Origin of the sequence: Candidatus Merdisoma sp. HCP28S3_D10 (assembly GCF_052065835.1) — a bacterium.
In the GTDB taxonomy this organism is placed as follows: Bacteria; Bacillota; Clostridia; order Lachnospirales; family Lachnospiraceae; genus Laedolimicola.
Genome location: NZ_JBQHTG010000002.1, coordinates 1 through 461,373 on the forward strand (window position 1 = coordinate 1; position 461,373 = coordinate 461,373).

Here is a 461,373-nt window from a genome sequence, read left to right on the forward strand (position 1 = left end):
CTGCGCGAGAAACCACTTCATCATGGAGCCGACCGGCGGTATCGATCTGGATAACTTCCGTGAGATCATGGAAACTATCCTGAACGCAGGCGTGGAGAAGGTAATTCCGCATGTATACTCCTCTATCATCGACAAAGCTACCGGCAACACCCGCATTGATGATGTGAAGAAGCTGCTGGCTATCGTGAAAGAGCTGGTATAAAAATAGTTCCATAATAAATGACCCTACATACGAGACAGAAGAGAAGGGCAGGAGGCCGTAAGACCGACCTGCCTTTTTCACGTTTCTGAGTCTCAAAAAGTATAGGAAAATCGCACAAAAACGGCTCTGTGTGTATCATGCAAAATCACGAAAAACAGAAAATACAAGAAAAAATATTAGAAAAACAGAAAATATTCTGTTAATATAAGAATATAGTAGCTAATAAACCGTTTCGCTGACCGCGCACGGTTTTTTTGTGTAAAGGAAAGAACGAATGATGATAAGAAGGAGGTTTCTCATGTTTGAAAAAGGCGGCTATATTGTGTATGGAACGACAGGCGTGTGTCAGATAGAAGATATTACAGGAATGAAGAGTAAGGGAGCCTCCGGTGAGAAGCTGTATTATGTGCTGCGACCCTGCTTCCAGAAGGGCAATACTATCTTTACCCCGGTGGATAACGGGAAGATTGCCATGCGGGCCGCTATGACCAGGGAAGAGGCGGAAATGCTGATAAAGCGGATTCCGCAGATAGAGGAGCTGGAGGAAGCCGACGACAGGGAGCGGGAGCGCCTTTACAAGGAAGCCATCAAAAGCGGTAAGCCGGGGGAGTGGATCCGGATTATCAAGACTTCCTATCTCCGGAGCCGGAAGCGTGAGGCGGAAGGCAAGCGGGCCACTACGGTGGACGATCGGTATTTCCATACGGCGGAAGATCATCTGTACGCGGAGCTGGCTGTTGTGCTGGGAATGGACAGGGACGCGGTAAAAAAATATATCGGACAGAGCATCGAACAGCTGGAGGTATAGACAGCGGATACGGTAGTGGGACGAAAAGCCGGAAAGGTTTTTCGTCCTTTTCAGATCCGGAAAAGAAAGAAAAACTTAAGAATTGGCAGATTGACAGGTGCAGCTGTTTATGATAAGGTTTAACCAGATAAACCGGTTTAAAACGATAGACCATATAACGTGGAAAAGATATGGAGGTGCAAAAGCTTAATGGAAGATTTAAAGCTATACGACGCGGAATACCGTCTGCTGGAGATTGTATGGGAAAAGGAGCCCTTAAGCTCCACAGAACTTTACAAGGAATGCCTGCCGAGACTGGGTTGGAAGAAATCGACCACTTACACAGTGCTTCGAAAGCTAGTAGAACGGAAAATCCTGAAAAATGAGAACGGGGCTGTGACAGCCCTGGTAAAGAAGGAGACTGTGCAGCGTTACGAGAGCCAGGCTGTGGTGGAAAAATGGTTTGACCATTCTCTGCCGGGCTTTGTGGCAGCATTCCTAGGAGAGAAGAAGCTCAGCCGGAAAGAGGCTGAGGAACTGAAGCAGCTGATTGACACTTATCAGGAAGACGGGGAGGATATGAGATGACGGACTTTATGACGGTATTGGGAAATCTGACTCTGTCTGCTTCACTGGCGGTTCTGCTGGTTCTGGCGGTGCGGGCGCTTCTTGCGCGGCTGCCCAAGCGATATCTGACGTTTTTGTGGCTGCCGGTTTTCTTCCGGGCGGTGTGTCCGGTTTCATTTCAGTCGCCTTTCAGTCTTTACCGGATTCTGAATGGAGTGCCGGGCTTTCACTCGACAGGCGGGAGAATGACCTTTATTTTGGCCGGATACCAGAACGCAAGAATAACGGCAGCGCTGGAGCGCATAGGAAGCGCACTGAGCGATGGAAAGGGCGCTGCGGCTGTAAATGCGGCGACGGTAACGGAGGCAGGAGCAGAGGTTATATTGGAAAAGCTACTGTTTGGAATCTGGCTGGGCGGCGTGGCAGTGGTGTTGCTTTACGGTCTGTTTTCCTGGCTGCGGCTGCGTCGGAAGACGGCGCTGGCAGTGAAGCTGGAAGAGGGCGTCTATGAGTCGGATCGGATAGGCTCTGCCTTTCTGCTGGGCTTTTTGCGGCCGCGGATTTATCTCCCGGCAGGACTTACATCAGAAGAACGGATTCTGGTATTGACGCATGAGAAGACCCACAAGCGGCGGCAGGATTCCCGGGTAAAATTGCTGGCCTGGCTGGTATGTGCGGTACACTGGTTCAATCCCCTGCTGTGGCTGGCCTTTATACTGCTGGCCCGGGATATGGAGATGGCCTGCGATGAACAGGTGCTGGAACAGTTGGGGACGGAGGAAAAGAAGCGTTACAGTACCTTCTTGCTGAAGCTTTCCGCACCGGGCGCGTTTCTGACTGGTACGCCGGTGGCTTTCGGAGAGAATTCCGTGAAGAGCCGGATTAAGAATATTCTCCGATATAAAAAGACCAGGGCAGGAATCGCGGCGGCAGCCGTGGCGCTGGTGGCGGGCGCAGCCTGGTTCTGCCTGTCCAATCCGGCTTCGACTTTCGACGAGGACATCATCGGCGGCGCGGACGGTCCCACTTCCATCTTTCTGGCCGGAAAACTGAGCAGCGGAGATGATACGGCTTCCTTTGTATCCGGTGGAAATCTGAAGCTGGGTGGTGATGAGGAAAAAATTTACGAGGTGGTAAAAACCTTTGCGGAAGCGGCAGGCAATCGGGACGCGGATACCGTCTGGGAATTGTTGAGCCCGGTGCTGCAGCACAGTGACGACCTGGGTATCCAGGTGCTGGAAGACGGGACCAAGACCATGGGCGTATCCAGCCCATTTCTGGCAGACGGCCCGACCATCAGCCTGAGCATGGGAGACGGCAATGCAGAGGCAGAGATTACCTATCCGTCCATGACCAGCGATCCTTTGTGGTGGTCCTGGAAGGATTATATTACACTGGAAAAGAACGGGGATACCTACCGTGTGACGGCCTGGAAAACGAAATATTATGATGATATCACCAGTGCTGCAGAATTTGAGGAGGCTTACCGGATGTGGCAGCCGGATTATCTGAAGCCCACGGACGAAACGGCGGATCTGGATTCCAGCTTCGCTTCCTATCTGGTACAGAACGATGTGGCAGAGTCCTATCCGTCTTATTATAGGGAAGCATTTTCCACACCGGCGAAGGCATTGGAGACGACCCTGCACGTGTCTGGCGGCATAGGGAAGACGGAAGACGCGGATGGCGGCGATGTATGGGTCAATTATGAGTTCCCGGACGGAACCATCCGGGTGCGGATGACCCAGCCGGGCATCGACGAGGGTAGCCGGATCTGGGTGCCGAAGGAGATTCCCATAGGGTAAAGAGAAAGTAGCCAATGTGAAAACGAATAGCGAAAGCGTACAAAAGGAACTGGAATAGAACTTGGATACAGTTCCTTTTTGCGGCCATTCTTTATGGCTGTCTATGCAGCTTTTCATCTATATCAACCAATATAATGTCCGGCCCGATTTGCCTGATCTTACACCAGGGAATCTCGCACTCATTTTCTTTTCCCAGAAAGCCCCAGAGCTTTTCGCTAGTGGTGGTAATCAGCGCCAGGATACAGCCGTTTTTGGGATCAAAGACCAGATCGGATACGCAGCCCAGTCTCCGGCAGTCATGGATATTGATTACATCTTTTTCATGCAGCTCACAGAAGGTCATAGCAGGGCTCCCCAAATCCGGGTTCTTAAACTTATCATATGAAAGAGCAGAGCTTTGGTGCCTGTCATTTTTCCTGTATTTCTTATGACAATGATTGACATAAAATATAAAAATGTAATATACTGAATGCATTAGAAAACCAACCGGAGGAAATACAGATGAAATGCCCATTTTGCAGTCAGGAAAATACAAGAGTCATTGATTCGAGACCTGCAGACGATAACAGCTCTATAAGACGCCGCCGTCTCTGCGACGCGTGCGGTAAGCGCTTCACCACTTATGAGAAGATCGAGACCATTCCGGTTATGGTAATAAAAAAAGATAATAACCGGGAGCATTATGACAGAAGTAAAATCGAGGACGGTATTTTAAGGGCCTGCCACAAACGGCCGGTACCTTTAAAGGATATCAACACTATGATTGACGCCATTGAGAGCGATATTTTTAACCGGGAGGAGCGGGAGATTCCCAGCTCCGTCATCGGCGAGATGGTCATGGATCGTTTGAAGGATCTGGATTCGGTTGCCTATGTGCGCTTTGCCTCTGTATACAGAGAGTTTAAGGACGTGAATACCTTCTTAAGCGAACTGAAAAAGATGCTCGATAAGTAGGAGAAGGAGGAACCATTCTGTTTCAGGCATTTTACCCCAGAAAATATGTAGATTCCACCTATGGAATTGATTTTGAAGAATTATACAGCAGGGGCTTTCGCGGCATCCTGTTTGATGTGGACAATACATTGGTACCCCATGGAGCTCCCGCTACCGCACAGAGCGTGGAGCTCTTTCAGCGGCTTCACGCCCTCGGCTTTGCCACCTGTCTGATTTCCAATAACAAGGAGCCCCGGGTGCGCCCCTTTGCGGACGCCATGAATACGCCCTTTGTATACAAGGCAGACAAGCCCAGCCGCCGGGGATATCAGGAGGGCATGGCCCGTATGGGTACGGACCGGAGCAATACGCTGTTTATCGGCGATCAGCTATTTACCGATGTGTGGGGAGCGAACCGGGCGGGAATGTATTCGATCCTGGTAAAGCCCATCGATCCCCATGAGGAGATTCAGATTGTGCTGAAGCGTTATCTGGAGAAGATCGTTTTATTTTTCTATAAGAGAAGGGAAGCGAAGAAATGATATCGAAGATATCAGAGCTTTTAAAAGAAAAAAAGGTGGACGGGGCCCTGGTGTCCGGCCCGGCCAATATCCGCCATATCAGCGGATTTGCGGGAACGGAGAGCTATCTGTACCTGACACCGGAGCGGAAAGTGATTCTGACGGACAGCCGGTATACCCTGCAGGCAGAGGAAGAGAGCGGCGGCTGCGAGGTGCGGACCATCAGCGCGGGACGGGGCTACGCCGTCCTTTTAAAAGAGCTTCTGGAGGAAGATCGGATAGAGCGCCTGGGCTTTGAGGAAGACTCCATGCTTTACGGGACATTATATGGACTGTGGAAGAAGACCGGTTTTGGCCCGGAGCACTGGTTTATGCTGGGAGACAGTCTTTCCGGTCTGCGCGTAATCAAAAATGAGCAGGAACTGCAGTGGATGGAGAAGGCAGAGAGCATCGGCGACGCGGCATTTTCCTATATTTTAAATGAACTGAAGCCGGGTGTCACCGAGCTGGAGATTGCGGCGAAGCTGGAGTACTTTATGCGGAGCCACGGGGCGGAGGGAACCAGCTTTGATACCATCGTGGCTTCCGGCTATCATTCAGCCATGCCCCATGCGGTTCCGTCTGAGAAGAAACTGGAAACAGGTGATTTCGTGACGATGGATTTCGGCTGCCGGTATCATGGCTACTGTTCCGATATGACCCGGACGGTGGTGATAGGGAAGGCAAGCGAGAAGCAGAAGGAGGTCTACCGTGTGGTGCTGGAGGCACAGAAGACCGCGCTTGCGGGCCTGAAGCCGGGCATGACCTGCGCTGAGGGCGACAGGCTGGCCAGGAACGTCATAGAGAAGGTGGGCTACGGGCAGTATTTCGGTCATTCCCTGGGCCATTCCGTCGGTTTGGAGATCCATGAAAAGCCCGCCCTGTCGCCGAAGGACACAACGGTGCTCCGGCCCGGCATGATTGAGACGGTGGAGCCTGGGATCTATATCCCGGATTTTGGGGGCGTCCGTATCGAGGATATGGTGGTTCTTACAGAGAACGGCATCCGCAATCTGACCCATTCGCCGAAAGAATTGACAGAAGTATAGGAATGGACGCAGAAAAGTCTTGAAAAAGAGAACGTTTTATTATAGAATACAATACAGGTAATTGTGTGCGAGCAGTTACAAGTTTAATTTTCATGCGCAGGGGGCTGCGCTTAAGACATTAGGAGGAAATTTTAATATGATTTCAGCAGGAGATTTTAGAAACGGCGTTACACTTGAGATTGAAGGCAACGTATATCAGATCATGGAGTTCCAGCATGTAAAGCCGGGTAAGGGCGCGGCTTTCGTAAGAACAAAGCTGAAGAACATCATCAACGGCGGCGTGGTTGAGAAGACCTTCCGTCCGACTGAGAAGTTCCCGGCAGCAAGAATCGACCGTGTAGAGATGCAGTATCTGTACAATGACGGAGACCTGTACAACTTTATGAACACAGAGAACTACGATCAGATCGCCCTGAATAAGGATGATATCGGAGATTCCCTGAAGTTCGTAAAAGAGAACGAAATGGTTAAAGTATGTTCCTACAATGGCAACGTATTTGCAGTAGAGCCGCCTCTCTTCGTAGAGCTGGAGATCACAGATACAGAGCCGGGCTTCAAGGGCGATACCGCTACAGGCGCAACCAAGCCGGCTACCGTAGAGACAGGCGCGGTTGTATACGTACCGCTGTTCGTAGAGCAGGGCGACAAGATTAAGATCGACACCCGTACAGGAGAGTACCTGTCCAGAGTATAAGGATTAGTTACAAGAACCCCGCAGTGTGAGCTGCGGGGTTTGTTGATCTTTATTTCCTATTACATAACAAAACCGCGCCGTCATCCATTCGAACGACGGCGCGGAAAATGTATTAGAAAGTGCATCTGACTAGATTCGAACTAGCGGCACCTGGCGTCGGAGGCCAGTGCTCTATCCACTGAGCTACAGATGCATATCAGCTACCTATCTATACTACAACAAAATTCCTTGTTGTGCAAGTGGAAAATGAAAAAAGTTTTGTAAAATCTACAAAGGGCATTGCAAAAGTAAAAAACTTCCAGTATAATGAGAGCGTCTTCCAAATTTCAGCAGCAGTTCGCTGCATCCTTCCCCGGAAAAGCAAAAGGGTAACCGAATATACAAAAGCGAAGAAAACATAGGATCAATCAGAAAGGAATTAGTATGAACTATCAGGAATTTGTAGGTTCCATGACAGGCTTTCTTCGTGAATCTCTGCCCGGTGGAACCATGCTGCAGCGGATCCCGCTGGAAAAGAACAATGGAGTCATGATGGACGGGCTTTCGATCCGGAAAGAGGGCAGGCGGGTGGCGCCGATGATTTATCTGGATGCCTGCTATAAGGAATATCTGGAGGGCAGATCCTTAAAGGGGATCTGCGAACAGATACTGGAATGCTGCGAAGCTCCGGATTTTGAGCAGCAGTTTGACGTGGACTTCTTCCGGGATCCCAGGCAGGTGCGACCGGTCATTGTATACAAGCTGGTTCATTATGAGAAAAACAGGGAGCAGCTGCAGGAGATTCCTCATCTGCCTTTTCTCGATCTGGCGGTCGTGTTTTACTGCCTGCTGACCGATACGCCGGTGGGAAACGCCACGGTGCTGATTCATAACAGCCACCTGGAGCTCTGGAGGAGGAATACAGCCTGGTTATATGAGGCGGCAAAGGAGAATACCCAAAGGCTGCTGCCGGAGTGCCTGGTCAGTATGGAGGAAATGCTCTGTGAGCTGTCCGGGGGACAGCAGGCGACGGAAGGCGCCGGCGTGCCCATGTATGTGCTGACCAACAGCCGGAAATCCTTTGGGGCGGCCTGCCTGCTTTACGAGGGAGTGCTGGGGAAATGTCTGGAAAGATTCGGGGAGAACTATTACCTGCTTCCCAGCAGCGTACACGAAATGATTCTGCTTCCGGCCTCCGCTGTGGGCGATAGCCGGGAGCTGTGCGCCCTGGTGCGGGAAATGAACCAGACCCAGGTGCGCGAAACAGAGGTATTGTCAGACAGTGTTTATTATTATTCCCGGGAGAACAGACGGCTGGAAATCATAGATTTTTAAGAAGTTGTTTTATTTTTCATAAATTTATCACAATTTACGGTTGCCTTTTGTGATAAAGTTTGTTACAATCGATTTGTTACGAAATTGTTACAAAAAGAATAAGGATTAAAAAGATAGAGTTTCAGATTCACAGGAGGCAAGTATGAATTTTGATAAAATAAAGGAATTTTTTGATAAGGACCATTTCGGCGACTGGGTAAATGGACATAAGCGCCAGGTAGCCGTAGGCTGTATCGCGGCCTGCCTGGTGATTGCGGCAGGAGGCAGTATCATCAGCAGCAGTAAGACCACGGAGAAAACTCCGGAGGGCGCGTCAGTTACCACCAGCGCGGTTCAGGATTCCGAGAATGCGGAGGCCAAGGCTCTGGAGGAGGCTGACAAGCTTTTGCAGGACGCATACCCCGAGGTCAATGAGCTGGTGCAGAAGTACTATGACTGTATGTCTGCCGGAGATGTGGAAGGGCTTGCTTCTGTAGAGGATCAGATCAGCGAGGAAGAGCAGAACCGGATTTTGCGTTCCCGGGATCTGGTAGAGGGCTATCAGAACATTTCCTGTTATACCAAAAAGGGAATGGAGGAAGGCTCTTATCTGGTATTTGTCTACTATGAGCTGAAGTTTGCCCAGATTGATACGCCGGCGCCGGGACTTTCCCCGCTGTATGTATATACCAATGACGAGGGAAATCTGGTAATCTTTAACGGAGAGGCCAGCGACGAGTTGAACGCTTACGTGGAAAAGGTAGCCCAGGAGGACGATGTGATGGCGCTCCGGGAGGAAGTAAAGACCAAGTATGAGGAGGCCAAGGCTGCGGACGAGAACCTGGCAAAGCAGGAGGAACGTTACCTGAAGATTGCCCAGGCTTCCGCGGAGGAGGAGAACACCGAAGAGGCAGCGCCGGAGGAGAATACAGAGGAGGCTGCAGAAGAAGCTACAGAGGAGCCGGCAGAGGAGGAAGCAGCGCCGGAGGAGAATAGCGCCACTGCCCAGAACCGTGAGACACGCTTCAAAGAAAGCGTCCGTCTGCGCGCGGATGCCAGTACCGACGCCGAGTATCTGGGAACTGCTTACCAGGGTGAGCGTGTGACGCAGATCGAGAGCTATGATAACGGCTGGAGCAAGATAAGCTACAACGGAAAAGAATGCTACTGCAAGACCGAGTTCCTGGAGTAAGCGGTTAAAAGATGTGAATAATTCAGGAAAATCTCCATATTCTATGAGCAAAGCCCGGAAAGGGCGGCTCATGGAAGGGAGATTTTTTATGCTTACGAATGCGGATTTTGCAGTGTTAAATGAGACGTATCGCAGCAGCCGGAAAGGAATGGAGGCCATCAATGCGGTGATCAGTAAGATTGAAGACGAGGATCTGGCCCTGGATCTGAACCGGCAGGCGGTGCGTTTTCTGAGCTTCGAGGACAGGGCGGCGGAGGAGATACGAAAAGCCAGCCAGAAGCCGGAGGACGCTTCGGCACTGGAAAAGGCCAGGAGCTGGACTTCTTTGCGGGCCGGAACGCTTTTAAATACCAGCACCGGGCATATGGCTGAACTGATGATGGAGGGCAACGCGAAGGGAATCGCGGATTTGATGAAGACAGTGAAGAAAAACCGTGAGGCGAAGCGGGAATACTGCGAGCTGGCGGAGGAGCTGATGGACTTTGAGGAGAAGAATATCGAGCGGCTGAAAAGTTATTTAAATGACCCGGTATAGACGGGAGAAAAACAAAAATATTTGAGAGATAATTTCCGGAAATAAAAATAATTTTGGATTTTCGAAAAAAAAGCCTTGCAAAAGAAAAGAAACCGTGGCATAATAAACCACGACAAAGGCGTCAAAAAGAAGCGTGAAGAGCATAACGCGTTTCTTATTTGGTACGCCTTTTTTTGTACCCAAAAAAGGGAGAAACAAGAGGAGGAAATGAAAATGTCTTACGTTGATGAAGTGATTGAATCCGTTGTAGCAAAGAATCCGGGTGAGCCGGAGTTTCATCAGGCAGTAAAAGAGGTTCTGGAGTCTCTGCGTCCGGTGGTGGAAGCGCATGAGGAGCAGTACCGCAGAGAGGCCATTCTGGAGCGTCTGGTCGAGCCGGAGCGTCAGGTAAAATTCCGTGTTCCGTGGGTAGACGATAAGGGACAGGTTCAGGTAAACGTAGGTTACCGGATCCAGTTCAACAGCGCAATCGGACCCTACAAAGGAGGACTTCGTCTCCACCCGTCCGTAAACGCAGGCATTATCAAATTCCTCGGATTTGAGCAGATTTTCAAAAATTCCCTGACTGGCCTGCCCATCGGCGGCGGCAAGGGCGGTTCTGATTTTGACCCGAAGGGAAAATCCGACCGTGAGGTTATGGCGTTCTGCCAGAGCTTTATGACAGAGCTTTACAGACATATCGGCAAGGATACCGATGTTCCGGCAGGCGATATCGGAACCGGAGCAAGAGAGATTGGCTACATGTTCGGTCAGTACAAGAGACTGACAGGACTTTATGAGGGCGTTCTGACAGGAAAGGGACTTTCCTATGGCGGTTCTCTGGCGAGAACCGAGGCAACCGGCTACGGTCTTCTGTATTTCACCCAGGAAATGCTGAAGGCCAACGGTATCGATATCGCAGGAAAGACAGCCCTGGTTTCCGGTTCCGGAAATGTGGCAATCTACGCCATCGAAAAGGCGACGCAGCTGGGCGTAAAGGTTCTGACCTGCAGCGATTCCAACGGCTGGGTATACGATCCGGAGGGCATTGATGTGACGGCTCTGAAGGAGATCAAAGAGGTAAACCGTGCCCGTCTGACCGAGTACAAAAAGTACCGTCCCAATTCCGAGTACCATGAGGGCCGCGGCGTATGGAGCGTAAAGGCAGATCTGGCGCTTCCTTGCGCCACACAGAACGAGCTGCTCTTAGAGGACGCGAAAGCCCTGGCTGCCAACGGCTGTATCGCAGTGGCAGAGGGCGCGAATATGCCGACCACTCTGGAGGCAACCCAGTATATCCAGGAGCAGGGTATTCTGTTTGCTCCGGGCAAGGCGTCCAACGCAGGCGGCGTGGCAACTTCAGCGCTGGAGATGTCCCAGAACAGCGAGCGCCTGAGCTGGAGCTTTGAGGAGGTAGACGCAAAGCTGCAGGGCATTATGGTAAATATCTTCCGCAATGCCGCAGACGCTGCGGAGCGTTACGGTTGCGCGAAGAATTATGTGGTAGGCGCGAATATCGCAGGCTTCGAGAAGGTTGTCAACGCTATGCTGGCACAGGGAGTTTGCTAATCCCGGGAGGTATTTCTTGCTTCCTTGGAAAATATCCAGTATAATAAGCAGTGGTGGACGGATTTTTAAAATCCGTTCGCTGCTGCTGTTTTTTATGTAACAGGAAATTCCGATGGAATCCTCTGTTACATAAAAATATGATCGCACTGCGGCGGGAGGAGATTATGGAAGAAATTCGTCTGAATAAATATTTAAGTGAAGCCGGCGTATGCTCCAGACGCGAGGCGGACAGAATGATAGAAGCAGGCAAGGTGCTGGTAGACGGCAAGCCTGCGCAGATGGGGCAGAGAATTCAGCCCGGACAGAGAGTTCAGGTGGGAGATGTGATTCTCGGCGGCGAGAAGGAAGAGCAGATTCTGCTGGCGGTATACAAGCCGGTGGGCGTCATCTGCACCACGGACAAGCGGGAAAAACGCAATATTGTAGATTACGTGGGCTATCCCAGCCGGATTTATCCCATCGGGCGTCTGGATAAGGACTCAGAAGGGTTGATTCTGATGACCAATGACGGAAGCCTGGTGAATCGGATGATGCGTTCCACCAACCGGCACGAAAAGGAATATCTGGTGCGTGTCAACAAGCCCCTGACGGAGGCGTTTTTGCAGAAAATGGCGTCCGGCGTCCGGATTCGGAAGGTGGAAAAGGGAGAGGTGCTGCTGGACGCGGTAACCCGCCCCTGCGAAGTGAAAAAACTTGGAAAATGCAGCTTCCGCATTGTGCTGACACAGGGGTACAACCGGCAGATCCGCCGGATGTGTGAAACTCTGGGATACCATGTGGAGCACCTGAAGCGGATTCGCGTGCTCAATATAGAATTGAAGGGCATGAAGCCGGGAACCTGGCGGAAGATCACAGACCGGGAACTGGAGGAGCTTCAGGAGCTTCTGAAGGATTCAAAAAATTAGGATGGCAGAGATGAATAAGATAGAAGAAATGAAAATGCGGCAGAAGGAGCTGACAGAAAAATTGAATGCGGCAGGACGGGCCTATTACCAGGAAGCCCGGGAGCTCATGAGCAATTATGAGTATGACGCGCTGTATGATGAACTGGCGGCCTTGGAAAAGGAGACGGGAACCGTTCTGGCCGGAAGCCCGACCATGCATGTGGGCTATGAAGTCTTAAGCGAGCTTCCCAAGGAGCGCCACGAGAGTCCCATGCTATCCCTGGACAAGACCAAGGATCGGGAGGCTTTGGGAGCCTGGATCGGAGATCACCGGACGCTGCTTTCCTGGAAGCTGGACGGTCTGACCATCGTGCTCACCTACCGGGAGGGAACTCTTTATAAGGCTGTTACCAGAGGAAACGGCGAGGTAGGCGAGGTGATCACCAACAATGCGAAGGTTTTTAAAAACCTGCCCCTGCGGATTCCCTTTCAGGGAGAATTGGTGCTCCGGGGAGAGGCAGTGATCGGCTATCGGGAATTCGAGCGTATTAACGAGGAGATTCCGGAGGCGGACGCCAGATATAAGAATCCGAGAAATCTGTGCAGCGGCTCAGTACGGCAGCTGAACAATGAGATTACAGCAAAGCGGAACGTCCATTTCTTTGCCTTTGCCTTGGTGCGGGCGGAGGATGTGGATTTTGAGAATTCCAGAGAACAGCAGTTTCTATGGCTTCGGGAGCAAGGCTTCGAGGTGGTAGAATATAAGGTAGTTACGGAGGCGACCCTGCCGGAGGCTATGGACTGGTTTGCGGGACATATCGAGAGCAATGCATATCCGTCTGACGGTCTGGTGGCGCTGTACGATGATATCGCCTACGGCGAGTCGTTGGGCAGGACAGCCAAGTTCCCCCGGAATTCCATGGCCTTTAAGTGGGCTGACGAGCTTCGGGAGACCACATTGAAGGAGATCGAATGGAGTCCTTCCCGGACCGGGCTTATCAATCCGGTAGCCATCTTTGAGCCGGTGGAGCTGGAAGGAACCACCGTAAGCCGGGCCAGCGTCCACAATATCAGTATCATGCGGGGACTGGATCTGGGCGTAGGCGATACCATCGAGGTCTATAAAGCCAATATGATCATTCCCCAGATAGCGGAAAATAAGACGCGGAGCGGCGTCCGGGATATTCCGGCTGTCTGTCCGGTCTGCGGAGGAGCTACGGAAATCCGGAAGGTCAACGACGTGGAATCCCTCTATTGCACCAATCCGGAATGTCAGGCAAAAAAAATCAAGTCCTTTACACTGTTTGTCAGCCGGGACGCCCTGAATATCGAAGGCTTATCGGAGGCATCCCTGGAAAAATTTATCGCCCGGGGCTTTATCCATGAATTTGCGGATATCTTTAAGCTGAATGCCCACAAAGCGGAGATTGTGGAGATGGAGGGATTCGGGGAGAAGTCCTATGAGAATCTGATAGCAAGCGTGGAGCGGGCGCGGACGACTACACTTGCAAAGGTCATCTACAGTCTGGGAATCCCCAATGTGGGTCTGTCCGGCGCGAAGCTTATCTGCCGGAAATTTGGCGATGATGTGGAACGGGTGCCGGCGGCAGACGAGGAAGCGCTGGCAGCCATCGACGGCATCGGCCCGGTCATTGCCGGAAGCTTTGTGGAATATTTCAGGGACGCGAAAAAACGGGAACGTTTTGAACGGCTGCTTTCTGAACTGAAGATCGTAAAAGAGGAAGTATCCGGGGAACAGGATTTGAAGGGCAAGGTCTTCGTGGTAACCGGAAGCCTGAATCATTTCGCCAACCGGAATGAATTGAAGGAACAGATTGAGAAGCGGGGCGGTAAGGTAACCGGAAGCGTTACAGGCAAGACGGATTATCTCATCAACAATGACACCGCGTCGTCTTCGTCGAAAAATAAAAAGGCCCGGGAGCTCGGAATCCCGGTTATTTCCGAGGAGGATTTTTTGAAATTATGAGTAACAGTCGAGAAGATAAAAAAATTCTTTTTTTTGATATAGACGGAACCCTGTATGAGTTTGAAAAAGGAATACCGGAGAGTTCCGTGGAAGCCCTGAAGCTTCTGAAAGAAAATGGACATATTGTTATCCTCTGTACAGGGCGTCCGATCAGTACGGTGTTTCAGGAGGTGCTTTCCCTTCCCCATGATGGAATTATCAGCGGCGCAGGCACCCGTGTGGAATACGGGGATAAAATTCTGCGAAATGAGCTTTTACCCAATGAGCTTCTTATGCAGGTGGTACCCAGGCTTGAAAAGGTCGGATGCATTGCGGTACTGGAGGGACCGGAATATCTGAGCTGCCGGCTGGACGGTGAGGCGGGCTCTTATTTCCGTATCGTGGAAAGGTTGCAGGAGGAATATCCGGAGCGCCTGAAGGAGATGGAGCTGATGACAGACCGGGCCTGCAAAATTACCGTGGCAATCCAGGATATGGAAGCCTTTGAAAGAATGGTACCGGAACTGTCCAGGGCCTTTGAACTGGCCCGGTATGAGAAGGATCCCTATACGGAGATGATGCCGAAGGGAATCTCCAAAGCAGACGGTATCCGGATTCTTCTGGAGGAGCTGGAGATTCCTCTGAAAAATACTTACGCCTTCGGCGACGGTCCCAACGATGTGGAGATGCTCCAGTATGTGGAGTATGGCACCGCTATGGGAAATGCAGAAGCACAGGTACTTGCCATGGCTCCCTATAAAACAGAGGGAATGTGGGAAGACGGTATTTACCATGCACTGAAAAGATATGGCCTGATCTAAAAAAGTTCAGTACAGCCCGAAGCACTTGCTGCTGAGGGCGTAAGAAAGTGATTCAGGAGTGCAAAATCCCATCAGCGAAGCCGATTCTCATGGATTTTGCATTGTAACTGGTCAGGTACTGAACAGTTACAGATTTTATCATAAGGAGGAGAAGGTTATGGACAAAAAGTTGTACGAGCTTATGAACTGGCCGCGTATCGAGGCCCTGGTGTATTCGGAGGAAGATGAGCCTCAGGAGATCCTGGGACCCCATAAGGTAAAAGGGGGAACCCTGATACAGGCCTTTCTGCCGACAGCCGTCCGAATGGAAATAATCACAAAAGAAACAGGCGAAGCTGCGGAAATGGAAAAAGTAGACGAAGAGGGGTTTTTCGCGGCGCTGCTTCCGGGCAAAAAGCTTCCGGCCTACCATTTCCGGATTACCTATGACAACGATGTGGTACAGGAGGCAGAGGACTGCTACCGGTTCTGCCCTCAGGTATTTACGGCACAGGATCTGGAGGAGTTCGAAAAGGGCATCCACTATACCATTTATGAAAAAATGGGCGCGCACCCCATGACCGTGGACGGTGTAGAAGGCACCTATTTTGCAGTCTGGGCGCCCAATGCGGAGCGCGTCAGTGTGGTAGGAGATTTCAACCTCTGGGACGGCCGCCGCAATCCCATGCATAAAATCCGGGAAGCAGGGATCTATGAGCTGTTTATTCCGGGATTGAAGGCCGGCTCCTGCTATAAATATGAGATTAAGACTCGCCAGGGACTGCCTATGCTGAAGGCCGACCCCTATGCCAACGGGGCACAGCTTCGTCCGGATACCGCTTCTGTAATCACCGATTTGAGCGGCTTTGCCTGGAGCGATGAGAAATGGCTGGAGCAGCGGAAAAATACGGATTATAAGAAAGAACCGCTGCTGATCTATGAGGTACATCTGGGTTCCTGGAAAAAGCCGGAAAGGGAAGACGGGGATACAAGAGAGTTTTATACATACCGGGAGCTGGCTCCGTTGCTGGCGGCTTATGTGAAAGAAATGGGCTATACGCATGTAGAACTGATGCCGATTATGGAGCATCCGCTGGATGAATCCTGGGGCTATCAGGTAACGGGCTATTATGCGCCTACGGCCCGCTATGGTACGCCGGAGGACTTCATGTATTTCATGGATTACCTGCACGGACAGGGGATCGGTGTGATTCTGGACTGGGTTCCGGCCCATTTCCCCAAGGACGCCTTTGGCCTGGCAGCCTTTGACGGGACCTGCCTTTACGAGCATTTTGATCCCAGACAGGGTACGCATCCCCACTGGGGCACCCTCCTTTACAATTACGGCCGCCCCCAGGTGAAGAATTTCCTGATTGCCAATGCGCTGTTCTGGACGGAAAAGTACCATGCCGACGGTATCCGTATGGACGCGGTGGCTTCCATGCTGTATCTGGATTACGGCAAAAACGAGGGCGAGTGGGTGCCCAATATCTACGGTGGCAAGGAGAACCTGGAGGCAATCGAATTCCTGAAGCACCTGAATTCCATCTACAAGAAACGAAAGGACGGCGCTATCCTGATCGCAGAGGAATCTACGGCATGGCCGAAGGTAACCGGAGCGCTGGAGCAGGACGGGCTGGGCTTTGATTTCAAATGGAACATGGGCTGGATGAATGATTTCCTGGGCTATATGCATTACGATCCGGTATTCCGGGGTTATCATCACGGAGAACTGACCTTTAGCTTTATCTATGCCTGGAGCGAGAATTTCATCTTAAGCCTTTCCCACGACGAGGTGGTTCACGGCAAATCCCCCATGGTGGGCAAGATGCCCGGCGACCGGGATTCCCAACTCAACAACCTGAGAGCGGCCTATGGATTTATGGCGGCGCACCCGGGTAAGAAGCTGCTCTTTATGGGACAGGAGTTTGCTACCTTTGATGAGTGGAATGAGAAAGAGAGCCTAGACTGGGATCTTCTGCAATACCAGGATCACAGTGACATGCAGGGGTATGTAAAGGCGTTGAATGCCCTAATTAAGGCCCATCCGGCGCTTTATGAGAAGGACTGCAGTCCGGAGGGCTTCCGGTGGATCAACAATATCTCCGCCAATGAAAATATGCTGGTATTCCTGCGAAAAGCGGATGAGGAAACACTGTTAGTTGTATGTAACTTCTCCCCGCTGGTCTATGAGAAGCATAAGCTGGGCGTACCCTTTGAAGGACGCTATAAGGAGATCTTCAACAGCGATCATGAGCAGTTTGGCGGCAGCGATGTCCGCAATAAGCGTGTGAAGACCTCAAAGAAATCCGAGTGCGACGGCTTTGAGGATTCTATCGAGATTACGGTTCCGCCCATGGGAATCGCGGTATTTACCTGTACGGAGGGAAAACCGACAGCAAAGAAGGGACGTGCTAAGAACGCATGAGATGGTTAGCGACCGTCGCGGACTCTTCGGAGCTCGCGACGCAGATTACCGAAAATATAGAAAACGTAACCCAGCAGATCAGCAAAACCCAGGAGTATCTGGATAAATATCTTCCGGTGGCTATCGGCTTCGGGCTCCGGCTTCTGCTGACCGTTCTTTTATTCCTTGTGGGCAGCAGACTGATCAAGCTGGTCCGCAAAATTGTCCGTCGTTCCATGGAGCGGGCGGGAGCCGATGTGGGCGTGACCCAGTTTATGGATTCCCTGATCCGGGTACTCCTGTATTTTCTGCTGGTTATGTTTCTGGCAGATGGAATCGGAGTGGATACCACCTCGGTGATGGCCTTGGTGGGTTCCGCAGGTCTGACTATCGGTCTGGCCTTCCAGGGAAGCCTTTCCAATTTTGCGGGCGGCGTACTGATTCTGCTGATCAAGCCCTTCAAGGTAGGGGATTATATCATCTATACCTCCGCCAACCTGGAAGGAAAGGTGACCAAGATCGAGATGTTTTACACGACCTTACTGACGGTAGACAATAAAAAGGTCGTGATTCCCAATGGCACGCTTTCCAACAGCAGCCTGATCAATGTGACGGCGGAGGAAAAGAGACGGATCGACATTGTGGTGGGTATCGGCTATACCGCCAACCTGAAGCTGGCAAAGGAGGTCTGCCTGAGGCTTCTGGAGGAACAGCCTGCCGTTATGCAGGATCAGGATAAAATGGTGGTGGTAGACGGGCTGGCAGACAGCGCGGTGAATCTGAAAATCTGCTGCTGGGTGCAGGCAGAGGACTACTGGACCGTCCGGTGGGATCTGATGGAGAAGATAAAGACAGCCTTCGATGAAAACGGAATCGAGATTCCTTTTAACCAGCTGGATGTAAATCTGAAGCAGTAGCGGACAGGAAAAATGCAAGGAATAAAAGCAATACAACTTTATGTGAAAAGTTGTATTGCTTTTATTTTTTCTCATTGACGAGTTGTGCAAACTGATGTATAAATAGAGTAGAAGCTCGTTTTAAAACGGCAAATACACGAATAATAGTGGAGGTTAAGAGTGTGAATACAGTAAAAGATGCTATTTTAAATGGAAAAACATCCCTTGGTATTGAATTGGGTTCCACCCGTATCAAGGCGGTATTGGTGGATGAAAGCTACAAGGCTGTCGCAGTGGGCAATTTTGACTGGGAGAACCAGCTTCGCGACGGTATCTGGACCTATCCCCTGGATCTGGTCTGGAAGGGACTGCAGGGTAGCTTTGCTTCCTTGAAAGAGGACGTGAAGGAAAAATACGGCGCAGAGCTTACCAAGGTAGGTTCCATCGGAATCAGCGCCATGATGCACGGCTATCTGGTATTTGATAAAGACGGAAAGCAGTTGGTGCCCTTCCGCACCTGGAGAAATACCATTACCGGTGAGGCTTCCCGGGAATTGACCGAACTGTTCCAGTACAATATTCCCCAGAGATGGAGCATTGCCCATCTGTATCAGGCGATTCTGAACGGCGAGGAGCATGTGCCGGAAATTGATTTTATGACCACGCTGGCAGGCTATATTCACTGGCAGCTGACCGGAGAGAAGACCCTGGGCGTAGGTGAGGCCTCCGGTATGTTCCCGATTGACACGGCCACCAGGCAGTTTAACGGGGAAATGCTGGATAAGTTCCAGAATAAGGTGGCTGACAAGGGCTTTGGCTGGAAGATTCGTGAAATCCTGCCGAAGGTACAGAATGCGGGAGAGCAGGCAGGCGTGCTGACAGAGGCAGGCGCAAAGCTTCTGGATCCTTCTGGGGCTCTGGAGAGCGGTATTCCCATGTGTCCGCCGGAGGGTGACGCAGGTACCGGAATGGTGGCCACCAACAGCGTAGCCCAGAGAACCGGTAATGTATCCGCAGGTACCTCCGTATTTGCCATGATCGTACTGGAGCATGACTTAAAGAAGGTACACCCGGAGATTGACCTGGTAACGACGCCGGACGGCAGTCTGGTAGGTATGGTACACTGCAACAACTGTACCTCCGATCTGAACGCCTGGGTAGGACTTTTCAAGGAATTTGCCGAGAGCTTTGGCATGAAGGTAGATATGAACGAGCTGTTCGGCACCCTGTACCGCAAGGCCCTGGAGGCAGATAAGGACTGCGGCGGACTGCTGGCATACAACTATTTCTCCGGCGAGCATCTGACAGGATTCGAAGAGGGAAGACCGCTGTTTGTCCGCACACCGGACGCGAAGCTTACGCTGGCAAACTTCATGAGAACACATCTGTATACAGCGCTGGGCGCTTTGAAAACAGGTCTGGATATCCTGTTCAAGGAAGAGGGCGTACAGGCAGATGAGGTCATGGGTCATGGTGGACTTTTCAAGACCAAGGGCGTGGGCCAGAGTATCATGGCGGCGGCTATGGACGTTCCGGTTACCGTTATGGAGACCGCAGGAGAAGGCGGCGCTTGGGGTATTGCCCTGCTGGCAGCTTATATGAAAGAAAAGAAGAATGGCGAGAGCCTGGGCGATTACCTGAACAACCGGGTATTCGCAGGCGAGAAGGGCGAAACCCTTGCCCCGGATCCGGAGGACGTAAAGGGCTTTGACGCATTCCTGGCGCGTTACACAGAAGGTCTGGCTATCGAGCGTGTGGCTGTGGAGCATTTGAAATAAAAATAGAATGACGGAAAAAATCAGGACTTGTCATTCAGATACTTTTTCGCTATAATTGAGTAAAATGTCCGCTGATTAGGGATATCCGTTTTCGTTTAACGGACAACGAGGAGGAAGCGAAAAAATGAAGAAAGACGATGTGCTGGTAGATGAGAAATTTAACAAGCTGGTAGAATACAGCAGCCGTTCCGGAAAAATCGACGTGCGGCTGTATGCGGATTATGATGTGAAACGGGGTCTGCGTGATTCCGGCGGAAAAGGTGTTCTGACCGGACTGACGGAGATTTCCGATGTGGTTTCCTTCGGCTATATCGACGGGGAGCGGGTTCCGATTGACGGCGAACTGTACTTCCAGGGCGTCAATGTGGAGGATCTGATCCGGGGCGAGGCCAACCGCCGGTTTGCTTTTGAAGAGGCAACCTATCTGCTATTATTCGGAAAGTTGCCCACCAGACAGCAGCTTCATGAATTCATCGATTTGATCGGCATTTACCGGGAACTTCCGGAAACCTTTGTCCGCGATGTTGTCATGAAGGCGCCCAGCTCCAATATGATGAACACCCTGCAGAAATGCGTGCTGACTATGTATTCCTATGATCAGAGCCCGGAGGATATCTCCATTCACAATATCCTGAAGCAGTCCCTGCAGTTGATTGCCCAGTTCCCGCTGTATTCTGTCTACGGTTATCATGCGTACCGTCATTATCATCTGAATAAAAGCCTGATTATCCGGAATCCGAAACCGGATCTGTCCACAGCGGAGAATATCTTGCGTCTGCTTCGAAAGGACGGCCAGTATACGGAGCTGGAGGCAAAGGTGCTGGATGTAGCCCTGGTGCTGCACGCAGAGCATGGAGGCGGTAATAACTCTACCTTTACCACCCATGTAGTATCCTCGACCGGTACTGATACCTATTCCGCGGTGGCGGCGTCCTTAGGTTCCCTGAAAGGCCCCAAGCATGGTGGCGCGAACCTGAAGGTACAGGAGATGTTCAAGGATATCAAGGCTCACGTGACCAATTGGCGGGACGAGACTATGATCGAGTCCTATCTGCAGCGGATTCTGCGGAAAGAGGCCTTTGACGGAGCTGGACTGATTTACGGAATGGGACACGCGGTTTATACGCTGTCTGACCCCCGTGCCGTGATTCTGAAGGAATACGCGAGAAAGCTTTCCGAGGAAAAGGGACTGGAGGAGGAGTTTAACCTCTATGAACGTGTGGAGCGGATCGCGGGCGAATGCCTGATGTCCGGCCGGAGACTTTTGAAGCCCGTCTGCGCCAACGTAGACTTTTACAGCGGCTTTGTATACAGTATGCTTGGTCTGCCGGAAGAACTATTTACTCCGATTTTTGCCATTTCCCGTATCTCCGGCTGGAGTGCCCACCGGATCGAGGAGATCGTCAATGTGGGCAAGATTATCCGTCCGGCATATAAGTATGTGGGCCACCATGTACCGTATCTGGATCTGGATGACAGAGCAAAGGCCTATGCGGAAGAAGAAGAGAACAAAGAGAATAAGTAAGAGATATACGATGAACAGCAGGGGAAGGTATAAATTCCCCTGCTGTTTCATAAGATCCGATAATCGGATCGCGCATGGATGTGAATACAATGAAAAAACTCCTGTCCTTTTTTCTGGCCCTGTTTCTGGCCTTACAAATCCCCATTTTGTCTGTACATGCTGAAGACACAGAGGCAGCGCCGGCGGATACGCTGGGAATCTCTGCCCCGTCCGCCATTCTGATGGAAGCGTCCACCGGAACCGTGGTGTTGGAGAAGAACGCTCATGAGAAGCTGCCTCCTGCCAGTGTGACAAAGATTATGACGCTGCTATTGATTTTTGACGCCATTTCCCAGGGGAAGATTCATCCGGAGGATAGCGTGACGACCTCGGAATACGCGGCGTCCATGGGAGGCTCCCAGGTATTTCTGGAGGCAGGCGAAGCCCAGAGCGTGGATACCATGGTGAAATGTATCGCCGTGGCCTCGGCCAACGACGCTTCCGTAGCCATGGCAGAATATGTGGCCGGAACAGAGACGCTTTTTGTGGAAATGATGAATGAGCGGGCCAGGGGGCTTGGCATGGAGGACACTCATTTTGTCAACTGCTGCGGACTGGACGCGGAGGGACACGTAACCAGCGCCTGGGATATCGCGCTTATGTCAAGGGAGCTTATCACAAAGTATCCGCAGATTCATGATTATTCTACTATCTGGATGGAAAACATCACCCATACCACAAAGCGGGGAACGGAGGAATTCGGTCTTACCAACACCAACAAGCTGATTCGCCAGTATCCTTACGCCACCGGCCTGAAGACCGGCTCCACCAGCCAGGCGAAATTCTGCGTATCCGCTACGGCCGAAAAGGATGGACTGGAGCTGATTGCCGTGATTATGGCAGCGCCGGATCCCAAAGGGCGGTTTGCGGACGCTACGGCGCTTCTGAACTACGGCTATGCCAAATGTACCCTGTACCGGGATACGGAGGAGCTTCCGCTGGTGACAGTCGCAGTGCAAGGAGGCGTGGAGAAGGAAGCGGTCGGCGAGTACGGAGGCAGCTTTTCTTATCTGAGCACCACAGGCCGGGACTTGACCGGAATCGAAAAAAAGTGGTATGCTAAAACAGAAATAGAGGCTCCGGTGGAGAAGGGACAGATGATTGGGAAGCTGGTTTATTACCTAGACGGCGAGGAGCTGGGAGAAATTGGAATCATAGCAAAAGAAGCGGTTGACAGGGCGGATTATCTGCATTATGTGAAGCAGGGACTGTCCTACTGGCTTTTGTAGACGAATTTCCGAGAGTAATCTTGAAGAGAAAGGAAGAAAATACCGATGAATTTTCTGATTTTAGATGTGGGAACCTCCAGCATGCGGGGGATCCTGTTCCGCACGAATGGAGAAATGCTGCATACGGTGCAGAAGACCTATCAGGTTATTACGCTGGATCAGGGGTGAGTGGAGCAGAACCCGCTGGATTTCAAAGACCATATGACGGCGATTGTAAAGGAGTCCGCAGCCTGGGCAGCAGAGAAGGGGGAAGCTCTGTGAGCTTCACGCGCCGGGCAGCATTCTCGGACGGGTTACAAAGCTGTTTTCGGAAGAAACGGGGCTGAAGGAAGGTACGCCGGTGATCAGCGCCGGAGGCGATCAGCAGTGCGGTATGCTGGGACAGGGCGTGGTAAAGGACGGCCAGGTATCCCTGACCCTGGGCACAGGCGGCTTTCTTCTGACCACCTGTAAGGAGGTGCCGGAGAATCTGGACTGGGATGTGGTCTGCAACGCTTCGTCGGCAGCGGGAAATTATATTCTGGAGGCCAATATGCTGACCTGCACCTCTGCCATGGAATGGTGTAAGCGCAATTTCTTCCGGGAGGAATCAGATTTTTACGGCAGACTGGACGGTATCGGCATGGAAATCGCCAATAACATCGCTTCCTTTGAAAAGTACGTGCCGCTCCAGAAGATCCTGATTAACGGCGGGCTGTCCAAATGCGAGGCCTTCGAGCGGATCCGCGAGGGCGTCAGAGCGAAGGAATACACGGTGAATAAGGAAAAGCACGAAGTGTATGAGAAGCTGCGGGCAAAGATGACGGAAAGATACAGACGGGAAAATGTGTAATTGCATTTCCCGGGGAAATATGGTACGCTATCCTCATGTCTGATTTTAAAATTTTTGAATACGAAATAAATACTGCAAAGCTCCCGGCCGGTTCTACTGGGCCGGTCTTTGTTATGCTTGCGGATCTTCACAACCACAGCTATGGACCGGAAAATGAGCGGCTTGCAGAGGCTATTTTCGCTCAGAAGCCGGACGGGGTGCTGGTGGCGGGCGATCTGCTGATAGGATGCCCGGGAGTGGATTTTACACCGGCGCTGGAGCTGATACGCCGTCTTCGGGAGGGCGGGCTTCCGGTTTTCTATGGAAATGGCAACCATGAGTACCGGATGCGTCTGCACCCGGAGTTTTATGGAACGATGTATACAGAATACACAGGAGCGCTTCGGGAGTATGGAGTGAAGCCGCTGGAAAATGAGAAGGCGTCATTTTCCGCAAAGGGTCTGGATATGGAGATCTACGGCTATGAACTTCCGGAGTTTTATTATAAGAAGTTCTGCAGGGCCATATTTCACCGGGAGGATCTTACGAAGGCGCTGGGAAAGCCGGATCCCAGGAAGTACAATATCCTACTGGCTCACAATCCCATTTATTTTGACACCTATGCCGGATGGGGCGCGGATTTGACTGTGTCCGGCCATCTGCATGGAGGAATTATCCGGATTCCGGGGATTGGCGGGCTCATTACGCCACAGGCGAAATTATTTCCCAGATATGACGCGGGCCATTTTCGGAAGGCCGAAAAAGATCTGGTGGTCAGCCGGGGTCTGGGCACCCATACCGTGAATATCCGGATTTTCAATCCGCCGGAGCTGTCGGTGATCCGTGTGAAGGGAGCAAGATAATGGGAATTCCTGTAAAATTACCAGCCTTTGAAGGTCCCCTGGATCTTCTGCTGCATCTGATAGAAAGCAATAAAATCGATATTTACGATATTCCTATCGTGACCATTACCGATCAGTATATGGAATATATCCGGGCCATGGAAAAAAAGGATCTGAACGTCATGAGCGAATTCCTTGTGATGGCGGCCACGCTTTTGGAAATCAAGGCGAAAATGCTGCTTCCTGCCGAGGTGGACGAGGAAGGGGAGGAGATTGACCCCCGGGCGGATCTGGTAGAGCGTCTGCTGGAATATAAATTGTACAAGTGTATGGCGGTACAGCTGAAAAGCCAGCAGGGAGAGGCGGAGCGGAGCCTTTACCGGGAGGCGGATATCCCCAGGGAGGTGGCGACCTACGTGGCTCCGGTAGATCTGGACGAGCTTCTGGGGGATCTGACCTTGATCCGGCTGAACGAAGTATTCCAGGCTATTCTCAGAAGAACCGAGGACAAGATCGACCCGATCCGGAGTAAATTCGGGGAAATCGAGAAGGAAGAGGTCAGCCTGGAGGAGAAGATGGCCTATGTAGAGGCGGAGCTTCTCAGGCAGCCCAGAACCAGCTTCCGGGGACTCTTAAGGGCCTCCGGGAAACATGGAAAAATGCAGGTCATCGTTACCTTTCTGGCTGTTCTGGAGCTGATGAAGCTGGGAAAGCTTTCCGTACGGCAGGACGGTACCTTCGGAGAGATCTATATGGAAGCGGGAGAAGGCCTGACCGGGCAGAAAAATCCGTAGAGCAAGGGGAAGAAAAGGTGGAAGAAAAAAGAACGGAAAGTGAAATCAGAGCGGCAGTGGAGGCCATATTGTTTGCGGCGGGAGAGTCGGTGGAGACGGAGCGGCTGGCAGCGGCCCTGGAGCTGGACCGGCAGGAGATGACGGATATTCTGAAGCGCATGGCACTCCGCTACGAGGAAAGCGATCGGGGAATCCGTCTGACGGAGCTGGAGAACGCATGGCAGCTCTGTACGAAAACAGAGCACTATGAGGAGCTGATCCGGGTGGTGAAGCAGCCCAGGAAGGCAGTTTTGACAGATATTCTTCTGGAAACCCTGTCTATCGTAGCCTATAAGCAGCCGGTGACCCGTCTGGAGGTGGAAAAAATCCGCGGCGTCAAGAGCGATCACGCAGTCAACAAGCTGGTGGAATACGGCCTCATTGAGGAAGTGGGGCGTATGGACGCGCCGGGACGGCCGATTCTCTTCGGTACCACCGAAGAATTTTTACGGCGGTTCGGCGTCAACTCCGTAGGCGATCTGCCCCAGGCCACGCCGGAGCAGATGGAGAGTTTTAAAGAAGCCGCCGAAGAAGAGGCGGGCGCAGAGCAGACGCCTGCGGTAGAGGAATAGAACGTTTATGGAAAAGAGTGCAGGAATTTCAATCCTTCCATTCGCAGGAAGATAGAATTGGAATTCCCGCATTCTTTTTTTTTGAAAAAAGTTAGTAAAAGCTAACAAAATTTACTTATTGATATTGACAATCAAAATTGATTGAGTTAGAATAAACAGCGTTGTTAGCAAATACTAACTAACTGAAAGAGAGGAGAGATCGATTATGATGCCATTAGCAATGTCCAGGGCTGGCGATGAGCTTATGGTAGCCAGAGTGGGAGGCAATGAGGAGGCCAAAAAACATCTGGAGGATCTGGGATTTGTAGCAGGCGCGCATATCACCATCATTTCCCAGCTGGGGGACGGCAACATTATCGTGAATGTGAAGGAGTCCCGGCTTGCAATCACAAGTCAGATGGCTTCCAAAGTGATGGTTGTACCGCAGACGTAAGCCTGCGTGAGGATAACATGAAGGAGGAGTGGAAGAAATGAAAACCTTAAGAGATGTTCCGGTAGGAGCCACATCGAAAGTTGTGAAAATCCATGGAGAAGGCGCTTTAAAGAGACGTATTATGGATATGGGAATCACCAAGGGTACGGAGCTTTACGTACGCAAGGTGGCGCCCCTTGGCGATCCCATCGAGGTAACCGTCCGCGGCTACGAGCTTTCCCTGCGTAAGGCAGACGCGGATATCCTGGAAATGGAATAAAAGAGAGGAGAAAGATATGTCAATTAAAATTGCGCTTGCAGGAAATCCGAACTGCGGTAAAACTACATTATTTAACAATCTGACAGGCAGCAACCAGTATGTGGGAAACTGGCCTGGTGTAACAGTAGAGAAGAAGGAAGGACGTCTGGTAGGAAATAAAGATGTCATCATCCAGGACCTTCCGGGTATCTATTCCTTAAGCCCCTACACACTGGAGGAGGTTGTAACCAGAAATTATCTGGTAAAGGAGAAGCCGGACGTTATCCTGAATATCATTGACGGTACGAATATTGAGCGTAACCTGTATCTGACTACACAGCTGGTTGAGGTGGGTCTGCCGATGGTAATTGCCATCAATATGATGGACCTAGTAAGAAAGAACGGCGACAAGATTGATATCGCAAAGCTGGAGAAGAAGCTGGGCTGCAAGGTCATCGAGATCAGCGCGCTGAAGGGTGACGCGACTAAAAAGGCGGCAGAGCTGTGTATCGAGGAGGCGAAGAAGGGTAAGCAGACAGAGCTTCCCCATGTATTTACCGGAAGTGTAGAGCATGCCATCGCCCATATTGAGGAATCTATCCAGGGTCTGGTAGATGCAGTAGAGCTTCGCTGGTATGCTATCAAGGTATTTGAGCGGGATTCTAAGGCACTTGAGACCGTGCAGCTTTCCACTGATCTGAAATTCCATCTGGAAGAACACATCAAAGAGTGTGAGCAGGAGATGGACGACGATGCGGAGAGTATCATCACCAACCAGAGATACCTGTACATTCAGGAGCTGGTAAAGGAGTGTGTTTTCAAGAAGCGTAAGGCCGGTGAGCTTTCCACTTCTGATAAAATTGATAAGATCGTGACCAACCGTATTCTGGCTCTGCCGATTTTCGCGGTAGTGATGTTCCTGGTTTATTACATTGCGGTATCTACCATCGGTACCGTTGTAACCGACTGGACCAATGACGTTTTGTTTGGCGAGTGGCTGCAGGGCGGAGCAGAAACCTTACTGACCAATGCAGGCGCTTCCGACTGGATTATCTCCCTGGTTGTTGACGGTATCCTGGGCGGCTTAGGCGCTCCGATTGGCTTCGTTCCGCAGATGGCTATCGTATTCCTGTTCCTGTCTATTCTGGAGGACTGTGGTTACATGGCCCGGGTAGCTTTCATTATGGACCGTGTATTCCGTCGCTTCGGCCTGTCCGGAAAGAGCTTTATTCCCTTCCTGATTTCTTCCGGCTGCGGTGTTCCGGGTATCATGGGTACCAGAACCATCGAGAGCGAGAGTGACCGTCGTATGACGATGATGACCACAACCATGATTCCCTGTGGCGCGAAGCTGCCGGTTATCGCCCTGATTGCAGGCTTTTTGATGGGCGGCGCATGGTGGATGGCTCCGGTGATGTACTTTGCGGGTATCATCATGGTAATTGTCTGCTGTATCATTCTGAAGAAGACAAAGATGTTCGCCGGCGACCCGGTTCCCTTTGTTATGGAGCTTCCGGCATATCATGTTCCCTCTGTAAAAGGCGTCCTGCTTCATGTATGGGAGCGTGTATGGGCATTCATCAAGAAGGCCGGTACGATCCTGTTCCTCTGCTGCGCGGTGATGTGGTTCCTGGGTTCCTTCGGCTTCGTAGATGGAAGCTTCGGACTGGTGGATTCCGCAGATTCCCTGCTGGCTGTAATCGGCGGCGTACTTGCTCCGCTGTTTGCTCCGCTGGGCTTCGGTACCTGGCAGGCAGTTGCTTCTTCTCTGTCCGGTTTCGTAGCAAAAGAGGGTATCGTTTCTACCATGGGTCTTCTGTCCTCCCTGGCTGTTGAGGTGGAGGAGTACGAGGTATCCATGCACGACGCGTTTGCGGCATTCTTCCCCAGTGGAATCGCTGCCGTATCCTTCCTGCTGTTCAACATGTTTGATTCCCCCTGCCTGGCGGCTATCTCTTCCATGGCAAAGGAAATGGGCAACCGGAAATTCTTCTGGTTTGCCATTATCTTCCAGAACCTGATGGCTTACGCAGTAGCCCTGGTGGTATATCAGCTGGTTGGCCTGGCTATCGGCGAGGTGGCGTTCAACGTGTTTACCGTTGTCGCGCTGGCAGTGCTTGCGGTGCTGTTGTACCTGCTGTTCCGTCCGGATCCGAACAAGAAGAAAGCGGCTGAAGGAAAAGCTGCTAAAGCAGGCGCATAAAAAGTTTATTATCTGAGTATAACATAAGCCATAAAGGAACGCTCGTTGTCTGAGACAACGGGCGTAACCTTTACAAAAAGATATACCCCCATATGGTATTTCGGAAAAATAGGAAAGAGTGATTTTTATGAATGTAAATGTCCCTGTAAACAGCACCGATAAGATCGTATTGATTCTTCTGGCGGTTCTGGCCGTGGCGGCGATCCGTATCGTCATCAGCTTCTTCCGGCCGGATAAACCGAAGGCAGACGCAAAGCCCCGCAGGCGCTCTGCAAAGACTGCGGGACTCACCGAGGTCGTTGTCAGGATTGACGGCATGATGTGCGGGATGTGCGAGGCTCATATCAAGGACGCCATTCGGGAACAGTTCCCGGAGGCTAAGGGGCTCTCTGCTTCCCATGTAAAGGCTCAGGCTATCTTTTATCTGCCGGAGCAGCTGCCCACGGAAGCCATTGCCGAGGCTCTTCACGCGGGGATCGATCCGCTGGGGTACACGGTTGGCGATGTGATAATAGGATAATGAAGAAGAAAGGCGTCTCTGCCGCAGCACGATAGTGTTGCCAGCAGAGACGTTTTTTGATTTTTCAATAAAAATATGTTGCTTTTCTGTTGGATTTATTTATATTCGTATTGACTTATGTTGGAATAGTGCTATAATGAAATCATAAAGTACGGAAAAACAATCAAAATTGGAAAAATCTCACATATAAAAGGAGGAATTCATTATGAATCTGGCAGAAGCAAGAGAATATGCCAAGAAAAACATTCACAACCGTCCGCAGACCACAGGCCGTCTGGCAGGAAAGATCGCAGTCGTAACCGGAGGCGCACAGGGCTTTGGCCTGGGAATCGCGACAGAGATGCACCATGAGGGAGCAAGTGTCGTACTTGCAGACCTGAACGTAGATCAGGCAAAGGAAGCCGCAAAGGCATTTGGAGATCGCGCGGTAGGTCTGAAGGTAGACGTATCCGATCCGGCGTCCATGGAGCAGATGGTATGCGACGCGGTAGAGCATTTCGGCGGTATCGATATCTTCGTATCCAATGCGGGCGTTCTGAAGGCAGGCAGCCTGGACGATATGGATCCGGCGGCATTCGCGTTTGTAACCAAGGTAAATTATATCGGCTATTTCAACGCTGCCAAGTATGCATCCGCAATTATGAAGGCACAGCATGAGGCAGATCCGGAGCAGTGGTTCGATATTATCCAGATCAACTCCAAGTCCGGTCTGGTAGGATCCAAGAACAACAGCGCTTACGCAGGCGGTAAGTTCGGCGGCATCGGCCTGACCCAGAGCTTTGCGCTGGAGCTGGTTTCCGCGAATATTAAAGTAAATTCCATCTGCCCGGGCAACTTCTATGACGGTCCTCTGTGGTCCGATCCGGAAAGAGGACTTTTCGTACAGTACCTGAACGCAGGCAAGGTTCCGGGAGCGAAGACCGTACAGGATGTAAAGGATTACTACCTTTCCAAGTCCCCGATTCACAGAGGCTGCACACCGAAGGATGTGGCAAAGGCTCTGTTCTATGCAGTGGAGCAGCAGTTTGAGACAGGTCAGGCGATTCCGGTTACCGGCGGCCAGACTATGCTGAACTAAACAGCAGATTTACTTGGAGGGTTTTATGGACAAATTTGTGGAACGGCAGGAGGTCCTGAAGCTTCTGAATGTGCCGGAACCGGAAGAACGTCTGGCCAATCTGGCCATTCTTCTGGGCAGCGAGAAAGAGAAGCCGGAGGTAAAGCCTCAGTTTGCCAACAATCACATACATACAATTTATTCCTTCTCCCCGTATTCCCCTACGGCAGCGATATACTGTGCCCGGGATGAAGGCCTTCAAACAGCCGGAATTATGGATCACGACAGCATTGCCGGAGCCGAGGAATTCCGGAAAGCAGGTAAGATAGCCGGTATCGGCACCACCTGCGGTATGGAGTGCAGGGTCGATCTGTCTGCCACGAAGATGGCCGGCAGGAAGCTGAACAATCCGGATCAGGCAGGAATCTGCTATATGGCCATTCACAGTATTCCGGCTTCCGGCTTCCGGCGCCTGGACGAGGTGTTTGCGCCCCTGAGGGAAAAGAGAAATGTGCGGAACCGCAAGATGGTGGACAATATCAATAAGCTGATGGAGCCCTATGGCATTGCGATTGATTTCGACCGGGACGTGGTGCCCATTTCCCAGTTTACAAAGGGCGGCTCTATTACGGAGCGCCATCTGCTCTGCGCGTTAAGCCAGAAGATTCTCTGCAAAGCGCCCAAGGGCGGCTGCGCGGAATTTGTGGAGCAGGAGTTAGGTATCGCATTGAACGACACGGCCAGAGCAAGGCTTTCCGACCCGGAAAATCCCCATCTGGTTTACGATCTGCTGGGTGTGATGAAGGCAGAACTGGTATCCAAGATTTATGTACCGGCTACCGATGAGTGTATGCCTTTTGCGGAGCTGGTTAAATTGGCTGACGAGGTAGGCGCGATTCTTTGCTATCCCTATCTGGGCGACGTGACGAATTCCGTTACCGGAGATAAGAAGGCAGCCAAGTTCGAGGACGATTTCCTGGATGAACTGTTTGAAATGCTGAAGGAGGAGGGCATACACGGCGTTACTTATATGCCGGCCCGCAACACCAGAGAGCAGATGACCAGACTGCAGAAGCTCTGCAGAGCGTATGGTATGACAGAGATTTCCGGAGAGGATGTGAATTCCTCCCGTCAGAGTATGATTTGTAAGCAGCTGGAGGATCCCCAGTTCAGACATCTGGTGGACGCCACCTGGAAACTGATTGAACGTGAGAAAGAAGCCTGAACATTCAATAAAAGGAGAAGAGATATGAAAGCAAAAGCATTAAGACTTTATGGAAAAGAAGATTTACGTCTGGACGAGTATGAGCTTCCGGAGATTAAGGACGACGAGATTCTGGCAAGAGTTGTATCTGACAGTATCTGTATGTCTTCCTATAAGGCGGCTATGCAGGGCGAGGATCACAAGCGTGTTCCGGAAAACATCAAAGAGCATCCGGTTATCATCGGCCATGAGTTCTGCGGCGACCTGGTAAAGGTTGGATCCAAGTGGGCCCATGAGTTCAAGGAGGGTGAGAAATTCTCTATCCAGCCGGCTCTGAACTACAAGGGAAGCCTGGCAGCTCCGGGATATTCCTATGAGTATATCGGCGGCGACGCTACATATATCATTATTCCGAACGAGGTCATGGAGATGGGCTGTCTGCTTCATTTCGACAGCGACAACTTCTTCGGCGGCTCTCTGACAGAGCCTCTGTCCTGCGTAGCAGGTACCTTCCATGCCATGTATCATGCAACCAGAGGAAAATATGAGCATGATATGGGAATCGTAGAGGGCGGCAAGATGGCGATTCTGGCAGGTGTAGGCCCCATGGGACTGGCTGCTATCGATTACATCACACATTGCGACAGATGTCCGTCTCTCCTGGTAGTTACCGATATTGATGACGCGAGACTGGAGCGCGCGGCACAGGTGCTTCCGCCGGAAGAGGCAGCTAAGAAGGGTATCAAGCTGGTATATGCCAACACAGGCAAGGTAGAGGACGCCCATAAGTTTATGATGGACTTTACCGACGGCGAAGGCTTCAATGATGTACTGGTATTCGCGCCGGTTGCACCGGTTGTAGAGCTGGCTGACAGCATTCTGGCACAGGACGGCTGCCTGAACTTCTTCGCAGGCCCCTCCAACCCGGCTTTCTCCGCGCCGTTTAACTTCTACAATGTCCACTATGCGGGAACGCACGTAGTCGGAACCTCCGGTGGAAATACCGACGATATGAAAGAGTGCCTTTCCATGATCGGACAGGGCAAGCTGGATCCGGCTATCCTGGTAACACATATCGGAGGTCTGAACGTGGCAAGAGAAACCACGCTGAACCTGCCGAACGTACCGGGCGGAAAGAAACTGATTTACACCCATATCTCCCTGCCGCTGACCGCGATTGCAGACTTTGAGGAGAAGGGTAAAGAGGATCCGATGTTCGCGGAGCTGGCAAAGATCGTAGCCAAGACCAACGGCCTGTGGAATGCAGAAGCAGAGAAGTATCTGCTGGAGCACGCACCGGCTATCTAAAAAAGTTTATGTACAGAGCGCATTCCTTGGGGGGATGCGCTCTTTGTTTCGATTTTTTTCATTAATCGGGTGAAAATGATACCTTATTGAGAATTCGTATCAATAAAACCTCTTGCGTTATCCCTATAGGTATGATAGGATAAATACATGAGTTAGACAAAACTAACCAAAAAAACAAAGCAACACGTGAAGAGAAAAAAGAGTGGCACATACATAACAGACCAGAGATAGGGGAATCCTGAGAATGGATTCTTTTTAAAAGACAGACGGTTAGTTAGAACTAACTAAAAACAACGAGATAACAGCAGGAAAGAGAGGGCATGCGTATGAGTATTGTGATTATCGGAGGACACGACCGGATGGTGCGTCAGTACCATGACATCTGTAAGGCGCATAAATGTAAGGCAAAGGTATTTACCCAGATGACAGGCGACCTGAAAAAACAGGTGGGCAGACCGGATCTGTTCGTACTGTTCACGAACACCGTATCCCACAAGATGGCCAAATGTGCCCTGGAAGAAGCCAAGCGGAACAACATCGAAGTGGTACGCTGTCACACCAGCAGCCAGGCAGCCTTGGAAGAAATTCTCGGGAGCTATTGCTGATGGCCGGGGTGGGAAAGGAGTTGGAAAGGCTCCTGGCTACGCACTGCGCGCCGGTATTCTGTCATAAAAAGGCGGCCAATCTGGTGGCAGCCAGACGGGAACTGCTGGAAGCGCTTCCGGAAGTGCTTGCAGGAAGCAGAATCTCCTGGGTACAGCTTTGCGGCTGTAAAAAATACTGTCATATCCTGTTTTACGACCGGGAGCGGCTGGAGAACTATTTGATTCGAAAAGAGCACCGGAAGTTTCTGGAAGAACAGGGGTATGGAAATAAGACTCTGGAAGAACAGCTGAAGCAGCTGGCAGGGCGCTATGAAAGCTATCAGAAGCAGGGCAGTATATTTCCCCATGAAATCGGTCTGTTTCTGGAATATCCCCTGGCAGATATCGAGGGCTTTATCGAACATCAGGGAAAGGACGCCCTGGAAAGCGGTTACTGGAAGGTCTACGGAGATGTGGAGCAGGCGAGAGCCCTGTTTCGTCTCTACGATGAACTGAAGACAGCGCTCACCACGATGCTGGCGGCTGGCGTTAGCTTCCGGAAATGCTGCGCGGCGCAGGGAGCCGCATAAAAATGCATAGAAGGCTGCGATACAGCTTTTTATAAAATAAATCAGAAAAAAATCAGGAGGAAAATCATGAAGGTAGTATATTGGAGCAGCACAGGGAATACAGAGAGAATGGCAGAAATGCTGGGCGAGGAGATTAAAAACGCAGGCGGCGAAGCAGAGGTATGCGAGCTGTCCACCGTATCCCCAGCCGATCTGGCAGGCGAGGACGTCTTTGCGCTTGGCGCTTCCGCTATGGGCGACGAGGAACTGGACGAGGGCGAGGTAGAGCCGTTCGTAGAGGAACTGGAGAAATCCGTATCCGGTAAGAAGGTAGCGCTGTTTGGCTCCTATGACTGGGGCGACGGCGAGTGGATGCGCAAATGGGAAGAGCGCATGAAAGAAGCCGGGGCAGAGGTAGTCGGCATCGTCATTGCCAACAACGAGCCGGGTGATGAGGATCAGGCGAACCTGGCAGAGCTTGCGAAAAAGTTGGTGTAAATTCGTAAAAAATGGAGGGCCCGAAAGGGCCCTTCTGCTATATTATAGAGTTAGTTAAAACAAACAATTAGTATTGACAAACTTCTCCGGGTGTGTTTTAATAAGTATTGGAAAAAGAAATTGAGAGTTATTCTCAATAAACTGCATTCCAGAAATACCTTGCAAGCACATGAGATAGGAGATAAAATGTCAGGAGAGGAATGGAAAAATATGAGTCAGGAGATGATTCTTGGACGCCTGCGGGAACGCGGATATCGTATTACGAAACAGAGAAATCTGATTATCAGTACCATTCTGGAGAATGACTGTTCCTGCTGCAAGGAAATCTATTATCAGGTAAGAGAAAAAGACCAGACCGTCGGCATTGCCACGGTATATCGTATGATCAAGACCCTGGAAGAAGCCGGAGTCATCGATCGGAGAAATATGTATCGAATCGGAAGCTTGAAAGAAGGTGCATGAGTATGTTGGCAGACATTATCGTAGTAGCGATTGTGGGAATTATCGCAGTTCTCTGTATCAGAACCCTGATACACAATAAGAAGACGCGCGGAACCACCTGCAGTATGGGCTGCGCAGGCTGCAGCTGCAGTGGAAGCTGCGGATGCGGCGATCCGGCCGGGCATAAGAAGTGAGACAGATAGTTTCAGAAAAATATCATAGATAACCGTCGGAAAACATGCTATACTCAAAGAAACGAATAAAGAGGGGGGAGTTTTTATGTACGGTTACGAAAATGCAGCATCTGGACTTAAAAAAATGTTCACAGCTCAGGTAGGCGGTATTATCTGCGTGGTACTTATGATGATTCCACTCATCGGAGTAATCAGCCTGATCGGAGTATTTGTATTTGGAATTATGTCCCTGATCGGACTGAACAGCGCAGGAAAAGACATTGAAGGCTGCAAAACAGCCTTTACACTTACCATTGTACAGATGGTCGTAAGTGTAATCGGTAATCTGGCTGGCACGGGAGTTTTTGCTACGGTTTTTTCTGTTGTAAATGATATTCTGGCACTTCTGATTACCCGGGCAGTCTGCCTGTCTGTGTCGGAGGTGATGGAGAATCTGAACCGTCAGGATGTGGCAGATACGGGACATTCCGTATGGAAGATCAATCTGGGCTGCTATGTGGTGGATATCGTTCTGACGATTCTTGCCGTGATTCCTGTTTTGGGAACAGTGCTGGCGGTTGCAGGCAGTGTCGTTACCGTGATCCTGAGTCTGGTGGCAGGTATCATGTACATCATTTTCCTGTCAAAAAGCTATCAGGCTCTGGAGAATTAAGTTCATAAAATCCCTTTCGGCAAGTGATATGTACCCTCTTTACTGGTCAACCAGTAAGGAGGGTATTTTTATCCACCCGAATAAAACGCCCTCTCCGAGAATAAATATAAAATGAAAACATACCCTGGGATGTCCCCTGATTATGAAAAAATTTCTGGCCGCTTTGTTTTCGGTACTTCTGTTCCTATATTTCATTGACATTGTACTGCCTGTAGAGGCCGGGGCCGCGCCAGGCGACGATTCCCTTGCCCTCTACGCCCAGTCGGCCGTCCTGATGGATGCCGATACCGGGCGTATTTTATATGCCAAAAACGCGGAGGAACAGCGTCCCATGGCCAGCACCACCAAAATCATGACCCTGATTTTGGCGTTGGAGAATGCGAATTCGGACGATCTTGTTACGGTATCTGAGTACGCGGCCTCCATGCCGGACGTCCAGCTTCATATCCGTTCCGGCGAGCGTTACCGGCTGGGGGATTTGCTCTATGCCATGATGTTGGAATCCCATAACGACGCGGCAGTGGCCATTGCCGAGCATGTGGGCGGCAGTGTTCCCGGATTTGCGGGGCTCATGAATGCCAAGGCCCGGGATATCGGCTGTTACGCTACGTATTTTATTACGCCTAACGGACTGGACGCGGAGGATAAAAAGGGTGTCCATTCCACTACGGCGGCGGATCTGGCCCGTATGCTGCGCTATTGTATCCTGCAGTCTCCAAGAAGAGAGGAATTTCTTGCAATCACCCGGACGAACGCTTACAGCTTTACGGACACGGAAGGGGTTCGCAGCTTTACGGTCGGGAACAAGAACGCGTTTTTGCATATGATGGAAGGGGCACTGACGGGAAAAACCGGATTTACGGGAAATGCGGGTTATTGCTATGTGGGGGCGCTTCGGCAGGAGGATAGGACCTTTATTGTAGCTCTGCTGGCCTGCGGCTGGCCCAATAACCGTAGTTATAAGTGGAGCGATACCCGGAAGCTCATGAGCTATGGTCTGGCCCATTACAACAGACGGCCTATCTGGCAGGAGCCGGATTTACCGGAGCTGGAAGTGAAAGATGCCGTCCCGGACGGAGCGGGAATCCATCTTGCGGAGCCTGTGTATACAAGGCTGCGTCTGTCGGAGAGTGAGCCGGACGCTGCGCTTCTACTGTCGGACAATGACCGTCTGCAGGTAAAGACGGTTCTGCCGGAAGCACTGACAGCGCCGCTGGAGCCCGGTATCCCGGTAGGCAGTGTCCGCTATTACGTGAACGGACAGGTAATGAAGGTGTATCCGATAGAGACAGCGGAACAGGTAGAGGCTATAGACCTGCGTTGGTGTGTGGAAAGGCTGTGGAAGCAGTACATTCCATAAAAAATATCCCCCCCACCGGGCTTGTGGAGAATAAAAAAAACTGCTACACTCGAACCATCCCAATTATAAATCATTCTATCAGATAATTTCAAACAACCCCAAAAGAATCGTGTCCGATCAAACACGATTCTTTTTGGTTAAAATCTGTATCGCGTGAAAGGAAAGAAAAATGGAAGTAAATGTATTATTATTTGATGATTTCGAAACCATGGACGCTTTTGGGCCGGCCGATATTCTGTCCTGTGAAAAAGAGGGACTGCATGTCAATTATCTTTCACTGACGGGCAATATGGTGAACAGCATGCAGGGCGTGAAGGTCTGGACAGAGCCGCTTAACCCGGAGCAGCTGAAGGGAATTCTGATTGTGCCGGGAGGACGTGGCGCAAGGAGAATTCTGCAGCAGGATACCGAACTCCAGAAGAAGATCAAGATTGCGGCGGAGCGATCGGAATTTTGTCTGATGATTGCGGAAGGAGCGTACCTGGTGGCGCAGACCGGTCTTCTTTTCCGCAGAAAAATCGCAGCCTGCAAAGCCGGAGAAAACTGGAAACGAATGTTTCTGGCAGGAGTTTATGAGGTTCCGGACGCCAGCTGGGTGGCAGACGGAAAATATTATTCCGCAGGGACCACGGCGGACGGTCTGTCCATGGCCCTGACGATGCTGGCGGATCAGATTGATCTGGACGTGGCGCTGCAGACGGCGAAGCGTCTGGGTTATCATTGGAATCCGGAGGATGAGGCTGTTTATCAGTAGAAATGGGACAAAAGACAACTTAAAATCCCGGCAGAGAATAAAATTTCATCTTCGACAGAGGGAGTATTAAAAATGAAATCTTACATATTAAAGCGATTGCTTCAGCTTTTGCCGATTCTGCTGGCGATCACATTTCTTTCCTACGGCATGATGAGAGTTGCTGGAAGCGATGTGGTGGAGCAGAAAATGGAAAATACCGGAAGCGATATTTCGCAGGAAGTCGTGGATGCAGCCCGAGAGGAGCTTGGACTGGACAAGCCCTTTCTGACGCAGTATGTGGTCTGGCTGGGAGGACTTCTCCGTGGGGATATGGGAACCAGTTATGTGTCTGGTAAACCAGTGTTCTCCACATTTATATCTAAGCTTCCGGCAACATTGCTTCTGACGGTCACATCGATTCTGCTGACGATTTTGATTTCTGTTCCGTTAGGTATTTTATCGGCGGTTCATCAAAACCGATGTTCAGATTATCTGATCCGGACATTCAGCTTTATTGGCAATAGCTTACCGAATTTTTTTGTATCGCTGTTATTGATGTATCTGTTTGCCATCCGTCTGGGCTGGTTTCCGGTAATTGCAACCGGGGTCAGTCTGAAAAGTGTTGCTATGCCGGCAACTACACTGGCCATTGCCATGAGCGCGAAATATCTTCGCCAGGTAAGAGCAACGGTATTGGATGAACTGAGTAAAGATTATGTGGTCGGAGCAAAAGCAAGAGGCGTCAAATTCTCCAGAATCCTGTGGGGAAGTGTTATGAAAGCTTCTCTGGTAACAATCACGACCTTGCTGATGTTATCAGTAGGAAGTCTTCTGGGAGGAACCGCAATTGTAGAATCTATCTTCATGTGGGATGGGGTCGGAAAGATGGCAGTGGATGCTATCAGCATGCGCGACTACCCGATCATTCAGGCTTATGTGATGTGGATGGCGATTATTTATGTGGCGGCCAATCTGCTGACAGATATTTCCTATCGCTTCCTGGATCCGAGGATCCGTCTGGGAGGTGATCGGGAATGAGTCAGGAGCGTCAGGTGACTGTCCGGGTTCAGAAAGTGAAGAGAAACCGGATCCGGATGAAATTAGTTTTGTTTGCAGTATTGGCAGCGACATTGCTGCTGATTACGATTTTTGCAAAGTATATCTGTCCTTATGATCCTTACGCACAGGATCTGTCCCAGGCCATGCAGCCGCCCAGTGCAGCTCATCTGATGGGAACGGATACCTATGGTCGGGATATGCTGTCCCGCGTATTGATTGGAGCGCAGACCAGTATTTCTTCTACGTTTGCTTTGGTAGCAATCATTACGGTGTTTGGAACGATAGTTGGAATTTTCTGTGGCTACTATGGCGGAGTTGTTGATTCTGTGATGATGCGGATCTCCGACATCTGCCTGGCATTTCCGGGTCTGGTGTTTGCTATGGCGGTTGCAGCCATTTTAAATGGTGGTGTGCAGAATGCGGTCATTGCACTGGCACTGATCAGCTGGCCGAAGTATTCCAGAATTGCCAGAAGCCAGACCTTGTCCATGAAGAGTCTGCCGTATATGCAGGCCGCGCAGCTGGCAGGTGATTCAGCACTTCAGATGATCTTCCGGCATGTGCTTCCCAATATTGTTGGACCGATTCTGGTTACCTCCATGTTAGATATCGGTACGATGATGATGGAGATTGCAGGACTGTCATTTTTGGGTCTGGGAGCCCAGCCTCCGGTGGCAGAGTGGGGAAGCATGATGAGCAGTGGCCGAAGCATGCTGCAGACCTATCCCTGGATCGTATTATCTCCGGGACTGGCCATCTTTGTATCTGTGGTGATATTTAACCTTCTGGGAGATACGATCCGTGATTATATGGATCCGAAGAACTCTCATTCAAGGTAGATAAAAAAAACGGGGAGTAAACATATGAAAAAAAGAACAGGAAAAATTCTGGCATTACTTCTGTCACTGACCATGATGGCAGGTGCCATGGCAGGCTGTGGTTCAGAAAAGACAGATGGATCTGCAGACAGTACAAGTACACAGGCTGCAACCGGTGCAGATACCACTGGTAAAAAAACATTTGTATTTGGTGATACCACATTTAATGCAGAAAACGAGGAATCCACGATTGACCCGCACAGTGCATACTGCGGATGGGCATGTATGCGCTATGGAGTCGGAGAGACTCTGATGAAAATCAATGATTCCATGAAACTGGAACCGTGGATCGCAGAAGGGTATGAGCTGGTAGATAATCTTACCTGGAAAATCACCTTAAAAGATGGGGTGTGCTTTTCCAATGGAAAACCTTGTGATGCGGAAGCGGTTAAGAAATGTCTTGAGGACCTGATCGCTGTGCATGAGCGCGCGGCAGGAGATCTGAAGATTGCGTCTATGGAAGCAGACGGTCTGGTGCTGATGATCCATACAGCCGAAGAGTGTCCGAGTCTGATGAACTATCTGTCTGAGCCCTATGGCTGTATCATTGATGTGGATGAGGGCGTGACGGATGACGGAATCGTGGTTGGTACCGGTCCGTATGTGGCAACCGAACTGGTGACAGATGATCATCTGAAGCTTGTGAAAAATGAAAATTACTGGGATGGAAATGTGAACATAGATGAGATCACGGTCTGTACCATTTCAGATGGAGATACTCTGGCACTGGCACTGCAGTCCGGCGAGATCAATGCGGCATACGGTATGGCATATGCAAGCTATCCGATTTTTGAAAATGACAAGTTCCAGTTTACCAGTGTGCAGACCAGCCGTTCCTTTTACGTACAGATGAATTATGCATCTCCGGTTGTGGCAGATGACGCAGTCCGTGAAGCCATTGCCATGGGTATTGATAAGGAATCCTTTGTCAAGGTGCTTCTGAATGGATATGGATATGTGGCAACGGGTGCCTTCCCTGATACGGTAGCGTTCGGAGGTTCTGCACTGAATGCGAAGACTTATGATCCGGAAGCAGCGAAAGCGGTTTTGGAAGAAGCCGGATGGATCGACAGCGATGGTGATGGAATCCGTGAAAAAGACGGGCAGAAGCTGACCATCCGGTGGCTCACCTATCCGAGTCGTCAGGAACTGCCGCTGCTGGCAGAGGCTGCGCAGAGCACTCTGAAAGAGATCGGAATAGAGGTACAGATCAACGCAACTGCAGACCACAATACGATCTGTAAAGATCCGGCGGCATGGGATGTATATGTAGGCGCCAATGTAAACTGTGGTCTGGGAGATCCGACTAACTTTTTCTCTACACATTGTCTGGATGCGTCCACCAAGAATCGTGGACAGTATCACAGCAATGAGTTGGAAGAGCTGGCAGTGAAACTGAACAGCACGTTCGATGTGACAGAGAGAAACCAGATTGCCATTGAGATGCAGCAGCAGCTTCTGGATGATGATGCGTTTGTATTCTGCTCTTTCTTAAAGATGAGTATGATCAGTCAGGCAAATGTGACAGGCCTTACCGCACATGCATGCGATTACTATGAGCTGACGGCTGATCTTGATATCAACGAAATATGATATCATTTTGACAGTGATTCAGGAGTTATGGAATGGACGATACATTATTAAAATATGATTCCGTGGAGATCTCTTTTGACGGAAATCCTGTGGTTCATGATATTTCTTTCTCTCTTCGTCCGGGAGAGATCCTTGGACTGGTAGGAGAATCCGGAAGCGGGAAAAGCACATTGATCAAGGCTGCCATGGGACTGCTTGGTGACAATGGTCTGGTGACCAGAGGAGATATTACATTTAAGGGAGAAAATCTGGTGGATATGCCGGAACGGGAGCTTCGACTCATACGTGGCGCCGGAATCGGTATGATCTTTCAGGATGCAGGCGCTTCGCTTTGCCCGATCCGGACCATTGGAAGTCAGATTTGCGAGAGCATGGGAGCACATGGAAAAATCACGGAGGCGGATGCAAAGGCACGTGCCCTTGAGCTTTTATCAAAACTGAACTTTAAGGAACCGGAGCGGATCTGGGACAGCTATCCTTTTGAAATGTCCGGAGGCATGAATCAGCGCGCAGGTATTGCCATTTCCATGCTGATGAATCCGCCGGTATTGTTTGCGGACGAGCCTACCAGTGCGCTGGATGTGGCAGTTCAGAGGCAGGTGGTTCAGGAGATGCTTCATGTCCGGGAATTGTTTGGAACGGCGATCATCATCGTGACGCATGATATTGGTGTGGTGTCGGCTATGGCAGATACCGTGCTGGTCCTTCAGAATGGAAACAGGATGGAATATGGCCCGGCAAAATCAGTGTTGGAACATCCGTGCAATGAATATACAAAAGAGCTTCTGTCTGCAGTACCGAAGCTTAGAAGGAGTGGCAGTTGAGTATGGAAAACATTTTACAGGTGAAAGATCTGAAAAAAGTATTCCATCAACATGGAAAACGGGATGTGACTGCGGTAGAAAACATGAGTTTTTCCCTGCGGGCAGGGGAAATCCTTGGAATTGTCGGAGAATCCGGAAGCGGAAAGAGTACGATTGCAAAATTGATTACAAGATTGGAAGCTGTGACAGAGGGACAGATTATTCTGGATGGGCAGGACATCACACATCGAAAAGGCAGGGCACTTAAAAGTATTTATGATAAAATTCAGATGGTCTTCCAGAATCCGGTTGGTTCCTTTGATCCGAGAAAGACATTGGGCTATGGAATCGGAGAAAGTCTGAAAAACAGAGGCATTCCCAAAGAAGAGATCCGAAAAAAAACAGCGAACCTGTTGGAACAGTGTGGCCTGGAGGCTTCTTACATGGACAGATATCCCCATCAGGTCAGCGGAGGTCAGTGCCAGAGGGCTGCCATTGCCAGAGCATTGGCGGTAGAACCTCAGATTATTATTTGTGATGAAGCTACCAGCGCGCTGGATGTGACAGTTCAGAAGAAAGTAATCGATCTGCTCATGAATTTACAGGAGAATAAGAAGCTGTCCTATATTTTTATCTGTCATAACCTTGCACTGGTGCAGCAGTTTTGTGACCGCGTCATCGTTATGAAAGATGGGCGGATCGTAGAAGAAGGGATCCCGGATGAAGTGATTCGGAATCCAAAGGACGCATATACAAAAATGTTGATAGATTCCGTATTGTAAATGGGGAAAAAAGGAAACCTAATTTTTATCCCCCGGGGAGGGTTGTGGCAGCTCCGGAGGTTTGTTATACTTTTGCCGATAAGAAAGCGCGGCTGATACGGAAAACAGTGCTGCGTAAGATACGGGAGAGACAACATGGGACAGATGCTGGAACGAATTGAAGAGTACTGGACAAACCGGGCAGAAGGATATTCACAGGTCAATCAGGAGGAGCTGGCGACGGATCAGAAGAACCGGTGGCTCCGGGCGCTGGAAGCGGAATTTCCCCACCGGGATCCGAAAGACATCAAGGTACTGGATATCGGAACTGGCCCGGGATTTTTCGCCATCATTCTGGCCAGAGCAGGTTATCAGGTGACGGCCGTGGATTACACCGAGGAGATGCTCTGTAAGGCGAAGGAGAACGCGGGACGCTTTGCGGACAGGATCCACTGGATGCGCATGGACGCCCAGAAGCTGGAACTTCCGGACAATCAGTTCGATGTGGCTGTATCCCGGAATCTGACCTGGAATCTGGAGAATCCGGACGAGGCCTATAAGGAGTGGAAACGGGTATTGAAGCCCGGCGGGCAGCTTCTGAATTTTGACGCTAACTGGTATGGCCATCTCTTTGACGCCCGGAAGCGTCGGGAGTACGAGGAAGATCGGAGACATGTGGAAGAGCAGGCCATGGAGGATCATTATCTGGGTACTGATATTGACGAGATGGAAGACATAGCGAGAAAGGTTCCCCTAAGTCCGGTGATCCGGCCGGCCTGGGATATGAAGCTGTTAAAAGGGCTGGGCTTCCGGAGCGTCTGCTCCGATGAGAACGTGTGGCAGAGAGTCTGGAGCGATACAGAGAAAGTAAACTACGCATCGACGCCGATGTTTATGATTAAGGCGGTAAAATAACAATGGAAGAGATTAAGAAAGAGATATCTTCCTACTGGACCGGGCGAAGTGAAGACTTCGCCCGTCTTCGAGGGGAAGAGTTAAACAGCGAGATGGCAGAGCTCTGGCTTGAGGAGCTGAGGAAGGGAATGCCGGAAGGAGAAGGCTTACGGATCCTGGATGTGGGAACCGGCTGCGGCTTTTTTACTGTGCTGCTGGCGAAGCTGGGCTATCAGGTGACCGGCATTGATCTGACACCGGCTATGATTGAAAAAGCGAAAATTATTGCGGCAGAACGGAACGTGCAGGCAGATTTTGAAGTCATGGACGCGGAACGTCCGGATTTTCCGGACGGTACTTTTGACGTTGTCGTCTCCCGGAACCTGACCTGGACCATGCCCCATCCGGCGGAGGCCTACGGTGAGTGGCTGCGGGTATTGAAGCCCGGCGGCGTCCTGCTGAATTTCGACGGCGACTACGGCAAAGAGGAATTCACTGAGGAAATGGAAAGCTTGCCTGCGGACCATGCCCACCGTCAGCTGAGCTGTGGTCAGCTTAAGGAATGTGATAAAATCAAAGATCAGCTTTCCATCAGCGCTATGCGCCGGCCGGCCTGGGACGTGGAAGTGTTGAAGAGTCTGGGCTGTGTGGACGTGACCGTGGACAGTGAAGTTTACCGCCGCGTATACGCAAGCGAAGACAGTCCCTTTTACAATCCGACCCCGATTTTCCGGCTGCAGGCACGGAAGGCTGGAGAAAGATAACAGTATAGGACAGAAATAGAAAGATATCCCCGTTTTCGCACCGGAAAATGGGGATATTTACTTGCAATGCCGAAAAAAATCCAGTAAAATAAAAAAAGTTACTTGACAAAAGAGGATAGAGTCACTATAATCCTACTTAAAAAATAGGAAATACGGGTAACAAAAAAACAAGGAGGAGTACATTATGAGAAAGCTGACAAAGAAGCTGGAGGCACTGATACTTGGCGTTGTAACGGTTGTGTCCCTGACCGCCTGCGGAGGAAGCAAGGGAATTACGATTGCAGTTCCCAATGATACCACCAATGAGGCGAGAGCACTTCTTTTACTGGAAGAGAACGGCTACATCAAGCTGAAGGACGGCGCAGGCATTACCGCCACGGTAGCAGACATCGCGGAGAATCCTTACAACATCACGTTCAAAGAGGTTGAGGCAGCTCAGGTACCGAACGTACTAAAGGACGTGGATTATGCTATTATCAATTCCAACTATGCCATCGACGCAGGCCTGAAGCCTACCGAGGACGCGCTGACTATGGAGGGTTCTTCTTCCGCGTACAGCAATATTCTTGCCGTGAAGGAAGGCAATGAGAACACAGACAAGACAAAGGCGCTGAAGGCAGCGCTGGAGAGCCAGAAGGTGGCAGACTATATCACAGGCGAGTACGATGGCGCGGTAGTCAGCACTGTGGACAACCCCACAGACGGCTACGACGCAACCGTAGATTACGATGCTCTGGCAGGCACCACCATTACCGTAGCCGCTTCCCCGGCGCCCCATGCGGATATCCTAAAGGTGGCAAAGGAGATCCTGGCAGAGAAGAATGTGACACTGGATATCATGGAGTTCACAGATTACGTACAGCCGAACAATGTGGTTGAGAGCGGAGAGGTAGACGCCAACTACTTCCAGCACCAGCCTTATCTGGACGATTTCAACGAGCAGAACGGAACCCACGTGGTATCCGTGGCGGCTATCCACGTAGAGCCTATGGGATTATACGGCGGAAAGCAGACAAGTCTGGACGCGATTACAAAATAGTGCTATAATAGCTGGTATGCGAAAAAGACAGCCGGCGGTCTGTATAAGCAGACCGTCGGCCTTTCGGATCTATACAGAGATTTCAGACGGAGGGGTTTTATGATTGAAATTAAGAATCTGACCAAGGAGTTCCAGACCGCGGACGGTACCGTGGAAGCGCTCCGGAACGTAAATCTGACCATTCAGGACGGCGATATCTACGGTATCATCGGCATGAGCGGAGCCGGAAAGAGCACGTTGGTGCGCTGTATCAATATGCTGGAGCGGCCCACAAAGGGACAGGTGCTGATTGACGGCCGGGACATTGCGCAGCTTTCCGACAAGGAGCTGCGGGCTGTGCGCAGGGACGTAACGATGATTTTCCAGGGCTTTAACCTGCTGATGCAGCGGACCTGCCTGAAAAATATCTGTTTTCCCCTGGAGCTTATCGGCATGGATAAGGAGCAGGCGAAGAAGCGCGCGCTGGAGCTTCTGGAGGTAGTCGGACTTCCCGATAAGGCCAACGCTTATCCGGCGCAGCTGTCCGGCGGCCAGCAGCAGCGGATTGCCATCGCCCGGGCCCTGGCTACAGAGCCGAAGGTGCTGCTCTGCGATGAGGCCACCAGCGCCCTGGATCCGAAGACCACCCATGCGATCCTGGAGCTGATTCGTGATATCAATCAGCGGCTGGGAATTACGGTCATTATCATCACCCATCAGATGAGCGTGGTGGAAGAAATCTGCAGCCATGTGGCGATCCTGGATTCCGGATCGGTAGTGGAAGAAGGTATCGTGAGCGAAGTATTTTCACGGCCCAAATCCAATGCGGCCAAGCGTCTGGTATTCCCGGACGGCGTAGATGAGATTCTGGAGGAGACCGAAGGCGAGCGGCGGATCCGCGTGGTGTTCAGCGGCGCGGTGGCGTCGAAGGAGCCGCTGATTGCGAAAATGGCCATGGAGGAGAAAATCGCGGCCAGCATTCTGGGCGCGTCCACGAAAAGTATCGGGGACAGGGCTTACGGCAATATGCTGCTGGGGCTGCCCGATGATGACGATGCGGTGAAGCGGGCCATCGATTATTTGAGCAGTATTCCGGACGTACTGGTAGAGGAGGTAACAGAGCATGTTCGATAAATTATTTTCCCCGGAGACCGTGGCAGATACCTTGCGGATTCTGCAAAATGAGATTCCTCTGGCATGCTGGGAGACGATCTATGTGACCATTCTGGCGACAGCCTTCGCGGTTGTCATCGGTCTGCCTCTGGGCGTACTTCTGGTGGTAGGAGAGAAGGACGGAATCCGTCCGCTGCCCAAGGGCGTGATGCATGTGTTGAATGTGGTAATCAATCTGCTGCGTTCGGTACCGTTTCTGATTCTGATGATTATGGTATTTCCCCTGACCCGCCTGATTGTGGGAACTGCGGTTGGTACGGTGGCGTCCATTGTACCGCTGGTGATTGCGGCGTTTCCCTTTGTGGCCCGTCTGGTGGAGGGAAGTCTTCGGGAAGTGAATCCGAATATCATCGAGATGGCCCAGAGCATGGGCGCTTCTCCGTTCCAGATCATCGTAAAGGTGCTGATCCCGGAGAGCGTGCCCTCCCTGATTTCCAATTTCACCATTGCGATTACCACGATTCTCGGCTATTCAGCTATGAGCGGTATCATCGGTGGAGGCGGACTGGGGAAAATTGCCATCAATTACGGCTATTACCGGTATAAATATCTGGTTATGCTGATTGCGGTGATTCTTCTGATTATCCTGGTACAGATTTTCCAGAGCGCAGGTACCCGCTTTGCGGTAAAATCAGACAAGCGCCTGAAGGGTAAATAAGAAAGAAAGCAGAAAAGAGAAAGGGCAGTTATCGGTTGACGGTAACTGCCTTTTGGTGTTATGATTAAGGTTGGCAGGCGGGAACGCCTAATCTATGCGAAAAAAGGAAGTGAGGAGTCCGTGGACGGGCGAAGTCGAGGGTGTGACTTAAGACAGAATAGAATAAGGACAGACGCGGATTCTTCTAAGATACAGCCTATCGTTACCCGGCGATAGGGAATGGAATTGCCGTGTCTGTCTGTGACGTGGGAGGACAGATACATGGCAATCGGAAATTATGACCGGGAAGAGCTGGACGAACTTCTGGCAGACAGGCAGTTCCGGAAGCTGCGGAAGGTGATATCGGAGATGAACGAGGTGGATATCGCGGAGTTTATCGAGGATCTGGAGCCGGAAAAGAAGGTTTTAGTATACCGGATGCTGCCCAAAGAGCTGGCAGCAGACGTTTTTGCGTTCCTGGAGGTAGACGATCAGGAACATATTATCAACAGTATTACAGACTATGAGTTGGGCAAGATTGTAGAGGATCTGTATGTGGACGATGCGGTGGATATGCTGGAGGAGCTTCCGGCCATCGTGGTAAAGCGTGTGCTGAAGAACGCGACGCCCCAGACAAGAAATCTGATCAACCAGTTCCTGCAATATCCGGAGAACAGTGCCGGAAGCATTATGACGGCGGAATATATCGGCCTGAAGCGGAATATGACTGTGGAACAGGCCTTTGCCTATATCAGGGAAAACGGAATCGATAAGGAAACCATTTACACCTGCTTTGTGACGGACAGCAAGCGCTGCCTGCAGGGCGTAGTGACAGTGAAGGATTTGCTGATGAATCCCTATGATAAGGTGCTCAAGGACATCATGGACGAGAATATCATCTATGCGGTGACCACGGAGGACCGGGAGGACGTGGTAGAAACCTTCAATAAATACAACCTGCTCTGCCTTCCGGTGGTGGATCACGAGGACCGGTTGGTGGGTATCGTTACCGTAGACGACGCAGTGGAGGTTATGGAGCAGGAGGCCACCGAGGACTTTGAGAAAATGGCGGCTATGTTTCCGTCAGAGAAGCCTTATCTTCGGACCGGCGTCCTGGAGCTTGCGAAAAACCGTATCCCCTGGCTTCTGGTGCTGATGTTTGCTTCGATTTTCAGTGGCTCGATTCTGATGGAATATAAGGAAGCGATCCAGGTGCTGCCGCTGCTTCTCAGTTTTGTGCCCATGGTGATGGATACCAGCGGAAATTGCGGCAACCAGAGCAGTACCCTGATTATCCGTGGTATGGCCATAGGCGAGATTGAACCGAAAAATGTGATTCAGGTAGTCTGGAAGGAGTTCCGGGTGGGACTTCTCTGCGGAGCGGTGCTGGCGGCGGTGAATTTTGCCTGTTTGGTTTTCCGGTATCCGGAACGGCTGACCCTGAACCTGGTTATCGTAATATCCTTGATGCTGGCCATTGTGATGGCCAAGATTATCGGCTGTATCCTGCCTATGCTGGCGGAGAAGCTGAAGGTGGATCCGACCATTATGGCGGCGCCGCTGATTACAACGATTGTGGATGCAGGCAGTCTGCTGATCTATTTCAAGATCGCCAGTATGCTGTTGCATTTGGCATAAAAATATACAATACAAGAGGAGAATATTATGCTTGGAGATAAAAAAGTATTATTCAGCGGAATGCAGGCGACAGGAAATCTGACCCTGGGAAATTATCTGGGAGCCCTGAAGAACTGGGTGAACTTAAGTGATGAATACGAGTGCTTCTACAGTGTGGTAGATATGCATTCCATCACCGTACGTCAGGATCCGGCAGTTTTAAGAAAGCGTGCCAGAGCCCTTCTGACCCTGTATATCGCGGCGGGACTGGATCCGGAGAAGAACTGTATCTACTATCAGTCCCATGTATCCGGCCATGCGGAGCTGTCCTGGATTCTGAGCTGCTTTACCTATATGGGTGAGCTGAACCGTATGACGCAGTTTAAGGATAAGGCGGCAAAGCATGCGGACAATATCAATGCGGGACTCTTTACCTATCCGGTGCTGATGGCTGCAGATATCCTTCTGTATCAGGCGGACGTGGTTCCGGTGGGAATCGATCAGATGCAGCACCTGGAGCTGACCAGAGACATTGCCCAGCGCTTCAACGGTATTTACGGCGATGTGTTTACCATTCCGGAGGCTTATATCGGAAAAGTGGGCGCGAAGATCATGAGCCTGCAGGATCCGGCGAAAAAGATGTCCAAGTCCGATGAGAACCCCAACGGCAGTATCTATCTGATGGACGATCCGGATACCATTATGCGGAAGTTCAAGCGCGCTGTGACTGATTCCGAGGGACAGATCCTGTACCGGGACGAGCAGCCGGGTATCAAAAACCTGATCAGTATCTATTGCGCGTGCACCGGCAAGACTCCGGAAGAGGTAGAGAGGGAGTTTGACGGTAAGGGCTACGGCGAGTTTAAGCCGGCAGTAGGCGAGGCGGTTGTGTCTGTTCTGAAACCGCTGCAGGCTCGGGTGGACGAGCTGTCCAGAGATAAGGGCTATATTGACAGTGTCATCAAGAATAATGCGGAGAAGGCTCAGTATTTTGCCAACAAGACGCTACGCAAGGTGCAGAAGAAGGTGGGCTTCCCGGAACATATCCGCTAAAGCTGAACATTTGACAGAAAAACGGGAGGAATAGAGCATGAGAAGTATCAGACCGGAAGAACTGGAAAAAAATGTATTTCATATGATTGGAAAAGAATGGCTGCTTGTCACGGCGGAAAAGGAAGGAAAGGTCAATACCATGACGGCTTCCTGGGGCGGCCTGGGCGTGATGTGGGGAAAAAATGTGGCGTATATCGTGCTGCGTCCCCAGCGCTATACCAAAGAATTTGTGGACGCAGGGGAGACCTTTTCCCTGTCCGTTCTGGACGAGGAGTACCGCAAAACCCTGAATTATCTGGGAACCGTGTCCGGACGGGACGAGGACAAGATTGCGAAAGCGGGACTGACGGTAGAGCATGAGGGAAAGACTCCTTATTTTGGCGAAGCCAATACAGTGCTGGTGTGCAGAAAGCTGTATGCCCAGGAGTTTGATCCGGCCTGCTTTATCGATAAGAGCTGTGAGGAAAAGTGTTATCCCAATAAGGACTACCATACCATGTACATCGCAGAGGTGGAGCAGGTGCTGGTACGGGAATAAAAAGCAATCTTAAGTTGTATGAAAATTTATCAAAAAAAGCCTGGTTTTGTGAAAAAATCACTAAAGCCAGGCTTTTTCAAATGTGTTTTATACAGGTTGTAGGATAGAATATTGGTTTTTGAGAGAGAGAATGGAAAAGAAATGGAAAAGTCTATGTAAAATTTCCGAGAAAAACCAGGAAGATAGCGAAAAAACACCAAAAATGAACATTGTGAAAAGAATGTCAACATTCGACAAAGTGTATGATTGCCGATTCCGGGCTTGTACCATATAATAGGGCACATAGGAAATAAACCACAGAAACCGAGCCGCAGAAGGGCCGGTATTATGAAAGGAGAAGTTTTACCATGGGATTCAAAACTGATATTGAAATTGCACAGGAGACAGAGATGCTGCCGATTACTGCGATTGCAGAGAAGGCTGGTATCGATGACAAGTATCTGGAGCAGTACGGAAAGTACAAAGCAAAAATCGATTACAACCTGCTGAAGGAGAAGCCGGCTGAGAACGGCAAGCTGGTTCTGGTAACCGCTATCAACCCGACTCCGGCAGGAGAAGGAAAGACCACCACATCTGTAGGTCTGGCAGACGGTATGCAGAAGATCGGCAAGAAGGTTATGGTAGCTCTTCGTGAGCCGTCCCTGGGACCGGTATTCGGTGTAAAAGGTGGAGCAGCAGGCGGCGGATACGCACAGGTAGTTCCGATGGAGGATATCAACCTTCACTTCACCGGCGACTTCCACGCAATCGGCGCAGCGAACAACTTGCTGGCAGCAATGATTGACAACCATATCTTCCAGGGCAATGCTCTTCACATTGACCCGAGAAAGATTACCTGGAGAAGATGTGTAGATATGAACGACCGTCAGCTGCGTAACGTAGTAGATGGACTTGGCGGAAAGACCAACGGAATGCCGAGAGAGGATGGCTACGACATCACAGTAGCGTCTGAGATCATGGCTGTTCTGTGTCTGGCTAGGGACATCACAGACCTGAAGGAAAGACTTGCAAGAATCATCATCGGATATACATACGGAAAGGCTTCCGAGCAGAAGCCGGTTACCGCTGGCGATCTGAACGCACAGGGCGCTATGGCAGCACTGCTGAAGGACGCTCTGAAGCCGAACCTGGTACAGACTCTGGAGCATGTACCGGCTATCGTACACGGCGGACCGTTCGCGAACATCGCTCATGGCTGTAACTCCGTAACCGCTACCAAGATGTGCCTGAATCTGGCTGATTACACCATCACAGAGGCAGGATTCGGCGCTGACCTGGGTGCTGAGAAGTTCCTGGATATCAAGTGCCGTATGGCAGGACTGAAGCCGAACGCAGTTGTTATCGTAGCGACTGTACGTGCTCTGAAGTACAACGGCGGCGTTCCGAAGGCAGACCTGAACAATGAGAACCTGGAGGCTCTGGAGGCTGGTCTTCCGAACCTGCTGAAGCATGTAAGCAACATCACCAACGTATACAAGCTTCCCTGCGTAGTTGCAATCAACGCATTCCCGACCGATACCAAGGCAGAACTTGATCTGGTAGAGAAGAAGTGTAAGGAGCTTGGCGTAAACGTAGTTCTGTCCGAAGTATGGGCTAAGGGCGGCGAAGGCGGAGTTGCTCTGGCAGAAGAAGTTGTTCGTCTCTGCGAGCAGCCGAACGACCAGTTCACCTTCTCCTACGAGCTTGAGGGAACCAGCATTGAGGATAAGCTGAATGCTATCGTAACCAAGATTTACGGCGGCAAGAGAGTCGTTCTGACAGCAAACGCTCAGAAGCAGGCGAAAGAGCTTGAGGCTATGGGCTTTGGTAACTGCCCGATCTGCGTGGCTAAGACACAGTACAGCCTGACAGACGACCAGACCAAGCTGGGCGCTCCGAAGGACTTCGAGGTAACCGTACGTAACCTGAAGATTTCCGCAGGCGCAGGCTTCATCGTAGCGCTGACCGGCGAAATCATGACCATGCCTGGTCTGCCGAAGGTACCGGCTGCAGAGAGAATCGATGTAGACGAGACCGGAAAGATCAGTGGTTTGTTCTAATAAATAAGCTACCCATTATAAACCTTAATATACACAAAAGGGAAGGACCATTTGGCCCTTCCCACTTGTGTGCATAGGGAAATAATGATATAATAAAACAAAATATCATTTTGATACATAAAGGAGAACGATATGGGATTTTCAACCAGCAGATGTGATGAATTTGTAGAGGTACTGGCTTCCAAGGCTCCCGTTCCGGGCGGCGGCGGGGCGTCCGCACTGGTAGGCGCAGTGGGAACTGCCCTGGGCAACATGGTGGGCAGCCTGACCGTCGGAAAAAAGAAGTACGCAGACGTAGAAGAAGAGATGTACGCGCTGAAAGAGAAGGCAACCGCTCTTCAGAATGATTTCCTTCGTCTGATCGAGAGAGACGCAGAGGTTTTCGAGCCCCTGGCAAAGGCTTACGGCATGCCCCGTGAGACCGAGGAGGAGAAGGCTGAGAAGGCACGCGTAATGGCGATCGTCCTGAAGGACGCCTGCTCTGTACCCATGGAGATCATGGAGAAGTGCTGTGAGGCGCTGGAGCTTATCGTTGAGTTCGCGGCAAAGGGTTCCGCTCTGGCGATCAGCGACGCAGGCGTAGGCGCCGCATTCTGTAAGGCAGCCCTGGAGGGAGCTTCCCTGAACGTATTCATCAATACCAAGTCCATGGCTGACAAGGAGTACGCGGCAGAGCTGAACGCAAAGGCAGACGCTATGCTGGAGAAATACACCAAGATTGCGGACGACATTTTCGCGAGTGTAACCGCAAGACTGAGATAAAATAAAAGGAAGGAATAGGAAAAATGGCAAAGCAGTTATTAGGAAAAGAAGTAACAGCAGCACTGAATGAGCGTATCAAGGCAGACGTAGAGGCTCTGAAGGCAAAGGGAGTAAACCCCACACTGGGAATTATCCGCGTAGGCGAGAATGAGAGCGATATTTCCTATGAGAGAGGCGCAACCAAGAGATGTGAGACTCTGGGCGTAGCATGCGAGAAGATTCTGCTTCCGGCAGACGCTACCCAGGAGCAGGTTCTGGCAGCTGTAGATAAGGTAAATAAGGACGACAACATTCACGGCGTTCTGCTGTTCCGTCCGCTTCCGAAGCACCTGAACCAGACAGAGATCGAGAATGCCCTTGACCCGGCTAAGGACGTAGACTGTATGACCGACGGTTCCATGTCCGGCGTATTTACAGGCAAGGCAGTAGGCTTCCCGCCCTGTACACCGCAGGCATGTATGGAGATTCTGGACCATTACGGAATCGACTGCACAGGCAAGAAGGCAGTAGTAATCGGACGTTCACTGGTTGTTGGAAAGCCGGCAGCTATGATGCTTATCAAGAAGAACGCAACCGTAACCGTATGCCACACCAAGACTGTGGATATGCCCAGCGTAGCGCGCGAGGCAGATATCCTGATCGTGGCAGCAGGACGCGCAGGCGTTGTAACCAAGGATTATGTGGCTCCGGGCCAGACTGTAATTGACGTTGGAATCAACGTAAATGCAGAGGGCAAGCTTTGCGGCGACGTAGCTTACGCAGAGGTTGAGCCCATCGTAGACGCTATCACTCCGGTACCGGGCGGCGTAGGAAGTGTAACCACTTCTGTGCTGGTTGGACATGTAGTAGAGGCAGCTAAGAGAAAATATATGTAAGTGTTGACTTTCACGCCTCCTTTTCGTACACTGTGTACGAAGAGGGGGCATTTTTTATGAAATTAAGCACTGCCATACTGGCAGATAAACTGAAATCCAAATTCGGGCTGCAGAATAAAAAGGCGCTTTCCGGGGAACTGCATCTGGAGCAGGTGTTGTTTTACGAGGACGGGGACGAGATGCAGCCGGACAAAATCTATATCTACCCGCAGGAGCTGGGAGCAGCGGAAATGCTGGTGGTTCCGGAGCGGTCGGTACTGTTCTGTATCGGCAAGGTACATACCCGGAACACGGAGAATGACGGACAGGTATTCCAGGTGATTGACGAGACATCGCCCTTTGTGCTGTTCAATGAGATTCAGCGGATCTTTGATTACTATGATCGGTGGGAGAAGCGGATGCAGGAGCTGACGCAGCAGGCGGACACGATACAGGAGCTTCTGGACGAGAGCTTCCGTATCTTCCTGAATCCCATCGTGGTAAGCTCGGCAGATTACTTTGTCATCGGTTATTCCAGTGTCATCGACACCAGAGAGGAGCTTTCCAGTCTGGTGGATCTGGATTCGATTATCCAGTCCAGTGACGAATACCAGAACGGCAGGCGGATCCTGAACCAGAGAAAAAAGAGGGGCGCCTACTACCTGCCGGAATATATCACCGGAGCGAGAACCCTGCGCGTCAACCTGTTTGAAAACGATCAGTATGTGTACCAGGTGATGATGGTAGAAAGCCTGAGCCGCTTCAAGTCCTATGACGGCGAGCTTCTGGAGTATCTGTCCTCCTATATCCAGCAGGTGCTGGCGCGGCTGATTGATTCCCAGGTGGAAATCGGACATCGGCTGGATCGGATTCTTTCCGACATTCTGTCCAATCCGGGCCGGGATAACAAAAGCGCGGAAAAATGGTTTTCCGAGTTTGGCTGGAACGCAGAGCACCGGTATTTCTGTGTCAGCCTGAAGGTGAATTCCCTGGACTGGGCCAATATGACGGTCCGGTTTATCTGCAAGCATATGGAAAGCATGCTGGGAAAAGAGGGAAGCTGCGCTTTCCAGTATGAAAATAAGATAGCGATCTTTGTAAATCTGACGCTGCTGGAGGCCGGAATCGAGGAAGTTCTGGAGAAAATGGTGAATTTTCTGAAGGACACCTTCCTGAAGGCCGGAGTCAGCAACGCCTTTACCGGATTCGACGAGCTGGCGGCCTATTACCGGCAGGCTGTGGCGGCGCTGGAGATCGGCTGCCGCAGAAAGCCCTATCGCTGGATTTACCGTTTTGATGAGATGGCCCTGGATTATGTGCTGGAGCAGAGCTGCTCCGAGCTTCCGGTGCGCCTGGTGTGTTCCGATAAGATTCTGAAGCTTCAGGAGTTTGACGGGGAGCACCATACAGATTATTATGAGACCCTGAAAACCTATGTGGAAAGCCAGCTGAATGCGGTCCAGACAGCGAAAAAGCTGTTTATCCACCGCAGTACCTTTCTGTACCGAATGGAAAAGATCGAGGAGCTGGTGAAGCTGGATCTGAATGATTACGATACGCTTCTGTATGTGATGATGACCTTCCGGATTCTGGAGCAGGAGGAAGAACAGAAATAGAATAGAAAAATTACCCCTTGCATATATTGAAACAGTATATAGGGAAGGGGTATTTTTATGGACAAAAGTTCCGAATATAACCTGTATCAGGATATCCGTACCAGAACGGGAGGGGAAATCTATCTGGGGGTGGTGGGGCCGGTGCGCACCGGAAAATCCACCTTTATCAAAAATTTTATGGATCAGTGCGTACTGCCGGGAATCGAGGACGAACACGAGAGAACCAGGGCCCGGGACGAACTGCCCCAGTCGGCGGCGGGGAAGACCATCATGACGACAGAGCCCAAATTTATCCCGAAGGAAGCGGCAACGGTGCGGATTTCGGAAGATGTGGAAATAAAGCTTCGAATGATTGACTGCGTGGGCTTTCTGGTACCGGGCTGCGAGGGACACATTGAGGATGGGACAGAGCGTATGGTAAAGACGCCCTGGAGGGAGGAAGAAATTCCCTTTTCCCAGGCGGCGGAAATGGGAACCCGGAAGGTGATCACCGAACACGCTACCGTAGGAATCGTAGTGACCTGCGACGGTTCCTTCAGCGATATTCCCAGAGAAAGCTACATAGAGGCGGAGGAGCGGACGGTAGCAGAGCTGAAGGCCCTGGGGAAGCCCTTTCTGATCCTGCTGAATTCGGAAAAGCCCTACAGCGAAGTGGTGCGGACGGAAGCGGCGCGTCTGGAGGAAAAATACGGCGTGGCAGTGCTGGCGGTCAATTGCGCGCAGTTGAAAAAAGAGGATATCAACCGGATTCTGACACAGCTTTTGTATGAATTCCCTCTGGTGAAGGTGGAATTTTTCGCGCCCCGCTGGACAGAGCTGTTGCCGCCGGAGCATAAAATCCGGCAGGATATGCTGGGTCGGATTCGCACTATTGCAGAACGGATGCAGACGATCCGGGACGTGAAGCCGGAGAATCTGGAGGGGGACAGCGCCTATATAGAAAAAGCCAGGCTGGAAGAAATCAGGCTGGACAGTGGAAGCGCCCGGGTACGCTTTCTGGTGGACGAAAAATATTACTATGAGGTGCTGAGCGAGCTGACCGGAAGTGAGATCCCGGGAGAATATGAGCTGATTGCGCTGATCCGGGAACTGTCCCGGATGAAAAAGGAGTATGAGAAAGCGGAATCCGCCCTGAATGCCGTACGCCAGAAGGGATACGGCGTTATGCTGCCGGAGCAGTCCGAGATTACGCTGGAGGAGCCGGAGCTGATTCATCAGGGAAATAAATACGGGGTAAAAATTCGTTCCGTTGCGCCCAGCATTCATCTGATCCGGGCCAATATCGAGACGGAGATTGCGCCCATTGTGGGAAATGAAGATCAGGCTGGAGATCTGCTACGCTATCTGAAGGAGAACAGCGGCGGCGGGGAGGGAATCTGGAGCGTTAACATTTTTGGAAAATCCGTGGAGGAGCTGGTGGAGGACGGCATCCGTGGTAAAATTTACCAGATTGGAGAGGAAAGCCAGATGAAGCTGCAGGATACCATGCAGAAGATCGTAAATGAGAGCACCGGCGGACTGGTGTGTATTATTATCTGAGTTCTTTCTGAGAAAACAGTTTACCCTGAAGAATATCTATGTTACACTTGTAACGGTGTCCTTTGTACACTACAAGATATTAGGAGGGAGAAACAATGTTAGAAAAGTTGTTTAAACTGAAAGAGAATCATACGACAGTGAAGACAGAGATTCTGGCAGGCGTCACCACATTTATGACGATGGCATATATCCTGGCCGTGAATCCCAGTGTCCTTGGCGCAGCGGGAATGAACCAGGGAGCAATTTTCACCGCGACGGTTCTCGCGGCTGTGATCGGTACCGTATGCATGGCCCTGTTTGCCAATTATCCGTTCGCCCTGGCACCGGGTATGGGACTGAATGCTTATTTCGCATACACGGTTGTCATCGGTATGGGATATCCGTGGCAGGCAGCTCTGGCAGCCGTATTTGTGGAGGGTATCATTTTTATCCTTCTGTCACTGTTCAATGTCCGTGAGGCGATTTTTAACTCCATTCCGACGAACCTGAAAAAGGCTGTATCCGTAGGTATCGGCTTCTTCATCGCGTTTATCGGTCTGCAGAACGCCAAAATCGTAGTAGGCGGCGCGACTCTGGTAGAGTTCTTTTCTCTGGACGCCGTAGAGGGCGGCACCATGCATGATGTGGGAATTACCGTGGGTCTGGCAATTTTAGGTGTCCTGATCACTTCTGTGCTGGTGATTAAAAATGTAAAAGGCAATATCCTCTGGGGTATTCTCGCTACCTGGATTCTGGGCATTATCTGCCAGTTTACAGGCCTCTATGTGCCGAATCCGGAGATTGGCTTCTATAACCTGCTCCCGGATTTCTCCGCCGGAATCTCTGTTCCGAGCCTGGCACCGATTTTCTGTAAGCTGAACTTTACGGCGATTCCCATCAGCCAGTTTATTGTCATCGTATTTGCGTTCCTTTTTGTAGATATGTTCGATACCCTGGGAACCCTGATTGGCGTGGCTTCTAAGGCGGATATGCTGGACGAAGACGGAAAGCTTCCCCATATCAAGGGCGCGCTGATGGCGGACGCTGTGGGAACCACAGTAGGTGCGCTTCTGGGAACCTCTACCACCACCACCTTCGTAGAGAGCGCTTCCGGCGTATCGGAGGGAGGAAGAACCGGTCTGACCGCTATGACGACCGCAGTGCTTTTTGCCCTGGCTCTTTTGCTTTCCCCGATTTTCCTGGCTATTCCGTCCTTCGCTACGGCTCCGGCCCTGATTGTCGTAGGCTTTTACATGGTAAATCAGGTGGGCCTGATTGACTTCAGCGATTTTGGCGAGGGTATTCCGGCCTTTATCTGTATCGCGGCTATGCCGTTCTTCTACAGCATTTCCGAGGGAATCTCCATGGGAGTTATCTCTTACGTGGTGCTGAATGTAGCCACAGGCAAGGCAAAGGAGAAGAAGATCAGTATTGTCATGTACGTACTGGCTGTGCTGTTCCTGTTGAAATATTTCCTGATTTAAGGGGAACGGAAGGCAGATTTTACACGTGAAAATAACGGCTGCATATCGGTTGATATGCAGCCGTTATTTTGTGTTGACAGAAATTCCCATGCCTGATATGATATAGCTATAGGCAGGATATTACATCATCAACCGTATTTCGACGGGTGATGTCTACGAATGATAAAATCTACAGGTTTCAGGTCGAAACCAAAGTACCCAAAGAAAAAGCGGAGAGAATGCGCTTTTATTTTGTTACAAAAAAACAGAAGGTTCCATGTGGTATGCGTATTATTTTGGCATACAGAAAGAAGGGGAGATGAAGATAAAACAAAAATATCAATATGGGGAATTTGTATTCAGAATACAGGATTTTATGCTTAGAGAAAATGAAATTTGTCTGGAGGGATCCGAAGAAAGCCTTACAGCGGAGGTGATTCGTAAAACAAATATAAAAGCCAGATATGACGCGGCCTGCAAAATGCTACTTTCCAATTCTATGATTTTATCCTGGATTCTGAAATGCAGCGTTCCGGAATACAGGGAAATAGAGGCGGGAGAAATTGCGAAAAAATATATTTGCGGAAAAGCACAGACAGAAAAGCATCCGGTCCACATAAATGAGGCCAGCCAGTCAGGAAATGGAATGACAGGCGCGGAGGATACCACACTTTATGAAGGAAGGATTACATATGATGTAAAATGTGAAGCAATACTTCCGGAAACAGAGGGAACGGTGGGGATTATCATTGATCTGGAAGGGCAGAATAAAATGGATCTAAAATATTCTCTGTTAAAACGGGAAATTTATTACGGCTGTCGTCTGATTTCTTCTCAGTATGGAACAGAGTTCCGACATTCGGATTATGGAAAGCTAAAGCATGTATATAGTATCTGGATTTGTATGAATCCGCCGGAATACCGAAGAAATACCATAAATCGTTATGAAATTATGGAAAGCTGTGAGGTGGGGGCTGTTACGGAAAAAAAGCAGAATTATAATCTGATGACGGTAATTACGGTATGCCTGGGTGAACCGGAAGATGAAAAACTGGCGGCTTCTGAAAATCAGTCACAATCTGGGGTAAAGCTGCTCAGACTATTGGACATATTGTTTTTTGGGGAGATTAGTGTAAAAGAGAAACAACAGATACTGGAAAAAGAATATGGAATACCAATGACAGAAAAGTTAAAAGCGGAGGTAAGGGAAATGTGTAATTTTAGCGATGGAATTGAGGAACGGGGAGTTCGGAAAGGAAGACAGGAAGGAAGACAGGAAGCCCTGATACAGAGCCTGCAGAATCTTATGAAAAATCTGGGACTGCCTGCAGAAGACGCGATGTCAGCCCTGGGAGTGCCGCAGATAGAACGGGGAGTGTATCGGAAAAGTCTGTCAGAACACTGAAAAATTTTCCACTTACGCGGGAGAAAGCCTGATTTTCAGGCTTTCCCGTACCCCCCCCAGATTTTTCCTGGTACTGACGTACAGCCTGGCGAATCAGGAAAAGAATCTCGCCGTTGATAGAACGTCCTTCGTACTCCACCAGATCCTTTAAGAGAGCATGCGTTTCTTCGTCAATACGAAGACCGATGTGTTTATTTTTCTCCATGAGTCTGCTCCTTTGATAGTAGTTTCATTTATTATACAAAATTAATCTTAAATTGAGTAAGGAATGTACTTGGATTAAGTACACGATGTGCCTATAATGGAGATGGTTATTTGTGGAAGAGATAAACCGAATTTATAACATGGAGGAATGAAAAGGTGAAGAGCAAATGGATGAAATGCTGTGCTGTCCTGATGGGCGTTTTATTTGCGGTAAGTCCGCTGACGGCATTGGCAGAGGAGCCGCAGAATCCAGCTGCGACAGCCGGGGAAGAGACTGTGAATACTGGAATAATAGTGCAGGAAGATACGGCAGAAGAAGGGGAATCTATAGAGCAGAGCCAGGAGATGGTTTCAGGGGCAGAGAGCATAGAAGATGGGATAATTTCTGTGGAAGATGATGGAAACTTAGATATTGGTAAACTTTCAAATAATATTGTTACGGCTATAAAAAATGCAGTTGATCAAGCGGATATTAAGGTTAATATTGTAAATTCACCTTACGATTGGGAACAGCGAAGAATGATCCCTTTACAGGTGAAAAAACAGTGTTTAGCGCGCTGAAAGAAAAAGAAGAGAACGGTGTTACACTTACATTTCATTATTCTTCATCAGGAGATACGTTTAAGTTTATCTCGGCAGATGGAGTTGATTCTTTCCCGGAAGAAAATGTCACAATTGGTTATGAAGATGTTACGATGGACATGAAGGACAAGTTAAAAAGTGATGTCAGATTTGAAACAATGTGTATTTTGAAATTTGGAGACTCTAATGGTTTTCCGGGGAAAGCATTAGTCACGCTTGCTAATAGAAATATAAGCGGAAGTAATACCTGGTGTCGTGTAGATGAGACGAATACGTTAAGAGACGGACAGCTTTTAACGGCAGACATGGAGTGCAATATAGAAGCGCCTGTGCAAAATGGTATTACATATGCACTAGTTGGAGGAAAAATTTCAACTCCAGGAGGAACTATTGAATTTCCAACCTTTACGGTGAGAGGAAAGCAGTATGTTTTAAACAGTGATGCCTAGAATGGAGAGGATGTTGTAAGACTCGATGTGGACGAAACAGATTTTAAGGATTGCAATACACCGGAAGATTATGCAAGCATACTGGAACAGTTTTTGGAACTTGTAAAGGTTAAGGTTGAAAAAGAGAAGGCTGAAAACGTAGAAAATGGTATTTGGCATTGTGTAATGGAATGTAATAAGAAGGGGGAGATAATTCCGTCTTTAAAAGTTCCGGTTACAAGCAAGGCATATGAAATTATAAAGACATTAAGAGAGGACTACAATATAGAATTTCAGTTACTGGCATGTACAAAAGGAAATGATGGCAGTGAACTATATATAAATAGTAGAAAGATCACAGAACCTACCACACTTGGCTTTGAAGTATATGATTGTCTTGAAAATACAAATATTTATTTTTTTGGAAAGGGATATCGGACATATGTGGACGATGTGCCATATACACAAGGCGGAAAAATCCCTGTTATGGTTCATGCAGAGAGTGGAAAACAGATAGCTTCTTTTGATGGGGAAAAAGGATGGAAATCAGACTTGGTATATCCAGGAAGAGGGATTGGTGTCATTTGATATAGCAATTAACGATCCGGGTCTTTATTATATTATGCCGGAAGCTTCTGCAGAGGATACTTCTCCGGCAAATGTTTCCCTGAAATCAAACGGCGACGCTGCAAAAGTGGAAACAGTCATTTCCGGAGCTGTTGCGACTGCCGGAGATAAGGCAAATGTGAAAGTCGATATTGCGGAAGATAAGGATGCCAGCGGCAAGGCAGTCAATCCGCAGATTGGAAAAAAAAGTATTTGAACAGCTGAACCAGAAGAAAGATCAGGAAGCAGCAGTGACATTTTCCTATGGAGATCTGAGCTATAAATTTGCGGTAAGCGATATTACTGACCCGGACGCGGCAGCGGCAGTTACCCTTGGCGCAACGGAAGCGACAGATGAAGTAAAGAAAACGGTAGGCAATGATGTGGCTTACGCCATCGACTTTGCCCACAGCGGTAAGCTCCCGGGCAAGGCAACCGTTACCATTCCGGTTAATCTGGAAGATGGTGAGTACACCTGGAATTATGTTGATGACGCGAACCAGCTGACAGAGGGCAAGCTGGTAAATGTGAAGAATAAAACAGTAGAGGTACCCCTGAAGCACTGCTCGACCTATGCACTGGTAGCAGGAGATGTGACGGGAAGCACCGGCGGAAGCGGAAGTACCGGTGGCAGTGAAAGCACTGGCGGAAGCGGAAGCACCGGCGGCAGTGAAAGCAGCAGTGTCCCGGCAGGCAGTTCGGATAATGACGGATCTCATTCCGGTTCCACAAATCTGACGAAGGTGACGGACAGCACGCCGATCGCAGGCTCTGTTCAGGAGGGGACAGGAAAAAATGTACAGTCCCATACCACCTTCTGGACTCTGTCTGATTCTTATAAGCAGAGTTTAATAGATAAGATCGATAAGACCAAGGCGCCCGGACAGGTGAAGTGGTTCTATGATGTGACGGTGGACGAAGTGAATTTCCCGCTGACCTTTACCGTGAATGTGAAGGGACTGAATGGTAAAAAGGCAACGGTCGTACATTTTGTGGACGGTAACACGCCGGAGTATATTACGCCGGTTGTTAAGGGGGATCAGGTAAGCTTTACGCTGAACTCCCTGTCTCCGGTTGCCATTGTGGTGGACAGTAGTCAGGCAGCGGCGCTGACCAGTCCGAAGACGGGAGACAGCAGCAACAGTATGCTGCCGTTTGCTGTGCTTTTGCTGGCAGTTGCAGGAATTTCAGGCTGTATCGTATATAGCCGCAGAAAGAAAGAAGCGTAGCTTTCTGCCGATAAGCAGGGCTTATAAGAGGGGCTGCTGCTCTATAGATGTGAGCTTTTCATCTATGGAGCGGCGGCTCCCTTTTTGCGCCCGGGCTTTTCGGACTGGTGGAAGATTTGCAAGAACCGGCGGGAACTGCTATAATCAGGAACAGAAGAAAACAGGGAGGACGAAAAAATGCTTGTAAAGATCTATACAGACGGTGCTGCCAGAGGCAATCCCGACGGTCCCGGAGGCTATGGCGTGGTGCTGCATTATACGGACGGCAAGGGACAGCTTCATGAGCGGGAATACAGCCAGGGTTACCGGAAAACCACGAACAACCGAATGGAGCTGATGGCGGTGATTACCGGTCTGGAGGCTCTGACGCGGCCCTGCCAGGTGGAGCTGTATTCCGATTCCAAATATGTGACGGACGCCTTCAACAGGCACTGGGTGGATAACTGGCTTAGAAAAAACTGGAAGGGAAGCTCCGGCCCGGTGAAGAATGTAGACCTGTGGAAGCGGCTTTTGAAGGCGAAGGAGCCCCATCAGGTGGAATTTATCTGGGTTAAGGGACATGATGGCCACCCCCAGAACGAGCGCTGCGATCAGCTTGCCACCACGGCGGCAGACGGCGGAGATCTGATAGAGGACGAAGGCCTGCTTGGATAAAATATGTATAAAACGAAGGAAAAAGGTGAAATATTTTTTGTAAAAGAGTAGAAATCTTATGAAAATGCGGGAAAGGCATTGCATTATGTTACTTTGATATGCTAAAATAGCAAAATCACTAGCTTGAAGGCGCTGACGGGAGAAACAGGCCGGAGAGTGAAGAAAAGGAGAGTAATTATGAGTGATAACAATTTTAAGCCCTACGTTCCGGCTGAGAAAACACTTCCGGAGTTTACGGCAACCTCTGTGATCCTTGGTATTCTGCTGGCTGTTCTGTTCGGCGGCGCAAACGCATACCTGGGACTTCGAGTTGGTATGACTGTTTCCGCATCTATTCCCGCTGCAGTTATTTCCATGGGTGTCATCCGTGTGATCCTGAAGAAGGATTCTGTTCTTGAAAACAATATGGTTCAGACCATCGGTTCTGCCGGTGAGTCTGTAGCGGCAGGAGCTATCTTCACGATGCCGGCCCTGTTCCTCTGGGCTGCCGAGTGGGGGACAAGCGCGCCGTCTCTGCCTGAGATCGCGATTATCGCTGCGATTGGCGGCTGCCTGGGCGTACTGTTCATGGTTCCCCTTCGTAAGGCACTGATTGTACAGGAGCATGGCGTACTTCCTTATCCGGAAGGACAGGCTTGCGCCGAGGTTCTTCTGGCAGGTGAGGAAGGCGGAGACAAGGCCGGTATCGTATTCAAGGGTCTGGGTCTCGCGGCTCTGTACAAATTTGTAGCAGATGGACTGAAGCTGTTCCCCAGCGAGGTTCATTATGAGATTCCGGCTTATAAAGGATCCGGTTTCGGTATCGATGTACTTCCGGCGCTGCTTGGCGTAGGTTATATCTGCGGCACCAAGATTTCCTCCTACCTGTTCGCAGGCGGTGTACTGGGCTGGTTCGTACTGATGCCGCTGATCGTTCTGTTCGGTCAGAATGTAACCCTGTTCCCGGCAGAGGTAAGCGTTGCAGAGCTGTACGCAGCGGGCGGTTCCTTTGCCATCTGGAGCAACTATATCAAGTATATCGGCGCAGGCGCCGTAGCAGCAGGCGGTGTGATCAGCCTGATCAAATCCTTGCCGCTGATCGTTCGCACCTTCCGCGACGCTATGAAGGGCTATGGCAAGAGCGGCACCGGCAGCGACCTGCGTACTGATAAGGATCTTTCCATGAAGTTCATCGTTATCGGTATCGTAGCGCTTGCACTGATTATCTGGCTGGTGCCGATTGTACCGGTAAATCTGTTCAGCGCGTTCCTGATCGTAATCTTCGGTTTCTTCTTTGCAACCGTATCCTCCCGTATGGTAGGTCTGATCGGAAGCAGCAACAACCCGGTATCCGGTATGACCATTGCGACCCTGCTTATAACAGCTATGATTCTGAAGGCTACCGGTCAGGTTGGACAGGCTGGTATGACAGCAGCCATTGCGATTGGCTCCGTAATCTGTATCACAGCAGCGATTGCAGGCGATACTTCTCAGGACCTGAAGACCGGATACATCGTAGGAGCGACACCCTGGCGTCAGCAGATTGGTGAGCTGATTGGTGTTATCGCGTCTGCCATTGCCATCGGCGGTATTCTGTACCTGCTGAACGCGGCATGGGGCTACGGTTCATCAGAGCTTCCGGCTCCGCAGGCAACTCTGATGAAGATGATCGTTGAAGGCGTTATGGGCGGCAACCTGCCCTGGAACCTGGTATTCGCAGGCGCGTTCATCGGTATTGTTGTTGAGGTTCTTGGCATTCCGGTACTTCCCTTCGCGGTAGGTCTGTATCTGCCGATTCACCTGAGCACCCCGATGATGATCGGTGGTCTGGTTCGTCTTTTCCTTGAGAAGCGTAAGAGCATGGACGAGAAGGCAAAGAAGGATATGATCGACAACGGCGTGCTGTATTGCTCCGGTCTGATCGCAGGCGAGGGTCTGATTGGTATTCTGTTGGCAGTCTTCGCTATCATTCCGATGGCAGACGGCTCCCTGGGTGATTTCCTGGGTACCATCGTATCCGGTACTACGATCAACAGCAACATTGGTGGTCTGGTATTCTTTGCGCTGCTGACTGCGACCCTGTTCAAGGTTACCATTGGTAGAAAGAAGAAATAAATGAAGAAAAAGAAAAATTATCTGGATTATGTGCCGGTCTGCGCGCCGGGCTACAACTGGAAGCTGAATGAAAAGAAGCAGGTGGAGATAGAAGTACAGAATAAGGGCTTCTATAACCGGCTGGCACAGAAGTTTTTCAAGCGGCCCAAAGTAAGCTATATCAGCCTGGACGAGTACGGCAGCTTTGTATGGCAGCAGATGGATGGACAGCGGACCATCTATGATATCAGCTTTCTGGTAAAAGAACGCTATGGGGAAAAGGCGGAACCGCTTCTTCCGCGTCTTACAAGGTTTTTCCAGATCCTGTATCAGAATCACTATATTGGATACAGTACTCCGCTGAAACAGAAAGAATCATAAAAGATTAAGAATTGGCAGCAGCCCTTCCTCCCGGAGGACTGTTGCCTTTTTCATTGGAAACAGGTAAAATAGACATCAGATAGAAAAAGAAACGGCGTCAGCGAAGGGACGGAAATGATGGCGGGACGAAAAGGCTCTTTTTTCAGTGAACTGTTAAAATATATCTCAGTCAGCATTCTGGCGGTTTTTACAGCGCTTCTGGTAGGAGGCGTGCTGTGGGCGGCGGAAGGCTTTTCCGTGCCCGGAAAAAGTGGGGAAACTCTGGCAGATGCGAAAGAAGAGGGCAAACTTTCCGTGGAGGTTCCGACGGTTCAGGTGGTGCAGCCCGCAGAGAAAGACAACGCCGGGGAAAATCCGGACGCCGAAAATCCGGATGTTTTTTTAGAGGAAGAAGCCCCGAACGCTCCCCAGGATACAGCCGAACCCAAAGAGAATGTCACGCTTCTTTTTGCAGGCGACCTGTTCCTGACCGACATATTGCAGGAAAAATATGATAAAAACGGGGCTTCGGCCGCGGCCGCCCCAGAGCTTCTGTCTGTCACCCGCAGCGCGGATATCTTTATGCTGAATCAGGAATTCCCCTTTGGCACCACAGGCGAAGCGGTGGAGGATAAGGAGTATACCTTCCGGGTAGATCCGAAGTATGTGTCCCTGCTGCCGGAGCTGGGCGTGGACGTGGTAACACTGGCCAATAACCATATGCTGGATTACGGACGGGGCCCGCTTAAGGAGACCCTTGAAGCGTTGGACGAGGCAGGAATTCTCCATGTGGGAGCGGGGCAGAACCTGGAGGAGGCCAGCGCCTTGAAAACCATCGAGGCAGGAGGATGGACCATCGGCTTTCTCGGAGCCACCCGTGTGATTCCGGAGCATTCCTGGACGGCGTCCTGGAGCAATTCCGGTCTCTTTACCACCTATGATCCCACGAAGCTTCTGGGGGAGATACAGGCGGCGAAGCAGCAGTTCGACTATGTGGTGGTCTATGTCCATTGGGGAATCGAGCGGAACACAGAGCCGGAGGAGTATCAGAAGTCCTTGGCCCGCCAGTATATCGACGCCGGGGCAGACGCTGTGATCGGCGCGCACCCCCATGTGCTGCAGGGGATTGAATATTATCAGGGGAAACCGATTTTTTATAGCCTGGGCAATTTTATTTTCGCGAACCGGACCTACGAAACCATGATGGCAGAGCTGACCATTACAGACGACGGCATAGAGGTAAGGGTGATTCCTTGTGTCAGTACGGCCAACCAGATGGGACTGATGGACGGCAGTGGGCGGGCAGCCTTCTACGGAAACCTGCAGGGACTGTGCTTCGGCGGCGTTACGATAGGGGAAGATGGAAGCGTCAGGGAGTAAGAGAAAAAAGATGTATAAATTATCAGAAAAATATAAAAAATACGTGAAATATAAAGAAATTAAAAATTTTGAGAAAAACACTTGCATTTCCTGTTGCCTTATTATATACTAAACAAGTCGCAAGGGTGCGGCACAAAAACATAGGAAATGGTCGATTGGTCAAGCGGTTAAGACGTCGCCCTCTCACGGCGAAAACAGGGGTTCGATTCCCCTATCGACTGCTGAAAAGCTTCTGGTTATCCAGGAGCTTTTTTGTTTTATCGCACTGTGGAGAAGTGGAAGGAACTGGCATGGATTAACAATATTTGATGCTTGACAAGAAAAAAGAAAATAGGTAATATATCTAACGGAGTGAGTGTCGGCTAACAGAAATGTTGAGCCGGTGAAAAGGGAAACAGGTGTAAATCCTGTGCGGTGCCGCCGCTGTAAGCGCGAAGTTTCAGGGCCGTTTTCCTTCACTGTCCGCAAGGTACAGGAAATGGTACGGGACGGGAAGAAGGAAGACAAATAAGGCCGGCGTAAGTCAGAAGACCTGCTTATTCTGCTTTTGCTGTCACGGTCCATGACATTTGCGAAAGATAGAGGGCGCAGTGCGTCCGGATGCCGAATACGGGTGCATCTTCTGATTTGAATAGATCAGAGGGTGCTTTTTTATGGACAAATTATTATACAGAACGAAGGAGAAGAAACATGAAGAAGAAAGTAGTAAGCGTACTCTTAAGTACCTGTCTCGCGGCGAGCCTGCTGGCTGGCTGCGGTTCCAAGGCTGCGGATACCACAACAGAGGAGAACACAGAGGCTGCCGAAAGCACCGACGAGGCAAAGGAGACTGCAGACGCAGACGACGCCTATGAGCCGGTTACCATTACCCTGAACCTGGAGCGTTCCGGATTGGGCGAGAACGTAGAGTACACCATCACCAAAATGCCCTCCGCTGTGGTAGCTTCCGGTGACCAGATGGCAGACTTTTTCTTTGATCTGGGACTGCAGGATCGGATGGTAGGCTATACCAAGGGCTTCTGCTGGAGTACGGCTTCTGAGTATCCGGCCCGCGATCAGGTTCCCCAGCTGATGAACCCGGGCGAGGGTCTGACAAATCTGTCCAAGGAAGAGCTGCTGGCAACCGGCTGCGATTTCCTGATGGGCTGGGATTCCACATTTTCCGATAAGAATTTCAACAAGGATTTCTGCGATGAGAATGGTATCGCCATGTATTTCCCGTATGTATGCACAGACAGCGCAACCTTTGCGGATCTGTATAAGGACTATGAAACTCTGGGCGAGATCTTCAAGGTGCAGGATCTGGCAGCTGAGAAGGTGCAGGCTATGAAGGATACCCTGCAGGAGGTGCAGGACGCTCTGGGCGATGAGGCCTATGAGAATCCGGTAAAAGTATTTGCTTATGATTCCGGAGAGGATGTACCGTTTACCGCTTGCCAGGGTATGCCGGGCGATATCATCAAGAAGGCCGGCGGTATCTCCATCTTCGATGATATCGAAGCAGGCTGGGCAAAGCCCTCCTGGGAGGAAGTGGTAGAGCGTGATCCGGACGTGATTCTGATTCTGGAGTATACCGGAGACGATGTAGCAGAGAAGCGGGAGTTCCTGGAGACCAATGAATTCACCAAGGATCTGCGCGCCGTAAAGGAAGGCAGAATCTACTCCGTATGCTGCAGCGATATGCAGGGAAGCGCAGGAAGCGCCAACGCAGTGAAGACCATTGCAGAGCAGCTGTATCCGGATAAATTCTAACAGGGGAAAAGACAGGGGAGAAAGCTATGAAAGGAACAGTAAAGTCGGGCAAAGGCCGCTTCCTTGTGACTCTGTTGCTGGTATTGCTGCTGATTGCCGCGGTATTGACCATATCCGTAACCATCGGCGCAGTGAACGTCTCAGCAGGCGATATTGGCAAAATTCTTGTAAATAAAATCTCCGGGAAGGATATCTTTCGAATTGCCTGGGAGGGCAAGACAGAAAATATCATCTGGAATATCCGGTTCCCCCGCGTGCTGATGGCCTTTATCGTAGGTGCGGGACTGGCTCTGTGCGGCGTCCTGATGCAGGCGCTGACGAAAAATCCCCTGGCGGATCCCTATGTACTTGGCATCTCTTCCGGCGCTTCCGCCGGAGCAGTCTGTGCCATCCTGCTTGGCTGGTTCAGCTTCATGGGCGGGTATTCCGTTATCTTTGGCGCTACCATGGGAGCGGCTGTCTCCATCTGTCTGTCTTTAAGTATCGCCTCCATTCATGGCCGGATTACCTCGACGCAGTTGGTTCTGGCGGGTATCGCGACTTCGGCCCTGTTCTCAGCCTTTACCAATCTGATGGTATACGGAATCAATACGGGATCGGATAAGACGAAGATGGCGCTCTATTGGATGGTAGGATCCTTAAGCGGAGCCACCTGGAGCAAGCTGAGATATGTGGTGGTGGTTGGCGTTGTGGTAATCGTGGTCATTTTCCTATTCGCGAAGGAGCTGGACGTATTGCTTCTGGGCGACGATGTGGCGGAGACGCTGGGCGTGGATACGCGGAAAATGAAGTTGGTTATCATCGCGGCTTCCACGATTCTGACTGGCGTTGTAGTATCGGTCAGCGGCGTGATCGGCTTTGTGGGGCTGGTGGTGCCTCATATCATGCGGAGTTTTGTGGGATCCGGACACAGACGCCTGATTCCCATGGCGATTCTGGGAGGAGGACTCTTCACAATGCTTACCGATCTGATTTCGCGTACCATCATCGCCCCGTCTGAATTGCCCATCGGCGTGGTAGCGGCCTTTTTCGGCGCGCCCTTCTTCCTGTACCTGATTCGTCGGGGCAATATGGGAAAAAAGTAGAGGAGTCAGGTTATGAGTTTACAGGTAAAAAATCTGGATTATCAGATAGGCGGAAAAAGCATTCTGGAACAAATCTGCCTGGAGGTGAAGGACGGGGAATTTGTCGGCCTGGTAGGACCGAACGGCTGCGGCAAATCCACCCTTCTGAAGAATATCTACCGGACTTATAAGCCGGGCCGGGGGACAGTCTTTCTGAACGAAAAGGACGTGCTGGATTTTTCCTTCAAGAAAATGGCCGGAGAAATGGCGGTTATGGCGCAGGAAAACCATGTGGAGTTTGATTTTGAGGTGCGGGATATGGTCATGTTCGGCCGGTATGCCAAGAAGAAATTCCTGCAGGGAGATTCCGCGGAGGATCGGAAGCTTTGTGAGAAATGTCTCCGGGAGGTGGGACTGTCCGGCTATGAGCACCGCTCCTACTTAAGCCTCTCCGGAGGCGAGAAGCAGCGTGTGCTGCTGGCCCGGGTGCTGATGCAGGAGAGCGCCTTTATCGTGCTGGACGAGCCCACCAACCATCTGGACGTGAGCTACCAGTATCAGATTATGGATATTTTAAAGGGGCAGGAAGTGACGGTATTTTCGTCCATTCACGACCTGAATCTGGCTGCCCTGTACTGCGATCGGATTATTTTCATGTACCAGGGGAAAATTGTGGACTACGGTACGCCGGAAGAGGTGCTCACAAAAGAAAATATTCGGGAATACTTTGGCATTGAAGCGCAGATCACAACCAATACGGCCACCGGAAAGCGCCAGATCTATTATCTGCCCGGTTGGGTCAAAAGCGGAAAAAGGGCTTGACAAAATCCGCTTCTCTGCCTATAATAAACGCAGATTTACACATAAACCAAAAGGCTTTGACGGGAACAAGTAGAAGTCGGAGGGAGCGGACAGAAAGCAGCCGGGCGATGAGAGGCGCGCGTATCTCCTGATTTTGAATACATCCCCGAGCTTCGCACCGAACCCATTTCCGGAAGCGTTTTTCCGAGGCAGGAAGTAGGCTGCGACGGAATCCCGCACCCGTTAGCGTGCTAGAGTGTCGATAGCTGGCACTTGAAGAGGTAAGCAGCGCGAGCTGTTTATGAAAAAAGGTGGTAACACGAGCGTAGCCCTCGTCCTTTTACGGGACGGGGGTTTCTTTTGCACGTAAGCAATGAGCTGTGCGTTTGAGTCTCCATCCACATTTTTCATGCTTGCATGGGAAATGTGGATGGAGACTCGAACATAGGGCGAAGCCCGTGAGCCCTGGCTTTGAAAAAAGCCAGGGCCTGCACAGTGGAGTAACTTTAAGATTAGGAGGAAGAGAACAATGGCAGAAAACATTTATGACGTACTCATGGAGCGCGGCTTCATCGAGCAGTGTACCCATCCGGAGGAGGTAAGAGAGCTCCTCGGAAAGGAAAAAGTAACCTTTTACATCGGCTTTGACGCCACCGCAGACAGCCTGACCGCAGGACATTTCCTGACCATCATGGCTATGATGCATATGCAGCGGGCAGGACATCGTCCCATCGCCCTTTTGGGCGGCGGAACTACCATGGTAGGAGACCCATCCGGTAAGTCCGATATGCGTAAGATTATGACAAAGGAAACCATTCAGCACAATGCGGACTGCTTCAAGAACCAGCTGTCCCGTTTTATCAACTTCGACAACGACAACGCGATTCTGGCAAATAACGCGGACTGGCTGCTGGATCTGAACTATGTGGATTTCCTGCGTGAGGTGGGAGCGCATTTCTCCGTAAACCGGATGCTGACCGCGGAGTGCTACAAGCAGAGAATGGAGAAGGGTCTGACCTTCTTTGAGTTTAACTACATGATCATGCAGTCCTACGATTTTCTGAAGCTGAATCAGATGTACGGCTGTCAGATGGAGATGGGCGGCAATGACCAGTGGTCCAATATCATCGGCGGCGTAGAGCTGATTCGGAGAAAAGAGAACAAGCCGGCTTACGGCCTGACCTTCAAGCTTCTGACTACCAGCGAGGGTATTAAGATGGGCAAGACCATGAAGGGCGCTGTATGGCTTGATCCGGAAAAGACCTCTCCCTACGAGTTCTACCAGTACTGGAGAAACATCGAAGATGTGAAGGTAGAGGAGTGTCTGGGACTTCTGACCTTCCTGCCGATGGACGAGGTTCGTCGCCTGGGAGCTCTGGAGGGTGCGGAAATCAATCACGCAAAAGAGGTTCTGGCATACGAGATCACTAAGATTGTACACGGTGAGGAAGAAGCTAAGAAAGCGCAGGAGGCTGCAAGAGCCCTGTTCGCAGGCGGCGGCAAGACCGACGATATGCCCACTACAACCTATGCGAAGGCCGACCTGGACGAGGGCAAGGATATCCTGACGCTTCTGGTGGAGACAAAGCTGGCTCCCACCCGTTCCGAGGCGAGACGTCTGGTACAGCAGGGCGGCGTGACGGTCAATGATGTAAAGGTAACAGATGTGTACCAGAAATTTACCACCAATGATATGGACGCCGACGGAGCGCTGGTGCTTCGCAAGGGCAAGAAGGCATACCACAAGGTAAAGGCTGATTAATATGGAAGAAAGACAGTATCTTTCCCGCATCCGCGCCTTTCTGGAGGAAAAGGGCTGGGAATATGAATACACGGAGGAGGACGGGCTTGGCAGCATTGACTTCTCCTACCGCGGCGTTCCTTATCACATCTGGGAGTTTGAGGAAAACGGTGAGCGCGGCGCAGAGACCAATCTCTACCACGGCGGCCGTCAGCAGGAGGTCCTCGGCGACTACGAGGAAGAGCTGATCCGGGAAATGAAGCGCTGGTAATTGACAAACCCTATTCCAGAATTTATAATAAAAAAGATTATGGAATAGAAAGAGCCTGTGTAACGTGATATGGGCTTAGGAGGGAACAAATGAAACAGTATGGCGTAAATGAACTTCGAAGAATGTTCTTGGAATTTTTTGAGAGCAAGGGACATCTGGCAATGAAGAGCTTTTCTCTTGTACCTCATAATGACAACAGTCTTCTGCTGATTAACTCTGGTATGGCTCCGCTGAAGCCGTATTTCACCGGCGCGGAGATTCCGCCCCGCCGCAGAGTGACCACCTGTCAGAAATGTATCCGTACAGGCGATATTGAAAATGTAGGAAAGACCGCCCGTCACGGCACCTTCTTTGAGATGCTGGGCAACTTCTCCTTCGGCGATTACTTCAAGGACGAGGCGATTCACTGGACCTGGGAGTTCCTGACCGAGGTGGTGGGACTGGACAAGGATCGTCTGTATCCGTCCGTTTACCTGGAGGACGACGAGGCGTTCAACATCTGGAATAAGGAAATCGGGATTCCGGCAGAGCGGATCTTCCGCTTCGGCAAGGAGGATAACTTTTGGGAGCACGGCGCAGGTCCCTGCGGCCCCTGCTCTGAGGTCTACTATGACAGAGGCGAGAAGTATGGCTGCGGCAAGCCGGGCTGTACCGTAGGCTGCGACTGCGACCGCTATATGGAGATCTGGAACAACGTATTTACCCAGTTTGACAATGACGGCCACAACAACTACACCGAGCTGAAGCAGAAGAACATTGATACCGGTATGGGTCTGGAGCGTCTGGCAAGCGTGGTGCAGGACGTGGATTCCATCTTTGACGTGGACACCGTAAGAGCGCTCCGGGATAAGGTCTGCGAGCTGGCTCACACCGAATACAAGAAGGACGAACAGAAGGACGTATCGATCCGTCTGATTACCGACCATATCCGTTCCGCTACCTTTATGATTTCCGACGGTATCATGCCCACCAATGAGGGCCGGGGCTATGTACTGCGCCGTCTGATCCGCCGGGCGGCCCGCCACGGACGTCTTCTGGGTATCGAGGGCAAGTTCCTGGCGCACTTAAGCGAGACCGTCATCGAGGGATCCAAGGACGGATATCCGGAGCTGGACGAGAAGAGAGAGTTTATCTTCAAGGTTCTCGACCAGGAGGAAGAGAAATTCAACAAGACCATCGACCAGGGCTTAAGCATTCTGGCAGAGATGGAAGCAGAGATGGAAGCAAAGGGCGAGAAGGTGCTTTCCGGTGAGAATACCTTCAAGCTGTATGATACCTATGGCTTCCCGGTAGACCTGACCAAGGAGATCCTGGAGGAAAAGGGACTTTCCGTAGATGAGAAGGGCTTCCAGGCAGCCATGGAGGAGCAGCGTGTCAAGGCAAGAGAGGCCCGCGCAGTGACCAACTACATGGGAGCCGACGCTACCGTGTACGATCAGATCGATCCGAAGGTGACTTCTGCCTTTGTAGGCTATGACAGCCTGACCGCAGAGTCCGAGATTACCGTACTGACCACCGACAGCGAGCTGACAGAGGCGCTGACTGACGGCCAGAGCGGAACCATTTTCGTAAAGGAGACCCCGTTCTACGCTACCATGGGCGGTCAGCAGGGTGATACCGGTGTGATCCGTTCCGAGAACGGCGAGTTCGAGGTACAGGATACCATCAAGCTCCGCGGCGGCAAGATTGGCCATGTGGGACGCGTAACGAAGGGTATGTTCAAGGCAGCCGATCGGGTAACCCTGGAGGTGGCAGCGAAGAAGCATGCGGATACCTGCAAGAACCACAGCGCGACCCATCTGCTGCAGAAGGCGCTGAAGACGGTACTGGGCAGCCATGTAGAGCAGAAGGGCTCTCTGGTTACACCGGATCGTCTCCGCTTTGACTTCTCTCATTTCGAGGCTATGACGCCGGAGGAGATCGAGAAGGTAGAGGCGCTGGTAAATCAGGAAATCCAGGCGGCGCTTCCAGTTGTGACGGACGTTATGGATATCGAAGAAGCGAAGAAGACCGGAGCGATGGCTCTGTTCGGCGAGAAGTACGAAGAGAAGGTACGCGTGGTATCTATGGGCGACTTCTCCAAGGAGCTTTGCGGCGGTACCCATGTGGCGAACACCTCTCAGATCATGGTATTCAAGATTGTATCCGAGGCAGGTATCGCGGCAGGCGTGCGCCGTATCGAGGCGCTGACCGGTGACGGCGTATTTGCTTATTATAAGAATGTGGAGGAGCAGCTTCAGGAGGCAGCTAAGACAGCCAAGACTACTCCGGCAAACTTAAATGAAAAGATTGAGCATCTGCTGGCAGAGATCAAAGAGCTGCACAGCGAGAACGAGGCTCTGAAGAGCAAGGCGGCAAAGGATGCCCTGGGCGACGTAATGGATCAGGTGAAAGACATAAACGGCGTCAAGGTACTGGCAGCCAAGCTGGAGGGCGTAGATATGAACGGTCTTAGGGATCTGGGCGATCAGCTGAAGGAAAAGCTGGGCGAGGGCGTTGTGGTACTGGCCAGCGCTACAGACGGCAAGGTCAGCCTGATGGCTACCGCAACCGACGGCGCGCAGAAGAAGGGCGCTCACGCAGGCAACCTGATTAAGGCTATCGCAGGTCTTGTAGGCGGTGGCGGCGGCGGACGTCCCGGCATGGCACAGGCCGGCGGCAAGAATCCGGCGGGTATCGACGAGGCCATTGCAAAGGCAGCTGAGGTGGCAGCCGAGCAGATCAAATAAATAACATAACGGTGTATGAAAAAGCGGGAGAAGGCGACTTCTTCCGCTTTTTGGTTCTTTTCCATAGAAGCTGCGACATATATTGTCCTAAGAGGTGAGGACATGCAGAATGGAAAAACCATAGAGGAACTGGAAAAAATCCTGGCGCTGCCCGTGCGGGAGACGGTTCAAAAAGCCCATTTGGAGATTGGAAAGCTGCAGGAAATCCGGCTGGGAGCGGGACGCCCCCTGACGCTCTGGTACCGTGGAAGGGAAATGTTCCTGACAGAAGAGGGGCGGGAGACGCTGGAATGGCACCGGGCCAGAATGGTAACGGAGCAGGAGGTCCGGGAAACACTGGAATTTGCCGGAAACTATTCCCTGTACGCTTATGAAGACGAGATTCGTCAGGGCTATCTGACCCTGCCCGGAGGCCATCGGATCGGTGTGGCGGGAAGGGTGGTTACGGAGGAAGGCCGGGTGAAGACTCTGCGCCACATCAGCAGTCTGAATATTCGTGTGGCCCATGAGGTCAGAGGATGCGCGGACGGGGTGCTGCCCTGGCTGTACGGGCCGGAGGGTCTTTTGCATACGCTGCTTCTGTCCCCGCCCCGCTGCGGAAAGACTACACTTTTGCGGGATCTGATCCGTCAGATTTCCGACGGAAAGGTGGGAATGCGGGGGCTCCGGGTGGGAGTGGTGGACGAACGGAGTGAAATCTGCGGCTGCCATCTGGGGATACCGGGAAATGATGTGGGACTTCGGACGGATATCCTGGACGGCTGCCCCAAAGCAGAAGGGATGCTGATGCTGGTGCGCTCCATGGCTCCGGAGGTCCTTGCCGTAGATGAGATCGGAGGCGCTGCCGATGTGGCGGCCCTGGAGACAGCGCTGTTCTGCGGCTGCCGGATTCTGGCCACGGTACATGGGACAGATCTTGGAGATCTTCAGCAGAAGCCGCTGTTCGCGCGTCTTTTGCAGGAGGAGATCTTTGAACGCTTTGTGGTGCTGGACGCCAGACACGGGCCGGGAACGGTGCGCAAGATTTTGGATGGAAAGGGGAAGGTGCTTTGCTCAAGCTGACAGGAGCCTGTCTGATTCTCTGCTCGGCGGCCGGAATTGGGGCAAGCTTTGGCCGGGATCTGCGCCTCAGGCTTAGGGAGCTTCGGATTCTGAAGCGGCTGATCTATATGCTGCAGGGGGAGATCCGTTATGCCAGACTGCCCCTGCCGGAGGCGTTTTCCCATGTTTCAGTACGGCTGCCGGAGCCCTTTGGACTGTTCCTGGCAGAAACGGCAGATGAGCTTCGGAAAGCAGACGGAAGAAGCCTGGGGGAAATCTGGAGGGACGAGGTAGAGAGACGCCTGAAGCCCGCGCACCTGACCCGGAACGACCGGGAGCAGCTTACGACACTGGGAGAGGTGCTGGGGTATCTGGATACGGAAATGCAGCTTTCTGCCATAGGACTTTATCAGGAGCAGCTGGAACAGGGGATTGCGGAGGCACAGGAACAGATGGAAGGCAGGCAGAAGCTGTATCAGAGCCTGGGGATCGCGGGCGGCGTCTTCCTGGTGATTCTTCTGCTTTGATGGGAAACAGGAGGAGCTATGGGTGTGAACCTCATTTTTAAGATTGCGGCAGTGGGCATTCTGGTGTCGGTTATCTGCCAGGTGCTCAAGCACAGCGGGCGGGAGGAGCAGGCCTTTCTCACCAGCCTGGCCGGGCTGGTACTGGTGCTGTTCTGGATTCTGCCTTATATATTCGAGCTGTTTGATACCATGAAGCAGCTGTTTGCCCTGTGAGGAGGTGGAGACCATGTTTCAGGCGGTGATGATCGGCATAACCGGCGTCTTCCTGGCTTTATTTCTGAAACAGATGAAGCCGGAGTACGCGGCGTTCGCCAGCGTCGGCACAGGACTTCTGCTGCTTTTGATGGCAGCGGAGCGCCTTTCCCTGGTTGTGGAAAATATCCGGCTGCTGCAGGACGCCATTTCCATTCAGAGCGCCTATATCCAGGCGCTGCTGAAAATCATCGGCATTACCTATATATCGGAATTTGCGGCGGACATCTGCCGGGACGCCGGGTATTCGGCGGTGGCGGGACAGATCGGCGTGGTGGCGAAGCTGTCTGTTCTGGCGGTGAGCATGCCCATTGTAAACGCGCTGCTTCAGACGGTGCAGGGCTTTCTGGGAGGGTAATCATGGAAACTTTCGCTCTGGAACAGCTGGATTTTTCGGAAATTCAGGAGGCTGTGGATGAGATTCTGCGACAGGGCTTTTCCTTTCAGGATACGGTGCTTGCGCTCCTGTCCGGGGAGCAGCCCTTTACGCTGGAGGGCTTCCTGGGGAGTGTGTGGCTGGAGGCAGGGCAGAACCTGGCGCAGGAAAAGCAGCTGTTTCTGTCGATTCTGGTGCTGGGGATTGCGGCAGCCCTGCTTACCAATGTTACCGGCGTATTTCAAAGCGATCAGATTGGGGAGATTAGCTTTGAAATGACCTATCTGCTGCTGTTCCTGCTTCTACTCCGGGTGTTCGAGGGAGCGGCGGAGCTGGCGGGGCAGGTCCTGGCAGGCGTCCTGCAATTCATGCAGGCTCTGCTTCCGGCCTGGTGCCTGTCTGTGACGCTGGCGGCAGGGGGCACGACGGCGCTGGTTTTCTATCAGTTTTTGCTGGGCCTTATCTATCTGCTGGACTGGCTTATGGGAGAAGCGATGCTGCCGGTGCTGAAATGGTACATGGTCCTGGTTTTTGTCAATCATCTGACGAAGGAGGAATACCTCTCCCAGCTGACGGAGCTTACGGGGAAGGCGGCGGGCTGGATCATGAAATCCTTGCTTGGCCTGGTCGTGGGCTTCCACGCGGTCCAGGGAATGGTTACGCCTGCTGTGGACGCCCTGAAGGGCACGGCCTTTACCCGGGCGGCCCGGCTTCTGCCCGGTATCGGCAACGCAGCGGGCGGCGTAGCCGAGCTTTTGCTGGGCTCCGCGGTTCTTCTGAAAAACGGCATAGGGGCGGCTGCGGTACTGGTGCTGGGCCTGCTCTGTCTGGGGCCTCTGCTAAAGCTGGGAATGCTGACGCTGCTTCTGAAGGGGACGGCGGCGCTGCTCCAGCCGGTCTGCGATAAGCGCTTTGTGGGCTGCGTGTCCGGCGCGGGCGAGGGCGTGCGTCTCCTGCTTCAGGCGGTTTTTACGGTGACGGTGCTTTTTGTGATTACGATTGTGGCCGTGACGCTGTCGGTGCGGCTGTGAGGGGGGAGTATGAAGGAATTTCTGGACGGCTGGGTGCGGGACATTGCGTTTTATACTATCCTGATGACGGTGCTGCTCCACCTGCTTCCGGGAGAGAGCCAGAGAAAATATGTCCGCTTTTTCCTGGGCGTTGTACTGATGCTGGTGGTGCTGTCTCCTGTTTTGAAGCTTTCGGGCGTGGCAGAGGAGCTTGATAAGGCTTACGCAGCCCAGACCTATGACGAGGAATTGCAGGCTTTTATCAGGCGGCAGGAGGAGCTGGAACAGCGGCTGCAGGAAGGAGAGGAACCTTATGGAATCCCGGATATCAAAGTGGAAATCGGAGTGGAAGAAGCATGGGAGGGTGCCGAAGAAGGAACAGCTGGCGGTGCTTCTTCTCTTTGGAATTCTTCTGGTGGTGATAGCGCTTCCCGTATCCACGACAGAGGAAAAGAAGGAAACGATTGAGGAGAAAAAAGAGACGGCGGAAGCGGCGGAGATCACCTACGAGCGGCAGCTGGAGGAGAGACTGGCTTCTATTTTAAGCCAGGTGGCCGGAGCCGGCCGGGTGCGCGTGATGGTGACGCTGGAATCGAAGGGGGAACGGATTGTGGAGAAGGATACGCCGGAAACCCGGAAGACCGTGGAGGAGACAGACGCGGCCGGAGGCAGCCGCAGCACCAGCGAACAGGAATGGGGAGAGGAGACAGTCTATTATGAGGCCGGGAGCGGAGAAAAAAGCCCTTATGTGGTAAAGGAGCTGGAGCCCTCCCTGGAGGGAGTCCTGGTGCTGGCAGAGGGCGGCGGAAGCCCGGTGGTAAGGCAGGAGCTTCTGGAGGCGGTGCAGGCATTATTTTCCATCGAGGCACATAAAATAAAAATAATGAAGTTGGAGGGTGCAAAGTGAAAAACATATTTAAAAAGAACCAGATGATTATCACAGCCCTGGCGATTATGATTGCGGTAGCCGGATATCTGAATTATTCCGGAAGCAAGCTGGAGGGAGCTAAGGTGAAAACGGGAGCCGGCGGGGAAACGGCGGAAGAGGCTTCCGCCGCGGAGGATATTTCCGCAGAGGATCTGTACGCCCAGACCGGTCTGGAGGAGCTGCAGTTTGAGGACGGGGATATCGCCGGCCTGGATCCGGACGGGGAGGCGTTGGCAGATGTGGAGGAGGGCGAGGAGCCCGGTGAGGCGGTTCTGGCCAGCTCGTCAGCGGGAACCGGATTCGCGGCGGAGGCAAAGGTCACAAGAGAACAGCTGCGCTCCAAAAACAAGGCAACCCTTCTGGATGTAATCAACAATACCCAGGTTTCCGAGGCCCAGAAGCAGGAGGCTGTGGATAGTATGGTGGAGCTGACGGATATCGCGGAAAAGGAAGCGGCGGCAGAGCTTCTCCTGTCTGCCAAGGGCTTTGAGGACGTGGTGGTCAGCATTACCAACGGTCAGGCCGACGTGGTGGTAAATATGGAAAATGTGGACGATGCGGGCCGGGCCCAGATTGAGGATATTGTGAAGCGGAAAACCGGGATTGCGGGGGAGAATATTGTAATTACACCGACGGCCAGGGCGGAGTAAAGAGCGGACTTTACAGAAACGACATTTTTTTGTATAATTTAATGTACAATGTTATAAAAAAGCTGAAAACATAACAAAAACGGGCAGTTCGTAACGGGAACTGCCCTAAAACAGTTTCCTACAGAAGAGAGAAGAGAAGCATGGCAAACTTAAATACGAGACAGATTAAATGTTTGGAACTCTTATTGAATGAACAGGATTTTCGTTCCGCAAAATATCTGGCGGAAAAACTTCAGGTGTCGGATAAAACAATTTTACAGGACATTAAGGCGATTCAGGAATACCTGGATCCTTTTCACGTGACTTTGATTCGAAAGACGGGAAGCGGGATCTATCTTCCGGAAAAGGTCAGGGGAAATCAGGGGATTTTGAATGGCCTTCGAAACTGTGAAGATACAGAAGGGCCGGTTCCGGCGGAGTTCCGAAGAAAAGAAATGATCAAGCGCCTTCTTCTGATGGACGAAAGCAGCCTGTCCATTCAGAAGCTTTCGGATGAATTTTATGTGAGCCGGGCCAGTATCGTGAACGATTTTAAAGCGGTGGAAAACTGGGTGGCAGATTATGGCCTGGAACTGGTCAGCAGCCGGAAGGGCAGAAGCCTGACGGGGTCGGAAAAAGGAGTCCGTCACGCTGTTGCAGCCTGGGTGAGGGAAAACGATCCGTCGAAAAATACAGAGCTTACCCCGGGTGAATACATGCAGTCGGGGGAAGAAGGAACCCGCTTTATTCATACGGGCTTCTTTACAGAGGAAGAAGTAGCTCTGTCGGGAGAAGTGATGCAATATCTGGAGCAGCAATGCGGTCATGCGGTTACGGAACCATATTACAGCTATCTCAGGGATCACATTCTGATTTGCGCATCCAGGACCCGCAGAGGACATTTTATCGAATGGGACGAACAGAGATTTTTGAAAATTCAGCCGGCGCTTATGAAGCTGGCCAGAGAGTTACTGGAAATTATCCGTCGGCACTGGCAGGTAGAAGAACGGGAAAGCTGTTATCTGTACCGGTATCTGGTGTCTTCCGACGTTTTGCCCGGAAAACAGGAAAGCTTGGGAAAACCTCTGCAGCTTTGCATGGAGGAAACCGATATGGCGCCGGTTCTGGTAAAGGAACTGAGCAAATATATGTTAAAAGCGCTGAGAATTACAGTGGAACCGGATTCCCGACTGCTGGAAGGCCTGGTTCAGCATATGCGTCCTTTGTTGAACCGGGTAAAATATGATATTCGGATTCAGAGCCGGATTCTGGAAGATATGGAAGAAAATTACGGCGAGCTCCTGGGGCTGTGTCAGGCAGTTCTCTGGTGTATCTGTAAAAAATACGGAATAAAAGAAATCAGTATAAAAGAGGTTTCTTATATTGCGATTTATTATCAGGTCATGCTGGAAGAAAAGCGCATGGAGAAAAAGATTCTGGTGGTTTCCAACAGTGGCTTCGGAACGACCCAGCTTCTGGTGACAAAGCTGCATCAGTATTTCCCGACCTATCAAATTGTGGACGTGGTATCTATGATTCAACTAGAAAAGCTGCAGCAGATGGAAGAACTGGATTTTATTATCTCAACCGTACCGTTGAAGAATGTTACATTTCCATGCATCCAGGTATCCGGCGTTCTGTCGGACGCGGATATCCGGAATATTCAGGACACGATTGCAGCCAGCTGGCTGGAGTCGGATTTTTCGCTGGAACGGCTGGAAAAGCAGTTTGATGAAGGAAAGTTTGAATTGTATACCGTGGATCAGGTGAAAGATAATTTTTTCCGGGGGAATATGCCTTATCAGGGAAAACGTCTGTCATGGGGACATTGTCTGCAGGTTGCTATGGGTATCAACGCGGACGAGAGAACCTATGTATATCGGAGAGAAAATGAAACAGAGATCTGGCACCTGGCCAGCTATGCCCGTACCTATGACGGGCTGCTGGAGCAGCTGGCAGAGTCCTATCAGATTCTCTGCAGTTCAAAAGGTCGTGAAAGAGTGGAAAAATGCTATCAGACGGAGGATTTGCGCCAGATATTTCTTTGAATTTTACAACATGGTTCCGCCGGAACAGTCAAGAATAGCGCCGATGATTTGGCGGGAACGGGGAGAGCAGAGGAAGGCTGCTATGTTTCCTATGTCTTCTGGAGTTGCCCAGCCAATTCGCAGTTCCTTTTCTTTGGCTTTACATTTGGGGGAATCCGGATCCTGATAGTAATTGCTGAGTACATAACCCGGAACAATGGCATTAACAAAGATACCGTCATCAATGAGATCATTTGCCATACGCTGTGTCATGGTTGCAATAGCTCCCTTGGCAGTGGCGTATGGTATTTTGTTGTGGCTGGTGCTGTGAAACGCTGCCTTGGCAGAGATATTTACAATATGTCCGCCATGGCCGGAGCGTTTGCATTCCCGTACAAAAGCCTGAGACACGGTAAATACCTGAGTAAGACAACCGTCCATGCAGGTCTGCCACTGGGAAAGGGAAAGCTGTTCCAGGGGAATGTTTTTTGGATCTCCACCGGCAGCATTGTTGACGAGAATATCCAAGGTGGGGAAAAAGGAAAGCGCTTCCCGGTAAAAGCGTTCGATCTCGTCTGAAAGGGTAAGATCAGCATGAATCGCCTTCACCTGAACGCCATACTGTTCTGTGAGATCCCGGGTAAATGCCAGGGCTCCTTCGGTATCGGAGCGGTAGGCCAGTGCCAGGTGTACGCCTTCTGAAGCCAGAATCCGGGCAATCCCGGCTCCAATCCCTTTGGTTCCGCCTGTAATTACTGCAATTTTATCTCTGATCTGCAAATCCATGTTTATAAGCTCCTTTCAAAAAATTAAACTCATTATAAATCATATATATTACACCTGCAAGAGCTGTTCGTTAAAGTGCATAAAATATGAAAAGAATAACTGTGAATCATAGTCAACACGCATAATACTTCCGCATCGATACGGAAGCGTTTTGGTATTTTGTGATGGAAAGTAACGTGCTATAGTATAGTTAACGTCAGGGAAAGCCAGAGAGCGGAACTGACATAAGGTGCAAAAAGATGTAATGACAGAAACAGAAAGGAGATACATCAAAATGAAGGTTGTGGCGATTACAGGCGAGCGTCAGGTTGAGGTACGTGAAGTAAAGAAACCTGCGCTTGGAAAAAATCAGATTTTAATGAAGGTGAACGGATGCGCACTCTGCACTTGGGAGCAGCGTATGTATTCCGGAGTTATCAAGTATATTACACCGCCTTTTGTTGGCGGACATGAGGTTGCAGGTGAAATTGCAGAGCTTGGAGAGGGCGTAGATCCGAAGGCATATCCGATTGGAAAGAAGATTGTAGCAAATCTGATTAAGAAGCCCTGCGGAAAATGTTATTTCTGCCGTCATGGTATGGAGAACCTCTGCAAGATGGCAGATGATATTGATGACGGATATGAAATTCCGGGAACTGCAGGCCTGGGTGAATATATCAAGCTGAATCTGGATCAGGTATATTTCATGCCGGATGATATTCCCACAGAGAAGGCAGTATTTGCAGAACCGCTTGGCTGCGTTATCCAGAGTATCAACCAGACTACGATCAATCTGGGCGATAATGTGGTGGTTATCGGCGGCGGTATCATGGGGCAGCTCCATGTGATGTGCGCAAAGGCAAGAGGCGCTTATGTAATTATGAGCGAGATTGATCCGGAGAGAAGAAAGCTTGCAGAGGAGCTGGGCTGCGATTTGACCTTCAACCCCATGGAGGAAGACGCGGTACAGTTTGTAAAGGATCACACCGATGGAATGGGAGCGGAAGCGGTATTCAACACTACAGCAGTGGCAGCTGTTGCAGAGCAGGCTATTAAAATGACTGCTCCGGGAGGAACCGTTGTAATGTACAGTTCCGTTCATGCCGGTAAAGAGGTTCCGCTGGATGTAGGATACGTTCACAGCAAGGGCGTAAGAATCACAGGAACCAAGAGCCCCAGCGTCCGCTCTTTTACAGAATCTGTAAATTGTCTGAGAAAGGGTATTATCGACCCGTCCAGACTGGTCAGTGGCGTATTTACACCGGAGCAGTGTAAGGAAGCATTTGAAACAGCGCTCCGTCCGGATACCTTCCGTTGCATCATTGAGTATAAGTAAGAAAATACAGGACAGATATTCAGAAATAAGGAGGAAAACATCATATGTTAGCAAATATCAGAGACATCTTAACCAGAGCGAAAGCAGAAAATTACTGTGTTCCGGCACTTGGAATCGGCAATGAAATCAACTTTATGGCATGCCTTGAGGCGGCGGAGGAGAAGCGCTCCCCGGTTATCATGCTCTTTATGTATGGAAAAAATGATATTATGCGGTTTGGAAAATGGGCGCGCGAGCAGGCAGCACAGGCCAGTGTTCCGGTATCAATTATCCTGGATCACGGCGCAGAGTATGAGCATGCTATCTGGGCGATTCACGCAGGTTTTACAGACATTATGGTAGACCGATCCAAGCTCCCGTTTGAGGAAAACGCGGCGCAGGTAAAGGAACTGACCAGAATCGCACATGCATGCGGTATGGGCGTTGAGGCAGAACTGGGACATGTGGCAATGGGAGACGAAAGCGTATTTACCCGTCCGGATGAGGCAAAGAGATTTGTGGAGGAGACAGGCGTAGACGCACTGGCAGTAGCAATAGGAACAGCCCATGGCGCGTATAAGGATACGCCGCAGCTGCAGTTTGAACTCCTGGAAGAGCTTCGTGATGCCGTACCGGTACCCCTGGTTCTTCACGGCGGATCCGGCACAGGCGACGAGAATCTGAAAAAGGCCTGCAGTATGGGAATTAATAAGCTGAATGTTGCGTATGAGCTGTATACAGGAGCAATTGACAGCTATAAGAATTATAAGGAATCACTTCCGGAAAACTTCAGAAGCTGGGCGCCGTATGATCTGTATGAGAAGCTGGGAGCCGGAGCAAAGGCAGTGGCAGAGCACCATATGGATTTATGCGGATCCACAGGAAAGGCATAAGAAAGGAGGAAAAATATGAGAAACGTTGTCCTGGCAAGAATCGATGAAAGATTACTCCACGGACAAGTCTGTACCAAGTGGATGCAGGCGACCCATGCAAACGTAATCGTGCTTGCAGACGATGATCTGGTAAATGATAAATTTACCTGTAAGATTTTCATGGGAATGAAGCCGGCAGGAACGGAACTGCAGATTTTAACGGTGGATCAGGCGATTGCGTATCTGAAGGAAGAGTCGCCGGAAAATGAGAAGGTAATGCTTCTTACGAAATGTGCCCAGAGTTTTCTGCGCATGAATGAAGCGGGAGTCGTATATGACAGAATCATCTGCGGCTCTGCGGCAGTCAGCGGAAATAAATATGGAAAACGGAAGAAGCTGATTCGGGATCTGTTCGCAAGTGACAGCGAGAAGGATGCTATGCGGGCGCTGATCGGCAGGGGAGTGACAATGGTATACCAGCTGGCTATTGATAATGCGCCGGTAGACCTGGAAAAATTACTGAAGTGAAAAAAACAGGATATGTAATGTTACAAGGAGGGTACAAGTTATGACACTATTTCAGGCATTTCTGTGCGGTGTGATTTACTGGATAGGCAACAATTCATTCGCACGGGGCTACTTTGTATTCAGCAAACCATTGGTTGCAGGCTTCCTGGTAGGCTTGGTGTTCGGAAAACCGCTGGAAGGAGCTATGATTGGCGCACAGATTAACATGATTTATCTGGGATGGATTGGAGCCGGCGGAGCTTCACCGGCAGACCCCTGCGCGGCAGGCGTTTTGAGTACTGCATTTGTTCTGGCAACAGGGCTTGATATGGATGCGGCCCTGGTTCTGGCAGTTCCGGTTGGACTGGTAGCTATCGCGCTGTATACCATGCTGATGACAGTTCTGGCTGCATGCGGACATTTGGCTCAGAAATTTATCGACGACGGAAAAATTAATTCTCTGTGGATTCCGGCATGGCTGCTTCCGCTGATTATTACCTTTATCGGATATGGCATTCCCTGTATGCTTTGCGCATATTTTGGTTCCGATCTGGTTTACGCGCTGGCAGATGTGCTGAACGGCAAGATTCTGACCGTCGTATCACTTATCGGCGGCATGCTTCCGGCAGTTGGTATTGCAATCAACCTTTCCTTCATCTTCAAGGATGAGGCACGTATCTGGCTTCTGGTAGGCTTTATTGCAGCAGCGTACTTAAGCCTGGGGCTGATTCCGATTGCGATGATTGGTTTTGTAGGCGCGGTTCTTTATTTCTATCGCACGAAGACGGAGGTGGCATAAATGGCTGAGGTAGTAAAGGTTTCAAAAAGCGCACAGAAAAAGTCCATTTTAAACTGGTTTTTATCCTGTGCTGTAGGCGGCAACTATGAGTTTATGCATGGCGTTGGATTTATGTACTCTATGGTTCCGGTTGTAAAGGAATTGTATCCGAATGATGTTGAGAAGCAGAAAGAGACCCTGACCCGTCATCTGACCTTCTTAAATACAGAGCCGGAGGTAGGTACGGTTATTCATGGCGTAACAATTGCGATGGAGGAGCAGGTGGCAGCGGGAGCAGACTGCGACGCTGACCAGATTGTAGGCCTGAAATCTGCGTTGATGGGACCGTTGGCAGGTATTGGTGATTCCCTGATTCAGGGTATTATCATTCCGATTGTCCTGGCCCTGTGTATTGACCTGACCAACAACGGACTGGTTCTTGGACCGATTATTTACGCGGTTGCAATGTATGCCATTATGATTGGCTGCATGTGGGCATGCTTCAAACTTGGTTATAATAAGGGCGGTGACGCCATCGTTGATGTGATGGCAGCAGGAACCCTGGATAAGATCATGAATGCAGCCGGTATCGTAGGATGCTGCGTTATGGGTGGTCTGATTGTAAATTACGTCAATCTGCAGTGCGCGTTGAATTTTACCATCAGCGGTACAGAGTTCAATATTCAGACAGCTCTGTTTGACGCTATTTGCCCGAAGATTCTTCCTCTTCTGCTGACACTGGCCTGCGTAAAGGCACTGCGCAGTGGAAAGAAGTCCATTCACATTATTCTGGCAATGGTAGTATTTGCAATCATTTTTGGCCTGCTTGGCGTATTCAGCGCGTAAGCCGGGTGTGGTTACCACAATCTGACGGATATGTGTGACGGAGAGATGGCTGCCAGGGGGCATACTCCGGCAGCCATTTTTGAAAATTGGCTGTAAAAGATGGTTTGAAAACGGAAACAGGAGGCGGGCATGAATTTTCTGAAAAAGATGGGAGAGACATTGCTGAAACCCCATTCGGACGTCGAACAGACAAAGACGGACGTCCGGGAAAAGTTCGATGAGGTAGATGAGGAAAAGGATCTCCAAAAGGGAATGTCATTGCTTTCCTTTTACCGGCAGCGCTGCATCCGCGGAAATATCAGAAGCTTTCAGATTTTCTTGGACGGCGGTATGGCAGCGAAAATTGATATGGAGAAGCAGTGTCATCTGCTTTGTGAGCCGGGATTTCATAAAATCTATATCAAACTGGACACCATGAAAAGCCAGATTTTAAATGTAAAGACAGAACCGGATACAAGGTACTTTTTTGAGATTGCCTGTACCATGGAAGAAGGTCTGATTCTGAGGCAGTTGGAATGGAAAAGCAGAGAGACAGAGGAGGCGTAAACATGGAACTTCGTTCAGAAAATGAATGCTGGAGTATTCCGGCGCCTGATATGGAGCCCTCTTCTTTGACGGCAGAGGGCATGTTGGAACTGGAGGCGGATTTTTCCGGTGGTAAAATTGTAAAATACATTCGAGATGTGGAGTTCGCCTGTGTGGACGGCGTATCTTTGAAGCTGCAGTTGCTGCTTCCTTCCATGGCGTCGGAAGAGGAAAAGCGTCCTCTGATACTTTTTATTCGTGGTTCGGCGTGGCAGAAACAGAGTGTGGTTCCGGGAATTCCTCAGCTGGTGGAAATAGCGCGACGCGGTTTCCTCGTGGCCAGTGTAGAATATCGTCCTGCGCCGGGGTATCATTTCCCGGTACAGTCCGATGATGGCTGGAGAGCCCTGGAATTTCTTCTGGAACATGCGGATGAGCTGGGATGGGATACAGGAAAGCTGGCAGCCTGGGGCAGCTCTTCTGGAGCCCATACGGCGCTTCTGATGGCGATGATGCCGGAATACCGGAAAAGGCAGCTGCGAATCGGGGCAGTGGTGGATTATTACGGACCGGCATGGCTTCCCGCTATGATTGATTATCATGGGACTTCTACAAAACATCTGGACGAGCTTTTAGGCGTTCCGGTAAAGGAGCATCTGGAACTGGCAGAGAAAGCCAGTCCGGTCAGTTATCTGGATGGCGATGTTCCGGCGGTACTGCTGATGCATGGGGATAAGGATAAAAGCTGCAGCTTCGAGCAGAGTGTGATTCTCTACCGTAAGATGCGGGAGGCCGGAAAGGATGCAGTCATGTACAGGATGCACAATGCGGCTCACGGCGGTTCCCCTTTCTGGACGCCGGCGGTTATGGATATCGTGGAAGCGTTTCTGCGTGACAGACTGAACTGGAAAAAAGTGTAAGGAGAAGCCTATGGAGAGAAAAAAGTTTCGGCCTTTCCAAAAATTGCGAAGCAGGAATCAGGAAGGCAATGTGCTGGGCTGGCAGTATGAGATGGTTTACCTCGGCGGAGATCCGCACAATCCGGAGCAGGCAATTGTTCATGTACGCGTATTGGAAAAGGCTATTGTGCTCCGGGCGGCTGACGGAAAAGAAGAAACTTTCTGCTCTGTGATGATTCCTTACAGTCTGATAAAAGATATAAAAATTGTAGAACAGGAATCAGGCCGGGAAAGGGCGATTGGCGAAAAGGGAAAAATAGGTGACGTCTATGAGCAGGTGCTTCTGTCCTATCAGGACGGGGAAACACTTTGTACCCTGAAACTGCAGATGTCTATGGCTGCAGATATTTACCAGAATTCAAAATTATGCAAAAATATGCAGGAATATGTAAGGAGACATTTGTAATGGTAAAAGTAATCTTAGTTTCCCATGGCGGCATGGCGAAGGGAATGGTAGAAAGTACTACAATGTTGATTGGAGACCAGCCGGATCTGGAGTATATAACCTTTGAACCGGGAGAAGGACCGGATGATTTAACTGCGAAGGTAGAAAAGAGACTGAAAGAGATTCTGGAAACGGGAGACGCTATTGTTATGACAGATCTTCCCAATGGAACCCCGTTTAATTGCGTAAGCAGACTGATGGAGCATTATAAATTCCGTCATCTGACCGGAATGAATCTTCCAATGGTTATCGATGTGGTAAGCCAGCTGGGAGAGGACGCGGATGCGGACGAGCTTTGCAAGGGAACTATGGAGCCGTCGAAAGAGGCAATCATTGATGTAAATGCGTGGATGAAAGAGCTGGGAATTCTGGAATAAATTCCGGCCGGAGTATGAGGTGATTATTATGAATAATTTCTATGATTCACAGAAAACAAATGTAATTTTCGGAAAAGATACCCATAAGACAGTGGGAGAAGAAATAAAGAAATATGGCAACAAGTGCCTGATTGTGCATGATGGCGGAAGCTATCTGACCCGGATTCTGGAGGAGGTACGCGCCTCTCTGGATGCCAATGGCATTTCCTATTATGAAGTGGGAGACGTAAAGCCCAATCCCCGTTTGAGCTATTGCAAAGAGTGCATTGAAAAGGTTCACCAGGATCCGGTTGATTTTATCCTGGCAGTAGGCGGCGGTTCTGTCATGGATACCGCAAAGTTTATCGCTGTACAGGCAAATATGGAGGAAAGTCTTTTTGTCAACCGGGAAATCTTTACACCGGCTCCGGTCATTCCCCATGGCGTTATCTCTACGCTGGGCGGAACCGGAAGCGAGCAGTCCCTGTGCGCGATGATTGTAGACGACAGTCTGGAAATTCCGGAAAAGGTAGGCCTTTACAACCTGGGCTTCTTCTTTGATTTTGCAATTATCAATCCGGAGTTCGCGTATACGCTGCCTCCGAAAATGATGGCCTGCGGCGCTATGGATATCATGTCCCACTGTTGGGAGGTATATTTTGCGCCCATCAACGGAAACGAGATTATGGAGGGATATTTTGAGGCTATCGTAAAAGCTGTCCTGAAAGAAGGCCTGGTGGCAAAGGAAGATCCGACTAATTATGACGCCAGGGCAAACCTGAATCTGGCAGCTATTATGGCCATGTCTAATACAAAGCCTGCGGCAGGAGAGATGGGAGATTGGATTTGCCATCATATGGAAAACCCGATTACAGTCACTTTTAAGAAAACTCATGGTGAAATCCTTTCTATTATTACAGACGCCTGGGTAAAATACGCATGGAAGAACAATCCGGCCAAATTCGTACGCTGGGCTGTAAATTGTATGGGCGCGCGTCTTTATGACAACCAGGAGGATACCGTAATGGAAGGCCTCCGCAATCTGGAGGACTGGCAGAAACGTATGGGACTGCCTACCAGACTCAGCGATATTGGCATTCAAGCAGAGGATTGCAGAATCTGCGCAGAGAATGCCATGAAGATTTCCGGTACCGGAAAGGCAGGCGCTTACTCCGGATATGACGTAGATATGGTTATGGACGTGTACCGGCTTGCTGAGTAATAAAGATAACAACACCGAATGAATTGCCATGATTGATACAACTCGACAGAAAGGCCGCGGTTTTCGGAAATTTTCCGGAATCGCGGTTTTTCTGCTTCGGGAAGTGGTTTGCAAGTTGACGAATGAAAAAAAGTTCGGTATGATAAACAGGATTACAAGAGAAGAAAAGAGGGAAAAAATGGCAGGATCGGTTTTTGGCAAACATTTTACTATTTCCACCTGGGGAGAGTCCCATGGAAAAGGAGTCGGAGTTGTAATAGACGGCTGTCCGGCAGGGCTGCCTTTAAGTGAAGCAGATATTCAGGAGTATCTGGATCGGAGAAAACCGGGACAGTCCCAGTATACGACCAGCAGAACAGAGGGGGATCGGGCTGAGATTCTGTCCGGCGTTTTTGAAGGAAAGACCACGGGTACGCCCATTTCCATTCTGGTGGCCAATACCTCCCAGCGCTCACAGGATTACAGCGAGATTGCTTCTTATTACCGTCCGGGACATGCAGATTATACCTTTGATATGAAATACGGCTTCCGGGATTACCGGGGCGGCGGACGCTCCTCCGGACGGGAAACCATCGGCCGCGTGGCAGCAGGCGCTGTGGCGGCAAAGATTCTGAAAGAGCTGGGAATCCGGGTGTGCGCCTATACCAGATCAATTGGCCCGGTAGAGATAGAGGATAAGCAGTTTGACCCGGCAGAGATACAGAACAATTCTTTTTATATGCCGGATAAAGCGGCGGCAGAAAGAGCAGCTGTTTATACGGCACAGTGTATGGAAGAACAGGATTCGACAGGCGGTGTGGTGGAGTGCGTGGTAGACGGCATGCCGGCCGGTGTGGGGGAACCCTGCTTTGAGAAGCTGGATGCGAATCTGGCAAAAGCTATTCTGTCCATTGGGGCAGTTAAGGGGTTTGAGATAGGAAGCGGCTTTGGCGCAGCAAAATTACGCGGAAAGCAGAATAATGACGTATTTGTAAATCATGGAAAGGGAATAGAAAAGGAAACCAACCATGCAGGCGGAACACTGGGAGGGATCAGTGACGGAAGCCAGATCGTAATTCGCGCGGCGGTAAAGCCGACTTCCTCAATTGCGGCTCAGCAGCATACGGTGAATCAAAAGGGAGAGAATATTCAGATCAGCGTTAAAGGCCGTCACGATCCGGTGATTGTGCCCCGGGCCGTGGTGGTGGTAGAGGCCATGACAGCCCTGACCCTGGTAGATGCGCTCTTTGAAGGCATGAGCGCAAGGATGGATCAGGTACGAAAGATTTGGGGACGATAAGATGAGACAGAAATATGTAATCGCAGGTTCGGGAGCGACAGGTGGCAGTATCGGAGCTTTTCTGGCGTTGGACGGAGCAGATGTGACATTCCTGGCCCGGGGAGCGCAGCTTGCGGCCTTCCGGGAAAAAGGAATCACCATGAAGGGGACGGCGAAAGGGGATTTTCATGTATTTCCCATTAAGGCCATGACCATGGATGAATATACGGAGACGCCGGATGTAATCTTTGTCTGTGTGAAGGATTATTCCCTGGAGGATGCCATTACCCTGGCGGATCGTGTAGGAAATGCGGATACGGTAGTGATACCGATTCTCAACATCTACGGTACCGGCGAGCGGATGCAGAGAGCCCTGCCGGATATGACTGTGACCGACGGCTGTATCTATGTAGCAGCGACCGTTTCGGCGCCGGGAGAGATTACCCATGGCGGCGATATTTTCCGGGTGGTATATGGTCTGAGACCGGGACAGAAGGTCAGCGGGACGACGCTTCGGAAGCTGGCCCGGACCAAGGCGGATTTGGACGGGGCCGGCATGGACGGTGCTTATACGGATCAGGTGAAGCTGGATACCTTCCAGAAATTTATGTATACCAGCCCTATGGCGGCGGCAGGCGAGTATTTCCATGCCCAGGCAGGAGTATTCCAGCAGCAGGGTGAACCGCGGGAGACATTCATTGCTATGGATCGGGAGCTGGAACAGCTGGGAATCGCCATGGGCCTTGCGTTTCAGGAGGATGTGGTAAAACGGAACCTGCAGATTCTGGACGATTTGAGTCCGGAGGCTGGAACCTCCATGCAGCGGGATATCGCGAAGGGCCACGCCTCGGAGATTCGCGGCCTGGTGTACGCGGTAGAGGATATGGCGGCAGAGTACCATGTGGAGATGCCTGTGTACCATAAGGTGATTGAAGAATTAAAAAAGAGAGGATTGTAATTATAAGTAACAGGCTGAAGCACTTGCTGCTGAAGCCGTAAGAATATGATTCAGGCGTGAACAGATTCCATTCGCGAAGCGAATTTTCATGAATCTGTGAATGGAATTATGAAGGAACTGAATAATTACAGAGGTTTGAAATAAGTATGTATAAAATATTGAAGAAAGACGGCCGCGCCAAGCGTGCCGAATTTACAACCGTACACGGTACGGTGCAGACGCCGGTGTTCATGAACGTGGGAACCGTGGCGGCCATTAAGGGTGCGGTAGCCACCTCCGATCTGGAGCAGATCGGAACCCAGATCGAACTTTCCAACACCTATCATCTTCATGTGAGACCGGGCGACGAGGTGGTGAAGAAGCTTGGCGGACTTCACAAATTTATGTCCTGGGACAAGCCGATTCTGACAGATTCCGGCGGATTTCAGGTATTTTCCCTGTCCTCCTTACGCAAAATAAAGGAAGAGGGCGTATATTTTAACTCCCATATTGACGGACGGAAGATTTTCATGGGACCGGAGGAGAGTATGCAGATTCAGTCCAATCTGGCTTCCACCATTGCCATGGCCTTCGACGAGTGCGCTCCGGCCCTGGCAGAGCGGGATTATGTGGAGAAATCCGTAGCCCGCACCACCCGCTGGCTTGCCCGCTGTAAGGCGGAAATGCAGCGGCTGAACAGCCTTCCGGACACCATCAATCAGAACCAGCTGCTGTTTGGAATCAACCAGGGAGCGATTTATGAGGATATCCGGATTGAGCATGCCAAGGAGATTTCCCAGATGGATCTGGACGGCTACGCCATCGGCGGGCTGGCAGTAGGCGAGTCCCATGAGGATATGTACCGGATCATTGAGGCAGTGACGCCGTATCTTCCCGAGGACAAGCCCACCTATCTGATGGGTGTGGGAACGCCGGCCAATATCCTGGAGGCGGTAGACCGGGGCGTGGACTTCTTCGACTGTGTATATCCCAGCCGTAACGGACGCCATGGACATCTCTACACCAACCTGGGTAAGATTAATCTGTTCAACGCGAAGTACGAGCTGGACGACCGGCCCATCGAGGAGGGCTGCCAGTGTCCGGCCTGCCGCCGCTACAGCAGGGCCTATATCCGTCATCTGTTAAAGGCGAAGGAGATGCTGGGCATGCGCCTCTGCGTCCTTCATAACCTGTATTTCTACAATACCATGATGACTGAGATCCGGGACGCTATTGACCGGGGCGAATACCAGGCCTACAAGAAGCGGAAGCTGGACGGCCTGATGAACGGCCAGTCATAAAATCAGCAGAAAATCACAGAAAATACAGCCGGAATACTTGACCGGAGATCGGGAAGTATGCTAGTATAATAGAAGCGCCCGCAGATAAAAGATGAGGACGGGCATATTTCAGGAGGAATGAACATGAATTTACTTGCAACAGGCAATGCAGCAATGGGATGGGGAACCATAATCCTTTATGTAGTAGTAATCGGAGCATTTATGTATTTTGCGGCTATCCGTCCGCAGAAGAAGGAGCAGAAGCGTGTGAACGCCATGCTTTCCACGATGGAGGTTGGCGACGCAGTTGTGACAACCAGCGGATTTTACGGCGTAATTATTGACATCACAGAGGACGATGTTATCGTAGAGTTCGGCAGCAACCGTAACTGCAGAATTCCGATGAAGAAGGCAGCTATCGCAGAGGTGGAGAAGAGCAATGAGTAAGAAACCGACAGTATTAATGATTCTTGACGGCTATGGCCTCAATGAGAACCCGGAGGGCAATGCCATCGCTATGGCGAAGACTCCGGTGATGGACGGCCTGATGAAGGACTATCCCTTTGTAAAGGGCAATGCCAGCGGACTGGCGGTAGGACTTCCGGACGGACAGATGGGCAACTCAGAGGTTGGCCATATGAATATGGGTGCGGGACGTATCGTATATCAGGAGCTGACCCGTATCACAAAGGAGATCCAGGATGGAGACTTCTTTGAAAATGAGGCGCTGGTGAAGGCTGTGGAGAACGCGAAGGCAAAGGACTCCGCGCTGCACCTGTTCGGACTGGTATCCGACGGCGGCGTACACAGCCACAATACCCATATCTACGGACTGCTGGAGCTGGCAAAGCGCCACAGTCTTAAAAAGGTCTATGTACACTGCTTTCTGGACGGACGTGACACACCGCCCACCTCAGGAAAGGATTTTGTACAGGAGCTGACAGACAAGATGCAGGAGATCGGTGTCGGAGAAGTGGCTTCCGTTATGGGACGTTACTACGCGATGGACCGTGATAACCGCTGGGATCGGGTAGAGAAGGCTTACAACGCCCTGACAAAGGGAGAGGGCAACGAGGCGGCTGACGGCGTCAGCGCTATCGCGGCTTCCTACGCAGAGGGTGTGAACGATGAATTTGTTCTTCCGGCAGTGGTAAAGAAGGACGGCAAGCCAGTGGCTGTCATTCAGGACGGCGATTCCGTGATCTTCTTCAACTTCCGCCCGGACCGCGCAAGAGAGATTTCCAGAGCGTTCTGCTGTGATGATTTTACAGGCTTCCCCCGGGAGAAGCGTCTGGATCTGACCTATGTATGCTTTACGGAATATGACGCGACGATTCCCAATAAGCTGGTAGCCTTCCATAAGGTAGAGCTTCACAACACCTTTGGAGAGTATCTGGCAGCCCACGATATGACGCAGGTACGTATCGCCGAGACAGAGAAGTACGCGCATGTAACCTTCTTCTTCAACGGCGGCGTGGAAGAGCCCAACAAGGGCGAGGATCGGATTCTGGTGAAGTCCCCGAAGGTGGCAACCTACGATCTGCAGCCTGAGATGAGCGCGCCGGCTGTCTGCGACAAGTTGGTTGAGGCGATCAAGTCTGATAAGTATGATGTGATTATCATTAACTTCGCGAACCCGGATATGGTAGGTCATACCGGTGTGATTCCGGCGGCAGTGCAGGCGATCGAGACGGTAGACGGCTGTGTGGGACGTGCCGTAGAGGCGCTGAAAGAGGCAGGCGGACAGATGTTTATCTGCGCAGACCACGGCAACGCCGAGATGATGATTGACTATAAGACAGGCGAGCCCTGGACAGCACATACCACCAATCCGGTTCCGTTTATTCTGGTAAACGCAGATCCGGCATACGGTTTGAGAGAGAATGGCTGTCTGGCAGATATCATTCCGACGCTCATCGAGCTGATGGGAATGGAGCAGCCGAAAGAGATGACCGGCAAATCTCTGCTGGTTAAGGAGGTTTAAGCATGGGAGTAATCCGAGCTATTTTAATGGTTCTTTTTGTACTGGTGTGTATCGCGCTGACGGTTGTGGTACTGATGCAGGAAGGCAAGTCCAACGGTCTGGGAGCGATTGCAGGCGGCAATTCTTTCTGGGAGCAGAATAAGAGCCGTTCCGCAGAGGGTAAGATTGTGCTTGCGACCAAGATTCTGGCAATTACCTTTATCGTGCTGGCACTGGTACTGAATTTAAACATTTTTTAATGTAATAGCCTGTCTATGACAGATTTTACGACAGATAAAGCACTCCCGGGCTGACCGAGGGTGCTTTATGTTTTTAGGTAAAAGCCGGAGGAACTATGGCAGACAAGACATTTGAGGAGCGAAAGAAAATTATATATGATTTTATTAATGATCCGCGCTATGTGCCCATGAAGCAGAAGGAGCTGGCGATTATTCTGCAGGTGGAAAAGAAGGATCGGGAAGAACTGAACCGGGTTCTGGATGAGCTTCTCTCGGAAGGGAAAATCTCCCTGTCCAAGCGGGGACGTTACGGCAAGGCAGAGATAAAAAAAGCGGTCGGCGTGTATACAAGACATGCCAGGGGCTTCGGATTTGTCTCTGTGGAGGGCGAGGAACAGGATATCTTCATCGGAGAAGCCGACGCCGGGGACGCGTTTCTGGGCGATACGGTGGAGGTGGTCATCAAGGGCCATGCAGGCAAGCGGCCGGAGGGCGTCGTTACCCGGGTGCTGTCCCATGGGATCACGGAAGTCATCGGTACCTTTCAGCGCAGCAAGAACTTTGGTTTCGTGGTGCCGGATAATCAGCGGATCCGTCAGGACATTTTTATTCCCTTGGAGAAAATCGGACCGGCAGTGGGCGGCCAGAAGGTGGTGGCAGAGCTTACTGATTATGGCAGGGGACGGAAAAATCCCGAGGGAAAGATTACCCGGATTCTGGGCGAGGCCGACGACCCGGCCACCGAGGTGCTGGGAATTATGCTGGCCTATGGGATTCCGACAGAGTTTCCGGAGCGGGTGCTGAACCAGGCGGAGCGTGTGGCAAAGCCGGTGTCTGAGGCAGACCGGGCAGGCAGACTGGATCTTCGGGAGGAAACCTGCGTGACCATTGACGGCGAGGACGCCAGGGATCTGGACGACGCGGTTTCCCTTCGAAGAGAGGGAGAAAACTATGTGCTGGGTGTACACATCGCGGATGTGACCAATTATGTGCAGGAAAACAGCGCCCTGGATCACGAAGCCCTTGACCGGGGAACCAGTGTCTATCTGGCGGACCGGGTGGTTCCCATGCTCCCCCGGACTCTTTCCAACGGAATCTGTTCCCTGAACGCGGGAGAAGACCGGCTGGCCTTAAGTTGTATCATGACCCTTGACGGAAAGGGAAAGATCATCGGACATACCATAGCGGAGACGGTGATCTGTGTGAACCGCAGACTCAGCTACACGGGCGTGCAGAAGGTGCTGGACGGGGATCCGGAGGAAACGGCCCTCTATCCGGAGCTGGTCCCCATGCTGAAGGAGATGGCAGAGGTGTCCGCGCTTCTGCGGAAGCGGAGAAGAAAAAGAGGCTCCATCGATTTTGATTTTCCGGAGACGAAGGTGATTCTGGACGAAAAGGGATACCCCATAGATATCAGACCTTACGAGCGGAATACAGCTACCCGCCTCATCGAGGACTTTATGCTGGCGGCCAACGAGACGGTGGCAGAGGATTATTACTGGCAGGCCCAGCCCTTTGTATACCGGATCCACGAGAAGCCGGACAGTGAGAAAATGAGCCGTTTGGGAACCTTCATCCGGAATTTTGGGTACGCGCTTCATACGTCGGGCGATGAGATTCATCCGGGCGAGGTGCAGAAGCTGCTGGACAGGATTGCGGGGACGCCGGAGGAGGCCATGATCAGCCGCCTGACCCTGCGCTCCATGAAGCAGGCAAAGTACGCGACGGACTGCAGCGGCCATTTCGGTCTGGCGGCCACCCATTACTGCCACTTTACTTCCCCTATCCGGCGGTATCCGGATCTGCAGATTCACCGGATTATCAAGGAAAATCTGCGAGGCAGGTTAAGCGGGGACCGGGTGGTCCATTACGAAGCCATTCTGCCGGAGGTGGCCAAACGCTCCAGCGAGCTGGAACGGCGGGCGGAAGAGGCAGAGCGGGAGACCGTGAAGCTGAAAAAGGTAGAATACATGGAGGAGCATATCGGGGAGCAGTTCGACGGCGTCATTTCTGGTGTGACGGCTTACGGCCTGTATGTAGAGCTGAACAATACGGTGGAGGGCCTGGTCCATGTGAATTCTCTGACCGATGATTTTTACGAGTATGACGAGGCCGGAAGTGAGCTTCGGGGAGCCCGGACCGGAAAGGTCTGGCGTATCGGAGAGCGGGTGCGTATCCGCGTGAAGAACACCGATCGGCTGTGCAGAACCATAGATTACGAGTTGTTAGGAGAAAATGATGGGGAAAGATAATTACAAGCTGGTAGCCAACAACAAAAAGGCGTATCATGATTATTTTATAGACGAGACCTACGAGGCGGGAATCTCCCTGGCAGGCACCGAGGTGAAGTCCGTCCGTATGGGAAAATGCAGTGTGAAGGAAGCCTTTGTCAAGGTGGAAAAGGAAGAGGTCTGGGTCTACGGCATGCACATCAGTCCTTATGAAAAGGGCAACATTTTCAACAAGGATCCCCTCCGGCCCAGGAAGCTTCTGATGCACAAGTATGAGATCCGGAAGATTGCCTCCAAGATGGCAGAAAAAGGTTACACCATGGTGCCCCTGAAGGTTTACTTAAAGGGCAGCCTGGTTAAGGTTGAGGTAGGTCTGGCCCGAGGTAAGAAGCTTTACGACAAGCGCCAGGACATTGCCAAAAAGGATCAGCGGCGCGAGGCGGAGAAGGACTTCAAAGTAAAGAATCTTTACTAGAATGTTATAAAATGTTATGAATTGAAAAGAATGCTGTTATAAAAATGATATTTTCTGTTAAAAAAAGAAAATTACGGGTTGATTTTTATGTGAAATGTAGATAAAATAGAACTAGGTTCTTCGGGCAGAAGTGACTTCCAAAAAGGAAAGCCTCCCGTTGACAAACACCCGAAATTTTAAGGAGAGGATATCATGATTATCACACAGAAAAAGCCCATCGATGAATTGATGGCGATGCTCGGAGACGCACAGAAGATTGCGATTCTGGGCTGCGGAAGCTGCGCAACGGCATGTGCCACAGGCGGCGAGAAGGAAGTAGCAGAACTGAAGGCATATCTGGAGTCCAAGGGAAAGACTGTAGTAGCCACCAATATGGCAGATTACTGCTGTATGAATATGGGTGTAAAGACCGCGATGAAGAAGCTGAACGCGGCAGGACCGGACGCGGTTGTCTGTATGTCCTGTGGTGACGGCGTGCAGGTGGCGGCAGCCCACAGCCCGTCCGCACCGGTTTATCCGTCCAACAACACCATGTTCCTGGGTGAGGCTGTCCGTTTCGGTCTCTTCGAGGAAGCCTGTCATCTCTGCGGAGACTGCGTTCTGGGAACCACTGGCGGTATCTGCCCCATTTCCCGTTGCGCCAAGTCTCTGGTAAACGGTCCCTGCGGCGGCCAGAAGAACGGCAAGTGCGAGGTGAATCCGGAGAATGACTGTGCCTGGATAATGATTTATAAGCGTCTGGAGGCTCTGGGAAGACTGGATCTCCTGGCTAAGAGAAGAACGGACAAGGGCTATGCGAAGGTAGCTTATCCGAGAACAATTAATATCAGGGGGAATAAGTAATGGGAATGTTAGAGAAAGCGCTGGAAGGCGGTAAATTTGGTGTAACCGTTGAGATGGCTCCCCCGAAGGGTTGTGACTTTACAGAGCAGCTTGCAGTGGCAGAGCTTCTGAAGGGCAAGGTACACGGCGTAAACGTAACCGATATGCAGTCTGCCTGTCTGAAGGCTTCCTCCTTAGGCCTGTGTATCAAGCTGAAGGAAGCAGGACTGGAGCCGATTGTACAGGTGACCGGACGTGACCGGAGCCGTATGGGTATCCTGGGCGATATGCTTTCCGCAGCAGCCTTTGGAATCGATACCATGCTGGCACTGACCGGAGACCATCCGACCGTAGGAGACTGCAAGGAGTCCAAGCCGGTCTACGATCTGGATTCTGTCGGAATCCTGCATATGCTGACTTATATGGAAGCAACCGGAAAGGACTGCGGCGGCAACGATCTGGAGGGCGGAGCTCCTACATTTTACAAGGGCGCGGTTGTAACTCCGGTTTACGATCCGCTTCCGCTGCAGATCAATAAGCTGCGTCAGAAGGTAGAGGCAGGCGCACAGTATATCCAGACCCAGGGTATCTTTGATATCGAAAGCCTGAAGCGTTTCATGGACGAGGTAGACAAGGCTGGTATCCATACCCACATTATGGCCGGTATCATTCCGCTGAAGGCGGCAGGTATGGCAAAATACATGAATGAGAATGTACCGGGTATCGCGGTACCGCAGGATATGATTGATCGTCTGTCCGCTGCGGCTGCAGAGGGCAAGGAGAAGGGCGTCAAGGGACTGCCGACCCAGCTTGGTATCGAGATGGCTGCCGAGATGATCGCCAAGATCAAGGACGAGGGTATCTGCGACGGCGTACATATCATGGCCATCGGTGCGGAGAAGAACGTGCCGAAGATCCTGGAGAAGGCAGGACTGACCATCGAGTAAGTTTTAGTTTCAGGGGAGAAGAGAAGGTATGATATAAAAAGGGCTGAGGCGGTTTAGAACTGCCTCAGCCCTTTCGGCTGCGTGAAATAAGAAAGGTTACGTAAAAGTAAGCTTATGTAAAAGTGAGTTTACAAAAAGAACTCCGTCACAAATACTACTACGCAGCAGATAACCGCCACAGGCAGAAGACCGGCGCCCATCCAGGCAGCGGCAATGCCGATCAGAAGGGCCAGGGCTCCGGAAATGGGAGACTGGGTGGCGTGGAGAATAGCCGGGAAGGTCATCACAGCCAGGGTCACGTAAGGCACGTAGTAGAGAAAGGACTGGAGAAACTGATTTTCCAGTGGCTTTCGAATCAGGGTCAGGGGCAGCACGCGGATCGCGTAGGATACGGCGGCCATGACCAGAATGTAGATGTAGATATTATGGGTCATGAGGGGGAAGCTCCTTTCTCAGCTTTTATTTCCAGGGGATCCTTTTTCTGGGAAACCGGGAAGAACAGCGCGCCTCCTGCGGAAATCAGAACCGTCAGGATAATGGTGCGGGTACCCTCCGACAGGCTGCTGACTACGGGCAGGACCGAGAAGGCGAAGCTGGCCGCGAAGGCCAGGGCCACCAGGCCGGCCACCACCCGGCTCTGCCGGGCCGGCGGGATAATGATAGCCAGGAACATACCGAACAGGGCCACGCTCAGGGCGCTGACTGCCCGGGGCGGCATGATATTGCCCGCGATGACACCAAGAGATGTGCCGAAGGCCCAGCAGGGCATGGCGATCAGCATGGCGCCGTAGGTGTAGTAGGGGTTCAGATATCCGGGCCTGGCTATGGCAATGCCAAAAAGCTCGTCGGTAATATCGAAGCCCATCAGAAGCCGGTGTCCCAGGGAAAGCCCGGGGCGGAGCCGCTGCCCCATGGCGCAGCTCATCAGAAGATAGCGTGCGTTGGTGATCAGGGTTACGATGGCGATCTCCGCGTAAGCGGCGTTGGCGGCGATGACGGTGATACCGGCGTATTCCCCGGCAGACGCGTTATTGAGAAGGCTGAGTAAAAAGCCCTGAAAGGCATTGAGACCTGCGCTTCTGGCAGGAATGCCCAGGGAAAAGGAAACAGCCAGATAGCCAAGACCGATGGGAATGCCGTCCCGCATTCCGAAGCGAAAGGTCTGTGCTTTATTATCATTCATAAAATTCTATGCTCCTCTCTCTTTTGAAACAGGTAATATTGTAGCAGTTTCCTGTGGAGAAGTAAAGAGCGAAGTATAGAGAAAAGACTTGTACAGATTTGCGGAAACGGATATAATAGGGTTCATATTTCAAAAAAGAGAAAGAGGAATCAGTAGGATGGAATGGACAGGATATGAGCTTTTGTGGCTGTTTTTCGGTTATGCCTTTGCCGGATGGGTTTTTAACACCGCTTACGCAGCGGTACGTCAGAGAAAATTTGTGGACATGGGCTTCTTTTACGGACCCTGGTGTCCGGCTTACGGCTTTGGCGGCCTTGCTTTTACGATTTTTCTGACAGAGCTGAAGGACAGGCTGTTTTTCCTGTTTTTGGGAGGCGTGATTCTGTCCTTCCTGGTGACATACCTGACCGGCTTTGTGCTGGAGCGGATTTTCCACCGGAAATGGTGGGATTTTTCCCGGAAACGGTTCCAGTTTGGCGGTTATGTCAGTATGCCCTGGTCCCTGGTCTGGGGAAGCTTAGGCGTGCTCTGTATCCGTTTTGTCAATCCGTTTCTCCGGGATCTGCTGAAGCTGTTGCCGGTATCAGTCGGCAAGGTGCTCCTGATCGTGTTGGGCGTCATTTCCCTTTTGGACTTTATCGGCACGCTGGTGGGAATTCTGCAGGTAAAATCCAGTGTGAAGAAGGCGTCGCTCCTTTACGGCGTAGCGGAAAACCTTCAGAAAACCTCCGATCAGATAGGCGGAAAACTGACAGGCTTTGTGCTTCGGCGTATGGAACGGGCTTATCCGCGGCTGGCTGCGGAGGAGCTTCTCCGGGCCCGGAGAGAGCGGGAGAAGGAGGCAGATGAGGCCCGGTCCAGAGCCGGCGTTTTTGCTGTGGGCTGCTGCTTTTATAAGCTGGCCTGCCTGTTTTTCCTGGGAGCCTTTCTGGGCGATCTGACAGAGACGGTTTTTTGCTATGTGACAGCCGGGAAGCTGATGAGCCGCAGCAGCGTGGTGTACGGTCCCTTCAGTATTGTCTGGGGACTGGGCTGCGTATTGCTGACCGCGATCCTGTACCGCTATAAGGATCGGAGCGACAGTTATATTTTCTGCTTCGGTACGATCCTGGGCGGCGCTTACGAGTACATCTGCAGCGTGTTCACAGAGCTGGTATTCGGTACAGTGTTCTGGGACTACAGTAAGATTCCCTTCAATCTGGGTGGCAGAATCAACCTGCTGTACTGCTTTTTCTGGGGCATTGCGGCTGTGGTCTGGATGCGCCTTCTTTATCCGAGATTATCCGGTTGGATTGAGAAACTTCCGAAGAAGATCGGGACCTGGATGACCTGGATTTTGCTGGTCTTTATGATTTATGATATCTGCCTGTCGGGCCTGGCTCTGAACCGCTATACGGTGCGGCAGACCGGCGCGGGCATTGAGACGGCGGCGGACGGCTGGCTGGACGAGCATTTTCCGGATGAGCGGATGGAACGGATCTATCCCAATGCGATTCTGGTGAAATAGAGAGCGAATTTACGAAAAGGGCTTGATTTTTGTAAGATTTCAGACTATACTACAAGAACAGATTACCGAAGAGGGCAAAACGGCTGCCGTTCACAGCGTTTCAGGCAGCTCTAACCAGGGCTTGTACTGGTTTCGACGGGGGTCTCGCAGCTGGTGAAGCTATCCGCAGGCGATGCGTCAAATCGCGAAATTAAAAATAAACGCTGAAGATAATTTAGCATACGCTGCCTAATGGCAGCTGTCGGCCTTAGAGTACCCGTACTTTAAGAACCCGGCATCGACTATACGGGAAACGACATGTGTTAAGCTTTGCGCGCATGGGCGTATCATGAAGCTACTAAAGTTCGCAGGGTGTTAGTTCCCGGCGGACGGAGGGAATGTCAAAGAACTGACTACGATAGTAGAAGAACAGGGAACAGGCTTTCGGACAGGGGTTCGATTCCCCTCAGGTCCATCAAAAATACCACTTGTCATTTGACAGGTGGTATTTTTTTAATACATAATCACAGCCCGCACCGGACAGACCGGGCTGCAGTAGCCGCAGGTCAGGCATTTGTCGTGGTCGACTTCCGCCAGGCCGTTGTCGTTGTAGAAGATGGCTCCGGCGGGGCAGGCGGCCTTGCAGGAGCCGCAGCCCTCGCAGTCCTCCTGGTTGATATAAACCTTCTTTTTGGACACGTCAGGATTGTAAGATTTTTCCATTTTTCCATCTAAATAGGAAAGCAGATCGTCCACCTCCGCGTTTTTCCCGAAGCCAATCATCACCGAATCGATCTCCTCCTTGGAGAATACATAGTCAAGCGCCTCCTGGTAATGGGCTGTGAGGCTTCCGCCGCCGAAGGCCTTCATGGAGAACACGCCTTTTCCGGCCCGGTGGCAGAGACGGATAGCGGCCAGCATTTCTTCCTTTGAACCGAAAGCGTCGCCCTTTCGAATCCCCAGTCCCGCGTAATTGATAAGCGGAAAGACCACGTCCAGATCCGGCATGGAGGCTGCCGCCTCCGTGATGTCAATGTGATGGGTGGAAAGACCGATGGCCCGCACCAGTCCCTTTGTCCGGGCGTCTTTTAACGCTTCCCAGGCTCCGGTCCGCTCCGCAAGCTGTCCGGAACGGACCTCATGCATGAGAAAGATGTCGATGACGCCGCACCCCAGCTCCTCCCGGGCCTCCAGCACCGCCTCCATCATGCCGTCATAATCGGTGCAGAGAGATTTGGAGGAAATGACCACGTTGTCAAAGGCCCCCTGTTCCAACGCCTTTTTGATATACGGATAGGTGCGGTAATACTGCGCCGTATCTAGAAAGTTGAATCCATGTTCCAATGCATAGCGGATCACGCCCGCCCCCTGCTCTACCGGCAGCGCCAGCTGGCTGGGCCCCATGGGAAGGACGCCGAAGCCGGCGATGCTGACCGCAATCCCTGTATTTCCTAAAAATTTTTTCTTCATCATAAAACCTCAAATTGTCAGAATGCGGGTTTCCGCCAGAGGAGAACCCGTTATTTGTAATTATACATGGATTGCGGGAAAAAGCAAACCCGGCAAAGAAACTGTTGATTTCTCATTTGATATTTAGTATTATGATAAAGGATCTGAGTACATAGATCAGAAGATCGGGAGGGAAAGATTCATGCAGGAAATGATCAGAGTTGCGGTAGACGCAATGGGCGGAGACAATGCGCCGGACGAGATTATCAAGGGCGCCATAGAAGCCGTAGCGCTGCGGGAGGACATTCAGGTCATTCTCGTGGGCAGAGAAGAACTGATTCGGGAGAAGCTGAAAAGTTATTCCTATAGAGAGCAGCAGGTAGAGGTTGTAAACGCAACGGAAGTGATCGAGACGGCAGAGCCGCCGGTGGCAGCCATCCGGACGAAGAAAGATTCTTCTATTGTGGTAGGACTGAAGCTGGTAAAAGAAGAAAAAGCAGACGCTTTTGTGTCAGCCGGAAGCTCCGGAGCCGTACTGGCGGGCGGACAGCTTCTGGTAGGACGGATTAAGGGCGTGGAGAGGCCGCCTCTGGCGCCGCTGATTCCGACGGAGAAGGGCGTATCTCTGCTGATTGACTGCGGAGCCAATGTGGACGCCAGACCGTCCCACCTGGTGCAGTTTGCCAAGATGGGTTCCATCTATATGGAGCATGTTATGGGCGTAAAGAATCCGCGTGTGGCGATCGTTAATATCGGAGCCGAGGAGGAGAAGGGTAACGCTCTGGTAAAAGAGACCTTCCCGCTTCTGAAGGAATGCGATGGGATTAACTTCATCGGCAATATTGAAGCCCGGGAGATTCCCCACGGACAGGCAGACGTCATCGTATGCGAGGCCTTTGTGGGAAATGTCATTCTGAAGCTTTACGAGGGCCTGGGAGCCGTTCTGATAAGCAAAATCAAGGCCGGAATGCTGAGTACGTTTAAGAGCAAAATCGGCGCGCTTCTGGTGAAGCCGGCGCTGAAGGAGACCTTGAAGTCCTTTGACGCTACCGAATACGGCGGAGCGCCGCTTCTGGGACTTCGGGGACTGGTAGTCAAGACTCACGGAAGCTCCAAGGCAAAGGAAGTCAGAAACTCTATTATCCAGTGCGTCACATTTAAGGAGCAGCGGATTAATGATAAGATTAGAGAGAATATTGTAAGAGAGGAAGGATGAAACAATGGAATTTGAAAAGCTGAAAGGAATTATCGCAGATGTGCTGAACGTGGACGAGGACGAAATCACCATGGATACCACCTTTGTAGATGATCTGGGAGCAGATTCCCTGGACGTATTTCAGATTATCATGGGAATTGAGGAAGAATTTGACATCGAGATCGCCCAGGAGGAAGCAGAGAAAATCGTATCTGTCGGCGACGCGGTAGAAGCAATCCGCAATCTGAAGAAGGACTAAGAAAGTATAAGGTTGTCTCAGAAAGGCCGCGGGCTTTTCTGGGACATTTTTATATAGCAGGAACTATCCTCAGGATAGGATAAGAACAGGAGAACTATATGAAGCTGGAAGAATTGGAACACAAGCTGGGATATCATTTTCACGACCGGAGGCTTCTGGAGCATGCTCTGTGCCACAGCTCCTACGCCAATGAGCGCCATTGGGACAAGCTTATGAATAATGAGCGTCTGGAATTTCTGGGAGACGCGGTACTGGAGCTGGCTACCAGTGAATTTCTGTATCAGAATTACCCGACCATGCCGGAGGGCGAGGCGACCCGCACCCGCGCAAGCATCGTCTGTGAGCAGACATTGGCTTTGTGCGCCCGGGATCTGGGACTGGGTGAATGGCTGCGACTGGGCAAGGGCGAGGAGCTGACCGGAGGAAGGGACCGGGATTCCATCACCTCGGATGCCATGGAAGCATTGCTGGGAGCGATCTATCTGGACGGTGGTTTTGCTAATGCAAAAGAATTTGTGCATCGTTTTATCCTGAATGATATCGAGCACAAAAAACTCTTTTATGATAGCAAGACTATCCTTCAGGAGCAGATTCAGAGTGAAACGGAGGAACCGATTCACTATGAGCTGGTGAAGGAGGAGGGACCGGATCACAACAAGCGGTTCACGGTGAATGTAATGCTGAAGGAGAAGGTGCTGGGAAGCGGCAGCGGCCGGACCAAGAAGGCGGCTGAGCAGGAGGCGGCATACCGGGCGCTTCTGGAGAGAAAGGTCCGCAGGTAACGGGGTAAGGAATGTATTTAAAAAGTATAGAAGTACAGGGCTTTAAGTCCTTTGCAAATAAGATTGTATTCGATTTTCACAACGGAATCACCGGCATTGTAGGCCCCAACGGCAGCGGCAAGAGCAATGTGGCGGACGCGGTGCGCTGGGTTCTGGGCGAGCAGCGGGTGAAGCAGCTGCGAGGCGGCAGTATGCAGGACGTCATCTTCGCGGGAACCGAAAACCGGCGGCCCTTAAGCTATGCCTACGTGGCGATTACACTGGATAATTCCGATCATCAGCTGGCTATAGATTATGAAGAGGTGACGGTGTCAAGACGTCTCTACCGTTCCGGCGAGAGCGAGTACCTGATCAATGGCGCGGCCTGCCGGCTCAAGGACATCAACGAGCTGTTTTACGATACCGGTATCGGTAAAGAGGGCTATTCCATCATCGGGCAGGGCCAGATTGACCGAATCTTGAGCAGTAAGCCAGAGGAGTCCCGGGAGCTTTTTGACGAGGCCACCGGTATCGTGAAGTTCAAGCGCCGGAAGAACACGGCGCAGAAAAAGCTGGAGGACGAGAAGCAGAACATCGTCCGGATCAACGACATTCTGGCAGAGCTGGAGAAGCAGCTGGGACCGCTGGAAAAGCAGTCGGCGGTAGCCCGGGAATATCTGAAAAAGAAGGAAGCATTAAAGAGCTACGATGTGAATATGTTTCTTCTGGAGACAGAACGGGTTCAGGGAGCGCTTTCCGAGCTGGAAACGAAGATCGGGGACGCCGATCAGGAGCTTCGGGAGGCTACGGAGCAGTACGAGAATATCAAGAAGGAGCACGCCCGGATAGAGGAAGAGTTAGAGGAACTGAACCGCCGTCTGGAGGAGACGCGGGAGGCAGCCTCCCGGGCAGGTCTGGGCCGCCAGCAGCTGGAGGGACAGATCGAGGTTTTAAAGGAACAGATCCATTCAGTGCAGCAGGGCGGCGAACAGATGGAGAGTCGTCTGAAGAACATTGCCGCAGATATGAAAGAACGGCAGGAGGCTCGGGCGAAGCTGGCGGCAGAGCAGGCAGAGCTGCAGAAGCAGCTTGGGGCAGCGGCTGCCGTTTCCGCGGAGGCGGACGCGCGCTTACAGGAGCTGCGCGGGCAGATTGAAGCGGAAAATGAGGCGGCGGAGAGCAGTAAAAACCGGATTATCAGCCTTTTAAATGAGCGGGCCTCCACCAAGGGCCGGCTGCAGCGATATGACGCCATGCAGGAGCAGGCGCAGATTCGAAGGACGGAGCTGAACCAGAAGCTTTTACTGGCCAAAAGCAGCGAGGAGGAGCAGCGGGCTCTTTACGAGAGCCACCGGAAAGATCTGGAGACCGTCTCCGGCAGGATTCTGGAGCTGTCCGAAAGTCAGCGGGAGAAAGAGGCGGAAGCCGAGAGCCTGCGGCGGGAGCTGGGAAAAAAGAACGAGGAGCTGGAGATAGGCCAGAGCGCCTTTCACCGGGAGTCCTCCCGTCTGGAATCCCTCCGGAACATGGCCGAGCGTTACGATGGCTACGGCAACAGCATCCGAAAGGTCATGGAGCAGAAGAAGCAGGTGCCGGGAATCGAAGGCGTCGTTGCGGATCTGATTCAGGTGGATCAGCGCTATGAGACTGCCATTGAGACCGCCCTGGGCGGAAGCATCCAGAATATCGTGACGGAGAATGAGGACACCGCCAAGCGGCTCATCGAATATCTGAAACGGAACCGCTTCGGACGGGCGACCTTCCTGCCCCTGACCAGCGTGGGCGGAAGAGGCGGCTTTGCGAAGCCGGAGGCCTTGAAGGAACCGGGCGCCATCGGCCTTGCCAGCACCCTGGTGCGGGCAGATCAGAAGTATGAACGGGTGGTGCAGCATCTACTGGGCAGAGTCCTAGTGGCAGAGCGCATCGACGACGCTATCCGCATTGCCCGGAAATACAACCATTCCCTCTTTATCGTTACCCTGGAGGGCGAGTCCTTAAGCCCCGGCGGTTCCATGACCGGCGGAGCCTTCCGCAATTCCAGCAACCTGCTGGGAAGAAAGCGGGAGCTGACGGATCTGGAAGAAAATGTGCAGAAGCTGGAGGCGGATATCAAGGAAGCCCGTCTCCGGATCGAAGCCCTGCGGGAGCAGCGTCGTCTGCGCCGTACCGAGGCCGAGGCACTGGCCGGAGAGCTGCAGCAGCAGTATCTGAAGCAGAATACGGCCAAGCTGAACGCGGATCAGGCGAAGGCCCGTCTGGACGAGATTGTGGAGAGCTATTCCGGACTTCGCCGGGAGCTTTCCGGGCTTGAGCAGCAGTTCGCGGATATCCGGGACAGCCGGGAAGCCATTTACGGGGAAATCCGGGAATCCGAGGAGCAGGAGAAAGAGAACGAGGCCAGAATCGAGGCGGCCCAGATAAGTCTTGCGAAGCTGAAGCAGAAGGAAGCGGAAAGCATCGGAGAAAATGAAAAGGTTCATCTTGATCTGGCGGCGCTGACCCAGAAGGCAGGCTTTGCGGATGAAAACGCGGCCCGTATTGACGGGGAGCTTGCCCGTCTTAGAAATGAGGAAACAGAGCTTCAGGCCGGTATGCGCCGGGGCGACGCGGACATTCAGGCCAAAGAAGAAGGCATTGAGGCCCTGCGCAGCCAGATTGGGGAGATGGTTCGGGAGAGCGAACGTTTGGCCGGAGAGGCTACGGAGCTTGGCAAGAAGCGGGAGGCGCTCCTGACCGGGCAAAAGGACTTTTTCACCCGGCGGGAGGAACTGTCAGACCGGAAAACCCAACTGGATAAGGAAGTATTCCGACTGAACAGCCAGAGGGAAAAGCTGGAAGAAACAGCGGATTCCCTGACCGATTATATGTGGGAGGAGTACGAGCTGACCTACAACACAGCCCTTCCCATGAAGAATCCGGAATATACGGAGCTGTCAGTCCTGAAACGGCAGACGGCAGCCTTAAAGGACGAGATCCGGAAGCTGGGCGACGTCAATGTGAACGCCATCGAGGATTATAAACAGATTTCCGAGCGGTATGAATTTATGAATACCCAGAGAGACGATCTGGTGAAGGCTGAGGAAACCCTGATGGGTATCATTTCGGAGCTGGATACGGGGATGCGCCGGCAGTTTGAAGAGCAGTTTGGCCGGATCCGGACCGAGTTCGACAAGGCCTTCAAGGAGCTGTTCGGCGGCGGAAAGGGAACGCTGGAGCTGGATCCGGAGGCGGATATGCTGGAGGCAGGCGTGCGGATTATCGCGCAGCCGCCCGGAAAGAAGCTTCAGAATATGATGCAGCTTTCCGGTGGAGAAAAGGCCCTGACGGCCATTTCCCTGCTGTTTGCCATTCAGAACCTGAAGCCCTCGCCCTTCTGTCTGCTGGACGAGATCGAGGCGGCTCTGGACGATTCCAATGTCAACCGTTTCGCGAAATATCTTCACAAGTTGACAAAAAATACACAGTTTATTATTATAACTCATAGGAAGGGAACCATGGAATCCGCCGATCGCCTGTATGGTATCACCATGCAGGAAAAGGGCGTCTCCACGCTGGTTTCCGTAAACCTGATTGAAGAAGAATTAGATGAATAGTTAAATTCAGGGGGAAAGGATATGTCTGAGGAGAAAAAAGGCTTTTTCAGCCGGCTGGTGTCCGGTCTTGCCAAGACCAGGGCGAATATCGCGGCCGGTATCGACAGTATTTTCAGCGGATATTCCGCGATTGACGAGGATTTTTATGAGGAAATCGAAGAGATCCTGATTATGGGTGATATCGGAATCAACGCCACCAACGCCATTCTGGAGGATTTGAAGCAGAAGGTAAAGGAACAGCACATCAAGGATCCCTCCCAGTGCAAAGAGCTTCTGATCAACAGCATCCGGGAGCAGATGCAGGTGGGCGAGGTGGCTTACCGTTTTGAGCAGGAAAAATCCGTGGTGCTGGTTATCGGCGTCAACGGCGTGGGTAAGACCACATCCGTAGGAAAGCTGGCCGGCAAGCTGAAGGATCAGGGAAAGAAGGTCATTCTGGCGGCGGCGGATACCTTTCGCGCGGCGGCAGGGGAGCAGTTGACCGAGTGGGCCAACCGGGCCGGTGTGGAGATCATCGGCGGCAGCGAGGGCGCGGATCCGGCTTCTGTGGTCTATGACGCGGTCTGCGCGGCCAAGGCAAGACATGCGGACGTATTGCTGTGCGATACGGCAGGACGTCTTCATAATAAAAAGAATCTGATGGAGGAGCTGCGGAAAATCAACCGGATCATTGACCGGGAATATCCCGACGCTTTTCGCGAGACTCTGGTAGTGCTGGACGGAACCACCGGTCAGAACGCGCTGGAGCAGGCACGCCAGTTTAAGGAGGTCTGCGATATCACAGGTATCGTGCTGACCAAGCTGGACGGTACCGCCAAGGGCGGAATCGCGGTGGCCATTCAGGCCGAGCTGGGAATTCCGGTAAAATACATCGGCGTGGGCGAGAGCATTGAGGATCTGCAGAAGTTTGACGCGGACGAATTTGTCAATGCCCTGTTCCATCAGGAAAAAAACGACTGACCATAGTTTATACACAGGAAAAGAGGAGAAAAAATGCTTACACTGGAAAAATTTGAAGAAGCCTCAGAGGTAGTGAAGAAGGTAGCGATTGAGACCAAGCTGTTATACAGCCCGTATTTCAGCGAAAAGACCGGGAACAAGGTATACCTGAAGCCGGAAAATATGCAGGTGACAGGCGCTTATAAGATCCGCGGCGCTTATTACAAGATCAGCACCCTGACCGAGGAGGAGCGGGCCAAGGGACTGATTACCGCATCCGCAGGAAACCATGCCCAGGGCGTGGCTTACGCAGCTAAGGCCTATGGGGCAAAGGCGGTCATCGTCATGCCGACCACCACGCCGCTGATGAAGGTGGAGCGCACCAAGAGCTATGGCGCTGAGGTGGTTCTCTACGGAGACGTCTATGACGAAGCGTGTGAGCATGCTTATAAGCTGGCAGAGGAGCATGGTTATACCTTTATCCATCCCTTTGACGATCTGGCAGTAGCCACCGGACAGGGTACCATTGCCATGGAGATCGTAAAGGAGCTTCCGCTGGTAGACTACATTCTGGTTCCCATCGGAGGAGGCGGACTTTCCACAGGCGTTTCTACTCTGGCAAAGCTTCTGAACCCGAATATCAAGGTCATCGGCGTGGAACCTGCGGGAGCCAACTGTATGCAGGTTTCTGTGAAGAATAAAAAAGTAACCACACTTCCGACGGTCAGTACCATTGCCGACGGTACTGCGGTAAAGACCCCGGGAAGCAAGATTTTCCCCTATATCCAGAAGAATCTGGACGACATTATCACCGTAACCGACGACGAGCTGATCGGCGCTTTCCTGGATGTGGTAGAGAACCATAAGATGGTAGTGGAGAACTCCGGCCTTCTGACCGTAGCGGCGCTGAACCACCTGAATGTAAAGGGCAAGAAGATTGTCTCCATCTTAAGCGGCGGCAACATGGATATCATCACCATGTCCTCCATGGTACAGTTCGGCCTGATTCAGAGAGACCGTATCTTTACCGTATCCACGATTCTTCCGGACAAGCCCGGCGAGATGGTGAAGATCTCCCAGGTAATCGCGGACGAGCGCGGCAATATTGTCAAACTGGATCACAACCAGTTCATCGGCACCAACCGGAGCGAGGGCGTGGAGCTTCGGATTACCATCGAAGCCTTCGGCACCGAGCACAAGAACCGCATTGTCAAGAAGCTGGACGACGCAGGCTTCCATCCGCGTCTTGTAAAAATCAATCTGTAAAAAGCAGAGGTAATTATGGGATTACTGGAACTTTTTATCCTTGCGGTAGGTCTGTCCATGGACGCTTTTGCCGTATCGGTCTGTAAGGGCTTAAGCGTCCCCCGGGCAGGAGCCGGGGAATGCTGTATCGCAGGCGTCTGGTTCGGCGGCTTCCAGGCCCTGATGCCGCTTCTGGGGTATCTGCTGGGCAGCCGGTTTAAGAATTACATCACCAGCGTCGATCACTGGATTGCCTTTGTACTGCTTCTCATCATCGGCGTCAATATGATCCGGGAAGCCCTGGGAAAAGAAGAGGACGGGGAGGTCTGTCCGAAGGAAGAAAATCCGTTCGCGTTCAAAACTATGCTGATGCTGGCAGTAGCCACAAGCATCGACGCCCTGGCCGTGGGAATTACCCTGGCTTTTTTAAATGTGGCGCTGATTCCTTCCGTCACCTTCATCGGGATCACCACCTTCGTGATATCCGCAGCGGGAATCCGGATCGGCAATCTCTTCGGCATGAAGTATAAGGCGAAGGCGGAGCTGGCTGGCGGCGTAATACTCATCGGTATCGGCCTGAAGATTCTGCTGGAGCACCTGGGACTGCTGGGATGACAGAAAATATCGCAAAAATAATTTTGTCAAGAAAAAATACTTGACAACCCTGTCCGGATTGTGTATGATAAGTCAGGCAGGTGAGAAGTATGGATAAAATTCTGGAGCAGACGCTGCTGTATGATTTTTACGGAGAACTGCTGACGGATCATCAGAAGCAGATTTACGAGGACGTGGTGCTGAACGATTATTCCTTCAGCGAAGTGGCGGAAGAAAAGGGTATCAGCCGCCAGGGCGTGCATGATCTGATTAAGCGGTGCAACAAGATTCTGCAGGAATACGAGTCGAAGCTTCACCTGGTTGAGAAGTTTGTGACCATCAAAGAGCAGATCGAAGAGATGGAAAAGTCCTTAAGGGAGACCGAAGAACCGGACAAGGAAGCACTTGTACGGCAGTTAAACGGGATATTGGAGAATTTATAGATGGCATTTGAAAGTTTATCTGATAAATTACAGAATGTATTTAAGAACCTGCGGGGCAAGGGACGTCTTTCCGAAGCAGATGTAAAAGCATCCTTAAAGGAAGTGAAGATGGCTCTTCTGGAAGCGGACGTAAGCTTTAAGGTAGTAAAGCAGTTTATCAAGTCTGTGGAGGAGCGTGCCATCGGTGCGGACGTGATGAACAGCCTGACGCCGGGACAGCAGGTAGTAAAGATTGTCCATGAGGAGCTGATTTCCCTGATGGGAAGCGAGACCACAGAGCTGAAGCTGAAGGGCGCAGGCGATGTGACCGTCCTCATGATGATGGGTCTGCAGGGTGCAGGTAAGACCACCACGGCAGCCAAGCTGGCTGGAAAGCTGAAGGCCAAGGGAAGAAGAGTTCTTCTGGTAGCCTGTGACGTCTACCGTCCGGCAGCGATTAAGCAGCTGCAGGTCAACGGAGAGAAGCAGGGCGTGGAAGTGTTCACCATGGGCGAGAACCAGAAGCCGGTGAATATCGCGAAGGGCGCTTATGAGTACGCCCGGAAGAACGGCTTCAGTGTTGTAATTCTCGATACGGCAGGCCGCCTGCACGTAGACGAGGATATGATGGAGGAGCTGCAGGAGATTAAGGAAAATCTCCATGTGGATCAGGCTCTTCTGACCGTAGACGCCATGACCGGACAGGACGCAGTCAATGTGGCCACCGTGTTCAACGATAAGATTGGCATCGACGGCGTGATTTTAACGAAGCTGGATGGCGATACCAGAGGCGGAGCGGCCCTGTCTGTCAAGGCAGTGACCGGAAAGCCGATTTTATATATAGGTATGGGCGAGAAGCTGTCGGATCTGGAGCAGTTTTATCCGGATCGTATGGCGTCCCGTATCCTCGGAATGGGCGATGTGCTGACCCTGATTGAGAAGGCGCAGGAGACCGTGGACGAGGAAAAAGCCAAGGCCATGACGCAGAAGTTGAAGAAAGCGCAGTTTGGCTTTGACGATTATCTGGAGAGCATGAACCAGATGAAGAAAATGGGAGGTCTTTCCAGTGTGCTGGCTATGATGCCGGGTCTGGGAAGCCAGATGAAGGACATTGAAAATGCCATCGATGAGAAGAAGATGGCGCGCACCGAGGCGATTATCCTTTCAATGACGCCGAAGGAGCGGTCCAATCCCGAGATTTTGAACCCCTCAAGAAAGCACCGTATCGCCAGAGGCGCCGGTGTGGACATTGCGGAGGTCAACCGCCTGGTGAAGCAGTTCGAGCAGATGCGCAAGATGATGAAGCAGATGCCCGGCATGATGGGAATGGGCGGCAAACGTGGTAAAAAGGGACGTATGCGTTTTCCTTTTTAAATAAATAAAAATACTATATTAACAGCAGAAAATGCGGAGGTGAAACAAATGGCAGTAAAGATTAGATTAAGAAGAATGGGTCAGAAGAAAGCTCCTTTCTATAGAATTATCGTAGCAGATTCCAGATCCCCGAGAGACGGTCGTTTTATCGAGGAGATCGGAACTTACGATCCGAGCACAGATCCGAGTACTTTCAAGGTAGACGTTGAGGCAGCTAAGAAGTGGCTTGCAAACGGCGCTCAGCCGACTGAGATGGTAGGCAAGATCCTGAAGGCAGCAGGCGTAGAGAAATAATCGAGGTATCGAATGAAAGAATTAGTAGAAGTGATTGCAAAATCACTGGTGGAGCATCCGGATGAGGTTGTCGTTACGGAGACAGAGAATGAGAAAACCATTCTGGTCGAGCTCCGCGTAGCGCCCTCGGATATGGGAAAGGTAATCGGCAAACAGGGCCGCATTGCCAAGGCCATTCGCAGCGTTGTCAAAGCAGCGTCATCTAAGGAAGAGAAAAAAGTAGTTGTGGAGATTCTTCAGTAGAATTCCGCACAGACGGCGGGTGGAAACACCCGCTGTTGTTATATAAAGGGAGGAAACACAATGGAACAGTATCTGCGTGTAGGCGTCATCGCATCCACACACGGCCTGAAGGGCGAGGTAAAGGTATTCCCCACCACCGATGATCCGGAGCGTTTCCGGAAGCTGAAAAAGATATATCTGGATACGGGAAAAGAGTACAAAGAGCTTCAGGTTGCCGGCGTAAAGTTTTTTAAGAATCAGGTGATTTTGAAATTCAAGGAATTCCAGGATATCAACGAGGTAGAAAAATACAGAGGAAAAGATCTCTTGATTGATAGAGAGCAGGCAGTCCCGCTTGCGGAAAATGAAAACTTCATTGTAGATTTGATTGATATGGACGTATATGATGAGGAGGAGAAGCGTCTGGGCACGCTGACGGATGTGCTGCAGACCGGTGCCAACGATGTCTATGTGGTGGAGACCGAAGAAGGAAAGGAAATCCTGCTTCCGGCCATTCCATCCTGCATCCTTACGGTGGATGTGGAGAACGCAAGGATGGTTGTGCGGATTCCGGAGGGCCTTCTGTGATGAACCAGTATCACGTACTGACCTTATTTCCGGAAATGATTGAAAATGGCCTGAAAACCAGTATTACAGGCCGGGCCATTGAGCAGGGCGTCATTGGTCTGAATGCGGTAAACATTCGCGACTTTGCAGACAATAAGCACAATAAAGTGGACGATTACCCCTACGGCGGCGGCGCGGGCATGGTCATGCAGGCGGAGCCGGTGTACCGGGCCTGGGCTTCGGTGACGGAGAAAATCGGGAAAAAGGCCCGGACCATCTATGTGACGCCCCAGGGAACCACCTTCCATCAGGGCATGGCGGAGGAGCTGGCAAAGGAGGAGCATGTGATTTTCCTTTGCGGCCATTACGAGGGGATCGACGAGCGGGTGCTGACGGAGGTCGTGACGGATTACGTGTCCATCGGGGATTACGTGCTGACCGGAGGGGAATTCCCAGCCATGGTTATGATTGACGCCATTTCCCGGCTGGTGCCGGGGGTGCTGAATAATGAAGTGTCCGCGGAGTTTGAAAGCTTCCAGGACGGACTTTTGGAATATCCCCAGTACAGCCGTCCGGAGGTATGGCACGATAAAGAGGTGCCGCCGGTACTGCTGTCCGGTAATCATACGAATATCGAAGGCTGGCGGCAGGAGCTGTCCATCTTACGGACCCGGGAACGGCGGCCGGATCTGTATGAAGCATATCAGAAGGAGCAGGCGTTGTCGCAGCCGGATAAAAAGAAGCGCTTCCGGGGAGTCCTGTTTGATCTGGATAACTGCCTTGCGCGGCAGGAGAGCTATGTGAAGGAAATCCTGGATCTGGCAGGGGAGAAGGAAATGAAGACAGGCGTATTCAGTTCCCTGGAGGAACAGGAAGCGACCGGCCTTCTGTCGAAGCTGGGAATAGAGGAACAGGTGGATTTTTGGATCTGCGGGGAAAACTTGGAGACCTTCCGGAAGGCCCTGAAGAAAGGCCGCCTGAAGCCGTCGGAAACCCTTGTATTTGCGGGAAGCCCGGAGATGGTGGAAGCAGCTCGGAGCCTGAAGCTCCGTACGGTGTACCTTCCGGACAGAGAGGCAGGGGCAAAGGAACCGGGAACAGATTATTACCGCAAAATCGGCGATCTGGCTGAAGGCATGGCGATTTTGCGCGCTCTGTCATAACAAAAGAGAAAAGGGAAGAGACATTGGAAGGAAATTTGACGAAGGGTCCTATTTTGAAGACATTGACGAAGCTTGCGATTCCCATCATGGCTTCGTCTTTTCTTGGGACGTTATATAACATTACGGATATGGCCTGGATTGGCCGTCTGGGTTCGAAAGCAGTGGCTGGCGTCGGCGTGGGCGGCATGTATATCTGGCTGTCCCAGGGGCTGGCCTCCATGGCTCGCATGGGCGGTCAGGTACAGGTGGCTCAGTGTATCGGACGGGGAGACCGGGAGGCGGCCCGGGGCTATGCCCAGACAGCGGTGCAGCTGGCGACGGTTCTGGGACTGGCTTTTTCGGCGATCTGTGTAATTTTTCTGCATCCGCTGGTGGATTTTTTTAAACTGACGGATCCGGAGGCGCTGGAGGCGGCTTTCTCTTATATGCTGGTAGCCTGCGGCCTGCTGGTATTTTCGTTTCTGACGCTGACCCTGACCGGCCTCTATACGGCCCAGGGTGATTCGAAGACCCCATTTGTAGCGAACCTCATCGGTCTGATGACGAACATGATCCTTGATCCGGTGCTGATTCTGGGCCCGGGTCCGTTCCCGAAGCTGGGAGCGGTGGGAGCGGCCATTGCCACGGTAACCGCGCAGTTTATCGTCATGGGAATCATGATCCTGGGCGTGGTGCTGCGGCAGAACGGAAATGTATTGAAGGGCATGCGGCTGTTCGCAAAGCCCCAGGTGGAATATGTGAATGGCATCTGTAAAATCGGAATTCCCACGGCCCTGCAGGGTATGGCCTACTGTGCCATTTCCATGGTGCTGACCCGGATGGTATCGGCCTTCGGTTCAGCTGCCGTGGCAGTGCAGCGGGTAGGCGGCCAGATCGAATCCGTCTCCTGGAACACAGCGGACGGCTTCGGAGCGGCTCTGAATGCCTTCATTGGGCAGAATTACGGCGCAGGCAAAATGGATCGGGTGAGAAAAGGCTACCGGGCTTCCCTCTGGACGGTGGGAGTCTGGGGCGTCCTGATTACCCTGATCTTTGTGCTGCTGCCGGAGCCTATCGCGAAAATCTTTTTCTATGAGCCGGAAGCCATCGCCATTGCGGTGGGCTATCTGATTATCATCGGCTTCTGCGAGGGCTTCATGTGCGAAGAGCTGATGACGGTGGGCGCTTTATCAGGTCTGGGACGAACCCGCCTGTGCAGCGTCATCAGCATCACCTTCACCAGCGCCCGGATTCCGCTGGCCATTCTTCTGGGCGGACGCATGGGTCTGACCGGCATTTGGTGGGCGTTCTCATCCACATCCATCGCAAAGGGGATTGTTTTTGTGCTGACTTTCTTCTATATTACCCGGGAGACGAAAAGTTCTGCGGTTTGGTGAAAAAGCTCTTGTATTAGGAACAAAATGTTTCTATAAAATAAAAAAAGATTAAGTGATTGTAAACAACATACAACAGAAAAAAAGGGTCAATGTTATGAATGAATTAAATGGAGTAATTCACGACGCCAGAAAGCTGGGCATACCCAAAATGCTGATTCTGGGCTTCAGCAGCGGCGTGACTTTTACAGTAGGCGGCACACCGATTACTCTGACCGCGCTGGCTATCGCAGGTATCTTGCTGAACATGATTTTGCCGGGAAATGATTACGAATTCGGCGTGAATGGGTCCGGTGATGAGAACCGGGGTATTCACGCGTAAGAATTAAGAAATTTATGCGAAATAAGCCTTGCATTTTAGGAAGGCCTATGATAAAATTAACCACGTTGTGATAAAAAGCAGATGGTCCGCTGCTGCAGCAGTGGGAAAAGGGCATCTTTCGTAGGAAAGAGAAGCGAAGCAGATACGCGCCGGCCTCCGGTGCGGTTTCGGGTCCTTCGTACTGGCGGTAAGAACATCCAGAAAACAAGGAGGAGACAACGAAATGAACGAGATTATTAAGAACATTGAAGCTGAGCAGCTGAAGGCTGAAGCACCGGAGTTCAAGGTAGGAGATACCGTAAAGGTTTACGGTAAGATCAAAGAGGGAAACCGTGAGCGTATTCAGGTATTCGAGGGTATCGTACTGAAGAAGCAGGGCGGCGGAGTTCGCGCTACCTTTACTGTAAGAAAGAATTCCAACGGTGTTGGTGTTGAGAAGACATGGCCGCTGCATTCCCCGAACGTAGAGAAGGTTGAGGTTGTTCGTCATGGTAAAGTAAGACGTGCAAAGCTGAACTACTTAAGAGGACGTGTAGGAAAGCGCGCAAAGGTAAAAGAGCTTGTAAAATAATCACGAAGGTTGTTAAGGATAAGGGGAGAATGTATATTCTCCCTTTTTCTTTCATGTAGCCCATCGCTATGTGAAAGGCCATCCGGCAGAATCCCATGAAAAAGATGCGGGAGGTATAACGATGCGAAGAAGAGGACTGAATTTCCGGCGGAGAAAAAAGAAGCTGAATCTGACGGCTCTGCAGGGCGCGGCTTTCTGGATAGGCGAGGTGTTTCTTGCCTTTGTGGTGGGCTGTATGGTGGTCTGGTTTTTCGGCTATTCCTTAAGTAACGTGGGAGAGTCCATGGAACCGACCCTGAAAAGCGGAGACAAGGTGCTGATCAACCGGCTGGTCTATGAGGTGAAGTCGCCGGATTACGGAGATTTGATTGTATTTAAGCCAAAGGGCAATCAGAACGCCCATTATCATATCAAGCGGGTGGTGGGAAAGCCCGGAGACACGGTTACGGTGAAAAGCGGCCGCGTCTTTGTAAACGGAGAATTGCTGAATGAAACGGTACAGACAGAGAGTATGCAGGATGCAGGCCTGGCAGAGGACGGCGTGAAGCTGGGTACCGACGAGTATTTTGTGCTGGGCGATAACCGGAACAACAGCGAGGACAGCCGGAGCGCCAATATCGGCAATGTGAAGAAGGAAGAAATACTGGGCAAGGCCTGGTTTACAGTGACGCCCGGAGAGCGCTTCGGACGTCTGAAATAAATAACGGAGAATGAATATGAATATACAGTGGTATCCCGGCCATATGACCAAGGCCCGGAGAATGATGCAGGAAAATATCAAGCTGGTGGATCTGGTGATTGAGCTGGTGGACGCGCGGGTGCCCTTAAGCAGCCGGAATCCGGACATCGATGATCTGGGACGTAATAAGGCGAGACTGCTGCTGCTGAACAAGTCGGATCTGGCAGACGAGGCAGCCAACGAGGCATGGAGCGCTTATTTCAGGGCAAAGGGCTTTCAGGTCGTAAAGCTGAATTCCCGCAGCGGCGCGGGCTTTAAAAGCGTAAATGCAGCTGTACAGGAAGCCTGCAAGGAAAAAATCGAGCGTGACCGGCGAAGAGGAATTCTGAACCGGCCGGTCCGGGCCATGGTGGCAGGTATCCCCAACGTGGGAAAATCCACCTTTATCAATAGCTTTGCGGGCAAGGCCTGCACCAAGACCGGCAATAAGCCCGGCGTCACCAAGGGAGCCCAGTGGGTGCGTCTGAATAAGCAGGTAGAGCTTCTGGATACGCCGGGAATCCTCTGGCCCAAGTTTGAGGACCAGGAGGTGGGCATCAAGCTTGCCATGATTGGATCGATTAAAGAAGAGATCCTGAATATCGAGGAGCTGTCCATGGAACTTCTGAAGCTTCTGAAGGCCCGCTACAGTGGTACGCTGGTGGAACGCTACGGGGCAGACGAAGCGCTGGGGGAAGTGGAACTTCTGGGCGAAATCGCGAAACGGCGGGGCTGCCTGCAGAAGGGCGGCGAACCGGATCTGACCAAGGCGGCAGTGATTCTTTTGGAGGATTTCCGGAGTGGAAAGCTGGGACGTATTACCCTGGAGCTGCCGGAATAAGCAGGAGGACAGACGAATGGCAAAGAAAGACAGACAGGAAGAAATCGAAGAAGAGAAGCCGAATGTAATGCGGGAGCTCCTGGGAATGCTGGTCTATGTGGGCGTTGTTCTGGTGATCACCTTCCTGATTATTACCTTTGTGGGACAGCGGACTCATGTGAGCGGCGAGTCCATGGAGAATACTCTGGACGACGGGGATCAGCTCATTGTGGATAAGCTTACATACCGGTTCCATGACCCGGAGCGTTTTGATATCATCGTATTTCCGTTCCGATATAAGGATAATACCTACTATATCAAGCGGATCATCGGACTGCCCGGTGAGACAGTTCAGATCACAGATGGAGAGATCTATATCAATGGGGAGCTGTTGAAGGAATCCTACGGGCGTGAAGTGATGCAGGACGCAGGACTGGCGGCAGAACCCATTACCCTGGGTGAGGATGAGTATTTTGTGCTGGGTGATAATCGGAATTACAGCTCGGACAGCCGTGACCCAAGCGTGGCGCTGATTCACCGGAAGGAGATCATCGGCCGGGCATGGCTGCGGATCTGGCCGCTGAATTCTTTTGGGATTCTGAAGCATCAATAGGAGTGGGAACATGACAAAGACAGAACAGCTGCGCCTGGAGCGTGAACAGCGGAAGCTGGAAAAATTACAGAAGGAGCGTGAGCGTCTGGAAGCTATGCGCTCCTTTGAGCACCAGTATGAGGGCTATGGAGCTGTCTGCGGTATCGACGAGGTGGGAAGAGGCCCGCTGGCCGGTCCGGTGGTGGCCGGAGCGGTGATTCTGCCGACGGACTGTGAGATTCTGTATCTCAACGATTCCAAGAAGCTTTCCGAGAAAAAGAGGGAGCTTCTATACGATGAGATTATGGAAAAGGCCGTGGCTACGGGAATCGGCGTTATCAGCCCGGCCCGCATTGACGAGATCAATATTTTACAGGCCACCTATGAGGCCATGCGGATGGCGATTGGAAATCTGGAGATACAGCCGTCGGTGCTGCTGAACGACGCGGTGACCATTCCGCTGGTGGAACTTCCCCAGGTGCCAATTATCAAGGGCGACGCAAAAAGTGTGTCCATTGCGGCAGCCAGTATCATTGCCAAGGTGACGCGTGACCGGATGATGGCAGAATATGAAGAAATATATCCGGGCTATGGCTTTGCCTCCAATAAAGGTTACGGTTCGGCCCAGCATATCGCGGCCTTGAAGGAGCTGGGGCTGACGCCGATTCACCGCAGAACATTTATCAAAAATTTTACGTAAATAATTTAGAGGGCGTGAAAAGGATAGTGAAAACAAGTGTCAAGCTTGCTTGTAAGCTTGTTTTTGCTATTCTTTTCACATCGGATGAATATCCGATGCTTCTTGAATTGTTTACAATTCAAGAAGATTACGCTGAAAAAAATTAGGAGGGCTTCTATGCAGAACCGCCGTCAAATCGGCACAGAAGAGGAAGCTTTGGCCGCTGAATTCCTGGAATGCAGGGGCTATCGGATAGTGGAACGGAATTTTCGCTGCCGTCTGGGTGAGATCGATCTGATTGCCCGGGACGGCAGCGTCCTTGTATTTATTGAGGTAAAATACCGGAAGACCGGGGCGTACGGGGATCCGGCGGAGGCAGTGGATTATCGTAAGCAGCAGAAGATCTGCAAGACGGCAGATTATTACCGGATGCTGCGGCGGATTCCGGACAATCAGAGCTGCCGCTTTGATGTGGTGGCGATTCAGGGACGCGAGATCCGGGTGATTCGGGACGCGTTTCCGTATTGCTTTTATTAAACAAAGGAGGAAAGTTCCATGGAACAGAACTGGAAAAAAGTAAAAGGCAGAGTAACCACAAGGCTTGTGGAGCATGCAGGGGTGCCTTTCTTAAGCTTCCCGTTGCTGGAAGAAATCGGAATCGTCACCCAGGGCTTTTCCACCCGGCTGGGCGGTGTGAGCGAGGGAGACTATAGCAGTATGAATGTGAGTTTCACCAGAGGAGACCGGGAAGAGGCGGTGCGGGAAAATTACCGGAGGCTGGGGGAAGCCGTAGGCTTTGATTGCGAAAGCCTGGTCTGCTCCGATCAGACCCATACCACGAACGTACGGGTGATGACGGAAGAGGACCGGGGAAAGGGCTTTGCCAGACCAAAGGATTATCGGGATGTGGACGGCATGATTACCAATGTGCAGGGACTGACGCTGGCCACCTTTTACGCGGACTGTGTCCCGCTGTATTTTGTGGATCCGGTAAAGCGAGCCATCGGTCTGTCCCATTCCGGCTGGCGGGGAACCGTAGGGAAGATAGGAAAGAAAACTGTGGAGCGGATGGAAGAAACCTACGGAAGCAATCCGGCGGATATCCGGGCGGTCATCGGCCCTTCCATCTGCCAGGACTGCTATGAGGTCAGCGTCGATGTGATAGATGAATTCCGGCAGGCCTTTTCCGAAGAATCCTGGCCGGAGCTGTTTTACGAAAAAGCAGACGGCAAATACCAGTTAAACCTCTGGAAAGCCAATGAACGGATTTTTGCGGAGGCAGGTATCCGAAAAGAGCATATGGCAGTTACGGATCTCTGTACCTGTTGTAATCCCACCCTGCTGTTCAGCCACCGGGCGAGCCACGGAAGGCGGGGCAATCTGGGCGCGTTCCTGATGCTACGCTAAAAAACGCCGTTCCATCTTTCGATGGAGCGGCATTTTTACTACAGATTCAGTTTTCCGTCCTTCCGCTTTTCCAAAAGCTTCCGGATCTTCTCCGTCGGGTTGTTGATCTTTCCGATGGGAGTGTCGTGGTTCAGGGTATCAATGATAGTAGCCAGGAACTTGGTCATGTCCGCCTCTGTGTAGTAGGGCTTCGCGAGAAGCTCCGGAGAGCGGTAGTTCAGGTTGGTGGTTACGATCCGCTTGATATAACCCTTTTCATAATATTCGTCAAATTTCTCAAAGCCGTCGGTAAAGAGACCGAAGGTACAGCAGACATAGACATTGCGGGCTCCCCGCTCCTTCATCTGCTTGGCTACGTCCAGCATACTTCCGCCGGAGGAAATCATATCATCGATGATGATAACGTCCTTGCCGGTGAGAGAGTCGCCCAGGAACTCGTGGGCCACAATGGGGTTCTTGCCATTGATGATGGTAGAGTAATCTCTTCTCTTATAGAACATACCCAGGTCAATGCCCAGTACGTTGGAGAAGTATACCGCACGCTCCATAGCGCCCTCATCGGGAGCAATGATCATCAGGTGATCGTTGTCCACCTGCAGATCCGGCTCGGTGCGGAGCAGCGCCTTCATAAACTGGTAGGGCGGCTGGAAGTTATCGAAACCGTTCAGCGGTGTCGCGTTCTGGACGCGGGGATCGTGAGCGTCGAAGGTGATGATATTGGTGACGCCCATGTTCTGAAGCTCCTGCAGGGCGATAGCGCAGTCCAGGGACTCCCGGTTGGTACGGCGGTGCTGGCGGCCCTCATAAAGGAAGGGAATGACCACATTGATGCGGTGAGCCTTACCGGTAGCGGCGGAAATGATACGCTTCAGATCCTGATAATGGTCGTCCGGGGACATATGATTCTCATGGCCGCAGACATGATAGGTAAGACTGTAGTTGCATACATCTACAATAATGAACAGATCGCTTCCGCGGACAGATTCACCCAGTCTTCCCTTGGCTTCACCGGTTCCGAAGCGGGGGCAGGAGCAGTCTACCAGGTAAGAATCCTGTGCGTATTCCTGGAAATAAACATTATCTCTGTGCTGCATATTTGCTGTCTTGCGGAAATCTACAAGATAGCGGTCTACTTTCTCCGCAAAAAAAAGGCTGCTTTCCAAAGCGGCAATTTTCAACGGCGCAATAGGTAAAATATTATCGAACTGATTTGTTTCTGACATGATGTTCCTCCGAATAATAGATCGTTACTTAATTTATATTTATACCATTTTCCGATACAGATCGTCAAGACAGATTGCTTTTTATTTTCAAATAATGTATGATGATGAAGAAGAAAAAGGAGTTTTTATGAAAAAAAAGAGAGAACATATAATAAAAACCATAGAACCGGGCAGCATTGCCGAAGAGCTGGAGCTGGAACCGGGAGACGTACTGGTATCGGTAAATGGACAGCCGGTGGGGGACGTCTTTGATTATCATTATCTGATCAACGAAGAATATCTGGAGCTTCTGGTTCGGAAAGCAAGCGGGGAAGAATGGGAGCTGGAGATTGAGAAGGAATACGAGGATGATCTGGGTATTGAATTTGAAAATGGCATGATGGACGATTACCGTTCCTGCAGCAATAAATGCATTTTCTGTTTTATCGATCAGCTTCCGAAGGGGATGCGGGATACTCTGTATTTCAAGGACGACGATTCCAGACTGTCCTTTTTGCAGGGTAATTATGTGACGCTGACCAATATGAGCGACGCGGACGTGGAGCGTATCATTACCTACCGTATGGAGCCTATCAATATTTCCTTCCAGACCATGAATCCCAAGCTTCGCTGTGAGATGCTGCATAACCGCTTTGCGGGGGACGCCCTGAAAAAAGTAGAGCGTTTTTATGAGGCGGGTATCACCATGAATGGACAGATTGTACTCTGCAAGGGCGTCAATGACGGAAAGGAGCTGGAATACAGTATCGAGAAGCTGACCGGCTATCTGCCTTATCTGCAGAGTGTGTCGGTGGTTCCGGTGGGACTGACCCGGTACCGGGACGGCCTGTATCCGCTGACGCCCTTTACGAAAGAGGACGCGAAGGAGGTCCTGAAGCTGATTCACAGCTGGCAGGAGCGTCTGTATCGGGAATATGGCAATCATTTTATCCACGCGGGGGACGAGTGGTATCTGCTGGCGGAGGAGGAGCTTCCCGAGGAGGACAGCTACGACGGTTATCTGCAGCTGGAAAATGGCGTCGGTATGGTGCGGTTACTGAAGGAAGAGGTACAGGAAGAACTGGCGGCACTTCCGGGAGATGAGCGGGAGCGTCATGTGACCATCGCCACCGGAGAACTGGCGGCGCCGATTCTGGCGGAGCTTGGAGCCAGAATTCGGGAAAAATACCCCAGACTGGATCTGCAGGTAAAGGCTGTGAAAAATGATTTCTTCGGAGGGAAAATCACAGTGGCGGGTCTTCTGACCGGACAGGATCTGAAAAACCAGCTTTCAGACGTGAAGCTGGGTGAGGAACTCCTGCTGACCGAGCACATGATGAAAAGCGGCGAGCAGGTATTCTTAGACGATGTGACCGTAGAAGAATTGTCCGGGGCTTTACAAGTGCCCATAACTATTGTAAAATCAGACGGAAAATCTTTTCTGAATGCCGTGCTCGGCAGAAATGAAATTCAGATACAGGAAGATCAGACAGAAGAATAGGAGAATTTTTAGAATGAGTAAACCAATCGTAGCGATTGTGGGTCGTCCCAACGTTGGAAAATCAACGCTTTTTAACGCACTGGCGGGAGAAAATATTTCCATTGTAAAGGACACGCCCGGAGTAACCAGAGACCGTATTTACGCGGATGTAACCTGGCTGGATCACGCCTTTACCCTGATTGATACCGGCGGAATCGAACCGGACAGCAGCGACATTATCCTGTCCCAGATGCGGGAGCAGGCACAGATTGCCATTGATACCGCGGACGTGATTATTTTCCTGGCAGATGTGCGTCAGGGACTGGTGGACGCGGATTCCAAGGTGGCAGATATGCTGCGTCGTTCCAGAAAGCCGGTCGTCCTGGCCATCAACAAGGTGGACAGCTTCCAGAAATTCATGGCGGATACCTATGAATTTTATAACCTGGGTATCGGGGATCCGGTGCCGATTTCCGCAGCCTCCCGTCTGGGTATCGGCGATCTGCTGGATGAAGTGGTAAAGCATTTCCCGGAGCAGACCGGAGAAATTGAGGAGGACGACCGTCCCCGGATCGCCATCGTCGGAAAGCCGAATGTGGGAAAATCTTCCATTATCAATAAGCTGATCGGAGAAAACCGTGTCATTGTGTCCAATATTGCAGGCACCACCCGCGACGCCATCGATACGGAGGTGCGCCGCAACGGGAAGGACTATATCTTTATTGATACCGCGGGACTCCGCCGTAAGAACAAGATCAAGGAGGAGTTGGAGCGCTACAGTATCATCCGTACGGTGACAGCCGTGGAGCGGGCCGATGTGGTCATCCTGGTGATTGACGCCAAGGAGGGCGTGACGGAGCAGGATGCGAAGATTGCCGGTATCGCTCATGAGCGCGGTAAAGGTATTATCATTGCGGTTAATAAATGGGACGCCATTGAGAAAAACGATAAGACCGTATACGAATACACCAATAAAATCCGCAATATTTTAGCATACATGCCTTACGCGGAGATTACGTTTATCTCCGCGGTAACCGGACAGCGTCTGCCGAAGCTCTTTGAACTGATTGATATGGTCATTCAGAATCAGAACCTTCGGGTGGCAACCGGCGTGCTGAACGAGATCATGACGGAGGCCGTTGCCCTTCAGCAGCCGCCTTCAGACAAAGGCAAGCGCCTGAAGCTTTTCTATATTACACAGGTTGCGGTGAAGCCACCCACCTTTGTCATCTTTGTAAACGACAAGGAGCTGATGCATTTCTCTTATACCAGATATCTGGAAAATAAGATCCGGGATGCCTTCGGCTTCAAGGGAACCGCGCTCCGGTTCCTGATTCGGGAAAGAAAGGGTGAGCAGCAGTGATACGTCTGGCATGTGTGGCCATCGGCTATGTGTTCGGTCTGTTTCAGACCGGTTATATCTATGGAGAATTAAAAGGTACGGATATCCGCCAGCATGGAAGCGGTAACGCGGGAGCTACCAACGCGCTCCGGACGCTTGGCTGGAAGGCAGGTCTGATTACCCTGCTGGGAGACTGCTTTAAGTGTGTCTTCGCGGTGCTTTTGGTACGCGCCCTGTTTGCGGGCCGTTATCCGGATGAACATATGGGCGTGCTTCTGGGAATGTACGCAGCCCTGGGTGTGATTCTGGGGCATAACTTTCCTTTTTATCTGAAGTTTAAGGGTGGAAAGGGTATTGCGGCTACTGCAGGCCTGTACCTGTCCCTGGATCCGGTGATGACCCTGGTGGCCGTTGTATTATTTGGAGGCGCCGTAGGCGCGACCCGTTACGTATCCCTGGGTTCCATTCTGGTCAGTATCTGGCTGCCGGTGGGAACGATTCTGTTTGGGCAGCAGGGAAAGTGGGGGCTGTCACAGGGACACCTCTATGAGCTTTACGCCATCACCATTTTCCTGTGTCTGATGGCTATCTTCCGTCACCGGAAAAATATCGGAAGACTGATGAAGGGAACCGAGAGCAAGCTCGGCCAGAAAGCGGAATAAGGAGAGAAGTATGGCAAAGACAGGTGTAATTGGAGCAGGAAGCTGGGGAACGGCTCTTGCGTTGGTGCTCCACAACAACGGACACGAGGTCACCCTCTGGTCCCATTCCAGAGCCTCCGTGGAGAGCCTTTTAAAGAACCGGGAGCTGGTGGGAAAACTTCCGGGAGTTAAGATTCCGGAAACGATCCGGATTACCAACGATCTGGAGGAAGCGATAACCGGTATGGATATGCTGGTGCTGGCGGTTCCGTCTGCCTGCATCCGCGCTACGGCAGGGAAAATGGCTCCCTATGTGGCAAAGGGACAGCTGATTGTCTGTGTTTCCAAGGGCATCGAGGAGAGCACCCTGAAGATTATGACAGAGGTTATAGAAGATGAAATCCCTGACTGCAGGGCGGCGGTTCTTTCAGGCCCCAGCCATGCGGAAGAGGTGAGCCGGGGACTGCCTACCACGGTGGTGGCAGGCGCCCATGACCGGGAGACGGCAGAGTGCATTCAGAATCTTTTTATGAACCAGGTATTTCGTGTCTATACCAGCCCGGATATGCTGGGAATTGAGCTGGGCGGCGCGCTGAAAAATGTGATTGCGCTGGCAGCAGGTATCGCGGACGGCCTGGGTTATGGTGATAATACCAAAGCGGCCCTGATTACCCGCGGTATCGCGGAGATGAGCCGCATAGGCACCGCCATGGGCGGACGGCAGGAAACCTTCAACGGACTGTCCGGCATCGGCGATCTGATCGTCACCTGCGCCTCGGTACACAGCCGGAACCGGAAGGCCGGTTACCTGATGGGCCAGGGACGAACCATGCAGGAAGCCATGGACGAGGTAAAGATGGTAGTGGAGGGCGTTTATTCGGCAAAGGCTGCGGTGGCGCTTGCCCGGAAATACCACATCGAAATTCCGATTATCGAGCAGGTCAACAAGGTACTATTTGAGGACAAGTCCCCGAAGGAGGCCGTGTCTGAGCTAATGCTCCGGGATAAAAAAATTGAAAATTCACAGCTCCCCTGGGAGTAAAGGGAGGGCCGTCTATGCGCTGCTATAACTGCAATAAAAAATTTGATTATGAGAAATACTACGGTATCTGCCCTAAATGCGGCTGCTTCAACCGAAGGGAAACGGTGGAAGAGCAGCATGAGACCATGCACGAACGTTTTGGCGACAGCTCCGACGAGGACTGTCATAGAAGCCACCGAACTTTCAGTGCCCATCCGGGCGAAGAACGGGATGGAAGCTTTACTTATCAGGAGGACAGCTATACCTATACGGCCTTTGAAGGAGAGACGGCGAAGAAAAAGGGCGCGGGCTTCTTTGGAGTCTGCATCCTGTTCTTTGTACTCAGTGTGTTCCTGCTGATTGGAACCATCATCTATACGACAGTCAATCCCATGGTAAGCGTATTTGTGACGAGTCCGGAGAATGGAAGCGGTCTGGAAATCATGAAACATGAAGCGGGTGCTTCTTTTGTCTTCCAGGAGAATATGACACTGCAGGTACCGGAGTGCCGGGAGGTGGCAGATCCGAGTATCTTCCCGACCATGGAGGAAAGAAAAAAGCTGGTGGCCGTCCATGTGCAGGGCGAGAGTGATGGCCGGTACGAGGATTATAATGGGATATATGGGCTCTATCTGGAGACAGACGGCCGTTACCAGGAACCTATTTCGGGCTATTATTTTGAGCCCTATGCTCAGATCCTGGGTGTGTACCCGGCATTAGATGAAAGCTCCTTTAAGGGAGAGGCATTTTGTGATGGCTGGTATGGTTTCCTGGTGGACGCTGACGCGGATACGGCAGTGCTTTGGCTGGACGAGTACGACTGCAGCGACTGGGATGGCGGGAATCTGATCCGCGCCCATCGGATTGAACTGCCCATCGAGAGCCTGACTGTGGACGAGGCCGCAGAGCTTGAGAAAGCCGCGGACGAAGCGGAGGCGGACGGTCTGTTGCCGGAGGAAATTTCCATTGATGAGAACGGCAATATGTCTGTTGCCGTACCCGGTCCGGAAGACTTTGAAGCGCAGGAAGGAGGTGCCGGAGATGGAATCTAGGACGACGGATCAGAATACGTTTGTGCTTCGTATCATCGGCGGTATCTTTCTGGTCTTGGGAATTATTTTTCTGGCAGTTACCCTGCAGCTTTGGATCAAACGGACGATCCCCGGTAGGATTCCTACGGATACCAGAGGTTCTTATTGTACCCTGGAGCCTGTCGGCAGCGAGTGTCTGGGCGACACCTATGAGGGGGCGCAGGCAGAGGAAGGCTACACCTTCTACCGGCTGGATTTCCAGGTCACCAACGAGGGAGATGAGACCCGCTACGGGGACGATTATTACGGCGTTTACTTCAATGAGGACAGCGGTAATTATAACGATGTGCTGGACTGGTGGAGCACCGAAGAGGAAGAAAGCCGGCCCCGGTACCTGTTCGAAGATTACGACTATACCTATCTTCCTGCAGGCCGTACCGGCGCGTATCACAAGGTGGTACAGATTCTGGACGGCGTAAAAAGCTTCACGGTCGATTATTATCCGGGAGATGTAAGTAACGAGAGAATCAGTTTCGAGATGACAATCGAATAACGGACGAAGATGGAGGAATTCCCCTTTCAGGTGAGCGTACAAATAAGCGCAGCCTTTGGAAAGGGGAATTTTTTCTGTATTTTCCCAATTAAACATTGACAAATGTTATCCTCAGGTATAAAATAATAAAATCATGCGACACTTTAATGCGCCAAAGCATTGTGGCGTCAAAGCGTCAGTGTTGCAAAATGGAGGATATACAGGAGGAATTACTATGAAAAAGTTACTTGCACTGGCACTGGCAGGAACCATGACACTGTCACTGGCAGCCTGCGGAGGAAGCAAAGCTGATACCACTACAGCAGACACCGAAGCAGCAGAAACCACAGAGACCACCGATACCGCAGACGCGGCTTCCACAGACGGACAGACCTACACCATCGGCATCTGCCAGCTGGTACAGCATGAGGCGCTGGATGCAGCGACCCAGGGCTTTAAGGATGCAGTGGAAGAAGGACTTGGAAAGGATAACGTAACCTTTGAGGAGCAGAATGCTTCCGGAGATTCCGCTACCTGCGCGACGATCATCAATCAGTTTGTATCCGATAATGTAGATTTGATTCTGGCAAACGCTACACCGGCCCTGCAGGCGGCAGCACAGGGAACCGATACCATTCCGGTACTGGGAACCGCTGTTACAGAGTACGGCGTAGCGCTGGATATCGACAACTTCGACGGTCTGGTAGGAACCAACGTATCCGGTACCTCCGACCTGGCTCCGCTGGATCAGCAGGCAGCCATGCTGCAGGAGCTGTTCCCGGATGCAAAGAATGTAGGACTTCTGTACTGCTCCGCTGAGGCCAACTCCCAGTACCAGGTAGACACCGTGCAGGCAGCCCTGGAGAAGCTTGGCTATACCTGCAAGCAGTATTCCTTCTCTGATTCCAACGATCTGGCTTCCGTAGCTACAACCGCTGCAAATGAAAGCGATGTAATATATCTGCCGACCGATAATACCGTAGCGTCCAATACAGAGATTGTTCGCAATATCTGCGAGCCGGCCAGCGTTCCGATTATCGCCGGTGAGGAAGGTATCTGCGCAGGCTGTGGCGTGGCAACCCTTTCTATCAGCTACTACGATCTGGGTGTGGCAACCGGTAAGATGGCTGTCAAGATTCTGACAGGCGAGGCAAAGGTTTCCGAGATGCCTGTGGAGTACGCACCGGAATTCACAAAGAAGTATAATCCGGAGATTGCTGAGGCAATGGGTGTAACCATTCCGGACGACTATGTAGCGATTGAGACAGCAGAGTAAGCTGAAGTACACATTTGAGACAGATTTAAGAAGGCGGGTAAAAAGGACTTCCCTTTTTACCTGCTTTTTGCTATAATATTGAGAGCTTTACGCATTTTTGCGTGATTACAAGGCAGGAGGATAGAAAAGTGGATGTTTTAAAGTTTTTGAATGCGTTGCCCGGTCCCTGCGCGCAGGGTTTGATCTGGGGTATTATGGCAATCGGTGTGTATATCACCTATAAGGTGCTGGATCTGGCGGATCTGACGGTAGACGGAACCATGGCTACCGGAGGCGCGGTCTGCATTATGATGATGCAGAGTGGTCATTCCGTATGGATGTCCCTGTTTGTAGCGTTCCTGGCAGGTATGCTGGCAGGTCTGGTGACCGGCTTGTTCCATACGGCCATGGGAATTCCGGCGATTCTGGCAGGAATCCTGACCCAGCTGGGACTTTACTCGATCAACCTCCGTATCATGGGAGAAAAGGCAAACCAGGCCCTGGCTTTCGGCAAGTATGACCAGATTGTTTCTCTTCGCTGGGTAAAGGGCGTTCCCTTCTATCAGAATACCAATTTTGTGGCGGGCGTGTTTGTCCTTCTTATTATCGGAATTCTGTACTGGTTCTTCGGAACAGAGCTGGGCTGCTCCATCCGGGCGACCGGCAATAACGAGCATATGTCCAGAGCCCAGGGTATCAATACGGATACCAGCAAGATCATCGGCCTGATGATTTCCAACGGTATCGTGGCTCTGTCCAGCGGACTTTACGCCCAGTACAATGGCTTTGCGGACGTGAACGCAGGCCGCGGCGCCATTGTAATCGGTCTGGCGGCCGTTATCATCGGAAATGTGATTTTCGGAAAAATCAGCCGGAACTTCGGCTTTAAGCTTTTTACGGTCGTGCTGGGCGCTATTATTTACTGGATTGTATACCAGCTGGTTATCATGGCGGGCTTAAACGCCAACGATATGAAGCTGATTTCCGCTCTGGTTGTGGCGGTATTTCTGGCGATTCCCTATCTGAAGGGAAAGTATTTTGCAAAGCCGGTAAAAAAGGGAGGTGCGGCAAATGCTTAGAGTGGAAAATGTATGGAAGACCTTCAATGCAGGAACCGTAAATGAAAAGACGGCCCTGTCCGGACTGAATCTTCATCTGAACGAAGGAGATTTCGTTACGGTCATCGGCGGTAACGGAGCGGGAAAATCCACCATGCTGAACGCAGTGGCAGGTGTGTGGCCCGTGGACGAGGGAAAAATCTTTATTGACAATGTGGACGTGACAAAGCTGCCGGAGCACAAGCGCGCGGCATATCTGGGACGCGTGTTCCAGGATCCCATGACCGGAACCGCAGCCGGTATGCAGATTGAGGAAAATATGGCGCTGGCTGCCAGAAGAGGCGCGATGCGCTTTCTGAAGCCGGGCATTACCCAGAAGGAGCGGGAGTATTATAAGGAACGCCTGTCAGCCTTGGGACTGGGCCTGGAGGATCGTCTGACCAGTAAGGTGGGACTTCTGTCCGGCGGACAGCGTCAGGCGCTGACCCTTCTGATGGCTACCTTGAAAAAGCCGAGACTTCTGCTTCTGGACGAGCATACAGCCGCGCTGGATCCGAAGACAGCGGCGAAGGTTCTGGAGGCTACCGACCGGATTGTGGGAGAGGACAACCTGACGACCCTGATGATTACCCACAATATGAAGGACGCCATTGCCCATGGCAACCGTCTGATTATGATGTATGAGGGCCATGTGATCTACGATGTGGCAGGGGAGGAAAAGAAGAAACTGAAGGTTTCCGATCTGCTTGCCAAATTCGAAGAGGTCAGCGGCGGCGAGTTTGCCAATGACCGCATGATGCTGGCCTGAGGCGTCTGAAAATGATTCTGAAAAAAGGAAAGAAAGATTCCTTGATTTAGAGTTGACAATGGGTGCCTAACTTGGTAGAATCAATAGAAAGCCTCGACTGTGCGAACAAATGTCCGTACAGCAAACACTGAAAAGGGAAGTGAGATATATGAAACGAGTTGTATTTTCTATTCTGGTCGATAATACTTCCGGTGTGTTAAGCCGTATCGCAGGCCTGTTCAGCCGCCGTGGTTACAATATCGACAGCCTGACAGTTGGCGTGACAGCCGATCCCCGCTATTCCCGCGCTACGGTAGTAGCCAAGGGTGACGAGATTATTATGCAGCAGATTGAGAATCAGTTAAATAAGCTGGTGGATGTAATTGATATCAAGCGCCTGGAGCCGGAGACCTCGATCTGCCGGGAGCTGATTATGATTAAGCTGAAGGTCAGCGAGGAGAACCGCCAGTCTCTGATTGCGGTAGCGAATATTTTCCGCGCGAAGATCGTGGACGTGGCAAAGGAATCCCTGGTCATCGAACTGACCGGCAATCAGTCCAAGGTGGACGCCTTTATTGACCTGTTAAGCGGATATGAGATTCTGGAGCTGGCGAGAACCGGTATCACCGGTCTGTCCCGGGGCACCTTCGATGTGAAGATGTACGATGAGGACGGTCGGCTTATGGACTACGATTTCAGCTAATTTTATTTACGATACTTCAGGTGACCCATTACCGGCTGCGGGCCGGATGCCGCCGCCTCAAGCATAAATTTATTACACAAAATAAAACGGAGGAATGAAAAAATGGCAAAGATCTATTATCAGGAAGACTGCAATCTGTCTCTGCTGGATGGAAAGACCATCGCAGTAATCGGATACGGCAGCCAGGGACACGCACAGGCACTGAACGCAAAGGAGTCCGGATGCCATGTCATTATCGGCCTTTATGAGGGAAGCAAGTCCTGGAAGAGAGCAGAGGAGCAGGGATTTGAGGTTTATACAGCAGCAGAGGCTGCAAAGCGCGCAGACATTATCATGATTCTGATCAACGACGAGCTGCAGGCAGCTATGTACAAGAAGGATATCGAGCCGAACCTGGAAGAGGGCAACATGCTGATGTTCTCCCACGGCTTCAATATTCATTTCAATCAGATCGTACCGCCGAAGAACGTAGACGTTACCATGATCGCGCCGAAGGCACCGGGCCACACTGTAAGAAGCGAGTATCAGGCCGGAAAGGGAACTCCCTGTCTGGTAGCGGTAGAGCAGGATGCCACCGGCAAGGCTCTGGAGTATGCTCTGGCATACGGTCTGGCTATCGGCGGAGCAAGAGCCGGTATCCTGGAGACCACATTCAGAACCGAGACAGAGACAGACCTGTTCGGTGAGCAGGCAGTTCTGTGCGGCGGCGTATGCGCTCTGATGCAGGCTGGTTTCGAGACTCTGGTAGAAGCTGGTTACGACCCGAGAAATGCTTACTTCGAGTGTATCCATGAGATGAAGCTGATCGTAGACCTGATTTACCAGTCCGGCTTCGAAGGAATGCGTTATTCTATCTCCAATACTGCAGAGTACGGCGATTATATCACCGGACCGAAGCTTATCACAGAGGAGACCAAGAAGACCATGAAGAAGATCCTGAAGGATATCCAGGACGGTACCTTCGCAAAGGACTTCCTGCTTGATATGTCTCCGGCAGGCGGACAGGCTCACTTCAAGGCTATGAGAAAGCTGGCTGCTGAGCATCCGTCAGAGAAGATTGGAAAGGAAATCCGTAAGCTGTACAGCTGGAATGGCCAGGACAAGCTGCTGGATAACTAGTAACATATGAAGGAATGGAGTAGAAAAGTAGTTTTAGATCTGCCCCGTCCCTGTGAGGAGGACCACAGATCCATGCAGAAGCGGCTTTTGGCTGCTCTTGGGGACTGTGCTTCTCTTTGCGCGGAAATTCGGATCCGTCCGGCAGTGTTGGCGGAGTGTCAGGTGATCTGTGAGCAGGCGGACTGGCATGTGACGGCTTCCTTAGGCTTTGACGGACGTATCTGGGAGCTTCTGGCGCTGGAACCGGGCGACACGACAGAGCAGCATTATGGGCTTTGCGCGGATTTGGGAAGCACTACGATGGTGATGGAGCTGGTGGATCTGCGTACAAAGGAAACCCTTGCCTCGGCCAGTGTGTTTAATCCGCAGATCGCGTATGGGGACGATATCCTGACCCGTATCTTCTATACAAAAGATCACCCGGAGCGGCGGCGTGAGCTGCAGGAAGCTACCGCAGAGGGGTTCCGGCAGCTGATGGCAGAGCTTCAGCGGCAGACGGGTATCAATACACAACAGTGTAATATTTTAACGGTGGCGGGCAATACGACCATGATACATTTCCTGCTGGGTCTGGACGCCTTCGGAGTTTTTCATTCCCCTTATGCGGTGCAGACTCTGGAGCCGGAGGTATGCCGGGGCGCAGAGCTTGGGATCCCGGTGCAGGGCTTTGTATCTCTCTGCCCGGCTATGGAGAATTATCTGGGCGGCGATATCATCAGCGGAATGCTGGCTACGGGGCTTCCCGATCGGGAGGAGATCAGCGTTTTCCTGGACGTGGGAACCAACGGAGAGCTGGTGGTAGGCAACCGGGAATTTCTGCTGGCAGGCGCAGGCGCGGCAGGACCGGCCCTGGAGGGCGGTTCGGTCCATACCGGTATGCGGGCGGAAAACGGCGCGGTAGATAAGGTGACTACAGAAAATGGACGGTTGAAGATCCATGTCATTGGTGAGACAGAGGCGAAGGGGATCTGTGGCTCCGGTATCGTGGATCTGCTGGCAGAGCTTTATCTGAACGGCTGGATTGACCTGCGTGGCAGATTTCAGGTGGAAGAATATGAAAAACAGGGCATCGAATACGCGCCGGGACTTTTCTTTTATCAGAGTGACATCGATGAGTTTATCTGCACCAAGGCGGCGGCCATGACCATGGTGGAATATATGATGAATCTCATTGGCCTTACCATGGGGGACGTGGATCGCTTTTATGTGGCGGGGGCCTTTGGAACCCATATTGATAAGGAGTCTGCGGTTACCATCGGCATGTACCCGGACATTGCTCGGGAGAAAATCATTTCCCCGGGAAACACCTCCCTGCAGGGGGCGAAAATGCTGCTGCTGGATCGAAGCCTTACGGAGAAGGCGGAAGCCATCATCGAGCGGATGCAGTACGTGCAGTTTGGCGCGGTGGAGGATTTCCTGGAGCTTATGGGAGCAGCCCGGGCCATTCCCCATACGGATTTACAGCGTTTTCCGTCGGTACAGAGGAGGCTTCTGGAACGGCAGAAAAAAATAGAAAAAAACTCTTGAACAACAAAAAGAGTTATAGTATAATATCTCCAATTTGAAAAAAAAGACTGGAAATGCGAAGTAGCATGGGATGTCTTTTTTTTTTGAAAAAGTATAAAAACAGAGACATTTTTGAAAGGAACAGGTGGACTGATGAAAGCTTTTCTGATATTGGAAGACGGACATGTGTTTACAGGTACCAGCATTGGCTCGGAACGCGAAGTGATAAGCGAGATCGTGTTCAATACGTCAATGACCGGGTATCTGGAAGTGCTGACGGATCCCTCCTACGCGGGACAGGCAGTGGTAATGACTTATCCGCTGATTGGTAATTATGGTATATGTTATGAGGATATGGAGTCCGGACGTCCCTGGCCGGATGGATATATTGTTCGGGAGCTTTCTCGTCTTCCCAGCAATTTCAGAAGTACAGATACAATTCAGAATTTCCTGAAAAAATATGATATTCCCGGAATCGCAGGTATTGATACCCGTGCCCTGACCAAGATTTTGCGTGAAAGCGGCACCATGAACGGTATGATTACCACAAAAGAATATGACAATCTGGACGAGGTGCTGCCCCGTTTAAAGGCATACCGTACCGGTAAGGTGGTAGAAAAGGTAACCTGCAGAGAAAAATCCGTGATGAAGCGGGACGGTTATAAGGTAGCGCTTCTCGACTTCGGCGCAAAGCGCAACATTGCCCGTTCTCTCTATGAGAGAGGCTGCGAGGTTACGATTTATCCGGCAGGCACAAAGGCAGAGGAGATTATCGCGTCTAATCCGGACGGTATCATGCTGTCCAACGGCCCCGGAGACCCCAAGGACTGTGGTCCCATCATTGACGAGGTGCGGAAACTCTATGAGAGCGACATTCCGATTTTTGCCATCTGTCTGGGACATCAGCTGATGGCCCTGGCCACAGGCGCAGACACCTACAAGCTGAAATACGGCCACAGAGGCGGCAATCACCCGGTAAAGGATCTGGAGACCGGAAGAGTCTATATTTCCTCCCAGAACCACGGCTATGCCGTAGATGTGAACAGCTTGAACCCGGCCGTAGCTACGGCAGCCTTTGAAAATGTCAATGACAAAACCAACGAGGGACTGAAGTATACCGGAAAGAACATCTTTACCGTACAGTTCCATCCGGAGGCATGCCCGGGACCTCAGGATTCCGGCTATCTGTTTGACCGGTTTATTCGCATGATGGAGGTGAAGAAAAATGCCTAAGAATCCGTCGATAAAAAAAGTACTTGTAATTGGCTCCGGCCCCATTATTATTGGCCAGGCAGCCGAGTTTGACTATGCGGGAACCCAGGCCTGCCGTTCCCTGAAGGAGGAGGGCATCGAGGTTGTCCTCTTAAATTCCAACCCGGCTACGATTATGACCGATAAGGATATCGCGGATCGGGTATACATTGAGCCCTTGACGGTAGAGGTAGTAGAGCAGCTGATTTTAAAGGAGCAGCCCGACAGCGTACTGCCGACCCTGGGCGGCCAGGCAGGACTGAATCTGGCTATGGAGCTGGAGGAGCGGGGCTTCTTAAAGGAGCACAATGTACGCCTCATCGGAACCACCTCTGAAACCATTAAGAAGGCAGAGGATCGTCTGGAATTCAAGAGCACCATGGAAAAAATCGGCGAGCCGGTAGCGGCCTCCGAGGTGGTAAAGGACGTAGAAGCAGGTATTGTATTTGCCAATAAAATCGGATATCCGGTCGTTCTTCGTCCGGCTTATACCCTGGGCGGAAGTGGCGGCGGAATCGCCCACAACCAGGTGGAGCTGGAGGAAATTCTGGCCAACGGTCTCAGACTCTCCCGTGTAGGTGAGGTTCTGGTAGAGCGGTGCATCGCAGGCTGGAAGGAGATCGAGTATGAGGTTATGCGGGACGGCGCCGGCAACTGCATTACCGTATGTAATATGGAAAATATCGACCCGGTAGGCGTACACACCGGAGACAGTATCGTCGTAGCTCCTTCCCAGACCCTGGGCGACAAGGAGTACCAGATGCTGCGTACCTCCGCCCTGAATATCATCAGCGAGCTGAACATCACCGGCGGCTGCAACGTCCAGTACGCCCTGCATCCGGAGAGCTTCGAGTACTGCGTGATCGAGGTAAATCCCCGTGTCAGCCGTTCCTCCGCTCTGGCTTCCAAGGCTACGGGCTACCCCATTGCCAAGGTAGCGGCTAAGATTGCCCTGGGTTATACCCTGGACGAGATTCCCAATGCCATTACCGGACAAACCAAGGCCAGCTTTGAGCCTATGCTGGACTACTGCGTTGTGAAAATGCCCCGTCTGCCCTTTGATAAATTTATCAGCGCCAAGCGGACGCTGACAACCCAGATGAAGGCGACCGGCGAGGTTATGGCCATCTGCAACAACTTCGAGGGCGCTCTGATGAAAGCTATCCGTTCCCTGGAGCAGCACGTGGATAGCCTGATGTCCTATGATTTTACAAATCTTTCCAGAGAGGAAATTCTGGATCGGCTTCATGTGGTGGACGACCGCCGTATCTGGCTGATTGCGGAGGCTATCCGCAAGGGCATTTCCTATGAGGAGATTCACGCGATTACCCAGATTGATCTCTGGTTCATCGATAAGCTTGCGATCCTGGTGGAAATGGAGCAGGCCCTAAAGAGCGAGCCGCTGACGCCGGAGCTCTTAAAAGAAGCGAAACGGATCGAGTTCCCGGACAATGTCATCGCCCGACTGACCGGCAAGACGGAGGAGGAGATTAAAGAGCTCCGTTATGCCAACGGCATTACCGCTGCGTACAAAATGGTAGATACCTGCGCGGCAGAGTTTGAGGCAAGCACCCCGTACTATTATTCGGTATTCGGCAGTGAAAATGAGGTGGTGGAGACCAGGGATCGGAAAAAGGTACTGGTTCTGGGAAGCGGCCCCATTCGAATCGGACAGGGTATCGAGTTCGACTTCTGCTCCGTACATTGCACCTGGGCTTTTGCGAAAGAGGGCTATGAGACCATTATCATCAACAATAACCCGGAAACGGTAAGTACCGACTTTGATATTGCGGATAAGCTGTATTTCGAGCCCCTGACTCCGGAGGACGTGGAGAGTATCGTGCGTCTGGAGAAGCCGGACGGAGCTGTGGTGCAGTTCGGCGGACAGACGGCCATTAAGCTGACCGAGGCGCTGATGAAGATGGGCGTGCCCATCCTGGGAACTTCTGCGGAGAACGTGGACGCGGCAGAGGACCGGGAGCTCTTTGACGAGATTCTGGAGCAGTGTCAGATTCCGAGACCCAAGGGACATACGGTATTTACCGCCGAGGAGGCAAAGAAGGCAGCAAACGAGCTGGGCTATCCGGTTCTGGTGCGTCCCTCCTACGTGCTGGGCGGCCAGGGTATGCAGATTGCCATCAACGATAAGGACGTGGAGGAATTTATCGGTATCATCAACCGGATCGCCCAGGAGCATCCCATTCTGGTAGATAAGTACCTGCAGGGCAAGGAGATCGAGGTAGACGCGGTCTGCGACGGTGAGGATATCCTGATTCCGGGTATCATGGAGCATATCGAGCGCGCGGGTATCCATTCCGGAGACAGTATCTCGGTCTATCCGGCCAAGAGTATCAGCGATAAGGTGAAGGCCACTATCGAGGAATACACGAAGCGTCTGGCCCGCTCCTTACATGTCATCGGTCTGATCAATATTCAGTTTATCGCGGTAGGTGACGAGGTGTACGTGATCGAGGTAAATCCCCGTTCCAGCCGTACTGTTCCCTATATCAGCAAGGTAACCGGTATTCCGATTGTGCCGCTGGCTACCAAGGTGATTCTGGGTTATAAGATTAAGGATCTGGGCTATCAGCCGGGCCTTCAGCCGGAGGCGGATTATTACGCGGTGAAAATGCCGGTATTCTCCTTTGAGAAGATCCATGGCGCGGACATCAGCCTGGGACCGGAGATGAAATCTACCGGCGAGTGTCTGGGTATTGCCAAAACCTTCAACGAGGCTCTCTACAAGGCCTTCCTGGGCGCAGGCATCCGTCTGCCCAAGCATAAAAATATGATTATGACCGTCCGGGACGAGGATAAGGAAGAAGCAGTGGAGATTGCGAAGCGTTTTGAGGCGCTGGGCTACTGTATCTACGCCACCAAGGGCACCGCAAGAGCGCTCATGGAGGCAGATGTTTCCGTGCGTCTGACCAGAAAGCTGGAGCAGGAGTCCCCCAATATTCTGGATCTGATTCTGGGCCATAAGATTGACCTGATTATCGACACGCCCTCCCAGGGTGTGGATCACAGCCATGACGGCTTTGTTATCCGCCGGAACGCCATTGAAACAGGCGTCAATGTGCTGACTGCCATCGATACCGCCAAGGCTCTGGTAACCAGTCTGGAGAATACGGACGTGAAGACCTTAAGCCTCATTGATATTGCGACGATTTAAGGGAAACAGAATAGAAGAACAGCAGAAAGGGCTTTCCGGGAGGAGAGTCCTTTTTGCTGAAAGCTTCCTGTGTTTTAGATTTCATACAAAGCCGGTCGGGAAGAAGCGTTCACAGCCTGGCTTTTTTGTGCTACAATGGATACAGATTTTTTCAGAAAAAGGCGGTGGGCGTATGGAAAAGCAGATTTTCCGGAATTTTACAAAGGAACTGGCGGCAAAGCTTCTTCCGGCACGGAACCCGGACGGTCATAAGGGTGATTTTGGACGGGTCAGCATTACAGGCGGAAGTGTGGGCTTTACAGGCGCTCCGGTGCTGGCGTCCTATGGCGCTGCCCGCAGTGGCAGCGGTCTGGTCTTCCTGGGAGTGCCGGAGCCCATCTACGGAATCGTAGCGTCTCATTGTCTGGAGGTAATGCCCTCGCCGCTGCCTGCAGGCCGGGAACGGATATCCAAGGATGCGTTTTTCCCGATTCTGGAGCGGTTAAACAGCTGCGACGCGAGCCTTCTGGGGCCCGGACTGGGACGTTCTCCGGAGCTTTCTAAATTGATAGGTAAAATAATGGAAGAAACAGAGACGCCGCTGGTCCTGGACGCGGACGGGCTGTACGCCATCAAAGACCGAAAGGAGATCCTGCAAAAGCGGGCGGAGAGGGGACTGCTTACGATTCTGACGCCCCATGAAGGAGAATTCCGTTACCTGGGCGGAGATTTGACGCCCGGACGGGAAGCGGCGGCGCTGGATTTTGCAAAGGAATACGGCTGTATTCTGGTGCTGAAGGGGCCGGGGACTGTGACTGCGCTGCCGGACGGAAGCTGCTATGTGAATCCTACCGGAAATAATGGGATGGCCAAGGGCGGAAGCGGCGATGTGCTGGGCGGTATGATACTGGGGCTGCTGGGACAGCTTGTGGCGTCTAAGCGGAGTGCCGAAGCAGATACGGAGAAAGCGCGATTTTCCAAAGCAGGAATATCAGAAGCGGGAGGGATCACCGCTCTGGCCGTCTATCTTCACGGCCTGGCCGGGGATCTGGCCCGGAGGGAGCTGGGAGAATACGGTATGCTGCCCTCGGATCTGGCCGCGCGGATTCCGGCGGCGATTCTGGAAGTGCAGAAGGATCAGCCACATCATTTTTAAAGCAATCATAAAATCAGACAGAAAAAGGGGAAAACACAATGGTAGATATGAAAAGCCTGCTGACCATGCAGGGTATGATGTTTGCAATGCTCCTGGTGGGCGTCTTTATCAGAAAAAAAGGAATTGTGACGGCGGAGGGGCGGAAAAGCCTGACCAATCTTCTGGTCAACCTGATTCTTCCCTGCAACATTCTCTACGCCTTTTCCAAATCCGATACCTCAACTCTTGGTTCTATGGCAGTGGTAATCCTTATGTCAGCCCTGATTCAGCTGACCTGGTATATCTTAAGTAAATTTCTGTGGAAGGGAATGGATGACAGCCGCAGGGGCATTATGCGTTACGCCTTCCAGTTTGCCAACTGCGGCTATCTGGGCAATCCGGTGATTGAGGGACTGTACGGCGCGCCGGGGCTGGTCTATGCCTCCGTTTTTCTGCTTCCGGTCCGGATTTTCATGTGGAGCGTAGGGTTAGACTGCTTTCAGGATGGCGCGGGCAGCTTTGCGAAAACACTGAAACGGACGGCGACCCACCCCTGTGTGCTGGCGACGGTTGTGGGCATCCTGTGGATGTTTTTTCCCCAGGTGAAGCTGCCGGATTTTCTGTATGATACCATCTATGGCTTCAACCAGTGCCTGACGCCCATGACCATGCTGACTATTGGCTTTATCATGGGTGAGACGGATATGAGACGGATTTTCTGTAAAGATCTGGGTGTGATCACAGTGCTGCGTCTGGGGGTTCAGCCATTGATCGTACTGGGTGTCTGTTATCTGCTTCATCTGGAGCCGCTGGTGGCCGAAGTCATCACCGTCCTGGTTTCCATGCCGGTGGCCAATACTACGGCGCTTCTGGCCTCCCAGCATGACTGCGACTATGGCTTTGCCAGCGGTCTGGTGGTCTTTACCACGCTGGTATCCATGGTGACGATCCCGGTTTACGGAATGCTGGTAGGTATTGTGTTTGCGTGATTTTTATGGTATTCTAACAAAGAGTGCGGGCACCTGACGGATAAGTGCCCGTTTTGTTGCGATACAAAGATACGAGAGGTGCTTTTATATGAAATGGAATAAATACACATTGAAGACCCGGACGGAGGCAGAGGATCTCATCAGCAGTATGATGCAGGATGTGGGAATCGAGGGAATTGAGATCGAGGACAAAGTTCCCCTGTCCCAGAGAGAAAAGGAGCAGATGTTCGTGGATATTCTGCCGGAGGGACCGGCGGACGACGGCGTGGCCTATATCAGCTTTTATCTGGAGCCGGATGCGGATCAGGAGGAAATGCTGGAGCGGGTGCGTGAGGGATTAAAAGAAATTGCGGGCTGGGGCGTGGAGATCGGAGAAGCTACGATTCAGGCCTCCGAGACCGAGGATAAGGACTGGATCAACAACTGGAAGGAGTTCTTCCATCAGTTTTACGTGGACGATATCCTGATCAAGCCCTCCTGGGAAGAGGTGAAGCCGGAGGACAGGGAGAAGCTTCTGATTCAGATCGATCCGGGAACCGCCTTCGGAACCGGTATGCATGAGACGACACAGCTGTGTATCCGCCAGCTTCGCAAGTTTCTGACGCCGGAGACGGAGCTTCTGGACGTGGGAACCGGCAGTGGTATCCTGTCCATCATCAGTCTGAAGCTGGGAGCGAAGCACGCGGTAGGAACCGATCTGGATCCCTGCGCGGTAGAGGCTGTAAGGGAAAATATGGAAGTCAACGGAATCGATCCGGCTTCCTTTGAAATGATGATTGGCAATATCATCACAGAAAAAGAAATTCAGGATCGGGTTGGCTATGAATGCTATGATATCGTAGTGGCGAACATTCTGGCAGAGGTACTGGTGCCGCTGACGCCGGTGATTCTGTCCCAGTTGAAGCCGGGCGGCGTCTACATTACCTCCGGTATTATAGACGACAAGGAAGACCTGGTGGTGGAGACCGTGAAGAAATGCGGTCTGACCGTATTGGAGGTTACCCATCAGGGCGAGTGGGTCAGCGTAACGGCCCGTAAGGAGCGGTAGGATGCATCGTTTTTTTGCAGAACCCGGTCAGATCGGGGAAAAGGAAATCGTAATCACCGGAGCAGATGTGAATCATATCCGGAATGTTCTGCGTATGCGGGCAGACGAGGAAGTGTTGATCGCCGATGGCCAAGGCGCGGAGTACCGCTGTAAGCTTACCGATCTTGGTGAAAATGAGGTGCGCGCCCAGATTCTCTGGAAGCTTGACGGCAATGCGGAGCTTGCCTCAGCCGTTACCCTGTTTCAGGGGCTTCCGAAAAGCGATAAGATGGATCTCATCGTCCAAAAATGCGTGGAGCTGGGAGTGGACCGGATTGTTCCGGTATCCACGAAGCGTGCTGTGGTGAAGCTGGACGCGAAAAAGGAGCAGACACGGCTGAAGCGCTGGAATACTATCTCGGAGAGCGCGGCCAAGCAGTCCGGCCGGGGCGTGATACCCGAGGTCAGCGGCGTCATGTCCTTTGAAAAGGCCCTGGAGGATGCAAAGAAGCTGGACGTGCTTCTGATTCCTTATGAGCGGGCTGAGCATATGGCCGAAACCAGGCGGGTTATGGGTGAAATCAGACCCGGCCAGTCCGTAGGTATTTTCATCGGCCCGGAGGGTGGCTTTGAAGAAAGCGAAGTAGAGGAAGCAGTGGCAGCAGGCGCCCGGGCTATTACACTGGGCAGACGGATTCTGCGGACCGAGACGGCAGGGTTGGCAGTGATGGCTATGCTGGGATATCTTCTGGAGGAGTAAAAAAATGGAAATTTATTTAGATAATTCAGCCACCACCCGCTGCTTTCCGGAAGCAGCCAGGCTGATGTATCAGGTCATGACCGAGGACTACGGCAACCCGTCCTCCTTACATCAGAAGGGTGTGGACGCGGAGAAATACGTCCGTGAGGCGAAAGAAATCATTGCGAAGAATCTGAAGGTGGAGCCCAAGGAGATCTATTTTACCTCCGGCGGAACAGAGAGTGATAACCTGGCGCTCATGGGCGCGGCCCATGCCAATCAGCGGGCAGGAAAGCACCTGATTACCACCCGGATTGAGCACCCGGCTATTTTGAATACCATGAAGGAACTGGAAAAGCAGGGCTTTCAGGTAACCTACCTGCCGGTAGACGGACAGGGACGGGTGCAGATCGCGGATCTGGAAGAGGCGCTGACGGACGAGACTATTCTGGTGTCTGTCATGTACGTGAACAATGAGATTGGCGCGGTACAGCCCATCGAGGAGATAGGAAGGCTTCTGAAAAACCGGGAGAAACCCATTTTGTTCCATGTGGACGCGGTGCAGGGTTACGGAAAGCTCCGGATTCTGCCGAAAAAGCTGGGTATTGACATGCTGAGTGTCAGCGGTCATAAGATTCATGGGCCCAAGGGCATGGGAATTCTGTATGTAGACGAGCACGTGAAGATTCATCCGATTCTTTTCGGAGGCGGCCAGCAGAGAGACTTACGTTCCGGTACGGAAAATGTGCCGGGTATCGCAGGGCTGGGCGAGGCCGTAAAAGAGATTTATACAGATTTCAATGAGAAGATTGACCGTTTGTACGGGCTTCGTGAATACTTTGTCGAAGAGATCGAAAAGATAGAAGGAACCACTGTAAACGGACCGAAGGGCAGAGAGGGCGCGCCCCACATCGTCAGCGTCAGCTTTGCGGGAGTACGAAGCGAGGTATTGCTTCATTCTCTGGAGGATAAGGGCATTTACGTGTCCTCCGGATCTGCCTGCGCTTCCAATCACCCGGCGGTCAGCGAGACACTGAAGGCAATTCATGTGAAGAAGGAGCTTTTGGATTCCACGATCCGGTTCAGCTTCAGTGAATTTACGACAAAAGAGGAACTGGATATTACGCTGGAGACGCTTAGGGAGCTTTTGCCCATGCTGCGCCGGTTTACCAGAAGATAGAAAAGGAGAACCATATGTTTTTTCATGCATTTTTGATAAAATACGGAGAAATCGGGATCAAGGGAAAGAACCGGTATCTCTTTGAGGACGCGCTGGTAGCGCAGATCCGCCATGCCCTGAAGCATGTGGAGGGCACGTTTAAAGTAACCAAGGATCAGGGACGTATCTATGTCCACACCGAGGGAGAATATGACTATGACGACGCGGTGGCGGCCATGCGCCGGGTATTCGGTATCGTAGGGATCTGTCCGGTGGTGATTCTGGAGGACGAAGGCTTTGAAAAGCTGGGCGATGATGTGGTGGCTTACTTAAAGGCCCGCTACGGTGAGAATTGTGAGAAAACCTTCAAGGTACAGGCCCGCCGTGCCCGCAAGACTTACCCGAAGGCTTCCATGGAGATGAACGCGGAGCTGGGAGGCCGGATTCTGGACGCGTTTCCGGGTATGCGCGTAGATGTGCATGAGCCGGAGCTGATGATTCATGTGGAAGTGCGGGAGCACATTTATCTGTATTCTGATATTATTCCGGGGCCGGGCGGTATGCCCATCGGCACCAACGGAAAATCCATGCTGCTTTTATCCGGCGGTATTGACAGTCCGGTGGCAGGCTACATGGTAGCCAAGCGCGGCGTCAAGATTGACGCGGTATACTTCCATGCGCCGCCCTACACCAGCGAGCGCGCGAAGCAGAAGGTGGTAGATCTGGCGGCGAAGGTGGCCCGTTATACCGGTCCCATTTACCTGTATGTGGTAAACTTTACGGAGATTCAGTTATATATCTATGAGAAATGTCCCCACGACGAGCTGACGATTATCATGCGCCGTTATATGATGCGGATCGCAGAGCGGATCGCGGAGAAGACAGGGTCTCTCGGCCTGATTACCGGCGAGAGTATCGGCCAGGTAGCCAGCCAGACCGTACACAGCCTGGCAGCCACCAACGAGGTCTGCACCATGCCGGTATTCCGTCCGCTGATTGCGTACGATAAGGAAGATATCGTGACGATTTCCAAGCAGATTGATACTTATGAGACGTCGATTCAGCCCTTTGAGGACTGCTGTACGATATTTGTTGCCAAGCACCCGGTAACCAAGCCGAACATCAATGTGATCAAGCGCTCCGAGCAGAAGCTGATGGAGCAGATCGACGAGATGGTAGACAAGGCCATCGAGACGGCAGAACTGATTGTGGTAGGGTAATAAAATAAGCAGGATTCATAGAAAGAAGGTGTCGCGGATGACCGCAGAAGAGGTGATACAGGAGACCGCAAAGCTGTGTAGGAGTTTTCAGGCCCATAAAGTAATTCTATACGGTTCCAGGGCCAAACATACGGCGCGGGAGAGAAGCGACATTGATATCGCAGTGTCAGGAGTGAAGAATTTTGAACTGTTGGCAGAAAAAATAGAGGAGTTGCCGACCCTTTACAGTGTTGATTTGTTGAATCTGGATACCTGTAAAAATCAGTTGTTATTGGAGGATATCAGGCAATATGGACGAGAAATTTAAAAGACGGTTCACATCATTTTGTAATTCACTGGATGCGCTGGCGGAGGCAAAACAGAGGGATCTTTCCGATTCTTTTGTTTTAAGCGGTACCAGCGCCAAATTCAGTATTACCTTTGATTTGGCATGGAAGGTCATGAAGGATATCCTGGTGCAATACTATGCGATTACCGGTTTTGTGGCAGGATCGCCGCGAGAGGTGCTTCGGGAGGCTTTCAAGGCGAATCTGATTTCTGATGATGCCTGGATGGAAATGCTGAAGGTGAGAAATGAGCTGACGCATGATTATGACTGCGAAATCGTGAAGGAACATTGTAGTACGATAGTGGAAACCTATATTGATTTGCTTTACGAGTTTGAAGCTATTGTGAAAAAACTGCTGGAAAAATCCCGGTAACCCGGTATACGGAAAGAAGCTGAGTGCGATCCCCCGGAGGGCTTTTCATGAAAAAAGAATCAGCCCGGCATCGCCGGGCTGGTTTTATGTAGTGGAAATTTTTGTGAATTATTCCTCCACGATGTACGGCTTCAGAACATTCAGAATGGAATCCAGTTCATCATCTGCATGGATGCTTAAATCGATGGGCTTGGAGAGATCCAGGCTGAAGATACCCATAATGGACTTGGCGTCGATGACGTAGCGTCCGGATACCAGATCGAAATCTACATCAAACTTTGTAATATCATTTACAAAGGATTTCACTTTCTCGATAGAATTCAGACAAATTTTGACTGTTTTCATGACATACCCTCCTGATAATAACTTCTATAGTTCCGATCTTAATACCGGGGGTAATAAAAGTCAATGGGAAATCACATAATTTTGGAAAGAGGTTTAGAAATGAAAAAAGTAGCGCTCCACAACCTGGGATGTAAGGTAAACGCTTATGAGACAGAAGGTATGCAGCAGCTCCTGGAGCAGGCGGGCTATGAGATTGTGCCTTTTGAGGAAAAGGCCGACATCTATATCGTAAATACCTGCTCCGTAACCAATATCGCGGATCGAAAATCCCGGCAGATGCTGCACCGGGCAAAAAAGCAGAACCCGGAAGCATTGGTGGTAGCGGTGGGCTGCTATGTACAGACGGCGGAGGCTGAGCTTCGGGAAGACGCGGCAGTAGATTTGTTGATTGGAAATAACAGGAAAAAAGATCTGTTGGAGATCCTGCAGTCCTATGAGGAAGGCGTGGATGAGGAAACCATCATCGACATCAACCATACGAAGGAATATGAGAATATGACGGTGACAAAGACGGCGGAGCATACCCGGGCTTATGTGAAGGTACAGGACGGCTGCAATCAGTTCTGCAGCTATTGCGTGATCCCCTACGCCAGAGGCCGCGTCCGCAGCCGGGAGAGCAGCGATGTCTGTGCGGAAATCCGGGAGCTGGCGGCAGCAGGCTACCGGGAGGTGGTTCTGACCGGAATTCATCTGAGCTCCTACGGGATAGATCTGGAGGGTGAGACCCTTCTGACATTGATTGAGAAGGTGGCTGAGATAGAGGGAATTGACCGGATTCGGCTGGGCTCTCTGGAACCGCGGATCATTACAGAGGAATTTGCGGACGCGCTGTCGAAGCTGGATAAGTTCTGTCCGCATTTCCATCTGTCCCTCCAGAGCGGCTGTGATGCCACATTGAAGCGGATGAACCGACGTTACACAGCACAGGAGTATGCAGAAAGCTGTGAGCTTTTACGGGAAAAGTTTGCCCATCCGGCTCTGACCACGGACGTGATCGTGGGCTTTCCGGGGGAAACGGAGGAGGAATTCGCGGAGACTGTAGAATTCCTGAAGCGGATTCACCTGTTTGAAACCCATATTTTCAAATATTCCAGAAGAAAGGGAACCCGGGCGGCAGTGATGGATCATCAGATTCCCGAGCAGGTAAAAACCGAGCGCAGCCATGTGCTTCTTGCGCTGGATGCAGCGCATTCCCGGCAGTACATGGAGGAACTGCGCGGTCAGCGGGCAGAGATTCTCATCGAGGAAAGAATCATGGTAAATGGCGTAGCGTACCAGGTGGGCCATACGAAGGAATATATCCGGGCCGCAGTGATTTCGGAAGAGGATCTGACCAATCAGATTATCCCGGCGGTCATCGGAGAACAGATAGAAGAACGTTTGTGCGCCGCAACGCCCTTAAATCAGATCTAGGACTTGTATTTTGACAAAAGATAGAGTACAATAATTGGTAGTGGTGTCAGGAGCGTGAAAAATATGAGTAAATTAGAAAGCACACAGAATTTTAAGGTACTGCCGGAATCTGAGAACCGGGTGGGAGATATTCTTCAGCAGGTGTATCAGGCTATGACGGAAAAGGGCTACAATCCGGTCAATCAGATCGTGGGCTATATTATGTCTGGAGATCCGACCTATATTACCAGTCATAACAACGCGCGCAGTCTGATTATGAAGGTGGAGCGCGACGAGCTGGTAGAGGAGCTTTTGAAGGTTTATATCAAAGCCAGGCTGTAGGCGCGGGCATAAAGAGGAGTTGGATATGAGAATTCTGGGACTGGATTTTGGTTCCAAGACCGTAGGCGTCGCAGTGAGTGATCCCCTGGGAATTACAGCCCAGCCGGTGGAAATCGTCCGGAGAAAATCCGAGAGCAAGCTGCGGCAGACGCTTGCCAGAATCGAAGAGCTGGCGAAGGAGTACCAGGCGGAAAGCTTTGTACTGGGACTTCCGAAAAACATGAATAATACCATGGGTGAGCGGGCCGAGAAGTCTCTTGCATTTAAGGAAATGCTGGAAAAAAGGACGGGTCTGCCTGTTGTGATGTGGGACGAACGTCTCACGACTGTGGCGGCGAACCGGGCCATGATGGAAGGCGGTGTGCGCCGGGAGAACCGTGGGGAATTTGTAGATTCTATGGCGGCTGCGCTGATTTTGCAGGGATACCTGGACAGCCTTAAGATGTCTGGCACTGCGCAGGCAGAGGATGAGGAGTAAGTTAGATGGAGAAGATTTCGTTCACGCATAAAGAGACAGGAGAAACTGTGGATTTTTACGTGCTGGAGGAGACGCGTCTGAACGGCGTGGATTATATCCTGGTGACGGATTCACAGGAGGACGACGGAGAGGCGCTGATCTTAAAGGATTTGTCTTCCGACGGAGACAGCGAGGCTCTTTACGAGATCGTAGAAGATGATCAGGAGCTGGAAAGTGTCATGGGCATTTTTGAGCAGCTTTTGGAGGACGTGGATCTCACCTTATAGAGAAATAGATTGGGAAAGGTGATTTCTATGGCAATTGACAGAGAGAGATTCAAGGATTTATTAAAGGAAAAAGGATTTAAGATGACCAGACAGCGTCTGGTGGTGCTGGAGGTACTGGCGGAGAATCCGGAACAGCATCTGACAGCAGAAGAGATTTACGAGCGAGTAAAAGTGGAAAATCCGGATATCGGATTGGCTACTGTTTATAGAACAGTTCAGTTATTGTTAGAGCTGGAACTGATTGATCGAATTAATCTGGATGACGGCTTTATCCGTTATGAGATTGGAAGCATCGGGGAGAAGGAACATCACAGATACCATCATCTGATTTGTATGAAATGCGGAGGAGTCTTCGCCTTTCAGGATGATATGCTGGAAGCGCTTGAGTCGGGGGTTTGGGAAGCGCTGGGATTCCGGGTAATTGATCATGAGGTAAAACTCTACGGATACTGTAAGGACTGTTTGCAAAAGGAACACGAACAACAGGCAAGATTACAGGAGGAAAGAGTTTGAGAAATATTAACAATTCAAAATTGCGGATCATTCCCCTCGGCGGACTAGAGCAGATCGGAATGAACATTACTGCCTTTGAATTCGAAGACAGTATTATTGTTGTGGACTGCGGACTGTCATTTCCGGAGGACGATATGCTGGGTATCGACCTGGTTATTCCGGACGTGAGCTATCTGAAGGAGAATATCCAGAAGGTAAAGGGCTTTGTGATTACCCATGGACATGAGGATCACATCGGCGCCCTGCCTTATGTGCTGAAGGATATCAATGTGCCCATCTATGCCACCAAGCTGACCATCGGCCTGATTGAGCATAAGCTGAAGGAGCACAATATGCTGAACCATGTGAAGAGAAAGGTAATCCAGCATGGTCAGTCCATCAATCTGGGCGCGTTCCGGATTGAGTTTATCAAGACGAACCACAGTATTGTAGACGCGTCTGCCCTGGCTATTTATTCCCCGGCGGGAATCGTAGTGCACACGGGAGACTTTAAGGTGGATTATACACCAGTATTCGGCGATGCCATCGATCTGCAGCGCTTTGGCGAGATTGGAAAGAAGGGCGTACTGGCTCTTATGTGCGACAGCACCAACGCGGAGCGGCAGGGCTTTACCATGTCAGAGCGTACGGTGGGTAAGGTCTTTGACGATATTATGTCGGATCACAGAGATTCCCGCATTATCATCGCGACCTTCGCGTCTAACGTGGACCGTGTACAGCAGATTATTAACTCCGCCTATAAGTACGGCCGCAAGGTTGTCATTGAGGGCCGGAGCATGGTCAATGTCATTTCCACAGCGTCTGAGCTGGGATATCTGAATATTCCGGATAAAACGCTGATTGATATTGAACAGATGAAGAATTATCCGGATGAGCAGGTGGTTTTGATTACGACAGGAAGCCAGGGTGAGTCCATGGCGGCCCTGTCCCGGATTGCAGCCAATATCCATAAGAAGATTCAGATTAAGCCGGGCGATACCGTCGTATTCAGCTCCAAGGCAATTCCGGGCAATGAAAAGGCAGTTTCCAAGGTAATCAATGAACTGTCCATGAAGGGCGCCAACGTTATTTTCCAGGACGCTCATGTATCCGGCCACGCCTGCCAGGAGGAGATTAAGCTGATCTACTCCCTGGTACGTCCCAAATACGCGATTCCGGTGCATGGAGAATACCGCCATCTGAAGGCACAGGCGGATCTGGCACAGAGCCTGGGTATTCCCAAGGAAAATATCTTTATCATGACCTCCGGCGATGTACTGGAGCTGAGTGAAGACAGCGCGAAGGTTGTGGATCATGTGCATACCGGAGCAATTCTGGTAGACGGTCTCGGCGTCGGCGATGTAGGAAATATCGTTCTGCGGGATCGGCAGCATCTGGCAGAGGACGGCATTATGATCGTGGTCATGACGCTGGAGAAATACAGCAATCAGCTTCTGGCAGGTCCGGATATCGTATCCCGTGGCTTTGTCTATGTGCGGGAGTCCGAGGATCTGATGGAGGAAGCAAGAAGCGTAGTCAGTGACGCGGTAAATGATTGTCTTGACAAGGGAATTTCAGACTGGGGCAAGCTGAAGAATGTCATCAAGGACGCCCTGAATGATTTTATCTGGAAGAAGACCAAGCGGAGTCCGATGATTCTGCCGATTATTATGGAAGTATAGAGGAACTGGAATGAATACAAAAAAAGCAGCTTTGACCGTTTTATCTATCGCATTTAAGATTGTAATCATCGCAGTGGTTGCAGTCGGAATCCTCCGGCTGGGCAGTATGGCGTTCTCCTACGGACATTCCGTATTTCAGGAGGAGGCTGTGGATCCCATGCCCGGAAGAACCATTCAGGTGACGGTGCCGGACGGCGCGTCTAAGACGGAGATTGCAAAGCTGCTGGAGAAAAAAGGACTGGTGGAGGACTCAAAGCTTTTCTACCTCCAGATCCTTTGCTCCAAATATTCCAAGACCATGAAACCCGGTACTTACACCCTGTCTACGGCCATGAAGCCCCGTCAGCTGATGGCGGTGCTGTCCGGGGAGGATGTGGAATTTAACTGGGGACAAGAGGAAGAATCGTAAGTGATAGCAGGAGAGAGAACGACAGCTTATATCAATTCCCTTGATATGGGCAATACAGAGCTTTTAAATCAAATAGAGAAAGAAGCACTGGAAACCTATGTGCCGATCATACGACGGGAGACGCAGAGCTTTCTGAAGACGCTGCTGGCGGCAAAGAAGCCGGAAAGGATCCTGGAGGTAGGAACGGCCGTAGGCTTTTCTGCGCTTCTGATGGCAGAGTACAGTCCGGCGGATACACGGATCACCACCATTGAAAAATACGAAAAACGGATTCCCATCGCCAAGGAGAATTTCCGCAGGGCGGGACGCCAGGAACAGATTACCCTGCTGGAGGGGGATGCTGCGGATATTTTGAAGGGGCTGACAGGAACCTATGATTTTATTTTCATGGATGCAGCCAAGGGTCAGTATATCCATTTCCTGCCGGAGGTGTTCCGGCTTTTGGCGCCGGGAGGAATCCTTCTGTCCGATAATGTATTGCAGGACGGCGATATCATCGAATCCCGGTTTGCTGTGGAACGCCGCGACCGGACTATTCACAGCCGTATGCGGGAGTATCTGTATACGCTGACCCATCACCCGGATCTGACCACATCGGTGCTGCCGCTGGGTGACGGCGTGACCTTAAGCGTAAAAAAGGAGCAGTTATGAGTGAAACAGTAAGAAAACCGGAGCTTCTGATTCCGGCCAGCAGTCTGGAGGTCTTAAAGACCGCGGTGGTCTTTGGCGCAGACGCGGTATACATCGGCGGCGAGGCCTTTGGTCTTCGCGCCAAGGCTAAAAATTTCTCCATGGAAGACATGAAAGAGGGGATTGCCTTCGCCCATGCCCATGGGGTAAAGGTTTATGTAACAGCGAATATTCTGGCCCATAACCGGGATCTGGAAGGCGTGCGGGCTTATTTTGAAGAATTAAAAGAGATTAAGCCGGATGCGCTGATCATTGCAGACCCGGGCATCTTTATGCTGGCGAAGGAGATTTGTCCGGAGATAGAGCGTCATATCAGCACCCAGGCCAATAATACCAACTATCTGACCTATCAGTTCTGGTATCAGCAGGGGGCAAAACGGGTGGTTTCCGCTCGTGAGCTTTCCATGGAAGAACTTCGGGAGCTGCGGGCGCATATCCCGGAGGATCTGGAAATTGAGACTTTTGTACACGGAGCCATGTGTATCTCTTATTCGGGGCGCTGCCTTCTGAGCAATTATTTTACCGGCCGCGACGCGAACCAGGGTGCCTGTACCCATCCCTGCCGCTGGAAATACGCGGTTATGGAGGAGAGCCGTCCCGGCGAGTATCTGCCGGTGTATGAAAATGAGCGGGGCACCTATATCTTTAATTCCAAAGATCTCTGCATGATTGAGCATATTCCGGAGCTTCTGGAATCCGGCATTGACAGCTTTAAGATCGAGGGCCGCATGAAGACGGCGCTCTACGTGGCGACAGTGGCCAGAACCTACCGGAAAGCCATCGACGATTGCCTGAAGTCCCGGGAGCTTTACGAGGAACATATGCCCTGGTATAAGGAGCAGATTGCAGCTTGCACGTATCGGGAATTTACCACCGGATTTTTCTATGGAAAGCCGGACGAGAGTTCCCAGATTTATGATAACAATACGTATCAGAAGGGCTACACCTATCTGGGAATTGCGGGCGACGTAGACGCGGAAAATTATATCCATCTGGAGCAGCGGAATAAGTTTTCTGTGGGAGAAATGATTGAGATCATGAAGCCGGACGGAGAAAATCTGGCTGTCAGGGTAGAAGCTATCCTGAATGAAGAAGGCGAAGCCATGGAGAGCGCGCCCCATCCCCAGCAGAAGCTGCGCGTGAAGTTAAGCGGCAAAGCGGACGCCTGCGATATTCTGAGACGGAAAGAAGCATAGAAAAGCGGCAGCAAGGTATCTATTGCCCTGATTTTAAAACTGAATGTTGCATAAAAAGTAAGGGAACAAGTCTATCTGGCCTGTTCCTTTACTTTTTTCGAAGATACCGAATCAAAAGGGGTTGTTATGATAAAAACCTTTGAAAGTGAGTGGAGAAAAGAATATACTAGTAGCAGGGGATTGAAGAAAATAATGGAGAAAGAGATATGGGGAAAATTGATGAAGTACGATTAGGATTTGAAACAGCATATATCGACGGTTCTGTTGTTTCAAATAATATATATAGACCAGAATTTGTATCCAATAATCATAAAGCAGGAAAGAAAGTATTTTCGTCTATTGAGGACGAACTTTTGGCATGTGATAGTTTCCAGATAAGCGTAGCATTTATTACAATGAATGGTATTACCCCTCTTCTTCAAACATTGAAAGAGCTTGAGAAGAAAAATATAGAAGGTGAAATTCTTACAACCAATTATTTGAATTTCAGTGAGCCTAGAGCTTTGAAAAAACTCAACGAACTATCCAATATCACACTTAAAATGTATGATGTAGAAGCTGCTAAGGAAGGATTTCACACAAAGGGTTATATTTTCAAGAAGGAAGAAATTTATCGTATTATTATTGGCAGTTCTAATATCACAAGCGCAGCACTTACGAGTAATAGAGAGTGGAATACAAAGTTAATTTCAACAGAACAGGGAGAAATAGCGCAGGAAATTATTGCTGAATTTAATGAATTATGGAATTCAAACTATGCATTATCGTTTGATGAGTTCTATGAGAAGTATAGCGAGCAATATGAGATCATCAAGCACCAGCGTGAGATTGCAAAACAGGAAGAAATCATTTCAATTGAAAAATATAAACTGCAGCCAAACAGTATGCAGGTGGGGTTTATTACGAATTTGAGAAAAATTCTTGAGGCTGGTGAGGATAGAGCACTTTTGATTTCTGCGACTGGTACGGGAAAGACCTATGCGTCTGCATTTGCAATGAGAGAACTTGGGTTTAAACGAGTACTGTTCCTGGTTCATCGCGGCCAGTTGGCAAGACAGACAAAGAAGTCTTATGAAAAAGTATTTGCCAGGTCCGTTTCAATGGGATTGGTTGGTGCAGGATACCATGAATATGATGCAGATTATGTGTTTGCGACAGTACAGACATTGAATCGTGATGAGCACCTGCTTCAGTATAAAAAAGATGCATTTGACTGTATTGTATTAGATGAAGCTCACCATGTTCCGGCAGATACATATCAGAAAGTGATGAATCATTTTACTCCAAAACTTTGGCTGGGAATGACAGCTACTCCGGATAAAAGAGATGATAGCATAGAAGGAAGAAATGTTTACGAGCTATTCAACCATCAAATTGCGTATGAAATTCGATTACAACAGGCGATGGAGGAGAACCTTCTTTGTACATTCCACTATTTTGGCATTACCGATTTGGAAATTATCGGAGATGAAAAAGAGGTCAGAAGAGATTTTACTATGCTGACCAGTGATGAAAGGGTAAAGCATATTATCAATCAGGCTGACTATTATGGATATAGTGGGGATAAGGTGAAAGGGCTGATTTTCTGTAGCAGTATTAAGGAATCAGAAGAATTAGCAAATAAATTTAATCACACGATGAATCCTTCCACAGGTCGGAAGTTCAGAACGATTGCGTTGAATGGTAGTGCTTCTGAACAGGATAGACAGGCTGCGTTTGAGAGACTTGCCATGAATGAAGAAGATGCAACAGCAGATAATGAGCCGTTGGATTATATTTTTTCTGTCGAAATCTTAAACGAAGGTGTTGATATTGTAGAAGTAAATCAGGTTATTATGCTTAGACCAACACAATCCCCGATTGTGTTTATCCAGCAGTTGGGACGAGGACTCAGAAAAGCATACGGAAAAGAATATGTAGTAATTCTTGATTTTATCGGAAATTACAACAATAATTTTATGATTCCAATCGCATTATCAGGGGACAGAACCTATAATAAAGATAATATTCGCAGATATGTCATGGAGGGTGGAAGAGTAATTCCTGGTGCGTCTACCATACATTTTGATGAGATTAGTAGAAAGAAAATATTTGCGTCTGTAGATAATGCAAACTTTAGCGATATAAAGCTTATCCGAGAGAACTATACAAATCTAAAGAACAAGCTCGGACGAATTCCTAGGCTGTGTGATTTTGATGACTACGGTGAAATGGATGTCATTCGTATTTTTGATAACAACAGTCTTGGCTCATACTATAAGTTCCTGGTAAAATATGAGAAAGAATATAACGTTCGTTTGTCGGAGGACGAAGAAAAGGTTATAGAGTTCGTTTCAAAAAAGCTGGCAAGTGGAAAAAGAATTCAAGAGCTTCAGATGTTGAAAAGAATGATGGCGTATGCTCACGGATTATCAAAGTCTGGCTTATTTGCAGGTCTTTTGGAAGATATGAAGAGGTATGGAAAAGCTATTGGTCAGAATCAGAGAGAAAACATTATAAATGTTATGACAAATGAGTTCCCCGCCGGAGCAAGTAAGAAGACTTATTCTCAATGTGTATTTATTGAGAAAGAAGGAACGGATTATAAACCGACAAAGTCATTTATGCAGATGATGGAACATAATGAGTTTTATGAGGTCCTTCAAGAATTAGTTGAATTTGGCATTCGCCGATATGAAAGAGATTATATAAAGACATATGATCGGACAGATTTGGTTTTATATCAGAAATATACCTATGAAGATGTCTGTCGCCTGCTTAACTGGGAGCAGAACGAAGTGCCATTGAATATTGGTGGATATAAGTTTGATAAAAAGACAAAGACATTTCCAGTGTTCATCAATTATGATAAGGCCGAGAATATTAGTGATACTACAAAATATGAAGATCATTTTGTGCCAGGATTTCGGGATCGTTTGATTGCTATTTCAAAATCAGGAAGAAGTTTACAGTCGGAAGATGTGCAGAATTTCTTGAAAGCAAAGGAACGAGGTATTCAAGTGGAGCTTTTTGTAAGAAAAAATAAGGACGATAAGATTTCGAAAGAATTTTATTATCTGGGACATATGACGGCAAGTGGAAGCGTAAAAGAAATTACAATGGCAAATACCCAAAAAACAGCAGTGGAAATAGAGTGGATACTTGATGTCCCGGTACGGGAAGATATTTATGAATATATCGTGAATTCTTAAGTGGAGGATATATGAGGACGATAAAAGTTGTGGCAGCTGTAATAAAAGCTGTTAATGAAGATGGAGAACCGATTATTTTTGCTACACAACGTGGATATGGAGATTTCAAAGGGGGCTGGGAATTTCCTGGTGGAAAAATTGAACCTGGCGAGACACCGCAAGAAGCATTAAAGCGTGAAATCCTGGAAGAACTTGACACAGAAATAGCTGTAGGTGATTTGATTGATACAATTGAGTTCAATTATCCGGACTTTCATCTTTCGATGGAATGCTTTTGGTGTGAAATCTGCAGGGGAGATCTTGTGTTAAAAGAACATGAAGCTGCGCGATGGTTGAACAAAGAGTCACTTTGTTGCGTAAATTGGCTTCCGGCAGATGTATTGTTGCTTGAAAAAGTGCAAATGAATCTATAGGTATGGCAGGAGTACTTCACAGCTGTCATTACGACGCAGCTTCAAAAAGTGGAAAGGGCATAATTCATGAGTTTGAAAAATGTTTTGATTATTGTGGACGATATCGAAGAGTCCATAAAATTTTATGAGGAACTGTTTGGACTGCGTGTGGTTACAAGGCTGGAAGGCAATGTAATTATGTCTGAGGGACTGGTATTGCAGGATGCGAATGTATGGTACGACAGTACAAAACTACATACCGTACCATATAACAACAGGACGGAACTTTATTTTGTAGATCACGATATAGAGGATATTATAAAGAAACTGGAGGCTGGCCGAGAAGTTGTAACTTATGTTACAGAATTGATGGAGCTGGAGGGCGGACAGAAGCTTGTAAGATTTTATGATCCATCGGGAAATTTGATTGAGGTTCGAACACCTGTGAATTACAAAGAATGACAGAATTGAGGGCAAGGGATGCAGATATTTGTGGATGCAGATGCGTGTCCGGTAGTAGGTATTGTAGAGAAAATAGCAGAGAAATACAACATATCAACCACATTGCTGTGTGATACGAACCATGTGCTGACTTCTGATTATAGCGAAGTAATTGTTGTCGGAGCAGGAGCAGATGCCGTAGATTATAAGCTGATTAGCATTTGCCATAAAGGTGATGTTGTAGTATCGCAGGACTATGGGGTAGCTGCTATGGCTCTTGGAAAAGGTGCGTATGCTATTCACCAATCCGGTAAGTGGTATACGAACGAAAATATCGACCAGTTGCTTATGGAGCGGCACCTGAATAAGAAGGCAAGACGAAGTTCTCATAAGAATCATCTGAAAGGACCGAGAAAGCGTACAGAAGATGATGATATATGCTTTGCCCAGTCTTTTGAAAAACTTTTACGGATGATACAGAATGGAAGATAGAAAAGTGGAATAACCTTGATGGGGCTAATTTCTCAAAGAAAATAAATCGTACTGGCCCAAATCAACTGGGAAAGGCACTTCACAGGCGGATTTATCATAAGATAAGATAAATCCGCCCGTGAGGTGCCTTTTTTGAAGACGTTTCCGCAACCATTAGAGGCAGAAGAGGAGCAGTATTACTTGCAGAGGCTGAAAGAGGGCGATGGGCAGGCGCGCGATATTCTGGTGGAGCGTAACCTCCGTCTGGTGGCGCATATTGTAAAAAAATACCAGGGCACAGGGGAAGAGACGGAGGATTTGATATCCATCGGGACCATCGGGCTTATCAAGGCTGTGACGACCTTCGACAGCGGGAAGGGGTCAAGGCTTGCAACCTATGCAGCACGGTGTGTGGAGAATGAACTCCTGATGTACTTCCGCTCCAAAAAGAAAACCGCCCGGGAAACATCCTATTATGACCCCATAGGTACGGATAAAGAAGGAAACGAAATCCATCTGTTGGATATTATGGAAAGTAAGGAGCGGGACGCCTTTACCAGTGTCTGTGTCCGGGAGGACAGCAGGCGGTTGTATGAGCTTCTGGCAGATGTGCTGACAGAACGGGAACGGACGGTTCTGATTATGCGCTACGGACTATATAACGGAAAGGAATACACCCAGCGGGAGATTGCCGGAAAGCTTGGAATCTCCCGTTCTTATATCAGCAGGATAGAGAAAAGCGCCATTTTGAAACTTCGTGAATATTTTCCGAAGGAATAGCTTAATTTGGAAAAGAAATCCCGTATATAATAAAAAAGTAAGGCTGGAAAGTACAAAAGAAGGGAGCGCCGCCGATTATGCTGAAAATAGGTTTTTGTGATGACGATATAGCGGTGTTGAAGGAGCTGCAGGTTCTGGTGGACCGCTATCGGGTGGAGAGAAACCGGGCGATGGAATACGTGGTTTTCCAGAGCCCACTGGAGCTTCTGGCAGCGTTCGAGAAGGGTCTGCGCTTCGATATTATATTTCTGGATATTATGATGCCGGGACAGAATGGCATGGAGGCGGCAAAGGAAATCCGGGTGTTTGATACGGCGGTCAGGATTATTTTTCTGACCTCGTCGGCGGAATTCGCGGTGGAGTCCTACACCGTGGGAGCTTATTTTTATCAGCTAAAGCCCATCTGGGCAGAGAGCTTTTTCCGGCTTATGGATTCGGTGATTTCTGAATGCAGGAAAACAGAAGAAAAAAGCCTGATTGTGCGCTGCAAGACAGGAATTACCAGAATAGAGCTGGAGAAGCTGATCTATTGTGAGGTAAGGGGACGGACGCTTTTGTTCTGTATGGAACAGGGTGAGAAGCTGGAAAGTGTTGGAAAACTGGATGAGCTGTCCGGACAACTGGAAAAATATAGAAATTTCTTGCGACCTCACCGTTCTTATCTGATTAATATGGATTATATCAGGAGCCTTTCTTCTAAAAATATTCAGATGCAAAATGGAGAAGAAATTCCGATTCCACATGGAAAATATTCAGATATCAAAGAGAGATATCTGGAATACAGCTTTGACCGGCAGCAGGTTATTTTGTAAAAAGCATAGGGACGATTGGGAGCAAATTCAGGGCGATTCATGTCGAATCGCTCTTTTTTTTGTCAAATCAGGTACACTAAAATCAGAAAGCGGCAGAGCCGCAGAAAAAACGGGAAAAGGAGAAATTGTTATGAAGAAGAAAGTATTAGCACTGATTTTAGGTACCATGTTAGTTCTGTCCCTGGCAGCCTGCGGAGGCTCAGAGGAGACAGAGGAAACCGCAGAGACGGATACCGAGTTTGCGGAAGGCGACGACGGTCCTCTCTGGAGTATCGATATGATGACTGAGCCGGTCGATGTGGCAGATACTACCTGGAGCTTCACAGGCGGCTGCGTGGACGGCGAAGAGCTGACTGATGAGGAGATTGGCGGCGTCACTGGAGCAGTATGGCGGAAAACTGGATTTTGTGTTTAATGCAGACGGCACTGCAAAAATGGTACAGGGTGGCGGAGAAATGGACGGCACCTACGAGGCGGACAGCACCGGATACGGCGTATACTTTGATAACAATGGCAGTGAACTTAGATATTATTGCGCATTTGCGCAGCAGGATGACGGCAGCGTCGTAATGATTGCTTTGTCTGATACAACCGGTTATAACGGACTGTATTTCATGTAGTAAATAAAAATCTGAATCCGGACAGCGGATGCGGCTTAGTCCGCATCCGCTGCTTTTAAATTCAGAAACACTGTATCTGTAAGGGCTGTCTGGAACAGGTTCGACAGGAAAGGTAATGAAATGTATGGAAATAGGAATTATTGTGGCCTTGCTGGTCATTTTACTTGCTGTCTAGCTGATTTCCGTGCAGCGAAGACTGGTCGTGCTGGACGAGAATATAAAAAATGCCATGAGTCAGATTGGAGTACAGCTTTCGTCCTGGTATGACGCGACGTTAGCCCTTCTTGAACTGACGGAAGCCTATGACGCGGCTATGGGGAAAAAGGCTGACCGGCTTCGGACAGATCGTGGCATGGTTACGGCGGAGAGCGATCCGGCTCAGGCGGCCGGACAGGAACGATTGCTTTCGGAGATCCGGCAGGTATTGCAGGCGATCGCGGAGCAATATCCGAAGGTACAGGAAGAACCGGGTTATCGTAAGTATCTGAATGCAGCGGAGAGCTACGAAAAAATGCTGCATACCAGCGGACTGATCTACAATGACACCGTATCGAAATATAACGGAACCATACGGCTGTTTCCGGTAAATGTGGCGGCCGGACTGCTGCATTTTCATAAAAAAGCCTATCTGGAAAAGGGATAACAGGAGGAAATCTATGGGATTATTCAGCAATCATAAAAAAGTATGTCCAATCTGTGGCAATCCGACCCCGCGTCTGCTGCCCACAAAGATCGAGAACATGCCTATCTGCAAGGAATGTGACAGGAAAATCGATCTGCCGGACGGCGCGGTGGGTGAAATGAATCTGGAACGATTCCGCGCGTATCTGACCTTTTACGACAACAATCAGACCCTGCGGGATACCTTTCAGGAAACCTGGCGTTACGATTTCGGCTTCGGCGGCGGAAGCCTGCTTCTCGATACCGATCACAGACTGCTGTGCCTGAGAGATGACGAGCGGGCGCTGGTGTTCGAAGCGTCTGCGATTAAATCCTTTACCATTAAGGAAGATAGCACGGCGATCTACGCCAGCGGAAAGGAAAATCTGAAATGTCATGAGAGTGACGCGCCGGAGAGAGCCCGTTCCATGTCGAAGCTGATCGAACAGTTCCTGCTGCAGCGGCAGGAATTCCAGTGGATGCTGCAACGGCAGGACGCCGCAGAACGGCAACGCACCCGCAGCGGCAGCCCCATGCCAACGGTCATCGGTAATGAACCACGGCGTCTGACCACGCTGGATGCGCCTACTTTTGACGCCAGGGGTCCGGTCTCTAATTTTAAAATTACTATCAGCTTCCAGCATCCCTACTGGGGAAAAATGAGTTGGAAGGTAGATGGTCCTTCCTTTGACCGGGATCAGCCCAGCGTGGAAGAATATTTGGAAAAATATGAGAAGAAAGAGAAAAAACTTCACACGCTGGCTAAGAAATTGATGAAAATGATGGATCCGGCTGCGAAGGAGGAATGGGTATGAGAAAAAATGGATAGCGTTATTTTTGTCCTGCGCTCTGACGTTGTCTCTGTGTACCTGTGGAGATGATACCGGGGAGGAATAAACGCAAACGGCGAGCGCGGCTTCCGGGGAAGAGGGGGCCTGGTCCGTCTACTGGTATCTGTGCGGAAGCGATCTGGAGTCGGGCGGCGGTTTTGCCACCGGCGATCTGGCAGAGCTTATGGAGGCAGAGCTTCCGGAAAATGTAAATGTAGTCATTGAGACCGGAGGATCCAGCGAATGGCAGAACGATGTGGTGGATGCGTCCAAGCTGCAGCGATGGGTCTATAACAGCGAAGGCCTGAATCTGGTGGATGAACAGCCTTCGGCCAGCATGGGAGAAGCTGAAACACTGGCCGATTTCCTGAGCTTCGCGAAGAGCAATTATCCGGCGGAGAAGACAGCGGTAGTATTCTGGAACCATGGCGGCGGCTCTGTGTCCGGCGCGTCCTTTGATGAAATATACGGTTACGATTCTCTGACTCTGGACGAGATGTACGCGGCGTTTTCCAGTGTCTGGGATCCTTCCGTGGAGAATCCTCCCATGGAGCTGATCGGCTTTGATACCTGTCTGATGGCGACCGTGGACGTGGCCAATACCTTCTCGGATCTGGCGCGTTACCTGGTGGCTTCCGAGGAGACAGAACCAGCCAATGGGTGGTATTATTCCCAGTGGGTGGGCGCCCTGGCTGAAAATCCGGACATGGACGGTGAGGAGCTGGGTAAGATCATCTGTGACGCCTACTATGCAGGCTGTGAAGAGGTGGGAACCCAGGACAATACGACGCTGTCTCTGACCGATTTATCGAAGGTGGGTCCGCTTCTGGATGCTTATGAGACTTTCGGCGCGGAGGCTCTGTCTGCGGCCTGTGCGGATCCGGCCTTTTTCTCCCGGTTTGCCCGGGCAGCCGTGCAGAGTGAGAATTACGGCGGCAATACCAGAGAACAGGGATACACGAACATGGTGGATCTGGGACATATAGCCCGTCAGAGCGTCGATATGCTGGGCTCTGCCCAGAGTGTGCTGGACGCCATGGATAATTGCGTGCTCTACCAGGTGGGCGGTCCGTACCGGAGCGAGGCTACCGGTCTGTCCTGTTACTATTCCTACAATGGAGATGTGGAGGATTTTAACGGATATGCGGATATCGGAGCAGGACTGGCGTTCAAATATTTTTACGCTTATGAGCTAACCGGTGAGCTGGACGATTCCGGAATGGAATACATCGCGGATATGGATTTTACGGAGCTTCCGAACGTAGAGAACCTGCTGAGTACGGATTGGGACGGGAAACCTCTGGATGTGAATGAGGATGGCGTATCCTATCTGACGCTGGGGCCGAAGGCCGACGACATTCTGGCCGGAATTGGATTTTCTCTCTACTATGTGGACGAGGAAAATGATATCATGCTGCTTCTGGGTACGGATAATGATATGAACGCAGATTGGGATAAGGGTATCTTTTACGATAATTTCCGCGGTGTCTGGGGGAGTATCGACGGAAACCTGGCTTATATGGAGCTGAGTTATGAAAGCGAGGATTATAACCTGTATGCAGTACCGGTTCTTCTGAATGGCGATTCCTATAACTTACAGGTGGTATATGACTTTAATACCGAAGAGTGGAGTATCCTGGGCGCCCGTCAGGGTATTGATGACAGCGGTATGGCCGATAAGGAATTGCGGCTTCTGGAGGAGGGCGATGAGCTGACCACTATCTGGTATCTGGCGACAGCCAGCGGCGATGATGAATTTGAGGCGTATACGGCAGATACCTTTACGGTAACAGCGGATACCGCCTTTGGCGAAATAGAGCTTCCGGACGGTTCCTATTCTATGGTTTATGAGATGCGGGACGCCATGGATCATTATGCTTATTCCGACGCGGTGCTCTTTCAATGCGCCGGAGGCGAGATTACCACAACCGTGTACGAATAAGAACAGGAAGAATGGCTGCGCTGTGGCGCGGCTGTTCTTTTTGCAAAAACCTTTTGGTAAAAATAATGGTTGTGGACATTGCTGAAAAGAATAAAAAAAGTATAAAACAGCAGATTTTTCCTTTTTGATGCGTTATGCTTGATTCAGATCATTCCGGGATTCTCCGGATTTTCCACGAAAGAAAAGCAGAATCAATCGAGAGGGAAGGAGAAAAATTTTTGTTTTGTAAGGTTTTGTCAGCTGGTATCCGGGGCGTTGAGGGATATCCGGTTCGGGTAGAAGCAGATGTGAGCGAGGGAATGCCCGGTTTTCTGATGGTGGGATATCTGGCGTCAGAGGTGCGGGAGGCAGCCGACCGGGTACGCACAGCCCTGCGTAACACGGGCTGCGCGCTGCCGCCCAAGCGCATCACAGTGAATCTGGCTCCCGCCAGTGTCCGAAAAGAGGGCTCGCGCTTTGACCTGGCTGTTGCGGCCGCGGTGCTGGGCGCGTTGGAGAAGGTTCCGGCAGAAGGGCTGGACGGGTTGATGATTGCCGGCGAGCTGAGTCTGAGCGGTCAGGTACTTGGAATTTCCGGGGTGCTGGCTCTGGTGGAAAAGGCCAGAGAGCTGGGAATCCGGCGCTGTATTGTTCCCAAGGCCAATGCCCGGGAGGGAGCGGTACTGCAGGACATGGAGGTAGTGGGGGTATCGGGGCTTAGCGAATTGCTTGAGGTTTTACGGCATCCGGAACAGGCCGTGAAAACCTGCGTGGACGTGGAGGCCATGTTTGCAAAAGAAAGGGAGTACCCGGAAAATCAGGAGGATTTTGCCCAGATTCATGGTCAGGCAGAAGTGAAGCGGGCGGCAGAGATTGCGGCTGCCGGGATGCACAATTTTCTGATGATAGGGCCGCCGGGCTCCGGTAAGACGATGATTGCCAGACGGATTCCGGGAATTCTTCCGAAGCTGTCTCTGGAGGAAAGCCTGGAAATTACAAAAATTTACAGTATCGCGGGACTGCTCCGGGAAAAGGAATCCCTGATCCTGAAGCGACCCTTCCGCTCGCCACACCACACGACTACAGCAGAGGCGCTGGCAGGAGGTGGCCGAGTGCCGGGCCCCGGAGAGGTCTCTCTGAGCTCCCGTGGGATTCTCTTTTTGGATGAGCTGCCGGAATTTCGCAGGACAGCCCTGGAGATTTTGCGACAGCCTCTGGAGGAGAAGCAGATCTGTATCAGCCGGACAGCGGGAACCTATATTTTCCCGGCGGATTTTATGCTGGTAGCGGCTATGAATCCCTGTGCCTGTGGCTATTATCCGGATCGCAACCGCTGTCAGTGCGCCCAGCAGGAGGTGGCCCGTTATCTGGGAAAGCTGTCGCAGCCTCTGCTGGATCGGATGGATATCTGCGCTAATGTATCACCGGTGACATATCAGGATTTACAGCAGAAGGGAAAAGAAGAATCTACGGCGGAGATACGGAAACGGGTAGAGCGGGCCCACGAAATGCAAAAAGAACGGTATCGGAAAGAAAAGCGGAAGTTTAACGCTCTGCTGGGCACAGGGGAAACGGAGCGGTATTGTAAGCTTGGAAAAGCGGAAAAGGAGCTGCTGGGGGACGCTTTTGAGGCATTAAACCTGAGTGCCCGGGCATATCATAGGATTGTCCGGGTGGCCCGCACCATTGCCGATCTGGAAGGAAAAGAGGAGATAGAGGAAGGGCATGTTCTGGAGGCTCTGGGCTATCGTCCGCCGGATCGCAATCAGTGGCTGAAGGGGGTGTAGGAATGCGGGATTACTGGCAATGGTTCTGCAGCAGCCTGTTTTATGATCCGGGACTGGAGCATAAGCTGCTGGAAAAATATGGGAATCCGGAAACCGTTTTTCTGTGCAGTGAAAAGGAATTGCTGGATCGCTTTCCCACAAACCGGGAAAAGCTGGGGACTCTCCTGGAAAATCGGAAAAAATGGGACTTTGAACGGGAGGCAGAGCGGCTGAAGCGATTGGATCTGGAATTTATCCATTGGGAGCAGCCAAAGTACCCGAAGCGGCTTCGGACCATTCCGGATGCTCCCTGCGGTCTGTTCGTCCGGGGAAGACTGCCGGAAGAGGAGCAGGCGGCAGTGGCAGTGGTGGGCGCAAGGGACTGTACCTCATACGGCCGGAACCTGTCCGAATGGTTTGGTGGAGAGCTGGCGGCTGCCGGGGTGCAGGTTTTAAGCGGTATGGCCCGGGGAATCGACGCCTGCAGCCACAGAGGAGCCCTGAAAAAGGGCGGAGCCACCTTTGCGGTGCTGGCGGGTGGGGCAGATATGTGTTATCCGGAAGCCAACAGGGACATCTATATGGCGCTTGAGCGGCAGGGCGGCATTATCTCGGAATGTCCGCCGGGCGTACGTCCCCTGAAATATTATTTCCCACTGCGGAACCGGATTTTAAGCGGTATGTCGGATCTGGTACTTATAATAGAAGCGAGAGAAAAAAGCGGTTCCCTGATTACGGCGGATTACGGACTGGAGCAGGGAAAGGAGGTCTACGCGACTCCGGGACCGGTAGGAGAAGCCTTAAGCGCCGGCTGTAATAATCTGATCCGGCAGGGGGCAGGAATTGCCCTGTCACCGGAACAATTACTGGAAGTCCTCCATATTTTACCGGAATTTACCTGTAAAAAAACGCAAAAAGATAAAAATGTGCTTGAAAGGTCTGAAAATTTGGTGTATAGTTGTTTACGCTTGCAGGCTCAGAACCTGGCGGAGATCTGTGGAAAGACAGGACTTCCGCCCGGAGAAGCCTTGAGTGTTTTAGCAAAACTGCAAATGAAGGGTTATGCGAAGGAAGTATATAAGAATTACTATACACGTTGTTAAGCAGAGCCATTTGCAGCAGACAGCGGATATCAAAGAAAGAGAGTTAGTATTATGGCAAAGAATCTGGTTATCGTAGAGTCTCCGGCGAAAGTGAAAACCATCAAGAAATTTCTCGGGTCCAACTATGAGGTGCTGGCGTCCCAGGGACATGTGCGGGATTTGCCCAAGAGTCAGTTGGGCTTTGACGCGGAGCACGACTACGAACCCAAATACATTACCATTCGCGGCAAGGGTGATATTCTTGCTAAGCTGCGCAAAGAGGCGAAGAAAGCAGATAAAGTATATCTGGCAACCGACCCGGACCGGGAGGGAGAAGCGATTTCCTGGCATCTGTCCCAGGCGCTGAAGCTGGATCCAAAGAAAATGTACCGGATTACCTTTAACGAGATTACCAAGAGCGCGGTAAAGGAATCCCTGAAGAATGCCCGGGAGATTGATATGGATCTGGTCAATGCACAGCAGGCCCGCCGTATGCTGGACCGTATGGTAGGCTACCGTATCAGTCCGATTCTGTGGGCAAAGGTAAAGCGGGGCTTAAGTGCAGGCCGTGTCCAGTCGGTAGCGCTCCGGCTGATTGCGGATCGGGAAGAGGAGATCAATGCGTTTGTGCCGGAGGAATACTGGACGCTGGATGCGGATTTCCTGGCAGATGGCGGAAAGAAGCCGCTGCAGGCGCATTTCTATGGAACAAAGGAAGGAAAAATGACAATCCGCTCCAAAGAGGAGATGGATCAGATTCTAAAAGAACTGGACGGAGTTTCCTATGAGGTCAGCGAGGTAAAGATCGGGGAGCGCGTAAAGAAGGCGCCGCTTCCGTTTACCACCAGTACCCTGCAGCAGGAGGCTTCCAAGACACTGAATTTCTCCACTCAGAAGACCATGAGCGTGGCACAGCAGCTCTATGAAGGCGTGGATCTCAAGGGCAGCGGTACCGTAGCCCTGATTTCCTATCTGCGTACCGATTCCACCCGAGTATCCGAGGAGGCGGCAAAGGCAGCCCGCGATTATATCTCTTCCAATTATGGAGAAACGTATGTGTCTGCCGGGCACAACGCGAAAACCAGCGGCAAAAAGATTCAGGACGCCCATGAGGCGATCCGTCCGACGGATTTGACGCGGACGCCGGCTTCTGTCAAGGAATCCCTGACAAGGGAGCAGTTCCGTCTCTATCAGCTCATCTGGAAGCGCTTTGCGGCCAGCCAGATGGCAGACGCGGTCTATGAGACCTCTTCGGTAAAGGTGGACGGAGGAAAGTACCGTTTTACCATGTCTGCGTCCCGGGTTACCTTCGACGGCTTTATGTCTGTCTATGTGCAGGACGAGGAAAAGGAAGGGGACAGCCGTCTGCTGAAGGGCCTGAGCAAGGAGACCCGGCTGGAGCTGAAGGAATTTGAGAGTAAACAGCATTTTACACAGCCGCCGGCCCATTATACAGAGGCTGCGCTGGTTAAGACGCTGGAGGAGTTGGGTATCGGACGTCCCAGTACCTATGCGCCGACGATTACGACAATCATTGCCCGCCGTTATGTGTCCAAGGAGAGCAAGAATCTCTATCTGACCGAGCTTGGCGAGGTAGTCAACAATATGATGAAGCAGGCCTTCCCCAGCATTGTGGAGACAGATTTTACCGCAAATATGGAAGGACTTCTGGACTGCGTGGAAGAAGGAACCGTCAATTGGAAGACAGTCGTAGAAAATTTCTACCCGGATCTGGAAAAAGCCGTGGAGGCTGCGGAAAAGGAACTGAAGGAAGTAAAGATTGAGGACGAGGTGACGGACGTGGTCTGCGAGGAATGCGGACGTCATATGGTGATCAAATATGGTCCCCACGGACGCTTCCTGGCTTGCCCGGGCTTTCCGGAATGCCGCAATACCAAGCCTTATCTGGAAAAAATCGGAGTACCCTGTCCCAAGTGCGGAAAGGATGTGGTGCTGCGCAGAACCAAAAAGGGAAGAAAATATTACGGCTGTGAGAACAATCCGGAGTGCGATTTCATGTCCTGGCAGAAGCCTTCTACGGAGAAGTGTCCGGTCTGCGGCAGCTATATGGTAGAAAAGGGCAATAAGCTGGTCTGTGCCAGCGAAACCTGCGGCCATGTGATGCCGAAGAAAAAGGACGAAGAAAAATAGTCAGAAAATTTGTGAAAAAGTAATTGAAAAAAAGAGGGAATTGTGCTAAAATTCATATAAATTCCGAGTTGTTTTGAAAATATGGCGAAAAGATAGAGAACAGACACCTTCGGAAAAAAATACAATGGAGGGAACGGCGTGAGCGTACAATTACTGGATAAAACAAGAAAGATCAATAAGCTGCTGCATAATAATAACTCCAGCAAGGTGGTATTCAACGATATCTGCGAAGTGCTGACAGAGATTCTGAATTCCAATGTTCTGGTCATCAGTAAAAAAGGCAAGGTGTTGGGTATCAGCCACTGTGAGGGCGTGAGTGAGATTCAGGAGCTGATTGTGGACGAAGTGGGAGCCCATATAGACGAGGCTCTGAACGAGCGTCTCTTAAGCATTCTGTCCACCAAGGAGAATGTCAATCTGCAGACCCTGGGCTTTGAGTCTGAGAATGTCCGTGATTATCAGGCGATTATCACTCCGATTGATATTGCAGGCGAGCGTCTGGGAACCCTGTTCCTGTATAAGTATAAAGAGCAGTACGATATCGACGATATCATCTTAAGCGAGTACGGCACCACAGTCGTAGGCCTGGAAATGATGCGTTCCGTGAACGAGGAGAACGAAGAAGAGAAGCGGAAGGTTCAGATTGTGAAGTCTGCCATCAGCACCCTGTCCTTCTCTGAGCTGGAAGCGATCACTCATATCTTCGAGGAGCTGAAGGGCAACGAGGGAATCCTGGTAGCCAGCCGGATTGCCGACAGTGTGGGAATCACTCGTTCCGTTATTGTCAACGCGCTTCGGAAGTTTGAGAGCGCAGGCGTGATCGAGTCCCGTTCCTCCGGAATGAAAGGAACCTACATTAAGGTTGTGAACGATGTGGTATTCGATGAACTGGCGAAGCTGAAAAAGGAAGCAAAATAACTTCAGAATAGAAGAAAGGTACAGTGCGGAAAAAGGCCGGAGCAGGTCGGAAACCGCACTGTATTTTTTTATCCTGTAATTATAAAAAAAGAATAAAATTCCGAAAAAGCAGTTGACAAATAAAATGGAAAGCATTACTATAATAACCGTAAGTTAGCACTCGCAGTAAGTGAGTGCTAATAATAAAAAGGATAAGAACAAGATCCAAGGAGGAATAGAAATGAAATTAGTACCGTTGGGAGACAGAGTTGTACTGAAGCAGTTTGAAGCAGAGGAGACTACCGCATCCGGAATTATTCTGGCAAGCAAGTCCCAGGAGAAGCCGCAGCAGGCTGAGGTTGTAGCAGTAGGACCTGGCGGAATGGTAGACGGAAAAGAGATTACCATGTATGTAAAGGTTGGCGATAAAGTTATCTATTCCAAGTATGCCGGAAATGAAGTAAAGCTTGGCGATGAGGAATACATGATTGTAAAGCAGAATGACATCCTTGCAATTGTAGAATAATATCGAAAGATATTATTCTTTGCCGAATGGCATCCTGAGCGGAGCGTGCATATCCGTCAGGATATGACCGAATAATGATATAAAAATCTGAAAAAAAAACTGGAGGAATTAAAAATGGCTAAGGAAATTAAATATGGCGTAGACGCCAGAAAAGCACTGGAAGCCGGTGTAGATAAGCTTGCAAATACCGTAAGAGTAACCATCGGACCGAAGGGAAGAAACGTAGTACTGGATAAGCAGTATGGCGCGCCCCTGATTACCAACGATGGTGTTACCATTGCAAAAGAGATCGAGCTTGAGGATCCGTTTGAGAACATGGGTGCCCAGCTGGTAAGAGAAGTAGCGACCAAGACCAACGATGTAGCCGGTGACGGTACCACTACAGCAACAGTTCTGGCACAGGCTATGATTCATGAAGGTATGAAGAATCTGGCAGCAGGAGCGAACCCGATCGTTTTGAGAAAGGGTATGAAGAAGGCGACAGACGCCGCAGTAGAGGCTATTAAGGAGATGAGCAGCCCGGTAACCGGAAAGCATCAGATCGCAAGAGTAGCAGCTGTTTCTTCCGGAAATGAGGAAGTTGGCAACATGGTAGCAGACGCTATGGAGAAGGTTACCAACGACGGCGTTATCACCATCGAGGAGTCCAAGACCATGAAGACCGAGCTGGATCTGGTAGAAGGTATGCAGTTCGACAGAGGATATATTTCCGCTTACATGGCAACAGACATGGAGAAGATGGAAGCAAATCTGGATAATCCGTATATCCTGATTACAGATAAGAAGATTTCCACAACCCAGGAGATTCTTCCGCTGCTGGAGCAGATCGTACAGTGCGGCAGAAAGCTTCTGATTATCGCAGAGGATATCGAGGGCGAGGCTCTGACCACTCTGGTTATGAACAAGCTGCGTGGAACCTTCACGGTAGTTGGTGTAAAGGCACCGGGCTATGGCGACAGAAGAAAAGAGATGCTGCGTGATATCGCAATCCTGACAGGCGCAAACGTCATCTCCGAGGAGCTGGGACGTGAGCTGAAGGATGCGAAGCTTGAGGATTTGGGTACTGCAAAGTCTGTAAAGATTCAGAAAGAGAACACCATCATCGCAGAGGGCGCAGGCTCCAAGGAAGATATCCAGCAGCGTATCGCTCAGATTCGCGCGCAGATCGAAGAGACCAAGTCTGATTTCGACCGTGAGAAGCTGCAGGAGAGACTTGCCAAGCTGGCAGGCGGCGTAGCAGTTATCCGTGTAGGCGCTGCAACTGAGACAGAGATGAAGGAAGCAAAGCTTCGTATGGAGGATGCTCTGGCAGCTACCAAGGCGGCTGTAGAGGAAGGTATCATCGCAGGCGGCGGATCCGCGTATATCCACGCAACCAAGCAGGTAGCGAAGCTGCTTGATACCACAGAGGGCGATGAGAAGACCGGTGTAAAGGTTATCCTGAAGGCACTGGAGGCTCCGCTGTTCCATATCTCTGCAAATGCAGGACTGGAAGGCGCAGTTATCATCAACAAGGTAAGAGAGAGCAATCCGGGAGTCGGTTTTGACGCACTGAATGAAGAGTATGTGAACATGGTAGACGCAGGTATTCTTGACCCCGCAAAGGTAACAAGAAGCGCTCTGCAGAACGCAACCAGCGTAGCATCTACGTTCCTTACCACAGAGAGCTGTGTAGCAAACATTAAGGAAGAAACACCCGCAATGCCCGCAGGCGGCGGCATGGGCGGAATGATGTAACACATCAGCAAAGCAAATACCCCGCGGCAGGTTTTAACCTGCCGCGGGGTATTTGTTTTTGCCTGAGGGCTTAGACGGCAGGACGGTTACGACCATTTATGCCTTGACATCTCCATAGAAAAGCGCTATAGTTATACCGACATAAAAATTCATACAGGTATTAGAATTCTAGGGGAACTCTTAGGAGCTGAGAGGGCATAAGGCCGACTCTTTGAACCTGCTCTGGTTAGAACCAGCGAAGGGAAGCGATTCGAAAAGACTTATTGGCTAGGTATTGGCATAAGTATAGATATAGAAAGAGGCTTTTTTTCGAGAAAGCTTCTTTTTTTGTCTATTTTTGCGGAAATCCGATACCTCTATGAGAGAAAGAGAGGTTTTAAATATGGAAAACAACAATTGTTGCAGCGGCTGCAACCGTCCGGATCTGCCCTGGGCAGGACGGGGAACGAAGCTGGATATCTCCGGCTGCCGTTTTTCCCTGTATCCAATGACTGACCATTTCGTGCCGATCATTCTGGGCGCGCTGGAGGGAACTGATACGAGTGCAGTCTGGAGCGAGTCCGATGCGCTGTCTACCGTATACCGCGGTAAGCTGCCTTATGTGGCGGACGCTGTGAAGGCACTGTTCGTCAACGCATGGAAGCCGGATGTGCATATGGCACTGGAAGGACAGTTTTCTAAGGGCTGCCCGGGTGACTGTGACGGAGACAGTGTTTTGACCCGTGAGGGCGAGGCACCCAACAAGGCAAAGATTGCGGATAAGCACTTCCCGGTACTGTGCAAGCTGGCATTGTATCCCATGGGAACCGCGGATTACATCGATGAGATTGCCAGAGTCTGGAGACTGGCAGAGGAGAAGGGGCTGGAGCCTACCACCATTCATTACGCCACCCGGATTCATGGTGACATTCATGAGGTGTTTGACTACCTGGAAGAGGTATGCAGCCTGATGGAAAAGGCCGTTCCCCATTACATTCTGCATTTTACCTTATCGGTAAACAGCCCGACAAATGAGAATTAACGAATAAAGAGGAGTAAAAAAATGGAAAAGAAAAACACCTGGAAATTAAAAGAGATCATCTTAACAGCTATGATTTGTATTGTATTCGGTGTCGTATATCTGGGCGGCGTATACCTGGCTTCGTTTATAGCAACCGCTCTGACGCCTGCAGGCCTGTCCCCTCTGGGAAATGAGATTTGCTTCGGTATATGGTTTATGGCAGCAACCCTGGCAGGCTACATTCTGCAGAAACCGGGCGCAGCGGTTATCGCAGAGGTCATTGCGGCAGTTATTGAGGTTCTTCTGGGCAATTGGTTCGGCCCGATGGTTATCGTAGCAGGTATCATTCAGGGCGTTGGCGCAGAGATCGTATTTGCCGCAAATAAGTATCAGAAATTTGATGGCAAGGTGATGTATCTGGCAGCGGCAGGAAGCTGCATTACCAGCTTCCTGTGGAGCTTTGTACGTTCTGGTTACGGTAAATTCTCTGTAGGTTTCCTGATCGTACTGTTCCTGATTCGTCTGGTAAGCTCCCTGATCTTCTCAGGTCTGATCTGCAAGCTGATTGGCGACAGCCTGGCAAAGAGCGGTCTGTTAAAGGGCTATGAGCTGGGCCGCAGCCGTGAGTAAGGAGAAAATCATCCTTTCCTGCGAACACTTAGGTTTTCGGTACAGTAAAAATGAACATCCGGTTTTTTCCGACCTGAGTTTTCAGGTAAAGCGGGGAGAAGCGGTTCTGCTGATGGGAAAGTCCGGCGGAGGCAAAAGTACCCTTGCGTACTGCCTCGCCGGACTTTATCCGGAATACGCGGGCGAAATGGAAGGGACGATTCTCGTACATGGTCAGGAGCTCAGTAAGCTGGGGGCGGCGGAGCGTGCCAAAAAGGTTTCAATTTTATTCCAGAATCCGGACAATCAATTCTGCATGGATAAGGTAGAGCATGAGGTTTTGTTTACGCTGGAAAATATGAATTATCAGGGCGATCTGCGAAAAAGAGCCCATGAACTTCTACGTATCGTAGGACTCGAGTACACAGCCGGTCAGCCTATCTATACCTTATCTGGAGGTATGAAGCAGAAACTGGCTCTCTGCACAGCTCTGGCCACCGAGGCGGATATGCTGATTCTGGACGAGCCTTTTGCAAATCTGGATCCAAAGGCCTGCGAATCCCTGGCGGAACTTCTGCGGAAGATGAAGGAACGGGGACTGACCCTGTTGGTGGTGGATCATAAGCCCCAGTGGTGGCTGCCTTTTATGGATCGGATCGTGCTGATGGAAGAAAATGGGAATCTTGATGAGGGCAGTATTTACCCTGAGGAGATCCAAAAAAAACGGGAGCTTTTCGAGAAGAGGGGGCTGTTTCTGGATGATAGATGGCTCAGCGCATATCACGCAGCGGAGCTTGGAGCTGACAGTGAAACAATGGTGCTGGCAGAGCAATTGACTTTATATCATGGGAAAAAACCATTTCTGAAGGATTTGTCGTTTCGGATAGAAAAGGGCAGTGTAACGGCATTGGTAGGAACCTGCGGAAGCGGTAAGACGACTCTTTTACAGGCAATGGCAGGAATCGGGCGGAAAAAGGGAAGGCTGGAACTCGCAGGAAGGCCGGGATTGGTATTTCAGAATCCCAGGTTTCAGTTTTTAAGTCTTTCTGTACAGGAGGAAGTACTGACTACGCTCCGGGCTGTCTACGGGAAAAAGGCAGAGGAAGCCGTGCTGAAGAGAAAAGCCGGGGAGCTTTTGGAGGAGTTCGGCTTGCGGCAATGGGAGAAGGAGTCCCCTTACACACTCAGTCAGGGGCAGCAGAGACGCTTGGCTCTGTTGGCCATGCTGGCCGGAGACTGCCCGTTGATGTTGCTGGATGAGCCTACTTACGCCCAGGATGAGCGGTCTACACGTTTTATCATGGATCTGTTGATGAGCCGCGTCAAAGATGGGTTGACGGTTGTGATGGCCACCCATGATCTGGCACTGGCTAAAGCCTGTGCAAATCAGATTCTTCTTTTACAGGAAGGAAAGCTGACTGCAATTCCGACAGAGGAATGGGAAGGAGGAGCTTTATGAAGAAACTGAATCCGGGCTATAAGCTGCTGAGCCTGATCATTGCTTCTCTTTTACTGTCCCTGACCTTTCGGGTGCGGCTGAATCTGGTGATTGCTGTGATATGCTTCCTGGTAACCTTCTGTACACCGGGTGTGAATCGCAGAAAGCTGATGATTGGCATGGTGCCATTTCTGCTGGCGGCTCTCGGAATGTTTACAGCTGGACTGTTTTTCGGAAATGGCGGAAATGAAGGCGTGGAAGTGACCATGTTTGGACAGCGCACGCTCTATGCCAGTAATATGACGACAGCTATGCAGTTGTCCTCCCGGATTCTGGCCTACGGGGGTCTCGGTATGCTTTATGCTTTTACCTCCAATGCCTTTGAACTGGTCATGAGCCTGATGCAGCAGTTTCATCTGCCGCCCAAGTTTGCCTATGGAATTCTGGCAGCGTATCATTTCTTCCCGGTGGTGAGGGAAGAGTATGATATTGTTGGTGCGGCGCTTCAGGTACGCGGCGTGAAAACAGGACCGGTATCTACAAAAAGACTGTTTCCTATGCTGGTACAGGCTATGGAGCGCTCAGAGAGTCTGGCCATGGCTATGGAATCCAGAGGGTTTCAGGATGAAGCGCCCCGGGCGCAGGCTTTTCAGGTGGGTGTGTGCTGGAAGGATTATCTGTTTCTGATTGGCCTGAACGGCCTGATTGTACTGGGCTTACTTTCCCTGAAATAGGAGGAATAAGATGGGATATAAGAAAATAAGAGAGTGGGAGCAGCTCTGCGAAAAATATCCGGATCTGTCTCCGTTCATTCTCCTGAAACTGAGCATGGTATGGCATGGTGTCGTGCTGAGCGAGCAGGCTCTGGAACGTCTGCAGAAGCCGGATTACTGTTTTGGGAAACTGGAGCCCTTTGGGATCTCTTTTGCGGGCAGAACTGCTAAAAAGGTCATGCCGGGCGCAATCCTTTTACGGGACGCTACCTATGTCTACATCAATTATGGGGAGTCCTACGAGGATCCTTACAAGGCGGACTGGAATCCGGAGACAGGCGAATTCTGGCTGTCGGAAAATGGACAGCCCATCGACCGGATTGATTTTGTGCCCCGGCCGGAATTTTTTGGAAAAACCACCAGCAGGGGTACGCCCATGGAGGCTATCGCTGATGTGCGGGCTCAGAAGATGATTCTGACGGCCTATCAGAAATGCCGCCTCTGGGAGGGCGGAAAGCAGTGTCATTTCTGCGCGTTTTTTACCGGATCCCATACCCTGGAACAGGTAAATTGCGAGGACGTCTACGAGACAGTGCGGGAGGCATTAAAGGAACCGGGCCGTTTCTCGGAGATCTATTTGTCCGGTGGAACGGATTTTAGCGGAGAACCGCCATTTTCTGAGGAAATCGATCGTTATATCCGGGTCTTGCAGGCCATTGGCCGGAATTTTAACGGTCGTTTTTCCAGTCAGCTGATGGCTCCGGCTTATAAAAAGCAGGATCTGCAGCGTATCTATGATGAAACGGGACTTACCTCTTACTGCCCCAATATTGAGGTCTGGGATAAGGAATTGTTTCAGCGTCTGTGCCCGGGGAAAGAAGCCTGGATAGGACATGATGAATGGCTGAGACGAACTTTGGATGCAGTCGAAGTGTTTGGAAAAGGAAAAGTGTATACCCAGATTGTAGCGGGCGCGGAGCTGGCAAAGCCTGGCGGATTTGCCACAGTGGACGAGGCTCTGAAATCGAATTTCGAGGGTTGTGAATTTTTTGCCCGCCATGATGTTATTTGTCTGAGCACCATCTGGAGGCCCCATAAGGCGTCCCGTCTGGGCTTCCAGCCTATGCCGCCGCTGGAATTCTATGTCCGGCTGGCGAAAGGCTTTCATGAGATTCGGAAGAACTACGGACTCATCTCTACGAACGACGATTATAAGCACTGCGGAAATCATCCGGACAGTGATCTGGAAAGGATGGATGCATAATGCTGGAACAGAAAAAGAAGCTGCCGCTGCCTGAGAAGTTCGCGGTGCTCCTGGCAAGGCCGGAAACGGAAGCATACCTTCGAATGGAGCATGGACGATTATACAGACTGGGTTCTCTTACACGGGAAGGCGAAAGAGGGCTTGCGCTGGCTCTGGAGGAGGAACATACGCCTCTTGGCCGGGCTTTGGTTGAAGCTTTGTGGTTCACGAAGCCTGCCGCTGTGATTTTGAAGTGCGGCGACGAGACGGCGGCAGCAGAGGTGTGGGTGTACCGTTGCCATATTGCAGGTCCGTTTTTTGTGAAAAAACTGTTGGAGATACGAAAATCAGACGGGAACCGGGACATGGCTTCCGCCTGGGAGTTGTATGTGACCGGCAGTGCGGAAGCAGGAGACCTGACAGATGCGGAGGAGCTTCCGTCGGCAGGGTCTGCGGAATGGCATTTGGATCATTTGGGTCTTCTGAAATAACAAAGTGTCCGCGATAGAAAGATGAATGTTCGGAATGTGTGCAATTTATCGGAGACACAAAAGAACAGTAATTAAAAAATATTATGAATCAAAAAAAGCCGTTTTTGCGCGGCTTTTTTTGTGTTTTTTTTCGGCGAACATGTATTGACAATTCAGAATCTTTTCGTTAAGATAAGTTATTAATAACCGTCTTACACGGACACAAAAGAATATCAGAATAATGACTTGAGAGGAGAGAATAAAATGGGTAAGATTATTGGAGAGAGCATTACCTTTGACGACGTACTTCTGGTACCGTCCTATTCCGAGGTGATTCCGAACCAGGTGGATCTGAGTACACATCTGACAAAGACCATCAAGCTGAACATTCCGATGATGAGTGCCAGTATGGATACGGTTACTGAGCACCGCATGGCTATCGCAATGGCGAGACAGGGTGGTATCGGTATTATCCATAAGAACATGAGTATCGAAAAGCAGGCAGAGGAAGTTGACAAGGTAAAGCGTTCCGAGAACGGCGTTATCACCGATCCGTTTTATTTGTCTCCGGAGCATACGCTGGCAGACGCCAATGAGCTGATGGCGAAGTTCCGTATTTCCGGCGTTCCGATTACCGAGGGCAGAAAGCTGGTAGGTATCATTACCAACCGTGACCTGAAGTTCGAGACAGATTTTTCCAAGAAAATCAAAGAGTCCATGACCTCCGAGGGACTGGTTACCGCGAAGGAAGGCATTACGCTGGAGGAGGCAAAGGCGATCCTTGCCAAGGCAAGAAAAGAGAAGCTTCCTATCGTAGACGACGATTTCAATCTGAAGGGCTTAATCACCATCAAGGATATTGAGAAGCAGATCAAGTACCCGAACTCCGCAAAGGACGCAAAGGGCAGACTGCTCTGCGGCGCAGGCGTAGGTATCACCAGCAATGCGCTGGAGCGTGTGGAGGCTCTGGTTAAGGCGCAGGTAGACGTAATCGTGCTGGATTCCTCCCATGGACATTCCGCGAACGTTATCCGCTGCCTGAAGATGATCAAGGAAGCATATCCGGATCTGCCGCTGATCGCAGGCAATATCGCTACCGGCGAGGCAGCAAGAGATTTGATTGAGGCAGGAGCAGACGCTGTAAAGGTTGGTATCGGACCGGGATCGATCTGTACTACCCGTGTGGTTTCCGGTATCGGCGTACCGCAGGTCAGCGCAATTATGGATTGCTACGAGGTAGCAAAGGAGTACGGTATTCCGGTTATCGCTGACGGTGGTATCAAGTATTCTGGAGATATTACCAAAGCGATTGCCGCAGGCGCAAATGTCTGCATGATGGGCAGCATGTTCGCCGGCTGTGACGAGGCGCCCGGTGAGTTTGAGTTGTTCCAGGGAAGAAAATACAAGGTATACCGCGGCATGGGTTCCATTGCGGCTATGGAGAACGGAAGCAAGGACCGTTATTTCCAGGAGGGAGCAAAGAAGCTGGTTCCCGAGGGCGTAGAGGGCCGTGTGGCATACAGAGGAAGCGTAGAGGACACCATCTTCCAGATGTTGGGCGGACTCCGTTCCGGTATGGGACTCTGCGGAACTCCGACCATTGAGGAGCTGAAGCAGAGAGGACGTTTCGTAAAGATTACTTCCGCTTCCTTAAAGGAGAGCCATCCCCACGATATCCATATCACGAAGGAAGCTCCAAACTACAGTACTGAGTCATAAAAGTGGAAAAAGAATAGCAACAGAAGCAGAAAAAGCCGGCATTCGTGCCGGCTTTTTCTGCGGAATTCACACACGGTTCATAAAAAATTAAGTATTTTCTGTAGCAAAATGTAAACAAAATGCGTTATAGTAAATGTAACAAAGGATTCAGTATACCGGACGGCCGGAAGGGTACTGAATCATGACGGGAGGAACCGCGCATGCTGATGTATCTGTCCATACTGGACACCCAGGACGAAAAAGAAAAATTTACAGAGGTCTATGAGCAGTATCAGCATTTCTGCTGGTATGTGGCGTTTCAGCTGCTGGGCGACGATCACCTGGCGGAGGACGCAGTGCAGGAGATCTTTCTGGCGCTGACCAGACATCTGGACAAGATTGAAGCTGTGGAGAGTCCCAGAACCCGGAAGTTTCTGATGACGATTGTGAAAAGTAAGGCCATCGATATTCTGCGGAAGCAGAAAAACGAGCTGTCCATGGAAGAGCTAGAGTGTGAGCTTTCTGCTTCGGAGCCCGATGCCCTGAGCCAGTACATAACCAGAGAAAATTATAACGCGCTGATTTCCTGCGTGTTGGAGCTGGAGGAGTCATATCGCGTGATTTTTGAATATAAGTATGTACATGGGCTTTCGGATCAGAAAATTGGAGAAATTCTGGGGATTTCTTCCAAGAATGTAAATGTCCGGTATTACCGGGCGCGGAAAAAGCTTCAGGGGATGCTGGAAAAGGAGGTGGCAGGCAGTGCGGGACGATAAGAAGAACGAACAGGAACGGGAGCTGCTTGCGGAAGTCTTCGATGAATGTATGGAGGAGCAGTTAAGCTTTATCCCTTCGGAGCGGGAAATCGCGCGGATGCATCGGTACTCGGAGGAATTTCAGGAGAGTATGAAGAAGCTTTGCGATGCGGGCGGAAGACCGAAGCGGGAGAAGAACACCATGACCAGCCGGGAATTTGTCTACAGCTTCAATAAGATAGCGGCCTGCATTGTGGCAGTTCTGGTAGTAGGCGGCGTCTGTACCGGAATTTTTCTGTCCGGTGGAAGAAAGAGCAGTACAGAAACAGCAGTCTTAGAAGACCGTGTAGAAGGCGCGGCACTTCCGGAAGAAGTCCCCGAAGAAGTGACGGAAGACACGGCAGCAGATCAGGAGCAGACAGAGGCAGCCTCTAAGGAAGCGGCACCGGAGAAAATCATCTTCGCAGGCCATGAGATTTATCAGGCAGAGGATCAGGATGTGACCGGGGATACGGAAGCGGTGAAAACCCTGGTATCCAGTCCGGTGATAGACCGGGAGGCAGCGACCGTCAAAATCACAATCGGCAACATCAGTGAGAACCCCATTTCCTATAACGCGAATATGGAACTTCAGGTACAGCAGGACGGCGTCTGGTATGTCATTCCCAGAAAAAACGAGCCGGTGGGACAGCAGGATACCACCGTAGAGCTTGCGCCGGGAATGGCCCAGGACGAAGAGCTGGCTCTGACAGCATACGATCTGGATTATGACGCGGACGCCTATCGGATCATCACCTATGTGGATGGCGTTCCTTTTAGTGCCGGATTCCGGTTTGAGAGCGTGGAACAGGGATTGGAAGAAGCATGGGAGGAAGCAGAATGAAGAAAAGAATCGGGATAGCAGCTTTATTGCTGACAGCGCTGGTGGTGTCAGGCTGCGGCGCAAGCAGCGCTAAGATGGAAATGGCGACGGCAGATTCGGCAGCGGCAATGACAGAGGAGATGGCGGAGGATAACGGCTACGTTACGGCCGCTTCCGGGCTTGAAGCGCCGAAAAGCACCGGACAGAAGTTGATCAAAACAGTCAATCTGAGCATGCAGACCAGAAAGTTCGATGAGCTTCTGGAGCACATTCAGACCAAGGTTACGGAGAGCGGCGGTTATACAGAAAGCTCCGACATCTCCGGCAACAGCTATTATGGGGGCGGCAACCGTTATGCCTGGCTGAGCCTGCGGATTCCCGCGGATAAGCTGGATAGCTTTGTGACGGTGGTGAGCGAGCTGGGCAATGTAACCAGCAAAAATGAGAGTGTGGAAGACATTACCCTGAAATATGTAGATACGGAAAGCCATAAGAAAGCTCTGGAAACGGAGCAGGAGCGTCTGCTTACCCTGATGGAGCAGGCGGAAAGCATGGACGACATTATCAAGATCGAAACCCGGTTGTCTGAAATCCGTTATGAACTTCAGTCCTACGAATCGACCTTGAGAACCTATGACAATCAGGTTTCTTACAGTACAGTCAGTATCAGTATCAACGAAGTGGATCGGGAAACGGCTCCGGAAAAACAGGGCTTTGCGGAGGAGCTGAAGAACCGGCTTTCGGATAATCTCTATCATATCAGTCACGGCCTGCGGAATTTTGCTATCTGGTTTATCGCGGCGATTCCTTACTTCCTGATTCTGGGCGTAATCGGATTCGCGGTAATTAAGATTGTGCGGAAAATAATCTGGAAAAAACCGATGTTCCATAAAAAGAAAAAAGAAGAGTAGGGGCAATGTACTTTCCTGTTCTGCAAAAATCTGCTATAATATGCATAATTGGAAATCCGACAAAGCGAGGGAGCAGAAAGATGAAGAATTCGGAAAACACATTCCGCTATCAGATAAAAAAAGGAGCCTATCACCGGCCGGGTATCGAACGCCAGGGTGACGCTATCTGCTTCACCGTCGCAGTTCCCGAAGAGAAGGAATGCAGCCTGCTTCTTTATAAAAAGGGGGAGCAGGAGGAAGCGGTCGAGATCCCCATGGAGCGAAGTACCCGTTACGGAGATCTACGTTCCGTTGAGATTGAAAAGCTCCCCATGGGCGTATACGAATACAATTACCGGATAGAAGGCGAGCTTGTAACGGATCCCTATGCCCGGCGCATTGCCGGGCGGGAAATCTGGGGACAGGCGCCGGCGGGAAAAGAAGCCCTGCGGGGCTGTATTATTTCTGATGAATTTGACTGGGAAGGGGATGCGCCCCTGCAGCTTTCTTATACAGAAATTGTGGCTTATGCCACCCATGTGCGCGGTTTTACCCGTCATTCCACTTCGGGCGTCCGGTCTAAGGGTACCTTTGCAGGCGTCCGGGAAAAGATTCCCTATCTGAAAAATCTGGGGATCAACCAGCTGGAGCTCATGCCGGTCTATGAATTCGCGGAGGTTGAGGCCTGGGACGAGAAGCGTCCGCAGATCCGCAGGGGAGGAAAAGCAGACGAACCATTGATGAACTACTGGGGCTATACGGACAGCTATTATTTTGCGCCCAAAGCCTCCTATGCGGCGTCGAAAGATCCAGTAAGGGAGCTGAAAACCCTGGTGCGGGAGCTTCACAGAAATGGGATCGAGCTGGTGCTGGAATTCTATTTCCCGGCGGGAATGCAGACTGCCCAGATACTGGACTGCATCCGCTACTGGGTGCTGGAATACCATATTGACGGGGTTCGTGTGAACCGGGATCATACGCCGGTGGAGGAGCTGGCCCAGGAGCCCCTTTTAAGCCACACAAAGATCATGTCCGAGGGCTTTGACCTGGAGAAGGTTTACGAGGGACGCACCGTTCCTCGCTTCCGCAATCTGGCGGAATACAATGACGGATTTATGCTGGATATCCGCCGGTTCCTGAAGGGCGACGAGGGCATGATTCCGGCCTTTATCTGGCGGGAACGGAAGAATCCGGAGCGGTATGCGGTCATGAACTATGTGGCCGGGCACAATGGCTTTACCCTGATGGACGCCGTGTCCTATGACGAGAAGCACAACGAGGCCAACGGAGAGGATAATCGGGACGGCACCGATTATAACTACAGCTGGAACTGTGGAGAGGAAGGACCCAGCCGGAAGAAGAAGACGCTGGAGCTCCGTTCCCGGCAGCTTCGCAACGCGCTGGTCATGCTGTTCCTCAGTCAGGGCGTGCCGGTTCTGTACGGCGGTGACGAACAGGGCAATTCCCAGTCCGGTAATAATAATGTCTATTGTCAGGACAATGAGCTGTCCTGGATCAAATGGAAACCCGGGAAAGCCTGGACTTTCCTGGAAGAATATGTAAGAATGCTCATAGCTTTTCGAAAAGCCCACCCGATTTTCCGCCAGGAAGCGGAGCTTCGGCAGACGGATTACCTGTCCTGCGGCCACCCGGATATATCCTATCACGGAAAGCGGGCCTGGCTGGGCGACTTTGAAAATTACAGCAGAAGCGTAGGAATCCTGTACGCAGGCGAATATGTGTCGGCAAATTCAAACGGTGAAAGGTCGGATGATTCCTTTTACGCAGCCTACAATATGCACTGGATTCCCCATGAGTTTGCCCTTCCGAAGCTGCCGGAGGGGCAGGTCTGGACCGTTGCCCTGGATACAGGGGCGGAGGGAGCAGACGGAATCTATGAGGAAGGAAGCGGGGCAATACTGACAGAACAGCGCACCGTGACGGTTCCGGAGCGCACGATTCTGATTCTCCGCGGACAGAAGCGGCAGAAGGAAAAGAAGAAACAGGCAGGAGCAGAGGCAGAATGAAGGCTTGGAAACATTTTTGTACCATCACAGAACATAAAATCATGGTTATGCGGCATTGCTTCCGGATAGGACTGTACAGACAGGGATTGCTGCATGATATGTCCAAATATACGCCGACGGAATTTATTCCCGGCTGTAAATACTACCAGGGCTACCGGAGCCCCAACAATGCGGAACGGGAGGAAAAAGGCTATTCGGCAGCCTGGCTGCACCATAAGGGCAGAAATAAGCACCATTATGAATACTGGATAGATTACAGTACAGGTCCGGTAAAGGGCATGACCGGCATGAAAATGCCCAACCGCTATGTGGCCGAGATGATGATGGATCGGATGGCGGCATCCAAGATCTACAATAAAGGGCATTATAACCACCATGAGCCCCTGGAATATTATGAAAAGGGAAAAGATTCCTATATGATTCACGATGAAACCAGGGCGCTCCTGGAGCACCTGTTGCATATTCTGGACGAGCAGGGTGAAGAAGCGTTATTTGCCTATATGCGCGCCTATATCGTGGGGAAAAAGGAATATCCTAAGATTCCGCCCCGTCCCTGGCAGCTGGTGGGGGACGGGCATTATATTTCCGACGCGGAGCTGAAAAAAGAGAAAATAAAAGAGGAAATGGGAGAAATCCGCAGAATTATATAGTATAGAGGAAACAGAAATGAGGTGGCTGCATGACCATACGCGAAAGCACAGAACAGTGGGAAAGCGAGTATCTGAGCCCCTACGCGTCTCTGAGTAAAAACTCAAGGGGGCGGGAGCGGGAAGAGCTTCCCTGCGATATCCGGCCGGTTTATCAAAGAGATCGAGATCGGATTCTGCACTGTAAGTCCTTTCGACGTCTGAAGCACAAAACCCAGGTATTTCTGACGCCCAGGGGGGATCATTACCGTACCAGGCTGACCCATACCCTGGAGGTTTCCCAGATAGCCAGAACCATGGCCAAGGCGCTGCGTCTCAACGAGGATCTGACGGAGGCTATCGCCCTGGGGCACGATCTGGGGCATACGCCATTCGGACATGCCGGGGAGCGTGTACTGAATGATCTGTGCAGCACCGGATTTGCCCATTATAAGCAGAGCGTCCGGGTAGTGGAAAAACTGGAAAAAAGTGGAAGAGGCCTGAACCTGACCTGGGAGGTGCGGGACGGGATTTTGAACCACCGTACCAGCGGCCATCCGTCCACCCTGGAGGGCGGACTGGTGCGTTTTTCTGATAAGATTGCCTATATCAACCACGATATAGACGACGCGATCCGGGCAGGGATTCTGGAGGAGACAGACATTCCGGCGGAATATCGCGCCGTCCTGGGAAGCACAACCAGGGAGCGGCTGAACACGCTGGTCCACGATATCATTGCCCAGAGCATGGGAAAATCAGAGATCTGTATGTCGGAGCCGGTGGAGAATGCCATGCATGCCCTGCGAAGATTCATGTTTACCAACGTCTATACGAACCCTATAGCCAAGGGGGAAGAAGTCAAGGCCCGGAATATGCTGGAGGGGCTGTTTTATTATTACATGGAACACCCGGAGGAGTTGTCGGACGAATTCCGGACTATGCTGGAAAGCGGCCGGGATCCCCTGGAGCGGGTCGTGTGCGATTACATATCCGGTATGACGGATCAGTACGCCATTTACAAGTTTGAAGAATATTTTGTTCCAAAGGCATGGAACGCATAGGTGCAGAATCGATGTATTATCCAGAAGAGTTAATCGAAGAGGTGCGATCGCGAAATGACATTGTAGATGTGATTTCCGGTTATGTGCGGCTTCAGCGGAAGGGATCCAGTTACTTTGGACTCTGTCCCTTTCACAGTGAGAAGTCGCCTTCTTTTTCTGTGTCGCCGGGCAAGCAGATGTACTACTGTTTCGGCTGCGGGGCAGGCGGCAATGTGTTTACCTTTTTGATGGAATATGAAAATTATACCTTTCCGGAAGCGGTGAAGGTACTGGCAGATCGGAGCGGCGTGGAGCTTCCGGAGGTGGAGTACTCGGAGGAGGCAAGGCAGCAGGCAGATCTGAAAAGCAGACTTTTGGAGATCCAGAAGAAAGCGGCCAGGTATTATTACTATCAGCTTAGGCAGCCCCGGGGACGGATAGGATATGAGTATCTGAAAAACCGGGCGCTGACCGATGAAACCATTCAGAAGTTTGGTCTGGGATACTCCGGACAGCAGTCGGCGGAGCTGTATCAGTATCTGAAGCATGAGGGTTATTCGGACGCCCTTTTAAAGGAATCAGGGCTGTTCAGCATAGATGAACGGAGCGGCGTCTACGATAAGTTCTGGAACCGGGTGATGTTTCCGATTATGGACGCCAATCACCGGGTTATCGGCTTTGGCGGGCGCGTTATGGGAGACGCTAAGCCCAAGTACCTGAACTCGCCGGAGACAAAGATCTTTGATAAAAGCCGGAATCTCTACGGGCTTAATTTTGCCCGCAGCTCCCGGAAAGGAAATCTGATTATCTGCGAGGGTTATATGGACGTCATTGCCCTCCATCAGGCAGGCTTTACCCAGGCCGTCGCGTCCCTGGGAACAGCTCTGACAGCCCAGCAGGCGATTTTAATGAAACGGTATGCAGACGAGGTGCTGGTAACCTACGACAGTGACGAGGCAGGTACCAAAGCAGCTCTCCGGGCGATCCCGATTCTCCGGGACGCGGGTCTGACCATGCGGGTCATCAATATGAAGCCTTATAAGGATCCGGACGAATTTATTAGGCAGATGGGCTGCGAAGCGTTTCAGCAGCGGATCGACGAGGCCCAGGTCAGCTTCCTGTTTGAAGTGGAGGTACTGGAGCGGAAGTATAACTTAAAGGATCCGGCGGAAAAGACTGCCTTTTTTGACGAAACAGCGAAGAAGCTGCTGGGCTTTTCCGATGAGATTGAGCGCAACAATTACATAGAAGCTATTGCGGCCCGGTATGGGACAGGCTATGAAGCGCTCCGGCGAAAGGTCAATCAGCTGGGGCTGACCCTGGGCGGGCAGGCGCCGGCTCCCAGACCCAGGGATTTGTCCGCAAACCGGAAGAAAGAGGAGGAGGGAACGGCAGCCTCCCAGAAACTGCTGCTTACCTGGATGATTTCCGACGAGACGTATTTCCGGGTGATAAGACGTTATATCGAGCCGTCGGATTTTAGCGTGCCGTTGTACGGACAGATTGCGGAAATGCTGTATGAGCAGCATGAGCAGGGGGGCTTAAACCCCGCGGGAATCCTGAGCCGTTTTGAAAACGCGGAGGAGCAGAGAGAGGCGGCGGCTGTCTTTAACGCACAGCTTAAGCAGGTGGAGACAAAAGAAGAGACGGAGAAGGCCTTACAGGAGACCATTTACAAAATCCGTCAGGAAGCCTTAAACAGAAAAGGAAAAGAGCTTGCGCCCACAGATATGGAGGGTCTGCAGAAGCTGATACAGAGTCGGCGCGAGCTTCAGAAACTGCATATTTCACTGGATTAAGGATAAAATACTAACAAGTTATGGAAGGATGGAACAACATGGAAGAAAACGCAGCAAAGTTTGAGGAAAAATTAAAAGAGCTTCTGGTAATGGCCAAGAAGAAGAAAAATATTCTGGAGTATCAGGAGATCAGTGACTTCTTTGCAGAGTTTGATCTGGATCCGGATCATATGGAGAAAATCCTGGAGTATCTGGAGGCCAATAATATCGATGTGCTTCGGATTACCGGAGACGGGGACGAGCCTGACGACGCACTCCTCCTGGCAGAGGATGACGACGATATGGACGTGGAGCAGATTGATCTCTCCATTCCGGACGGCGTCAGCATCGAGGATCCGGTCCGTATGTATCTGAAGGAGATCGGAAAGGTTCCCCTTCTGAGCGCAGATGAAGAAATCGAACTGGCAAAGAGAATGGAGGAGGGCGACGAGGACGCCAAGAAGCGTCTGGCAGAGGCAAATCTCCGACTGGTGGTCAGCATTGCAAAGCGTTATGTGGGCCGCGGTATGCTGTTCCTGGATTTGATTCAGGAAGGAAACTTGGGATTGATCAAGGCGGTAGAGAAGTTTGATTACCGCAAGGGTTATAAATTCAGTACCTATGCGACCTGGTGGATCCGTCAGGCCATCACAAGAGCCATTGCCGATCAGGCGAGAACTATCCGTATCCCGGTGCATATGGTAGAGACCATCAATAAACTGATCCGTGTCTCCCGTCAGTTGCTGCAGGAGCTGGGACGGGAACCTACCCCGGAGGAGATTGCGGCAGAGATGAAGCTGCCGGTCGAGCGCGTGCGTGAGATCCTGAAGATTTCCCAGGAGCCGGTTTCTCTGGAGACGCCCATCGGCGAGGAGGAGGACAGCCATCTGGGTGACTTTATCCAGGACGATAATGTGCCGGTTCCGGCAGACGCCGCAGCGTTTACCCTCTTAAAGGAGCAGCTGGTGGAGGTCTTAAGCACTCTGACCGATCGGGAGCAGAAGGTGCTTCGCCTTCGTTTCGGCCTGGACGATGGACGGGCCCGTACACTGGAAGAAGTTGGAAAGGAATTTAATGTAACCCGTGAGCGAATCCGTCAGATTGAAGCAAAGGCTCTTCGAAAGCTGCGTCACCCCAGCCGCAGCCGGAAGCTCAAGGATTACCTGGACTAAAGAGATGAATATATCAGGACGACTGAACCGACTGGCAGAGCTGGTCACAGAGGGCAGCCGGCTGGCAGATGTGGGAACAGATCATGGATATGTTCCCCTTTGTCTATGCAGAGAGAAGAAGATTCCGTCAGCCATTGCCATGGATATTAACGTGGGTCCCCTGGAGCGGGCAAAAAGCCATATTGCCGGAGCGGGACTGGAAGCGTACATAGAGACAAGGCTTTCCGACGGACTTCATGAACTGAAACGGGGAGAAGCAGATACGGTGCTGATCGCCGGCATGGGCGGAGCCCTGATGGTGCGGATCCTTTCAGAGGGGACGGAAGCCCTTAAGGAGGTCCGGGAGCTGGTGCTGCAGCCCCAGTCAGAGATAGGGGAGGTCCGGCGGTATCTGAATACCGCTGGGTGGAAGATTATACTGGAAGATATCCTGCTGGACGAGGGAAAATACTATCCCCTGTTCAAGGCCGTGCCGGGAGTGGCGCAGGATTATACAGAGGCAGAATACCGTTTTGGAAAGCTAGAGCTTCAGAAATCACCGGAGGTGCTGGCCGAGTTTCTGAAAAAGAGACTTAAGGTGAACCGTCAGATCAAAGCAGGACTTCCGGAGAACGGAGACGGACGGATAGAGGAGCGACGGACTCAGTTGACGGCGGAAATCAGGCTTCTGACAGAAGTGCTGGAAGCTATGGCTGCCCTTAAAAAAAACGGACGAAGAGAACAGGAGCGTGAAAAGCATGAGATGTCAGGATATTCTGGAAAAAATTGAGGCCCGTTACCCGAAACAATACGCCTGCGACTGGGACAATGTGGGACTTCTGGCAGGCAGCCGGGAGCGGGAAGTGGATACCGTATACATTGCTCTGGACGCTACCGATCAGGTGGTAGACGCAGCCGCGGAATGTGGGGCGCAGCTTTTGCTGACCCACCACCCGATGATATTTGGGGGTCTCAAAGCGGTGACAACCGATGATTACGTGGGGGAGCGCCTGATTCGCCTGATTCGAAACGACATATCCTATTATGCCATGCATACGAATTATGATGTAATGGGTATGGCGGAGCTGGCGGCAGATCTGCTGAAGCTGAGAGACACAGAAGTGCTGGAGGAAGTGCTGGACGGCGAAGGAATCGGTCGGGTAGGGCAGCTTCCCTGTCCCATGACCGTACGGGAGTGTGCGGAGCAGGTAAAGAAGCAGTTTCAGCTTCCCAATGTAAAGATTTTCGGGGATCCGGATAAGAAGGTGGAGCGCGCGGCCATCTGTCCGGGATCCGGGAAGAGCGAAGCGAAGCCTGCCCGGGAGAAAGGCGCACAGGTTTACATCACCGGGGATATCGATCACCATACAGGAATTGATATGGCGGACTGCGGCATGGCGATTATCGACGCAGGCCATTATGGGATAGAACATATCTACATCGGGGACATGGAGCAGTTTTTGAAGAAGCACTGTCCGGAGCTGACGATATATACGGCGCCGATCAGGCAGCCGTTTCAGGTGCTGTAAGAGGAAATCAACAGAATAGCGAATATTTCAGGGCAGTTGCAGGTGAAAATGCGACTGCCTATATAAAAAATATGGAGGTGCGGCATATGAAAATGGTAAGGATAAGTCTGAATGGGAAGACCTATGAATATCCGGAAGGAACCAGGTACGGAGAGATTGCGGCAGATATGCAGAAGCATTATCCCCATGATATCGTGCTGGTTTCGGTGAACAAGCGTCTCCGGGAACTGAATAAGAAGCTGTACGAGGACGCGGAGCTGGTATTTTATACTACGGCAGATAGAGCGGGCGCCCAGGCTTACCGGCGAAGCCTGACCATGCTTTTGATGAAGGCCATTTACCGGGTAGCCGGTCATGATCAGATGATCCGGGCCCAGGTTCATTATTCCCTGAGCCATGGCTATTACTGTACGGTGCAGGGAGGCGTTACCGTAGACGAGACCTTTCTGAAGGCGGTAAAGCAGAAAATGCAGGAGTACGTGAGCCGGAAAATGCCCATTGAAAAGAAAAGCGTAAATACCGATAAAGCACGGCAGATTTTCCATAATCATCGGATGTTTGACAAGGAGAAGCTGTTCCGGTACCGCCGGGCGTCCCGGGTCAATATCTACAGTATCGGAGAATTTGAGGATTACTATTACGGCTACATGGTGCCGGATACCGGGTATCTGAAGTATTTTGAACTGTATCCCTATGATGAGGGCTTTGTGCTTCAGTTCCCTACCACCGAAAAGCCGGAAGAGGTACCGGCCTTTGCACCCCAGCATAAGGTGTTCCGGGTGATGAAGGAATCAGCCCAGTGGGGAGAACTCTTAGGCGTGTCGAACGTGGGTGAACTCAACGACTGTATTGCCAGAGGCGATCTGCATCAGCTGATTATGACACAGGAGGCGTTGCAGGAGCGGAAGCTGGCAGAAATCGCAAGCCGGATTGCGGCAGACCGGAGCCGGAAATTCATTATGATAGCAGGCCCTTCTTCCTCTGGAAAAACGACATTTTCCAGAAGACTGTCCATTCAGCTCTCGGCGGCAGGCTTAAAGCCCCACCCTATTTCTGTGGATAATTATTTTGTGGAACGGGAAATGACGCCCAGGGATCAGAATGGTGATTATAATTTTGAATGTCTGGAGGCTATGGATATTGAACTATTTAACCGCCAGATGTGCGATCTGTTGGAAGGAAAGACTGTAGAACTTCCGTATTTCAATTTTAAAAGCGGAAAGAAGGAATACAACGGCGATTACCTGACCATGGGAGAGGACGATATTCTGGTTATCGAGGGAATCCACTGCCTCAATGATAAGCTGTCCCACAGTCTGCCCCGGGAGAGCAAATTTAAGATCTATATCAGCGCCCTGACCCAGCTCAATATCGACGAGCACAATCGGATTCCTACCACAGACGGCCGTCTGCTCCGGCGTATGGTGCGGGACGCCAGAACCAGAGGTGCCAGCGCTTCACGTACCATTTCCATGTGGCCTTCGGTCAGAAGGGGCGAGGAGAAAAATATCTTCCCCTACCAGGAGGAGGCGGACGTGGTATTCAATTCCGCATTGATTTATGAGTTTTCTGTACTGAAGCAGTACGCAGAGCCCCTGCTGTTTGGTATTGACCGGGAGGCACCGGAGTATCAGGAGGCGAAGAGACTGCTTAAATTCCTGGATTATTTTCTGGGCGTGGACAGCACCAATATTCCGGATAATTCCCTGGTACGGGAATTTATCGGGGGCGGATGCTTCCGTCTGTAAAAACAGCAGGCTGCGTTGGTACTTACCTTCGCATCCTGCTGTTTTTTGTAGCAATGCACAAAAATCCCTCCTTTTTTTGGTAATTCCACCGATTGACACTCACCCCACCCCATGCTACTATAATGTTGCCTTGTGAATACGTATTCACAAGCGAAAATACTGAATTTTTATGACATGGAAGCAGAAGAGAAACCAGAAACAGGAGACGACAAATATGATTACAATGACCGAAATCGCCCGTCTTACAGGAGTGTCCCAGCCGACGGTATCCCGGGTCCTGAACGGAAATACTTCCGTGAATCCGGAGGTGCGGGAAAAGGTGCTGGCCTGTGCCAGGGAACATCATTTTCAGCCCAATGCCATGGCCCGCAGTCTGGTGGGCAGCGGCACCAAGCTGATCGGCGTGGTACTGACGGATATCTCCAACTCTTTTTTCGCGGATTTGGAGAAATATATGGAACAGGCGGCCAGGGAAAAGGGCTACAGCCTGATATTGTTTAATTCGGATTACAATCGGGAAAAGGAAAAGCATTGTCTGGAAGTCATGCGGCGTTACCGGGTAGATGGTTTGATTATCGTTCCGGTTCTGGAGCAGGATCCGAAATTCCGGGCGGAGATCAAAGAGCTGGATATTCCGGCTGTGTCCATCACCCGACAGACGGAGCACATGGACTGCGTCTATATTGACCATGCGGCTGCAGGAGCCCGGGTGGCAGAACATCTGCGGCATATCGGCTGTGAGAATTATCTGTTTGTGGGAACTACCGGGGACAGGAAGTATCAGGGCTTTGCGGAAAAGATGAAAGAGAGCGATCCGGACTTTGAGCAGAAGCTGACTGTGATTGAGACAAAGGATTCCGGGAAGATCCGGAGCATTTTGCAGGCACATTTCCGGGAGCATCCGGGAAAATGCGGTATCTTTGCTTACAACGACCGCAGGGCAGTACAGCTTCATGGTATTCTGCAGAGACTGGGGATCTCCATGCCGGATCAGGCGGCCCTGGTAGGCTTCGACAATACATACACCTGCGAATATCTGTATCCGGGACTTTCCAGCGTATCCCAGCCAAACCGGAAGATGGCAACCCGGGCTGTGGATATTTTGATTCAGAAAATCGAACAGCCTGAGAATCAGGAATGCTTTGACGACCCTATGCAGGCAGAGCTTGTTATCCGTGAAAGCTCAGAAAGGTAAGAAGATGAACGCATTAAACAGAACCTGGGACAAGCTGATTGCCCAGAAGATAAAGGAAACAAAAGACTCTGGCAGCCGTTGGCGGCCTGCCTTTCATATCGCACCGCCGGTAGGGTGGCTGAATGATCCCAACGGCCTGTGCCAGTACAAGGGAACATATCATGCCTTTTATCAGTATTCCCCCTTCGATGAGAAGGGCGGCTTGAAATTCTGGGCCCACTGTACCAGCAGGGATATGCTTCACTGGAAGCTGGAGGGCGTTCCGCTGGTGCCGGATCAGCCCTATGACTGCCACGGGGTCTACTCTGGTTCCGCGGTCATAGAGGACGATCGTATGTATCTCTACTACACAGGAAATGTGAAGGAAGCGGGAGCTTATGATTATATCAACCAGGGCCGTCAGGCCAACACAGTCCGGGCAGTGAGCTACGACGGGATTCATTTTGAGCGGAAGGAGCTCCTTCTGACCAACGGGGATTATCCCATGGATCTGACCTGCCATGTGCGGGATCCGAAGGTATGGAAGAAAAATGGCCGCTGGTATATGGTACAGGGCGCCCGGACAAAAGAGGATCAGGGCGTGGTGCTGCTCTTTACCTCCGGCGATGGCGTCAAATGGTTCTGTACTCACCGGCTGAAATCGCCGAAGGCCTTCGGTTATATGTGGGAATGCCCGGATCTGTATGAGGTGGACGGATATACGGTTTTAAGCATCTCCCCCCAGGGCGTGGAGGCTGACGGACTTCGCTATAACAATGTGTACCAGAGTGTCACGACCTTTCTGGACAGTGATTTCCGGACCACCTCTGTCAACGGCAGCTTTCGGGAACTGGACGGCGGCTTTGATTTCTACGCGCCCCAGACCTTTGAAAGCGAGGACGGCCGCCGGATCGAGATTGGCTGGATGGGTATGGCGGACGTGGACGCGTATTACACGAATCGCACCACCGAGGACGGCTGGCAGCATGTGCTGACCCTGCCCCGGGAGCTTTCGGTAAAAGACGGCGTGCTCTGCCAGAATCCCATACGGGAACTGGACGCATACTGGACGAAGGAGCAGTCTATCGAAAATGAGTTTGCGGGCCTGGCAGGAAGTGCCTTTGAAATTGAGCTTCCGGACTTGAATAAAATGGAAGAAAATGTAAAAATAACACTGGCGGAGCAGCTGTGGCTGACCTATGACAGGGAAAGCCGGATTTTCCGTATGGAATTCCGGGATCAGCAGCTGGGCGCAGGACGTACCATGCGGGGACGAAAGATAGAGAAGCTGACAGATATGAGAGTCATTGTGGACGCTTCCTGCGTGGAAGTGTTTTTAAACGGCGGAAAAGATGTATTTTCTACCCGGTTTTATCCGGAAGGGGAAGAGATCGGAGTAACAGTTAACGCGCCGGGCGCAGCGGGACGGCTGCGGACGTAACGGGAAAGAGGAGGTAAGCATGGATTACAGAAAGACAGCAGAAGCGATTTATGAGAAAGCAGGAAAAAGAGAGAACCTGGTATCGGTGGCGCATTGCTCCACAAGACTTCGCTTGGTACTGGCCGATGACGGAAAATGTGATGCTAAGGCGGTAGAGGACATCGACGGCGTCAAGGGTGTGTTCAGCGCAGCCGGACAGCTTCAGATTATTTTGGGAACGGGCGTAGTCAATAAGGTTTACGATGAGTTCCTGTCCATTTCCGGCATGAGCGGTGTCAGCAAGGACGAGGCGAAGGAGGCTGCGGCCCAGAAGCAGCCCTTTTACAAAAGAGCCATTAAAACCCTGGGCGATATTTTTGTGCCGATTATTCCTGCCATTGTAGCCAGCGGTTTCCTGATGGGAATCATGGAAGCGTTGAATTTTATGGTAAATAACGGCTTCCTGAATCTGGACACCTCAGGCTCCCTGTTTGTGCTGGCGAATTTATTTGCCAACACGGCGTATACCTTCCTGCCCATTCTGATTGCGTACAGCGCGGCTAAGGTATTCGGCGGCAATCCCTATCTGGGAGCGGTTATCGGTATGATGATGATTCATCCGAATCTGCAGAACGCCTGGACGGTGGCGACCGAGGGCGTGAAACAGACCCTTCCGGTCTGGTTTGGCCTTTACAGAGTAGACCTGGTAGGCTATCAGGGACATGTCATTCCGGTTATCATCGCGGTATTTGTCATGTGCCAGATTGAAAAGCGTCTGCACAAGGTTGTTCCGGCCATGTTTGACCTGTTTGTGACGCCGCTGGTCAGCGTCTTTGTCACAGGTTACCTGACCTTTTCCATCATCGGACCTATCTTTGTAACTGTGGAAAACGGGATCTTGAATGGGGTACAGCAGCTTCTGACCCTGCCCTTCGGTATCGGCAGCTTTATCATGGGCGGCCTTTATTCCACTACGGTAGTGGCGGGCGTCCATCATATGTATACGCTGATTGATGTGGGTCAGCTTGGCCTTTATGGAAAAACCTACTGGCTTCCGCTGGCGTCCGCAGCGAATATCGCCCAGGGCGCAGCAGCCCTGGCGGTAGCGCTGAAAACCAGAAATCAGAAAACGAAATCCATGGCAGTCCCCTCCGCCATGTCCTGCTTCATGGGAATCACTGAGCCGGCTATCTTTGGCGTAAACCTGCGGTTCTTCAAACCCTTTATCTGCGGAGCGGCAGGCGGCGCCTGCGGAGCCCTCTATGCTTCCGTCGTGGGTCTGGGCGCAACCGGAACCGGCGTCACCGGTATCTTCGGCCTGCTGCTCTGCCTGAATGATCCGCTGAATTATATTATAATGTTCCTTATTTCCGCAGGCTCAGCCTTTGCGCTGACCTGGGTGTTCGGGTACAAGGATCCGGTGGAGACCAAGGCTACTCCGGCAGAGAAGGTCCCTGTGGTAAGTGAGTCTCCGGCAGCGGAAAAAGAAAGCTCCAGGGGCGGCAGTGTATACGCTCCGGTCACCGGCGAGGCTATTTCCTATACGGAGATCGCAGATCCGACCTTTGCCTCTGGCGTTCTGGGTAAGGGCGCAGGTATCCGTCCGGAGAAGGGCGAGATCCTGGCTCCCTTTGACGGAACTGTCACCATGGTTTTCGATACGAAGCATGCCATCGGATTGGAAAGCGCGGAGGGCACGGAGATTTTGATTCATGTGGGGATCAATACGGTAGAATTAAAGGGAAGATATTTTACTTCCTTATGCGAAGCCGGCGCAAAGGTGAAGCAGGGCGAGAAGCTTCTGGAATTCGATATAGAGGCCATCAGGACAGCCGGCTATGACGCCACCGTGGCGGTTCTGGCGTCTGCCCCGGAAAATGTGAAGGACATAAAGACCGGGCACGTGGAAGCCGGAGAGAAGCTGTTTGAGACCTGTGGGAAGTAAATAGATTTATTTGGAAATTCCTTGTCAAATCTGTCGCATTATAGTATTATGACTTTATGACATTGCATATTCTGGAAATGGCGCTGTCTCGGAAAAGGAGAATTTATGGCGTTGACAAAAGAAGATGCAGTTATGATATCCCAACTGTTTAGCGAGCAATTGGAAAAGCAGTTGGAGAAGCAATTGGAAAAGCATTTGGCCCCTATCCGTGAGCAGCTACAGGGTGTCCATATGCGCTTGGACAGACTGGAAGAGCGTGTAACAAGGCTGGAAGAACGTATGACAGCCCTGGAAGAGCGCGTAGCGAAGCTGGAAGAACGCATGACAGCTCTGGAGAAGCGCGTAACGAAGCTGGAAGAGCGCATGACAGCCCTGGAGGAACGCGTAATGAAGCTGGAAGAACGCATGACAGCAATGGAAGAGCGCATGACAGCAATGGAAGGCCGTATGACAGTAATGGAAGGTCGCATGACGGCTATAGAAGACCGCATGACTATCAACGAGGGACATATGCTGAAAGTAGAACTCCTGCTGGAGAACGATATGCTGCCGAGACTTCAGAATATCGAAGCCTGTTATACCTCTACATATCGGAGGTATCAGTTTCGGACCGAACAGATCGACACCATGCAGGAAGATGTAGATGTTTTAAAAAAAGTAGTTCAGGAGCACAGCGAGATGTTATTGAGACTGGCCTGAATGCAGAATCGTGCAATGTCTGATTGCACAAAAGAGAAAAACGCCGCAGGCTTTGCCTGCGGCGTTCATACGTTACCGGTTTTGCTGGGCCAGCTCCTTCAGCTCCTGGAAGAGCTCCAGATCCTCTCTGCTGATTTTCAAATTGGAACAGAAGGTCCTGCCGTCCGGCTCCGTGACCTTGAATTCCAGAATCGTCCCTTCGTGAATCCCATTTTGCATGACAGAATTCAGAAAAAGCGGAAACTTAGGGTGCGCGGCCTGGAAACGGTCCCAGGCGGATTTCATTTTCAAAAGCTGCATTGGATTCATAGATAATTCTCCCTGTAAAAGTATGATATCTCATTGTAGTATAAAAAAGAAAAAGAAACAAGTCTTGAACAGCGCTCGTTATTTTTTTCACGGATCACAGACTTTTTACAAAAAAAGACTGGACGAATTCACCATTATGTGCGAAAATATAACCAAATGCGACAAGTCAGGACATGAGTCCCGCGTCGCTATTAATCCATTCTGAAAGGAGTTTTAAAATGATTTATTCACATGAAGTCGAGATGATGTGTCCGGTAGCACAGGGCGTACACCATGGCGCCGCTCCGATCCCGGAAGAAGCAAAATGGGTACAGGCTAAGGAAGTTAAAGATATTTCCGGCTTTACACACGGCATTGGCTGGTGTGCACCGCAGCAGGGAGCTTGTAAGCTGACCCTGAATGTTAAGGAAGGCGTGATCCAGGAGGCTCTGGTTGAGACTATCGGATGTTCCGGTATGACTCATTCCGCAGCGATGGCGTCTGAGATCCTGCCGGGTCTGACCGTACTGGAGGCTTTGAACACAGACCTTGTATGTGATGCTATCAATACCGCTATGCGTGAGCTGTTCCTGCAGATTGCATACGGACGTTCCCAGTCCGCATTCTCCGAGGACGGACTTGCAGTAGGAGCAGGCCTTGAGGACCTTGGAAAGGGACTTCGTTCTCAGGTAGGTACCATGTACGGTACTCTGAAGAAGGGACCCCGTTACCTGGAGATGGCAGAGGGCTATGTAACAGGTATCGCTCTGGATGCAGAGGATCAGATCATCGGCTACCAGTTCGTTTCTCTTGGAAAGATGACAGACTTTATCAAGAAGGGTGATGACCCGAACACTGCATGGGAAAAGGCAAAAGGTCAGTATGGCCGTGTAGCAGATGCGGTTAAGATCATTGACCCGCGTAAAGAGTAATCGAGGAGGTAGATGAAAAATGGCATTATTTGAATCATATGAAAGACGTATTGATAAGATTAACGCTGTTCTGAACAGCTATGGCATCGCTTCCATCGAGGAAGCAGAGAAGATCACAAAGGATGCTGGTCTGGATGTATACAATCAGATCAAGGGTATTCAGCCGATCTGTTTCGAGAACGCTTGCTGGGCATACATCGTAGGCGCAGCTATCGCAATCAAGAAGGACTGCCGCAAGGCATCAGACGCTGCAGCAGCTATCGGAGAGGGCCTTCAGGCTTTCTGTATTCCGGGTTCTGTAGCAGATACACGTAAGGTAGGTCTGGGACATGGTAACCTGGGCAAGATGCTTCTGGAAGAGGAGACCGAGTGCTTCGCATTCCTGGCAGGCCATGAGTCCTTCGCAGCAGCAGAGGGCGCTATCGGTATCGCAGAGAAGGCAAACAAGGTTCGGCAGAAGCCGCTGCGTGTTATCCTGAACGGTCTTGGAAAGGACGCTGCTCAGATCATCGCAAGAATCAACGGATTTACATACGTTGAGACTGAGTACGATCCGTACACCAACGAGGTTAAGGAAGTATTCCGCAAGGCTTACTCCGAGGGACTTCGCGCAAAGGTTAACTGCTACGGTGCAAACAGCGTTCCGGAAGGCGTAGCTATCATGTGGAAGGAGAACGTAGACGTATCCATCACAGGTAACTCTACCAACCCGACCCGTTTCCAGCATCCGGTAGCAGGTACCTACAAGAAAGAGCGTCTTGAGGCTGGTAAGAAGTACTTCTCCGTAGCATCCGGCGGTGGTACAGGACGTACTCTGCATCCGGACAACATGGCAGCAGGACCGGCTTCCTACGGAATGACCGATACTCTGGGCCGTATGCACTCCGACGCACAGTTTGCAGGATCTTCTTCCGTTCCGGCTCACGTAGAGATGATGGGTCTGATCGGTGCAGGAAACAACCCGATGGTTGGTATGACTGTAGCAGTAGCAGTAGCTGTTCAGGAAGCAGCAGACGCTGGCAAGTTCTAAGCAGACAGACGATATAATGCAGAAAAAGGCACCTGACGGGAAGCTCCGTCAGGTGCCTTTTGCGATCGGTTTTAAAAGATGAAATCCCAGACTCCGGTAGACATGAGAAACAGGATCAGCATAATAACCGGTACCACGTATCGAATCATAAAGCGGTAAAGTCCTGCTCTGGGGAAAGCTTCCCCGTTTTTGGTCACCTCATCGGTAATCCATTCCGGGCCGACAATCCATCCGATGAGAATACTGGACAGCAGCGAGATAAACGGCATCAGGAAGCTGTTGCTGATATAGTCCATCAGATCAAGCAGCTGTGCATTGGAGCCGTTGGGCAGCGGCAGATCAAAATAGAAGATGTTGTAGCCCAGGCAAATCAGCACGGCAGTTACCAGAGAATAGACACCGACGATAGCGCACATTTTCTTACGGCTCTGATGGAAGAGCTCCATACAGTTGGCGACTAAGGTTTCCATGACCGATACGCAGGAGGTCAACGCCGCAAAAGCCAGCATAAGGAAGAACAGGGTGCCGACAAAGCGTCCGATACCGCCCATGGCCTCAAATACCTTTGGCAGGGAAATAAAGGTCAGGCTGGGACCGGAGGTCATGCCGTCGGTGCCGAGGAATACGAATACCGCCGGAATGATCATCATACCTGCGAGAAAAGCCACACCCGTATCGAAGAATTCGATGTGGTTCATGGATTTACTTAAATTGACGTCATCTTTTACATAGGAACCATAGGTAATCATGATACCCATGGAAACGCTTAAGGAGAAGAACAGCTGGCTCATGGCGTCCAGCAGGATTTCCAGAAAACGTTTTACGGTCAGTCCGTGAAAATCCGGTTTCAGATAGAGTGCCAGACCCTGCATACCGGTGCGGACGGTGCCGTCTGCGTCTGTATGGGTCAGAGTCAGTGAGAATACGGCAATGATTACAATCAGAATCAGAAGTCCCGGCATAATTACGCGGGAAAACTTCTCAATTCCCTTTTCTACTCCCCGGTATACGACCCAGGCTGTGAAGGCCAGGAAAATCAGGGTAAAAACCACAGGCGCATACTGGGAGGTGATGAAGCCGGTAAAATAGCCTTCGGCCGCCGCCTCTGTTCCGTCTGATACTACATACGCGGACAGGTACTTGAGAATCCAGCCGCCGATGACGGAATAATAGGTCATAATTAGGGTCGGAACCAGAAAGGTCAGAAGTCCCAGAAAGCTCCATTTCTGATTTAGGGTTGCATAAGCATGCATGGCGTTTTGCTTGGTCCGCCGTCCGATAGCCACGTCTGTCGTTAATAAGGTAAAGCCGAAGGTCAGCACCAGAATCAGATAAATCAGTAAGAACAATCCACCGCCGTCCTTGGCGCACAGATAAGGAAACCTCCAGATATTACCTACGCCTACAGCGCTTCCTGCTGCGGCCAGAACGAAGCCCAGAGAACCGCTGAAGCCTTTTTCTTTCTTTTTCATGATATAAATCTCCCTCAGTAAGAAATTGCGCGAATGAAATCCGCGGGTGAATCAAACTCCTTGGTTGTTTAAAGGAATCGTCAGCTTTTTCAGCTTCTCCATGGCGGTCTGGGGCAGGGTATTGCCGGGAAAAATTTTGTCCTTGATGGCCTGCATCCGGGCGTCTGTCTGGGCGATGATATCGGCGCATTCCTTCAGTTCCTGGGAAAGCTGGTCTGCGTTTTCCACATCTTCGATATCCTGCTTATATTTCAGCTGATGATCGACGCTGGCCCAGAAATCCATGGCGATGGTGCGGATCTGCACTTCCACCCGCATATTTTTCTTCTGATTGGAGAAGAAAACAGGAAGCTCGATGATAAGATGCAGACTGCGATAGCCGTTTTCCTTCGGATTCTGGATATAGTCCTTCTTTTTAATCAGGGTAATGTCGTCCTGGCGCAGCAGCATATCTGCCACGGTATAGATATCGTCTATAAAAGAGCAGATAACCCGGACGCCGGCCACGTCGTTCAGATTTTTCTCCACAGATTCCACGCTGACCGGGACGCCGTAGCGGTGCAGCTTCTCCACAATGCTCAGGGGCTTTTTTACCCGGGACGTAATAAATTCAATGGGATTGCGCTGGTGATGAATGCTCAGCTCGTCGTTCAGCACCTCTAGCTTGGTCCGCATTTCACGGATGGCGCAGCTGTACATCATCATCAGCTCCTGAAACTCAAAAGCCTGGTTAACGAAATAGGTCTGTATATCCGGAATATCGGTCGTATCGAGAAAGGTTTTCTGTAATTCATTTTCCATAGGTGTCACCATCCTGTGTTAAAAAATGTTCTAATTGTTAAGATTATAACACATAAGTTACAAAAATGGAAGAGAGGGAAGCTAACCCTTGCAAAACTTCGTAAAATGTGTATACTGATATTAGTTATGCCCATTTTCGGAAAGCTGTCCGGATGGGCTTTTGAATCGCAAGCACTGAAGAGATGAGGAAGAATGAATTTATGGCAAATTATGTAGATGAAATCAAAAGAAGAAGAACCTTCGCAATCATTTCCCACCCGGACGCCGGTAAAACCACGCTGACGGAGAAGTTCCTGCTCTACGGAGGAGCCATCAACCTGGCCGGTTCCGTAAAGGGAAAGGCGACGGCCCGCCATGCGGTTTCCGATTGGATGGAGATCGAGAAGGAGAGAGGTATCTCTGTTACTTCGTCGGTATTACAGTTTAATTACGACGGCTATTGTATCAATATCCTGGATACGCCGGGACATCAGGATTTCTCGGAGGACACCTACCGTACCCTGATGGCTGCGGATTCCGCGGTTATGGTGATCGATGGAAGTAAGGGCGTGGAGGCTCAGACCCGGAAGCTTTTCAAGGTCTGCGCCATGCGTCATATTCCGATTTTTACCTTTATCAACAAAATGGACCGGGAGGCTATGGACATTTTTGAGCTCCTGGACGATATCGAAAATGAGCTGGGTATCGCCACCTGTCCGGTGAACTGGCCCATCGGCTCCGGTAAGGCCTTCAAGGGCGTCTACGACCGGAACACGGAGAAGGTGCTGCTATTCTCCGATACAGAGAAGGGAACCAAGGAAGGGGAGGAGCTGGATCTGCCCATTGACGATCCGCAGATCGACAGCATTCTCGATCCGGGTCAGAAGGAAAAACTGATGGATGATATCGAGCTGCTGGACGGCGCCAGCGCGGAGTTTGACCAGGAGCTGGTAAGCCAGGGAAAGCTGTCCCCGGTATTCTTCGGATCGGCCCTGACCAACTTCGGCGTGGAGACCTTTCTGAAGCATTTCCTGCAGATGACCACCTCTCCGCTGCCCCGTAAGGCAGACGTGGGGCTGATTGATCCCATGGAAGAGGAATTTTCTGCTTTTGTATTCAAGATTCAGGCGAATATGAACAAGGCCCATCGTGACCGTATCGCCTTTATCCGTATCTGCTCCGGCAAGTTTACGGCGGGTATGGAAGTGTATCATGTGCAGGGCGGCAGAAAGCAGCGTCTGTCCCAGCCCCAGCAGATTATGGCGCAGGACCGAAAAATTGTGGACGAGGCTTATGCGGGCGATATCATCGGCGTATTCGATCCGGGCATTTTCTCCATCGGAGATACCTTGTGTATGCCGGGACATATGATCAAATATGAAGGAATTCCGACCTTTGCGCCGGAGCATTTCGCAAGGGTACGCCAGATTGACACCATGAAGCGGAAGCAGTTTGTCAAGGGAATCGAGCAGATTGCCCAGGAGGGCGCAATCCAGATTTTCCAGGAGTTCAATACAGGTATGGAGGAGATTATCGTGGGCGTAGTCGGTGTCCTGCAGTTCGACGTCCTGAAGTACCGTCTGGAAAATGAGTATAATGTGGATATCCGTCTGGAGCCGCTGCCCTATGAGCATATCCGTTGGATTGAGAATGAGGATATCGATATGAGCAAGCTGGTGGGAACCTCCGATATGAAGAAGATCAAGGATCTGAAGGGCAGACCGCTGCTGATCTGGGCAAACTCCTGGAGCGTGGGTATGACCCTGGATCGAAACCCGGGACTGATCCTGTCAGAGTTCGGACGGTAAGTACCATTTGTGATAACGGGAAACCCTTGTCAACAGCGTGTCATATGTGATAAAATAAGAAAAGCATGGCAGGGGTACCATACCCGCTGCCGAGGTGTGTAAGATAGTAGAAATTACTTCGTGTAAGCAGGGCAACCTGATTTACACAGGGAATAGGAGGTTTCAGATATGTCTAAGGAAGAAAAAAGAGGCGTTCATATGATTCATGGGGACGGTCAGCTGGGCGAAGTGCAGATCGCGGACGAGGTTGTAGCGACCATCGCAGGTCTGGCGGCAACAGAGGTAGAAGGCGTAGCGTCTATGGCAGGCAATATTACAAACGAGCTGATCGGAAAGCTTGGCGTTAAGAATCTGTCCAAGGGCGTAAAGGTTCTGGTAACCGATCAGAACGTGGACGTGGATCTGGCTCTGAATATTGAGTATGGCTACAGCATCATGAAGGTATCCGAGAAGGTACAGGATCGTGTGAAAAGCGCCATTGAGAATATGACGGGACTGGAAGTCTCTATGGTAAATATCCGCATTGTCAATGTGAATATGGGAAAAGAGGATAAATAAGTAGCACAGTCAGAGGGGGCGGCTTAAGTCAGCGGCTCCCTTTTCAAACGATAAAAGATGGAAAAAGGCGGAGTGAGATGAAGAGACGAGAGTTAAGAGAGCATATTTTTGAACTGTTATTCCGGATAGAGTTCAACAGTACAGAGGAAATGCCGGAGCAGCAGCGGTTATTCCTGGAGGAGCTGGGCGAGGCCGAGCCGAAGGATCAGGAGTATATAAAGGAGAAGTACGCGAAGATTGTGGAGAAGCTGCCACAGATCGATGAGCTTCTGAATGAGGCGTCTGACGGTTGGAAGGTATCCCGTATGGGAAAGGCGGATCTGACAATTCTGCGTCTGGCGGTTTATGAAATGCAGTATGACGAGGACGTCCCGGTGGGTGTGGCTGTCAACGAGGCGGTAGAGCTGTCTAAGAAGTTTGGCGGCGATGAGTCTCCGGCCTTTATCAACGGCGTACTGGGAAAGATTGGAAAAACAGGAAAAACGGAATGAAGCATGTCTATACGGTAGCACAGGTAAACACCTATATTAAAAATATGTTTACGCAGGATTTTATGCTGAACCGTATTTATATAAAGGGAGAGGTGTCCAACTGTAAATATCACAGTTCCGGGCACATCTACTTTTCTCTGAAGGACGAGGGCGGAGCGATGGCCTGCGTGATGTTTGCGGGAGACCGGAAGGGACTGGCCTTTCCCATGCAGGACGGTCAGAGTGTGATCGTGCTGGGACGGGTCGGCGTCTATGAGCGCAGCGGCAGCTATCAGCTCTATGCGAAGGAGATTATCCGGGACGGCGCGGGCCGGCTCTACGAAGCCTATGAGAAGCTGAAGGAAGAGCTGGAGGAGATGGGAATGTTCGCTCCCCAGTATAAGCAGCCCATTCCCTTCTATGCAAAGCGGGTGGGCGTGGTGACGGCACCCACCGGGGCGGCGGTGCAGGATATCCGCAATATTGCTCTCCGGCGCAATCCCTACGTGCAGCTGATTCTTTATCCGGCGCAGGTACAGGGAGAAGGCGCGGCAGACAGCATTGTCCGGGGAATCGAGGCTCTGGACGCGCTGGGGCTGGACGTGCTGATTGTGGGCCGGGGCGGAGGCTCGATTGAGGATCTGTGGGCCTTCAACGAGGAGAAGGTGGCCCGGGCTATCTTTGATTGCAGTACGCCCGTTATCTCGGCAGTGGGCCATGAGACGGACACGACCATTGCGGATTATGTGGCGGATCTGAGGGCTCCTACGCCTTCGGCTGCGGCAGAGCTGGCAGTGGCTGATATCCGGGAGCTCCTGGAACGTATGGAAGGTTACCGGAAGCAGCTTAAGACCGTCTTTGAACACAGAATGGAAGAATATTACAGAAGACTGGCGGTGCTGAAAAACCGGGTACAGAGCGTCAGCCCGGAAACGCAGCTTCTGGAAAAACGGATGCGGCTTTTGGAGCTGGAGAACAGCCTGGCGCAGGCCATGGAGAATAAGCTGTCCGACCGGAAGCACAGCCTGAACCTGTATATTGAGAAGCTTCACGGACTTTCCCCGCTTCGGAAGCTGCAGCAGGGATATTCCTACACGGAAGGTCCGAATGGAAAAGCGGTAACCGGTATCGATGACGTCCCTGTAGGGGAAAGGTTACAGATCCATGTGACGGACGGTATCTATACGGCAGTGGTGGAAGGCTGCCGACGGATAGAGAGAGGGTAAGAACGGTATGGCAAAAAAGAAAGAGGCGACATTGGAAGAGGCCTTTGCGGAGCTGGACGGAATGCTTGCGAAGCTGGCAGACCGGGAAGTACCGCTGGAGGAATCCTTCGCCATTTACGCGGAGGGCGTCAAGCTTCTGAAATACTGCAGCGATAAGCTGGATAAGGTAGAGAAAAAAATGCTGGTAATGAATGAGGAGGGTAAACTGGATGAATTTTAAGGAAGAACTTCAGAATAAGACAGAGGAGATTGAAAAGCTGCTTTTGACTTATCTCCCGGAGGAAACCGGATTCCAGAAGACAGTTCTGGAGGCAGTGAATTACAGTGTTACGGCAGGCGGAAAGCGTCTCCGTCCCCTTCTGATGCGGGAAACCTATCGAATGTTCGGCGGGGAGGGCAAGGTGGTAGAGCCCTTTATGGCAGCTATGGAAATGATTCATACCTATTCCCTGGTGCATGACGATCTTCCGGCCATGGATAATGACGAGTACCGCAGAGGGAAGAAGACGACCCACGCGGTATACGGCGAGGCCATGGGAATCCTGGCCGGCGACGCGCTTCTGAACCTGGCGTTTGAGACAGCTGCAGGAGCCTTCGACCTGGAGACCAGTGCCCGGACCGCAAAGGCGCTGCAGATTCTGGCGAAGAAGGCAGGAATCTACGGCATGATCGGCGGACAGGTGGTGGATGTGGAGTCTGAGGGAATGCCGCTGTCCAGAGAAAAATTGGATTTCATCTATCGATTGAAGACCAGCGCGCTGATCGAGGCAGCCATGATGACAGGCGCGGTACTGGCCGGCGCTACAGAGGAAGAGGTAGCAGCTATCGAGCGCGTGGCCAATGATGTGGGACTGGCATTCCAGATTCAGGACGATATCCTGGACGTGACCAGTACGCTGGAGGTACTGGGAAAACCGATCCACAGTGACGATAAGAATCATAAGACAACCTATGTGACGCTGGAGGGGCTGGACAAGGCGAAGCAGGATGTGGAGGAGATTTCCGGACACGCCCTTTCTACCCTGGCTTCCCTGAGTTACAGAAACGAGTTTCTGGAAGAATTGATTCGAATGCTGATTACGAGAGAAAAATAAGATTGAGGTGAGTACATGCTGCTGGAGCAGATCAATCAGGTAAATGACATCAAAAAACTGAACAGGGAAGACTGGGAACCATTGGCACAGGAGATCCGTAACTTTCTGATTGAGAAGATCAGTGTGACAGGCGGACATCTGGCCTCCAACCTGGGCGTGGTGGAGCTGACCATGGCCATGCATCTGGCCTTTGATTTTCCGGAGGATCAGGTAGTCTGGGACGTGGGACATCAGTCCTATACCCACAAGCTTCTGACCGGACGCAGGGCCGGCTTTGATGAACTGCGCAAATACGGCGGCATGAGCGGCTTCCCCAAGCGCAAGGAAAGCGATTGCGACTGTTTTGATACAGGACACAGCTCGACGTCTATCTCCGCCGGGATCGGTCTGGTAAAGGCGCGGGAGCTGACCGGCGGAAGCCAGAGCGTCATCTCCGTCATCGGAGACGGCTCCATGACCGGAGGTATGGCCTTCGAGGCTTTGAATAACGCTTCCCAGTTAAAGAGCAATTTTATCATTGTATTAAATGACAATCAGATGTCCATAGCGGAAAATGTAGGCGGCTTAAGCCAGTACCTGAATGGTATGCGTTCCGCGGAGGGCTATCATAATTTTAAAGAGGGACTGCAGAATACGCTGGAGAAGATTCCGGTATACGGCGACGGCATTGTACGACAGCTGAAGAAGACCAAGAGCGGACTGAAGCAGCTGGTGATCCCGGGAATGTTCTTTGAGGATATGGGAATCACCTATCTGGGACCTGTGGACGGTCACAATATGGATCAGCTGATCCGGACCTTTAAGGAAGCAAAGCGGATCCGGCACGCGGTGCTGATTCATGTCTGTACGAAAAAGGGAAAGGGTTATGAGCCTGCAGAGCGTCATCCCTCCCGGTTCCACGGAGCGGATCCCTTTGTCATCGAAACTGGTCTGCCAAAGAGCAGACGGGCCAAGGCCAACTATACGGATATTTTTTCAACAGTCATGCGAAAGCTGGGAGATCGGGATGAAAAGGTGGTGGCGATTACCGCAGCCATGCCCGACGGAACCGGTCTCAAGCGCTTTCGGAATATGTTCCCGGATCGGTTCTTTGATGTGGGAATCGCGGAGCAGCATGCGGTGACCTTTGCGGCAGGACTGGCGGCGGGCGGTTTAAAGCCTGTGGTGGCGGTCTACTCCTCATTCCTGCAGCGTGCCTACGATCAGGTGCTCCATGACGTCTGTATCCAGAACCTGCACGTGGTCTTTGCCATCGACCGGGCAGGGCTGGTGGGAAGCGACGGAGAGACCCATCAGGGAATCTTTGACCTGTCTTATCTGTCCAGCATTCCGAATATGACGGTAATGGCTCCGAAGAATAAATGGGAGCTTTCGGATATGCTGAAATTCGCCGTGAATTATAACGGCCCCATTGCCCTCCGGTATCCCAGAGGAGAGGCTTACGACGGTCTCCAGGAGTTCCGTGCGCCCATTTCCTACGGAAAAGGCGAATGGATCTACGAGGAAGCGGATATTGCGCTGATGGCTGTGGGCAGCATGGTAAAGACGGCGGAGCAGGTGCGGGATACCCTGAAGGATACGGGGTACAACTGTACGCTCATCAACGCCCGTTTTGTAAAGCCTCTGGACGAGCAGATGCTGGAGGAAGTGGCGAAGCAGCATAAGCTTCTGGTGACACTGGAAGAAAATGTAAGAAATGGTGGCTTTGGCGACCATGTGCTGGAATACGTAAATGACCGTGGCTTTGATTTGAAGGTTCTGAATATCGCCCTGCCGGACGAGTATGTGGAGCATGGCAATGTGGCCCTGCTGCAGAAAGAGGTAGGTCTGGACGCGGAAACCATTGTCAAGCGGATCATCACGGCCTACGTCAGCGAGATATAAAGGGAAAGGTTTAGGAGAGAAGAGTATGAAGGTACGTCTGGATGTGCTTCTGGTTAACAGAGGACTGGCAAAATCCAGGGAACAGGCGAAAGCAATCATTATGGAGGGCAAGGTCTTTGTAAAGGGACAGCGGGAGGATAAGGCCGGTTCCATGTTTGACGAGGCAGCCCCCATCGAAATACATGGACAGAAGCTGCGATATGTGAGCCGCGGCGGTCTGAAGCTGGAGAAGGCAGTGGCCCATTTCGATCTGGGTCTGGAAGGAAAGGTCTGCATGGATGTGGGTTCCTCCACCGGCGGCTTTACGGATTGTATGCTGCAGAACGGCGCAGTGAAGGTATATGCGGTGGACGTGGGAACCAACCAGCTGGACTGGAAGCTTCGGAGCGATTCCCGGGTAGTCTGCATGGAGAAAACCAATATCCGTTACCTGAAGCCGGATCAGATTCAGGAACGGCCGCAGTTCGCATCCATCGACGTGGCATTTATCTCCCTGACCAAGGTGCTGCTGCCGGTGCGGGAGCTTTTAAGCGATGACGGTCAGGTGGTGGCCCTGATTAAGCCCCAGTTTGAGGCGGGCCGGGAAAAGGTAGGAAAAAAGGGCGTAGTGCGGGAAAAGAGTACCCATCTGGAGGTCATCGAGATGGTTCTGACCTATGCATGGTCCATCGGATATGAAATTCTGGCACTGGAATTTTCTCCCATCAAGGGGCCCGAGGGTAATATCGAGTATCTGGTATGGCTTCAGAAGACCGGGAGGGAAGCCCTGGAGGAGCTGCCTTCATGGGAAGAAATGAAGGCTCATCTCCCTGAGGGCGTACAGCCGGAGAAGGTGGTAGAGGAAGCCCATGGGACACTGGACGTAAAATAAAAACCGGGAAGAGATACAGATGAATCGATTTTATGTGATTACCAATACAGAAAAAGATAAAGATCTAAAGACCACCCGGCAGATTCACGCGTACCTGAAGGCCAGAGGCTGTCAGTGTACGGTGCGTGAATTCCAGAAGGAGCAGGGCAGCGGAGCCCAGGGCAATTACCGTTATACGGACGCGTCGCTGATCCCCTCCGATACGGAATGTATCCTGGTGCTGGGAGGCGACGGCACGCTGATTCAGGCGGCCCGGGACACGGTAGATCGGAAGCTCCCGCTATTGGGGGTAAACCTGGGAACCCTGGGATTCCTGGCTGAGATTGAGAAGTCCGGCGTGGAGGAAGCCCTGGACAGCCTGATTCTGGATAATTATACCATAGAGCCGCGGATGCTGCTGGAGGGAACGGTATACCGGGAGGGCAGAGAGCCGGTACAGAACCTGGCGCTCAATGATATCGTAGTGAATCGCGCCGGGGCGCTCCGTATCATTGATTATGAGATAGCGGTCAACGGGGAGCCGCTGAACCGTTATTCTGCAGATGGTATGATTGTGTCCACCCCTACCGGATCGACCGGTTACAGCTTATCTGCGGGAGGCCCCATCGTATCGCCTATGGCCAGCATGATTGTGGTGACGCCCATCTGTCCCCATACGCTGACAGCCAGAAGCATTGTGCTGTCCGGCAGCGACCGGGTTACCATACAGACCGGTTCCGGCAGAAGAAACCAGAGAGAGGAAGCCTTTGTGACCTTTGACGGGGAGGTACAGGTTCCGGTGGCGACCGGAGATTACGTGGAGATACAGAAGTCGGAAAAGACCGTAAATATCCTGAAGATCAGCAAGGTGAGCTTTCTGGAGGCCCTGCGGGATAAAATGCGTGGGAATTGAGAAGCAAAAAGCAGAAACTGCAGTGGGAGGAAACCAAATGAAGATAGAACGGCATGCAAAGATTATCGAACTGATCAACGAGTATGCCATCGAGACACAGGAGGAGCTGGCAGCCCGTCTCAATGAGGCAGGATTCCGCGTGACCCAGGCTACCGTATCCCGGGATATCCGGGAGTTGAAACTGACCAAGATGGCAGTGGGCGGACGGCAGCGCTATGTGGTGGTTCCGGGAAGCAGCGATCACATGGGGGATAAATACGTCGGCATTCTCCGGGACAGCTTTATGTCCATGGAAATGGCCCAGAATATTCTGGTGGTCAAGACCGTAGCCGGTATGGCTATGGCGGCGGCAGCGGCGCTGGACGCCCTGCACTGGCAGGAAATCGTCGGCTGTATCGCGGGAGATGATACGATTTTCTGCGCGGTCCGCAGCGTAGACGACACCATGATCGTGATGGAAAAACTGAAGAAGGCAATCAGGGGATAACAGCGAAAGGAAGAGTATGTTAGAACATCTGCATGTGAAAAATCTGGCGTTGATTCGTGAAGCGGAGATTGATTTTACAGAAGGCTTAAATATCCTGACCGGAGAAACCGGCGCGGGTAAGTCTATTGTCATTGGTTCCGTCAGTCTGGCTCTGGGCGGCAAGGCTTCGAAGGAGCTGGTGCGTCCGGGTGCCGAATACGGCCTGGCAGAGCTGGTCTTTTCCGTAACCGGTGAAAAGCTGAAGGCCAGCCTGCAAAAGCTGGACGTGATTCCGGAGGAAAATCAGGTGATCCTTTCCCGGAAAATCATGAACGGGAAAAGTATCAATAAAATCAACGGAGAGACGGTCACCTTAAGTCAGCTGAGGGAGACGGCGGATCTGCTGATTGATGTACACGGGCAGCACGAACATCAGTCGTTGTTACAGAAGAAAAAACATCTGGAGATTCTGGATACCTACGCACGGGCAGAATTGCAGCCGGTAAAGACAGAGCTTTCGGCTGCCTACATGAAATGGAAAAAACTGGAAGAAGAACAGAAGAACGCCCGGCTGGACGAAGAAAGCCGGCTGCGGGAGCTGTCACTTCTGGAATTTGAGACAAAAGAGATAGAAGAAGCCGGACTGGTTCTGGGTGAGGACGAGGAACTGGAGCAGAAATACCGGAAGATGACCCATGCGCGACGTCTGATGGAAGCGGCGGGAACCGCCTACGGACTGACGGGCTATGAGGAAGCGGAGAGCGCAGGCACCGCAGTGGGAAGAGCGCTCCGGGAGCTTCAGAGCGTAGCCGGAGTGGACGAGGGCCTGGTGGATCTGACCGGACAGCTTTCTGATATCGACAGCCTGTTGAATGATTTTAACCGGGAGCTTGCGGATTATGTGTCCTCCTTGGAGTTTTCTGAGGAAGAGCTTCATGAGACAGAGGAACGGCTGAATACCCTGAATCACCTGAAATCCAAGTATGGCAGGAGTCTGGAGGCAGTCCTGGAGTACGATCGGAAGCAGCAGGAGCGGCTTGCGGCCCTGCAGGATTATGACGCTTATCTGGAACGTCTGGAAAAGCAGATAGAGGAACAGGAGCGGCAGCTTACAGAACTCTGCACCCGGGTCAGCGGGATACGAAAGACATACGCAGAACAGCTTTGCGAAAAAATCCGGGAGCACCTGGTAGACCTGAATTTCCTGAATGTAGAATTTGAGATGAAATTTGACCGGCTGCCGGGATATACGGCGGAAGGCTTTGACGACGCGGAGTTTGTGATTTCCACCAATCCCGGCGAACCCTTGCGTCCCCTTATGAAGATTGCCTCCGGCGGCGAGCTGTCCCGTATCATGCTGGCCATTAAAACGGTGCTGGCGGACAAGGACGAGATTGGAACGGTGATTTTCGATGAGATTGACGTGGGAATCAGCGGCCGGACGGCCCAGAAGGTATCGGAGAAAATGATGCTGATCGGGCGCACCAGACAGGTTATCTGTATTACCCATCTGGCTCAGATAGCAGCTATGGCAGACAGTCATTTCCGCATAGAAAAGCAGGTGACTGAGGAGGGAACCCGTACCGAAGTCCGGAGACTGGATAAAAAGGAAAGTGTGGAAGAGCTGGCGCGGATTTTGGGAGGCGCTAAGATCACAGAGGCCGTTTTAAAAAATGCGTCCGAAATGAAGGAACTGGCAGATAACAAAAAGTCCCAGACTATTTAAAATCAGAGTTTGTATACTAAAGGGAGAAACGAGAGCGCATCGTTTCTTCCTTTTCTGATGCGCTTCGACGTGAAAAAGGGCGCGGCAGCGCAGCAGGGAGAACGGGATGATAAACAGAAAAACATATCGGAAAATTTTATGGGTTCTTTTGTGCGTCAGTCTTCTGGGGCTGGGCGTCTATGATTATTTCCGGGAGCGGGGACAGATCCCGGATACGTATATCCAGACTGAGGGAGGTATGGCTCCGGCAGCGCCCGGATTCCCGGTGACGGCAGACATCGAAGCGACGTCCCGGGAGGCTTCCTACAACAGCCAAAGTGAGAAAAATTATCAGATTTCCTATCGGTATCTGGGCCTGATTCCTCTTAAAGAAACAACGGTACAGGTGAAAAAAGAAGCCTTTCTGACGCCCGGCGGTATCCCGGTGGGGATCTACATGGAGACAGATGGCGTAATGGTGATCGGAACCGGAAAAATCACAGGGCGGGATGGGTTGAATTATGAGCCGGCTTTCCGTCTGGTACAGGCCGGAGATTATATCCGCTCTGTGAATGGAACAGAAATACAGGAAAAAGAAAAGCTGATTGAAAAAGTGGAAGAAAATGGAAACCAAAAACTGGTGCTGGGAATCGAAAGGGGAGGACAGAGCTTTTCTATCCGGCTGCAGGCTGTGGATACAGAGAATGGCTACCGCCTTGGAATCTGGGTGCGGGACAATACCCAGGGAATCGGCACCCTGACTTTTCTTACGGAAGACGGGCATTTTGGAGCGCTTGGACACGGCATTAACGATTCGGATACAGGAGAGCTTCTGAAGCTCAGCGCCGGAAAACTCTATGATACTACTGTGGCGGAAATTCACCGGGGAGAGCCGGGCAGTCCGGGAGAGGTGGCCGGATTGATTCGCTATCGGGACAGCCTTATATGCGGACAGATCCGGGAAAATACCGAGGTCGGAATCTTTGGGGAGGGAACGGAGAGACTTTCAGAAAAGCTGTTTTCCAAACAGCTTCCGGTAGGCTATAAGCAGGAAATTCAGGAGGGAGAGGCACTGGTGCGAAGCGGCGTCAGCGGTACGGTGAAGGATTACCGGATTGTGGTGGAGGAGATACGCTGCCAGGAAGCAGATGTGAATAAGGGACTGGTATTTAGGGTGACGGATCCGGAGCTGCTGGAGCTGACCGGAGGGATTGTCCAGGGAATGAGCGGCTCGCCTATTCTCCAGAACGGGAAACTGATTGGCGCCGTAACCCATGTATTTGTGAATGATCCGACAAAAGGTTACGGTATCTTTATAGAGGAGATGCTTGCCCGTGTCAGTTAGAGGACAAGTCTGTCGAAAACTGTCCGTGTCTGTCCCAAAATGAAGGACGATTGTAATTGCGAAAAAAAGGAAAAAATGCCTATAATATGGGTATCACAAAAACACGGGAAATAAAGAAACGGGGGGATTATTGTGGAAAAACTTAAAATCGCGATTGCAGATGACAACGAAAGAATGGTGGAAATGCTGCATACGCTGATTCAGACAGAAGAAGGCATGGAGCTGGTGGGAACAGCGACAGACGGAGAAGAGGCAGTGGAGATGATTCGCAGGAACATGCCTGACGTAGTGCTTCTGGATCTGATTATGCCGAAGATAGACGGCCTGGGCGTTATGGAAAAGCTGAGGGAGGATCAAACACTGAAGAAAATGCCGGCAATCATGGTGCTGTCAGCCATTGGCCAGGAGCGGGTGACAGAGGATGCCTTTGCACTTGGCGCCAGCTACTATATCATGAAGCCGTTTAACAATGAGATGCTGCTGGGGCGTCTCCGGAACTTTCAAAAAGAGGGAACGCAGTTAAAAAGACCGGTCTGTCTGTCGGAGCCGCGGGACGCCGGAATGAAGTATGAGGAGCCGGATCTGGAGAAGGAAGTCACCCACATGATTCATGAAATTGGCGTTCCGGCACATATCAAAGGATATCAGTATCTGCGGGACGCGATTCTTATGACCGTGAAGGATATGGAAATGCTGAGCTCCGTAACCAAGATTTTATACCCGACCATTGCCAAGCATTATCAGACTACGCCCAGCCGCGTGGAACGGGCTATCCGTCACGCCATTGAGGTAGCCTGGAGCAGAGGAAAAATGGATACCATTGACGAACTTTTCGGTTACACAGTCAGCAATGGCAAGGGAAAACCCACCAATTCCGAGTTTATCGCCCTGATTTCGGATCGGATTCGTCTGGAAAACAAGAGAAAAGCCTCGTAATGTAAAAATTGCACAAATTTTACTTTCAAATATATTCCAAATGCGCTATAATAAATATAAATAAAATGCAAAAGCGAGCTGGGAGGAAATGCAGTGAAAAAGATCTTGTTTGTCGCTTCAGAAGCGGTTCCTTTTATCAAGACGGGAGGACTGGCAGACGTAGTAGGATCATTGCCGAAATATTTCGATAAAGAACAGTATGATATCCGGGTAATGATTCCCAAGTACATGTGCATCCGTCAGGAATGGAAGGATCAGATGAAGTATGTGACCCATTTCTATATGAATCTGGCATGGCGCAGCCAGTATGTGGGAATCTTGGAGCTGGAATACGAGGGCGTAAAGTTCTACTTTATTGATAATGAATATTATTTTGCCGGACCGAAACCCTACGGCAATATTTACGAGGATATTGAGAAGTTCGCGTTCTTCTCCAAGGCAGCGATTTCCGCACTGCCGTCCCTGGATTTCCGTCCGGACATTATCCATTGCCATGACTGGCAGACCGGACTGCTGCCGGTGTTCCTGAATGATTCATTCCAGGACAATCCCTTCTTCCAGGGAATTAAGACAGTAATGACCATTCATAATCTGAAGTTCCAGGGTATCTGGAATATGAAGACCGTGAAGGATATTACAGGCCTGAACGCTTCCTATTTCACACCGGATAAGCTGGAGGCATACGGTGACGCCAATTACTTAAAGGGCGGTATCGTATATGCGGACGCTGTTACTACAGTAAGCGATACCTATGCGGAAGAAATCAAGATGCCCTATTACGGAGAGCACCTGGACGGCCTCATGCGGGCTCGTGCCAATTCTCTGCGCGGTATCGTAAATGGCATTGATTACAACGAATACAATCCGGAGACCGATAAGTATCTGCCTCACAACTACAACGCGGTGAATTTCCGAAAGGAGAAGGTAAAGAACAAGACTGCGCTGCAGCAGGAGCTGGGACTTGAGGTAGATCCGAAGAAGATGATGATCGGTATCGTATCCCGTCTGACGGATCAGAAGGGCTTCGATCTGATTGCCTATGTGATGGATGAGCTCTGTCAGGACGAGGTGCAGTTTGTAGTCCTGGGAACCGGCGAGGAACGCTATGAGAATATGTTCCGTCACTTTGCATGGAAGTATCAGGGTAAGGTATCCGCAAATATCTTCTATTCCGAGGCTATGTCCCACAAGGTATACGGATCCTGCGACGCGTTCCTGATGCCGTCCCAGTTTGAACCCTGTGGCTTAAGCCAGCTGATGAGCCTTCGTTACGGCACCGTTCCCATTGTCCGGGAGACCGGAGGCCTGAAGGATACGGTAGAGCCTTACAATGAGTATGAGAGCCGGGGAACCGGATTCAGCTTTACCAACTACAATGCTCACGAGATGATGAGCACAGTTCGCTATGCGGAGCATATCTACTATGATAAGAAGCGCGAGTGGAACAAGATTATCGATCGCGCCATGGCGGTGGACTTCTCCTGGAATAATTCAGCAAAGAAGTACGAGGAGTTGTATAACTGGCTGGCAGGTTAAGACCGGAAGAAATTGCAAATTGTCAAGGAAAAGGGCTTGTCAAAGCCCTTTTCTTATGCTATAATTTCGAGGTTAGCGAAAAAACACGCGGGCGGAACCGGGAAAGGTGCCTGGGGTCGGTCAGATTCCGGTAGTTCACGGTGAAGAAACCTGCGGAAGAACAACCAAATGGAGGAAAGAAACATGAGTGTAATTTCAATGAAGCAGTTACTGGAAGCAGGTGTTCATTTCGGACATCAGACAAGACGCTGGAACCCCAAGATGGCTCCGTACATCTACACAGAGCGTAACGGTATCTACATCATCGACCTGCAGAAGTCTGTAGGAAAGGTAGATGAGGCCTACAAGGCAGTATTTGATATCGCTGCACAGGGCGGCAACATCCTGTTCGTAGGTACCAAGAAGCAGGCTCAGGACGCTATCAAGGCTGAGGCAGAGCGTTGCGGTATGTTCTACGTAAACGAGCGTTGGCTTGGCGGTATGCTGACCAACTTCAAGACCATCCAGAGCAGAATCGCTCGTCTGAAGGCTATCGAGAAGATGTCTGAGGACGGAACTTTTGATGTACTGCCGAAGAAGGAAGTTATCGCACTGAAAAAAGAGTGGGAGAAGCTTGAGAAGAACCTTGGCGGTATCAAGGATATGAAGGGAACTCCGGATGCGATCTTCGTAGTAGACCCGAAGAAGGAGAGAATCTGCGTACAGGAAGCACATACACTGGGTATTCCGCTTATCGGAATCGCTGATACCAACTGTGATCCGGAAGAACTGGACTATGTAATCCCGGGCAATGATGACGCTATCAGAGCCGTAAAGCTGATCGTTTCCAAGATGGCTGACGCTGTTGTTGAGGCAAATCAGGGAGCAGCTGAGGAAGTTGCAGAGTATGCTGAGACAGAGGAGACCGTAGAGGCCTAAGTCAAAGTAAAAGCTTTATCCGGGTGCGGCGGTTCGCCGCACTCGGATTTACACAAACGAATTTGGAGGGATTAAGAATGGCAATCACAGCAGGAATGGTAAAAGAGTTAAGAGAAATGACCGGCGCCGGCATGATGGACTGCAAGAAGGCCCTGACAGCTACAGAGGGAAATATGGACGCAGCTGTTGACTGGCTGAGAGAGAAAGGCCTTGCAAGCGCACAGAAGAAGGCTGGCCGTATCGCAGCTGAGGGTATTGTAGATACCTGCCTGGTAAACGATGATCACAAGGCTGTTGTTGTAGAGGTAAACGCTGAGACTGACTTTGTTGCAAAGAACGAGAAGTTCCAGTCCTACGTAGCAGACGTAGCAGCTCAGGCTGTAAAGACTACCGCTACTGATATCGATGGCTTCCTGGCAGAGAAGTGGGAGAAGGATCCGTCTCTGACTGTAAAAGAGGCGCTGGCTTCCCAGATCGCTATCATCGGCGAGAATATGAACATCCGTCGTTTCGCACAGGTAGAGGAGGAGAACGGTTTCGTTGCTTCCTATATCCATGCAGGCGGAAAGATCGGCGTTCTGGTAGACGTTGAGACCGATGTCATTAATGACGCGATCCGTGAGATGGCTAAGAACGTAGCTATGCAGGCTGCAGCTCTGAAGCCGCTGTACACCAGCGACGCTGAGGTAGAGCCGGAGTACATCGAGAAAGAGAAGGCTATCCTGATGGCTCAGATCCAGAACGACCCGAAGGAGTCCCAGAAGCCGGAGAAGGTTATCCAGGGCATGATCCAGGGCCGTATCAACAAAGAGCTGAAAGAGATTTGCCTGCTTGATCAGGTATACGTAAAGGCAGAGGACGGAAAGCAGTCCGTAGCAAAATATGTAGCTCAGGTAGCAAAAGAGAATGGCGCAAACATCACCATCAAGAAGTTCGTTCGTTTCGAGACCGGTGAGGGACTTGAGAAGAAGAACGAGGACTTTGCAGCAGAGGTTGCAAAGCAGATGGGAATGTAATTTACCCCTAAAATAAGGTATTATATCCACAATTCATAAAGAAATAGCTGTGGTAGCCTAATGCACACACATTGAGTCGCAGTTGAAAGTACCTTTATGGATTGATTCAGACGGATAACAGGAAAGAAAGGTATGGCTTAGGCTGTGCCTTTCCTTTTTATATAAGATTATATAAGAATGGAAAAGCGAGGTCGGTGAAATGACGCGGGAAGAGTTATTTACATGGGTACAGAAGCAGTACGGTACGGAGCCGGAATACCCCTGGCATGACTGGAACGCCGTACTGCGCCATCGGGACAACCGCAAATGGTATGGCGTGGTAATGAAGGTTTCCGGTCAGAAGCTGGGCCTGGAAGATACGGGGCTGGTCAATATTCTGAATATCAAGTGCGATCCCATGCTTGGGAGCTCTCTTCGTGGGCAGGAGGGTTATTTTGCCGCCTATCACATGAACAAAGAGAAATGGATCAGCATCCGGTTGGAACGGCCGGAATTGGACAACTCCATAAAAAATCTTCTTGCGCTCAGCTATGAATTAACAGCAGGGAAGAAGTCTACAATAAAAAATGAAAATGGATTTCCGGGATTTTTCTAAGAAAGAGGTGCAGAATTATGTGTACAGCGGCAACTTATAAGACAAAAGATTTTTATATGGGCAGAACCCTGGATTATGAGTTTTCCTATGGGGAAGAGATCACCATAACGCCAAGAAATTATGCGTTTCACTTCCGGTATGCCGGAACTCTTAAAGCCCATTACGCCCTGATTGGTATGGCCTTCGTAGTGGGAGGATATCCGCTTTATTACGATGCGATCAATGAAAAAGGCCTGGGAATGGCAGGACTTAATTTTGTTGGAAATGCGGCCTACGAGGAGGCTTTGCCGGAAGGACAGACAAAGGCTGTCCAGGTGGCGCAGTTCGAATTTATTCCCTGGATTCTGACGCAGTGCGCTTCGGTGGCGGAGGCCAGAGAAAAGCTGGCGGGAATGAGACTTACAGGGACACCCTTCAGTGAACAGCTCCCGGCGGCGCAGCTTCACTGGATGATTGCGGATCGGGAGGCGTGTATCGTTGTAGAGTCCATGAAGGACGGGCTGCATATATATGACAATCCGGTGGGAGTGCTTACCAACAATCCGCCGTTCCCCAGCCAGATGTTTGCCCTGAACAATTATGCAGGCGTGTCGAGAAAGCAGCCGGATAGCACCTTTGCAGGAGTGCTGAAGCTCGACGCGTACAGCAGGGGAATGGGCGCCATGGGACTGCCCGGAGACCTTTCCAGCCAGTCCAGATTTGTAAAGGTCGCGTTTACCAGACTGAATTCCATATCCGGTGAGGACGAGTCGGAGAGTGTAAGCCAGTTCTTCCATATTCTGGGCTCTGTGGATCAGCAGCGCGGCTGCTGTGAGGTGGCAGAGGGAAAATACGAGATTACGATTTATACCTCCTGCTGCAACGCGTCCAAAGGGATCTATTATTACACAACCTACGACAATCATCAGATCACAGCGGTAGATATGCACGAGGAAAATCTGGATACAGCCCAGCTAATTCGTTATCCCATCCTGACAAAGGGTGAAATCAGATGGCAGAATAAGTCATAAAAAGAAAAGTAATACTGTACAAACCCCTTCGCATTGTCTTATAATGAGAAAAAACGCGAGGGGGTTTCTGTTATGGAAGCTTTGTTTAGTGCAGTCAATACCATCTGTGGGAAAATCCAGATAGTATCCAACTGGTTCTGGGATTTTCCGACCAATCTGGACTGGTATGCGTCTATTCCGATTCTGGGGAATTTCAGCCTTGCCATCATTCTGCTGGTAGGAACCGGTATTTTCTTTACCTTCCGGCTCCGTTTTGTGCAGGTGCGAAAATTTAAATACGGTCTTCAGGTGCTGATTCACAGTAAAACAACGGCCATGGGAATTTCATCGCTGGGCGCGTTTTTGCTGTCTACGGCTATGCGCGTAGGACCGGGCAATATCCTGGGCGTAACCGGCGCGATATCCATCGGAGGACCGGGAGCCTTATTCTGGATGTGGATTTCTGCCTTCTTCGGAATGGCGACTGCTTTTGTGGAGTCTACCATGTCCCAGATTTTCAAGGAAAAACGGGGAGATGCTTATGTGGGAGGTCTTCCCTTCTACGGACGCCGTCTTTTAAAGGACGCGGCATGGGCCGGCGTGGCGCTGAGCATGCTCTACATTATTTATGCGTTCCTCTGCTTCCCGGCACAGGGCTTTAATACGATTTCCGCAGTGGGAGCGATTGCGGGAGTTGTGACAGGAACTGCTTTTGCCACCAATTCCGCCTTATACTGGGTATCCTTTGCGGTACTGATTGTGGTAACGGCAGTAATCAGCTTCGGCGGCATCAAAAAAGTTTCCAGGGTGACGGATGTGCTGGTGCCGATTATGGCGGTGGTTTATGTCCTGACGGTGATTGTTCTGGTGCTCTGCAATTTCACCCGGATTCCCTGGTTCTTCGGAGCTATCTTCACGCAAGCCTTTAAACCGGCAGCGGTTTTCGGCGGCGCCTTTGGCATTGCTTTAAGTCAGGGAATTAAGCGTGGACTGATGTCCAATGAAGCCGGACAGGGAACCATCACAATGCCGGCGGCGGCAGCCGATACAGAGCATCCCTGCGATCAGGGCTGCGTACAGGCGCTGGGCGTATTTCTGGATACGATCGTCATCTGTACGCTGACCGGTTTCGTAGTCATCATGGGAAGAATGTGGCTGACCGGAGAAGCGGACGCCTGGTTTGAGCTTGGAAAGCTTGATAAATTCCTGGCTTCCTGCGGCGCGCTGACCGGAGGCGGCGGAGCCTACAGCTTTGTAACTCTGCTGGTAAGCCTTTGCTTTGGTCTGTTTGCCTTTACCTGTCTGATGGGCTTTATGTCCTTTACGGAGATGTGTGCCAACCGTATTTCCGCCAACCGGGTCTTTATCAACGTGATTCGCGTCCTGTGTCTGGTGGTGATCTCCTTTGGTGTTATTACCAATATCGCAGGTATGGATCTGGGAGCACTCTGGGATCTGAGCGATTTTGCGAACATTCTGATGGTATATTGCAACCTGCCGCTTCAGTACATTGGCTTCAAATATGTACTGCGGGCATGGGAGCATTTTGAAAAGCACGACGGAACGCCCTTTACCTCTGAGGTAGCAGGAATTTCCGTTCCGGTGTGGGATGAAAAGGCAGAAAAATAAAAGCGGGGGAGAGCTTTTTCCCCTTGTAAAGCGGGCCGCTTTGGTATATAATTTCCAAAGTGGCTTCGTTTTTGAAGCAGGAAATTCCATGGGAATTTTAGAAGAACTTAGAAGAACAACGGGAGTGAAGAAGAATGAGTAAAGTAAGAACAAGATTTGCTCCGAGCCCTACCGGAAGAATGCACGTAGGAAACTTAAGAACGGCGCTGTACGCATATCTGATTGCAAAGCATGAGGACGGAGATTTCCTTCTCCGTATCGAGGATACCGACCAGGAGCGCTACGTAGAGGGCGCGGTAGAGATCATTTACCGCACTCTGGAGGAAGCGGGTCTACAGCATGACGAGGGTCCGGATAAGGATGGCGGCGTAGGTCCCTATGTCCAGAGCGAGCGTCAGGCGTCAGGTATTTATATGGAATATGCCAAGAAGCTGATTGAGAAAGGCGAGGCATATTACTGCTTCTGTGACAAGGAGCGTCTGGAGTCCCTGAAGACAGAGGTGGCAGGAAAAGAGATTGCAATTTACGACAAGCATTGTCTGCACCTGTCCAAGGAAGAGGTTGAGGCGAAGCTGGCCGCAGGAGTTCCCTTTGTTATCCGCCAGAACAACCCGACCACCGGAACCACTACCTTCCACGATGATATTTACGGCGATATTACCGTAGACAATGCGGAGCTGGACGACATGATCCTGATCAAGTCCGACGGATATCCCACCTACAATTTTGCCAATGTAGTAGATGATCATCTGATGGGAATTACCCATGTAGTCCGGGGAAATGAGTATCTTTCCTCATCCCCTAAGTACAACCGCCTCTATGACGCCTTTGGCTGGGAGGTTCCGGTCTATGTGCATTGTCCGCTGATTACCGATGAAGAGCATAAAAAGCTGTCCAAGCGCTGCGGCCATTCCTCCTTTGAGGATCTGCTGGAGCAGGGCTTCCTGCCGGAGGCTATTATCAACTTTGTGGCGCTGCTGGGCTGGAGCCCGGAGGAGGATCGGGAGATCTATACGCTGGACGAGCTGATCAAGGCCTTCGATTATCACCATATCAGCAAGGCTCCCTCTGTATTTGACTATACCAAGCTGAAATGGATGAATGGCGAGTACATTAAAGCCATGGACTTTGACCGGTTCTACGAGATGGCGCTGCCTCATCTTCGTAAGGTGATTACCAAGGAGCTGGATTTGAAGAAGATTGCAGAGATGGTAAAGACCCGTATCGAGGTATTCCCGGAAATTGAAGAAATGGTAGATTTCTTCCAGGAGGTTCCGGAATACGACAGCGCTATCTATGCCCATAAAAAGATGAAGACCAGTGTAGAGTCTTCCCTGGAGGTCTTAAAGGAGCTGCTTCCGATTCTGGAAGAGCAGGAAGACTACAGCAACGACGGATTGTATACACGACTTCTGAAATATGTGGAGGAGAAGGGCTGCAAGAACGGCTATGTACTCTGGCCCATCCGTATCGCCGTGTCCGGTAAGCAGATGACTCCCTGCGGAGCCACAGAGCTGATGGAGGTTATCGGCAAGGAGGAGACTCTGAAGCGTGTGCGCGCAGCCATCGAAAAGCTGGAGGCATAAGATTTGAATTCATTATCTGAAGTACAGCAGAAGGCCGTCACCCATCGTGACGGCCCCATGCTGGTCTTGGCGGGACCCGGTTCAGGTAAGACGATGGTGCTTACGAGACGGGTTCAGTATCTGACGGAATATTATCACATTCCACCCGGGGAGATCCTGGTTATCACCTTTACAAAAGCAGCGGCAAGAGAGATGAAGGAGCGGTATCTGCGACTGACGGGCAGCGCGCATACGGCGGTTTCTTTTGGTACCTTTCACGCGGTTTTTTTCCAGATTCTGAAGCTGGCTTACGGATATGGCGCCGAACATATTCTCCGGGAGGAAGAGAAGTATCAGTTTCTCCGGGAGGTGGTTTATAAGCAGAAGCTGGAGCCGGACGACGAGGCAGAGCTTATCGGCAGCATTGCTTCGGAAATCAGCAAGGTAAAAAATGACCGGGTGAAGCTGCAGGAGTATAAGGCCACTTCCTGTAATACCAAAAGCTTCATCGCTATTTTTAACGAATATGATAACCGGCTGCGGCGCAGCAACAAAATCGATTTTGACGATATGCTGGTCTACTGCTACGAGCTTTTAAAGGAGCGGAAGGATATCCTGGGGGCCTGGCAGCGGAAGTTCCGGTATATTCTGGTAGATGAGTTTCAGGATATCAATCAGCTTCAGTATGACATTGTGCGCCTTCTGGCGGCACCGGAGGATAACCTGTTTATTGTAGGGGACGATGATCAGTCCATCTATCGGTTCCGGGGCGCCAGACCGGAGATTATGCTGCATTTTGAACAGGATTATCCGGCGGCAAAACGGGTGCTTCTGGACGTCAATTATCGCTGCAGCAGGCTCATCGTGGAGGGAGCCTGCCGGGTCATTGAAAACAATAAGCAGCGGTTTTCTAAGAAAATCTGCGCCAACAACCAGGAAGGACCGCCCATTCTTCATCACAGGTTCCGGGATCAGGAAGCGGAATATGAGTGCGTTATTGACAAGATAAAAACGTATCGGGAAAAGGGAGGGTCCTATCGGGATATTGCCGTCCTGTTCCGGACCAATACCCAGCCCAGAAAGCTGGTGGAGGAGCTGATTTCCGAGGGGATTCCTTTTCGGATGCGGGATGCGCTCCCCAACCTCTACGATCACTGGATTGTGAGAGATATTTTTGCCTACCTGCATATGGCGCAGGATATGAAACAGGGTATGGTAAAGCGCAGTGATTTTCTGCAGGTAATGAACCGGCCCAAACGGTATCTGGGACGGGAATGCCTGGAAAGCGAGTACATTTCCTGGGAGGCGCTGCTTGCCTGGTATGACGACAAGCCCTGGGTCTGTGAGCGGATCGAAAAGCTGGAAAAGGATCTGAAGCTGTGCAGCCATCTGAGCCCGACGGGAGCGCTGCATTATATCCGAAATATTATCGGGTATGAGGAATATCTGAAGGAATATGCGGATTATAAGGGAAGGAAACCGGAGGATCTGTTTGGAATCCTGGACGAGTTGAAGGAGCTTTCTTCCGGCTTCAAGACACTGGCAGAATGGGAGGCACATATTGCGGTGATTCGCGCGGAGCTTCTTAAGCAGGCCAGGGAACGGGAACAGAATACAGATGGGGTAGTCTTGTCCACCATGCACAGCAGTAAGGGACTGGAGTACCGGATTGTCTTTATCATTGACGCCAACGAAGGGATCACGCCCCACAGGCGGGTTCTGTTTGAAGAGGATATGGAAGAAGAGCGGCGGCTTTTTTACGTGGCCATGACCCGGGCGAAGGAACTGCTGTATATCTTTTCGGTACAGAAGTTGTATGGAAAGAAAGCGGAACAGTCCCGGTTTGTGGAGGAACTGCTGGATGTGTAAATAAAAAATGATCCGGAAGGGCTGGCCTTCCGGATCATTTTTTACCGAATCGGAAATTTTATAAAATTTAGACAGTCTCGTCTACGTCGATATCCTCGCCGTCAGCTTCTACCAGCTCGTCATACTCGGCTGCATCCAGCATCTGATCGAACATATCTGCTACAGCGTCGTATTCCTCGTCGGACTCGATGTTGTCCAGAACCGGGCTTCCGGTGCTGTTGTCGTAACGGTAGAGATAAACCTCGCCGTCCTCGTTCTCACCGTTCTCGTCCAGCGGAAGCAGGGCGATATAATCGCGGCCGTCTACCGGGAAGATGGTAAGGATGACGCATTCTACGGTTTCATCATTGTCCAGGGTCAGGGTGACGGTAATATCACCGTTGCAGGTCTCGCAGTCTCCACCGCAGTCCGGTGTATTGCATGTATGGTTGTCTGCCATTTGATTGTTCTCCTTTGAATTTGCTAAAATCGTGTTACTGATCATACTCTATCAGACCTGGAGAGGAAAAGCAAGAAAAGAATTGAATTGATTCGGGAATTGTATTAAAATAATGAAAACCGGAAGGGGGAAGCCAGGTTGGGTTTTGTAGAGGATATTACAGATTTCATCTTTGTAGAGGATAAGCCGGAGCAGGCGAATCTGATCCTGATTCCGGGCGGAGATCAGGGCGCACTGGCGGTGACGGCAGCGCGACTGTACCGGGAAGGGTACGCGCCTTATGTTCTTCCCTCCGGCCGTTACAGTAAGCCGGTAGGACAGTGTCAGATTCCCGGCTATGAGGGCAAGACCGAGTGGGACTTCCTGCATGATATTCTGGTGCGGGAGGGCGTCCCGGAGACGGCTATCCTGGAGGAAAAGAAAGCAACCTATACCTATGAAAATGCGATTTATTCCCGGCATGTGGCAGATGAAATGGAATTTTCTGTAAAAAGAGCGATTCTCTGTCCCCAGGCCTGCCATGCCCGGCGGGCGCTGCTCTATTATAAAGTATGCTTTCCGGAAACAGAATTTTTTGTCTGTCCTACGGTTACCAGGGGAATCAGCCGGGATAACTGGTTTCTGGACGACAGGAAGATAGACGTGGTTCTGGGAGAACTGGAAAAATGCGGAAGCCAATTCCATCAGATCCTGCGGGAATATCAAAAAGAGGAGGAAATGAAAAAATGAGCGTAGATATCAATGAAGTCATGAGACTGGTCCGGGAGACCAGACAATTTGTGGAAAACCGCGATATGGCGGGACATGTGAAGGTAAAGGGACTGGCAGACTATGTAACCCAGGTAGACACCGGTATCCAGAATTTCCTCCGGGAAAAGCTGGGAGAGCTGGCTCCGGAGATTGAATTTCTGGGAGAAGAGGACGGCCTTCATGCCATGAAGGGGGACACCTTCTGGATCCTGGATCCCATCGACGGCACCACCAACCTGGTGCACGATTATCAGCACAGTACGGTTTCCTTAGGGCTTTACAGCCGGGGCGAGATTATCCTGGGCGTAATTTATGATCCGTTCCGGGAAGAAATGTTCTACGCGGAGAAAGGAAAGGGCAGTTTTGCGAACGGCCGTCCTATCCATGTGGCAGAGACGGAGAAGCTGGAAGAGACCATCATTGCCATCGGAACCGCTCCCTATCAGAAGGAGCTGGCACCGCAGAATTTTGCCTGCTTCCAGAGGGTTTTCGAAAAGTGTGAGGATATCCGCAGAACCGGATCCGCAGCCTTGGATCTGGCTTATACGGCGGCCGGCCGGACCGGAGGATATTTTGAAGCCAGGTTGCAGCCCTGGGATTTCGCAGCAGGAATGCTGATTCTGACAGAGGCGGGCGGTAAGATTACCCGTTATGACGGATCGCAGGTGAATCCGGTGGAGCCGGGCGGCATCGTAGCGACCAACGGAAAGCTCCATGAGGAGCTGCGGGCGCTGCTGTAAACGGAATAAAAAATAAGAGCGCGAATCGGAAAGAACCGTTTCGCGCTCTTATTTTTTATTCCGGATAAACCAGTCGCTCTTCTTTGATATGGTACAATACCTCGTTCAGATACTTTTTCGCCAGGTACTTTGCCATCGGCAGATTCATGTCCAGATAATTGCCGCAGTCTTTTGCGCTGGCGCCGGGAACGTCGCCTTCGAAATCCCGGATAAATTCCCACATTTCGATCATCAGCGGAACGATATCCTTCGACTCATAATCGCCGGTCAGCAGGAGATAAAAGCCGGTACGGCAGCCCATGGGCCCGAAGTAGACCGTTTTAGAGCCGTAGTCCTTATGGTTGCGTAAGAAGGTGGCGGCCAGATGTTCAATGGTGTGCATTTCAGCCGTATTCATCACAGGTTCTTCGTTGGGACTGGTCATTCGCAGATCAAAAGTGGTAACGACGGTGCCGCCTACCGGATCCTTCCGTGACACATAGACGCCGGGCTGAAGCAGCAGATGATTGATGGTAAAGCTTGTTATTTTCTCCATATAAAGCAGATTTCCCTTCGTATTTTTTGTTAAAATGTGATATAATATGATAAATACATGTTTCAGTATATCACAGAAGCCAAGAAAAGAAAAGGGATGCATGCTTTGAGAAGAATAAGAGAGAGAGACTGGCTGCAGGCAGGAGTCCTGCTTCTGGTGTCGGCCCTGTTGATAGGTTGTCTGCTGGGTTTTGATCATCATGAAGCGGATCGGACAGACACAGCAGTGACAACAGGTGTAGCGGAAAAACAGAGGGTGTCGGCCGATGAACTTAAGGTGACGTTTTTTAATGTGGAGAAAAGCGATGCCATTCTGATAGAGCAGGCGGGTTTCCGGATGCTGGTGGATACCAGCTTTGATGATCGGGCAGATGTGATCCTGGATTATTTTTCGGAGCATGGAATTGACACACTGGATTACCTGATTATTACCCATTTTGACAAGGATCATGTGGGCGGGGCGGATAAAATTCTGGACGCCGTCAAAGTGAAACGCGTACTGGAGCCGGAGTATACGGTAGATAAGAAGCAGTACAGGGAATACCGGGAAGCGATGACGCGGAACGGGATTGCGCCCCTTAGCGTGACAGCTGTGGAGCACAGAAAGCTGGGCAAAGCGACCTTTACGGTCTATCCGCCGGAACAGAAGCAGTATAGCGGAAATGACAACGATATGTCCCTGGTGATAAGCCTCCGATATGGCAGCCAGAGCTTTTTGTTGACTGGAGACAGCGAAATGGAGCGGATAGCAGAGCTCCTTACGGAGCCGGAGCTGAATCTGAAGCATACGGTACTGAAGGTGCCGCACCATGGGATCAAGGAGAAAAATTCAGCTGCGTTTCTGGAACGGGTTCACCCGGAGACAGCTGTGATTACCTGTAAGAACGAGTGGTATGTGTCAAGGTCCGTGAAAAAGATCCTGCTTTGCATGGACGCAGACCTCTATCTGACCTGCAATGGGACAGTGACCTGTATTACAGACGGAAACGGGATGGAGATTCTCCAGGAATGATATTTTGGCTTGAAAAATGGGCGGGATACGATTACAATGGTAAATAGCGTATCTGCGCCCTTTTTGTATAACAGAATTTTCATACAGATATTGGAAGAGGAGGAAATGAAAATGAGTAAAATTGATGAAATCCGTGCCGAGATGGTAAAGGCGATGAAGAACAAGGAGAAAGACAGAAAAGAAACGCTGTCCATGCTGCTTGCCGCACTGAAGAATAAAGCGATTGACAAGCGCGCAGATCTGACTCCGGAGGAGGAGTTTGAAGTAATTAAGAAAGAGATAAAGCAGACGAAGGAAACCATGGATCTGGCGCCTGCAGACCGTACCGACATCATCGACCAGTGCAAGGCCCGTCTGGCTGTCCTGTCAGAGTTTGCGCCCGAGGAGATGAGCGAGGACGCTATCCGCGCAGTCATTCAGGAGGTACTCGCAGGTCTTGGTATTGAGAAGCCCACCGGTAAGGATAAGGGCAAGATTATGAAGGAGCTGATGCCGAAGGTAAAGGGTAAGGCAGACGGTTCTCTTGTGAACAGAATCGTAGGTGAGCTGCTTGCGTAAGGCAGTCATTGCGGGACTTCTGGTTCTGGCAGCCGCAGGGCTTACCGCCTGCGGAGGGAAGGACGCAGAGGTTTCGGTGCCGCATGTGGAGCTGGCAGAGCAGCCAAAGAGCAGTCAGACCCGGGAGCAAAAGGATGCGGAGCTGGGACTGGAGACAGAACCGGGAACGGTACTGGGCCAGGAAGAAGTGACGGTGATGGAGGGCGAGGAGCCCCGGACTGTTACGTATACGAGAGTTAAGGGAAACGGTGATTTTTCACTGGCATATGATACAGAAACCTTTTCCCTGGAAGCTTCCGAAGAAGCGCTGACTTTTCGGGCGCTGGACGAAAGCGTTCCGGCCTTTGTAAAAATGGAGAAGGCAAAGGGCGCTTCTGCCGAGGACGTGGCGGATCAGTATGTGCTGGAAAGCGATGAGGAGTGTACCGTAGAGGACGTGACCGTAGGCGAGGGGGAATACCCGGCTGTCTGGGTCAGCTACGCAGAGGGAACGAAAGATACAGAACGAACCTGTGATATCTATGTGTTCCGCTATAACGACGTCCTGTATACCGTTCGGATGGACTGTACGGTAGGAACTTATGAAAAAATAGGCCAGGCGGAGCAGATGATTCTGTCCACCCTGCGCTTTGACGAAGGATAAGACAACATGAAGAAGACACAGATTCGAAATTCATTGCTGCTGCTTCTGACAGCAGTGATCTGGGGAATCGCATTTGTGGCGCAGAGCGCCGGAATGGATTATGTGGGACCCCTTACCTTCCTCTGCGTCCGTTCCCTGATTGGAGGCGCGGCCCTTCTGCCGGTGATCTGGTTTCTGGAGCGGCAGAAAAGCGACGCCCAGAAGCAGGAAGATCGGACGTCGGAGAAGAGAAGACTTCTGATAAAGGGAGGAATTCTCTGCGGACTGGCCCTTTGCTTTGCCAGCACATTTCAGCAGTACGGAATCCAGTTTACGACGGTAGGCAAGGCAGGGTTTATCACGGCCTGTTATATTATTCTGGTGCCGATTGCCGGGCTTTTCTTTGGAAAGCGCTGCGGCTTAAATATCTGGATTGGCGTGCTCCTGGCAGTGGGCGGACTATACTGCCTGTGCATTACGGAGACTCTGCGGATAGGAAAAGGCGATATTCTGGTATTGATCTGCGCGTTTATTTTTTCCGCGCACATTCTGGTGGTTGACCATTTCAGCCCTCTGGTGGACGGAGTAAAAATGGCCTGTATCCAGTTTTTTGTCTGCGGCCTGGTATCAGGCGCAGGAATGCTCCTTCTGGAACACCCGGCAGTTTCCGATATTCTGATGGCCTGGCAGTCCATTCTCTACGCGGGATTTCTCTCCAGCGGCGTAGGCTATACCCTGCAGATTGTGGGGCAGAAGGGCCTGAATCCCACCGTGGCCTCCCTGATCTTAAGTCTGGAGTCCGTCGTGTCGGTGCTGGCGGGACTACTTATCCTGCACCAGACCTTAAGCAGCCGGGAGGTCCTGGGCTGCGTGCTGATGTTTGCGGCGATTGTGCTGGCACAGCTGCCCGGGAAGGAAAAAGCGTAACGCTTTGTTAAGGGCAGGTTAAGCTTCCGTTAATTGTACTGCAAACCTATTGCGGTATCAGAAATAATAAATATAATGAAAGAGATTGATTTATGAAAATTTTATTTGTATCCCTGGGCTGTGACAAAAATCTTGTGGATTCAGAGGTGATGCTGGGCCTTCTGGGCAAAAAAGGCTTTTCCTTCACCGACGATGAGACAGAGGCGGAGGTGATTGTGATCAACACCTGCTGCTTTATCAATGACGCCAAGGAAGAAAGCATCAATACGATTTTGGAGATGGCAGAGTACCGTAAATCCGGAAGCTGCAAAGCCCTGGTTGTGACCGGCTGTCTGGCCCAGCGCTATAAGCAGGAGATCATAGATGAGATTCCTGAGGTGGACGCGGTTCTGGGAACCACCACCTATGACGCCATTGTCGAGACAGTGGAGAAGGTGCTGGAGGGGCAGAAGGAGCTTCATTTTGAGGACATCGACCGTCTGGTTCCGGAGCAGGAGGGAGCGAGAACCCTCACGACCGGCGGGCATTATGCGTACCTGAAGATTGCGGAGGGCTGTGACAAGCACTGTACTTATTGTATCATTCCCAAGGTCCGGGGCAATTACCGCAGCGTTCCCATGGAGCAGCTTTTAAAGGAGGCCCGGGAGCTGGCGGAACAGGGAGTAAAGGAGCTGATCCTGGTAGCCCAGGAGACCACCCTTTACGGAAAAGACCTGTATGGAGAAAAGAGTCTTCCCACGCTCCTTCGGAAGCTGGCACAGATAGGCGGAATCCAGTGGATCCGCGTGCTGTACTGCTATCCTGAGGAGATTACCCCGGAGCTGATTCAGGTGATGAAGGAGGAACCGAAGATTTGCCATTATCTGGATCTTCCCATTCAGCATGCGTCCGATCGAATCCTGAAGCGCATGGGAAGAAGAACGACCCAGGAAGATCTGCGCCAAATTGTTGCCCGGCTGCGGGAGGAGATTCCCGATATCTGTCTTCGGACCACCCTGATTACCGGATTTCCGGGAGAGACAGAGGAGGATCACGAAGAGCTGATGCGCTTTGTGGACGACTGTGAGTTTGACCGGCTGGGCGTCTTTACCTATTCGCCTGAGGAGGATACACCGGCGGCAGGTATGCCGGATCAGGTGCCGGAGGAGGTAAAGGAAGACAGACGGGCAGAGCTTATGGAACTGCAGCAGGAGATCGCCTTTGACAAGGCGGACGCCATGACAGACCGGGTCCTGGAGGTTATGGTGGAGGGACAGGTAGCCGATGAGAATGCTTATGTATGCCGTACCTACAAGGACGCGCCGGGCGTGGACGGATACCTTTTCCTGAATACAGAAGAGACCTTGATGAGCGGCGATTTCGCGAAGGTGCGCGTCACCGGAGCCGTAGAATATGATTTGATAGGAGAATTAGCAGAATGAATTTACCCAATAAATTAACCACACTGAGAGTCTTTATGATTCCGTTTTTCGTAGTATTTATGCTGACAGATCTGGGCGGCGCGTACGCAAAATACATTTCTGTGGCAATCTTTATCGTAGCGAGCCTGACAGACCTTCTGGACGGCAAGATTGCGAGAAAGTATAACCTGGTTACCAATTTCGGAAAGTTTATGGATCCGCTGGCAGATAAGCTTCTGGTCTGCTCTGCCATGATTTGCCTGGTAGAGATGAATAAGCTGGCGGCCTGGATGGTAATTATCATTATTTCAAGAGAGTTCATTATCAGCGGATTCCGTCTGATTGCGTCGGATAACGGTGTGGTCATCGCGGCAAGCTACTGGGGCAAGTTTAAGACCACCTTCCAGATGCTGATGATTATCCTTCTGATCCTGGATCTGGGAGGCGTATTCACCACCATCGGAACGATTGTAACCTGGATTGCGCTGATTCTGACCATTGTGTCACTGATTGATTATCTGGCAAAGAATAAAGGAATACTTCTGGAAGGAGATATTTAAAATGGAAGAGCAGCAGAACATGACGCTTGCAGAGGAAGTTGTAAAGCTTTTGGAAAAGGATTCCCTGACGGTTACTACGGCAGAGTCCTGTACGGGAGGCCTGGTGGCAGCCCGCCTGGTGGACGTGCCCGGAGTGTCCGAGGTGTTTAAGCAGGGCTTTATCACCTATTCCAACAAGGCTAAGAGAAAGCTTTTGAATGTGAAGAAAACCACCTTAAAGGAGCTGGGCGCAGTCAGTGAAAAGACAGCCCGGGAGATGGCCAGAGGCGCGGTTTTTGCAAGCGGCGCGGATGCTGCCATTGCCACCACAGGCATCGCAGGCCCGGACGGCGGAACCAAGGAGAAGCCCGTAGGCCTTGTATACATTGCCGTATCTGTCCGGGGACAGATGTACGTGGAGGAACACCATTTTGAGGGAAGCCGGGCCCAGGTGCGGGAAAGCACCGTACAGGCGGCTCTGGCCCTTCTGAAAAGAGGACTGGAGGAGACGGACGGAAATGACAAAGACCATCAAGATTAAATATTTTACCGATAAAATCGAGAAGCTCACTTATATCGGTGGAAAGTCCGACTGGATTGATCTGCGGAGTGCAGAGGACGTGGTTCTGAAAAAGGGCGAGTTTAAGCTGATCCCGCTGGGAATCGCTATGGAGCTTCCAAAAGGCTATGAGGCCCATGTGGTGCCCCGCAGCAGCACCTATAAGAATTTCGGCGTGATTCAGACCAACCATATGGGCGTTATCGACGAGAGCTATTGCGGCGACAATGACCAGTGGTTTATGCCGGTTATCGCCATGCGGGATACCGAGATTCATGTAAACGACCGTATCTGTCAGTTCCGGATTATGGAGCATCAGCCGGAGCTGGTATTTGAGGAGACAAGCGTCCTGGGTCATGCGGACCGGGGCGGACACGGAAGTACGGGAAAGGCGTAATTATGCAGATTGTCACATTTGCGTCCATCGAGATCAGCTCCTATGAAGTGGGAATGAAGATTCTGGAGCTGTCTTCGAAATATGGGATGAAGGAAATCGACTCGATTCGTTACGGACTGGATCTGGGCAGGGATGCTTACAACCAGAAGGAAATCAGCAATGAAATGCTGGAGGAGCTCTGTGAGGTTCTGGAGGACTTCACGCGTATCATGAAGGAATATCAGGTGGACGATTACCGGGCCTGCGCCACCAGCGCTATCCGGGAGACGAAAAACTGCCTGCTGATTCTGGACAAGATCCGTGTGCGGACTGGTCTGGAGGTAGAGATCCTGAGCAATTCCGAGCAGCGTTTTCTGGGATATAAGTCCATTGCGTCCAATGAGGAATCCTTCCAGAAAATTATCCAAAAGGGAACCGCCATCGTAGATGTGGGCGGCGGAAGCATTCAGATTTCCCTGTTTGATAAGGACGCTCTTGTGTCAACCCAGAACTTGCGCCTGGGTACGGTCCGTATCCGGGAGAGACTGGCGGAGGTGGAGAACCGGACCACACATTTCGGAGAGATTGTCGAAGAAATGATCAACAATGAGTTGAAAAGCTACCGGCGGCTGTACCTGAAGGATCATGAGATTAAGCATATGATTCTGGTGGGAGATTATATCAACCAGCTGGTAGACCGGAATAAAAGGGCGGGAAGCGTGTCCTTTACCCGGGAGGAATATCTGAACCTGTATGATAAGATCCTGTCGGAAGGTTCTAGGGAAAAGGCCCTGGAGCATCTGGGTGGTATGGCGGAGAATATGTCTCTGGTGCTGCCGGCTCTCATTATCTACCGGAAGCTCATCGAAGAAACCGGGGCGGAAATGATCTGGGTGCCGGGTCTGAACTTAATCGACGGTCTGGCGTACGATTACGCAGAGCAGAAAAAGATCTTCAAACCCAGCCATAATTTTGAAAATGATATCATCGAGGCAGCCAAGAATATTGCCAAGCGCTACCAGAGCAATAAAACCCATCTGCAGGGAACGGAATATCTGGCGCTGACCATTTTCGATAAAATGAAGCGGATTCACGGCATGGAAAAGCGGGAGCGCCTGCTTCTGCAGATTGCCGTCTGGTTACATGACTGCGGAAAATACATCAGCATGACGCACACGGCGGAATGCTCCTATCAGATCGTCATGTCTACCGAGATCATTGGTCTGTCCCACCGGGAGCGAGAGATCATCGCCAACGCCATCCGGTTTGATACGGAGGAATTTGTATCCTTCGAGGAATTTGCCATGGGAAGCAGCCTGGACAAAAATGATTACCTGTTGATTGCGAAAATCAGCGCGATTCTGCGGGTGGCCAATTCCATGGATCGCAGCCATAAGCAGAAGTTTAAGAATGTCCGGGTGACCTTAAAGGAGCGGGAGCTTCTGGTGGTGGTAGATACCGTAGAGGACATTACCCTGGAGCAGGGACTCTTCTCCCATAAGGCGGATTTCTTTGAGACAATTTTCAGCATAAAGCCCGTTATCCGGCAGAAAAGGCAGGTATAAAGCATGGAGAAAAAAGACTTTACCAGACATGAGTACTACAGAAACCGGGAGCTGTCCTGGCTGGCGTTCAATGAGCGTGTGCTCAGTGAGGCGCGTGACAAAAATATTCCCTTATTCGAACGGCTGAAGTTTTTGAGCATTACCGCGTCCAATCTGGACGAGTTCTTTATGATTCGTGTGGCCTCCCTGAAGGATATGGTGCATGCGGGCTATACCAAAAGCGATATCGCGGGCATGACGCCAGAGGAGCAGATTGAAGCGATTACGAAGGAGGTAAGGGGGCTGGTAAGCCTTCAGTACTCCACTTATTCCCGTTCTCTTTTGCCGGCTCTGAAGCAGAACAGCCTTCGTGTAATTCAGGAGCATGAGGCCCTGACGAAGGAGGAGGCCCGCTATGTGGACCGTTATTTCCGGGATAATGTCTATCCGGTGCTGACGCCCATGGCTGTAGATTCCTCCAGACCCTTCCCGCTGATTCGGAATAAGAGCCTGAATATCGGCGCGCTGCTGTCCAAAAAGGGCGAGAAGGACGCCGAACTGGAGTTCGCGACCGTACAGGTTCCGTCGGTGCTGCCCCGTATCGTGCAGCTGCCGGACAGCGAGGATGGTACCAAAAACGTGATCCTGCTGGAGGAAATCATTGAGCGGAACATGCAGCAGCTGTTCCTGAAATACGATATTGTCAGCGCGTCTCCCTATCGTGTTATGCGAAACGCGGATCTGACCATCGACGAGGACGAGGCGGCGGATCTGTTAAAGGAGATCCAGAAGCAGTTGAAGAAGCGGCAGTGGGGAGAAGCTATCCGGCTGGAGGTGGAAGAGAAGATTGACAAGCGTCTCCTGAAGATCCTCTCAAAGGAGCTGGATATTAAGGAGCAGGCGTTGTACAAAATCAGCGGCCCCCTGGATCTGACCTTCCTGATGAAAATGTACGGAATGGACGGCTTTGATGAGCTGAAGCTTCCGAAGCACGTGCCCGCTCCGGTAAAGGAGCTGCCTGCGGACTGCAATATTTTTGATGAGATCCGGAAAGGCGATATCCTTCTGCATCACCCCTACCAGACCTTTGATCCGGTGGTGAAGTTTGTGCGGGACGCTGCCAACGACCCGAAGGTACTGGCTATCAAGCAGACCCTGTACCGTGTCAGCGGAAATTCTCCGATTATCGCGGCTCTGGCCCAGGCGGCGGAAAACGGCAAGCAGGTTTCCGTACTGGTAGAGCTGAAGGCACGTTTTGACGAGGAAAATAATATTATCTGGGCGAAAATGCTGGAGAAGGCGGGAGCCCATGTAATCTACGGCCTGGTAGGCTTAAAGACCCACAGCAAGATTACGCTGGTGGTTCGCAGAGAAGAGGACGGTATCCGCCGCTACGTACATCTGGGAACCGGTAACTACAACGATTCTACAGCAAAGCTGTATACGGATATCGGACTTCTGACCTGCGCGGCTCCCATTGGCGAGGACGCCACAGCAGTCTTCAATATGCTGTCCGGTTATTCGGAGCCGGAGGGATGGAACAGGCTGTCCCTGGCGCCTCTGTGGCTGAAGGATCGCTTCCTGGAGCTGATTGAGAGAGAGACAGGGCACGCGAAAAACGGAGGGGAAGGGCGGATCATCGCCAAGATGAATTCCCTCTGTGACCGCGATGTAATCGTGGCCCTTTATGAGGCGTCCGCCGCAGGCGTACAGATTGACCTGATTGTCCGGGGTATCTGCTGTCTGAAGGTGGGAATTCCGGGCGTTAGTGAAAATATCCGCGTCCGTTCCATTGTGGGTAATTTCCTGGAGCACAGCCGGATCTTCTACTTCTACAACAATGGCCAGGAGGATGTGTTCTGCGCCAGTGCGGACTGGATGCCGCGAAATCTGGAAAAGCGTGTGGAAATTATGTTCCCCATCGAACGGGAAGAATTAAAGCAGGAAGTGATCCATATCCTGGATGTGGAATTAAAGGATAATGTGAAGGCTCATGTTCTGCAGCCGGACGACACCTACGAGAAGGTGGATCGCCGGGGAAAAACACCCTTAAGCTCCCAGGACTATTTTACGGAGGAAGCCCGGGAAAAGGCAAAGGAAGAAGAGCATACGGTAAATAAGCGGGTGTTTATCCCGGAGGAGCCGGTGGAATAAAGGCGGCTTCTATAGAAAATCGGCAGGAGGATACGATGAAGAAATTTACAGCATGGACGATGACACTGATATTGATTCTCTCCCTGGCGGCATGCGGGGGAAAAAGCCGGAGCGTTCTCTATACGCTGTCACAGGAAAAGGATGGTCTGAAGCTGACAGACGTCATGAAGCTGGATGCGAAAGGGGATGCGGTCCAGAAGATGGAGGAAACCATTACCCTGGATATGTCAGCCTTTGATGAAGATACGCAGAAACTGATGACAGAGGCCTATGACTCTCTGGCACAGTCTTATCAGGCTGTGGACGGTGTGGAATGTACCGGAACCGTGACAGACAGCGTTTACACCATAAAGGTCATGATTAACGCCGAGGGCGATACAGTTGCAAAGCTGGCAGAACAGGGACTTCTGCAGGTGGATGGAGATCCGGAGGGAATTTCCCTGGAAAAAACAGGGGAAGCGCTGGAAAAAAGCGGCTACAAGAAGGCAGAGCAGTAAGCAGTGCGATAATATTTTTTATGCAATGAGAAAGCTCCGACAGGATGTAATGTGAAATCCTGTCGGAGCTTTTGTGTTTAAAGGAAATGCAAAAAAAGCAAATTGCCTAAGAAAGCATGAATTTCCGGATGATTTCCGCAATTCCGGAATGATTGTTATCGTTCTCGGTGATGTAGGAGGCATAAGCGTACATCTCTGGTCTTGCGTTTTTCATGACGCAGGGGGTTTTTACAGCCTGCAGCATGGTGATATCGTTCTCCGCATCGCCTGCGGCCAGGGTGTTGTCCAGAGGAACATTTAAATAATTGCACAGCCAGCGGATGCCACTTCCCTTGTTGATACCCTCCGGCAGAAATTCCAGGTACTGATCGCAGGAGAAGAACATATCGATATGGTGGGCTTTGCTCCAGGGCTCCATGTGCTCCCGGAACTGTTCCAGCTTGTTGCGGTCCCGGAGATCGATAAACAGCATTTTGATGGGATCAAAATCCAGCGCCTGAGCTACATCTTCGACAACGTCATAGCGGATGACATTGGATTTCGCGTAATACTGAAGCTCCGGTGTATCATGCTCGCAGAGCACGCCATTGTCGGAATAAGTCTGGGGGTGAATGTTATATTTATATGCCTCGTCGAAGGCCTTCCGCAGATAATCCCGGGAAACACCGGTGCGGAAAATGGTTTCCTTGGTGTGGGCGTTATAGATGAGCGCGCCGTTGGAAGTGATGGCATAGCAGCCAGGCCGGGTCATTCCGAGCTTTTCCAGCTGACGGAGCGTGCTGTAAAGGGGACGGCCCGTGGTGACCACAACGGCATGTCCCAGAGCAGTGGCTTCCTGAATGGCTTCCAGATTCTCCGGTGTGATTTCTTTTGAATCAGTCAATAGCGTTCCATCCAGATCCACGAATAAAATTTTCTTTTCCATAATGAGACTCTCCTCACAAAATCTGTAGTATAAAGGGATTATAACACGAAAGTGTCCGGGATAAAAGTATAGTTTTGGAAATTCCGGTCATACTGATCGGAAGAGAGCAGATATTATGGAGGGAGTAAAGCATGGGCGAAAAGCTGTCTATCAGATTAAAGGAAAATGTCTCCAGACTGGATGGAATCCTGAACCTGGACCAGAATTTTGATATTATCCGGAAGGGCATCCGGACCGGCGGCCGGGACGCCTGCATTTATTTTATCAATGGTTTTCTGGAAGAATCGGTGATGGAAAAGCTTCTGGAATTTTTTTACAAACTAAAGCCGGAGGAGATCCCTATGACGGCCCGGCAGATGGCGGAGCATGTAGTGCCCTATGTGGAGGCGTCCGTCATGGAAGAGATGGACGCGGTTTTAAAAAATCTGCTGTCTGGAGTGACCTGTCTGTTCCTGGACGGCTACGACGCGTGCATTGGCTTGGACTGCCGTTCTTATCCCATGCGGGGAGTAACCGAACCGTCCAAGGATAAGGCCCTCAGAGGCTCTAAAGACGGCTTCGTGGAAACCCTGGTATTCAATACGGCGCTGATCCGCAGACGGATCCGCAGTCCCAGGCTTTCGATGGAGCTTATGACGGCAGGGAGAACCTCCCGGACGGATCTGGTGCTCTGCTATATGGAAGAGCGGGTAGATCGGAGACTCCTGCGGGAGCTGCGAGGACGTATCAGCGCCATTCGGGTGGATTCCCTGACCATGAACCAGGAAAGCCTGGCGGAATGTATTTATGAGCGGAAATGGTACAATCCCTTTCCGAAGTTTAAATTCACCGAGCGGCCGGACGCGGCTTCGGCGGCTATTCTGGAGGGCAACATCGTGATTCTGGTGGATAATTCGCCTCAGGCCATGATTGTGCCCACCTCCATTTTCGATATCATAGAAGAAGCAGATGACTACTATTTTCCACCGGTAACAGGCACCTATCTGCGCCTGAGCAGGTTTCTGATTGCGATCATTACCCTGCTGCTTACGCCGACCTTTCTTTTATTGTATCAGAATCCGGCATGGATTCCGGAATGGCTTGCCTTTATCGTGATTCAGGATACGGTCCACGTTCCGGTGGTCTGGCAGTTTCTGATGCTGGAGCTGGCCATCGACGGACTCCGGCTGGCAGCTATCAATACCCCCAGTATGCTGAGCACGCCCTTAAGCGTGGTAGCCGGTATCGTCCTGGGACAGTTTACGGTGGACTCCGGCTGGTTTAACGCGGAGATTATGATGTATATGGCCTTTGTAGCCATTGCCAATTATACCCAGTCCAGCTATGAGCTGGGGTACGCACTGAAATTCATGCGCCTGATTCTGCTGATTCTGACGGCATTGTTCAACCTGCCCGGATATATCGCGGGAATCCTGCTGACGGCAGCCGCCATTATAGGAAATAAGACAGTGGCCGGGAAAAGCTATATCTATCCTTTGTTTCCGCTGAATCTTAATCAGCTTAAGAAGCGGTTCCTGAGGCTGCGTTTAAAGCAGGATACGGAAAAATAGAATACGCAAAAATAGAAGGAGAAGTTCACAAAAAAATCTCTTTGTGCTATACTGATACCGGTACAGGCAGCAGAACCAAAAGAGAGGAGATACATGCATGAGCCGTTATTTTCCCCTGTTTATCGATCTGGAAGGGAAAAAGATTCTGGTTGTGGGAGCGGGACATATCGCGGAGCGCCGGATTTTGACCCTGCTTTCCTTCGGGGCGAAGCTTACGGTCATTGCGCCGGAGGCGACAGAAAAGATAAAGAAGCTGGCAGAAGAAGGAGCGATCCGCTGGCAGGAAAAATGCTGGGACACTGAAACGGAAGAGGAACTGGAGGATAGCCTTTTAGCCCTGTCGGCCACAGGAGATACTTCCGTCAATGAGGTGGTATGTTCTGCCTGCAGAAAACGAAACATTCCGGTGAACTGCGCGGACGATCGCACTCGGTGTGATTTTTATTTTCCGGGAATCGCGGAGGGCGGCGGCGTGACGGCCGGTATCACGGCCGGAGGAACGAATCACCGGCTTGCCCGGGAAGCGACCGAAAAAGTCCGGGAGCTTCTGAGCAAAATGTGAAAAAGATGATCCGTTTCTGGATAGATATGTTATACTGCTAACAGAGAAAAAGATAGAAACAAAAGAGGAGACGAAAAAGTAATGGATATGAACATCAGACCGAGACGCCTTCGCAATGGCGTCCAGTTACGGAAAATGGTACGGGAGACCAGAATGGATAAGAGTTCCCTGATTTACCCGATGTTTGTAAAAGAAGGAACGGGAATCCGGGAAGAGATTCCGACCATGCCGGGACAGTACCGGTACAGTATCGATCAGCTTCCCTATGCGCTGGAGGAGCTTGCGAAGGCCGGCGTAGGAAGCGTCATGTTTTTCGGAATTCCCGATCATAAGGACGCATGCGGCAGCGGCGCTTACGCAGAGGACGGAATTGTACAGAAGGCGTTCCGGGAGGCTAAGAAACGGTTTCCGGATCTGTACTGTATCGGCGACGTATGTATGTGTGAGTACACCTCCCACGGTCACTGCGGCATTCTCCACGGAGAATACGTGGATAATGATAAAACCCTGGAGTATCTGGCGAAAATTGCTCTGTCCCAGGTGCAGGCAGGCGCGGATATGGTAGCACCCTCCGATATGATGGACGGGCGTGTGGCGGCTATCCGTTCTATTCTGGATGACAATGGCTATGTGGAAACTCCGATTATGTCCTATGCGGTAAAATACGCTTCCGCCTTTTACGGTCCCTTCCGTGACGCGGCAGGCAGTGCTCCGGCCTTCGGCGACCGGAAGTCTTATCAGATGGATTACCACAACCGCCGGGAGGGCGTGAAGGAAGCTCTGCTGGATGTGGAGGAAGGCGCGGATATCATCATGGTAAAGCCTGCCATGAGCTATCTGGATGTGATTGCGGAGGTAAAGGAAAGTATCGTGCTTCCGGTGGCGGCCTACAGTGTCAGCGGCGAGTACGCCATGATTAAGGCAGGCGCGTCCCTGGGCTACATTGACGAAGCGTCCATTATCTGTGAGACAGCGGCAAGCGCTTACCGGGCAGGGGTAGATCTGTACCTGACCTATTTCGCAAAAGAGATTGCAGGCTTTATGGATGAAGGGAGAATTGGCTAATGGGCAGATCAGAAGCGCTTTTTGCAGAAGCAATGGAACATATCCCAGGAGGAGTAAATTCCCCGGTGCGGGCCTTTGGCTCCGTCGGTGAAACACCCCGGTTTATCGCGTCGGCAAAGGGCGCGTACATGACAGACGCGGACGGCCAGACCTATCTGGATTTTGTAGGATCCTGGGGGCCGATGATTCTGGGACACAATCATCCGGAGGTACTGGCGGACGTCATAGAGGCCTGCCGGGAGGGCTTAAGCTTTGGCGCGGCCACAGAGCGGGAGGTGGAGATGGCAGATCTGATCTGCAGCATCGTTCCCTCCATCGAGATGGTCCGTATGGTTAATTCCGGTACGGAAGCCGTAATGAGCGCTATCCGGGCGGCAAGAGGCTTTACCGGACGCAGTAAGATTATCAAATTTGCAGGCTGCTATCACGGACACAGCGACGCCATGCTGGTGAAAGCAGGATCCGGCGTGATGACGGCAGGCATTCCGGACAGCGCCGGTGTTCCGGCAGGCTGTACCCAGGATACCCTGACGGCTGTATACAATGATCTGGATAGTGTGCAGGCTATCTTTGACCAGTTCCGGGGCGAGATAGCGGCCGTGATCGTGGAGCCGGTGGCAGCCAATATGGGCGTGGTGCTTCCCAAAGAAGGTTTCCTGGAGGGACTGCGCAGAATCTGTACCGAGGAGGGCAGCCTTCTGATTTTTGACGAGGTTATTACAGGCTTTCGTTTGAGCCTGTCCGGCGCACAGGGATATTTTGGCGTTGAGCCGGATCTGACCACCTTTGGTAAGATTATCGGCGGCGGTATGCCGGTGGGCGCCTACGGCGGCCGGAAGGACGTAATGAAACTGATTGCCCCCAGCGGCCCGGTTTATCAGGCGGGAACCCTGAGCGGCAATCCGGTTGCCATGGCAGCAGGCTTAAGACAGCTGAAGCTTCTTCGGGAGACGCCGGATTTTTACGAGAAGCTGAATCATAAGGCAGATGAATTCTTTGAGAACATGCAGGAGGCGGTAAAGGCAGCAGGAAAGCCCTGGCAGATCAACCACATCGGTTCTCTGGGCTGCATCTTCTTCACCGACCGGCCGGTCACCAATTATGCGGAGGCAAAGACCTCAGATACGAAAAAATTCGGAGAATATTTCTCTTATATGATAAAGAACGGCATCTATCTGGCACCGTCCCAGTTTGAGGCCATGTTCCTGTCGGCGGCTATGACAGAAGAAGAGCTTGCGAACACGCTGGAGATTTTTAAGGGATATCTGAAGCAGTGCTAAGCGTAAGGAGGAGAATACCATGGACAAGAAAAAATACGTAGCTTATGTAGGAACTTATACCCATGGCAACAGTGTGGGAATTCATCTTTTTGATCTGGATGTGGAAAATGGCACCATGAAGGAGCGCAAGGTTATCCCGATTAACAACCCTTCTTATATCAAAATGTCCCACAACGGAAAATTCCTGTATTCCATCGCCGATGAGGGCGTGAGATCCTTTACGGTGCAGCCGGACGGAGATCTGGTTCCGTTAAACTGCGCCAGCATCGAAGGCATGCGCGGCTGTTATCTGTCTACCGATAAGGATGATAAATATCTCTTTGTGGCAGGCTGGCACGACGGAAAGGTAACGGTTATGCGCCTGAATGAGGACGGTACGGTGGGAGAGATGACAGACGAGGTTTTCCACAAGGGCCTGGGCAGCGTGGCAGAGCGGAATTTCCGCCCCCATGTAAACTGCGTGAACCTGACGCCGGACGGAAAGTATCTCTGTGCGGTGGATCTGGGTACGGATCAGATTAAGATTTATAAATTTGATCACCGGACCGGTAAAATCGAGCTTCTGGATCTGCTGTTCTGTGAGCTGGAGTCTGCGCCCCGGATTCTCAAATTCAGCAGAAGCGGAAAATTTGCCTATGTGATCAGTGAACTGAAGAATTATATTACGGTTTACAGGTATGACGGAAGCGGAAAGAACCCGGTATTTGAGGAGATTCAGAAGGTTTCCACGCTGAACGATTACCATTCCGCCACCAGCGCGGCCTGCGCCCTGCGGTTCTCCAGAGATGACACGAAGCTTCTGTGCACCAATGCCGGGGATAATACGGCAGGTCTTTTCCATGTGGATACCGAGACCGGACTGCTGGAGAAAATCTGTATTCTGCCGATTAGCGGGGATTACCCGAAGGCCATTGATTTCTTCCCGGATAATAAGCACATCATGTCGCTGAACCATGAGAGCAATACCATCACCACCTTTGAGGTGCATTATGACAAAAACTATTTTACGGCTAAGGGAAAACCGATCTCCATTGAGACGCCCAACTGTGTTCTGGTGGCTGAGATCGAAGGATAGTGGGGATGGATAAACTACTACAATCTGCAGACCCCACGCGCATAGCTTTCTTTGTACCCTTAAAAGTACAAATTATTTCCTGTCAGGGCTTGCAAAATATGGCGAAAGCACCTAAAATGGATATAGAATTATGGTGTACATTGTGAAATGTACTGTGAGCCGGCGAAGGGCAACTTTTGTCGGCTCATAGAACTGTAATAAATTATTTACAAGAAAAGGAGAATGTATCATGAAATTTGTTGTTGAAACCTCAGCACGTCACGTACATGTAACACAGGAGGATCTGGAGACTCTGTTCGGTAAGGGTCATGAGCTGACCAAGAAGAAGGATCTGTCCCAGCCGGGTCAGTTTGCCTGCGAAGAGAAGGTAACCATCGTAGGAAGCAAGAAAGAGATGAAGGCTTCCATCCTGGGACCGGTTCGTCCGGAGACACAGGTAGAGCTGTCCCTGACAGACGCGCGTTCCATCGGCGTAGACGCTCCGATCCGCGAGTCCGGCGATGTTGCAGGCAGCGGCGCATGTAAGCTGGTAGGGCCGGCAGGCGAGGTTGAGCTGAAGGAAGGCGTAATCGCAGCAAAGCGTCATATCCATGCAACTCCGGAAGATGCTGAGAAGCTCGGCGTAAAGGATAAGGATGTTGTATCCGTAAAGATTGATACCGAGGGCAGAAGTCTGGTATTCGGCGATGTAGTTGTTCGTGTAAGCCCGAAGTACGCTCTGGCTATGCACATCGATACCGACGAGTCCAACGCAGCAGCTTGCGGACGCGAGGTATATGGTGAGATCGTAAAATAGTCGCGAAGGCAATGAGCAGTGCGTCAGATGGCGAAAACTCAGATGTCATGCTTGCATGAGCAGATGAGCTTTTGACAGATGACATAGGGCGAAGCCCGCGCATGAGTGAGCTTGCTCACGAGTGCTACTGAAGGTAAATAAGAATTAAGGAGAATACATAGCTATGAAAATCTTAGTAATCAACTGCGGAAGCTCCTCTCTGAAATATCAGCTGATCGATATGGAGAATGAGTCCGTAATGGCAAAGGGTCTCTGCGAGAGAATCGGAATCGAAGGTTCCAAGCTGACACATAAGGCAAACGGCAAGGAAATGGTAATCGAGCAGGCTATGCCGGCACATACCGATGCAATCAAGCTGGTTATGCAGGCGCTGGTAGATCCGGAGTACGGTGTAATCAAGGATACCAAGGAGATCTCTGCAGTCGGACACCGCGTTCTGCACGGCGGAAAGGTTTACAGCGATTCTATCGTAGTTGACGAGGACGTAAAGCGCGTAATCCGCGAGTGCTTCGACCTTGGACCGCTGCACAACCCGGCAAACCTGATGGGTATCGAGGCATGCGAGGCAGCTATGCCCGGAACTCCGAACGTAGCAGTATGGGATACCGGATTCGGTATGAAGATGCCGGAGAAGGCATACCTCTATGCAATCCCCTATGAGTACTATGATAAATACAGCATCCGTCGTTACGGCTTCCATGGCACCAGCCATCTGTTCGTATCCGGCGAGGTCCTGAAGTTCGCTGAGCTTGACCCGGAGAAGGGCAAGGTTATCGTATGTCACCTGGGCAACGGAGCAAGTATCTCCGCATCCATCGGCGGCAAGTGTGTAGATACCTCCATGGGTCTTACCCCACTTGAGGGTCTGATCATGGGTACCAGAAGTGGCGATGTGGATCCGGCCGTTATCCAGTTCATCTGCAACAAAGAGGGCAAGGACGTCAACGAGGTTCTGAATATCCTGAACAAGAAGTCCGGTATCCTTGGCATGAGCGACGGCATCTCCAGCGATTTCCGTGATGTAGGAAAGGCAGCAGAGGAAGGAAACCATCATGCACAGGTAGCTCTGGATGCATTCATCTACCGTGTAGCAAAATACATCGGCGCGTACACAGCAGCTATGAATGGCGTAGACGCTATCGCATTTACAGCAGGCGTAGGCGAGAACGACATCGAGAGCCGTAAGAAGATCTGTGAGTACCTGGGATACTTGGGCGTAGAGATCGACGACGAGGCAAATAACTGCCGCGGTAAGGTACAGATGATCTCCACTCCGAACTCTAAGGTTAAGGTAATGATTTACCCGACCAACGAGGAGCTGGCTATCGCGCGTGAGACACAGCGTCTGACCAAATAATTGCCATAAATAATTTTCTGTTGTAAGTGAAAATTACTTGACAAACCACTGCTGGGTGGTTATAATAGCCTAGTGTGCATTAGGAGAGAACTATGCTGATCAATTTGACAGATGTTTTGTCCTGTGAAGAAAAAGTGGTTAAGAGGACAGTGGAGACGGAGCTACAGTCTTTTGACATAAGCCTGGGAAGCTTTCCCCTGACGGAGGAAAAACCGCTTGCATTGATACTCACGAATCTGGGCGACGATAAGCTGCTGATAGAGGGTGAGTTTTCCGTGAAAGCGCAGATTCCCTGTGACCGCTGTCTGACGGAAGTAGAGGTGCCCATAGACGTTTCTTTTGAAAAGGAAGTGGATATGAAGCTTTCTGCGGAAGGAAGAATCGACGATCTGGACGAAACCGATTTTATCAATGGATGCAACCTGGACACAGCAAAGCTGGTGTACGGAGAGCTTCTGGTCAACTGGCCCATGAAGGTTCTGTGTAAGCCGGACTGCAAAGGAATTTGCAGAAAATGCGGGAAAAATCTCAACGACGGACCCTGCGGCTGCGATACGGTGGAGTTGGATCCGAGAATGGCGGTTATAGCCGAAATATTTAAAAACAGTAAGTAAATCAGAGGAGGTGTAACCTATGTCTATTTGTCCTAAGAATAAATCTTCCAAAGGTAGAAGAGATAAGAGAAGAGCAAACTGGAAAATGAGTGCAATGAATCTTGTAAAGTGCAGCAAATGCGGCGCCCTGATGATGCCTCATCGTGTTTGCAAGTCCTGCGGTTCTTACAATAAAAAAGAGATCATCGCTCAGGATTAATTTTGTGTAAAAGAGATGGAGCAGCAGAGGATATCTTTGCTGCTCTGTTTTTTTAATAGGAAATTCCTATGGGATCTCCTATTATATAAAACAAGAAATAAATTGTTCTTTTAAAAATACAAAAAGAAATGAAAAAGTACTTGCATTTTTGCCGGACATGTTATATACTAAATAAGTCGCAAGCGCGAAAGAAAAAATGGTCGATTGGTCAAGCGGTTAAGACGTCGCCCTCTCACGGCGAAAACAGGGGTTCGATTCCCCTATCGACTGCTGGAAAACCCTTGAATTTCAAGGGTTTTTTTGTGTCTGTGGACCTTTGTAAATATGAACTCAGGAGTGAACAACATGGCAAAAACAACAACCTACGACGCAGGCAGTATCTCGGTTCTGGAAGGACTGGAGGCAGTACGGAAACGTCCCGGTATGTATATCGGAAGCGTGTCCAGAAAGGGACTGAACCATCTGATTTATGAAATCGTGGATAATTCCGTGGACGAGCATCTGGCAGGCTTCTGCTCGAAAATCAGCGTATTTCTGGAGAAAGACGGTTCCTGTACCGTATCGGACAACGGACGGGGAATTCCCGTGGATATGCATGCCAAGGGAGTATCCGCAGAGCGGCTGGTATTCACAACTCTGCATGCGGGCGGCAAATTTGATGATTCTGTATACAAGACCAGCGGAGGACTCCATGGAGTGGGTTCATCGGTGGTCAATGCGCTGTCTACCTATCTGGATATCGAGGTCAGCCGGGACGGCTATGTACATCATGACCGGTATGAGCGGGGAATTCCTGTCGTTGAATTAGAGAACGGTCTGCTCCCGAGGCTGCGCCGAACCCGGGAGACCGGAACGAAGATCAACTTCCTGCCGGATCCGGAGATTTTCGAAAAGACCCGTTTCCAGGCCGAGGAGGTCAAAAGCCGCCTGCACGAGACGGCTTATCTGAATCCGGAGCTGACCATTCTCTTCGAGGACCGCAGAGGCGAGGAGGTTGAGCGGATAGAATACCATGAGGAAAATGGTATCATCGGCTTTGTGGAGGATCTGAATAAAAAGAAGGAAACCGTTCATGAGGTCATTTACTTTAAGGGAGAATCCGAAGGCATTCTGGTGGAGGGAGCCATTCAGTATGTCAACGAATTCCATGAAAATGTCCTAGGCTTCTGCAACAATATTTACAATGCAGAGGGCGGTACACATCTGACCGGATTTAAAACGATTTTTACAACGATTATCAATAATTACGCCAGAGAACTGGGAATTCTGAAGGAAAAGGATTCCAATTTTACCGGGGCAGATGTGCGGAACGGTATGACGGCAGTGATCTCCATTAAGCACCCGGCGCCCCGGTTTGAGGGCCAGACCAAGACAAAGCTGGACAACCAGGACGCGTCCAGAGCCACGGCTAAGGTAACGGGAGACGAGTTGGTGCGCTATTTTGACCGGAACCTGGAGACGCTGAAGAACATCATCGGCTGTGCAGAAAAGGCGGCTAAAATCCGGAAGACAGAGGAGCGGGCCAAGACCAACCTGCTGACGAAGCAGAAATATTCCTTTGATTCCAACGGAAAGCTGGCCAACTGCGAGAGCCGGGACGCTTCCAAATGCGAGATCTTTATCGTGGAGGGAGATTCCGCAGGCGGATCTGCCAAAACCGCCCGGAACCGGAATTTCCAGGCAATCCTGCCTATCCGGGGTAAGATCCTGAACGTGGAAAAGGCGAGTATCGACAAGGTACTGGCCAATGCGGAGATAAAAACCATGATCAACGCCTTCGGCTGCGGCTTTTCCGAGGGCTATGGCAACGATTTTGATATCTCAAAGCTGCGCTACGATAAGATCATCATCATGGCCGATGCGGATGTGGACGGCGCGCATATCTCCACGCTGCTGCTGACGCTGTTTTACCGCTTTATGCCGGAGCTGATTTACGAGGGACATATCTATATCGCCATGCCGCCCCTGTATAAGGCCATGCCGGCCAAGGGGCAGGAGGAGTATCTGTATGACGATAAAGCCCTGGAAAACTACCGGAAGCGCCATAAGGGCAGCTTTACTCTGCAGCGCTATAAGGGACTTGGCGAGATGGACGCGGAGCAGCTCTGGGAGACGACACTGAATCCGGAGACGCGGATCCTGAAGCGGATTGAGATTGAGGACGCCCGGATGGCCTCCAGCGTCACAGAAATGCTGATGGGAACCGAAGTGCCGCCCAGACGTGCATTCATCTATGAACACGCCCGCGACGCGGAATTGGACGTATAAAGACAGAAGAGGCAGGAAAACCATATGGAAGAACAGATTATACGCACTGAATACTCGGACCTCATGCAGAAGTCCTATATCGACTATGCCATGAGCGTCATCATTGCCCGGGCGCTGCCGGACGTACGGGACGGCTTGAAGCCGGTACAGCGCAGAACGCTTTACGATATGTATGAGCTGGGCATCCGCTATGACCGCCCCTACCGGAAATGTGCCCGTATCGTGGGCGATACCATGGGTAAATACCATCCCCACGGGGACAGCTCCATTTACGAGGCTCTGGTAGTCATGTCCCAGGACTTTAAAAAGGGAATGCCTCTGGTGGACGGACACGGCAATTTTGGCTCCATCGAGGGCGACGGCGCCGCAGCTATGCGATATACGGAGGCCAGACTCCAGAAGGTGACCCAGGAGACCTTTCTGGCGGATTTGGATAAAGATGTGGTAGATTTTGTACCGAACTTCGATGAGACGGAGAAGGAGCCTTCTGTGCTGCCGGTGCGTCTGCCGAATCTTCTGGTCAATGGCTCCGACGGTATCGCAGTCGGCATGGCCACCAGTATACCGCCCCACAACCTGGGAGAGGTGATTGACGCGGCAAAGGCTTATCTGAAAAATCCGGAGATATCCACGGAGAAGCTGCTGGAGCTGATGCCGGGACCCGATTTCCCCACAGGAGGCATTATCGTCAATAAGGACGAGCTTCCGGCGATCTATGACAGCGGCGTGGGCAAGATCAAGATCCGCGGTAAGGTAAAGGTGGAGAAACTAAAAGGCGGCAGGGAACAGCTGGTGATCACAGAGATTCCCTATCCGATGATCGGCGCCAACATTGCCAAATTCCTGAACGACGTGGCAGGCCTTGTGGAGAGCAAAAAAGCACCGGAGATTACCGATATTTCCAATCAGTCCTCCAAGGAAGGAATCCGGATTGTCCTGGAGCTGAAAAAGGGCGCAGATACCGAGAACCTGAAAAATATGCTCTATAAAAAGACCCGTCTGGAGGATACCTTTGGCGTAAATATGCTGGCGGTTGCCGACGGGAAGCCGGAGACCTTAAGCCTCCGTCAGATTCTCGAGCACTATATCGAATTCCAGTACGAGCTGACCACCCGGAGATACCGGACGCTTCTTGCCAGGGAACAGGAAAAGCGGGAGATTCAGGAGGGTCTGATTAAGGCCTGTGAGGTCATCGATCTGATCATCGAGATTCTCCGGGGCAGCAATCACATCAAAGAGGCGAGAGCCTGTCTGACAGAAGGCGTAACCGACGGTATTCGTTTTAAATCTGAGGCGTCCAGAAAACGCGCCGCAAAGCTGCGGTTCACGGAGCGTCAGGCCCAGGCGATCCTGGAGATGCGTCTTTACCGTCTGATTGGTCTGGAGATACAGGCGCTGATGGAGGAAAATCAGAAGACCCTGAAGAACATTGTGGAATACGAGGATATTCTAGAAAATCATGCAAGTATGACCCGGGTGATTCTGAAGGATATGGAGGCCATCAAGAAGGCTTATGCCCGTCCCAGACGGACAGCCGTGGAGAACGCGGAGGCCATCGTATTTGAAGAGAAAAAGATCGAGGAAATGCCGGTGATGTTCCTGATGGATCGCTTCGGATATGCCAGAACCATCGATATGTCCGCCTATGACCGGAATAAGGAAGCAGCCGATGGGGAAAACCGGTTTGTATTTTCCTGTATCAATACGGGTAAACTATGTATATTTACAGATACCGGTAAGCTGCACACCATCAAGGTTCCGGATCTTCCCTATGGCAAGTTCCGGGATAAGGGAATGCCCATCGATAATTTCGGTAATTTCTCCAGCAGTGAGGAACAGCTGGCAGGAATCGGAAGCATGGAAGAGCTGAAGCATCAGAAGCTATTGTTTGTCACCCGTCAGGGTATGCTGAAAATCGTAGACGGCAGTGAGTTTGAGACCAAGATGAGGACCATGGCGGCTACAAAGCTGAACGATGGAGATGAGCTTCTGAAGGTTATGGTTACAGACGGAACCGAGCAGGTCGTACTGCAGAGCCGCGACGGATATTTTCTGCGGTTTGACGTGGCAGAGATTCCGGAGAAGAAAAAAGGCGCTGTGGGAGTCCGGGGCATGCGCCTGGCAGAAACAGACGGACTGGAGGCTGTATATCTGTATCACGTAGGCACAGAGGAAACTGTGGAATATAAGGAAAAGCAGCTGGTATTAAATAAATTAAAAGCCGGAAACCGGGATACCAGGGGTGTGAAAATCCGGGTATAAGGCGATACAGGAGTGTGAGAGTGTTATGAAGATTCTGGTTACGCTGCCTCTTGACGAGAGACAGAAGGAGCGTCTGGAGATGAATTTCCGTCATCTGGAATTCTGTTACTGTCTGCAGAAGGAGGTGACGGAGGAGGTCATCCGCGACGCAGAGGTGATTCTGGGAAATGTGGATCCTGCGCTGTTAGCACACGCAGAGGAGCTGAAATGGCTGCAGCTCAATAACGCCGGAACGGAAGGGTTCTGCGACGGTGCCTTGCCAAAGGGCGCTGTGCTGACCAACGCGACCGGAGCCTACGGTCTGGCCATCTCTGAGCATATGATCGGCGTCCTTTTTGAGCTTCAGAAAAAGCTGAACCTCTATGCGCGGAACCAGCTGGAGCATATCTGGAAAAGCGAAGGCCATGTACAGGTCATTCAGGGAAGCCGCGTGCTGGTCATCGGCATGGGCGATATCGGAACCATGTTCGCCCAGAAGATGAAGGCGCTGGGCTGCCGTACCGTAGGAATCAAGCGCAGAGAGGGCAGAAAGCCGGAGGGCGTGGACGATCTCTATACACTGGAGCGCCTGGAGCGGGAGCTTCCCAAAGCGGATATCGTGGCCATGAGCCTGCCGGGCAATGCGGATACCAGACATCTGATGAATGCGGAGAGGCTGGCTCTGATGAAGGAAAACGCGGTGCTCATCAACGTGGGCCGCGGTATGACGGTAGATACCGACGCGCTGGTGCAGGCTCTTCGGGAAAGACGGATCGCCGGAGCCTGTCTGGACGTTACAGACCCGGAACCGCTGCCCGCCGATCACCCGCTTTGGGATATGGAAAATGTGATTCTGACGCCCCATATTTCCGGCGGATACTCCCTTCCGGAGACTCTGGAGCAGATTCTGACCATCTGTATCGAAAATCTGGAATGCTATATGGTACAGAGACCGCTCCGCAACCTGATTGACATGAAAACAGGGTACTGCGAGTAATGCGGGAACAGCCCGCTTCAGGCAACAGCAGGCTTGAATTCTCCGGGATTCTATGTTATGATTTTTTCAATATGGAATTCTTAGGAATTAAAATACCAACAGAAACGAGGAAGCGTTATGGAAAACGAGGCTACGAGCAAAAATTTTATTGAGCAGGCCATAGAGAAGGATCTGGCAGAGGGCGTGTACGATACAGTCCACACCCGTTTCCCGCCGGAGCCCAACGGTTACCTGCATATCGGACATGCCAAGTCCATTCTGTTAAATTATGGTCTGGCACAGAAATATCACGGCAAATTCAACATGCGTTTTGACGATACCAATCCCACCAAGGAAAAGGTAGAGTTTGTAGAGTCTATCAAGGCAGATATTCAGTGGCTGGGCGCGGACTGGGAGGATCGCCTGTTCTTTGCGTCCAACTACTTTGATCAGATGTATGAGGCAGCTGTAAAGCTGATTAAAAAGGGTAAGGCCTATGTCTGCGATCTGACAGCGGAGGAGATGCGCGTATACCGCGGAACTCTGACAGAGCCGGGCAAGGAAAGTCCTTACCGCAACCGGAGCGTAGAGGAAAACCTGAAGCTCTTTGAGGAGATGAAGGACGGAAAATACGCAGACGGCGAGAAGGTTCTGCGGGCCAAGATCGATATGGCGTCACCGAATATAAACATGCGCGACCCGATTATCTACCGTGTGGCTCATATCACACATCATAATACCGGGGACAAATGGTGCATTTATCCCATGTACGATTTTGCGCATCCCATCGAGGACGCCATCGAGGGAATCACACATTCCATCTGTACCTTGGAATTCGAGGATCACAGACCGCTGTACGACTGGGTTGTGCGGGAGCTTGAGTATCCGCAGCCGCCCAGACAGATTGAGTTCGCGAAGCTGTACCTGACCAACGTGGTTACCGGTAAGCGGTATATCAAAAAGCTGGTAGAGGAAGGTATCGTAGACGGCTGGGACGATCCCCGTCTGGTATCCATCGCAGCGCTCCGCCGCCGTGGCTTTACACCGGAGTCCATCAAAATGTTCGTAGACCTCTGCGGCGTATCCAAGAGCCAGTCTTCCGTAGACTATGCTATGCTGGAGTACTGCATCCGCGAGGATCTGAAGCTGAAGAAACCGCGTCTGATGGCAGTCCTCGATCCGATTAAGCTGGTGATCGACAACTATCCGGAAGGACAGGTGGAATATCTGGATGCAGCCAACAACCTGGAAAATGAGGAGCTTGGCAGCCGTAAGATTCCCTTCTGCCGGGAGCTCTATATTGAGCGCGACGACTTTATGGAGGAGCCGCCGAAGAAGTACTTCCGTCTTTTCCCGGGCAACGAAGTGCGCTTGATGCACGCTTACTTTGTAAAATGTGAGAGCTTTGTCAAGGACGAGAATGGCAAGGTGATCGAGGTACATTGTACCTATGATCCGGAGACAAAGGCAGGCAGTGGCTTTACCGGCCGTAAGGTAAAAGGAACGATTCACTGGGTACCGGCTCCCTACGCCATTGACGCACAGGTCCGTCTCTACGAAAATATCATTGACGAGGAAAAGGGTGTATACAATGAGGATGGCAGCCTGAACCTGAATCCCAACTCCCTGACCGTGGTCGAGCATGCGTACCTGGAGCCGGGCTTCGAGGGCGCCAAGGCCTTTGATAGCTTCCAGTTCGTAAGAAACGGCTTCTTCTGTGTGGACTACAAGGATTCCACTCCGGAAAAAATGGTATTTAACCGAATTGTATCCCTGAAGAGCTCCTTTAAGCTCCCGAAGGCATAAGAGACCGATGCGAGAACTGACGATAAGCCTGAACGCAAAGGCGGAAACGCCTTTGTACGAACAGATTTACCATTATATCAAACAGGATATCCAGGAACATAAGATCCTGGCTGGAGAGAAGCTTCCCTCCAGCCGGGCTCTTTCTCGTTATCTGGAGGTAAGCCGCAGCACCGTGGATCTGGCTTATGATCAGCTGCTGTCGGAGGGATATGTGGAGTCTGTTCCCTGCAAGGGCTATTATGCCTGCCGGATTGAAGGGCTGTATCATCTGAAAAACGGGGAGGACAGAGGCGAAGCCGCGCCAAAGACCGAAGAAAAACGCTGGAAATACGACTTTACGCCCAACGGTATCGATCTGGACAGCTTTCCCTATGGCGTATGGCGCAAGATCACAAGAAATGTGCTGCTGGACGATCGGAAGGAGCTGTTCCAGCTGGGGGATCCCAGGGGCGAGTGGGAGCTTCGGGAGACTATAAGCCGGTACCTTCACCAGGCTCGGGGCGTCAACTGCCGTCCGGAGCAGGTTGTGCTGGGAGCGGGAAACGACTACCTGATGATGCTGATATCCGCGATTCTGGGAAAACGAAAGCTGGCTATGGAGAGCCCAACCTACAAGCATGCTTACGGGATATTTGAAAAAATGGGATTTCAGCTTTGTACCGTGCCTGTGGACGCCTCCGGTATGCGGGTGGAGGAGCTGACTGCGTCCGGCGCAGATGTGGCTTACGTCATGCCCTCCCATCAGTATCCCCTCGGTATCGTGATGCCTATCAAACGGCGTCTGGAGCTCCTGCAATGGGCTGCGGAAAAAGAAGGCCGATACCTCATCGAGGACGATTACGACAGCGAATTCCGTTATCGCGGCAAGCCGATTCCCGCACTGCAGGGCGCGGATCGGACAGGGAAAGTCATTTACATGGGAACCTTCTCCAAATCCATTGCCCCGGCCATCCGAATCAGCTACCTGGTACTGCCGGAGCCGCTTTTCGCGACCTGCGAGCAGGAGCTTCAGCGCTTTTCCTCCACGGTATCCCGTATCGACCAGATGATCCTGAACAGCTTTCTTAAAGAAGGCCACTATGAACGTCATCTGAACCGGATGCGCGCCATCTACGGCCATAAGCAGGAGATCCTGGTGGGTGAACTGAAACAGCTGTCCGGGGTCTGTACCATCCGCGGGGAAGACGCCGGCGTCCATCTGTTGCTGGAATTCCACAATGGTCTTTCAGAAAGTGAACTGATTCACCGGGCAGAGGCAGAAGGAATCCGGGTCTATCCCTTATCGGAATACCGTGTGGGAAAAACGGAACCGGAACAGAAAGCCACCATTCTGCTGGGCTACGCCACCCTGACCGAGGCGGAGCTTAAGGCGGCGGTGGAGAGACTGGCGGAGGTGTGGAGATAGGATAAAATCAAAAAGATCATTCTGTATAGGAAATGAAATCTATACAGGGTGGTCTTTTTTGTATGCTTATATATAAAAAAGAGGAGTAAAACGGGGGAAAATCATATGAACCGAATCATTACCAATGAGAACATAGAGCAATTCCGGAACTATCTGGTCTGTGCGGAAAAGAGCAGACAAACCATACGGAAATACCTGCGAGATATCCGGAAATTCCGGGAATATGCGGGAGCCGGGGAGATAACAAAAGAATTGCTGGTGCAATATAAGGAAGATCTGGAACAGAACGGTCACTATAAGGTGAGCAGCATCAATTCCTATCTGGCCGCCGTCAACCAGTTCTGCTGTCAGATGGGCTGGAGCGATCTGCGGGTGAAAACGATTAAAGTACAGCAGGACGCCTTTGCCCCGGAAAACCGAGAAATGACGCAGGAAGAATATATCCGTCTGATCCGCACAGCCATGGAGCAGGACAGAGAAAAACTGGCCTGCCTGATACAGACCTTAGGCAGCACCGGTATCCGTATCAGTGAGCTGCGTTACATTACCGTAGAAAGTCTGCAGGACGGCATGACGGAAATCCATAACAAAGGGAAAATGCGCCGGATTCTCTATCCGGGTGAATTGAGCAAATTGCTGAAAAGGTATGCGAAAAAAGAAAAAATCGAGACAGGTCCCATCTTCCGAAGCCGCAGCGGGAAACCGCTGGATCGCAGCAATGTCTGGCGGATGCTGAAGCAGCTGAGCAGGGCGGCCAGGGTAGATCCGGCCAAGGTCTATCCCCACAATATGCGTCACCTCTTCGCCCGCTGCTTCTATAAGATAAAGAAGGATATCGCCAAGCTGGCAGACGTGCTGGGGCACAGCAGTATCGAAACGACCCGGATCTATATCAAATCCACCGGGCGGGAGCACCGGAGACAGCTGGACCGCATGCGGCTGGTGATTGGAGGCAGGGAACAAAAAAAGACGACATAATAAATATTATGTTGTAAATGGAAATGAGAATTGAAAATATACCGGGAATGCTATCCGTTTGTGGTTGCTATTTGAGGGAAATTCAGGATAAACTATCCCTTAGATGATACACATTTGTGTAATTAGATGAAAATAATGAAGTTTTACATGCAGCTGATTTCCAGAAAGAGGAACACTGTGTTTTAAAAATGCCTTGTATTACTGTATTGAATGCGCTATAATCTATGAATGATAAGCAGGGAAGACAACATAATATTTATTACGTTGCATCCCTTGCCCCCAAGAACCCCGCAGAAACAAGGAGTCGGAAGCAAATGTGGTATGCAGCGCAGACAACGTGCGGAAAAGAACGGACAGCCATCGAAGAGTGCCGCAACGCACTCCCTGAGAATCTTGCGGCACGCATTTTTGTGCCCAGATATCAGTACATGAAGAAATACCAGGGACAGTGGCATACCGAAGAAGCCGCAGCCTTCCCGGGCTATGTGTTCATAGAAAGCGAGAAGCCCGCAGAGCTGGAAGAGGCGTTACTGCGTATCCCACACACCGTTACGCCCGTCCGCATCGGCGGTGGATTCTATCCCATACGCGAAGAAGAGGAAACCTTCCTGAGAAAAATGCTGGACGAGCAGGATTGTATCCGCTGTTCCATCGGCTATCTGGTAGACGGCCAACTGATGGTATGGCAGGGTCCTTTAAAGCACGCGGTAGAGCGGGTGCGGAGGATAGACCGTCACAAGCGCCTGGCAGAAGTGGAAGTAAGGCTCTTTGAAGAGAGCCGGCAGATGAAGCTTGGGCTGGAAGTAAAAGCGAAGGTCAGTGGGGAAGAGTATGAAAGGATGCTGGAGACGGCATGAAAAATATGAGAAGTGGACATCATGTCAGTGGAAATGAATTTGATACAAAAATAGGGAATGAGTATCAAGGAATAAAGTTGAGAAAAGTTTTGACGATTGAGAAGAGAGGGTTGGCAGCTGTTTCTTCTTCATTTTTTGCGGTATTGGAAACTGCTTTTGGAAAATATGATGTAGTGCATATTCATGCAGAGGGGCCAGCGGCATTTTGTTGGATACCTAAACTAATTGGAAAAAGAGTGGTTGTAACCATTCACGGCTGGAAAGATATTATATGGTTAAACCAGAAAACACCGCGTAAATACAGCGTTTTAACGGCTTGACCATCTTCTTGAAAAGTCTATTTCGCATATGGTCGAGAGAGTACTTCTGTTGAAATCTACTGCCTTTAGCGGCTTGATGGTTTCTATATTTAGTGAATTAAACATACACACCCAATGATGTTGATTCCTTAATTATTATCCATATGTGGAAATAGAAAATGAGAACAGGAGGTAGTCAAGCCTGAGTGAAACGAGAGTTTCATTCGGGCTATTTCTCGTGTTTCGAAAACAAAGTTTGTTTAGTGTGAGGGAAAAATTTATGCAGCAGGTGGCGAATAAAGAAAATTTAAAAATCTGTTTAGTTGGCTCATCAGGCGGCCATTTGACTCATTTATATATGTTAAAGCCTTTCTGGAATGACAAGAATCGCTTTTGGGTTACATTCGATAAAGAGGATGCAAGAAGCCTTTTATATGGTGAAAAAATGTATCCTTGCTATTATCCTACCAATCGCAGCCTGAAAGCTTTGATAAAGAATACTGCTATTGCATGGAAAGTGTTGCGTAAGGAAAAACCGGATTTAATCATTTCTTCCGGTGCGGCGGTTGCGTTTCCATTCTTTTACCTTGGTAAATTGATGGGAGCAAAACTTATTTACATAGAAGTATTTGACCGCATTGACAAGCCTACTGTAACCGGCAGGTTGGTATATCCGATTGTAGATAAGTTTATTGTGCAGTGGGAAGAACAAAAGAAAGTTTATCCGAAGGCTATCAATTTAGGCAGTATCTTTTAAAGGGGAAAAGATGATATTTGTAACAGTTGGAACACACGAGCAGCCGTTTAACAGGCTTGTGAAAACAGTAGATGAATTAAAAAGAGACGGAATCATTGCCGAAGACGTCATTATGCAAACCGGGTTCAGTACATACGAACCGAAATATTGTCAGTGGAGTAAACTGATTCCTTATCAGCAGATGATAAAAAATGTTGAAGATGCACGAATCGTGATTACACACGGTGGACCGGCAAGTTTTATCATGCCTCTGCAAATCGGTAAAACACCTATCGTTGTACCTCGTCAACACCGGTTTGATGAGCATGTGAATGACCACCAGGTGGAATTTGCAAGAAATGTCGCAGAGAGAATGGGAACCATTATCCCGGTTGAGGACATAAGCACGCTTGGCGATGTGATTAAAAATTACGATGATATTGTTGCTAAGATGGGTCATGGCATGAGCAGTAATAATGAGAAGTTCTGCGGTGAATTGGAAGAAATAGTAAGCGATTTGCTGAGATAAGGTAAAAGAAAACGGTGGATTATGATGAAACATGCTTTTTTAATTATTGCACATAATAATTGGTGGCAACTGAAAAAGCTAATAGAATGCTTGGATAGCGGTACACATGATATTTATGTGCACATCGATAAGAAAAGTAAAGATTTCGATGAATCCTACTTTAGAAATTCAGTAACGAAATCATCATTAAAGTTTTATCGTGAATTTGAAGTGTATTGGGGAGGATTTTCACAGGTACAAGTAGAAATACTTCTTCTCAAACAAGCATATACAAACGGTTATGATTATTATCATATCATTTCCGGAGCTGATTTACCACTAAAAAACAATGAAGAAACTGATTCTTTTTTTGAGGAAAACAAGGGTAAGGAATTTATTCTTTATGATGAGGATGCATTAAAGGAAAATCCTGAAATATCCAGAAGAGCTAAATACTATCATTTTCTTCAGAACTATAGACGAAGATATGTAGAAAAATGGAAGAACAGTTTCTTCACGTTTTGCGAGAGAATTTCTTTGGTTTTACAAATTGTTTTTGGCGTAAATAGAGTCAGAAATTTGGATTGGCAGATTAAATATGGTTCGAATTGGGTAAGTATTACAGATGAGCTTGTGAAGGTTATTCTTGAAAATAAAGATAAAATTACGAGTGTATTTTCATATACAAATTGTGCGGATGAGTTATTTATCCAAACAATAGCATATAATTGCGGTTTCAAGGATTATATCTTTCAACCGGCTGACAAACAGGCGGCAAATCTTCGCTGCATTGATTGGAGCAGAGGAAAAAACGGAAATCCATATACATACAGATTAAACGACATAAAATCTCAATTTATTTGCCAGAAAATTTTCGGAAACTATTGATAAGGATTTAATCGATGAAATTTTGGTGAGGTTAAAAAACGGAAGGAATTAATATATGCCTGTAGGATTGAAATTTCAAAGAAAGCATAGATTTTTAGGATATAAATTAAAATATATTTATTATTTCATTGCAAGAAGGAATGTTCTTCAAAAAAAGAAAAGCTATGGGAAATGTAATGCTGACAAAGTAATTTATATTATCAAGCCGGATTATCAGGATGGAGTGGAAGGGCTACTATCACTAATTCATAAACAGGTCATATACATAGATTACGCAAAGAAAAATGGATACATTCCATTCGTAGATTGGAAAAATTATAAGACGCAGTATTATGATGGAAAAAATAATGTTTGGAATTATTTCTTCGAACAGCCTTCTGATATTAAAGAAGAGGAAGTTTACAATAGTAAAAATGTCTATCTGTCCGGTTGGACGTTAAAAGATGTTAATCCACTGGGTCTGTTTGAAGCGGAGATTTTTTTTAATAAAAAACTTGAAAAAATGAGCTATGAGCTTTTAAACAAGAATTTATGTTTTAGTGATGAGGTTTTAACTCTTGTAGAAAAAGAAGCAAAGGCTCTTGATATAGATAATTGTATTGGCGTTTATGTTAGGGGAACAGATTATATAAAATTGCGTCCTTCCGGTGAATATGTGCAGCCAAATGTGAAGCAAGTGGAACAGCAAATTGAAAAGTATATCGAACAATATCATGCTTCTGTTTTTTTAGTTACAGAAGACGGAAATATTTACGATGATTTAAGAAATAAGTTTGGAGAGTACATCAAAATCGTTTCATATGATTCGTTTATCTATGATTACGATGGTAAAGACGTTCTAAGCAGATCGAATGTCTTGGAAGATGACAAAAAACTTCGTGGACAGAAATACTTAGTAAAAATGATTCTGCTTTCCAGATGTAAATATTTAATTAGTTCCATAACGCAAGGATCTAAATTCAGCTATGCCCTCAATGGTGGAAAATACGTTGACGAATATGTTTTTGATTTAGGCTTATATGATTAAGAAAGATTGTGGTGAATTTTATGCTATTCAGTGTTGTTGTCCCTGTATACAACGTAGAAAAATATTTAGATGAGTGTATAAACTCTATAATAGAACAGTCAAAAGTAATTGATAATGATCTTGAAGTTCTTCTGATTGATGATGGCTCTACAGATAACAGTGGCAGTATTTGTGATAGTTATGAAAATAAATATCCAGATTTAATACGAGTTTTTCATAAAGAAAATCAAGGATTATTAGCGACCAGGCGATATGGTTTTAAGAGGGCCAGCGGAAAATATATTGTGAATTGTGATTCTGATGATTTATTAGAACCTGGGATGTTACTGAAATTAAAAAAAATAGTAAATAAATATACGGAGCCAGATGTTATATTATTTAATTACAACTATATGGAGGGTGACTTTAAGAAAGTTGCTTATAAAAATATTTTTTCTGTAGAACCAGATATAAGAGTAGATAAGAGCAGTGTTTTAGAGACTTTCTTGAAAGAGCATAGTGTTGTGAGTTTGTGTACAAAAATATATAAAAGAAGTTGCATTGATGTTGATAAGGATTATTCATCGTTTTATAAAGTTTCAAATGGTGAAGATTCATTACAGAGCATTGAACTATATAATAAAGCAGAAGCGTTTATTTATATAAATGATGAACTTTATGATTACCGTATTGGAACCGGAATGACCCGCAGATTTGATAGAAATTATTATATTGGCTTTAAGGTGGTTCTTGAGCAAATTAGAAACCAAAAGAACAGTTGGAATATATGCGATTTTGAAAAATTGTTTGCAGTAAAAGTTATGCAGACAGTGGGACGTGCCATCACACAGTCACGATATGGAGTTTGGAAGTCCTATACTCAACAAAGGGAGTATTTTACCAATATCCGCAATGATGAGATGGTTGATACTGCGTTAAGCCACTTAAAATCCATAAAGGGATATTTGCAAACGGATCACTATTATTTATTAACGCTTTTAAAATTCAGATTATATTTTTCTATATGTATGCTTTTATACATTAAAAATACTTTGAGCCAAATTGGAAGAGGAAAGGGTAAATGAAGATAAGAAATAGCTCTAAAATAAATAAAATCAATCTCCTTCTTTCAATTTCATACGTATTATTTGTCTTTTCGCTATTCAATCGTGATGTATCAAATACCGATGTTTTATATCCGTTGACGATACCAGCAAAGTATATAGCATTTATTATATTGACAGCTGGAATAATGTTTAGAGCATATTCTAAAAAGCAGATTCAAGTAGTGATAATTTTATTATGTGCAGATCTCTTGGTATTAGTGAAATCTGGAGCATTAATATTTATTCTAATTAGTTTATTTGCTTTTTTTGCAAATAAATTAGAAGACAAAGATATATTAAAAGTAGCATATTTTACGTTGCTATTTTTCACTTTATGTGTCTTTATATTTTCAATCGTTGGAATTTACAATGACGAAATCACTAAAAGGTGGGTTGGCAGTGTAGCTCGACATTCTTTAGGTTTTTATCATAGTAATGTATTACCATTGATATATAGCTATTTAGTAGGATATGGATTGTTAACCGGTATATTCAAAAAGAAACATTATTTTATACTTTTAACCGTAGATTTGGTAATTTACTACTTCTGCGGTTCAAGGAACTCATTGTTTACGACATTCTTGTTAGTATTAGGAAAATGGTTTACTGATTCAGTAATAGAAACTGGCAGATTTAAGAAAATAATTAATAGAATAGTTGGCTTTGTGGCTAAGCTTATAGTTCCTCTTTTGGCTGTATTTTCTATTTTAATACCATTAATGTTAGATAAAGTTGCTGCTTTTAGAATGCTCGATTATATGCTTTCTTATAGATTTACGTATATTGCGAGTATGATTCAAAAATTGGGGATCAGTTTAATTCCTAAAATGACAAATAAAACATATTTTGAAAATGAAATTGTGATAGATAATGGATATGCGTTTTTAATCATAAGGTATGGAGTTCTGATGATAATATTCCTAAGTATTCTTATCTATTGCGTAGCAAAAAAATATAAAAATAATACATTTGTCCTTTTTTTAATAATTGTAGTTGCATGTAGTAATCTGATAGATAATGATTTGATTGACTATAGTGTCCTGCCATACTTAATAATTTCTGAAAAATGTTTAATAGAAGGACTTAGAAGGAGAAGTGGATATGGAAGATCTCATAAGCGTAATAATGAGTACTTACAATGAATCAGTTTCCGAACTAAGAGAAAGCATAGAATCGGTTTTAAAACAAACATATTCCAATATTGAATTTATAATTGTGATTGATAATCCAAATAATGAAGAATTAAGTGCGTTTATTTATTCATTTGATGATCCTCGCATTCGTGTTATAAAAAATGACAGGAATATCGGTCTTGTTAATAGTTTAAATAAAGCTATTTGCCAATCCAAAGGAGAATATTTGGCAAGAATGGATGCAGATGATATTTGCGAAGCAAATAGACTGAAATTACAAAAAGATTATTTGGAAAAAAACAATCTTGACTTAGTCGGTGGAAGCGTTTGCTTAATTGATGAAAATGGAAATTATATTTCCAAATTACATTTTCCATGCAAGCAGTATTTAATTAAGCGATTTTTGAAATGGGGAAATTGTATTCCTCACCCAACTTGGTTGATAAGAAAAGAAGTATATACAAAATTAAATGGGTATCGTGATGTCCCCAGATGTGAGGACTATGATTTTGTTTGCCGATCAGTGCAAAATCATTTTAAATTGGGAAATGTGAATGATTTTATTTTAAAATACAGAATCAGATTAGATAGCGTTTCAAACAGTAACAAGGTTGAACAGTATATTTTAAGAAGATTTATATCTGAAAATAGAAAAACAGGGGTTACGGAGCGAGAAATACGAGATTATTTAGATTCGGATTTATATTATTGTGAAATTGCAGAGTATGAAAAATTTCAGAAAATAAAAAAGAAAATTAAAACTTCTCCGAATATTGCTGATTTTGTTAAATTGTGCGGAAATGTCAATACATACTATTTGGGAATTGAAAAAGTATGTTTAAAGATAAGAAATCTGGTATAGCTTGATTTAAAAATAGATACGAGACTGGTGAACGTGGAGGACATAAATATGAAAATAGCAGTTACAGGAGCTAATGGGTACCTGGGTACTGGAATTGTAAAACAATTGTGTGATGATGGACATGAAGTAATTGCTGCTTGTCATCATGATTCAGAAGAAATTGATAATCGTGCTAAGACTGTTAAGTGTGATATTTTTTCGGTAGAAGATCCTTTTTGTGAATTTGGAAGTCCGGACGTTTTGCTGCACCTGGCATGGAGAAATGGGTTTGTACATAATGATACATCACATGTTATGGATTTGCCAAAGCATTATGACTTTTTAGAAAAAATGGCAGCAAGCGGTGTGAAAAAAATTGCAGTGTTAGGATCTATGCATGAAGTGGGTTTTTTTGAGGGAAGTATAAAGGAAGATACACCAACTAATCCAGAAAGCTTATATGGTATATCAAAAGATGCATTACGCAATATGACAAAGCTGATTTGTAAAAATCATAATGTTATTTTCCAATGGCTCAGGGGATATTATATTGTCGGCAATACAGAGCATGGGTGCTCAATTTTTTCAAAGATAACTGCAGCTGAAAAAGAAGGGAAAAAACTGTTTCCATTTACGTCAGGACAAAATCAATGGGATTTCATTGACTATAATGAATTTTCTCAACAAGTATCGGCGGCAATTGAGCAAAATGAAGTTGTTGGCATTATAAATATATGTCATGGAAGGCCTGAGAAGCTGGCTGACCGAGTAGAAAGATTTATCAGAGAAAATAATTATAATATAAAACTTGATTATGGTAAATTCCCGGATCGTCCATATGATAGCAAGGCTGTTTGGGGGGACGATGCAAAAATAAAAATTATCATGGAAAATAGAAAATCAAAATAAAGGGACTGGATATGTTATATAAAAAATTGCAAAAAATTTGGCATTATATAAAATGTGTCATTATTTGTAAGCAAGAGATTGGTTATGGTTCCAAAAAGAAGTTTAGAAAATTTGGGAAAAATTCTATAATTGCAAGGCCTTATTTACAGTTGTCAGGATGCCGAAATATTGAAATTGGGAATGGTACTACCATACTAAACAATAGCCGTCTTTCGGTTTATGGCAATGATAGTAATAAAGCCAATATAACAATTGGAAACAATTGTTATATTGGCTTTGGATTTTCAGCATTAGCTTCATCCAAAGCAAGTATAACTATAGAAGATAATGTGTTATTTGCCTCAAATGTTATTGTGACAAATGAAAATCATGGTATGGATCCGGAGAGCATAGTGCCATACATGGATCAAGAATTAACGGCAAATGATGTGTTTATTGGTGAAGGCTCCTGGATAGGGGAAAAGGTTTGTATCCTGTCTGGTGTTTCTATTGGGAAGAAATGCATAATTGGAGCAGGATCAGTGGTCACAAAATCTATACCAAGTTATTCTATAGCAGCAGGTAATCCTGCAAAAGTGTTAAAAGTATATAATTTTGAGTCGAAAAGATGGGAAAAATATAATGAAGAAAATGGAGAAAAATAAAATTTATTTGCCATTGCAAGGAAGAATTGGAAATCAACTTTTTCAATATGCATTTGCAAGAAAACTACAATTAGAAATGCCTAATAATCCCACAATTATAATGGATGATTCTGACATTATCCGATGCAATTGGGAAAATTCCTTAATGTATTATGATTTGCCGAATGTGGAATATATACATGAAAGCATTCTTGAAAATCGTTTTGTGATGACAAAACAGTATTTTCTTAGAAAAATATACCGAGTTTTAACACGAAAAAAAAATTATATGGAAAAGTTTAGGATTGAAAACAAATTAAATCCTTTTTTTAATAAATCAGGACTTTTCTTCTGTGAAAATGGTTATATGGAACAGCATTTAAATATAAAAAAGCCGATTTACATTGAGGGATATTTCCAGTCACAAAAATATTTCAATGAAATAAAAGCGGATTTACTGACTTTGTTTGATGGGACACAATTTCCTGATTATGACAAGTATCCGGGACTTTACAAATTGCGTGAACGAAACAGTGTTTGTATAAGCGTAAAGGTTGAGCATAATGTTGGAAGTTCTATGTACGATGTGTGTTCAATGAAATATTGGGAAGAAGCCATTCAATATATAATAAAAAATGTCGATAATCCGTTGTTCTTTATTTGCTCGGATAATGTAGATTATGTATTGGAGCATTTGATTGACGCTTCAAAATACGATTATGTGGTTCAGGATAAAAGCAAACCGGTCTATGTGTCGCTTGCAGCAATGAGTGAATGTAAGAATTTTATTATAGGAAATACTACATTTGGTTGGTGGGCACAGTATTTATCTAAAGCGGATAACAAAATTGTTGTAGCTCCTTCCAGATGGATGTCGGTTGATATGCCAATTGATTTATATGAAGATAGCTGGCATTTAATTGAAGTATAGAGAATGTGAGGAATGTTTATGACAAAAAGCATTGGAATATTATATATATGTACAGGACCATATGTATTATTTTGGAAGGACTTCTATGAGTCATTTGAAAAGAATTTTTTACCCAGTTATGAGAAAAGATATTATGTCTTTACAGATGCCGAGGAAATCTTTGCCGAGAACAATATAAATGTAAAAAAAATAGCAATTGAGCCAATGCCTTGGCCGCTTATTACGCTTTTTAGATTTTCAACATTTTTGAAGATAGAAGATGAGCTGAATAAATGTGATTATCTCATGTTTTCGAATGCAAACATGATTTGTAATGAGATTATCACACCGGAAGAATTTTTGCCAAGAAAAAATGAAGTGCTATCTGTGACTGCACACCCGGGATATTATGGAAAAAGTAAAATAGAATTTCCTTATGAGAGAAGAAAAATTTCTTCGGCATATATACCGTGGAACTGTGGAGAAAATTATGTGATTGGTGCGATGTTCTGTGGTACAAGTGATGCATTCATTAAGATGTCAAAAACGCTCAAACATAATATTGAGGAAGATTTAAAAAAGAATATTATTGCAAAATGGCATGATGAATCACAGCTAAATAGATATATCGTTAATAAACCGGGAGTTCGTATATTAGAGCCAATGTATTGCTATCCTTGTGGCATGGAAGTTTCATATCCTAAGAAAATATATGCTGTAAGTAAACAAGCAAAATTTGATGTTAAGTCCTTTAAAGGTCAGTATGCTAAGAGACAAAGTAGTGTAAGAAAATCTTTGGGCGTCTTGAAAAGAAAGCTGTTATTGAAAGAAAGACTTATGTATTTGATAGACGTTATCTCAGGAGCTCATATTAAGGAAATAAGTGATGAAGAATAAAAAAGCTACTTTAATAAATATATTTGCTGCATTTATTACACTCGGGGTCCAAATGTTTATTAGCTTTTGGTTATCCCCTTTTGTTGTAGGAAAATTAGGCGAAGAGGCATATGGATTTATAAATTTAGCTAACAATTTTGTCTCATACGCCAGCCTTGTTTCCGTTGCAATTAATTCGATGGCTTGTAGATATATATCTGTAGAATATAATTCAGGCAATAAAGAAAAGGCAAAGTCGTATTTTTGCTCTGTCTTTATCTCAAATTGCTTTTTGTATGGGCTAATATTGATTATTTCCATTTTGTTTGTTTGGAAATTGGAATACATTGTGAATATCACAGCCGCATTGGTGTTCCAAGTTAAACTGACATTTTTACTGAGTTTTGTAAATATGGGAACATCTTTAATAGGCACGGTTTATACGGCTGCAGCATTTACAACAGGAGAAATGCACTATAATTCGATTGTGCAAATAGTATCGAATGTAATTAAAAGTATACTAATATTTACCCTTTTCTCTTTTTTGCCAGCAAAGGTTTATTATTTGAGCTTAGCAACTCTTATTGCTGGCATTGTAACTCTTTGGGGAAATTACAAAGTTACCAAAAAATTGTTTGTTGATTTTGATATAGATAAAAATTATTTTGATTTCGGTAAACTAAAAGTATTGTTGAAGTCGGGATTTTGGGTATTGATATCTAATATAAGCAATTTGTTACTAAATGGATTGGATCTTTTATTTAGCAACTGGTTCATCAGTAGTGCTATAATGGGGCGTCTTTCTTTGGCTAAGCAAATCCCCTTGGCGTTAAGTAATGCCTTAGGCGTGTTTTCAAATATTTTCTCTTCAGCCTTAACGAAAGTTTTTGCGTCAGATGGCAACAACAAACTTATTTATGAAGCCAATAGTCAGCTGAAAATATTGACGATGTTTTTCACGGTTCCATATGCTGGTATTATTGTGTTTGGATATGATTTTTTAAAGCTATGGTTGAGTGACACAAGCTATACAGGAACACAGTTCGTAGAAATATATATTCTCATGCTCTTAGTGCTTTTGGATATTATTATCAGCACATATATGTACAGCATTCATTCTATATTTATTGCTATTGATAAAGTTAGGATATATTCAGTTGTACTGCTCGTTTCAAGTATAATCAGTATTGCAACTACCCTAATACTTCTGAAATGTACTGGATTAGGTGTTTATGCTATAGCAGGAACGAGTACAGTAATTTTAGGGTTTACGCATGGAGTTGTTGTTCCGGCGTGTGCAGCAAAATTACTGCATCGACCTATATGGACGTTTTGGAAAACAGAATTTAGATCCTGGGTATCATTAGCTGTTGTATGTGTTGTTTTCTTTGTAGTAAAAAATTTGATGGATTTCCCTAATTGGATTAGCTTTTTCGTTAATATATTGATTGTAGGTTTGATTGGGTATATATTGGAATTTATTCTCATTTTTAGCAAACAGGAGAAAAATGAGATAATTAGCATTATAAAACTCAAATTGATAAGAAAATAGGGGGGAGAGAGAAAACTTTTGTTGAAATATAAAAATAGAGATAAAATGATTTTTTATTCTTTTTGGATGACTATTCTAATAGTTGTCTATCACCTAGCTCCTCATTTGATTGAATTGTCAGAATTTAATGAGGGGGGGAGGTACCTGAGACAGTTTTTTGAAACATTTGGGCCAATTGCATTAAATTATTTTTTCGCTGTTTCTGCATATAAATTTTTTGTATCTGAAAAATCTTGTGGAGATAAATTAAAGAAACGATTAGTGACACTTATTGTTCCCTACATTGCTTGGAATACAATTTATATCAGCCTGTATATTTTGCAAAATGGATTGCCCAATATTAGAACGGTTATTTTAGGATATACATTGACACCTTTTGATGGACCGTTATGGTATATTTTTGTATTATATATTTATTTGGCAATTTCCTCAATTTGCATGAGTCGGTGGACTTGGCTATCAACAAAACTTGGATGGCTAATTATTATATTGACATTTGTGGTGGCAGCGTTTCACCATGCTGTGATTCATTCATTGATCAGCTTTCCGTATGACTGGTGGGTTGAAAGAACATTAAGAATGGCACCGCCATTCTTATATGGTGTATATTGTTCAAAGCATAAATTAATTGAGCTTGGTAGGCATAGTACAGTTATACCAGGAATTATATCGATGATATGTTTATTAAGTTCCACGATTTTAGGCGATAATGTTATTATAACACTATTATTATATTTATGTACATTGTCATTATGGAATGTTCTTCCTAATTTTACATTGAAGGCTGATTCGATAATTAAAAATGATATGTTTATAATATATTCAATACATGAGGGAATAATTATAGTAATGCTTGCTGTGTGTAATAAGGGAAATGTTCATTTTGGAAAATACAGTAGCTTGATTTTCATGATACTTCTCGAAACAGTGCTGATTGTTACAATAGGGTTTTGCTTGAATTTGATTATTAGAAGACTGCCTACAGTAGTTAATATCATATTTACCGGGGGAAGAAATGAACATCACAACAAAGAGAAAAAGCAATATTGAATTATTAAGAATTTTATGTATGATGCTATTATAAAAGTGGACACGGAAGGGTAGAGAAAAGCCTAACCGTGGAGTAATATAAAGGCGAGTATTCTACCGGAAAGGAGCTCGTCTTTATGTCAAAACACTTGAATCTGTTGGAAAAGGAATTTCTAATCCGGCAGTACAAAAGCAACTACCGTATCAAAATGAGTGACTTCTGCGAAGCAAACCACATTTCAACCGGTGCATTCCAGAAGTGGATTAAGTAGTATGATGAAGGCGGCTTTTATACGAATCAATCATCAGCAGGATATAAGCGATAACTATGTGTACAAGGCCTTTCGTTTTCTGGGAATAAAGGCAAAAACCAAGCATCAGGTGCATTATCGTCCTAGAAAGGTCCGAGATCTGTACCCAAATCTTATCTTCACAACTTGGGATACCGTAGATTGTCCTCGCCAGGTAATTGTTTCGGATATGACCACATTGAAGTTCTGGATTTTCTATTTTGAGGTCACTTTCTACTTCGATGTATTCACAAAGCAAATCCTGACATGGAAACTGTCTGAGCGTCGAGGAGGTCGAGATCAATATGTAGATGGGTTAGCAGACGTAGTGGAAATGCTAAAGGGCCGTGAGGAACCGACAATCCTCCATACAGACCAGGGCTCGGTTTATGCCTCAATGGCATACAATGCTCTAATACTGGACACAAATATTATTCGTTCTATGTCGCGGGCGGGAAAACCAACGGACACCCCTGTAAACGAAGCACTGAATGGCTGGATTAAAGAAGAACTGTATATGGATTTCCAGTTAGATCAGTGCCGTACAAGAGAAGGGGTAAAGGCCACCCTGCGGCGCTACATCGACTTTTACAACAAGCAGCGTCCCTGCTTTGCAATCGGTTATGACACGCTGGATAACTACTGCAAACGTTTCTATCGAGGTGAGTTTGAAAAGAAGGATACCTTTTCAAAGCGCATCCTGACCGAGGAACCAAAATTCGTGCACTGCTATAAAATCCTTATTTAGAAACAGAAAAATGCGATTTTTTGGCGAAATAAACTTGGAAAAATGTGAAAAATAAAATTGAAAAATCCAGAAAAATGTGCAATACTAGTATCATCAACAATTAGGTGGTGATTTTATTGAGACGGAATGCAATACAGGATCTGGTAAACTGGAAATCCAGTGAAGATCGTAAACCTATGGTGCTAAAAGGTGCCAGGCAGGTGGGTAAGACCTGGCTGATGAAGGAATTTGGCCGAAATTATTATGATAAGATTGCATATTTTAATTTTGATGAAGAAGATGAATTGAAGTCTGTTTTTGAGGTTAATAAGAATCCACAGAGAATTCTGGAATTACTATCCATGATTCAGGGTGAAAAGATTGAACCGGGTACCACATTGATTATCTTTGATGAGATACAGGAGTGCCCGGAAGCATTGAATTCCTTGAAGTATTTTAAGGAAAAAGCCAATGAGTATCATGTGATTGCGGCAGGCAGTCTGCTGGGAACGCTTTTAGCGCAGCCAAAATCCTATCCGGTTGGAATGGTAAATTTACTCGATATCTACCCGCTGACTTTTGATGAGTTTCTGGAAGCGACGGAGCCATCTCTGTATGCTTATTATATGAGCATTCAGAAAGAGCAGCAGATAGAAGAAATTTTTCATAATCGACTGTTGGAGGTCTATCATAATTATTTGATTATTGGCGGAATGCCGGAATGTGTTGCGTCTTGGATAAAATACAAAGATCCGGCCAAAGTTTCGCGTATTCAGCATGAATTGATAGAGGTTTATGAAAATGATTTTTCTAAACATAACGGCAAGGTCAATAGTGGACGAATCCTCATGGTATTTCGCAGTATCGTGGCGCAGCTTGCCAAGCCAAATGAAAAGTTTATGTATGGTGCAGTACGGGAGGGAGCCAGAGCGAGAGACTTTGAAGAAGCGATTGAATGGCTCGTTTCGGCTGGCATGCTGAATCGGGTTTATAATGTCTCCAGAATGGAGCATCCGTTGTCGGCGTTTGACAGGCTGGATCAGTTTAAACTTTTTCTTTTTGATACAGGCATGCTGAAAACTATGGCAGGAATTGATAATAGTGCGATCCTTTTAAAAAACGACTATCAGTTTAAAGGACCGCTGACAGAAAATTTTGTTCTGCAGCAGCTTCGCGGACAATTTGAGGTGGAGCCCAGATATTATTCGGATAAAAACAGAGAAATTGATTTTGTGCTTCAATATGGGACGGAGATTATCCCGGTTGAAGTGAAGGGCGGAGAAGATAAATCAGCACCATCGTTTAAACGGTACATTGCAGAGCATGAACCGAAATATGCGTTGCGCTTTTCAAAAAGAGGTTATCGGAAGGATGGATACATTTCTAATATTCCGTTATATCTTGCGCGGAAAACAAAGGAACTGTTATAAAAGTGAAGTGGAAAGTTGAGTACCTACGTTGTCAAATAAGTACTTGACATCTTCGCCCGTAAAGGTTTAAAATAACCTTTGATATGACAAATGCAACGAAGGTGCACAGTAACCTTTCTTCTTCTTTCAGAGAGAGACCGTCAGCGGCTGTGAGCGGGCTTAAGTTCAGAAGAGAGTGTGAAATTCCCACCGGAGCAGCATCGCTGAAGAGATTTGGTAGGCGGTGACGTAACCTGCACGTTACGCAGAAGATGAGAGCCTGTCTGATAAATGAAGAGACAGGAATCAGGGTGGTACCGCGGAATATATGCTCCGTCCCTACTGTGTAGGGATGGAGCTTTTTTTGCGCGTTTGCATTGAGAAGGGCAGGCAGTTTCAAAAGCAGGCAGTTGGGTGCTTGCACACAAATGTCTGCTTTTGAAATTGCCTATGCGGCGAAAGCCGCGAGTTTCAGAAAGCGATAGCTTTCTGAAACTGCCCTGGAGTACACGTCCCTCAAAAACCAATAATTCAGGAAAGGTGAGAACAATGAAGGAAAAACTGCAGAAAATCCGGGAAAATGCCATTGCGCAGATTCGGGAAGCGAAAAATCTGAACACATTGAATGAAGCTCGCGTGGCCATTCTTGGTAAAAAGGGTGAACTGACCAGCGTATTGAAGAGCATGAAGGACGTGGCTCCGGAGGACAGACCGAAGGTAGGCCAGCTGGTTAATGAGACCCGTGAAGAGATTGAAAGGGTTCTGGAAGAAGCCAAGGCAAAGATGGAAGCCATGGTTCGCGAGGAGAAGCTGAAGGCAGAGGTTATCGACGTAACGCTTCCGGCGAAGAAGAACAATGTAGGACATCGTCATCCGAATACCATTGCCCTGGAGGAGGTTGAGCGTATCTTCGTAGGTATGGGCTACGAGGTGGTAGAAGGACCGGAGATCGAGTACGACCTTTACAATTTTGAAAAACTGAATATTCCGGAAGGACATCCGGCCAAGGACGAGCAGGATACCTTCTATATCAATAAAAACATCGTGCTGCGTACCCAGACTTCTCCCTGCCAGGCCCGTGTGATGGAGCAAGGAAAGCTGCCGATCCGTATGATCGCTCCGGGACGTGTGTTCCGTTCTGACGAGGTGGACGCAACTCATTCCCCGTCCTTCCATCAGATTGAAGGTCTGGTTGTGGACAAGAATGTTACTTTTGCGGATCTGAAGGGTACGCTGGAGGAGTTTGCCAAGGAGCTGTTCGGCGCCGAGACGAAGACCAAGTTCCGTCCCCATCATTTCCCGTTTACGGAGCCCAGCGCCGAGGTAGATGTAAGCTGCTTCAAATGCGGCGGTAAGGGCTGCCGGTTCTGCAAGGGCAGCGGCTGGATCGAGATCCTGGGCTGCGGTATGGTACATCCTCACGTACTGGAGATGTGTGGGATCGATCCCAACGAGTACACAGGCTTTGCCTTTGGCGTAGGTCTGGAGAGAATTGCGTTGCTGAAGTATGAGATTGACGACATGAGACTGTTATACGAAAATGATATTCGTTTCTTGAAACAGTTCTAAGGAGGGAGAAAAACAATGGATACATCTTTATCATGGATTAAAGCGTATGTGCCGGATCTGGATGTAACGGCGCAGGAATATACAGATGCAATGACACTTTCCGGAACGAAGGTGGAGGGCTTCACCAGACTGGACGCAGATCTGGAAAATATCATCATTGGTCAGATCGTGAAGATTGAGCAGCACCCGGACGCGGATAAGCTGGTAGTATGCCAGGTTAATATCGGAGAGGCAGAGCCGATTCAGATCGTTACAGGCGCCCCCAATGTCAAAGAAGGACAGAAAATTCCGGTAGTTTTGGACGGCGGCCGCGTAGCAGGCGGACATGACGGCAAGATGACTCCGGGCGGAATCAAGATTAAAAAGGGAAAGCTTCGCGGAGTGGAGTCCAACGGTATGATGTGCTCCATCGAGGAGCTGGGTCAGAGCCGGGAGATGTACCCGGAAGCGCCGGAATACGGAATCTATATTTTCCCGGATGACGCAGTGGTAGGCGAGAACGCTATCCACGCCCTGGGTCTGGACGACGTAGTATTTGAATATGAGATTACCTCCAACCGTGTGGACTGCTACAGTGTCATCGGTATAGCCAGAGAGGCAGCGGCGACCTTCCGGAAGAAGTTTGTACCGCCTGTGGTAACCGTAAAGGGCTCCGGCGGAGATGTCAATGATTATATCAAGGTAGATGTAAAGGATGCGGATCTCTGCCCCCGTTATTGCGCGAGAGTGGTCAAGAATATCAAGCTGGCTCCCTCACCGCAGTGGATGCAGCGCAGACTGGCTGTAAACGGTATCCGCCCCATCAATAATATCGTGGATATCACCAATTATGTAATGGAAGAGTATGGTCAGCCCATGCACGCCTACGATCTGGATACCATTGCGGGTCATCAGATTCTGGTGCGCCGGGCAGAGGAAGGCGAGAAGTTCGTGACCTTGGACGGCCAGGAGCGTACCATGGATGAGAATGTTCTGATGATCTGCGACGGTGAGAAGGCTGTGGGAATCGCAGGTATCATGGGCGGTGAGAATTCCATGATTACAGACCATGTAAAGACGATGCTGTTTGAGGCTGCCTGCTTTGACGGCGTGAATATCCGCCTTTCCGCAAAGCGTATCGGTCTTCGTACCGATGCTTCCGGTAAGTTTGAAAAGGGTCTGGATCCGAACAATGCCCAGGCTGCCATCGATCGTGCCTGCCAGCTGATTGAGGAGCTGGGAGCCGGTGAAGTGGTAGACGGTATGGTTGACGTTTATTACGGAAAGAGCGAGCCTTCCAGAGTGCCCTTTGACGCGGATAAGATCAATGGTCTTCTGGGAACCGATCTCAGCAAAGAGCAGATGTTGGATTATCTGAAGCTGGTCGAGCTGGATTATGATGAGAAAACCAATGAAATCGTAGCGCCCACCTTCCGGCAGGATATTCACCGCCTGGCAGATGTGGCAGAGGAGGTAGCGCGTTTCTTCGGTTACGACAATATTCCGACCACACTGCCGAGAGGAGAGGCTACCACAGGTAAGCTTCCGTTCAAGCTTCGCGTGGAGGCTGTGGCAAGAGATATCGCTGAGTTCTGCGGCTTTTCCCAGGGTATGACTTATTCCTTTGAGAGCCCGAAGGTATTTGATAAGCTGCTTCTTGACGCGGAGGATCCCATGCGCCGGGCAATCCGGATTTCCAACCCGCTGGGCGAGGATTTCAGTATCATGCGTACTACCTCCATGAATGGTATGCTGACTTCTCTGGCTACGAACTACAATCGCAGAAATAAGAATGTACGTCTGTACGAAATGGGTAATATCTATATCGCGAAGGCGCTTCCGCTTCAGGAGCTTCCGGATGAGCGGATGCAGTTCACCCTGGGTATGTATGGCGACGGCGATTTCTATAATATGAAGGGCGTTATCGAGGAGTTCTTCGATAAGCTGGGTATGCGCGACCGTGTACACTATGATCCGAAGGCCGGTAAGAATTATCTCCATCCGGGACGTCAGGCCAATATCTATTATGACGGCAAGCTGATGGGCTATCTGGGTGAGGTTCATCCGGTGGTTGCCGACACCTATGGCATCGGCGAGCGGGCTTATGTGGCTGTTCTGGATATGCCGGTGGTAACGGAGATGGCGACCTTTGGTCGTAAGTATGAGGGAATTGCCAAGTTCCCGGCAGTAACCCGTGATATCTCCATGGTGATCCCCAAGGAGGTGCTGGCAGGCCAGATCGAAGAGGTGATTGAGCAGAAGGGCGGCAGCTATCTGGAAAGCTTCCAGCTGTTCGACATCTACGAGGGAAGCCAGATTAAGGAAGGTTATAAGTCCGTGGCTTATTCTATCGTATTCCGCGGTAAAGATAAGACGCTGGAGGAGAGCGACATTTCCGCGGCTATGAAGCGGATCCTGAAGGGTCTGGAGGGCCTGAACGCAGAGCTTCGTCAGTAGTATAAAACTGTAAAACTTTTACAGGACATCGATTGAAAAGATCGATGTCCTGTTTTGGCTGACAGAATGGCCCGGACATGCTATAATATTTTTATGTGAGCAATTTCGGACAGGAGGATGATGTATGAAGGTAGGTATCGTTGGGGCAGGGATGACAGTGCCCTGGTTTCTGGAGGCGTCAGACGGGATTCCTGCAATGGAAGTGACGGCTCTGTTTGCGCGAAAAGAGGAGAAGCGAAAAGAGCTTTGTGAGAAATATCAGATTCCGGCAGCCTATGACAGCTATGAGAAGCTGCTTGCGGATCCGGAGATTGACGTATTATATCTGCCGGTACCCAATCATCTGCATTACACCTTTGCGAAGCAGGCGCTGGAGGCAGGAAAACATGTGATTCAGGAGAAGCCCTTTACCGTGACCTGTGAAGAGGCAGAGGAGCTGGCAGCTCTGGCCCGGGAAAAAGGGCTGATTCTTTTTGAGGCGATTACCAATCAGTACAATGCCAACTATGAAGAGGTGCGAAAGCTTCTGCCGGGTGTGGGTGACGTGAAGATTGTGCAGCTGAATTTTTCCCAGTATTCCAGCCGCTACGAGGCTTTTAAACGGGGACAGATTGCGCCGGTCTTTGATCCGGAGAAGGCGGGCGGCGCGCTGATGGATCTGAATATCTACAATATCCACTTTGTGGCGGGGCTTTTTGGAGAACCCAGGGCGGTTCATTATTTCCCCAATATAGAAAAGGGAGTGGATACCTCGGGAATCCTGGTAATGGAGTACCCGGGCTTTCAGTGTGTCTGCATCGCGGCAAAGGACTGCGGAGCGCCGCTTTCCGTGAATATCGAGGGCGATAAGGGCTGTATCTTCAGCCATTCGAATTCCGGACGCTTTGAGGAGTTCAGTTATCAGGAAAATAAAAAGGAGCCGGTGCATTATGAGCTGGCCTGCCGGGAGAATGCCTTCACGGAAGAACTGACTGCCTTTACGGACTATTACGTAAGAAATGACCGGGCAGAGTTTGACAGGCGTCTGGACCACAGCCTGAGAGTTATGCGGATTCTTAATCAGGCAAGAAAAGCTTAAGGACAAGAACCGGAGGAAGGATATGTTTTATTCGATTCACAATAAGGAAATCCGGGAAATCAGCCTGGAGCAGCTGGATTTCCATGACATCTGTGTGGGGTATCTGACGCTGGATGAATTGAAAAGCTGTTATCAGGAGTTGGGCCTTTCGGAGGTGGCGGTGAAAGACTGTATGACGGATTTTACCCATTTCCGGACCAGTATGGATGTATACGATGAGTTCAGCTTCGGTATGATCAATATCGTGGATATCCTGAATCTGAGCACCCGCCGGAACCGGATTGGTTTTTTTATTAAGAAAAATCTGTTTGTTATGGTGAAAATCATTGACAAGGAGGACAGCATCCGTCAGATGTTCCTGGACGCCATCGGACGGTTCCGTCAGAATGCTACTATGGAGAAGGTGATCTACGGTGTGCTGGAGCGTCTTTTGTCCAGCGGCAACCGGGGTCTGGTCATGACGGAACGGCAGATTATCGCCATGGAGCGGGAAGTGGTCAACGGCAAGGTGGATCCGGAGCTGAATACAGAGATTTTCGATCTGCGGAACCGGCTGTCTACACTGAAGAATTATTACGAGCAGCTTATTGATATCGGAGAATCCCTGCAGGAGAATGAAAATGACTTGTTTGAGGAAGAGGATCTTCGCTATTTTAAGATTTTCACAGACAAATCTGAGCGTCTGAGCAACAATACCCAGCTGCTCTGCGATAACCTGATTCATCTGCGGGAAGCCATGGACGCTACGCTGAACTACAATCTGAACAATACCATGAAGCTGTTTACCATGGTGACTATCATATTCCAGCCGCTGACACTGATCGTTGGCTGGTACGGTATGAATTTTAAATTTATGCCGGAGCTGAATATGCGGTTTGGCTATCTGTATGTCATTATACTGAGCATTGTGGTGGTAGGCGCGATTCTGTACTGGTTTAAGAAGAGAAAGTTCTGATGGGACTTTTGTAAATAGAATTTTCAAAGGATAGGAACAATAGCATGAAAACAAGTGATTTCTATTATGATTTACCCCAGGAGCTGATTGCCCAGGATCCGCTGGAGGATCGCAGCAGCTCCCGTTTAATGGTGCTGGACAAAAAAACGGGACAGGTGGAGCACCGGATTTTTCGGGATATCGTCGATTACCTGAATCCGGGAGACTGTCTGGTAGTCAATAATACCAAGGTAATTCCCGCCCGTCTGATGGGCGTCAAGGAGGATACCGGCGCGCATATCGAAGTGCTGCTTCTGAAGCGGAAGGCGGACAATGTGTGGGAAACTCTGGTAAAGCCGGGAAAAAAGGCGAGACCCGGAGCCCGCATTGATTTTGGCGACGGCCTGTTAAAGGCTGAGGTCCTGGAAGTGGTGGATGAGGGAAATCGTCTGATTCGGTTTGAGTTTGACGGTATTTTCGAAGAGATTCTGGATAAGCTGGGACAGATGCCCCTGCCGCCCTATATCACCCATCAGTTAAAGGATAAAAACCGTTACCAGACCGTGTACGCAAAGCATGAGGGATCTGCGGCAGCGCCGACGGCGGGACTTCACTTTACGCCGGAGCTTCTGGAAAAAATTCAGGAAAAGGGCATTAAACTGGCGCATGTAACCCTGCATGTGGGCCTGGGTACCTTCCGGCCGGTTAAGGTGGACGATGTAACCCAGCATCATATGCATTCGGAATTTTATATGGTGGAAGAGGATCAGGCCAGACTAATCAATGAGACAAAGGCTGCGGGCGGCCGCGTGATCTGCGTGGGTACCACCAGCTGCCGTACCCTGGAGTCTGCCACCGGAGAAGACGGTATCCTGAAAGCGGGAAGCGGCTGGACGGAAATCTTTATTTATCCCGGATACCGGTTTAAGATCATGGACGCGCTGATTACGAATTTCCATCTGCCGGAATCTACCCTGCTGATGCTGGTATCGGCTTTCGCAGATAAAGAAAAGATTATGAAGGCATACGAAGAAGCAGTAAGAGAGCGATATCGGTTCTTTAGCTTCGGGGACGCGATGTTTATCAAATAACATTGAAAATATACATGTAACAAATAAGAGCGAGGCCGTGGCCTCGCTCTTATCTATCGCTGTAGTTTTTCTAAATCTTTGTAAAAGGTGGGATAGGAGATGGTGACGCAGTCCGCGCCCTGAATCCGGGTTTCTCCGTCCGCGTTCAGTGCCGCTATCGCAAAGGACATGGCAATCCGGTGATCCAGATGGCTGTCGATAACAGCTCCGTGAAGCGGATAACCGCCTTCGATGATCATACCGTCCTCGGTGGCTGTTACGTGAGCGCCCATGGCGGTGAGATTTTCCGTCATAACTGCGATTCGGTCGGATTCCTTGACCTTCAACTCAGCGGCGTCCCGGATCAGGGTGGTGCCTTCTGCGAAGCAGGCCATCACAGCAAGGATGGGAAGCTCATCGATGAGGGTAGGGATCAGATCGCCTTCGATGGTACAGCCCTTGAGGGAGGAGGTGCGGACCAGCAGATCTGCGGTGGGTTCCCCGCTGTCTGCATTTTCATTCAGAAGGGTCACATCGGCGTTCATCAGTCTGCAGATCTTTAGAATACCGTCCCGGGTGGGATTGATTCCCACGTTTCGGATCAGGATCTCCGAATCCGGCGTGATACAGCCTGCCGCGATAAAGTAGGCGGCAGAGGAGATATCCCCCGGCACGTTGACCTTCTGTCCGGTAAGCTCTGGCTCTGGCTGAATGGTGGCGGTGGTTCCCTCTGTCCGCACGTCCGCGCCAAAGAAATATAACATCAGCTCCGAATGGTTCCGGGACAGGGCAGGTTCTGTGACGCTGGTAGGAGCGTCTGCGTAAAGACCGGCCAGAAGGATGGCGGATTTCACCTGGGCAGAGGCTACCTTTGTGGTATAGTGAATGCCATGGAGGGAACGTCCCTGAATTCGCAGGGGCGCGCAGCCGTTGCCGCGGATGCTTTCGATGGAAGCGCCCATCTGGCTTAAGGGTTCCATGATTCGACCCATGGGCCGTTTCTGGATGGAAGCGTCTCCGGTCAGGGTGGTTTCGAAATTCTGGCCGCTCAGAATACCGGAAATCAGGCGGGTGGTTGTGCCGCTGTTTCCGGCGTCCAGAAGCTGCTCCGGCGCGGAAAGACCGTGAAGTCCCCGGCCATGGATCAGAATCCGCTCGTTCTTATCCTCAACCGTGATACCCAGGCGGCGGAAGCAGTCGATGGTGGAGAGACAGTCCGCGCCCCTTAAGAATCCGGTAACCTCTGTAGTGCCCTCCGCCAGGGAACCGAACATAACGGCCCGGTGGGAGATGGATTTGTCTCCGGGAATGGTAATTTCGCCGCGTAAACGCTGTGTGCGTGTGAATTTCATAAGGGTTCTCCTAACGTTCATAAATGGTGTAGTGGTATCTGCGAAGAAGCTCTACCGCTTTTTTGTATGCATCCTCTTCATAAAGCTCTACCCGAAGCACGGCTTCCTCGAACTCCCGGTTGTGAATGATACCGATATTCTTCAGGCTGATGCCGCCGGATGCCAGAATGGTAGCCAGGGTAGCGATACCGCCCGCCTCGTCCACCATATCGCAGTAAAAGGCGTAGTTTTTCTTTAACGGGCCCATGGAAGCCTCGGGAATGGAATTGCGGTAATCCCGGGAGACGGCAAAAAAGTCATGAATCTTTCCGGCTTCCTTTCCAATGAGCTCTGCCCGGAGGCGGGAGAGCTGCTGCTGATAATGATCCAGCGCCCGGAGGATATTTTCCGAGTTAGTCATACAGATCTGTTCCCACATATCGGGAGAGGAGGAGGCAATTCGTGTAATATCCTTGAAACCGCCGGCGGCGATACGTTTCATCAGCTCCTCGGGGCCGTCCAGATCCTTTACCAGCTCCACCAGGGAGGAGGCAATGAGATGGGGCAGATGGCTGACACAGGCTGTGATAAAGTCGTGCTGCCGGTAATCGAGAACCATCGGAAGGGCTTTCAGGGAGGAGACAAGCTCCACGAAGTCCGTTATGGTGTCAGAGGGAATGCCCTCGCCCGGCGTTATAATATAGTAGGCGTTTTCAATCAGATGGGCTTTGGAATTTTCATAGCCGGTTTTTTCCGACCCCGCCATGGGGTGACCGCCGATAAACTGATCGGTCAGTCCCAGGGCCGCCACTTTTTCATGAATATCCGTCTTTGTGCTGCCCACGTCTGTCAGAAGACAGGTCTTGGGCAGTATCGGCTTCAGCTGCTCCAGATACCGGGCGTTGGTGGATACCGGGGCGCAGAGAAAGATGAGATCGCAGGCGGCAAAATCCGAACCCACTTTGGTACAGGCGGTATCGATAATTCCTTCCTCCACGGCCAGCTTCAGGGTGTCCTGGCTTCTCATATAGGCTATCATCCGGACCTCCGGGTGATAAGCGCGAATGGCTTTCGCGATGGAACCCCCGATGAGCCCCAGACCGATAAAGCCGATGGTTTTACTTTTCATGATGAAACTCCTTTGTGTGCAATGAAATCTCTAAGGTCTAAGTTTAAGGTCTTTTCCCGGAAATGTCAACACTATCCAACTTTAAAGTGAAAAAGTAATTAAGTGCCATTTGCAAAGTGCTGTATAAAAATTTGTGAAAATAGAAATTACTTGTAAAAAATATATAAAAATACTTGCATTATTGTCAGAATCTTAGTAAAATATATCCATGGTGTTCCGATGCCTTTCATTTACAAAATGAGAAATTTGACAGATGAAATATCCGGAACTATAAAATTATTGTAATCGGAGGAAGAGGCATGAATATTTACACAACTGACAAAATTCGTAACGTAGTTCTTCTTGGTCACGGCGGCTGCGGCAAGACCAGTCTGGTGGAAGCTATGGCATATGTGTCCGGTCTGACTACCCGTATCGGCAAGGTAACTGACGGTAATACCATCAGTGATTATGATAAGGAAGAGATTAAGAGAAAGTTCTCAATTACTACATCTGTGGTTCCTCTGATCTGGCAGGATTGTAAGATGAATCTCCTGGACACTCCGGGATATTTTGATTTTGTAGGCGAGGCAGAAGAAGCCGTAGCAGCTGCGGACGCGGCGATCATCGTCGTTTCCGGTAAGGCAGGCGTGGAAGTGGGAACCCAGAAGGCGTGGGATCTCTGTGAAAAGTATAAGCTGCCCAGAATGTTCTTTGTATCTGAGATGGACGTGGATAATGCTTCCTTCCGTCAGGTGGTACAGGATCTGACCGATCTGTATGGCAAGAAGATCGCGCCCTTCTATCAGCCTATCCGTGAAAATGAGAAGTTTGTAGGCTACATCAATGTCTGCAAGATGAAGGGCCGCCGCTTTACCGGTATCGGCACCCGCGAAGAGTGCGAGATTCCCGAATACTCCAAGGATAACCTGGCTATCTGCCGTGAGGCGCTTCTGGATGCAGTGGCAGAGACCTCGGACGAATTTATGGAGCGTTATTTCAATGGCGAGGAGTTTACCTTCAGCGAGATTCGCGCAGCTATGAAGTTTAATGTATGCGACGGCACCGTAATTCCGGTGTCCATGGGATCCAGTACCGAGCTCCGCAACATCCACAACCTGATGAATGATATCGTAGAGCTGTTCCCCAGCCCGGATAAGAAGACCTGCAACGGTATTAATACCAAGACCAACGAGATTTTTGAGGCGAATTACGATTTCTCCAAGGCAAAATCTGCGTATGTATTCAAGACCATCGTGGATCCCTTTATCGGAAAGTATTCTCTGATTAAGGTGACCTCCGGTGTAATCAAGTCCGACGATACGCTGTACAACCAGGATAAGGACGTAGAGGAGAAGCTGAATAAGCTGTATATTATGCAGGGAAATAAGCCCATCGAGATTACCGAGCTCCATGCAGGCGACATCGGAGCCATCGGCAAGCTGGCCAATACCCGGACCGGCGATACCCTGTCTACCAAGGCTACGCCGATTATATTCGGAAAAACAGAGATTTCCAAGCCCTACACTTATATGAGATATAAGGCAAAGAATAAGGGCGATGAGGATAAGATTTCCCAGGCTCTGTCCAAGATGATGGAAGAGGATCTGACTTTAAAGAGCGTTAATGATTCGGAAAACCGTCAGACTCTGCTCTATGGCATGGGCGATCAGCATCTGGATGTGGTTGTGAGCAAGCTGGAGGAGAAGTTCAAGGTATCGGTAGAGCTTTCCAAGCCGAAGGTTGCTTTCCGGGAGACCATTAAGAAGAAAGCAGATGTGGATTCCAAGTATAAGAAACAGTCCGGCGGACATGGCCAGTACGGTCACGTAAAGATGACCTTCGAGCCCTCCGGTGATCTGGAGACGCCTTATGTATTTGAGCAGGTAGTTGTAGGCGGCGCGGTTCCGAAGAACTATTTCCCGGCAGTGGAAAAGGGTATTCAGGAATCCGTAGCGAAGGGACCTCTGGCCGGATATCCGGTAGTAGGCGTGAAGGCGGTTCTTTATGACGGATCCTACCATCCGGTAGATTCCTCTGAGATGGCGTTCAAGACCGCGGCAAGCCAGGCCTTCAAGAAGGGCTTTATGGACGCAGGTCCGGTTCTTCTGGAGCCGATTGTAACGATGACCGTAACCGTTCCGGATAAGTATACCGGCGATGTCATGGGAGATCTGAACAAGAGACGCGGCCGTGTGCTGGGTATGAATCCGGTAGCCGGCGGCAAGCAGGAGGTAGTGGCAGATGTTCCGATGACGGAGATCTTCGGTTATTCTACAGACCTTCGCTCCATGACCGGCGGAAGCGGTGAATTTGCTTATGAATTCGCGCGTTACGAGCAGGCTCCGTCTGACGTACAGGCGAAGGAAGTGGAAGCAAGAGCGGCTGAGAGCGCAGAATAAACAGGGTTTTATGAGATAAGGGGAGATAAAAGAGAAGGATGCCCGGCGGTGTAAACCGGGCGTCCTTTTGCGTTTAAAAGTTCTTGTAAAATAAATCTTCGGAGGGTAAAATAGAAAAAGAATTCATCTTTCAGAGGAGTTGTGTTATGAAACGGTTATGGAGTTATATGAAGCATTACAAAAAGGAGAGTATCTTAGGTCCTCTCTTTAAGCTTCTGGAAGCCAGCTTTGAGCTTCTGGTGCCGCTGGTGGTGGCGAATATCATTGATACGGGTATCGCAAGCCGGGACGGCAGCTATGTGCTAAAAATGGGCGGCGTCCTGATTCTGCTGGGCTTCGTAGGACTGGCCAGTTCCATTACGGCCCAGTATTTCGCGGCGAAGGCGGCGGTGGGAACCAGCACGGCCATGCGGAAGGCTTTATTTGAGCATCTGAACAGCTTCTCCTATAAGGAGTTGGATACCATTGGAACCTCCACGCTGATTACCCGGATTACCAGTGATATCAATCAGGTACAGACCGGTGTGAATCTGGTGCTGCGTTTATTCCTGCGCTCTCCCTTTATCGTATTTGGCGCCATGATCATGGCCTTTACCATTGACGTAAGGTGCGCGACGATCTTTGCCGCAGTGATTCCGGTTCTTTTTGTGGTGGTTTTTGCTATCATGGGCGTTACGATTCCCTGGTACCGGAGGGTACAGAGTGAGCTGGACCGGGTGCTTCTGCATGTGCGGGAAAATCTGTCCGGTGTCCGTGTGGTACGGGCATTCAACCGGCAGCAGGAGGAGATAAAGACCTTTCATCGGGACAGCACTGCCCTTATGAACACCCAGCTTTTCGTGGGCCGGATTTCCGGGCTTTTGAATCCCCTGACTTACGCGATTATCAATGCAGCGGTGATTCTGCTGGTATGGACCGGCGGCCGTCAGGTAGATGCGGGAGTCTTAAGCCAGGGCCAGGTGGTGGCGCTGGTCAATTATATGTCCCAGATTCTCGTGGAGCTGATTAAGCTGGCCAATCTGATCATCAATGTAACCAAGTCTCTGGCCTGTCTGTCCCGTATCAATAAGATTCTGGATCAGGAAACGGGTATGGCGGAAGGAACGGTCGGAGAACAGAAGCAGGAGAAGGGAGTTCCCTGTGTGGAATTTAGGGACGTCAGCATTACCTATGAGGAGGGCGCGGACGCGGCCCTGTCCCATGTGAACTTCCGGGCTTACCCCGGGGAGACCATCGGTATTATCGGCGGCACCGGTTCCGGAAAATCCACTCTGGTGAACCTGATTCCCCGTTTTTACGACGCGACAGAGGGAGAAGTGCTGGTGGACGGCCGGAACGTACAGGAGTATACCTATGAGGGCCTGCGCGGAAAGGTGGGCGTTGTTCCCCAGAAGGCGGTACTGTTCTCCGGTACGATCCGGGAGAACCTCCGGTGGGGAAAAGAGGATGCCACAGACGAAGAACTGTACGCAGCTCTTGAGACCGCCCAGGGCCGTGAGATCGTGGAAAAGAAAGAAAAGGGTCTGGATACCGAAGTTCTGCAGGGCGGACGCAACCTGTCCGGCGGACAGAGACAGCGTCTGACCATCGCAAGAGCGCTGGTGCGGGATCCGGAGATCCTGATTCTGGACGACAGTGCTTCGGCTCTGGATTTCGCTACGGACGCGAAGCTTCGGAAGGCTCTGCGGGAGCATAAAGAAAAGGCTACGGTCTTCCTGGTATCCCAGCGGGCGGCGACTATCCGGCAGGCCAATCAGATTATTGTGCTGGACGACGGCACGGTAGCCGGCATCGGAAAGCACGAGGAGCTGTATCAGAATTGTGAGGTATATCGGGAGATCTGTAATTCCCAGGTTTCGGCAGAGGAGGAAAAGGCACATGAAGCGTAAATCCACATTAAAAAGAGTCCTTTGCTATATCGAAGGGTATCGATTGTATCTGCTGGCGTCCATTCTGCTGGCGGTTCTGACCGTGGCCCTGACCCTGTATGCGCCGATTCTCACCGGAGACGCCATCGACTATATGATGGGAAAGGGAGCGGTAGACTTTGCGGCCCTTCTGAAGCTTCTGACAAAGCTGGGCGTCATCATCGGATCCACCTCTGTATTCCAGTGGCTCATGAACCTCTGCAACAACCATATCACTTATAAGGTCGTGATGGACGTACGGACCGAGGCCTTTGACCATATGCAGGATCTGCCCCTGAGTTATATCGACAGCCATCCACAGGGCGACATCGTCAGCCGTCTAATCGCGGATATCGACCAGTTTTCCGACGGCCTGCTGATGGGTTTTACCCAGTTATTTACAGGCGCAATGACGATTCTGGGAACTCTTCTGTTCATGCTCTCGGTCAATGTGGGCATTACCCTTGTGGTGGTCTGCATTACGCCGCTGTCCCTTCTGGTGGCCAGCTTTATCGCCCGGCGGACCCACAGCATGTTCAAGCTTCAGTCTGAGACCCGGGGCGAGCTCACCGGACTCATCGACGAGATGGTGGGAAATCAGAAGGTAGTCAAGGCTTTTGGGCATGAAGAAGAAGCCATTGCGCAGTTTGATGAGATTAACCGGAAGCTGCAGAAGCACAGTCTGCGGGCGATTTTCTATTCTTCCATTACCAATCCGGCTACCCGGTTTGTCAACAGCATGGTTTACGCAGGTGTGGGCGTGGCAGGCGCTTTTGCGGCTATCCGGGGAGGATTGAGCGTGGGCCAGCTTTCCTGCTTCTTAAGTTATGCCAATCAGTACACCAAGCCCTTTAATGAGATCTCCGGTGTGGTCACCGAGCTTCAGAATGCCCTGGCCTGCGCGGAGCGTGTCTTTGATTTTATCGACCAGAAGCCCATGAGCGCGGATCCGGCGGACGGCCCCCATATCGAGAAGGCAGAGGGCAGTGTGGATCTGGAACATGTAGAGTTCTCCTATACGAAGGACAGAGAACTGATCAAGAACCTGAATTTGCATGTAAAGCCCGGCCAGAGAATCGCCATCGTGGGTCCCACCGGCTGCGGCAAGAGTACGCTTATCAATCTGCTGATGCGTTTCTACGACGTGGACGCAGGCTGCATTTCTGTGGACGGAACGCCCATTCAGGAGCTGACCCGGGAAAATCTGCGGCAGCAGTACGGTATGGTGCTTCAGGAGACCTGGCTGAAGTCCGCGACGGTTCGCGACAACATTTCCTATGGAAAGCCGGACGCCACGGAGGAAGAGATTATCGAGGCGGCGAAGGCCTCCCACGCCCACAGCTTTATCCGGCGTCTGCCCAAGGGCTATGACACGGTGCTTTCGGAGGACGGCGGAAGTCTTTCCCAGGGCCAGAAGCAGCTGCTGTGTATTGCCCGGGTTATGCTGTGTCTGCCGCCCATGCTGATTCTGGACGAGGCCACCTCCAGCATTGACACCCGTACAGAACTTCGGATTCAGAACGCTTTTGCGAAAATGATGGAGGGGCGTACCAGCTTCATCGTAGCCCACCGGCTGTCTACCATCCGGGAGGCAGATGTGATTCTCGTTATGCGGGACGGACAGATTATCGAGCAGGGTACCCACGAGAGTCTGCTTGCGGCAGGGGGCTTTTATGCAGAGCTGTACAACAGCCAATGGGCTGTGTAAACTCGGATTTTGCTTGACAAAGCGGTCTGGTGTGATATGATAAAATGCAGTGGAAATTTATTTTTACGAAGCAATTAAGATAAGAGGAGTGGAAAAAAATGGCAGTACCATTTAACCACCACGCGGTGGAAGAGAAATGGCGGAAACACTGGGAAGAGCATCCGGTGAACGTCAACGACGGAAAAAAACCGAAATACTATTGTCTGGATATGTTCCCGTATCCGTCAGGCAACGGACTTCATGTAGGTCACTGGAGAGGTTATGTGATCAGTGATGTGTGGAGCCGTTATAAGCTGATGCAGGGACATTATATCATTCATCCCATGGGCTGGGACGCTTTCGGCCTTCCGGCTGAGAACTACGCCATCAAGATGGGTGTGCATCCGGCAAAATCTACCGCAGAGAATGTGGCAAATATTAAGAGACAGATCAACGATATCGCAGCTTTGTATGACTGGGATATGGAAGTGAATACGACAGATCCGAAGTTCTACAAGTGGACCCAGTGGATCTTTGTACAGATGTTCAAGAAGGGCCTGGCTTATGAGAAGGAGTTCCCCATCAACTGGTGTCCGTCCTGTAAGACCGGTCTGGCAAACGAAGAGGTTGTCAACGGCTGCTGTGAGCGCTGCGGTACCCCGGTTACCAAGAAGAACCTGCGTCAGTGGATGCTGAAGATTACCGCATACGCAGACAGACTTCTGGACGATCTGGATAAGCTGGACTGGCCGGAGAAGGTTAAGAAGATGCAGACCGAGTGGATTGGAAAGTCCTACGGCGCAGAGGTAGATTTCCAGGTAGAGGGAAGCGATGAGAAGATCACCGTATATACCACCCGTCCGGATACTCTGTACGGAGCGACCTTTATGGTTCTGGCCCCGGAGCATGCGCTGGCTTCCAAGCTGGCGACCGATGAGACCAGAGCTGCCGTAGAAGAATATATCTTCAAATCCTCCATGCGTTCCAACGTGGACCGTGTACAGGATAAGGAGAAGACAGGCGTATTTACCGGAAGCTATGCCATCAACCCGATCAACGGCGCGAAGGTACCCATCTGGCTTTCCGATTACGTACTGGCTGATTATGGTACCGGCGCTATCATGTGCGTACCGGCCCATGACGACCGTGACTTTGAGTTCGCGAAGAAATTCAACATTCCGATTATCCAGGTTATCGCAAAGGATGGTAAGGAAATCGAGAATATGACAGAGGCTTACACAGAGGCAAGCGGAACCATGATCAATTCCGGCGACTGGAATGGTATGGAATCCGCAGTGCTGAAGAAGGAAGCTCCGCTTATCATCGAGAAAATGGGCGTAGGTAAAAAGACGGTCAACTACAAGCTGCGTGACTGGGTATTCTCCCGTCAGCGCTACTGGGGCGAGCCGATCCCGATTATCCACTGCCCCAAGTGCGGCAATGTTCCGGTCCCGGAGGATCAGCTTCCCCTGGAGCTGCCGAAGGTTGACAGCTATCAGCCCACCGGTACCGGAGAGTCTCCGCTGGCTGCCATTGACGAGTGGGTGAATACCACCTGTCCCTGCTGTGGTGCGCCTGCAAAGAGAGAGACCAACACCATGCCCCAGTGGGCAGGCTCCTCCTGGTATTTCCTGCGTTACGTGGACAACCATAACGATGAAGAGCTGGTAAGCCGTGAAAAGGCTGACAAGTATCTGCCGGTTGATATGTACATCGGCGGCGTGGAGCACGCGGTACTTCATCTGCTGTACTCCCGTTTCTATACCAAGTTCCTGCATGATATCGGAGTGGTAGACTTTGACGAGCCGTTTACCAAGCTGTTCAATCAGGGTATGATTACCGGTAAGAACGGTATCAAGATGAGTAAGTCCAAGGGAAATGTGGTTTCCCCGGATGATTTGATCCGCGATTATGGCTGTGACGCGCTCCGGATGTATGAGATGTTCGTCGGACCGCCCGAGCTGGACGCAGAGTGGGACGACAGAGGTATCGACGGCGTATCCCGTTTCCTGAAGCGTTTTTGGAACCTGGTTCTGGACAATAAGGATAAGGAAACAAAGGAGACTCCGGAGAGTGTGAAGCTCCGTCACAAGATGGTTTATGACATCACCACCCGTCTGAACAGCTTCAGCCTGAATACGGTTATTTCCGGCTTCATGGAGTACAACAATAAGCTGATCGATCTGGCAAAGCGTCAGGACGGTCTGGATAAGGAGACCCTGGAGACAGCCGTTACGCTGATTGCTCCGTTCGCGCCCCATATTGCAGAGGAGCTCTGGGAGCAGCTCGGTCACAGCGAGACCGTCTTCGGACACGGCTGGCCGGATGCGGATGAGGAAGCCATGAAGGACGACGAGATCGAGATCGCGGTTCAGGTCAACGGCAAGACCCGCGGAACGGTAACCCTGTCCACCAGCGTATCCAAGGACGAGGCCATTGCGGCAGGAAAAGAAATCGTAGCAGACTGGCTGAAGGGTACAATTGTAAAAGAGATTTATGTGCCCGGAAGAATCATTAATATCGTGGTAAAGCCCTAATGGATGAACAGAAGCAAAACGAGATAAAAACTGAAAACACAGAAGAGCTGCGGGAGGGTGTTCTCCCGCAGCTTGAGAATCGGTTCCGGATTACGATCTGGAACCGATTAGTCGTTCTGGTTAAGTGGCTGGTATTCGCGACCCTGACCGGAATAGCCCTGGGATTGGTGGGAACGGCCTTTGGAAAGGGCGTATCTATGGCAACTGCCTTCCGAATGGAGCACCCCTGGATTCTCTACGGACTGCCCTTCGCGGGAGTCCTGATTGTCTGGATGTATCAATGGGAGCGGAAGCAGGAGCGGAGCAGCACCAATATGGTGCTGGACGCGATCCATGCAGAGCGCGAGATTCCGCTGAAGACGGCGCCGCTGATCTTCATTTCCACCATTCTGACCCATCTGTTCGGCGGCTCCGCAGGACGCGAGGGCGCGGCCCTGCAGCTGGGAGGCAGCATCGGAAACTTTTTGGGCAGGATTCTGCGGATTGATGAAAATGACCGGCGCGTTATGATTATGGCCGGAATGAGCGCAGCCTTTTCCGCCCTGTTTGGCACGCCCATGGCGGCCACGGTGTTCTCCATGGAGGTTGTCAGCGTGGGAATCATGCATTACGCAGCACTGGTGCCCTGCGTGGTGGCGTCCTATATTGCCTATGGGGTCGCCTGTCATTTCGGACTGACCGGAGAGCGCTTCGCGTTAGGCGTTTTGCCGAAACTGAATCCGGTCAACGGGCTCAAGATTATGGTTCTGGGTCTGTGCTGCGCGGCAGTCAGTATTCTGTTCTGCGTGGTGCTGCATAAGACAGAGGAACTGTTCGCGGAAAAGATTCCGAATGCCTTTGTGCGTCCGCTGGTGTCCGGCGCTCTGATTATCCTTCTGACCCTTGCTTTAGGAACCACGGATTATCTGGGAACCGGTATGCAGGTGGTGGAGCGCGCCGTGGTAGAGCAGCAGGTGTTCTGGGCGGCATTTTTGCTGAAGATCCTGTTTACGGCAATTACGCTGTCCGGCGGCTTTAAAGGCGGCGAGATTGTTCCCACCTTCTTTGTGGGAGCCACCTTCGGCTGTCTGATGGGACAGATTTTACATATTTCCCCATCTCTGGCAGGCGCCTGCGGTATGGCGGCCGTATTTTGCGGCGTTACCAACAGCCCCATTTCTTCTCTGCTTATCAGTCTGGAGATGTTCGGCTTCGAAGGAGCCCCCTTTTACTTTATCGCAATCGCTATCAGCTATATGCAGTCCGGATATTATGGGCTGTACCGCAGTCAGAAGATTATGTATTCCAAGGTAAAGACACAGTTTATCAACCGTAACGCCAAGGAATAGGTGGTGTGCGTCCGTTACTTCATAAAACTCCGCGCAAGCTTCACCATCTGTTCCATCCGGGCAATCTCTTCCTCGGATTTTCCCTGCTTCAGTGAATCAAAGATCGCCTCAAACTCGTTGTCTGTCATTTCCTTCCCTGAATTTTGGGCCTGGTTCATAAGTTTCTGTAATTCGTTTGGATCCATTGCGCCATTCCTTTCTGAGGCTGCGTTGGAATACTGTATATAGAATGTCATCATTTCCATCATCCGCAGAAGTGAGTCGATTTTCTGATTCAGCTCGCAGCATTTTCGCTGCAGCTCATGAAGAATTCGATAGCTTTCTTCTCCCGGTCCCATCCGGCAGCCTCCTGGTCTTTTGAAATAAGTATATGGAAATCCTTTGGAAAATATGAAGCCGGAAACAGCCGAAAGGGAGGAAAGCGTCTGCTTTCCTCCCTTTTGGCTTCACTGCGAAGAAATCAGCAGCCGCAGCCATTTCCACAGCTATTGCCACAGCCACAGCCGCCGAAGGAGCCGCCTCCCCAGCCGCCGCAGCAGACGAGCAGCAGAATCAGCCACAGACAGCTGTTGTCATTGCCACAGCCGTTCCCGCCGAAGCCGCCGTTGCCGTTTCCACAGCAGGAGGTCAGAAGCAGGATCCAGATCAGGGCGCTGCAGCAGCTGTTGTTACCGGTGTCACAACTGCATCCGCATCCGCAGTTTGTAGCAGCTAAATCACTCATAAGAAATCCTCCAGAGAAATGAATTATTTTATATTGCCATAGTATGTGGGGAGAAAAGAAGTGTGAAAAAAGATCACGAAAAATTTACAGGGATATTGCTTGTAACATTTGCGGTTTTATGAGAAAATAGGCTGGTAGGGCAAAAAAGCCTTACCAAATTGGATACTGAAGAAAGGAAGGGTACTTATGCCTGCAACCTACGCACATTATAAATTCGGAAAGAAAGTTTACCGGGCGCTTCCCAGTGAGCTGCGCAAGATTATAAAGGAGAACGGAGCCGCTTATATGCTGGGACTTCATGGACCGGATCTCCTGTTTTACTATCGTCCTTATTTTAAAAACCGTATCAACCAGAGGGGCGTTGAAATGCATAAGGAGACAGCCTACTCATTTTTTGAGAAAGCCAGACGGCAGTACCGGAAGCGGCCCAATTATGTATTGCTGTCTTATCTCTGTGGCTTTATGTGCCATTATATGCTGGACAGTGAATGCCATCCCTATATCAGACGTTATATGGAGGAGCGGGGACTGGGACATCTGGAAATCGAGACGGATTTTGACCGGGAGCTGATGATTGAGGACGGAAAGGATCCGGTGAGAAACGACTGCACCCGGCATCTGGTGCGGGATCTGGATACAGAGGAGGCGATTGCGTCTGTCCTGGACGGCGTGACGGCGGATCAGGTGGATCGCTGTATTCTGGGCTTCCGGAAGACCATCCGGCTGTTTCAGTGCTCATCCAGGGTGAAGGCAAGATTCCTGAAGGGCTTTTTCACGCTGATTGGACAGAAAAAGAATCTGGGTGGTCTGGTGATGGACGGACAGGTCAATCTGGAATGCGTCGAAAGCGGTATGACGTTGGAGCGCCGTCTGAATCAGGCAGTGGAGCCTGCGGCAGAGGAAATCCAGAAATACGTCCGTGTCATCGGCACACACGCGGAGCTCAGCGAGCGCCTGAACCGGGATTTTGAATAAAGCAGACAGCGGGGGAGAATCACATGAATAAGACAACCAAACTGGAACGGCGCTGGATTTTGTACGATGTAGGCAATTCCGCCTTTGTACTTCTGGCCGCTACAATTATACCGATCTACTATAAAAATATTGCCCAGAGCAGCGGAATTTCTGCGGCGGATTCTACCGCCTATTTCAGCTATGCCACATCGCTGGTAACGATTATCGTGGCGATTCTGGGCCCGATTCTGGGAAGCTTTGCGGACACGAAGGGCTTTAAGAAGCCGGTATTTACCTTTTTTATGATGATGGGCGTGCTGGGCTGCGCCGGGTTAGCGGTTCCGAAAACCTGGCTTGCTTTTCTGGCGGTCTATGTAATTGCGAAAGTGGGACTCAATGCCAGTCTGGTCTTTTATGACGCCATGCTGGGAGACATTACCACCGACGAACGGATGGATGAGGTATCTGCCCGGGGCTATGCCTGGGGCTATATCGGAAGCTGTATTCCCTTTGTATTCAGCCTGGTCTTTGTATTGCAGTCGGATACCTTCGGAATCTCCGGGAATCTGGCCATGGCGCTGGCGTTTCTGGTCAACGCAGCCTGGTGGCTCCTGGTGACGCTGCCGCTTTTGAAAAGCTATCAGCAGCTTCACTATGTGGAGCGGACGCAGCATCCGGTACGGGACAGCTTCCGGCGTCTGGGGCAGAGCTTCCGGGAGATCCGGAAGACGCCACAGATCTGGTATTTTCTGCTGGCCTTCTTCTGCTATATCGACGGCGTCTATACGATTATTGATATGGCGACCTCCTACGGAAAGGACGTGGGAATCAGCGATACGAATCTTCTGCTGGCGCTGCTTCTGACCCAGGTGGTGGCATTTCCCTGCTCCATTCTGTTTGGACAGCTTTCCCGGAAGATTCGCAATACCACACTGATTCAGGCTTCTATTATCGGATATTTTGGCGTGGTTCTGTTTGCCCTGCAGCTGGATAAGGCCTGGGAATTCTGGTTCCTGGCCGTGTGGGTGGCCGTGTTCCAGGGGGCGATCCAGTCCCTGTCCCGTTCCTATTTTGCGCGGATCATTCCCAAAGAAAAGGCAACGGAGTTTTTCGGATTTTTCGATATCTTTGGCAAGGGAGCGGCCTTTGTGGGTACGATGCTGATGGGAATTTCCACACAGCTGTTCAACACCTCCCGGGCAGGGGTAGCCATGCTTGCGCTTATGTTTGCGGCAGGCTTTGTGCTGTTTCGAATGGCAGTCCGGTGTGAAGCTGCATAAAATAAGAGAAAAGCAGGGAGTCTTTTCCTTATGGATCGTGTGAGAAGACTGCTCGAAGCCAGAAAAGCCTATCAATCCGGCCTGTATGGACAGGGGATTGGCGTGGCTGTGGTGGATTCCGGCATCAATGACAGGCACCCGGACTTAAAGGGACGGGTGGTATATGCATATAATTATCTTACGGATTCCGATGACGCGGCAGATGACTGCGGTCATGGGACGCATATCAGCGGAATTATCGGAGGAACAGGAGAGGCATCCGGCGGCAGGTACCAGGGACTTGCGCCGAGGTGCCATTTTGTTTCCCTGAAGATTCTGGACAGCCGTGGGAACGGAGACAGCGCCGGCCTGATTCGGGCTCTGTACTGGCTGATGGAGCATGGAATGGAATATGACGTGCGGATTATCAATATTTCCGTAGGCGGGAAGGTGCCCCGGGAGACGGCCCGGACGGATCTGATCTGCGCCGTGGAGGAAGCCTGGGACGCAGGGTTTGTGATCTGTGCCGCTGCCGGAAATCAGGGACCGGCCAGCTCCAGCATTACGGTTCCGGGAACCAGCGAAAAGGTGATTACCGTAGGCTCCTCCGATGATGAGCTGGCTGTTCCCGTCCGGGGAATCCGCAAAGCCCATTATTCGGGAAGAGGGCCGGAAGCCGCGCGGATATACAAGCCGGAGACCGTGGCTCCGGGAGCAGAGATTCGTTCCTGCCGTTCGGATTTTTCCATGACGGGAAACCGCTTTTATACGGTGAAATCCGGAACCTCCATGGCTACCTCTGTGGCCGCTGGCGCGTTGGCGCTTCTGTTATCCGGAGAACAGGGGCTTACCAATCAGCGGGTGAAGGAGCGCCTGCAAAAGGGCTGCCGGGATCTGGGACTTTCTTCCAATCATCAGGGATATGGAGAAATCTGGATGCCAGGGCTGCTTGGAACGGTATGAATGGGCTTACAGGGCATATTCTTTTAAGAAAAGAAAAAACAGGAGCGGGCTATGGCCGGAAGTTGTCGGGAAAAGATGGTATCAGAGGAATTTGCGGATTTTATCTGGAAGACCAGTGTGCGAGAGGAGGATATCCGGGGAATCTATCCGGAGGTATGCAGCCAGCGTATCAATGACTATTATACGGTGTTTTATGCGGATCGGAATAAATGGACGACGGATCGGATCCGTCTTTACGAATATAGCTATGAGCTTTTTCCCACTCTGTATACGCCGTTACAGACGGAAAATCTGGAGGCCGCCGGGATTCTGGCACTCCAGAATCAGCCGGTTCTGAATCTGCGGGGGCAGGGCGTGCTGGTGGGACTGATTGATACAGGGATCGATTATCAGAACAGCTGCTTCCGGGACAGCACAGGACGCAGCCGGATTCTGGCTATCTGGGATCAGACGGATCAGAGCGGCCGGACGCCGGAAGGGATCGGTTACGGAAGCGTGTATACACAGGAGGAGATCAACGAGGCGCTGATGTCGGAGGCACCTTATGAAAGAGTGCCGCAGCGGGATTCTTCCGGTCACGGCACCAGACTGGCGGCCATCGCGGCAGGCAGTGAAAACCGGGAAACCGGCTTTGTGGGGGCGGCTCCGCTGGCAGCTATCGCCATGGTAAAGCTGAAACCGGCCAAGGCTTATCTGAAAGAATATTTTCTCGTTCCGGCCAAAGCAGAGGCCTATCAGGAAAATGATATCATGTTGGGAGTCCGTTTTCTTCAGGAGCTGGCGGCCAGGGAAAAGCTGCCGCTGGTGATCTGTGTGGCCCTGGGCAGCAACATGGGCGGACATACCGGAACCTCTCCCCTGTCTTCCTACCTCAACGTCGTCAGTGGGCGCGTAGGCTGCTGTGTGGTGATAGCAGGGGGAAATGAAGCCAATCAGGGTCATCATTACTACGGCGTAATGGAAGAAAAGGAGAGTTATCAGGATGTGGAGCTGCGGGTGGCGGAACAGGAGAAGGGGCTGATGATGGAGCTGTGGAGCAACACGCCGGATGTCTTTTCCGTATCGCTGATCTCGCCCTCCGGAGAGGAGGTCCCCCGTCTCTCCTCCGGGCAGAAAAACTGGATGTTTGATTTCCTGTTTGAAAAAACGGTGATTTATGTGAATGTACAGACGTTGGATCCCTTCAGCGGGGAACAGCTGATTGCGATCCGGATGGCAGATCCCACGCCGGGTATCTGGCGGATTCGGATTTACGGAGAGCAGCTGGTGGATGGCATTTATAACCTGTGGCTTCCGGTCACCGGGTTTATAAGCTCCGGAACCGGGTTTTTGAATTCCAATCCGGATATTACCCTGACGGAGCCGGCCAATACGGAGCTGCCGATTACGGTGGGAGCCTACCGGGCAGAAAATAACAGCATTTACCCGGATTCCGGAAGAGGCTTTACCCGGAATAGCAGAATAAAACCGGATCTGGCGGCGCCGGGAGTAGCGGTTCCCACCTGCGGACCCGGCGACAGGGCAGAGCTTTTGACCGGAACCAGCGCGGCGGCAGCTCTGACAGCCGGGGCAGTAGCCCTGATGCTGGAATGGGGAATTGTCCGGGAAAACCGGAAGACCCTTGGCACACTGGAAATCCGTCAGCTTCTGATCCGGGGCGCGGACCGGAGTCCCAACCTTCTTTATCCCAACCGTTCCTGGGGCTATGGACGTCTGAACCTCTATCAGGCGTTTATGGCGCTGGGGCGATTTTAAACTTGCAGTCCCCAGGGAAATCGTCTATAATAAATGGCAAAGCGCGGAAAACGCGAACCTTAGGAGGACACCTACGATGGATAAGATTAGAATGACAACTCCGCTGGTAGAGATGGACGGAGATGAAATGACCCGGATTCTCTGGAAGATGATCAAGGATGAGCTTCTTCTTCCTTTTGTTGATTTAAAGACAGAATATTATGACCTGGGCCTGGAGCACCGGAACGCCACAGATGATCAGGTGACGGTAGCTGCGGCAGAGGCGACTAAAAAATATGGGGTCGCTGTAAAATGCGCGACGATTACCCCCAATGGGGCCCGTATGAAGGAATATGACTTAAAGCAGATGTGGAAGAGTCCCAATGGTACGATCCGGGCGATTCTCGACGGAACCGTATTCCGTGTTCCGATTATCGTAAAAGGCATTGAGCCTTATGTGAAGAATTGGAAGAAACCCATTACCGTAGCCCGTCACGCCTACGGCGATGTCTACAAGGCTTCTGAAATGCGGATTCCGGGACCCGGAAAATGCGAGCTGGTCTTCACAGGCGAGGACGGAACAGAGCTGCGGGAGACTATCCATGAGTTCAAGGAGGGCGGTATCGCGCAGGGTATGCACAACTTGGAGAGCTCCATTGAAAGCTTTGCCAGAAGCTGTTTCTCCTACGCGGTTTCCCAGAAGCAGGATCTGTGGTTCGCCACCAAGGATACCATTTCCAAGAAATACGATCATTTCTTCAAGGACGTATTTCAGGAGATTTATGAGAAAGAATATAAGGAGAAGTTTGAGGAGCTGGGCATCACCTATTTCTATACCCTGATTGACGACGCGGTTGCCCGTGTCATCAAGTCCGAGGGCGGCTATATCTGGGCCTGCAAGAATTATGACGGCGATGTCATGAGCGATCTGATTGCCACAGCCTTCGGTTCCCTGGCTATGATGACCTCCGTACTGGTATCTCCCCACGGCTATTTCGAGTATGAGGCGGCTCACGGAACGGTACAGCGTCATTATTATAAGCACCTGAAGGGAGAGGAGACCTCCACCAACTCTATGGCGACTATTTTTGCCTGGTCCGGAGCGCTGAGAAAGCGTGGCGAGCTGGATCAGAACCAGACTCTTATGGAGTTTGCGGATAAACTGGAGCAGGCCTCCATCGCAACTATCGAAGGCGGTCAGATGACCAAGGATCTGGCTCTGATTACCACCCTGCCGAATCCTGTCGTGCTCTCCAGCGAAGACTTTATCAAAGCCATCCGAAAGAATTTAGAGGATTTATTGCATGCTGTTTAACTCCAATGCATTTTATGTATTTTTACCTATTGTATTTGCAATTTACTGGCTGACGCCCCCCAGATACCGGTGGGGCGTCCTGCTGGTATCCAGCTATTATTTCTATATGAGCGCCAACGCGTCCTATATTTTTCTGATTCTGCTGACAACGGCAGTTTCTTTTTGTACGGCGCTTTTGATCGAAAAAACAGAGGAACAGAAGAAAAAGAAGCTGTATATGGGCATTGCCCTTTGTGTCTGCCTGGGGCTTCTGTTCTTTTTCAAATATTTTAATTTCCTGAGCAGTTCTGTAACGGCGGCTCTTTCGCGGTTTTCCATCTCCATGAGTCCTGTGACCTTGAAGCTGGTGCTGCCGGTGGGTATTTCCTTTTATACCTTCCAGACGCTGGGCTATGTGCTTGACGTCTATCATGGGAAAATCAAAGCCTGCAGGAATTTGGGAAGATACGCGGCCTTTGTATCCTTTTTTCCGCTGCTTCTGGCAGGCCCTATTGAGCGGGCGGAGCATCTGCTGCCCCAGATGGAACGGGAGCATTCCTTTGACTGTGAGAAAGGTATCCGGGGCGCCAAGCTGATTGCCTGGGGGTATTTTAAGAAAATTGCCATCGCGGACGTACTGTGCTCCAGCGTGGATATTGTATACAATCAGGTGACGAACTTCACGGGCCTGGCATTGGCCGTGGCAACCTTTTTCTATGCGTTTCAGGTATACTGTGATTTTTCCGGCTATTCCGACATTGCCAGAGGCGTGGCCTGCCTGTTCGATATGGATCTGATCAACAACTTCAAAAGTCCCTATTTTGCTGCCTCTGTGAAGGAATTCTGGAGCAGATGGCACATCTCTCTGTCCAGCTGGTTCCGGGATTATGTATACATTCCCCTGGGAGGCAGCCGCGCCGGAAAATGGAAGACCTACCGCAATCTGGTACTGACCTTTCTGGTCAGCGGGCTGTGGCATGGCGCCAACTGGACCTTTGTGATCTGGGGCGGACTTCACGGCGTGGCACAGATCGTTGAACGAATCTGGAATCAGTATTTTCCGCCAGGAAAAGAGCGGCGAAGTCCCTTCCGGGTATTGCTGACCTTTGCTTTTGTGACGCTGGCCTGGTTGTTTTTCCGGGCAAATACCATGTCGGACGCGATTTATATCCTGACCCATATCTTCCAGGGCATAACGCAGCCGGTTGAATACGTGAGAGAATGCTATGTGTCTTTTAAAAACGCGGGACTGATCCAGAGCACGGAGCTTAAGCTGGTGCTGTTCTGGGTAGTACTTTTGATGGCCCATGACTATCTGGCGCTAAAGAGCGATGTATGGGAATGGTTTGGCCGGCTCCGGAAGCCTGTACGCTATGCTTTTTATTTCGCCCTGATTTTCGTTGTGCTTTACAGCCGGCAGCTGGGAGAGTACAGTTTTGTTTATTTTCAGTTTTAAAGCGAGAGAGGATACATGAAACGATTTTTAAAAAAAATTGCGCCCTTTGTGATATTTATCCTGGTTCTGGAGCTTGCCATTCCCATGGCGGTGGATCCCTATAATGTTTTCCACTGGGAGAAACTCCGGGATAACGGCGTGGAGCCCAACAGCAATGATATCAAAATGCAGTATATTCTGCATAACCCGGATAAGTTTGATTCCTTTCTGTTCGGATCTTCCCGGACCGGATTTGTAAACGTGGAAAAGATCCCGGAGGGCAACTGGTATAATATGTCTTATTCGGAAGGATTACCGGCGGAACACCTGGATAACTTAAAGGAACTGATCGCCAACGGTATCATTCCGAAAAATGTGATGATTGGCGTGGACAATATCTCTGCCTTTGTGGATCCGGCCTTGCATCAGAGCCAGTTTTACCGGATTCCCTATCCGCGCACAAACAAGCTGGAATTTTATGGAAAATACTTGAGTATCAAAGGGGTATTGCTTTCTCTGGATGTTATTTTAAATCATGAAATAACGGATCCGGATTATGTGGAACGCTATTATCGAAGCGGAAGCACCCTGCGGGATCCGTCTCTTGGAGGAACCTTCCGGGATGATGTTCCTTACTGGGACGACTATTATACGGATTATATGGCAGATTCTCTGCTGGATATCCGGCAGATTCGGGAGCTCTGCCAGGACTATGGCATTAACCTGATTGTTTTCACCAACCCCCTCTACTTCCGGACCTATAAGCAATCCAAGCATTTTGGTTATGAACAGTATCTTGGCTGGCTGGCGGGAGCCGCTGGCGGTTATTATAATTTCAGCGGAGAGAATGCCGTAACCCAGGATAAGCGTTATTATTATGAGGCCAGCCATTATACAGAGGAGCTGGGAGACATGATGATAGATCGTATTTTCAACGGAACGACCGATGAAACGCTGGAAGCCCAAGGCTTCGGCATGTATGTAACAGAAGAGAATCTGGATGAATTCAGAGAAGCGCTGGCCAATCATTGAGCCAGCGCTTCCCATTGTTCATATAGAATTTCAAGACGGGCCGTCAGGGCCTCTTTTTCTTTGTGGAGCTTCATACATTCCGCCACATTGGTGTAGACAGTTTCCTGGGAGAGAAGCTGGTCGATTTCACTGTCCCGGCTTTCCAGTTCAAAAATTTCAGCCTCGGTTTTTTTGAAATCATTTTCCCGCTTTCTCTGCTTTGCCTGTTCTTCCTTCTGCTGTTTCCAGTCCAGCTTTCCGGCAGACTCCGGTTCCGGTGCCTTCGTTTCCGTTGCGTCTATATTCAGAATCTTCGGCGTCAGAATATCGTGCTTTTCCAGATAATAATCATAATTTCCGATATAGTTGACCAGCTGACCACCGGTCAGATCCAGAATCCGGGTGGCGGTGCTGTTGATAAAATACCGGTCATGGGATACATAAAGAACCGTTCCGGTGTAGCGGTTCAGGGCCTGTTCCAGAATTTCTTTGGAGATAATATCCAGATGGTTGGTAGGCTCGTCCAGAATCAGAAAATTAGCTTCGGAAAGCATCAGCTTGGCCAGGGAAACACGGCCCCGTTCCCCGCCGGACAGCTCGGCGATCCGTTTAAACACATCGTCGCCGGTAAAGAGAAAGGCGGCAAGGGTACTGCGGATGGTGGTATTATCCAGATCCGGATAGGCGTCGGAGATCTCCTCAAACAGCGTTTTTTCCGGGTGAAGCACGTGGTGTTCCTGATCATAGTAGCCAATTTTTACCTTGGATCCCAGTGTGAAGGATCCGCTGTCAGCCTCCAGAAGTCCATTCAGAATCTTCAGAATGGTGGTTTTTCCGGTTCCGTTATTTCCGATGAGGGCTACCCGTTCTCCACGCTTTACTTCAAAGCTGAGATCCGTAAAGAGCGTCTGACTGCCGAAGGCTTTGGAAAGTCCTTCTACGGTCAGGACATCGTTTCCGCTGACCACCTTGGGCTCCAGGGTAATATGCATCTCGGAGCGCACCTCGCTGGGCTTTTCCAGGACCTCCATTTTATCCAGCATTTTTTCCCGGCTTTCCGCCCGCTTGATGGACTTTTCCCGGTTAAAGGATTTCAGCTTCTGAATGACCTCTTCCTGATGGCGGATTTCTCGCTGCTGATTCAGCCAGGCGTTCATGCGGGCTTCCCGAAGCTGTGTCTTTTTTGCGGCGTAATCGGTATAATTTCCCTGAAAAGAGGTTACCTCGCCGGCGTCGATTTCAATGATTTTCGTAGCAATTCGATTTAAAAAGTAACGGTCATGGGCAACCACCAAAACAGCGCCGTCATAATTCAGTAGAAAGGTTTCCAGCCAGGCAATGGAATTCATGTCCAGATGGTTGGTGGGCTCGTCCAGCATAATGAGATCCGGATGGGACAAAAGAAGCTTACCCAGGGATACACGGGTCTTCTGACCGCCGGAGAGGGTATTGACCTGCTTCTCGAATTCCTCCTCTTCAAAGCCCAGTCCCTTCAGGACGCCGACTACTTCGCTTTTATAGGCATAACCGTTCTTTAACTCAAATTCATGGTTCAGACGGGTATACTGATCGAGAGCTGTCTCAAGGGCTGCGCCGGAAAGCTCCTTCATCTGCGCTTCCAACTCCCGGATACGCTCTTCCAGGTCGATGACGTCCTGCTTGACCGTCAGAAGCTCCTGATAGATACTGTGGTCACTATTCAAATCCTGATGTTGGGCCAGATAACCAATGGTTTTCCCTTTGGCTAAGATCACTTCGCCGGAGTCTGCTTCCATTTCCCCGATGATAATTTTCAGGAGGGTAGACTTGCCCGCACCGTTGATGCCGACAATGGCAGCCTTTTCCCGATCCTCAATATGGAAGGACGCATTTCTTAAAATGACGTCGGTTCCGAATGCTTTGTTTATATTCTGACATGCTAATATCATAAAAGTACCTCTGTTTTTGACTCTTTTTTCTCACATGAAGTCTATTATAGCGAAAATTACAGGAATGAACAAGATAAAGATTGACAAAAAATTTGCTAATCGCTTATAATAAAGACAGGTTTGAAATGATTTATTGAGGGATGTGTAAAGGAAAATGGAAGAGAGAGAAATCTCAAAAGCAGTGATTAAGCGTCTGCCGCGTTATTATCGTTATCTGGGTGAACTGATGGAAAACGGAGTAGAAAGAATCTCCTCCGGAGAGCTCAGCACGAGAATGAGCGTGACGGCGTCACAAATCCGGCAGGATCTGAATAATTTCGGCGGCTTCGGCCAGCAGGGCTACGGCTACAACGTAAAATACCTGTATGAAGAAATCGGAAAGATTCTCGGTCTGGATAAAAAACACAATATGATTATCATTGGCGGCGGTAATCTGGGACAGGCACTGGCCAATTATGTGGATTTTGAAAAGCGCGGTTTTTACATAAAGGGTATCTTCGATGTAAATCCGGTGCTGAAGGGCTTAAGTGTCCGTGGCATTCAGATTCATATGCTGGAGGATCTGGAAGATTTTATCCGGGATGAGGAGATACAGATTGCAGCGCTGACATTGCCGAAGTCTAAGGCAGAAGAGATGACAAAGCTTCTGGTTCAGTACGGAATCAAGGCTATCTGGAATTTTGCCCATATTGATCTGGATGTTCCGTCGGATGTACTGGTGGAGAATGTACATCTGTCAGAGAGCCTGATGCAGCTTTCTTATAACATTACCAGATATGAGAAGGAACACCCGTGTTCCTGATGGAATTGTAAGAAAAAGGGAAAGGGAGCTTTCGTGGCTCCCTTTTGCATATAACGCATATAGTAAAGCAGTGAGGAGTGTCAGAAGTGAAAAATTATAAGCGTGTAGCAGCTTATGTGGATTTGGATGCCATAGAAGATAATTTTGAGGCTATGAAGGCCAACTTAAAAGAGAATACCAGAATTGCGGCTGTGGTGAAGGCTAACGGCTACGGCCACGGGGCGGTTCCTATTGCCCGGATGATAGAGGATAAGGATTATCTGTGGGGCTTTGCGGCGGCTACCATTGAGGAGGCTGTGGAGCTTCGGAAAAACGGAATCTGCAAGCCGATATTGATTTTGGGCTATGTATTTCCGGAGGATTATCCGGAGCTGGTGCGACTGGATATCCGGCCGACCGTGTTCCGTCTGGACATGGCACGGGAGCTTTCAGAGGAAGCTATCCGCCAGGGAAAAGAAGTCCGGGTGCATATAAAGCTGGATACTGGCATGAGCCGGATTGGGTTTGCGGACACAGAGGAAAGCGTAAAGATGGTCTGCGAGATAGGAAAGCTTCCCGGCATCATCCTGGAAGGCCTGTTTACTCATTTTTCCAAATCTGACGAGACGGATAAGACAGCGACCGAAAAGCAGCTGGCTCGGTATCGTGCTTTTTGCGCTGCCTGCGAAGCAGCCGGTGCAAAATTTCAGATTCATCACTGCTCCAACAGTGCCGGGATCATTGACCTGCCGGAGGCCAATCTGGATATGGTGCGTGCAGGGATTACTGTATATGGTCTGTACCCTTCCGATGAAGTGAAAAAGGAGCTGGTTCCGCTCCGACCGGCTATGGAAATGAAGAGCCATATCGTCCATGTAAAGAAAATTGCGCCGGGAACCGAGGTCAGCTACGGCGGCATCTATACAGCGGAATCGACGCGTAAGATAGCAACCGTTCCGGTAGGCTACGCGGACGGCTATCCCAGAAGCCTGTCGAATAAGGGCTGTGTGCTGGTGGCCGGAAAACGGGCACCTATCTGTGGCAGAGTCTGTATGGATCAGATGATGGTGGATGTGACGGAGATACCGGAGGCGGTTCCCGGTATGGAAGTTACAATTTTTGGAAAAGACGGGGAGGAGTTCCTGTCTGTGGATGAGCTGGCAGAGCTGTCCGGACGGTTTAATTATGAATTCGTTTGTGATCTGTCCCAGAGAGTGCCCCGGATTTATTTGCGGCATGGAAAAATCTGTGAGATTCACGATTTTTATGCCTGAAAGGGAATAGAACAGAATCCTGGTATACACACCGAAATTTTGGAAATACTGGAGAAAGAGGTACCCGTTAATTTCTGAAATAGGAGTGTGAAAGCTGTGAATATCCGACGCGGCGATGTCTATTACGCTGATTTGCGTCCGGTGCTGGGTTCGGAACAGGGCGGAATCCGCCCGGTGCTTGTAATACAGAACGATACCGGCAACCGGCACAGCCCAACCGTCATTGTGGCGGCGATTACTTCAAAGATGAATAAGGCGAAGCTGCCTACCCATGTAGAGCTGAGTACAAGAAGATGTGAGATTGCCCGGGATTCGGTGATTCTTCTGGAACAGCTGCGAACCATTGACAAGCAGCGTCTCCGGGAGAAAATCTGTCATCTGGATGAGGGGGCCCTCGAACGGGTCAACGAGGCTTTACGGGTAAGTCTGGAACTGGATACATAAGACTTGCCATTCTAAAAAAATAGTGCTACAATAAAAAGAAGCGTCTGCCGGGAACTGACAGAACCGGAGGCGAAAAAGTACAGAACAGGAAGAATAGGAGTGTTTATATATGTCAGGACATTCAAAATTTGCAAACATTAAGCATAAAAAAGAGAAGAACGATGCGGCAAAGGGAAAAATTTTTACTATTATCGGCCGTGAGATTGCGGTTGCTGTAAAAGAAGGCGGAGCAGATCCCAATAACAACAGCAGACTGCGCGATGTGATTGCCAAGGCAAAGGCGGCCAATATGCCAAATGATACCATCGATCGTGGTATCAAGAAAGCAGCCGGCAATGCCAATGCCGTAAATTACGAGTACGTATCCTATGAGGGATATGGTCCCAACGGTATCGCAATCATCGTGGATGCGCTGACCGACAATAAAAACCGTACCGCAGCCAATGTAAGAAGCGCGTTTACCAAGGGCAACGGTTCCATCGGAAACCAGGGCTGTGTATCCTATATGTTTGATAAAAAAGGACAGATCATTGTAGACCGTGAGGAATGTGACATGGATGCGGACGATCTGATGATGCTGGCGCTGGATGCCGGAGCAGAAGATTTTTCCGAGGAGGAAGACAGCTTTGAGATTCTGACGGACCCGGATTCCTTCAGCGAAGTACGCGCCACACTGGAGGAAAAGGGAGTTCCCATGGCAGAGGCAGAGATTACCATGATTCCCCAGACCTACGTAACACTGACAGATGAGGATGCCATCAAAAACCTGCAGAGAACACTGGATCTGCTGGATGAAGATGATGACGTGCAGAACGTGTACCATAACTGGGACGAGTAATCGGGAGGAGTACATATGGATCTTGTAGCATACGGAGAACGCTATAATCAGGCTATGCAGGGGATTGAGGAAATGCTGATAAAAGCGGATAACCCGATGGCCAGTTTTAAGAAAAACGTATATCCGGAGGCATTTCAGGCCTATCTCAGAAAGCACATGGATACCATCAATGCCATTGAACAGGTTTATCAGATGGAAGAGAACCCGGAAGCATGGCTCACAAAGCTTGCGGAGCATCTGGTGGATTCGGCACAGGCTGAGCTAGACGTCATCCCGAAAAAGGGAAAGAAAAGTGAACAGCAGATCAATTACAATATGACGCTGGCTGTTTATGTATTTCCGGCGATTCTGGAACTCAAGAATCCGTCTGCGGAACCTTTTACGGATATTTTGGTGAAAAAGTGGAATGAAAACTTTAAAACTTCTGTAGGAAAAGCCAGCTATGAGAAGATTGAACAGGGTTTTCATCGGAAATTCTGTTATATCACAACGGCAGCCTGTGAGAGCCAGGGAAAAGCAGATAACTGCTACGAACTGGAAACTCTGCGCGCTTATCGTGATAATTATCTTCTACAGAGCGAAGAAGGTGAGGCCATGGTAAAGGAGTATTATAATATTGCTCCCACCATTGTAAACCGCATCGGACGGGAGGAAAACGCGAAGGCTGTGTACGACGAGATCTGGAATACCTATCTGTGCGACTGTATCCACAAGATCGAAAACGGTGAGCAGGAAGCCTGCCGGGAACGCTATGCAGAGATGGTCTATGATTTGAAGAGCCGCTATATGGCATAAGCTTTCAAACAGGTATAAATGCCCTGACCGGAAAGCATACTAAAGAAAAAGTATGTGAGAAAGGTCAGGGTATTTTTATGGAACAAAATAAGGAAATCAATGACAATGGACAGCTGACACTGGAGGAAGGCGGCCGGAAGATTCATCTGTTGAATATCATCGGAGAGATCGAAGGACATGAGTGTCTGGCGTCCGGTGCGAAAACAACGAAATACGAACATGTGATTCCGCAGCTGGCGACGCTGGAAGATCAGCCCGCTGTGAAAGGACTTCTGGTGCTGATCAATACCGTAGGCGGAGATGTGGAATCGGGACTGGCGATTGCGGAGCTGATTGCGTCCTTAAGTAAGCCTGTGGTATCGCTGGTGCTGGGTGGAAGTCATTCGATCGGCGTGCCTCTGGCTGTGTCCGCGGATTATTCCTTTATTGTTCCTACCGGAACTATGATGATTCACCCGGTACGGATGACCGGACTCATCATCGGGGTGCCGCAGACCTTCGATTATTTTCAGAAAATCCAGGATCGGATTTCAGGGTTCATCACAGATCATAGCCGGATTTCCAGGGAACGTCTGAACGCCCTGATGCTGGAGACCGGAGAGCTTACCAAGGACGTGGGCTCGGTCCTGGTGGGAAGCCGGGCAGTGGAGGAAGGCCTGATTGATGAGGTGGGCGGCATTGCCGCCGCGTTTTCAAAATTATATCAAATGATAGACGCAAAAGCGGGAACATGATATAATATTAATAATTATGCGATAAAAAGGGAGGACAAAAGAGATGGCATCAGGGACCTCCGGCAAGCGCCGGACAACCACGCGAAAAAAGACAACGGCCTCCAGAAAGACAACGGCAAAGCGGAAGGAAGAAAACGCGTTTATCAGGGACGAGGTAACCGTCCTGATTCTTTTTGCGGTTTCCATTCTGCTTTTGATTAGTAATTTTGGAGTCGGAGGAGCTGCCGGCAGCTTTGTCAGCGGCATCATGTTTGGATTATTTGGAATTTTTGCATATATTCTGCCGGTTGTTCTGTTTCTGGTCACAGCATTTTCCATTTCCAACCGGGACAACACCATTGCGGCTGTGAAGGTAGGAGCCATGGTGATTGCAGGCGTACTTCTGTGCGCGGCATTCCAGCTGCTGTTCGGGGAAAAGGACGGTGTCGGAACAATAACCGCTTTTTATACTTATGCGTCAGAGCATAAGACCGGAGGAGGCGCACTGGGCGGCCTGATCTGCAAGGCTTTGACCGGAGCCTTCGGCCTGGTAGGTGCCTGGATTATTCTGCTGGTGTTGTTTATTATCTGCGCGGTTGTGATTACAGAGCGTTCCTTTATCGGCGGGGTAAAAACCGGAAGCAAACGGGTCTATGACACGGCCAGAGAGGACGCGCGAAGATATCGAATTCAGGCCGAAGAACGCAGAGAGGCCAGACAGAAAGCTCTGGAGGAACAGGCCCTGGAGCAGGAAGAGGAACCGAATCCGAAACCGGTTTCTGCGGAACCCAGAAGACCCCGCCGGGAGCATAGGGTTTCCGGTATTGCATTGGAAGAGACAGTTATAAAAGGACCTACAGAAAAGGAAAATTTTATAAAAAACAACGTGGAACCGGAGGACACAGCCGAGAGGCAGGAAAGCTATACGGACGAAATGCGGGAAATCACCCTGCCGGATCTGAAGGATCTGGATGACATGTTCCGGATTCCGATTCATCGGGAACGCCCGGAGAAAGCAGAAGAAGAAGAAGAACCGGCAGAAGCTCCTGTGGATACGCATCCGGAAACCTTTGCGGCTGAAATAACAAAGGATCCGGAACCGGTAAAGGAAGCGCCGAAGCAACAGGCAGCGCCGATCCCGGCTCCTCCTGTATCGGCTGAAAAACAGGATCCTGTACGGACACAGCCGGCTTCCACACCGATCCAGGTGGAAGCAGAATATCTCTATCCGCCTCTCCGGCTGCTGAAGCAGGTGCGCCATACGGAAAACCGGGACGCAGACCGGATTCTTCACGATACAGCCCTGCATCTGCAGCAGATTCTCCGGGATTTCGGCGTGGGTGTGACTGTAACGGATGTAAGCCAGGGACCGGCTGTTACCCGCTATGAGCTGCAGCCGGATCAGGGCGTCAAGGTGAATAAGATTGTCAGCCTGGCGGATGATATCAAGCTGAATCTGGCCGTGACGGATGTGCGGATTGAGGCTCCGATTCCAGGAAAGGCAGCGGTAGGAATCGAGGTTCCCAATGCGGAAAACTCCATTGTTTCCTTCCGGGAGCTGGTATCCTCCCAGGAATTTAAGGCGCATAAATCCAGACTGGCTTTTGCGGTGGGTAAGGATATTGCGGGCAAGATCATGGTGACGGATATTGCGAAGATGCCCCATCTTCTGATCGCGGGAGCTACCGGTTCCGGTAAATCCGTGTGCATCAATACCCTGATCATGAGCCTTCTTTATAAGGCAACGCCGGACGAAGTAAAGCTGATTATGATCGATCCGAAGGTTGTGGAGCTGAGTACATACAATGGAATTCCGCATCTTTTGATCCCGGTAGTCACAGATCCGAAAAAGGCGGCCGGAGCCCTGAACTGGGCAGTGGCAGAGATGACGCACCGTTATAAGCTTTTTGCCGATTACAATGTCCGGAATCTGGAAGGCTATAATGAGAAAATCAAAAATATAGAACACATCGAGGACGATACAAAGCCCAGGAAGCTGCCGCAGATCGTGATTGTGGTGGACGAGCTCGCAGATCTGATGATGGTAGCGCCTGGCGAGGTGGAAGATGCCATCTGCCGTCTGGCACAGCTGGCCCGCGCGGCAGGAATTCATCTGATTATCGCGACCCAGAGACCTTCGGTAAATGTCATCACCGGACTTATCAAGGCCAATATGCCGTCCCGGATTGCCTTTGCCGTATCCTCCGGTGTGGATTCCAGAACCATTCTCGATATGAATGGGGCGGAAAAGCTGCTGGGAAAGGGCGATATGCTCTTTTATCCCTACGGTTACCCGAAACCAGTCCGCGTGCAGGGCGCCTTTGTATCCGATGAGGAGGTCAGCGCAGTGGTAGAGTTCCTGAAGGAAAACAACAGCGGCAACGGCTACAGTACGGCAGTGGAAGAGCACATCAATACTGTACAGACCTCCGAACCGGAAGCTGCTCCCGGTGGTTCAGGCGATGGGCCAGAGCGGGATCCCCTGTTTGCGGAAGCCGGAAGGTTTATCATTGAGAAGGATAAGGCCTCTATCGGCATGCTGCAGCGCTGGTTTAAGGTCGGCTTTAACCGGGCTGCCCGGATTATGGATCAGCTGGCGGAAGCCGGCGTGGTAGGAGAGGAAGCTGGAACGAAGCCCCGGGAAATCCGGATGTCGATGGAAGAATTTGAACGGTATCTGGAAGAATACGTCTGATTGCAAAAGAGAGGAAGCCTATGAAGTGTCCGAATTGCGGGAGCGAGCTTGAACCCGGTAAAATATATTGTGAGCACTGCGGTCATGAAATCCAGATCGTCCCGGATTATGATCCGATGGATGAATTTCTGGTAGGTCAGGATGAGGTTGAACATAAAAACACGGAAGAGAAACTGAAGCCGGATTTCGGGAAAACGAATGAAAAGGTGGAAGCAGACAGAGAACAGGGGCTGCGTCCTGTATCCCGTCTGAGCCGGAAGTATAAGTGTGCTCTTCTGGCACTTGTTGGCCTGTTGTGCTTTGCTACCTTCCGTTTTTCCTATATAATGATGACCAGTGACAGCAATTACAGCTATCAGTTAAAAAAAGGAAAAAAATATCTGAAAAAGGATGAGTATGAGCAGGCTGTAGAATATCTGCGCCGGGCATTGGAGCTCGATCAGGATCGGGGTGGGACGGATGTAGAGCCTATGCTGCTGCTGGCGGAAACTTATGCGGAAATGGATGAAAAAAAGCTGGCTGTCACCTATATGGAGCAGGCTATTAAGATGGAAAAAAATACCAAAGGAGACAGTAAGCTTCTGGTTACCCTGTATCTGGATATGATGGATCTGCTGAACGTGACCGGACAGACCGAACGGGTCAATCAGGTTATCCGGGATTGTCCTTATGAGGATATCCGGGATCAGCTCCTGGCTTACCGGATCGAAAAGCCAGTCTGTGATACCCCAGAGGGTTTATACAATTATTATCTGCGCCTGAATCTCAGCGCGGAATACGGAAGCGTTTATTATACGCTGGATGGCAGCATTCCCACCAGGGAGAGTACCCGTTACGAAAAACCCATTGAGCTTACGGAGGAGGGCGACGTGCTCCTTTGTGCTGTAGCTATCAATAAAAAGGGAATGGTCAGCGAACCGCTGGTACTGGCCTATAAACTTGATTTTCCGGCTGTGGATACAGCGAATGAAGAATAAGGAGGAAGACTATGGTAAAGCATCTGGTTATGTGGAATTTTAAGGAAGATTTTCCGGAGGAGAAAAAGGAAGCCCTTGCAAAAGAGGCAGACGCGCGCCTGAAAGCGCTGGTCGGTCAGATTAAGGGACTGACCTTTGCGGAAATGAAGCTCAACAGGCTTCCCGGAAGCAACCGGGAGCTGCTGTTGGTGTCTGATGTGGAGACAGAAGAGGATCTGGCCGCGTATCAGGTACATCCGCTTCATGTGGCAGTGGCAACGGAGATCATCAAACCGGCCACCTGTGATCGGGCCTGCTTTGATTATGAAATTTAGTATTATTTTATCAGAAAATAAATCTAACGGTTGAAATCTGTGAAAAATTGCTTTATTATATTGAAGATGAGTTAAATTCAGGCCGTGGGATATATTCCGACGGCCCTTAAGCGGGTATTCAAGGATCCGCAAGACTATACTCCAGGAGGAAACGTATGTTCAAGATTGTAAAAGCAGAGCAGCTCTCTGCAAATGTTTACAAGAAAGTTGTCCTCGCTCCGAGAGTGGCAGCATCTTGTCAGCCGGGACAGTTTATTATCGTAAGACTGGATGAGACAGGGGAGCGTATCCCGCTGACTATCTGTGATTATGACAGAGAAGCAGGAACCGTTACGATCGTATTCCAGCCCATCGGTGTATCTACCAGCAAGATGGTAGATCTGAAAGAGGGAGATTATTTCCTTGACTTCGTAGGACCGCTGGGACGTCCGTCCGAGCTGGTAACAGACGATTTCGAAGAGGTAAAGAAGAAGAAGGTTATCTTCATCGCCGGCGGCGTAGGAACCGCTCCGGTATATCCCCAGGCAAAATGGCTTCATGATCATGGTGTAGAGTGCGATATCATCATCGGCGCCCGTTCCAAGGACATCCTGATCATGGAAGAGGAAATGAGCAAGGTTGGTAATCTGTACCTGTGTACCGATGACGGAAGCTACGGCTTCAAGGGCGTAGGTACTGCCATGCTGGAGAAGCTGGTAAGCGAGGGTCATCACTATGATCTGTGCGTAGCCATCGGGCCGATGATCATGATGAAGTTTGCCTGCCTGACCACCAAGAAGCTTGGAATTCCAACCATTGTCAGCATGAACCCGATCATGGTAGACGGAACCGGTATGTGCGGAGCCTGTCGTGTGGTTGTAGGTGATGAGGTTAAGTTTGCATGTGTAGACGGACCGGAGTTCGACGGTCATAAGATCGATTTCGATCAGGCTATGAAGCGTGCAGCTATGTACAAGACAGAAGAAGGCCGCCGCATGCTTGCATACAAGGAAGGAAAGACACATCACGGCGGATGTGGAAATTGCGGAGGTGACAAGTAATGGCTGACGTATTAAAGAAGGTTCCGGTAAGAGAGCAGGATCCGAAGGTTCGTGCTACGAATTTTGATGAGGTCTGCCTTGGCTACAATAAGGACGAGGCAGTAGAAGAGGCACAGAGATGTCTCGGATGTAAGAAAGCAAAATGTATGGAAGGCTGCCCGGTACAGATTCATATTCCGGATTTCATCGGCGCAGTAAAGGAAGGCGACTTTGCAAAGGCATACAGCGTTATCAGCGAGTCTTCCGCACTTCCGGCTATCTGCGGACGTGTATGTCCCCAGGAGAGCCAGTGTGAGGGCCGTTGTATCCGCGGTATCAAGGGCGAAGCTGTTTCCATCGGCAAGCTGGAGCGTTTCGTAGCTGACTGGGCAAGAGAACAGGGCATTAAGCCGGCAGCTCCCGCAGAGAAGAATGGCAAGAAAGTTGCTGTGATCGGTTCCGGCCCTGCAGGCCTGACCTGTGCAGGAGACCTGGCTAAGCTTGGTTATGATGTAACCATTTTCGAGGCACTGCATAAAGCAGGCGGCGTTCTGGTATACGGTATTCCGGAGTTCCGTCTTCCGAAGGACGGCGTAGTCCTTCCGGAGGTAGAAAATGTAAAATCTCTCGGCGTTAAGATCGAGACTGACGTTATCATCGGAAAGTCTGTCACCATCGACGAGCTGATGGAGAATGAAGGCTTTGACGCTGTATTTATCGGATCCGGCGCAGGACTTCCGAAGTTTATGGGTATCCCGGGCGAGACAGCCTGCGGCGTATTCTCCGCAAACGAGTTCCTGACCAGAAATAACCTGATGAAGGCTTTTGACGAGAATTATGATACCCCGATCTTCCACGGCAAGAAGGTTGCTGTAGTCGGCGGCGGTAACGTAGCCATGGACGCTGCCCGTACGGCACTGCGTCTGGGCGCTGAGGTACATATTATCTACCGTCGTTCCGAGGAAGAGCTCCCGGCACGTAAGGAAGAAGTACATCACGCAAAAGAAGAGGGCATCATCTTTGATCTGCTGACCAACCCGGTAGAGATTCTCGAGGATGAGAATGACTGGGTAAAGGGTATCCGCTGCGTTCGCATGGAGCTTGGCGAGCCGGATGCTTCCGGAAGAAGACGCCCGGTAGAGGTAGAGGGATCTGAATTCGATATCGACGTCGATACCGTTATCATGTCTCTGGGAACCTCCCCGAACCCGCTGATTTCCTCTACGACCAAGGGTCTGGAAATCAATAGGAGAAAATGTATCGTTGCTGCAGAGGATACAGGAGCTACCTCCAAGGCCGGCGTATTCGCAGGCGGAGACGCTGTAACAGGCGCTGCTACCGTTATCCTGGCAATGGGCGCAGGAAAAGAGGCTGCAAAGGGCATCCACGAGTACCTGAGCCAGAAATAAGTTTCTGAAAAAGCAGACAGAAAACCACATTTTAAGAGAGAAATCTCTTGAAATGTGGTTTTTTTATGCCGAGACAGTTGCCAAATACCGGGAAAATGGGGTAAGATAGAAAAGAATTTTACAGAAAAGAGGAATCCGGCATGAAGCTTACCATACTCGGAACCGGCAATGCGCTGGTAACAGAGTGTTATAATACCTGTTATGTTTTAACCAGTGAAGAAGGTCATTTTCTGGTGGACGGAGGAGGCGGAAGTGAAATCCTGGCAAGGCTGAAGCGGGCCGGGATCGACGTCAATGACATTCACCATATTTTTGTAACCCACAAGCATATTGATCATGTCATGGGCATTATCTGGATGCTGCGCGTAATCTGTCAGAATATGAACGCCGGAAAGTATCAGGGAGAGGCTTATATCTACGCCCATCAGGAACTGACGGAAATGCTTCGGACCCTGGCGGAGATGCTGCTGAACAAAAAAGAGACGAAGCTCATCGGCGACCGGGTACATCTGGTTCCCGTGTCCGACGGCGAGCAGAAGAAGATTCTGGGACACACCTACACCTTTTTTGATATCGGATCCACCAAGGCGAAGCAGTACGGTTACATGTGTGATCTGGGGGACGGCCGGAAGCTGACCTGCTGCGGTGACGAGCCCTACAATGAGAAAGATGAGCAGTATGCCGCCGGAAGCGACTGGCTTCTCCACGAGGCCTTCTGTCTGGACGGGCAGGCTGACATCTTCCGGCCCTATGAAAAGCATCATTCTACGGTAAAGGACGCCTGCGAGCTGGCGGAGCGCCTGCATGTGAAAAACCTGCTTTTATACCATACGGAGGATAAGAACATCGCCCGTCGCCAGGAGCTGTACCGGGCGGAGGGAGAAACATATTTTACCGGAAACCTTCTGATTCCGGAGGATATGGATGTGATTGAATTATGAAAATAACCTGTGTCGTAGTGGGCAAAATAAAAGAGAAATATTTTACGGACGCCATCAAGGAATATTCCAAGCGTCTCGGCCGCTACTGCAAGCTGGAAATTGTGGAACTGGCGGATGAAAAGACGCCGGACGGCGCCAGCGAGGCAGAGGAGCAGGCCATCCGGGAAAAGGAAGGGGAGCGGATTCTGAAGGCTCTGAAGGACGACGCCTATGTGATTGCCCTGGCTATTGAAGGAAAAATGCTGGATTCCGTTGAGCTTTCCCGGAAAATAGAAAGCCTGGGGATCGGCGGTACCAGCCATATTGCTTTTGTGATTGGTGGTTCCTTAGGCCTGGCTCCGGCTGTGATGAAGCGGGCGGATTACGCTTTAAGCTTTTCCCGTATGACCTTTCCCCATCAGCTCATGCGGGTGGTGCTGCTGGAACAGCTTTACCGCAGCTATCGGATTATAAAGCATGAACCTTATCATAAATAAAAGGAGGACCACCTGGTGGGATATATAGAAAACGATGACGAAGCATGGGAGCGGGAACGAGTCAGAAGGCGGGCTGAGCGACGGAGAAAAAGAAGACGGCAGGCCAGAATCAGGCGGGCGCTTCTGCTTGCAGCTATGGGAGCGGTGCTGATTCTGCTGGTGGTGCTTGGCGTGACTATCGTAAAGAAAGTAAAAGGAAAACCGGCGAAGAGCGCTGTACAGACTGCGTATCAGTCTGTCGAAAGCCAGATTCAGGCAGCCGTTCCGGAAACAAAAGATAACACAGATTCAACAGGCGAAGCAGCCTCTTATGTAGTAAGGGGCGATTATAACATCAGCGGACTGGATGGTGCAAGCTATCTGGGAAGCGACGAGGTAACCAGCACCCGGGCGCTTCTGGTGGACGCGGATAACCGTACCGTTCTGTATCAGCGCGGCGCGGGCGACCGGATCAGTCCTGCGTCTATGACCAAGGTGCTGACTCTTCTGGTAGCGGTGGAGCATATAACTGATCTGGAGGATACCTTTACCATCACCCGGGAGATCACCGACTACAGCTATTCCCACGATTGCAGCGCCGTGGGTTTCGATGAAAATGAGACCGTGACCGTCAAAGATCTCTTATATGGAACCATCCTGCACTCCGGAGGCGACGCGGCGGCAGGCCTGGCCTATTATGTTTCCGGTTCTATGGACGGTTTTGTGGATTTGATGAACCAGAAGCTTCAGGAGCTGGGGCTTTCCGGAAGTGCCCATTTTACCAATTGCGTGGGCTTATATGATGAAAATCATTACTGTACCTTATACGATCTGGCCGTGATTATGGCGGCGGCCATGGATAATCCCCTGTGCCGGGAGATTCTGGACGCCCGTACCTATACCACATCTTCCACAGAGCAGCATCCGGATGGAATTATCATCTCCAACTGGTTCCTCCGACGGATCGAGGACAAGGATACCCATGGAGAAATTCTGGGGGCCAAGACAGGCTATGTGGTTCAATCCGGCAACTGCGCAGTCAGCTTCAGCAGGGCAGACAGTGGCAGGCAATACATCTGTGTCACCGCAGACGCCCATAGTGCCTGGCGCTGTATCTACGATCATGTGGCAGTTTACCAGAATTATACGGAATGACGGGATCATGACAAGAAAAGATTGACGATTGATAAGCAAGAAATTATAATAGGAACAACGCGACTTACAAAGTATGACAAAGAGAGGATTTGATAACATGAGTATCAGGATTGGAATTATGGGATATGGCAATCTGGGACGTGGCGTGGAATGCGCGATAGCCCAGAATGCGGATATGGAACTGAAGGCGGTATTTACCAGAAGAGATCCGGAGAATCTGAAGATCTGGTCTGAGACGGCGGAGGTGGTAAGCGCCTCCAAGCTTGCGGACTGGAAGGATCGGCTGGATGTTCTGATTCTCTGCGGCGGAAGCGCGACGGATCTGCCGAAGCAGACGCCGGAGTGTGCCGGATATTTCAATGTCATTGACAGCTTCGACACCCATGCGCGGATTCCGGAGCATTTTGCGGATGTAGACGCGGCAGCGAAAAAGAGCGGTAAGGTAGCCATTATTTCCGTAGGCTGGGATCCGGGTCTGTTCTCCCTGAACCGGATGTACGCAGGCGCTATTCTGCCGGAGGGAAAGGATTATACTTTCTGGGGAAAGGGCGTAAGCCAGGGGCATTCTGACGCCATCCGACGGATCGCAGGCGTAAAGGACGCAAGACAGTACACCATTCCGGTAGAAAGCGCCCTGGAGGCAGTGCGTTCCGGAAAGGCACCGGAGCTGACAGCCAGAGAAAAGCATACTCGGGAGTGCTTTGTGGTTCTGGAGGAGGGCGCTGATCCCGCAAAGGTAGAAGAAGAAATCACAACTATGCCCAATTACTTCGCTGACTATGATACCACTGTTCATTTCATTACCGAAGAGGAAATGCAGCAGTATCACAGCCGTCTGCCTCATGGCGGATTCGTACTGCGAAGCGGCGTAACCGGACGGGAAAAGGAAAATCATCATCTGATTGAATATAGTCTGAAGCTGGATTCCAATCCGGAATTTACCTCCAGTGTCCTGGTAGCTTACGCAAGAGCTGCATACCGTATGAATCAGGAGGGCATGAAAGGCTGTAAGACCGTATTCGATGTGGCTCCGGCATATTTAAGCCCGAAGAGCGGCGAAGAGCTCCGCGCGACCTTATTGTAATGAAACCGCTTCGCCCACAGATTGAGAAAGAATTAAGCGCCTTCCCTGTGTGTGAGTATGCCTTTGTGGAGCCAGAGGATATTCCCTTCCGGGAGGAGGTGCGTTATATCTGCCGGAGCGAGTGCCCCCGTTACGGCACCTCCTGGTCCTGCCCACCGGCAGTGGGAACGGTAGAGGAATGTAAGACTCGCTGCCTGCAGTACGATGACGTACTGATGTTCACCACCATTGCCGAAGGCGTAGATACGGAGGATATGTCCGCCATGCTGTCCACCAGACGGGAGCATGAGGAAATTACCAGGCAGCTTCGTGACCGGCTAGCAGGCTATTGCGGAAAGACCCAGGTGCTTTCCACGGAATCCTGCGCCATCTGCAGCACCTGTGCTTATCCGGAGGCTCCCTGCCGTCATCCGGATCGGATGTTCCCCTGTATCGAAAGCTATGGGATTCTGGTGACCGAGCTGGCAGAAAAACAGGGCATCAGCTTTATGAACGGAAGCGGGCTGGTGACCTGGTTCAGCCTTATTCTGTATCAGAACGCATAGAACACAGAAAAAATGCATAGAGTGAGGTAAGGAAAGTTAAGGTCCGGAATTCATGAACGTAAAAGGGCAGCTGAGTGATGCTCTGAATCTTCCCAGGGATCTGACCCTGGGGGCGGTGATTCTGACCATTACCGGAAATTGTGAGGCTTATGTGGAAAACTACATGAGCCTCATTGAATATACGGAAAAGCTTATCCGGATACAGACCCGTACCTGTAAGCTGGAGATATGCGGTGCTCAGCTGGAAATTGTCTATTACACCAACGAGGAAATGAAGATCGCCGGAGAAATCCAGGAGGTAAAATATTGCTGAATCAGCTGTTGCGTTATCTGAAGGGTTATGTGCGGATTCACCTGCAGGGCTATTCACCGGAGCGCTTCCTGAATCTCTGCAAAGCCAGAAACCTGTCCTTGTGGGATTTACAGAGCGTGGGGAACGCTTATGAGATGAATTTGAGCATCCGGGATTTCCGGAAAATAAGGCCGTTGTGCAGAAAGGCCCATGCGCGTGTAAGCATCAAGGAACGCCACGGCCTTCCTTTTTTTCTGTACCGGAACCGGAAACGGAAGATGTTTCCCATCGGTATCGCTGCCTGCTGCCTGCTTCTCTATCTGCTTTCCCTGTTTGTCTGGAATATCCGGATCGAGGGAAACCGGGCCCGAAGCACCGATGTGATTCTGGATTACCTGGCGGAGGAGGGCATCGTTCCCGGCATGGGGAAACCAAAAGTAGACTGTAAGAAAATCCAGTCTCTGCTCCGGATTCATTTTCCGGATGTCACCTGGGTCTCAGCCAGACTGAAGGGAACCGAGCTGGTAATCCGGATTCGGGAAAATCAGGATCTGACGCCGGAAGCAGAAAACGAAAGCCCGTCCGATTCCTATACGGATCTGGTTGCGAAACGGGACGGCGTTATCACAGGAATTCTGGTGCGAAGCGGTACGGCCCGGGTGCAGCCTGGGGCTGAAATTATGAAGGGAACCCTGCTCATCAGCGGTACGGTAGAGCTTCTGAATGATAACGGGGAGGTGACGGAGGTACAGGAGGGAACGGCGGACGGCGACGTCTGGGCCCGGACGGTATATCCCTATGAGGAGCGCTTCCTTTTGGCCCACGAGGAACGTCGTTTTACCGGCAGACGCCGGTATGGCGTATCTCTGAAGATCGCAGGAAAGAGCCTTTCTGTTTCCGATCCCCGCTCTTTCTCTTTGTATACCACGGTGGAAAAGGAATATCCCTTACGTCTGACAGATAGCTTTTATCTTCCTTTCACGGTGGGAATTCAGCAGAGATCGGAATACGAGGTTGATACAGAAGCCTATACAAAAAAGGAAGCAGAAGCGCTGGCCCGGGCGAATCTTAAAGAATTTTTAAATAATTTGATACAAAAAGGGGTTCAAATTGTAGAAAATGATGTTACAATAGATATCGGCAGGAATTTTTGCGTTTCAAAGGGGCAGATTGTGGCTCTGGAGGAGATTGGAGTTCCCCAAAAAGGACAAAAGGAGCAGGCAGCACTTGAGTAATATCGTAGAACGGATGCTGGACGTACCGGCTGAGCACCAGAGTAATGTGTTCGGACAGTTCGACAGCCATATGAAAAAAATAGAACAAACCCTGAAGGTATCGATCATTGCCCGGGATGGAGAGGTAAAGATCTTAGGTCCGGCCGAATATACCAGACAGGCGGCCCGGGTCATGGAACAGCTTCTGGAGCTGTCCAGACGGGGCAATGTGATTCAGGAGCAGAACGTGGATTATGCCCTGGCGCTGTCCATGGAAGGACAGGAGCAGGCAGTGGTGGAGATTGACAAGGAACTGATCTGCCATACCATTGCAGGCAAGCCCATCAAACCGAAAACCCTGGGACAGAAGAAGTATGTGGACATGATCCGGAACCATATGATTGTGTTCGGCACCGGCCCCGCCGGAACTGGTAAGACCTATCTGGCCATGGCCATGGCGATTACAGCCTTTAAAAATAATGAGGTGAGCCGGATTATCCTGACCCGTCCCGCCATTGAAGCCGGTGAGAAGCTGGGCTTTCTGCCGGGCGATCTGCAGAGCAAGGTGGATCCCTATCTGCGTCCCCTCTATGACGCCCTGTATCAGATTATGGGAGCGGAAAGCTTCCTGAAAAATATGGAAAAGGGATTGATCGAAGTGGCGCCTCTGGCTTATATGCGGGGAAGAACCCTGGATAACGCCTTTATTATCCTGGACGAGGCCCAGAATACCACTCCGGCCCAGATGAAGATGTTCCTGACCCGTATTGGCTTCGGCTCCAAGGTTATCGTGACCGGCGACGCCAGCCAGAAGGATTTGCCGGGCAGCGTCAAATCCGGCCTGGAGGTAGCCATGAAGGTGCTTGCGAAGGTAGAGGATATCGGCTTCTGCGAGCTGACCAGCAAGGATGTGGTACGTCATCCGCTGGTACAGAAGATCGTACAGGCCTATGAAAGCTATGAAAAAGCCCAGGAGCGAAGAAGCTCCAGAAAGGACAGCTATGACCGTCAACATAGAAGATGAATATAACACTCCGTTCAACGTGGATGTGGAAGGAGTCGCAAGACAGGTAATTGAAGAAGCGCTGGAATACGAAAAGTGTCCTTATGAAACAGAAGTGAATCTGCTTCTGACCGATGATGAGGGAATCCATGAGATGAACCGGGAGCATCGGGGAATCGACCGCCCGACGGACGTTCTGTCCTTTCCCATGCTGGAGTATGAGACACCGGCAGATTTTGCCTTTGTGGAGGACGATCAGGCAGACTGCTTTAATCCGGAGACCGGAGAGCTGGTCCTGGGAGATATTATTATTTCCGTAGACAAGGTGATTGAGCAGGCGGAAAAGTATGGACACAGCCGGACGCGGGAATACGCGTTCCTGATTGCCCACAGCATGCTGCACCTCTTCGGCTATGACCACATGGTACCGGAGGAGGCGCGCGAGATGGAGGCAAAGCAGGCTGCCATTCTGGAAAGCCTGAATATTTTACGTTAGGGAGGATATCCGGGATGAAGCAGGGATACCTGAAGAGAATAGGACTTCTGTGCCTTTCCGCTTGTCTGATCGGCATGGCTGGCTGCGGAAAGGCAGAGGCGCAGGAGACGGAAGAAAATACGTTCAATACCGAGGCGGAGGTAATCGCCTGGGAGCAGGAACAGGAAGAGAATACTGATGAGGACACGCAGGAGGAGGATCCCGCACCGGCTCCCCGTGAGGTGGTAAACGGAAAAATCCGCAGTTATTTCACCGGGGACTGGATTGACGAGGAGATGGGGAAGACCAGGCCCCTGGCTATCATGCTGAACAATACGTCCGCGGCTCTTCCCATGTCCGGCGTATCCAATGCGTCTGTCATTTATGAATGCCCCGTAGAGGGGCGTATCACCCGCTGGATGGGTGTATTTGAGGACTGGGAAAATCTGGAACGTATCGGCTCCGTACGAAGCTGCCGGCTTTATTATCTTCATTTTGCCCAGGAGTTTCATCCGGTATACGCGCATTTCGGACAGGCCCAGTACGCGCTGGCAGATCTGAACAGCGGAAAGTACGATGTGCTTTCCGGCGGTACCAAGGGAATCGAGCATCCGGCTACGGCCATGTACGACCGGATCAGCCGTCCGGGTAAGGCGACGGAGCATACCCTTTACGCATTTCCCCGGGGAATTAAGAAAGATATCAAGAAAAAGGGATATGATATGACCATGCCGGAGGATTATCCGGGTAAGTTTAAGTTCGCGGACACCGATTCCATCGAAGAATACCAGGGATACCCGGACGCAACCGTCCTGAAGCCGGGCGGGGACGGCGGCAAAAATGGTTTCGGCGGCGTCAAGGCTACCTTCAAATATAACGCCTCAGATCGGAAGTATTATCGTTGGACCTATGGAAATCCCCATACCGACGAGCTTAACGGAAAGCAGGTGGCGGTTACCAACGTCATCTTCCAGTACTGTGACGGAAATGTACTGGACGCCAAGGATTATCTGCATTTCGCGACCCAGTCCAACGGAAATGAGTGTAAGGTATTCACCAATGGCAAGGAGATCGACGGCTACTGGAAGAATCCGGGCGAGCTGGGTACTCCGGCCCGTTACTATGACGAAAATGATCAGGAAATTACATTAAATAACGGAAAGACCTTTATCTGTATCATTTGGAATGATTATAAGGATGATGTGGTCGTTCAGTAAGGAATAGCGGAAGCATGGGAAAGAAAAAAAGTTCAAAATCCAATTATATTATGCAGGGCAGCATTCTGGCCATCGCGTCCATCGTAAGCCGGATCATCGGACTTCTGTACCGGCTGCCGGTGACCAATATTATCACCGACCATGGAAATGATTACTATTCCGCGGCTTATGAGATCTATAATGTGATTCTGCTGATCTCCTCCTACAGCCTACCCCTGGCCGTATCCAAGGTGATTTCCGCCAAGGTGGCGCTGGGAGAATACCGCAATTCCTGGAGAGCCTTCAAAGGCGCCCTTTATATGGCGCTTGTGGTCGGCGCGGCCGGCTCCGCCCTGACCTTTTTCGGCGCCGGCTTCTTTACGGGAACCCTTCTAAATACGCCGGAGAGTGAGCTGTGCCTGAAAGTGCTGGCGCTGGCTGTATTTGTAATGGCGGTTATGGGTGTGCTGCGCGGTTATTTCCAGGGCATGGGAACCATGATGCCTACGGCGATTTCTCAGATTATCGAGCAGATTGTCAACGCCATTGTGAGTATCGCGGCCGCCAGCTATCTGTTTTCTTATGGCGTAAAACTGGATCAGGCAGCCGGAATTACGAACGGCAAGAGCGGAGCCATCTACGGCGCGGCCGGAAGTACCCTGGGTACCAGCCTGGGCGCGGCGGCAGGTCTCTTGTTCTTGATCCTTGTCATGCTGATGTACAACCGGGTGCTGCAGAAAAATATACGGCGGGATCATGTAAGTCAGCAGGAAAGCTACGCAAGCACCCTGCGCGTGCTGATTATGACCATTGTTCCGGTTATCTTGAGCACCGCCGTCTACAACATCAGCGGAATCGTAGATCAGGGTATCTTCAAATATCTGATGCTGGATGTGCAGAAGGCAAATAAGAGTAGCGTGGAGGTCTACTGGGGCATTTATGTGGGAAAATACAAGCTTCTGACCAATGTGCCCATCGCTGTGGCATCGGCTCTTTCCGCATCTACGATTCCGGCGCTGACCCGTGCCCGGATCGCCGGTGACCGGGAAGAGATGTGCCGGAAGACAGAGGGCGCTATCCGGATGGTTATGATGATCTGTATCCCCAGTGCTTTTGGACTGACCGCTCTGGGAGAGCCGATTCTGGATCTTCTGTCCTGGAATTCCAACGAGATTGCGCCGAAGCTGTTCCTGATTGGTTCGTCGGCCGTGATTTTCTATGGCCTTTCAACCCTGACGAATGGGATCCTGCAGGGCATTGACCATATGCGGATTCCGGTTCGGAACGCGGTGATTGCGCTGGTGACCCATCTGCTTCTGATGATTGGCCTGGTACAGTTTGGAAAGCTCCACATCTACGGCGTGGTTATTTCCTATCTCTTCTTTGCGGTTCTGATGTGCGTGCTGAACGGATTGGCTATCCGCAAATATCTGGATTACCATCAGGAGCTGATCCGTACCTTTTTGATACCCGGCGTGTCTTCCCTGATTATGGCGCTGGCTGTGTGGCTTTTGTATGCGCCCCTTCATAAGGTGATCGGCATCCGTTTCGCTACGGTTCTATGTCTGTGCCTGGCCGTTGTAATTTACGCGTTTTTTATTCTGCTGCTACACGGTATCACGGAAGAAGAGCTGGCAAGCTTTCCCAAAGGAAGAAGCCTGGTCAGAATCTTAAAGAAAATTCGCCTGCTGTGAGAGAAAACCCTTCTTTTTGGACATACTGTTCCCAAAAGGAGGGTTTTTATGGTAAAAAGAATTCTGGCCGGAGCGATTGGGATCGTTCTGTTACTGACCCTGGCATACTATTCCGGAAGCCTTATGTCTGAGCGTGCTATGCAAAAAGAGCAGGCGAAGCTGCAGAAGCGGATTGAGCAGCTGGAATCAGCTGCAAAAAAGGCGGCCTCTGCCCCGCGGCTTGTGCAGTCTGAGACGTCGGAAGCGGAACAAACAGCCCGGTTTTATCTAAAGGAACAAAGTGGAACCGTTTCCATCTATCAGGGGGACGGCACAACGTTGTATGAGACGACAGATATCCCCATTTCTCTGCTTCCGGAAGCCTTGCAGGGGGAAATCCGGGCGGGAAAAGCAATTCGGGACGAGGCAGCACTTTATGATTTCTTGGAGAATTACTCCAGTTAAACTTGCTATTCCGCCCGTTATGGTGTAAAGTTAAAAGGATAAAAAAGATAGACAGGAAACTGTGACGAGGAACAGACAGCATGAATGCAGACTACAGAGAAAAGATAAAAGATAAGAAAAGAATTGTGGTAAAGGTAGGAACCTCCTCCCTGATTCATAAGGAGACGGGAAGTCTGGATCTGATTAAGGTGGAGCACCTGGTCCGGGAGCTTTCGGATCTTCATAACCAGGGCAAGGACGTGATCCTGGTTACCTCAGGAGCCATCGGCGTGGGAAGAAAGGCGGCGGGATTAAAGGAAAAGCCGGAAAGCGTCCCTACAAAGCAGGCCTGCGCGGCCATCGGACAGGCGCGCCTGATGATGATTTACCAGAAGTTCTTTGCGGAATACAATCAGGTGGCAGCCCAGATCCTGATGACCCGTAATACCATGATCAACCGGAAAAACCGGCGGCATGCCCAGGATACCTTTGAAGAGCTTCTGGCTCTGGGCGCCATTCCGGTTGTAAATTCCAACGACAGTATCTCAACCTTTGAGATTCTCCACGGCGATAATGACACCCTGTCAGCCATCGTAGCTTCTCTGGTGGACGCGGATTTGCTGATCCTTTTGTCTGACATCAACGGACTTTATACGGACAATCCCAATACCAATCCGAAGGCTGAGTTTGTTCCCTTTGTGGAATATCTGGATGAAGAGCTGATGGGAATGGGAAAGGACGCCGTAAGCTCCGTCGGAACCGGCGGTATGGCGACCAAGTTGATTGCGGCAGAGCTGGCTACGGCAACAGGCGCCGATATGCTGATTGCTAACGGCGGCGACATGAGTGTTATCCATAAGATCGTAAACGGGGAGAGATATGGAACCTTTTTCCAGGCACATAAAGATGAAAGTTTTGATTTAAAGACATTTCTGGAGGCGCATTTTTCATGAGAAAATCAGGTTTGGTACTGGAAGGCGGCGGCACCCGCGGCGTGTTTACAGCGGGCGTACTGGATTATTTTATGGAGCAGAGAATGTATCTGCCCTATGTCATCGGCGTATCGGCGGGAGCCTGCAACGCGGTGAATTACGTCTCCCATCAGCCTGGGAGGATGAAGCTGTGTACCATCGACTTTCTGGAGGCAGGCAGCTATATCGGCCTTAGGTCTCTGGTGAAGACCCACAGCCTGTTCAATATGGATTTGATTTTTGATATCTTTCCCAATAAAATCATTCCCTTTGATTATGATACTTACTTTTCCTCCGGAATCGAATGTGTCCTGACAGCCACCAATGCCCTGACGGGAAAGGCGGCCTATCTGACAGAAGATCAGGACAGACAGAGGCTGATGGCTATCTGCCGTGCTTCCTCCAGTCTTCCGGTTGTATCCCCGCTGGTAAAGGTGGACGATATTCCCATGTCGGACGGCGGCGTGGCTGATTCCGTTCCCATCCGGAAGGCTCTCCGTGATGGGGTAAAAAAGCCCATTATCATTCTGACCAGACAGGAGGGCTATCGGAAGGCCCCTGCCAGAAAAACCCTAAAGATGGCCCAGATTATGTATCAGAAGTACCCGAATCTGATCCGTGCCATCAAGTACCGCGCGTACTATTACAATCGTACCATGGAGCTGATCGAGGATCTGGAAAACCGGGGCCATGTGTACGTGATCCGTCCCCAGGTTCCGGTGGTAAAGAACACGGAAAATCATGAGGCAGTTCTTACAGAATTTTACAATCATGGATATGAATACGCAAAGGATGTGTTTGAAAAAGCAGCAGCCTTTGTCGAATGGGAAGGAGATAAATAAATGGATCCACAGAAGATTGCCCGCATCAATGAGCTGTACCGCCGCTCCAAGGCGGAAGGCCTGACGGATGCGGAAAAGAAAGAACAGAAGCTTCTGCGTCTGGAATATATTGAGTCTGTCCGCAAAAATCTCAGAGGACAGCTGAACAACATCGATATTAAAGAAAAGGACGGAAGTATCGTAAATCTGGGTGAAAAATATGATGAAAACAGAAAAGGAAACTAAAAAGGAACAAAAGAAAGTACTGCGAAAAGAGATTAAGTCTCTCCGGGCAGCTCATACGGATGAAGAGATCCATGCCATGAGTCTGAAGGTACGGGATCAGGTGCTGACCCTGCCGGAATACCAGGCTGCGGAAGTGCTTTATATTTATGTAGACAGCAAACATGAGGTGGAGACTTCAGATATCATCCGGGCTGCCTGGGCAGACGGAAAACGGGTGGCTGTGCCGAAGGTACTGGGAGAGAATATGAAATTCTTTTATATTACTTCCCTGGAGGAGGACCTGGAGGAAGGCTATTATGGCATCCGGGAGCCATACGAGAAACATCCGGCTGACGAATGCGGTGATGAGAAAAAGGCATTGATGTTAATGCCCGGTGTAGTTTTTGACGAAGAACGTCACCGGATTGGTTTTGGCGGCGGTTTCTACGATCGTTTCCTGGAGGCACATCCGGGGCTTTCCAGAGTGGCGCTGGCCTTTGAGTTTCAGATAAAAGCGCAGGTTCCTTATGAGGCTTTTGACATCTGTCCGGAAAAGATCGTGACAGAGAAACGGATCATTGGGAGGGTATAGATGACATTAGAGAGCATTGGACAGAAAGCAAAAGAGGCAGAGCCGGTTCTCCGGGTGCTGGGCCGGGAAGAAAAGGACCGGGTGCTCCAAAAAGCGGCAGAGCTTCTGGTAACAGAACAGGATGAGATTCTGAAAGCCAATGAGCAGGATATGGAAGCAGGCAGAGCTCGCGGTATGAAGCCGGGGCTTCTGGATCGCCTGAAGCTGACCGGGGAACGGATCGAAGGAATGGCAGAGGGACTTCGCCAGATTGCAGCTCTTCCGGATCCGGTGCGCGAGATTATGAAAGACTGGGTACCGGAAAACGGCCTGCATATCCGTCAGGTACGGGTGCCTCTGGGCGTTATCGGTATCATCTATGAGGCGCGGCCTAACGTAACCGCAGACGCCTTCGGACTCTGTTTTAAGACGGGCAATCCGGTGGTACTCCGGGGCGGAAGTGACGCGATTCATTCCAACCTGGCGATCACCCGGGTGCTGCAGAAGGCTCTTCAGCTCTGCGGTTATCCAGAAACCGCGATTCAGCTTCTGACAGATACCAGCCGGGAGACGGCGGCAGCCTTTATGAAGCTGAACCGATACATAGATGTGCTGATTCCCCGGGGAAGCTCCGGGCTTATCGCTACGGTAGTAAATAACAGTACCATTCCGGTTATCGAAACCGGATCCGGAAACTGCCATATCTATGTGGACGAGACAGCGGATCTCAATCAGGCAGTGGATATTGTATACAATGCCAAAACCCAGCGGATTGGCGTCTGCAATGCCTGCGAGTCCCTGGTGGTAAACCGGAAGGTAAAGGATGAATTCCTGCCTCTTCTGGCAAAACGCCTGCAGGAGAAACAGGTGGAGCTGCGCGGCGATGAGGCTGCCCGGGAGGCAGTTCCCATGCAGAAGGCTACGGAAGAAGACTGGGGAACGGAATATCTGGATTATATTCTGTCAGTAAAGACCGTGGATACCATCGAGGAAGCCATTGCCCATATCAACCGTTATAACACCGGACACTCTGAGGCTATTATTACAAAGAATCAGGAGCACGCGGATAAGTTTTTAAAGGAAGTGGACGCGGCAGCCGTGTATGTCAATGCTTCTACCCGTTTCACGGATGGCTTTGAATTCGGCTTTGGCGCGGAGATTGGCATCAGTACCCAGAAGCTCCATGCCAGAGGCCCCATGGGACTTGTGGCGCTGACTTCCTATAAGTACGAAATTACCGGAAACGGACAGGTAAGGGGGTAGGAGATGAGAGTTATAGCAGGAACAGCCAGAAGTATGCCCCTTCGCTGTATCGAAGGCCTGAATACCCGGCCCACGACAGATCGGATCAAAGAAACCTTGTTTAATATGCTGCAGCCGGAGATTCCGGGCTGCCGTTTTCTGGATCTCTTTGGCGGCAGCGGCGCTATCGGTATCGAGGCCCTGAGCCGGGGAGCGGACTTTGCCGCTTTTGCGGAAAATAACCGGAAGGCTTATGACTGTATCGGAGAGAACCTGGCGTTTACCAGACTTGCCGACCGGGCCCGGGTATTTTTTATGGACGCTCTGGGAGCGCTACGGGTACTGGAGGGAGAAGAACCCTTTGATATCATTTTTCTTGATCCGCCCTATGGAAAGGGACTGGAGCAGGAGGTGCTGGCTTATCTTCGGAATTCCGGACTCATGACGGAAGATACCACCATCGTTCTGGAGACAGCGCTTTCGGAGGATACGGACTGGATAGAGGATCTGGGCTATCGGATCCGTAAGATAAAAAAATACAAGACGAACCGGCATCTTTTTATAGAGCCGGATGAGGGAGACGAATGATTAGAGCAATCTATGCGGGAAGCTTTGACCCGGTAACCAAAGGACACCTGGACGTGATAGTCCGGGCGGCGCATATTGTGGACGAGCTGGTGGTAGGCGTTCTGAATAACCGGGCCAAGTCTCCGTTGTTTTCTGTGGAAGAACGTGTTAAGATGTTAGAAGAAGTCACAAAGGAATATCCCAATATCCGGATTCGTTCCTTTACCGGACTTCTGGTGGATTTCGCAAAGGAATGCGAGGCCCATATCATCGTAAGAGGTCTGCGGGCAATTACGGATTTTGACTATGAGCTGCAGATGGCCCAGACCAACCGGATCATGAGTCCGGATCTGGATACCCTGTTCCTTACGACCAGTCTGGAATATGCTTATCTAAGTTCCACCACGGTCAAAGAGGTGGCATCCTTCGGCGGTGATATTTCCGCCTTTGTCCCGCCCTATGTGGAGAGAAAAATCCGGGAGCGCATGAAGGAGCGTTACGGAATCTAAATCGGAAATGGAGAGGAGAACGGTTTTATGAGCAGCAAGATCGAACAGATCATCGAAGAAATCGAGGAGTATATTGACGGCTGCAAGCCGCAGACATTATCAAAGACCAACATCATTGTAAATAAAGAGGAGATAGAAGAGCTTCTCAGAGAGCTTCGCATGAAGACTCCGGAGGAGATCAAGCGTTATCAGAAGGTTCTGGCAAACCGGGACGCTATTCTGGCAGACGCCCAGTCAAAGGCAGACGCTATTATCAAGGAGGCCAATATACATACGACCGAATTGATCAACGAGCATGAGATCATGCAGCAGGCCTACGTGCAGGCCAATGAGATTATGGCAGCTGCGGAGGCGGAAGCCCAGAAGCGTCTGGACGCCGCTACCATCGAGGCGAACAACTTCCGGATGCAGGCTATGCGTTACACGGACGATATGCTGGGCAACCTGCAGAATCTGATTCGTCAGACCATGGAGGGACATGCAGCCCGCTATGAGTCCATGATGAATTCCCTGAATAACTTTAATGAGATTCTGGCAAGCAACCGGGCAGAATTAGGTCCGGCTATTACAGAGCAGCCTTCCGGGGAAATGGCGGAAGACGACCAGTAAGCAGCAGATAAATAAAAGCGAGACAGAGGGTAGTCGCTGCAGTCACGGTTTTTGCTTTCAGATAAGAGCCAAGAGATAGATCCGTTCCCTGCAGCATACTTTCTGTCTGGGCAGCTCCGGACAGGCCGCCGAAGGACAGATAAAAAAGAGTCAGAACCCAGGCGGTTTGCGGAGCTATCTCCGGCAAAGCTGCAGTGACAGCAATGCCGTTTGTCATTTCCAGCATTCCTGCCCCGATGCAGGACAGAAGCGGACAGAGATCGAACAGAAACAGTAGGAGCTTTGCCAGCATGGAAAACAGGATAAGATAGCCCCCAAGCTTCAGGATATTTTCCAGTCCGTCCATGATACAGGCATCCACGATTTTGAAGCTGATTTGAGATCCGGATGTCTTTTTTTCTGTAGACAGAGAAGGGAAACAACGTCCCCGTCTGGTCAGCAGGGCGTAGAGAAGTGGAATCCCGTATACCAGAGCCAGGGAAATTGGGATTTGTTCCGGAAGTCCAAGGCTTTCCGTCAGACAATAGCCGGTCAGAAACGCGGGACTGGCGTTGTTGGTAAAGGTAAGAAGGTAAGTTCCTTCTTCCGGCGAGATACGCCGTTCCCGAACCAGATCTGCCGAAATCCGGGCTCCTGCGGGGTAACCGCACAGGAATCCTGCCAGGAGGCAGAAGGAGCCATTGGGAGAAAGTCCGAAGAGTCTCCCGGTAAAAGGCTCGATCAGACGAGTGACGAAAGCGACGCCGTCCAGGACAATCAGAAGCCGGGACAGAATAAAAAACGGCAGCAGTACCGGAATCAGGGCGTGAAACCAGAGCAGCAGTCCTTCCGAGGCTGCAGCGGCGGCCCGGGCGGGCGACAGGAGCATAAAAGCAAAGAGAATCAGACAAAGTATGAGATAACTATATTTTTTCTTCATGAAATTATATATGAAAATAAGGAGGAGTAATATGCGAGTATTAGAAGGTTTAGAGCCTAAGAAGGTATTTGAATTTTTTGAGGATTTGACACAGATTCCCCGGGGATCCGGCAATGAGGCGGGAGCCGCAAAATATTGTATGGAATTTGCCAGAGAGCGCGGTCTTGCCGCTTCCTGTGACGAATTCAATAACGTGGTTATCACAAAAGAAGCCTCCGCTGGTTACGAGGATGCGCCGACCGTTATTATCCAGGGACATCTGGACATGGTATGCGAAAAAGAGGCAGACTGCCCCATTGATTTTAAAAAGGATCCGCTGGATGTGGCTGTAGATGGTGATTTTGTCTATGCAAAGGGAACCACCCTGGGCGGCGATGACGGAATTGCCGTAGCGGTAGCCCTGGCTATCCTGGATGACGACACTTTGTCCCATCCCCGTCTGGAATGTCTGTTTACCACCGGCGAGGAGGTGGGTCTTCTGGGAGCAAAGGATTTTGACGCTTCCCATATGAAGGGCCGCAGACTGATCAACATCGATTCTGAGGAGGAAGGTATCTTTACGGTAAGCTGTGCCGGCGGCATGGTGGGTATCCTGCACATTCCGGCTGTATATCAGGAGACCGAAGGCGTCCGTTATACGGTAACGGTAGACGGTCTGCAGGGCGGTCACTCCGGAGCTGAGATTCATAAGGAGCATGGGAATTCCAATATCCTTATGGGTAGAGCCCTGTGCTGGCTGGACGAGACCGTCAATTTCCGCATTGCAGAGCTGGGTGGCGGACTGATGGACAATGCGATTCCCCGCAGCACTCAGGCAGTTCTCTACGTGCCGGAGGATGAGACGGCAGCCTTCGAGGAGCGTCTGACAGCGCTTGACGCCATCTACAAGACCGAATACGCAGCCAGCGACGCCGGTGTGACTGTAAGTTTTGCCTCAGAAGGAAAGGGCAAGGGTCAGGCCCTGACGCCCAAGTGTGCTTCTATCCTGATGTATGTGCTTCATATGGTGCCCAATGGTGTAATCAAGAACAGCATGGATATTCCGGGACTGGTACAGACCTCCCTGAATCTGGGCGTCCTCAGAATGGACGAGCAGGAAGCAACCGCAGTCTTCAGTATCCGCAGCTCCGTAGAGTCTGAAAAACTGGAGCTGAGCAGCCGTCTGCGTCACTGTGTAGAATTCCTGGGCGGAACCTATGAAGAAAAGGGAGACTATCCGGGCTGGGAATACCGTCATGAGTCAGACCTGCGGGATACCATGGTTTCTGTATACAAGAAGATGTATCAGGAAGATCCGAAGGTCATGGCTATCCATGCCGGTCTGGAGTGCGGACTTTTCAGTGGCAAGATGGAAGGACTGGACTGCGTTTCTATCGGACCGAACCTGTATGATATTCATACGCCGAAGGAGCGACTGAGTATTTCTTCCACAAAACGTATCTACGAATTTGTCGTAGAGGTTCTAAAAGAGCTTCGTTAATCATATACTATGATGCCTGGGGCAAAACAAAAGGTGGAGAGTGATTCGGCAGGATGCGTAAGGTCTCAATGACAGGCGCGCTTTTACTGTTGGCGGGACTGGGTCTGTTTATCCTGGGGCTGGAAGCGCAGCTTCGGGATAAGGCCCTGTCAGGCCGGACAGTGTCCATGCAGGCAGAAGAAACAGCCCGGAGATACTATGGACTGTACGAAAACATCTGGAAGGATCTGGAATGTTTTCCGATTCCTCAGGACAAGAACGGAGAGCCTGTCATCACCTATGAAAATACCTGGCTTTTTGAGCGTACCTACGGCGGAAGCTATGGCCATGAGGGGACGGATCTGATGCCGCCGGAAAACAAAAGCGGCGTCTATCCGGTGGTCAGTATCAGCGATGGAACCGTAGAACAGCTTGGCTGGCTGGAAAAGGGCGGCTGGCGGATCGGTATCCGGAGCATTCACGACGTCTATTTTTATTATGCCCATCTTTCCTCCTATGCAGAGGAGTTTCGAAAAGGAGATCCCGTGCAGGCGGGACAGCTTCTTGGCTATATGGGCGATACGGGGTATGGAAAGCAGGCGAGTACCAGGGGACAGTTTCCGGTGCATCTGCATCTTGGGATTTATCTTCGTAGCGAAGAGTTCCCGGAGCTGGCAGTCAATCCCTACTGGTTCCTGCGCTATCTGGAATCACATCGCAAAGTGGTGGCAGGAGCGGCACCCGGGTAAGAAGGAGAGGTTTTATGGAGATACAATTGTGGCGGGAAATATTAAATCCCTATGAACTGGCCGTCAAGGAAGTGATGACCAAGTTCAACCATCTAATCAAGGAGCACCGGGATCGGGGGCTTTACTGTCCCATCGAACAGGTGGACGGCCGCGTAAAGACCATTTCCAGTATTCTGGACAAATGTCAGAAGAAAAAAATCGATCTGGAGGATATTGAAGAAAAGATCTATGATCTGGCCGGTATCCGTATTATCTGTCAGTTTGTAGAGGATATCGACAAGGTGGTAGAGATTATCCGCAACCGGAAGGATATGGAGATTCTCCAGGAGCGGGATTACATACGGGAAATGAAAAGCAGCGGCTATCGCAGCTATCACATGATCATCTGCTACACGGTAGACACCCTGAAAGGTCCCAAGCGTCTTCAGATGGAGGTACAGATCCGTACCATGGCCATGAATTTCTGGGCTACGGTGGAGCATTCCCTCCAGTACAAATACAAGCGGAATATCCCGGATCACATCAAGGAACGCCTGCATAACGCGGCAGACGCGATTATTACCCTGGATAATGAGATGTCTACGGTGCGCAGTGAGATTATGGACGCCCAGATCTCCTTCCGGATACAGGCCAACATTGTGGCTGACATTCTGAACAACCTGCAGAATCTCTACCGGGTAGCCAACAAGCGGGAAATCCTGAAAATCCAGGATGAATTTTACCGGATTTATGCCATGAACGATATCGATCAGCTGGAGCGCTTTGACCGACAGCTGGATATGATTGCGGAGGGGTACCGGGCCCAGTCCTTACCTATCGAAGAATAATCCCTGAACGGAGGAACTATGCAGTTACAGTTACCGGAAACCTTTTTACAGGAAATGAAAGAACTGCTGGGCGGCGAGTATGACGCCTGGCTGGAAAGCTACGAAAACAGCGAAGGCTACCGGGGCCTCCGTGTCAATACCGGAAAGCTTTGTCCGAAAGAGTTTCAGACTCTTTCGGCCTTTTCTTTGCGACCGGTTCCCTGGACAAAAAACGGCTTTTATCTGGAGGAGCAGGAGCGGGCCTCCCGGCATCCCTACTATGCGGCGGGGCTTTATTATCTTCAGGAGCCCAGCGCCATGACGCCGGCTGCCTGTCTGCCCGTTGAGGAGGGAGACCGTGTGCTGGATCTCTGCGCGGCTCCCGGCGGAAAGGCCACGGAGCTGGCCGCAAAGCTTCACGGAACAGGTGTTCTGGTAGCCAATGATATCAGCAATTCCCGGGCAAAGGCGCTGCTTAAAAATCTGGAGCTTTTCGGCGCCGGCAATATTCTGGTGACCAGTGAAGCCCCGGAGCGGCTTCTGGAGTATTTTCCCGGCTGGTTCGATAAAATTCTGGTAGACGCGCCCTGCTCCGGCGAGGGAATGTTCCGAAAGGAGCCTTCCATGGTAAAGGACTGGCTGGAAAAGGGACCGGATTATTATGCCCAAATCCAGAGAAACGTTGTACATACGGCGGCGAAGCTTCTCCGTCCGGGCGGGCTTCTGCTTTACTCCACCTGTACCTTTTCCCGGCATGAAAATGAAGAAACCATCGAAGGACTGATGAAGGAGGAAGGCTTTTCCCTGCTGCCTCTGCCCCTGCCGGAATCCCGAAGAGAGCTTGGCTTTGCGCCGGGACTGGGCGCCTGCGCGGAGGCGGCAAGACTCTTTCCCCACCGTTTACAGGGAGAAGGGCATTTCGTAGCGCTGCTGCAAAAACCGGTTGAAGAGGCTTCTGTTCCGATGAAGCCTGCGAAGGCGGATTCCCGGGGAAGCCTAAAAAAGCTTCCCACGGAATGGCTGGATTTCGCAAAGGCTCTCCGTATAGACTGGAACATAGAACGTTTCCGGCTCTATGACGGCAGGCTTTATTTGCTTCCGGAGCCGCTGCTGAATCAAAATATCCGTTCCCTCCGCTTCCTGCGGACAGGCCTCTATCTTGGCGAAGTAAAGCAGAAGCGTTTTGAGCCCAGCCAGGCGCTTGCCATGGCGCTTCGAAAAACGGACTATGCCAATACAATAGACCTAAAGGCTGAAGACGAACGTGTGCTCCGGTATCTGAAGGGCGAGACCCTGGATCTGGAGGATCTGGTTTCCCGGAAGACCAAAGGCTGGTGCCTGTTCTGCGTAGATGGCTTCCCACTTGGCTGGGGAAAGCTTTCGAATGGAAGCTTGAAAAATAAATATTATCCCGGATGGAGGTGGTAGTATGCGGCTGGATAAATACCTCTGTGAGGCGGGCTTCGGAACCAGGAGCGAGGTAAAGAAGCTTCTGCGAAGCGGTGTCGTCACCGTAAATGATACGACTGCCACAAAGCCGGAAGCAAAGCTTCAGGATGGGGATCGGGTTTTTGTATCCGGAAAAGAGGTCTCCTTTTCCCGTGTGGAATACTGGATGCTCCATAAACCGGCCGGATATATCTCGGCCACCGAGGATCGGAAGCTCGCTACGGTTCTGGAGCTTCTGCCAGAGAACGCCCGTTCGGATCTGTTCCCGGTGGGACGTCTTGATCGGGATACAGAAGGCCTGCTATTGCTTACCAACGACGGGAAGCTGGCTCACTACCTGCTTTCACCGAAACGACATGTGGACAAGACCTATTACGCCCGCATCCGGGGGCAGGTAAAGCCGGAGCATGTACAGGATTTCCTGGAGGGATTGGATATCGGCGATGAAAAAAAGACCCTTCCGGCCAAGCTTCGTATTTTAAAATCCGGCCAGGAGTCTGAAATCGAAGTAACCATTCGGGAAGGGCGTTATCATCAGGTAAAACGGATGTTCGAGGCTATCGACTGTGAGGTAACCTATCTCAAACGGCTTTCCATGGGAAGCCTGAAGCTGGATGAAAGTCTGGCTCCTGGGGAATGCCGGCTGCTTTATGAGAAAGAACTAAGAAACCTAAAGGAGGAGACAGGATGCTCGATGGAATAAAAGCAGTCCTTTTTGATCTGGACGGAACTCTGGTAGACTCCATGTGGATGTGGGGCGTTATTGATGTGGAATATATGGGAAAGCATGGGCTTACGGTACCGGAAGATTTACAGCCGGCCATTGAAGGTATGAGCTTTTCAGAAACGGCGGCCTATTTTAAAAAACGATTTTCCCTTCCAGACAGCCTGGAAGTCATCAAGGCCGAATGGATTGCCATGTCCAAAGAAAAATACGCCCATGAAGTACCTTTAAAGCCGGGCGCCCGGGAATTCCTGGAATATCTGAAAACCCATGGAATTAAGGCCGGAATTGCCACCAGCAATGGCCGGGAACTCCTGGATGCGGTAGTGGAGGGGCTTGGGCTTGCCCCTTATTTTGGCTGCCTGATGACCTCCTGTGAGGCAGGGGCGGGAAAGCCCGCGCCGGATATCTATCTGAAGGTGGCAGACAGACTGGGGGTAAAGCCGGAAGACTGTCTGGTCTTCGAGGATACGCCGGCCGGAGCCCGGGCCGGAAAAAGCGCGGGCGCGAAGGTATGTTCGATTTACGATGTCTACGCGGAAGCCCGGCAAGAGGAAAATCGTCGGATAGCCGATTATTATATCAGAGATTTTTACCAGGTGCTGGACGGAAGCTACGAGCTTCTGGTAAAAGAATAGGAGTTATTACATGAAGCAGGGATTTTTGCCCGCAACCAAAGAAGAATTACAGGAGCAGGGAATTACGCAGCCGGATTTTGTCTATGTCATCGGCGACGCCTACGTGGACCATCCCTCCTTCGGTCCGGCCATCATCGGCCGGGTGCTGGAGAGCCATGGTTACACTGTGGCAATCCTTTCCCAGCCGGACTGGAAAAATCCGGAAAGCGTCTGTGCCTACGGGGAACCCCGTCTGGCCTTTCTGGTATCCTCCGGAAATATGGATTCCATGGTAAATCATTATTCCGTGTCAAAGAAGAGACGGAAAACCGACGCCTTTACGCCGGGAGGAATCATGGGAAAGCGTCCGGATCGGGCGGACATGGTTTACAGCAACCTGATTCGCCATGCCTATAAGCACGTACCGATTATCCTGGGCGGCATCGAAGCCAGTCTGCGGCGTCTGGCCCACTATGATTACTGGGCGGACGGTTTTAAACGCTCCCTGCTCCTGGACAGCGGCGCGGATCTGATTTCCTACGGAATGGGAGAGCGCTCCATCGTGGAAATCGCGGACGCCCTGGCTTCGGGAATCTCCATCCGGGATGTGACCTTCGTCAATGGAACCGTCTATAAAACCAGCCATCGGGAAGATATCTATGACGCCGTTTTTCTGCCGGATTATGAGAGCATGAAGGCAGATAAAACCCTTTATGCCGAAAGCTTTGCGATTCAGCAGAAAAATGCGGATCCCATCCGTGGTAAGCGAATGGCAGAACAGTATTCAGAACATTTGTTTGTAGTTCAGAATCCGCCTGCCCGTCCCCTTTCCGAGGAAGAAATGGACCAGGTCTATGATCTGCCCTTCCAGAGAGCCGTACATCCCTCCTGTCTAAAGGAAGGCGCGGTTCCGGCCTTCTCTGAAATCAAATTCAGTCTGGCCAGCTGCCGCGGCTGCTTCGGAGCCTGCAGCTTCTGTGCCCTGACCTTCCATCAGGGCCGGATTATCCAGACCCGCAGCCATGAATCCCTGCTGCGGGAGGCAGAATGCATGACAAAGGACAAGGATTTCAAAGGCTATATCCACGATGTGGGAGGCCCTACGGCAGATTTCCGGCAGCCTGCTTGCAAGAAGCAGCTGAAGGCCGGGGCCTGCCCGGAGCGTCAGTGTCTGTTTCCGAAGCCCTGCCCGAATCTGCAGGCAGATCACAGGGATTACATCAGCCTTCTCCGGAAGCTGCGGGCCGTTCCCGGCGTCAAAAAGGTATTTATCCGTTCGGGTATCCGGTTTGACTATGTATTGGCGGATCCGGATCAGACCTTTTTAAAGGAGCTCTGTGAATATCATGTAAGCGGTCAGCTAAAAGTGGCTCCCGAACATGTATCCGACGCGGTGCTTTCAAAGATGGGCAAACCGAACCGCAGCGTCTACGAGGAATTCTGCCGTCGTTATAAGAAAATGAACGAAAGTCTGCAGAAAAAGCAATATCTGGTTCCTTATCTGATGTCCTCCCATCCGGGTTCCACCCTGAAGGAGGCCGTAGAGCTGGCGGAATACTGCCGGGATCTGGGATATATGCCGGAGCAGGTGCAGGATTTTTATCCGACGCCGTCTACCATGTCCACCTGTATGTATTACACCGGCCTGGATCCCCGGACCATGGAGAAGGTCTATGTGCCGAAGAATCCCCATGAGAAGGCCATGCAGCGGGCTCTGATCCAGTACCGGGATCCGAAAAACCGGGAATTAGTGCGGGAAGCCCTGGAAAAATGTGGCCGTAGGGATCTGATTGGTTACGGTCCCAAATGCCTGCTTCGACCGGAGGGCGGAAATCCAAGAGAACGGAGAGAAGAGAAAACAGATTTCCGAAAAAACAGTCCCGCCAAAAAAGCAGGCGGTAAAAAGAAAACCATTCGAAATGTACATAAGAAGAAATAGGAGAAATACATGAGTCAGTATCAACTAATTGCCCTGGATATGGACGGCACACTTCTGAACAGTAAAAAAGAGATTACGCCTGGCTGCCGGGAAGCCATCGAAAAAGCCTTGGCCGCCGGAAAACATGTGGTACTATCCACCGGACGCTGCCGCCCGGAGCTGTCCGCATATCGGGAGCAAATCCCGGGTCTTCGCTATGTAAATTGTACCAGCGGCGCCATGGTTTATGATTTTCAGGAGCAACGAGAACTTTATACAAACAGAATTGAGCCGGAGCTTGTGAGAGAACTATTCCGCCTGGCCCGGAAAGAAGACGCCATGCTGCACATCCTGGATGAAAAATCCCTGGAACAGACGAATCAGCTGGCCCGGATTGAATTGTTTGGTATGGGACCCTATAAAGAGCTGCATGCCAGTGTCGTAGAGCCCCACGATGATCTCTACGGCTTTTACATGGCCAACCCCTTTCCGGTGGAAAAGGTCAATCTTTACCATCGAAGCATGGAATCCAGGGAGCGGACGAAGGAACGGATTCGGACGTCAGACCTTCCTTTGGAAATGGTGGACGCGGAAAACTCATCCCTGGAGATTACAGCAAAAGGCGTAGATAAGGGCGTCGGTCTTACCAGGCTTTGCGAAGCACTGCAAATCCCTATCGACGCAACCATTGCCGTTGGTGACGCCGATAACGATATCCGGGTACTGGAGACAGCCGGTCTGGCTGTGGCTATGGGAAATGCGGCAGATCACATTAAGGCAATTTCCGATGTAACAGTGGCAGACTGTGAGCATGACGGCTGCGCGGAAGCTATCTATCAGTATCTGTTGAAATAATACCGGAATAATCAGGAGGCAGAAGCTATGGAAAAGAAACGGGCATCCATTGCCATTGTAACAGGAGCATCCTCCGGCATCGGCCGGGAATTTGTTTGTCAAATTGCGGAAAGCTACCGTTCCATCTCAGAGATCTGGGTGATTGCAAGAAGAGAAGATGAACTTCTGCGTCTACAGGAAGAATTAAAGGAGAAAACCCTCATCCGGACGCTTCCCATGGATCTTTCTGAAAAGGATTCCTGCGGGGAGCTTTCGCGCCTCCTTCGCAAGGAACGTCCGGTGATCCGGATTCTGGTCAATTCCGCCGGACTGGGCCATGCGGGAAAGCTGGAGCAGCAGGACATTGACGAGGTTTTATCCATCGTAGACGTCAACTGCAGGGCCCTAACGGCAGTTACCATGGCCTGCCTGCCTTATTTCAGAAAAGGCAGCCGGGTTATCCAGATGGATTCCGGATCCGCTTTCCTGCCGCAGCCCGGGTTTGCCGCCTATGCGGCCAGCAAGGCCTATGTGCTGTCCCTGTCCCGGGCATTAAAGGAAGAGCTGCGGGATCGCCGGATATCGGTGACTGCCGTGTGTCCGGGTCCGGTAAAAACAGACTTTTTCGCGGCAGGCGGTATTGAGCTGAATCCGGTGAAGCGCCTGTTTCTGATAAAGCCGGAGCGTGTGGTGCGAAAAGCTCTCTTTGACGCGGAGAAAGGACGTGCGGTATCCATCTGCGGCGGCAGTATGAAGCTGGTGAAAGCCGCCTCTGGCATTCTGCCTCAGGGCGTGATGACGCGGCTCTCAGCCATGCTGTTTTCTTTTTAAAAAGGAGAGGGATTACTTATGAAAAATACGGTTGGAACTCTGACTACACTGTGCTATCTGGAGCAGGATGGAAAATTCCTGATGATGCACCGCATCAAAAAGAAAAATGACGTCAATCAGGATAAGTGGATTGGCGTGGGCGGCCATGCGGAGGCCTATGAAAGCCCGGAGGACTGTCTCTTACGGGAAACCCTCGAGGAAACGGGACTGACCCTGACCGATTACCGGTTCCGGGGAATCGTAACCTTTGCCCTGAAGGGCATGGAAACCCAGTATATGTGCCTCTATACGGCCACAGGCTGGGAAGGAGAGCTTGATTATAACTGTCGGGAAGGCGTACTAGAATGGGTGCCGGAGGAACGGATCCATGATTTGGAGCTCTGGGTTGGCGATAAAGTCTTCTTTAAACTGCTGGCCGAGGATGCGCCGTTTTTCTCCTTAAAGCTTGGTTATGACGGCGACACGCTGGAGGAGTGTGTGCTGGACGGAAAAGAGCTGGACTGGAAAGCGTACCTTAATCTGTAAAACCGGGGAGGATTCAAGTATGTACAGCACCGCGTTCTGTAAAGTTTATAACCAGTTTGGGTGGAATTATTTTCCGGAAGCCTTTGGGGAACAGCTTCTCACCTGGCTGAATCAGCATCAGATCGTTGTCCATAAAAGCCTTGATTTGGCCTGCGGTACCGGAGTGCTCTGTGAGCTTCTGGCGAAAGAAGGAGTCGAAGCCTGGGGAATGGATTTTTCCGAAGGGATGATTGCCATCGCGAAGGAACGGAATTCCCATATCCATTACGAGGTGGCCGATATGATCACCTATCGTCCGGAAGCCTCCTTTGATCTGGTGACCTGCACCGGGGACGCCCTGAACCACATTATGGAGTTGGCAGATATTGACCGTATCTTTGCCAATGTATCCGCATATCTGACCGAGGGCGGGTACTTTATCTTCGACATTCTGAATGAAAAAGAGGTTCCCATGGCAGAGCCCATCGACCTGGACTTCAGTGAAACCGTTAAGGCTCAGTTCATGGTGACCCATGATCCGGACGGCCGTATCAATCTGAATACAACCGTATATGAAAATGGCGTAAAGCAGTTCGAAGAGAATATCCGGGAAATCGTCCATGACGAAAAGGCAGTCTGCGCCCTTCTGCAAAAAAACGGGTTCCGGGTAGAAAAATGCGCCAACCATTTTCTGGAAAATGAAGGGAATTACAGCAAAACCTGGTATATCATCGCCCGGAAATCAGACTAGCGTTCCAGTATCGTTACCTGGGCATCTGCGTAATCATTGAGAAGCACATACTGATTCTTCAGTCCTTCTGTTAGGTAGATTTCGCCGGTATCTGTTACAAAAATCGCTTCGAAATCATCACTGGCAGCCCAGAAACGGGCTGCCTTTTCCAGTCCCATGACAAAGAGGGCAGTGGAAAGCGCGTCACAGACGCTGCCCTGTTCCCCGATAACGGATACGGAGAGAAGACCGCTCCTGGCGGGGCGGCCGGTGGCCGGATCCATAATGTGCCAGTAGGTCTGTCCGTCCTGTTCAAAATACCGTTCATAGCCGCCGGAGGTAATCACAGCCTGGTCGGAGACAGACAGCGCCATCATAGGACTGCTTCCCTTTGGATCCTGAATGCCGATACTCCAGGGTGTTCCGTCCGGCTTGGAACCGATGGTCTGTACATTGCCGCCCAGATTCAGAAGGGCCGAGGTGACGCCATGATCCCGCAGATACTGCGCGGCCAGCTGCCCGGCGTAGCCCTTGGCGATGCTGCCCAGATCGATGGTCATTCCCTCCGGAATCGTGACCTGTCCGGTGGCGCTTTCGTATTGAATCTTTGTATAGTCTACCAGCGGCAGAAGCTTCTGAAGCGTCTCCTCTTCCGGAACCTGATATGCTCCGGTGGTAAAGCCCCAGGCCCGGACTACCGGGTAGACAGAGATATCCAGCATTCCGTCTGTCCGGCTGCACATGGACAGAGCCAGCTTCATCAGCTCCTCTGCCTCACCGGTCAACGTACCCGCTCCCTGCAGGTTGATGGCATAGATTTCACTGTCCGGATCCGTAACCGATACCTTTTTCTCCAGATCTGTAACGATTTCTTCTGCATTTCTCAAAAGCTTTGTATCCCCGTATATCTGAAAATCCATAACCGTATCCATGGCAAAAAAAGTGCCGTGGGAAACCGGCGTGGAAGTCTGTATGCCGGAGCAGCCCGCAAGCAGCACAGCGAAAGCCAGGAATATTGTCCATAACTTTTTCATTTGATTCTCCTCCATTCCTTTATTATAGGAATCCGGAACGGAAAATGTCAATCCCGGAATCCCATGCATCGGATTTTCCCAAAAGAAGGCTTGCAGGATGGAATTCCTTTGCGTATAATGAAATTCGGGTAAAAACCCTGACGGAACATTTTGACAGAAAAGAAGGAGAGATCAGGATGAAAAAATACTGGCTGGCCATACTGCTGGGCGCCTCGGTTCTGGCAGCAGGCTGTAAGAGTAATACGGATACAAAGAATACAGCAGAAACAACGGATGCAGCAGACTCCGGGGAAACGACCGATACAACGGACGCAGGCGCATTGTCTGACGCCGGAAAAAGCGCTTACCGTTCTGTGCTGGAGGATATCTATTATAATCAGCAGTTCCCCAATGGACTGGAGCTGGATTATGATGGAGCAGATATGTCCCAGAATCAGTTCGGCGTCTGCGATGTGGACGGGGACGGACGGGAGGAGCTGGTGATTTCCTATGTTACTGCCTCCGAGGCAGGCCATGCCTTTCTGGTTTATGATTTTGTGGAAGCCCTGGGCGCGGTGCGGGAGGAGTTCGCAGAATTCCCCGCAGTGACCTTCTATGACAATGGTATCGTCCGGGCAGACTGGTCCCACAATCCCAGTACCGCAGCGGACAGCGAATTCTGGCCCTTTACCCTGTATGTGTATGGCGAGGACGAGGATTCCTACGTGGAAATCGGTTCGGTCTATGAGGGAAATGAAAAAGGCGTCTATTACCAGACCCTGGCCGGTGAGGACGAGCTTGAGATCGACGAAACTGTATTGGAGGACTGGCTTTCTTTCTGTATCCAGGATTCCAAGGAACTATCCATTCCTATGGAAAGTCTGGCGGAAGAACATATCAAAGCATTGAGATAAGGAGAAATCAGAATGCGAAAGGTACCGGAAAAGGGCGATTACGGATATATTGACGCCCATAAAAAAGCACAGATTTTAAAGACTTTTATCTTTTTTCTGCTGCCGGCTGTTATATTTATCATTGGTTATGTGACCGCCAAAAGCCGGATGAACCTGTTTACGGTGGTGGCCGTGGTAGGCTGCCTTCCGGCCTGCAAGGAACTGGTCAATGTGATCATGTTCTGGAAACGCCATTCCCTTCCGCGGGAGCTGTATGAAGAGATGGAACAGCATATGGCGGGCATGGAGCATGCTTACGAGCTGGTGCTGACCACCTACGATAAAAATTATCCGGTTCACAGCCTGGTAATCCGCGGCAATGAGGTGGCCGGCTATACCACCTTAAAGGACACAGATCTGAAGCCTCTGGAGACCCATATCACAAAGGTACTGAAGGAAAACCGGCTTTCCGGCGTGCATGTCCATATTTTCCCGGATCTGAAAACCTATCTGGACCGGGCTGACGCGCTGGCTAAAAGGGAGCCGGAGGAGATCCCGTTTACGCCGGACGAGCGTTACCCTTACCTGAACCGGGAGCAGCTGATCCGGGGACTGATCCTTGCGCTTTCCCTGTAAAACCATGAGAAAGGAACGAACGCCATGCGTCTTCTGACCGTAGGAGAAAATGAAGCCGGACAGCGGCTGGACAAGCTGCTGGCTAAATATATGGATAAGGCTCCGGCCAGCTTTTTTTATAAAATGCTGCGGAAAAAGAATATCACCCTGAACGGAAAGCGGGCAGAGGGGAAGGAGCGGCTGAAGGCCGGGGACGAGATCCGGCTGTTTCTGGCAGACGAAACGATCGACGGCTTTTCCGGTATGGCAGGAAAAACAGGAAAAGAAACAACCCCGCAAACGGGAAGCGGTCTTAAGAAAAAGCTGCCCGCGAAGCTTCGACCGGAAATCCTTTACGAGGATAAACATGTCATTTTCTTCAATAAACCGGCAGGTCTGTTGTCCCAGAAGGCAAAGCCCTCGGACGTCTCCCTGGTAGAATACCTGACGGAGCACCTGTTAGAAAGCGGAGAGGCCACCCGGTCAAGTCTGCGCAGCTTCCGTCCTGGTATCTGTAACCGCCTTGACCGGAATACCAGCGGGCTGGTGGCGGCGGGCAAGAGCCTTCGGGGACTTCAGGAACTGAATGAACTGTTCCGCGCCCGCAATCTCCATAAATATTACCGGACCATTGCAGTGGGCAATATCCGGGAAAAGCAGCGTATAGAAGGCTGGCTTCTGAAAAACGAACGGACCAACCAGGTACAGATTTATCAGCAGAAGAGAGCGGACGCCCTGCCTATCTGTACGGAATATGTGCCGCTAAAACAGCTGACTTACAACGGGAAGCCTTATACCTATCTGGAGATCAATCTGATTACCGGCCGTTCCCATCAGATCCGCGCCCATCTGGCCAGCAGCGGACATCCCCTCATCGGCGACGCCAAATACGGCAATCCGAAGGTGAACGCGGAATTCCGGAAAAATTTTGGCCTGGAATATCAGCTTCTTCATGCTTACCGGCTGGAACTGCCGGAGCTTACCGGAGTTCTTTCCAATCTTTCGGGACAGCAGTATATTGCGCCGCTTCCCAAAGAGTTTATGAACGTTTTGAACCGTGGCGAGTAAAAACAGCCACGGTTTTTCGTTGTTTTACACAAAACATTTTCAAAAAATTCATATAGATTTCACAAAAATTTAAGAAACACTTGCAATCAAAAAAGAAGTGTGGTAAGGTATTACCAGATTGAGAGACAATTACATAGTGGTTTCACATACGACGTGTTACTGGTCATGCAGGCAAGATCGGGTGAAAATGAAGAAGATAGAAAAAGAGTGCGGATATATGATATCTGTATCCGGATTTTCTGTTGGACGTTCATTTCACTGGATCTTTTTTTGTGTGTGAAATCAGGCATAACAAGTCTTTCGATATCCCTTTCAACATCTAACATTAAAAAAGGAGAGAGAAGAATGGATTACAACAAAATTGCCCAGGACATTCTTGATAATGTGGGCGGCAAAGCCAATGTAAAACAGGTGACACACTGCTTCACCCGTCTGCGCTTCATCCTGAAGGATGAAAGCCTTGCAAAGAAAGAAATTGTAGAGCATCTGGAGGGCGTTATTTCCGTCGTTGTTTCCGGCGGACAGTTCCAGGTTGTATGCGGCGCAAAGGTTACCAAGATTTATGACGCAACCGTAGCGATCTTAGGAGACGCCGTAGCAGGCGGTTCTGTAGACGAGCAGGTTCCGGATCAGAAGCAGCCTCTGGGCAACCTGATTCTGCAGAAGATTACTGAGATCTTCACACCGCTGGTACCGGCTATCGCGGCAGCAGGTCTGATTAAGGGTCTTCTGGCAGCATTTGCCAAGGTGCCGGGCTTCGATACAACCAATAGCACCTACATCATCATGAACACCGCTTCCAATGTTATTTTCTACTTCATGCCGGTTTTCCTTGCTTACACCGCATCCAAGGCACTGAAGTGCAGTTCTGTTGTAGCTATGATGCTGGGCGGCTTTATCTGCCATCCGACCATCGATGCCCTGGTTCAGGATGTAGCTACCAAGTCCACCATCTTCGGCCTTCCGGTTATCAAGATGGCGTTTACCGTAGGAGAGTCCAGTAAGGTATTCGCGTATACCGAGTCCGTTATCCCGATTCTGCTGGGCGTGATTGTACTGTATTTCCTGGAGAAATTCTTAAAGAAGGTAATTCCGGAAATTCTGCAGCTGATCCTGGTACCGGGTCTGTCCCTGATTATCATGGTACCGGTTATGCTGACTGTTGTAGGACCGGTTGGTATCTACGTTGGTTATATTATTCAGTTCCTTTACAATGCGCTGTATGGCTTCAGCCCGGTACTGGGCGGTATCATCGTCGGCGGTCTGTGGGGCGTATGCGTTATTTTCGGCGCGCACAGAGCTCTGCTTCCGATTGGTCTGAATGACGTAGCCCTGACAGGAACCAACACCCTGATGTGCTTCGCAGGCTCCGCAAACTTCTCCCAGGCAGGCGCAGCTCTGGGCGTTATGCTGAAAACCAAGAGCAAGGATTTAAAGCAGGTAGCAGCTTCCGCTTCCCTGTCCGCATGGCTGGTAGGTATCACAGAGCCGGCTATCTATGGCTGTAACCTTCGTCTGAAGAAGCCGATGGTATGTGCAGTAATCGCCGGAGCTCTCGGCGGTGGTATCATGGGTATCGGACACGCAGTCAACACAGGCTTTGCAAACAACGGTATCCTGACCATCATGTCCTACTATGGCGAGGGTACAAGCCTGGGCCAGTTCGCAGCTTACTTAATCGGTATCGCGGTAGCGTTCTTTGGCGGCGCAATCCTTACCTATATCGTAGGCTTTGAAGATGTAGACGCAGCTCCCGCAGGAGCAGCAGCGCTGGAGTCCGATCTGACTATGCCGGCAGCTCCGAGCCACACAGGCGAGACCGTGGAAATCACTTCTCCGGTAGAGGGAAAGGCTTACCCGTTAAATGAGGTGCAGGACGAGGTATTCGCTTCTGAGGCTCTGGGAAAAGGAATCGCGGTTCTTCCGACCAAGGGAGAGGTAGTAGCACCGGCTGACTGTACCGTATCTGTTCTGTATCCGACCCTTCACGCTATGGGCCTGAAGCTTGCAGACGGCACCGAACTTCTGATTCACATCGGTATGGACACCGTAGCAATGAACGGTGAGGGCTTTACCAAGCATGTAAATGAGGGAGACCAGATCAAGAAAGGCACCCCGATCGTATCCTTTGACATTGACAAGATTAAGGCAGCAGGCTATGATACTACTGTAAGCGTCATCGTTTCCAATACGGCTGATTTCGCAGAGGTAACAGGAGTTCCGGCCGAGAAGGCTGACCTTACCAAGGTTGTTATCAAAGCTGTAAAATAATAAGTCCTAAAACATCCGCCGGGCGGAAGTCTCTATGCTTCTGCCTGGCTTTTACAACTTTTTAAAGGAGCCAAAATTATGACAAATTTTCCTGAAAATTTCCTCTGGGGCGCTTCCTCCTCTGCCTTTCAGATCGAAGGCGGCTGGGACGAAGACGGCAAAGGCATGACCGTAGCAGACTATAATTCCTTCAAACGTTCCGATAAGCAGGCTGACAGCAAGGTGGCCAGTGATTTCTATCACCACTGGAAGGAAGACATCGACCTGATGAAGGAGATGGGTATGAAGGCATACCGTTTCTCCCTCTCCTGGGCCCGCATTATTCCGGACGGAGACGGAGAGATCAACCAGAAGGGCATCGATTTCTATAACCGTGTGATCAACTACCTGCTTGAGCAGGGCATTCAGCCCCTCGTAACCCTGTATCATTTTGACCTGCCTTACGCGCTGGTTGAAAAATACAATGGCTGGGAGTGCCGGGACTGCGCCTTTGCCTTTGAGCGTTACGCCCGTGTCTGCTACCAGGCCTTCGGAGACCGTGTAAAATACTGGCAGATGATCAATGAGCAGAACCTGATGATCCGCGTCAACAACCGTATGAATATCTATACCGAGGACGACTGGGAAGCCGATCGTATGCGTGCTCAGATGGATTATCACATGTTCCTGGGCCATGCGCTGGCAGTCAATGCCTGCCATGAGCTGGTAGAAGGCGGAAAGGCTGCTCCGGCTGTATCCTCCACCTGTACCTATCCGCTGACCAACAAGCCGGAGGACGTATGGGCTGCCAAAATGAACGACTGGCTGAAGACCAACTACTGCCTGGAGATGCACATCAACGGCGAGTATCCGGGTTACTATATGCGCTATCTGAAGGAGCGCAATATTGTTCCGAAGATGGAAGAGGGCGACGCAGAGATTCTGAAGTCCGCAAAAATTGACTATATCGCCCTGAACTATTACCGGACTCTGTGCGCAAGCTATCTGCCTGCGGACGAGGAGCATCCGGTGGGATCCAGAGTCTTTCGCGGCAACGAGGTAGACTTTGACCAGTACGGCTACTGCCGGGACGAGAAAAACGAGAACCTGAAGGCCAGCGAATATGGTGCTCAGATTGATCCCATGGGTCTTCGGATTGTGCTGAATGAGTATTATCGCAGATACCATCTGCCGCTGATTATCACCGAGAACGGTCTCGGTATGGCGGACGAGCTGACCGAGGACGGACGCGTGCATGACGATTACCGGATCGACTATCTGCGCGGCCATATTCAGGCTATTTCCGACGCTATCGATGATGGTGTGGAAATGATGGGCTACTGCCCCTGGTCTGTAATGGATCTTTTAAGCTCCCATCAGGGCTTCCGGAAGCGTTACGGCTTTATCTACATCAACCGTGACGATTTCAACCTGAAGGATCTGGGAAGAATCAAGAAGGACAGCTTCTACTGGTATCAGAATGTAATTAAGACAAACGGGGAGAATCTGTAATACCATGCGTGTCATTAAGGTGTTGAACAATTCGCTGGTGCTTGCGCTAGACAACGCGGGCCAGGAGTCTATTCTCATGGGAAAGGGAATCGGCTTTCACAAGTCCATAGGATATGAGTTTCAGGAAAACGAGATTGAAAAGGTCTTTGTTCTCAAGGACAAGGAGATCTCCCGAAACATCATCCGTCTGGCGGCAGAGACAGACAGCGTCTTCTTTGAGCTGGCCAAGGCGGTGATTGATTATGCCATTGAACAGTTCGATATGAAGCTGATGGATCATATCTATCTGTCCCTGACGGATCATCTGTCCTTTGCGGCCAGACGGGTACGGGAAGGCATTGTTCTGCAGAATTTTTACACGCTGGAAATGAAAAAATTCAATCCCCAGGAGTTTCAGGTGGGGGAATATGCCGTAAACCTGATGCGGGAACGGCTGGATCTTGAGATTCCTGCCGATGAAGCGGGCAACATCGCCTTTCACTTTATCAACGCCCAGTTTAATCACCTCTATAACAGTCAGAACCTGCTGATTTCCCGGACGCTAGACGCAGTGCTGGATATTGTAAAATATGCCTTTGGGATTACTTACAACGAAGACAGTACTTCGTATTCCAGGTATGTGACCCATGTACGGCTGTTTGCCCAGCGGCTTGTAAGCCGCAATCAGCTTCCCGACGAAAAGAACAGTCTGCTCTATGAGCAGATCCACTCCAGCTGCCAAAAAGAATTTGAGTGTGTGGAAAAGATCCAGATTTATGTGATGGAGCAGTTTCGCCAGAAGCTGTCCAGCCAGGAAAAAATGTATCTTGCCCTGCATATTCACCGGGTGCTGGCCGAGAACTGACTGAAACCAGAGAACACAGGATATCGAAGGACCGTGACAGAGAAATGTGGAACTATCTCTACATTTCCCTGCACGGTCCTTTTTATGAAAATCTCCTTGTAAAACGGCCGGATTTTCCATATAATGAATCATGTCAGCAGACAAGGCTTATCTGCCGCGGCATAACAGAAAAGCGAGGAATCCTATGGCAACCTGGAATTCCAGAGGCCTCCGCGGATCGACCCTGGAGGATCTCATCAACCGGACCAATGAAAAATACAGGGAGCAGGGACTGGCACTGATTCAGAAGGTACCGACGCCCATTACTCCCATGAAAATCGATAAAGAGCACCGTCATATTACCCTGGCTTATTTTGACCAGAAGAGTACCGTGGACTACATCGGGGCGGTTCAGGGAATCCCTGTCTGCTTCGACGCCAAGGAATGTGATACAGATACCTTTCCCCTGCAGAATATCCACGCGCACCAGGTGGAATTTATGGGCGATTTTGAGCGCCAGGAAGGCGTGGCGTTCCTGATTATTCTTTTTGCAAAGCGAAATGAACTCTATTTTCTTCCGTATAAAAAGATGAAAGAATTCTGGGAGCGGGCTGAGAAAGGCGGGCGCAAAAGCTTCCGGCATGATGAGCTCGATCCGGCATTTGTGCTCAAGCCCCATGGAGGCTATCTGGTTCCTTATCTGGACGGAATCCAGAAAGTAATTGACGAACAGGAATAAACACTTTATAATGGTAAATCAATAAAGTGTTTGAGGAGGCAAAAAATACGATGAAAAATCAGAATCCGCTGTTACATACCCCGGAGGGCGTCCGGGATATCTACGGAAATGAATTTGTACAGAAATTTGAGTTACAGCAGCTCCTATACCGGGTGCTTTCCGGCTGCGGGTATCAGGGCATTGAAACGCCTACCTTTGAGTTCTTCGATGTATTTTCCCGGGAAGTCGGTACGGTTCCGTCCCGGGAGCTTTATAAATTCTTTGATAAAGAGGGCAATACGCTGGTGCTCCGGCCGGATATGACTCCTTCCATCGCCCGGGCAGTATCCAAATATTTTCATGATGAAACGCCCATCCGACTCTGCTACATGGGCAATACCTTTATCAACTATGACAAATATCAGGGACGTCTGAAGGAAACCACCCAGATGGGCGCCGAGCTTATGGGAGACGGCAGCGTCGCTTCCGATGTGGAGCTGATTTCCGTACTGATCAAAGCACTGCAGGAGGCAGGCCTGAAGGAATTCCAGGTCAGCATCGGACAGGTGGAATTCTTTAAGGCATTGCTTCGGGAGGCTGGAATCGGAAGCACGGCAGAGGAAAGCCTGCGCAGACTGATTTCCGATAAGAACCGCTTCGGCGCCGAGGAGCTTTTAAGCAGCTTTGAAATGTCAGAGAGCCTGCGCTCCACCTTTCTGGAGATGGCCACCCTGACCGGAGGGGAGGACGCGCTTCGGAAGGCCAGAGATCTGACGGACAATGAGGACGCATTGAAGGCCCTGAAGCGTCTGGAAGAAATTTACATTGGTTTGAAGGAAAAGGGCTGTGAAAAGTACGTAACCTTTGACCTGAGCATGCTGAGCAAATATAATTATTATACAGGTATCATTTTCCATGCTTATTCCTATGGCTACGGAGAGCCCATCGCCAAGGGAGGCCGCTATGATAACCTGTTGTCCCATTTCGGAAGGGAGCTTCCGGCTGTCGGCTTCGCCATCGTGGTGGATCAGCTGCAGCGGGCCCTCCGGATTGAAGCCGAAAAGAAAGAAAGCGCGGCGGAAAATGGAAAGCGTTATCTGACCTTTGCCCTGACTAAGGGACGCCTGGCACGGAAAACCCTGGAGCTTCTGGAAAAGGTGGGAATCACCTGCCAGGAGATGAAGGATCCGGACAGCCGGAAGCTGATCTTTGTCAACGAGGATCTGGGACTTAAATTCTTCCTGGCCAAGGGCCCGGACGTTCCTACTTATGTGGAATACGGAGCGGCGGACATCGGCGTAGTCGGCAAGGACACGCTGGTGGAGGAAGGCCGGAAAATGTACGAGGTGCTGGATCTGGGCTTCGGAAAATGCCGCATGTGTGTATGCGGACCGGAGTCTGCCAGAGAGAAGCTGGCCCATCAGGAGCAGATCCGCGTAGCAACCAAGTACCCGGATATCGCAAAGGATTATTTTTACAATCAAAAGCATCAGACCGTAGAGATTATCAAGCTGAACGGCTCCATCGAGCTGGCTCCGCTGGTTGGGCTGTCTGATGTCATCGTGGATATTGTGGAGACAGGCTCCACGCTCCGCGAAAACGGCCTGGGCGTGCTGGAGGAGGTTATGCCTCTGTCTGCGCGCATGGTGGTCAATCAGGTGAGCATGAAGATGGAAGCAGAGCGGATTACCGAACTGATTCAGAATCTGAGGGCTGCACTGTAACACGGAGGAAGTATGCAGCAAAAAAGACTGGACTATCTGGATATGGCAAAGGGGATCGGAATTTTTCTTGTAATTCTGGGTCATATCGAATATATACAGGAGGATACCCTGAAATGGATTTCTTCCTTTCATATGCCCCTGTTTTTTATCGTAGGCGGAATTCTGGCGGGGCTGAAGCAAAAGGAGAAACGTTCCGTCCAGGCGGCGGTAAAAAGCCGGGTCAGAGGCGTCCTGGTGCCATATCTGTCCTTTTCCCTGATGCTGCTGACCATGAATACCCTGACCTGCCATCTGACGCCGGATAAGCTTTCCGGCGCTGCCCTTGCAAGGCAGTACGTGGACACCTTTACCGGCTACGGCGTGCATATTTTATGGTTTTTGCCGGCCTATTTTATTGCGGGCGCAGTCTTTTCCCTGCTGGACGGAAAGCTCAGTATCCGGAAGCGCAATCTTTGCATCCTGATACTAGCCGGGATCTCCTACGAGATCTCCGTAAGCCTGGGTCTTGATCAATATGTGCTCTGGGAGGGAAGCCTCCGGACTTTTTTGGGCATGGATCTTCTGATTACCCTGATCCGCGGACTGTTGGCCCTGCCATTCCTGCTGATGGGCTGGTATCTTAAGGATCTGCCCGGCGGCTGGCCGGTTCTCTGCCTTATTCCCGGAAGTCTCCTGGCTCTGAAGGCGCCGGTTTTTGATCTGCATTATCTGTATGTGCATCCGGTACACTATCTGAACGCGTTTTTATGCTGTACCGGTATCATCAGTCTGGTCAAAATGCTCCCGGTAAGCCGGGTCTTGTCCTGGCTTGGACGGAATTCTCTTGTGATTATGTGTACACACGCCACATTTTTCGTGGTATACTATGTTTCATTAGGAATGTTTTTTTTGAAAAAATGGATACCAATGTCCCAGCCTGTCTTTAATCTGGGCGTTGCAATACTGGTCTGCGCCGCGGAAGTTCCCATTGTCTTTCTCTTTAACCGCTGGTTCAGATATCTGCTTGGGAGGTCAAAATGAAGGTTATAGCATTAGATGAAAACAGCAAACAGAACCTGTTAGATGAACTGTTGAAAAGAAGTCCCAATCATTACGGTGAATTTACCGAACGGGTAAACGCTATTATCGAAGATGTAAAAAAGAATAAAGATACCGCTTTATTTTCCTATACGGAGCGCTTTGACGGCGCGCAGCTTGACGCCTCCACGATCCGCGTCACAAAGGAGGAGATAGAAGAGGCCTACCATCAGGTGGATCCGAAGCTTCTGGATGTTATCAAAAAGGCCCTGGTCAATATCCGTACCTACCATGAGAAGCAGCGGCGGTACAGCTGGTTTGACAGTAAGCCTGACGGAACGCTGCTGGGTCAGAAAATCGGCCCCATCGCTTCCTGCGGCGTCTATGTGCCGGGAGGCAAGGCAGTTTATCCCTCCTCGGTTCTGATGAATGTGGTTCCTGCCAAGGTGGCAGGTGTAGACCGCATTGTTATGACCACGCCGCCCGGAAAGGACGGTAAGATATCTCCGAATACTCTGGTAGCTGCCTGCGAAGCGGGCGTAGACGAGATCTACAAGGTAGGCGGAGCACAGGCAATCGCGGCCCTGGCCTTTGGCACGGAGAGTGTGCCGAAGGTGGATAAAATCGTAGGCCCCGGCAATATCTATGTAGCCCTGGCAAAAAAAGCCGTTTACGGCTATGTGAGCATTGATTCCATCGCCGGTCCCAGCGAGATTCTGGTGCTGGCTGACGAGACGGCCAATCCCCGCTATGTGGCAGCCGATCTTTTGTCCCAGGCGGAGCATGATGAGATGGCTTCCGCGATTCTGGTCACTACAAGCAGGACGCTGGCGGAGCAGGTACAGGCAGAAATCAAGGGCTTTGTACAGAAGCTTTCCAGAAAAGAGATCCTGGAGAAATCGCTGGAGCATTACGGCTATATCCTGATTGCGGAGAACCTGGAGGCTGCCATTGACGCAGCCAATGAGATTGCCAGCGAGCATCTGGAGATTGTGACAAAGGACCCCTTCCAGGTGATGACCAAAATCCGGAATGCAGGCGCGATTTTCATCGGAGAGAATTCCAGCGAACCCCTGGGGGACTATTTCGCGGGACCGAACCATATCCTGCCCACCAACGGAACAGCCCGGTTCTTCTCTCCCTTAAGCGTGGACGACTTTGTAAAGAAATCCAGCATTGTCTATTATTCCAGAGAGGCTCTGGAAGCGGTGCACGAGGATATCGAGACCTTTGCCAAAGCGGAACAGCTGACCGCACACGCCAATTCCATCGCTGTACGCTTTGAGAAAAAGGAGGGCTGACATGGAACGGATAGCAAGTCTTTCACGGAAAACGAAGGAAACGGATATCGCGATTACCCTGAACCTGGATGGCAGCGGCAAAGGGGATATCTCCACCGGAATCGGCTTCTTCGATCATATGCTGAACGGCTTTTCCCGGCACGGACTCTTTGATCTGACCTGTCAGGTGAAGGGGGATCTGGAGGTGGACTGCCATCACACCATCGAGGATACCGGCATTGTGCTGGGACAGGCGATCCGGGAGGCAGTGGGAGATAAGAAGGGCATTGTCCGCTACGGCACCTGTATCCTTCCCATGGACGAAGCCCTGGTGCTCTGCTCCCTGGATTTATCCGGCCGTCCCTATTATGTGTCTGACGCAGAGTTCCCGACAGAAAAAGTAGGAGAAATGGACACCCAGATGGTGAAGGAGTTTTTCTACGCCATTTCCTATAGCGCCGGTATGAACCTGCATTTCAAAATGCTTTCCGGCAGCAACAGCCATCACATGATTGAGGGCATGTTTAAGGCCTTTGCCAAGGCTCTTGATATGGCGACCACACAGGATCCGAGAATTACAGACGTATTATCTACGAAAGGAAGTCTTTGATATGAGTGAAAAGAATACAGCAGTAATCCGGCTTCTGGCCGGAAAGGTGCAGGGCGAGGGCGCTGATATGGATGCCGCTGTCCTTGCAAGATATTACAGCGACAATGGGGCGGACGAGCTTCTGATCTTTGATCTGTCCGATACGGATACGGATCACGATCTGTCCATCGGTGTCCTGAAAGAAATCTGCCGCGCTGCTGAGGTTCCGGTAAAGGCCGGAGGCAGAATCCGGCGGCTGGAGGACGTGAAGAAAATCCTCTATGCCGGCTGTGAAAAGGCTATCTTAAATTATGGACGTCAGGAAAATATCGATCTGACAGAAGAAGCCTCCACCCGCTTCGGAAAAGAAAAGATTGCGGCCTGCGTGGACAGCTCTGACGTAGTCAGCGCCCCGGCGGCTCTGATTGAGGAATACGTAAGCGAGCTGATCTATCTGAACGAGCTGACGCCCTTTGTGGAAAAACATAGTCCCTTAAGCTGCAATATGGAATGGTCCGAGTTCAAGCTGGGACCGGACGGTCTGGTTCCGGTGGTGGTGCAGGACTACCGCACCGACGAAGTTCTGATGGTGGCTTATATGAATGAGGAGGCCTTTCATCAGACGATTGAAACCGGTAAAATGACTTACTGGAGCAGAAGCCGTCAAGAGCTCTGGGTAAAGGGAATGACCAGCGGCCACTACCAGTATGTGAAGGAGCTGGTGGTAGACTGCGACTGCGACACCATACTGGCAAAGGTATCCCAGACCGGAGCAGCCTGCCATACAGGCAGCAAGTCCTGTTTCTTCCATGAAATCGCGAAAACCGATTATAAAAATACCAATCCCTTAAAGGTATTTGAAGATGTATATCAGGTGATTGCGGATCGGAAGGTACATCCGAAGGAAGGCTCTTACACCAATTACCTCTTCGACAAGGGAATCGACAAGATTCTGAAGAAGGTGGGAGAGGAAGCCACCGAGCTTGTCATCGCCGCTAAGAATCCGGATCCGGAGGAGATCAAATACGAGATGTCCGATCTGCTGTATCACGCCATGGTTCTGATGGTAGAGCGGGGCGTGACCTGGGAGGATATCACTGCGGAGCTTGCCAACCGGTAGGCAAAAATAGTTCTGATTCCGAAACACCGCTCATATGGTATTAGTGATTTTAGTTCTGCATAAGGCGGTATTTCTATGAAAAAAACAGAAAGACAGGGCGGACAGTACCGTTCACTTCTTCTGGAGCAACGGGGACAAATCCCGGCACAGGAGGAACCGACCGGACGAATCTGGTTGCGGATTCGCTTTTATGTCTGTCTCTGTCTTTTTGCGGCGTATGTGCTATTGGACTATAGCAATACGAATATCGCTTCCTGGAACAGCGAACGGATCTGTCGGGAGGTGGAGCGGGATTACACCGAACAGCTGAATTTGGATCTGGAACAGGTTCTGAGCCGGGCAGCGTCCACCATACGGATTTCCGGTTCCTGAGGCAGTGTCCTTAGACAGGGCAGGGATTTTCTATACTTTAGATTGTATACAGGATTTTAACGAATGAAAGAATCTTTTCGATTTGCATTTTTGAAAACAATTCCGGTTATGCTGGGATATTTATTTCTGGGACTGGCCTTCGGTCTGCTCCTGCAGGAGGCCGGTTACAGCTTCTGGTGGGCGTTTCTGATCAGCACCATTGTCTATGCCGGTTCCATCCAGTTCGTGCTGGTAAGCTTCCTAACCGCCGGGACAAGTCTTCCCGTGGTGGCTGTAATGACCTTACTTATCAACAGCCGCCACGCTTTTTATGGCCTGACCTTCATCGAAAAATTCAAGGCCATGAAATCCAGGCCCTATATGATTTTCTCCATGACGGACGAGACCTATTCCCTGTTGTGCTCTCTGAAGGTTCCGGAAGGAATGGACGAAAAGGACGTGATGTTTTTCATTTCCCTGCTGGATCAGATCTACTGGATCACCGGTTCCGTGGTGGGCGCAGCTCTGGGACAGGTTCTGCCCCTCGATATGACCGGCATTGATTTTGCCATGACGGCGCTCTTTGTAACCATCTTTGTGGATCAATGGAGAGAAGCGAAGAGCCATCTGCCCGCAGTCATCGGTCTTATCAGCTCGGTGATCTGCCTTCTGATCTTCGGCGGCAGCAATTTTATCCTGCCTTCCCTGATTATTACGGTGACAATTCTCATGGCATTGCAAAAAAGACTGGAAGGAAAGGTGGAAAATACATGACAGAAACGCAAGCATTTGTTATAATTCTGGTGACGGCTGTCTGCACATTGATCACCCGGCTCGTTCCTTTCGTACTTTTTGGAGGAAAAAAGGAGATGCCGAAAGCGGTCAACTATCTGGGCGCGATTCTGCCCCCGGCAATCATGGCAACCCTGGTGGTCTATTGCCTGAAGGGCGCAGATCTCTTTTCCGCCACACACGGCATCCCGGAGTTTGCGGCCACGCTTCTGACGGCGCTTTTACATGCCTGGAAGCGGAACGTGCTTTTAAGCATTGCGGCAGGAACCTTCTGCTATATGCTCTTAGTGCAGCTAGTCTTCTAAAATAATGGATTTAAAGTAGGAAAGACATGAATTTTAATCATTTAAAACAGAACAAAAAGAACCTTTTTCTGGCAGCGGCAGTCCTGTGGCTGCTTGTTTGCGTATTTGTGACACCGGTGTTTACGACCGTGACTCTGACCTTCGAAAGCGATCCTCACGGTGAAGTAGTGACGACTGTCTTTGCTGGTCCCGGGGCGAATATAACTGCCCGGGACGACCATCACCGGGTGGTGGTGAATGGCGTGGCACGGATTTTCTATGGCGATATCCAGTATGGCAGTCACTGCTCCCTGAAACGGATTGATCCATTGGATCAGCATTATTCCACCGGAGAACCGCTGACCATTACGGAGCTTACCGTAAAGAAAAATGGCATTCAGACTGTGGCGCTTACCGGAGACGAGCTGCGGACTTATTTTACAGTGAATGGTGATTTGGAACTGATAGGAGAGGAAGGCTTTACCTTCCGGGTAACCGGGGAAGATTCCCAGTTGCTTCCAACGGAGGCATTTCAGACCTTGTACGCACAGACACCCTTCGCTGTACGCCTTCTGGGCGCGCTTGGCAGCGGAATTTTGCTTGTGCTGGCTGTTTTACTGGTACGCTGGTTTGCACGGACGATTGCCGGACAAAGTCTCTTTTTTAAACTGACCTCCTGCGTGCTGTTCGGCGGACTTTTTGCGGCTACTCTGATGACGGTTTTTACCGGCTTCTGGAATCCCTTTTACCTGAATCCGGACGAATACCATACCCTGTCGGCGGTAAATTATTATTTTTCCCATTTTATGCCGCCAGATATGCGGGATCCGGAAATCATTGATTCCTACGCTATCTATGGCACTACCAGACACAGTGAGTGGACGGTGTTCTATTTTTTGACTGCGAAAATTGGCCAGTTTTTCTCAGATCCGATTATCCGGGTACGTTTTTTTACGACAGTGACCTTCTGCGTCATGGCAGGGATCGCACTGAAAAATTTAAAAAAGAACTGGGCGCTTTTGGCCATGCTACTTCTGACACCCCAGGTATGGTATTTGTTTTCCTACTGTACTTCAGATTCCCTGGACTTCTTCGTAAGCTTCCTGTGTATGTATCAGGTCATGAAAAAGGACAGTATGCTGAACCGGGTGCTGGACGGACCCTTTTGTAAAAAGCAACTGCTTCCTATGGCGCTTCTGGGTTTGCTGTTTGTGCAGCCGCTGTGGGGCAAACCTACCTTTTACGTGGTGCTCATCTTCATTTTCCTGGTGCTGCTGATCCGGTTGTTCTATACGCCGCTGGAGAAGCGGAAGATATTGCTCTGGAAGTATCTGGGTATCGTGGGCTTTACCCTGGGAATTTTCCTGGTACGCTATCTGATTACAGATTTTCCATACTATGGCCTGTTCGATAAATACCGGGTCTATATGGATATGATGGAACAGACGGCGTTGCCCGAATACAAGCTTTCCACGCCGGCACTGGAGAGAGCGTATTCCATGAGTTTTATGGAAAAGGGCGTTACCCTGGGAGAGCTTCTGACCGGCTTTGATTTCAATAAAAATCTGTTCCGCACCTTTGCGGGCTTCTTCGGCTCTTACGCATTCGGCGCACGGGACTGGTATTATACTGCTATGGCGGTTCTGTATCTGACGATGATCGGCTATCTGCTGATTCGTGCGTTCCGGAAGAAGGACTCCCGGACCTGGTGGGAGATTGGCGCGGCGGCTGTAGCCATGCTCATTCAGTACGCGCTGATTGTATACAATGCCTGGGTGGTGGACTTCCAGCCCCAGGGACGATACCTGCTTCCGATTCTGTTCTATGTGGCCTATCTGATTCATCGGGCGGACTGCGAAGGGAAGAGTAAAGTGCTGCGGATATTACTGTGTCTGACCTGTCTCTTATCCCTGTATAGCTTCTATCGTGTGGGGATCCCGAACCTGGTGTCGGTACACGGAATACAGGCGTAACCGAAAATATACGGATATGCCTTGATACAGGTGGATAAAGGAGAAACATACATTATGAACTGGATGAAAGACAAACGAACCTGGATTCTGATCGGTTTTTACGGAGTCCTGGCGATTCTTTTTCATATGTTCTGGCTGAAGCTAGGCGGCGGGGACGATTATTACTTTATGACCTGCCTTGATGATACAAGCTTCGGCGCATTCATGGTGAAGCGCTGGTATGGCTGGTCCTCCCGGCTTGTGATCGAGGGCGTGCTGGTGCTGGTACTGCAGCAGCCCATCTGGATCTGGAAGGTGCTGGATATTCTGGTGTCGGTGCTGATTGCGTGGCTGTTGTGCGGATTTTTCTGTAGCGGCTATGGCAAACATGGAAGTGGCAGCAGTATCCTGACTGACAAAAACACTTTGTCTGGGACTCGGACAGCTGTTCCGCTTACATCCCTGATTCTGTTCCTCTGCCTCCTCCTTTCCTATGATTTTACGGAAATGGATTCGGCGGGCTATATGACTACCACGATCAATTACTGGTGGCCTCTGGCAGCTCTTCTGGTGGCTGCGCTGCCCCTGTATCTCTGGTATCAGGACGGTGCCTGCAAGAAAGGCTGCTATGTGCTCGGCACTCTGGCTGCCATTTTCGCCATCAACCAGGAACAGATCTGCGCCATGGCCCTATTGGCCTGCCTGTATCTGCTTATTACAGATAAACTACGGGGCCGGAAGATGAATCCCTATCTGTACCTGCTGCTGACCCTGTCCATATTTTTTGCCGTCTGCGTCGTCATCTGCCCCGGCAATGCGGCACGCAAGGCCTCTAACATTGATTTCTGGTTCCCGGCCTACGCCGGTTTCAGCCTGGTTCAGAAAATACTGCTTGGCTGGTACAGCCTGTTAAAGACACTGTATCAGGATCTGAATCTGCCGTATCTTCTGATGACCATGATTCTTCTGGCTGCCGTATGGAAGAAGCAGCGGAGTCTCCCGGCGCGTGTAATCGCAGCGATTCCGCTGCTTTCGAACTTGGGGCTTTTGGGCGTCCTGCTCTTTGGAAAATACCGGGAGTACCCCTGGGTACACCTGATTCTCCATGTATTTGACTTTGATCAGCCTGTGGTATATTATCAGGGAATCCTGCCGGATTCTGTGCGGATCCTGCTGCTTGTATACACGCTCTGCTGCATCTGTGTAGTAATTTCCCTGTTCCTCATCTGGGGCAGGACAAAACGTTCCATGAACACGCTGGCACTCCTCGTCATTGCCTCCGCCTCCAAGATCAGTATGGGCTTGTCGCCTACGGTCTGGGCCTCTTCGGAGCGCACCAGTATTTTCCTGGATTTCGGATTTATTCTGTTGGGAATGCTGGCGGTACGGGAGCTGGAACGGGCGGCGGAAACACCAGGAACACAGGCCGACAACAGCCTGTAAAATATAAGAAATCAGAGAGGTATTTATGAAAAGGTTAGCTCTATCAGATGAAATTTTATTAAAAATAGATAAACCGGCCCGGTATCTTGGAAACGAGATCAACGCGGTAATGAAAGACCGGAACGCAGTGGACGTCCGTTTTGCCATGTGCTTTCCGGACGTCTACGAGATCGGCATGTCCCATTTAGGAATCCAGATCCTGTACGATATGTTCAATCAGCGGGAGGACGTCTGGTGTGAACGCGTCTATTCTCCCTGGACCGATCTGGATAAAATCATGCGGGAGCAGAACATTCCCCTGTTCGCGCTGGAATCCCAGGATCCTATCCGGGAAATGGATTTTCTCGGAATGACTCTCCAGTACGAAATGGCATACACGAATGTTTTGCAGATTCTGGATCTGAGCCAGATCCCTCTTTACGCAAAGGACCGTACCTGGGACGACCCCATTGTCATCGGAGGCGGCCCCTGTGCTACCAACCCGGAGCCCCTGGCCGATTTCTTCGACCTCTTTTACATCGGTGAAGGAGAAACCTCCTATTTTGCCCTTCTGGACGCGTTCAAGGCCTCCAAAGCGGCAGGGGAGAGCCGCGTACAGTTTCTGGAGCGTGCGGCGGAGATTCCGGGGATCTATGTGCCCGCGTTCTACGATGTGACGTATAACGAGGACGGAACCCTTGCGTCCATGGAGCCCAACAATCCCCATGCGCCCGCAAAGGTTCAAAAGCAGGTAGTTACAGATCTGACCCATACCTTTTATCCGAAGAAGCCGCTGGTTCCATTTATTAAGGTCACCCAGGATCGTGTAGTGCTGGAAATTCAGCGTGGCTGCATCCGTGGCTGCCGCTTCTGTCAGGCCGGTATGCTGTACCGTCCTATCCGGGAGCGCTCTCTGGAGATGCTTACAGAGGCTGCAACCGAAATGCTCCGAAATACCGGACACGAGGAGATCTCCTTAAGCTCCTTAAGCTCCAGTGATTACAGTCATTTACCGGAGCTGGTAAATTTCCTCATCGACACCTTTGGAAATAAAGGCGTCAATATTTCCCTGCCGTCCCTTCGCATTGACGCCTTTTCCCTAGACGTCATGAGCAAGGTACAGGATATCCGCAAGAGCAGCCTGACCTTTGCGCCGGAGGCCGGTTCCCAGCGTCTCCGGGACGTGATCAACAAGGGACTGACCGAGGAAATCATTCTGGAAGGAGCCGGGCAGGCCTTCGAGGGCGGCTGGCAGAAGGTGAAGCTTTACTTTATGCTGGGACAGCCCACAGAGACGGTAGAAGATGAGAAGGCTATCGCGTGGCTGGCTGAAAAGATCGCGAAACGATACTACGAAATTCCCAAGGATAAGCGGAATGGCAAATGTCAGATTACCGTCAGCACCTCCTTCTTTGTGCCGAAACCCTTTACGCCCTTCCAGTGGGCGCGCATGTGTACCAAGGAGGAATTCCTGGATAAGGCATATATCGTCAACAGCGAAATCAAGGCCCAGCTCAATAAAAAGAGTATCAAATATAACTGGCATGAGGCGGACGTAACGGTGCTGGAGGGAATCCTGGCCCGGGGCGACCGGCGGGTGGGAGCTTCCCTGCTTGCGGCCTACCGCAAGGGCTGTCTCTTCGATTCCTGGAGCGAATGCTTCGACAACACGCTCTGGCTGGAAGCCTTTGAAGAGACCGGTCTGGATATTCCGTTCTACACGACACGTCATCGCGATGAAAACGAGCTGTTCCCCTGGGACTTTATCGACATCGGCGTTACCAAAAAATTTCTGCTGCGGGAGTGGAAGCGCGCTCACGAAGAGACTGTGACGCCCAACTGCCGTCAGCAGTGCCAGGGCTGCGGCGCAGGCAGCTATCACGCAGGCTGCTGTCCCACAGCGGCGATGGTTACAGGAGGTGAAAACGCATGAAAATCCGCATTAAATTCCGTAAATACGGTATCATGAAATTTATCGGCCATCTGGATATCATGCGCTATTTCCAGAAGGCCATGCGCCGGGCAGATATCGATATCTGTTATTCCGCAGGCTTCAGCCCCCATATGATCATGTCCTTCGCCTCTCCCTTAGGCGTAGGCCTCACCAGTGACGGCGAGTACCTGGACATTGAGATTGGAAATGAACTGTCCTCCGAAGCGGCAGTCAAGCGGCTGAACGGGGTTATGGCTGAGGGCGTGGAGGTTCTTTCCTTCCGGAGGATCCCCGAGGAAAAGTCCTCCAACGCCATGTCCCTGGTGGCGGCTGCCGATTACGAGGTTCGTTTCCGGGAAAACAGCCTGCCTGAGGGCTGCGTCTTTGGAAATGGCCTGGAGGAAAAATGGGCGGCGTTCTGCGCACAGGAACAGATTCTGGTCACCAAAAAGACGAAAAAGGGAGCGCGGGAGCTGGATTTGAAGCCCCTGATTTACGAGGCCCGTTGTCAGGAGGATTCTATTTTTCTGCAACTTTCTGCCGGCAGTGCGGAGAATGTAAAGCCGGAGCTGGTATTGGAGGCTTTTGCGGCTTATGCCGGCTTTATTCTTCCGGAATTTGCCCTTCAGCTTCACCGGAAGGAGCTGTACGCGAATCTGGCGGCTGAGGGAGAACCCCGCAGACTGGTATCACTGGAAGAGCTGGGAGAAGAATTTTAATGGAACCGACAGAGCTTATCAAGGAGCAGACAGCAAACGGTACTTTTTTAGTTTCCACCCTTTCGGTCAGAGGAACGGAGCGTACCGTTTACGCTTTCTATGAAAATGGATCCGCGGCCGAGCTTTCCTGCCTACCCTCCGGCGGCAGCTCTATCCTGGGCAATATCTATGTGGGCAAGGTAAAAAACATTGCCGCCAACATCAACGCCGCTTTTATCGAGATAGGGGATGGGCAGCTCTGTTATTACGCCCTGGACGCCGGGGAAACGCCTGCTTTTACTACGCCGAAGAAAAAGAAGGAGCTGGCAGCCGGAGACGAGCTTCTGGTCCAGGTGAGCCGGGAGGCCGTGAAAACGAAAGCTCCTACCGTCAGCGGAAACCTGAATTTCGCAGGAAAATACCTGGTTCTCACCAGCGGGAAACGGCATCTGGGACTTTCCTCCAAACTGGCGCCTGCCGAAAGAGAACGGCTCCGGGCGATTGCGGAGCCCTTTCTGGGCGATGATTTCGGTATCATCGTCCGTACCAATGCGGCCGGAATTTCCGAAGAAGATTTACGCCAGGAGCTGAAAGAGCTGACAGAAACCTACCGCCGCACCGTAGAAACCGGTCGGAACCAGACTTGTTTTTCCCTTGTATACAGAGACCCCCCCGCCTACACTGCCAGACTGCGGGGACTGCGGACCGACAGCTATGATAAGATTCTGACGGATCGGCCGGAGATATACGAAGAGCTCCGGGATTACCTGACGCTCCACCAGCCGGAGGATTTGCCAAAGCTTGAGCTTTATGAAAAAACAGCCCCTTCCCTGGATAGCGTCTATGGGCTCTCCAAAGCCCTGGAGGACGCCCTGAAGGAGCGGGTATGGCTCAAATCCGGCGGCTATCTGGTTATCCAGCCTACGGAGGCCCTGACCGTCATAGACGTGAATACCGGCAAATACACAGGTAAAAAGAAAAAATCAGACACCTTTTTGAAAATCAATCTGGAGGCAGCCCGGGAAGCAGCCCGTCAGCTGCGTCTCCGGAATTTGTCCGGCATTATCGTAGCGGACTTTATCGACATGGATCGGGAGGAGGATAACCGAACGTTACTGTCTGTGCTTGCCTCTGAATTAAAACGGGATCCGGTTAAAACCACACTGGTGGATATGACGCCTCTGGGACTGGTGGAAATCACCCGGAAAAAGGTCCAGAAAACGCTGGCAGAGCAAGTTCAGGAGTAAAAAACATATTAAAAAAAGCTTAGAAAAAATTCAAAAAATATATTTTAAAATATCTTGACAGAGACAAATCATCCTGTTATTATATTAAAGATGCCGCACAACGAGGTATAAGTATGTGCATTTTCAGTTATGCTGAAAGGCATGTCACCGAAATTGGCGAGTAATTATATTAGGAGGTGCCACAGGATGTACGCAATTATTGCAACAGGTGGTAAACAGTACAAAGTATCTGAAGGCGACGTGATCAAGGTTGAGAAGCTTGGCGTTGCAGCTGGTGAGAAGTATAAGTTCGATCAGGTTCTCGCAGTTGGCGGAGATTCTCTGACCGTAGGTACACCGACTGTAGCAGGAGCTACTGTAACTGCATCTGTAATCGGTGATGGTAAGGGTAAGAAAGTCATCGTTTACAAGTACAAGAGAAAATCTGGATATCACAAGAAGAATGGTCACAGACAGCAGTACACGGAAGTGAAGATCGAGAAGATCTCCGTAAGAAAGCCGCGTGCGAAGAAGGCTGACGCTGAGACAGCAGACGCTGAGTAATTGTCATGATAACCGTTACCATATATAAGAAATCCAATCAGTACCTGGGGTTCGATATCAACGGACATGCCGGATACGCGGAGGAAGGTTCCGATATTATCTGTGCAGCGGTCAGTGTGCTTTCACTGAATACGCTGAATTCTATCGAGGCCTTTACAGAAGATGAATTTTCCGGGGAACAAAAAGATGGCTCCTTGAGCTGTACGTTCCCGGAGCCTTTATCTGAAAAAGCCGCACTTCTGATGGATTCCATGGTACTTGGACTGACAGACATTCAAAACAGCTATGGGAAACCATATATCAGGATTGTATTCAAGGAGGTGTAATACCATGTTACAGATGAACCTTCAGTTGTTCGCTCATAAAAAGGGAGTAGGTTCTACAAAGAACGGCAGAGATTCCGAGTCCAAGAGACTGGGAGCTAAGAGAGCCGACGGACAGTTCGTAAAGGCCGGAAACATTCTTTACAGACAGCGCGGAACCAAGATTCACCCGGGTGTGAACGTAGGACGCGGTGGCGATGATACACTGTTTGCTCTGACCGACGGAATCGTAAGATTCGAGAGAAAGGGAAGAGATAAGAAGCAGGTTTCTATCGTTCCGGTAGCAGCAGAATAAGTTGGTTATGAAAGGCTTCAAGTCGGAAAGATTTGAAGCCTTTTTTACCATTTTAATTTTCGGAGATTTATTATATGTTTGCAGACAGAGCAAAGATTTTGATCCGTTCCGGTAAGGGCGGAGACGGACATGTCAGCTTCCGACGGGAGCTGTACGTACCAAACGGCGGTCCGGACGGCGGAGACGGCGGACGGGGCGGAGACGTCATTTTTGAAGTAGACGAGGGACTGAATACCCTCTATGAGTACCGTCACAAAAGAAAGTTTAAGGCACAGGACGGCGAAGAAGGCGGAAAACGACGCTGCCATGGTAAGGACGGCAGCGATATTATATTAAAGGTTCCGGAAGGAACCATCATCAGAGAAGCAGAGAGTGGAAAGGTCATCGCGGATATGTCCGGCGAAAACCGCCGGCAGGTGATCCTTCAGGGCGGACGGGGTGGAGCCGGCAATATGCACTTTGCCACTTCCACCATGCAGGTTCCCAAGTATGCCCAGCCGGGCGTACCGGCCCAGGAGCTGGAGGTTCTTCTGGAGCTGAAGGTGATCGCGGACGTAGGACTGGTCGGATTTCCGAACGTGGGAAAATCCACCTTTTTATCCCGGGTAACCAATGCGCAGCCCAAGATCGCCAATTATCATTTCACCACACTGAACCCCAATCTGGGCGTGGTGGATCTCTCAGGGGCTCCGGGCTTCGTTATCGCGGATATTCCGGGGCTGATTGAAGGCGCTTCCGAGGGTGTGGGACTGGGACACGAGTTTCTGCGCCATATTGAGCGTACCCGTGTGCTGATTCACATTGTAGACGCGGCATCCACCGAGGGACGGGATCCGGTAGCGGATATCTATGCCATCAACAAGGAGCTGGAGGCCTACAATGAAGAAATCGCGGCCCGTCCGCAGGTCATCGCAGCCAATAAGATTGATGCCCTGGGTGACGACGAGGAGCCCATTCAGCGTCTGAAGGATGAATTTGAGCCCAAGGGAATCCGGGTATTCCCCATATCTGCAGTGGCCGGAAAAGGTCTGAAAGAGCTTCTCTACTATGTGAGAGAGCTGTTAGACCAGGCACCCCAGGAAGCTATCGTTTTCGAACAGGAATTCTTCCCGGGCGAAGAGCTGGTATACGAAAACCTTCCCTATACTGTTGCCAAATCCGAGGAAGAAGAGGGCGTATTTATCGTGGAAGGCCCGCGTATCGAAAAGATGCTGGGTTATACCAATCTGGATTCTGAGAAGGGCTTTGCCTTCTTCCAGAACTTCCTGAAAAACACAGGCATCCTGAAGGAGTTGGAACAGGCCGGCATTCAGGAAGGCGATACCGTCCGGATGTACGGACTTGCATTCGAATACTTTCGTTAGGCAATGAGCAGTGTGTGGACGAAAGTCAGCCGGCTGACGTTGTGCTTGCACGTAGCGTAGTTGAGCCCGCACTGCGGAGTAAATATAGAACAAAAGGAGACACCATGACAAGTAAACAGCGTGCTTATTTAAAGGGCCTTGCAATGACCATGGAGCCTATCTTCCAGGTGGGAAAATCTTCCGTCACCCCGGAATTTACAAAGGCTGTGGACGAAGCGCTGGCTGCCAGAGAGCTGATTAAGCTCAGCGTTCTGCAGAACTGCGCCGACGATCCCCGTGAGATCGCAGAGCTTCTGGCTGACCGTACCCGTTCCCAGGTGGTACAGGTCATCGGTAAAAAAATCGTGCTGTATCGTGAAAATACAGACGACAAATATAAGAAAAAGAAGATTATTCTTCCGATGTAATTTTAATTCCGGCTTACAATCCGGCAGGGAAAGGCAGGTAGTTTCATGGAACATACGCGCAAAAAGGTTGGTATTCTGGGCGGAACCTTCGATCCGATTCATACCGGCCATCTGATTCTGGCAGAAGCTGCCTACGAGTCCTTTTCCCTGGATTATGTGTTAATCATGCCGAACGGCAATCCCCCACACAAGGCCGGGCAGGTGAATGCTACCATGCTCGAGCGCACCCGTATGGCGGAGCTTGCGGTGGCTGACAATCCTCATCTGCGGGTATCTGATTTTGAAAAGACACCTCAGGATTATCATTATACCTATGAAACCCTGGAGTTTTTGAAAAAAGAGCACCCAGATACAGATTATTATTTCATACTGGGGGCAGATTCCCTGATTCTTTTCCATACCTGGAAAGAGCCTAAGCGAATCTGCGACGCCTGCAGGATTCTGGCGGCGACCAGGAACCACATGGAAAGCGAAGCGCTGAACGAACGGATTCAGGAGCTTTCTGCCATATTTGGCGCCCGTATCTATCCTATGGAGACGCCGAACATTGACATTTCCTCCAATATGATCCGGGAGCGGGTCCACACCGGTCGTTCCATCCGGTATTATGTGCCAAAGGCAGTGGGGGAATATATTTACCAAAATGGATTGTACGGTCCGGCTTAAGGAGTACCAGCACCATGAAAAATTACGATATGAAATCCTATCAGAAAAAGCTGAAGCGGGAGATGGACGAAGGTCGATACCTGCATACGCTGGGCGTCATGTATACCTCTGCCGCGTTGGCCATGCGCTATGAATGCGATATTGAGAAAGCACAGATGGCCGGATTGTTGCATGACTGTGCCAAATGTATTCCCAACGGAAAAAAACTGAAGCTCTGTGAGAAGCATAACATTCAGATTACAGAAGTGGAGCGTCGGAATCCTTTCCTGCTTCACGCAAAGCTGGGCGCTTTTCTGGCCATGCATGATTATGGTATCGACGACAAAGAGATTATCAGCGCGATCTTAAATCATACCACCGGAAAACCGAATATGTCGTTATTGGATAAAATCGTCTATGTGGCCGATTATATCGAGCCGCGCCGCAACAAAGCGCCCAATCTCACGGAAGTACGGAAGCTTGCTTTTACGGATCTGGACGAGGCGCTCTATAAGATTTTATCCGATACCCTGGATTATCTGGACGACGGACCGGGCGAGGTTGACGAGATAACCCTAAAGGCCTATGAATATTATAAGGCAAACCGTAAGGAGGAAACCCATGATACAGAAGCACTCTAAGGAAATGGCGCGTCTGGCCTATCAGGCTATGGAAGAAAAGAAGGCGCGTGATATCCGTATTATTGATATATCCGAAATTTCCGTACTGGCAGATTACTTTCTGATTGCCAGCGGTTCCAATAAGAACCAGGTTCAGGCAATGGTCGACAATATCCAGGAGGAACTGCACAAGGCAGGCTTCGTGCCGAAGCAGATCGAAGGCTACCACAGCGCCAACTGGATTCTGCTGGACTATGGCGACATCATTGTCCATGTATTCGATGAGGAAAATCGACTCTTTTATGATCTGGAACGGATCTGGAGAGACGGTTCCCTTATCACTGCTGAGGATCTGGAGGCCTGATGGCAATGAGCAGTATCGAAAAGGTGACAAAGACCACGGAAAACCGGTTCCTGAATATGTACGATCTGGACATACGGAATAAAAACGGCCAGAAAGGACTCTATCACGTGGCGTCCCGGGCAGAAGACATCTCAGAGTTAAAGCTGAACACCCATGTTAACAGGCCTGATGGGGTAATTATCTATGCCCTTTACGGGGAACAGAAGGATCGGGTCGTTCTGATTCGCCAGTACCGGTTCAGTATCGGTGATTATATCTATGAATTTCCGGCTGGTTTACTGGACAAAGGGGAAACCTACCAGCAGGCAGGCATGAGGGAATTGAAGGAAGAGACCGGCCTGACCTTCCATCCTTATGAGGTGGACGAAATATACAGCCGCCCCTATTTTACGACCATCGGCATGACAGATGAATCCTGCGCTGCCGTATACGGCACTGCGGACGGAACCCTTTCCAAAGCCGGACTGGAGGACGGAGAGGAGATTGAAGTCGTTCTGGCCGATCGGAATGAAATCCGGCGAATTCTCCGGGAGGAACATGTTTCTCTGATGTGCGCCTATATGATGATGCACTTTTTATCTGCAGATCCGGAAAACCCTCTGGGCTTTCTGAATGTAAAAAATTAAAAACACCAAAGAGCCCTGCAGGCATAACACGTAAACCTGCAGGGCTCTCATTTTCTTATGGAATCGGAGCATATGCCATCGGCACATTCCTAATTTTCTGTTATCGGAAGAAACGGAATACGCCGAACACCTTTCCGAGGATCTGGCAGTCCGGTACAATAATCGGATCCATGGTATCATTTTCTGGCTGCAGACGAATATGATCTGCCTCTCGGTAAAAGGTTTTCACCGTCGCGGAATCATTGATCAGGGCAACTACCATATCTCCGTTAGAGGCAGTCTGACATTGTTCTACCAGAATGGTATCCCCATCAAAAATGCCGGCGTTGATCATGGATTCACCTTTAACCTGCAGCATAAAACACTGCTCGTTGGGCATAAATTCCATCGGTACCGGGAAATAGGATTCCACATTTTCCACAGCCAGAATCGGCTCTCCGGCAGCTACACGGCCTACCACAGGCACATTTACCACCTCGCCCCGGCGGGCGCTGTTGAAGCTGTCGTCCATAATTTCAATCGCCCGGGGCTTGGTCGGATCCCGGCGGATATAGCCGTTTTTCTCAAGCGTTTCCAGATGAGAGTGGACAGAAGAGGTAGACTTTAACTGTACTGCCTCGCAGATATCCCGGACTGAGGGCGGATATCCCTTATTGATGATCTGTGATTTGATATATTCAAGAATTTCGGACTGTTTCTTCGAAATTTTTCCGTAACCCATAATCAGTTACCTCCCGATAGTTGTAATGTCTATATTTAAATTCAGTATACCACAGGATGTTATATGATGCAAACAAATGTTTAGAAAATTTGTTCTGGTTTTAAAAGTATACATAATATTATTATGTATACTTAAAGAAAAAACTGTTTCCATTTTGTTATCTATATTTTAAGATACTTTTTCATTTTTACTGGTATCCTGTTACAGAACGTGATATAATTATGATTAAGTTATTAAATTCTACACAGGAAGGAAACTATGCAGATGAAAAAACGTTTAAGTCTAATTCTGCTGGCCTTATCTCTTGCAGGTCTTCTGGGTATTGCCGGCTGCGGCAAAGGTGATACAGAAGCTACATCAGATAACACTTTCTCCACAGAGGATGAAGTGACAGCAGAAGAAGCAGAGAACACGGAAGACACCACAGAGGAAGCTGAGGAGGAAGTTGCTCCGGAAGGTATGTATCGCAGTGAACTGACCAATGAGTGGATCAGCGAAGATCTGAAGGATCAGCGTCCCATCGCAGTCATGGTAGATAATGAGAAAACAGCGCTTCCGCATTACGGTCTGACCCAGGCTGATATCATTTATGAAATGATGAACAGCACCCTGAATGATCACATTACCCGTTTCATGGTTCTGGTAAAAGATTATGACAGCATCAAGCAGCTGGGAAGCGTACGAAGCGTCCGTCCCACCAACCTGATGATTGCTCCGGAATGGAACGCCATCGTATGTCATGACGGAGGCCCCTTCTACATCAATACATTCCTGAATAATCCCTATGTAGATCATTTCAGCGGAACCTTTTCCCGCGTAAAGAACGGAAAGCCCCGTGAGTTTACCGAGTATGTTCTGACCGGGGATATGGCAAAGAACTTTAAGAATAACTCAAAAATCAGCCGTGAGTACAATGAGTACGCTCCCACAGAAGCTCATTTCCAGTTTGCCTCCGAAAGCAAACCGGTTGAGCTGTCCGGCGGCAGCGATTGTACCCTGGTTGATCTGCCTTTTAAGCATAACGGCTCCCAGCTGGATTATGATGCAGAGAGCGGTACCTATCTCTATTCCGAATATGGCTCCAAGCACTTGGATCCGGGCAACGACAATAAGCAGCTGGCATTCAAGAATGTCATTCTGCAGAAGATGTCCTACAGCCAGCTGGATGAGCATGGTTACATGGTATGGAACTGTCTGGCAAGCGGTCAGAAGGGTTACTATATTACCAACGGAAAGGCGATCCCGATTTCCTGGACAAAAACTTCCGATACCGGACGTACCATCTATTATGATACCAATGGTGATGAGCTCACCATCAATACCGGTAAGACCTATATTGGCTTTGTAGCAGACGATGTATGGGATGAACTGGTGATCCAGTAAACAACTTAAAAAAATAAAACCCGCGAGTTTCAGCCTGACTGAAAAACGCGGGTTTTTTGTTATTCTTTCCGAAGCTTTACTACATTCGCCGCGCTGCGCCTCCGGGACTCATCCTGAGCCGCGTAATGCTTCCGAGTGGTATTGACGTCCTTATGTCCCAGTACGTCTGCCACCAGATAGATATCGCCGGTTTCCTGATACAACGTTGTACCATAGGTACTTCGAAGCTTATGTGGGGTAATTTTCTTCAATGGCGTCACCTGCCTGGAATACTTTTTTACCAGATTTTCCACTGCGCCCACGCCTATCCGGCGGCGCTGGGTAGAGTAGAAGAGGGCGTTTTCATGACCTTCCTGGGGATTTATCAGCTTCCGGCTTCCATTGATATAAGTTTTCAGGGCCTGTTCCACTTCATCTCCGAAATAAACAATCATTTCCGAACCGCCCTTTCGAATGACCCGTATCCCATTGCTGTTGAAATCAATATCTGTGATGTCCAGTCCTACACATTCCGATACACGGATTCCCGTGCCCAAAAGGAGCGTGACAATGGCAAGATCCCGTTCTTTGGTTTTCTCATAATAGACCTTTTTCTGTCCGGTCAGATCGTCCCCTCCATGCTCTATAAAATCCAGAAGCCGGGCCGTCTCGTCCGGTTCCAGGCGGATAATTGCTTTGTCATGAAGCTTGGGCATATCGACAAGGACGACCGGGTTATTTTTTATCAGTTCGTAACGGTAAAGATAATTAAACAAACTACGGACGGCAGATAACTTTCTTTTCATACCGCGTTCTCCATTTGTAATATCAATTTCGCCCTGTTCTTCCTCACGTTGATATAATTTTAAATATTCTTTGTATTCCTCAATGTCAACGGTACTAATTTTATCTAAATCCTCATATGTAAAATCTGTTGTTTTATAATTTTTAAATAAAGGATTTTTCTCTACCAGAAAACGAAAAAAAATTCGTATGTCATATCCATATGAAATTCTGGTGGTAGTAGCCATGCTCATTTCCTTTGCCCGGAAAAAATCACTGACAAAAGAGGGCAGGGTAGTAAGCACCTCCCGCAGCCGCTGAATATTCTCCGCATCCTTCTGCTCATGGTAATTCTTGTATTTCATGATTCTGCTCATCCTTTCCATGGGTTTATTTTATCATTTATTGTGCGAAACTTCCAGAAAAGAATTGACTTTTCTGTACATACTGCTATAATAAGAAACGTACAATTCCATATAGGGTATTAAGTGCTCAGACGGCTCCTCAGCCAGATGAGAAAAGGGAATCAGGTGTGAATCCTGAGCGATCCGGTCACTGTATTCAGGGAGTATCCTCTTAATGAAATCCATTGTACGTTACCGTATGAGAAGGAAAGAGGTATATGTTGATCTGTAAGTCAGGAAACCTGCTTAGTACTTGAGGAGAGACTTCCGATGAAAGTTCAGTTCCTATCAAAAAAGTATTTGCGTTAGACTTTTTTGGAGTGTCTGCCTTTGGAAGCAGGCATTTTTTGTTTATGGAATGCGCTCGATGTGGAACCGTACAGGCAGCCGGGAGGATAGAAATCTTGAACATGCATTTTTTTCTCTGGTCTGACAGGTCGTGACGGCATTCGGCCTGTTACATCAGACAACACAAATGCTTACTCACCAAATCCCTCCAAAGCGAAGATACTGTTACCCAACCATTCGCTTCGATTATAAACCAACCCAAACAATCTATCCGGCAGCTTTAACATCTGCATCAGTGTTGTTCTGAAATTTCAATTTTACTTTATCCGGGTTCACCTGCAGCTTCCCGGATGAGTGAATGAGAGAGGTTGGGACATACTGATAGCAGATGTTTTTATTTGTGTATATTTATAGGAAACGTTCGGATACCCGTTCTGTTCCCTTTTTTGTATAGATCTATGTGAAAAACAAGGATTTGTCGTATAGATCTATATGGCATAGAATCCATACTCCCTGGCATACAATAACCGGCTATCCAGTCCCAGACGGATCAGATAGCCGGTTTCTTTTGTACTGCTTTTCTTTTTCTGTTATGTATTTTACTTTCTTTTGTGTTTTTCTGTCTTTAGTATTTTAGTTTCTTAGGTACTTCATTTTCTTAGGTATATCGCAAACACATTCTTACGTATCTTGCCGACTGCGACGCAGTAGGTCTTTGGTATATCTATGTAAAAGTCAGCGGTACCGCTGACTCACATAGCAATGGAAAGCTGCATGTCTGAAAAAAATATCCTCTATTTATATTCCGGTGAATAATACGGCAATACCAGATACTGTCCGGAGACAATGCTATCGACATCTGCAATCCCATTGATCTGCTGTACCTCAGTGACATAGGCAGCGCGTGATTCGTATTGTTCTCCCATGTATTCCTCCGCCAGCTTCCACAGCGTGTCGCCGGGCTGAATCTCGATATTCGTATAATATTTATAATAAACCGCATCTGCTTCCTTTGTCTCAGCCATGGAAAGAAAACTGCCAAACAGGAAAGCAAAGGCCAGGGCCAGGCAAAGACCGGAAACCATTACCACCAGATTTCTTTTCCTTTCGTATGATCTTCTTCTCTCATATCTCACTTTTCTTTCATACATAGTATACGCCCTCCCCGGTCTCCTGCTCTCCTGCCTGTATATCGAACAGGTTTTCCGAACAGTTGTTCTTGTCTATATCTACATTATACTTCTCGAACATTCGTTTGTCAATACATATGTTCGATTTTTTCTGTAAAACAACGCAAAAAACGGCATAGCCTTAAGCTACACCGTTCTATGCTTTCTGTTTTTCAGGTTAAATATAGTACATATCCTGTACACTGTTCTGCCGCTGCAGATAATCCTTTTTCAGATCCTCCAGGGTCAGTGTATTTAAAATCCGCTCCACTGTCTCATTAACAGGTGAAATCAAAAGCTCCTGAATTGAAGCCGACATGGCATAACATCGTTTTTCCGGAGAAAGCTCCTCGTCCGCTATCTGATAAGAACCCTCCAGAATTTTCAATACCTGTGCCACGGTAATCTGACGTGGATCTAACGCCAGCTGATAACCGCCCTGGGGGCCCTTCAGCGCCTTTATAAGCCCTGCGCGCCGGAAGGAAGCAAATACCTGCTCCAGAAACTGCGCCGGGATTTCTCCGCGTTCCGCAATGCTGCTCAGGGAAATATACTGATTGTCCGGAGCAGCGGCCAAATCCAACAGCGCACGCAGTCCATAACGGCTCTTCTTTGAAAGCTGCATAGGTAAAACCCTCCTTGCAAAAATAATAAGGGGCAGATTCGAAATCCGCCCCTGTGCGCAGTCTTTTTATTGTACTGCTTTAAATGCCTCATCCAGATCCTGAATAATGTCGTCGATATTCTCTGTACCAATGGAAAGACGGATGGTATTGGGCTTAATTCCCTGATCCAGAAGTTCTTCCTCTGTGCACTGGCTGTGCGTGGTGGTTGCCGGATGGATAACCAGAGATTTTACATCAGCCACATTGGCCAGCAGGGAGAACAGCTCCAGATTGTCGATAAAGTCCTTTGCCTTCTGGGCATCACCTTTGATTTCAAAGGTAAAGATAGAACCGCCGCCATTGGGGAAATATTTTGCATAAAGCTCCTTCTGCTCCGGATCGTCGGATACAGACGGATGATGAACCTTCTCCACCTGCGGATGGTTGTTCAGGTACTCTACCACCTTCAGAGCGTTCTCTACATGGCGCTCCACCCGGAGAGACAGGGTTTCCAGTCCCTGCAGGAAGAAGAATGCATGGAACGGGGAAATGGTGGCTCCGGTATCACGAAGAAGGATAGCGCGAATCTTGGTGACAAACGCAGCCGGTCCTACCGCCTTGGTAAAGCTGATTCCGTGATAGCTGGGGTTCGGCTCTGTCAGGGACGGGAATTTTCCGGATCCCTCCCAGTCGAATTTTCCACTGTCTACAATGACTCCTCCGATGGTGGTTCCATGACCGCCGATAAATTTGGTTGCGGAATGAACGACGATGTCCGCACCATACTCAATGGGACGAACCAGATAAGGGGTTGCAAAGGTATTGTCTACAACCAGCGGAATTTTATGCGCGTGGGCAATCTTCGCAAGTCTCTCAATATCTACCACGTCGGAATTCGGGTTGCCCAGAGTCTCAATGTAAAGGGCCTTGGTATTGTCCTGAATTGCCGCTTCCACCTCGTCGTAGTTGAAAATGTCTACAAAAGTGGTTGTTACGCCGTATGCGGGAAGCGTATGCTCCAGAAGGTTGAAGCTTCCGCCGTAGATATTCTTCGCGGATACAATATGGTCTCCATTCTGGGCCAGATTTTCAATGGTATAAGTGATGGCAGCCGCGCCAGACGCTACAGCCAGGGCCGCTACGCCGCCCTCCAGGGCTGCGATTCTCTTCTCGAACACGTCCTCTGTGGGATTGGTCAGACGGCCGTAGATATTTCCTGCGTCAGCCAGTCCGAAACGGGCTGCCGCGTGATCGCAGTTACGGAATACGTAGGAGGAGGTCTGATAAATGGGGACGGCTCTTGCGTCAGTTACCGGATCCGGCTGCTCCTGTCCTACATGAAGCTGAAGGGTTTCAAATTTAAATTTTCTCTGGTCTCTTGTAATTTTGCTCATTGGTTTTGCCCTCTCTTATTCCATATTTTTTAATTCCGTCTATCCTTTACTCTGTAAACAGCGGTGTGGAGTAATATCTGTCTCCGGTATCCGGAAGCAGCGCCACGATGGTTCTGCCCTTATTTTCCGGACGCTTAGCCAGCTCAATGGCTGCGTATAATGCCGCGCCGGAGGAGATACCTACCAGAACGCCTTCCTTCTTTGCCAGAAGCTTTGCGGTTGTAAATGCGTCATCATTTTCAATCGGAAGAATCTCATCGTAAACCGTGGTGTTCAGCACCTCGGGAACAAAGCCTGCGCCGATACCCTGAATCTTATGAGGACCACTCTTTCCTTCGGAGAGAACCGGGCTGCTTGCGGGCTCTACAGCCACAATCTTCACATCCGGCTTCTGGGACTTCAGATATTCGCCTGTACCGGTCAGGGTTCCGCCTGTGCCGACGCCTGCTACAAAGATGTCGACTGCTCCATCGGTATCCTTCCAGATCTCCGGGCCGGTGGTTGCTTTATGTGCCGCCGGGTTTGCCGGATTTACGAACTGTCCCGGGATAAAGCTGTTCGGGATTTCCTTTGCCAGCTCTTCTGCCTTGGCGATAGCTCCCTTCATTCCCTTGGCTCCTTCGGTCAGAACCAACTCTGCGCCATATGCCTTCAGGATATTTCTACGCTCTACACTCATGGTATCCGGCATGGTCAGAATAATACGGTAGCCCTTGGCTGCTGCGATGGAGGCAAGTCCGATTCCTGTATTTCCGGAGGTTGGCTCAATGATTACAGAGCCTTCCTTTAATTTTCCCTTGGCTTCCGCGTCTTCAATCATAGCCTTCGCGATCCGATCCTTTACGCTTCCCGCCGGATTGAAGTACTCCAGCTTAACCAGGATCGTGGCTTTCAGGCCCAGCTCCTTTTCTACGTTCGTTACCTCTACCAGAGGTGTATTACCGATGAGTCCTAAGGTTCCCTTATAAATGTTTGCCATGGTTCTGTTCTCCTTTCAATCTCCTCATAGTATATTTTTGTATTCATATATTTCCTATCTGTTTAGTAGTATATATCTATCTTCTGAAATTGTCAATAGCTTTTTTTATTTTTTTCTGATAAACTAAGCAGGGAAACAATGACCGGAAAGGATAGAGAAAATATGAAATTACAGCAATTATTAAGTCAGGTTCGAAAAGCCATCGATACCTACCATATGATCGAGGACGGAGATCGCATTGCCATCGGCATCTCCGGCGGGAAGGACAGCCTGACCCTGCTCTATGCATTACATGGACTGCAGCGCTTTTATCAGAAAAAATTTGAAATTGAGGCCATCACTGTAGATCTGGGCTTTCCTGATTTTGACCTGAGCCCAATTCAGGCTCTTTGCGATGAGCTGGGCGTGCGATATACGATTGTAAAGACCGAGATCTATGATGTGGTGTTCCAGGTCCGGAAGGAAAGTAATCCCTGCGCCCTCTGTGCGAAAATGCGAAAAGGTGCCCTGAACGAAACCATTAAGAAGCTGGGCTGCAATAAAATTGCCTATGCCCATCATAAGGACGATGTGGTGGAAACCATGCTGCTCTCCCTTTTATATGAAGGACGCTTTCATTCCTTCGCTCCGGTAACCTATCTGGATCGGATGGATCTGACACTGATTCGCCCTCTCATCTATGTGGACGAGGCAGATGTCATTGGCTTCCGGAATAAATATCAGCTTCCGGTCTGCAAAAGTCCCTGTCCTGCAGACGGCCACACCCGGCGGGAATATGCCGGAAATCTGGTACAGCAGCTCTGCCATGAAAATCCGGGTTCTAAGGAACGAATGTTCCGGGCGGTCTTGGACGGGTTGTATCAGCCCTTTGAGGATGCGGAGTATGTGCGGAAGCTGAGCTGTTCCTGACACCAAAAATCGCCCGGGCCTGTCGGCCCGGGCGATTTTTCTGTTAGCTTCCTGTTTTATTGCTTATGATTCCAGAAGAATGGTAAATGGCCCGTCATTCAGAAGCTCTACCTTCATATCCGCGCCGAACTCTCCCCGTTCAACCACAGCAACTTCCTTTTTGCAGCTTTCAATGATATATTCGTAGAGCTCATTTGCCATATCCGGACCCGCCGCCTCTGTAAATCCCGGCCGGTTTCCATGTCTGCAGTCCGCGTACAGTGTAAACTGCGAAACCAGCAGAAGCTCTCCATTCACATCCTTCAGGGACTTATTGATCTTACCATTTTCGTCCGAAAAAATGCGCAAGCCGATCATTTTCTTCACCAGGCGGTCTGCGTCTTCTCTTGTATCTTCTTTTCCCACACCAATCAGAACCAGATAGCCCTGATTAATACGGCCGATGGGTTTCTCATGCACCGTCACCGATGCATGGGAAACCCGCTGTATTACAAACTTCATTTAAAATACGACTCCTGTCAGATTCTTTCGTGTTCCTTTTCCTTATAATTCACAAATTCGCGAATCATATGAATGGTCCCATCAATACCCAGGGTAGCTGTATTCAGGGACAAATCGTAACCTGCAGCTTCTCCCCATTTCTTGCTGGTATAATAATTGTAATAGCTTGCACGGCGCTTATCCGTCTTAATAATCAAGTCCTTGGCTTTGGCGTCTGTCAGATCGTGGCGTCTCGTAATTCGCACAATACGATCCTGAAGATCCGCATGCAGGAATACATTCACCACATTCGGGAACTCTGCCAGCGCATAGTCGGCGCAGCGTCCTACAATCACGCAGGGGCCTTCCTTGGCGATATTCTTAATCGCGTCAAACTGTGCCAGGAAAATTTTATGATTCAGAGGCATCTCCGAAAAGGAGGATGTGGTGTATCCCAGGGAATAGGTATCCATCACCAGGGAATAGAGAAAGCTGTTGGTCGGCTTTTCATCATGATTTTCAAAAATCTCCTGGCAGAGCCCGCTGTCCTTAGCCGCTCTCTCCAGCAATGCCTTGTCATAAAAGGGAACCTTCAATTCTTCCGCAAGCTGCTTTCCTATATCGTGACCGCCGCTTCCATACTGACGTCCAATGGTAATAATGGTGTTTGATGCCATATAATCCATCTCCCTTCTGTTTCTTCTTGACTATATTATACAACATTTTATAGGAAAAGGAAACCGGAAATTATTCTGCGTAATAGATATAAGAGGCTTTCCGTTCTTTTGGCTCTGCCAAAGCCGCAGCCGCATAACCCAGCACACAGTGGCAGATGCCCTCATAATCTCCTTCAATCCCGAGAGTTTTCAGAATTTTCTTACCTTCCTCGCTCTCGAATTCCTCTTTTGCCCGGTGAATCCAGCAGCTTCCAAGTCCCAGATCCGCAGCAGCCAGCATCAGATTGCCCATCACGAGGCTGCCGTCGTATACATGCGTCGGTTTATTCTTGTCCGCCAGCACCACCAGTACCACAGGAGCGCCATAGAACGGATCCGCTTTTGAACCCATAATCTCTGCGTTCATCTTTGAAAGCTTATCCCGCAGCTCCTTATTGGTTACGGCTATTATAATCGGGGACTGCATTCCCATTCCGGTCGGCGCCCAGGTGCCGGCCTCCAGTACTTTATCAAGCAGCTCCTTCGGAACCATATCCGGCTTAAAATTCCGGCAGCTTCTTCTCTCTTTGATGGTCTTTAATGTCTCAGCCATGATGTATCACTCCTCTCGTTTTCCCAATTATAGCATGACGGTATTGCTTTTGCACCCCATTTTCACATTTTTTCGCACCCTTTTTTACGACATCCTTCCATAAAAAGGAGCCCCGCCGCATCCGCGGCGAGGCTCCTCGCTCCATTATCCTTCGATGGAGATGTACTTTGACGTCTCAACTTCCGGTTTTTCTTCCTTCTTCGGGATGACCAGCTTCAGGATACCATGCTTAAACTCGCCCTTGATATCCTCCTGCTTTACGCCTTCGCCTACATAGAAGCTTCTCTGGCAAGATCCTGCGTAACGCTCCTTGCGGATGTACTTTGCAGTTTCCTTCTCTTGCTCATCTACGTCCAGGCCTCTTGCTGCGCTGATGGTCAGATAACCATTTTCCAGAGAAACCTTGATTTCGTCCTTCTTGAATCCCGGGAGATCCATCTCCAGCTCATATGCTTTATCGGTATCCTTGATATCCGTCTTCATCAGGTTCTTACCTCTGCGGCCATACAGCTTCTTTTCTAGCTTCTGCATGTCTCTGTCATCATAAAACGGAAACTCAAACAAATCATCAAAGAAATCTTTTCCAAATACACTCGGTGTTAACATAGCAAACGCTCCTTTTTTATGTCTCGTACAATAGGTCACTGTCTTGAGGTTCCATTTCCTTTTCCCTCTTGACAACTATGTTATAGCCCTTTTTGTTAGCACTGTCAAGAGGCGAGTGCTAATTATTTTGTGAAAAATTTGTGAACACTATAAGCTGTGCACGGCGTATCTCTAAAGCGATTGTCATGTCAAATATGAAACATCTCCCTGCAAATCATTTTTCCACATGCTGTTTTAAAAATATTATGATAGGCTTTTAAAGCTGCTTCTTTCGATAAGCCATCCTCCATGATGTTTACCAGAAAATCAGCCTCTACCAAGATCTGATAATCCATTTCATCAATATTATTATAGGTATGATGATGTGCAATCAAATATTGAACCCGATCAGATACATCTTGATCAAAACCCAATTCTCCAAGTAGCTTTTCTGCGATTGCAGGGCCTTCTTTTTCCTGTAACTTTCCATTGCAATTTCCATATTTTTCTTCACAGAAATGAATTCCAATATCATGTGTCAAAGCCGCCGCTTCAATGGTAAACAAACATTTTTTATCCACATTTTCCATTTCCGCTATCAATTTTGCATAACTATGCACTTTGCAAAAATGTTGAATTCTCTTTGCATCTCCTCGATATAATTCAATCATTGCCAAATGTAATTTATTTATCATTGAAAGCTTCCTCCTTTTTCACATATAACAGCCTTAAAATTAATCCTGTGTTTTCCATGATATAAGATATCACATTTTTATTCTTGTATCTACATCACCAGAAACATTCAATTCAAAGTGATTTCGATTTGTTTTTATAAAGCCTTCTTTTTGTAATTTTGATATTTCTGTAGACATTGCCGCCCGATCAATACAAAGATAATCCGCCAACTGCTGCCGGTCAAAAGGAATGTCAAAGGACAACGACGAATGTCTGGTGGATTCTGCTGACAGATAGGACAGTAGTTTATCCCTGGTCGTTCGCTTGCCAACATGCGTGATCTTATCGTTCAAGAGCAGTATCTTATTTGCCAGCACACTGACCAGGTTACGGATCAGCTTCTGATGATGTCCGCATGCAGTCGGGCAGGTAACCAGAAGCCTCTGGACATTTAACAGGATAATCTTACAATCCTCATCTGCTACCACACTGATATTCAGAACAGCACCCGGACTTGCTGCATAGGGCTCCCCAAAGAAATCACCGGCGTGACATTTTGACAGAATATTCCGATGTCCCCAAAGGTCTTCCTGTATCACAAGGACACAGCCCGATGCCACAAGTCCCATTACCTCGGTAGAATCCCCTGCTCTGAAAATATAAGAGTCTCGTTCTTTGGAAATGATTGTTGCATTTACACATTGCAGGATAGATAATATCTCGTTATCCGTAAGGCCTTTAAAAAATGGACTGTTTCTTAGAATGGGTAAATATTTTTTCAAAATCGCTCCTCCTGTTGGAAATCAAACATACAAGTTGTGTTTATTATACTATGATTCTACCAGAAACAAAAGTTAAATGCTATTGACGGAGGATATAAATGATAAGAAAGATTATCCGGATTGATAAAGACAAATGCAACGGCTGCGGTGTCTGTGCAGATGCCTGCCACGAAGGTGCCATTGATATCATTAACGGAAAAGCGGAATTGGTGAGAGAACATTTCTGTGACGGACTGGGCGACTGTCTTCCGGAATGTCCCACAGGTGCCATTTCATTTGAGGAAAGAGAAGCACCCGCATATGATGAAGAAGCCGTGAAAGAAGCACAGAAGAAACTATTTGTCAAAAATCAGGCAATGTCTGCACACTCGGTGCCAAAGCTTCAGAACTGGCCGGTACAGATTAAACTGGCTCCTGTTAATGCACCATATTTTAACGGTGCAAAGCTTTTAATCGCAGCTGATTGTACTGCTTACGCTTATGCCAGCTTTCATCAGGATTTTATTCGAAATAAGGTAACTTTAATTGGTTGTCCAAAATTAGATCAGGTGGATTATAGTGAGAAACTGACCGAGATTATTCAAAATAACAACATTCAAAGTGTGACAATTGTAAGAATGGAAGTTCCATGCTGTGGTGGACTGGAAATGGCAGCAAGAAAAGCCCTTCAAAGCAGTGGAAAATTTATACCATGGCAGGTTGTAACAATAAGTATTGATGGAAAAATATTAGAATAAAAGGAGAATACGAAAATGAATACAAAAATGTTTTGTTATCAGTGTGAACAGACAGTGGGATGTACCGGCTGTACAGGAAATGCCGGTGTCTGTGGGAAAAAAGCAGATACTGCCAGATTACAGGATGAACTGACCGGGGCGTTGATCGGTCTTGCAAGAGCAGTCGATGGCGCAGAAACTATTTCCAAAAGAACTTCACAAGTTATAATGGAAGGACTGTTTACTACCGTTACAAATGTGAGTTTTGATGATGCAGCGATTCAAAATATGATACAAAAAGTCAGAGCCGAGAAAGAAAGATTGGTTCCTGATTGCAGTAAATGTCAGTCATCATGCGGCAAAACAGACGAATACGATATGCAGCAGCTGTGGGATGCCGATGAAGATGTCCGCTCTTTGAAATCTCTTATTCTTTTCGGAATTCGTGGAATGGCAGCCTATGCCTATCATGCAAACGTTCTGAATTATGAAGATACCGAAGTGAATCGGTTCTTCTGCGAGGCATTATCTCAGATTGGTTATGAAGAAAGTGCGGACGCTCTGCTTCCTACTGTGCTGAAAGTAGGAGAAATCAATCTGAAGTGTATGGCACTCCTTGACAAGGCAAATACAGAAACTTACGGAACACCAGAACCGACTGCAGTTACTCTTACCGTAGAAAAAGGACCCTTTATTGTTGTGACCGGACATGATCTGAAGGATCTGCAGCTTTTACTTGAACAGACAGAGGGAAAAGGGATCAATGTCTATACCCACGGTGAAATGCTCCCTGCCCATGCTTATCCATTCTTAAAGAAATTCTCTCACTTAAAAGGGAATTTTGGAACTGCATGGCAGAATCAGCAGAAAGAGTTTGATCATCTTCCAGCTCCGATTCTTTACACTACCAACTGTCTGATGCCGCCCAAAAGCAGTTACGCTGACAGAGTATTTACAACAGAAGTAGTTGCTTTCCCAGGTGCTGTCCATATCGATGAGAAGAAAGATTTCACGCCGGTCATTGAAAAAGCATTGGAACTGGGTGGTTACAAAGAAGATCAGATACTCACAGGCATCAACGGCGGTACAAAAGTGACAACCGGTTTTGGTCATGCAGCCATCCTGTCCCATGCAGGAACTGTAGTTGAGGCAGTAAAAGCAGGTGCAATCCGCCATTTCTTCCTGGTTGCCGGCTGTGATGGAGCTAAACCAGGTCGAAACTATTACACAGAATTCGTGAAACAGACACCTTCTGACAGCATCATCCTCACTCTGGCTTGTGGCAAGTTCCGATTCAATGATCTCGATCTGGGCGAAATCGGTGGTCTGCCGCGACTGATGGATATGGGGCAGTGTAATGATGCTTATGGTGCGATCCAGGTTGCTGTGGCACTTGCGGATGCATTTGGATGTTCTGTAAATGAGCTTCCGCTCTCCTTCGTTCTCTCCTGGTACGAACAGAAGGCAGTCTGCATCCTGTTAACCCTCCTGCACCTGGGTATTAAAAACATCCGCCTTGGTCCTTCTCTTCCGGCGTTTTTGTCTCCCAATATTCTGAATTTTCTGGTGGAAAATTATGGAATTGCACCGATTACTACACCGGAGGAAGACATCAAAACACTGCTGAACCATAACAAATAAAGTTTTAACTGTTCCGTTCCTTCACGATTACAAAGCTTTCAAATTATCTATAGAATCAATAAAGCCGATGCAGGATTCAACGTTCGCATCGACTTTATTGATTTTAATTATCTTTCACATTTGTAATCATTTCTTTCTTTTCTGCGATTCCAAGATACGTAATTGCCAATACAACTGTAGCTGTCTCACTACTCAGAAAGCTCCGCCATATTCCATTGATTCCAAATATATTGCCCAGAATGAATTCGACTTTGGAAAGCTGAAAATTTTAATGGCAATGCTGCTACTTCTTCGCATTCTCTTCCAGTTCCAGCATGTGAACGCATTTCCTTCTCTGAAAGATAATTCTTCGCAACGCTCACATCACTTTTTACAATCTTTCCTTCGATTCACGCCCTTTCATTCATTTTATTCAATTCAAGTATTCACCGACCGGCGATGTATTATACTGTTTTTTAATCTCGATCACAATAGAGCCATCCTCATTCGTTTTTTCTGATAAAATTTTATACTTAGTGCCACTTTTATCCAACTGAGATTTATATCTTTCCCACTCCTGCACAATTGCCATTTCTGCATACTCTGACGTATCTCCGTCGTGATTGGAAAAACACACTGTCTGAGTGATACAAGCTGCTTTGATTCTTTTCATGATAGCTACCTCTCTTTCATTTTACAGATACATCACACAGAAAAAGGAATCGTTTCACTCAATAAATTTGAATGAAACGATCCCTGATTTTCATGTAAATTGTACTTGGTTTTACATTACTTAAGCTTCCGTACCCATTTTTTTCAGTTCCCCGGCCAGGAAGATTCCGGAAATCACAGCGGCCAGGCAATCTGCGATGGGGCCCGCGTACATGATACCGTCAATCCCCAGGAACAGGGGCAGGATAACCAATAAGGGCAGCAGGAAAATAATCTGCCGGGTCAGAGACAGAAAGGTTCCCTTCTTCGGCTTTCCGATCGAAGAAAAGAAGGTGGAGGACATGGGCTGCAGATTATTGATAAAGGTAAAGAACAGGTAAACCCGGAAATACCGCTCCGCAAAGGAGAAGTACAGATCTGAGCCATTTCCGAACAGCGCCGTGATCTGTAATGGGAAAATCTGGAACAGGCAGAAGGCGGTAATACAGATGATTTGTCCTGCAGACAGGCTCAGGAAAATGACCTTCTTTACCCGGTCATAATTTCTCGCGCCGTAATTGAAGCTGGCAATGGGCTGCATTCCCTGAGCAATTCCGATACAGAAAGCAAAAAACATAAAGCTAACCTTATTGATAATACCGGAGCAGGCCAGCGGAATTGCCTCTCCGTATACAGACAGGGCGCCGTAATGGCGCAGGGAATTATTCATAACAATCTGAACCATCATCATAGCCAGCTGGTTAAAGCACTGGGCCATACCCAGCGTCATGGCGTAGCCCAGATAAATCATTCTGGGCCGGAGATGCTCCCTGGTAAAGGGTCCTGCCTTATAATGTCGGAGATAGCGGAACACCAGAAAGGCAGAGATTATCTGGCCGGTGATCGTAGCAAGGGCCGCTCCGGTCATTCCCATCTTGAAGCCAAAAATCAGAATCGGATCCAGAATGGTATTGATGAGAGCTCCGGTCAGGTTACAGGCCATGGAATAATTGGGGCTTCCGTCCGCCCGGACCAGGTGGGCTCCGCCGGAGGTCAGAATCAGAAAAGGAAATCCAACGGCTACAATACGTACGTATTCCCGGGCCAGTCCCAGAACATTATCCGGCGAACCGAAAAAGATCAGCATGGGATCCAGGAAAAGTTCCGCAATCAGAAACAGTACAATGCCGCTTCCAAACATCATGACCGCCGCGTTTCCAATATAATAAAGGGCCTTATCCTTCTCGCCCCGTCCCATGGACAGGTTAAAAGCGGAGGCCGCTCCGATACCAAACAACAGGGCCAGGGCGGTACAGCTGGTGGTCAGGGGAAAGGCCACATTAGTCGCTGCGTTTCCCAGCTCCCCGATACTGTGGCCGATAAAAATCTGGTCAACCATATTGTAAAGTGCATTAACCAGCATGGCTACAATGCTGGGAACCGCGAATCTTCGAAGAAGCTGTCCCACCGGTTCTGTTCCAAGGGGATTCGCCTGTATCGTGTTATTCTGTGTCATTTCATTCATCTTCTGTATTCCTTTTCATTCTTAAATCGTTATGTTCCAATACCAGGTCTTTCAGACTCCGCTTAGGAACATAATGAGTGTCCTCTGCGTCTCGGTAATATTCTGTACTTCCATCTTCTCCCACATCAATCAATACTACTTTTTCCACAGGCTTGCCGAGAGCCACAATCAGGTTCGGCTCCACCCCCTCCGGCAGATTCAGCAGTTCCTTCAGCTGAGGCTTATAGAAGCTTCCAATCATGCAGCCGCCGAAGCCTTTTTCCACTGCGGCCAACAACATCGTCTGTGCCACCACGCCCACATCCCGTTGAAACCGGGTAGTGTTGGAACTGATGTTCATATCCTGACAAATGATAATAAAGGCAGCAGGCTCCTTACCCGGATGGGGGAGCTTCATTTCTTTCAGAGCTTTCACCCACATGGTAAGCGGCAGAATTTTCTCTACCTCATCCCTTTCCCAGGCAATATAATAGCGCAGGGGCTGTTCGTTGACGCTGGATGCCGTGTAGCGTGTCAGGTCGACCAGCTCCAGCAGATCTTCTCTGGTAAGACGTACCGATGGGTCGTATCCCCGGTAGCTTCGGTTTTTCTCAATCAGGTCTTTTAACATACTGCGTTTTCCCCCATTTTTCTACCTTTTCCATGATTTCGCTGCAAATGGCCGCTGTATTCTTTCCGTCTGTGGCTACCGTCAGATCCGCTGCCGCCTCATACTTATCCCGGCGCTTCTCCAAAAGCTCCCCGATATATTCTGCCGTCTTATGATTCTCCAGCAGCGGACGGGCGTGGCTGTGCTTTACGCGCGCCAGAATAGTCTCCGGCTCCGCTGTCAGCAATACAATAACGCCGCTTTTCTTCATTTCCGCCACATTGCATTCCCGCATAGGGGTTCCTCCGCCACAGGAAACAATGACGCCGTTCTTCTGCTGCAGTTCCACCAGAAGCCCCGTTTCCAGCTCCCGGAAATATTCCTCCCCGTATTTTTCAAAAATCCCGGAAATTGGCATGCCCTGACGCTTCGCTATCAGATCGTCCATATCCACCACCTCCTGCGACAGCTGCCTGCCCAGTTCTCTGGAAATAGTGCTTTTCCCGGTTCCCATAAAACCAATCAAAAACAGATTCATCTATCCAATATCCTTTCTGCAAATAAATGAGCAGAAAATATGAGGAAAACGATCCTCCATACTCTCTGCTCCGCTTCATCTCATTAACGGTTCAGCGTCATCAGCACGCCCTTGGCGATTCCCTTGGCCACGCTGTTCTGGTAGACATCGTCTGCCAGATTACTTCCTTCGGTTTCGTTGCTAAGATATCCGGTTTCTACCAGAACCGCCGGCATATCCGTATCGTTTACGATGGAAAAGTCACAGGTCTTGCTGCCCTGATCCTTCGCCCCGGTTTCCTTTACCAGCATTGCGTCGATATTTTCCGCCAGAGAACGGCTCTCCTTATCACCGTCGCTGTAATTCACCCGGACGCCGTTCACTTCCGCGTCGGTCTCCGAATAATTGCAGTGTACGCTGACCAGAAGATCCGCGTCAGAAGCATTGGCTGCCGCCACACGTTCTTCCTTGGATACGCGGGAATCGTCTTCCCTGGTCATTACAACCTGATATCCCTGGCTTTCCAGCATAATCTTCAACTTGGCGCATATTCTCAGATCGGCTTCTTTTTCTTCAATGGAAGCGCTGCTCATGCCGGTGTCTTCACCACCGTGTCCCGGATCAAGAGCAATTACGTAGGTGCTGCCCTTTGCGGATATCTTCGCGCTTGAGCCACCTCCCATATAATTCTTAACTGCGAAGATAACGACTCCGATTACGGCTGCCGCCGCAAGGATTCCGACAACTGTCAAAACTGCCCGGCGGCGCTTTCTGCGTTTCAGTTCCTCCTGACGCCGTTTTCTGGCCGCCGCCTTCCGCCGACGCTCCGCCGGGCTCATTTCGTTTCTGTCATTTGTGTCCATCTTAGGTACCCCCGTTATTTTTCCCATTTATCGCAAAGAGCCTGTATCTGATCCGCAAGCTTCGCAATATCTTTATTCGTCCAGCCCCTGCACTGTTCAATGAGACGCGTCAAACGCTTGCCGGTCTCCACCAGACGATCGTATACGGTCGAAACAGTCTTACCGCTCTTGCGCTGTTCCTTCACAATGCGTTCCTGGTTACCCTCGGCAATCCGGCTGTTTGTGGCCAGATCCCAGATTTCCCCCGTATAGGGCGCTGTGGTTGTGTAGCCGTATTCGTCATGCAAGCAGGCTGCAAAGGTATCGCAGACCTGATCCTCGCCATGTACTACGAATACACGCTGCGGTTTTGTACGGAAACCGCCCATCCAGTTAATCAGGCATTCCTTGTCCGCATGGCCGCTGATACCGGCCAGCACCTCAATATGAGCCCTTACCTCTACCGGCTCTCCAAAAAGCTTTACGTTAGAAACGCCCTCTACCAGGGAACGGCCCAGAGTTCCTGCCGCCTGATAGCCCACAAAGAGAATCGTGCTCTCCGGCCTCCACAGGTTGTGCTTCAGATGGTGTCGGATACGACCCGCCTCGCACATACCAGAGGCTGATAGAATCACCTTCGGCTCATCGACAAAGTTAATCAGCTTCGATTCATCACTGGTAATGGAAAGGCTTAAGCCGGGAAAACTGATGGGATTGATTCCCTTTTTCACCAGCGCAAGCGTCTCCTCATCGAAGCAGTCATACATATTTTTATTGAAAATGGTGGTCGCCTGCACAGCCAGCGGACTGTCCACATAGACCTTAAAGCCATCATGACCGTGAATCAGCTTTTTGGCTTTGATTTCCCGCAGGAAATACAGCATCTCCTGGGTACGGCCTACGGCAAACGAAGGAATCACCACATTGCCGCCCCGGTCAAAGGTCTCCTGAATGATTCGTGTGAGCTCTTTTACATAATCCGGCCTGGGTCCATGGCTGCGATCTCCATAGGTAGATTCAATCAGCACATAATCTGCCGTATTCACATGAGCCGGATCCTTTAAAATCGGCTGATGCAGGTTGCCCACATCTCCGGAGAATACCAACTTCTTCTCGATACCGTTTTCCTGAAGCCAAACCTCAATACAGGCTGAGCCCAGCAGATGTCCCACATCTGTAAAACGGATATCGATACCGTCTGTCAGATGAATCCGTTCCCCGTAGGGGCAGCCACAGAACAGTTTTGAAGCGCCGTCCGCATCCGCAATGGTATATAGCGGCACATATTCGGGCTTTCCGGCGCGCTTTGCCTTCCGGTTCCGCCATTCAGCCTCGAATTCCTGAATGTGCGCACTGTCCCGAAGCATCACCTCGCAGAGATCACTGGTGGCGTAGGTGGCAAAAATCGTTCCCTTAAAGCCCCTCTTATAAAGGAGCGGCAGTAATCCCGAATGATCAATATGCGCATGGGTCAGAAGCACATAATCAATCTCAGCGGGATTCACCGGAATCTCCTGATTTTCATAGATGTCTGGTCCCTGCTCCATACCGCAGTCTACAAGTATCACCTTTTTGCAGGCCTCAAGCATATGACAGCTTCCCGTCACCTCGTGGTCCGCGCCCAGAAAAGTCAGCCTCATAGTCTCATCTCCCTCAATGATACGTCAGATTTTTGTTACCCTTATTATACCGTTTGGTACATAAAAAGACAATGATCTTTCGAAAACTTTAAATTTTAGGAATACAGCTTTTTCAGTTCCTCGATCTCCCTTGCCCAGCCTGCGTCATCGTTGGGCGTTTCCAGTATAAACGGAAGCTCCCTCAGGGCCGGATGGTTTATGATACGGGCAAATGCATCCCAGCCAAGAGCGCCTTCCCCGATCCGGGCGTGCCGGTCCTTATGGCTGCCCCGCCCATTCAGGCTGTCATTGAGATGTACCGCCTTCAGACGTTCCAGGCCGATGATTTGATCAAATTCCTCAAGAACCCCATCCAAATCTCCCACAACGTCATAACCGGCGTCCCACACATGACAGGTGTCGAGACAGACCCCCAGTTTATCGGAAAGCTCTGTCCGGTCGAGAATTTCTCTGAGCTCCTCAAAGCAGCTTCCCACCTCACTGCCTTTTCCCGCCATAGTTTCCAGCAAGACGGTGGTGGTCATTTCCGGATACAGAGAAGCGTTCAGCATTTCCGCGATCCGGGCAATCCCATTTTCCACGCCCTGTCCCACATGGCTGCCCGGGTGGAAATTATAATAATTCCCGGGGGTGTATTCCATACGCTTCAGATCGTCCCGGAAGGCTTCCCCCGCGAAGCGGCGGGTATCTTCCTTGCCCGAACAGGCGTTCAGGGTGTAGGGCGCATGGGCCACAATCTTTCCATAGCCCTTTGTACTCCAGAGCTGCCGGAATCTTTCCACGTCCTCCGGCACGATTGCCTTGGCGCTGCCGCCTCTGGGATTGCGGGTAAAGAACGCAAAGGTATTGGCGCCCAGCTTCAGCGCCTGCTTTCCCATGGCCTCATAGCCTTTGGCAGATGAAATATGGCTTCCTATCTGTAACATTCATTTCTCCTCTTAGAGAGCCCGCTCCTTCAGCGTAACGCTGACCCAGCCTGCTCCGTATTCTTCGCTCTCGTAGTTAAATCCGGCCTCCAGTCCCACCGGTGAATAAAAGTATACCGCTTTTTCCGGATCGGATAAATAGGCCAGCAGCTCCTCGTCGCTGCTATTCGCCACCATATCTACCCCGCCGTTCTGGGTCTGATCCTGTGCCCGGAAACGCATAACCAGCTCTTCATCGATGTCCGTCATTTCCGCGGGCGCTATCTGCTCCCCAGTCTGAATCCGGAAATTCAGCGCCGTCAGCTTCGGAAGCGTACTTTCTTCTTCTGAAAGGCGGTGCTGGAACACTACGCTGATTTTTTCCTCGTCCATATAGGTTACGTAACTCGTAATGGTAATGCCGTCGGAATAGCTGCTGTAGGATTTACAGTATTGCCGCGCAGACCGCTCTATCGCTTTGTTTATGCCTGCGTAATCTTTTTCGTCCTCTTTATCCCGAAGCTGTGGATAGCTGACATAATATCCCATATGGTCGTCGTCCTCAGAGGCATAACGGGATTCGGTCAGCCAGTCGATGGTATAGGAAAGATCCTCATCCAGACAGTCTACGATCTCTTTATAATAGGAGTCCTCTTCGTCCGGCTCATAATCTCCGTAGTCGTCATAATAATCCTCATAATCATCGTGATCCTCCCCGCTGTTTGTGGAGTTCTGGGCCGCATGGAAAATCATCAGGTTCGTATGAATCACTACGGCTATCAGCGCGCCAAGCAGAAGCACCGCGCCCAGGATACTGCAGGCAATCACCCAGCCCTTTGTCTTCTTTTTTTCTCTGTTGTCACTCATGCTTCTTCCCCCGTCAGTTCGTCCAGATTTTTTCCGTAAGCGTCCATAAAATGCCGGAAGAACCACTCGGCCTCCTCCAGACCGAGACCGTGGAGCTGCTCCCGCGTTGTCTCTCTGGCACGTACAAATTCCCGGTTGCCGGTTCCTTCTTCCTCTATGCATTTAATATAGGCCGACAGCTTATCGGCAGCCTTCACAAGCCGCCAGAGATAGGCGTCCTCCTCCTGCTTTTCAAAAAGCCCTTCGTAGGAAGCCCGCATTTCTTCCGGAAGCATGGCAAGCAGCGACTGTCCCGCCTTATGCTCGATATCCTTATAGCTGTGCCGAATTTCCGGATTATAATATTTCACAGGCGTCGGCATATCGCCGGTGATAATCTCTGTGGCGTCATGATACATTCCCAAGACGGCCGCCCGCTCCGCGTTCAGCTCTTTTCCGAAATAGGTGTTGCCGATGACAGCCAGCGCGTGGGCAATCATGGACACCTCCAGGCTGTGCTCGCTTAAGTTTTCCGCCCGGGTATTGCGCATCAGCGCCCAGCGGTCGATGTATTTCATCCGGGACATCATGGCAAAATAATTATTCATGATTCTTCCTCTTTTTTTCCTGAATCAGACAGATATTGCTGACCCAGAAGCTGCTGTATTTTCTTGCGTAATCCAGATACTCCCGCCAGGAGATAAAATATTCCCGTCCCCAGGAGGAAATCTGAAGATACCCGTCTTCCATACCGGTAACGACTACATAATGGGCTTTTGTCTCTGTGGCAGGCAGATAGACACCGTTTTCCTGCCGGTAAAGACTAAGCTTCTTTTTTCTCCAAAATGGAATATTCTGTCCGATCGCCAGAATCACCGGATAATCCCGGGACAGGCTGTCCTGGATCCGCTCCAGCATTTTGCCCTGGCTCAAGCACCATCTGGCCCTGAGCGGAATCCGGTATTGACGGAAATAACGGTTCATAGACTGCGGAATCTGAAAATTCAGCACCCCAAGCCCCGGAAGAATTCCCAGATACCGCCTGTTAATTTTTCGCAGATAGCGCTCATAGCGTGGATAGGAAAGGCAGCCGTCCTCCCGCAGGATTCCATACAGCAGATCCGTATTGCAGGACAGCCGGTGAATTCCCAGATAGATCAGCACATCGCCCAGAGCTACCACGCCGCAGCCGTATTTTCGCATCAGAAGGCTTGCGGACCAGTTCTGGCTGCCCCCAAAGGATTTATCCTCCTGGGTTTTTACGGAAAGATACATATGTCTGAGACAGCAGCGTCTGTTCTCCATAGAGTTTCTCCTTTAAACAACGGTTCCCATGAAATAAAAGCCCTTGCATTCATCCAGGCTGACCTTCACGTACTGGCCAATCTGAGACGCTTCCCCCGGAAAATGAACCAGCAGGTTATTGCTCATTCGGCCTGTCACATAACCGGGCTTGTGGTCGTTGACTTCTTCAATCAGAACCTCCTGCACCGTTCCGGTATATTGCGCCGTCTGCTCCCTTGCGCAGCTCTGTACCAGCGCAAGGAGCCGGTCAAAGCGCTTCTTCGTATTAGCCTCCGGCACCTGATTTTCCATGGCGGCAGCCGGAGTTCCGGTACGCTTGGAATAGATAAAGGTATAGGCATTGTCATAATGTACGCGGCGTACCACGTCCATGGTTTCCTCAAAATCCTCGTCGGTTTCGCCCGGAAATCCCACAATAATATCTGTGGTCAGGGAAATATCCGGAATCTCCCGGCGGATCTTTTCTGCCAGGGCCAGATACTGCTCCTTATCGTATCTGCGGTTCATGGCCTTCAGAATCCGGCTGCTTCCGGACTGCAGGGGCAGGTGCAGATGTCTGCAGATTTTCCCGGAATCTTTCATAACCTGAATCAGCTCGTCGGAGAGATCCTTCGGGTGGGAGGTCATGAAGCGAATCCGCCGGATCCCCTCCACCTTTTCCACCTCTTTCAGAAGCTCCGCGAAGGTCATGGGCGTTTCCAGATTCTTTCCATAGGAGTTGACATTCTGCCCCAGCAGCATAACCTCGGTTACGCCGTCTGCCGCCAGCTTTTCGATCTCCCGGATAATATCCTCCGGCTTCCGGCTCCGCTCCCGTCCCCGCACATAGGGTACAATGCAGTAGCTGCAGAAATTGTTGCAGCCGAACATGATATTGACGCCGGATTTAAACGCGTATTTCCGCTCTATCGGAAGATCCTCCACGATCTTCTGGGTATCCTTCCAGATATCCACGATCATCTGTCCGTTTTCCATGCTTTCCGCCAGAAGCTCCGCGAATTTAAAGATATTGTGGGTACCGAAAATCAGATCCACGAAGCGGTAGCTCTTTTTCAGCTTCTCTACCACCTCCGGCTCCTGCATCATGCAGCCGCAAAGAGCAATCTTCATATGGGGATTCTCTTTCTTCCGGTGCTTCAAAAGTCCCAGATGTCCATAAACCTTCAGATTGGCATTCTCCCGGACTGTACAGGTATTGTAAATGACAAAATCTGCCAGTTCCTCCTCTGTGGGCTGATAACCGATCTGTTCCAGAATTCCCGTCAGCTTCTCAGAATCCCTTGCATTCATCTGACACCCGAAGGTGGTAACGCAAAAGGTCAGCGGCCGCCCCAGACGGGCGCTTTCCTCTGCCACCTGCTTTTTGCATACCTCTATAAAATAATACTGGCGCTCCGGCTCCGTCTCCGGAGCTGCCGCCCAGACTTCACTGTTTAAATTCATGTTCGTTCTCCTGTAAAAATCCTATCGTTTTTTCCGGGCGTCTTTTTTCGACAACCCCGTACTTTATCATATTACCTTTTTTACCGGATTCCTGCAACTGTTTGTTTGGATTTCTGTCAGCCGAGCGCCACGTCCAGGGCCATCATCAGGGTAAAGCCCGCCGCGAAAAAGAGGGTTCCGATATCGGAATGTTTTCCGGCGGACATTTCCGGAATCAGTTCTTCAATCACCACATACAGCATGGCGCCCGCCGCAAAGCTTAAGAGATAGGGCAGGGCCGGAAGAACCAGGGTGGCAGCCAGAATGGTCAGAAAGGCTCCTACAGGCTCTACCACGCCGGAAAGCACTCCATACAGAAAGGCCTTTCCCTTTCCGGTACCCTCAGCCTGTAAGGGCAGGGAGATGATGGCACCCTCGGGAAAGTTCTGAATGGCGATTCCGATCGACAGAGCCAGGGCTCCCGTAACGGTAATATAGGTATTCCTGGAAATCAGACCTGCATATACCACGCCGACCGCCATTCCTTCCGGGATATTGTGAAGCGTCACTGCCAGAACCAGCATCGTAGTCCGCTTCAGGCGGCTTTTCGGTCCCTCTGCTTCCTCGCTGTTCTGATGAAGGTGCGGAATCAGATGATCCAGAAGAAGCAGAAATAGAATCCCTGCCCAAAAGCCCGCCACAGCCGGGACAAAAGCCCAGCTTCCCTTCCGGGCCGACTGCTCCATGGCGGGAATCAGAAGGCTCCAGATAGAAGCCGCTACCATAACGCCTGCTGCAAAGCCAAGTAACGCCCGGTTTACCTGTTCATTCAAGGAATTTTTCATAAATAAGACCATGGCCGCTCCAAGGGAGGTGCCCACAAAGGGAATCAGAATTCCGCGTATCACTTCTGCTGTCATAAATTGTTCTCCTTTTTTTGGATTAGCCTAAACTAACCATTTTGTAATTATTATATGCGTAATCCCTCCCGGCTGTCTATAGAAATCTACCGTTCTTCTTATTCGAAATAATTGATACTCCTGTTTTTATCATAATAGATTACATTTTCCTGACGGACCGAAGCCTTTCCGTCCTTCACATCGATGATGGACACCGCGCAGTTCTTATGTACGCCTCCCTTCCAGAAATCCTTTAAATCCGTAATCAGAAGGCTGGACAAAAGCGCTTTCACCATCGCCCCATGACCGGACACCAGAACCGTCTTCTCCTGATATTCCGGCTGATCGATAAGCCAGGTCAGAAAATCTGTACCCCGCACGCAGAGCTCCGCGATCGAATCTCCTCCCTCCGGCGGATTATAATGGGCCGGATCCCGGAAGAAATTCGGAAAATCCGGATCCGGAATGTTATACTCCGGACCGGTACAGCACAGCCCCTCATACGCTCCAAAGCAAATCTCCTTCAGACGCTGATCCACGATAATCGGAATCTTACGTTCTCCGCGCATAATCTCCGCCGTCTGATAGGCCCGCTTCAGGGGACTTGAAAAAATCACGTCAAAGGGAACCTCTTTTAATGCTTCGGAAGTGATCTCTGCCACCTCAATGCCGTTCTGATTCAGCGGAATATCCGTTGTTCCCTGCAGCCAGTGCTTTGTATTCCAGTCCGTCTCACCATGACGAATCACATAAATTACCATATATTTTTCCTCCATCTTCACACCGAACTTATATTCGTATATTATATCATCTAACGGAAAGCTTGTCAGCCATTTCTAAAAATAGAATCCTGCGTCCTGCGTAAACTTAATCAAAAGAACCGCAGCTTCGGAATAATCCAAAGCTGCGGAGTTCCCTGCCTGTCAGGTTTCTTTTTCTTATTTACCGGCCATCTGCTTTTCCTGTTCCTCAATCATCTTCTTGACCATATAGCCTCCTACCGATCCGTTCTGCTTGGAAGTCAGGTTGCCGTTGTAGCCGTCGCTCAGCGGTACGCCCAGCTCGCTTGCCACCTCATACTTAAACTTATCAAGAGCGCCCTTTGCCTCCGGTACTGCTGCGGTATTTGAAGATTTGTTTGCCATAAGAAACTCCTCCTTACTGCAGACGGGAATCTTTTATCGAAATTCCATTTGTCTGCGGTTCGTGATTGGTTGTTACAGGAGTTATTATGCGGAATCTTCGCTGCATTACACTGGGAGTTGTTTGCTTTCCTGATAAAATCTGGTTTTATATCGATTTTAAAAGGTCAGGCGCATCTGATTCCAGACCGCGTTTCCATGAACGGACTCCGACACGCCTTCATTCACAAAACCGAATTTCGCGTAATAGGGAACCAGCCTGTCCTTGCAGGTCAGCACCAGCCCTTTCCGTCCCTGGGCTTTTGCGTCCGCAATGGCCCGTTTGATCAGCTCGCCCGCGCAGCCTCTCTTCCGGTAGGACGGAACCGTATTGACGCCAAAAATCATCTGCCAGGCTCCGTGTTCATTGTGAAGCTCTGCTTTTTCATACATTTCATCTGTCAGATCGGCCTCGTCTGTTACAAAACCGTCCACAAAAGAAATCAGTTTGTCGCCGTCATACATCAGCCAGAAATGATTTCCATAATATTCCAGGCGTTTTGCAAAGGCTTCCTTTGTAGCTGCTTCCGCAGGCGGAAAGCACTCGGCTTCCACGGCGGCTACCGCTTCCAGATCTTTCATCGTCGCTGTTCTTATGAGCATGCTCGTTTCTCCTCTTTCCTTTTTCCGGATATCTTTTCCATAATTTCAGCTTACTCGCCGGTAACTCATATTCTGCTTTTAGGATAACATAGAAAACGCCATCACCACAATCCCCAGAATTACCAGGATTACGCCGGTTGCCCGGTTCAGGGTCTTCGGCGTAGCCCTGTTGGCAAATACCGCGGCAATCCGCGCCCAGAGCAGCGTGAAGAGCACACAGAGCGTAAAGACTGTCCAGTCCGGCGTGCCGCCGATGGCGAAATGGGAGGCTGCCCCTGTAAAGGCTGTAAAAGCCATGATAAACACGCTGGTTCCCACAGCTGTCTTCAGCTCGTAGCCCAATACAGAGGTCAGAATCAGAAGCATCATCATACCGCCGCCTGCTCCGACAAAGCCGCAGATAAACCCAATCAGAATTCCGCAAATCACGGACTGCACCGCGCGCTTCCTTGGCGATACCCCCTGCATGGCCTCTTTTGTAGTCATTACAGGCCGTACAATGAATTTAATACCCAGTAAAAAAGTCATGAATACGGAAAAACTTCCCATCGTCGTGGAGGGAACCAGACTGGACAGATAGCTTCCCACCACCGTAAAGGCCAGCACGGTAGCCATCATAATCAGGCCGTTTTTCACATCCAGGTTTCCGTTCTTCTTGTAGGTGTAAGCGGAAACTGCGCTGGCCAGCACGTCCGAGGATAAGGCGATACCCACCGCCATGTAGGGGTCCATACCCAGAAAGGTGATCAGCATGGGACTGATCACCGCCGCTGCGCTCATGCCGGCAAAGCCGGTTCCGAGGCCTGCTCCCATGCCGGCAAAAAATGTAACCAGTAGTGTGATTAAGAGTTTCATGTTATTGTGCTCCCTTCAAAATCTCTTCTATGTTGTGTTCCATGTCCTTCAGAGCCCTCCGGAAAATTTTCTGCGTTTCTTCCTCCAGTCCGTCCAGCAGCTTTTCCCTAAAATCCTGCTGCACCGCGCGGCCTTCCAGAATGACAGGCTTTGCCTTTTCTGTACAGAGCAGCTCCATTTTCCGCCGATCCCCGGCTACGGAATGCCGTTCCAGATACCCCTCCTGCACCAGCCGCTCCACATTGACCGATACCAGGTTTGCCTTGATGTTCCGGATCTCCACCACGTCCCGCGCCGTCCTGTATTCCGGATTATTGCCGAAAAACATCAGAATATCAAAGGCGGTCTGCGGCAGGTCAAGCCTTTTACATAAGGGCCTGCACACGGCATGGTAAGCCAGTTGAAGCTTTCTGGGAAATTCAATTTCCATAACCATAGCTTCTTTCCTTTCTTTTTAGTAGTTCATTTTTGAATAATTCATTTTTGAAGTATTATAACACACAACTATGAAAATACAAGAAAAAAATAAGAACCAATCCTCTTTTTCCCGGAGGATCGGTTCTCATTTTCATCTTTCTTCCATTCAGATAGCGTCCAGAGCCTGCGCGATATCCGCGATCAGATCCGCTTTATCCTCCAGGCCGCAGGAAATCCGAATCAGTCCCGCCGGGATTCCTGCCGCGGCAAGCTGCTCGTCGTTCATCTGGCGGTGGGTGGAGCTGGCCGGATTCAGGCAGCAGGTCCGCGCGTCGGCCACATGGGTCTCAATGGCCGCCAGCTTCAGGTTTTTCATGAACTTTTCCGCTGCTTCCCTTCCGCCCTTCAGTTCAAAGGAAACTACGCCGCAGCCGCCCTTCGGCAGATATTTCTGCGCCAGTCCATAATACGGATTGGAGGGCAGGGTCGGATAATTCACAAACGCAACTTTTTCATGCTGCTCCAGAAATTCCGCAACTGCCTGTCCGTTCTCCACATGACGGGGCATCCGCACGTGCAGAGATTCCAGTCCCAGATTCAGGATAAAAGCGCTCTGGGGAGACTGCATACAGCCCAGATCCCGCATCAGCTGAGAGGTACACTTTGTAATAAACGCGCCATCTTTTCCAAATTTTTCCGCATACGTAATTCCGTGATAAGACTCGTCCGGCGTACAGAGTCCCGGAAACTTGTCCTTGTGGGCCATCCAGTCGAACTTGCCGCCGTCAATAATCGCTCCGCCCAGAGCTGCTCCGTGTCCGTCCATATATTTGGTGGTGGAATGGGTCACAATGTCTGCTCCCCATTCAATCGGCCGCAGATTTACCGGGGTAGGAAAGGTATTATCCACAATCAGAGGCACGCCGTGGGCATGGGCCGCCTTTGCGAACTTCTCGATGTCCAGCACCGTCAGCGCCGGATTGGCGATAGATTCCCCGAATACGGCTTTCGTGTTCTCCTGAAATGCCGCGTTCAGCTCCTCCTCGGCACAGTCCGGATCCACGAAGGTTACATCTACGCCCATTTTCTTCATAGTTACAGAAATCAGGTTATAGGTTCCGCCGTAAATGCTGGAAGAAGCCACAATGTGGCTGCCTGCTTCGCAGATATTAAACAGGGCAAAGAAATTTGCGGCCTGCCCGGAGGAGGTCAGCATGCCTGCGGCTCCTCCCTCCAGCGCTGTGATCTTTGCCGCCACATAATCATTGGTGGGGTTCTGCAGACGGGAATAAAAATAGCCCTCTGCCTCCAGATCAAACAGCTTTCCCATATCTTCGCTGGTATTATACTTAAATGTGGTGGACTGGATAATCGGAATCTGTCTCGGTTCTCCGTTTCCCGGTGTATAACCGGCCTGTACGCATTTTGTGTTGAATGAATAATCCATGTATGTTCTCCGCCTTTTCGTAGAAATGTAAAACTGTTTTTATGTTACACCTATTTTTTCTATCTGTAAAGATGGAGAAAAGCCATTTATTGGAAATGATTTTGTTCTGTTTCCCCGATTTGCACCATCCGGAAGCCTTCCCCGTGAACCTCATGGGATTCCATCACCACAAAGAAGGACCGGGGATCTGCTTCCTTTACATTCTTACGCACCTGATACATTTCTTTGCTGCTGCAGGCGCACATCACCACCTGCTTTTTCTCGCCTTTGTACCCGCCGCTGGCGCTCAGGATCGTGCTCCCCCTCTGGCAGCAGTCGTCGATCACCTGACAGATTTTTCTTCCCTGCTCCGTCACGATAAACGCCACCTTTCCCGCGTTCATTCCGTACATGACCTTATCTACCATTACCGCAAACAGATAATTTACAATCATTCCATAGATGATTCCGTCCATGTCCCGGAACAGATAGCCGCCGGCCAGTATGATTCCCACATCAGACCAGAACGCAATATTTCCGAGGGAAAGATAGGGCTTTACTGCCTTCACCGCCATGATAATAAAATCAGAGCCTCCCGTTGAGGAATTCCGGGTGTAAATGAGCGCGTATCCGGTTCCGCTGATCACTCCCGTACACAAAGCGGCCAGCAAGCGGCTTCCCTGATAGACAGGGAATAACGGCGCCACATAGTCGATGATTAGGGAGGAAAGCACCATACAGCGGACGGAGCTTACAAAAAACTTTTTTCCCAAAAGACGATAGCAAAGGATTGCCACCGGAATATTCAATACAATCGTAGAAAGGCCGATGGGAACCTGAAAGAGCCGGTACAGAATCAATGCAATTCCCGAGAACCCGGTCATGGGAAATCTGGCCTGCACCGCAAAATTGTAAATTCCTATGGCAATCAGTATACTGCCCATCAGCTCCCACAAGACCTGAATGGTCAGCTCCCCGGCACGTTGATATAAGGTTTTCTTTTTCATATGGCATTCCTCCTGCTCATAAACAGAAAAAAGAGCGCTGTGCGTATTATATCCAAAAATATAATACGCCAACGCTCTTTTTTACACTTCCCAAATTCTAACACAGGCCTGCTTCCTCTGTCAACAGGAAAACATTTGTTTCTGAATCTCCTCTTCACTGTCCGCCATCGCCTGCAGTGTCATGGTCAGCAGCTTTTCAAGAGGCCAGCCCAACTGTTCCGCTCCCCGCTCGATAACCTCCCGGGAGCAGCCTGCCGCGAAGCCCTTGCTCTTGTATTTCTTCTTCAGTGATTTCAGTTCCATATCCCTGGTGCTTTTCGAGGGTCTCATCAGTGCCGCCGCCCAGATTAAGCCTGTAAGCTCGTCCGCGGCAAACAATACCTTTTCCATCTCATGTACCGGCTCCACATCCAGTGTCACGCCGCACTCCACCGTAATTCCGTAGCCATGGGAAACTACCGCGTGAATCATGTCCTCCGATACGCCGCCTTCCCTTAAAAGCTCCGGCGCCTTCAGGCAATGCTCTGCCGGATAGAGTTCGAAATCAATATCATGCAGCAGACCGACGATTCCCCAGTAGGTCTCCTCCGCTCCATAGCCCAGCTCCCTTGCATACCATTTCATCACAGCCTCCACCGTCAGCGCATGCTGAATATGAAAGGGATCCTGATTATATTTTTTCAGTAACGCAAAGGCTTCTTCTCTTGAAATATCGCTCATGTCCATTCCACTCCGTTCTTTCTGATATGTTGAGTTTTATCTTATACTTATATTCCCACTTTGTCAATAGGTATTATATGTTTCGTTTCCATTCCCCTCTTTTCCTAGAATGCTCACTAGAATGCTCCATGCAAAAAGCATTTGAAATTTTCATTTTCCTCTGTTATAATAATTCAACAGCAGGAAAAACCTGCATCGAGTAGCAGAAATGCGTAAGTCCAGATTCTCAGGGCTTACGCATTTTTTATGTAACAGGAAAAATTCCGATGGAATCCTGTCGCCAATGCGACCCGCCGCAGGCGGAGAATCCTGCTTTGCAGAATTCTATTTTTATCAAAAAAAAGGAGATTATTATGAATACCGGAAATCAGTTTTTAGGAACAGAGCATATCGACAGGCTCATGCGGCAGTATGCCATTCCCTGTATCATCTCACTGCTGGTTGGCGCGCTCTACAACATCGTCGATCAGATCTTTATTGCCAATGCCTGCTATCTGGGCTCTTACGGCAATGCAGCCAACACCGTGGTTTTCCCGCTGACCGTGGTTGCCCTTGCCATCGCCGTCATGATCGGAGACGGCTGCTGCGCCTTCGTCAGTATGGCACTGGGCAGAAATGAAACCGCCAGGGCAAAACGCAGCGTTGGCAATGCAGTAGTATTGATCCTTGTCAGCAGTCTTGCTTTGACGGCCATATACCTCATTTTTGCGGACAGCATTATCGCCATGTTTGGCGGTACTGTCAATAAGGAAACCTTCCATCACTCCCGGGAGTATTTCTTTTATATCAGCCTGGGCGTTCCGTTCTATATGTTCGGTCAGGCCATGAATCCTATTATCCGCGCAGATGGAAGCCCGAAATTTGCCATGGTCTCCACCCTGGCGGGCGCCGCTATCAATATCATACTGGATCCTATTTTCATCTTTGGCTGTAAATGGGGTATGATGGGCGCAGCCGTGGCAACGGTGATTGGTCAGGTAGCAACCGCAGTTCTCGCCGTCTGGTATCTCTTACATATGAAAATTATCCGTCCTGCATCCGGCGACTATTCCCTGCAGGGCAATATTTGCAGACGCATGCTGACCCTTGGCATTACCAGTTTTCTTTCCCAGATCAGTCTCGTGGCAGCAATGGCTGCCATCAACAATATGCTGCGAAAATACGGCTCACTGGACGCTGTGTTCGGACAGGAGCAGTATGTCCAGATTCCCATGGCCGTAGTGGGCATTGTCATGAAATTCTTCCAGATCGTTATCTCCATTGTAGTCGGTATGGCCGCAGGCTGTATCCCCATCGTCGGTTACAACATGGGCGCAGGAAAGAAGCTGCGTGTACGGGAGCTGTTTACCAGACTGCTGATTGCTGAGACGCTGGTGGGCGCGGTGGCACTTGTACTGGCTGAGGGATTTCCCCGGCAGCTTATCGACATTTTCGGCGCAGCCAATGAAAGCAGCTACTACACGGATTTTGCCATCAAGGCCTTCCGTACCTATCTCTGCATGATGATTCTGGCATGTATCAACAAAGCCTGCTTCATTTTCCTGCAGGCGACAGGCAAGGCGCTGGCGTCCACGCTGCTGTCCATGTTCCGGGAGGTGGTATTCGGCGTAGGCTTTGCCCTGTTGCTGCCGGTATTTTTCGGTCTGGACGGTGTGCTGTATTCCATGCCGGTTTCAGATATCCTGACCTTTCTCATCTCGGCTGTCATCATTGTAAAAACCTATCAGGAATTAAAGCAGGAAGTACGAAGCTAACAAAAAATGGGAGTGAACTCTGTTTTTCTGAGTTTCACTCCCATTTTTTGTTATGCCCTGACCTGTTTTATAATTTCAATTTTATCGTGCTGAGCGCCACAATCAGAATTCCTGCACAGGCAATCGCCACGTCAAATCCATAAGGAATTCCAACCATAAGTGACACCACGCTATACGCCAGAAATATCAGCGCAAGGTATCCGAACCGCTTCATATGTGCCAGAGCGAACGCTTTTCTCCTCTCGCTGCCTACGGCTTTGGCGTCCTCATAACTGGTGCCATTGTACCAATAGACAGACTCTGTCTGATAAATCATAAGGGTCAGGATAAAAATGCCGATGGTCGACGCATTATCTATGACAGCCAGCGTAAGCTGTGTGCCAAGATTTGGCAGAAAGCACGCGCCCACCACAACCACGCAGAATCCAATGAGCCAGACCACAAACCCGGTGTAGCTTTTCTTATATACCTCCATAAACAACTCCTCCTTAGTTGACTGATACACGTTTTCACGCCCTGTTTTTCTCCATCCATTTCACCGCAAAATCCACAAGCTCTCTCTGATACATCAGCCTGACAAGGGCATTTCCAATCCGGACCCCAGGAACCGCATACGCTTTCTCAAAATCCTCTCCGATTTTTTCAAAATCATTGCCATCCACAAACAGGGTTTCGTAGGCTTTCCAGACTCTTTTCCCCTCTTCTGACACTGCGCTGTGTTCCACACAGGTATGCTTGCCCGGATATTCCGCATATCTGCCCCACGCGCACACAGACCGAGCCGGGTGGTCGCTCCGGACACTGCCGGGCACCTGCCGGAGCATTTCCGCAACAGCACCCATCGTATTGGTCAGGGTCAGATTCTTGTCATAAGCCGGCCAGTTGTTCCGGAATCACCAACCACTTCCATTAGCGCCTCAATCACAGCCTGTGCGCCGCCGCAGACATACCCCATCTTTCCCAGGGAAGTTCTTGAATCTCTGACAGATTCCCCGCAAAATAAATGCCCTGCTGCCGTTCTCCGGAAGAAAGCCCCTTTGCAATCATATGTTCCAGAAGCGCCTTCAGGCTGTCGTAGTACCCGTTCAGGTTGTAGAGAATACAGGGCGCGTCAAGCTGCTTCAGAGACACCTTTGACATGACCTCCGCAATCTCCTCCAGGGTGCCTGTGCCGCCCGGAACGGCGAGAAAGGCATCCCCAAGCTCTATCATTTTCGCCTTCCGCTCCGCCATGGTGGGCGTCACATGAAGCTCCGTCAGGCCTTCATGCTGCACGTCCTCGTCCACAAAGCACTGGGCTTCAATTCCGATTACCCTTCCGCCTGCTGCAAGCGTACTGTCTGCCAGCTCGCCCATCAGGCCGGTTTTGGAACCGCCATATACCAACGTATTGCCGCTTTTTCCAATCCAACTTCCCAGCTCCTGTACAGCCGTTTTTAAAGCCGGATCATTTCCTTCATTTGCCCCCAGATATACGGTAACATTCATGGTCTTTTGTCTCCTGTCTTTCCTTATTCTCTTTCTGCCGATACTGCTTCGGCGTCATTCCCGTCAGCTCCCGGAATCTTCGGGTATAATAGCTCTGGCTGGAAAAGCCGCAGCTTTGCGCTACCCGGGCAATGGTACTGTCCGTTTCTTCCAGTAGATACATACTTTTATGAATCCGGTACCGTAGCAGATAATCGGAAATGGTCTGTCCCGACTGCTTCTTAAAATACCGGCAGCATTCACTCCGGCTAAGACCAATCTGATCCGCCACATCATCGAGACCGATTTCCGCTGCATAATGCTTCTGCAGATAACCGAGCATTCTCTGAAACCGGATATCCGCCCTCTGTGGCTGGCAAAGCAGCTCCTCCTCTAAAAGTGCCCGCATCCGTTTCCAGATTTTAAAAACATTTCCCATGAGTTCAAGCCCATAACCTTCTTCCTTTGCCTCAAAGCTTCCGGCCATTTCCGTAAGAAGAGCCAGAATCTCTTTTCCCTGTACTGTATGGCGATCTATCACTTTCCGGTTCAGGGCCGGACTTTGCAGCACCGGAAGCACGCTGTTTTCATACAGGCTTCCCTCCCGGACCGGGCAGATCAAATCCGGCGGGAAATTTACGCAGAAGAAAGCCGCTTCTTCTCCCTGCGCTCCTGCCCTGTGCGTTCTCTGGGAATTGATAAAAACCGCTTCTCCTTCCGGGACTGTGCTCCGACAGGATTCGGTACTCCACAGAACCGTCCCCTGTACAGTCAGACACAGCTGGAAATCCACATGCCAGTGCCAGTCAATCAAGTCATAGGTATCTGAGCTAAAGCGGCTGAAATGACAGGATACGGGAAATCCGGGGATATTTTTCATAATTTCCTGCTTCCCAGAATCCAGGTTGATCTCTTTCGCTCTCATGGCATCCTCCTGCTGCAAGCATAGCACACACTCTTTATAAGCGCAATATTTTTATAAATTTACGCGAATATAAGTCTATAAAGAATTTCTTTGCCGCAATATAATATCACTATCAATCCAAAAAGGAGTTACTGCAAATGAATCATTCCAACCACACAAAGGGGTTCCTGTACGCAGCCCTGGGAAGCTTAAGCTGGGGAATCTCCGGCGTCTGCAGCCAGTCACTTTTTATGCATTATCAGCTGGAGGCTCCCTGGCTGACTGCTGTCCGCATGGTCTGCTCCGGTGTTCTTCTGCTTCTGATTACCCTTCCAAAAGATAAAGCCAATGTTTTCCGTATCTGGACGAAACCCAAAGATGTGATACAGCTTCTGGCCTTTGCCCTGCTGGGACTTCTGATGTGCCAGTACACCTTTCTCTGCGCTATCCAGTATTCCAACTCCGCCACGGCCACAGTGCTTCAGAGTCTTAACGTGATTCTGATGGCAGTCATCATAGCAATCCGGAATCGGAAGAGAATGGGAAGTCGCCAGCTGCTTGCCGTTTTTCTGGCATTGGTCGGCACTTTTCTCATCGCTGCCGGGGGCAATCCTGCCAACATGAATCTCTCAGGGGCGGGCCTGATCTTCGGCCTTCTGGCCGCAATAGGCGTTATTACCTACACCCTTTTATCACGGCCTGTTGTGGCCGTCTGGGGAAATCTCATGGTTACCGGCTGGGGAATGCTCATCGGCGGCCTGACACTTTTTCTGGCCATAAAAGCCTGGCAGCTTCCCTCCGGCCTGGACGCTACGGCCTGGCTCCTTGTGGCATCCATTCTCCTCATCGGAACAGCCCTTGGCTTCTCCATTTTTCTGGAGGGCGTCAAGCTCATCGGCCCCGTAAAGGCAACCCTCATCGGCTGTCTGGAACCTGCCTCCGCCACGGCACTTTCCGCTCTGTTTCTGGGAACTCGCTTTTCCCTGCCGGAGCTTAGCGGATTCTGTTTTATTATTCTGACGGTATTTTTATCTGTGACGGGAGCCGAAAAGCAGGCATGATTTACCGTTCTCTTCTGCTTTCTTTCCGATAAGCCCCCGGCGTCATTTTGCAGGCTTCCCGAAAAACCTTTCCGTAATAGGCTGCGCTGGAGAAGCCGGTCGCCATGGCAATATCCTCCAGGCTCAGCTTTTTCGGATAATGATGGTGTATAAAGGCCGGCATCTGCACCAGACGCTCCTGACGGATGGTCTGAACCGGCCTTTCTCCATAATTGAAAAGCGCAATCTCCTTTCCCAACAAAAGCCAGATTTCCGAAAACAGATTTCTGGTCTGAAATTCTGTATCCGGCTCATTCTGGAGCCTGGCAGCCGCCCGCAGCTTTGCTAATATTTTCTGCTGATTCTCATTCGTCCCCCGCAATTCCAGAATATCCAGCTTTTTATTCTGCAGCACCGGTTCCAGATATTTTGTTTCGAAAATGCTCTTAAAATGCCCGGCCAGGAACGTGCTGTTCAGCAGGTGGGAATCGATCTGACAATGATCCTGATTTTCCATACTGCAAAGAATATTGGTATTGATGAAAAATCCCTCTCCCTTTTCAAAGCTCCGCTCCTGACCTGCTGTCAACAGACGCATACTACCCTCCCGGACATAGACAAATTCTACCTCCTCATGCCAGTGCCAGGGAATATTATTACCGCCATCTTCGTCGCTGTTATTCTGCTCTGTGTTCTTGAGGAAGGCATGAAAAATGGAAATATCTAAACCCCAAAATAAGGGCTCCCGGAAGCAAAGCTCCGGAAGCCCTTATTCCATACACGTTTTATTTCCAATGAATGACCGCTTCCACGGAATCGGTATACTGGTCGTCGCTGATAGCTTTATAGCGGGAGCCACTATACCAGTCGGTGAAGCCATTGTCAATCTTGTAGATCTCCCCGGTTTCCGTATCCACAATACGCTCATAACCCAGGGTGGCATCGCTCTGCTTCTGGCTCATAATATCCTGGCTCTTATTGCGGTTTTCCCAGGAGGACATGATGCTGTCGGACATTTCGCTGGCTGACTGACTGAGAGACTGGGAAGTATCCGCCGCCTGATTACTCTGAGACATAGCAAAGCTCTGGAATTCCCGGGTGTAGTCCAGACTGCTCAGGCTCTTGCTTAAGGTGGGCTGCCAGTCCTGAAAAGTACCCTTTTCCGCGCTGAGTACCGTCAGATTATAGACGGAATAATACCCCATTCCCGTGCCCATGGCGAAGGGTACCACGTCCGCTGTGAACATCCCCTCTCCCGCCGTTCCGTCCTGGGTGAAATCCGCCCGGAGAATGGCCGGAGAAATGGAGACGCTGCTCATTCCCTGGGTGCTTTCAAAACTCTCTGTTACAGAAAAATCTGCAATGTATGGTGTCTGAATATCCGCGTAATCAGCTGTTGCATTCATTGCGTCTGCAAACTGTGGGAATATTTCAAAGACTCCCTGTGTCGATACATTCGTAAGAATGGGGCATTTTCCAAACAAGTCACTGGAAAGCGCCATCATTGCCCGGGTATTCTCATCCGGAAACATCGGCTCCATTTTCAGCATAAAGAAGATTTGATTCGCCGGCTTCTCCGGATCAAAAACATGAATCGCGTGAAACATACCGGTATACATGGCGGAAGATCGCACGGTCCAGCCTTCTGGAATATCCATGCTGAATTCCGTACAGCTATAGGGCACCAGAGCCTGTGCAGACGCCAGCGGCTCTACCGTCCAGCTTTCCTCGACAGACTGTTCTGATGCCGCTCCTGCTGCCAAAGTCTCCTGCCCCGCCTTGGGAGCGTCCGTATCCGCCAGAGCTTGTTCCTCCTTCGTCTTTCCGCCGCAGCTGCTCAGCAAAACTCCTGCCAAAAGCACTGCCAAAAGTCTCTTCGCATATCTCATAACATTCCCTCCCCTTCCAGTTCGTTCTTCAAAAGCAGTCTTATTCCGTTCCAGCCTTCTGTCTTATAATACCTTTCATTTCGCCGAAGATTCCCCGCTTCGAATTCCAGTCTCCAGACGCTTCCATCTGCAAAGGTAAAAATCAGCGTATCCCCTGCGTCTGAGGCTCTCTCGTCAGTTTCTTCTCCGATCTCCAGCTTCTTCACTGCTTGCAGACACTCCGCAATTACAGTCCCATCTGTAAGCTCCCATTCCTGGCGGGCTTCCGCATCCTGTATATAGGTCAGCTTCGACGGGGTTCCCATATATTCCGCCAGCTCTGCCAGGGAAAGTTCCGGCAGCTTTACTTCGTTTCCAAACACATCGTCCTTTCCTTTTCCATAAGCGTCCACCGTATACCAGGCAGAAGTACCCGTGTGGCTGGTTTCTTCATCGTCCTGCACCACCTCGTAAAGATGGATCGTAAGGGTGCCGTCCCCGTTATCGACGCATTCTGTCTCTGGCGCGAGGAAATTCGCCTCCTTCTGATAATACGCCCGGGCCATAGCCACAAGCTCACTGTCCTGCCAGGGTGCCAGGCTGTCTGTCTCCGCCTGTTTTTCTCCTGCCGGAGCGCTCCCCGGCTTCCAGTCTGAAGCCGTCAGCGTGTATTCCCCGGTTTCCAGGTTATCGGAAGCCCCTCCGGCCAAAAGATCCGTATCTCTCTCCACCTCCATGACAACCCGATCCGGATAAAATGAAAAATTAAATTTCCGGAAAGAAGCGGTCAAATCCACGCCCTGTCCGTCGATCACCTGCTCCACAGAAGCCTTTTCCCCTTCTCCCGGTGAAAGCTTCAGCTCATAGATATCCTCGGCATACTCCGGTGAGCCGGACTGGAAAAAGCAGTGCAGCCGGATCCCGTTTTCTGTCTCCAGGCCATACTTTATATGGCCGCTTCCGTCCTGACAGGCGTAGCCCTGATAGGCCTCATAGGTATCTGCAGCCTCTTTTTGCGCGCTGCAGCCCCACAGCATGACTGCGGCCAGCAGAAGCGCCATTCCTCTAATCCTCTGTCTCCTTTTCATTTCTTATCCCCCTGTCGTATCGATAATAAAACTGAACCAATCCGATTCTGGATTTTGTCCCCGTCTTTTCATTGAGACTGGTAAGGTGCCGGTACAGCGCCGCCCGGGATATCATCAGCTCCTCTGCTATGTCCTGGACATTTTCATCTGATACCAGCAAAACCTCCAGCACCTCTCTTTCCCGCTCCGTCAGCGAAAAGCTGTCGGCAAAGATCCGCAGCCGTTCCTCCTCGCTTCTCTGATCGGATTCCTTCTCACCGGCTTCCTTTTTCCTTTCTCCCGGACGGATCGCGCCGGAATAAAGAAAAAACAAGACAGAAATCAATACAAGCAATCCAAGCAGAATACTGTCTTTTACAACCGGACTTCCCGACTTCAGAAGAAGCAGGGACAGGGAGCCGGTGCCAAAGGCGCAGATATTATTGACGGCCCTGCCCAGTCCCGCCCAGAGCCTCGGACATTTCATCCGGGCAGAAAGCCGCATAAAGCTGCTTGTAAAGAATACCACAAAGAACCCGGCGGACAGATAGAACACAGCCAGTCCGGCCCGGAAGGAGCCTCCATTTTCCAACACCACGATACAGAGAACCGACAGCACCGTCACACAGTACATGAAAAGATTCACATACCGGTGTTCCCGGCTGTCAAACAGGATACCTGCCAGAAGTCCGCTTCCTGCCAGAAGAAGCCGGGGCCACTGTCCCACGTCCCCTCCGCCTGCCACGTGTACCAGTGTCACTGCTGCATCCAGTGTAGAAAAAATGCAGGTAATCAGCGCAACGACCAGAATCAGCCAGAGCCCCGCCCTTCCGGCGTTCTCCGGCGCAGCTTCTTCGGGAATTTCTGCCATTTCCGGTTCCCCGGCCTCCACATTCAGAAGCAGTACCGTAAAGATGGCTGCGGAGACAGCCAGAACCACCGATTCGACCATATCGTTTTTCACCAGGTTGTTATTCAAAAACTGCAGAAAAATTCCGGCTGCATAGGAGATACCGACTGTCCTGGCCAGCCGCTCCTGCTCCGCCCTCTGCGCCAGCCAGTAGTGTACTGCACTCCCGGCCATTCCCATCAGAATGAAGCAAAGGCAGCCAGCCGTCACAATTGCCCTGTAAGAGGTATGCTGCCAGATCACGAAAATACAAATCACACCGGCCAGGGCTCCTGCAAATACCAGGATCTGCCGAAGTTTTTCCTTTACTTTTCCATAGGAAGCCATCGCAGGATAAAGGAGAAATCCCAGAACGCTGGCTCCCAATACATAGCCCTGGGCCGTCACCACCTGCTCCGGTCCTGTAACCAGAGCTGCCATATTATCGAACTGATATTCGGTTCCCAGAAAAATAAAATTGAAAAAGGCCAGCGCCAGCATAAGTGTGAGCACATTTCCATCTATCTTTTGTAGTTTCATCTATTGTCACTCCGTTTATATCTGTCTCTGATAATTTTATTATAAACAAAAGTCTCACTTCCACAAGGTGACATTCGTCTCAAACTGTTCTTTTTCTTTCAAAAGGCTCTTTTTCTCTTCTGTCCTCTTTTCTGTGGATCCGTTGCAAATGATACATTTGTCAACTGCAAGACCTTTTCTGCCTGTGTTAGACTGAAGACAACCGTATCATGCCAAAGAATAAAACCACTGAAAGGAGAGTCCCTCTATGGAATACCAGGAAGTAAAATGCAGAAACTGCGGAAGCCCCATGCGCGTCCCGGATACTGCCGACCGAATCCGCTGCCCTTACTGCGGCACCGAATACATTTTAAAATCACACAACAATCAGAAAAATTCCGTCTACGTTATCAACTACGGCGGACGAGGCGCGCTGTTTCAGTCCTATCTTCCTTCCGGGTGGGATTACCGCGTCTTTGATGATAATGATTCCATCTCCACACTGGCCACTGTATGCAAAGGACTACAGGTTTTTCCACAGGACATGTCCGCCCAGCTTCTGTTCTATCCCTTTGCTTTCTACAAGGATTCCGCACCAAGGACTTCTATCTTTTCCTCCCTGGGGATTCCGAGACTGGCCTCCGGAGGCGAATATCAGTTAGATCCCATGTCCATGGCCTGCAATTGCAAATGGTTTGATCTTCCCCAGTATGCCCGGCGAAGGATTATCGGTATCGTCTCACACCTTCTTCCGGGTTCCCTTTCTGAACCGGAGATCTATCCAGTCTCCGGGGAAGCCCTGCAGCCAAAAGCTCTGCTTTTTCAGCAGACAGCCTCCCGGAAGCTTCAGAAACAGACGAACGTATTTCCCGGCAAATTCGCCTTTCGGATCTCGGCAGGCGGTCAGCTTTATGAAGGCTTCTTTGCTACCATTCTCGCCCGGGTTTCGAAAAATCCAAATGCTTCCTCCGGGGATCGGATTACGGATTTTCTGAAAAAAGGAACTGCCTTTATGGGCGCCATGTACGGCATTGGCGGCCCGGATACCTCCAACTGGGGCCGGGCCTTCGACGCCCTGATTCTATCTCCTTCCTCCGGCTCTGCCGCTTCCTCCTGTGAGGCTGTCTTTGACCATTTCCTGAAGGAGCTGAAATATGGCCCTCTCTATTTCGCGCTTCAGGAGGAGGAGCTCCAGCGCGTCCGGCAGGTACAGCTTCAGGGAGCTATGACCCGGCAGCAGAATGCCATACGTGCTTCCCAGAACCTTTCCCGCACCCTTTCTGAGACCTCGGACATCGTCAATCAGGCCTGCCAGGAGCACAGCCGACAGATGGATCACATTTACGCCCACTCCACCGATGGTATCCGGGGTGTGGAAAATTATCGGGATTCCTACGGAAACACCTATCAGGCAGATGTGAGATACGATCACATCTATAAAAACGGAGACACCTTTGTGGGCAGTACCGACGGCAGCCTCAAGCTGGGTCCCGACTGGGAGGAATTAAAAAAATAAGGGCGCAAAAATGGCAATACAAAAAGCTTCCGCCTTCTGTATTGCCATTTCACTTATACTATAACCTCTGCTCCTACTTCCGGATATCCACCATCCAGCCGTTCTCCAGCGCGCTCTTCGTATCCCCTGTATTGTCCAGGTTCAGATACATCTCTCCCTGTCTGTCTGCGGGAACCACAAAGGCCTCGTGTATTGTAACCGTCTCGCCGGGTTTCAGGGCGTCGATGTAATTGTTGCCCCGCTCGCCGCCATGGACGTCGTAAGCGCCAACTTCCGCAGTCAGCATTAGTCCTTCCTCTACGACATAATCCCATTCATCGCCTGCAGCAGGTTTCTCCAGCTCCCGGCGCCATTCTTTCGTCCGATCCCCCTGGGTCTCCAGAAGCCGGATCGCGCCGTTGTACATGATATCTGTCAGTGTTTCTGTTCCTGTATTGGTATATTCGACTGTCACGTAAATCAGCTTATTCTCGGATTTTTCTGTCTTTACTACCCGATCCACGGTGTTGACGCCGTCGCCTGCCTTCACATAGGAAAGAGTGCTGCTCTTCAGATCTCCATTTTCGTCAAAGGCAGTGGCCGCGTCCGCGTCCAGCATACCCTCGGGCAGGATGCTCCGGTTGTCAGCCACCTGCACATCGGTGACCCTGGCAGTCAGACCCGGCAGCTTCGTAAGGCCGTTATGCTCCATGTCCATATCTGTACCGACGCTCCTTGCTTTCTCCAACAGCTTTGCGGAAAAGCTCAGATCCATGGCATCGCCCGATTCCTCCGCCAGCGCGTTTTCCTTTTCTGTCTCCAGATAACGGCTCCAGTTATAGCAGAGCATGACATCGTCTCCGGCTGTTTCTTCGGTGGGCGTCACGGTCACGCCCTGGGCGATTTTCATTGCTTCCTCTTTGGGTATATCAGAGCTTACCCGTATTTCCAATACCAGGTGCTCCTCCGGATACGTCACATACAGACTCTGATTATAGGCGTCCATCGCCGTTTTCAGGTAGACGCCGTCCCGGCCGTTCACCTTCACCTCTTCCTTGTCCGTCACGTTATAGCTGAGCTTTTCAAAAGAGGTGTCTCCGGTGTCCATATAGTAGCAGCCGATGGTCACGCCGCCCCGGCCGTCCCGGTAGTTGTATTTTCCTTCCTCCGTCTGTACCATGCCGTCAGGCAGATAGGAAGCCTGTACCTTCACGTAATGCTCCGAATCCGCAGACGCCACAGCGCCGTCCTGCACGCCGTCCTGGCGCTCCTGCTTTGTTTCGTATGCATAGTTCCCCACCCGGTTATTTTTCAGGCCGTAGAGAACGCCTGCACATACGGTGGTTCCAAGCGCCAGTGTGGCGGCTGCCACGGCTACGGCCAATCGTCTCTTCGGAATGTGGCGGATAGTTTTCCGGTTTCCGGAGCTTATATCCGGTTTTGCCAGCTGTCTTTCTACTTCCTGTTCGATCATCTGCCGCATATTCTCCGGCATATTCGGAAAATCATATTTTATATCTTCTAATTTCATACCCTGCTCCGTCCTTTTCTTTTTTGATACCCCTTGATCCCGTTACTGCGCTGCCTGCCCGGTCAGTTCCCTTCGAAGCCTCTGTCTTGCCCGGGCCAGCCGGTTCTTCACAGCGCTTTCTGTGGCCTCCGTCATGGCGGCGATTTCCCGCACGCTGTAGCCCTCCAGATAATAGAGAGTCACACTTAAGCGCATTTCTTCCGGCAGTCTGTAGATAGCCTCATAGAGCTCGGAATAGTCCTGCCGCTCCTCCGCCTTCTCTTCCTGTCGGTAATCCTCCAGAGATACCACCCGCTTTTCCTGTCGCATGATACCATAGCATTCGTTGATCAGAATCCGCATGAGCCAGGTTTTCCCGTATGCGTCTTTTTTCAGCGTATCCACTTTGGAAAATGCTTTCACGATAGCCTCCTGGATAGCGTCTGCGCAGTCCGCATCATTATACAGAAGCGTCTTCGCCACATGGTACATGGCGTCCTGCGACGCCAGGATCAATTCTCCCAGTTCTTCTTTTTTCATAGGTTCCTTTCCGCCGGCTTTGATTGTGCACTGCATTTGCTTTACACAAATTAGATGCATGGGAGCAGGGTTTGGTCGCATGCATCTAATAAAATTTCATCTCAGCCGCCGTAATCACTGTTGACCTTATAACGGATCCTCAGGAACGCGCACATCTTATCTCCGAAATCCATCTTTCGTTCGCTTCCTTCTTCCTCCTTCAGCTCAATGGTATACTCATCGTAATGGAAGAATCCGCCAAAGGAAAAGCTGCCCATGGCAATCACATTTCCATCGTAATCAAAGATCCGCATGATATCGTCATCTGCCAGATAATCCTTGGGCTTGCCGTCTGCGTCCATGAACACCGTATACCAGTCTCTTTCCAAGGTATCCGTTTCCAGGATCTGCTTCTGGGCGTAACCCAGGCAGTTATCATTCATGTCATAGTAGCCGTAGGTGTTGCCGCTGATGACACCCTCCACGTCGTTGATAGGCTCGTCGGTCACATAGCGCAGATAAAACCAGGGTTCGTCACTGCCGGTGCTGATGGTGTATTTACTGTCCCAGAACCCCCGCTCCTGTATGTGTCCGGCTGCCTGTCCGTCTGCCCAGATATCCGAATCCGCTACAATATCGTCCAGATCTCCCTTCATGGAAAGGACGCTGGCATTTTTAGGGCCTCCCGTCCCTCCTCTTTGGGCAGCCGCTCCTCTTTGGAACCGCCGCAGCCTGCCACAGTCAGAAACGCTGCTGACAAAATCAGAGCAGCCGCAAGCTCTATCTTTCTTTTCATAACAATCTCCTTTTTCGGAAATAATTCAGAATTATGCGTTCTCCTTCTCATCGTCTCTCGCAATCTCCCGCGCCACCATAATGGCCATGGCAGTCAGCAGGGGCAGATACTGCTCCTCATAACAAATCACAATCGAATTATCAAAAACCACATTGTGAAGGGTAAACTTCAGATCCTCCATGACGCTGCCCAGCATCCGATCATTCAGCGTCACAAAGAAATTATGTCCCAGAGATCCTGCGTATTCCCGCAGCACCAGTTTTCCCTCTTTGACCTCCATGGTAAAGGTATCCTTGATCAGAACAAGCTTCTTTTCCAGTCTGCCGTATTCCTCGCCGCGATAATAGAAATTATACGTGGGAAGGGCGTGCAGGATCCGTTTTTCCACCCGGAAAATCTCGGTGTTCCGGACATCGTAGATGTAAAACTGCTTCAGCGGTACCGTTCCCTCGATATGGTAAATCCGTTTGCCCTCCTCGTCCCGCAGATCAAAGCGCTGTCCCATGAACTTGAAATCCTCGGTAAAGGTATAAACCCTGGAAGGTCTGGACTCCAGCACCGGAAGTACCTCTCCGGTCTTTACGAAATGCTCCATGCTTTTCTTAAGTCCCTTCTGCATCAGAATGATATCTGAATGGTAACAGATATAGGCCGCCGCATTGGTTCCAAAGTTCTCATCTAACGGATGCAAAGGCTCCGTGATTCTCTTCTTTATCATACATTCCAGAAAGGAATAACCGATGTAACCCAGATTACCGTCGCCAGTCAGCCAGAAATACAGGTAATCTCCCTCGCTGCTGGGGCCAAAAGCCAATGCGGGTCGTCTCATGGTACGAAACTCCGCCAGATAGCAGGAACCCAGGGGCGTCTGTACATCTTTATAAGCTTCGTAAAACTCGTCGATCTTCCGCGGACGATCCATGGCTATCATTTGTACCATATCTGTGGACGAGTTATAGCTATCCGGTGACGCCATCATCCACATGGCGATGCCGATAATCAGAATTACCGTACCGACACTGATGAAAAACCTACTGTAATAGCCTTTCATGATAAACATGGCTCCGGTCACAATCACCACCAGGCTCAGAAGCCGGTAAATCACGTAACGCAGCTTCAGGCTCGCCGACATATCACCAAATTTCTTTTTATCCTCTGACATGAGTTTCCCCCTCCTTTGTGCTGAGTGCGATACTATTTTTTATGGAATAGGGGATTCTATAGGAATTTTCTATTCCATTTGGTTTTCATTCCCATTATTTATCTGTCCTATAAAAAAATCTTGACTTTTCACTATCTTTTTCCGTATAATAAGCAACGGACAATTTCATAAGACAAATCAGAACTGGTATAAAATTGGAAACGACACAAGTGCATCGCTCTTGATAACGAACAACACATGTGTCTTTTTTGTACACATTTTTCAAAAAAGGAGAACAATTTTATGCCAAAAATAAAGTTTCAAAATGTAGTCTTTACTCTTATGATGGCCTTTCTTATGGTCTATGCTATGATCTGTTACAACATTTCCCTGAACATCGGTGGAATGAACAATCAGATCTTTCTGATGGCTTTTCATGAAATGGTCATCATGTGGCCGGTAGCTTTTATCCTGGAGTTCTTTGTGGTGGATAACCTGGCTCACAAGCTCGCCTTCCGCATGGTAACGCCGCAGGATCGTCCCATCGTTATCACCTTAGCAATCTCTGTCATGATTATCTGTATTATGTGTCCGGTTATGAGCCTGATTGCGACCCTGCTGTTTAAAAATGCCGGATCTCAGTTTGTCGCTGTATGGCTGCAGACCACTTTCATGAATTTCCCGGTGGCCTTTTTCTGGCAGCTGATGTACTGCGGACCCTTGATCCGGCTGATTTTCCGGAACCTATTCCCGGAGAAATAACATCCTATCTGTTTCTGCTGCTATTTACTGCTCTGCAATCGCCTTCAGACGCGCCAGCAAATCACCCTGTAAATAATAGGTCGTCTCAAAATTCAGATACCGCATGGTCTGATCATCCCACATGATTTTGATCTGGGGCGGAAATTCATCGTCGGCGTCCCAGAACTGGAGTAATACCGGGAAAAATGGAAAGGCAGGAATCCGGGCGGTTACATCCGCCCCTGCCAGCCGCGGCTGTATCTGTCCGCCCAGACGGATGCAGGCCTGTTTTAATACTTCCGTTTTTCCCGCAAAATAATCAGCATATTTCTGTGAAAAAACGTCTGCACTGGGGCTTGCTCCCGCCGCCGCGAAATTCGCCACCAGCGTCCATTTTCCACTGAGAGGCGGAAGCTCCTTCCCATCTCCATGGCAGAGCATGTCATAGATGGTCATGACCGTATCGTAGGAACGGCATTCCGTATACTCCCCGCCTGTTTTCTCATAGATAGTCCCGGTGCTTCGCGCAATGCGGCAACGCGCACCGATATAGGTCAGGTACAGAAAAATTTCATCTGTTTCCAGATGAAATTTTTCTGCCAGTAACTGCTGATCGTATTTCAGGAAATAGCTTTTTCCAATATCTACCTGCTTATCATAATTAGACATCACTTGCTTCATCTTACTCTTACTCCGTAAAAGTGTACCGGATCAGATACCCCTTGGCATCTCCGGTAACAATGGTCACGTCTCCGTTCGGATTCTCGATTCTTTCCAGAACCGGAAATCTGCCATGCTCCTGCACATAGCTCTCCGGGCTCTCAGCCTCAGCTTCGATGAATTCTTTCTTCGCGTGGGTGGCTCCGCCACAGGGGTTTATTGTTTCTACTAAAATCTCGTACTCTTTCATGATACCGACTCCTTTTCTCAGATTGATACCTTTATTATAACCAATCTGTCCGCCGAAATCAAAAGGCGTTTTTCACTTTTTGCTCCGTTTTCTTCTTCAGATACAGATAAAATCCCATGCATATCAGCACTCCTACCGCCGTGGATATGGGCGCGGAAAGACCGATCCGGGTCAGGCTGGCGTCCGGCTGAATGCTCATGTAATAGGACAGGGGCAGGCGGACCAGAAGGGTCTGTATCATGCCCTGGGCCATGACGAATACTGTTTTGTTGTTACCGTTAAAATATCCCATCATGCTGAACAGAATTGCGGTTCCCAGGGTCTCCGGGGCAAAGCCCTTCAGATAATCGTAAGCCCTGGCAATAACTGCCGTATCCGTGGTAAAGAAACCGGAGAGCGTATCGCCCTGCAGAAATACCAGGCAAAAGACCAGGCAGCCTACAGCCAGGCCCACACCCATGCCGGTAAACATGGACTGTTTCGCACGCTTGTGCTTGCCTGCGCCCACATTCTGGGAGACGAATGAGGCCATGGACTGCATCAGGGCGCTGGGTACCAGCATGGCGAAATTGACGATTTTACAGGCCACACCGTAACCGGAGGAAGCTTCCAGCCCCAGACGGTTGATAAAGGCACAGAGGGCCAGGAAGGAACACTGGGTCATAATCTCCTGAAAAGCCAGCGGAAGTCCGATTTTCAGGAATCTCGGGCACTGGGCATTCCAACGAAAATCCTCTTTTTTGATGTCAAAGGGCAGTCCCCGCTTTACCAGAAGCAACACCGCAAATACCACGCTGCAGGCCTGCGCCGCCACGGTTGCGATGGCTGCGCCCGCCGCGTCCATATGAAGGCCTGCCACCAGCACCAGGTCGCCGACAACATTGATGACACAGGCCACCAGCACAAACAGAAGCGGGGAGCTGCTGTCACCTAAGCCCCGGAAAATGGCCGCCAGCACATTGTAAGCCACGATGAAGAAAATGCCGGCTCCACAGATCCGCACATAGGACGCAGTCAGGCTCACTGCCTCCGCAGGCGCCTGCATTAGCACCGCAATGGGCCGCGCCAATCCTACCATAATCAGGAACAGCACTACGGAAATCACAGCGAATACCACAGCGCCTCCGCCGATGGCCGGTCCGATGTATCGGGGCCTTTTTTCACCCAGATACCGGGCAATGAGCACTGTGACACCCATAGCCAGCTGGGTCACCGCAAAGGTCACCAGATTCAGCACCTGGCTGCCGGTGGAAACCGCGGAAAGTCCCGAGGTGGAACCAAAGTGTCCCACCACCAAAAGATCCACCGCGCCGTAAGCCGCCTGCAGTATCAGTGCGCCAAGCACCGGCAGCATAAAGGCCACCAGCTTCTTTAAAATATTTCCCTGGGTAAAATCCGCTTTATCGTTTGTCATAGGTCGCTCTCCTCTCGCTCATAATCTGATAAAACTTTTCGATGGTCGCAATCATCGTTTCGGCCTCCTCTTCAGAAATGCTGTCAAAATATGGAATCAGTCCGTTGAAATATTCCTCGTCGTATTTCTGATGCAGCTTTCTCCCATTTTCCGTGGCAGTAAGGAAGGTCACCCGGCCGTCGTCCGGCGAAGCCATTTTCTGAAGATAGCCCTTTGCCTCCATCTCCTTGACCGTCCGGGTCACGCCGGGTCTCGGAATATTCAGGAATTCACTGAGATCGGAAATCCGGACCTGTTTCCCTTTTTCTTCCAGCTCCTGCATGCAATCCAGGTAATGAATATAGGACGGCTGTACGCCCTCCGGCAGTGGGGGAAGCAGATCCCGGGTTCGCTTCGCCATGTAACAGGCATCGAACATCTGCTTAATTAATCGGTTGTTCATCTGTATGTCTCCTTGTATTTAGTTACCAACGTTAATTACCATTGATAATTATATGGAAAATCGGATTTTTGTCAAGTATATTTTCACTGAATTCCGGTAACCGACCGTTCTATAACCGCATACACAAATCAGGGGATAAGATCACACCCGATCTTATCCCCTGAAGCTTTAATTTTTTCACTTTTTATTGGATAAACGCCTTAAAGGCCAGATAATTCTCATACAAATCCGCCTTGGATACCACCTCCCAGGGAGAATGCATGGAAATCACCGGAACGCCGATATCTACCGTGTCGATGTTGAACTTGGCGATGAATTTCGCTACGGTTCCGCCGCCCCCTTCATCTACCTTACCAAGCTCCCCGGTCTGCCATACTACGCCGTTCTCATCGAAAAGCTTCCGCAGATACGCAAGAAACTCAGCGTTGGCGTCGTTGGATCCGCTCTTTCCTCTGGCTCCGGTAAACTTCATCATACCTGCGCCGCAGGACAGGAACACAGAGTTGGTCTTTTCGCAGACCTCCGGATAATTGGGATCGTAAGCCGCTGTCACGTCCGCGGACAGGCACTTGGAATGGGCCCGTACCGCTGCGGCGGACACTCCAAAGGCTGCTGCCAGCTCATCGATGAGATCTGTAAAAATGGCGCTCTGCATGCCGGTGGTTCCCTCGCTTCCGATCTCCTCCTTATCTGCCAGAATAACCATAACCGTATGCTGATCGGAAGTCTCGTCCAGGCAGGCTTTCCATGCAGGGTACGCGCAGACACGGTCGTCGTGGCCGTAGCTTCCAAGCAGGGCGCGATCGAAGCCCACATCCTTGGCCTTGAAAGCCGGAACCATGGACAGCTCGGCACTCATGAAATCTGCCTCGGTGATCCCGTATTTATCATTCAGCAGGTGCAGCACATGGTTCTTAACGGTTTTTTCATCGTCCTCAGTCGCTGCCGTGTAAGGAATGTTGCCAAACCAGATGTTCAGCTGCTCGCCCTCGATGGCGTTGCCCAGAGGCTTTTGATTCTGCTTGGCTGCCAGATGAGGAAGCAGATCGCTGATATAAAACACCGGATCGCTCTCGTCCTCACCCACTTTTACCTGCACCGTAGTGCCGTCCTTTAATGCCACCACGCCGTGCAGGGCAAGGGGTATGGCCGCCCACTGATATTTGCGCAGGCCCCCGTAGTAATGGGTCTTGCCCAGAGCCACGCCCTCGGACTCATAGAGGGGAAGCTGCTTCAGATCCAGACGGGGACTGTCGATATGAGAGGCGATGATACGGATGCCGTCCTTCGCGATATTCTCGGTGCCCACCTTGATCAGATACATATTTTTCCCGCGGTTGTTGTAATAAATCTTGTCGCCCGCCTTGAGCCTGCGGCCAAAATCGAAAGCCTCGTAGCCTGCTGCCTTCGCAGCCGCCTCCACATAGGCGCAGCACTCCCGCTCGGTCTTTCCTTCGTCCAGGAACTGCTTATAGCCCTCGGCAAAATCGAAGATCTCAGTCATCAGGGTCTCATCTGCGGTTTCGTAGACATTTGTTCTTTTGTAAGTGAGTGAATCCATGTGTGTTCCTTCTTTCTATCACGATATTGTGCGTATCTATTACTCTGTCTTTGATTTTATCATGTTTAAGGCTGTCTTTCTATCCTTGTTTTTCTCATTACCGCACCTACTGGGCGTCAATTTTTTCCTTCAGCTCCGTCAGATACATCCAGCGCTCCATCTTCTCTTCCAGAAGGCTCTGCGTCTCTTCCTTTTCCTTCGCAAGCTCCGTTAAGCGGCTATACTGGCTGGCATGGGCAATCATTTCTTTATCCAGCTCCTCGATCTTCGCTTCCAGCGCAGCGATATCGTCCTCGATGGTATCGAATTCCTTCTGTTCCTTGTAGGTGAATTTCAGCTTCTTCTCACCCTTGTCCCAGGTGGCCTTCTTTTTTCCGCCGGGTTCGGAAGCTCCCGTTGCTTTTATACTCTTTAAAGCGCCGCCAAAATCCGTCCCTGCTGCGCCATGCTCCCGGGCCAGCGCTTCCATATAGTCGGTATAGCCGCCCTCGTACTGGCGGAAATGACCGTTGCCGTCGAAGGCGAAGATCCGATCCACCACATTGTCCAGGAAATATCGATCGTGGGAAACGAGAATTACAATGCCAATAAAGGAGTTCAGGTAATCCTCCAGAATCGTCAGCGTGGGAATATCCAGCTCGTTGCTGACCTCGTCCATAACCAGCACATTGGGGCCGGTCTGCAGGACACCTAGGAGATACAACCGCCGCTTCTCTCCGCCGGAGAGCTTTCCGATGGGCGCGTACTGCATATCCGGTGTAAACAGAAAGCGTTCCAGCATCTGGGACGCCGTAATCCGCCCGTCCCGGGTGGGAATGTACTCGGCAATATCCTTCACGTAGTCGATAACCCGTTGATTTTCATCCATTTCCGGCAGCTCCTGGGCGAAATAGCCAAGCTTGATCGTCTCGCCCACCTCCACATCGCCGGAATCCGGCGGGATCTGCCCTGCTATCATTTTCAGCAAAGTAGACTTTCCACAGCCATTCGGGCCAACAAACGCGATCGTCTGATTTTTCAGGAAAATATAGGTAAAATCCTCAACAATCTTTCGGCCCTCGTATTCCTTGGATACGTGGTGCAGCTCGATGGTTTTCTTGCCCATGCGGGTTTCGACCGAATCCAGCTCCACGGTTTTATCAAAGACCGGAGCCCTTCCGGCCTTCAACGCTTCCAGCCGATCCAGTCTCGCCTGCTGCTTGGTGGTCCGGGCCCTGCAGCCTCTGGCCGCCCATTCCAACTCCATGCGGAGAATGCTCTGCCGCTTCCGCTCGGTGGCCAGCTCCATTTCCTCCCGCTTTGCCTTCAGCTCCAGGAAGCCCGAATAGTTGGCCTGATAGCTGTAGAGCTTTCCCCGGCTGATTTCCAGAATCCGATTGGTAACCCGATCCAGGAAATAACGGTCATGAGTTACCAGAATCACGGTTCCCCGGAATTTTCGAAGATAGGTTTCCAGCCAGCGGATCATTTCCTCGTCCAGATGGTTGGTAGGCTCGTCCAGAATCAGGATATCCGCCGGAAGCAGCAAAGTCCGCGCCAGGGCCACCCGTTTCTTCTGCCCGCCGGACAGGGTCTCGATCCGCGCCTCCGGATCTGGGACGCCCAAGGTATTCAGCATATTTTTCGCATCGTACTCGGTGACTTCGCCGCCTGCCACGCAGGACAGCACCGTCGCGCCCTCGGGAAAGGTATTGGCCTGGGATAAAAACGCCAGCTTCACGCCATTCTGCATGATCACCTGACCCTTATCCGGCTCCTCCGTTCCTGCGATAATCCGGAGCAAAGTAGTTTTTCCGGTTCCGTTGATCCCGATGATACCTATCTTCTCATTCTCCTGAATTCCGCAGGAAATATCGTCAAAAATCCATTTATCTCCATAAAGCTTGCTTACGTGCTCAATATTTAAAATGTTCATAATACTTCTGTCTTTTTCTCCTTACAAACTCATCCGCTCCAGCCCCGCTCTCCGGTACTCCGAAAGCTTCTCCCGAAGCCCCCGGTGCTCCGTAAGGCTCAGATCTGGATCCTGCTTCTCCAGCTTTGCTGCTTCCTCACTGGCTGCCTGCAGAATCAACGCATCGGTGAAAATGTCCCCTATCCTGAATTCCAGGATCCCGCTCTGACGGACGCCGAACAGATCGCCCGGCCCTCTTAGCTTCAGATCCTCAGACGCAATATAAAAGCCGTCATTGGAGCGGTTCAGGATCTCCAGCCGCTTTCTGGTTTCCTTGCTGTCGGATCCGCTCACGAAGATACAATAGGACTGGTGGCTTCCACGTCCCACGCGTCCCCGGAGCTGATGAAGCTGGGCCAGGCCGAAGCGCTCCGCGTTCTCCACCATCATGACGGTAGCGTTCGGCACATTGACGCCCACCTCGATAACCGTCGTAGAGACCAGCACCTGGATTTCGCCGGCCGCGAACCGTTCCATGATGTCGTTCTTCTCTGCCGCCTTCATTTTCCCGTGCAGATATTCGATTGTGATACCGGCAGCCAGCTCTTTTCGAAGCTTCTCCGTATAATCCATCACATTTTCGATCTCGATTTCCGGACTTTCCTCTACCATGGGGCAGATGATATACACCTGCCGTCCGGCTGCCACCTCCCGCTCGATAAAGCGGTAGGCCTTGGGCCGGTAGCTCTCATCTACCACGCAGTTTTTGATGGGCAGACGGTTAGCCGGAAGCTCGTCGATGACGGAGATATCCAGATCCCCGTAAATGATAATCGCCAGCGTCCGGGGAATGGGTGTGGCGCTCATAACCAGCACATGGGGATGCAGGCCCTTTCCTGCCAATGTCTCCCTCTGGCGGACGCCAAAACGGTGCTGCTCATCGGTCACCACCAGACCTAAGCGGGCATACTGCACCTTTTCCTGAATCAGCGCATGGGTTCCGACGATAATCCGTGCCTCGCCGCTTTCGATACGGGCGTAGGCTTCCCGCTTTTCCTTTGCCGTCATGGATCCGGTCAGCAGCTCCACACAGTCCTCCATCGAAAGCCCCAGAAGCAGCTCCCGGATGCTTTCCGCATGCTGCCTTGCCAGAACCTCAGTCGGGGCCATCATCGCCCCCTGAAAGCCGCTTTCCACCGCCGAAAGCAGGGCAAGCAGCGCCAGCACCGTCTTGCCAGATCCCACGTCACCCTGTACCAGACGGTTCATGACCGTCTCTCCGGCCAAATCGGACTGTATCTCCTGCCAGACCCGCTTCTGGGCTCCGGTCAGCTCATAGGGAAGGGAAGAAAGCAAGGTTTCAACCGCCGCTCCCGGACGAATTACACAGGCATTGACCGTGTCTTCGGTCTGCTCCTTCATCTGACGTAAGGCCAGGATAAACAAAAAGAACTCATCAAACACCAGCCGTTTCCGGGCCAGCAGCAGGTCTTCCCGTTTCACCGGAAAATGAATGGTTCGCAGCGCGAAGTTATATTCGGCTAACTGTTGCTCATTCCGGATATGCTCCGGCAGATACTCCGGATCCAGCGCCAGTTCGTCCAATGCCTGCCGCACTGCCTTTGTCACAGTTTTATTGGAGAGCCCTCCGGTAAGTCCGTAGACCGGCTGCATGGTACCCAGAAGCTTTTCATAATCCTCCGGCGTGTAAATCTCCGGCTGATCCATGGAAAGCCGTTCCTTTTTCTTCTGTACCCGGCCCCGGAAAATATAGGTCTGGCCCGGCAGCAGGCTGTTGCGCAGATACGGCATATTGAACCAGGACAGACTAAGGCGGATTCCGTTCTCTGTAAGCGCTGCCGTGGTAATATGATACCGGCCCGCCTTCTTTCCCTCCGGCGTCCGGTGAAGCATGGCCGTCACCGCCTGGACTCTGTCCGGCTCTAGGTCAGCGAAATTCTTCGGCTTTTTGTATACGTCATATGTTCTCGGATAGTAAGACAAAAGCTCTCCCACCGTGTCGACCCCGACACGGTGAAAGAGCGCTGCTGTCTTTTCTCCAACGCCCTTCAGGGCTGTAATTGGGGAAGCTGTATTCATCGTCTACTCCACAGATACCACATAATAGTAAATGGGCTGTCCGCCAAAATGAACCTCGACGTCGCAGTCAGGGTACAGATCGCTTAATTTCTCGCCCAACTTCTCTGCGTCCTCTTTCTTCACATCCTCGCCATAATAGATACTGATCAGCTCGGAATCCTCATCGATCAGCTCCTTGAACATATCCAGCGTGGTCTGCTCTACGTCCTCGCCCACTGCCAGAATCGCGTGATCGCCGATACCCATAATATTTCCCTCTTTGATCTCTTTGTCATCAATGTGGGTATCACGCACTGCGTAAGTCACCTGGCCGGTCTTCACGTTGGTCAGCTCCTCGGTCATACGGGCCTCGTTCTCCTCTGCACTGGAATCCGGCATAAAGTTGATCATGGCCGTAATTCCCTGGGGAACCGTCTTGGTGGGGATAACGATGATATCCTTATCCTCACAGAGAGCCTTCGCCTGGTTTGCCGCCAGAATAATGTTCTTATTGTTCGGCAGAATAAAGATGTGTTCTGCATTTACCTTGTCAATGGCATTGAGCATATCCTCGGTGCTGGGGTTCATGGTCTGACCGCCCTCGATCAGGTAATCCACGCCAAGACCCTTGAAGATCTCACCGATACCCTCGCCGATGGATACGGAGATAAAGCCCATCTCCTTTCTCGGCTCTTCTGCCTTCTGCTGCGCCGCAATCTTGGAAGCGTCCTTAATCAGCTTCTCCTCATGCTCCTCGCGCATATTGTCAATCTTCAGGCGGGACAGGGAGCCATAGGTCAGCGCCTTCTCAATGGCCTGACCCGGATGATTCGTATGTACATGAATCTTTACGATATCATCATCTGCCACGCATACGATGGAATCACCGATGGACTCCAGGAAAGCCTTAAACTCCATCTCGTCCTTATGCTCAAACTTCTTATCTAATACGATAATAAACTCAGTACAGTAACCGAACTTGATTTCAGCCTCTGTCTCAGCGCTTACCTTCACCGGAGCGGACTTCGGCGCTTCAAAGGTGTAATCCACCTCTTTTCCCAGATAAGCGTCATAAGCGCCTTTCAGAACCTCTACCAGACCCTGTCCGCCGGAGTCTACTACGCCTGCCTCCTTCAGAACCGGTAAGAGATCCGGCGTGGTAGCCAGTACACGCTCTGCCTCCTCAATGATACCGGAGAAAAATACATCCAGATCCTCTTCCTCCAGAGCAAGCTCCGCCGCCTTATCAGCCGCTCCTCTTGCTACGGTCAGAATGGTTCCCTCCTTGGGCTTCATAACTGCCTTGTAGGCCGTCTCTACCGCCTTCTGGAACGCATTGGATATGGTCATCACATCCAGTGTATCGTAGTCCTTAATTCCCTTTGTAAAGCCGCGGAGCAGCTGGGACAGGATTACGCCGGAATTTCCGCGGGCTCCCCGTAAGGAACCGGAGGAGATCGCCTTCGCTACTGTCTCCATGGTGCGCTCGGACAGGTTATTCACCTCGGAAGCCGCAGACATAATGGTCAGCGTCATGTTCGTTCCCGTATCGCCGTCCGGCACCGGAAATACATTCAGCTCGTTGATCCACTCTTTTTTCGCTTCCAGGTTCTTAGCTCCGGCTAAAAACATCTTTGTAAGCGTGTTTACCTCTATTGTTTTCATAATGACAAAAAACTCCTCCTGAAAATTAGTCTATGACTCTGACACCTTCTACAAAGATGTTGATTTTCTCAATCGTCATTCCGGTGAACTCCTCCACCTTGTACTTTACATTGCTCATCAGATTGTCGGATACAGCGGAAATGCTCACGCCGTAAGCCACGATCACATGGAAGGAAAGCGTAATCTTGTTATCGTTGATCTGTACGTTTACGCCGCGGGTCAGGTTGTCTCCCTTCAGGAGCTTTACCAGTCCGTCTTTCATATTTACCATGGCCATTCCAACGATACCGAAGCACTCTACCGCTACGGAACCTGCATATCTGGCAATAACTTCCGGGTCAATCATGACCGCGCCCATCTGCGTATTCATAAGTCCCTTCATTATCATTACCTCCACTCTTATTTTAATTCACCAAAAAAGCCTGTGTCCTCCTTTTCCTCATCAGATGACACAGATATAGTGTATTATAACCTGTTTTTGCCGGAAAAGGAAGCTATTTTTCATACTTTATAAAAAATTGTAATATTTTTAAAATTATACTTGCAAAATATAGTGGTATCTGCTAAAATAACCTATGTTGCGAGCCTATATATAGGTTCACTATCGTTCAAGAGGAGGTGCAAACATGGCAAAGTGTGCAATCTGTGAAAAAGGCGCTCATTTCGGAAACAACGTCAGCCATTCACATAGACGTTCCAACAAGATGTGGAAATCCAATGTTAAGTCTGTAAAGGTTAAGGTTAACGGCGCTGCCAGAAAGATGTATGTATGTACATCCTGTCTGAAGTCCGGAGCAGTTGAGAGAGCTTAAGTTAAGATTGAAAAATTAGGAGCAGCCTGAGCCGCTCCTTTTTTTGTGCCTTTTTTCTTCTATTTCATCAAAACTGCCCCGATGAACCAAAGCACATATACGTGCACCGGATAGAATACGTAGTAAAAATACTTCCGGAACTTTGGAGTCAGGCTATCCCGTTTCCGCTTCTTTTTGCTGAATCCAAGCTTTCCGTTACAGGAAAGCACCAACGGCAGGGCGAAAATCATCATCCACTGGAAATCATTGTGAAACATGTGTGACAGATCGAATATCGGGCGGAAAGACGCTCCCCAGAGCACCAGTCCCGTCATAATCTCCATCAGGGCTACCAGCACATCGTGTCCCACCATGGAGAACAGCCGGCCCCAGAGACCAAAGGCAGAATTCACAAAGAACACCAGAAAGATTCCCAGATAGCCGAGAACCATTCTCTTCTTGCTCTTATCCTCCTTTGTAAAATAAAACAGAACACCCATCAGCACATACATCAGAGCCCCTTCACAGGTCAGGGCGCTTCCCAGTACGGCAGAACCGAAGTTCAGCACTGCGTAGGGTACTTCCACTACTTCATACAGCCCGGCCCACACGCCCGCGATAGCCACCTGGTAAAAAAGATAGTTACACCAGATCCTGAGCTTCCGCTTCGGGTGGCGGTTTGCGTACTCTATCACATCTACCAGAAAGGCAGAGGCAAAAAGCGTTGCAAACACATTGGTGGTTACAGCCGTTACCAGTCCTGTCTTCTGCGCCACAATGGACATCAGAAGGTTGAAGGCTGCCAGCAATACGCTCGCGATATACAGCCTCTTAAAATAGGCCTTCTTATCGCTGGTTTTTTCCAGACTCCACGCCATACAGTAGAAAAACAACGGCGCAGACAGCTTCCCAAGCCACTGGAAAACCACCGGCATCCCGGGGATCAGCGCCCCTACATAGTTAAGCACCATGGTAAACAGCGCGATCCGCTTTAATGTAGTTACAGACATTTCTTATCTCCCTTATCTTCCGCATTTTCCTCCGGACGAGAACAGATTATAACCCACAATCATCAGGGAAAAGGCTGCCAGCGCCCGCACAAACCAGCCGTTCACCGGCATAAAAAAGGTTGTCAGGATTCCGACGCCTATCCAGAACATCACAAAACCAAGCAGCTGCTTCATAAGGGCTCCCGGCGTGGTTTTCTTATCTTATTCTATGTCCGTTCCTCCGAAAATGTGTATCCTGCCCGGATCTTCGTTCCAGGTTTTAAGCCTCCGGCTCTTCCTTCTCGATAACGTCTACCGCGTCCTGAATAGCGTCCGCCACCGGGCTTTCGCTCTTCTTTCCGCCAGAGGTAAACTTATTGACAAAATCCGGCACCATATCCAGGATCTTTGTCACCGTATCCTGATTCTTCACATTAACCAGCTTTGTCACGCCGCCTGAAATCACCAGGATCGCGCTGGGTGAAATTCTCGCTCCCATACCACCGCCTGCGTTCTGCTTCTTTTCTCCGGCAAACGCGCCTGCGCCCACGCCGAAGGACACGTCCACCAGCGGTAAAATGATCGTATCGCCGATGGTTACCGCGTCGCCTACCACGGTCTTTGTCGTAATAAAGCTGTCCATTCCTTTAAACAGGGATTCTACTGTTGTATCAAATGTATTATTCATAAAAAAACCTCCTTCTGGTCCTTCCTGATTTCTGAATGTCGTTTTGCGTTAGCCAAGTCTTCGGTATACAAACCGGATATTCTTATCCCGGTACAGCTTCCAGGCTATCCGGGCGACCGTAAACAGCCGGATACGTCCCTTTGCATACAGTTCGCCCTCCAGCACCGTCTCTTGGAAATCGGGCGTTACCTTCACATTATCCATAAAAAGCGGATAAAATATACTGATACCGCCCAGAATCTGGCCGGTCAGAGCCGGATCCCCGGTACCGAAACGCACTTCTCCTCGCACCTTCCGTGGAAGCAGCTTTCCCAGCAATCTCTTTAGCTGACTCCATGCCAGGCTTACCGCAGCCTTTGTGCGCTCGTCGGTGGCAAAACGCTTGATTCTTTTTATTTTAACATAGAACCGATGTAATGTATATTTAAGATTTCTTAATTTTGATTTCACAGAGCTTCCGGAAGCCTTCTTTTTCTTATGAGCCGGTTCTTCTGTCCGCTCCTCAGGCGCCCTTTCAACCTCTTTTGCTACTGCTTCTTCCGTATCCTGCCCTGCGGCTGTTTCTGTCTGTTCCTCTCTGTCCGCCTCTGCGTCTTCCTCCCAGTCTGCGAAGACTTCTCTGGCTCCTTCCCGGATCTCCTGCTCTTTGGCCAGCAGATCCTTTACCGTAAAGAACAGCACCTTCACCTTTGCCGACAGTTCCCCGTCCCGGTAGCTGACCGGCAGCCTTATCAGGTGCAAAAGCCAGTGCACCCTTGCCTCCGCCTGCAGCTCTTCCCTTTTTCTGATGTGGATTTCGTACCGGACAGGCACAAAAAGAAGCAATGCCAGAACCAGAATCCCCAGACCCAGCACCGCCGCAAGAATGAGCAGCACTATTTTCAATATCATCAGAATACTATGCCACATGCTGTCATTTCTCCGTCCTGCCAAAATATTCCCGCACAGCGAAGCCTCCGGTCTGCCGGTAGATATCCCCTATCATCTCCTGCACCAGCTCCAGCGCCTCTTCATAGCCGGAAGCAATTCCCACCACAAAGAGATCCTGCCGGTAAAAGGCAGGCTGCTTCAGATGGGCCGCGTGAAAAATATCAAAGAGATTCTGCGGATTGGAGGCCAGGGTAATCAGATAAATGCTGAGCATTCCTATGCCACGGTTGGCTTTTCTTATAATCTTATCCTTTTTCTTTGCCGTTTTATCTGTCAGATAAAGATGTTCCGCCCACTGCATCCGTGAATCCTCTCCATATTTGAAAAATGAGGGTATCGAAATCTGCTTGCGACACCCTCTCTTCCTACTTAAAAATACTTTTTATTGCCCCAGAGATTACTCTTTTTCAGATCCAGGTACTCATTGTAGGCACGCTCCAGAATCTGCTTCTCATTGGAAAACTTCAGCAGATGATAGGCCTCATGGTACTTATAATAACCCGAATCTACAAAATACTCCTCGCGCTGTGGTTTACTGTAATAATTGTCTGCCATCATCAGATACCAGTGGACGTCCTTCTCAACGGTGTCCTCCGGCACTGTAAATGAATACTGGCTCTTACCAATATATTTGATAATAGCAGCCTCTACGCCTGTTTCCTCGCGCACTTCTCTTAACGCCGTTTCTTTAAACTCTTCTCCCGGCTCTACAGTCCCCTTCGGCAGCACCCAGCCCTCGTACCGGTTCTTGTAATTCTTGTACAAAAGCAGGATCTTACCTCGAAATATTACCACACCGCCACAACTGGTTGCTTCAATCATTGCAAAACCCCCTGTCCTGGTGTGTCTCAAACTAGATATAGTATACCGCTTTTTGGGGAATTTGACAAGCGTTTGTTACTCTGTCCCGTTCATCAGCTCGTTTAGTGTTTTATTGGCGTACCATTCCCGGAAAATCTGATGGGCAATGGGTACGGCGTATTCGCTACCGCTGCCCCGTTCCTCCACCAGTACGCAGACGGCGATATCCCGGCTTCCCGTATCGGAAAAGCCCACGAACCAGGCATGGCTCTTCTTCTTATCACTGGTGTATTCCGCTGTTCCGGTCTTGCCCGCTATCTCAAAGCCCAGATCCGAAAGCTTCTTTCCGGTTCCCTCCGTAACCACAGCCTTCATATATTCCGTCAGCGCTTCTGCCTCCTGTGCTGTCATCAGAGGACCATATTCCTCTGCCTCAAAGGTTTTCGCAGTTGTCCCCTTTGCGCTGCGCACCTCGTCCAGCAGGCAGGGCTTCATCAGCACGCCTCCGTTGGCAATGGTGCCTGCCAGCATCGCCATATGCACGGGCGATACCAGGGTTTCTCCCTGACCGATAGCCGTCATCATCTGCTGCGCCGGCGTCGCGTCTGCCGTCAGGGAAAAGGAGCTCTTGGAATACGTCAGCGGCAACGGAAGCTCCCCGTTAAACAGAAGCCCCTCACAGGTATTTTTCAGGGAAACCTCATTCAGGGACAGGCCGATGGTGGCAAAGGCTGAATTACAGGACTTGGCAAAGGCCTTTGTCAGATCCTCCGTTCCATGGGCCTTCTTATTGTAGCAACTGATGGTATAATTGCCCTCTGTCACCTTTCCCTTACAGTTGTAGGTGAAATCCGCGTAATCCGGATTTTCCCGCATATATTCCAGGAGAGTCACAATCTTGAAGGTCGATCCCGGCGCGTAGAGTCCCTGGGCTGCCCGGTTATACAGGACGCTGCTTCCGGAGGAATCCTCCGACGTCAGGGTATCCCATTTTTCATTGATGGTGCCCGGATCAAAATCCGGCTTGGATACCATGGCAAGAATCCGGCCGGTCTCCGGCTCCAGTACCACTACCGCGCCCCGGTTCTTCCCCAAAGCGTCGTAGGCCGTCCGCTGCAGGTCTATATCCAGTGTGGTAATCACATTGTCACCGGGACTTTTCTGATCCTTTACCTGATTTTTCAGCTGCTCCGCCGGAGAGATCCCGGAGGTCAGCAGATAATAATTGGCCAGCTGCTCGATTCCCGTATTTCCCCGGGTGGAATACCCCACCACATGGGCGAACAGGTTCGCGTAAGGGTATTCCCGGGTTTCCGTTCCGTCGGACGCCACCTTTGTTTCTGCCAGCACCGTATCGTCCGAAGCCAGGATGCTGCCGCGAATGACACGTTCCGCAAAAGCGTCCAGTCTGGCATTGTAGGGATTGTTCACCACATCCGGACTTAAGACCGCATCGAAATAGATAAAATATCCCGCCATCAGCGCAAACAGGCCGATGAACAGATAGGTAACCACTGCCAGCTCATGATTTTTCTTTTGCTTTCTTTGCTTTTCTTTCTTTTGTTCTGGCTGCCCGCTCTTTTTCAATCTGCAAATCCTCGTCTTCCTTTAATAGATACATTCCCTGGATAATGTAAAACATCAGAATGCTGGATACCAGGGAGCTTCCGCCGTAGCTGACCAGCGGAAGTGTCACCCCTGTGGAGGGAATGAAACGGATCGCTCCGCCAATCGTCAGAAATACCTGGAAGCCGTAAAAGGTTCCAAAGCCCAGAGCCGTATATTTATAAAACCGGTTCTTAATCTGCATGGCAATATTGATAAACATAATAAAGCAGCTCATACAGATCAGAATCAGGCAGAGGGCAAAGATACCGCCCAGCTCCTCCGCAATCGCGGAAAAAATAAAATCCTGCTCCACCACCGGTATTTTATTCGGCATTCCCAGGTTCAGACCCATACCAAACCATCTTCCGGTTCCAATGGCGAAAAGCGACTGGGTGATCTGATATCCCTCCTTTTCTATGACGCTGAAGGGATCTGTCCAAGCCAGCACCCGGATCCTCACATGGGCGAAGAGCCGGTATCCTATCACCGCAGCCACCGATCCGGCTCCCAGGCCTGCCAGAAAATACAAAGGCTTTTTGGTGGCTACATACAGCATAACCAGATAAGTTACAAAGAACAATAGCGCGCCGCCCAGATCGCTGGACGCCACCAGCACCAGCACATGGGCCGCCGCCAGAACCGTAGTCCGCACCACGTCCGCAAATTCCGTGCTCCGGCTCAGCATGGCCGCCACAAAGAATACAAAGGAGATCTTTACGAACTCACTGGGCTGGAATACCAGCCTGCCGATCACCAGGGAAAGCTTCGCCCCTGACGTGGTTTTTCCCACCACTGCCACTGCTATCAGAAGCGCCAGACCTCCGATTCCGTAGATCCAGGGAATCCCTTGCAGAAACGCGCATTTCCGAATCAGCACCGGCACAAGCAGCGCCAGGGCCAGCGCCGCCGCCGCAATCTGAAACTGCCGTACCGCCTTATCGTAAGACAGACGGGTCAGAATTACAAAGCCCACAGCCAGCAGCAGGCACATATTGTTCAGCACTAGCCGGTTGACCTTAGGATAGATTACCCTTGTGAATACCAGCACCGCCTGCAGCAGAAAAAACTGGAACCCGTAAAAGAGCAGCAGCTTCGGATCCTCCGTCTGCACATACAGCACCACAAAGGCCAGCGCGTGAATCAGAAAAAGATTCAGAATCTGAAGCCGGAAGCCGTGGCGCACCTCCTCCTGATCCCGTTTTTTCAGCACGGAATAACATAAGGAGGTATAAAGCGCAATCAAAATGATAAACGCGTATTTGGATAAATCTGTAATCAGAAAGACCATAGCTTTACTGTACTCCCCGTTTTAGATGTCCCTTCGTGTAGCTGTATTCCGGTTTTCTGCCCGGCATGCCGCCGCAAAACACCTCTGTGTAATCCTTTAGAATCTGACGAAGCTCCTTTTGGCTCTCCAGCGTAAAGCACAGCCGCAGGGACTCCGGCGCAAGCCGTTCGATCTCTTCTTTATTATTCAGGAGAGACAGGGGCTCACTGTTATAAATTACATTATAGCAATAACGGCAGTTATTCACCACCGGAAATTCCTTCTTATATCGATCCACCAGCATACGGACCGTCTCCTTATGGTCGCAGCGCTCCACCGTCCGGTGCAGGCAGCCTGCCGTCGTCATCAGCGGAAGATACCCGTAAGCAATCAGCTCGGCCCCGTCTGCGCCCCGCTCCCGAAGCTCCCTGTCATTGAGCTCCAGCGGAAGAGTTTCCCTTGAAATTCCCTGTTTTTTCCAGAATTCTGCTGCTTCCCGGTTCCAGCTGTACAGGTTGTGATCGCCAATCAGCGGCAGTCCGTCCAGCCCCTGCTCCTTTACGAATTCCAGCTCCTCCAGATTCTTCAGCACCAGACCGTCCAGTCCCGCCTTTTGCAAAAGGGAAATCCGTTCCTCAAACCATCGTCTGGCAGGCGTGCGGAAAATCGCAGGCAGCACCAGCAGACATTCCCTGCCTGCCTCATGGCACTGCTTCACATATTCCGGCAGGCGTTCAAAATCCAGCTTTTCACTGGTCAGATAAACCGCCTTCACTTGCGGAAATGCCAGCACCTCCTGCAGATACTCCCCATGCTCCAACTGTACCCGGAGTGTAAATTGATCAGGCTTCTCCGATCCTTCTCCGCTTTCCGGCGCCCGCAGGGGAGGTCTTTGCTCCCCGCAGCTTCTATAGCCTTCTTCCCTGCACCCGGCTGCCAGCTTTTCCAGAGCTTCCCGCCGCATCCGGTTCAGCTGGCCGTTGGGACAAAAGATCTCTCCCTCCATCTGAATCTCCAGCTTTTCGAAGGTAAAGGGCGTATCGCCGGTCTTCTGAAGCTGTTTTCTCAGATCTGCCTCCGTCATGGGCTGATTTTTCGGTATCTGCCCCGGCTCGCCCTCCACGCTGATCTCCAGATCCCCATAACGAACCCTCAGCTTAGATGGGGCATCCCCAGAAATCCGGAAGCTGCCTTCGATGGCCTCCTTCTTATTCTTGTCCAGATATTCTTTTTTTATCTCCTGAAGAAGTTCCTCGTACTGCTGCTTCTCCTTAAGCGCCTTCTTTCCCTTTTCTTCGAAATGACTGGGTCTTGTCAGGGAAATCATTTCCCGGCCGTTGTGCACCTCATAATAGCCTCTGGAAAAGCCACCCCGGTTATAAAGGGCCTGCAGCTCACCATAGTCCTTCGGTTCCACCCGGTACGCCTCTCTGCCGTATTCCAGATAGCGGTCGAGATATTTCCGGTAAATCCGTACAACCCCTGCCGTATACTCCGGCCGCTTCATCCGTCCTTCAATCTTCAGGGAACAGACGCCTGCCTCCAGCACCTCCGGCAGGATCTCAATGGTACACATATCCTTGGGGCTTAAAATATATTCCTCTCCCTTTTTTCCCAGAATCCGTCCTTCTCCTTTTAACTGATAGGGAAGACGGCAGGGCTGCGCGCACCGTCCCCGGTTTCCGCTCCGTCCGCCAAACATACTGCTCATCAGGCACTGTCCGGAATAACAATAGCAAAGGGCTCCATGCACAAAGCTCTCGATCTCCACATCTACCGTATCGTGAATCCGGCGAATCTCCTCAAGAGACAGCTCCCTGGCCGTCACCACACGGGACGCTCCCTGCTCTTTCAGGAATCTGGCTCCTTCGGCTCCCAGTACCGTCATCTGCGTACTGGCATGGATATCCAGGTCCGGAAAATTCTCCCTGATATAAGAAAACACGCCCAGATCCTGTACAATCACCGCATCCAGGCCGCTCTCGTAGTAGGGCTTCAGATACGCGCCCAGCTCCTCCATTTCCCCGTCTTTCAGGAGCGTATTGACCGTCATATAGAGATCACAGCCATGAAGATGGGCAAATTCTATGGCCTCCAGCATTCCTTTTTCGTCCGGATTGTCCGCATAGGCCCGGGCTCCGAAGCGGGTTCCGCCAATATATACCGCGTCTGCTCCCGCGTTAACCGCAGCCCGCAGACTGTCAAAGGAGCCTGCCGGAGCCAGAAGCTCTGTCTGATGTCTCATTTTCCTACCTCCATAAACACGCTTTCACAAAAGAAGGCGCCCAAATCTTCTCTGGCGCCCTCCTCTTTTTATTTCTGTTGTCTGTTGTTTCTGTTATTTGCGGAATTCTGTCCGGAGTTCTTTTTCTCTCCCTTCAGATTCTCCAGCTCAAGCTGCGCCTCGATCAGATCATGCCGGACGCCGTACAGCTCCCGTTCCTTCTTCTCCAGCTCAGCCGTCAGCTTTTCTACCTGATTCTTGGCTTTAAAATAATCGTCTGCCAGATTCATACTCAGCATCAGCTGGCGCTGGTCACTGCTCTGCTTCCGGTAATTCTCCGTCTTATGGCATTCGGTCATTTTTTCATTGATATAGACTGCTATCTGATGCAGATATTCCTGGCTCTCATATCCGCTGATCTTATAGACCCGGCCATCGACAACCACTTCTACCGCGTTTTTCATTGCCATCCTGTTCACGTCCTTTGATTTTTTGGATACCTGTTTCTATTATACCACAGGGGTCCCCTCCGGCACAACACCCAGGTGATGATATCCCAGCTCCGTAACCACCCGGCCCCGCGGCGTCCGGTTGATAAAGCCTTTTTTAATCAGATAGGGCTCATACACGTCCTCGATGGTGCCGGAATCCTCGCCGATGGCCGCCGCCAGGGTATCCAGGCCCACCGGACCCCCCATAAATTTCTCAATCATAGTCAGAAGAATCCGTCGATCGATCTGATCCAGCCCATAGCGATCCACCTCCAGCAGATCCAGCGCGAAATCCGCGATCTCCTTCGTGATCTTCCCATCGTATTTTACCTGGGCAAAATCACGTACCCGCTTCAGAAGCCTGTTCGCCAGTCGCGGCGTTCCCCGGGAGCGTCTGGCCAGCTCCAGAGCGCCTTTGGGGTCAATCTCCACGCCCAGCACCTGGGCCGATCTCTCCACAATCATCTGCAGCTCCTCGTCCGTATAGAACTCCAGATGATGTACCACGCCGAACCGATCCCGCAGCGGTGCCGTCAGAAGTCCCGCCCGGGTCGTTGCCCCAATCAGGGTAAAATGAGGCAGATCCAGCCGGATAGAACGGGCAGACGCCCCTTTTCCGATTACGATGTCAATGGCAAAATCCTCCATCGCCGGGTACAGCACTTCTTCCACCTGCCGGTTCAGCCTGTGGATCTCGTCCACAAAGAGTACGTCACCCTCGGACAGGTTATTGAGAATCGCCGCGATCTCTCCCGGCTTCTCGATAGCCGGACCGGAGGTCACCTTCAGATGGACGCCCATCTCATTGGCAATGATTCCTGCCAGTGTGGTCTTGCCCAGTCCCGGCGGGCCGTAAAACAGCACATGATCCAGAGATTCTCCCCGGTTTCTGGCTGCTTGGATATAGATTTTCAGATTTTCCTTGGCCTTCTCCTGGCCGATATATTCGTCCAGCGTCTGAGGCCGCAGACTGTAATCTGTGCGGATATCCTCCTCAATCGCCTCCGTTGTAATAATACGTTTTCCCATCTGTCTGTCTCCTAGAAGCTGATGTATTTAAGCGCCGCCTTCAAAAGCTCCTCTACGGTCATACCGTCAGCCGCCTCTACCTTTCTTACGGCCTTCAAGGCGTCCGAAGCGGAGTAACCCAACGCTGTCAGCGCTTCTACCGCCTCATTCCGGGCTTCGCTCAGATCCGGAGCCGTTCCTCTGGCTTCCTTTTGTCCGGCATTCTCAAGCCGGGTCTCAAAGGCCTCCTCCAGACTCAGCTTATCCTTCAGCTCCAGAATCAGCTTCCGGGCTGTCTTCAGGCCGATACCCGGCGCTTTTGCTATCGTCTTCGCGTCATCTGCCAGTATGGCAAAGCGCAGATCGTCCGCAGACAATGCCGTCAGTACGCCCAGGGCAGCCTTCGGGCCGATTCCGCTGACTCCCAGAAGCTGCTGAAACAGCTTCCGATCCTCCTTCGTAAAAAAGCCAAACAGAACGAAGGCATCCTCCCGTACCTGCAGGTGCGTATACAGGCGAAGCTCCTCTCCCACCGGGGGCAGCAGATCCAGATCCCGTCCAGAAAGCAGGATTCGATAGCCGATTCCGCCGCTCTCCAGAACTGCCACGCCTTCCTCCGGTTCTGCATAAGCTAAAGTACCTTTGATATACGCAATCATGACTATCTCCTATTCTGTGAAACCTGTACCGGTTTTCTTCTTCCGAAGGGCTTCGGTACCGTCAGTTGTTCTATAAACGGTACGCACAGATTCGATACCAGGATTGCGTACACCATACCCTCTTCTATCCCGGCCAGCCGAAGTGCCGCCGTCATGACGCCAATCAGAACGCCGTACCAGATCTGGCCCTTTCTCGTAATCGGTGACGTCACGCAGTCCGTCGCCACAAAGAAAGCTCCCAGAATCAGGCCGCCTCCCAGAAACTGTGTAGTGAAATAGAGCTGATCAAAGCCCTTTCCTGCGCCAAGAAACAGCGTAATCAGAAAGGAGATCCCAATCGCCGCCGGAATCCGCAGATGAATGATACCAAAGGCCAGCAGCAGTACCGCGCCAAGGAGCAGCATCGCCGCCGATACCGTACCGATACTGCCGTTGGTATTACCCCAGAGCATTGGATAAGGATCCACGGTCTGTCCGGATAAAAGCTGTCCCAGAAGCGTCTGGGAACCAAAGCTTCCAAAGCTGTAATCCTTCATATATTTCGGAAAAGCCAGAAACAGCAGGCAATAGCCTGAAAGGGCCGGGTTCAGTCGGTTCTTTCCAAGGCCTCCAAAAGGCAGCTTAACCACGCCGATGGCAAAGATACCGCCCAGCGCTCCCAGCCACAGAGGCGCGTTCACCGGCAGCATCAGAGCCAGCAGCACGCCTGTTACCATGGCGCTTCCATCTGTCACGGTCAGCGGCTTATCCCGAAAGGCCTCATAGGTAAATTCGGTAAGGGTACAGGTAACGATACATATCAACAGGTGTAAAAGTACCCGCGGTCCGAAATGAAGGATGCCGAAAATCTCCGCGGGAAGAAGCGCCAGAAGCATCATACGCATCATGCCCTCCGTAGTCATCGTTCCCTTTACATGGGGAAAGATCCATCTGTAATTTTTTTCTTCCATCTGATTCGATCCTCCCTATCGTTTTCCCTGTCCCAGAAGCTTCCGACGCATCTCCTGAATCGAAGGCGCCAGCAGTCTTCTGGCCGGGCACACAAAGCTGCAGCTTCCGCAGCCCAGACATTCCATACCGTTCATATCCCGGAACTCCTGTTCCTTTTCTGCCTCCGCCGCGTCAGAAAGCTTCGTGGGAAGCAGAGAAATGGGGCAGGCCTCCGCACAGGCTCCGCACCGGATACATACGCCGGGTTTATCGGAATAGTCCCGGCTCATGCAGAGAAAGCCTGTGACCGTCTTCGTTACCGGAACCTCCAGACTCTTCATTTCCACGCCCCGCATGGGACCTCCGCAGACATACTTTTCAGCCTTTTTCGCGTAACCGCCCGCAGCCTCCGGAAGCTCCGAAAAGCTGGTGCCGATCCGAACCAGGAAGTTTTTCGGATCCTTCAACGCTTTTCCGGTCACCGTCACAGCCCGCTTCGTCACCGGCAGGCCGAGAACCAGCGCCTCATAGATGGCGTGGAGCGTTTCCACATTCAGTACGATACAGCCCGCGTCCGCCGGAAGCTGGGACGCGTTGATCTCCGCGCCAGTGCAGGCGTAGATCAGCATACGCTCCGCGCCCTGGGGATACTTGGTTTCCAATACCCGGACCTCCATCCGCGGTTCACTTCCGCTGGCCAGCTGCATGGCTGTAATAGCGTCCCGTTTATTATCCTCCACGGCAAAAATACCGGTGGCACGCTCAAAAAGGCTCAAAACAATCCGAAGTCCCTCCACCAGACACTCCGGTGATTCCAGCATTCTGCGGTAATCGCTGGTCATATAGGGCTCACATTCGGTGCCATTGATCAGAACATAACGGATTCTCTTGGGATTCCGTACTGCCAGCTTGATATGGGTCGGGAATCCGGCTCCTCCCATGCCGACCACTCCGGCCTCCTGGATCCGGCGCAGGCGCTCGCCCACCTCCAGCTCCTGCCATGGCTTTATCTCCGGAACCGGCATTTTCTCATACAGGCCGTCATTTTCGACTACCACAGACAGAATCTCTTTTCCGGATACGGTTTTCCGCGGCTCAATCGCCTTTACCGTACCGGACACCGACGCATGAACCGGCGTGGAGATATCGCCGCTTGCCTTCGCAAGCAGCTGTCCCTCCAGTACCCGGTCTCCCACAGCCACCACCGGCACTGCCGTGCCGCCGATATGCTGACGCAGGGGATAGATCAGATCTCCCTTCGGCAGATACTCCTCCAATGCTTTTTCTCTCGTAAACCGCTTTCTCTTGTGCGGAAACACTCCGCCCTTAAAGGTCACATGTGCCATGAATTTTTATCACTCCGGTATTTTTTATTTCAACTCGTTACTGTTCTCTGGAATCCTTGCCAACCTTGCGTATCGCCCGCTCCTTCAGCGCCTGTGCCCGGGACTTCATATTCGGGTACGCGTTCATGGTACGTCTGGTAAATACGTTGCCCATGCCCTTCAGGCGTTCAAATCGCTTCTGCGCTGCGCTGATACGCTCTGCCAGCTCTGCCCTTCTGTTCTCCTGACGGCTTCTCAGCTCATCCGGCGTCTCACCGGCAAAGGCAACCATGGCGTTGACCCGTTCCTCAAGCCGGTGCTTAAGCTCCGGCACGTACTCATTCAGACGATAATGCGCCAGACGGCCCTTCAGCTCCTCTGTACTCTCATACAGCCTGCTGTTCTGAATATATTCGTAAAGCTCGTCCATAACCGCGTCCATATTCCGCAGCTTCTCGCCAATCTGCATGGCGTTCATATAGGACATACCGAAATCCACCGCATAGACCAGGGTCGCGATCCGCACCAGAAGTTCTCCGGTGGCCGCGCTGTACAACGCCACAATCCGCTCCACAAAGGGCTGGAATACATAAAAGAGAATCACGGAAAAGGCGCCCCAGCCCAGGGAGGCTCCCAGGCAAATCCGTCCCTGGAAATTATATTTGTTCTTACTGTAATCCCACCAGCTGGTATGGAAGAGCGTTTCCATCAGCACCGCCGTAGCATATTCCAGAATCGTCGGTACGATAACTCCGCCCAGATACAACAGGATGATATTTCCGGAAATCGGTTTCAGAATCAGGTAGACGATCACAGCGCCGAACCCGTAGATGGTACAGACCGGACCGGTGACAAAACCACGGTTGACCAGCTTTTTTTCTTTGAACGACACATAAGAGCTTTCCCAGAGCCACCCCAGGAAGCTGTAAATGTAAAACCAGTTGATAATATGGTATATATCTGTTCCGGCAATCTGTATCTCCCACATGCTGTTTTCTCTCCTGTAAATGTTCCCGGAAAATACACGAGGACACGCACGCCCAAGTGCCTGTCCTCCCGTCTGTGTATATCCGTTTTTAATTCAATGCTTACTCTTCCTCAGCAGCTACTGCGTCGATGTCTACGTCCTCAACATCTCCGGCATTCTCATTGCTCTGCAGAGCCTTCATGCTCAGGGAAATCTTCTTATCCTCGCCGTTGAAATCTACAACCTTTGCCTCGATCTCCTGACCGATGCTCAGTACGTCAGACGGCTTCTCCACATGCTCTCTGGAAATCTGGGATACGTGAAGCAGTGCGTCCACGCCCGGCTCCAGCTCTACGAATGCGCCAAAGTCTGTCATTCTTGCTACCTTACCGGTAACTACATTGCCTACTGCATACTTATCTGCAGCATACAGCCACGGATTCTGATCCTCGAACTTCAGGCTCAGGGCGATCTTGGTGTCACGGATATCCTTAATCAGAACATTGAGCTTCTCGCCAACCTTGAATACCTTCTTCGGGTTCTCTACGCGTCCCCAGGACATCTCAGAGATATGAAGCAGACCGTCTGCTCCGCCCAGATCTACGAATGCACCGAAATCGGTTACGTTCTTAACAACGCCCTCTACCACATCGCCTACATGGATGCGCTCGAAGAGCTCTTTCTGCTTCTCTGCCTTCTCAGCAACGATCAGCTGCTTGCGGTTGCCGATGATACGGCCGCGGCGCGGATTGAACTCTGTAATTACGAAGCTGATCTCCTGGCCTTCATACTTAGCCAGATTCTTCTCATAGGTATCAGATACCAGGCTTGCCGGGATAAATACTCTGGACTCATCTACAACAACACTTAAGCCGCCGTCCAGAACCTGGGTAACCGGTGCGGTCAGAACTTCCTCGTTCTCAAAAGCCTCTTTCAGACGCTTGCTGCCCTTCTCTGCTGCCAGACGCTTGTAGGTCAGGAGAACCTGTCCCTCGCCGTCATTTACCTTCAGAACCTTAACTTCCATTGTATCGCCTACATGGATCACTGTGGTCAGGTCTACCGGGCTGTTGCTGTACTCGCTCTTGGTCAGGATACCGTCGGATTTGTAGCCAATGTTCAAAATGGCTTCATCTTCTTTGACATCAATCACAGTGCCTTCGACAACCTCTCCGTTTCTTATTGTTTTCAGTGAACCTTCAAGCATTTGTTCAAAACTTAATTCTGACATGTTTTTGAACCTCCTCAATAATTTTGTTTGGGGTCGAAGCCCCTGCTGTAATACCTACGCAACGGATGGACTGCGATGTCTTCAAATCCAAATCATCAAGTGACTGTATATAGTAAGTATTTTCACATTCTTTTTTACATATTTCAAATAGCTTCTGTGTGTTGGAGCTGTGACGTCCCCCGATCACAATCATCGCATCTACATCGGCTGCAATTTCCCGGGCTTCCGTCTGCCGCTCCTCTGTTGCACTACAGATCGTATTTAAAACAATTATATCATACCCCTTTTTTGAAATAATTTCAACTATATCTTCAAATTTATTGTAATTAAATGTCGTCTGGGATACGATACACAGCTTTTCATCCGCCGGAATCCTGAGGTTTTCCGCCTCTTCCGGGGATTCCACCACGTAGGAGGGCGCTTTGCACCAGCCCCGGATTCCTTCCACCTCCGGGTGCTTCGCATTTCCGATAATCAGGATACGCCGGCCGTTGGCCTCCTCCTTCTGGGCAATCCGGTGAATCTTTTTGACAAAGGGACAGGTGGCATCCACCAGATTCACGCCCTGCCGCTCCAGCAGATCATAGACTTCCTTTCCCACTCCGTGGGCCCGGATAATCACGGTGCCTCCGGTCAGTTCCTTCAGCTCCTCCAGGGAGTTCAGGACGCGGACACCCTTTTTCTCCAGCTCCTGCACCACCATCTCATTGTGTACAATGGGGCCATAGGTGTAAATAGGGCCTTTCTCCTTCTCTATCTGCCCGTATACCGTATCCACCGCCCGGCGCACGCCGAAGCAGAACCCGGCCGTCTTCGCAAGCCTTACTTCCATATGCGCCTCCTCTAGCGGATCAGGGCGGTAATCGCCTCAATCACCTCTTCGATGGTCATATCAGAGGAATCCACGTAAACCGCATCCTCTGCCTGACGAAGAGGCGCGAATTCCCGCTCCATATCCCGCTTGTCACGTTCCACAATATCTGCCTCAATGGCTGCCAGATCGCAGCTCTCGCCCTTTTCGGTCAGCTCATCGTAACGGCGTTTCGCGCGGCAGGCTGGGGAGGCCGTCAGATATACCTTTACATTGGCCTTCGGAAGCACATAGGTGCCGATATCCCGGCCGTCCATCACGACGTTTTCCCGCTCAGCCAGTTCTCTCTGAAGCTCCACCAGCTTCAGGCGCACGTCCCGGTTGACCGAAGACGCCGAAGCCATATTACCTACCTCCTCGGTACGTAAGAAGCCGGTCACATTCTCCCCGTTCAGAAGCACCTGCTGGAGACCGTCCCGGTATACAATCGTAATGTCCGCGTCGCGGCTTGCCGCGCTGATTTTTTCACATTCGTCCGCCCGGATTCCCTGACGCAGCAGATACAGCGCCATAGCCCGGTACATGGCTCCCGTGTCCACGTAAATATAGCCCAGCTTCTTTGCTACTGCCTTGGCAATGGTACTTTTTCCTGCTCCCGCAGGTCCGTCAATCGCTATCTGATAACTCATATGTTCCTCCTCTATATCGCATTACCGGCCGCGTAGGCTGTGGACCAGGCAATCTGAAGGTTAAAGCCTCCGGTCACCGCATCCAGATCCAGCACCTCGCCGATAAAATATAATCCCTTTACTAATTTCGACTCCATGGTGGAAGGATTGATCTCCTTTACCGCCACGCCGCCCTTGGTGATAATGGCTTCCTTATAATCCCGAAGTCCGGTCACTGTCATGGACAGGCCCTTAGTCAGCCTTACGAAATTCAACCGTTCCTCCCGGGAGATATCATGAACCTTTTTATCCGGATCCATGCCGCTTAATCCTATCATGACCGGGGTCAGCTTTGCCGGAAACAGGCTGCCGATGACATTTTTAAAGCTTTTATTGGGGTTCGCGTCAAACTCTCTCAGCACCCTCTGATCCAGCTGTTCCTCGCTTAAGGCAGGCTTCAGATCCAGCACAGCCCGAAGCTCCTGCCGGGCTGCCAGAGTTCCCACAAAGCTGCTAGCTGTCAGCACCAGCGGTCCCGTAATGCCGAAATGGGTAAACATCATTTCCCCAAACTCCCGGAACACCTCTTTTTTCCCGTTGTAAATGCGAAGCTCCACATTTTTCAGGGAAAGTCCCTGTAATTCTTTTACAAAATCCTCCCGGATATTGAAAGGTGTCAGGGAAGGGATACAGTCTGTCACCTTATGTCCCGCTTCCTTTGCGAAGCGATATCCGTCGCCGGTCGAGCCCGTAACCGGATAGGAAAGCCCTCCGGTGGCTACGATCACTCCGTCGCCGTCCACCCGGGTCTTATCTGCCAGAATCAGCCCCCTGGCCTGTCCGTCCTCCAGAATCAGCTCCTTCACCTCTATATTCAGGTGAATCTCTACGCCGGCCCGGCGCATGCTGCGCCGCAGAGTATCCAGGACGTCTGCAGATTTGTCCGACAGGGGGAACACCCGCTCGCCCCGCTCGGTCTTGATTTTCAATCCCTCCTCTTCAAAGAAGGTCATAGCGTCCTTATTGGTAAAACCATAGAAAGCGCTGTACAAAAACCGGGAATTGGTCCGCACACTGGCAAAAAGAGCGTCCATATCGCAAGCATTGGTCAGATTACAGCGCCCCTTTCCTGTGATATACAGCTTCTTACCCAGCTTTTCATTTTTTTCATAGACGTGGACTTCGTGACCGTTACGTGCCGCGAAGATGGAGGCCAGCATACCGGCTGCGCCGCCGCCCACGATTAAAACCTTACTCATCCGCAAACTCCTGTTATGATCATTTAAAATTAAAAATAGAATCCAAAAACAGCGTTGGCGGGTTTCGCCAACGCTGTTAGTGTACCACATTTTTGCCCTATCGGCAATCTGTGATTTTTTTAACCGGATTAAACCGGATATGCTCCATTTTCGGTGTCCGCAACGGTTGCGTCCATCTTCTTCTGCTGTGCGTCTCTGTACTTGAAGAAGTCGGTAGCTACCTGCGGGAACAGTGCGTAGGTCAGAACGTCCTCCGGCTGCTCTTCGTACTGCTTCATCTCGCTCTCCAGAGTCTCCAATTCGTTCGGAACCAGGTCTGCCGGGCGGCAGGTGATCACCTCGGCGTCGCCGATACACTTCTTCTGAACCTCCGGATTGAAAGGCTTTACTGTCTTTCCGTAGTGTCCGGACAGCAGATCCTTGGACTCCTTGGTTACCATCTTGTAGCGCTCGCCGCCTACTACGTTCATAACAGCCTGTGTACCTACAATCTGGGAGGACGGAGTTACCAGCGGGCACTCACCGAAGTCCTTACGTACACGCGGAACCTCCTCCAGTACCTCGTAGTACTTGTCGGAAGCGCCCAGATCCTTCAGCTGGGAAGTCAGGTTGGACAGCATACCGCCCGGTACCTGATACAGCAGGGTCTTGATATTAACGCCCAGGTTCTTCGGATTCAGCAGGCCGCTCTCCAGAGCCTCGTCGCGCATGGGACGGAAGTAATCCGCGATCTCAGCAAGAAGCTTCTGATCATAACCTGTATCATAGGGAGTACCCTTGAAGGTTTCAACCATAACCTCGGTTGCCGGCTGGGAAGTTCCCAGAGCAAAGGGAGACATTGCGCAGTCGATGACGTCTACGCCGGCCTCTACTGCCTTTAAGTAGGTCATGGAAGCCACGCCGGAGGTATAGTGTGTATGCAGCTGAATCGGAATTTTGACGGTCTCTTTCAGTGCCTTAACCAGCTCAGTAGCCTTGTACGGAAGCAGCAGGCCGGCCATATCCTTGATACAGATGGAATTAGCGCCCATCTCCTCAATGTTCTTCGCCATGGTGGTCCAGTACTCCAGGGTGTAAGCGTCACCCAGGGTGTAGGACAGCGCTACCTGTGCATGGCCGTTCTCTTTGTTAGCAGCCTTTACTGCTGTCTGCAGGTTACGCAGATCGTTCAGGCAGTCAAAGATACGGATAATATCGATACCATTTGCGATAGATTTCTGTACAAAGTACTCTACTACATCGTCACCGTAGGGACGGTAACCCAGAATGTTCTGTCCACGGAATAGCATCTGCAGCGGAGTTTTCTTTGCCTTGTCTTTGATTTTACGAAGTCTCTCCCAGGGATCCTCATGCAGGAAACGAAGGGATGCGTCGAAGGTAGCTCCTCCCCAGCACTCCAGGGAATGGTAGCCTACCTGATCCAGTTTTTCCACGATGGGCAGCATCTGCTCTGTGGACATACGTGTAGCAATCAGAGACTGATGTGCGTCACGCAGTATAGTCTCGGTAATCTGTACCGGTTTCATATCTGACATAATAGTTCCTCCTATTATTACGGCTTCAAAGTCATATGCCTTATCGTGCAAGCGCGAATGACATCTGACTTTTTGAGCCTGGCATCATTAAAGCGGATATTCGCAATCCGCTTCGCTACTTGCTCATAACCGAATAACTGCTCCGCAGTTTATCAGAAGGAGCTTGTACCCCTCCTGATACAAGCAAGTCCCCACCCATTGCTTATTGCTTTTCGCAATTGAAGCAGGGGACTTACTTGATTCGGTTAAATTCCAAAAATTGCCATAAAAGTTCCGGCAGCTACGGCTGTACCGATAACTCCGGCTACGTTCGGTCCCATTGCATGCATCAGCAGGAAGTTGGTCGGATCTGCCTCCGCTCCTACCTTCTGTGATACACGGGCTGCCATCGGAACTGCGGAAACTCCGGCGGAACCGATCAGCGGGTTAATCTTGCCCTTGCTGAGCACGTACATAAGCTTGCCCAGAAGAACGCCGGCCGCGGTACCGAACGCGAACGCAATCAGACCCAGGGCTACGATCTTCAATGTGCTGATATTCAGGAATGCCTCTGCGCTGGTGGTTGCTCCTACGGAGGTACCAAGCAGAATAACAACGATGTACATCAGGGCGTTGGACGCTGTATCCATCAGCTGACGTACCACGCCGGACTCGCGGAACAGGTTACCCAGCATCAGGGCACCTACCAGCGGAGCGGTGGTCGGCAGAATCAGGCAGACAACGATGGTTACAATAATCGGGAACAGGATCTTCTCCAGCTTGGATACCGGACGAAGCTGCTCCATCTTGATTTTACGCTCTTTCTCGGTTGTCAGCAGCTTCATGATAGGCGGCTGAATAATCGGAACCAGAGACATATAGGAATAAGCAGCTACCGCAATAGGTCCAAGCAAAGCGGTCTGCTCCAGCTTTCCGGCCAGGAAGATGGAAGTCGGGCCGTCTGCTCCACCGATGATGGAGATAGCCGCTGCCGCCTTGTTGGAAAAGCCCATGAGCATAGCGCCCAGATAAGCTGCGAAAATACCGAACTGAGCTGCTGCTCCCAGAAGGAAGCTCTTCGGATTCGCGATCAGCGGACCGAAGTCGGTCATGGCTCCGACGCCCATGAAGATCAGGGACGGCAGGACAGACCACTCATCCAGTACATAGAAGTAGTACAGAAGTCCGCCTACTCCGTTTGATGTTTCCTCCGGACTTGCGATAATATCCGGATAAATATTTACAAGAAGCATACCAAAAGCGATCGGAACCAGAAGAAGAGGCTCGTACTCTTTTTTGATAGCCAGATACAGGAACACGCATGCCACCAGGACCATGACGTAATTTCCCCAGGTCAGGTTAAAAAACGCGGTCTGATGCATGAGGTTTCCCAGGGTTTCTAAAATGTATCCCATGTCTTAACCTCCGTTGATTTCTCTTAAGGCTATGCCATTAGTTCAGGGATGCCAGTAAATCTCCGGACTCTACAGCCTGTCCTACGCTTACGTTGATGCCTGCTACTGTGCCGTCCTGGGGTGCTACTACCGGGATCTCCATCTTCATTGCCTCAAGAATGATGATGCTGTCACCGGACTTCACTGCCTGTCCGACACTTGCCTCTACCTTCAGTACCTTGCCCGGTACGGAAGCTTTTACTGCTACTGCGCCTGCTGCCGCGGGAGCTGCTGCCTTCGGAGCTGCTGCCGGTGCCGGTGCTGCTGCGGGAGCTGCCGCTGCGGGAGCTGCTGCTACTGCGCCTGCGCCCTTTTCTTCAACGACTACATCATAAGCTACGCCATTTACGGTAATTGTATAATTTTTCATCTCTATGAATCCTCCTAAATATGAGCATGCGTTATGCTTTTTTCCATTTATTGTTGCTTCTGCGCTTGATAGAACGTACTACAAAGCCATCTGCAGATGTACCCTCTGCCGCCGCAATTGCCGCGGTGATGACGGCGATAAGCTGCAGATCGTCTGCAGGCGCCGCTTCCACAGGCGCTGCCGCTGCCGGTACCGGTGCTGCTGCTTTTTCTGTCTCTGCCTTCTTCTTTCCGCGATTTTCGAATACGGAAACATACCGGAACAGGGAAATAATAAACGCCAGAAGAATCAGCACAGCAAATACGGAGCCCATACCGATCAGGGTATTCAGGGCTGCCTTCTCGGCAATCTCACCCTTGCTGTAAATGGGGTCCATGGTTACGGTTGTAATAATGTTGTCCTTATCAAACTCCAGACTCAGACGCATGTTATGATCGGTGAACTCATAGACAGCGCTGTAGGTTACATTGCCGTCCTTATCCGTGGTACCGCCTTCATATTCCTCCACGCCTACGAAATCACCCAGTTCATCCAGGTTTGCGTCGTATGACTTCAGAAGGCTTAAGTAAGCGTCTGCGGTAAAGTCAAACTTCTGTCCGGTTCCGCCGATATAGGGATACAGAGCTACCTGCTGCTCAAAATCATCATAGTTCTCTTCCAGATTGTTTAACTGAGCCTCCAGTGTCGCTGCGTCTGTACCAACCAGCATATTCACACAGCTGTCAAGCTTGCTCTGGTAAAGCTCTTCCTCGGGAAGCGCTTCCTTTGCGCCGCAGCCGGTCAGTACAAGAAGTCCCATAAGGAGCAGCAGAGCCGATAATTTATTCAAGCTTCGTTTCATACTCTCACTCCTCTTAGACGGTTCCGTGTTTCTTCGCCGGACGGTCCTCTCTCTTGGTAAATAACATCTCAAACGCGCCGATCACATACTTTCTTGTATCCTGCGCCTCGATAACGGTGTCCACATAACCGCGTGCAGCCGCTGCGTCTACGCTGTCCTGAAGAGCCGCGTACTCTGCCGCCTTCTCCTTCTGGGTTTCAGCGTCCGCGTCCGCATACATGACCTTTGCTGCCAGGGAAGCGTCCATCATGCCGATCTTCGCGTCCTTCCATGCGTATACCAGATCCGCGCCGATTCCCTTGCTGTTCATCATCACATAAGCGCTGCCGTAAGCTTCGCCTGCGATTACATTCACCTTTGGAACGGTTGCGTTCGCGAATGCGTAGGTAAGCTTTGCCGCTGCCTTGCCGATATTGCGCTCGGTGCACAGGGAAGCCTTAAAGCCCTTTACATTGGTAATGGTCAGAACCGGGATGTTGAACGCGTCACAGAACTCTACGAACTCTGCTGCCTTCTGAGCACCGCGTGCTGTCATCTCCTGCTCTCCGTTGGCTACCGCACCTACGGTCATGCCGTTCAGACGGATAAAGCCTGTTACCATATCCTTTGCGTAAGCTGCCTTTGTCTCAAAGAAAACCTTGCCGTCAGCGATGGTGGAAAGGATATAGGATGCGGAGTACTCTACGCCCTGAAGCTCTGCGCATACACGGTTCAGATCGTCCACACACTCGGTATAGGAGGAATCCTCCTCATTGTTTGCGGGAAGCATGCTTACCAGCGCGCGAATCTGAGCAAGGATACCTGCCTCATCCGCAACTACATCTACGCTGCCTGCTTCTTCTGCCTGGAACGCAGCGGAAGCGCTGTCACACTTCTTTGTATTGTTGCCTGCGATGGCATTGGGAGAATTCACAAAGAGCTTTGCGTCCTTCTCTTCCATAAAGGTAAAATCTGTAAGTCCCGGTACCATAGCCAGTCCGCCGCCGCAGTTTCCGAATACTGCCGTAATCTGCGGAACAACTCCGGACGCAAGCGTCTGCTGGGTATAAATCTCTCCGAACGCGTTCAGGGCGTCTACGCCCTCCTGCAGACGGATACCCGCGCAGTCGATCAGACCGATGACCGGTGCTCCCATCTTACATGCCAGCTCGTACAGACGTACAATCTTCTTTGCATGCATCTCACCCAGGGTTCCGTTCAGTACGGAAGCATCCTGACTGTACACATAGACAAGATTACCGTCAATTAGACCATAGCCGGTAACTACTCCGTCTGACGGGCACTTAGACTGCTGCAGATTAAAATCAGTGCTTCTGGCAGTCACCTGTCCGCCGATTTCCACAAAACTGTTCCCGTCCAACAGACCTTCAATTCTTCTGCAAGCCGGGCTCTGTGCTGTATTACTCATTTCCAGCCCTCCAAATATTTATTTGATAGTGTATTGTATAACCTGCCATTGATACAAAACGATATCGGGATTAATTTTAGCAAAAAATGAACAGGGAATCAATATGAAATATGCATGATTTTTGCTTTTTCCCCTAAAAACTTGTTATATATGTATAAAAAAAGAAATGGCGCGACACCATTTCTTTTTTCGGAAGCTTCTTTAAGATTCCTGCTTTGTCTTTGTATAAGCCTTATAACAGAACTCGATAATGTCCTTTCTCGTTACAATTCCGATAAAAATTCCCTTGTCGTCGATAACCGGCACAAAGTTCTGGTTCATGGCCTTTGACACCAGATCCTCCATGTTCGAATCAATGGAAATGGGATCACAGTGCATTCTCCGTCTGACGGTGCTCAGGGGCACCTCCTCCGCCTGCCTCAAATCCAGGGAAAACTTATTTTTCAGGGACCAGAGGAAATCGCCCTCCGTAATCGTCCCGATATACGCTCCCTGACGGTTGATGACCGGAATCGCCGTATAACCGCTGCGTTCCAGCTTTTCCAGGCCCTGACGCATGGAAAAATCCTCGTAGAGATAAGCTACCTCTGCCTTCGGTTTCAGAAAAAATAAGATATTCATAATGATAAAACCCCTTTCTCGGTTACAGAAGTGGCGAGAACACCCGGAGTACCGCGCAGAACAGGCGGCCGAAGAAGCCCTGTCTGGTATCGCTTAAGTGAATCTCCCTGCCCTTCGCCATGGTGTTCAGACTATCCTTCTTTACGTCTGCCACCACCGAATTGCGATAGAAGAAGGTACCGCATTCAAAATGCAGATACAGACTCCGGTAATCCATATTGATGGTGCCCACTACGGCAGCCTCGTCATCGCTGACAAAGGATTTTGCGTGAAGGAAGCCCGGCGTATATTCAAAAATACGCACGCCTGCCTTCAGAAGCACCGGATAATAGGAGCGGGTAAGCTGGAAGATGGTCTTCTTATCCGGAATGCCCGGCGTCATAATCCGCACGTCGACTCCCCGCTTGGCTGCCAGACACAGCGCAGTCTGCATCTCATGATCCACAATCAGATACGGCGTAAAGATATACACGTAATCCTTTGCCTGGTTCAGTATGTTCAGATATACATTTTCACCCAGCCGTTCGTCATCCAGGGGCGAATCGCTGTAGGGCTGGATAAAGCCCTCGCCTTCAAAGGCTTCCGGATGCCACACATGGGGCCGGAAGGGCTCATAGCTTTCATCTGTGTGACGGTAGGCATTCCACATACGCAGAAACATGACCGTATAATTCCAGACTGCCTCGCCCTTCAGCATAAAGCCCGTATCCTTCCAGTGACCAAAGCGCTCTTTTTCATTGATATACTCGTCTGCCAGATTAATCCCGCCGCTGAAGGCCGTATGTCCGTCAATCACCGCAATTTTCCGGTGATCCCGGTTATTCATCACCAGGGACCATAAGGGGATAAAGGGATTGAAGGCAAAGCTCTTAATGCCCTTTGACTCCAGAATCCTGCTGTAGGCAGGCGGAAGCAGCGATACACAGCCCAGATCATCATAGACAAAGCGCACGTCCACGCCGGCCGCAGCCTTCTCCTCCAGAACCTCCAGAATGCTGTCCCACATCTTTCCTTCCCCTACGATGAAGAATTCCATGAAAATAAAGTGTTCCGCTTTTTTCAGTTCCGCAAGAAAAGACGCATAATACTCTTCTCCTATCTTATAATAAGTAGCCAACGTATGATCCCAGACCGGATAACCGCCAGTCTTCATCAGATAGTAAGCAGAGCCGCGCACTCTTCTGTCCATTTTTCCCAGTTTATCAAGCACCGCTTCTCCCTGCACAAGCTCTTTCTCCGTCCGGCTGCGCTCCGCATCCAGCCTTCTGCGCATCCCCTTAGACGGGCGCTTATGGCCGACCATCATATAGAACAGACCGCCCAGAAGCGGAAATACCAGAACCAGGATAATCCAGGCTATCTTGTAGGCCGGATTGTCCTCTGTGTTAATAATCCACAGCACTGCCAGAACGCTTAAGACCAGCAGGACCATTGATAAAACGTTGGAATAATTGACGAGCTTCGTAAACAGAAGCAGAAACCAGCCAAGCTGTATGGCCAGCAGTACGCCGAACACTACCAGACGGTTCAGCACCTTTTCCAGGATTTTTTTCATGATGACTCCCCTCTTTCGTATGTATCAATCTATGGTAACATATTTTCCGACAGTTTCCAACCGGCGGGAACCTGATTTCACAAAAATTTAAGGACTGTAAATTTCTGTTTACAGTCCTTCGCCTTCCAAAGACGTTTGTTAAATCTGTTATTTAAAGCACAAAGTATTTCACAATAAAAGCGATAATTCCAAGGACAACAACTGTATCCACCAGCCAATTTCGCTTATCTTTGCAAAACAGGAGCCCCGCAAGGCCGAAAACGGTCATAAAGATACCGATTCCGGCGTCGAGCCAGACTCCTTTGGAGATGGAATGAAGCGTCCATAGTACAGACATAAAAATGTAAAGAATCGTGATAAAATTTCCGGTCCAGATTTCTTTTCCCTGCATAGAGCCTTCCTCCCTTAAATCTGAGTTCTCTTTCGGCACGTTTCTTTTTATGAAAACTTTTCCAGTACAAGGCGAATCGCATTCAATACAACATAGATGCCGAAACAGCTCAGGCTCTTTTTATAGCTTTTTATTTTTCTTCCTTTGAAGTAAAACACAACGCCTAACACAAAAAAGATACATACCGCAACCACCAAGATTCTGTTAAGAAGCACCGTAATTTCCATGTCGTTTTCCTCCCCATAATCAGGTAACAGATTGTCCATTTTGCTTCATTTCAATCTACTGCATTTACAATCTTATGATATATTGTCCTCCTTAAATTGTCAATTATTTCCGGATTTTTTCGGTTAATCAGCCTCTTCTTTCCTCTCCGGCCGGTAATCATAGGTCACGGCCTCGCCTTCTGCGACAGGCTTCGCGCCCAGGTACTCCTCCAGCGTCACGCCGCTTTCGTAGATCTCCTTTGCCGCTTCCAGGCCCACATACCGGAAATGCCAGGGTTCATAGATGATCCCTGTTATGTCCGTGCTCCCGTTGGGATAGCGCAGGATAAAGCCGTATTCCCAGCTATGCTCCTTCAGCCACTGAAAGCCCTTTGTCTGTTCCTGTTTTTCGTCCAGTCTCCGGTATTCTGAGGAAACCATATCGAGAGCCAGTCCCAGATGATGTTCGCTGGTGCCGGGCACCGCCACCACCTGCCCCGCTTTCGCTTTGGCGTCCTCCAGGGAGTATCCCTGCTTCACATAGGAATCCGTCTTTTTCTCAAACAGGGTAATCTGCTTTTCCAGATCCCGGTAGGAAGAGGTCACGTAAATGGTCACCCCGTCCTTCTTTGAGGCCTGAATCATGGCTCTGAAATCATCATAGGCCCGGGCGTCAATCTGATGTCCGCTGCCAATGCTTTTCAGCTCCACCTGATAATCCTCCGGAATCGGATGGGTCTTATTGACCAGAATCAGATTCCAGTCCTCCGGCAGATTTTCCTCCGTATTCTCCGTTCTTTCTTCATCATCTGTGTATTCTGTCACAAAATTCTTCGTATCTTCCGCTTCCAACACATCCGGAAGCGCTTCCTCCGACGTAGTCAGCACCGGTTTATCCAGGCTCTGGGCGTATACCTGGCCGATAAAAACACCCATGCCAAGCATGGTACACACCACTCCCGTGAAAATCCAGGCTCTTTTTTTCTGTCGTCCGGTCATAAGGTCTCCTTCGTTTTTTGTCGTCTTTTGTCCGTTCTTCAGTATAAAAGAAAAGAGCCTGATTTGCCAGACTCTTTTTCTGAAATCTTTCTTAAGATTTTCGAAAGCGCTTTCCTTACCATTCCTTCTTTTCCACAATCCGGATGGAAATATGGTAGGACACAATCAGCCCCACGATAGCCAGCGCTCCGAAGACTGCGCCTATGGACAGGAATCCCCGATCACCCAGTCCGGAAAGCCATGTTTTCATGTTATCTATACTGAACAGCAGCGCAAAGCCGGCAAATACAAGCAGGTAAGTCGCTACAAATAAAAATCGGGACTTTTCTACACCGAATTTATAGATGCAGGGCAATATGAAAACAATTGTCATCAGATAAATACAACTGATGGAACATGTGGACGCCAGAAGATCTCCGTATCCCATCTCTGCCTTTCCTCCCAGCACCGCAAGCATACCTGCGCCGACCAGAATCCCAAGCGTCACCATAACCGTGAAAAGGAGCAGCGAAAACAGGTATTTCGCCTGTACCAGTTTCTTTGGCGTCAGGGGAAGGGTCAGCGCGTACCGGTTAAAATGGGAGGCTTCATCGTAGGAGGCTGTCGTAATTAAAAGCATCAGCCCATATACCAGAAGCAGGCTGGAAAGTATGGTTGGATTGTCTGTAACCAGGCCCCAGATCACCAGGCACACCATGCAAATCAGATAGATCTTCCCCATCTGCCGCAGTGTATACAAGTCCTTCAAAATCAGTCCCTTCATCCCTCACACCTCTCATTTCCCGGCTCTCCCGCCGTATAAAGAAGAATATCCTCCAGGCTTGCCCGATCCATAACCAGATGCTCATCTGCCTCCAGCCCTTTCCGGCTTCGCACCAGCACCTCTGTATCGAACCGACCCCGGCGGACGCCCACCACAATGGCCGGATTCAGCTTCGCGGCCTCTTCGGCGCTGCACCGGATCAAGGCGTATTCCTCCAACAGCGTATCCCTGTCTTCATACAGAAGAATCTCCCCTTTATGAATCAACAAAATGTAATCCGCGATCTTCTCGATGTCACTGGTGATATGGGAGGACAGGAACACCGTATGCTGCTCGTCCATAACAAATTCCCGGAGCATATCAAGGATCTCCGCACGCACCACCGGATCGAGACCGCTAAGCGCCTCATCGAGAATCAGAAGCCGGGCCTGATGGGACATGGCCGCCGCGATGGAAAGCTTCATTTTCATGCCTCTGGAATATTCTTTGATCATCTGCTTCTCCGGGAGACCAAACCGCTCGCAGAGCTTTTCAAAGCGCTCCTCCTGCCAGCCTCTGTGAATGGCTTTCAGCATCCGGTTCACATCCCGCCGGTTCAGATAATCCGGGAAACAGTTCTCGTCAAAGACTACGCCAATCTGTTCTTTCAATGTCTCGTTCTTTGCGCCGTCCGGCTCGCCGAGCAGTGTAATTTCTCCGCCGTCCCGCTTTATCAAATCCAGGATCGCCTTTATCGTAGTGCTTTTTCCCGCGCCGTTCTCTCCGATAAAGCCGACGATACTGCCCTCCGGAATCTGAAAGCTCACATCTTTCAGCGCAAATCCCGGATACTGTTTTGTCAGGTTTCTTACTTCTATGGCACTGCCCATATCTACGCCTCCTCAAATAACAGCTTCAAAATGTCCACCAGCTCCGTCTCGTCCATGCCGCACTGTCTGGCCGCGTCCACCGCCGCCTGCAGGTGCCCTTCCACAGCCCGCAGCCGTTCTTCCCGGACAAACTCCTGATCTGCTTCCCTTATAAAGCTCCCCTTGCCCACCACCGTGGTGATAAAGCCTTCCCGCTCCAGCTCCTCGTAAGCCCGCTTGGTGGTAATCACACTGATCCGAAGCTCCTTTGCCAGAAGCCGCATGGAAGGCAGCGCCTCTCCCGGCTTCAGGGAGCCATTCATAATCTGCCCCTTAATCTGGGCTGTGATCTGCTCATAGATGGGCTTGCCGCCGGAATTGCTGATAATGATATCCATAGACCCTTCCTCTTGCTCTTTTTCTGTGTGTTTTTGTTTATATAATGTAT

At 50.4% G+C, this 461,373-nt stretch carries 463 protein-coding genes, 3 tRNA genes, 1 other RNA gene, 7 pseudogenes, 3 riboswitches and 1 other annotated feature; of the genes and pseudogenes, 367 read left to right on the forward strand and 107 right to left on the reverse strand.

Annotated elements, in window-relative coordinates:
* The 4 genes from ACTNCH_RS05040 to ACTNCH_RS05055 form a co-directional block, all read left to right on the forward strand.
* On the forward strand, positions 1-202 hold a 202-nt coding region (locus ACTNCH_RS05040), incomplete at its 5' end, for a KDGP aldolase (RefSeq protein WP_441016158.1).
* 298 nt (positions 203-500) lie between these two features.
* Complete coding sequence (locus ACTNCH_RS05045) at positions 501-1,010, forward strand: CarD family transcriptional regulator (RefSeq protein ID WP_441016161.1); 510 nt, start codon at positions 501-503, stop codon at positions 1,008-1,010.
* 189 nt (positions 1,011-1,199) lie between these two features.
* Entirely contained in the window at positions 1,200-1,577 is a 378-nt protein-coding gene (locus tag ACTNCH_RS05050; protein ID WP_158362140.1) for a BlaI/MecI/CopY family transcriptional regulator, read from the forward strand.
* Positions 1,574-3,361 (forward strand): M56 family metallopeptidase, encoded by a 1,788-nt coding sequence (locus ACTNCH_RS05055; RefSeq protein WP_441016165.1) that lies wholly within the window; start codon positions 1,574-1,576, stop codon positions 3,359-3,361. The genes ACTNCH_RS05050 and ACTNCH_RS05055 overlap by 4 nt, the downstream gene beginning before the upstream one ends.
* A gap of 91 nt (positions 3,362-3,452) precedes the next feature.
* Here ACTNCH_RS05055 and ACTNCH_RS05060 read toward each other — a convergent pair whose 3' ends face one another.
* Positions 3,453-3,704: a YlmC/YmxH family sporulation protein gene (locus tag ACTNCH_RS05060; protein ID WP_441016168.1), complete on the reverse strand. Its 252-nt coding sequence runs from the start codon at positions 3,702-3,704 to the stop codon at positions 3,453-3,455.
* A gap of 158 nt (positions 3,705-3,862) precedes the next feature.
* Between ACTNCH_RS05060 and nrdR the strand changes: the two genes are divergently transcribed.
* From nrdR to efp, 4 genes are all read left to right on the forward strand, one after another.
* Positions 3,863-4,315 carry a transcriptional regulator NrdR gene (gene nrdR, locus ACTNCH_RS05065; protein WP_441016171.1) on the forward strand — a complete coding sequence of 151 codons (453 nt, stop codon included), beginning with the start codon at positions 3,863-3,865 and terminating at the stop codon, positions 4,313-4,315.
* 17 nt (positions 4,316-4,332) lie between these two features.
* On the forward strand, positions 4,333-4,836 hold the full coding sequence (locus ACTNCH_RS05070) for a YqeG family HAD IIIA-type phosphatase (protein ID WP_441017804.1): 504 nt from the start codon (positions 4,333-4,335) through the stop codon (positions 4,834-4,836).
* Positions 4,833-5,903, forward strand: coding sequence for a M24 family metallopeptidase (locus ACTNCH_RS05075; protein WP_441016174.1), 1,071 nt, complete (start codon positions 4,833-4,835; stop codon positions 5,901-5,903). The genes ACTNCH_RS05070 and ACTNCH_RS05075 overlap by 4 nt, the downstream gene beginning before the upstream one ends.
* 136 nt (positions 5,904-6,039) lie before the next feature.
* Positions 6,040-6,597, forward strand: a complete 558-nt coding sequence (gene efp / locus ACTNCH_RS05080) for an elongation factor P (RefSeq protein ID WP_158362150.1) — start codon at positions 6,040-6,042, stop codon at positions 6,595-6,597.
* 120 nt (positions 6,598-6,717) lie between these two features.
* On the opposite strand, the gene ACTNCH_RS05085 is transcribed toward efp, so the two are convergent.
* Positions 6,718-6,790 (reverse strand) — tRNA-Arg (locus tag ACTNCH_RS05085).
* A gap of 230 nt (positions 6,791-7,020) precedes the next feature.
* Between ACTNCH_RS05085 and ACTNCH_RS05090 the strand changes: the two genes are divergently transcribed.
* From ACTNCH_RS05090 to ACTNCH_RS05475, 78 genes and pseudogenes are all read left to right on the forward strand, one after another.
* A complete protein-coding gene (locus ACTNCH_RS05090) occupies positions 7,021-7,911 on the forward strand; it encodes a DUF5688 family protein (RefSeq protein WP_441016178.1) in 891 nt (296 codons plus the stop codon).
* 142 nt (positions 7,912-8,053) lie between these two features.
* Positions 8,054-9,082 carry an SH3 domain-containing protein gene (locus ACTNCH_RS05095; protein WP_441016181.1) on the forward strand — a complete coding sequence of 343 codons (1,029 nt, stop codon included), beginning with the start codon at positions 8,054-8,056 and terminating at the stop codon, positions 9,080-9,082.
* A gap of 88 nt (positions 9,083-9,170) precedes the next feature.
* Positions 9,171-9,617: a hypothetical protein gene (locus ACTNCH_RS05100; RefSeq protein ID WP_441016184.1), complete on the forward strand. Its 447-nt coding sequence runs from the start codon at positions 9,171-9,173 to the stop codon at positions 9,615-9,617.
* Positions 9,618-9,830: 213 nt separating this feature from the next.
* Positions 9,831-11,165, forward strand: coding sequence for an NADP-specific glutamate dehydrogenase (gdhA, locus tag ACTNCH_RS05105; protein ID WP_441016187.1), 1,335 nt, complete (start codon positions 9,831-9,833; stop codon positions 11,163-11,165).
* A gap of 164 nt (positions 11,166-11,329) precedes the next feature.
* Positions 11,330-12,070, forward strand: a complete 741-nt coding sequence (locus tag ACTNCH_RS05110) for a pseudouridine synthase (protein WP_441016189.1) — start codon at positions 11,330-11,332, stop codon at positions 12,068-12,070.
* 19 nt (positions 12,071-12,089) lie between these two features.
* Positions 12,090-14,036 carry an NAD-dependent DNA ligase LigA gene (gene ligA, locus ACTNCH_RS05115; protein WP_441017806.1) on the forward strand — a complete coding sequence of 649 codons (1,947 nt, stop codon included), beginning with the start codon at positions 12,090-12,092 and terminating at the stop codon, positions 14,034-14,036.
* A complete protein-coding gene (locus ACTNCH_RS05120; RefSeq protein WP_441016192.1) occupies positions 14,033-14,836 on the forward strand; it encodes a Cof-type HAD-IIB family hydrolase in 804 nt (267 codons plus the stop codon). The genes ligA and ACTNCH_RS05120 overlap by 4 nt, the downstream gene beginning before the upstream one ends.
* A 157-nt stretch (positions 14,837-14,993) precedes the next feature.
* A complete protein-coding gene (glgB, locus tag ACTNCH_RS05125; protein ID WP_441016195.1) occupies positions 14,994-17,243 on the forward strand; it encodes a 1,4-alpha-glucan branching protein GlgB in 2,250 nt (749 codons plus the stop codon).
* Positions 17,240-18,139: a mechanosensitive ion channel family protein gene (locus tag ACTNCH_RS05130; RefSeq protein WP_441016198.1), complete on the forward strand. Its 900-nt coding sequence runs from the start codon at positions 17,240-17,242 to the stop codon at positions 18,137-18,139. Before glgB ends, ACTNCH_RS05130 begins: the two co-directional genes overlap by 4 nt.
* A 161-nt stretch (positions 18,140-18,300) precedes the next feature.
* Positions 18,301-19,896 (forward strand): xylulokinase, encoded by a 1,596-nt coding sequence (locus ACTNCH_RS05135; RefSeq protein WP_441016201.1) that lies wholly within the window; start codon positions 18,301-18,303, stop codon positions 19,894-19,896.
* A gap of 124 nt (positions 19,897-20,020) precedes the next feature.
* The gene (locus ACTNCH_RS05140) at positions 20,021-21,421 is read left to right on the forward strand and encodes a citrate/2-methylcitrate synthase (RefSeq protein ID WP_441016204.1); all 1,401 of its coding nucleotides are present in this window, start codon (positions 20,021-20,023) and stop codon (positions 21,419-21,421) included.
* Between the two features lie 89 nt (positions 21,422-21,510).
* Entirely contained in the window at positions 21,511-22,689 is a 1,179-nt protein-coding gene (locus ACTNCH_RS05145; protein WP_441016207.1) for a D-alanyl-D-alanine carboxypeptidase family protein, read from the forward strand.
* 45 nt (positions 22,690-22,734) lie between these two features.
* Entirely contained in the window at positions 22,735-22,857 is a 123-nt protein-coding gene (locus ACTNCH_RS05150; RefSeq protein ID WP_441016210.1) for a hypothetical protein, read from the forward strand.
* Positions 22,858-23,029: 172 nt separating this feature from the next.
* A complete protein-coding gene (locus ACTNCH_RS05155; RefSeq protein ID WP_441016213.1) occupies positions 23,030-23,521 on the forward strand; it encodes a hypothetical protein in 492 nt (163 codons plus the stop codon).
* A 113-nt stretch (positions 23,522-23,634) separates the two neighbouring features.
* On the forward strand, positions 23,635-24,363 hold the full coding sequence (locus tag ACTNCH_RS05160) for a metallophosphoesterase (RefSeq protein ID WP_441016216.1): 729 nt from the start codon (positions 23,635-23,637) through the stop codon (positions 24,361-24,363).
* A complete protein-coding gene (locus ACTNCH_RS05165) occupies positions 24,363-25,136 on the forward strand; it encodes a segregation and condensation protein A (RefSeq protein ID WP_441016219.1) in 774 nt (257 codons plus the stop codon). The genes ACTNCH_RS05160 and ACTNCH_RS05165 overlap by 1 nt, the downstream gene beginning before the upstream one ends.
* Before the next feature lie 17 nt (positions 25,137-25,153).
* Positions 25,154-25,747, forward strand: a complete 594-nt coding sequence (scpB, locus tag ACTNCH_RS05170; RefSeq protein WP_441016222.1) for an SMC-Scp complex subunit ScpB — start codon at positions 25,154-25,156, stop codon at positions 25,745-25,747.
* A 208-nt stretch (positions 25,748-25,955) separates the two neighbouring features.
* Entirely contained in the window at positions 25,956-26,180 is a 225-nt protein-coding gene (locus ACTNCH_RS05175) for a FeoA family protein (protein WP_441017808.1), read from the forward strand.
* A 37-nt stretch (positions 26,181-26,217) separates the two neighbouring features.
* The gene (locus tag ACTNCH_RS05180; RefSeq protein WP_158363754.1) at positions 26,218-26,439 is read left to right on the forward strand and encodes a FeoA family protein; all 222 of its coding nucleotides are present in this window, start codon (positions 26,218-26,220) and stop codon (positions 26,437-26,439) included.
* Between the two features lie 16 nt (positions 26,440-26,455).
* Complete coding sequence (gene feoB / locus ACTNCH_RS05185) at positions 26,456-28,621, forward strand: ferrous iron transport protein B (RefSeq protein WP_441016227.1); 2,166 nt, start codon at positions 26,456-26,458, stop codon at positions 28,619-28,621.
* Positions 28,622-28,748: 127 nt separating this feature from the next.
* On the forward strand, positions 28,749-29,141 hold the full coding sequence (locus ACTNCH_RS05190) for a heavy-metal-associated domain-containing protein (protein ID WP_441016230.1): 393 nt from the start codon (positions 28,749-28,751) through the stop codon (positions 29,139-29,141).
* Between the two features lie 205 nt (positions 29,142-29,346).
* Positions 29,347-30,219, forward strand: a complete 873-nt coding sequence (locus ACTNCH_RS05195) for an SDR family NAD(P)-dependent oxidoreductase (RefSeq protein WP_441016233.1) — start codon at positions 29,347-29,349, stop codon at positions 30,217-30,219.
* 25 nt (positions 30,220-30,244) lie between these two features.
* The gene (locus ACTNCH_RS05200; RefSeq protein WP_441016236.1) at positions 30,245-31,423 is read left to right on the forward strand and encodes a PHP domain-containing protein; all 1,179 of its coding nucleotides are present in this window, start codon (positions 30,245-30,247) and stop codon (positions 31,421-31,423) included.
* A 24-nt stretch (positions 31,424-31,447) separates the two neighbouring features.
* Positions 31,448-32,710, forward strand: a complete 1,263-nt coding sequence (locus tag ACTNCH_RS05205; RefSeq protein WP_441016239.1) for a zinc-binding dehydrogenase — start codon at positions 31,448-31,450, stop codon at positions 32,708-32,710.
* Between the two features lie 326 nt (positions 32,711-33,036).
* Positions 33,037-33,315 carry a DUF2325 domain-containing protein gene (locus tag ACTNCH_RS05210; protein WP_441016242.1) on the forward strand — a complete coding sequence of 93 codons (279 nt, stop codon included), beginning with the start codon at positions 33,037-33,039 and terminating at the stop codon, positions 33,313-33,315.
* Positions 33,315-33,884, forward strand: coding sequence for a DUF3793 family protein (locus ACTNCH_RS05215; RefSeq protein WP_441016245.1), 570 nt, complete (start codon positions 33,315-33,317; stop codon positions 33,882-33,884). Before ACTNCH_RS05210 ends, ACTNCH_RS05215 begins: the two co-directional genes overlap by 1 nt.
* A gap of 66 nt (positions 33,885-33,950) precedes the next feature.
* Positions 33,951-34,361, forward strand: coding sequence for a flavodoxin (locus ACTNCH_RS05220; protein ID WP_441016248.1), 411 nt, complete (start codon positions 33,951-33,953; stop codon positions 34,359-34,361).
* Between the two features lie 186 nt (positions 34,362-34,547).
* On the forward strand, positions 34,548-34,823 hold the full coding sequence (locus tag ACTNCH_RS05225) for a Fur family transcriptional regulator (RefSeq protein WP_441016251.1): 276 nt from the start codon (positions 34,548-34,550) through the stop codon (positions 34,821-34,823).
* A gap of 2 nt (positions 34,824-34,825) precedes the next feature.
* On the forward strand, positions 34,826-34,996 hold the full coding sequence (locus ACTNCH_RS05230; protein ID WP_441016254.1) for a FeoB-associated Cys-rich membrane protein: 171 nt from the start codon (positions 34,826-34,828) through the stop codon (positions 34,994-34,996).
* An 85-nt stretch (positions 34,997-35,081) separates the two neighbouring features.
* Positions 35,082-35,648, forward strand: coding sequence for a hypothetical protein (locus tag ACTNCH_RS05235; protein ID WP_441016257.1), 567 nt, complete (start codon positions 35,082-35,084; stop codon positions 35,646-35,648).
* Positions 35,649-35,790: 142 nt separating this feature from the next.
* The gene (locus tag ACTNCH_RS05240) at positions 35,791-37,008 is read left to right on the forward strand and encodes a D-alanyl-D-alanine carboxypeptidase family protein (protein WP_441016260.1); all 1,218 of its coding nucleotides are present in this window, start codon (positions 35,791-35,793) and stop codon (positions 37,006-37,008) included.
* A gap of 169 nt (positions 37,009-37,177) precedes the next feature.
* Positions 37,178-37,762: a DJ-1/PfpI family protein gene (locus ACTNCH_RS05245; RefSeq protein WP_441016263.1), complete on the forward strand. Its 585-nt coding sequence runs from the start codon at positions 37,178-37,180 to the stop codon at positions 37,760-37,762.
* Positions 37,763-37,834: 72 nt separating this feature from the next.
* The gene (gene nikB, locus ACTNCH_RS05250) at positions 37,835-38,779 is read left to right on the forward strand and encodes a nickel ABC transporter permease (protein ID WP_441016266.1); all 945 of its coding nucleotides are present in this window, start codon (positions 37,835-37,837) and stop codon (positions 38,777-38,779) included.
* The gene (gene nikC / locus ACTNCH_RS05255; protein WP_441016269.1) at positions 38,776-39,639 is read left to right on the forward strand and encodes a nickel transporter permease; all 864 of its coding nucleotides are present in this window, start codon (positions 38,776-38,778) and stop codon (positions 39,637-39,639) included. Before nikB ends, nikC begins: the two co-directional genes overlap by 4 nt.
* Before the next feature lie 24 nt (positions 39,640-39,663).
* Complete coding sequence (locus ACTNCH_RS05260; RefSeq protein WP_441016272.1) at positions 39,664-41,271, forward strand: ABC transporter substrate-binding protein; 1,608 nt, start codon at positions 39,664-39,666, stop codon at positions 41,269-41,271.
* 32 nt (positions 41,272-41,303) lie between these two features.
* Positions 41,304-42,095, forward strand: a complete 792-nt coding sequence (locus ACTNCH_RS05265) for an ABC transporter ATP-binding protein (RefSeq protein ID WP_441016275.1) — start codon at positions 41,304-41,306, stop codon at positions 42,093-42,095.
* 2 nt (positions 42,096-42,097) lie between these two features.
* Positions 42,098-42,856, forward strand: a complete 759-nt coding sequence (locus ACTNCH_RS05270) for an ABC transporter ATP-binding protein (RefSeq protein ID WP_441016278.1) — start codon at positions 42,098-42,100, stop codon at positions 42,854-42,856.
* A gap of 135 nt (positions 42,857-42,991) precedes the next feature.
* Positions 42,992-43,750 (forward strand): class I SAM-dependent methyltransferase, encoded by a 759-nt coding sequence (locus ACTNCH_RS05275; RefSeq protein ID WP_441016281.1) that lies wholly within the window; start codon positions 42,992-42,994, stop codon positions 43,748-43,750.
* Between the two features lie 2 nt (positions 43,751-43,752).
* A complete protein-coding gene (locus ACTNCH_RS05280) occupies positions 43,753-44,493 on the forward strand; it encodes a class I SAM-dependent methyltransferase (protein ID WP_441016284.1) in 741 nt (246 codons plus the stop codon).
* A 184-nt stretch (positions 44,494-44,677) separates the two neighbouring features.
* Positions 44,678-45,163: pseudogene (locus ACTNCH_RS05285) on the forward strand (MetQ/NlpA family ABC transporter substrate-binding protein); the annotation flags it as partial.
* Positions 45,164-45,241: 78 nt separating this feature from the next.
* Positions 45,242-45,523 (forward strand): annotated as a pseudogene (locus ACTNCH_RS05290) (MetQ/NlpA family ABC transporter substrate-binding protein); the annotation flags it as partial.
* Positions 45,524-45,631: 108 nt separating this feature from the next.
* A complete protein-coding gene (locus ACTNCH_RS05295) occupies positions 45,632-46,645 on the forward strand; it encodes a methionine ABC transporter ATP-binding protein (protein ID WP_441016287.1) in 1,014 nt (337 codons plus the stop codon).
* Positions 46,635-47,342: a methionine ABC transporter permease gene (locus tag ACTNCH_RS05300; protein WP_441016290.1), complete on the forward strand. Its 708-nt coding sequence runs from the start codon at positions 46,635-46,637 to the stop codon at positions 47,340-47,342. Before ACTNCH_RS05295 ends, ACTNCH_RS05300 begins: the two co-directional genes overlap by 11 nt.
* A 261-nt stretch (positions 47,343-47,603) precedes the next feature.
* Positions 47,604-48,959: a magnesium transporter gene (gene mgtE / locus ACTNCH_RS05305; RefSeq protein ID WP_441016293.1), complete on the forward strand. Its 1,356-nt coding sequence runs from the start codon at positions 47,604-47,606 to the stop codon at positions 48,957-48,959.
* Between the two features lie 27 nt (positions 48,960-48,986).
* Positions 48,987-49,991, forward strand: a complete 1,005-nt coding sequence (trpS, locus tag ACTNCH_RS05310; RefSeq protein WP_441016296.1) for a tryptophan--tRNA ligase — start codon at positions 48,987-48,989, stop codon at positions 49,989-49,991.
* A 37-nt stretch (positions 49,992-50,028) separates the two neighbouring features.
* The gene (locus tag ACTNCH_RS05315) at positions 50,029-50,529 is read left to right on the forward strand and encodes a flavin reductase family protein (protein WP_441016299.1); all 501 of its coding nucleotides are present in this window, start codon (positions 50,029-50,031) and stop codon (positions 50,527-50,529) included.
* 347 nt (positions 50,530-50,876) lie between these two features.
* The gene (locus ACTNCH_RS05320) at positions 50,877-52,568 is read left to right on the forward strand and encodes a formate--tetrahydrofolate ligase (RefSeq protein WP_441016302.1); all 1,692 of its coding nucleotides are present in this window, start codon (positions 50,877-50,879) and stop codon (positions 52,566-52,568) included.
* Positions 52,569-52,700: 132 nt separating this feature from the next.
* Positions 52,701-53,330 carry a cyclodeaminase/cyclohydrolase family protein gene (locus ACTNCH_RS05325; protein WP_441016305.1) on the forward strand — a complete coding sequence of 210 codons (630 nt, stop codon included), beginning with the start codon at positions 52,701-52,703 and terminating at the stop codon, positions 53,328-53,330.
* 23 nt (positions 53,331-53,353) lie between these two features.
* On the forward strand, positions 53,354-54,205 hold the full coding sequence (locus tag ACTNCH_RS05330) for a bifunctional 5,10-methylenetetrahydrofolate dehydrogenase/5,10-methenyltetrahydrofolate cyclohydrolase (RefSeq protein WP_441016308.1): 852 nt from the start codon (positions 53,354-53,356) through the stop codon (positions 54,203-54,205).
* Positions 54,206-54,261: 56 nt separating this feature from the next.
* Positions 54,262-55,800 (forward strand): PucR family transcriptional regulator, encoded by a 1,539-nt coding sequence (locus ACTNCH_RS05335; RefSeq protein ID WP_441016311.1) that lies wholly within the window; start codon positions 54,262-54,264, stop codon positions 55,798-55,800.
* Positions 55,801-55,857: 57 nt separating this feature from the next.
* Entirely contained in the window at positions 55,858-57,339 is a 1,482-nt protein-coding gene (gene spoIVA, locus ACTNCH_RS05340; protein WP_441016314.1) for a stage IV sporulation protein A, read from the forward strand.
* Between the two features lie 95 nt (positions 57,340-57,434).
* Positions 57,435-58,802 carry an NCS2 family permease gene (locus ACTNCH_RS05345; RefSeq protein WP_441016317.1) on the forward strand — a complete coding sequence of 456 codons (1,368 nt, stop codon included), beginning with the start codon at positions 57,435-57,437 and terminating at the stop codon, positions 58,800-58,802.
* Positions 58,803-59,100: 298 nt separating this feature from the next.
* Positions 59,101-60,186: a hypothetical protein gene (locus ACTNCH_RS05350; protein WP_441016320.1), complete on the forward strand. Its 1,086-nt coding sequence runs from the start codon at positions 59,101-59,103 to the stop codon at positions 60,184-60,186.
* A gap of 360 nt (positions 60,187-60,546) precedes the next feature.
* Entirely contained in the window at positions 60,547-60,951 is a 405-nt protein-coding gene (locus tag ACTNCH_RS05355) for a hypothetical protein (protein WP_441016326.1), read from the forward strand.
* The gene (locus tag ACTNCH_RS05360; protein ID WP_441016329.1) at positions 60,936-61,421 is read left to right on the forward strand and encodes a hypothetical protein; all 486 of its coding nucleotides are present in this window, start codon (positions 60,936-60,938) and stop codon (positions 61,419-61,421) included. Before ACTNCH_RS05355 ends, ACTNCH_RS05360 begins: the two co-directional genes overlap by 16 nt.
* Positions 61,422-61,448: 27 nt before the next feature.
* Positions 61,449-61,988 (forward strand): hypothetical protein, encoded by a 540-nt coding sequence (locus ACTNCH_RS05365; protein WP_441016332.1) that lies wholly within the window; start codon positions 61,449-61,451, stop codon positions 61,986-61,988.
* Positions 61,978-62,223, forward strand: a complete 246-nt coding sequence (locus ACTNCH_RS05370; protein ID WP_441016335.1) for a hypothetical protein — start codon at positions 61,978-61,980, stop codon at positions 62,221-62,223. Before ACTNCH_RS05365 ends, ACTNCH_RS05370 begins: the two co-directional genes overlap by 11 nt.
* Positions 62,204-63,235 carry an LPXTG cell wall anchor domain-containing protein gene (locus ACTNCH_RS05375; protein WP_441016338.1) on the forward strand — a complete coding sequence of 344 codons (1,032 nt, stop codon included), beginning with the start codon at positions 62,204-62,206 and terminating at the stop codon, positions 63,233-63,235. The genes ACTNCH_RS05370 and ACTNCH_RS05375 overlap by 20 nt, the downstream gene beginning before the upstream one ends.
* A 177-nt stretch (positions 63,236-63,412) precedes the next feature.
* Positions 63,413-63,889 (forward strand): ribonuclease HI, encoded by a 477-nt coding sequence (gene rnhA, locus ACTNCH_RS05380; RefSeq protein ID WP_441016341.1) that lies wholly within the window; start codon positions 63,413-63,415, stop codon positions 63,887-63,889.
* A 174-nt stretch (positions 63,890-64,063) separates the two neighbouring features.
* Positions 64,064-65,983, forward strand: a complete 1,920-nt coding sequence (locus ACTNCH_RS05385) for an OPT family oligopeptide transporter (RefSeq protein WP_441017810.1) — start codon at positions 64,064-64,066, stop codon at positions 65,981-65,983.
* Entirely contained in the window at positions 65,984-66,343 is a 360-nt protein-coding gene (locus ACTNCH_RS05390) for a PqqD family protein (protein WP_441016344.1), read from the forward strand.
* A 117-nt stretch (positions 66,344-66,460) separates the two neighbouring features.
* On the forward strand, positions 66,461-67,702 hold the full coding sequence (locus ACTNCH_RS05395; protein ID WP_441016347.1) for a CapA family protein: 1,242 nt from the start codon (positions 66,461-66,463) through the stop codon (positions 67,700-67,702).
* A gap of 149 nt (positions 67,703-67,851) precedes the next feature.
* Positions 67,852-67,923 (forward strand) — tRNA-Glu (locus ACTNCH_RS05400).
* 115 nt (positions 67,924-68,038) lie between these two features.
* Positions 68,039-68,256, forward strand: a riboswitch (cobalamin riboswitch).
* 136 nt (positions 68,257-68,392) lie between these two features.
* Positions 68,393-69,454, forward strand: coding sequence for an ABC transporter substrate-binding protein (locus tag ACTNCH_RS05405; protein ID WP_441016350.1), 1,062 nt, complete (start codon positions 68,393-68,395; stop codon positions 69,452-69,454).
* A gap of 26 nt (positions 69,455-69,480) precedes the next feature.
* Positions 69,481-70,539 carry a FecCD family ABC transporter permease gene (locus ACTNCH_RS05410; protein ID WP_440321828.1) on the forward strand — a complete coding sequence of 353 codons (1,059 nt, stop codon included), beginning with the start codon at positions 69,481-69,483 and terminating at the stop codon, positions 70,537-70,539.
* Between the two features lie 12 nt (positions 70,540-70,551).
* On the forward strand, positions 70,552-71,340 hold the full coding sequence (locus tag ACTNCH_RS05415) for an ABC transporter ATP-binding protein (RefSeq protein WP_441016354.1): 789 nt from the start codon (positions 70,552-70,554) through the stop codon (positions 71,338-71,340).
* 508 nt (positions 71,341-71,848) lie between these two features.
* Entirely contained in the window at positions 71,849-73,081 is a 1,233-nt protein-coding gene (tyrS, locus tag ACTNCH_RS05420) for a tyrosine--tRNA ligase (protein ID WP_441016357.1), read from the forward strand.
* Between the two features lies 1 nt (position 73,082).
* Positions 73,083-73,331, forward strand: a complete 249-nt coding sequence (locus tag ACTNCH_RS05425) for a kinase (protein ID WP_441016360.1) — start codon at positions 73,083-73,085, stop codon at positions 73,329-73,331.
* A gap of 89 nt (positions 73,332-73,420) precedes the next feature.
* Positions 73,421-76,060, forward strand: coding sequence for an alanine--tRNA ligase (alaS, locus tag ACTNCH_RS05430; protein ID WP_441016363.1), 2,640 nt, complete (start codon positions 73,421-73,423; stop codon positions 76,058-76,060).
* 102 nt (positions 76,061-76,162) lie between these two features.
* Positions 76,163-77,122, forward strand: coding sequence for a stage III sporulation protein AA (gene spoIIIAA / locus ACTNCH_RS05435; RefSeq protein WP_441016366.1), 960 nt, complete (start codon positions 76,163-76,165; stop codon positions 77,120-77,122).
* A complete protein-coding gene (locus ACTNCH_RS05440) occupies positions 77,110-77,628 on the forward strand; it encodes a stage III sporulation protein AB (RefSeq protein WP_441016369.1) in 519 nt (172 codons plus the stop codon). Before spoIIIAA ends, ACTNCH_RS05440 begins: the two co-directional genes overlap by 13 nt.
* 18 nt (positions 77,629-77,646) lie before the next feature.
* The gene (spoIIIAC, locus tag ACTNCH_RS05445; RefSeq protein WP_441016372.1) at positions 77,647-77,841 is read left to right on the forward strand and encodes a stage III sporulation protein AC; all 195 of its coding nucleotides are present in this window, start codon (positions 77,647-77,649) and stop codon (positions 77,839-77,841) included.
* A gap of 13 nt (positions 77,842-77,854) precedes the next feature.
* Positions 77,855-78,238 carry a SpoIIIAC/SpoIIIAD family protein gene (locus ACTNCH_RS05450; protein WP_441016375.1) on the forward strand — a complete coding sequence of 128 codons (384 nt, stop codon included), beginning with the start codon at positions 77,855-77,857 and terminating at the stop codon, positions 78,236-78,238.
* Between the two features lie 2 nt (positions 78,239-78,240).
* Positions 78,241-79,287, forward strand: a complete 1,047-nt coding sequence (locus ACTNCH_RS05455; protein ID WP_441016378.1) for a stage III sporulation protein AE — start codon at positions 78,241-78,243, stop codon at positions 79,285-79,287.
* A gap of 9 nt (positions 79,288-79,296) precedes the next feature.
* Complete coding sequence (locus ACTNCH_RS05460; protein ID WP_441016381.1) at positions 79,297-79,734, forward strand: stage III sporulation protein AF; 438 nt, start codon at positions 79,297-79,299, stop codon at positions 79,732-79,734.
* Positions 79,631-80,173, forward strand: coding sequence for a stage III sporulation protein AG (locus tag ACTNCH_RS05465; RefSeq protein WP_441016384.1), 543 nt, complete (start codon positions 79,631-79,633; stop codon positions 80,171-80,173). Before ACTNCH_RS05460 ends, ACTNCH_RS05465 begins: the two co-directional genes overlap by 104 nt.
* Positions 80,170-80,844, forward strand: a complete 675-nt coding sequence (locus tag ACTNCH_RS05470) for a SpoIIIAH-like family protein (RefSeq protein ID WP_441016387.1) — start codon at positions 80,170-80,172, stop codon at positions 80,842-80,844. Before ACTNCH_RS05465 ends, ACTNCH_RS05470 begins: the two co-directional genes overlap by 4 nt.
* A 140-nt stretch (positions 80,845-80,984) precedes the next feature.
* The gene (locus tag ACTNCH_RS05475; RefSeq protein WP_441016390.1) at positions 80,985-82,871 is read left to right on the forward strand and encodes a BglG family transcription antiterminator; all 1,887 of its coding nucleotides are present in this window, start codon (positions 80,985-80,987) and stop codon (positions 82,869-82,871) included.
* 3 nt (positions 82,872-82,874) lie between these two features.
* Here the strand turns inward: ACTNCH_RS05475 and ACTNCH_RS05480 are convergent, their stop codons facing one another.
* On the reverse strand, positions 82,875-83,636 hold the full coding sequence (locus ACTNCH_RS05480) for an SDR family NAD(P)-dependent oxidoreductase (RefSeq protein ID WP_441016393.1): 762 nt from the start codon (positions 83,634-83,636) through the stop codon (positions 82,875-82,877).
* A gap of 274 nt (positions 83,637-83,910) precedes the next feature.
* On the opposite strand from ACTNCH_RS05480, the gene ACTNCH_RS05485 reads away from it, so the two are divergent.
* The 20 genes from ACTNCH_RS05485 (at position 83,911) to ACTNCH_RS05580 (ending at position 101,592) form a co-directional block, all read left to right on the forward strand.
* Positions 83,911-84,951 carry a zinc-dependent alcohol dehydrogenase gene (locus ACTNCH_RS05485; protein ID WP_441016396.1) on the forward strand — a complete coding sequence of 347 codons (1,041 nt, stop codon included), beginning with the start codon at positions 83,911-83,913 and terminating at the stop codon, positions 84,949-84,951.
* 44 nt (positions 84,952-84,995) lie between these two features.
* A complete protein-coding gene (locus ACTNCH_RS05490; RefSeq protein ID WP_441016399.1) occupies positions 84,996-85,823 on the forward strand; it encodes a class II fructose-bisphosphate aldolase in 828 nt (275 codons plus the stop codon).
* Positions 85,824-85,838: 15 nt separating this feature from the next.
* Positions 85,839-86,330, forward strand: a complete 492-nt coding sequence (locus tag ACTNCH_RS05495) for a PTS system mannose/fructose/N-acetylgalactosamine-transporter subunit IIB (RefSeq protein WP_441016402.1) — start codon at positions 85,839-85,841, stop codon at positions 86,328-86,330.
* Between the two features lie 40 nt (positions 86,331-86,370).
* Positions 86,371-87,108, forward strand: coding sequence for a PTS mannose/fructose/sorbose/N-acetylgalactosamine transporter subunit IIC (locus ACTNCH_RS05500; RefSeq protein WP_441016405.1), 738 nt, complete (start codon positions 86,371-86,373; stop codon positions 87,106-87,108).
* On the forward strand, positions 87,109-87,933 hold the full coding sequence (locus ACTNCH_RS05505; RefSeq protein WP_441016408.1) for a PTS system mannose/fructose/sorbose family transporter subunit IID: 825 nt from the start codon (positions 87,109-87,111) through the stop codon (positions 87,931-87,933). It begins immediately after the preceding gene.
* A gap of 129 nt (positions 87,934-88,062) precedes the next feature.
* Positions 88,063-88,479 carry a hypothetical protein gene (locus tag ACTNCH_RS05510; RefSeq protein WP_441016411.1) on the forward strand — a complete coding sequence of 139 codons (417 nt, stop codon included), beginning with the start codon at positions 88,063-88,065 and terminating at the stop codon, positions 88,477-88,479.
* Between the two features lie 2 nt (positions 88,480-88,481).
* A complete protein-coding gene (locus ACTNCH_RS05515; protein ID WP_441016414.1) occupies positions 88,482-89,378 on the forward strand; it encodes an alpha/beta hydrolase fold domain-containing protein in 897 nt (298 codons plus the stop codon).
* Positions 89,379-89,388: 10 nt separating this feature from the next.
* Complete coding sequence (locus ACTNCH_RS05520; RefSeq protein ID WP_441016417.1) at positions 89,389-89,823, forward strand: hypothetical protein; 435 nt, start codon at positions 89,389-89,391, stop codon at positions 89,821-89,823.
* Complete coding sequence (locus ACTNCH_RS05525) at positions 89,823-90,239, forward strand: PTS sugar transporter subunit IIA (RefSeq protein ID WP_441016420.1); 417 nt, start codon at positions 89,823-89,825, stop codon at positions 90,237-90,239. Before ACTNCH_RS05520 ends, ACTNCH_RS05525 begins: the two co-directional genes overlap by 1 nt.
* Positions 90,240-90,267: 28 nt before the next feature.
* Positions 90,268-91,440, forward strand: a complete 1,173-nt coding sequence (locus ACTNCH_RS05530) for an iron-containing alcohol dehydrogenase (RefSeq protein WP_441016423.1) — start codon at positions 90,268-90,270, stop codon at positions 91,438-91,440.
* 178 nt (positions 91,441-91,618) lie between these two features.
* A complete protein-coding gene (gene aroC / locus ACTNCH_RS05535) occupies positions 91,619-92,719 on the forward strand; it encodes a chorismate synthase (RefSeq protein ID WP_441016426.1) in 1,101 nt (366 codons plus the stop codon).
* Between the two features lies 1 nt (position 92,720).
* On the forward strand, positions 92,721-93,656 hold the full coding sequence (locus ACTNCH_RS05540) for a ketopantoate reductase family protein (RefSeq protein ID WP_441016429.1): 936 nt from the start codon (positions 92,721-92,723) through the stop codon (positions 93,654-93,656).
* Between the two features lie 146 nt (positions 93,657-93,802).
* On the forward strand, positions 93,803-94,936 hold the full coding sequence (tgt, locus tag ACTNCH_RS05545; protein WP_178039375.1) for a tRNA guanosine(34) transglycosylase Tgt: 1,134 nt from the start codon (positions 93,803-93,805) through the stop codon (positions 94,934-94,936).
* A 123-nt stretch (positions 94,937-95,059) separates the two neighbouring features.
* Complete coding sequence (yajC, locus tag ACTNCH_RS05550) at positions 95,060-95,362, forward strand: preprotein translocase subunit YajC (RefSeq protein WP_441016433.1); 303 nt, start codon at positions 95,060-95,062, stop codon at positions 95,360-95,362.
* Positions 95,355-96,899 carry a 2,3-bisphosphoglycerate-independent phosphoglycerate mutase gene (gpmI, locus tag ACTNCH_RS05555; RefSeq protein WP_441016436.1) on the forward strand — a complete coding sequence of 515 codons (1,545 nt, stop codon included), beginning with the start codon at positions 95,355-95,357 and terminating at the stop codon, positions 96,897-96,899. Before yajC ends, gpmI begins: the two co-directional genes overlap by 8 nt.
* Positions 96,900-96,901: 2 nt before the next feature.
* Complete coding sequence (secG, locus tag ACTNCH_RS05560; RefSeq protein WP_441016439.1) at positions 96,902-97,138, forward strand: preprotein translocase subunit SecG; 237 nt, start codon at positions 96,902-96,904, stop codon at positions 97,136-97,138.
* A 95-nt stretch (positions 97,139-97,233) separates the two neighbouring features.
* Positions 97,234-99,369 (forward strand): ribonuclease R, encoded by a 2,136-nt coding sequence (gene rnr, locus ACTNCH_RS05565; RefSeq protein WP_441016442.1) that lies wholly within the window; start codon positions 97,234-97,236, stop codon positions 99,367-99,369.
* Positions 99,356-99,823 (forward strand): SsrA-binding protein SmpB, encoded by a 468-nt coding sequence (gene smpB / locus ACTNCH_RS05570; protein WP_441016445.1) that lies wholly within the window; start codon positions 99,356-99,358, stop codon positions 99,821-99,823. Before rnr ends, smpB begins: the two co-directional genes overlap by 14 nt.
* A 192-nt stretch (positions 99,824-100,015) precedes the next feature.
* A complete protein-coding gene (locus ACTNCH_RS05575; RefSeq protein ID WP_441016448.1) occupies positions 100,016-100,666 on the forward strand; it encodes a methylenetetrahydrofolate reductase C-terminal domain-containing protein in 651 nt (216 codons plus the stop codon).
* The gene (locus ACTNCH_RS05580; protein WP_441016451.1) at positions 100,666-101,592 is read left to right on the forward strand and encodes a methylenetetrahydrofolate reductase; all 927 of its coding nucleotides are present in this window, start codon (positions 100,666-100,668) and stop codon (positions 101,590-101,592) included. Before ACTNCH_RS05575 ends, ACTNCH_RS05580 begins: the two co-directional genes overlap by 1 nt.
* 128 nt (positions 101,593-101,720) lie before the next feature.
* Here ACTNCH_RS05580 and ACTNCH_RS05585 read toward each other — a convergent pair whose 3' ends face one another.
* Together ACTNCH_RS05585 and ACTNCH_RS05590 are read right to left on the reverse strand one after the other, a co-directional pair.
* A complete protein-coding gene (locus tag ACTNCH_RS05585) occupies positions 101,721-102,026 on the reverse strand; it encodes an AzlD domain-containing protein (protein WP_441016454.1) in 306 nt (101 codons plus the stop codon).
* On the reverse strand, positions 102,023-102,775 hold the full coding sequence (locus ACTNCH_RS05590) for an AzlC family ABC transporter permease (RefSeq protein ID WP_441016457.1): 753 nt from the start codon (positions 102,773-102,775) through the stop codon (positions 102,023-102,025). The genes ACTNCH_RS05585 and ACTNCH_RS05590 overlap by 4 nt, the downstream gene beginning before the upstream one ends.
* Positions 102,776-102,932: 157 nt before the next feature.
* Here ACTNCH_RS05590 and ACTNCH_RS05595 point away from each other — a divergent pair, with 157 nt between their 5' ends.
* Positions 102,933-104,282, forward strand: coding sequence for a putative ABC transporter permease (locus ACTNCH_RS05595; protein ID WP_441016460.1), 1,350 nt, complete (start codon positions 102,933-102,935; stop codon positions 104,280-104,282).
* Positions 104,283-104,399: 117 nt separating this feature from the next.
* Positions 104,400-104,739, forward strand: a transfer-messenger RNA (tmRNA) gene (gene ssrA, locus ACTNCH_RS05600).
* Positions 104,740-104,774: 35 nt separating this feature from the next.
* On the opposite strand, the gene ACTNCH_RS05605 is transcribed toward ssrA, so the two are convergent.
* Positions 104,775-105,734 (reverse strand): aldo/keto reductase, encoded by a 960-nt coding sequence (locus tag ACTNCH_RS05605; protein WP_441016463.1) that lies wholly within the window; start codon positions 105,732-105,734, stop codon positions 104,775-104,777.
* Positions 105,735-105,921: 187 nt separating this feature from the next.
* Between ACTNCH_RS05605 and plsX the strand changes: the two genes are divergently transcribed.
* The 22 genes and pseudogenes from plsX to pgeF all read left to right on the forward strand — a co-directional run bounded on the left by plsX (position 105,922) and on the right by pgeF (position 124,820).
* Positions 105,922-106,926: a phosphate acyltransferase PlsX gene (gene plsX, locus ACTNCH_RS05610; RefSeq protein WP_441017812.1), complete on the forward strand. Its 1,005-nt coding sequence runs from the start codon at positions 105,922-105,924 to the stop codon at positions 106,924-106,926.
* Positions 106,927-106,930: 4 nt separating this feature from the next.
* Positions 106,931-107,164, forward strand: a complete 234-nt coding sequence (acpP, locus tag ACTNCH_RS05615; protein ID WP_178038685.1) for an acyl carrier protein — start codon at positions 106,931-106,933, stop codon at positions 107,162-107,164.
* A 98-nt stretch (positions 107,165-107,262) separates the two neighbouring features.
* Positions 107,263-107,946: a ribonuclease III gene (gene rnc / locus ACTNCH_RS05620; protein WP_441016466.1), complete on the forward strand. Its 684-nt coding sequence runs from the start codon at positions 107,263-107,265 to the stop codon at positions 107,944-107,946.
* An 11-nt stretch (positions 107,947-107,957) separates the two neighbouring features.
* Positions 107,958-111,518: a chromosome segregation protein SMC gene (gene smc / locus ACTNCH_RS05625; RefSeq protein ID WP_441016469.1), complete on the forward strand. Its 3,561-nt coding sequence runs from the start codon at positions 107,958-107,960 to the stop codon at positions 111,516-111,518.
* 21 nt (positions 111,519-111,539) lie between these two features.
* Positions 111,540-112,478, forward strand: a complete 939-nt coding sequence (ftsY, locus tag ACTNCH_RS05630; protein ID WP_441016472.1) for a signal recognition particle-docking protein FtsY — start codon at positions 111,540-111,542, stop codon at positions 112,476-112,478.
* A 33-nt stretch (positions 112,479-112,511) separates the two neighbouring features.
* Entirely contained in the window at positions 112,512-113,723 is a 1,212-nt protein-coding gene (gene ilvA / locus ACTNCH_RS05635; protein WP_441016475.1) for a threonine ammonia-lyase, read from the forward strand.
* A 15-nt stretch (positions 113,724-113,738) separates the two neighbouring features.
* Positions 113,739-114,317 carry a manganese efflux pump MntP gene (locus ACTNCH_RS05640; protein ID WP_441016478.1) on the forward strand — a complete coding sequence of 193 codons (579 nt, stop codon included), beginning with the start codon at positions 113,739-113,741 and terminating at the stop codon, positions 114,315-114,317.
* A gap of 89 nt (positions 114,318-114,406) precedes the next feature.
* A complete protein-coding gene (gene ylxM / locus ACTNCH_RS05645) occupies positions 114,407-114,739 on the forward strand; it encodes a YlxM family DNA-binding protein (RefSeq protein WP_158362252.1) in 333 nt (110 codons plus the stop codon).
* Positions 114,740-116,092 (forward strand): signal recognition particle protein, encoded by a 1,353-nt coding sequence (gene ffh, locus ACTNCH_RS05650; RefSeq protein WP_441016481.1) that lies wholly within the window; start codon positions 114,740-114,742, stop codon positions 116,090-116,092. It abuts the gene before it with no gap.
* A 48-nt stretch (positions 116,093-116,140) separates the two neighbouring features.
* The gene (gene rpsP, locus ACTNCH_RS05655; protein WP_158362256.1) at positions 116,141-116,386 is read left to right on the forward strand and encodes a 30S ribosomal protein S16; all 246 of its coding nucleotides are present in this window, start codon (positions 116,141-116,143) and stop codon (positions 116,384-116,386) included.
* A gap of 12 nt (positions 116,387-116,398) precedes the next feature.
* Positions 116,399-116,629 (forward strand): KH domain-containing protein, encoded by a 231-nt coding sequence (locus ACTNCH_RS05660; RefSeq protein WP_158362258.1) that lies wholly within the window; start codon positions 116,399-116,401, stop codon positions 116,627-116,629.
* 60 nt (positions 116,630-116,689) lie between these two features.
* Positions 116,690-117,196 carry a ribosome maturation factor RimM gene (gene rimM, locus ACTNCH_RS05665; RefSeq protein ID WP_158362260.1) on the forward strand — a complete coding sequence of 169 codons (507 nt, stop codon included), beginning with the start codon at positions 116,690-116,692 and terminating at the stop codon, positions 117,194-117,196.
* Positions 117,196-117,897: pseudogene (gene trmD, locus ACTNCH_RS05670) on the forward strand (tRNA (guanosine(37)-N1)-methyltransferase TrmD); the annotation flags it as partial. The gene rimM and the pseudogene trmD, both read left to right, overlap by 1 nt.
* A gap of 464 nt (positions 117,898-118,361) precedes the next feature.
* Complete coding sequence (locus ACTNCH_RS05675) at positions 118,362-119,714, forward strand: MATE family efflux transporter (RefSeq protein ID WP_441016486.1); 1,353 nt, start codon at positions 118,362-118,364, stop codon at positions 119,712-119,714.
* 157 nt (positions 119,715-119,871) lie between these two features.
* Positions 119,872-120,033 (forward strand): annotated as a pseudogene (locus tag ACTNCH_RS05680) (uracil-xanthine permease family protein); the annotation flags it as partial.
* 223 nt (positions 120,034-120,256) lie between these two features.
* Positions 120,257-120,604 carry a 50S ribosomal protein L19 gene (gene rplS / locus ACTNCH_RS05685; protein ID WP_441016489.1) on the forward strand — a complete coding sequence of 116 codons (348 nt, stop codon included), beginning with the start codon at positions 120,257-120,259 and terminating at the stop codon, positions 120,602-120,604.
* Positions 120,605-120,725: 121 nt separating this feature from the next.
* A complete protein-coding gene (lepB, locus tag ACTNCH_RS05690; RefSeq protein WP_441016492.1) occupies positions 120,726-121,304 on the forward strand; it encodes a signal peptidase I in 579 nt (192 codons plus the stop codon).
* A 16-nt stretch (positions 121,305-121,320) separates the two neighbouring features.
* The gene (gene ylqF, locus ACTNCH_RS05695) at positions 121,321-122,163 is read left to right on the forward strand and encodes a ribosome biogenesis GTPase YlqF (RefSeq protein WP_441016495.1); all 843 of its coding nucleotides are present in this window, start codon (positions 121,321-121,323) and stop codon (positions 122,161-122,163) included.
* Between the two features lie 16 nt (positions 122,164-122,179).
* A complete protein-coding gene (gene lepB / locus ACTNCH_RS05700; protein WP_441016498.1) occupies positions 122,180-122,755 on the forward strand; it encodes a signal peptidase I in 576 nt (191 codons plus the stop codon).
* Between the two features lie 10 nt (positions 122,756-122,765).
* Positions 122,766-123,434, forward strand: a complete 669-nt coding sequence (locus tag ACTNCH_RS05705; protein WP_441016501.1) for a ribonuclease HII — start codon at positions 122,766-122,768, stop codon at positions 123,432-123,434.
* Between the two features lie 156 nt (positions 123,435-123,590).
* Positions 123,591-123,950 (forward strand): YraN family protein, encoded by a 360-nt coding sequence (locus tag ACTNCH_RS05710; protein ID WP_441016504.1) that lies wholly within the window; start codon positions 123,591-123,593, stop codon positions 123,948-123,950.
* 18 nt (positions 123,951-123,968) lie between these two features.
* Positions 123,969-124,820: a peptidoglycan editing factor PgeF gene (pgeF, locus tag ACTNCH_RS05715; RefSeq protein ID WP_441016507.1), complete on the forward strand. Its 852-nt coding sequence runs from the start codon at positions 123,969-123,971 to the stop codon at positions 124,818-124,820.
* Between the two features lie 38 nt (positions 124,821-124,858).
* Here the strand turns inward: pgeF and ACTNCH_RS05720 are convergent, their stop codons facing one another.
* Positions 124,859-126,043: a ribose-phosphate pyrophosphokinase gene (locus tag ACTNCH_RS05720; RefSeq protein WP_441016510.1), complete on the reverse strand. Its 1,185-nt coding sequence runs from the start codon at positions 126,041-126,043 to the stop codon at positions 124,859-124,861.
* A gap of 127 nt (positions 126,044-126,170) precedes the next feature.
* Here ACTNCH_RS05720 and ACTNCH_RS05725 point away from each other — a divergent pair, with 127 nt between their 5' ends.
* The 22 genes from ACTNCH_RS05725 to ACTNCH_RS05830 all read left to right on the forward strand — a co-directional run bounded on the left by ACTNCH_RS05725 (position 126,171) and on the right by ACTNCH_RS05830 (position 149,869).
* Entirely contained in the window at positions 126,171-127,523 is a 1,353-nt protein-coding gene (locus ACTNCH_RS05725; protein WP_441016513.1) for a DUF512 domain-containing protein, read from the forward strand.
* Positions 127,524-127,536: 13 nt separating this feature from the next.
* Entirely contained in the window at positions 127,537-128,865 is a 1,329-nt protein-coding gene (gene der / locus ACTNCH_RS05730) for a ribosome biogenesis GTPase Der (protein ID WP_441016516.1), read from the forward strand.
* A complete protein-coding gene (gene plsY / locus ACTNCH_RS05735; protein ID WP_441016519.1) occupies positions 128,862-129,506 on the forward strand; it encodes a glycerol-3-phosphate 1-O-acyltransferase PlsY in 645 nt (214 codons plus the stop codon). The genes der and plsY overlap by 4 nt, the downstream gene beginning before the upstream one ends.
* A gap of 10 nt (positions 129,507-129,516) precedes the next feature.
* A complete protein-coding gene (locus tag ACTNCH_RS05740) occupies positions 129,517-130,527 on the forward strand; it encodes an NAD(P)H-dependent glycerol-3-phosphate dehydrogenase (protein WP_441016522.1) in 1,011 nt (336 codons plus the stop codon).
* A gap of 14 nt (positions 130,528-130,541) precedes the next feature.
* Positions 130,542-131,558, forward strand: coding sequence for a hypothetical protein (locus tag ACTNCH_RS05745; RefSeq protein ID WP_441016525.1), 1,017 nt, complete (start codon positions 130,542-130,544; stop codon positions 131,556-131,558).
* On the forward strand, positions 131,548-132,090 hold the full coding sequence (locus ACTNCH_RS05750; protein WP_441016528.1) for a hypothetical protein: 543 nt from the start codon (positions 131,548-131,550) through the stop codon (positions 132,088-132,090). The genes ACTNCH_RS05745 and ACTNCH_RS05750 overlap by 11 nt, the downstream gene beginning before the upstream one ends.
* Before the next feature lie 214 nt (positions 132,091-132,304).
* Complete coding sequence (locus ACTNCH_RS05755) at positions 132,305-133,345, forward strand: ABC transporter substrate-binding protein (RefSeq protein WP_441016531.1); 1,041 nt, start codon at positions 132,305-132,307, stop codon at positions 133,343-133,345.
* Between the two features lie 128 nt (positions 133,346-133,473).
* The gene (locus tag ACTNCH_RS05760) at positions 133,474-134,403 is read left to right on the forward strand and encodes an ABC transporter permease (RefSeq protein WP_441016534.1); all 930 of its coding nucleotides are present in this window, start codon (positions 133,474-133,476) and stop codon (positions 134,401-134,403) included.
* The gene (locus ACTNCH_RS05765) at positions 134,396-135,190 is read left to right on the forward strand and encodes an ABC transporter ATP-binding protein (RefSeq protein ID WP_441016537.1); all 795 of its coding nucleotides are present in this window, start codon (positions 134,396-134,398) and stop codon (positions 135,188-135,190) included. The genes ACTNCH_RS05760 and ACTNCH_RS05765 overlap by 8 nt, the downstream gene beginning before the upstream one ends.
* A 148-nt stretch (positions 135,191-135,338) precedes the next feature.
* Complete coding sequence (ilvN, locus tag ACTNCH_RS05770; RefSeq protein WP_158362301.1) at positions 135,339-135,872, forward strand: acetolactate synthase small subunit; 534 nt, start codon at positions 135,339-135,341, stop codon at positions 135,870-135,872.
* Between the two features lie 63 nt (positions 135,873-135,935).
* Complete coding sequence (gene ilvC, locus ACTNCH_RS05775) at positions 135,936-136,991, forward strand: ketol-acid reductoisomerase (protein WP_441017814.1); 1,056 nt, start codon at positions 135,936-135,938, stop codon at positions 136,989-136,991.
* Positions 136,992-136,997: 6 nt separating this feature from the next.
* Positions 136,998-138,518 (forward strand): ASKHA domain-containing protein, encoded by a 1,521-nt coding sequence (locus tag ACTNCH_RS05780; protein WP_441016542.1) that lies wholly within the window; start codon positions 136,998-137,000, stop codon positions 138,516-138,518.
* Between the two features lie 132 nt (positions 138,519-138,650).
* A complete protein-coding gene (locus ACTNCH_RS05785; RefSeq protein WP_441016545.1) occupies positions 138,651-139,730 on the forward strand; it encodes a carbamoyl phosphate synthase small subunit in 1,080 nt (359 codons plus the stop codon).
* The gene (carB, locus tag ACTNCH_RS05790) at positions 139,723-142,920 is read left to right on the forward strand and encodes a carbamoyl-phosphate synthase large subunit (RefSeq protein ID WP_441016548.1); all 3,198 of its coding nucleotides are present in this window, start codon (positions 139,723-139,725) and stop codon (positions 142,918-142,920) included. The genes ACTNCH_RS05785 and carB overlap by 8 nt, the downstream gene beginning before the upstream one ends.
* Positions 142,921-143,092: 172 nt before the next feature.
* Entirely contained in the window at positions 143,093-144,055 is a 963-nt protein-coding gene (locus ACTNCH_RS05795; protein WP_441016551.1) for an NAD(P)H-hydrate dehydratase, read from the forward strand.
* Between the two features lie 38 nt (positions 144,056-144,093).
* The gene (locus tag ACTNCH_RS05800; protein ID WP_441016554.1) at positions 144,094-145,023 is read left to right on the forward strand and encodes an AEC family transporter; all 930 of its coding nucleotides are present in this window, start codon (positions 144,094-144,096) and stop codon (positions 145,021-145,023) included.
* Positions 145,024-145,111: 88 nt separating this feature from the next.
* On the forward strand, positions 145,112-146,071 hold the full coding sequence (prmA, locus tag ACTNCH_RS05805; RefSeq protein WP_441016557.1) for a 50S ribosomal protein L11 methyltransferase: 960 nt from the start codon (positions 145,112-145,114) through the stop codon (positions 146,069-146,071).
* Between the two features lies 1 nt (position 146,072).
* Positions 146,073-146,810, forward strand: a complete 738-nt coding sequence (locus tag ACTNCH_RS05810; RefSeq protein ID WP_441016560.1) for a 16S rRNA (uracil(1498)-N(3))-methyltransferase — start codon at positions 146,073-146,075, stop codon at positions 146,808-146,810.
* 4 nt (positions 146,811-146,814) lie between these two features.
* Positions 146,815-147,969, forward strand: coding sequence for a cysteine desulfurase family protein (locus tag ACTNCH_RS05815; protein ID WP_441016563.1), 1,155 nt, complete (start codon positions 146,815-146,817; stop codon positions 147,967-147,969).
* Positions 147,970-147,983: 14 nt separating this feature from the next.
* Positions 147,984-149,168, forward strand: a complete 1,185-nt coding sequence (thiI, locus tag ACTNCH_RS05820; protein ID WP_158362321.1) for a tRNA uracil 4-sulfurtransferase ThiI — start codon at positions 147,984-147,986, stop codon at positions 149,166-149,168.
* Between the two features lie 37 nt (positions 149,169-149,205).
* Positions 149,206-149,475: a nucleotidyltransferase family protein gene (locus tag ACTNCH_RS05825; protein ID WP_441016567.1), complete on the forward strand. Its 270-nt coding sequence runs from the start codon at positions 149,206-149,208 to the stop codon at positions 149,473-149,475.
* The gene (locus ACTNCH_RS05830; RefSeq protein ID WP_441016570.1) at positions 149,459-149,869 is read left to right on the forward strand and encodes an HI0074 family nucleotidyltransferase substrate-binding subunit; all 411 of its coding nucleotides are present in this window, start codon (positions 149,459-149,461) and stop codon (positions 149,867-149,869) included. The genes ACTNCH_RS05825 and ACTNCH_RS05830 overlap by 17 nt, the downstream gene beginning before the upstream one ends.
* 108 nt (positions 149,870-149,977) lie before the next feature.
* On the opposite strand, the gene ACTNCH_RS05835 is transcribed toward ACTNCH_RS05830, so the two are convergent.
* The gene (locus ACTNCH_RS05835) at positions 149,978-150,214 is read right to left on the reverse strand and encodes an HPr family phosphocarrier protein (protein ID WP_441016573.1); all 237 of its coding nucleotides are present in this window, start codon (positions 150,212-150,214) and stop codon (positions 149,978-149,980) included.
* Between the two features lie 99 nt (positions 150,215-150,313).
* Here ACTNCH_RS05835 and mtaB point away from each other — a divergent pair, with 99 nt between their 5' ends.
* From mtaB to ACTNCH_RS06075, 48 genes and pseudogenes are all read left to right on the forward strand, one after another.
* Complete coding sequence (mtaB, locus tag ACTNCH_RS05840; RefSeq protein WP_441016576.1) at positions 150,314-151,627, forward strand: tRNA (N(6)-L-threonylcarbamoyladenosine(37)-C(2))-methylthiotransferase MtaB; 1,314 nt, start codon at positions 150,314-150,316, stop codon at positions 151,625-151,627.
* 63 nt (positions 151,628-151,690) lie between these two features.
* Positions 151,691-151,948, forward strand: coding sequence for an IreB family regulatory phosphoprotein (locus tag ACTNCH_RS05845; protein ID WP_441016579.1), 258 nt, complete (start codon positions 151,691-151,693; stop codon positions 151,946-151,948).
* A gap of 25 nt (positions 151,949-151,973) precedes the next feature.
* Positions 151,974-152,426, forward strand: coding sequence for a Holliday junction resolvase RuvX (gene ruvX, locus ACTNCH_RS05850; RefSeq protein ID WP_441016582.1), 453 nt, complete (start codon positions 151,974-151,976; stop codon positions 152,424-152,426).
* A 5-nt stretch (positions 152,427-152,431) separates the two neighbouring features.
* Entirely contained in the window at positions 152,432-152,692 is a 261-nt protein-coding gene (locus tag ACTNCH_RS05855; protein ID WP_178040214.1) for a DUF1292 domain-containing protein, read from the forward strand.
* Between the two features lie 27 nt (positions 152,693-152,719).
* Positions 152,720-153,205, forward strand: a complete 486-nt coding sequence (locus ACTNCH_RS05860) for a Fur family transcriptional regulator (RefSeq protein WP_441016586.1) — start codon at positions 152,720-152,722, stop codon at positions 153,203-153,205.
* Positions 153,202-154,866, forward strand: coding sequence for a ribonuclease J (locus ACTNCH_RS05865; protein WP_441016589.1), 1,665 nt, complete (start codon positions 153,202-153,204; stop codon positions 154,864-154,866). The genes ACTNCH_RS05860 and ACTNCH_RS05865 overlap by 4 nt, the downstream gene beginning before the upstream one ends.
* Before the next feature lie 10 nt (positions 154,867-154,876).
* Positions 154,877-155,275 carry an endolytic transglycosylase MltG gene (locus ACTNCH_RS05870; protein ID WP_441016592.1) on the forward strand — a complete coding sequence of 133 codons (399 nt, stop codon included), beginning with the start codon at positions 154,877-154,879 and terminating at the stop codon, positions 155,273-155,275.
* Complete coding sequence (locus ACTNCH_RS05875; protein ID WP_441016595.1) at positions 155,276-155,926, forward strand: O-methyltransferase; 651 nt, start codon at positions 155,276-155,278, stop codon at positions 155,924-155,926. It begins immediately after the preceding gene.
* On the forward strand, positions 155,923-157,161 hold the full coding sequence (locus ACTNCH_RS05880) for a peptidase U32 family protein (protein WP_441016598.1): 1,239 nt from the start codon (positions 155,923-155,925) through the stop codon (positions 157,159-157,161). Before ACTNCH_RS05875 ends, ACTNCH_RS05880 begins: the two co-directional genes overlap by 4 nt.
* Positions 157,162-157,367: 206 nt before the next feature.
* Positions 157,368-160,352: a DUF3427 domain-containing protein gene (locus ACTNCH_RS05885; protein WP_441016601.1), complete on the forward strand. Its 2,985-nt coding sequence runs from the start codon at positions 157,368-157,370 to the stop codon at positions 160,350-160,352.
* A gap of 11 nt (positions 160,353-160,363) precedes the next feature.
* Positions 160,364-160,765 carry a (deoxy)nucleoside triphosphate pyrophosphohydrolase gene (locus ACTNCH_RS05890; protein ID WP_441016604.1) on the forward strand — a complete coding sequence of 134 codons (402 nt, stop codon included), beginning with the start codon at positions 160,364-160,366 and terminating at the stop codon, positions 160,763-160,765.
* Positions 160,766-160,831: 66 nt separating this feature from the next.
* Positions 160,832-161,206: a VOC family protein gene (locus ACTNCH_RS05895; protein ID WP_441016607.1), complete on the forward strand. Its 375-nt coding sequence runs from the start codon at positions 160,832-160,834 to the stop codon at positions 161,204-161,206.
* Between the two features lie 18 nt (positions 161,207-161,224).
* On the forward strand, positions 161,225-161,677 hold the full coding sequence (locus ACTNCH_RS05900; RefSeq protein WP_441016610.1) for a YaiI/YqxD family protein: 453 nt from the start codon (positions 161,225-161,227) through the stop codon (positions 161,675-161,677).
* A 132-nt stretch (positions 161,678-161,809) separates the two neighbouring features.
* Positions 161,810-162,436 (forward strand): RNA polymerase sporulation sigma factor SigK, encoded by a 627-nt coding sequence (gene sigK / locus ACTNCH_RS05905; RefSeq protein ID WP_441016613.1) that lies wholly within the window; start codon positions 161,810-161,812, stop codon positions 162,434-162,436.
* Positions 162,437-162,513: 77 nt separating this feature from the next.
* Positions 162,514-163,248, forward strand: a complete 735-nt coding sequence (locus ACTNCH_RS05910; RefSeq protein WP_441016616.1) for a LytR/AlgR family response regulator transcription factor — start codon at positions 162,514-162,516, stop codon at positions 163,246-163,248.
* Between the two features lie 130 nt (positions 163,249-163,378).
* On the forward strand, positions 163,379-163,663 hold the full coding sequence (locus tag ACTNCH_RS05915; RefSeq protein ID WP_441016619.1) for a hypothetical protein: 285 nt from the start codon (positions 163,379-163,381) through the stop codon (positions 163,661-163,663).
* Positions 163,656-163,868: a hypothetical protein gene (locus ACTNCH_RS05920; protein ID WP_441016622.1), complete on the forward strand. Its 213-nt coding sequence runs from the start codon at positions 163,656-163,658 to the stop codon at positions 163,866-163,868. The genes ACTNCH_RS05915 and ACTNCH_RS05920 overlap by 8 nt, the downstream gene beginning before the upstream one ends.
* Before the next feature lie 184 nt (positions 163,869-164,052).
* Positions 164,053-164,511 (forward strand): LemA family protein, encoded by a 459-nt coding sequence (locus ACTNCH_RS05925; RefSeq protein ID WP_441016625.1) that lies wholly within the window; start codon positions 164,053-164,055, stop codon positions 164,509-164,511.
* 13 nt (positions 164,512-164,524) lie between these two features.
* Positions 164,525-165,343: a hypothetical protein gene (locus ACTNCH_RS05930; protein ID WP_441016628.1), complete on the forward strand. Its 819-nt coding sequence runs from the start codon at positions 164,525-164,527 to the stop codon at positions 165,341-165,343.
* A 139-nt stretch (positions 165,344-165,482) separates the two neighbouring features.
* Positions 165,483-167,300 (forward strand): clostripain-related cysteine peptidase, encoded by a 1,818-nt coding sequence (locus tag ACTNCH_RS05935; RefSeq protein ID WP_441017816.1) that lies wholly within the window; start codon positions 165,483-165,485, stop codon positions 167,298-167,300.
* Positions 167,301-167,518: 218 nt separating this feature from the next.
* Positions 167,519-169,066, forward strand: coding sequence for a YifB family Mg chelatase-like AAA ATPase (locus ACTNCH_RS05940; protein WP_441016631.1), 1,548 nt, complete (start codon positions 167,519-167,521; stop codon positions 169,064-169,066).
* Positions 169,067-169,068: 2 nt separating this feature from the next.
* Positions 169,069-170,148, forward strand: coding sequence for a DNA-processing protein DprA (dprA, locus tag ACTNCH_RS05945; RefSeq protein ID WP_441016634.1), 1,080 nt, complete (start codon positions 169,069-169,071; stop codon positions 170,146-170,148).
* A 51-nt stretch (positions 170,149-170,199) separates the two neighbouring features.
* Positions 170,200-172,278 (forward strand): type I DNA topoisomerase, encoded by a 2,079-nt coding sequence (gene topA / locus ACTNCH_RS05950; protein WP_441016637.1) that lies wholly within the window; start codon positions 170,200-170,202, stop codon positions 172,276-172,278.
* A 138-nt stretch (positions 172,279-172,416) separates the two neighbouring features.
* Complete coding sequence (gene codY, locus ACTNCH_RS05955) at positions 172,417-173,196, forward strand: GTP-sensing pleiotropic transcriptional regulator CodY (protein WP_441016640.1); 780 nt, start codon at positions 172,417-172,419, stop codon at positions 173,194-173,196.
* A 220-nt stretch (positions 173,197-173,416) separates the two neighbouring features.
* Positions 173,417-173,701, forward strand: coding sequence for a co-chaperone GroES (locus ACTNCH_RS05960; protein WP_441016643.1), 285 nt, complete (start codon positions 173,417-173,419; stop codon positions 173,699-173,701).
* A 114-nt stretch (positions 173,702-173,815) separates the two neighbouring features.
* Positions 173,816-175,438 (forward strand): chaperonin GroEL, encoded by a 1,623-nt coding sequence (groL, locus tag ACTNCH_RS05965; protein WP_441016646.1) that lies wholly within the window; start codon positions 173,816-173,818, stop codon positions 175,436-175,438.
* A gap of 160 nt (positions 175,439-175,598) precedes the next feature.
* A riboswitch (TPP riboswitch) is annotated at positions 175,599-175,699 on the forward strand.
* 121 nt (positions 175,700-175,820) lie between these two features.
* Complete coding sequence (locus ACTNCH_RS05970; RefSeq protein WP_441016649.1) at positions 175,821-176,459, forward strand: YkoF family thiamine/hydroxymethylpyrimidine-binding protein; 639 nt, start codon at positions 175,821-175,823, stop codon at positions 176,457-176,459.
* 21 nt (positions 176,460-176,480) lie between these two features.
* Complete coding sequence (locus ACTNCH_RS05975) at positions 176,481-177,068, forward strand: ECF transporter S component (protein ID WP_441016652.1); 588 nt, start codon at positions 176,481-176,483, stop codon at positions 177,066-177,068.
* Complete coding sequence (locus tag ACTNCH_RS05980) at positions 177,061-178,506, forward strand: ABC transporter ATP-binding protein (protein WP_441016655.1); 1,446 nt, start codon at positions 177,061-177,063, stop codon at positions 178,504-178,506. The genes ACTNCH_RS05975 and ACTNCH_RS05980 overlap by 8 nt, the downstream gene beginning before the upstream one ends.
* The gene (locus ACTNCH_RS05985; protein WP_441016658.1) at positions 178,503-179,219 is read left to right on the forward strand and encodes an energy-coupling factor transporter transmembrane component T family protein; all 717 of its coding nucleotides are present in this window, start codon (positions 178,503-178,505) and stop codon (positions 179,217-179,219) included. The genes ACTNCH_RS05980 and ACTNCH_RS05985 overlap by 4 nt, the downstream gene beginning before the upstream one ends.
* 10 nt (positions 179,220-179,229) lie before the next feature.
* Positions 179,230-180,462, forward strand: coding sequence for a radical SAM protein (locus tag ACTNCH_RS05990; RefSeq protein WP_441016661.1), 1,233 nt, complete (start codon positions 179,230-179,232; stop codon positions 180,460-180,462).
* Complete coding sequence (locus ACTNCH_RS05995) at positions 180,462-180,932, forward strand: hypothetical protein (RefSeq protein WP_441016664.1); 471 nt, start codon at positions 180,462-180,464, stop codon at positions 180,930-180,932. Before ACTNCH_RS05990 ends, ACTNCH_RS05995 begins: the two co-directional genes overlap by 1 nt.
* Before the next feature lie 243 nt (positions 180,933-181,175).
* Positions 181,176-182,630: an IMP dehydrogenase gene (gene guaB, locus ACTNCH_RS06000; RefSeq protein ID WP_441016667.1), complete on the forward strand. Its 1,455-nt coding sequence runs from the start codon at positions 181,176-181,178 to the stop codon at positions 182,628-182,630.
* A 200-nt stretch (positions 182,631-182,830) separates the two neighbouring features.
* On the forward strand, positions 182,831-183,385 hold the full coding sequence (locus ACTNCH_RS06005; protein WP_441016670.1) for an RNA polymerase sigma factor: 555 nt from the start codon (positions 182,831-182,833) through the stop codon (positions 183,383-183,385).
* Positions 183,372-184,247: an immunoglobulin-like domain-containing protein gene (locus tag ACTNCH_RS06010; RefSeq protein ID WP_441016673.1), complete on the forward strand. Its 876-nt coding sequence runs from the start codon at positions 183,372-183,374 to the stop codon at positions 184,245-184,247. Before ACTNCH_RS06005 ends, ACTNCH_RS06010 begins: the two co-directional genes overlap by 14 nt.
* Positions 184,244-185,137 (forward strand): DUF4349 domain-containing protein, encoded by an 894-nt coding sequence (locus ACTNCH_RS06015; protein ID WP_441016676.1) that lies wholly within the window; start codon positions 184,244-184,246, stop codon positions 185,135-185,137. Before ACTNCH_RS06010 ends, ACTNCH_RS06015 begins: the two co-directional genes overlap by 4 nt.
* An 80-nt stretch (positions 185,138-185,217) precedes the next feature.
* Entirely contained in the window at positions 185,218-187,143 is a 1,926-nt protein-coding gene (locus ACTNCH_RS06020) for an alpha-amylase family glycosyl hydrolase (RefSeq protein ID WP_441016679.1), read from the forward strand.
* Positions 187,140-187,670 (forward strand): annotated as a pseudogene (locus ACTNCH_RS06025) (DUF5662 family protein); the annotation flags it as partial. The gene ACTNCH_RS06020 and the pseudogene ACTNCH_RS06025, both read left to right, overlap by 4 nt.
* A 152-nt stretch (positions 187,671-187,822) precedes the next feature.
* The gene (locus ACTNCH_RS06030; protein WP_441016682.1) at positions 187,823-188,830 is read left to right on the forward strand and encodes a deoxyguanosinetriphosphate triphosphohydrolase; all 1,008 of its coding nucleotides are present in this window, start codon (positions 187,823-187,825) and stop codon (positions 188,828-188,830) included.
* An 11-nt stretch (positions 188,831-188,841) separates the two neighbouring features.
* Entirely contained in the window at positions 188,842-190,608 is a 1,767-nt protein-coding gene (gene dnaG / locus ACTNCH_RS06035; RefSeq protein ID WP_441016685.1) for a DNA primase, read from the forward strand.
* A 38-nt stretch (positions 190,609-190,646) separates the two neighbouring features.
* Positions 190,647-191,759 (forward strand): RNA polymerase sigma factor RpoD, encoded by a 1,113-nt coding sequence (gene rpoD, locus ACTNCH_RS06040; protein ID WP_441016688.1) that lies wholly within the window; start codon positions 190,647-190,649, stop codon positions 191,757-191,759.
* 4 nt (positions 191,760-191,763) lie between these two features.
* Positions 191,764-192,528: a tRNA (adenine(22)-N(1))-methyltransferase gene (locus tag ACTNCH_RS06045; RefSeq protein ID WP_441016691.1), complete on the forward strand. Its 765-nt coding sequence runs from the start codon at positions 191,764-191,766 to the stop codon at positions 192,526-192,528.
* Positions 192,497-193,267 carry a Nif3-like dinuclear metal center hexameric protein gene (locus ACTNCH_RS06050; protein WP_441016694.1) on the forward strand — a complete coding sequence of 257 codons (771 nt, stop codon included), beginning with the start codon at positions 192,497-192,499 and terminating at the stop codon, positions 193,265-193,267. Before ACTNCH_RS06045 ends, ACTNCH_RS06050 begins: the two co-directional genes overlap by 32 nt.
* Positions 193,268-193,359: 92 nt before the next feature.
* Positions 193,360-195,015, forward strand: coding sequence for a nucleoside kinase (locus tag ACTNCH_RS06055; RefSeq protein WP_441017818.1), 1,656 nt, complete (start codon positions 193,360-193,362; stop codon positions 195,013-195,015).
* A gap of 214 nt (positions 195,016-195,229) precedes the next feature.
* Complete coding sequence (locus ACTNCH_RS06060; RefSeq protein WP_441016697.1) at positions 195,230-196,210, forward strand: LacI family DNA-binding transcriptional regulator; 981 nt, start codon at positions 195,230-195,232, stop codon at positions 196,208-196,210.
* A gap of 4 nt (positions 196,211-196,214) precedes the next feature.
* Positions 196,215-197,630 (forward strand): glycoside hydrolase family 32 protein, encoded by a 1,416-nt coding sequence (locus ACTNCH_RS06065; RefSeq protein ID WP_441016700.1) that lies wholly within the window; start codon positions 196,215-196,217, stop codon positions 197,628-197,630.
* 19 nt (positions 197,631-197,649) lie between these two features.
* A complete protein-coding gene (locus ACTNCH_RS06070) occupies positions 197,650-199,554 on the forward strand; it encodes a glucose PTS transporter subunit IIA (protein ID WP_441016703.1) in 1,905 nt (634 codons plus the stop codon).
* Positions 199,555-199,659: 105 nt separating this feature from the next.
* Positions 199,660-200,253, forward strand: coding sequence for a hypothetical protein (locus ACTNCH_RS06075; protein WP_441016706.1), 594 nt, complete (start codon positions 199,660-199,662; stop codon positions 200,251-200,253).
* Positions 200,254-200,325: 72 nt separating this feature from the next.
* Here ACTNCH_RS06075 and ACTNCH_RS06080 read toward each other — a convergent pair whose 3' ends face one another.
* Positions 200,326-200,562: a hypothetical protein gene (locus ACTNCH_RS06080; protein ID WP_441016708.1), complete on the reverse strand. Its 237-nt coding sequence runs from the start codon at positions 200,560-200,562 to the stop codon at positions 200,326-200,328.
* Positions 200,563-200,780: 218 nt separating this feature from the next.
* Between ACTNCH_RS06080 and ACTNCH_RS06085 the strand changes: the two genes are divergently transcribed.
* Positions 200,781-201,473, forward strand: a complete 693-nt coding sequence (locus ACTNCH_RS06085) for an iron-sulfur cluster assembly scaffold protein (RefSeq protein WP_441016711.1) — start codon at positions 200,781-200,783, stop codon at positions 201,471-201,473.
* 19 nt (positions 201,474-201,492) lie between these two features.
* Positions 201,493-202,503, forward strand: a complete 1,011-nt coding sequence (locus ACTNCH_RS06090) for a GGGtGRT protein (RefSeq protein ID WP_441016714.1) — start codon at positions 201,493-201,495, stop codon at positions 202,501-202,503.
* Between the two features lie 71 nt (positions 202,504-202,574).
* On the opposite strand, the gene ACTNCH_RS06095 is transcribed toward ACTNCH_RS06090, so the two are convergent.
* Complete coding sequence (locus tag ACTNCH_RS06095; RefSeq protein ID WP_441016717.1) at positions 202,575-203,975, reverse strand: sodium-dependent transporter; 1,401 nt, start codon at positions 203,973-203,975, stop codon at positions 202,575-202,577.
* A gap of 51 nt (positions 203,976-204,026) precedes the next feature.
* A complete protein-coding gene (locus ACTNCH_RS06100) occupies positions 204,027-204,776 on the reverse strand; it encodes a GTP pyrophosphokinase (RefSeq protein WP_441016720.1) in 750 nt (249 codons plus the stop codon).
* Positions 204,777-204,976: 200 nt separating this feature from the next.
* Here ACTNCH_RS06100 and ACTNCH_RS06105 point away from each other — a divergent pair, with 200 nt between their 5' ends.
* From ACTNCH_RS06105 to ACTNCH_RS06205, 21 genes are all read left to right on the forward strand, one after another.
* Positions 204,977-206,563 (forward strand): peptide chain release factor 3, encoded by a 1,587-nt coding sequence (locus ACTNCH_RS06105; protein WP_441016723.1) that lies wholly within the window; start codon positions 204,977-204,979, stop codon positions 206,561-206,563.
* 168 nt (positions 206,564-206,731) lie between these two features.
* Positions 206,732-207,121 (forward strand): Asp23/Gls24 family envelope stress response protein, encoded by a 390-nt coding sequence (locus ACTNCH_RS06110; RefSeq protein WP_441016727.1) that lies wholly within the window; start codon positions 206,732-206,734, stop codon positions 207,119-207,121.
* 77 nt (positions 207,122-207,198) lie between these two features.
* Entirely contained in the window at positions 207,199-207,612 is a 414-nt protein-coding gene (gene nusB / locus ACTNCH_RS06115; RefSeq protein ID WP_441016730.1) for a transcription antitermination factor NusB, read from the forward strand.
* Positions 207,609-208,817 (forward strand): exodeoxyribonuclease VII large subunit, encoded by a 1,209-nt coding sequence (gene xseA / locus ACTNCH_RS06120; protein WP_441016733.1) that lies wholly within the window; start codon positions 207,609-207,611, stop codon positions 208,815-208,817. Before nusB ends, xseA begins: the two co-directional genes overlap by 4 nt.
* A 7-nt stretch (positions 208,818-208,824) precedes the next feature.
* Positions 208,825-209,037: an exodeoxyribonuclease VII small subunit gene (gene xseB, locus ACTNCH_RS06125; protein ID WP_441016736.1), complete on the forward strand. Its 213-nt coding sequence runs from the start codon at positions 208,825-208,827 to the stop codon at positions 209,035-209,037.
* Positions 209,027-209,911 (forward strand): polyprenyl synthetase family protein, encoded by an 885-nt coding sequence (locus ACTNCH_RS06130; RefSeq protein ID WP_441016739.1) that lies wholly within the window; start codon positions 209,027-209,029, stop codon positions 209,909-209,911. The genes xseB and ACTNCH_RS06130 overlap by 11 nt, the downstream gene beginning before the upstream one ends.
* 15 nt (positions 209,912-209,926) lie before the next feature.
* Positions 209,927-211,795, forward strand: coding sequence for a 1-deoxy-D-xylulose-5-phosphate synthase (dxs, locus tag ACTNCH_RS06135; protein WP_441016742.1), 1,869 nt, complete (start codon positions 209,927-209,929; stop codon positions 211,793-211,795).
* 25 nt (positions 211,796-211,820) lie between these two features.
* On the forward strand, positions 211,821-212,666 hold the full coding sequence (locus tag ACTNCH_RS06140) for a TlyA family RNA methyltransferase (protein WP_441016745.1): 846 nt from the start codon (positions 211,821-211,823) through the stop codon (positions 212,664-212,666).
* A gap of 19 nt (positions 212,667-212,685) precedes the next feature.
* Positions 212,686-213,558, forward strand: coding sequence for an NAD(+)/NADH kinase (locus ACTNCH_RS06145; protein WP_441016748.1), 873 nt, complete (start codon positions 212,686-212,688; stop codon positions 213,556-213,558).
* 37 nt (positions 213,559-213,595) lie between these two features.
* On the forward strand, positions 213,596-214,045 hold the full coding sequence (locus ACTNCH_RS06150) for an arginine repressor (protein ID WP_441016751.1): 450 nt from the start codon (positions 213,596-213,598) through the stop codon (positions 214,043-214,045).
* A 16-nt stretch (positions 214,046-214,061) separates the two neighbouring features.
* Positions 214,062-215,750, forward strand: a complete 1,689-nt coding sequence (gene recN, locus ACTNCH_RS06155) for a DNA repair protein RecN (RefSeq protein ID WP_441016754.1) — start codon at positions 214,062-214,064, stop codon at positions 215,748-215,750.
* Positions 215,751-215,856: 106 nt separating this feature from the next.
* Positions 215,857-217,074, forward strand: coding sequence for a SpoIVB peptidase (gene spoIVB / locus ACTNCH_RS06160; protein WP_441016757.1), 1,218 nt, complete (start codon positions 215,857-215,859; stop codon positions 217,072-217,074).
* 132 nt (positions 217,075-217,206) lie between these two features.
* A complete protein-coding gene (gene spo0A / locus ACTNCH_RS06165; protein ID WP_441016760.1) occupies positions 217,207-218,010 on the forward strand; it encodes a sporulation transcription factor Spo0A in 804 nt (267 codons plus the stop codon).
* Positions 218,011-218,103: 93 nt separating this feature from the next.
* Complete coding sequence (gene glgA / locus ACTNCH_RS06170) at positions 218,104-219,546, forward strand: glycogen synthase GlgA (RefSeq protein ID WP_441016763.1); 1,443 nt, start codon at positions 218,104-218,106, stop codon at positions 219,544-219,546.
* Positions 219,547-219,729: 183 nt separating this feature from the next.
* On the forward strand, positions 219,730-220,464 hold the full coding sequence (gene rpsB / locus ACTNCH_RS06175; RefSeq protein ID WP_441016766.1) for a 30S ribosomal protein S2: 735 nt from the start codon (positions 219,730-219,732) through the stop codon (positions 220,462-220,464).
* A gap of 77 nt (positions 220,465-220,541) precedes the next feature.
* Positions 220,542-221,480, forward strand: a complete 939-nt coding sequence (gene tsf, locus ACTNCH_RS06180; RefSeq protein WP_441016769.1) for a translation elongation factor Ts — start codon at positions 220,542-220,544, stop codon at positions 221,478-221,480.
* Between the two features lie 199 nt (positions 221,481-221,679).
* Positions 221,680-222,075, forward strand: a complete 396-nt coding sequence (locus ACTNCH_RS06185; RefSeq protein ID WP_441016772.1) for an MmcQ/YjbR family DNA-binding protein — start codon at positions 221,680-221,682, stop codon at positions 222,073-222,075.
* 17 nt (positions 222,076-222,092) lie between these two features.
* On the forward strand, positions 222,093-223,085 hold the full coding sequence (bsh, locus tag ACTNCH_RS06190; protein ID WP_441016775.1) for a choloylglycine hydrolase: 993 nt from the start codon (positions 222,093-222,095) through the stop codon (positions 223,083-223,085).
* 72 nt (positions 223,086-223,157) lie between these two features.
* The gene (locus ACTNCH_RS06195) at positions 223,158-224,693 is read left to right on the forward strand and encodes an alanine/glycine:cation symporter family protein (RefSeq protein WP_441016778.1); all 1,536 of its coding nucleotides are present in this window, start codon (positions 223,158-223,160) and stop codon (positions 224,691-224,693) included.
* A gap of 134 nt (positions 224,694-224,827) precedes the next feature.
* The gene (gltX, locus tag ACTNCH_RS06200; protein ID WP_441016781.1) at positions 224,828-226,279 is read left to right on the forward strand and encodes a glutamate--tRNA ligase; all 1,452 of its coding nucleotides are present in this window, start codon (positions 224,828-224,830) and stop codon (positions 226,277-226,279) included.
* A 3-nt stretch (positions 226,280-226,282) separates the two neighbouring features.
* Positions 226,283-228,127 (forward strand): ATP-dependent helicase, encoded by a 1,845-nt coding sequence (locus tag ACTNCH_RS06205; protein ID WP_441016784.1) that lies wholly within the window; start codon positions 226,283-226,285, stop codon positions 228,125-228,127.
* A 67-nt stretch (positions 228,128-228,194) separates the two neighbouring features.
* Here ACTNCH_RS06205 and ACTNCH_RS06210 read toward each other — a convergent pair whose 3' ends face one another.
* Positions 228,195-228,566: a DUF1292 domain-containing protein gene (locus tag ACTNCH_RS06210; RefSeq protein ID WP_441016787.1), complete on the reverse strand. Its 372-nt coding sequence runs from the start codon at positions 228,564-228,566 to the stop codon at positions 228,195-228,197.
* A 138-nt stretch (positions 228,567-228,704) separates the two neighbouring features.
* Between ACTNCH_RS06210 and ACTNCH_RS06215 the strand changes: the two genes are divergently transcribed.
* Positions 228,705-229,295 (forward strand): YdcF family protein, encoded by a 591-nt coding sequence (locus tag ACTNCH_RS06215; protein ID WP_441016790.1) that lies wholly within the window; start codon positions 228,705-228,707, stop codon positions 229,293-229,295.
* Positions 229,292-230,056, forward strand: coding sequence for an inositol monophosphatase family protein (locus tag ACTNCH_RS06220; protein ID WP_441016793.1), 765 nt, complete (start codon positions 229,292-229,294; stop codon positions 230,054-230,056). The genes ACTNCH_RS06215 and ACTNCH_RS06220 overlap by 4 nt, the downstream gene beginning before the upstream one ends.
* A gap of 55 nt (positions 230,057-230,111) precedes the next feature.
* On the opposite strand, the gene ACTNCH_RS06225 is transcribed toward ACTNCH_RS06220, so the two are convergent.
* On the reverse strand, positions 230,112-230,591 hold the full coding sequence (locus tag ACTNCH_RS06225) for an S-ribosylhomocysteine lyase (RefSeq protein WP_441016796.1): 480 nt from the start codon (positions 230,589-230,591) through the stop codon (positions 230,112-230,114).
* 105 nt (positions 230,592-230,696) lie between these two features.
* Between ACTNCH_RS06225 and ACTNCH_RS06230 the strand changes: the two genes are divergently transcribed.
* The 11 genes from ACTNCH_RS06230 (at position 230,697) to ACTNCH_RS06280 (ending at position 240,778) form a co-directional block, all read left to right on the forward strand.
* Complete coding sequence (locus tag ACTNCH_RS06230) at positions 230,697-231,602, forward strand: ComEC/Rec2 family competence protein (protein ID WP_441016799.1); 906 nt, start codon at positions 230,697-230,699, stop codon at positions 231,600-231,602.
* Positions 231,603-231,713: 111 nt separating this feature from the next.
* A complete protein-coding gene (locus ACTNCH_RS06235; RefSeq protein WP_441016802.1) occupies positions 231,714-232,160 on the forward strand; it encodes a GatB/YqeY domain-containing protein in 447 nt (148 codons plus the stop codon).
* Positions 232,144-232,803, forward strand: a complete 660-nt coding sequence (locus ACTNCH_RS06240) for a hypothetical protein (RefSeq protein WP_441016805.1) — start codon at positions 232,144-232,146, stop codon at positions 232,801-232,803. The genes ACTNCH_RS06235 and ACTNCH_RS06240 overlap by 17 nt, the downstream gene beginning before the upstream one ends.
* A gap of 6 nt (positions 232,804-232,809) precedes the next feature.
* A complete protein-coding gene (locus ACTNCH_RS06245) occupies positions 232,810-233,709 on the forward strand; it encodes a DMT family transporter (RefSeq protein WP_441016808.1) in 900 nt (299 codons plus the stop codon).
* A 92-nt stretch (positions 233,710-233,801) separates the two neighbouring features.
* Complete coding sequence (gene rimO, locus ACTNCH_RS06250; protein WP_441016811.1) at positions 233,802-235,130, forward strand: 30S ribosomal protein S12 methylthiotransferase RimO; 1,329 nt, start codon at positions 233,802-233,804, stop codon at positions 235,128-235,130.
* The gene (pgsA, locus tag ACTNCH_RS06255; protein ID WP_441016814.1) at positions 235,127-235,669 is read left to right on the forward strand and encodes a CDP-diacylglycerol--glycerol-3-phosphate 3-phosphatidyltransferase; all 543 of its coding nucleotides are present in this window, start codon (positions 235,127-235,129) and stop codon (positions 235,667-235,669) included. The genes rimO and pgsA overlap by 4 nt, the downstream gene beginning before the upstream one ends.
* 1 nt (position 235,670) lies before the next feature.
* Complete coding sequence (locus tag ACTNCH_RS06260; RefSeq protein WP_441016817.1) at positions 235,671-236,189, forward strand: CinA family protein; 519 nt, start codon at positions 235,671-235,673, stop codon at positions 236,187-236,189.
* Entirely contained in the window at positions 236,167-236,604 is a 438-nt protein-coding gene (locus ACTNCH_RS06265; RefSeq protein ID WP_441016820.1) for a dUTP diphosphatase, read from the forward strand. Before ACTNCH_RS06260 ends, ACTNCH_RS06265 begins: the two co-directional genes overlap by 23 nt.
* A 2-nt stretch (positions 236,605-236,606) precedes the next feature.
* Positions 236,607-238,148 carry a Ppx/GppA phosphatase family protein gene (locus ACTNCH_RS06270; RefSeq protein WP_441016823.1) on the forward strand — a complete coding sequence of 514 codons (1,542 nt, stop codon included), beginning with the start codon at positions 236,607-236,609 and terminating at the stop codon, positions 238,146-238,148.
* Positions 238,149-238,151: 3 nt separating this feature from the next.
* Positions 238,152-240,281 (forward strand): RNA degradosome polyphosphate kinase, encoded by a 2,130-nt coding sequence (locus ACTNCH_RS06275; RefSeq protein ID WP_441016826.1) that lies wholly within the window; start codon positions 238,152-238,154, stop codon positions 240,279-240,281.
* Positions 240,282-240,316: 35 nt separating this feature from the next.
* Entirely contained in the window at positions 240,317-240,778 is a 462-nt protein-coding gene (locus tag ACTNCH_RS06280; RefSeq protein WP_441016829.1) for a DUF1307 domain-containing protein, read from the forward strand.
* A gap of 106 nt (positions 240,779-240,884) precedes the next feature.
* On the opposite strand, the gene ACTNCH_RS06285 is transcribed toward ACTNCH_RS06280, so the two are convergent.
* Positions 240,885-241,703 (reverse strand): Cof-type HAD-IIB family hydrolase, encoded by an 819-nt coding sequence (locus ACTNCH_RS06285; protein ID WP_441016832.1) that lies wholly within the window; start codon positions 241,701-241,703, stop codon positions 240,885-240,887.
* 131 nt (positions 241,704-241,834) lie between these two features.
* Between ACTNCH_RS06285 and ACTNCH_RS06290 the strand changes: the two genes are divergently transcribed.
* From ACTNCH_RS06290 to queA, 38 genes are all read left to right on the forward strand, one after another.
* The gene (locus tag ACTNCH_RS06290) at positions 241,835-243,253 is read left to right on the forward strand and encodes a spore germination protein (RefSeq protein ID WP_441016836.1); all 1,419 of its coding nucleotides are present in this window, start codon (positions 241,835-241,837) and stop codon (positions 243,251-243,253) included.
* 97 nt (positions 243,254-243,350) lie between these two features.
* On the forward strand, positions 243,351-243,815 hold the full coding sequence (locus ACTNCH_RS06295) for a precorrin-2 dehydrogenase/sirohydrochlorin ferrochelatase family protein (protein WP_441016839.1): 465 nt from the start codon (positions 243,351-243,353) through the stop codon (positions 243,813-243,815).
* An 81-nt stretch (positions 243,816-243,896) separates the two neighbouring features.
* Complete coding sequence (gene hemB, locus ACTNCH_RS06300) at positions 243,897-244,880, forward strand: porphobilinogen synthase (protein WP_441016842.1); 984 nt, start codon at positions 243,897-243,899, stop codon at positions 244,878-244,880.
* The gene (gene hemL, locus ACTNCH_RS06305; RefSeq protein WP_441016845.1) at positions 244,880-246,160 is read left to right on the forward strand and encodes a glutamate-1-semialdehyde 2,1-aminomutase; all 1,281 of its coding nucleotides are present in this window, start codon (positions 244,880-244,882) and stop codon (positions 246,158-246,160) included. Before hemB ends, hemL begins: the two co-directional genes overlap by 1 nt.
* Before the next feature lie 19 nt (positions 246,161-246,179).
* Complete coding sequence (locus ACTNCH_RS06310) at positions 246,180-247,235, forward strand: lactonase family protein (protein ID WP_441016848.1); 1,056 nt, start codon at positions 246,180-246,182, stop codon at positions 247,233-247,235.
* 229 nt (positions 247,236-247,464) lie between these two features.
* Positions 247,465-248,031 (forward strand): PduL/EutD family phosphate acyltransferase, encoded by a 567-nt coding sequence (locus ACTNCH_RS06315; protein ID WP_441016851.1) that lies wholly within the window; start codon positions 247,465-247,467, stop codon positions 248,029-248,031.
* Between the two features lie 163 nt (positions 248,032-248,194).
* Positions 248,195-249,388, forward strand: a complete 1,194-nt coding sequence (locus tag ACTNCH_RS06320) for an acetate/propionate family kinase (protein WP_158364433.1) — start codon at positions 248,195-248,197, stop codon at positions 249,386-249,388.
* A 92-nt stretch (positions 249,389-249,480) separates the two neighbouring features.
* Entirely contained in the window at positions 249,481-250,002 is a 522-nt protein-coding gene (locus ACTNCH_RS06325) for a YceD family protein (protein WP_441016855.1), read from the forward strand.
* 19 nt (positions 250,003-250,021) lie between these two features.
* Positions 250,022-250,201, forward strand: a complete 180-nt coding sequence (gene rpmF / locus ACTNCH_RS06330; protein ID WP_158364437.1) for a 50S ribosomal protein L32 — start codon at positions 250,022-250,024, stop codon at positions 250,199-250,201.
* A gap of 198 nt (positions 250,202-250,399) precedes the next feature.
* Positions 250,400-250,471 (forward strand) — tRNA-Glu (locus ACTNCH_RS06335).
* Positions 250,472-250,546: 75 nt separating this feature from the next.
* Complete coding sequence (locus ACTNCH_RS06340; protein ID WP_441016860.1) at positions 250,547-252,469, forward strand: DNA gyrase/topoisomerase IV subunit B; 1,923 nt, start codon at positions 250,547-250,549, stop codon at positions 252,467-252,469.
* A 24-nt stretch (positions 252,470-252,493) separates the two neighbouring features.
* Complete coding sequence (locus tag ACTNCH_RS06345) at positions 252,494-254,731, forward strand: DNA gyrase/topoisomerase IV subunit A (RefSeq protein WP_441016863.1); 2,238 nt, start codon at positions 252,494-252,496, stop codon at positions 254,729-254,731.
* Positions 254,732-254,756: 25 nt separating this feature from the next.
* On the forward strand, positions 254,757-255,707 hold the full coding sequence (locus tag ACTNCH_RS06350; RefSeq protein WP_441016866.1) for a D-2-hydroxyacid dehydrogenase: 951 nt from the start codon (positions 254,757-254,759) through the stop codon (positions 255,705-255,707).
* Between the two features lie 117 nt (positions 255,708-255,824).
* Positions 255,825-257,492, forward strand: coding sequence for a glutamine--tRNA ligase/YqeY domain fusion protein (locus ACTNCH_RS06355; protein ID WP_441016869.1), 1,668 nt, complete (start codon positions 255,825-255,827; stop codon positions 257,490-257,492).
* Positions 257,493-257,499: 7 nt separating this feature from the next.
* Positions 257,500-258,897, forward strand: coding sequence for a MocR-like pyridoxine biosynthesis transcription factor PdxR (pdxR, locus tag ACTNCH_RS06360; protein ID WP_441016872.1), 1,398 nt, complete (start codon positions 257,500-257,502; stop codon positions 258,895-258,897).
* A gap of 105 nt (positions 258,898-259,002) precedes the next feature.
* Positions 259,003-259,875 carry a tyrosine-type recombinase/integrase gene (locus ACTNCH_RS06365; protein WP_441016875.1) on the forward strand — a complete coding sequence of 291 codons (873 nt, stop codon included), beginning with the start codon at positions 259,003-259,005 and terminating at the stop codon, positions 259,873-259,875.
* Positions 259,876-260,189: 314 nt separating this feature from the next.
* Entirely contained in the window at positions 260,190-260,732 is a 543-nt protein-coding gene (gene loaP, locus ACTNCH_RS06370; RefSeq protein ID WP_441016878.1) for an antiterminator LoaP, read from the forward strand.
* Positions 260,729-261,052, forward strand: a complete 324-nt coding sequence (locus tag ACTNCH_RS06375) for a hypothetical protein (protein ID WP_441016881.1) — start codon at positions 260,729-260,731, stop codon at positions 261,050-261,052. Before loaP ends, ACTNCH_RS06375 begins: the two co-directional genes overlap by 4 nt.
* Before the next feature lie 259 nt (positions 261,053-261,311).
* Complete coding sequence (gene pssD, locus ACTNCH_RS06380) at positions 261,312-261,788, forward strand: PssD/Cps14F family polysaccharide biosynthesis glycosyltransferase (RefSeq protein ID WP_441016884.1); 477 nt, start codon at positions 261,312-261,314, stop codon at positions 261,786-261,788.
* 10 nt (positions 261,789-261,798) lie between these two features.
* Positions 261,799-262,296: a glycosyltransferase gene (locus tag ACTNCH_RS06385; protein WP_441016887.1), complete on the forward strand. Its 498-nt coding sequence runs from the start codon at positions 261,799-261,801 to the stop codon at positions 262,294-262,296.
* Positions 262,297-262,317: 21 nt separating this feature from the next.
* Positions 262,318-263,163, forward strand: coding sequence for a beta-1,6-N-acetylglucosaminyltransferase (locus tag ACTNCH_RS06390; RefSeq protein WP_441016890.1), 846 nt, complete (start codon positions 262,318-262,320; stop codon positions 263,161-263,163).
* Positions 263,164-263,218: 55 nt separating this feature from the next.
* Positions 263,219-264,190, forward strand: a complete 972-nt coding sequence (locus tag ACTNCH_RS06395; RefSeq protein WP_441016893.1) for a hypothetical protein — start codon at positions 263,219-263,221, stop codon at positions 264,188-264,190.
* A 20-nt stretch (positions 264,191-264,210) separates the two neighbouring features.
* Complete coding sequence (locus ACTNCH_RS06400; protein ID WP_441017820.1) at positions 264,211-265,254, forward strand: glycosyltransferase family 2 protein; 1,044 nt, start codon at positions 264,211-264,213, stop codon at positions 265,252-265,254.
* Positions 265,251-266,417 carry a hypothetical protein gene (locus ACTNCH_RS06405; protein WP_441016896.1) on the forward strand — a complete coding sequence of 389 codons (1,167 nt, stop codon included), beginning with the start codon at positions 265,251-265,253 and terminating at the stop codon, positions 266,415-266,417. The genes ACTNCH_RS06400 and ACTNCH_RS06405 overlap by 4 nt, the downstream gene beginning before the upstream one ends.
* Positions 266,377-267,270, forward strand: coding sequence for a glycosyltransferase (locus ACTNCH_RS06410; RefSeq protein ID WP_441016899.1), 894 nt, complete (start codon positions 266,377-266,379; stop codon positions 267,268-267,270). Before ACTNCH_RS06405 ends, ACTNCH_RS06410 begins: the two co-directional genes overlap by 41 nt.
* A gap of 48 nt (positions 267,271-267,318) precedes the next feature.
* A complete protein-coding gene (locus ACTNCH_RS06415; RefSeq protein WP_441016902.1) occupies positions 267,319-268,158 on the forward strand; it encodes an NAD-dependent epimerase/dehydratase family protein in 840 nt (279 codons plus the stop codon).
* Between the two features lie 11 nt (positions 268,159-268,169).
* Entirely contained in the window at positions 268,170-268,802 is a 633-nt protein-coding gene (locus ACTNCH_RS06420; protein ID WP_441016905.1) for an acyltransferase, read from the forward strand.
* Positions 268,780-269,712: an alpha-1,2-fucosyltransferase gene (locus ACTNCH_RS06425; protein WP_441016908.1), complete on the forward strand. Its 933-nt coding sequence runs from the start codon at positions 268,780-268,782 to the stop codon at positions 269,710-269,712. The genes ACTNCH_RS06420 and ACTNCH_RS06425 overlap by 23 nt, the downstream gene beginning before the upstream one ends.
* Before the next feature lie 18 nt (positions 269,713-269,730).
* Positions 269,731-270,588, forward strand: a complete 858-nt coding sequence (locus tag ACTNCH_RS06430) for a family 6 glucosyltransferase (RefSeq protein ID WP_441016911.1) — start codon at positions 269,731-269,733, stop codon at positions 270,586-270,588.
* Positions 270,578-272,119 (forward strand): oligosaccharide flippase family protein, encoded by a 1,542-nt coding sequence (locus tag ACTNCH_RS06435; protein ID WP_441016914.1) that lies wholly within the window; start codon positions 270,578-270,580, stop codon positions 272,117-272,119. The genes ACTNCH_RS06430 and ACTNCH_RS06435 overlap by 11 nt, the downstream gene beginning before the upstream one ends.
* 18 nt (positions 272,120-272,137) lie before the next feature.
* A complete protein-coding gene (locus tag ACTNCH_RS06440) occupies positions 272,138-273,169 on the forward strand; it encodes an acyltransferase family protein (protein ID WP_441038323.1) in 1,032 nt (343 codons plus the stop codon).
* A 252-nt stretch (positions 273,170-273,421) separates the two neighbouring features.
* Positions 273,422-274,186 (forward strand): transposase, encoded by a 765-nt coding sequence (locus ACTNCH_RS06445; protein ID WP_441016920.1) that lies wholly within the window; start codon positions 273,422-273,424, stop codon positions 274,184-274,186.
* Positions 274,187-274,302: 116 nt separating this feature from the next.
* Positions 274,303-275,595, forward strand: coding sequence for an ATP-binding protein (locus ACTNCH_RS06450; RefSeq protein ID WP_441016923.1), 1,293 nt, complete (start codon positions 274,303-274,305; stop codon positions 275,593-275,595).
* Between the two features lie 86 nt (positions 275,596-275,681).
* Positions 275,682-275,918 (forward strand) — a binding site (T-box leader).
* A 205-nt stretch (positions 275,919-276,123) separates the two neighbouring features.
* Positions 276,124-277,143 (forward strand): phenylalanine--tRNA ligase subunit alpha, encoded by a 1,020-nt coding sequence (gene pheS / locus ACTNCH_RS06455; protein ID WP_441016926.1) that lies wholly within the window; start codon positions 276,124-276,126, stop codon positions 277,141-277,143.
* A 15-nt stretch (positions 277,144-277,158) separates the two neighbouring features.
* A complete protein-coding gene (pheT, locus tag ACTNCH_RS06460) occupies positions 277,159-279,579 on the forward strand; it encodes a phenylalanine--tRNA ligase subunit beta (RefSeq protein ID WP_441016929.1) in 2,421 nt (806 codons plus the stop codon).
* A 124-nt stretch (positions 279,580-279,703) separates the two neighbouring features.
* Positions 279,704-280,657, forward strand: a complete 954-nt coding sequence (locus ACTNCH_RS06465; protein WP_441016932.1) for a Gfo/Idh/MocA family protein — start codon at positions 279,704-279,706, stop codon at positions 280,655-280,657.
* A gap of 22 nt (positions 280,658-280,679) precedes the next feature.
* Complete coding sequence (locus tag ACTNCH_RS06470) at positions 280,680-281,612, forward strand: magnesium transporter CorA family protein (RefSeq protein WP_441016935.1); 933 nt, start codon at positions 280,680-280,682, stop codon at positions 281,610-281,612.
* A 44-nt stretch (positions 281,613-281,656) separates the two neighbouring features.
* Complete coding sequence (gene queA / locus ACTNCH_RS06475; RefSeq protein ID WP_441016938.1) at positions 281,657-282,682, forward strand: tRNA preQ1(34) S-adenosylmethionine ribosyltransferase-isomerase QueA; 1,026 nt, start codon at positions 281,657-281,659, stop codon at positions 282,680-282,682.
* Between the two features lie 53 nt (positions 282,683-282,735).
* Here queA and aroA read toward each other — a convergent pair whose 3' ends face one another.
* Entirely contained in the window at positions 282,736-284,013 is a 1,278-nt protein-coding gene (gene aroA / locus ACTNCH_RS06480) for a 3-phosphoshikimate 1-carboxyvinyltransferase (protein ID WP_441016941.1), read from the reverse strand.
* A 10-nt stretch (positions 284,014-284,023) separates the two neighbouring features.
* Positions 284,024-285,121 (reverse strand): prephenate dehydrogenase/arogenate dehydrogenase family protein, encoded by a 1,098-nt coding sequence (locus ACTNCH_RS06485; RefSeq protein ID WP_441016944.1) that lies wholly within the window; start codon positions 285,119-285,121, stop codon positions 284,024-284,026.
* Between the two features lie 299 nt (positions 285,122-285,420).
* On the opposite strand from ACTNCH_RS06485, the gene ACTNCH_RS06490 reads away from it, so the two are divergent.
* From ACTNCH_RS06490 to ACTNCH_RS06510, 5 genes are all read left to right on the forward strand, one after another.
* Entirely contained in the window at positions 285,421-287,502 is a 2,082-nt protein-coding gene (locus ACTNCH_RS06490; protein ID WP_441016947.1) for an elongation factor G, read from the forward strand.
* 146 nt (positions 287,503-287,648) lie between these two features.
* Positions 287,649-289,391 carry an ABC transporter ATP-binding protein gene (locus tag ACTNCH_RS06495; protein WP_441016950.1) on the forward strand — a complete coding sequence of 581 codons (1,743 nt, stop codon included), beginning with the start codon at positions 287,649-287,651 and terminating at the stop codon, positions 289,389-289,391.
* Positions 289,381-291,117: an ABC transporter ATP-binding protein gene (locus tag ACTNCH_RS06500; protein WP_441016953.1), complete on the forward strand. Its 1,737-nt coding sequence runs from the start codon at positions 289,381-289,383 to the stop codon at positions 291,115-291,117. Before ACTNCH_RS06495 ends, ACTNCH_RS06500 begins: the two co-directional genes overlap by 11 nt.
* Positions 291,118-291,215: 98 nt before the next feature.
* Complete coding sequence (gene leuS / locus ACTNCH_RS06505) at positions 291,216-293,633, forward strand: leucine--tRNA ligase (RefSeq protein ID WP_441016956.1); 2,418 nt, start codon at positions 291,216-291,218, stop codon at positions 293,631-293,633.
* Entirely contained in the window at positions 293,633-294,961 is a 1,329-nt protein-coding gene (locus tag ACTNCH_RS06510; protein WP_441016959.1) for a chloride channel protein, read from the forward strand. The genes leuS and ACTNCH_RS06510 overlap by 1 nt, the downstream gene beginning before the upstream one ends.
* Positions 294,962-294,975: 14 nt before the next feature.
* On the opposite strand, the gene ACTNCH_RS06515 is transcribed toward ACTNCH_RS06510, so the two are convergent.
* Both ACTNCH_RS06515 and ACTNCH_RS06520 read right to left on the reverse strand, forming a co-directional pair.
* A complete protein-coding gene (locus ACTNCH_RS06515; protein WP_441016963.1) occupies positions 294,976-295,299 on the reverse strand; it encodes a hypothetical protein in 324 nt (107 codons plus the stop codon).
* Between the two features lie 122 nt (positions 295,300-295,421).
* On the reverse strand, positions 295,422-295,685 hold the full coding sequence (locus ACTNCH_RS06520) for a chorion class high-cysteine HCB protein 13 (RefSeq protein WP_441016966.1): 264 nt from the start codon (positions 295,683-295,685) through the stop codon (positions 295,422-295,424).
* 186 nt (positions 295,686-295,871) lie between these two features.
* On the opposite strand from ACTNCH_RS06520, the gene ACTNCH_RS06525 reads away from it, so the two are divergent.
* The 7 genes from ACTNCH_RS06525 (at position 295,872) to ACTNCH_RS06555 (ending at position 304,356) form a co-directional block, all read left to right on the forward strand.
* Positions 295,872-296,660 carry a zinc dependent phospholipase C family protein gene (locus tag ACTNCH_RS06525; protein ID WP_441016968.1) on the forward strand — a complete coding sequence of 263 codons (789 nt, stop codon included), beginning with the start codon at positions 295,872-295,874 and terminating at the stop codon, positions 296,658-296,660.
* A gap of 23 nt (positions 296,661-296,683) precedes the next feature.
* On the forward strand, positions 296,684-297,919 hold the full coding sequence (locus ACTNCH_RS06530; RefSeq protein WP_441016971.1) for an MFS transporter: 1,236 nt from the start codon (positions 296,684-296,686) through the stop codon (positions 297,917-297,919).
* Between the two features lie 30 nt (positions 297,920-297,949).
* Positions 297,950-298,861: a S8 family serine peptidase gene (locus ACTNCH_RS06535; RefSeq protein WP_441016974.1), complete on the forward strand. Its 912-nt coding sequence runs from the start codon at positions 297,950-297,952 to the stop codon at positions 298,859-298,861.
* A gap of 51 nt (positions 298,862-298,912) precedes the next feature.
* Positions 298,913-300,616, forward strand: a complete 1,704-nt coding sequence (locus tag ACTNCH_RS06540) for a S8 family peptidase (RefSeq protein WP_441016977.1) — start codon at positions 298,913-298,915, stop codon at positions 300,614-300,616.
* Positions 300,617-300,692: 76 nt separating this feature from the next.
* Positions 300,693-301,910, forward strand: coding sequence for an NADP-dependent isocitrate dehydrogenase (locus ACTNCH_RS06545; protein WP_441016980.1), 1,218 nt, complete (start codon positions 300,693-300,695; stop codon positions 301,908-301,910).
* Positions 301,900-303,345 carry an MBOAT family O-acyltransferase gene (locus ACTNCH_RS06550; RefSeq protein ID WP_441016983.1) on the forward strand — a complete coding sequence of 482 codons (1,446 nt, stop codon included), beginning with the start codon at positions 301,900-301,902 and terminating at the stop codon, positions 303,343-303,345. Before ACTNCH_RS06545 ends, ACTNCH_RS06550 begins: the two co-directional genes overlap by 11 nt.
* 15 nt (positions 303,346-303,360) lie before the next feature.
* Positions 303,361-304,356 carry a hypothetical protein gene (locus ACTNCH_RS06555; RefSeq protein WP_441016986.1) on the forward strand — a complete coding sequence of 332 codons (996 nt, stop codon included), beginning with the start codon at positions 303,361-303,363 and terminating at the stop codon, positions 304,354-304,356.
* Here ACTNCH_RS06555 and ACTNCH_RS06560 read toward each other — a convergent pair.
* Positions 304,350-306,263 (reverse strand): ABC-F family ATP-binding cassette domain-containing protein, encoded by a 1,914-nt coding sequence (locus ACTNCH_RS06560; RefSeq protein WP_441016989.1) that lies wholly within the window; start codon positions 306,261-306,263, stop codon positions 304,350-304,352. The genes ACTNCH_RS06555 and ACTNCH_RS06560 overlap by 7 nt on opposite strands.
* A 154-nt stretch (positions 306,264-306,417) precedes the next feature.
* Between ACTNCH_RS06560 and ACTNCH_RS06565 the strand changes: the two genes are divergently transcribed.
* The 31 genes from ACTNCH_RS06565 to ACTNCH_RS06715 all read left to right on the forward strand — a co-directional run bounded on the left by ACTNCH_RS06565 (position 306,418) and on the right by ACTNCH_RS06715 (position 333,514).
* Entirely contained in the window at positions 306,418-307,065 is a 648-nt protein-coding gene (locus ACTNCH_RS06565; protein WP_441016992.1) for a redox-sensing transcriptional repressor Rex, read from the forward strand.
* 86 nt (positions 307,066-307,151) lie between these two features.
* Positions 307,152-308,318 carry an alanine racemase gene (alr, locus tag ACTNCH_RS06570; protein WP_441016995.1) on the forward strand — a complete coding sequence of 389 codons (1,167 nt, stop codon included), beginning with the start codon at positions 307,152-307,154 and terminating at the stop codon, positions 308,316-308,318.
* 96 nt (positions 308,319-308,414) lie between these two features.
* Entirely contained in the window at positions 308,415-308,762 is a 348-nt protein-coding gene (locus tag ACTNCH_RS06575) for a type II toxin-antitoxin system PemK/MazF family toxin (protein WP_441016998.1), read from the forward strand.
* 109 nt (positions 308,763-308,871) lie between these two features.
* On the forward strand, positions 308,872-309,600 hold the full coding sequence (locus tag ACTNCH_RS06580) for a YebC/PmpR family DNA-binding transcriptional regulator (protein ID WP_441017001.1): 729 nt from the start codon (positions 308,872-308,874) through the stop codon (positions 309,598-309,600).
* A gap of 15 nt (positions 309,601-309,615) precedes the next feature.
* Positions 309,616-310,395, forward strand: a complete 780-nt coding sequence (locus ACTNCH_RS06585; RefSeq protein ID WP_441017004.1) for a CFI-box-CTERM domain-containing protein — start codon at positions 309,616-309,618, stop codon at positions 310,393-310,395.
* Positions 310,396-310,472: 77 nt separating this feature from the next.
* A complete protein-coding gene (locus tag ACTNCH_RS06590; protein WP_441017007.1) occupies positions 310,473-311,129 on the forward strand; it encodes a ClpP family protease in 657 nt (218 codons plus the stop codon).
* A 43-nt stretch (positions 311,130-311,172) separates the two neighbouring features.
* Positions 311,173-313,803: a DNA translocase FtsK 4TM domain-containing protein gene (locus tag ACTNCH_RS06595; protein ID WP_441017010.1), complete on the forward strand. Its 2,631-nt coding sequence runs from the start codon at positions 311,173-311,175 to the stop codon at positions 313,801-313,803.
* Between the two features lie 20 nt (positions 313,804-313,823).
* Positions 313,824-314,780 (forward strand): chitobiase/beta-hexosaminidase C-terminal domain-containing protein, encoded by a 957-nt coding sequence (locus ACTNCH_RS06600; protein WP_441017013.1) that lies wholly within the window; start codon positions 313,824-313,826, stop codon positions 314,778-314,780.
* 11 nt (positions 314,781-314,791) lie between these two features.
* The gene (locus ACTNCH_RS06605; RefSeq protein WP_441017016.1) at positions 314,792-315,094 is read left to right on the forward strand and encodes a Dabb family protein; all 303 of its coding nucleotides are present in this window, start codon (positions 314,792-314,794) and stop codon (positions 315,092-315,094) included.
* 155 nt (positions 315,095-315,249) lie between these two features.
* Positions 315,250-316,134 carry a sulfide/dihydroorotate dehydrogenase-like FAD/NAD-binding protein gene (locus ACTNCH_RS06610; protein WP_158364019.1) on the forward strand — a complete coding sequence of 295 codons (885 nt, stop codon included), beginning with the start codon at positions 315,250-315,252 and terminating at the stop codon, positions 316,132-316,134.
* The gene (gene gltA / locus ACTNCH_RS06615; protein WP_441017020.1) at positions 316,134-317,522 is read left to right on the forward strand and encodes an NADPH-dependent glutamate synthase; all 1,389 of its coding nucleotides are present in this window, start codon (positions 316,134-316,136) and stop codon (positions 317,520-317,522) included. The genes ACTNCH_RS06610 and gltA overlap by 1 nt, the downstream gene beginning before the upstream one ends.
* A 140-nt stretch (positions 317,523-317,662) precedes the next feature.
* A complete protein-coding gene (locus ACTNCH_RS06620) occupies positions 317,663-318,463 on the forward strand; it encodes an MBL fold metallo-hydrolase (protein ID WP_441017023.1) in 801 nt (266 codons plus the stop codon).
* On the forward strand, positions 318,460-318,939 hold the full coding sequence (gene rlmH / locus ACTNCH_RS06625) for a 23S rRNA (pseudouridine(1915)-N(3))-methyltransferase RlmH (RefSeq protein ID WP_441017026.1): 480 nt from the start codon (positions 318,460-318,462) through the stop codon (positions 318,937-318,939). The genes ACTNCH_RS06620 and rlmH overlap by 4 nt, the downstream gene beginning before the upstream one ends.
* A gap of 15 nt (positions 318,940-318,954) precedes the next feature.
* Positions 318,955-320,073 (forward strand): D-alanyl-D-alanine carboxypeptidase family protein, encoded by a 1,119-nt coding sequence (locus tag ACTNCH_RS06630; RefSeq protein ID WP_441017029.1) that lies wholly within the window; start codon positions 318,955-318,957, stop codon positions 320,071-320,073.
* 97 nt (positions 320,074-320,170) lie between these two features.
* Entirely contained in the window at positions 320,171-321,157 is a 987-nt protein-coding gene (locus ACTNCH_RS06635) for a diaminopimelate dehydrogenase (RefSeq protein ID WP_441017032.1), read from the forward strand.
* A complete protein-coding gene (locus tag ACTNCH_RS06640; protein ID WP_441017035.1) occupies positions 321,157-321,702 on the forward strand; it encodes a DUF2284 domain-containing protein in 546 nt (181 codons plus the stop codon). Before ACTNCH_RS06635 ends, ACTNCH_RS06640 begins: the two co-directional genes overlap by 1 nt.
* Positions 321,703-321,754: 52 nt before the next feature.
* Positions 321,755-322,015, forward strand: a complete 261-nt coding sequence (locus tag ACTNCH_RS06645) for a YabP/YqfC family sporulation protein (RefSeq protein ID WP_441017038.1) — start codon at positions 321,755-321,757, stop codon at positions 322,013-322,015.
* Positions 322,009-323,229 carry a sporulation protein YqfD gene (gene yqfD, locus ACTNCH_RS06650; RefSeq protein WP_441017041.1) on the forward strand — a complete coding sequence of 407 codons (1,221 nt, stop codon included), beginning with the start codon at positions 322,009-322,011 and terminating at the stop codon, positions 323,227-323,229. Before ACTNCH_RS06645 ends, yqfD begins: the two co-directional genes overlap by 7 nt.
* 13 nt (positions 323,230-323,242) lie before the next feature.
* Positions 323,243-324,232 carry a PhoH family protein gene (locus ACTNCH_RS06655; protein WP_441017822.1) on the forward strand — a complete coding sequence of 330 codons (990 nt, stop codon included), beginning with the start codon at positions 323,243-323,245 and terminating at the stop codon, positions 324,230-324,232.
* Positions 324,210-324,707, forward strand: coding sequence for an rRNA maturation RNase YbeY (gene ybeY, locus ACTNCH_RS06660; protein WP_441017044.1), 498 nt, complete (start codon positions 324,210-324,212; stop codon positions 324,705-324,707). The genes ACTNCH_RS06655 and ybeY overlap by 23 nt, the downstream gene beginning before the upstream one ends.
* A 14-nt stretch (positions 324,708-324,721) precedes the next feature.
* Entirely contained in the window at positions 324,722-325,903 is a 1,182-nt protein-coding gene (locus ACTNCH_RS06665) for a DUF3048 domain-containing protein (protein WP_441017047.1), read from the forward strand.
* A 14-nt stretch (positions 325,904-325,917) separates the two neighbouring features.
* The gene (locus ACTNCH_RS06670) at positions 325,918-327,576 is read left to right on the forward strand and encodes a putative polysaccharide biosynthesis protein (protein WP_441017050.1); all 1,659 of its coding nucleotides are present in this window, start codon (positions 325,918-325,920) and stop codon (positions 327,574-327,576) included.
* 48 nt (positions 327,577-327,624) lie between these two features.
* Positions 327,625-328,020, forward strand: coding sequence for a hypothetical protein (locus tag ACTNCH_RS06675; RefSeq protein ID WP_441017053.1), 396 nt, complete (start codon positions 327,625-327,627; stop codon positions 328,018-328,020).
* 80 nt (positions 328,021-328,100) lie between these two features.
* A complete protein-coding gene (gene proB / locus ACTNCH_RS06680; protein WP_441017056.1) occupies positions 328,101-328,952 on the forward strand; it encodes a glutamate 5-kinase in 852 nt (283 codons plus the stop codon).
* A complete protein-coding gene (locus tag ACTNCH_RS06685; protein WP_441017059.1) occupies positions 328,949-329,812 on the forward strand; it encodes a patatin-like phospholipase family protein in 864 nt (287 codons plus the stop codon). The genes proB and ACTNCH_RS06685 overlap by 4 nt, the downstream gene beginning before the upstream one ends.
* Complete coding sequence (locus ACTNCH_RS06690; protein WP_441017062.1) at positions 329,813-330,037, forward strand: DUF896 domain-containing protein; 225 nt, start codon at positions 329,813-329,815, stop codon at positions 330,035-330,037. It begins immediately after the preceding gene.
* Positions 330,012-330,608 carry a 5-formyltetrahydrofolate cyclo-ligase gene (locus tag ACTNCH_RS06695; protein ID WP_441017065.1) on the forward strand — a complete coding sequence of 199 codons (597 nt, stop codon included), beginning with the start codon at positions 330,012-330,014 and terminating at the stop codon, positions 330,606-330,608. The genes ACTNCH_RS06690 and ACTNCH_RS06695 overlap by 26 nt, the downstream gene beginning before the upstream one ends.
* Entirely contained in the window at positions 330,609-331,850 is a 1,242-nt protein-coding gene (locus tag ACTNCH_RS06700; RefSeq protein ID WP_441017068.1) for a glutamate-5-semialdehyde dehydrogenase, read from the forward strand.
* A 3-nt stretch (positions 331,851-331,853) separates the two neighbouring features.
* Positions 331,854-332,417 (forward strand): 16S rRNA (guanine(966)-N(2))-methyltransferase RsmD, encoded by a 564-nt coding sequence (gene rsmD / locus ACTNCH_RS06705; RefSeq protein WP_441017071.1) that lies wholly within the window; start codon positions 331,854-331,856, stop codon positions 332,415-332,417.
* Positions 332,414-332,905, forward strand: a complete 492-nt coding sequence (gene coaD, locus ACTNCH_RS06710) for a pantetheine-phosphate adenylyltransferase (protein ID WP_441017074.1) — start codon at positions 332,414-332,416, stop codon at positions 332,903-332,905. The genes rsmD and coaD overlap by 4 nt, the downstream gene beginning before the upstream one ends.
* 27 nt (positions 332,906-332,932) lie before the next feature.
* Positions 332,933-333,514, forward strand: a complete 582-nt coding sequence (locus ACTNCH_RS06715; protein WP_441017077.1) for an ATPase — start codon at positions 332,933-332,935, stop codon at positions 333,512-333,514.
* On the opposite strand, the gene ACTNCH_RS06720 is transcribed toward ACTNCH_RS06715, so the two are convergent.
* Positions 333,471-334,433 carry a nucleoside recognition domain-containing protein gene (locus ACTNCH_RS06720; protein ID WP_441017080.1) on the reverse strand — a complete coding sequence of 321 codons (963 nt, stop codon included), beginning with the start codon at positions 334,431-334,433 and terminating at the stop codon, positions 333,471-333,473. The genes ACTNCH_RS06715 and ACTNCH_RS06720 overlap by 44 nt on opposite strands.
* Before the next feature lie 31 nt (positions 334,434-334,464).
* Here ACTNCH_RS06720 and ACTNCH_RS06725 point away from each other — a divergent pair, with 31 nt between their 5' ends.
* Genes ACTNCH_RS06725 through ACTNCH_RS06775 form a run of 11 tightly spaced genes read left to right on the forward strand, consistent with a single transcriptional unit; the run spans position 334,465 to position 345,075 of the window.
* Positions 334,465-335,913: an aminoacyl-histidine dipeptidase gene (locus ACTNCH_RS06725; protein WP_441017083.1), complete on the forward strand. Its 1,449-nt coding sequence runs from the start codon at positions 334,465-334,467 to the stop codon at positions 335,911-335,913.
* A gap of 53 nt (positions 335,914-335,966) precedes the next feature.
* A complete protein-coding gene (locus ACTNCH_RS06730; protein WP_441017086.1) occupies positions 335,967-336,641 on the forward strand; it encodes a M23 family metallopeptidase in 675 nt (224 codons plus the stop codon).
* Between the two features lie 14 nt (positions 336,642-336,655).
* Positions 336,656-337,468 carry a GTP pyrophosphokinase gene (locus ACTNCH_RS06735; protein ID WP_441017089.1) on the forward strand — a complete coding sequence of 271 codons (813 nt, stop codon included), beginning with the start codon at positions 336,656-336,658 and terminating at the stop codon, positions 337,466-337,468.
* Positions 337,469-337,486: 18 nt separating this feature from the next.
* Positions 337,487-338,875: an RsmF rRNA methyltransferase first C-terminal domain-containing protein gene (locus tag ACTNCH_RS06740; protein ID WP_441017092.1), complete on the forward strand. Its 1,389-nt coding sequence runs from the start codon at positions 337,487-337,489 to the stop codon at positions 338,873-338,875.
* A 1-nt stretch (position 338,876) separates the two neighbouring features.
* Positions 338,877-339,599 (forward strand): pseudouridine synthase, encoded by a 723-nt coding sequence (locus tag ACTNCH_RS06745; protein ID WP_441017095.1) that lies wholly within the window; start codon positions 338,877-338,879, stop codon positions 339,597-339,599.
* Complete coding sequence (locus ACTNCH_RS06750; RefSeq protein ID WP_441017098.1) at positions 339,584-340,258, forward strand: HAD family hydrolase; 675 nt, start codon at positions 339,584-339,586, stop codon at positions 340,256-340,258. Before ACTNCH_RS06745 ends, ACTNCH_RS06750 begins: the two co-directional genes overlap by 16 nt.
* A gap of 10 nt (positions 340,259-340,268) precedes the next feature.
* Positions 340,269-342,176 (forward strand): YgiQ family radical SAM protein, encoded by a 1,908-nt coding sequence (locus ACTNCH_RS06755; protein WP_441017101.1) that lies wholly within the window; start codon positions 340,269-340,271, stop codon positions 342,174-342,176.
* A 9-nt stretch (positions 342,177-342,185) separates the two neighbouring features.
* The gene (locus tag ACTNCH_RS06760; RefSeq protein WP_441017104.1) at positions 342,186-343,010 is read left to right on the forward strand and encodes a Cof-type HAD-IIB family hydrolase; all 825 of its coding nucleotides are present in this window, start codon (positions 342,186-342,188) and stop codon (positions 343,008-343,010) included.
* Positions 343,011-343,037: 27 nt separating this feature from the next.
* Positions 343,038-343,820, forward strand: coding sequence for an SDR family NAD(P)-dependent oxidoreductase (locus ACTNCH_RS06765; protein WP_441017107.1), 783 nt, complete (start codon positions 343,038-343,040; stop codon positions 343,818-343,820).
* Positions 343,821-343,838: 18 nt separating this feature from the next.
* Positions 343,839-344,345 carry an NUDIX hydrolase gene (locus ACTNCH_RS06770; protein ID WP_441017109.1) on the forward strand — a complete coding sequence of 169 codons (507 nt, stop codon included), beginning with the start codon at positions 343,839-343,841 and terminating at the stop codon, positions 344,343-344,345.
* Positions 344,346-344,364: 19 nt separating this feature from the next.
* Positions 344,365-345,075, forward strand: coding sequence for a class I SAM-dependent DNA methyltransferase (locus tag ACTNCH_RS06775; RefSeq protein WP_441017112.1), 711 nt, complete (start codon positions 344,365-344,367; stop codon positions 345,073-345,075).
* Here ACTNCH_RS06775 and ACTNCH_RS06780 read toward each other — a convergent pair.
* Positions 345,072-346,088, reverse strand: a complete 1,017-nt coding sequence (locus tag ACTNCH_RS06780; protein ID WP_441017115.1) for an FAD:protein FMN transferase — start codon at positions 346,086-346,088, stop codon at positions 345,072-345,074. The genes ACTNCH_RS06775 and ACTNCH_RS06780 overlap by 4 nt on opposite strands.
* A 176-nt stretch (positions 346,089-346,264) precedes the next feature.
* On the opposite strand from ACTNCH_RS06780, the gene ACTNCH_RS06785 reads away from it, so the two are divergent.
* The 30 genes and pseudogenes from ACTNCH_RS06785 (at position 346,265) to ACTNCH_RS06930 (ending at position 373,542) form a co-directional block, all read left to right on the forward strand.
* Positions 346,265-346,981 carry a hypothetical protein gene (locus ACTNCH_RS06785; RefSeq protein ID WP_441017118.1) on the forward strand — a complete coding sequence of 239 codons (717 nt, stop codon included), beginning with the start codon at positions 346,265-346,267 and terminating at the stop codon, positions 346,979-346,981.
* Between the two features lie 12 nt (positions 346,982-346,993).
* Entirely contained in the window at positions 346,994-347,596 is a 603-nt protein-coding gene (locus ACTNCH_RS06790; protein WP_441017121.1) for a hypothetical protein, read from the forward strand.
* A gap of 24 nt (positions 347,597-347,620) precedes the next feature.
* Positions 347,621-348,643 (forward strand): RluA family pseudouridine synthase, encoded by a 1,023-nt coding sequence (locus ACTNCH_RS06795; protein WP_441017124.1) that lies wholly within the window; start codon positions 347,621-347,623, stop codon positions 348,641-348,643.
* Positions 348,644-348,988: 345 nt separating this feature from the next.
* Positions 348,989-350,914, forward strand: a complete 1,926-nt coding sequence (locus ACTNCH_RS06800) for a beta-glucoside-specific PTS transporter subunit IIABC (RefSeq protein ID WP_441017127.1) — start codon at positions 348,989-348,991, stop codon at positions 350,912-350,914.
* Between the two features lie 78 nt (positions 350,915-350,992).
* Positions 350,993-352,405 (forward strand): glycoside hydrolase family 1 protein, encoded by a 1,413-nt coding sequence (locus ACTNCH_RS06805; protein ID WP_441017130.1) that lies wholly within the window; start codon positions 350,993-350,995, stop codon positions 352,403-352,405.
* A 4-nt stretch (positions 352,406-352,409) separates the two neighbouring features.
* On the forward strand, positions 352,410-353,249 hold the full coding sequence (locus ACTNCH_RS06810) for a PRD domain-containing protein (protein WP_441017133.1): 840 nt from the start codon (positions 352,410-352,412) through the stop codon (positions 353,247-353,249).
* 184 nt (positions 353,250-353,433) lie between these two features.
* Complete coding sequence (locus ACTNCH_RS06815) at positions 353,434-353,967, forward strand: Holliday junction resolvase RecU (protein WP_441017136.1); 534 nt, start codon at positions 353,434-353,436, stop codon at positions 353,965-353,967.
* Positions 353,968-354,017: 50 nt separating this feature from the next.
* Positions 354,018-354,980 (forward strand): annotated as a pseudogene (gene hisZ, locus ACTNCH_RS06820) (ATP phosphoribosyltransferase regulatory subunit); the annotation flags it as partial.
* Between the two features lie 15 nt (positions 354,981-354,995).
* A complete protein-coding gene (gene hisG / locus ACTNCH_RS06825; protein ID WP_441017824.1) occupies positions 354,996-355,670 on the forward strand; it encodes an ATP phosphoribosyltransferase in 675 nt (224 codons plus the stop codon).
* A gap of 12 nt (positions 355,671-355,682) precedes the next feature.
* On the forward strand, positions 355,683-356,690 hold the full coding sequence (locus ACTNCH_RS06830) for an acyltransferase family protein (RefSeq protein WP_441017139.1): 1,008 nt from the start codon (positions 355,683-355,685) through the stop codon (positions 356,688-356,690).
* Positions 356,687-357,988, forward strand: coding sequence for a histidinol dehydrogenase (gene hisD / locus ACTNCH_RS06835; protein ID WP_441017142.1), 1,302 nt, complete (start codon positions 356,687-356,689; stop codon positions 357,986-357,988). Before ACTNCH_RS06830 ends, hisD begins: the two co-directional genes overlap by 4 nt.
* Before the next feature lies 1 nt (position 357,989).
* Positions 357,990-358,577: an imidazoleglycerol-phosphate dehydratase HisB gene (gene hisB / locus ACTNCH_RS06840; RefSeq protein WP_441017145.1), complete on the forward strand. Its 588-nt coding sequence runs from the start codon at positions 357,990-357,992 to the stop codon at positions 358,575-358,577.
* Position 358,578: 1 nt separating this feature from the next.
* Positions 358,579-359,676 carry a bifunctional phosphoribosyl-AMP cyclohydrolase/phosphoribosyl-ATP diphosphatase HisIE gene (gene hisIE / locus ACTNCH_RS06845; RefSeq protein WP_441017148.1) on the forward strand — a complete coding sequence of 366 codons (1,098 nt, stop codon included), beginning with the start codon at positions 358,579-358,581 and terminating at the stop codon, positions 359,674-359,676.
* A gap of 75 nt (positions 359,677-359,751) precedes the next feature.
* Complete coding sequence (locus ACTNCH_RS06850) at positions 359,752-360,048, forward strand: hypothetical protein (protein ID WP_441017151.1); 297 nt, start codon at positions 359,752-359,754, stop codon at positions 360,046-360,048.
* A gap of 63 nt (positions 360,049-360,111) precedes the next feature.
* Complete coding sequence (locus tag ACTNCH_RS06855) at positions 360,112-360,801, forward strand: AzlC family ABC transporter permease (protein ID WP_441017154.1); 690 nt, start codon at positions 360,112-360,114, stop codon at positions 360,799-360,801.
* Positions 360,798-361,124 (forward strand): branched-chain amino acid transporter permease, encoded by a 327-nt coding sequence (locus ACTNCH_RS06860; protein WP_441017157.1) that lies wholly within the window; start codon positions 360,798-360,800, stop codon positions 361,122-361,124. The genes ACTNCH_RS06855 and ACTNCH_RS06860 overlap by 4 nt, the downstream gene beginning before the upstream one ends.
* Before the next feature lie 26 nt (positions 361,125-361,150).
* Complete coding sequence (locus tag ACTNCH_RS06865) at positions 361,151-363,076, forward strand: hypothetical protein (RefSeq protein WP_441017160.1); 1,926 nt, start codon at positions 361,151-361,153, stop codon at positions 363,074-363,076.
* Between the two features lie 54 nt (positions 363,077-363,130).
* Positions 363,131-364,498 (forward strand): hypothetical protein, encoded by a 1,368-nt coding sequence (locus tag ACTNCH_RS06870; RefSeq protein WP_441017163.1) that lies wholly within the window; start codon positions 363,131-363,133, stop codon positions 364,496-364,498.
* 25 nt (positions 364,499-364,523) lie between these two features.
* Positions 364,524-366,410: a TIGR03960 family B12-binding radical SAM protein gene (locus ACTNCH_RS06875; RefSeq protein WP_441017166.1), complete on the forward strand. Its 1,887-nt coding sequence runs from the start codon at positions 364,524-364,526 to the stop codon at positions 366,408-366,410.
* Positions 366,407-367,129 (forward strand): TIGR03936 family radical SAM-associated protein, encoded by a 723-nt coding sequence (locus ACTNCH_RS06880; RefSeq protein WP_441017169.1) that lies wholly within the window; start codon positions 366,407-366,409, stop codon positions 367,127-367,129. The genes ACTNCH_RS06875 and ACTNCH_RS06880 overlap by 4 nt, the downstream gene beginning before the upstream one ends.
* The gene (locus ACTNCH_RS06885) at positions 367,129-368,355 is read left to right on the forward strand and encodes a ribonuclease E/G (protein ID WP_441017172.1); all 1,227 of its coding nucleotides are present in this window, start codon (positions 367,129-367,131) and stop codon (positions 368,353-368,355) included. Before ACTNCH_RS06880 ends, ACTNCH_RS06885 begins: the two co-directional genes overlap by 1 nt.
* A 186-nt stretch (positions 368,356-368,541) precedes the next feature.
* Positions 368,542-368,898 carry a 50S ribosomal protein L21 gene (gene rplU / locus ACTNCH_RS06890; RefSeq protein ID WP_441017175.1) on the forward strand — a complete coding sequence of 119 codons (357 nt, stop codon included), beginning with the start codon at positions 368,542-368,544 and terminating at the stop codon, positions 368,896-368,898.
* Between the two features lie 5 nt (positions 368,899-368,903).
* Positions 368,904-369,224: a ribosomal-processing cysteine protease Prp gene (locus ACTNCH_RS06895; RefSeq protein ID WP_441017178.1), complete on the forward strand. Its 321-nt coding sequence runs from the start codon at positions 368,904-368,906 to the stop codon at positions 369,222-369,224.
* Positions 369,225-369,228: 4 nt separating this feature from the next.
* Positions 369,229-369,516 carry a 50S ribosomal protein L27 gene (gene rpmA, locus ACTNCH_RS06900; protein ID WP_087306297.1) on the forward strand — a complete coding sequence of 96 codons (288 nt, stop codon included), beginning with the start codon at positions 369,229-369,231 and terminating at the stop codon, positions 369,514-369,516.
* A 74-nt stretch (positions 369,517-369,590) separates the two neighbouring features.
* Positions 369,591-370,880, forward strand: a complete 1,290-nt coding sequence (gene obgE / locus ACTNCH_RS06905) for a GTPase ObgE (protein ID WP_441017183.1) — start codon at positions 369,591-369,593, stop codon at positions 370,878-370,880.
* A gap of 104 nt (positions 370,881-370,984) precedes the next feature.
* Entirely contained in the window at positions 370,985-371,287 is a 303-nt protein-coding gene (gene yhbY, locus ACTNCH_RS06910; RefSeq protein ID WP_441017186.1) for a ribosome assembly RNA-binding protein YhbY, read from the forward strand.
* A 45-nt stretch (positions 371,288-371,332) separates the two neighbouring features.
* Positions 371,333-371,953 (forward strand): nicotinate-nucleotide adenylyltransferase, encoded by a 621-nt coding sequence (gene nadD, locus ACTNCH_RS06915; protein WP_441017189.1) that lies wholly within the window; start codon positions 371,333-371,335, stop codon positions 371,951-371,953.
* A gap of 14 nt (positions 371,954-371,967) precedes the next feature.
* Positions 371,968-372,573, forward strand: coding sequence for a bis(5'-nucleosyl)-tetraphosphatase (symmetrical) YqeK (yqeK, locus tag ACTNCH_RS06920; RefSeq protein ID WP_441017192.1), 606 nt, complete (start codon positions 371,968-371,970; stop codon positions 372,571-372,573).
* Positions 372,554-372,916 (forward strand): ribosome silencing factor, encoded by a 363-nt coding sequence (rsfS, locus tag ACTNCH_RS06925; RefSeq protein WP_441017195.1) that lies wholly within the window; start codon positions 372,554-372,556, stop codon positions 372,914-372,916. Before yqeK ends, rsfS begins: the two co-directional genes overlap by 20 nt.
* A 5-nt stretch (positions 372,917-372,921) precedes the next feature.
* Positions 372,922-373,542 (forward strand): NUDIX hydrolase, encoded by a 621-nt coding sequence (locus ACTNCH_RS06930; protein ID WP_441017198.1) that lies wholly within the window; start codon positions 372,922-372,924, stop codon positions 373,540-373,542.
* 100 nt (positions 373,543-373,642) lie between these two features.
* Here the strand turns inward: ACTNCH_RS06930 and lexA are convergent, their stop codons facing one another.
* Entirely contained in the window at positions 373,643-374,263 is a 621-nt protein-coding gene (gene lexA, locus ACTNCH_RS06935; protein WP_441017201.1) for a transcriptional repressor LexA, read from the reverse strand.
* A gap of 264 nt (positions 374,264-374,527) precedes the next feature.
* Here lexA and ACTNCH_RS06940 point away from each other — a divergent pair, with 264 nt between their 5' ends.
* Positions 374,528-375,646, forward strand: coding sequence for a DUF3048 domain-containing protein (locus tag ACTNCH_RS06940; protein ID WP_441017204.1), 1,119 nt, complete (start codon positions 374,528-374,530; stop codon positions 375,644-375,646).
* A gap of 59 nt (positions 375,647-375,705) precedes the next feature.
* On the opposite strand, the gene ACTNCH_RS06945 is transcribed toward ACTNCH_RS06940, so the two are convergent.
* From ACTNCH_RS06945 to cysK, 5 genes are all read right to left on the reverse strand, one after another.
* On the reverse strand, positions 375,706-376,785 hold the full coding sequence (locus ACTNCH_RS06945; protein WP_441017207.1) for a tyrosine-type recombinase/integrase: 1,080 nt from the start codon (positions 376,783-376,785) through the stop codon (positions 375,706-375,708).
* A gap of 92 nt (positions 376,786-376,877) precedes the next feature.
* Positions 376,878-377,076: riboswitch (cobalamin riboswitch) on the forward strand.
* An 818-nt stretch (positions 377,077-377,894) separates the two neighbouring features.
* Complete coding sequence (locus ACTNCH_RS06950) at positions 377,895-378,251, reverse strand: LysM peptidoglycan-binding domain-containing protein (RefSeq protein WP_441017210.1); 357 nt, start codon at positions 378,249-378,251, stop codon at positions 377,895-377,897.
* 196 nt (positions 378,252-378,447) lie between these two features.
* Positions 378,448-378,894: an RrF2 family transcriptional regulator gene (locus ACTNCH_RS06955; protein WP_441017213.1), complete on the reverse strand. Its 447-nt coding sequence runs from the start codon at positions 378,892-378,894 to the stop codon at positions 378,448-378,450.
* A 66-nt stretch (positions 378,895-378,960) separates the two neighbouring features.
* Positions 378,961-380,268 (reverse strand): O-acetylhomoserine aminocarboxypropyltransferase/cysteine synthase family protein, encoded by a 1,308-nt coding sequence (locus ACTNCH_RS06960; protein ID WP_441017216.1) that lies wholly within the window; start codon positions 380,266-380,268, stop codon positions 378,961-378,963.
* Positions 380,269-380,314: 46 nt separating this feature from the next.
* The gene (gene cysK / locus ACTNCH_RS06965) at positions 380,315-381,247 is read right to left on the reverse strand and encodes a cysteine synthase A (protein ID WP_441017219.1); all 933 of its coding nucleotides are present in this window, start codon (positions 381,245-381,247) and stop codon (positions 380,315-380,317) included.
* Positions 381,248-381,409: 162 nt separating this feature from the next.
* On the opposite strand from cysK, the gene ACTNCH_RS06970 reads away from it, so the two are divergent.
* Positions 381,410-382,156, forward strand: coding sequence for a tRNA lysidine(34) synthetase (locus ACTNCH_RS06970; protein WP_441017222.1), 747 nt, complete (start codon positions 381,410-381,412; stop codon positions 382,154-382,156).
* Positions 382,157-382,219: 63 nt separating this feature from the next.
* Here the strand turns inward: ACTNCH_RS06970 and dtd are convergent, their stop codons facing one another.
* The 6 genes from dtd to ACTNCH_RS07000 all read right to left on the reverse strand — a co-directional run bounded on the left by dtd (position 382,220) and on the right by ACTNCH_RS07000 (position 385,947).
* The gene (dtd, locus tag ACTNCH_RS06975) at positions 382,220-382,657 is read right to left on the reverse strand and encodes a D-aminoacyl-tRNA deacylase (protein WP_441017225.1); all 438 of its coding nucleotides are present in this window, start codon (positions 382,655-382,657) and stop codon (positions 382,220-382,222) included.
* A 17-nt stretch (positions 382,658-382,674) separates the two neighbouring features.
* Entirely contained in the window at positions 382,675-383,313 is a 639-nt protein-coding gene (locus ACTNCH_RS06980) for an AAA family ATPase (protein WP_441017228.1), read from the reverse strand.
* Positions 383,314-383,383: 70 nt separating this feature from the next.
* On the reverse strand, positions 383,384-383,905 hold the full coding sequence (locus tag ACTNCH_RS06985; RefSeq protein WP_441017231.1) for a nitroreductase: 522 nt from the start codon (positions 383,903-383,905) through the stop codon (positions 383,384-383,386).
* A 144-nt stretch (positions 383,906-384,049) separates the two neighbouring features.
* Positions 384,050-384,511 carry an Hsp20/alpha crystallin family protein gene (locus ACTNCH_RS06990; protein WP_158365130.1) on the reverse strand — a complete coding sequence of 154 codons (462 nt, stop codon included), beginning with the start codon at positions 384,509-384,511 and terminating at the stop codon, positions 384,050-384,052.
* A gap of 188 nt (positions 384,512-384,699) precedes the next feature.
* Positions 384,700-385,185 (reverse strand): HD domain-containing protein, encoded by a 486-nt coding sequence (locus ACTNCH_RS06995; RefSeq protein ID WP_349163904.1) that lies wholly within the window; start codon positions 385,183-385,185, stop codon positions 384,700-384,702.
* A 69-nt stretch (positions 385,186-385,254) separates the two neighbouring features.
* Positions 385,255-385,947: a Crp/Fnr family transcriptional regulator gene (locus ACTNCH_RS07000; RefSeq protein ID WP_441017236.1), complete on the reverse strand. Its 693-nt coding sequence runs from the start codon at positions 385,945-385,947 to the stop codon at positions 385,255-385,257.
* 98 nt (positions 385,948-386,045) lie between these two features.
* Between ACTNCH_RS07000 and ACTNCH_RS07005 the strand changes: the two genes are divergently transcribed.
* Positions 386,046-386,684 (forward strand): 4Fe-4S binding protein, encoded by a 639-nt coding sequence (locus ACTNCH_RS07005; protein WP_178040086.1) that lies wholly within the window; start codon positions 386,046-386,048, stop codon positions 386,682-386,684.
* Between the two features lie 15 nt (positions 386,685-386,699).
* The gene (gene hcp, locus ACTNCH_RS07010) at positions 386,700-388,304 is read left to right on the forward strand and encodes a hydroxylamine reductase (RefSeq protein WP_441017239.1); all 1,605 of its coding nucleotides are present in this window, start codon (positions 386,700-386,702) and stop codon (positions 388,302-388,304) included.
* Between the two features lie 412 nt (positions 388,305-388,716).
* On the opposite strand, the gene ACTNCH_RS07015 is transcribed toward hcp, so the two are convergent.
* From ACTNCH_RS07015 to ACTNCH_RS07110, 20 genes are all read right to left on the reverse strand, one after another.
* Complete coding sequence (locus tag ACTNCH_RS07015; RefSeq protein WP_441017242.1) at positions 388,717-388,956, reverse strand: hypothetical protein; 240 nt, start codon at positions 388,954-388,956, stop codon at positions 388,717-388,719.
* 120 nt (positions 388,957-389,076) lie between these two features.
* Positions 389,077-390,459, reverse strand: coding sequence for an MATE family efflux transporter (locus tag ACTNCH_RS07020; RefSeq protein WP_441017245.1), 1,383 nt, complete (start codon positions 390,457-390,459; stop codon positions 389,077-389,079).
* Positions 390,452-391,069, reverse strand: a complete 618-nt coding sequence (locus ACTNCH_RS07025) for a nitroreductase family protein (protein ID WP_441017248.1) — start codon at positions 391,067-391,069, stop codon at positions 390,452-390,454. Before ACTNCH_RS07025 ends, ACTNCH_RS07020 begins: the two co-directional genes overlap by 8 nt.
* Positions 391,050-391,586, reverse strand: a complete 537-nt coding sequence (locus tag ACTNCH_RS07030; protein WP_441017251.1) for a shikimate kinase — start codon at positions 391,584-391,586, stop codon at positions 391,050-391,052. The genes ACTNCH_RS07025 and ACTNCH_RS07030 overlap by 20 nt, the downstream gene beginning before the upstream one ends.
* A gap of 83 nt (positions 391,587-391,669) precedes the next feature.
* Positions 391,670-392,428 carry an N-acetylmuramoyl-L-alanine amidase gene (locus tag ACTNCH_RS07035; RefSeq protein WP_441017254.1) on the reverse strand — a complete coding sequence of 253 codons (759 nt, stop codon included), beginning with the start codon at positions 392,426-392,428 and terminating at the stop codon, positions 391,670-391,672.
* Positions 392,429-392,442: 14 nt separating this feature from the next.
* Positions 392,443-394,047 carry an MBL fold metallo-hydrolase RNA specificity domain-containing protein gene (locus tag ACTNCH_RS07040; RefSeq protein WP_441017257.1) on the reverse strand — a complete coding sequence of 535 codons (1,605 nt, stop codon included), beginning with the start codon at positions 394,045-394,047 and terminating at the stop codon, positions 392,443-392,445.
* A 95-nt stretch (positions 394,048-394,142) separates the two neighbouring features.
* Positions 394,143-394,973 (reverse strand): deoxyribonuclease IV, encoded by an 831-nt coding sequence (locus ACTNCH_RS07045; protein ID WP_441017261.1) that lies wholly within the window; start codon positions 394,971-394,973, stop codon positions 394,143-394,145.
* Between the two features lie 12 nt (positions 394,974-394,985).
* Positions 394,986-395,819: a hypothetical protein gene (locus tag ACTNCH_RS07050; RefSeq protein ID WP_441017264.1), complete on the reverse strand. Its 834-nt coding sequence runs from the start codon at positions 395,817-395,819 to the stop codon at positions 394,986-394,988.
* The gene (gene yfbR, locus ACTNCH_RS07055) at positions 395,816-396,406 is read right to left on the reverse strand and encodes a 5'-deoxynucleotidase (protein WP_441017267.1); all 591 of its coding nucleotides are present in this window, start codon (positions 396,404-396,406) and stop codon (positions 395,816-395,818) included. The genes ACTNCH_RS07050 and yfbR overlap by 4 nt, the downstream gene beginning before the upstream one ends.
* On the reverse strand, positions 396,399-397,103 hold the full coding sequence (locus ACTNCH_RS07060; RefSeq protein WP_441017270.1) for a hypothetical protein: 705 nt from the start codon (positions 397,101-397,103) through the stop codon (positions 396,399-396,401). The genes yfbR and ACTNCH_RS07060 overlap by 8 nt, the downstream gene beginning before the upstream one ends.
* A gap of 12 nt (positions 397,104-397,115) precedes the next feature.
* Positions 397,116-398,546, reverse strand: coding sequence for a tRNA (N6-isopentenyl adenosine(37)-C2)-methylthiotransferase MiaB (miaB, locus tag ACTNCH_RS07065; protein WP_441017273.1), 1,431 nt, complete (start codon positions 398,544-398,546; stop codon positions 397,116-397,118).
* Between the two features lie 116 nt (positions 398,547-398,662).
* Complete coding sequence (locus ACTNCH_RS07070; protein ID WP_441017276.1) at positions 398,663-399,445, reverse strand: ZIP family metal transporter; 783 nt, start codon at positions 399,443-399,445, stop codon at positions 398,663-398,665.
* 98 nt (positions 399,446-399,543) lie between these two features.
* Positions 399,544-400,185, reverse strand: coding sequence for a histidine phosphatase family protein (locus tag ACTNCH_RS07075; RefSeq protein WP_441017279.1), 642 nt, complete (start codon positions 400,183-400,185; stop codon positions 399,544-399,546).
* 177 nt (positions 400,186-400,362) lie between these two features.
* Positions 400,363-400,569, reverse strand: coding sequence for a small, acid-soluble spore protein, alpha/beta type (locus ACTNCH_RS07080; RefSeq protein WP_441017282.1), 207 nt, complete (start codon positions 400,567-400,569; stop codon positions 400,363-400,365).
* Positions 400,570-400,725: 156 nt separating this feature from the next.
* Positions 400,726-401,208: a GNAT family N-acetyltransferase gene (locus tag ACTNCH_RS07085; protein WP_441017285.1), complete on the reverse strand. Its 483-nt coding sequence runs from the start codon at positions 401,206-401,208 to the stop codon at positions 400,726-400,728.
* A 78-nt stretch (positions 401,209-401,286) separates the two neighbouring features.
* Entirely contained in the window at positions 401,287-402,063 is a 777-nt protein-coding gene (locus tag ACTNCH_RS07090; protein WP_441017288.1) for a sulfite exporter TauE/SafE family protein, read from the reverse strand.
* Position 402,064: 1 nt separating this feature from the next.
* Positions 402,065-402,493 (reverse strand): MarR family winged helix-turn-helix transcriptional regulator, encoded by a 429-nt coding sequence (locus ACTNCH_RS07095; RefSeq protein WP_441017291.1) that lies wholly within the window; start codon positions 402,491-402,493, stop codon positions 402,065-402,067.
* 153 nt (positions 402,494-402,646) lie between these two features.
* Positions 402,647-403,927, reverse strand: coding sequence for an O-acetylhomoserine aminocarboxypropyltransferase/cysteine synthase family protein (locus tag ACTNCH_RS07100; RefSeq protein WP_441017294.1), 1,281 nt, complete (start codon positions 403,925-403,927; stop codon positions 402,647-402,649).
* Between the two features lie 86 nt (positions 403,928-404,013).
* Positions 404,014-404,913: a YitT family protein gene (locus ACTNCH_RS07105; protein ID WP_441017298.1), complete on the reverse strand. Its 900-nt coding sequence runs from the start codon at positions 404,911-404,913 to the stop codon at positions 404,014-404,016.
* 120 nt (positions 404,914-405,033) lie between these two features.
* Entirely contained in the window at positions 405,034-405,633 is a 600-nt protein-coding gene (locus ACTNCH_RS07110) for a hydrolase (RefSeq protein ID WP_441017301.1), read from the reverse strand.
* A 353-nt stretch (positions 405,634-405,986) separates the two neighbouring features.
* Here ACTNCH_RS07110 and ACTNCH_RS07115 point away from each other — a divergent pair, with 353 nt between their 5' ends.
* Positions 405,987-407,387 carry an MATE family efflux transporter gene (locus ACTNCH_RS07115; RefSeq protein WP_441017304.1) on the forward strand — a complete coding sequence of 467 codons (1,401 nt, stop codon included), beginning with the start codon at positions 405,987-405,989 and terminating at the stop codon, positions 407,385-407,387.
* A gap of 67 nt (positions 407,388-407,454) precedes the next feature.
* Here the strand turns inward: ACTNCH_RS07115 and ACTNCH_RS07120 are convergent, their stop codons facing one another.
* The 4 genes and pseudogenes from ACTNCH_RS07120 to ACTNCH_RS07135 form a co-directional block, all read right to left on the reverse strand.
* Positions 407,455-407,862, reverse strand: a complete 408-nt coding sequence (locus ACTNCH_RS07120; protein WP_441017307.1) for a hypothetical protein — start codon at positions 407,860-407,862, stop codon at positions 407,455-407,457.
* A 34-nt stretch (positions 407,863-407,896) separates the two neighbouring features.
* A pseudogene (locus ACTNCH_RS07125) lies at positions 407,897-408,342 on the reverse strand (AAC(3) family N-acetyltransferase).
* Complete coding sequence (locus tag ACTNCH_RS07130; RefSeq protein ID WP_441017310.1) at positions 408,309-408,875, reverse strand: TIGR00730 family Rossman fold protein; 567 nt, start codon at positions 408,873-408,875, stop codon at positions 408,309-408,311. The pseudogene ACTNCH_RS07125 and the gene ACTNCH_RS07130 overlap by 34 nt, the downstream one beginning before the upstream one ends.
* Positions 408,844-409,779: an AraC family transcriptional regulator gene (locus ACTNCH_RS07135; protein WP_441017313.1), complete on the reverse strand. Its 936-nt coding sequence runs from the start codon at positions 409,777-409,779 to the stop codon at positions 408,844-408,846. The genes ACTNCH_RS07130 and ACTNCH_RS07135 overlap by 32 nt, the downstream gene beginning before the upstream one ends.
* Positions 409,780-409,916: 137 nt before the next feature.
* Between ACTNCH_RS07135 and ACTNCH_RS07140 the strand changes: the two genes are divergently transcribed.
* Entirely contained in the window at positions 409,917-410,819 is a 903-nt protein-coding gene (locus ACTNCH_RS07140) for a DMT family transporter (RefSeq protein WP_441017316.1), read from the forward strand.
* A gap of 1 nt (position 410,820) precedes the next feature.
* Here the strand turns inward: ACTNCH_RS07140 and ACTNCH_RS07145 are convergent, their stop codons facing one another.
* From ACTNCH_RS07145 to ACTNCH_RS07160, 4 genes are all read right to left on the reverse strand, one after another.
* Entirely contained in the window at positions 410,821-411,519 is a 699-nt protein-coding gene (locus tag ACTNCH_RS07145) for an AraC family transcriptional regulator (protein ID WP_441017826.1), read from the reverse strand.
* 64 nt (positions 411,520-411,583) lie between these two features.
* Positions 411,584-412,687 carry a hypothetical protein gene (locus ACTNCH_RS07150; RefSeq protein WP_441017319.1) on the reverse strand — a complete coding sequence of 368 codons (1,104 nt, stop codon included), beginning with the start codon at positions 412,685-412,687 and terminating at the stop codon, positions 411,584-411,586.
* Positions 412,684-413,754 (reverse strand): hypothetical protein, encoded by a 1,071-nt coding sequence (locus ACTNCH_RS07155; RefSeq protein ID WP_441017322.1) that lies wholly within the window; start codon positions 413,752-413,754, stop codon positions 412,684-412,686. The genes ACTNCH_RS07150 and ACTNCH_RS07155 overlap by 4 nt, the downstream gene beginning before the upstream one ends.
* On the reverse strand, positions 413,732-415,162 hold the full coding sequence (locus tag ACTNCH_RS07160; protein ID WP_441017325.1) for a LuxR C-terminal-related transcriptional regulator: 1,431 nt from the start codon (positions 415,160-415,162) through the stop codon (positions 413,732-413,734). The genes ACTNCH_RS07155 and ACTNCH_RS07160 overlap by 23 nt, the downstream gene beginning before the upstream one ends.
* Positions 415,163-415,409: 247 nt before the next feature.
* On the opposite strand from ACTNCH_RS07160, the gene ACTNCH_RS07165 reads away from it, so the two are divergent.
* Entirely contained in the window at positions 415,410-416,657 is a 1,248-nt protein-coding gene (locus ACTNCH_RS07165; RefSeq protein WP_441017328.1) for a hypothetical protein, read from the forward strand.
* 73 nt (positions 416,658-416,730) lie between these two features.
* Here the strand turns inward: ACTNCH_RS07165 and ACTNCH_RS07170 are convergent, their stop codons facing one another.
* From ACTNCH_RS07170 to ACTNCH_RS07190, 5 genes are all read right to left on the reverse strand, one after another.
* The gene (locus ACTNCH_RS07170) at positions 416,731-418,167 is read right to left on the reverse strand and encodes a DUF4367 domain-containing protein (RefSeq protein WP_441017331.1); all 1,437 of its coding nucleotides are present in this window, start codon (positions 418,165-418,167) and stop codon (positions 416,731-416,733) included.
* Positions 418,168-418,209: 42 nt separating this feature from the next.
* Complete coding sequence (locus ACTNCH_RS07175) at positions 418,210-418,686, reverse strand: RNA polymerase sigma factor (RefSeq protein WP_441017334.1); 477 nt, start codon at positions 418,684-418,686, stop codon at positions 418,210-418,212.
* Between the two features lie 101 nt (positions 418,687-418,787).
* On the reverse strand, positions 418,788-419,321 hold the full coding sequence (locus ACTNCH_RS07180; RefSeq protein WP_441017337.1) for a hypothetical protein: 534 nt from the start codon (positions 419,319-419,321) through the stop codon (positions 418,788-418,790).
* Complete coding sequence (locus tag ACTNCH_RS07185; protein ID WP_441017340.1) at positions 419,318-419,461, reverse strand: hypothetical protein; 144 nt, start codon at positions 419,459-419,461, stop codon at positions 419,318-419,320. Before ACTNCH_RS07185 ends, ACTNCH_RS07180 begins: the two co-directional genes overlap by 4 nt.
* A 31-nt stretch (positions 419,462-419,492) precedes the next feature.
* A complete protein-coding gene (locus ACTNCH_RS07190) occupies positions 419,493-420,623 on the reverse strand; it encodes a hypothetical protein (protein WP_441017343.1) in 1,131 nt (376 codons plus the stop codon).
* Positions 420,624-420,905: 282 nt separating this feature from the next.
* Here ACTNCH_RS07190 and ACTNCH_RS07195 point away from each other — a divergent pair, with 282 nt between their 5' ends.
* Positions 420,906-421,364: a DUF2798 domain-containing protein gene (locus tag ACTNCH_RS07195; RefSeq protein WP_441017346.1), complete on the forward strand. Its 459-nt coding sequence runs from the start codon at positions 420,906-420,908 to the stop codon at positions 421,362-421,364.
* 24 nt (positions 421,365-421,388) lie between these two features.
* On the opposite strand, the gene ACTNCH_RS07200 is transcribed toward ACTNCH_RS07195, so the two are convergent.
* From ACTNCH_RS07200 to ACTNCH_RS07240, 9 genes are all read right to left on the reverse strand, one after another.
* On the reverse strand, positions 421,389-422,024 hold the full coding sequence (locus ACTNCH_RS07200; RefSeq protein ID WP_441017349.1) for a DUF3786 domain-containing protein: 636 nt from the start codon (positions 422,022-422,024) through the stop codon (positions 421,389-421,391).
* Between the two features lie 7 nt (positions 422,025-422,031).
* Positions 422,032-422,253: a hypothetical protein gene (locus ACTNCH_RS07205; protein WP_158362070.1), complete on the reverse strand. Its 222-nt coding sequence runs from the start codon at positions 422,251-422,253 to the stop codon at positions 422,032-422,034.
* A gap of 58 nt (positions 422,254-422,311) precedes the next feature.
* Positions 422,312-423,667, reverse strand: a complete 1,356-nt coding sequence (locus tag ACTNCH_RS07210; protein ID WP_441017354.1) for an MATE family efflux transporter — start codon at positions 423,665-423,667, stop codon at positions 422,312-422,314.
* A complete protein-coding gene (locus ACTNCH_RS07215) occupies positions 423,654-424,109 on the reverse strand; it encodes a MarR family winged helix-turn-helix transcriptional regulator (protein ID WP_441017357.1) in 456 nt (151 codons plus the stop codon). Before ACTNCH_RS07215 ends, ACTNCH_RS07210 begins: the two co-directional genes overlap by 14 nt.
* A gap of 184 nt (positions 424,110-424,293) precedes the next feature.
* Entirely contained in the window at positions 424,294-425,670 is a 1,377-nt protein-coding gene (locus ACTNCH_RS07220) for an aminopeptidase (RefSeq protein ID WP_186873462.1), read from the reverse strand.
* Positions 425,671-425,776: 106 nt separating this feature from the next.
* Positions 425,777-427,585 carry an ABC-F family ATP-binding cassette domain-containing protein gene (locus tag ACTNCH_RS07225; RefSeq protein ID WP_441017362.1) on the reverse strand — a complete coding sequence of 603 codons (1,809 nt, stop codon included), beginning with the start codon at positions 427,583-427,585 and terminating at the stop codon, positions 425,777-425,779.
* Positions 427,586-427,606: 21 nt separating this feature from the next.
* Positions 427,607-429,664: an ATP-dependent DNA helicase RecG gene (recG, locus tag ACTNCH_RS07230; protein ID WP_441017365.1), complete on the reverse strand. Its 2,058-nt coding sequence runs from the start codon at positions 429,662-429,664 to the stop codon at positions 427,607-427,609.
* 3 nt (positions 429,665-429,667) lie between these two features.
* On the reverse strand, positions 429,668-431,308 hold the full coding sequence (locus ACTNCH_RS07235; RefSeq protein ID WP_441017368.1) for a DAK2 domain-containing protein: 1,641 nt from the start codon (positions 431,306-431,308) through the stop codon (positions 429,668-429,670).
* 25 nt (positions 431,309-431,333) lie between these two features.
* Positions 431,334-431,690, reverse strand: a complete 357-nt coding sequence (locus tag ACTNCH_RS07240; protein WP_158362048.1) for an Asp23/Gls24 family envelope stress response protein — start codon at positions 431,688-431,690, stop codon at positions 431,334-431,336.
* A gap of 244 nt (positions 431,691-431,934) precedes the next feature.
* Here ACTNCH_RS07240 and rpmB point away from each other — a divergent pair, with 244 nt between their 5' ends.
* The gene (gene rpmB, locus ACTNCH_RS07245; RefSeq protein WP_158362047.1) at positions 431,935-432,120 is read left to right on the forward strand and encodes a 50S ribosomal protein L28; all 186 of its coding nucleotides are present in this window, start codon (positions 431,935-431,937) and stop codon (positions 432,118-432,120) included.
* 59 nt (positions 432,121-432,179) lie between these two features.
* Here the strand turns inward: rpmB and ACTNCH_RS07250 are convergent, their stop codons facing one another.
* The 32 genes from ACTNCH_RS07250 to ACTNCH_RS07405 all read right to left on the reverse strand — a co-directional run bounded on the left by ACTNCH_RS07250 (position 432,180) and on the right by ACTNCH_RS07405 (position 461,323).
* Positions 432,180-433,109, reverse strand: coding sequence for a TraX family protein (locus tag ACTNCH_RS07250; protein WP_441017373.1), 930 nt, complete (start codon positions 433,107-433,109; stop codon positions 432,180-432,182).
* 12 nt (positions 433,110-433,121) lie between these two features.
* Positions 433,122-433,283 (reverse strand): hypothetical protein, encoded by a 162-nt coding sequence (locus ACTNCH_RS07255; RefSeq protein WP_178038553.1) that lies wholly within the window; start codon positions 433,281-433,283, stop codon positions 433,122-433,124.
* 85 nt (positions 433,284-433,368) lie between these two features.
* A complete protein-coding gene (locus ACTNCH_RS07260) occupies positions 433,369-433,776 on the reverse strand; it encodes a GerW family sporulation protein (RefSeq protein ID WP_441017377.1) in 408 nt (135 codons plus the stop codon).
* A 48-nt stretch (positions 433,777-433,824) separates the two neighbouring features.
* Positions 433,825-434,685 carry a DUF2953 domain-containing protein gene (locus ACTNCH_RS07265; protein ID WP_441017380.1) on the reverse strand — a complete coding sequence of 287 codons (861 nt, stop codon included), beginning with the start codon at positions 434,683-434,685 and terminating at the stop codon, positions 433,825-433,827.
* 4 nt (positions 434,686-434,689) lie between these two features.
* The gene (locus tag ACTNCH_RS07270; protein WP_441017383.1) at positions 434,690-435,007 is read right to left on the reverse strand and encodes a hypothetical protein; all 318 of its coding nucleotides are present in this window, start codon (positions 435,005-435,007) and stop codon (positions 434,690-434,692) included.
* 68 nt (positions 435,008-435,075) lie between these two features.
* Positions 435,076-435,528: an NUDIX hydrolase gene (locus tag ACTNCH_RS07275; protein ID WP_441017386.1), complete on the reverse strand. Its 453-nt coding sequence runs from the start codon at positions 435,526-435,528 to the stop codon at positions 435,076-435,078.
* A gap of 75 nt (positions 435,529-435,603) precedes the next feature.
* On the reverse strand, positions 435,604-437,094 hold the full coding sequence (locus ACTNCH_RS07280) for a peptidoglycan D,D-transpeptidase FtsI family protein (RefSeq protein ID WP_441017390.1): 1,491 nt from the start codon (positions 437,092-437,094) through the stop codon (positions 435,604-435,606).
* Positions 437,030-438,403: an FtsW/RodA/SpoVE family cell cycle protein gene (locus ACTNCH_RS07285; RefSeq protein WP_441017393.1), complete on the reverse strand. Its 1,374-nt coding sequence runs from the start codon at positions 438,401-438,403 to the stop codon at positions 437,030-437,032. Before ACTNCH_RS07285 ends, ACTNCH_RS07280 begins: the two co-directional genes overlap by 65 nt.
* A 4-nt stretch (positions 438,404-438,407) precedes the next feature.
* Complete coding sequence (locus tag ACTNCH_RS07290; RefSeq protein WP_441017396.1) at positions 438,408-440,627, reverse strand: DUF3656 domain-containing U32 family peptidase; 2,220 nt, start codon at positions 440,625-440,627, stop codon at positions 438,408-438,410.
* Between the two features lie 68 nt (positions 440,628-440,695).
* Positions 440,696-441,076 carry a cell division protein ZapA gene (locus ACTNCH_RS07295; RefSeq protein WP_441017399.1) on the reverse strand — a complete coding sequence of 127 codons (381 nt, stop codon included), beginning with the start codon at positions 441,074-441,076 and terminating at the stop codon, positions 440,696-440,698.
* 39 nt (positions 441,077-441,115) lie between these two features.
* Positions 441,116-442,126 (reverse strand): Holliday junction branch migration DNA helicase RuvB, encoded by a 1,011-nt coding sequence (gene ruvB, locus ACTNCH_RS07300; RefSeq protein WP_441017402.1) that lies wholly within the window; start codon positions 442,124-442,126, stop codon positions 441,116-441,118.
* An 11-nt stretch (positions 442,127-442,137) separates the two neighbouring features.
* Entirely contained in the window at positions 442,138-442,764 is a 627-nt protein-coding gene (ruvA, locus tag ACTNCH_RS07305) for a Holliday junction branch migration protein RuvA (RefSeq protein WP_441017404.1), read from the reverse strand.
* Positions 442,765-442,766: 2 nt separating this feature from the next.
* Positions 442,767-443,714, reverse strand: a complete 948-nt coding sequence (locus tag ACTNCH_RS07310) for an RnfABCDGE type electron transport complex subunit D (protein WP_441017407.1) — start codon at positions 443,712-443,714, stop codon at positions 442,767-442,769.
* A gap of 15 nt (positions 443,715-443,729) precedes the next feature.
* A complete protein-coding gene (gene rsxC / locus ACTNCH_RS07315; RefSeq protein ID WP_441017410.1) occupies positions 443,730-445,040 on the reverse strand; it encodes an electron transport complex subunit RsxC in 1,311 nt (436 codons plus the stop codon).
* Positions 445,041-445,077: 37 nt separating this feature from the next.
* Complete coding sequence (locus ACTNCH_RS07320; protein WP_441017413.1) at positions 445,078-446,007, reverse strand: putative ABC transporter permease; 930 nt, start codon at positions 446,005-446,007, stop codon at positions 445,078-445,080.
* 100 nt (positions 446,008-446,107) lie between these two features.
* The gene (gene rpsA / locus ACTNCH_RS07325) at positions 446,108-447,217 is read right to left on the reverse strand and encodes a 30S ribosomal protein S1 (protein ID WP_158362033.1); all 1,110 of its coding nucleotides are present in this window, start codon (positions 447,215-447,217) and stop codon (positions 446,108-446,110) included.
* The gene (ispH, locus tag ACTNCH_RS07330; protein WP_441017416.1) at positions 447,198-448,049 is read right to left on the reverse strand and encodes a 4-hydroxy-3-methylbut-2-enyl diphosphate reductase; all 852 of its coding nucleotides are present in this window, start codon (positions 448,047-448,049) and stop codon (positions 447,198-447,200) included. The genes rpsA and ispH overlap by 20 nt, the downstream gene beginning before the upstream one ends.
* A gap of 11 nt (positions 448,050-448,060) precedes the next feature.
* Positions 448,061-448,717, reverse strand: a complete 657-nt coding sequence (gene cmk / locus ACTNCH_RS07335; RefSeq protein ID WP_441017419.1) for a (d)CMP kinase — start codon at positions 448,715-448,717, stop codon at positions 448,061-448,063.
* A gap of 11 nt (positions 448,718-448,728) precedes the next feature.
* Complete coding sequence (locus tag ACTNCH_RS07340; protein WP_441017422.1) at positions 448,729-449,955, reverse strand: NAD(P)/FAD-dependent oxidoreductase; 1,227 nt, start codon at positions 449,953-449,955, stop codon at positions 448,729-448,731.
* A 128-nt stretch (positions 449,956-450,083) separates the two neighbouring features.
* Positions 450,084-451,490 (reverse strand): oxaloacetate decarboxylase subunit alpha, encoded by a 1,407-nt coding sequence (locus ACTNCH_RS07345; protein WP_178038571.1) that lies wholly within the window; start codon positions 451,488-451,490, stop codon positions 450,084-450,086.
* A gap of 245 nt (positions 451,491-451,735) precedes the next feature.
* Positions 451,736-452,884, reverse strand: a complete 1,149-nt coding sequence (locus ACTNCH_RS07350; protein WP_441017426.1) for a sodium ion-translocating decarboxylase subunit beta — start codon at positions 452,882-452,884, stop codon at positions 451,736-451,738.
* 37 nt (positions 452,885-452,921) lie between these two features.
* A complete protein-coding gene (locus ACTNCH_RS07355) occupies positions 452,922-453,293 on the reverse strand; it encodes a biotin/lipoyl-containing protein (RefSeq protein ID WP_186873490.1) in 372 nt (123 codons plus the stop codon).
* A 31-nt stretch (positions 453,294-453,324) separates the two neighbouring features.
* Positions 453,325-454,134: an OadG family protein gene (locus ACTNCH_RS07360; RefSeq protein WP_441017431.1), complete on the reverse strand. Its 810-nt coding sequence runs from the start codon at positions 454,132-454,134 to the stop codon at positions 453,325-453,327.
* A gap of 13 nt (positions 454,135-454,147) precedes the next feature.
* The gene (locus ACTNCH_RS07365) at positions 454,148-455,542 is read right to left on the reverse strand and encodes an acyl-CoA carboxylase subunit beta (protein WP_441017434.1); all 1,395 of its coding nucleotides are present in this window, start codon (positions 455,540-455,542) and stop codon (positions 454,148-454,150) included.
* 201 nt (positions 455,543-455,743) lie between these two features.
* Positions 455,744-456,163 carry a CBS domain-containing protein gene (locus tag ACTNCH_RS07370; protein WP_441017437.1) on the reverse strand — a complete coding sequence of 140 codons (420 nt, stop codon included), beginning with the start codon at positions 456,161-456,163 and terminating at the stop codon, positions 455,744-455,746.
* Positions 456,164-456,185: 22 nt separating this feature from the next.
* On the reverse strand, positions 456,186-457,718 hold the full coding sequence (gene cls / locus ACTNCH_RS07375; protein WP_441017440.1) for a cardiolipin synthase: 1,533 nt from the start codon (positions 457,716-457,718) through the stop codon (positions 456,186-456,188).
* A 151-nt stretch (positions 457,719-457,869) separates the two neighbouring features.
* Positions 457,870-458,109: a hypothetical protein gene (locus ACTNCH_RS07380; RefSeq protein ID WP_441017443.1), complete on the reverse strand. Its 240-nt coding sequence runs from the start codon at positions 458,107-458,109 to the stop codon at positions 457,870-457,872.
* Positions 458,110-458,156: 47 nt separating this feature from the next.
* Positions 458,157-458,336: a hypothetical protein gene (locus ACTNCH_RS07385; protein WP_441017446.1), complete on the reverse strand. Its 180-nt coding sequence runs from the start codon at positions 458,334-458,336 to the stop codon at positions 458,157-458,159.
* A 123-nt stretch (positions 458,337-458,459) separates the two neighbouring features.
* Entirely contained in the window at positions 458,460-459,314 is an 855-nt protein-coding gene (locus tag ACTNCH_RS07390; protein WP_441017449.1) for a M15 family metallopeptidase, read from the reverse strand.
* Positions 459,315-459,429: 115 nt separating this feature from the next.
* On the reverse strand, positions 459,430-460,077 hold the full coding sequence (locus tag ACTNCH_RS07395; RefSeq protein ID WP_441017452.1) for an ABC-2 transporter permease: 648 nt from the start codon (positions 460,075-460,077) through the stop codon (positions 459,430-459,432).
* Positions 460,074-460,946, reverse strand: a complete 873-nt coding sequence (locus ACTNCH_RS07400) for an ABC transporter ATP-binding protein (RefSeq protein ID WP_441017455.1) — start codon at positions 460,944-460,946, stop codon at positions 460,074-460,076. The genes ACTNCH_RS07395 and ACTNCH_RS07400 overlap by 4 nt, the downstream gene beginning before the upstream one ends.
* A gap of 2 nt (positions 460,947-460,948) precedes the next feature.
* Positions 460,949-461,323 (reverse strand): GntR family transcriptional regulator, encoded by a 375-nt coding sequence (locus ACTNCH_RS07405; RefSeq protein WP_441017458.1) that lies wholly within the window; start codon positions 461,321-461,323, stop codon positions 460,949-460,951.
* Positions 461,324-461,373 lie beyond the last annotated feature (50 nt).

Excerpts from the sequence above, each read along its gene's own strand:
- ACTNCH_RS05045 (WP_441016161.1), top strand. The coding sequence starts at position 501 with ATGTTTGAAAAAGGCGGCTATATTGTGTATGGAACGACAGGCGTGTGT.
- ACTNCH_RS05050 (WP_158362140.1), top strand. The coding sequence starts at position 1,200 with ATGGAAGATTTAAAGCTATACGACGCGGAATACCGTCTGCTGGAGATT.
- ACTNCH_RS05055 (WP_441016165.1), top strand. The coding sequence starts at position 1,574 with ATGACGGACTTTATGACGGTATTGGGAAATCTGACTCTGTCTGCTTCA.
- ACTNCH_RS05060 (WP_441016168.1), bottom strand. The coding sequence starts at position 3,704 with ATGACCTTCTGTGAGCTGCATGAAAAAGATGTAATCAATATCCATGAC.
- nrdR (WP_441016171.1), top strand. The coding sequence starts at position 3,863 with ATGAAATGCCCATTTTGCAGTCAGGAAAATACAAGAGTCATTGATTCG.
- ACTNCH_RS05075 (WP_441016174.1), top strand. The coding sequence starts at position 4,833 with ATGATATCGAAGATATCAGAGCTTTTAAAAGAAAAAAAGGTGGACGGG.
- efp (WP_158362150.1), top strand. The coding sequence starts at position 6,040 with ATGATTTCAGCAGGAGATTTTAGAAACGGCGTTACACTTGAGATTGAA.
- ACTNCH_RS05090 (WP_441016178.1), top strand. The coding sequence starts at position 7,021 with ATGAACTATCAGGAATTTGTAGGTTCCATGACAGGCTTTCTTCGTGAA.
- ACTNCH_RS05095 (WP_441016181.1), top strand. The coding sequence starts at position 8,054 with ATGAATTTTGATAAAATAAAGGAATTTTTTGATAAGGACCATTTCGGC.
- ACTNCH_RS05100 (WP_441016184.1), top strand. The coding sequence starts at position 9,171 with ATGCTTACGAATGCGGATTTTGCAGTGTTAAATGAGACGTATCGCAGC.
- gdhA (WP_441016187.1), top strand. The coding sequence starts at position 9,831 with ATGTCTTACGTTGATGAAGTGATTGAATCCGTTGTAGCAAAGAATCCG.
- ACTNCH_RS05110 (WP_441016189.1), top strand. The coding sequence starts at position 11,330 with ATGGAAGAAATTCGTCTGAATAAATATTTAAGTGAAGCCGGCGTATGC.
- ACTNCH_RS05120 (WP_441016192.1), top strand. The coding sequence starts at position 14,033 with ATGAGTAACAGTCGAGAAGATAAAAAAATTCTTTTTTTTGATATAGAC.
- glgB (WP_441016195.1), top strand. The coding sequence starts at position 14,994 with ATGGACAAAAAGTTGTACGAGCTTATGAACTGGCCGCGTATCGAGGCC.
- ACTNCH_RS05130 (WP_441016198.1), top strand. The coding sequence starts at position 17,240 with ATGAGATGGTTAGCGACCGTCGCGGACTCTTCGGAGCTCGCGACGCAG.
- ACTNCH_RS05140 (WP_441016204.1), top strand. The coding sequence starts at position 20,021 with ATGAAGAAAGACGATGTGCTGGTAGATGAGAAATTTAACAAGCTGGTA.
- ACTNCH_RS05145 (WP_441016207.1), top strand. The coding sequence starts at position 21,511 with ATGAAAAAACTCCTGTCCTTTTTTCTGGCCCTGTTTCTGGCCTTACAA.
- ACTNCH_RS05150 (WP_441016210.1), top strand. The coding sequence starts at position 22,735 with ATGAATTTTCTGATTTTAGATGTGGGAACCTCCAGCATGCGGGGGATC.
- ACTNCH_RS05160 (WP_441016216.1), top strand. The coding sequence starts at position 23,635 with ATGCTTGCGGATCTTCACAACCACAGCTATGGACCGGAAAATGAGCGG.
- ACTNCH_RS05165 (WP_441016219.1), top strand. The coding sequence starts at position 24,363 with ATGGGAATTCCTGTAAAATTACCAGCCTTTGAAGGTCCCCTGGATCTT.
- ACTNCH_RS05175 (WP_441017808.1), top strand. The coding sequence starts at position 25,956 with ATGCCATTAGCAATGTCCAGGGCTGGCGATGAGCTTATGGTAGCCAGA.
- ACTNCH_RS05180 (WP_158363754.1), top strand. The coding sequence starts at position 26,218 with ATGAAAACCTTAAGAGATGTTCCGGTAGGAGCCACATCGAAAGTTGTG.
- feoB (WP_441016227.1), top strand. The coding sequence starts at position 26,456 with ATGTCAATTAAAATTGCGCTTGCAGGAAATCCGAACTGCGGTAAAACT.
- ACTNCH_RS05190 (WP_441016230.1), top strand. The coding sequence starts at position 28,749 with ATGAATGTAAATGTCCCTGTAAACAGCACCGATAAGATCGTATTGATT.
- ACTNCH_RS05195 (WP_441016233.1), top strand. The coding sequence starts at position 29,347 with ATGAATCTGGCAGAAGCAAGAGAATATGCCAAGAAAAACATTCACAAC.
- ACTNCH_RS05200 (WP_441016236.1), top strand. The coding sequence starts at position 30,245 with ATGGACAAATTTGTGGAACGGCAGGAGGTCCTGAAGCTTCTGAATGTG.
- ACTNCH_RS05205 (WP_441016239.1), top strand. The coding sequence starts at position 31,448 with ATGAAAGCAAAAGCATTAAGACTTTATGGAAAAGAAGATTTACGTCTG.
- ACTNCH_RS05210 (WP_441016242.1), top strand. The coding sequence starts at position 33,037 with ATGAGTATTGTGATTATCGGAGGACACGACCGGATGGTGCGTCAGTAC.
- ACTNCH_RS05215 (WP_441016245.1), top strand. The coding sequence starts at position 33,315 with ATGGCCGGGGTGGGAAAGGAGTTGGAAAGGCTCCTGGCTACGCACTGC.
- ACTNCH_RS05220 (WP_441016248.1), top strand. The coding sequence starts at position 33,951 with ATGAAGGTAGTATATTGGAGCAGCACAGGGAATACAGAGAGAATGGCA.
- ACTNCH_RS05225 (WP_441016251.1), top strand. The coding sequence starts at position 34,548 with ATGTCAGGAGAGGAATGGAAAAATATGAGTCAGGAGATGATTCTTGGA.
- ACTNCH_RS05230 (WP_441016254.1), top strand. The coding sequence starts at position 34,826 with ATGTTGGCAGACATTATCGTAGTAGCGATTGTGGGAATTATCGCAGTT.
- ACTNCH_RS05235 (WP_441016257.1), top strand. The coding sequence starts at position 35,082 with ATGTACGGTTACGAAAATGCAGCATCTGGACTTAAAAAAATGTTCACA.
- ACTNCH_RS05240 (WP_441016260.1), top strand. The coding sequence starts at position 35,791 with ATGAAAAAATTTCTGGCCGCTTTGTTTTCGGTACTTCTGTTCCTATAT.
- ACTNCH_RS05245 (WP_441016263.1), top strand. The coding sequence starts at position 37,178 with ATGGAAGTAAATGTATTATTATTTGATGATTTCGAAACCATGGACGCT.
- nikB (WP_441016266.1), top strand. The coding sequence starts at position 37,835 with ATGAAATCTTACATATTAAAGCGATTGCTTCAGCTTTTGCCGATTCTG.
- nikC (WP_441016269.1), top strand. The coding sequence starts at position 38,776 with ATGAGTCAGGAGCGTCAGGTGACTGTCCGGGTTCAGAAAGTGAAGAGA.
- ACTNCH_RS05260 (WP_441016272.1), top strand. The coding sequence starts at position 39,664 with ATGAAAAAAAGAACAGGAAAAATTCTGGCATTACTTCTGTCACTGACC.
- ACTNCH_RS05265 (WP_441016275.1), top strand. The coding sequence starts at position 41,304 with ATGGACGATACATTATTAAAATATGATTCCGTGGAGATCTCTTTTGAC.
- ACTNCH_RS05270 (WP_441016278.1), top strand. The coding sequence starts at position 42,098 with ATGGAAAACATTTTACAGGTGAAAGATCTGAAAAAAGTATTCCATCAA.
- ACTNCH_RS05275 (WP_441016281.1), top strand. The coding sequence starts at position 42,992 with ATGGGACAGATGCTGGAACGAATTGAAGAGTACTGGACAAACCGGGCA.
- ACTNCH_RS05280 (WP_441016284.1), top strand. The coding sequence starts at position 43,753 with ATGGAAGAGATTAAGAAAGAGATATCTTCCTACTGGACCGGGCGAAGT.
- ACTNCH_RS05295 (WP_441016287.1), top strand. The coding sequence starts at position 45,632 with ATGATTGAAATTAAGAATCTGACCAAGGAGTTCCAGACCGCGGACGGT.
- ACTNCH_RS05300 (WP_441016290.1), top strand. The coding sequence starts at position 46,635 with ATGTTCGATAAATTATTTTCCCCGGAGACCGTGGCAGATACCTTGCGG.
- mgtE (WP_441016293.1), top strand. The coding sequence starts at position 47,604 with ATGGCAATCGGAAATTATGACCGGGAAGAGCTGGACGAACTTCTGGCA.
- trpS (WP_441016296.1), top strand. The coding sequence starts at position 48,987 with ATGCTTGGAGATAAAAAAGTATTATTCAGCGGAATGCAGGCGACAGGA.
- ACTNCH_RS05315 (WP_441016299.1), top strand. The coding sequence starts at position 50,029 with ATGAGAAGTATCAGACCGGAAGAACTGGAAAAAAATGTATTTCATATG.
- ACTNCH_RS05320 (WP_441016302.1), top strand. The coding sequence starts at position 50,877 with ATGGGATTCAAAACTGATATTGAAATTGCACAGGAGACAGAGATGCTG.
- ACTNCH_RS05325 (WP_441016305.1), top strand. The coding sequence starts at position 52,701 with ATGGGATTTTCAACCAGCAGATGTGATGAATTTGTAGAGGTACTGGCT.
- ACTNCH_RS05330 (WP_441016308.1), top strand. The coding sequence starts at position 53,354 with ATGGCAAAGCAGTTATTAGGAAAAGAAGTAACAGCAGCACTGAATGAG.
- ACTNCH_RS05335 (WP_441016311.1), top strand. The coding sequence starts at position 54,262 with ATGAAATTAAGCACTGCCATACTGGCAGATAAACTGAAATCCAAATTC.
- spoIVA (WP_441016314.1), top strand. The coding sequence starts at position 55,858 with ATGGACAAAAGTTCCGAATATAACCTGTATCAGGATATCCGTACCAGA.
- ACTNCH_RS05345 (WP_441016317.1), top strand. The coding sequence starts at position 57,435 with ATGTTAGAAAAGTTGTTTAAACTGAAAGAGAATCATACGACAGTGAAG.
- ACTNCH_RS05350 (WP_441016320.1), top strand. The coding sequence starts at position 59,101 with ATGAAGATAAAACAAAAATATCAATATGGGGAATTTGTATTCAGAATA.
- rnhA (WP_441016341.1), top strand. The coding sequence starts at position 63,413 with ATGCTTGTAAAGATCTATACAGACGGTGCTGCCAGAGGCAATCCCGAC.
- ACTNCH_RS05390 (WP_441016344.1), top strand. The coding sequence starts at position 65,984 with ATGAAGAAAAAGAAAAATTATCTGGATTATGTGCCGGTCTGCGCGCCG.
- ACTNCH_RS05395 (WP_441016347.1), top strand. The coding sequence starts at position 66,461 with ATGGCGGGACGAAAAGGCTCTTTTTTCAGTGAACTGTTAAAATATATC.
- ACTNCH_RS05405 (WP_441016350.1), top strand. The coding sequence starts at position 68,393 with ATGAAGAAGAAAGTAGTAAGCGTACTCTTAAGTACCTGTCTCGCGGCG.
- ACTNCH_RS05410 (WP_440321828.1), top strand. The coding sequence starts at position 69,481 with ATGAAAGGAACAGTAAAGTCGGGCAAAGGCCGCTTCCTTGTGACTCTG.
- ACTNCH_RS05415 (WP_441016354.1), top strand. The coding sequence starts at position 70,552 with ATGAGTTTACAGGTAAAAAATCTGGATTATCAGATAGGCGGAAAAAGC.
- tyrS (WP_441016357.1), top strand. The coding sequence starts at position 71,849 with ATGGCAGAAAACATTTATGACGTACTCATGGAGCGCGGCTTCATCGAG.
- ACTNCH_RS05425 (WP_441016360.1), top strand. The coding sequence starts at position 73,083 with ATGGAAGAAAGACAGTATCTTTCCCGCATCCGCGCCTTTCTGGAGGAA.
- alaS (WP_441016363.1), top strand. The coding sequence starts at position 73,421 with ATGAAACAGTATGGCGTAAATGAACTTCGAAGAATGTTCTTGGAATTT.
- spoIIIAA (WP_441016366.1), top strand. The coding sequence starts at position 76,163 with ATGCAGAATGGAAAAACCATAGAGGAACTGGAAAAAATCCTGGCGCTG.
- spoIIIAC (WP_441016372.1), top strand. The coding sequence starts at position 77,647 with ATGGGTGTGAACCTCATTTTTAAGATTGCGGCAGTGGGCATTCTGGTG.
- ACTNCH_RS05450 (WP_441016375.1), top strand. The coding sequence starts at position 77,855 with ATGTTTCAGGCGGTGATGATCGGCATAACCGGCGTCTTCCTGGCTTTA.
- ACTNCH_RS05455 (WP_441016378.1), top strand. The coding sequence starts at position 78,241 with ATGGAAACTTTCGCTCTGGAACAGCTGGATTTTTCGGAAATTCAGGAG.
- ACTNCH_RS05460 (WP_441016381.1), top strand. The coding sequence starts at position 79,297 with ATGAAGGAATTTCTGGACGGCTGGGTGCGGGACATTGCGTTTTATACT.
- ACTNCH_RS05475 (WP_441016390.1), top strand. The coding sequence starts at position 80,985 with ATGGCAAACTTAAATACGAGACAGATTAAATGTTTGGAACTCTTATTG.
- ACTNCH_RS05480 (WP_441016393.1), bottom strand. The coding sequence starts at position 83,636 with ATGGATTTGCAGATCAGAGATAAAATTGCAGTAATTACAGGCGGAACC.
- ACTNCH_RS05485 (WP_441016396.1), top strand. The coding sequence starts at position 83,911 with ATGAAGGTTGTGGCGATTACAGGCGAGCGTCAGGTTGAGGTACGTGAA.
- ACTNCH_RS05490 (WP_441016399.1), top strand. The coding sequence starts at position 84,996 with ATGTTAGCAAATATCAGAGACATCTTAACCAGAGCGAAAGCAGAAAAT.
- ACTNCH_RS05495 (WP_441016402.1), top strand. The coding sequence starts at position 85,839 with ATGAGAAACGTTGTCCTGGCAAGAATCGATGAAAGATTACTCCACGGA.
- ACTNCH_RS05500 (WP_441016405.1), top strand. The coding sequence starts at position 86,371 with ATGACACTATTTCAGGCATTTCTGTGCGGTGTGATTTACTGGATAGGC.
- ACTNCH_RS05505 (WP_441016408.1), top strand. The coding sequence starts at position 87,109 with ATGGCTGAGGTAGTAAAGGTTTCAAAAAGCGCACAGAAAAAGTCCATT.
- ACTNCH_RS05510 (WP_441016411.1), top strand. The coding sequence starts at position 88,063 with ATGAATTTTCTGAAAAAGATGGGAGAGACATTGCTGAAACCCCATTCG.
- ACTNCH_RS05515 (WP_441016414.1), top strand. The coding sequence starts at position 88,482 with ATGGAACTTCGTTCAGAAAATGAATGCTGGAGTATTCCGGCGCCTGAT.
- ACTNCH_RS05520 (WP_441016417.1), top strand. The coding sequence starts at position 89,389 with ATGGAGAGAAAAAAGTTTCGGCCTTTCCAAAAATTGCGAAGCAGGAAT.
- ACTNCH_RS05525 (WP_441016420.1), top strand. The coding sequence starts at position 89,823 with ATGGTAAAAGTAATCTTAGTTTCCCATGGCGGCATGGCGAAGGGAATG.
- ACTNCH_RS05530 (WP_441016423.1), top strand. The coding sequence starts at position 90,268 with ATGAATAATTTCTATGATTCACAGAAAACAAATGTAATTTTCGGAAAA.
- aroC (WP_441016426.1), top strand. The coding sequence starts at position 91,619 with ATGGCAGGATCGGTTTTTGGCAAACATTTTACTATTTCCACCTGGGGA.
- ACTNCH_RS05540 (WP_441016429.1), top strand. The coding sequence starts at position 92,721 with ATGAGACAGAAATATGTAATCGCAGGTTCGGGAGCGACAGGTGGCAGT.
- tgt (WP_178039375.1), top strand. The coding sequence starts at position 93,803 with ATGTATAAAATATTGAAGAAAGACGGCCGCGCCAAGCGTGCCGAATTT.
- yajC (WP_441016433.1), top strand. The coding sequence starts at position 95,060 with ATGAATTTACTTGCAACAGGCAATGCAGCAATGGGATGGGGAACCATA.
- gpmI (WP_441016436.1), top strand. The coding sequence starts at position 95,355 with ATGAGTAAGAAACCGACAGTATTAATGATTCTTGACGGCTATGGCCTC.
- secG (WP_441016439.1), top strand. The coding sequence starts at position 96,902 with ATGGGAGTAATCCGAGCTATTTTAATGGTTCTTTTTGTACTGGTGTGT.
- rnr (WP_441016442.1), top strand. The coding sequence starts at position 97,234 with ATGGCAGACAAGACATTTGAGGAGCGAAAGAAAATTATATATGATTTT.
- smpB (WP_441016445.1), top strand. The coding sequence starts at position 99,356 with ATGGGGAAAGATAATTACAAGCTGGTAGCCAACAACAAAAAGGCGTAT.
- ACTNCH_RS05575 (WP_441016448.1), top strand. The coding sequence starts at position 100,016 with ATGATTATCACACAGAAAAAGCCCATCGATGAATTGATGGCGATGCTC.
- ACTNCH_RS05580 (WP_441016451.1), top strand. The coding sequence starts at position 100,666 with ATGGGAATGTTAGAGAAAGCGCTGGAAGGCGGTAAATTTGGTGTAACC.
- ACTNCH_RS05585 (WP_441016454.1), bottom strand. The coding sequence starts at position 102,026 with ATGACCCATAATATCTACATCTACATTCTGGTCATGGCCGCCGTATCC.
- ACTNCH_RS05590 (WP_441016457.1), bottom strand. The coding sequence starts at position 102,775 with ATGAATGATAATAAAGCACAGACCTTTCGCTTCGGAATGCGGGACGGC.
- ACTNCH_RS05595 (WP_441016460.1), top strand. The coding sequence starts at position 102,933 with ATGGAATGGACAGGATATGAGCTTTTGTGGCTGTTTTTCGGTTATGCC.
- ACTNCH_RS05605 (WP_441016463.1), bottom strand. The coding sequence starts at position 105,734 with ATGATGAAGAAAAAATTTTTAGGAAATACAGGGATTGCGGTCAGCATC.
- plsX (WP_441017812.1), top strand. The coding sequence starts at position 105,922 with ATGATCAGAGTTGCGGTAGACGCAATGGGCGGAGACAATGCGCCGGAC.
- acpP (WP_178038685.1), top strand. The coding sequence starts at position 106,931 with ATGGAATTTGAAAAGCTGAAAGGAATTATCGCAGATGTGCTGAACGTG.
- rnc (WP_441016466.1), top strand. The coding sequence starts at position 107,263 with ATGAAGCTGGAAGAATTGGAACACAAGCTGGGATATCATTTTCACGAC.
- smc (WP_441016469.1), top strand. The coding sequence starts at position 107,958 with ATGTATTTAAAAAGTATAGAAGTACAGGGCTTTAAGTCCTTTGCAAAT.
- ftsY (WP_441016472.1), top strand. The coding sequence starts at position 111,540 with ATGTCTGAGGAGAAAAAAGGCTTTTTCAGCCGGCTGGTGTCCGGTCTT.
- ilvA (WP_441016475.1), top strand. The coding sequence starts at position 112,512 with ATGCTTACACTGGAAAAATTTGAAGAAGCCTCAGAGGTAGTGAAGAAG.
- ACTNCH_RS05640 (WP_441016478.1), top strand. The coding sequence starts at position 113,739 with ATGGGATTACTGGAACTTTTTATCCTTGCGGTAGGTCTGTCCATGGAC.
- ylxM (WP_158362252.1), top strand. The coding sequence starts at position 114,407 with ATGGATAAAATTCTGGAGCAGACGCTGCTGTATGATTTTTACGGAGAA.
- ffh (WP_441016481.1), top strand. The coding sequence starts at position 114,740 with ATGGCATTTGAAAGTTTATCTGATAAATTACAGAATGTATTTAAGAAC.
- rpsP (WP_158362256.1), top strand. The coding sequence starts at position 116,141 with ATGGCAGTAAAGATTAGATTAAGAAGAATGGGTCAGAAGAAAGCTCCT.
- ACTNCH_RS05660 (WP_158362258.1), top strand. The coding sequence starts at position 116,399 with ATGAAAGAATTAGTAGAAGTGATTGCAAAATCACTGGTGGAGCATCCG.
- rimM (WP_158362260.1), top strand. The coding sequence starts at position 116,690 with ATGGAACAGTATCTGCGTGTAGGCGTCATCGCATCCACACACGGCCTG.
- rplS (WP_441016489.1), top strand. The coding sequence starts at position 120,257 with ATGAACGAGATTATTAAGAACATTGAAGCTGAGCAGCTGAAGGCTGAA.
- lepB (WP_441016492.1), top strand. The coding sequence starts at position 120,726 with ATGCGAAGAAGAGGACTGAATTTCCGGCGGAGAAAAAAGAAGCTGAAT.
- ylqF (WP_441016495.1), top strand. The coding sequence starts at position 121,321 with ATGAATATACAGTGGTATCCCGGCCATATGACCAAGGCCCGGAGAATG.
- lepB (WP_441016498.1), top strand. The coding sequence starts at position 122,180 with ATGGCAAAGAAAGACAGACAGGAAGAAATCGAAGAAGAGAAGCCGAAT.
- ACTNCH_RS05705 (WP_441016501.1), top strand. The coding sequence starts at position 122,766 with ATGACAAAGACAGAACAGCTGCGCCTGGAGCGTGAACAGCGGAAGCTG.
- ACTNCH_RS05710 (WP_441016504.1), top strand. The coding sequence starts at position 123,591 with ATGCAGAACCGCCGTCAAATCGGCACAGAAGAGGAAGCTTTGGCCGCT.
- pgeF (WP_441016507.1), top strand. The coding sequence starts at position 123,969 with ATGGAACAGAACTGGAAAAAAGTAAAAGGCAGAGTAACCACAAGGCTT.
- ACTNCH_RS05720 (WP_441016510.1), bottom strand. The coding sequence starts at position 126,043 with ATGTCAGAAACAAATCAGTTCGATAATATTTTACCTATTGCGCCGTTG.
- ACTNCH_RS05725 (WP_441016513.1), top strand. The coding sequence starts at position 126,171 with ATGAAAAAAAAGAGAGAACATATAATAAAAACCATAGAACCGGGCAGC.
- der (WP_441016516.1), top strand. The coding sequence starts at position 127,537 with ATGAGTAAACCAATCGTAGCGATTGTGGGTCGTCCCAACGTTGGAAAA.
- ACTNCH_RS05740 (WP_441016522.1), top strand. The coding sequence starts at position 129,517 with ATGGCAAAGACAGGTGTAATTGGAGCAGGAAGCTGGGGAACGGCTCTT.
- ACTNCH_RS05745 (WP_441016525.1), top strand. The coding sequence starts at position 130,542 with ATGCGCTGCTATAACTGCAATAAAAAATTTGATTATGAGAAATACTAC.
- ACTNCH_RS05750 (WP_441016528.1), top strand. The coding sequence starts at position 131,548 with ATGGAATCTAGGACGACGGATCAGAATACGTTTGTGCTTCGTATCATC.
- ACTNCH_RS05755 (WP_441016531.1), top strand. The coding sequence starts at position 132,305 with ATGAAAAAGTTACTTGCACTGGCACTGGCAGGAACCATGACACTGTCA.
- ACTNCH_RS05765 (WP_441016537.1), top strand. The coding sequence starts at position 134,396 with ATGCTTAGAGTGGAAAATGTATGGAAGACCTTCAATGCAGGAACCGTA.
- ilvN (WP_158362301.1), top strand. The coding sequence starts at position 135,339 with ATGAAACGAGTTGTATTTTCTATTCTGGTCGATAATACTTCCGGTGTG.
- ACTNCH_RS05780 (WP_441016542.1), top strand. The coding sequence starts at position 136,998 with ATGAAGGAATGGAGTAGAAAAGTAGTTTTAGATCTGCCCCGTCCCTGT.
- ACTNCH_RS05785 (WP_441016545.1), top strand. The coding sequence starts at position 138,651 with ATGAAAGCTTTTCTGATATTGGAAGACGGACATGTGTTTACAGGTACC.
- carB (WP_441016548.1), top strand. The coding sequence starts at position 139,723 with ATGCCTAAGAATCCGTCGATAAAAAAAGTACTTGTAATTGGCTCCGGC.
- ACTNCH_RS05795 (WP_441016551.1), top strand. The coding sequence starts at position 143,093 with ATGGAAAAGCAGATTTTCCGGAATTTTACAAAGGAACTGGCGGCAAAG.
- ACTNCH_RS05800 (WP_441016554.1), top strand. The coding sequence starts at position 144,094 with ATGGTAGATATGAAAAGCCTGCTGACCATGCAGGGTATGATGTTTGCA.
- prmA (WP_441016557.1), top strand. The coding sequence starts at position 145,112 with ATGAAATGGAATAAATACACATTGAAGACCCGGACGGAGGCAGAGGAT.
- ACTNCH_RS05810 (WP_441016560.1), top strand. The coding sequence starts at position 146,073 with ATGCATCGTTTTTTTGCAGAACCCGGTCAGATCGGGGAAAAGGAAATC.
- ACTNCH_RS05815 (WP_441016563.1), top strand. The coding sequence starts at position 146,815 with ATGGAAATTTATTTAGATAATTCAGCCACCACCCGCTGCTTTCCGGAA.
- thiI (WP_158362321.1), top strand. The coding sequence starts at position 147,984 with ATGTTTTTTCATGCATTTTTGATAAAATACGGAGAAATCGGGATCAAG.
- ACTNCH_RS05825 (WP_441016567.1), top strand. The coding sequence starts at position 149,206 with ATGACCGCAGAAGAGGTGATACAGGAGACCGCAAAGCTGTGTAGGAGT.
- ACTNCH_RS05830 (WP_441016570.1), top strand. The coding sequence starts at position 149,459 with ATGGACGAGAAATTTAAAAGACGGTTCACATCATTTTGTAATTCACTG.
- ACTNCH_RS05835 (WP_441016573.1), bottom strand. The coding sequence starts at position 150,214 with ATGAAAACAGTCAAAATTTGTCTGAATTCTATCGAGAAAGTGAAATCC.
- mtaB (WP_441016576.1), top strand. The coding sequence starts at position 150,314 with ATGAAAAAAGTAGCGCTCCACAACCTGGGATGTAAGGTAAACGCTTAT.
- ACTNCH_RS05845 (WP_441016579.1), top strand. The coding sequence starts at position 151,691 with ATGAGTAAATTAGAAAGCACACAGAATTTTAAGGTACTGCCGGAATCT.
- ruvX (WP_441016582.1), top strand. The coding sequence starts at position 151,974 with ATGAGAATTCTGGGACTGGATTTTGGTTCCAAGACCGTAGGCGTCGCA.
- ACTNCH_RS05855 (WP_178040214.1), top strand. The coding sequence starts at position 152,432 with ATGGAGAAGATTTCGTTCACGCATAAAGAGACAGGAGAAACTGTGGAT.
- ACTNCH_RS05860 (WP_441016586.1), top strand. The coding sequence starts at position 152,720 with ATGGCAATTGACAGAGAGAGATTCAAGGATTTATTAAAGGAAAAAGGA.
- ACTNCH_RS05870 (WP_441016592.1), top strand. The coding sequence starts at position 154,877 with ATGAATACAAAAAAAGCAGCTTTGACCGTTTTATCTATCGCATTTAAG.
- ACTNCH_RS05880 (WP_441016598.1), top strand. The coding sequence starts at position 155,923 with ATGAGTGAAACAGTAAGAAAACCGGAGCTTCTGATTCCGGCCAGCAGT.
- ACTNCH_RS05885 (WP_441016601.1), top strand. The coding sequence starts at position 157,368 with ATGGGGAAAATTGATGAAGTACGATTAGGATTTGAAACAGCATATATC.
- ACTNCH_RS05890 (WP_441016604.1), top strand. The coding sequence starts at position 160,364 with ATGAGGACGATAAAAGTTGTGGCAGCTGTAATAAAAGCTGTTAATGAA.
- ACTNCH_RS05895 (WP_441016607.1), top strand. The coding sequence starts at position 160,832 with ATGAGTTTGAAAAATGTTTTGATTATTGTGGACGATATCGAAGAGTCC.
- ACTNCH_RS05900 (WP_441016610.1), top strand. The coding sequence starts at position 161,225 with ATGCAGATATTTGTGGATGCAGATGCGTGTCCGGTAGTAGGTATTGTA.
- ACTNCH_RS05910 (WP_441016616.1), top strand. The coding sequence starts at position 162,514 with ATGCTGAAAATAGGTTTTTGTGATGACGATATAGCGGTGTTGAAGGAG.
- ACTNCH_RS05915 (WP_441016619.1), top strand. The coding sequence starts at position 163,379 with ATGAAGAAGAAAGTATTAGCACTGATTTTAGGTACCATGTTAGTTCTG.
- ACTNCH_RS05930 (WP_441016628.1), top strand. The coding sequence starts at position 164,525 with ATGGGATTATTCAGCAATCATAAAAAAGTATGTCCAATCTGTGGCAAT.
- dprA (WP_441016634.1), top strand. The coding sequence starts at position 169,069 with ATGCGGGATTACTGGCAATGGTTCTGCAGCAGCCTGTTTTATGATCCG.
- topA (WP_441016637.1), top strand. The coding sequence starts at position 170,200 with ATGGCAAAGAATCTGGTTATCGTAGAGTCTCCGGCGAAAGTGAAAACC.
- ACTNCH_RS05960 (WP_441016643.1), top strand. The coding sequence starts at position 173,417 with ATGAAATTAGTACCGTTGGGAGACAGAGTTGTACTGAAGCAGTTTGAA.
- groL (WP_441016646.1), top strand. The coding sequence starts at position 173,816 with ATGGCTAAGGAAATTAAATATGGCGTAGACGCCAGAAAAGCACTGGAA.
- ACTNCH_RS05970 (WP_441016649.1), top strand. The coding sequence starts at position 175,821 with ATGGAAAACAACAATTGTTGCAGCGGCTGCAACCGTCCGGATCTGCCC.
- ACTNCH_RS05975 (WP_441016652.1), top strand. The coding sequence starts at position 176,481 with ATGGAAAAGAAAAACACCTGGAAATTAAAAGAGATCATCTTAACAGCT.
- ACTNCH_RS05985 (WP_441016658.1), top strand. The coding sequence starts at position 178,503 with ATGAAGAAACTGAATCCGGGCTATAAGCTGCTGAGCCTGATCATTGCT.
- ACTNCH_RS05990 (WP_441016661.1), top strand. The coding sequence starts at position 179,230 with ATGGGATATAAGAAAATAAGAGAGTGGGAGCAGCTCTGCGAAAAATAT.
- ACTNCH_RS05995 (WP_441016664.1), top strand. The coding sequence starts at position 180,462 with ATGCTGGAACAGAAAAAGAAGCTGCCGCTGCCTGAGAAGTTCGCGGTG.
- guaB (WP_441016667.1), top strand. The coding sequence starts at position 181,176 with ATGGGTAAGATTATTGGAGAGAGCATTACCTTTGACGACGTACTTCTG.
- ACTNCH_RS06005 (WP_441016670.1), top strand. The coding sequence starts at position 182,831 with ATGCTGATGTATCTGTCCATACTGGACACCCAGGACGAAAAAGAAAAA.
- ACTNCH_RS06015 (WP_441016676.1), top strand. The coding sequence starts at position 184,244 with ATGAAGAAAAGAATCGGGATAGCAGCTTTATTGCTGACAGCGCTGGTG.
- ACTNCH_RS06020 (WP_441016679.1), top strand. The coding sequence starts at position 185,218 with ATGAAGAATTCGGAAAACACATTCCGCTATCAGATAAAAAAAGGAGCC.
- ACTNCH_RS06030 (WP_441016682.1), top strand. The coding sequence starts at position 187,823 with ATGACCATACGCGAAAGCACAGAACAGTGGGAAAGCGAGTATCTGAGC.
- dnaG (WP_441016685.1), top strand. The coding sequence starts at position 188,842 with ATGTATTATCCAGAAGAGTTAATCGAAGAGGTGCGATCGCGAAATGAC.
- rpoD (WP_441016688.1), top strand. The coding sequence starts at position 190,647 with ATGGAAGAAAACGCAGCAAAGTTTGAGGAAAAATTAAAAGAGCTTCTG.
- ACTNCH_RS06045 (WP_441016691.1), top strand. The coding sequence starts at position 191,764 with ATGAATATATCAGGACGACTGAACCGACTGGCAGAGCTGGTCACAGAG.
- ACTNCH_RS06050 (WP_441016694.1), top strand. The coding sequence starts at position 192,497 with ATGAGATGTCAGGATATTCTGGAAAAAATTGAGGCCCGTTACCCGAAA.
- ACTNCH_RS06055 (WP_441017818.1), top strand. The coding sequence starts at position 193,360 with ATGGTAAGGATAAGTCTGAATGGGAAGACCTATGAATATCCGGAAGGA.
- ACTNCH_RS06060 (WP_441016697.1), top strand. The coding sequence starts at position 195,230 with ATGATTACAATGACCGAAATCGCCCGTCTTACAGGAGTGTCCCAGCCG.
- ACTNCH_RS06065 (WP_441016700.1), top strand. The coding sequence starts at position 196,215 with ATGAACGCATTAAACAGAACCTGGGACAAGCTGATTGCCCAGAAGATA.
- ACTNCH_RS06070 (WP_441016703.1), top strand. The coding sequence starts at position 197,650 with ATGGATTACAGAAAGACAGCAGAAGCGATTTATGAGAAAGCAGGAAAA.
- ACTNCH_RS06075 (WP_441016706.1), top strand. The coding sequence starts at position 199,660 with ATGGCGTTGACAAAAGAAGATGCAGTTATGATATCCCAACTGTTTAGC.
- ACTNCH_RS06080 (WP_441016708.1), bottom strand. The coding sequence starts at position 200,562 with ATGAATCCAATGCAGCTTTTGAAAATGAAATCCGCCTGGGACCGTTTC.
- ACTNCH_RS06085 (WP_441016711.1), top strand. The coding sequence starts at position 200,781 with ATGATTTATTCACATGAAGTCGAGATGATGTGTCCGGTAGCACAGGGC.
- ACTNCH_RS06090 (WP_441016714.1), top strand. The coding sequence starts at position 201,493 with ATGGCATTATTTGAATCATATGAAAGACGTATTGATAAGATTAACGCT.
- ACTNCH_RS06095 (WP_441016717.1), bottom strand. The coding sequence starts at position 203,975 with ATGAAAAAGAAAGAAAAAGGCTTCAGCGGTTCTCTGGGCTTCGTTCTG.
- ACTNCH_RS06100 (WP_441016720.1), bottom strand. The coding sequence starts at position 204,776 with ATGGAAAATGAATTACAGAAAACCTTTCTCGATACGACCGATATTCCG.
- ACTNCH_RS06105 (WP_441016723.1), top strand. The coding sequence starts at position 204,977 with ATGGCAAATTATGTAGATGAAATCAAAAGAAGAAGAACCTTCGCAATC.
- ACTNCH_RS06110 (WP_441016727.1), top strand. The coding sequence starts at position 206,732 with ATGTCTAAGGAAGAAAAAAGAGGCGTTCATATGATTCATGGGGACGGT.
- nusB (WP_441016730.1), top strand. The coding sequence starts at position 207,199 with ATGAAGAGACGAGAGTTAAGAGAGCATATTTTTGAACTGTTATTCCGG.
- xseA (WP_441016733.1), top strand. The coding sequence starts at position 207,609 with ATGAAGCATGTCTATACGGTAGCACAGGTAAACACCTATATTAAAAAT.
- xseB (WP_441016736.1), top strand. The coding sequence starts at position 208,825 with ATGGCAAAAAAGAAAGAGGCGACATTGGAAGAGGCCTTTGCGGAGCTG.
- ACTNCH_RS06130 (WP_441016739.1), top strand. The coding sequence starts at position 209,027 with ATGAATTTTAAGGAAGAACTTCAGAATAAGACAGAGGAGATTGAAAAG.
- dxs (WP_441016742.1), top strand. The coding sequence starts at position 209,927 with ATGCTGCTGGAGCAGATCAATCAGGTAAATGACATCAAAAAACTGAAC.
- ACTNCH_RS06140 (WP_441016745.1), top strand. The coding sequence starts at position 211,821 with ATGAAGGTACGTCTGGATGTGCTTCTGGTTAACAGAGGACTGGCAAAA.
- ACTNCH_RS06145 (WP_441016748.1), top strand. The coding sequence starts at position 212,686 with ATGAATCGATTTTATGTGATTACCAATACAGAAAAAGATAAAGATCTA.
- ACTNCH_RS06150 (WP_441016751.1), top strand. The coding sequence starts at position 213,596 with ATGAAGATAGAACGGCATGCAAAGATTATCGAACTGATCAACGAGTAT.
- recN (WP_441016754.1), top strand. The coding sequence starts at position 214,062 with ATGTTAGAACATCTGCATGTGAAAAATCTGGCGTTGATTCGTGAAGCG.
- spoIVB (WP_441016757.1), top strand. The coding sequence starts at position 215,857 with ATGATAAACAGAAAAACATATCGGAAAATTTTATGGGTTCTTTTGTGC.
- rpsB (WP_441016766.1), top strand. The coding sequence starts at position 219,730 with ATGAGTGTAATTTCAATGAAGCAGTTACTGGAAGCAGGTGTTCATTTC.
- tsf (WP_441016769.1), top strand. The coding sequence starts at position 220,542 with ATGGCAATCACAGCAGGAATGGTAAAAGAGTTAAGAGAAATGACCGGC.
- ACTNCH_RS06185 (WP_441016772.1), top strand. The coding sequence starts at position 221,680 with ATGACGCGGGAAGAGTTATTTACATGGGTACAGAAGCAGTACGGTACG.
- bsh (WP_441016775.1), top strand. The coding sequence starts at position 222,093 with ATGTGTACAGCGGCAACTTATAAGACAAAAGATTTTTATATGGGCAGA.
- ACTNCH_RS06195 (WP_441016778.1), top strand. The coding sequence starts at position 223,158 with ATGGAAGCTTTGTTTAGTGCAGTCAATACCATCTGTGGGAAAATCCAG.
- gltX (WP_441016781.1), top strand. The coding sequence starts at position 224,828 with ATGAGTAAAGTAAGAACAAGATTTGCTCCGAGCCCTACCGGAAGAATG.
- ACTNCH_RS06210 (WP_441016787.1), bottom strand. The coding sequence starts at position 228,566 with ATGGCAGACAACCATACATGCAATACACCGGACTGCGGTGGAGACTGC.
- ACTNCH_RS06220 (WP_441016793.1), top strand. The coding sequence starts at position 229,292 with ATGAGCGTAGATATCAATGAAGTCATGAGACTGGTCCGGGAGACCAGA.
- ACTNCH_RS06225 (WP_441016796.1), bottom strand. The coding sequence starts at position 230,591 with ATGGAGAAAATAACAAGCTTTACCATCAATCATCTGCTGCTTCAGCCC.
- ACTNCH_RS06235 (WP_441016802.1), top strand. The coding sequence starts at position 231,714 with ATGAGTAAAATTGATGAAATCCGTGCCGAGATGGTAAAGGCGATGAAG.
- ACTNCH_RS06245 (WP_441016808.1), top strand. The coding sequence starts at position 232,810 with ATGAAGAAGACACAGATTCGAAATTCATTGCTGCTGCTTCTGACAGCA.
- rimO (WP_441016811.1), top strand. The coding sequence starts at position 233,802 with ATGAAAATTTTATTTGTATCCCTGGGCTGTGACAAAAATCTTGTGGAT.
- pgsA (WP_441016814.1), top strand. The coding sequence starts at position 235,127 with ATGAATTTACCCAATAAATTAACCACACTGAGAGTCTTTATGATTCCG.
- ACTNCH_RS06260 (WP_441016817.1), top strand. The coding sequence starts at position 235,671 with ATGGAAGAGCAGCAGAACATGACGCTTGCAGAGGAAGTTGTAAAGCTT.
- ACTNCH_RS06265 (WP_441016820.1), top strand. The coding sequence starts at position 236,167 with ATGACAAAGACCATCAAGATTAAATATTTTACCGATAAAATCGAGAAG.
- ACTNCH_RS06270 (WP_441016823.1), top strand. The coding sequence starts at position 236,607 with ATGCAGATTGTCACATTTGCGTCCATCGAGATCAGCTCCTATGAAGTG.
- ACTNCH_RS06275 (WP_441016826.1), top strand. The coding sequence starts at position 238,152 with ATGGAGAAAAAAGACTTTACCAGACATGAGTACTACAGAAACCGGGAG.
- ACTNCH_RS06280 (WP_441016829.1), top strand. The coding sequence starts at position 240,317 with ATGAAGAAATTTACAGCATGGACGATGACACTGATATTGATTCTCTCC.
- ACTNCH_RS06285 (WP_441016832.1), bottom strand. The coding sequence starts at position 241,703 with ATGGAAAAGAAAATTTTATTCGTGGATCTGGATGGAACGCTATTGACT.
- ACTNCH_RS06290 (WP_441016836.1), top strand. The coding sequence starts at position 241,835 with ATGGGCGAAAAGCTGTCTATCAGATTAAAGGAAAATGTCTCCAGACTG.
- ACTNCH_RS06295 (WP_441016839.1), top strand. The coding sequence starts at position 243,351 with ATGAGCCGTTATTTTCCCCTGTTTATCGATCTGGAAGGGAAAAAGATT.
- hemB (WP_441016842.1), top strand. The coding sequence starts at position 243,897 with ATGGATATGAACATCAGACCGAGACGCCTTCGCAATGGCGTCCAGTTA.
- hemL (WP_441016845.1), top strand. The coding sequence starts at position 244,880 with ATGGGCAGATCAGAAGCGCTTTTTGCAGAAGCAATGGAACATATCCCA.
- ACTNCH_RS06310 (WP_441016848.1), top strand. The coding sequence starts at position 246,180 with ATGGACAAGAAAAAATACGTAGCTTATGTAGGAACTTATACCCATGGC.
- ACTNCH_RS06315 (WP_441016851.1), top strand. The coding sequence starts at position 247,465 with ATGAAATTTGTTGTTGAAACCTCAGCACGTCACGTACATGTAACACAG.
- ACTNCH_RS06320 (WP_158364433.1), top strand. The coding sequence starts at position 248,195 with ATGAAAATCTTAGTAATCAACTGCGGAAGCTCCTCTCTGAAATATCAG.
- ACTNCH_RS06325 (WP_441016855.1), top strand. The coding sequence starts at position 249,481 with ATGCTGATCAATTTGACAGATGTTTTGTCCTGTGAAGAAAAAGTGGTT.
- rpmF (WP_158364437.1), top strand. The coding sequence starts at position 250,022 with ATGTCTATTTGTCCTAAGAATAAATCTTCCAAAGGTAGAAGAGATAAG.
- ACTNCH_RS06340 (WP_441016860.1), top strand. The coding sequence starts at position 250,547 with ATGGCAAAAACAACAACCTACGACGCAGGCAGTATCTCGGTTCTGGAA.
- ACTNCH_RS06345 (WP_441016863.1), top strand. The coding sequence starts at position 252,494 with ATGGAAGAACAGATTATACGCACTGAATACTCGGACCTCATGCAGAAG.
- ACTNCH_RS06350 (WP_441016866.1), top strand. The coding sequence starts at position 254,757 with ATGAAGATTCTGGTTACGCTGCCTCTTGACGAGAGACAGAAGGAGCGT.
- ACTNCH_RS06355 (WP_441016869.1), top strand. The coding sequence starts at position 255,825 with ATGGAAAACGAGGCTACGAGCAAAAATTTTATTGAGCAGGCCATAGAG.
- pdxR (WP_441016872.1), top strand. The coding sequence starts at position 257,500 with ATGCGAGAACTGACGATAAGCCTGAACGCAAAGGCGGAAACGCCTTTG.
- ACTNCH_RS06365 (WP_441016875.1), top strand. The coding sequence starts at position 259,003 with ATGAACCGAATCATTACCAATGAGAACATAGAGCAATTCCGGAACTAT.
- loaP (WP_441016878.1), top strand. The coding sequence starts at position 260,190 with ATGTGGTATGCAGCGCAGACAACGTGCGGAAAAGAACGGACAGCCATC.
- ACTNCH_RS06375 (WP_441016881.1), top strand. The coding sequence starts at position 260,729 with ATGAAAAATATGAGAAGTGGACATCATGTCAGTGGAAATGAATTTGAT.
- pssD (WP_441016884.1), top strand. The coding sequence starts at position 261,312 with ATGCAGCAGGTGGCGAATAAAGAAAATTTAAAAATCTGTTTAGTTGGC.
- ACTNCH_RS06385 (WP_441016887.1), top strand. The coding sequence starts at position 261,799 with ATGATATTTGTAACAGTTGGAACACACGAGCAGCCGTTTAACAGGCTT.
- ACTNCH_RS06390 (WP_441016890.1), top strand. The coding sequence starts at position 262,318 with ATGATGAAACATGCTTTTTTAATTATTGCACATAATAATTGGTGGCAA.
- ACTNCH_RS06395 (WP_441016893.1), top strand. The coding sequence starts at position 263,219 with ATGCCTGTAGGATTGAAATTTCAAAGAAAGCATAGATTTTTAGGATAT.
- ACTNCH_RS06400 (WP_441017820.1), top strand. The coding sequence starts at position 264,211 with ATGCTATTCAGTGTTGTTGTCCCTGTATACAACGTAGAAAAATATTTA.
- ACTNCH_RS06405 (WP_441016896.1), top strand. The coding sequence starts at position 265,251 with ATGAAGATAAGAAATAGCTCTAAAATAAATAAAATCAATCTCCTTCTT.
- ACTNCH_RS06410 (WP_441016899.1), top strand. The coding sequence starts at position 266,377 with ATGGAAGATCTCATAAGCGTAATAATGAGTACTTACAATGAATCAGTT.
- ACTNCH_RS06415 (WP_441016902.1), top strand. The coding sequence starts at position 267,319 with ATGAAAATAGCAGTTACAGGAGCTAATGGGTACCTGGGTACTGGAATT.
- ACTNCH_RS06420 (WP_441016905.1), top strand. The coding sequence starts at position 268,170 with ATGTTATATAAAAAATTGCAAAAAATTTGGCATTATATAAAATGTGTC.
- ACTNCH_RS06425 (WP_441016908.1), top strand. The coding sequence starts at position 268,780 with ATGAAGAAAATGGAGAAAAATAAAATTTATTTGCCATTGCAAGGAAGA.
- ACTNCH_RS06430 (WP_441016911.1), top strand. The coding sequence starts at position 269,731 with ATGACAAAAAGCATTGGAATATTATATATATGTACAGGACCATATGTA.
- ACTNCH_RS06435 (WP_441016914.1), top strand. The coding sequence starts at position 270,578 with ATGAAGAATAAAAAAGCTACTTTAATAAATATATTTGCTGCATTTATT.
- ACTNCH_RS06445 (WP_441016920.1), top strand. The coding sequence starts at position 273,422 with ATGATGAAGGCGGCTTTTATACGAATCAATCATCAGCAGGATATAAGC.
- pheS (WP_441016926.1), top strand. The coding sequence starts at position 276,124 with ATGAAGGAAAAACTGCAGAAAATCCGGGAAAATGCCATTGCGCAGATT.
- pheT (WP_441016929.1), top strand. The coding sequence starts at position 277,159 with ATGGATACATCTTTATCATGGATTAAAGCGTATGTGCCGGATCTGGAT.
- ACTNCH_RS06465 (WP_441016932.1), top strand. The coding sequence starts at position 279,704 with ATGAAGGTAGGTATCGTTGGGGCAGGGATGACAGTGCCCTGGTTTCTG.
- ACTNCH_RS06470 (WP_441016935.1), top strand. The coding sequence starts at position 280,680 with ATGTTTTATTCGATTCACAATAAGGAAATCCGGGAAATCAGCCTGGAG.
- queA (WP_441016938.1), top strand. The coding sequence starts at position 281,657 with ATGAAAACAAGTGATTTCTATTATGATTTACCCCAGGAGCTGATTGCC.
- aroA (WP_441016941.1), bottom strand. The coding sequence starts at position 284,013 with ATGAAATTCACACGCACACAGCGTTTACGCGGCGAAATTACCATTCCC.
- ACTNCH_RS06485 (WP_441016944.1), bottom strand. The coding sequence starts at position 285,121 with ATGAAAAGTAAAACCATCGGCTTTATCGGTCTGGGGCTCATCGGGGGT.
- ACTNCH_RS06490 (WP_441016947.1), top strand. The coding sequence starts at position 285,421 with ATGAATATTTACACAACTGACAAAATTCGTAACGTAGTTCTTCTTGGT.
- ACTNCH_RS06495 (WP_441016950.1), top strand. The coding sequence starts at position 287,649 with ATGAAACGGTTATGGAGTTATATGAAGCATTACAAAAAGGAGAGTATC.
- ACTNCH_RS06500 (WP_441016953.1), top strand. The coding sequence starts at position 289,381 with ATGAAGCGTAAATCCACATTAAAAAGAGTCCTTTGCTATATCGAAGGG.
- leuS (WP_441016956.1), top strand. The coding sequence starts at position 291,216 with ATGGCAGTACCATTTAACCACCACGCGGTGGAAGAGAAATGGCGGAAA.
- ACTNCH_RS06510 (WP_441016959.1), top strand. The coding sequence starts at position 293,633 with ATGGATGAACAGAAGCAAAACGAGATAAAAACTGAAAACACAGAAGAG.
- ACTNCH_RS06515 (WP_441016963.1), bottom strand. The coding sequence starts at position 295,299 with ATGGGACCGGGAGAAGAAAGCTATCGAATTCTTCATGAGCTGCAGCGA.
- ACTNCH_RS06520 (WP_441016966.1), bottom strand. The coding sequence starts at position 295,685 with ATGAGTGATTTAGCTGCTACAAACTGCGGATGCGGATGCAGTTGTGAC.
- ACTNCH_RS06525 (WP_441016968.1), top strand. The coding sequence starts at position 295,872 with ATGCCTGCAACCTACGCACATTATAAATTCGGAAAGAAAGTTTACCGG.
- ACTNCH_RS06530 (WP_441016971.1), top strand. The coding sequence starts at position 296,684 with ATGAATAAGACAACCAAACTGGAACGGCGCTGGATTTTGTACGATGTA.
- ACTNCH_RS06535 (WP_441016974.1), top strand. The coding sequence starts at position 297,950 with ATGGATCGTGTGAGAAGACTGCTCGAAGCCAGAAAAGCCTATCAATCC.
- ACTNCH_RS06540 (WP_441016977.1), top strand. The coding sequence starts at position 298,913 with ATGGCCGGAAGTTGTCGGGAAAAGATGGTATCAGAGGAATTTGCGGAT.
- ACTNCH_RS06545 (WP_441016980.1), top strand. The coding sequence starts at position 300,693 with ATGGATAAGATTAGAATGACAACTCCGCTGGTAGAGATGGACGGAGAT.
- ACTNCH_RS06550 (WP_441016983.1), top strand. The coding sequence starts at position 301,900 with ATGCTGTTTAACTCCAATGCATTTTATGTATTTTTACCTATTGTATTT.
- ACTNCH_RS06555 (WP_441016986.1), top strand. The coding sequence starts at position 303,361 with ATGAAACGATTTTTAAAAAAAATTGCGCCCTTTGTGATATTTATCCTG.
- ACTNCH_RS06560 (WP_441016989.1), bottom strand. The coding sequence starts at position 306,263 with ATGATATTAGCATGTCAGAATATAAACAAAGCATTCGGAACCGACGTC.
- ACTNCH_RS06565 (WP_441016992.1), top strand. The coding sequence starts at position 306,418 with ATGGAAGAGAGAGAAATCTCAAAAGCAGTGATTAAGCGTCTGCCGCGT.
- ACTNCH_RS06580 (WP_441017001.1), top strand. The coding sequence starts at position 308,872 with ATGTCAGGACATTCAAAATTTGCAAACATTAAGCATAAAAAAGAGAAG.
- ACTNCH_RS06585 (WP_441017004.1), top strand. The coding sequence starts at position 309,616 with ATGGATCTTGTAGCATACGGAGAACGCTATAATCAGGCTATGCAGGGG.
- ACTNCH_RS06590 (WP_441017007.1), top strand. The coding sequence starts at position 310,473 with ATGGAACAAAATAAGGAAATCAATGACAATGGACAGCTGACACTGGAG.
- ACTNCH_RS06595 (WP_441017010.1), top strand. The coding sequence starts at position 311,173 with ATGGCATCAGGGACCTCCGGCAAGCGCCGGACAACCACGCGAAAAAAG.
- ACTNCH_RS06600 (WP_441017013.1), top strand. The coding sequence starts at position 313,824 with ATGAAGTGTCCGAATTGCGGGAGCGAGCTTGAACCCGGTAAAATATAT.
- ACTNCH_RS06605 (WP_441017016.1), top strand. The coding sequence starts at position 314,792 with ATGGTAAAGCATCTGGTTATGTGGAATTTTAAGGAAGATTTTCCGGAG.
- ACTNCH_RS06610 (WP_158364019.1), top strand. The coding sequence starts at position 315,250 with ATGTTCAAGATTGTAAAAGCAGAGCAGCTCTCTGCAAATGTTTACAAG.
- gltA (WP_441017020.1), top strand. The coding sequence starts at position 316,134 with ATGGCTGACGTATTAAAGAAGGTTCCGGTAAGAGAGCAGGATCCGAAG.
- ACTNCH_RS06620 (WP_441017023.1), top strand. The coding sequence starts at position 317,663 with ATGAAGCTTACCATACTCGGAACCGGCAATGCGCTGGTAACAGAGTGT.
- rlmH (WP_441017026.1), top strand. The coding sequence starts at position 318,460 with ATGAAAATAACCTGTGTCGTAGTGGGCAAAATAAAAGAGAAATATTTT.
- ACTNCH_RS06635 (WP_441017032.1), top strand. The coding sequence starts at position 320,171 with ATGAGTATCAGGATTGGAATTATGGGATATGGCAATCTGGGACGTGGC.
- ACTNCH_RS06640 (WP_441017035.1), top strand. The coding sequence starts at position 321,157 with ATGAAACCGCTTCGCCCACAGATTGAGAAAGAATTAAGCGCCTTCCCT.
- ACTNCH_RS06645 (WP_441017038.1), top strand. The coding sequence starts at position 321,755 with ATGAACGTAAAAGGGCAGCTGAGTGATGCTCTGAATCTTCCCAGGGAT.
- ACTNCH_RS06655 (WP_441017822.1), top strand. The coding sequence starts at position 323,243 with ATGCTGGACGTACCGGCTGAGCACCAGAGTAATGTGTTCGGACAGTTC.
- ybeY (WP_441017044.1), top strand. The coding sequence starts at position 324,210 with ATGACCGTCAACATAGAAGATGAATATAACACTCCGTTCAACGTGGAT.
- ACTNCH_RS06665 (WP_441017047.1), top strand. The coding sequence starts at position 324,722 with ATGAAGCAGGGATACCTGAAGAGAATAGGACTTCTGTGCCTTTCCGCT.
- ACTNCH_RS06670 (WP_441017050.1), top strand. The coding sequence starts at position 325,918 with ATGGGAAAGAAAAAAAGTTCAAAATCCAATTATATTATGCAGGGCAGC.
- ACTNCH_RS06675 (WP_441017053.1), top strand. The coding sequence starts at position 327,625 with ATGGTAAAAAGAATTCTGGCCGGAGCGATTGGGATCGTTCTGTTACTG.
- proB (WP_441017056.1), top strand. The coding sequence starts at position 328,101 with ATGAATGCAGACTACAGAGAAAAGATAAAAGATAAGAAAAGAATTGTG.
- ACTNCH_RS06685 (WP_441017059.1), top strand. The coding sequence starts at position 328,949 with ATGAGAAAATCAGGTTTGGTACTGGAAGGCGGCGGCACCCGCGGCGTG.
- ACTNCH_RS06690 (WP_441017062.1), top strand. The coding sequence starts at position 329,813 with ATGGATCCACAGAAGATTGCCCGCATCAATGAGCTGTACCGCCGCTCC.
- ACTNCH_RS06695 (WP_441017065.1), top strand. The coding sequence starts at position 330,012 with ATGATGAAAACAGAAAAGGAAACTAAAAAGGAACAAAAGAAAGTACTG.
- ACTNCH_RS06700 (WP_441017068.1), top strand. The coding sequence starts at position 330,609 with ATGACATTAGAGAGCATTGGACAGAAAGCAAAAGAGGCAGAGCCGGTT.
- rsmD (WP_441017071.1), top strand. The coding sequence starts at position 331,854 with ATGAGAGTTATAGCAGGAACAGCCAGAAGTATGCCCCTTCGCTGTATC.
- coaD (WP_441017074.1), top strand. The coding sequence starts at position 332,414 with ATGATTAGAGCAATCTATGCGGGAAGCTTTGACCCGGTAACCAAAGGA.
- ACTNCH_RS06715 (WP_441017077.1), top strand. The coding sequence starts at position 332,933 with ATGAGCAGCAAGATCGAACAGATCATCGAAGAAATCGAGGAGTATATT.
- ACTNCH_RS06720 (WP_441017080.1), bottom strand. The coding sequence starts at position 334,433 with ATGAAGAAAAAATATAGTTATCTCATACTTTGTCTGATTCTCTTTGCT.
- ACTNCH_RS06725 (WP_441017083.1), top strand. The coding sequence starts at position 334,465 with ATGCGAGTATTAGAAGGTTTAGAGCCTAAGAAGGTATTTGAATTTTTT.
- ACTNCH_RS06730 (WP_441017086.1), top strand. The coding sequence starts at position 335,967 with ATGCGTAAGGTCTCAATGACAGGCGCGCTTTTACTGTTGGCGGGACTG.
- ACTNCH_RS06735 (WP_441017089.1), top strand. The coding sequence starts at position 336,656 with ATGGAGATACAATTGTGGCGGGAAATATTAAATCCCTATGAACTGGCC.
- ACTNCH_RS06740 (WP_441017092.1), top strand. The coding sequence starts at position 337,487 with ATGCAGTTACAGTTACCGGAAACCTTTTTACAGGAAATGAAAGAACTG.
- ACTNCH_RS06745 (WP_441017095.1), top strand. The coding sequence starts at position 338,877 with ATGCGGCTGGATAAATACCTCTGTGAGGCGGGCTTCGGAACCAGGAGC.
- ACTNCH_RS06750 (WP_441017098.1), top strand. The coding sequence starts at position 339,584 with ATGCTCGATGGAATAAAAGCAGTCCTTTTTGATCTGGACGGAACTCTG.
- ACTNCH_RS06755 (WP_441017101.1), top strand. The coding sequence starts at position 340,269 with ATGAAGCAGGGATTTTTGCCCGCAACCAAAGAAGAATTACAGGAGCAG.
- ACTNCH_RS06760 (WP_441017104.1), top strand. The coding sequence starts at position 342,186 with ATGAGTCAGTATCAACTAATTGCCCTGGATATGGACGGCACACTTCTG.
- ACTNCH_RS06765 (WP_441017107.1), top strand. The coding sequence starts at position 343,038 with ATGGAAAAGAAACGGGCATCCATTGCCATTGTAACAGGAGCATCCTCC.
- ACTNCH_RS06770 (WP_441017109.1), top strand. The coding sequence starts at position 343,839 with ATGAAAAATACGGTTGGAACTCTGACTACACTGTGCTATCTGGAGCAG.
- ACTNCH_RS06775 (WP_441017112.1), top strand. The coding sequence starts at position 344,365 with ATGTACAGCACCGCGTTCTGTAAAGTTTATAACCAGTTTGGGTGGAAT.
- ACTNCH_RS06780 (WP_441017115.1), bottom strand. The coding sequence starts at position 346,088 with ATGAAAAAGTTATGGACAATATTCCTGGCTTTCGCTGTGCTGCTTGCG.
- ACTNCH_RS06785 (WP_441017118.1), top strand. The coding sequence starts at position 346,265 with ATGAAAAAATACTGGCTGGCCATACTGCTGGGCGCCTCGGTTCTGGCA.
- ACTNCH_RS06790 (WP_441017121.1), top strand. The coding sequence starts at position 346,994 with ATGCGAAAGGTACCGGAAAAGGGCGATTACGGATATATTGACGCCCAT.
- ACTNCH_RS06795 (WP_441017124.1), top strand. The coding sequence starts at position 347,621 with ATGCGTCTTCTGACCGTAGGAGAAAATGAAGCCGGACAGCGGCTGGAC.
- ACTNCH_RS06800 (WP_441017127.1), top strand. The coding sequence starts at position 348,989 with ATGGATTACAACAAAATTGCCCAGGACATTCTTGATAATGTGGGCGGC.
- ACTNCH_RS06805 (WP_441017130.1), top strand. The coding sequence starts at position 350,993 with ATGACAAATTTTCCTGAAAATTTCCTCTGGGGCGCTTCCTCCTCTGCC.
- ACTNCH_RS06810 (WP_441017133.1), top strand. The coding sequence starts at position 352,410 with ATGCGTGTCATTAAGGTGTTGAACAATTCGCTGGTGCTTGCGCTAGAC.
- ACTNCH_RS06815 (WP_441017136.1), top strand. The coding sequence starts at position 353,434 with ATGGCAACCTGGAATTCCAGAGGCCTCCGCGGATCGACCCTGGAGGAT.
- ACTNCH_RS06830 (WP_441017139.1), top strand. The coding sequence starts at position 355,683 with ATGCAGCAAAAAAGACTGGACTATCTGGATATGGCAAAGGGGATCGGA.
- hisD (WP_441017142.1), top strand. The coding sequence starts at position 356,687 with ATGAAGGTTATAGCATTAGATGAAAACAGCAAACAGAACCTGTTAGAT.
- hisB (WP_441017145.1), top strand. The coding sequence starts at position 357,990 with ATGGAACGGATAGCAAGTCTTTCACGGAAAACGAAGGAAACGGATATC.
- hisIE (WP_441017148.1), top strand. The coding sequence starts at position 358,579 with ATGAGTGAAAAGAATACAGCAGTAATCCGGCTTCTGGCCGGAAAGGTG.
- ACTNCH_RS06850 (WP_441017151.1), top strand. The coding sequence starts at position 359,752 with ATGAAAAAAACAGAAAGACAGGGCGGACAGTACCGTTCACTTCTTCTG.
- ACTNCH_RS06855 (WP_441017154.1), top strand. The coding sequence starts at position 360,112 with ATGAAAGAATCTTTTCGATTTGCATTTTTGAAAACAATTCCGGTTATG.
- ACTNCH_RS06860 (WP_441017157.1), top strand. The coding sequence starts at position 360,798 with ATGACAGAAACGCAAGCATTTGTTATAATTCTGGTGACGGCTGTCTGC.
- ACTNCH_RS06865 (WP_441017160.1), top strand. The coding sequence starts at position 361,151 with ATGAATTTTAATCATTTAAAACAGAACAAAAAGAACCTTTTTCTGGCA.
- ACTNCH_RS06870 (WP_441017163.1), top strand. The coding sequence starts at position 363,131 with ATGAACTGGATGAAAGACAAACGAACCTGGATTCTGATCGGTTTTTAC.
- ACTNCH_RS06875 (WP_441017166.1), top strand. The coding sequence starts at position 364,524 with ATGAAAAGGTTAGCTCTATCAGATGAAATTTTATTAAAAATAGATAAA.
- ACTNCH_RS06880 (WP_441017169.1), top strand. The coding sequence starts at position 366,407 with ATGAAAATCCGCATTAAATTCCGTAAATACGGTATCATGAAATTTATC.
- ACTNCH_RS06885 (WP_441017172.1), top strand. The coding sequence starts at position 367,129 with ATGGAACCGACAGAGCTTATCAAGGAGCAGACAGCAAACGGTACTTTT.
- rplU (WP_441017175.1), top strand. The coding sequence starts at position 368,542 with ATGTACGCAATTATTGCAACAGGTGGTAAACAGTACAAAGTATCTGAA.
- ACTNCH_RS06895 (WP_441017178.1), top strand. The coding sequence starts at position 368,904 with ATGATAACCGTTACCATATATAAGAAATCCAATCAGTACCTGGGGTTC.
- rpmA (WP_087306297.1), top strand. The coding sequence starts at position 369,229 with ATGTTACAGATGAACCTTCAGTTGTTCGCTCATAAAAAGGGAGTAGGT.
- obgE (WP_441017183.1), top strand. The coding sequence starts at position 369,591 with ATGTTTGCAGACAGAGCAAAGATTTTGATCCGTTCCGGTAAGGGCGGA.
- yhbY (WP_441017186.1), top strand. The coding sequence starts at position 370,985 with ATGACAAGTAAACAGCGTGCTTATTTAAAGGGCCTTGCAATGACCATG.
- nadD (WP_441017189.1), top strand. The coding sequence starts at position 371,333 with ATGGAACATACGCGCAAAAAGGTTGGTATTCTGGGCGGAACCTTCGAT.
- yqeK (WP_441017192.1), top strand. The coding sequence starts at position 371,968 with ATGAAAAATTACGATATGAAATCCTATCAGAAAAAGCTGAAGCGGGAG.
- rsfS (WP_441017195.1), top strand. The coding sequence starts at position 372,554 with ATGATACAGAAGCACTCTAAGGAAATGGCGCGTCTGGCCTATCAGGCT.
- ACTNCH_RS06930 (WP_441017198.1), top strand. The coding sequence starts at position 372,922 with ATGAGCAGTATCGAAAAGGTGACAAAGACCACGGAAAACCGGTTCCTG.
- lexA (WP_441017201.1), bottom strand. The coding sequence starts at position 374,263 with ATGGGTTACGGAAAAATTTCGAAGAAACAGTCCGAAATTCTTGAATAT.
- ACTNCH_RS06940 (WP_441017204.1), top strand. The coding sequence starts at position 374,528 with ATGAAAAAACGTTTAAGTCTAATTCTGCTGGCCTTATCTCTTGCAGGT.
- ACTNCH_RS06945 (WP_441017207.1), bottom strand. The coding sequence starts at position 376,785 with ATGAGCAGAATCATGAAATACAAGAATTACCATGAGCAGAAGGATGCG.
- ACTNCH_RS06950 (WP_441017210.1), bottom strand. The coding sequence starts at position 378,251 with ATGTATGAAAGAAAAGTGAGATATGAGAGAAGAAGATCATACGAAAGG.
- ACTNCH_RS06955 (WP_441017213.1), bottom strand. The coding sequence starts at position 378,894 with ATGCAGCTTTCAAAGAAGAGCCGTTATGGACTGCGTGCGCTGTTGGAT.
- ACTNCH_RS06960 (WP_441017216.1), bottom strand. The coding sequence starts at position 380,268 with ATGAGCAAAATTACAAGAGACCAGAGAAAATTTAAATTTGAAACCCTT.
- cysK (WP_441017219.1), bottom strand. The coding sequence starts at position 381,247 with ATGGCAAACATTTATAAGGGAACCTTAGGACTCATCGGTAATACACCT.
- ACTNCH_RS06970 (WP_441017222.1), top strand. The coding sequence starts at position 381,410 with ATGAAATTACAGCAATTATTAAGTCAGGTTCGAAAAGCCATCGATACC.
- dtd (WP_441017225.1), bottom strand. The coding sequence starts at position 382,657 with ATGAAGTTTGTAATACAGCGGGTTTCCCATGCATCGGTGACGGTGCAT.
- ACTNCH_RS06980 (WP_441017228.1), bottom strand. The coding sequence starts at position 383,313 with ATGGCATCAAACACCATTATTACCATTGGACGTCAGTATGGAAGCGGC.
- ACTNCH_RS06985 (WP_441017231.1), bottom strand. The coding sequence starts at position 383,905 with ATGGCTGAGACATTAAAGACCATCAAAGAGAGAAGAAGCTGCCGGAAT.
- ACTNCH_RS06990 (WP_158365130.1), bottom strand. The coding sequence starts at position 384,511 with ATGTTAACACCGAGTGTATTTGGAAAAGATTTCTTTGATGATTTGTTT.
- ACTNCH_RS06995 (WP_349163904.1), bottom strand. The coding sequence starts at position 385,185 with ATGATAAATAAATTACATTTGGCAATGATTGAATTATATCGAGGAGAT.
- ACTNCH_RS07005 (WP_178040086.1), top strand. The coding sequence starts at position 386,046 with ATGATAAGAAAGATTATCCGGATTGATAAAGACAAATGCAACGGCTGC.
- hcp (WP_441017239.1), top strand. The coding sequence starts at position 386,700 with ATGAATACAAAAATGTTTTGTTATCAGTGTGAACAGACAGTGGGATGT.
- ACTNCH_RS07015 (WP_441017242.1), bottom strand. The coding sequence starts at position 388,956 with ATGAAAAGAATCAAAGCAGCTTGTATCACTCAGACAGTGTGTTTTTCC.
- ACTNCH_RS07020 (WP_441017245.1), bottom strand. The coding sequence starts at position 390,459 with ATGAATGAAATGACACAGAATAACACGATACAGGCGAATCCCCTTGGA.
- ACTNCH_RS07025 (WP_441017248.1), bottom strand. The coding sequence starts at position 391,069 with ATGTTAAAAGACCTGATTGAGAAAAACCGAAGCTACCGGGGATACGAC.
- ACTNCH_RS07030 (WP_441017251.1), bottom strand. The coding sequence starts at position 391,586 with ATGAATCTGTTTTTGATTGGTTTTATGGGAACCGGGAAAAGCACTATT.
- ACTNCH_RS07035 (WP_441017254.1), bottom strand. The coding sequence starts at position 392,428 with ATGGACACAAATGACAGAAACGAAATGAGCCCGGCGGAGCGTCGGCGG.
- ACTNCH_RS07040 (WP_441017257.1), bottom strand. The coding sequence starts at position 394,047 with ATGAGGCTGACTTTTCTGGGCGCGGACCACGAGGTGACGGGAAGCTGT.
- ACTNCH_RS07045 (WP_441017261.1), bottom strand. The coding sequence starts at position 394,973 with ATGTTACAGATAGGAAGCCATATTTCATCTGCCAAAGGCTATGAGGCC.
- ACTNCH_RS07050 (WP_441017264.1), bottom strand. The coding sequence starts at position 395,819 with ATGAGTGACAACAGAGAAAAAAAGAAGACAAAGGGCTGGGTGATTGCC.
- yfbR (WP_441017267.1), bottom strand. The coding sequence starts at position 396,406 with ATGAATAATTATTTTGCCATGATGTCCCGGATGAAATACATCGACCGC.
- ACTNCH_RS07060 (WP_441017270.1), bottom strand. The coding sequence starts at position 397,103 with ATGGAGAACAGACGCTGCTGTCTCAGACATATGTATCTTTCCGTAAAA.
- miaB (WP_441017273.1), bottom strand. The coding sequence starts at position 398,546 with ATGAATTTAAACAGTGAAGTCTGGGCGGCAGCTCCGGAGACGGAGCCG.
- ACTNCH_RS07070 (WP_441017276.1), bottom strand. The coding sequence starts at position 399,445 with ATGACAGCAGAAGTGATACGCGGAATTCTGATTCCCTTTGTGGGCACC.
- ACTNCH_RS07075 (WP_441017279.1), bottom strand. The coding sequence starts at position 400,185 with ATGGTAATTTATGTGATTCGTCATGGTGAGACGGACTGGAATACAAAG.
- ACTNCH_RS07080 (WP_441017282.1), bottom strand. The coding sequence starts at position 400,569 with ATGGCAAACAAATCTTCAAATACCGCAGCAGTACCGGAGGCAAAGGGC.
- ACTNCH_RS07085 (WP_441017285.1), bottom strand. The coding sequence starts at position 401,208 with ATGCTCATAAGAACAGCGACGATGAAAGATCTGGAAGCGGTAGCCGCC.
- ACTNCH_RS07090 (WP_441017288.1), bottom strand. The coding sequence starts at position 402,063 with ATGAAACTCTTAATCACACTACTGGTTACATTTTTTGCCGGCATGGGA.
- ACTNCH_RS07095 (WP_441017291.1), bottom strand. The coding sequence starts at position 402,493 with ATGGAAATTGAATTTCCCAGAAAGCTTCAACTGGCTTACCATGCCGTG.
- ACTNCH_RS07100 (WP_441017294.1), bottom strand. The coding sequence starts at position 403,927 with ATGGATTATTCATTCAACACAAAATGCGTACAGGCCGGTTATACACCG.
- ACTNCH_RS07105 (WP_441017298.1), bottom strand. The coding sequence starts at position 404,913 with ATGAAAAAGAAAACCTTATATCAACGTGCCGGGGAGCTGACCATTCAG.
- ACTNCH_RS07110 (WP_441017301.1), bottom strand. The coding sequence starts at position 405,633 with ATGAGCGATATTTCAAGAGAAGAAGCCTTTGCGTTACTGAAAAAATAT.
- ACTNCH_RS07115 (WP_441017304.1), top strand. The coding sequence starts at position 405,987 with ATGAATACCGGAAATCAGTTTTTAGGAACAGAGCATATCGACAGGCTC.
- ACTNCH_RS07120 (WP_441017307.1), bottom strand. The coding sequence starts at position 407,862 with ATGGAGGTATATAAGAAAAGCTACACCGGGTTTGTGGTCTGGCTCATT.
- ACTNCH_RS07130 (WP_441017310.1), bottom strand. The coding sequence starts at position 408,875 with ATGAATGTTACCGTATATCTGGGGGCAAATGAAGGAAATGATCCGGCT.
- ACTNCH_RS07135 (WP_441017313.1), bottom strand. The coding sequence starts at position 409,779 with ATGAGAGCGAAAGAGATCAACCTGGATTCTGGGAAGCAGGAAATTATG.
- ACTNCH_RS07140 (WP_441017316.1), top strand. The coding sequence starts at position 409,917 with ATGAATCATTCCAACCACACAAAGGGGTTCCTGTACGCAGCCCTGGGA.
- ACTNCH_RS07150 (WP_441017319.1), bottom strand. The coding sequence starts at position 412,687 with ATGAGATATGCGAAGAGACTTTTGGCAGTGCTTTTGGCAGGAGTTTTG.
- ACTNCH_RS07155 (WP_441017322.1), bottom strand. The coding sequence starts at position 413,754 with ATGAAAAGGAGACAGAGGATTAGAGGAATGGCGCTTCTGCTGGCCGCA.
- ACTNCH_RS07160 (WP_441017325.1), bottom strand. The coding sequence starts at position 415,162 with ATGAAACTACAAAAGATAGATGGAAATGTGCTCACACTTATGCTGGCG.
- ACTNCH_RS07165 (WP_441017328.1), top strand. The coding sequence starts at position 415,410 with ATGGAATACCAGGAAGTAAAATGCAGAAACTGCGGAAGCCCCATGCGC.
- ACTNCH_RS07170 (WP_441017331.1), bottom strand. The coding sequence starts at position 418,167 with ATGAAATTAGAAGATATAAAATATGATTTTCCGAATATGCCGGAGAAT.
- ACTNCH_RS07175 (WP_441017334.1), bottom strand. The coding sequence starts at position 418,686 with ATGAAAAAAGAAGAACTGGGAGAATTGATCCTGGCGTCGCAGGACGCC.
- ACTNCH_RS07180 (WP_441017337.1), bottom strand. The coding sequence starts at position 419,321 with ATGAAGGGAGATCTGGACGATATTGTAGCGGATTCGGATATCTGGGCA.
- ACTNCH_RS07185 (WP_441017340.1), bottom strand. The coding sequence starts at position 419,461 with ATGAAAAGAAAGATAGAGCTTGCGGCTGCTCTGATTTTGTCAGCAGCG.
- ACTNCH_RS07190 (WP_441017343.1), bottom strand. The coding sequence starts at position 420,623 with ATGTCAGAGGATAAAAAGAAATTTGGTGATATGTCGGCGAGCCTGAAG.
- ACTNCH_RS07195 (WP_441017346.1), top strand. The coding sequence starts at position 420,906 with ATGCCAAAAATAAAGTTTCAAAATGTAGTCTTTACTCTTATGATGGCC.
- ACTNCH_RS07200 (WP_441017349.1), bottom strand. The coding sequence starts at position 422,024 with ATGAAGCAAGTGATGTCTAATTATGATAAGCAGGTAGATATTGGAAAA.
- ACTNCH_RS07205 (WP_158362070.1), bottom strand. The coding sequence starts at position 422,253 with ATGAAAGAGTACGAGATTTTAGTAGAAACAATAAACCCCTGTGGCGGA.
- ACTNCH_RS07210 (WP_441017354.1), bottom strand. The coding sequence starts at position 423,667 with ATGACAAACGATAAAGCGGATTTTACCCAGGGAAATATTTTAAAGAAG.
- ACTNCH_RS07215 (WP_441017357.1), bottom strand. The coding sequence starts at position 424,109 with ATGAACAACCGATTAATTAAGCAGATGTTCGATGCCTGTTACATGGCG.
- ACTNCH_RS07220 (WP_186873462.1), bottom strand. The coding sequence starts at position 425,670 with ATGGATTCACTCACTTACAAAAGAACAAATGTCTACGAAACCGCAGAT.
- ACTNCH_RS07225 (WP_441017362.1), bottom strand. The coding sequence starts at position 427,585 with ATGAACATTTTAAATATTGAGCACGTAAGCAAGCTTTATGGAGATAAA.
- recG (WP_441017365.1), bottom strand. The coding sequence starts at position 429,664 with ATGAATACAGCTTCCCCAATTACAGCCCTGAAGGGCGTTGGAGAAAAG.
- ACTNCH_RS07235 (WP_441017368.1), bottom strand. The coding sequence starts at position 431,308 with ATGAAAACAATAGAGGTAAACACGCTTACAAAGATGTTTTTAGCCGGA.
- ACTNCH_RS07240 (WP_158362048.1), bottom strand. The coding sequence starts at position 431,690 with ATGAAGGGACTTATGAATACGCAGATGGGCGCGGTCATGATTGACCCG.
- rpmB (WP_158362047.1), top strand. The coding sequence starts at position 431,935 with ATGGCAAAGTGTGCAATCTGTGAAAAAGGCGCTCATTTCGGAAACAAC.
- ACTNCH_RS07250 (WP_441017373.1), bottom strand. The coding sequence starts at position 433,109 with ATGTCTGTAACTACATTAAAGCGGATCGCGCTGTTTACCATGGTGCTT.
- ACTNCH_RS07255 (WP_178038553.1), bottom strand. The coding sequence starts at position 433,283 with ATGAAGCAGCTGCTTGGTTTTGTGATGTTCTGGATAGGCGTCGGAATC.
- ACTNCH_RS07260 (WP_441017377.1), bottom strand. The coding sequence starts at position 433,776 with ATGAATAATACATTTGATACAACAGTAGAATCCCTGTTTAAAGGAATG.
- ACTNCH_RS07265 (WP_441017380.1), bottom strand. The coding sequence starts at position 434,685 with ATGTGGCATAGTATTCTGATGATATTGAAAATAGTGCTGCTCATTCTT.
- ACTNCH_RS07270 (WP_441017383.1), bottom strand. The coding sequence starts at position 435,007 with ATGCAGTGGGCGGAACATCTTTATCTGACAGATAAAACGGCAAAGAAA.
- ACTNCH_RS07275 (WP_441017386.1), bottom strand. The coding sequence starts at position 435,528 with ATGATTGAAGCAACCAGTTGTGGCGGTGTGGTAATATTTCGAGGTAAG.
- ACTNCH_RS07285 (WP_441017393.1), bottom strand. The coding sequence starts at position 438,403 with ATGGTCTTTCTGATTACAGATTTATCCAAATACGCGTTTATCATTTTG.
- ACTNCH_RS07290 (WP_441017396.1), bottom strand. The coding sequence starts at position 440,627 with ATGAGACATCAGACAGAGCTTCTGGCTCCGGCAGGCTCCTTTGACAGT.
- ACTNCH_RS07295 (WP_441017399.1), bottom strand. The coding sequence starts at position 441,076 with ATGGCAATGAAAAACGCGGTAGAAGTGGTTGTCGATGGCCGGGTCTAT.
- ruvB (WP_441017402.1), bottom strand. The coding sequence starts at position 442,126 with ATGGGAAAACGTATTATTACAACGGAGGCGATTGAGGAGGATATCCGC.
- ruvA (WP_441017404.1), bottom strand. The coding sequence starts at position 442,764 with ATGATTGCGTATATCAAAGGTACTTTAGCTTATGCAGAACCGGAGGAA.
- ACTNCH_RS07310 (WP_441017407.1), bottom strand. The coding sequence starts at position 443,714 with ATGGAAGAAAAAAATTACAGATGGATCTTTCCCCATGTAAAGGGAACG.
- rsxC (WP_441017410.1), bottom strand. The coding sequence starts at position 445,040 with ATGGCACATGTGACCTTTAAGGGCGGAGTGTTTCCGCACAAGAGAAAG.
- ACTNCH_RS07320 (WP_441017413.1), bottom strand. The coding sequence starts at position 446,007 with ATGTGGGAGATACAGATTGCCGGAACAGATATATACCATATTATCAAC.
- rpsA (WP_158362033.1), bottom strand. The coding sequence starts at position 447,217 with ATGTCAGAATTAAGTTTTGAACAAATGCTTGAAGGTTCACTGAAAACA.
- ispH (WP_441017416.1), bottom strand. The coding sequence starts at position 448,049 with ATGGAAGTAAGGCTTGCGAAGACGGCCGGGTTCTGCTTCGGCGTGCGC.
- cmk (WP_441017419.1), bottom strand. The coding sequence starts at position 448,717 with ATGAGTTATCAGATAGCGATTGACGGACCTGCGGGAGCAGGAAAAAGT.
- ACTNCH_RS07340 (WP_441017422.1), bottom strand. The coding sequence starts at position 449,955 with ATGAGTAAGGTTTTAATCGTGGGCGGCGGCGCAGCCGGTATGCTGGCC.
- ACTNCH_RS07345 (WP_178038571.1), bottom strand. The coding sequence starts at position 451,490 with ATGTCAGATATGAAACCGGTACAGATTACCGAGACTATACTGCGTGAC.
- ACTNCH_RS07350 (WP_441017426.1), bottom strand. The coding sequence starts at position 452,884 with ATGGGATACATTTTAGAAACCCTGGGAAACCTCATGCATCAGACCGCG.
- ACTNCH_RS07355 (WP_186873490.1), bottom strand. The coding sequence starts at position 453,293 with ATGAAAAATTATACAATTACCGTAAATGGCGTAGCTTATGATGTAGTC.
- ACTNCH_RS07360 (WP_441017431.1), bottom strand. The coding sequence starts at position 454,134 with ATGAAACGAAGCTTGAATAAATTATCGGCTCTGCTGCTCCTTATGGGA.
- ACTNCH_RS07365 (WP_441017434.1), bottom strand. The coding sequence starts at position 455,542 with ATGAGTAATACAGCACAGAGCCCGGCTTGCAGAAGAATTGAAGGTCTG.
- ACTNCH_RS07370 (WP_441017437.1), bottom strand. The coding sequence starts at position 456,163 with ATGAATATCTTATTTTTTCTGAAACCGAAGGCAGAGGTAGCTTATCTC.
- cls (WP_441017440.1), bottom strand. The coding sequence starts at position 457,718 with ATGAAAAAAATCCTGGAAAAGGTGCTGAACCGTCTGGTAGTGTTCGGC.
- ACTNCH_RS07380 (WP_441017443.1), bottom strand. The coding sequence starts at position 458,109 with ATGCAGGGAAAAGAAATCTGGACCGGAAATTTTATCACGATTCTTTAC.
- ACTNCH_RS07385 (WP_441017446.1), bottom strand. The coding sequence starts at position 458,336 with ATGGAAATTACGGTGCTTCTTAACAGAATCTTGGTGGTTGCGGTATGT.
- ACTNCH_RS07390 (WP_441017449.1), bottom strand. The coding sequence starts at position 459,314 with ATGACCGGACGACAGAAAAAAAGAGCCTGGATTTTCACGGGAGTGGTG.
- ACTNCH_RS07395 (WP_441017452.1), bottom strand. The coding sequence starts at position 460,077 with ATGAAGGGACTGATTTTGAAGGACTTGTATACACTGCGGCAGATGGGG.
- ACTNCH_RS07400 (WP_441017455.1), bottom strand. The coding sequence starts at position 460,946 with ATGGGCAGTGCCATAGAAGTAAGAAACCTGACAAAACAGTATCCGGGA.
- ACTNCH_RS07405 (WP_441017458.1), bottom strand. The coding sequence starts at position 461,323 with ATGGATATCATTATCAGCAATTCCGGCGGCAAGCCCATCTATGAGCAG.